Annotated in this window: 434 protein-coding genes, 1 tRNA gene, 6 pseudogenes and 4 riboswitches (2 of these 445 cut by a window edge); of the genes and pseudogenes, 95 read left to right on the forward strand and 346 right to left on the reverse strand. The window is 37.5% G+C overall.

Features of this window, described 5'->3' with window-relative positions; all coding sequences use genetic code 11:
- The 15 genes from spoVE to BN1082_RS02365 form a co-directional block, all read right to left on the reverse strand.
- Positions 1-338, reverse strand: partial view of a stage V sporulation protein E gene (gene spoVE, locus BN1082_RS02290; RefSeq protein ID WP_090630271.1) — the beginning only. It extends 763 nt beyond the left edge of the window; 338 of the gene's 1101 nt are visible here — the first part of the coding sequence; the start codon lies at positions 336-338; the stop codon falls past the left edge of the window.
- Between the two features lie 244 nt (positions 339-582).
- On the reverse strand, positions 583-1935 hold the full coding sequence (murD, locus tag BN1082_RS02295) for a UDP-N-acetylmuramoyl-L-alanine--D-glutamate ligase (protein WP_090630273.1): 1353 nt from the start codon (positions 1933-1935) through the stop codon (positions 583-585).
- Positions 1936-2910: a phospho-N-acetylmuramoyl-pentapeptide-transferase gene (mraY, locus tag BN1082_RS02300; protein WP_090630275.1), complete on the reverse strand. Its 975-nt coding sequence runs from the start codon at positions 2908-2910 to the stop codon at positions 1936-1938.
- 2 nt (positions 2911-2912) lie between these two features.
- Complete coding sequence (locus BN1082_RS02305) at positions 2913-3353, reverse strand: hypothetical protein (protein ID WP_090630277.1); 441 nt, start codon at positions 3351-3353, stop codon at positions 2913-2915.
- Entirely contained in the window at positions 3344-4816 is a 1473-nt protein-coding gene (locus tag BN1082_RS02310; protein WP_090630279.1) for a UDP-N-acetylmuramoyl-L-alanyl-D-glutamate--2,6-diaminopimelate ligase, read from the reverse strand. Before BN1082_RS02310 ends, BN1082_RS02305 begins: the two co-directional genes overlap by 10 nt.
- Positions 4817-4989: 173 nt before the next feature.
- Positions 4990-6912, reverse strand: coding sequence for a stage V sporulation protein D (locus BN1082_RS02315; RefSeq protein WP_090630282.1), 1923 nt, complete (start codon positions 6910-6912; stop codon positions 4990-4992).
- Between the two features lie 138 nt (positions 6913-7050).
- A complete protein-coding gene (locus tag BN1082_RS02320; protein WP_090630285.1) occupies positions 7051-9339 on the reverse strand; it encodes a penicillin-binding protein in 2289 nt (762 codons plus the stop codon).
- A complete protein-coding gene (ftsL, locus tag BN1082_RS02325) occupies positions 9336-9695 on the reverse strand; it encodes a cell division protein FtsL (RefSeq protein ID WP_090630289.1) in 360 nt (119 codons plus the stop codon). The genes BN1082_RS02320 and ftsL overlap by 4 nt, the downstream gene beginning before the upstream one ends.
- 58 nt (positions 9696-9753) lie before the next feature.
- A complete protein-coding gene (rsmH, locus tag BN1082_RS02330; RefSeq protein ID WP_090630290.1) occupies positions 9754-10686 on the reverse strand; it encodes a 16S rRNA (cytosine(1402)-N(4))-methyltransferase RsmH in 933 nt (310 codons plus the stop codon).
- Positions 10687-10753: 67 nt separating this feature from the next.
- Positions 10754-11185 carry a division/cell wall cluster transcriptional repressor MraZ gene (mraZ, locus tag BN1082_RS02335; protein ID WP_090630293.1) on the reverse strand — a complete coding sequence of 144 codons (432 nt, stop codon included), beginning with the start codon at positions 11183-11185 and terminating at the stop codon, positions 10754-10756.
- A gap of 144 nt (positions 11186-11329) precedes the next feature.
- Positions 11330-12961: a bacillithiol biosynthesis cysteine-adding enzyme BshC gene (gene bshC, locus BN1082_RS02340; protein ID WP_090630295.1), complete on the reverse strand. Its 1632-nt coding sequence runs from the start codon at positions 12959-12961 to the stop codon at positions 11330-11332.
- Between the two features lie 383 nt (positions 12962-13344).
- Entirely contained in the window at positions 13345-14244 is a 900-nt protein-coding gene (locus tag BN1082_RS02350; RefSeq protein ID WP_090630301.1) for a 2-dehydropantoate 2-reductase, read from the reverse strand.
- 400 nt (positions 14245-14644) lie between these two features.
- Positions 14645-16186, reverse strand: coding sequence for an acyl-CoA carboxylase subunit beta (locus BN1082_RS02355; RefSeq protein WP_090630303.1), 1542 nt, complete (start codon positions 16184-16186; stop codon positions 14645-14647).
- Positions 16187-16202: 16 nt separating this feature from the next.
- On the reverse strand, positions 16203-16415 hold the full coding sequence (locus tag BN1082_RS02360) for a biotin/lipoyl-containing protein (RefSeq protein ID WP_090630308.1): 213 nt from the start codon (positions 16413-16415) through the stop codon (positions 16203-16205).
- Between the two features lie 13 nt (positions 16416-16428).
- Positions 16429-17766 (reverse strand): acetyl-CoA carboxylase biotin carboxylase subunit, encoded by a 1338-nt coding sequence (locus BN1082_RS02365; protein WP_090633095.1) that lies wholly within the window; start codon positions 17764-17766, stop codon positions 16429-16431.
- Positions 17767-18039: 273 nt separating this feature from the next.
- Between BN1082_RS02365 and BN1082_RS02370 the strand changes: the two genes are divergently transcribed.
- Complete coding sequence (locus BN1082_RS02370) at positions 18040-18513, forward strand: N-acetyltransferase (protein ID WP_090630310.1); 474 nt, start codon at positions 18040-18042, stop codon at positions 18511-18513.
- A gap of 138 nt (positions 18514-18651) precedes the next feature.
- On the opposite strand, the gene BN1082_RS02375 is transcribed toward BN1082_RS02370, so the two are convergent.
- The 4 genes from BN1082_RS02375 to BN1082_RS02390 form a co-directional block, all read right to left on the reverse strand.
- Positions 18652-19281 carry an RsfA family transcriptional regulator gene (locus BN1082_RS02375; protein ID WP_090630312.1) on the reverse strand — a complete coding sequence of 210 codons (630 nt, stop codon included), beginning with the start codon at positions 19279-19281 and terminating at the stop codon, positions 18652-18654.
- 76 nt (positions 19282-19357) lie between these two features.
- On the reverse strand, positions 19358-20125 hold the full coding sequence (locus BN1082_RS02380) for an enoyl-CoA hydratase/isomerase family protein (RefSeq protein WP_090630315.1): 768 nt from the start codon (positions 20123-20125) through the stop codon (positions 19358-19360).
- Positions 20126-20248: 123 nt separating this feature from the next.
- A complete protein-coding gene (gene rpmF, locus BN1082_RS02385; protein ID WP_007086250.1) occupies positions 20249-20422 on the reverse strand; it encodes a 50S ribosomal protein L32 in 174 nt (57 codons plus the stop codon).
- Between the two features lie 83 nt (positions 20423-20505).
- On the reverse strand, positions 20506-21030 hold the full coding sequence (locus BN1082_RS02390) for a YceD family protein (protein ID WP_090630317.1): 525 nt from the start codon (positions 21028-21030) through the stop codon (positions 20506-20508).
- 309 nt (positions 21031-21339) lie between these two features.
- On the opposite strand from BN1082_RS02390, the gene BN1082_RS02395 reads away from it, so the two are divergent.
- Positions 21340-22554 carry a nucleotidyltransferase gene (locus tag BN1082_RS02395; protein ID WP_090630320.1) on the forward strand — a complete coding sequence of 405 codons (1215 nt, stop codon included), beginning with the start codon at positions 21340-21342 and terminating at the stop codon, positions 22552-22554.
- 548 nt (positions 22555-23102) lie between these two features.
- Here BN1082_RS02395 and BN1082_RS02400 read toward each other — a convergent pair.
- Positions 23103-24119, reverse strand: coding sequence for a SepM family pheromone-processing serine protease (locus BN1082_RS02400; protein WP_090630323.1), 1017 nt, complete (start codon positions 24117-24119; stop codon positions 23103-23105).
- Positions 24120-24127: 8 nt separating this feature from the next.
- A complete protein-coding gene (locus tag BN1082_RS02405) occupies positions 24128-24910 on the reverse strand; it encodes a patatin-like phospholipase family protein (RefSeq protein ID WP_090630326.1) in 783 nt (260 codons plus the stop codon).
- A gap of 446 nt (positions 24911-25356) precedes the next feature.
- Between BN1082_RS02405 and ylbJ the strand changes: the two genes are divergently transcribed.
- Positions 25357-26571 carry a sporulation integral membrane protein YlbJ gene (ylbJ, locus tag BN1082_RS02410; RefSeq protein WP_090630329.1) on the forward strand — a complete coding sequence of 405 codons (1215 nt, stop codon included), beginning with the start codon at positions 25357-25359 and terminating at the stop codon, positions 26569-26571.
- A gap of 390 nt (positions 26572-26961) precedes the next feature.
- A complete protein-coding gene (locus BN1082_RS02415; RefSeq protein WP_090630332.1) occupies positions 26962-27489 on the forward strand; it encodes a dihydrofolate reductase family protein in 528 nt (175 codons plus the stop codon).
- A 283-nt stretch (positions 27490-27772) separates the two neighbouring features.
- Here the strand turns inward: BN1082_RS02415 and coaD are convergent, their stop codons facing one another.
- The 7 genes from coaD to BN1082_RS02450 form a co-directional block, all read right to left on the reverse strand.
- Positions 27773-28258 (reverse strand): pantetheine-phosphate adenylyltransferase, encoded by a 486-nt coding sequence (coaD, locus tag BN1082_RS02420; RefSeq protein ID WP_090630334.1) that lies wholly within the window; start codon positions 28256-28258, stop codon positions 27773-27775.
- A 12-nt stretch (positions 28259-28270) separates the two neighbouring features.
- Complete coding sequence (rsmD, locus tag BN1082_RS02425; RefSeq protein ID WP_090630337.1) at positions 28271-28831, reverse strand: 16S rRNA (guanine(966)-N(2))-methyltransferase RsmD; 561 nt, start codon at positions 28829-28831, stop codon at positions 28271-28273.
- Between the two features lie 941 nt (positions 28832-29772).
- The gene (locus BN1082_RS02430; RefSeq protein ID WP_090630340.1) at positions 29773-30048 is read right to left on the reverse strand and encodes a YlbG family protein; all 276 of its coding nucleotides are present in this window, start codon (positions 30046-30048) and stop codon (positions 29773-29775) included.
- A gap of 155 nt (positions 30049-30203) precedes the next feature.
- Positions 30204-30647, reverse strand: a complete 444-nt coding sequence (locus tag BN1082_RS02435; RefSeq protein ID WP_090630343.1) for a YlbF/YmcA family competence regulator — start codon at positions 30645-30647, stop codon at positions 30204-30206.
- Positions 30648-30702: 55 nt separating this feature from the next.
- Positions 30703-31143: a hypothetical protein gene (locus BN1082_RS02440; protein WP_090630346.1), complete on the reverse strand. Its 441-nt coding sequence runs from the start codon at positions 31141-31143 to the stop codon at positions 30703-30705.
- 98 nt (positions 31144-31241) lie between these two features.
- Entirely contained in the window at positions 31242-31481 is a 240-nt protein-coding gene (locus BN1082_RS02445; protein WP_090630348.1) for a YlbE-like family protein, read from the reverse strand.
- A gap of 17 nt (positions 31482-31498) precedes the next feature.
- Positions 31499-31906, reverse strand: coding sequence for a YlbD family protein (locus BN1082_RS02450; protein WP_090630351.1), 408 nt, complete (start codon positions 31904-31906; stop codon positions 31499-31501).
- 142 nt (positions 31907-32048) lie between these two features.
- On the opposite strand from BN1082_RS02450, the gene BN1082_RS02455 reads away from it, so the two are divergent.
- Positions 32049-32546 carry a PaaI family thioesterase gene (locus BN1082_RS02455; RefSeq protein WP_090630353.1) on the forward strand — a complete coding sequence of 166 codons (498 nt, stop codon included), beginning with the start codon at positions 32049-32051 and terminating at the stop codon, positions 32544-32546.
- Between the two features lie 69 nt (positions 32547-32615).
- Here the strand turns inward: BN1082_RS02455 and BN1082_RS02460 are convergent, their stop codons facing one another.
- Together BN1082_RS02460 and BN1082_RS02465 are read right to left on the reverse strand one after the other, a co-directional pair.
- Entirely contained in the window at positions 32616-33692 is a 1077-nt protein-coding gene (locus BN1082_RS02460; protein ID WP_176699619.1) for a CAP domain-containing protein, read from the reverse strand.
- Between the two features lie 339 nt (positions 33693-34031).
- A complete protein-coding gene (locus tag BN1082_RS02465) occupies positions 34032-34466 on the reverse strand; it encodes a CBS domain-containing protein (protein ID WP_090630355.1) in 435 nt (144 codons plus the stop codon).
- A gap of 231 nt (positions 34467-34697) precedes the next feature.
- Here BN1082_RS02465 and BN1082_RS02470 point away from each other — a divergent pair, with 231 nt between their 5' ends.
- On the forward strand, positions 34698-35060 hold the full coding sequence (locus tag BN1082_RS02470; RefSeq protein WP_090630358.1) for a YugN family protein: 363 nt from the start codon (positions 34698-34700) through the stop codon (positions 35058-35060).
- A 308-nt stretch (positions 35061-35368) separates the two neighbouring features.
- On the opposite strand, the gene BN1082_RS02475 is transcribed toward BN1082_RS02470, so the two are convergent.
- The 7 genes from BN1082_RS02475 to cyoE form a co-directional block, all read right to left on the reverse strand.
- A complete protein-coding gene (locus BN1082_RS02475) occupies positions 35369-35833 on the reverse strand; it encodes a DUF420 domain-containing protein (RefSeq protein WP_090630360.1) in 465 nt (154 codons plus the stop codon).
- 116 nt (positions 35834-35949) lie between these two features.
- Positions 35950-36831: a cytochrome c oxidase assembly factor CtaG gene (ctaG, locus tag BN1082_RS02480; RefSeq protein ID WP_090630362.1), complete on the reverse strand. Its 882-nt coding sequence runs from the start codon at positions 36829-36831 to the stop codon at positions 35950-35952.
- A gap of 155 nt (positions 36832-36986) precedes the next feature.
- Entirely contained in the window at positions 36987-37322 is a 336-nt protein-coding gene (gene ctaF / locus BN1082_RS02485) for a cytochrome c oxidase subunit IVB (RefSeq protein WP_090630365.1), read from the reverse strand.
- Positions 37323-37326: 4 nt separating this feature from the next.
- The gene (locus tag BN1082_RS02490; RefSeq protein WP_090630368.1) at positions 37327-37953 is read right to left on the reverse strand and encodes a cytochrome (ubi)quinol oxidase subunit III; all 627 of its coding nucleotides are present in this window, start codon (positions 37951-37953) and stop codon (positions 37327-37329) included.
- Positions 37953-39821, reverse strand: coding sequence for a cytochrome c oxidase subunit I (gene ctaD, locus BN1082_RS02495; RefSeq protein WP_090630370.1), 1869 nt, complete (start codon positions 39819-39821; stop codon positions 37953-37955). Before ctaD ends, BN1082_RS02490 begins: the two co-directional genes overlap by 1 nt.
- A gap of 31 nt (positions 39822-39852) precedes the next feature.
- Positions 39853-40905, reverse strand: coding sequence for a cytochrome c oxidase subunit II (gene coxB / locus BN1082_RS02500; protein ID WP_090630373.1), 1053 nt, complete (start codon positions 40903-40905; stop codon positions 39853-39855).
- Between the two features lie 173 nt (positions 40906-41078).
- Positions 41079-42017, reverse strand: coding sequence for a heme o synthase (gene cyoE, locus BN1082_RS02505; RefSeq protein ID WP_090630376.1), 939 nt, complete (start codon positions 42015-42017; stop codon positions 41079-41081).
- Positions 42018-42577: 560 nt separating this feature from the next.
- Between cyoE and BN1082_RS02510 the strand changes: the two genes are divergently transcribed.
- Positions 42578-43498 (forward strand): COX15/CtaA family protein, encoded by a 921-nt coding sequence (locus BN1082_RS02510; protein ID WP_090630379.1) that lies wholly within the window; start codon positions 42578-42580, stop codon positions 43496-43498.
- Positions 43499-43512: 14 nt separating this feature from the next.
- Here the strand turns inward: BN1082_RS02510 and BN1082_RS02515 are convergent, their stop codons facing one another.
- Positions 43513-44715, reverse strand: a complete 1203-nt coding sequence (locus BN1082_RS02515; protein WP_090630382.1) for an FtsW/RodA/SpoVE family cell cycle protein — start codon at positions 44713-44715, stop codon at positions 43513-43515.
- A 362-nt stretch (positions 44716-45077) separates the two neighbouring features.
- Positions 45078-45359 (reverse strand): Fpa/YlaN family protein, encoded by a 282-nt coding sequence (locus BN1082_RS02520; protein WP_090630385.1) that lies wholly within the window; start codon positions 45357-45359, stop codon positions 45078-45080.
- 170 nt (positions 45360-45529) lie between these two features.
- Between BN1082_RS02520 and BN1082_RS02525 the strand changes: the two genes are divergently transcribed.
- On the forward strand, positions 45530-46027 hold the full coding sequence (locus tag BN1082_RS02525) for a hypothetical protein (protein ID WP_090630388.1): 498 nt from the start codon (positions 45530-45532) through the stop codon (positions 46025-46027).
- Positions 46028-46065: 38 nt separating this feature from the next.
- Here BN1082_RS02525 and BN1082_RS02530 read toward each other — a convergent pair whose 3' ends face one another.
- Positions 46066-47394: a PhoH family protein gene (locus tag BN1082_RS02530; RefSeq protein WP_090630391.1), complete on the reverse strand. Its 1329-nt coding sequence runs from the start codon at positions 47392-47394 to the stop codon at positions 46066-46068.
- A gap of 195 nt (positions 47395-47589) precedes the next feature.
- Between BN1082_RS02530 and BN1082_RS02535 the strand changes: the two genes are divergently transcribed.
- Entirely contained in the window at positions 47590-48189 is a 600-nt protein-coding gene (locus tag BN1082_RS02535; protein ID WP_090630394.1) for a YhcN/YlaJ family sporulation lipoprotein, read from the forward strand.
- A gap of 15 nt (positions 48190-48204) precedes the next feature.
- On the opposite strand, the gene BN1082_RS02540 is transcribed toward BN1082_RS02535, so the two are convergent.
- A complete protein-coding gene (locus BN1082_RS02540; protein ID WP_090630397.1) occupies positions 48205-48660 on the reverse strand; it encodes a pyridoxamine 5'-phosphate oxidase family protein in 456 nt (151 codons plus the stop codon).
- 232 nt (positions 48661-48892) lie between these two features.
- Between BN1082_RS02540 and BN1082_RS02545 the strand changes: the two genes are divergently transcribed.
- Positions 48893-49093: a YlaI family protein gene (locus BN1082_RS02545; RefSeq protein WP_090630399.1), complete on the forward strand. Its 201-nt coding sequence runs from the start codon at positions 48893-48895 to the stop codon at positions 49091-49093.
- Complete coding sequence (locus BN1082_RS27240; RefSeq protein WP_176699620.1) at positions 49071-49280, forward strand: hypothetical protein; 210 nt, start codon at positions 49071-49073, stop codon at positions 49278-49280. Before BN1082_RS02545 ends, BN1082_RS27240 begins: the two co-directional genes overlap by 23 nt.
- Before the next feature lie 478 nt (positions 49281-49758).
- Here BN1082_RS27240 and BN1082_RS02550 read toward each other — a convergent pair whose 3' ends face one another.
- The 3 genes from BN1082_RS02550 to typA form a co-directional block, all read right to left on the reverse strand.
- Positions 49759-50052 (reverse strand): hypothetical protein, encoded by a 294-nt coding sequence (locus BN1082_RS02550; RefSeq protein WP_090630402.1) that lies wholly within the window; start codon positions 50050-50052, stop codon positions 49759-49761.
- A gap of 14 nt (positions 50053-50066) precedes the next feature.
- Positions 50067-50393: a YlaH-like family protein gene (locus BN1082_RS02555; RefSeq protein ID WP_090630405.1), complete on the reverse strand. Its 327-nt coding sequence runs from the start codon at positions 50391-50393 to the stop codon at positions 50067-50069.
- Between the two features lie 198 nt (positions 50394-50591).
- Entirely contained in the window at positions 50592-52430 is a 1839-nt protein-coding gene (gene typA, locus BN1082_RS02560) for a translational GTPase TypA (protein ID WP_090630408.1), read from the reverse strand.
- 172 nt (positions 52431-52602) lie between these two features.
- On the opposite strand from typA, the gene BN1082_RS02565 reads away from it, so the two are divergent.
- The gene (locus tag BN1082_RS02565; RefSeq protein WP_090630413.1) at positions 52603-52788 is read left to right on the forward strand and encodes a YlaF family protein; all 186 of its coding nucleotides are present in this window, start codon (positions 52603-52605) and stop codon (positions 52786-52788) included.
- A gap of 64 nt (positions 52789-52852) precedes the next feature.
- Here the strand turns inward: BN1082_RS02565 and BN1082_RS02570 are convergent, their stop codons facing one another.
- Positions 52853-53650: an inositol monophosphatase family protein gene (locus BN1082_RS02570; RefSeq protein ID WP_090630416.1), complete on the reverse strand. Its 798-nt coding sequence runs from the start codon at positions 53648-53650 to the stop codon at positions 52853-52855.
- Between the two features lie 244 nt (positions 53651-53894).
- On the reverse strand, positions 53895-54089 hold the full coding sequence (locus BN1082_RS02575) for a hypothetical protein (RefSeq protein WP_090633099.1): 195 nt from the start codon (positions 54087-54089) through the stop codon (positions 53895-53897).
- A 181-nt stretch (positions 54090-54270) separates the two neighbouring features.
- On the opposite strand from BN1082_RS02575, the gene BN1082_RS02580 reads away from it, so the two are divergent.
- Positions 54271-54906, forward strand: coding sequence for a YktB family protein (locus tag BN1082_RS02580; protein ID WP_090630420.1), 636 nt, complete (start codon positions 54271-54273; stop codon positions 54904-54906).
- 111 nt (positions 54907-55017) lie between these two features.
- Entirely contained in the window at positions 55018-55152 is a 135-nt protein-coding gene (locus BN1082_RS28470; protein ID WP_281176982.1) for a hypothetical protein, read from the forward strand.
- A gap of 48 nt (positions 55153-55200) precedes the next feature.
- Here BN1082_RS28470 and BN1082_RS02585 read toward each other — a convergent pair whose 3' ends face one another.
- Together BN1082_RS02585 and BN1082_RS02590 are read right to left on the reverse strand one after the other, a co-directional pair.
- Positions 55201-55473, reverse strand: a complete 273-nt coding sequence (locus BN1082_RS02585; RefSeq protein ID WP_090630423.1) for a UPF0223 family protein — start codon at positions 55471-55473, stop codon at positions 55201-55203.
- Between the two features lie 127 nt (positions 55474-55600).
- Positions 55601-56560, reverse strand: a complete 960-nt coding sequence (locus BN1082_RS02590) for an NAD(P)H-dependent flavin oxidoreductase (protein WP_090630426.1) — start codon at positions 56558-56560, stop codon at positions 55601-55603.
- Positions 56561-56758: 198 nt separating this feature from the next.
- On the opposite strand from BN1082_RS02590, the gene BN1082_RS02595 reads away from it, so the two are divergent.
- Positions 56759-58231 carry an aminotransferase class I/II-fold pyridoxal phosphate-dependent enzyme gene (locus tag BN1082_RS02595; RefSeq protein WP_090630429.1) on the forward strand — a complete coding sequence of 491 codons (1473 nt, stop codon included), beginning with the start codon at positions 56759-56761 and terminating at the stop codon, positions 58229-58231.
- A 50-nt stretch (positions 58232-58281) separates the two neighbouring features.
- On the opposite strand, the gene BN1082_RS02600 is transcribed toward BN1082_RS02595, so the two are convergent.
- Positions 58282-58401, reverse strand: a complete 120-nt coding sequence (locus BN1082_RS02600; RefSeq protein ID WP_090630432.1) for a GapA-binding peptide SR1P — start codon at positions 58399-58401, stop codon at positions 58282-58284.
- Positions 58402-58557: 156 nt separating this feature from the next.
- A complete protein-coding gene (locus tag BN1082_RS02605; protein ID WP_090630435.1) occupies positions 58558-58857 on the reverse strand; it encodes a DUF3055 domain-containing protein in 300 nt (99 codons plus the stop codon).
- A 137-nt stretch (positions 58858-58994) separates the two neighbouring features.
- Here BN1082_RS02605 and BN1082_RS02610 point away from each other — a divergent pair, with 137 nt between their 5' ends.
- Positions 58995-59429: a DUF1885 family protein gene (locus BN1082_RS02610; RefSeq protein ID WP_176699699.1), complete on the forward strand. Its 435-nt coding sequence runs from the start codon at positions 58995-58997 to the stop codon at positions 59427-59429.
- Between the two features lie 443 nt (positions 59430-59872).
- Here the strand turns inward: BN1082_RS02610 and BN1082_RS02615 are convergent, their stop codons facing one another.
- From BN1082_RS02615 to BN1082_RS02640, 6 genes are all read right to left on the reverse strand, one after another.
- Positions 59873-60103, reverse strand: coding sequence for a hypothetical protein (locus tag BN1082_RS02615; RefSeq protein ID WP_342666627.1), 231 nt, complete (start codon positions 60101-60103; stop codon positions 59873-59875).
- A 176-nt stretch (positions 60104-60279) separates the two neighbouring features.
- Positions 60280-61695, reverse strand: a complete 1416-nt coding sequence (lpdA, locus tag BN1082_RS02620; protein ID WP_090630443.1) for a dihydrolipoyl dehydrogenase — start codon at positions 61693-61695, stop codon at positions 60280-60282.
- 3 nt (positions 61696-61698) lie between these two features.
- Positions 61699-63000 carry a dihydrolipoamide acetyltransferase family protein gene (locus BN1082_RS02625; RefSeq protein WP_090630446.1) on the reverse strand — a complete coding sequence of 434 codons (1302 nt, stop codon included), beginning with the start codon at positions 62998-63000 and terminating at the stop codon, positions 61699-61701.
- A gap of 89 nt (positions 63001-63089) precedes the next feature.
- A complete protein-coding gene (locus BN1082_RS02630) occupies positions 63090-64067 on the reverse strand; it encodes an alpha-ketoacid dehydrogenase subunit beta (RefSeq protein ID WP_090630449.1) in 978 nt (325 codons plus the stop codon).
- Positions 64068-64070: 3 nt separating this feature from the next.
- Positions 64071-65186 carry a pyruvate dehydrogenase (acetyl-transferring) E1 component subunit alpha gene (gene pdhA, locus BN1082_RS02635; RefSeq protein ID WP_090630451.1) on the reverse strand — a complete coding sequence of 372 codons (1116 nt, stop codon included), beginning with the start codon at positions 65184-65186 and terminating at the stop codon, positions 64071-64073.
- 461 nt (positions 65187-65647) lie between these two features.
- A complete protein-coding gene (locus BN1082_RS02640) occupies positions 65648-66307 on the reverse strand; it encodes a YkyA family protein (protein WP_090630454.1) in 660 nt (219 codons plus the stop codon).
- Between the two features lie 220 nt (positions 66308-66527).
- Between BN1082_RS02640 and def the strand changes: the two genes are divergently transcribed.
- A complete protein-coding gene (gene def / locus BN1082_RS02645; RefSeq protein WP_090630458.1) occupies positions 66528-67082 on the forward strand; it encodes a peptide deformylase in 555 nt (184 codons plus the stop codon).
- Between the two features lie 627 nt (positions 67083-67709).
- Here def and BN1082_RS02655 read toward each other — a convergent pair.
- Positions 67710-68480, reverse strand: coding sequence for a Cof-type HAD-IIB family hydrolase (locus BN1082_RS02655; protein ID WP_090630464.1), 771 nt, complete (start codon positions 68478-68480; stop codon positions 67710-67712).
- Between the two features lie 544 nt (positions 68481-69024).
- Between BN1082_RS02655 and BN1082_RS02660 the strand changes: the two genes are divergently transcribed.
- Together BN1082_RS02660 and rnjA are read left to right on the forward strand one after the other, a co-directional pair.
- Entirely contained in the window at positions 69025-69234 is a 210-nt protein-coding gene (locus tag BN1082_RS02660) for a DNA-dependent RNA polymerase subunit epsilon (protein ID WP_090630467.1), read from the forward strand.
- A gap of 6 nt (positions 69235-69240) precedes the next feature.
- Positions 69241-70908: a ribonuclease J1 gene (rnjA, locus tag BN1082_RS02665; RefSeq protein ID WP_090630470.1), complete on the forward strand. Its 1668-nt coding sequence runs from the start codon at positions 69241-69243 to the stop codon at positions 70906-70908.
- A 43-nt stretch (positions 70909-70951) separates the two neighbouring features.
- Here the strand turns inward: rnjA and BN1082_RS02670 are convergent, their stop codons facing one another.
- From BN1082_RS02670 to BN1082_RS02720, 11 genes are all read right to left on the reverse strand, one after another.
- Positions 70952-71608: a potassium channel family protein gene (locus BN1082_RS02670; protein ID WP_090630473.1), complete on the reverse strand. Its 657-nt coding sequence runs from the start codon at positions 71606-71608 to the stop codon at positions 70952-70954.
- Positions 71609-71683: 75 nt separating this feature from the next.
- On the reverse strand, positions 71684-72487 hold the full coding sequence (locus BN1082_RS02675; RefSeq protein WP_245640283.1) for a DUF4349 domain-containing protein: 804 nt from the start codon (positions 72485-72487) through the stop codon (positions 71684-71686).
- 258 nt (positions 72488-72745) lie between these two features.
- Positions 72746-73201 carry a TlpA disulfide reductase family protein gene (locus BN1082_RS02680; protein ID WP_090630479.1) on the reverse strand — a complete coding sequence of 152 codons (456 nt, stop codon included), beginning with the start codon at positions 73199-73201 and terminating at the stop codon, positions 72746-72748.
- 131 nt (positions 73202-73332) lie between these two features.
- A complete protein-coding gene (locus BN1082_RS02685) occupies positions 73333-73881 on the reverse strand; it encodes a peroxiredoxin (RefSeq protein ID WP_090630482.1) in 549 nt (182 codons plus the stop codon).
- 269 nt (positions 73882-74150) lie between these two features.
- Positions 74151-75272, reverse strand: a complete 1122-nt coding sequence (locus tag BN1082_RS02690; protein ID WP_090630483.1) for an N-acetyldiaminopimelate deacetylase — start codon at positions 75270-75272, stop codon at positions 74151-74153.
- Between the two features lie 308 nt (positions 75273-75580).
- Positions 75581-76285 carry a 2,3,4,5-tetrahydropyridine-2,6-dicarboxylate N-acetyltransferase gene (gene dapD / locus BN1082_RS02695; RefSeq protein WP_090630485.1) on the reverse strand — a complete coding sequence of 235 codons (705 nt, stop codon included), beginning with the start codon at positions 76283-76285 and terminating at the stop codon, positions 75581-75583.
- Between the two features lie 111 nt (positions 76286-76396).
- A complete protein-coding gene (locus tag BN1082_RS02700) occupies positions 76397-77287 on the reverse strand; it encodes a transcriptional regulator CcpC (protein ID WP_176699621.1) in 891 nt (296 codons plus the stop codon).
- A 188-nt stretch (positions 77288-77475) separates the two neighbouring features.
- Entirely contained in the window at positions 77476-77925 is a 450-nt protein-coding gene (gene cbpB / locus BN1082_RS02705; protein WP_090630490.1) for a cyclic-di-AMP-binding protein CbpB, read from the reverse strand.
- Positions 77926-78282: 357 nt separating this feature from the next.
- Positions 78283-78519, reverse strand: a complete 237-nt coding sequence (locus BN1082_RS02710) for a YkuJ family protein (RefSeq protein WP_090630492.1) — start codon at positions 78517-78519, stop codon at positions 78283-78285.
- A gap of 214 nt (positions 78520-78733) precedes the next feature.
- On the reverse strand, positions 78734-78988 hold the full coding sequence (locus tag BN1082_RS02715; protein ID WP_090630494.1) for a hypothetical protein: 255 nt from the start codon (positions 78986-78988) through the stop codon (positions 78734-78736).
- A 103-nt stretch (positions 78989-79091) separates the two neighbouring features.
- The gene (locus BN1082_RS02720; protein ID WP_090630497.1) at positions 79092-80303 is read right to left on the reverse strand and encodes an EAL-associated domain-containing protein; all 1212 of its coding nucleotides are present in this window, start codon (positions 80301-80303) and stop codon (positions 79092-79094) included.
- Positions 80304-80458: 155 nt separating this feature from the next.
- On the opposite strand from BN1082_RS02720, the gene BN1082_RS02725 reads away from it, so the two are divergent.
- From BN1082_RS02725 to BN1082_RS02740, 4 genes are all read left to right on the forward strand, one after another.
- Positions 80459-81295, forward strand: a complete 837-nt coding sequence (locus tag BN1082_RS02725; protein WP_245640284.1) for a C39 family peptidase — start codon at positions 80459-80461, stop codon at positions 81293-81295.
- Positions 81296-81429: 134 nt separating this feature from the next.
- Positions 81430-82296 carry a metallophosphoesterase gene (locus BN1082_RS02730; RefSeq protein ID WP_090633103.1) on the forward strand — a complete coding sequence of 289 codons (867 nt, stop codon included), beginning with the start codon at positions 81430-81432 and terminating at the stop codon, positions 82294-82296.
- 290 nt (positions 82297-82586) lie between these two features.
- Positions 82587-83066: a YkyB family protein gene (locus BN1082_RS02735; protein ID WP_090630499.1), complete on the forward strand. Its 480-nt coding sequence runs from the start codon at positions 82587-82589 to the stop codon at positions 83064-83066.
- Between the two features lie 146 nt (positions 83067-83212).
- Positions 83213-84367 (forward strand): aminotransferase A, encoded by a 1155-nt coding sequence (locus BN1082_RS02740; protein WP_090630502.1) that lies wholly within the window; start codon positions 83213-83215, stop codon positions 84365-84367.
- Positions 84368-84420: 53 nt separating this feature from the next.
- Here the strand turns inward: BN1082_RS02740 and BN1082_RS27245 are convergent, their stop codons facing one another.
- The 8 genes from BN1082_RS27245 to BN1082_RS02770 form a co-directional block, all read right to left on the reverse strand.
- The gene (locus BN1082_RS27245) at positions 84421-84597 is read right to left on the reverse strand and encodes a hypothetical protein (RefSeq protein ID WP_176699622.1); all 177 of its coding nucleotides are present in this window, start codon (positions 84595-84597) and stop codon (positions 84421-84423) included.
- A 63-nt stretch (positions 84598-84660) separates the two neighbouring features.
- The gene (locus BN1082_RS02745; protein WP_090630505.1) at positions 84661-85542 is read right to left on the reverse strand and encodes an NAD(P)-dependent oxidoreductase; all 882 of its coding nucleotides are present in this window, start codon (positions 85540-85542) and stop codon (positions 84661-84663) included.
- Positions 85543-85827: 285 nt separating this feature from the next.
- Positions 85828-86613, reverse strand: coding sequence for an SDR family oxidoreductase (locus BN1082_RS02750; protein ID WP_090630508.1), 786 nt, complete (start codon positions 86611-86613; stop codon positions 85828-85830).
- 98 nt (positions 86614-86711) lie between these two features.
- Complete coding sequence (locus BN1082_RS02755; RefSeq protein WP_090630511.1) at positions 86712-87347, reverse strand: FMN-dependent NADH-azoreductase; 636 nt, start codon at positions 87345-87347, stop codon at positions 86712-86714.
- Positions 87348-87479: 132 nt separating this feature from the next.
- Positions 87480-87629 (reverse strand): hypothetical protein, encoded by a 150-nt coding sequence (locus BN1082_RS27250; protein ID WP_176699623.1) that lies wholly within the window; start codon positions 87627-87629, stop codon positions 87480-87482.
- A 396-nt stretch (positions 87630-88025) separates the two neighbouring features.
- A complete protein-coding gene (gene ptsP, locus BN1082_RS02760; protein ID WP_090630514.1) occupies positions 88026-89738 on the reverse strand; it encodes a phosphoenolpyruvate--protein phosphotransferase in 1713 nt (570 codons plus the stop codon).
- Positions 89738-90004 (reverse strand): phosphocarrier protein HPr, encoded by a 267-nt coding sequence (locus tag BN1082_RS02765; protein ID WP_090630517.1) that lies wholly within the window; start codon positions 90002-90004, stop codon positions 89738-89740. Before BN1082_RS02765 ends, ptsP begins: the two co-directional genes overlap by 1 nt.
- A gap of 349 nt (positions 90005-90353) precedes the next feature.
- Positions 90354-90548: a hypothetical protein gene (locus tag BN1082_RS02770; RefSeq protein ID WP_090630520.1), complete on the reverse strand. Its 195-nt coding sequence runs from the start codon at positions 90546-90548 to the stop codon at positions 90354-90356.
- Between the two features lie 258 nt (positions 90549-90806).
- On the opposite strand from BN1082_RS02770, the gene BN1082_RS02775 reads away from it, so the two are divergent.
- Entirely contained in the window at positions 90807-90995 is a 189-nt protein-coding gene (locus BN1082_RS02775; RefSeq protein WP_090630523.1) for a YkvS family protein, read from the forward strand.
- Between the two features lie 98 nt (positions 90996-91093).
- Here the strand turns inward: BN1082_RS02775 and BN1082_RS28055 are convergent, their stop codons facing one another.
- Positions 91094-91213, reverse strand: coding sequence for a DUF6254 family protein (locus tag BN1082_RS28055; protein WP_245640285.1), 120 nt, complete (start codon positions 91211-91213; stop codon positions 91094-91096).
- Between the two features lie 147 nt (positions 91214-91360).
- Here BN1082_RS28055 and BN1082_RS02780 point away from each other — a divergent pair, with 147 nt between their 5' ends.
- Entirely contained in the window at positions 91361-91966 is a 606-nt protein-coding gene (locus tag BN1082_RS02780; protein ID WP_090630526.1) for a CPBP family intramembrane glutamic endopeptidase, read from the forward strand.
- 123 nt (positions 91967-92089) lie between these two features.
- Here the strand turns inward: BN1082_RS02780 and BN1082_RS02785 are convergent, their stop codons facing one another.
- Positions 92090-93136 (reverse strand): YkvI family membrane protein, encoded by a 1047-nt coding sequence (locus BN1082_RS02785; RefSeq protein WP_090630529.1) that lies wholly within the window; start codon positions 93134-93136, stop codon positions 92090-92092.
- A gap of 179 nt (positions 93137-93315) precedes the next feature.
- On the opposite strand from BN1082_RS02785, the gene BN1082_RS02790 reads away from it, so the two are divergent.
- On the forward strand, positions 93316-95472 hold the full coding sequence (locus tag BN1082_RS02790; protein WP_090630532.1) for an ATP-dependent Clp protease ATP-binding subunit: 2157 nt from the start codon (positions 93316-93318) through the stop codon (positions 95470-95472).
- Between the two features lie 360 nt (positions 95473-95832).
- On the opposite strand, the gene BN1082_RS02800 is transcribed toward BN1082_RS02790, so the two are convergent.
- Together BN1082_RS02800 and BN1082_RS02805 are read right to left on the reverse strand one after the other, a co-directional pair.
- Positions 95833-97527 carry a M3 family oligoendopeptidase gene (locus tag BN1082_RS02800; RefSeq protein WP_090630537.1) on the reverse strand — a complete coding sequence of 565 codons (1695 nt, stop codon included), beginning with the start codon at positions 97525-97527 and terminating at the stop codon, positions 95833-95835.
- Positions 97528-97625: 98 nt separating this feature from the next.
- Positions 97626-98066, reverse strand: a complete 441-nt coding sequence (locus tag BN1082_RS02805) for a MarR family winged helix-turn-helix transcriptional regulator (protein ID WP_090630540.1) — start codon at positions 98064-98066, stop codon at positions 97626-97628.
- A gap of 186 nt (positions 98067-98252) precedes the next feature.
- On the opposite strand from BN1082_RS02805, the gene BN1082_RS02810 reads away from it, so the two are divergent.
- A complete protein-coding gene (locus BN1082_RS02810; protein ID WP_090630543.1) occupies positions 98253-99761 on the forward strand; it encodes a PAS domain-containing sensor histidine kinase in 1509 nt (502 codons plus the stop codon).
- A gap of 566 nt (positions 99762-100327) precedes the next feature.
- The gene (locus tag BN1082_RS02820; RefSeq protein ID WP_090630549.1) at positions 100328-101554 is read left to right on the forward strand and encodes an MFS transporter; all 1227 of its coding nucleotides are present in this window, start codon (positions 100328-100330) and stop codon (positions 101552-101554) included.
- A gap of 24 nt (positions 101555-101578) precedes the next feature.
- On the opposite strand, the gene BN1082_RS02825 is transcribed toward BN1082_RS02820, so the two are convergent.
- On the reverse strand, positions 101579-102103 hold the full coding sequence (locus BN1082_RS02825) for a hemerythrin domain-containing protein (protein WP_090630551.1): 525 nt from the start codon (positions 102101-102103) through the stop codon (positions 101579-101581).
- A 207-nt stretch (positions 102104-102310) separates the two neighbouring features.
- Here BN1082_RS02825 and BN1082_RS02830 point away from each other — a divergent pair, with 207 nt between their 5' ends.
- Entirely contained in the window at positions 102311-102658 is a 348-nt protein-coding gene (locus BN1082_RS02830) for a hypothetical protein (RefSeq protein WP_090630554.1), read from the forward strand.
- Positions 102659-102904: 246 nt separating this feature from the next.
- On the opposite strand, the gene BN1082_RS02835 is transcribed toward BN1082_RS02830, so the two are convergent.
- The 5 genes from BN1082_RS02835 to BN1082_RS02855 all read right to left on the reverse strand — a co-directional run bounded on the left by BN1082_RS02835 (position 102905) and on the right by BN1082_RS02855 (position 107050).
- Positions 102905-103189 carry a ferredoxin family protein gene (locus BN1082_RS02835; RefSeq protein ID WP_090630557.1) on the reverse strand — a complete coding sequence of 95 codons (285 nt, stop codon included), beginning with the start codon at positions 103187-103189 and terminating at the stop codon, positions 102905-102907.
- On the reverse strand, positions 103189-104484 hold the full coding sequence (locus BN1082_RS02840; RefSeq protein WP_090630560.1) for an FAD-dependent oxidoreductase: 1296 nt from the start codon (positions 104482-104484) through the stop codon (positions 103189-103191). Before BN1082_RS02840 ends, BN1082_RS02835 begins: the two co-directional genes overlap by 1 nt.
- Positions 104477-105508 carry an electron transfer flavoprotein subunit alpha/FixB family protein gene (locus BN1082_RS02845; protein ID WP_090630563.1) on the reverse strand — a complete coding sequence of 344 codons (1032 nt, stop codon included), beginning with the start codon at positions 105506-105508 and terminating at the stop codon, positions 104477-104479. Before BN1082_RS02845 ends, BN1082_RS02840 begins: the two co-directional genes overlap by 8 nt.
- A 41-nt stretch (positions 105509-105549) precedes the next feature.
- Positions 105550-106374 carry an electron transfer flavoprotein subunit beta/FixA family protein gene (locus BN1082_RS02850; protein WP_090630566.1) on the reverse strand — a complete coding sequence of 275 codons (825 nt, stop codon included), beginning with the start codon at positions 106372-106374 and terminating at the stop codon, positions 105550-105552.
- 424 nt (positions 106375-106798) lie between these two features.
- Positions 106799-107050 carry an aspartyl-phosphate phosphatase Spo0E family protein gene (locus BN1082_RS02855; RefSeq protein ID WP_090630569.1) on the reverse strand — a complete coding sequence of 84 codons (252 nt, stop codon included), beginning with the start codon at positions 107048-107050 and terminating at the stop codon, positions 106799-106801.
- 336 nt (positions 107051-107386) lie between these two features.
- On the opposite strand from BN1082_RS02855, the gene BN1082_RS02860 reads away from it, so the two are divergent.
- Positions 107387-108172, forward strand: a complete 786-nt coding sequence (locus BN1082_RS02860; RefSeq protein ID WP_090630572.1) for a carbon-nitrogen family hydrolase — start codon at positions 107387-107389, stop codon at positions 108170-108172.
- Between the two features lie 73 nt (positions 108173-108245).
- On the opposite strand, the gene BN1082_RS02865 is transcribed toward BN1082_RS02860, so the two are convergent.
- The 3 genes from BN1082_RS02865 to BN1082_RS02875 all read right to left on the reverse strand — a co-directional run bounded on the left by BN1082_RS02865 (position 108246) and on the right by BN1082_RS02875 (position 113284).
- Complete coding sequence (locus BN1082_RS02865) at positions 108246-109724, reverse strand: PAS domain-containing sensor histidine kinase (protein WP_090630574.1); 1479 nt, start codon at positions 109722-109724, stop codon at positions 108246-108248.
- A gap of 252 nt (positions 109725-109976) precedes the next feature.
- The gene (locus tag BN1082_RS02870) at positions 109977-112271 is read right to left on the reverse strand and encodes a thiamine pyrophosphate-dependent enzyme (protein WP_090630577.1); all 2295 of its coding nucleotides are present in this window, start codon (positions 112269-112271) and stop codon (positions 109977-109979) included.
- Positions 112271-113284, reverse strand: a complete 1014-nt coding sequence (locus BN1082_RS02875; RefSeq protein WP_090630580.1) for a 2-oxoacid:acceptor oxidoreductase family protein — start codon at positions 113282-113284, stop codon at positions 112271-112273. The genes BN1082_RS02870 and BN1082_RS02875 overlap by 1 nt, the downstream gene beginning before the upstream one ends.
- Positions 113285-113692: 408 nt before the next feature.
- Here BN1082_RS02875 and BN1082_RS02880 point away from each other — a divergent pair, with 408 nt between their 5' ends.
- Complete coding sequence (locus BN1082_RS02880) at positions 113693-115438, forward strand: B12-binding domain-containing radical SAM protein (RefSeq protein ID WP_090630583.1); 1746 nt, start codon at positions 113693-113695, stop codon at positions 115436-115438.
- Positions 115439-115729: 291 nt separating this feature from the next.
- On the opposite strand, the gene BN1082_RS27255 is transcribed toward BN1082_RS02880, so the two are convergent.
- Together BN1082_RS27255 and BN1082_RS27260 are read right to left on the reverse strand one after the other, a co-directional pair.
- Entirely contained in the window at positions 115730-115870 is a 141-nt protein-coding gene (locus BN1082_RS27255; protein ID WP_176699624.1) for a hypothetical protein, read from the reverse strand.
- A complete protein-coding gene (locus BN1082_RS27260; RefSeq protein ID WP_176699625.1) occupies positions 115870-116031 on the reverse strand; it encodes a hypothetical protein in 162 nt (53 codons plus the stop codon). Before BN1082_RS27260 ends, BN1082_RS27255 begins: the two co-directional genes overlap by 1 nt.
- Positions 116032-116360: 329 nt before the next feature.
- Between BN1082_RS27260 and BN1082_RS02885 the strand changes: the two genes are divergently transcribed.
- Entirely contained in the window at positions 116361-116708 is a 348-nt protein-coding gene (locus tag BN1082_RS02885; RefSeq protein ID WP_090630586.1) for a DUF3905 domain-containing protein, read from the forward strand.
- A 124-nt stretch (positions 116709-116832) separates the two neighbouring features.
- A complete protein-coding gene (locus BN1082_RS02890) occupies positions 116833-117039 on the forward strand; it encodes an alpha/beta-type small acid-soluble spore protein (RefSeq protein ID WP_090630588.1) in 207 nt (68 codons plus the stop codon).
- A gap of 53 nt (positions 117040-117092) precedes the next feature.
- On the opposite strand, the gene BN1082_RS02895 is transcribed toward BN1082_RS02890, so the two are convergent.
- The 3 genes from BN1082_RS02895 to BN1082_RS02905 all read right to left on the reverse strand — a co-directional run bounded on the left by BN1082_RS02895 (position 117093) and on the right by BN1082_RS02905 (position 121042).
- The gene (locus BN1082_RS02895; RefSeq protein WP_090630591.1) at positions 117093-118130 is read right to left on the reverse strand and encodes an anti-sigma factor domain-containing protein; all 1038 of its coding nucleotides are present in this window, start codon (positions 118128-118130) and stop codon (positions 117093-117095) included.
- On the reverse strand, positions 118127-118879 hold the full coding sequence (sigI, locus tag BN1082_RS02900; protein WP_245640286.1) for an RNA polymerase sigma factor SigI: 753 nt from the start codon (positions 118877-118879) through the stop codon (positions 118127-118129). The genes BN1082_RS02895 and sigI overlap by 4 nt, the downstream gene beginning before the upstream one ends.
- 582 nt (positions 118880-119461) lie before the next feature.
- Complete coding sequence (locus BN1082_RS02905) at positions 119462-121042, reverse strand: peptide chain release factor 3 (RefSeq protein WP_090630598.1); 1581 nt, start codon at positions 121040-121042, stop codon at positions 119462-119464.
- 231 nt (positions 121043-121273) lie between these two features.
- On the opposite strand from BN1082_RS02905, the gene BN1082_RS02910 reads away from it, so the two are divergent.
- Positions 121274-122995 carry an AAA family ATPase gene (locus tag BN1082_RS02910; RefSeq protein ID WP_245640287.1) on the forward strand — a complete coding sequence of 574 codons (1722 nt, stop codon included), beginning with the start codon at positions 121274-121276 and terminating at the stop codon, positions 122993-122995.
- A 101-nt stretch (positions 122996-123096) separates the two neighbouring features.
- Here BN1082_RS02910 and BN1082_RS02915 read toward each other — a convergent pair whose 3' ends face one another.
- From BN1082_RS02915 to BN1082_RS02945, 7 genes are all read right to left on the reverse strand, one after another.
- A complete protein-coding gene (locus BN1082_RS02915) occupies positions 123097-123231 on the reverse strand; it encodes a YjcZ family sporulation protein (RefSeq protein ID WP_090630601.1) in 135 nt (44 codons plus the stop codon).
- Positions 123232-123263: 32 nt separating this feature from the next.
- Positions 123264-123359, reverse strand: a complete 96-nt coding sequence (locus BN1082_RS02920; protein WP_141650814.1) for a YjcZ family sporulation protein — start codon at positions 123357-123359, stop codon at positions 123264-123266.
- 208 nt (positions 123360-123567) lie between these two features.
- On the reverse strand, positions 123568-123819 hold the full coding sequence (locus BN1082_RS28060; protein ID WP_245640288.1) for a response regulator transcription factor: 252 nt from the start codon (positions 123817-123819) through the stop codon (positions 123568-123570).
- 268 nt (positions 123820-124087) lie between these two features.
- Complete coding sequence (locus BN1082_RS28065) at positions 124088-127603, reverse strand: OmpL47-type beta-barrel domain-containing protein (protein ID WP_245640289.1); 3516 nt, start codon at positions 127601-127603, stop codon at positions 124088-124090.
- A gap of 227 nt (positions 127604-127830) precedes the next feature.
- On the reverse strand, positions 127831-128997 hold the full coding sequence (locus tag BN1082_RS02935; protein WP_090630608.1) for a coiled-coil domain-containing protein: 1167 nt from the start codon (positions 128995-128997) through the stop codon (positions 127831-127833).
- Between the two features lie 722 nt (positions 128998-129719).
- Positions 129720-130325 carry a hypothetical protein gene (locus BN1082_RS02940; protein ID WP_090630611.1) on the reverse strand — a complete coding sequence of 202 codons (606 nt, stop codon included), beginning with the start codon at positions 130323-130325 and terminating at the stop codon, positions 129720-129722.
- Positions 130306-130749, reverse strand: coding sequence for a helix-turn-helix transcriptional regulator (locus BN1082_RS02945; RefSeq protein ID WP_090630617.1), 444 nt, complete (start codon positions 130747-130749; stop codon positions 130306-130308). The genes BN1082_RS02940 and BN1082_RS02945 overlap by 20 nt, the downstream gene beginning before the upstream one ends.
- Positions 130750-130895: 146 nt before the next feature.
- Here BN1082_RS02945 and BN1082_RS02950 point away from each other — a divergent pair, with 146 nt between their 5' ends.
- Positions 130896-131678, forward strand: coding sequence for an alpha/beta fold hydrolase (locus tag BN1082_RS02950; RefSeq protein WP_090630620.1), 783 nt, complete (start codon positions 130896-130898; stop codon positions 131676-131678).
- Positions 131679-131863: 185 nt separating this feature from the next.
- Here BN1082_RS02950 and BN1082_RS02955 read toward each other — a convergent pair whose 3' ends face one another.
- The 13 genes from BN1082_RS02955 to BN1082_RS03015 form a co-directional block, all read right to left on the reverse strand.
- Entirely contained in the window at positions 131864-132943 is a 1080-nt protein-coding gene (locus tag BN1082_RS02955; RefSeq protein ID WP_090630623.1) for an alpha/beta fold hydrolase, read from the reverse strand.
- Positions 132944-132958: 15 nt separating this feature from the next.
- Positions 132959-133669 carry a hypothetical protein gene (locus BN1082_RS02960; RefSeq protein ID WP_090630627.1) on the reverse strand — a complete coding sequence of 237 codons (711 nt, stop codon included), beginning with the start codon at positions 133667-133669 and terminating at the stop codon, positions 132959-132961.
- Between the two features lie 21 nt (positions 133670-133690).
- Entirely contained in the window at positions 133691-134386 is a 696-nt protein-coding gene (locus BN1082_RS02965; protein WP_090630630.1) for a hypothetical protein, read from the reverse strand.
- 163 nt (positions 134387-134549) lie between these two features.
- A complete protein-coding gene (locus BN1082_RS02970) occupies positions 134550-136187 on the reverse strand; it encodes a long-chain-fatty-acid--CoA ligase (protein WP_090630632.1) in 1638 nt (545 codons plus the stop codon).
- Between the two features lie 125 nt (positions 136188-136312).
- Positions 136313-138916, reverse strand: a complete 2604-nt coding sequence (gene adhE / locus BN1082_RS02975) for a bifunctional acetaldehyde-CoA/alcohol dehydrogenase (protein ID WP_090630635.1) — start codon at positions 138914-138916, stop codon at positions 136313-136315.
- A 904-nt stretch (positions 138917-139820) separates the two neighbouring features.
- Positions 139821-142583 carry a phosphoenolpyruvate carboxylase gene (ppc, locus tag BN1082_RS02980; protein ID WP_090630638.1) on the reverse strand — a complete coding sequence of 921 codons (2763 nt, stop codon included), beginning with the start codon at positions 142581-142583 and terminating at the stop codon, positions 139821-139823.
- 389 nt (positions 142584-142972) lie between these two features.
- On the reverse strand, positions 142973-144346 hold the full coding sequence (locus tag BN1082_RS02985) for a cadherin-like beta sandwich domain-containing protein (RefSeq protein ID WP_090630642.1): 1374 nt from the start codon (positions 144344-144346) through the stop codon (positions 142973-142975).
- A gap of 84 nt (positions 144347-144430) precedes the next feature.
- Entirely contained in the window at positions 144431-144862 is a 432-nt protein-coding gene (locus tag BN1082_RS02990) for an SRPBCC family protein (RefSeq protein WP_090630645.1), read from the reverse strand.
- Between the two features lie 191 nt (positions 144863-145053).
- On the reverse strand, positions 145054-146238 hold the full coding sequence (locus BN1082_RS02995; RefSeq protein ID WP_090630647.1) for an MFS transporter: 1185 nt from the start codon (positions 146236-146238) through the stop codon (positions 145054-145056).
- Between the two features lie 152 nt (positions 146239-146390).
- Entirely contained in the window at positions 146391-147023 is a 633-nt protein-coding gene (locus BN1082_RS03000; protein WP_090630650.1) for a YcnI family copper-binding membrane protein, read from the reverse strand.
- Between the two features lie 25 nt (positions 147024-147048).
- Positions 147049-148698, reverse strand: coding sequence for a copper resistance CopC/CopD family protein (locus tag BN1082_RS03005; protein WP_090630653.1), 1650 nt, complete (start codon positions 148696-148698; stop codon positions 147049-147051).
- A 35-nt stretch (positions 148699-148733) separates the two neighbouring features.
- Positions 148734-149309 carry a DeoR family transcriptional regulator gene (locus BN1082_RS03010; RefSeq protein ID WP_090630657.1) on the reverse strand — a complete coding sequence of 192 codons (576 nt, stop codon included), beginning with the start codon at positions 149307-149309 and terminating at the stop codon, positions 148734-148736.
- Between the two features lie 435 nt (positions 149310-149744).
- A complete protein-coding gene (locus tag BN1082_RS03015) occupies positions 149745-151427 on the reverse strand; it encodes a DUF6044 family protein (protein ID WP_090630659.1) in 1683 nt (560 codons plus the stop codon).
- A gap of 407 nt (positions 151428-151834) precedes the next feature.
- On the opposite strand from BN1082_RS03015, the gene BN1082_RS03020 reads away from it, so the two are divergent.
- Entirely contained in the window at positions 151835-153295 is a 1461-nt protein-coding gene (locus BN1082_RS03020; RefSeq protein WP_090630662.1) for an ArnT family glycosyltransferase, read from the forward strand.
- 294 nt (positions 153296-153589) lie between these two features.
- Here the strand turns inward: BN1082_RS03020 and spoIIP are convergent, their stop codons facing one another.
- The 3 genes from spoIIP to BN1082_RS03035 all read right to left on the reverse strand — a co-directional run bounded on the left by spoIIP (position 153590) and on the right by BN1082_RS03035 (position 156085).
- On the reverse strand, positions 153590-154720 hold the full coding sequence (gene spoIIP / locus BN1082_RS03025) for a stage II sporulation protein P (protein WP_090630665.1): 1131 nt from the start codon (positions 154718-154720) through the stop codon (positions 153590-153592).
- Between the two features lie 82 nt (positions 154721-154802).
- A complete protein-coding gene (locus BN1082_RS03030; protein WP_090630669.1) occupies positions 154803-155573 on the reverse strand; it encodes a nucleotidyltransferase domain-containing protein in 771 nt (256 codons plus the stop codon).
- 317 nt (positions 155574-155890) lie between these two features.
- The gene (locus tag BN1082_RS03035) at positions 155891-156085 is read right to left on the reverse strand and encodes an IDEAL domain-containing protein (protein WP_090630672.1); all 195 of its coding nucleotides are present in this window, start codon (positions 156083-156085) and stop codon (positions 155891-155893) included.
- Positions 156086-156304: 219 nt separating this feature from the next.
- Between BN1082_RS03035 and BN1082_RS03040 the strand changes: the two genes are divergently transcribed.
- Positions 156305-157135, forward strand: a complete 831-nt coding sequence (locus BN1082_RS03040) for an alpha/beta fold hydrolase (protein WP_090630675.1) — start codon at positions 156305-156307, stop codon at positions 157133-157135.
- Positions 157136-157147: 12 nt separating this feature from the next.
- Here the strand turns inward: BN1082_RS03040 and BN1082_RS03045 are convergent, their stop codons facing one another.
- From BN1082_RS03045 to desA, 3 genes are all read right to left on the reverse strand, one after another.
- Positions 157148-157747, reverse strand: coding sequence for a response regulator transcription factor (locus BN1082_RS03045; protein WP_090630678.1), 600 nt, complete (start codon positions 157745-157747; stop codon positions 157148-157150).
- A gap of 15 nt (positions 157748-157762) precedes the next feature.
- Positions 157763-158881, reverse strand: coding sequence for a sensor histidine kinase (locus tag BN1082_RS03050; protein WP_090630681.1), 1119 nt, complete (start codon positions 158879-158881; stop codon positions 157763-157765).
- Positions 158882-158943: 62 nt separating this feature from the next.
- Entirely contained in the window at positions 158944-159933 is a 990-nt protein-coding gene (desA, locus tag BN1082_RS03055) for a Delta(5) desaturase DesA (protein WP_090630684.1), read from the reverse strand.
- 265 nt (positions 159934-160198) lie between these two features.
- On the opposite strand from desA, the gene BN1082_RS03060 reads away from it, so the two are divergent.
- Together BN1082_RS03060 and BN1082_RS03065 are read left to right on the forward strand one after the other, a co-directional pair.
- On the forward strand, positions 160199-160972 hold the full coding sequence (locus BN1082_RS03060) for an alpha/beta fold hydrolase (protein WP_090630687.1): 774 nt from the start codon (positions 160199-160201) through the stop codon (positions 160970-160972).
- Between the two features lie 249 nt (positions 160973-161221).
- On the forward strand, positions 161222-162001 hold the full coding sequence (locus BN1082_RS03065; protein ID WP_090630690.1) for an alpha/beta fold hydrolase: 780 nt from the start codon (positions 161222-161224) through the stop codon (positions 161999-162001).
- Between the two features lie 46 nt (positions 162002-162047).
- Here the strand turns inward: BN1082_RS03065 and BN1082_RS03070 are convergent, their stop codons facing one another.
- The 14 genes from BN1082_RS03070 to BN1082_RS03135 all read right to left on the reverse strand — a co-directional run bounded on the left by BN1082_RS03070 (position 162048) and on the right by BN1082_RS03135 (position 175606).
- Entirely contained in the window at positions 162048-163100 is a 1053-nt protein-coding gene (locus BN1082_RS03070; protein ID WP_245640291.1) for an alpha/beta fold hydrolase, read from the reverse strand.
- A gap of 20 nt (positions 163101-163120) precedes the next feature.
- Complete coding sequence (locus tag BN1082_RS03075) at positions 163121-163678, reverse strand: polyhydroxyalkanoate biosynthesis repressor PhaR (protein ID WP_090630693.1); 558 nt, start codon at positions 163676-163678, stop codon at positions 163121-163123.
- Positions 163679-163692: 14 nt separating this feature from the next.
- Positions 163693-164313 (reverse strand): hypothetical protein, encoded by a 621-nt coding sequence (locus BN1082_RS03080; protein ID WP_090630696.1) that lies wholly within the window; start codon positions 164311-164313, stop codon positions 163693-163695.
- Between the two features lie 92 nt (positions 164314-164405).
- Entirely contained in the window at positions 164406-164777 is a 372-nt protein-coding gene (locus tag BN1082_RS03085; protein WP_090630699.1) for a hypothetical protein, read from the reverse strand.
- A 458-nt stretch (positions 164778-165235) separates the two neighbouring features.
- A complete protein-coding gene (locus BN1082_RS03090; RefSeq protein ID WP_090630701.1) occupies positions 165236-166918 on the reverse strand; it encodes an ABC1 kinase family protein in 1683 nt (560 codons plus the stop codon).
- 123 nt (positions 166919-167041) lie between these two features.
- Positions 167042-168235 (reverse strand): ABC transporter permease, encoded by a 1194-nt coding sequence (locus BN1082_RS03095; RefSeq protein WP_090630704.1) that lies wholly within the window; start codon positions 168233-168235, stop codon positions 167042-167044.
- Positions 168232-168924, reverse strand: coding sequence for an ABC transporter ATP-binding protein (locus tag BN1082_RS03100; protein WP_090630707.1), 693 nt, complete (start codon positions 168922-168924; stop codon positions 168232-168234). The genes BN1082_RS03095 and BN1082_RS03100 overlap by 4 nt, the downstream gene beginning before the upstream one ends.
- Positions 168921-170060, reverse strand: coding sequence for an efflux RND transporter periplasmic adaptor subunit (locus BN1082_RS03105; RefSeq protein WP_090630710.1), 1140 nt, complete (start codon positions 170058-170060; stop codon positions 168921-168923). Before BN1082_RS03105 ends, BN1082_RS03100 begins: the two co-directional genes overlap by 4 nt.
- Complete coding sequence (yknW, locus tag BN1082_RS03110) at positions 170060-170728, reverse strand: YknW family membrane protein (protein WP_090630713.1); 669 nt, start codon at positions 170726-170728, stop codon at positions 170060-170062. The genes BN1082_RS03105 and yknW overlap by 1 nt, the downstream gene beginning before the upstream one ends.
- A 148-nt stretch (positions 170729-170876) precedes the next feature.
- Positions 170877-171485: a methyltransferase domain-containing protein gene (locus BN1082_RS03115; RefSeq protein ID WP_090630716.1), complete on the reverse strand. Its 609-nt coding sequence runs from the start codon at positions 171483-171485 to the stop codon at positions 170877-170879.
- Positions 171486-171635: 150 nt separating this feature from the next.
- Positions 171636-172400: a MerR family transcriptional regulator gene (locus BN1082_RS03120; protein WP_090630719.1), complete on the reverse strand. Its 765-nt coding sequence runs from the start codon at positions 172398-172400 to the stop codon at positions 171636-171638.
- Positions 172401-172538: 138 nt separating this feature from the next.
- Positions 172539-173465 carry an aldo/keto reductase gene (locus tag BN1082_RS03125; RefSeq protein WP_176699626.1) on the reverse strand — a complete coding sequence of 309 codons (927 nt, stop codon included), beginning with the start codon at positions 173463-173465 and terminating at the stop codon, positions 172539-172541.
- Between the two features lie 246 nt (positions 173466-173711).
- Complete coding sequence (locus tag BN1082_RS03130; RefSeq protein ID WP_090630722.1) at positions 173712-174974, reverse strand: MFS transporter; 1263 nt, start codon at positions 174972-174974, stop codon at positions 173712-173714.
- Positions 174974-175606 (reverse strand): TetR/AcrR family transcriptional regulator, encoded by a 633-nt coding sequence (locus tag BN1082_RS03135; RefSeq protein WP_090630725.1) that lies wholly within the window; start codon positions 175604-175606, stop codon positions 174974-174976. The genes BN1082_RS03130 and BN1082_RS03135 overlap by 1 nt, the downstream gene beginning before the upstream one ends.
- A gap of 297 nt (positions 175607-175903) precedes the next feature.
- On the opposite strand from BN1082_RS03135, the gene BN1082_RS03140 reads away from it, so the two are divergent.
- Together BN1082_RS03140 and BN1082_RS03145 are read left to right on the forward strand one after the other, a co-directional pair.
- Positions 175904-177355: an aminotransferase-like domain-containing protein gene (locus tag BN1082_RS03140; RefSeq protein WP_090630728.1), complete on the forward strand. Its 1452-nt coding sequence runs from the start codon at positions 175904-175906 to the stop codon at positions 177353-177355.
- A 245-nt stretch (positions 177356-177600) separates the two neighbouring features.
- Entirely contained in the window at positions 177601-177792 is a 192-nt protein-coding gene (locus BN1082_RS03145) for a hypothetical protein (RefSeq protein ID WP_090630731.1), read from the forward strand.
- Positions 177793-178903: 1111 nt separating this feature from the next.
- Here the strand turns inward: BN1082_RS03145 and BN1082_RS03155 are convergent.
- The 3 genes from BN1082_RS03155 to BN1082_RS03165 form a co-directional block, all read right to left on the reverse strand.
- A complete protein-coding gene (locus BN1082_RS03155) occupies positions 178904-179311 on the reverse strand; it encodes a hypothetical protein (RefSeq protein ID WP_090630738.1) in 408 nt (135 codons plus the stop codon).
- A 556-nt stretch (positions 179312-179867) separates the two neighbouring features.
- Positions 179868-182894, reverse strand: a complete 3027-nt coding sequence (locus tag BN1082_RS03160) for a hypothetical protein (protein ID WP_176699627.1) — start codon at positions 182892-182894, stop codon at positions 179868-179870.
- Between the two features lie 31 nt (positions 182895-182925).
- A complete protein-coding gene (locus BN1082_RS03165; protein ID WP_090630744.1) occupies positions 182926-184485 on the reverse strand; it encodes a hypothetical protein in 1560 nt (519 codons plus the stop codon).
- A 747-nt stretch (positions 184486-185232) separates the two neighbouring features.
- On the opposite strand from BN1082_RS03165, the gene BN1082_RS03170 reads away from it, so the two are divergent.
- Entirely contained in the window at positions 185233-186786 is a 1554-nt protein-coding gene (locus BN1082_RS03170; protein ID WP_090630749.1) for an ABC-F family ATP-binding cassette domain-containing protein, read from the forward strand.
- A gap of 709 nt (positions 186787-187495) precedes the next feature.
- Here the strand turns inward: BN1082_RS03170 and BN1082_RS03175 are convergent.
- Positions 187496-188857 (reverse strand): FAD-binding oxidoreductase, encoded by a 1362-nt coding sequence (locus tag BN1082_RS03175; RefSeq protein ID WP_090630752.1) that lies wholly within the window; start codon positions 188855-188857, stop codon positions 187496-187498.
- Positions 188858-189671: 814 nt separating this feature from the next.
- Between BN1082_RS03175 and BN1082_RS03180 the strand changes: the two genes are divergently transcribed.
- Positions 189672-191093 (forward strand): amino acid permease, encoded by a 1422-nt coding sequence (locus tag BN1082_RS03180; protein ID WP_090630754.1) that lies wholly within the window; start codon positions 189672-189674, stop codon positions 191091-191093.
- 640 nt (positions 191094-191733) lie between these two features.
- Here the strand turns inward: BN1082_RS03180 and BN1082_RS03185 are convergent.
- The 3 genes from BN1082_RS03185 to BN1082_RS03195 form a co-directional block, all read right to left on the reverse strand.
- Entirely contained in the window at positions 191734-192474 is a 741-nt protein-coding gene (locus BN1082_RS03185) for an Imm26 family immunity protein (protein ID WP_090630757.1), read from the reverse strand.
- A 53-nt stretch (positions 192475-192527) separates the two neighbouring features.
- Positions 192528-193145, reverse strand: coding sequence for an SMI1/KNR4 family protein (locus tag BN1082_RS03190; RefSeq protein ID WP_090630760.1), 618 nt, complete (start codon positions 193143-193145; stop codon positions 192528-192530).
- Between the two features lie 193 nt (positions 193146-193338).
- Positions 193339-193500 carry a DUF3934 domain-containing protein gene (locus BN1082_RS03195; protein WP_090630763.1) on the reverse strand — a complete coding sequence of 54 codons (162 nt, stop codon included), beginning with the start codon at positions 193498-193500 and terminating at the stop codon, positions 193339-193341.
- 1379 nt (positions 193501-194879) lie between these two features.
- Here BN1082_RS03195 and BN1082_RS28475 point away from each other — a divergent pair.
- A complete protein-coding gene (locus BN1082_RS28475) occupies positions 194880-195011 on the forward strand; it encodes a hypothetical protein (RefSeq protein ID WP_281176984.1) in 132 nt (43 codons plus the stop codon).
- Between the two features lie 224 nt (positions 195012-195235).
- Here BN1082_RS28475 and BN1082_RS03205 read toward each other — a convergent pair whose 3' ends face one another.
- The 6 genes from BN1082_RS03205 to BN1082_RS03235 form a co-directional block, all read right to left on the reverse strand.
- Positions 195236-195577 (reverse strand): hypothetical protein, encoded by a 342-nt coding sequence (locus BN1082_RS03205; protein ID WP_245640292.1) that lies wholly within the window; start codon positions 195575-195577, stop codon positions 195236-195238.
- 250 nt (positions 195578-195827) lie between these two features.
- Positions 195828-196643: a lipid II flippase Amj family protein gene (locus tag BN1082_RS03210; RefSeq protein WP_090630769.1), complete on the reverse strand. Its 816-nt coding sequence runs from the start codon at positions 196641-196643 to the stop codon at positions 195828-195830.
- Between the two features lie 531 nt (positions 196644-197174).
- Complete coding sequence (tatA, locus tag BN1082_RS03215; RefSeq protein WP_090630772.1) at positions 197175-197366, reverse strand: twin-arginine translocase TatA/TatE family subunit; 192 nt, start codon at positions 197364-197366, stop codon at positions 197175-197177.
- 38 nt (positions 197367-197404) lie between these two features.
- Positions 197405-199237 (reverse strand): DUF4073 domain-containing protein, encoded by a 1833-nt coding sequence (locus tag BN1082_RS03220; protein ID WP_090630775.1) that lies wholly within the window; start codon positions 199235-199237, stop codon positions 197405-197407.
- 383 nt (positions 199238-199620) lie between these two features.
- Entirely contained in the window at positions 199621-199710 is a 90-nt protein-coding gene (locus BN1082_RS03225) for a winged helix-turn-helix transcriptional regulator (RefSeq protein ID WP_090633113.1), read from the reverse strand.
- A 904-nt stretch (positions 199711-200614) separates the two neighbouring features.
- A complete protein-coding gene (locus tag BN1082_RS03235) occupies positions 200615-201115 on the reverse strand; it encodes a DinB family protein (protein WP_090630778.1) in 501 nt (166 codons plus the stop codon).
- Between the two features lie 432 nt (positions 201116-201547).
- Here BN1082_RS03235 and BN1082_RS03240 point away from each other — a divergent pair, with 432 nt between their 5' ends.
- Positions 201548-202249 (forward strand): polysaccharide deacetylase family protein, encoded by a 702-nt coding sequence (locus BN1082_RS03240; RefSeq protein WP_425412122.1) that lies wholly within the window; start codon positions 201548-201550, stop codon positions 202247-202249.
- On the opposite strand, the pseudogene BN1082_RS28075 reads toward BN1082_RS03240, so the two are convergent.
- Both BN1082_RS28075 and BN1082_RS03250 read right to left on the reverse strand, forming a co-directional pair.
- Positions 202247-202395 (reverse strand): annotated as a pseudogene (locus tag BN1082_RS28075) (hotdog family protein); the annotation flags it as partial. The gene BN1082_RS03240 and the pseudogene BN1082_RS28075 overlap by 3 nt on opposite strands.
- A 38-nt stretch (positions 202396-202433) precedes the next feature.
- Positions 202434-203417, reverse strand: a complete 984-nt coding sequence (locus BN1082_RS03250) for an MBL fold metallo-hydrolase (protein ID WP_090630783.1) — start codon at positions 203415-203417, stop codon at positions 202434-202436.
- 268 nt (positions 203418-203685) lie between these two features.
- Here BN1082_RS03250 and BN1082_RS03255 point away from each other — a divergent pair, with 268 nt between their 5' ends.
- Positions 203686-204048, forward strand: coding sequence for a VOC family protein (locus tag BN1082_RS03255; RefSeq protein WP_090630786.1), 363 nt, complete (start codon positions 203686-203688; stop codon positions 204046-204048).
- Between the two features lie 90 nt (positions 204049-204138).
- On the opposite strand, the gene BN1082_RS03260 is transcribed toward BN1082_RS03255, so the two are convergent.
- The 3 genes from BN1082_RS03260 to BN1082_RS03270 all read right to left on the reverse strand — a co-directional run bounded on the left by BN1082_RS03260 (position 204139) and on the right by BN1082_RS03270 (position 208217).
- Positions 204139-205572: an alanine/glycine:cation symporter family protein gene (locus BN1082_RS03260; RefSeq protein WP_090633117.1), complete on the reverse strand. Its 1434-nt coding sequence runs from the start codon at positions 205570-205572 to the stop codon at positions 204139-204141.
- Between the two features lie 650 nt (positions 205573-206222).
- Positions 206223-207068, reverse strand: a complete 846-nt coding sequence (locus BN1082_RS03265; RefSeq protein ID WP_090630790.1) for a hypothetical protein — start codon at positions 207066-207068, stop codon at positions 206223-206225.
- A 180-nt stretch (positions 207069-207248) separates the two neighbouring features.
- Positions 207249-208217, reverse strand: a complete 969-nt coding sequence (locus BN1082_RS03270) for an aldo/keto reductase (protein ID WP_090630792.1) — start codon at positions 208215-208217, stop codon at positions 207249-207251.
- A gap of 151 nt (positions 208218-208368) precedes the next feature.
- Between BN1082_RS03270 and BN1082_RS03275 the strand changes: the two genes are divergently transcribed.
- A complete protein-coding gene (locus BN1082_RS03275; RefSeq protein WP_090630795.1) occupies positions 208369-209034 on the forward strand; it encodes a TetR/AcrR family transcriptional regulator in 666 nt (221 codons plus the stop codon).
- 224 nt (positions 209035-209258) lie between these two features.
- On the opposite strand, the gene BN1082_RS03280 is transcribed toward BN1082_RS03275, so the two are convergent.
- Together BN1082_RS03280 and BN1082_RS03285 are read right to left on the reverse strand one after the other, a co-directional pair.
- The gene (locus tag BN1082_RS03280; RefSeq protein ID WP_090630798.1) at positions 209259-209597 is read right to left on the reverse strand and encodes a YolD-like family protein; all 339 of its coding nucleotides are present in this window, start codon (positions 209595-209597) and stop codon (positions 209259-209261) included.
- A gap of 273 nt (positions 209598-209870) precedes the next feature.
- The gene (locus BN1082_RS03285; RefSeq protein ID WP_090630801.1) at positions 209871-210452 is read right to left on the reverse strand and encodes a YARHG domain-containing protein; all 582 of its coding nucleotides are present in this window, start codon (positions 210450-210452) and stop codon (positions 209871-209873) included.
- A 448-nt stretch (positions 210453-210900) separates the two neighbouring features.
- Between BN1082_RS03285 and BN1082_RS03290 the strand changes: the two genes are divergently transcribed.
- Complete coding sequence (locus tag BN1082_RS03290; protein WP_090630805.1) at positions 210901-211176, forward strand: hypothetical protein; 276 nt, start codon at positions 210901-210903, stop codon at positions 211174-211176.
- 140 nt (positions 211177-211316) lie between these two features.
- Here BN1082_RS03290 and BN1082_RS03295 read toward each other — a convergent pair whose 3' ends face one another.
- Positions 211317-211676, reverse strand: coding sequence for an ATP-binding domain-containing protein (locus BN1082_RS03295; RefSeq protein WP_090630809.1), 360 nt, complete (start codon positions 211674-211676; stop codon positions 211317-211319).
- A gap of 403 nt (positions 211677-212079) precedes the next feature.
- On the opposite strand from BN1082_RS03295, the gene BN1082_RS03300 reads away from it, so the two are divergent.
- Positions 212080-213780, forward strand: a complete 1701-nt coding sequence (locus tag BN1082_RS03300) for an FG-GAP-like repeat-containing protein (protein ID WP_090630812.1) — start codon at positions 212080-212082, stop codon at positions 213778-213780.
- A 13-nt stretch (positions 213781-213793) separates the two neighbouring features.
- Positions 213794-214261 carry a HEAT repeat domain-containing protein gene (locus tag BN1082_RS03305; RefSeq protein WP_090630816.1) on the forward strand — a complete coding sequence of 156 codons (468 nt, stop codon included), beginning with the start codon at positions 213794-213796 and terminating at the stop codon, positions 214259-214261.
- A 215-nt stretch (positions 214262-214476) separates the two neighbouring features.
- Here BN1082_RS03305 and helD read toward each other — a convergent pair whose 3' ends face one another.
- Positions 214477-216801, reverse strand: a complete 2325-nt coding sequence (gene helD, locus BN1082_RS03310) for an RNA polymerase recycling motor HelD (RefSeq protein ID WP_090630820.1) — start codon at positions 216799-216801, stop codon at positions 214477-214479.
- 200 nt (positions 216802-217001) lie between these two features.
- Between helD and BN1082_RS03315 the strand changes: the two genes are divergently transcribed.
- The gene (locus BN1082_RS03315; protein WP_090630823.1) at positions 217002-217442 is read left to right on the forward strand and encodes a hypothetical protein; all 441 of its coding nucleotides are present in this window, start codon (positions 217002-217004) and stop codon (positions 217440-217442) included.
- A gap of 92 nt (positions 217443-217534) precedes the next feature.
- On the forward strand, positions 217535-217768 hold the full coding sequence (locus BN1082_RS03320) for a hypothetical protein (RefSeq protein ID WP_090630826.1): 234 nt from the start codon (positions 217535-217537) through the stop codon (positions 217766-217768).
- Between the two features lie 1190 nt (positions 217769-218958).
- Here the strand turns inward: BN1082_RS03320 and BN1082_RS03325 are convergent.
- From BN1082_RS03325 to BN1082_RS03345, 5 genes are all read right to left on the reverse strand, one after another.
- Complete coding sequence (locus BN1082_RS03325) at positions 218959-219867, reverse strand: heme o synthase (RefSeq protein WP_245640293.1); 909 nt, start codon at positions 219865-219867, stop codon at positions 218959-218961.
- 81 nt (positions 219868-219948) lie between these two features.
- Entirely contained in the window at positions 219949-220263 is a 315-nt protein-coding gene (locus tag BN1082_RS03330) for a cytochrome o ubiquinol oxidase subunit IV (RefSeq protein ID WP_090630829.1), read from the reverse strand.
- Positions 220264-220863, reverse strand: a complete 600-nt coding sequence (gene cyoC, locus BN1082_RS03335) for a cytochrome o ubiquinol oxidase subunit III (RefSeq protein WP_090630833.1) — start codon at positions 220861-220863, stop codon at positions 220264-220266.
- A 27-nt stretch (positions 220864-220890) separates the two neighbouring features.
- Positions 220891-222861, reverse strand: a complete 1971-nt coding sequence (locus tag BN1082_RS03340) for a cbb3-type cytochrome c oxidase subunit I (RefSeq protein WP_090630836.1) — start codon at positions 222859-222861, stop codon at positions 220891-220893.
- Positions 222862-222883: 22 nt separating this feature from the next.
- Positions 222884-223792: a ubiquinol oxidase subunit II gene (locus BN1082_RS03345; protein WP_090630839.1), complete on the reverse strand. Its 909-nt coding sequence runs from the start codon at positions 223790-223792 to the stop codon at positions 222884-222886.
- A 472-nt stretch (positions 223793-224264) separates the two neighbouring features.
- Here BN1082_RS03345 and BN1082_RS03350 point away from each other — a divergent pair.
- Positions 224265-224806, forward strand: a pseudogene (locus BN1082_RS03350) (NADPH-dependent FMN reductase).
- 1189 nt (positions 224807-225995) lie between these two features.
- On the opposite strand, the gene BN1082_RS28480 reads toward BN1082_RS03350, so the two are convergent.
- Both BN1082_RS28480 and BN1082_RS03355 read right to left on the reverse strand, forming a co-directional pair.
- Positions 225996-226124 carry a hypothetical protein gene (locus BN1082_RS28480; protein WP_281176985.1) on the reverse strand — a complete coding sequence of 43 codons (129 nt, stop codon included), beginning with the start codon at positions 226122-226124 and terminating at the stop codon, positions 225996-225998.
- 260 nt (positions 226125-226384) lie between these two features.
- Positions 226385-227011 (reverse strand): hypothetical protein, encoded by a 627-nt coding sequence (locus BN1082_RS03355; protein ID WP_090630842.1) that lies wholly within the window; start codon positions 227009-227011, stop codon positions 226385-226387.
- A 488-nt stretch (positions 227012-227499) separates the two neighbouring features.
- Here BN1082_RS03355 and BN1082_RS03360 point away from each other — a divergent pair, with 488 nt between their 5' ends.
- The 3 genes from BN1082_RS03360 (at position 227500) to serC (ending at position 233274) form a co-directional block, all read left to right on the forward strand.
- On the forward strand, positions 227500-231234 hold the full coding sequence (locus tag BN1082_RS03360; RefSeq protein WP_090630845.1) for a trifunctional glycoside hydrolase family 18/polysaccharide deacetylase/glycosyltransferase family 2 protein: 3735 nt from the start codon (positions 227500-227502) through the stop codon (positions 231232-231234).
- A 309-nt stretch (positions 231235-231543) separates the two neighbouring features.
- Positions 231544-232011: a low molecular weight protein-tyrosine-phosphatase gene (locus BN1082_RS03365; protein WP_090630848.1), complete on the forward strand. Its 468-nt coding sequence runs from the start codon at positions 231544-231546 to the stop codon at positions 232009-232011.
- Positions 232012-232176: 165 nt separating this feature from the next.
- Positions 232177-233274, forward strand: a complete 1098-nt coding sequence (gene serC, locus BN1082_RS03370; RefSeq protein ID WP_245640295.1) for a 3-phosphoserine/phosphohydroxythreonine transaminase — start codon at positions 232177-232179, stop codon at positions 233272-233274.
- Between the two features lie 298 nt (positions 233275-233572).
- Here serC and trpB read toward each other — a convergent pair whose 3' ends face one another.
- On the reverse strand, positions 233573-234742 hold the full coding sequence (gene trpB / locus BN1082_RS03375; protein ID WP_090630851.1) for a tryptophan synthase subunit beta: 1170 nt from the start codon (positions 234740-234742) through the stop codon (positions 233573-233575).
- A gap of 224 nt (positions 234743-234966) precedes the next feature.
- On the opposite strand from trpB, the gene BN1082_RS03380 reads away from it, so the two are divergent.
- Complete coding sequence (locus BN1082_RS03380) at positions 234967-235662, forward strand: VIT1/CCC1 transporter family protein (protein ID WP_090630854.1); 696 nt, start codon at positions 234967-234969, stop codon at positions 235660-235662.
- A gap of 133 nt (positions 235663-235795) precedes the next feature.
- On the opposite strand, the gene BN1082_RS03385 is transcribed toward BN1082_RS03380, so the two are convergent.
- Both BN1082_RS03385 and mgtA read right to left on the reverse strand, forming a co-directional pair.
- Positions 235796-236497: an MgtC/SapB family protein gene (locus BN1082_RS03385; protein ID WP_090630857.1), complete on the reverse strand. Its 702-nt coding sequence runs from the start codon at positions 236495-236497 to the stop codon at positions 235796-235798.
- Positions 236498-236612: 115 nt separating this feature from the next.
- Positions 236613-239309, reverse strand: a complete 2697-nt coding sequence (mgtA, locus tag BN1082_RS03390; protein ID WP_090633121.1) for a magnesium-translocating P-type ATPase — start codon at positions 239307-239309, stop codon at positions 236613-236615.
- A gap of 365 nt (positions 239310-239674) precedes the next feature.
- Positions 239675-239840: riboswitch (M-box (ykoK) riboswitch) on the reverse strand.
- 181 nt (positions 239841-240021) lie between these two features.
- On the opposite strand from mgtA, the gene BN1082_RS03395 reads away from it, so the two are divergent.
- Positions 240022-240693, forward strand: a complete 672-nt coding sequence (locus BN1082_RS03395) for an HAD family hydrolase (RefSeq protein ID WP_245640296.1) — start codon at positions 240022-240024, stop codon at positions 240691-240693.
- A gap of 75 nt (positions 240694-240768) precedes the next feature.
- Here BN1082_RS03395 and BN1082_RS27270 read toward each other — a convergent pair whose 3' ends face one another.
- The 11 genes from BN1082_RS27270 to asnB all read right to left on the reverse strand — a co-directional run bounded on the left by BN1082_RS27270 (position 240769) and on the right by asnB (position 252966).
- A complete protein-coding gene (locus tag BN1082_RS27270; RefSeq protein ID WP_176699628.1) occupies positions 240769-240933 on the reverse strand; it encodes a hypothetical protein in 165 nt (54 codons plus the stop codon).
- A 122-nt stretch (positions 240934-241055) separates the two neighbouring features.
- Positions 241056-242060, reverse strand: coding sequence for a CobW family GTP-binding protein (locus tag BN1082_RS03400; protein WP_090630863.1), 1005 nt, complete (start codon positions 242058-242060; stop codon positions 241056-241058).
- A 166-nt stretch (positions 242061-242226) separates the two neighbouring features.
- The gene (locus BN1082_RS03405) at positions 242227-243291 is read right to left on the reverse strand and encodes an FAD/NAD(P)-binding protein (RefSeq protein ID WP_245640297.1); all 1065 of its coding nucleotides are present in this window, start codon (positions 243289-243291) and stop codon (positions 242227-242229) included.
- A gap of 169 nt (positions 243292-243460) precedes the next feature.
- Positions 243461-244660, reverse strand: a complete 1200-nt coding sequence (locus tag BN1082_RS03410) for a GTP-binding protein (protein WP_090630866.1) — start codon at positions 244658-244660, stop codon at positions 243461-243463.
- A gap of 339 nt (positions 244661-244999) precedes the next feature.
- Entirely contained in the window at positions 245000-245575 is a 576-nt protein-coding gene (gene dcd, locus BN1082_RS03415; protein ID WP_090630870.1) for a dCTP deaminase, read from the reverse strand.
- Between the two features lie 255 nt (positions 245576-245830).
- Positions 245831-246181 carry a DUF1980 domain-containing protein gene (locus BN1082_RS03420; RefSeq protein WP_090630872.1) on the reverse strand — a complete coding sequence of 117 codons (351 nt, stop codon included), beginning with the start codon at positions 246179-246181 and terminating at the stop codon, positions 245831-245833.
- Positions 246182-246184: 3 nt separating this feature from the next.
- On the reverse strand, positions 246185-247198 hold the full coding sequence (locus BN1082_RS03425; protein ID WP_090630874.1) for a permease: 1014 nt from the start codon (positions 247196-247198) through the stop codon (positions 246185-246187).
- A gap of 284 nt (positions 247199-247482) precedes the next feature.
- On the reverse strand, positions 247483-247938 hold the full coding sequence (locus BN1082_RS03430; protein WP_090630877.1) for a GNAT family N-acetyltransferase: 456 nt from the start codon (positions 247936-247938) through the stop codon (positions 247483-247485).
- A 740-nt stretch (positions 247939-248678) separates the two neighbouring features.
- Positions 248679-250307 (reverse strand): MDR family MFS transporter, encoded by a 1629-nt coding sequence (locus BN1082_RS03435; RefSeq protein ID WP_090630880.1) that lies wholly within the window; start codon positions 250305-250307, stop codon positions 248679-248681.
- An 86-nt stretch (positions 250308-250393) separates the two neighbouring features.
- Positions 250394-250834, reverse strand: coding sequence for a MarR family winged helix-turn-helix transcriptional regulator (locus BN1082_RS03440; protein WP_090630884.1), 441 nt, complete (start codon positions 250832-250834; stop codon positions 250394-250396).
- A 215-nt stretch (positions 250835-251049) separates the two neighbouring features.
- The gene (gene asnB / locus BN1082_RS03445; protein ID WP_090630888.1) at positions 251050-252966 is read right to left on the reverse strand and encodes an asparagine synthase (glutamine-hydrolyzing); all 1917 of its coding nucleotides are present in this window, start codon (positions 252964-252966) and stop codon (positions 251050-251052) included.
- 292 nt (positions 252967-253258) lie between these two features.
- On the opposite strand from asnB, the gene BN1082_RS03450 reads away from it, so the two are divergent.
- Entirely contained in the window at positions 253259-253444 is a 186-nt protein-coding gene (locus tag BN1082_RS03450; RefSeq protein ID WP_090630890.1) for a hypothetical protein, read from the forward strand.
- Between the two features lie 259 nt (positions 253445-253703).
- On the opposite strand, the gene BN1082_RS03455 is transcribed toward BN1082_RS03450, so the two are convergent.
- Together BN1082_RS03455 and BN1082_RS27275 are read right to left on the reverse strand one after the other, a co-directional pair.
- Positions 253704-255368, reverse strand: a complete 1665-nt coding sequence (locus BN1082_RS03455; protein ID WP_090630893.1) for an AAA family ATPase — start codon at positions 255366-255368, stop codon at positions 253704-253706.
- 250 nt (positions 255369-255618) lie between these two features.
- Positions 255619-255909 (reverse strand): hypothetical protein, encoded by a 291-nt coding sequence (locus BN1082_RS27275; protein ID WP_090630894.1) that lies wholly within the window; start codon positions 255907-255909, stop codon positions 255619-255621.
- A 191-nt stretch (positions 255910-256100) separates the two neighbouring features.
- On the opposite strand from BN1082_RS27275, the gene BN1082_RS03465 reads away from it, so the two are divergent.
- On the forward strand, positions 256101-257612 hold the full coding sequence (locus tag BN1082_RS03465) for a hypothetical protein (RefSeq protein WP_090630895.1): 1512 nt from the start codon (positions 256101-256103) through the stop codon (positions 257610-257612).
- 783 nt (positions 257613-258395) lie between these two features.
- Here the strand turns inward: BN1082_RS03465 and BN1082_RS03470 are convergent.
- Positions 258396-262475, reverse strand: coding sequence for a S8 family serine peptidase (locus tag BN1082_RS03470; protein ID WP_090630896.1), 4080 nt, complete (start codon positions 262473-262475; stop codon positions 258396-258398).
- 435 nt (positions 262476-262910) lie between these two features.
- Complete coding sequence (locus BN1082_RS03475) at positions 262911-266987, reverse strand: S8 family serine peptidase (protein ID WP_090630897.1); 4077 nt, start codon at positions 266985-266987, stop codon at positions 262911-262913.
- Between the two features lie 451 nt (positions 266988-267438).
- Between BN1082_RS03475 and BN1082_RS03480 the strand changes: the two genes are divergently transcribed.
- Entirely contained in the window at positions 267439-268662 is a 1224-nt protein-coding gene (locus BN1082_RS03480) for a helix-turn-helix domain-containing protein (RefSeq protein WP_176699629.1), read from the forward strand.
- A gap of 133 nt (positions 268663-268795) precedes the next feature.
- On the opposite strand, the gene BN1082_RS03485 is transcribed toward BN1082_RS03480, so the two are convergent.
- The 4 genes from BN1082_RS03485 to BN1082_RS03500 all read right to left on the reverse strand — a co-directional run bounded on the left by BN1082_RS03485 (position 268796) and on the right by BN1082_RS03500 (position 271322).
- Complete coding sequence (locus BN1082_RS03485; protein WP_090630902.1) at positions 268796-269170, reverse strand: protease inhibitor I9 family protein; 375 nt, start codon at positions 269168-269170, stop codon at positions 268796-268798.
- A gap of 281 nt (positions 269171-269451) precedes the next feature.
- A complete protein-coding gene (locus tag BN1082_RS03490) occupies positions 269452-269931 on the reverse strand; it encodes a hypothetical protein (protein ID WP_090630905.1) in 480 nt (159 codons plus the stop codon).
- 67 nt (positions 269932-269998) lie between these two features.
- Complete coding sequence (locus BN1082_RS03495) at positions 269999-270697, reverse strand: hypothetical protein (RefSeq protein WP_090630908.1); 699 nt, start codon at positions 270695-270697, stop codon at positions 269999-270001.
- 85 nt (positions 270698-270782) lie between these two features.
- Positions 270783-271322, reverse strand: coding sequence for a signal peptidase I (locus BN1082_RS03500; RefSeq protein ID WP_176699630.1), 540 nt, complete (start codon positions 271320-271322; stop codon positions 270783-270785).
- A gap of 480 nt (positions 271323-271802) precedes the next feature.
- Here BN1082_RS03500 and BN1082_RS03505 point away from each other — a divergent pair, with 480 nt between their 5' ends.
- The gene (locus BN1082_RS03505) at positions 271803-272714 is read left to right on the forward strand and encodes an MBL fold metallo-hydrolase (protein WP_090630914.1); all 912 of its coding nucleotides are present in this window, start codon (positions 271803-271805) and stop codon (positions 272712-272714) included.
- 28 nt (positions 272715-272742) lie between these two features.
- Complete coding sequence (locus BN1082_RS03510; protein WP_090630917.1) at positions 272743-273912, forward strand: chromate transporter; 1170 nt, start codon at positions 272743-272745, stop codon at positions 273910-273912.
- A 445-nt stretch (positions 273913-274357) separates the two neighbouring features.
- On the opposite strand, the gene BN1082_RS03515 is transcribed toward BN1082_RS03510, so the two are convergent.
- The 3 genes from BN1082_RS03515 to BN1082_RS03525 form a co-directional block, all read right to left on the reverse strand.
- Positions 274358-274816 (reverse strand): OsmC family protein, encoded by a 459-nt coding sequence (locus BN1082_RS03515; protein WP_090630920.1) that lies wholly within the window; start codon positions 274814-274816, stop codon positions 274358-274360.
- A 415-nt stretch (positions 274817-275231) separates the two neighbouring features.
- Complete coding sequence (locus BN1082_RS03520; protein ID WP_176699631.1) at positions 275232-276533, reverse strand: ammonium transporter; 1302 nt, start codon at positions 276531-276533, stop codon at positions 275232-275234.
- Between the two features lie 5 nt (positions 276534-276538).
- Positions 276539-276898, reverse strand: a complete 360-nt coding sequence (locus BN1082_RS03525; protein WP_090630923.1) for a P-II family nitrogen regulator — start codon at positions 276896-276898, stop codon at positions 276539-276541.
- 629 nt (positions 276899-277527) lie between these two features.
- Here BN1082_RS03525 and BN1082_RS03530 point away from each other — a divergent pair.
- From BN1082_RS03530 to BN1082_RS03540, 3 genes are all read left to right on the forward strand, one after another.
- Complete coding sequence (locus BN1082_RS03530) at positions 277528-278199, forward strand: DUF2642 domain-containing protein (RefSeq protein WP_090630926.1); 672 nt, start codon at positions 277528-277530, stop codon at positions 278197-278199.
- Between the two features lie 310 nt (positions 278200-278509).
- The gene (locus BN1082_RS03535; protein WP_090630929.1) at positions 278510-279766 is read left to right on the forward strand and encodes an MFS transporter; all 1257 of its coding nucleotides are present in this window, start codon (positions 278510-278512) and stop codon (positions 279764-279766) included.
- Positions 279767-279949: 183 nt separating this feature from the next.
- The gene (locus BN1082_RS03540) at positions 279950-280501 is read left to right on the forward strand and encodes an undecaprenyl-diphosphatase (RefSeq protein WP_090630933.1); all 552 of its coding nucleotides are present in this window, start codon (positions 279950-279952) and stop codon (positions 280499-280501) included.
- Positions 280502-280522: 21 nt separating this feature from the next.
- Here BN1082_RS03540 and BN1082_RS03545 read toward each other — a convergent pair whose 3' ends face one another.
- The 12 genes and pseudogenes from BN1082_RS03545 to BN1082_RS03600 form a co-directional block, all read right to left on the reverse strand.
- The gene (locus BN1082_RS03545) at positions 280523-281302 is read right to left on the reverse strand and encodes an alpha/beta fold hydrolase (protein ID WP_090630936.1); all 780 of its coding nucleotides are present in this window, start codon (positions 281300-281302) and stop codon (positions 280523-280525) included.
- 504 nt (positions 281303-281806) lie between these two features.
- Positions 281807-282296: pseudogene (locus BN1082_RS03550) on the reverse strand (N-acetyltransferase family protein).
- 68 nt (positions 282297-282364) lie between these two features.
- On the reverse strand, positions 282365-283228 hold the full coding sequence (locus BN1082_RS03555) for a GNAT family N-acetyltransferase (RefSeq protein WP_090630939.1): 864 nt from the start codon (positions 283226-283228) through the stop codon (positions 282365-282367).
- Positions 283229-283384: 156 nt separating this feature from the next.
- Complete coding sequence (locus BN1082_RS03560) at positions 283385-284143, reverse strand: 2-phosphosulfolactate phosphatase (RefSeq protein WP_090630942.1); 759 nt, start codon at positions 284141-284143, stop codon at positions 283385-283387.
- 100 nt (positions 284144-284243) lie between these two features.
- Positions 284244-284717 carry a GyrI-like domain-containing protein gene (locus tag BN1082_RS03565; protein WP_176699632.1) on the reverse strand — a complete coding sequence of 158 codons (474 nt, stop codon included), beginning with the start codon at positions 284715-284717 and terminating at the stop codon, positions 284244-284246.
- A 76-nt stretch (positions 284718-284793) separates the two neighbouring features.
- Positions 284794-285156 (reverse strand): GNAT family N-acetyltransferase, encoded by a 363-nt coding sequence (locus BN1082_RS03570; RefSeq protein WP_425412100.1) that lies wholly within the window; start codon positions 285154-285156, stop codon positions 284794-284796.
- A 57-nt stretch (positions 285157-285213) separates the two neighbouring features.
- Positions 285214-285720 (reverse strand): GNAT family N-acetyltransferase, encoded by a 507-nt coding sequence (locus BN1082_RS03575; RefSeq protein WP_245640298.1) that lies wholly within the window; start codon positions 285718-285720, stop codon positions 285214-285216.
- Positions 285721-286620 (reverse strand): annotated as a pseudogene (locus BN1082_RS03580) (Nif3-like dinuclear metal center hexameric protein).
- A 172-nt stretch (positions 286621-286792) separates the two neighbouring features.
- Positions 286793-287089 carry an antibiotic biosynthesis monooxygenase family protein gene (locus tag BN1082_RS03585; RefSeq protein ID WP_090630949.1) on the reverse strand — a complete coding sequence of 99 codons (297 nt, stop codon included), beginning with the start codon at positions 287087-287089 and terminating at the stop codon, positions 286793-286795.
- A 104-nt stretch (positions 287090-287193) separates the two neighbouring features.
- A complete protein-coding gene (locus tag BN1082_RS03590) occupies positions 287194-287892 on the reverse strand; it encodes a Type 1 glutamine amidotransferase-like domain-containing protein (RefSeq protein ID WP_090630952.1) in 699 nt (232 codons plus the stop codon).
- A 683-nt stretch (positions 287893-288575) separates the two neighbouring features.
- Positions 288576-289151: an NAD(P)H-dependent oxidoreductase gene (locus BN1082_RS03595; RefSeq protein WP_090630955.1), complete on the reverse strand. Its 576-nt coding sequence runs from the start codon at positions 289149-289151 to the stop codon at positions 288576-288578.
- A gap of 157 nt (positions 289152-289308) precedes the next feature.
- Positions 289309-289773, reverse strand: coding sequence for a MarR family winged helix-turn-helix transcriptional regulator (locus BN1082_RS03600; RefSeq protein ID WP_090630958.1), 465 nt, complete (start codon positions 289771-289773; stop codon positions 289309-289311).
- Positions 289774-289970: 197 nt separating this feature from the next.
- Between BN1082_RS03600 and BN1082_RS03605 the strand changes: the two genes are divergently transcribed.
- Positions 289971-290513, forward strand: coding sequence for a flavodoxin family protein (locus BN1082_RS03605; protein WP_090630961.1), 543 nt, complete (start codon positions 289971-289973; stop codon positions 290511-290513).
- Positions 290514-290625: 112 nt separating this feature from the next.
- On the opposite strand, the pseudogene BN1082_RS03610 reads toward BN1082_RS03605, so the two are convergent.
- From BN1082_RS03610 to BN1082_RS03660, 11 genes and pseudogenes are all read right to left on the reverse strand, one after another.
- Positions 290626-291181, reverse strand: a pseudogene (locus BN1082_RS03610) (GNAT family N-acetyltransferase).
- A gap of 8 nt (positions 291182-291189) precedes the next feature.
- On the reverse strand, positions 291190-291927 hold the full coding sequence (locus tag BN1082_RS03615; RefSeq protein WP_090630964.1) for a nucleotidyltransferase domain-containing protein: 738 nt from the start codon (positions 291925-291927) through the stop codon (positions 291190-291192).
- Between the two features lie 153 nt (positions 291928-292080).
- Positions 292081-293616, reverse strand: coding sequence for a COG4705 family protein (locus BN1082_RS03620; RefSeq protein WP_245640299.1), 1536 nt, complete (start codon positions 293614-293616; stop codon positions 292081-292083).
- 450 nt (positions 293617-294066) lie between these two features.
- The gene (locus BN1082_RS03625) at positions 294067-294567 is read right to left on the reverse strand and encodes a DinB family protein (RefSeq protein WP_090630967.1); all 501 of its coding nucleotides are present in this window, start codon (positions 294565-294567) and stop codon (positions 294067-294069) included.
- A 97-nt stretch (positions 294568-294664) separates the two neighbouring features.
- Complete coding sequence (locus tag BN1082_RS03630; RefSeq protein ID WP_090630971.1) at positions 294665-295315, reverse strand: hypothetical protein; 651 nt, start codon at positions 295313-295315, stop codon at positions 294665-294667.
- A 110-nt stretch (positions 295316-295425) separates the two neighbouring features.
- Entirely contained in the window at positions 295426-295896 is a 471-nt protein-coding gene (locus BN1082_RS03635) for a DinB family protein (protein WP_090630974.1), read from the reverse strand.
- A 177-nt stretch (positions 295897-296073) separates the two neighbouring features.
- Positions 296074-296643, reverse strand: coding sequence for a hypothetical protein (locus BN1082_RS03640; RefSeq protein ID WP_090630977.1), 570 nt, complete (start codon positions 296641-296643; stop codon positions 296074-296076).
- A 17-nt stretch (positions 296644-296660) separates the two neighbouring features.
- Positions 296661-296876, reverse strand: coding sequence for a helix-turn-helix domain-containing protein (locus BN1082_RS03645; RefSeq protein WP_090630980.1), 216 nt, complete (start codon positions 296874-296876; stop codon positions 296661-296663).
- A 10-nt stretch (positions 296877-296886) separates the two neighbouring features.
- Positions 296887-297339, reverse strand: a complete 453-nt coding sequence (locus BN1082_RS03650; protein ID WP_090630983.1) for a DUF2975 domain-containing protein — start codon at positions 297337-297339, stop codon at positions 296887-296889.
- 140 nt (positions 297340-297479) lie between these two features.
- Entirely contained in the window at positions 297480-298061 is a 582-nt protein-coding gene (gene clpP, locus BN1082_RS03655; RefSeq protein ID WP_090630986.1) for an ATP-dependent Clp endopeptidase proteolytic subunit ClpP, read from the reverse strand.
- A gap of 29 nt (positions 298062-298090) precedes the next feature.
- Entirely contained in the window at positions 298091-298774 is a 684-nt protein-coding gene (locus BN1082_RS03660) for a sigma-70 family RNA polymerase sigma factor (RefSeq protein WP_090630989.1), read from the reverse strand.
- A 276-nt stretch (positions 298775-299050) separates the two neighbouring features.
- On the opposite strand from BN1082_RS03660, the gene BN1082_RS03665 reads away from it, so the two are divergent.
- Positions 299051-299124, forward strand: a tRNA-Pro gene (locus BN1082_RS03665).
- A gap of 80 nt (positions 299125-299204) precedes the next feature.
- On the opposite strand, the gene BN1082_RS03670 is transcribed toward BN1082_RS03665, so the two are convergent.
- Positions 299205-300077 carry an aminoglycoside 6-adenylyltransferase gene (locus BN1082_RS03670; RefSeq protein ID WP_090630992.1) on the reverse strand — a complete coding sequence of 291 codons (873 nt, stop codon included), beginning with the start codon at positions 300075-300077 and terminating at the stop codon, positions 299205-299207.
- A 219-nt stretch (positions 300078-300296) separates the two neighbouring features.
- Between BN1082_RS03670 and BN1082_RS03675 the strand changes: the two genes are divergently transcribed.
- Entirely contained in the window at positions 300297-300596 is a 300-nt protein-coding gene (locus tag BN1082_RS03675; RefSeq protein ID WP_090630995.1) for a DUF2642 domain-containing protein, read from the forward strand.
- Between the two features lie 51 nt (positions 300597-300647).
- Here the strand turns inward: BN1082_RS03675 and BN1082_RS03680 are convergent, their stop codons facing one another.
- The 4 genes from BN1082_RS03680 to BN1082_RS03695 all read right to left on the reverse strand — a co-directional run bounded on the left by BN1082_RS03680 (position 300648) and on the right by BN1082_RS03695 (position 307538).
- Complete coding sequence (locus BN1082_RS03680; RefSeq protein ID WP_090630998.1) at positions 300648-302006, reverse strand: MATE family efflux transporter; 1359 nt, start codon at positions 302004-302006, stop codon at positions 300648-300650.
- Positions 302007-302211: 205 nt separating this feature from the next.
- On the reverse strand, positions 302212-305736 hold the full coding sequence (locus BN1082_RS03685) for a YhaN family protein (RefSeq protein WP_090631001.1): 3525 nt from the start codon (positions 305734-305736) through the stop codon (positions 302212-302214).
- A complete protein-coding gene (locus BN1082_RS03690) occupies positions 305736-307007 on the reverse strand; it encodes a metallophosphoesterase family protein (protein WP_090631005.1) in 1272 nt (423 codons plus the stop codon). The genes BN1082_RS03685 and BN1082_RS03690 overlap by 1 nt, the downstream gene beginning before the upstream one ends.
- 105 nt (positions 307008-307112) lie before the next feature.
- Positions 307113-307538, reverse strand: coding sequence for a MarR family winged helix-turn-helix transcriptional regulator (locus tag BN1082_RS03695; RefSeq protein WP_090631008.1), 426 nt, complete (start codon positions 307536-307538; stop codon positions 307113-307115).
- A 124-nt stretch (positions 307539-307662) separates the two neighbouring features.
- On the opposite strand from BN1082_RS03695, the gene BN1082_RS03700 reads away from it, so the two are divergent.
- The 3 genes from BN1082_RS03700 (at position 307663) to BN1082_RS03710 (ending at position 310181) form a co-directional block, all read left to right on the forward strand.
- Complete coding sequence (locus BN1082_RS03700) at positions 307663-309132, forward strand: MFS transporter (RefSeq protein ID WP_090633129.1); 1470 nt, start codon at positions 307663-307665, stop codon at positions 309130-309132.
- 57 nt (positions 309133-309189) lie between these two features.
- Entirely contained in the window at positions 309190-309384 is a 195-nt protein-coding gene (locus BN1082_RS03705; protein ID WP_245640343.1) for a hypothetical protein, read from the forward strand.
- 65 nt (positions 309385-309449) lie between these two features.
- Complete coding sequence (locus tag BN1082_RS03710) at positions 309450-310181, forward strand: protein-glutamine gamma-glutamyltransferase (RefSeq protein WP_090631011.1); 732 nt, start codon at positions 309450-309452, stop codon at positions 310179-310181.
- Positions 310182-310302: 121 nt separating this feature from the next.
- Here BN1082_RS03710 and BN1082_RS03715 read toward each other — a convergent pair whose 3' ends face one another.
- Positions 310303-311124, reverse strand: coding sequence for a hypothetical protein (locus tag BN1082_RS03715; RefSeq protein ID WP_090631014.1), 822 nt, complete (start codon positions 311122-311124; stop codon positions 310303-310305).
- Positions 311125-311291: 167 nt separating this feature from the next.
- Between BN1082_RS03715 and BN1082_RS03720 the strand changes: the two genes are divergently transcribed.
- Entirely contained in the window at positions 311292-312512 is a 1221-nt protein-coding gene (locus tag BN1082_RS03720; protein ID WP_090631017.1) for an MFS transporter, read from the forward strand.
- 61 nt (positions 312513-312573) lie between these two features.
- Here the strand turns inward: BN1082_RS03720 and BN1082_RS03725 are convergent, their stop codons facing one another.
- From BN1082_RS03725 to BN1082_RS03790, 14 genes are all read right to left on the reverse strand, one after another.
- Positions 312574-313545, reverse strand: a complete 972-nt coding sequence (locus BN1082_RS03725; protein ID WP_090633133.1) for an ABC transporter substrate-binding protein — start codon at positions 313543-313545, stop codon at positions 312574-312576.
- A 36-nt stretch (positions 313546-313581) separates the two neighbouring features.
- Positions 313582-314349: an ABC transporter permease gene (locus BN1082_RS03730; protein WP_090631020.1), complete on the reverse strand. Its 768-nt coding sequence runs from the start codon at positions 314347-314349 to the stop codon at positions 313582-313584.
- Positions 314339-315106 (reverse strand): ABC transporter ATP-binding protein, encoded by a 768-nt coding sequence (locus BN1082_RS03735; RefSeq protein WP_245640301.1) that lies wholly within the window; start codon positions 315104-315106, stop codon positions 314339-314341. The genes BN1082_RS03730 and BN1082_RS03735 overlap by 11 nt, the downstream gene beginning before the upstream one ends.
- Entirely contained in the window at positions 315081-315752 is a 672-nt protein-coding gene (gene tenA / locus BN1082_RS03740; protein ID WP_090631026.1) for a thiaminase II, read from the reverse strand. Before tenA ends, BN1082_RS03735 begins: the two co-directional genes overlap by 26 nt.
- On the reverse strand, positions 315752-317038 hold the full coding sequence (locus BN1082_RS03745) for an acetylornithine deacetylase (RefSeq protein ID WP_090631028.1): 1287 nt from the start codon (positions 317036-317038) through the stop codon (positions 315752-315754). Before BN1082_RS03745 ends, tenA begins: the two co-directional genes overlap by 1 nt.
- 103 nt (positions 317039-317141) lie before the next feature.
- The gene (gene thiW, locus BN1082_RS03750) at positions 317142-317633 is read right to left on the reverse strand and encodes an energy coupling factor transporter S component ThiW (RefSeq protein ID WP_090631031.1); all 492 of its coding nucleotides are present in this window, start codon (positions 317631-317633) and stop codon (positions 317142-317144) included.
- A gap of 3 nt (positions 317634-317636) precedes the next feature.
- A complete protein-coding gene (gene thiE, locus BN1082_RS03755; RefSeq protein WP_090631034.1) occupies positions 317637-318281 on the reverse strand; it encodes a thiamine phosphate synthase in 645 nt (214 codons plus the stop codon).
- Positions 318278-319087 (reverse strand): bifunctional hydroxymethylpyrimidine kinase/phosphomethylpyrimidine kinase, encoded by an 810-nt coding sequence (gene thiD, locus BN1082_RS03760; protein WP_090631037.1) that lies wholly within the window; start codon positions 319085-319087, stop codon positions 318278-318280. The genes thiE and thiD overlap by 4 nt, the downstream gene beginning before the upstream one ends.
- Positions 319088-319089: 2 nt before the next feature.
- Entirely contained in the window at positions 319090-319896 is an 807-nt protein-coding gene (gene thiM, locus BN1082_RS03765; protein ID WP_090631041.1) for a hydroxyethylthiazole kinase, read from the reverse strand.
- A gap of 71 nt (positions 319897-319967) precedes the next feature.
- A riboswitch (TPP riboswitch) is annotated at positions 319968-320077 on the reverse strand.
- 171 nt (positions 320078-320248) lie between these two features.
- Positions 320249-320494 (reverse strand): glutaredoxin family protein, encoded by a 246-nt coding sequence (locus tag BN1082_RS03770; protein WP_090631044.1) that lies wholly within the window; start codon positions 320492-320494, stop codon positions 320249-320251.
- A 675-nt stretch (positions 320495-321169) separates the two neighbouring features.
- The gene (locus BN1082_RS03775) at positions 321170-322153 is read right to left on the reverse strand and encodes an agmatinase family protein (protein WP_090631048.1); all 984 of its coding nucleotides are present in this window, start codon (positions 322151-322153) and stop codon (positions 321170-321172) included.
- Entirely contained in the window at positions 322125-323423 is a 1299-nt protein-coding gene (gene hutI / locus BN1082_RS03780; protein WP_090631051.1) for an imidazolonepropionase, read from the reverse strand. The genes BN1082_RS03775 and hutI overlap by 29 nt, the downstream gene beginning before the upstream one ends.
- 21 nt (positions 323424-323444) lie before the next feature.
- Positions 323445-325112, reverse strand: a complete 1668-nt coding sequence (gene hutU / locus BN1082_RS03785) for a urocanate hydratase (RefSeq protein ID WP_090631054.1) — start codon at positions 325110-325112, stop codon at positions 323445-323447.
- Between the two features lie 192 nt (positions 325113-325304).
- The gene (locus BN1082_RS03790) at positions 325305-326786 is read right to left on the reverse strand and encodes a helix-turn-helix domain-containing protein (RefSeq protein WP_090631057.1); all 1482 of its coding nucleotides are present in this window, start codon (positions 326784-326786) and stop codon (positions 325305-325307) included.
- A gap of 272 nt (positions 326787-327058) precedes the next feature.
- On the opposite strand from BN1082_RS03790, the gene BN1082_RS03795 reads away from it, so the two are divergent.
- The 3 genes from BN1082_RS03795 (at position 327059) to BN1082_RS03805 (ending at position 331245) form a co-directional block, all read left to right on the forward strand.
- Positions 327059-328372, forward strand: a complete 1314-nt coding sequence (locus BN1082_RS03795) for a YheC/YheD family protein (RefSeq protein WP_090631061.1) — start codon at positions 327059-327061, stop codon at positions 328370-328372.
- Positions 328373-328600: 228 nt separating this feature from the next.
- Positions 328601-329908: an alkaline phosphatase family protein gene (locus BN1082_RS03800; RefSeq protein ID WP_090631064.1), complete on the forward strand. Its 1308-nt coding sequence runs from the start codon at positions 328601-328603 to the stop codon at positions 329906-329908.
- 47 nt (positions 329909-329955) lie between these two features.
- A complete protein-coding gene (locus tag BN1082_RS03805) occupies positions 329956-331245 on the forward strand; it encodes an MFS transporter (RefSeq protein ID WP_090631067.1) in 1290 nt (429 codons plus the stop codon).
- 331 nt (positions 331246-331576) lie between these two features.
- On the opposite strand, the gene copZ is transcribed toward BN1082_RS03805, so the two are convergent.
- The 4 genes from copZ to BN1082_RS03825 form a co-directional block, all read right to left on the reverse strand.
- A complete protein-coding gene (copZ, locus tag BN1082_RS03810; protein WP_090631070.1) occupies positions 331577-331783 on the reverse strand; it encodes a copper chaperone CopZ in 207 nt (68 codons plus the stop codon).
- A 14-nt stretch (positions 331784-331797) separates the two neighbouring features.
- Positions 331798-332142, reverse strand: coding sequence for a metal-sensitive transcriptional regulator (locus BN1082_RS03815; protein WP_090631073.1), 345 nt, complete (start codon positions 332140-332142; stop codon positions 331798-331800).
- Between the two features lie 207 nt (positions 332143-332349).
- On the reverse strand, positions 332350-334776 hold the full coding sequence (locus BN1082_RS03820; RefSeq protein ID WP_090631076.1) for a heavy metal translocating P-type ATPase: 2427 nt from the start codon (positions 334774-334776) through the stop codon (positions 332350-332352).
- 786 nt (positions 334777-335562) lie between these two features.
- Complete coding sequence (locus tag BN1082_RS03825) at positions 335563-336282, reverse strand: GTP pyrophosphokinase (protein WP_245640344.1); 720 nt, start codon at positions 336280-336282, stop codon at positions 335563-335565.
- Between the two features lie 385 nt (positions 336283-336667).
- On the opposite strand from BN1082_RS03825, the gene BN1082_RS27280 reads away from it, so the two are divergent.
- A complete protein-coding gene (locus tag BN1082_RS27280; RefSeq protein ID WP_176699634.1) occupies positions 336668-336835 on the forward strand; it encodes a hypothetical protein in 168 nt (55 codons plus the stop codon).
- A 112-nt stretch (positions 336836-336947) separates the two neighbouring features.
- Here the strand turns inward: BN1082_RS27280 and BN1082_RS03830 are convergent, their stop codons facing one another.
- The 53 genes from BN1082_RS03830 to BN1082_RS04090 all read right to left on the reverse strand — a co-directional run bounded on the left by BN1082_RS03830 (position 336948) and on the right by BN1082_RS04090 (position 386940).
- Positions 336948-337415, reverse strand: a complete 468-nt coding sequence (locus BN1082_RS03830; protein WP_090631079.1) for a CBS domain-containing protein — start codon at positions 337413-337415, stop codon at positions 336948-336950.
- A gap of 191 nt (positions 337416-337606) precedes the next feature.
- A complete protein-coding gene (locus tag BN1082_RS03835; protein WP_090631082.1) occupies positions 337607-338173 on the reverse strand; it encodes a DNA-3-methyladenine glycosylase I in 567 nt (188 codons plus the stop codon).
- Positions 338174-338192: 19 nt separating this feature from the next.
- Complete coding sequence (locus tag BN1082_RS03840) at positions 338193-338834, reverse strand: response regulator transcription factor (protein WP_090631085.1); 642 nt, start codon at positions 338832-338834, stop codon at positions 338193-338195.
- Between the two features lie 505 nt (positions 338835-339339).
- A complete protein-coding gene (locus BN1082_RS03845; protein ID WP_090631088.1) occupies positions 339340-340143 on the reverse strand; it encodes a sigma-70 family RNA polymerase sigma factor in 804 nt (267 codons plus the stop codon).
- Positions 340144-340146: 3 nt separating this feature from the next.
- Positions 340147-340524 (reverse strand): hypothetical protein, encoded by a 378-nt coding sequence (locus BN1082_RS03850; RefSeq protein ID WP_090631091.1) that lies wholly within the window; start codon positions 340522-340524, stop codon positions 340147-340149.
- A gap of 12 nt (positions 340525-340536) precedes the next feature.
- A complete protein-coding gene (locus BN1082_RS03855) occupies positions 340537-341421 on the reverse strand; it encodes a MinD/ParA family protein (protein ID WP_090631094.1) in 885 nt (294 codons plus the stop codon).
- Positions 341375-342712: a flagellar biosynthesis GTPase FlhF gene (gene flhF / locus BN1082_RS03860; protein ID WP_090631097.1), complete on the reverse strand. Its 1338-nt coding sequence runs from the start codon at positions 342710-342712 to the stop codon at positions 341375-341377. The genes BN1082_RS03855 and flhF overlap by 47 nt, the downstream gene beginning before the upstream one ends.
- A complete protein-coding gene (gene flhA, locus BN1082_RS03865) occupies positions 342709-344742 on the reverse strand; it encodes a flagellar biosynthesis protein FlhA (protein ID WP_090631101.1) in 2034 nt (677 codons plus the stop codon). Before flhA ends, flhF begins: the two co-directional genes overlap by 4 nt.
- Positions 344739-345806, reverse strand: a complete 1068-nt coding sequence (flhB, locus tag BN1082_RS03870) for a flagellar biosynthesis protein FlhB (RefSeq protein ID WP_090631105.1) — start codon at positions 345804-345806, stop codon at positions 344739-344741. The genes flhA and flhB overlap by 4 nt, the downstream gene beginning before the upstream one ends.
- A 2-nt stretch (positions 345807-345808) precedes the next feature.
- Positions 345809-346588 carry a flagellar biosynthetic protein FliR gene (fliR, locus tag BN1082_RS03875; RefSeq protein ID WP_176699635.1) on the reverse strand — a complete coding sequence of 260 codons (780 nt, stop codon included), beginning with the start codon at positions 346586-346588 and terminating at the stop codon, positions 345809-345811.
- Positions 346589-346597: 9 nt separating this feature from the next.
- Complete coding sequence (fliQ, locus tag BN1082_RS03880; RefSeq protein WP_090631111.1) at positions 346598-346867, reverse strand: flagellar biosynthesis protein FliQ; 270 nt, start codon at positions 346865-346867, stop codon at positions 346598-346600.
- A gap of 16 nt (positions 346868-346883) precedes the next feature.
- On the reverse strand, positions 346884-347630 hold the full coding sequence (gene fliP / locus BN1082_RS03885; RefSeq protein WP_090631114.1) for a flagellar type III secretion system pore protein FliP: 747 nt from the start codon (positions 347628-347630) through the stop codon (positions 346884-346886).
- A 5-nt stretch (positions 347631-347635) separates the two neighbouring features.
- The gene (locus tag BN1082_RS03890; protein ID WP_090631117.1) at positions 347636-348202 is read right to left on the reverse strand and encodes a flagellar biosynthetic protein FliO; all 567 of its coding nucleotides are present in this window, start codon (positions 348200-348202) and stop codon (positions 347636-347638) included.
- A 20-nt stretch (positions 348203-348222) separates the two neighbouring features.
- A complete protein-coding gene (locus tag BN1082_RS03895; protein WP_090631120.1) occupies positions 348223-349083 on the reverse strand; it encodes a MotE family protein in 861 nt (286 codons plus the stop codon).
- An 11-nt stretch (positions 349084-349094) separates the two neighbouring features.
- Positions 349095-349529 carry a flagellar export protein FliJ gene (gene fliJ / locus BN1082_RS03900; RefSeq protein ID WP_090631123.1) on the reverse strand — a complete coding sequence of 145 codons (435 nt, stop codon included), beginning with the start codon at positions 349527-349529 and terminating at the stop codon, positions 349095-349097.
- On the reverse strand, positions 349526-350848 hold the full coding sequence (gene fliI, locus BN1082_RS03905; RefSeq protein ID WP_090631126.1) for a flagellar protein export ATPase FliI: 1323 nt from the start codon (positions 350846-350848) through the stop codon (positions 349526-349528). Before fliI ends, fliJ begins: the two co-directional genes overlap by 4 nt.
- Entirely contained in the window at positions 350832-351656 is an 825-nt protein-coding gene (locus BN1082_RS03910) for a FliH/SctL family protein (RefSeq protein WP_090631128.1), read from the reverse strand. The genes fliI and BN1082_RS03910 overlap by 17 nt, the downstream gene beginning before the upstream one ends.
- Entirely contained in the window at positions 351637-352647 is a 1011-nt protein-coding gene (gene fliG, locus BN1082_RS03915) for a flagellar motor switch protein FliG (RefSeq protein ID WP_090631130.1), read from the reverse strand. The genes BN1082_RS03910 and fliG overlap by 20 nt, the downstream gene beginning before the upstream one ends.
- A 5-nt stretch (positions 352648-352652) precedes the next feature.
- Positions 352653-354239 (reverse strand): flagellar basal-body MS-ring/collar protein FliF, encoded by a 1587-nt coding sequence (gene fliF, locus BN1082_RS03920; RefSeq protein ID WP_090631133.1) that lies wholly within the window; start codon positions 354237-354239, stop codon positions 352653-352655.
- A 30-nt stretch (positions 354240-354269) separates the two neighbouring features.
- A complete protein-coding gene (gene fliE / locus BN1082_RS03925) occupies positions 354270-354563 on the reverse strand; it encodes a flagellar hook-basal body complex protein FliE (protein ID WP_090631136.1) in 294 nt (97 codons plus the stop codon).
- A gap of 11 nt (positions 354564-354574) precedes the next feature.
- Positions 354575-355030 (reverse strand): flagellar basal body rod protein FlgC, encoded by a 456-nt coding sequence (gene flgC / locus BN1082_RS03930; RefSeq protein WP_090631139.1) that lies wholly within the window; start codon positions 355028-355030, stop codon positions 354575-354577.
- Between the two features lie 5 nt (positions 355031-355035).
- On the reverse strand, positions 355036-355428 hold the full coding sequence (flgB, locus tag BN1082_RS03935; protein ID WP_245640302.1) for a flagellar basal body rod protein FlgB: 393 nt from the start codon (positions 355426-355428) through the stop codon (positions 355036-355038).
- A gap of 178 nt (positions 355429-355606) precedes the next feature.
- The gene (locus BN1082_RS03940; RefSeq protein ID WP_245640303.1) at positions 355607-356269 is read right to left on the reverse strand and encodes a glucosaminidase domain-containing protein; all 663 of its coding nucleotides are present in this window, start codon (positions 356267-356269) and stop codon (positions 355607-355609) included.
- Between the two features lie 183 nt (positions 356270-356452).
- Positions 356453-356788 carry a hypothetical protein gene (locus BN1082_RS03945; protein WP_176699636.1) on the reverse strand — a complete coding sequence of 112 codons (336 nt, stop codon included), beginning with the start codon at positions 356786-356788 and terminating at the stop codon, positions 356453-356455.
- A gap of 247 nt (positions 356789-357035) precedes the next feature.
- Positions 357036-357386 (reverse strand): flagellar protein FliT, encoded by a 351-nt coding sequence (gene fliT / locus BN1082_RS03950; RefSeq protein ID WP_090631149.1) that lies wholly within the window; start codon positions 357384-357386, stop codon positions 357036-357038.
- 18 nt (positions 357387-357404) lie between these two features.
- On the reverse strand, positions 357405-357779 hold the full coding sequence (fliS, locus tag BN1082_RS03955) for a flagellar export chaperone FliS (RefSeq protein ID WP_090631153.1): 375 nt from the start codon (positions 357777-357779) through the stop codon (positions 357405-357407).
- Positions 357780-357872: 93 nt separating this feature from the next.
- Positions 357873-358775: a hypothetical protein gene (locus tag BN1082_RS03960; RefSeq protein WP_090631156.1), complete on the reverse strand. Its 903-nt coding sequence runs from the start codon at positions 358773-358775 to the stop codon at positions 357873-357875.
- 365 nt (positions 358776-359140) lie between these two features.
- Positions 359141-359749, reverse strand: coding sequence for a flagellar brake protein (locus BN1082_RS03965; RefSeq protein WP_176699637.1), 609 nt, complete (start codon positions 359747-359749; stop codon positions 359141-359143).
- A 201-nt stretch (positions 359750-359950) separates the two neighbouring features.
- Complete coding sequence (gene flgL, locus BN1082_RS03970) at positions 359951-360841, reverse strand: flagellar hook-associated protein FlgL (protein WP_090631163.1); 891 nt, start codon at positions 360839-360841, stop codon at positions 359951-359953.
- A 37-nt stretch (positions 360842-360878) separates the two neighbouring features.
- Positions 360879-362312, reverse strand: coding sequence for a flagellar hook-associated protein FlgK (gene flgK / locus BN1082_RS03975; RefSeq protein WP_090631166.1), 1434 nt, complete (start codon positions 362310-362312; stop codon positions 360879-360881).
- Between the two features lie 23 nt (positions 362313-362335).
- Complete coding sequence (locus tag BN1082_RS03980) at positions 362336-362821, reverse strand: flagellar protein FlgN (RefSeq protein WP_090631169.1); 486 nt, start codon at positions 362819-362821, stop codon at positions 362336-362338.
- 26 nt (positions 362822-362847) lie between these two features.
- The gene (gene flgM, locus BN1082_RS03985; RefSeq protein ID WP_090631173.1) at positions 362848-363111 is read right to left on the reverse strand and encodes a flagellar biosynthesis anti-sigma factor FlgM; all 264 of its coding nucleotides are present in this window, start codon (positions 363109-363111) and stop codon (positions 362848-362850) included.
- Between the two features lie 172 nt (positions 363112-363283).
- Complete coding sequence (gene flaG, locus BN1082_RS03990) at positions 363284-363631, reverse strand: flagellar protein FlaG (protein WP_090631176.1); 348 nt, start codon at positions 363629-363631, stop codon at positions 363284-363286.
- Positions 363632-364149: 518 nt separating this feature from the next.
- On the reverse strand, positions 364150-365736 hold the full coding sequence (gene fliD, locus BN1082_RS03995; RefSeq protein ID WP_090631179.1) for a flagellar filament capping protein FliD: 1587 nt from the start codon (positions 365734-365736) through the stop codon (positions 364150-364152).
- Positions 365737-365941: 205 nt separating this feature from the next.
- Positions 365942-367198, reverse strand: a complete 1257-nt coding sequence (gene fliB / locus BN1082_RS04000; RefSeq protein ID WP_090631183.1) for a flagellin lysine-N-methylase — start codon at positions 367196-367198, stop codon at positions 365942-365944.
- 132 nt (positions 367199-367330) lie between these two features.
- Positions 367331-368173, reverse strand: coding sequence for a flagellin Hag (hag, locus tag BN1082_RS04005; protein ID WP_090631186.1), 843 nt, complete (start codon positions 368171-368173; stop codon positions 367331-367333).
- 663 nt (positions 368174-368836) lie between these two features.
- Positions 368837-369679, reverse strand: a complete 843-nt coding sequence (locus BN1082_RS04010) for a flagellar hook-basal body protein (RefSeq protein WP_090631189.1) — start codon at positions 369677-369679, stop codon at positions 368837-368839.
- A 27-nt stretch (positions 369680-369706) separates the two neighbouring features.
- Positions 369707-370597, reverse strand: a complete 891-nt coding sequence (locus BN1082_RS04015) for a flagellar hook-basal body protein (RefSeq protein WP_090631192.1) — start codon at positions 370595-370597, stop codon at positions 369707-369709.
- 15 nt (positions 370598-370612) lie between these two features.
- On the reverse strand, positions 370613-371035 hold the full coding sequence (locus BN1082_RS04020) for a DUF6115 domain-containing protein (protein ID WP_090631194.1): 423 nt from the start codon (positions 371033-371035) through the stop codon (positions 370613-370615).
- A gap of 28 nt (positions 371036-371063) precedes the next feature.
- Complete coding sequence (locus BN1082_RS04025) at positions 371064-371507, reverse strand: YaaR family protein (protein ID WP_090631196.1); 444 nt, start codon at positions 371505-371507, stop codon at positions 371064-371066.
- Positions 371508-371704: 197 nt separating this feature from the next.
- The gene (locus BN1082_RS04030) at positions 371705-373870 is read right to left on the reverse strand and encodes a HAMP domain-containing methyl-accepting chemotaxis protein (RefSeq protein WP_090631199.1); all 2166 of its coding nucleotides are present in this window, start codon (positions 373868-373870) and stop codon (positions 371705-371707) included.
- A gap of 111 nt (positions 373871-373981) precedes the next feature.
- The gene (locus BN1082_RS04035) at positions 373982-374458 is read right to left on the reverse strand and encodes a chemotaxis protein CheW (protein ID WP_090631202.1); all 477 of its coding nucleotides are present in this window, start codon (positions 374456-374458) and stop codon (positions 373982-373984) included.
- Between the two features lie 55 nt (positions 374459-374513).
- Positions 374514-374939 carry a chemotaxis protein CheW gene (locus tag BN1082_RS04040; RefSeq protein WP_090631205.1) on the reverse strand — a complete coding sequence of 142 codons (426 nt, stop codon included), beginning with the start codon at positions 374937-374939 and terminating at the stop codon, positions 374514-374516.
- Positions 374940-374957: 18 nt separating this feature from the next.
- Complete coding sequence (locus tag BN1082_RS04045) at positions 374958-376955, reverse strand: chemotaxis protein CheA (RefSeq protein WP_090631208.1); 1998 nt, start codon at positions 376953-376955, stop codon at positions 374958-374960.
- Positions 376956-377185: 230 nt separating this feature from the next.
- The gene (locus tag BN1082_RS04050; RefSeq protein WP_090631211.1) at positions 377186-379348 is read right to left on the reverse strand and encodes a methyl-accepting chemotaxis protein; all 2163 of its coding nucleotides are present in this window, start codon (positions 379346-379348) and stop codon (positions 377186-377188) included.
- Between the two features lie 268 nt (positions 379349-379616).
- Positions 379617-379979 carry a response regulator gene (locus BN1082_RS04055; protein ID WP_090631214.1) on the reverse strand — a complete coding sequence of 121 codons (363 nt, stop codon included), beginning with the start codon at positions 379977-379979 and terminating at the stop codon, positions 379617-379619.
- A gap of 24 nt (positions 379980-380003) precedes the next feature.
- Positions 380004-381140, reverse strand: a complete 1137-nt coding sequence (gene fliY, locus BN1082_RS04060) for a flagellar motor switch phosphatase FliY (protein WP_090631218.1) — start codon at positions 381138-381140, stop codon at positions 380004-380006.
- Positions 381141-382121, reverse strand: a complete 981-nt coding sequence (fliM, locus tag BN1082_RS04065) for a flagellar motor switch protein FliM (protein WP_090631221.1) — start codon at positions 382119-382121, stop codon at positions 381141-381143.
- A gap of 65 nt (positions 382122-382186) precedes the next feature.
- Positions 382187-383086, reverse strand: a complete 900-nt coding sequence (locus tag BN1082_RS04070) for a flagellar hook-basal body complex protein (protein ID WP_090631224.1) — start codon at positions 383084-383086, stop codon at positions 382187-382189.
- Positions 383087-383098: 12 nt separating this feature from the next.
- Positions 383099-383566: a flagellar hook assembly protein FlgD gene (flgD, locus tag BN1082_RS04075; protein ID WP_090631227.1), complete on the reverse strand. Its 468-nt coding sequence runs from the start codon at positions 383564-383566 to the stop codon at positions 383099-383101.
- A gap of 16 nt (positions 383567-383582) precedes the next feature.
- Positions 383583-384914, reverse strand: coding sequence for a flagellar hook-length control protein FliK (locus BN1082_RS04080; RefSeq protein WP_090631230.1), 1332 nt, complete (start codon positions 384912-384914; stop codon positions 383583-383585).
- A 174-nt stretch (positions 384915-385088) separates the two neighbouring features.
- Positions 385089-386129 (reverse strand): protein-glutamate methylesterase/protein-glutamine glutaminase, encoded by a 1041-nt coding sequence (locus BN1082_RS04085; protein ID WP_090631233.1) that lies wholly within the window; start codon positions 386127-386129, stop codon positions 385089-385091.
- Positions 386101-386940, reverse strand: coding sequence for a CheR family methyltransferase (locus BN1082_RS04090; RefSeq protein WP_090631236.1), 840 nt, complete (start codon positions 386938-386940; stop codon positions 386101-386103). Before BN1082_RS04090 ends, BN1082_RS04085 begins: the two co-directional genes overlap by 29 nt.
- Before the next feature lie 487 nt (positions 386941-387427).
- Here BN1082_RS04090 and motA point away from each other — a divergent pair, with 487 nt between their 5' ends.
- Positions 387428-388228, forward strand: coding sequence for a flagellar motor stator protein MotA (gene motA / locus BN1082_RS04095; RefSeq protein WP_090631240.1), 801 nt, complete (start codon positions 387428-387430; stop codon positions 388226-388228).
- Positions 388212-388955 carry a flagellar motor protein MotB gene (locus BN1082_RS04100; RefSeq protein WP_090631243.1) on the forward strand — a complete coding sequence of 248 codons (744 nt, stop codon included), beginning with the start codon at positions 388212-388214 and terminating at the stop codon, positions 388953-388955. Before motA ends, BN1082_RS04100 begins: the two co-directional genes overlap by 17 nt.
- 75 nt (positions 388956-389030) lie before the next feature.
- Here BN1082_RS04100 and BN1082_RS04105 read toward each other — a convergent pair whose 3' ends face one another.
- The 11 genes from BN1082_RS04105 to BN1082_RS04150 all read right to left on the reverse strand — a co-directional run bounded on the left by BN1082_RS04105 (position 389031) and on the right by BN1082_RS04150 (position 397192).
- Positions 389031-389777 carry a C39 family peptidase gene (locus BN1082_RS04105; protein WP_090631246.1) on the reverse strand — a complete coding sequence of 249 codons (747 nt, stop codon included), beginning with the start codon at positions 389775-389777 and terminating at the stop codon, positions 389031-389033.
- Positions 389778-390226: 449 nt separating this feature from the next.
- A complete protein-coding gene (locus BN1082_RS04115) occupies positions 390227-391165 on the reverse strand; it encodes a manganese-dependent inorganic pyrophosphatase (RefSeq protein WP_090631255.1) in 939 nt (312 codons plus the stop codon).
- 195 nt (positions 391166-391360) lie between these two features.
- Positions 391361-392254 (reverse strand): R2-like ligand-binding oxidase, encoded by an 894-nt coding sequence (locus BN1082_RS04120; RefSeq protein ID WP_090631258.1) that lies wholly within the window; start codon positions 392252-392254, stop codon positions 391361-391363.
- A gap of 349 nt (positions 392255-392603) precedes the next feature.
- Entirely contained in the window at positions 392604-392726 is a 123-nt protein-coding gene (locus tag BN1082_RS28485; protein ID WP_281176986.1) for a hypothetical protein, read from the reverse strand.
- A 33-nt stretch (positions 392727-392759) separates the two neighbouring features.
- Complete coding sequence (locus BN1082_RS28490; protein ID WP_281176987.1) at positions 392760-392882, reverse strand: hypothetical protein; 123 nt, start codon at positions 392880-392882, stop codon at positions 392760-392762.
- 627 nt (positions 392883-393509) lie between these two features.
- The gene (locus BN1082_RS04125; RefSeq protein ID WP_090631261.1) at positions 393510-394439 is read right to left on the reverse strand and encodes a ketopantoate reductase family protein; all 930 of its coding nucleotides are present in this window, start codon (positions 394437-394439) and stop codon (positions 393510-393512) included.
- A gap of 168 nt (positions 394440-394607) precedes the next feature.
- On the reverse strand, positions 394608-395009 hold the full coding sequence (locus BN1082_RS04130; protein WP_090631263.1) for a MaoC/PaaZ C-terminal domain-containing protein: 402 nt from the start codon (positions 395007-395009) through the stop codon (positions 394608-394610).
- Entirely contained in the window at positions 395006-395455 is a 450-nt protein-coding gene (locus BN1082_RS04135; RefSeq protein ID WP_090631267.1) for a MaoC family dehydratase N-terminal domain-containing protein, read from the reverse strand. The genes BN1082_RS04130 and BN1082_RS04135 overlap by 4 nt, the downstream gene beginning before the upstream one ends.
- An 18-nt stretch (positions 395456-395473) precedes the next feature.
- Positions 395474-396238: a 3-oxoacyl-ACP reductase FabG gene (gene fabG, locus BN1082_RS04140; protein WP_090631271.1), complete on the reverse strand. Its 765-nt coding sequence runs from the start codon at positions 396236-396238 to the stop codon at positions 395474-395476.
- A 210-nt stretch (positions 396239-396448) separates the two neighbouring features.
- Entirely contained in the window at positions 396449-396820 is a 372-nt protein-coding gene (locus tag BN1082_RS04145) for a DUF3147 family protein (protein ID WP_090631274.1), read from the reverse strand.
- A 15-nt stretch (positions 396821-396835) separates the two neighbouring features.
- Positions 396836-397192, reverse strand: a complete 357-nt coding sequence (locus BN1082_RS04150) for a DUF3147 family protein (protein ID WP_090631277.1) — start codon at positions 397190-397192, stop codon at positions 396836-396838.
- 229 nt (positions 397193-397421) lie between these two features.
- On the opposite strand from BN1082_RS04150, the gene BN1082_RS04155 reads away from it, so the two are divergent.
- Both BN1082_RS04155 and BN1082_RS04160 read left to right on the forward strand, forming a co-directional pair.
- Positions 397422-397925, forward strand: a complete 504-nt coding sequence (locus BN1082_RS04155) for a GNAT family N-acetyltransferase (protein ID WP_090631279.1) — start codon at positions 397422-397424, stop codon at positions 397923-397925.
- Between the two features lie 11 nt (positions 397926-397936).
- Entirely contained in the window at positions 397937-398197 is a 261-nt protein-coding gene (locus BN1082_RS04160; protein ID WP_090631282.1) for a YpbS family protein, read from the forward strand.
- Positions 398198-398257: 60 nt separating this feature from the next.
- Here BN1082_RS04160 and BN1082_RS04165 read toward each other — a convergent pair whose 3' ends face one another.
- The 3 genes from BN1082_RS04165 to BN1082_RS04175 all read right to left on the reverse strand — a co-directional run bounded on the left by BN1082_RS04165 (position 398258) and on the right by BN1082_RS04175 (position 400775).
- A complete protein-coding gene (locus BN1082_RS04165) occupies positions 398258-398851 on the reverse strand; it encodes a hypothetical protein (protein ID WP_090631284.1) in 594 nt (197 codons plus the stop codon).
- A 198-nt stretch (positions 398852-399049) separates the two neighbouring features.
- Positions 399050-399772 carry a response regulator transcription factor gene (locus tag BN1082_RS04170; protein WP_090631287.1) on the reverse strand — a complete coding sequence of 241 codons (723 nt, stop codon included), beginning with the start codon at positions 399770-399772 and terminating at the stop codon, positions 399050-399052.
- A 475-nt stretch (positions 399773-400247) separates the two neighbouring features.
- A complete protein-coding gene (locus BN1082_RS04175) occupies positions 400248-400775 on the reverse strand; it encodes an RNA polymerase sigma factor SigX (RefSeq protein ID WP_090631289.1) in 528 nt (175 codons plus the stop codon).
- Positions 400776-401041: 266 nt separating this feature from the next.
- Between BN1082_RS04175 and BN1082_RS04180 the strand changes: the two genes are divergently transcribed.
- Positions 401042-402697: a PAS domain-containing sensor histidine kinase gene (locus BN1082_RS04180; RefSeq protein WP_090631292.1), complete on the forward strand. Its 1656-nt coding sequence runs from the start codon at positions 401042-401044 to the stop codon at positions 402695-402697.
- Between the two features lie 347 nt (positions 402698-403044).
- Here BN1082_RS04180 and BN1082_RS04190 read toward each other — a convergent pair whose 3' ends face one another.
- From BN1082_RS04190 to BN1082_RS04210, 5 genes are all read right to left on the reverse strand, one after another.
- Positions 403045-403605, reverse strand: a complete 561-nt coding sequence (locus BN1082_RS04190; RefSeq protein ID WP_176699638.1) for a competence protein ComK — start codon at positions 403603-403605, stop codon at positions 403045-403047.
- A 428-nt stretch (positions 403606-404033) separates the two neighbouring features.
- Positions 404034-405263, reverse strand: a complete 1230-nt coding sequence (locus BN1082_RS04195; RefSeq protein WP_245640304.1) for an MDR family MFS transporter — start codon at positions 405261-405263, stop codon at positions 404034-404036.
- Positions 405264-405636: 373 nt separating this feature from the next.
- Entirely contained in the window at positions 405637-405903 is a 267-nt protein-coding gene (locus BN1082_RS04200) for a phage holin (RefSeq protein ID WP_090631305.1), read from the reverse strand.
- A gap of 130 nt (positions 405904-406033) precedes the next feature.
- Positions 406034-407386: an ABC transporter permease gene (locus BN1082_RS04205; protein ID WP_090631308.1), complete on the reverse strand. Its 1353-nt coding sequence runs from the start codon at positions 407384-407386 to the stop codon at positions 406034-406036.
- The gene (locus BN1082_RS04210; RefSeq protein WP_090631311.1) at positions 407383-408075 is read right to left on the reverse strand and encodes an ABC transporter ATP-binding protein; all 693 of its coding nucleotides are present in this window, start codon (positions 408073-408075) and stop codon (positions 407383-407385) included. The genes BN1082_RS04205 and BN1082_RS04210 overlap by 4 nt, the downstream gene beginning before the upstream one ends.
- 195 nt (positions 408076-408270) lie before the next feature.
- Here BN1082_RS04210 and BN1082_RS04215 point away from each other — a divergent pair, with 195 nt between their 5' ends.
- Positions 408271-410373 carry a transglycosylase domain-containing protein gene (locus BN1082_RS04215; protein WP_090631314.1) on the forward strand — a complete coding sequence of 701 codons (2103 nt, stop codon included), beginning with the start codon at positions 408271-408273 and terminating at the stop codon, positions 410371-410373.
- Positions 410374-410715: 342 nt separating this feature from the next.
- Here the strand turns inward: BN1082_RS04215 and BN1082_RS04220 are convergent, their stop codons facing one another.
- From BN1082_RS04220 to katA, 20 genes are all read right to left on the reverse strand, one after another.
- On the reverse strand, positions 410716-411408 hold the full coding sequence (locus BN1082_RS04220; protein WP_090631318.1) for a Dph6-related ATP pyrophosphatase: 693 nt from the start codon (positions 411406-411408) through the stop codon (positions 410716-410718).
- Between the two features lie 35 nt (positions 411409-411443).
- Complete coding sequence (locus tag BN1082_RS04225) at positions 411444-412157, reverse strand: ATP-binding protein (RefSeq protein WP_090631321.1); 714 nt, start codon at positions 412155-412157, stop codon at positions 411444-411446.
- Positions 412154-412699 carry an ECF transporter S component gene (locus BN1082_RS04230; protein ID WP_425412104.1) on the reverse strand — a complete coding sequence of 182 codons (546 nt, stop codon included), beginning with the start codon at positions 412697-412699 and terminating at the stop codon, positions 412154-412156. The genes BN1082_RS04225 and BN1082_RS04230 overlap by 4 nt, the downstream gene beginning before the upstream one ends.
- Positions 412647-413231 (reverse strand): cob(I)yrinic acid a,c-diamide adenosyltransferase, encoded by a 585-nt coding sequence (locus tag BN1082_RS04235; RefSeq protein ID WP_090631325.1) that lies wholly within the window; start codon positions 413229-413231, stop codon positions 412647-412649. Before BN1082_RS04235 ends, BN1082_RS04230 begins: the two co-directional genes overlap by 53 nt.
- A gap of 14 nt (positions 413232-413245) precedes the next feature.
- Positions 413246-413680: a bifunctional adenosylcobinamide kinase/adenosylcobinamide-phosphate guanylyltransferase gene (locus BN1082_RS04240; protein ID WP_090631330.1), complete on the reverse strand. Its 435-nt coding sequence runs from the start codon at positions 413678-413680 to the stop codon at positions 413246-413248.
- Positions 413632-414198 (reverse strand): histidine phosphatase family protein, encoded by a 567-nt coding sequence (locus BN1082_RS04245; RefSeq protein WP_245640305.1) that lies wholly within the window; start codon positions 414196-414198, stop codon positions 413632-413634. The genes BN1082_RS04240 and BN1082_RS04245 overlap by 49 nt, the downstream gene beginning before the upstream one ends.
- A 2-nt stretch (positions 414199-414200) precedes the next feature.
- Entirely contained in the window at positions 414201-414989 is a 789-nt protein-coding gene (cobS, locus tag BN1082_RS04250) for an adenosylcobinamide-GDP ribazoletransferase (RefSeq protein WP_090631334.1), read from the reverse strand.
- An 8-nt stretch (positions 414990-414997) separates the two neighbouring features.
- Positions 414998-416494 (reverse strand): cobyric acid synthase, encoded by a 1497-nt coding sequence (locus tag BN1082_RS04255; RefSeq protein ID WP_090631337.1) that lies wholly within the window; start codon positions 416492-416494, stop codon positions 414998-415000.
- Positions 416491-417066, reverse strand: a complete 576-nt coding sequence (locus BN1082_RS04260) for a bifunctional adenosylcobinamide kinase/adenosylcobinamide-phosphate guanylyltransferase (RefSeq protein ID WP_245640306.1) — start codon at positions 417064-417066, stop codon at positions 416491-416493. Before BN1082_RS04260 ends, BN1082_RS04255 begins: the two co-directional genes overlap by 4 nt.
- A gap of 72 nt (positions 417067-417138) precedes the next feature.
- Entirely contained in the window at positions 417139-418098 is a 960-nt protein-coding gene (gene cbiB, locus BN1082_RS04265) for an adenosylcobinamide-phosphate synthase CbiB (protein ID WP_090631341.1), read from the reverse strand.
- A complete protein-coding gene (locus tag BN1082_RS04270; RefSeq protein ID WP_090631344.1) occupies positions 418095-419561 on the reverse strand; it encodes an adenosylcobinamide amidohydrolase in 1467 nt (488 codons plus the stop codon). Before BN1082_RS04270 ends, cbiB begins: the two co-directional genes overlap by 4 nt.
- Before the next feature lie 3 nt (positions 419562-419564).
- Entirely contained in the window at positions 419565-420626 is a 1062-nt protein-coding gene (locus BN1082_RS04275) for a FecCD family ABC transporter permease (RefSeq protein ID WP_090631347.1), read from the reverse strand.
- Positions 420589-421548 (reverse strand): ABC transporter substrate-binding protein, encoded by a 960-nt coding sequence (locus BN1082_RS04280; RefSeq protein WP_090631350.1) that lies wholly within the window; start codon positions 421546-421548, stop codon positions 420589-420591. Before BN1082_RS04280 ends, BN1082_RS04275 begins: the two co-directional genes overlap by 38 nt.
- 304 nt (positions 421549-421852) lie before the next feature.
- Positions 421853-422043, reverse strand: a riboswitch (cobalamin riboswitch).
- A 102-nt stretch (positions 422044-422145) separates the two neighbouring features.
- Positions 422146-422616 (reverse strand): 6,7-dimethyl-8-ribityllumazine synthase, encoded by a 471-nt coding sequence (ribH, locus tag BN1082_RS04285; protein WP_090631353.1) that lies wholly within the window; start codon positions 422614-422616, stop codon positions 422146-422148.
- A 122-nt stretch (positions 422617-422738) separates the two neighbouring features.
- Complete coding sequence (locus BN1082_RS04290; RefSeq protein ID WP_090631356.1) at positions 422739-423932, reverse strand: bifunctional 3,4-dihydroxy-2-butanone-4-phosphate synthase/GTP cyclohydrolase II; 1194 nt, start codon at positions 423930-423932, stop codon at positions 422739-422741.
- A gap of 26 nt (positions 423933-423958) precedes the next feature.
- Positions 423959-424618 carry a riboflavin synthase gene (gene ribE, locus BN1082_RS04295; RefSeq protein WP_090631359.1) on the reverse strand — a complete coding sequence of 220 codons (660 nt, stop codon included), beginning with the start codon at positions 424616-424618 and terminating at the stop codon, positions 423959-423961.
- 15 nt (positions 424619-424633) lie between these two features.
- Positions 424634-425716 carry a bifunctional diaminohydroxyphosphoribosylaminopyrimidine deaminase/5-amino-6-(5-phosphoribosylamino)uracil reductase RibD gene (ribD, locus tag BN1082_RS04300; protein WP_090631362.1) on the reverse strand — a complete coding sequence of 361 codons (1083 nt, stop codon included), beginning with the start codon at positions 425714-425716 and terminating at the stop codon, positions 424634-424636.
- A 131-nt stretch (positions 425717-425847) separates the two neighbouring features.
- Positions 425848-425994: riboswitch (FMN riboswitch) on the reverse strand.
- Between the two features lie 1045 nt (positions 425995-427039).
- Positions 427040-428443: a protoporphyrinogen oxidase gene (hemY, locus tag BN1082_RS04305; protein WP_090633143.1), complete on the reverse strand. Its 1404-nt coding sequence runs from the start codon at positions 428441-428443 to the stop codon at positions 427040-427042.
- 150 nt (positions 428444-428593) lie between these two features.
- The gene (locus BN1082_RS04310) at positions 428594-429064 is read right to left on the reverse strand and encodes a GyrI-like domain-containing protein (RefSeq protein ID WP_176699639.1); all 471 of its coding nucleotides are present in this window, start codon (positions 429062-429064) and stop codon (positions 428594-428596) included.
- Positions 429065-429523: 459 nt separating this feature from the next.
- A complete protein-coding gene (gene katA, locus BN1082_RS04320) occupies positions 429524-430984 on the reverse strand; it encodes a catalase KatA (RefSeq protein ID WP_090631370.1) in 1461 nt (486 codons plus the stop codon).
- 197 nt (positions 430985-431181) lie between these two features.
- Here katA and hpaB point away from each other — a divergent pair, with 197 nt between their 5' ends.
- Positions 431182-432630 (forward strand): 4-hydroxyphenylacetate 3-monooxygenase, oxygenase component, encoded by a 1449-nt coding sequence (gene hpaB, locus BN1082_RS04325; protein WP_090631372.1) that lies wholly within the window; start codon positions 431182-431184, stop codon positions 432628-432630.
- 215 nt (positions 432631-432845) lie between these two features.
- Here hpaB and BN1082_RS04330 read toward each other — a convergent pair whose 3' ends face one another.
- The 10 genes from BN1082_RS04330 to BN1082_RS04375 form a co-directional block, all read right to left on the reverse strand.
- Positions 432846-433046 (reverse strand): cold-shock protein, encoded by a 201-nt coding sequence (locus tag BN1082_RS04330; RefSeq protein WP_090631374.1) that lies wholly within the window; start codon positions 433044-433046, stop codon positions 432846-432848.
- 104 nt (positions 433047-433150) lie between these two features.
- Positions 433151-433894 (reverse strand): Cof-type HAD-IIB family hydrolase, encoded by a 744-nt coding sequence (locus BN1082_RS04335; protein WP_090631377.1) that lies wholly within the window; start codon positions 433892-433894, stop codon positions 433151-433153.
- 52 nt (positions 433895-433946) lie between these two features.
- A complete protein-coding gene (gene pssA / locus BN1082_RS04340; protein WP_176699640.1) occupies positions 433947-434642 on the reverse strand; it encodes a CDP-diacylglycerol--serine O-phosphatidyltransferase in 696 nt (231 codons plus the stop codon).
- A gap of 20 nt (positions 434643-434662) precedes the next feature.
- Positions 434663-435337 carry a phosphatase PAP2 family protein gene (locus BN1082_RS04345; protein ID WP_090631380.1) on the reverse strand — a complete coding sequence of 225 codons (675 nt, stop codon included), beginning with the start codon at positions 435335-435337 and terminating at the stop codon, positions 434663-434665.
- A 22-nt stretch (positions 435338-435359) separates the two neighbouring features.
- On the reverse strand, positions 435360-435791 hold the full coding sequence (locus tag BN1082_RS04350; protein ID WP_090631382.1) for a GtrA family protein: 432 nt from the start codon (positions 435789-435791) through the stop codon (positions 435360-435362).
- Positions 435792-435800: 9 nt separating this feature from the next.
- Positions 435801-436793 (reverse strand): glycosyltransferase family 2 protein, encoded by a 993-nt coding sequence (locus tag BN1082_RS04355; protein ID WP_090631385.1) that lies wholly within the window; start codon positions 436791-436793, stop codon positions 435801-435803.
- Positions 436794-437002: 209 nt separating this feature from the next.
- Positions 437003-437692, reverse strand: a complete 690-nt coding sequence (locus BN1082_RS04360) for a polysaccharide deacetylase family protein (RefSeq protein ID WP_090631387.1) — start codon at positions 437690-437692, stop codon at positions 437003-437005.
- A gap of 54 nt (positions 437693-437746) precedes the next feature.
- Positions 437747-438913 (reverse strand): MGDG synthase family glycosyltransferase, encoded by a 1167-nt coding sequence (locus BN1082_RS04365; protein ID WP_090631390.1) that lies wholly within the window; start codon positions 438911-438913, stop codon positions 437747-437749.
- A 92-nt stretch (positions 438914-439005) separates the two neighbouring features.
- Positions 439006-439692 carry a response regulator transcription factor gene (locus tag BN1082_RS04370; RefSeq protein WP_090631393.1) on the reverse strand — a complete coding sequence of 229 codons (687 nt, stop codon included), beginning with the start codon at positions 439690-439692 and terminating at the stop codon, positions 439006-439008.
- Positions 439664-441145 carry a sensor histidine kinase gene (locus tag BN1082_RS04375; protein WP_176699641.1) on the reverse strand — a complete coding sequence of 494 codons (1482 nt, stop codon included), beginning with the start codon at positions 441143-441145 and terminating at the stop codon, positions 439664-439666. Before BN1082_RS04375 ends, BN1082_RS04370 begins: the two co-directional genes overlap by 29 nt.
- Positions 441146-441511: 366 nt before the next feature.
- Here BN1082_RS04375 and BN1082_RS28810 point away from each other — a divergent pair, with 366 nt between their 5' ends.
- Both BN1082_RS28810 and BN1082_RS04385 read left to right on the forward strand, forming a co-directional pair.
- Entirely contained in the window at positions 441512-442207 is a 696-nt protein-coding gene (locus tag BN1082_RS28810) for a CotG/ExsB N-terminal domain-containing protein (protein WP_425412123.1), read from the forward strand.
- A gap of 338 nt (positions 442208-442545) precedes the next feature.
- Entirely contained in the window at positions 442546-442797 is a 252-nt protein-coding gene (locus BN1082_RS04385; protein WP_090631400.1) for a CotG/ExsB N-terminal domain-containing protein, read from the forward strand.
- 134 nt (positions 442798-442931) lie between these two features.
- Here BN1082_RS04385 and BN1082_RS04390 read toward each other — a convergent pair whose 3' ends face one another.
- The gene (locus BN1082_RS04390) at positions 442932-444464 is read right to left on the reverse strand and encodes a carboxypeptidase M32 (RefSeq protein WP_090631403.1); all 1533 of its coding nucleotides are present in this window, start codon (positions 444462-444464) and stop codon (positions 442932-442934) included.
- Between the two features lie 286 nt (positions 444465-444750).
- Here BN1082_RS04390 and BN1082_RS04395 point away from each other — a divergent pair, with 286 nt between their 5' ends.
- Positions 444751-446820, forward strand: coding sequence for a peptidoglycan D,D-transpeptidase FtsI family protein (locus BN1082_RS04395; protein ID WP_090631406.1), 2070 nt, complete (start codon positions 444751-444753; stop codon positions 446818-446820).
- A 283-nt stretch (positions 446821-447103) separates the two neighbouring features.
- On the opposite strand, the gene BN1082_RS04400 is transcribed toward BN1082_RS04395, so the two are convergent.
- The 5 genes and pseudogenes from BN1082_RS04400 to BN1082_RS04415 all read right to left on the reverse strand — a co-directional run bounded on the left by BN1082_RS04400 (position 447104) and on the right by BN1082_RS04415 (position 450223).
- A complete protein-coding gene (locus BN1082_RS04400; RefSeq protein ID WP_090631408.1) occupies positions 447104-447571 on the reverse strand; it encodes a (2Fe-2S)-binding protein in 468 nt (155 codons plus the stop codon).
- A 23-nt stretch (positions 447572-447594) separates the two neighbouring features.
- Entirely contained in the window at positions 447595-448431 is an 837-nt protein-coding gene (locus BN1082_RS04405; RefSeq protein WP_090631410.1) for an FAD binding domain-containing protein, read from the reverse strand.
- Positions 448431-448619, reverse strand: a pseudogene (locus tag BN1082_RS27285) (hypothetical protein); the annotation flags it as partial. The gene BN1082_RS04405 and the pseudogene BN1082_RS27285, both read right to left, overlap by 1 nt.
- Complete coding sequence (locus tag BN1082_RS04410; RefSeq protein ID WP_090631412.1) at positions 448620-449231, reverse strand: nucleotidyltransferase family protein; 612 nt, start codon at positions 449229-449231, stop codon at positions 448620-448622.
- A complete protein-coding gene (locus tag BN1082_RS04415; protein WP_245640307.1) occupies positions 449213-450223 on the reverse strand; it encodes an XdhC family protein in 1011 nt (336 codons plus the stop codon). Before BN1082_RS04415 ends, BN1082_RS04410 begins: the two co-directional genes overlap by 19 nt.
- Before the next feature lie 266 nt (positions 450224-450489).
- Here BN1082_RS04415 and BN1082_RS04420 point away from each other — a divergent pair, with 266 nt between their 5' ends.
- Positions 450490-451848: an MFS transporter gene (locus tag BN1082_RS04420; protein WP_090631415.1), complete on the forward strand. Its 1359-nt coding sequence runs from the start codon at positions 450490-450492 to the stop codon at positions 451846-451848.
- 3 nt (positions 451849-451851) lie between these two features.
- Here BN1082_RS04420 and BN1082_RS27290 read toward each other — a convergent pair whose 3' ends face one another.
- A complete protein-coding gene (locus tag BN1082_RS27290; protein WP_176699643.1) occupies positions 451852-452028 on the reverse strand; it encodes a hypothetical protein in 177 nt (58 codons plus the stop codon).
- A gap of 400 nt (positions 452029-452428) precedes the next feature.
- A complete protein-coding gene (locus BN1082_RS04425) occupies positions 452429-453049 on the reverse strand; it encodes a TVP38/TMEM64 family protein (protein WP_090631433.1) in 621 nt (206 codons plus the stop codon).
- A 535-nt stretch (positions 453050-453584) separates the two neighbouring features.
- Between BN1082_RS04425 and BN1082_RS04430 the strand changes: the two genes are divergently transcribed.
- The 3 genes from BN1082_RS04430 (at position 453585) to corA (ending at position 457383) form a co-directional block, all read left to right on the forward strand.
- A complete protein-coding gene (locus tag BN1082_RS04430) occupies positions 453585-454760 on the forward strand; it encodes a TIGR04053 family radical SAM/SPASM domain-containing protein (protein WP_090631436.1) in 1176 nt (391 codons plus the stop codon).
- Between the two features lie 158 nt (positions 454761-454918).
- On the forward strand, positions 454919-456364 hold the full coding sequence (locus tag BN1082_RS04435) for a hypothetical protein (protein WP_090631438.1): 1446 nt from the start codon (positions 454919-454921) through the stop codon (positions 456362-456364).
- 65 nt (positions 456365-456429) lie between these two features.
- Positions 456430-457383, forward strand: a complete 954-nt coding sequence (corA, locus tag BN1082_RS04440) for a magnesium/cobalt transporter CorA (RefSeq protein WP_090631441.1) — start codon at positions 456430-456432, stop codon at positions 457381-457383.
- 144 nt (positions 457384-457527) lie between these two features.
- Here the strand turns inward: corA and BN1082_RS04445 are convergent, their stop codons facing one another.
- Positions 457528-457839, reverse strand: coding sequence for a hypothetical protein (locus BN1082_RS04445; protein WP_090631443.1), 312 nt, complete (start codon positions 457837-457839; stop codon positions 457528-457530).
- Between the two features lie 414 nt (positions 457840-458253).
- Here BN1082_RS04445 and BN1082_RS04450 point away from each other — a divergent pair, with 414 nt between their 5' ends.
- From BN1082_RS04450 to dltB, 4 genes are all read left to right on the forward strand, one after another.
- On the forward strand, positions 458254-459303 hold the full coding sequence (locus tag BN1082_RS04450) for a M42 family metallopeptidase (protein ID WP_090631445.1): 1050 nt from the start codon (positions 458254-458256) through the stop codon (positions 459301-459303).
- 343 nt (positions 459304-459646) lie between these two features.
- The gene (locus tag BN1082_RS04455) at positions 459647-459796 is read left to right on the forward strand and encodes a teichoic acid D-Ala incorporation-associated protein DltX (RefSeq protein WP_090631448.1); all 150 of its coding nucleotides are present in this window, start codon (positions 459647-459649) and stop codon (positions 459794-459796) included.
- 17 nt (positions 459797-459813) lie between these two features.
- Positions 459814-461331 carry a D-alanine--poly(phosphoribitol) ligase subunit DltA gene (gene dltA / locus BN1082_RS04460; RefSeq protein ID WP_090631451.1) on the forward strand — a complete coding sequence of 506 codons (1518 nt, stop codon included), beginning with the start codon at positions 459814-459816 and terminating at the stop codon, positions 461329-461331.
- A protein-coding gene (gene dltB, locus BN1082_RS04465; RefSeq protein WP_090631453.1) for a D-alanyl-lipoteichoic acid biosynthesis protein DltB crosses the window boundary here: on the forward strand, positions 461328-461373 show its start. 1112 nt of this gene lie beyond the right edge of the window; the window shows 46 of its 1158 coding nt (coding positions 1-46); it begins with the start codon at positions 461328-461330; its stop codon lies beyond the right edge, outside the window. The genes dltA and dltB overlap by 4 nt, the downstream gene beginning before the upstream one ends.

Here is a 461373-nt window from a genome sequence, read left to right on the forward strand (position 1 = left end):
TGTATGGAGAAAGCCCCCACCCCTATCCAACTTCTCGAACCGTTACGGACATTTCCAATTCCAGGGATGAGGACGAGTACTAATAAAACAAAACAAACAATTATAATTGTTTTCGACCAAGTTCTCCATGTCCAATAGTTAATATTCATTATAAAAAACATCGCAACAATTCCAACTCCTGCAAATAGGATTTGCCTTTTAGCAAAGAAAAAGGAGTCTTGGAATTTATGCTCGGCCCATACAGCACTTGCGCTATACACCATAATCAAGCCTACTGCAAGCAGTGTAAATGTAATAATCATCAAAATTAAATCAGGAGTGGTTCTCTTTGTCGGCACTTTCTACCCACCTCAAAACTACAAGTTTTAGGGTTTGTGGTGGAAGACTACAATAATTGTCCAGCTTCAGCACCTAGCCCTCGAGGTCATAAGCCACTCCCAAAATGAGGGCAAAAAGCGCCTTCTTTTTGGGAGCGTCTTATGCTTGTCGGGGCTGAGCATTAAGGAAAACTTCCTTGAAATGCTCCGCAGGAACAAGCTGTGCTTGTTCCGAAGGCGCTTCCGCTTTTCTTGGGACAAACCCTTACTTAAGCTTATGCACGGCCTCGATAAAAATGTCTCCCCTGATTTCAAAACTTATATATTGATCCCAACTGGCACAAGCGGGAGACAATAAAATAATATCACCTGATTCTGAATATCGGTAAGCTTCAGGCACAGCCTTTTCAACATTATCGACTCGCTTGATATTTTTTATTCCTGCCTCTCTTGCGACTCTTTCAAGTTTTGGCGCTGTTTCGCCAAATGTAATGAGTGCCTTCACATTCTTGAAATACGGTATCAGTTCATCAAATTCATTGCCACGGTCGAGTCCACCCGCTAGTAAAACGATAGGTGTATCAAACGCTGTCAAAGCTTTAACCGTTGCTAAAATATTGGTTGCTTTAGAATCGTTATATACTTTAATACCGTTTATTTCTTCCACGAATTGCAGGCGGTGCCTGACACCAGTAAATGTTCTTAGGACTTCTTGAATGGCGGTATTTTCAACACCTGAAAGCTTGCTGGCAGCCATTGCTGAAAGGATATTTTCTAGATTATGGGTTCCTGGTAAGGCTATGTCTTTGATTTCCATTACTCTTTCGCCATCAAAGCATATCCAACCATTACGAATATCTGCGCCATTTAAAACCTGCTTCTTCGTTGAAAAAGGGACAATGGTAGCCTTCGAGTTGCGCGCAATATCAAACGTTTCTTCCTGATCTGCATTGATGATTAAATATTCATCGTCTGTTTGATTTTTCGTAATATTGGATTTTGCCTCAAAGTAGTTTTTCCTTGTACCATGGTAATCCAAATGAGCATCATATAGGTTTGTTATAATTGCAATTTTCGGATTAAAGGTTTCAATCCCCATTAATTGAAATGATGACAGCTCAATAACAATCGCATTGTCTTTTGTTGCTGTTTCCGCTACACCAGAAGCGACAGTTCCAATATTACCTGCGATTAACGGCTGTTTGTTTCCTTTCTTCAACATTTCAAAAACTAAGGTTGTTGTTGTTGTTTTACCATTTGTTCCAGTAATTCCGACAAAAGGAGCTTCTGCTATTTGATAGGCAAGCTCCACTTCCGTGATAACAGGGATCCCTTTTTCAAAAGCCCCTTCTATCATTGGATTGGTATAAGGAATTCCAGGATTTTTTACAATCAGTTCAAAGCCTTCATCAAGAAGCTCAATAGGATGCTCACCGCAAATAACCTTAATACCCTGTTCTAATAGTCCCTGTGCTGCTGGGTTTTCGGACAATGGTTTTTTATCATTAACAGTAACAAATGCACCAAGCTTATGTAATAGACTTGCGGCAGTTACTCCGCTTTTTGCCAAACCCAAAACGAGTATTTTTTTATGAAGATACGTTTCTATTTTTTTCACTTACAACCACACCTCGATATAAATTCCAAGTATTGCGCATATTAATCCTACACTCCAAAACGTCACAACGACCCGCCATTCTGACCAACCAGAAAGTTCATAATGATGATGTAATGGACTCATTTTAAAGATTCGTTTTCCTGTCGTTTTGAAAGAAATAACCTGCAAAATAACAGATAATGTTTCCATTACAAATACTGCACCAATTAGAAGAAGTAAAAATTCAAGCTTCGTCAAAATCGAAATAGCGGCAATGGCGCCACCAAGTGCCAACGATCCCGTGTCTCCCATGAATACCTTTGCCGGATGTGCGTTAAAGACGAGAAAACCTAAGACGGCCCCGACAACCGCCACCGAAAAGATTGCTATTTCCATTTCGGATTGATTCCAGGCGAGAACAGCATACGCACCAAAAGCAATCGCCGCGGTACCTGATAATAGTCCATCTAACCCATCTGTTAAGTTAACCGCATTGGAAAAGCCAACGAGCCAAAAGATAATAAAAAACACAAATAACCACCCAAAATCAATTGATTGCGATGTAAAAGGCAGTTTGATTTCAGTCGGATACCCATTATGTTTATAGACTAGATAAAAAATGACAGAAATAATAATTTGCCCTAAGAGCTTTTGCTTTGAGGTTAATCCAAGATTCCGCTTCAAAACAACTTTTATAAAATCATCTAAAAACCCAAGCAGCCCAAATCCAACTGTAACTAGCAACAGTAAATAGGTTTTTACACCTGGTTCTGAAAATTTCCCTGTCATTACTAGTGTTGTAATAATAATAGAAAATAATATCATAATCCCGCCCATCGTCGGTGTACCAGTTTTCTTTAGGTGGGATTTTGGTCCTTCCTCACGGATGCTTTGTCCAAATTTTAACCTTCTTAAGAAAGGAATAAAAAGTGGAGATAATAATACAGTAATTAAAAAACCCATAATGATTGAGAATAAGATAACTTGCTCCAACATTTTTATTCCCCCCTTCCCATATTCTCCAAATTGCTTCTATCTGAAATTTTTTCCAGCATTACCGCTATATCATATGATAAATCATTTTTATTAAGAACAAATTTAGTTGTTTCCATTTCCTTAGTCTCTTCCCCACTTAATTTTTCAAGATAAAATTGTACAACCATTTGCAGCGCTTCTACCAGGTTGGAAGTAAAAAACAATGGGAAATGATTAGGAGTATATCTTGGGAGTTTTTTTCCCTTATCCCAAATAGCGGCGATTGCTCCATTGGCAATCGCCTCTTGTAATTCCCCGCCATCTGATTCTCCGCTTAATGGTATATAAACGCCCTTCGGCTGTCTGCACTTCGAATCATCCGTAAATGTAAACACCGAAAGGTCAACTTGTGCACCCCTGTGATCATTAAACAAAAATGCCAAGTCTTTTAAATCTAAATACATTTTAATCTCTCCTCGATTGCTTCCCTTACGACGATTCGATCATCAAAATCGAAAACATCATCTCCAATGATCTGATAGGTTTCATGCCCTTTACCGGCTATTAAAATCGCATCATCACAAGAAGCCTGCTCGATAGCTGCCCATATGGCCTCTTTTCTGTCTAGTTTCACTAAATACTTTTCGTCATACACACCAGCTTCCATATCCTTTAAGATCGCTGAAGGATCCTCACTTCTTGGGTTATCGGAAGTAAAAATTACATCAGTTCCATATTTACAAGCAATTTGTGCCATCAATGGCCGTTTAGACCGATCTCTGTCACCACCACAACCAATTATGACAAAAATTCGTTTTTTTGCAAACTGTTGAATGGTTTTTAGGACATTTTCCAGGCCATCTGGTGTGTGAGCATAATCAACAACAACCGTGTAATTTTGGCCGGCATCTACAAGTTCAAACCTTCCAGCTACTCCTATTACATTTTCAACAGATTGAATGATGTTGTTAATTGGAATGCCTGACACCAATGCAGCAGCAATGCTTGCTAAAACATTATAAACACTGAATTTTCCAATTAGTCGAAGCTTTAATGGATAAATATTTCCCTGAACAACTAAATCACAGGCAGTACCCGAAGAGTTCATCTCGATATTTCTTGCCATAATATCTGCTTCATGATCAATTCCATATGTAACGACATGGGCGACAGTCGATTTTTGATATAAAATCGAGACAGGATCATCATTATTTAGAACAGCAAACCTAGGCCTGGTTGGGTTAAACGTATTTCCAAGGCGGGAAAACAATAGCCCCTTCGCCTTCATATATTCCTCCATTGTTTTATGATAATCGAGATGGTCCTGCGTCAAATTGGTAAAGACAGCAATATCATAATCACAACCATGCACTCTCCCAATATCCAATGCATGCGAAGAAACCTCCATGACAGCAAATTGAACTTCACGTTGAATCATTTGATGAAAGATTCTTTGAAGTGTCAAACTATCAGGAGTCGTGTTTTTCGTTTCGATGATTTCATCAGCAACCTTTGTAAACATCGTTCCGATTAGGCCTGTCTTTTTATTTGCTTCAAAAAATATTTTTTCAAGCAAATGACTAGTTGATGTTTTTCCATTTGTCCCCGTTATCCCAATTAACCTAAGATTTCTGGTTGGATGCGCGTAAAAAGCATCTGCTAGGACAGCCATAGCCCTTACCGTGTCTTTCACAATAATAACAGGTACAGAAAGGGACAGCGAGCGCTCAGCTAATATAGCTGCAGCCCCTTTTTGAACGGCAGATTCAGCAAAATCGTGTCCGTCCACTGTGAATCCATTTATACAAATAAATAAGCTTCCTGTCTGTACTTTTCTGCTATCATTTTCAATCGAGGTGATTTCTGGATTTTCTCCACGAAAAGGAACTAATGGATGCAAATGTTCGAGCAGTTCTTGTAGTTTCATTTTCTCTCAACCCTCTCTTGACATTACATATTTTTATCATATATATGTCATGCAAAAGTATTCTGGTGAAAGTTCCACCTTATTTTACATGATATTAAAACTTTTTACCATGTTGCTTTTCCGTTATAAGAAAAATGAGGCGGAGGAAAATCATTCCAGCCGCCGATCCCGATTTAATTATCTTTTTTCCCAAAATAAAGTTTAATCTTTGATCCTTCTTTTACTCTCGTTCCTGGATCTGGAGATTGCCTTACAACGACATCACCTTCTCCGTAAGCATCAATTTGAAGATTCACATCTTCTCCCATAAGTTGACTTCGAGTAAAACCTGAAAAATCAGGTAGTTCGATTAATGGAGTATCCTGCCAAGTCATTTTCTTTTCGATTTGATCTTTCCTTGGCTCCACACCCATTGCTCTTAAGCTATCCTTCATTATATTTCCGACAATCGGAGCTGACACTGTTCCACCGAATGCTGTTACACCTTTTGGATTATCCACAGCAACATATACGACAATTTGCGGATCATCAGCTGGAGCAAACCCGATAAAAGAAACAATAAAGTTATTTTCTAAATACCTGCCGCCCTGGGCTTTTTGGGCAGTTCCAGTTTTTCCTCCGATTCGATAGGAATCAACAAACGCCTTGCCGCCAGTCCCTTGGGCAACCACGCTTTCAAGAGCATAGCGTATTTCCTTTGAAGTTGCCTCTGAAATGACTCTTCTCTTCTCAACAGGGGAGTTTCTCATAACCACTTCCTTTGTAACCGGGTCCACCAACTCCTTAGCAATATATGGCTTATAAAGGATTCCCCCATTTACCGCTGCCGCTACGGCCGTTACTTGTTGAATTGGTGTAACAGACACCCCTTGTCCAAACGCTGTTGTGGCTAGTTCAACAGGACCCACCTTGTTTAAATTAAATAAAATTCCTGTTCCTTCACCTTGTAAATCGATTCCCGTTTTTTGACCAAAACCAAAATCCTTAATATATTTGAACAATAAGTCTTTGCCAAGCCTTTGACCTAATTCTACGAAACCAGGATTACAGGAGTTTTGAACAACCTGTAAAAAGGTTTCACTGCCATGACCGCCTCTTTTCCAGCATTTAAGTGTTGCACCACCAACCTTAACATAGCCCGGGTCAAAGAATTGGTCTTTTTCTAAGTTCACTTTTTTTTCTTCTAATGCTGCTGCAAGGGTAATAATTTTAAAAGTAGAACCTGGCTCATAGGTCGACCAAACCGGAAGATTGCGGTTATATACCTCTTGCGGCACATTTCTAAAATTAGATGGATCAAAGGTTGGCCTGCTCGACATCGCTAGAATTTCACCATTGTTTGGATTCATGGCAATCGCAATGAGTCCATCTGGATTATAAGTTGATTGTGCGATATCAAGTTCTCTCTCCACAATCGTTTGTATTTTAGTATCAATTGTTAGCTTTAAATCTAATCCATTAACAGGAGGCTCGTAATCATCCGGCATATTATTCATTCGCTTCCCTTTCGCATCTGCGTAAAATTTAACCGAACCTCCTTTACCACTTAATTCTTTATCATAATATTTTTCGAGCCCCATCAAGCCCTGGTTATCCACTCCGGCAAAGCCTAAAACGTGTGACAGATAGCTTCCAAAGGGGTAATATCTTTTTGAATCTTCGCCAATATAAACTCCCTCAAGGCCTAGCTCTCTGACTTCCTTCGCCTTTTCATGGGAAATTTTTCTTCCTTCTTTAATCCTGACCATTCTCTCTTTTTGGGTAATATCGCGATAGGCTTTTTCCTTAGTCATTCCCAATACGGAGGCTAGCTTTTCTGCGGTTACAGCTGGGTCTTTTATTTGTCTTGGAACAACATATACTGTGGGAGTGCTGATATTTGTAGCTAACGGGACACCATTTCGGTCAACGATTTTTCCGCGTTCTGGTTCAAATGGTATATTTCTGCTCCAGGAACCCTTAGCTCCAGTAGTCAACCAATTCCCGAGAAAGAACTGTACATACCCTAGCCGAACATCGATCACGAGGAAGATTAAAACGCCAACAAACAATGCAATCATTAACCGTTTACGGACAGTTACATTCGAAACACGCATATTGTGAACGAGCCTCCTTTGCCTAGTCCGTTCATTTATATGCTTGTACTTTTTTATTTAGACCGCTAAAACGACAAAAAGAGGATATCTCAAAAGTGTTAATCCCTTTTGAGACATCCTCCTATTCACCTTCTATAATCACTGATTCTTTGGTTTATCTCCATTACTTTCTGAACCATTACTTCCATCATTACCATTACTTCCATTACTTCCATTTGCCCCATTATTTGTATTGGCATTTTGGTCTTGGGCCTGTGCTGCTTGATTCCACAGATCCTCAGGCGGTTTTAAGTCAACGATTAAGTTATCGCCATTCCTTAATATCGCTCCAGCCTTAATATTTTGAGAAGCGACATAGCCGCTGCCATTTGAAGTTATTTTTAGCCCAGCCATATTTGCTACCTTCATAACATCCCTTAATGACCAGCCAGTAAAATCAGGGGCAGGGATATCCCCATCCGTTTGAATAATCACTTTCTCACCATCGAGCGTGCTGGTACCTGCTTTTGGAAGCTGTGCGACAATTTTTTGACCATTTCCGAGAACCACAGTGTCAAATCCTTTATCTTTTAAGCTTTTTTCTGCATCAGATACGGATTTCCCAGATAGATTCGGCAGCTTACTCACCGCTGCGGTTTTTTGCGTTGATGGTTGGATGTTCAAATATTGAAGACTGTTTTTCATAACAGGTTTAAAAATCTCTGAAACAGGGATGGCACCTTTTTCATAATTATCGATTTGAGGTTGTTGAACGGCAACATAGACAATTAATTTCGGGTCATCTTTTGGAGCCATTCCTAAAAATGAAAATACATAATCTGACGGACCTGTTAAATAAGCGCCATTAGGACCAGGTATTTGCGCCGTCCCTGTTTTTCCGGCTACACTGTAACCGTCAATTTGATAATGGCTATAACCTGTACCTTTCGGCGAAGTAACAACCGTTTCAAGAACATCACGAACCTTTTTAGCTGTTTCAGCGGAAATCGGCGTTCCAGCTACTTCAGGTTCTTTTTGCTCGATAATTTTCCCAGTATCGTGGTCAACAATTTTATCGACAACATGGGGCTTCATCATTTTACCGTCATTTGCAACGGCCGTGGCTGCTTGAACTTGCTGAATAGGTGTAATCGCTGTTCCCTGACCAAACGCAGTAGTTGCCTTCTCAATTGGATATTGAAAGAGAATTTTACCAGAGGCTTCATTTGGGAGATCAATCCCTGTTGGTTTATCAAACCCAAATTTACTTAAATACTGCCGAAATTTATCAAAGCCAAGTTTTTCATTTGCAATCTTAGCAAACGCGACATTGGATGAGCGCTGTACACCTTCAAGATAAGTAATGTTCCCCCAGCCTGATGTATTCCAGTCATGAATAACAGGAGCATTGTCTGTTACTTTATATGAACCGGACGTGTACGTGTCATTTAGGTTTAATACATTTTCCTGAAGGGCTGCAGATAATGTAAAAATTTTCATGGTTGAACCAGGCTCAAAAGAATTTTCAATCGCCTCATTATGCCAGCTATCGGTAATTCCTTGCTTTGTTTCTGGATTAAACGATGGTCGTTGACCCATTGCTAAAATTTCACCAGTCTTCGGGTCCGCAACAATCGCAATAATTTTTTTAGGCTTATATTCATTCGCAACATTATTCATGGCATCTTCAACAAAGGTTTGAATCTTCTGATCAATGGTTAAATAAACATCATTTCCATTCTTTGCTGGCGTAATTTTTTCCTTTTTATCGGGCAATAAATAGCCCCATAGGTCACTCTCATAATTAATTTTTCCATCTTTTCCGGTTAGCTCAGAGTTAAGTGACTTCTCAATTCCCATTTTTCCGACCGTTTGATGAGTCCCATCTTTTTGTTCAACACGGTCGGTGTATCCAACTACATGGGATGCAAAAATACCGTTAGGATAAAAGCGTTTAGTATCTCGGACAAAAGTAATACCAGGGAGTTTTAATTTATCAATCTTATCCTTCGTTGAAGGATCAATGTTACTTCCTGCTTGCCCAAATTCAACCTGGAAAGCACCTTTTTTCGTTAATCTCTTATAAATATCTTCTTCACTCATATTAATGTACTGGGAGAGCTTTTGTGCTGTCATTTCCGGGTCAACGACATTTTTCGGGTCTTTAGGATTAGTGGTCGCCTTTTTATCTAATATAGCAACCATTTTGTAGGAGGCAGTATCCTCAGCAATCACCCCACCATTACGATCTAAGATGTCTCCTCTTTTCGCTTCCAAAACCCCTTGTCTACTATACTTTTGCTGTGCCTTGGCGACAAGGTTTTGCCCGTTTACCTCTCCCGTGATTTGAATAGAAAAATACCTTAAGATTAAAACAAAAAAGAGCAGGCTGAATATTAAAAACAAGCACGCTGCTCCGAAATTCATATATGGCTGTTTCTTAATCATTTCTGTTGCACAACCTTGACATTATTTTCGTTTAGTTGAAGTCCCATCTTCTTCGCTTTATCCCAAATTCGTTGATAATTACTCAATTCACTAACTTGTACCTGCAAATCACTATTGACCTTTTTTTGCTCTTTTATTGAGGTTTGGACATCTTGAACGTCCTTATTTACCTTATAAATTTGTGATTGAGTTGAAATGATATGAACTGCCCCGAAGCAAACAAGTCCAGCAAATACTAGACTAATCATTTTTTCCCCCGGTGTTAGCCAATACTTTTTTGTCTTAACATGTTGATGCTCTTGAATAGCAGGTTTTACCTGTTGCTGTTCTTGATACTTCCTGGCAAGATTACTCAAACTTTTCCCCTCCCGAAAATTTTCTTATCTTACTCTAGTATTAGAAGTTTCTGTTTTCTTATATTTTTTCTGCAATGCGAAGCTTTGCAGAACGTGCTCGGTTATTCATTGCTAATTCTTCTTCTGATGGAAGAATCGGTTTTCGTGTAATTAACTTTAAAATTGGTTGATATTCAACCGGTATAATCGGTATTCCTGGAGGTAAATCAGGTGATTCACTTGCCTTTTTGAAGGATGCCTTGCAAATTCGGTCCTCTAAGGAGTGAAAAGTAATTACGCTAATTCTGCCTTCTGGATTTAATAAATCAATCGCTTGCGTTAATGACTGCTCAAATACTGATAATTCATCATTGACAGCAATTCTAATCGCTTGAAAAATTCGCTTTGCAGGATGTCCGCCTTTTCTCCTCGCAGGAGCAGGAATGGCTTCCTTAATCAATTCTACTAACTCAAAGGTTGTTTCAATTGGCTTTGAATCTCTAGCCGCCTCAATTTTCCGGGCAATTTGTTTAGAAAATTTCTCCTCACCATAACGGAAAAAAATACGAACTAAATCTTCATATGACCAATGATTAACGACATCATAGGCTGAAATAGGGGAATCATGGTCCATTCTCATATCTAATGGTGCATCATGATGATAACTAAAGCCTCTTTCAGGAGTATCCAATTGAGGGGATGAAACACCTAAATCATAAAGGATTCCATCAACTTTATCCAAACCTACATTTTCAAGCTCTTCTTTTAAATATAAAAAATTGCTTTTAATAATTGTCAGTTTATCGTGATAGGCGGATAATTTCTCTCTTGCATTAGCGATAGCTGTTTCGTCTTGGTCAAAGGCGATTAGCCTTCCATTCGTCCCTAACTTCGACAGAATGACGGAGCTATGTCCGGCTCCACCCAACGTACAGTCAACATAAATACCGTCTGGTTTAATATTTAACCCTTCTACAGCTTCCTTTAACAAAACTGTTGTATGTTCAAACATGTTGTAACCACCTCTTTTTCCAATCGAACGATAAATAATAGAGTGTTATTTCAGAATAACTTCCCCATTATATATCAAACCCAATCATATTTTCTGCAATTTCAGCAAAAGATTCTTCCGACTGTGTAAAATATTCTTCCCAAATCTGCTTGCTCCAAATTTCAATTCGATTGGAAACACCCAAAATCACACATTCTTTATCCAATTTTGCATATGTCAGTAATGGGGTTGGGATATTGATTCTTCCCTGTTTATCAAGTTCGCTTTCTGTTGCTCCAGAAAAGAAGAATCTTGTAAATGCACGGGCATCCTTTTTGGTTAACGGCAGTCCTTTTAATTTATCTTCTAAAAGCTGCCATTCTGATAAAGGGTAACCAAATAAACATTGATCCAATCCCCGAGTAATAATAAACATGTCGCCAAGTTCTTCACGGAATTTGGAGGGCACAATCAAACGGCCTTTATTATCAATGCTATGATGGTATTCGCCCATGAACATACCCGCGACCCCCACTTTCTAATAAAAATGTACCACATTCCCCCACTTTCCACCACCTATTTTTTTACTATTTCATATTAATTTCATGTTACATGTTTATTTTTATAAAAAAAAAGAAACCTCACATAAAAATGTGAAGTTCCTCTATAGTTTGATGACCTTATGTTGGCCGTCAAATTCATAGTAATGGTCCATTAAATCCTTTATAAATCCTAGTCCGAATAGGTTTAAGTAATAGAAGATATTCCAAATTCTTTCCTGTGGAAATCCATCAGGTCTTAAAGCAAGATTAACGCGAGCATATTTCTTTAAAATGACATCATGTTTCTTTTTTACTGCTTCTTCTAGCTTATTCTGCATGAAGTCGATTTCCTTTAGTACGTACGCCTCATTTTTCTTTAACAATGGAAGAAGACCTTTAGCAAGCTGAGTTGTCTTAGCTTCGATTAACTGATATTGAGCTAATAATTGTTCCTTTGTTGAAGAAAACATTTCATCTACTTCTCTGTCTTTTATCGTTTCAAGGAACTTTTCTATTTCTAGATTTGTCCCCTCACTTAATACAGTTTGTAGATTTAAATGTAATTCGCACAAGTCTGTTTCAACAGATTGGTCAAGGAAGGTAATATTTAGTCGTGGAACGATGGGAGGCATTTTCATTTGAAAATGCTCAAAAACAAGTTTCAGCTCTGCCCAATAGGCTATTTCACCGGGACCTGCGATAAAAGCAAGTGTTGGAAACAGCCATTCTTGCATAATGGGCCTCGTCACCACATTGTTGCTCAATTTTTCAGGATGCTCTCTCGCCATTTCCACAAGTTCATCTCTAGTAAAGGCTATTGCGCCATTTTTCCCCACAAAACGTTCCGTTTCATCTATTTCAAGCAATAGCCGCTCACCGGCTCTTTGATCGTAATAAAATAAATTCGCTGCCCGTTCATTAGCCTCAATTGCAATTGGAAAACTTTTTTTGCGAATTTCTTTTTGCTGCTCTAGTAGCGAAAAAGTAATCGAGCGGTGGTGAAGAATTTGGGTGGTTAAGAATTCTGTTTGAAGCTGACGGAAGGAGGCATCCCCAGAATCAACCAATAACAGCCCATATTCCTTAAAAAGACTCATAATAATGTTTGCAAAGAAATCAACGAATGAAGTTGAACTTTTTAATTGTTCTTCTGCAAACTCGAGTAAATTCTTTGTATGTTCCGTCTCTCCAAAATTCTTAATGATATTGTGCACCCATTGTAAGCAAAGATCTTTATTTATCTTTACATCAGACACCATTTTCTTTTGCAGCATTTTCTCAGGATAAATCCATTTATCTGCTCTTTCCTCCACTGGGACAAATACATGATTTACCTCTTGAAAATCATGGTCTTCCCCAGCAATCCAAAAAACAGGAACCACAGGAACACCAAGCTCTCTTTCCTTTTGTTCAGCTAATTTGATAATAGAAATTACTTTATGAATCGAATAAAGCGGACCGGTGAGGATGCCAGCTTGTTGACCACCAATCACAACCACACTATTATTTTGTTTTAGTTTAGCAATCGACCTTTCAACCGCATTCGATGATGGGAAGCGCTTCATAAAAGTATTAATATAGGCAGCAACTTCCTTTCTTGGAATCACTCGATTATTTAGTTCCGCTAATCTTTTTTGATCTTCAGATGCATCATTGAAGCGATAATGGAAAAATGACTGAATATCATCTGATTGTGCTAAATAATCCGAAGCAAATCGATTTGTTGCTGGTAAAGAGAGATTTAAAATCTCCATTTAAGTACTCCCCTTCTGGTTAAAACCTAATCATTCGTTAAAAAGTATAGCATTATCCGTTAATTTTCAAAAAAACTTTGCCTAAAAAAATGAAATTTTCATTTACAAAAGGGAAAACTCAATGCATTTTCAATTAATCCATAAAAACATAATAGAAATATATGACTTAAAAAGGAAAATAATAAATAAAGGCTGTGTTAAACTTGCCTGTTGTTTTGCGCTCCAGGCACTTCGCTTTCCGCGGGCGTTCCGAGGAGCCTCCTCGGCGCTGAAGCGCCTGTGGGGTCTCCCCTGCCCCGTACTCCCGCAGGAGTCTCGCGCCTTCCGCTCCAATCAACATAGTTTCAAAAATCAACAATGACATTTAAAATAGCCTAAAAAAACTAACATTCCCTCCAACCATTTTCTTTCCCTTTTACTAAATCATATAGAGTTTCGATTAGAGGTGCCTTTTTTCCATTTTTAGTTGCTTCCTCTAATAAAAAGCCTAATATGGCATCTATTTCTGTTTTTCTGTTAGCTTCAACATCTTTCAGCATTGATGAACGGTTAGCAGCTGTTTGCCTGCAAATATGACAAATTTGCTCGAAATGTTGTTCAGCATGCTTCAAATTAACAATAGCAGCAACTTCAGCAAATAAGTTTCTCGCTGCCTTGTAATAATATGGATTCTCAAGCAATTGACCATTTTCTACCTGGAGAATAGCTGTTAACGGATTAATAATGGCATTAATGATTAATTTATGTAAAAGCATTTCGTAAAAATCATCATGTTCATTCATTAGGAAATCAGATGGAAGTGCTGTTGCAAGAACATGAAGGGCAGTTGGATCTCCCTTAAAAACAGCAACCTTCGTCACACCTTCTCCGTTATGACAAACCGTATTCATATTTACTTTCATCGCACCGTGCTCCACAGATCCTACAAAAATATTTTCTGCAGGGATCTTTTCAAGTAACTTTAAATGACCCATACCATTTTGTAGAAATAAAAGGTTTTTAGGCACAATCATTAGCTGCTTGATTTTATCAACAACAGCATTTAGCTGGTATTGTTTTACAGCAATTATTGTTACATCCTCTGTTCCATTCCATTTTGAAATAGGCATCGACTTTACAAATGAAATTCTTTGTTTTGATTCTTTCTGAAGGATTAGGCCGTGTTTATTTATCTCGTCTGCCTGCTCAATTGTCCTTGTATATATCGTTACCGAAAAATAATTATATAGGTAAGAAGCATACAACAATCCAATAGCACCAGCACCTATTATGCCAATTTGCATTAGAATCCCTCATTTTTTTCTTGTTTATCTATTATATTAGCAGAGATGAACTGTTTTTTGTAAGGATCATAACGAAGAAAAAAGAGCATGTCCCAAAAGTATCATAACTTTTAGGGGCACACCCTTTTTATTAATGGTCTGTTAAACTTGTCTGTTGATTTCCGCTCTAGTGGCGGTCCTGGGAGCCTCCTCGGCTCTACTGCGCCTGCGGGGTCTCTCCCGGACCCGTACTCCCGCAGGACATTGAATTACATCCTTGAAACCGCCCACGCACGAAGGAAATGCGATAGCATTTTTGAGGAGTCGAGCGCCTTCAGCTCCAATCATCAAAGCAGAAAAATTATCATGAACTTATACATATAGTAGTGTCTGTCACCTTTAGGGACATCCTCAGAATTTTTTAGACAGGATAAACCGGATGTTTACGTACACTAAAGTTCATTTCTTTTGTTTCATAATAGCTAAAACGTTCAATTAACACCTTCCTAAGCTCAGACGGTGCGACAATCTCATCAACGATGAGTTCGGAAGCAAGCTTGTAAATATCGATGTGCTCTTTGTATTCCTGATGCTTCTCTTGAACAAATGCAATCTTTTCTTTTGGGTCCGTGATTTCATTAATTTTATTTGAATAAACAGCATTTACGGCTGCTTCAGGGCCCATTACAGCAATTTGAGCAGTGGGCAAAGCGATGCAGCAGTCTGGTTCAAACGCAGGACCTGCCATTGCATAAAGACCAGCACCGTATGCTTTTCTCACAATAACGGAAATTTTCGGTACTGTAGCCGAACTCATTGCAGCTATTAATTTGGCTCCATGTCGGATAATACCGGCCCGTTCCACTTTTGTGCCAATCATGAACCCTGGCACATCTGCAAGGAACAATAACGGTATATGAAAGGCATCACAAAGCTGAATGAATTTTGCCGCTTTATCGGCAGAATCAACAAACAGAACGCCTCCTTTGACTTTTGGCTGATTGGCAATTATTCCAACTGCTCTGCCTTCCATTCTAGCAAATCCGGTAATCAATTCCGATGCAAATAATTTCTTTACTTCAAAAAAACTGTTTTGATCGATTAAGGCATCAATACATTCATACATATCAAAGGGAGCGTTTTGATTTTCAGGTATAATAGCTTCTAATTCACGACCTTGCTTAGCATCCATCCCGCTAATGAGTTTGGTCTTTTCTTTAAAATTCGCCGGAAAATAGCTTAAATATTTTTTTGCCGATTGGATTGCCTCTTCTTCACTAAAAGCAAGTACATCACCACAGCCGCTAACCGAACAATGCATCCGAGCCCCGCCCATTTCTTCAAGGGTAACCTTTTCCCCAATCACCTTTTCCGCCATTCGCGGTGAACCTAGGTACATGGAAGCATTTTTATCAACCATAATGACAAGATCGCAAAAGGCCGGGATGTATGCACCGCCGGCTGCAGACGGTCCAAATAGAATACATACTTGGGGAATCATTCCAGAAAGCTTCACTTGATTATAAAAAATCCGACCTGCTCCGCGTCGATTGGGGAACATGTCTAATTGATCAGTAATTCTTGCCCCCGCAGAATCGACTAGATAAAGTAATGGCACCTTTAGTTTTTCAGCTGTCTCTTGAATGCGGATAATTTTTTCAACCGTTCTTGCTCCCCAAGAACCCGCTTTAATGGTAGAATCATTCGCCATGACGCAAACGGTTTGACCATTAATTTTACCAATTGCAGTGACCACTCCATCGGCGGGTAAATCACCCGCTTTGAAATTAGCGAATTTACCATCCTCTTCATATTTACCATCATCAAATAATAAGGCAAGGCGGTCACGAACAAACAGTTTATTCTGTTCGTTTAACTTTTCATGATATTTCGGATGTCCACCTGCTTCAATCGTTTTTCTATTTTCATTTAACTGATCATTTAAAGTTTTTCCTAATACCACTTCTGTTCCTCCCCGTCTATACAAGTTCGATTAAAATATCGCCTTCATTGACAAAATCTCCGATGTTCACTTTTACTACTTTGACAACCCCTTCCGAAGTACTTTCAATTGGAATTTCCATTTTCATCGACTCGATCATAACCACTTCTCGTCCTATTGCAATTTCGTCACCATTTTCGACAAAAATATTTAATACCGTTCCTGCCATTGGAGCTGTGATCTCTTTCATTATTCCTCTCTCCTTATTTCACTAATTTTTTTGTTAAGAAACTTGTTGTATAATGACCTTTTTGGAAATCCTCTGCCGCGAGAACTTGTAAGAAAAGGGGCAGATTGGTTTTTATGCCTTCAATTTGTACTTCTTTAAAAAACGTTGTTGCAGATCTTAGGGCAGCATTCCGAGTGTCACCGGCAAAAATCACCTTTGCAATCATTGGATCATAGTAGGGGGTAACAGTACCTCCTTCTTCGTAGCCTGAATCAATTCGAACACCTGAGTGTCCACCCCAATTTAGCTTGGTAATTTTTCCTGGTGATGGGAGAAACCTCTCCGGGTCTTCAGCATATAAACGAAATTCAATCGCATGCCCTGTCGATTGAATTTCTTCTTGCAACAGTGGTAATTGTTCTCCACTTGCAACAAGAATTTGCCATTTTACTAAATCAAGACCCGTGATTGTTTCTGTGACAGGATGTTCTACTTGAAGCCTTGTATTCATTTCAAGGAAATAAAAATCCCCATTTTCATCGACAATAAATTCAATCGTCCCTGCATTCGTATAATGGACTGCTTGAGCAGCTTTAACAGCAGTATCATACATCTTCTTTCGAATTTCTTCGGAAAGGAACGGAGAGGGAGACTCTTCTATCACCTTTTGATGTCTTCGTTGAATGGAACAATCTCTTTCAAACAGATGAACCATGTTTCCATGTTGGTCGCCAAAAATTTGAACCTCTATATGTCTAGCATCGGCAATATATTTTTCTAGAAAAACCTCATCACTACCAAAATAGGCAAGGGCTCTCGACTTTGTTGTAGCAAACGACCTAACGAGCGCTTGCTCATTTTCACAAAGGACCATACCAATACCGCCACCTCCGCCGCTTGCTTTGAGCATGACAGGGTATCCAATAGTCTTTGCGAGAGAGCAGGCGTCCTCTATTGTCTTTAGACCGGTGGAGCTTCCTGGTACAACAGGAATTCCCGCTTGTTCCATCGTTTTTCGTGAAGCGATTTTATCACCCATCAATTTTATCGTCTCCGAGTCTGGGCCAATGAAGATAATCCCAGCTTTTGAAGCGCTTTCAGCAAACTCGTAGTTTTCTGATAAAAACCCATAACCTGGATGAATAGCATCCACACATTCCCTTTTGGCAATTTCTAAAATCTTATCAGTTTGAAGATAGGATTTGTTGACTGGAGCTTCACCTACACAAAATGCTTTCGATGCAGCCTTAACAAACGGCATATCTTTATCAGCTTCGGAATAAATAGCAATTGTTTCAATGCCCATTTTACGGCATGTGGTAATAATGCGAAGAGCGATTTCTCCTCTGTTGGCAATTAAAATTTTTTGCACCTTATTTCCCCTTTCTAATTGTATAGCTTCAGACACCATACGCCTTTCTTATCCCCTTTGATGCCATCACTAATATAATTTCTACAACTTTCTTTATATTCCTGCAATTTTTGAAAACAGTTATTAGTCTTTATTTGAAGAAATTTTTATTCTTTTGTTATATAATAATAGTAGTAATTCGTTTAGAATAATTAAAAAATTATTTTTCTTATCATATTTTGGATAAAAACCATATATACTATTTTTCCATTTATTATTTTAGGAGGTTACGATATGGGGTTAAAAGTAGAAAAACTAAAAATCAATTTTAAAACATTAGAAGAATTTAAGAAGTTTAAAGAATACGGGCTTCAAGAATTATCCATGCTGGAAGATTTTCAAGCAAATATCGTTGAGGATCATAATGTTTCTCCATTTTACGGTATTTATTTCGGTGACAAACTTATTGCACGTATGAGCTTATATCAAATTGACGCCAAATTCGATCGCTATTTTTATCCTCCACAAAATTATCTAGAACTATGGAAGCTTGAAGTATTATCTGATTACCAAGGAAAAGGCTATGGTAAACAACTCGTTGATTTTGCCAAGAGCTTTGGTTTGCCGATTAAAACGAACCCTAGAGTTCAATCACATGGTTTCTGGGAAAAAATGAACTTTTCCAAGGTCGATTATGAAATGGAACGCGACCGCGGAGAAAATCCACTTGTCTGGTATCCAGAAGGTGTTGAAGCACAGCAGCATTAATAGAAAAGTAAAAGCGCCAAGGGGCTTATGACCTTAAGCCCCTTGGCGCTGGAGATAGTCAATTCCATAATTTAAACCCTGAGTTTATTTGAAGAGAATGACCTAAAACAAAGAGTCAAATCGTTTTGGGTCATTCTTTTATTTTTCGACCCTTTCAAGATTTCCGTTTTTATCCATCTGAAATTTTACTTTCTGCTGGCGTTCCTCATCTTGAAGAACCACCATTTTTCTTGCTCGTTCCATAATTTCAATTAGCGAACGGTAATCTTCTTCAATTGCCTTTAAATTCTTTGAAAGTTTTTCATTTTCTGCTGCCAAATAAAACGTTTTCTTTTCTAACTCTTTGATTTTTTCAAAAGTCTTTTCTCTGTCTTCTTCCATACTATTTGTGGATTCTGCTTTTTTATAAAGTTGCTCTAAAAATTGGATGACCGACTGAAAACTGATTGCTCCATCTTGTTTTTCACTAGAGGCAAATTCTGTTTCGTCTAGACTTGCCATTTTCAATACATCAACATCCTCGGTCTGGACTGTATGTTTTTTTAATTCCTTCCTTTGTTTCTTTGCTAGCTCTATGCCAGTTTTATATTGCTTCCTTACAAACGAGTTCCAGCGAAAGCCGCATGCTGCTGAAGTACGGGAAAGTTGTTTCCCTACCTCCTCAAATGCCTGCAGCTGCGTTCCCCCTTCTCGAATATGTCTTAAGACAACTTCGGCAAGCAATAAATCCTCATCCTGGGACCATGCATCTTGGCGAGTAGGTGACATATGTTTTTCCCTCCTAGTGTTTTTATTCATACATATGCATCTACTAGAAAAGATAGACTTATCTCACAACCCAGATTTAATCTTTATTCTCTTTTTTCTGAATAAAGGCTTTTACATATGCGTGGTGTGCTTCCCTTTCCCAAAGAGAGGAGCAATTTAGGACTTCCTTTTCGATTCTTTCACGTAGATTTGTTTCTTCCCACTTTCTAATCCAAATCCTTTTATAAGCCTGAATAACCATTGTATCAGTAGTTAAAATTTTTTCTAAGAAAGTTTCGCAGGCTTTTAGAGGTTCTTGATTGAATATCGAATCAATAAAGCCTATTTCCTGTAAATACTCTGCCGTTTGCAGCTCAGCTTCCATCAGTAACTTCATCGTACTCGGAGCTGGGAGTTTTTCCGCTAAAATAGAGCCGCCACCCCATCCCGTTGTAATAGCCTGTTTTCCTTGAACAAACCCAGCTTTTATTCCACTGCGGGCCAACCGAAAATCACATGCTGCTGCCAATTCACATCCACCGCCAATAGCCGTTCCATTGATTAGAGCCAATGTTGGTTTAGACAATGTTAATAAGGCATATAAAATATGCGACATTTTTGAAAGCATCGGATAGGCTTCTTCCTTTGTTTGGAGCAGATGAAAAACAGATAGATCGCCGCCTGAACAAAAAGCATGATTTCCTGTTCCTGTAATGACTAAAGCTTTTATATCTGAATTCTCTGCAAGCTCGATTGCCTCTAATAAACCTTCCATCACTTCATAGTTTATGGCATTCCTTTTTTCACTTCTATTGATCGTAAATAATAAATACGGTTGGTCACGTTTTTCAATCTTATACGTCAAAGCTTCTCTTCCTTTCTTTTTATATTTATGACTGAATTGATAGTATGTATGAAAAATTAAATTGTTGAAACGACAAAAGCACAAGGGCAAAATGCTCCTTGTGCTTTCTATCCTAATTAGAAATTAGTCGTTAACTACTTCTTTACCTTTGTATGTTCCACAAGCTTTACATACGCGGTGAGCAAGTTTCATTTCACCACAGTTTGGGCATGCTACCATACCAGGAACGTTTAATTTAAAATGAGTACGACGCTTTCTTTTTGCAGTTTTAGAAGTTCTTCTAAAAGGTACAGCCATTCTTCCCACCTCCTTAAAGAGTATTAAGAAAGTAATGAAGGCCAGGAATGCTGGTTCTTCATTTTGCTCCTTGTTTTTGCCGATTATTCAGATGAAGAATCGTTTTCATCAAAAAATTTTGCAAGCCCTGCCAGACGAGGATCAATTTTTTTCGATTGTTCTTGTTCGTGAACAACTTCCCAATCCTTACCGAATTGTGGTGCAGCATCTTCACTATCCGTATCGTCGCAAAATACTTGCATTGGAACTTCAAGTAAAAGGATTTCTTGAATGATTGGCGTTAAATCAATCAGATCGCCCTTTACTCGATTTGCTTCCTCTTCAACATCATATTCTGATCCTTGAAAGAGGAATGTTTCAGTTATTTCGACATTAATTGGAAGTTTAACATCAACTAAGGTACGAGAACAAGGAAGGATTAAATGACCTTCTATTTTTAAATGGAATGTCACTTTAGTTGAATCAATATCACCCCGACCAGTAATATGCATCGGAGACACATCTCGGATTGTCGAATCATACTCTTTTATCTCATCAACCCGAATAATATCATCAACTAAAAAATCCTTGTTTCGATATTTTTGTAATTGACTTAATGTCCATTTCAATAAAATCACCCCAAGGCAACAAAGGTAATTATAGCTTTCGATTATATATTTGTCAATGTTTTTTCTTTACACCTAAAACTGATTAGATAAAAAGAATTCTTGCTCAAAAGCTTATATGTACTAGTTTAACCATTTACAAATAATACAATCACCATTATATTCTTTAAATATAATTGCTATAATGATAGTAATTTTCTTTTCATTAGGCTCTGTTAAACTTGCCTGTTGATTTCCGCTCCAATCAACATAGTGACAAAATCAACAATGAGCTTTAACATATCCTATAATTAAAACATAAGGAGAAAAAAAATGAAAGCTGTTGGATTGATTGTTGAGTACAACCCCTTTCATAACGGGCATGCCTATCATTTACAAGCAGCTAAAGATGCAACAAAAGCGGAAATTGTTATAGCGGTTATGAGTGGAAACTTTTTGCAAAGAGGGGAACCCGCCCTTGTTTCAAAATGGCAGCGAACAAGGATGGCATTGCTTAATGGGGTTGACATTGTCTTTGAACTCCCATATCAATTTGCTGTCCAAAAAGCAGAAACGTTTGCAAATGGTGCCGTTTCTATTTTAGATGCTACCGGCTGCGATTTTCTATGCTTTGGTAGTGAAAGCGGCGATATTAGCTTGTTCCATCGAACCATTGATTACTTGGAATTAGAGAAAAAAGCATTTGATGAAAAAGTAAAACAGTTTGTCACTACAGGAGTGAGTTATCCAAAAGCATTATCATTAGCTTTTCAACAATTAACTGATTCTCGAATGTATTTAGATTTGTCTAAACCTAATAATATCCTCGGAATTGAATACATAAAAGCGATCAAGAAACTGAAAAGCTCACTACAACCGATAACGATTACACGAAAAAATGCAGATTATCATGATGACCATTTTGCATCCGCAACCATAGCAAGTGCTACTAGTATTCGGAAGGCCCTTTTCACAACTGAAAATGATAACAGCTTAATTGAACAATATGTTCCTGAGCACACTAGCCAATTATTAGAGGAATATTATCATTATTATAGTGATTTTCATCAATGGGAAAATTATTGGGGCTTTTTACAATTCCGCCTTCTTCAATCAAGCCCGTATGAATTAAAAGAGATTTATGAGATCGAAGAAGGTATAGAAAACAGGCTGATTGCAGCGGCAATAGAGTCTCAGAACTTTAAGGAATTTATGGAAAAAATAAAAACAAAGCGATATACCTGGACGAGACTTCAACGGATGTGTACCCATATACTTACGAATGCAAGGAAAACGGAAATGACGGCAAATACGGAAAAGGCCACTTATTTAAGGCTTTTAGGAATGACACAAAAGGGGAAAGAGTACTTAAATAAAAGAAAAGCCCATTTCAGTCTGCCACTCGTCTCTAAATTATCTTCTTTTAAAGAAAAGGAAATTTCACTTGATATTAAGGCCGCTCGAATCTATTCTTTTGGTGTTCCAAACCATCTTCGATTAGAAATGGTTAAGAAAGAATTTCAACAGCCACCAATATATTTAGACTAAGAAAAGCGTAAGCGCCCTGTTCAGCGGCGTATGGCCTCCTCGAAAAAGCTAACGCTTTTTCTTCGTGCGATGCTAATGCTGCCGAAGCTTTCCTTGTGGAGCGCTCCAACTGAGATAAAGGAAAATAGAAAAGCGGAAGCGCCTTGATCAGGGGCGACAGGCATAAGACGAGCCGGCTTGAAGGTTGGTTTTTACCTTCATGACGGATTGGCTTATGACCCAAGCCCCTAGGCGCTGAAGCTAGACAACACGAAGAGCAGTAGGCGATTCGATGTTGACTTATCGTAGGGCGGAGAGCGAAGGACATTAGCCGCTAGGGCGCTGAAGCTGGACAATTCTCGAAGTCCAATGATATAAATTCTGATCATATAAAAAAAGATGATGCATCCGCACCATCTTTTTCTTTATGGTCTAGCTTCAGCGCCTAGCTCCTGTCGCTGCTCCTGCGCCACAGCTTATTCGAGGAAGTTAATGTTCAGCTCGTCGCATGCCTGCAAAGATGATTATTCAGCGGTGCAGGCATGCTGACCAAGGCGCTCCCGCTTTTCTTATTTATTAGGCAGTTTGTTAAGATAGTTGATTGCATCATCAAAGGTATCGACTGGGACAATTTTCATTTTCGTATGAATATCACGTGCAGTTTTAACAGCGGCAGGATAGTTTGAATCCTTACCCCCTTTTACATTTGGAGCAAAAAATATTTCTGCACCAGCTTTATCTGCAGCAACTATTTTTTGCTCAATTCCACCGATTGGTCCCACAGTCCCATCAGGGTCAATCGTACCAGTTCCTGCAATTTGATATCCTTTAGTATAGTCTTCTTTGTTTAATTGATTATAAATCTCTAAAGAAAACATCAGACCAGCTGAAGGTCCGCCAATCTCATCTGTTTTGACAGAAACTTCTGGGTCAACCAAGATTTCCTTGTCATCAACTAAAGAGATACCAATTCCAACTCGATTCGGTTCATTTTTAAATGGCTGAACCTTTAACTGAACCGTTTGTGTTTTGTTATTTCTTAAGAAAGTTAAGGTCACTTGATCACCGGCGTGTTTTTTTCCAACTAAATCAATAAACTCTTGAGAAGAAGCTAGCTGCTGTCCATCTACTTTATAAATTCGATCTCCTGCTTGGAGCTTTCCATCAGCCGGCATTCCAGGAACAACGTGAATCACATAAATCCCTTTATATTTGTATTGAACCGGGAGCCCTGCTTTACGATATGCAACCTCAATCGCATTTAATTTCGCCCCCTGCATTAAATAAAGCTGCTCCGCATTGTATTCTTCCTCTGTTACTTGTTTACCCAAAACCTCGTCTACCGAGTTCAGTTCATCATATTTAGAAAGCTTTGCACCAATATACGAATATATATTTGCTCTTCCCATTCTAACGGTTGTCAGCATAAAATTTCCTTTTTCCTTATAGCCATTGTCAACCTTTATAATCGGCTCTAGGTCTTTGGCCATTCCAGGCTCCGTTACATAATAGGGCAATGGATAATACATACCAATCAGGATCATCACAATCAAAATTAACGAAGTAATATATACTTTTTTACGCATCCAAACGTTCAGCCCTTCCAATTCTCAATGACTTTTTTTATTTGCATTACATGTTTTTTGGTTTCTTCTTCTCCCAGAGAAATGATTTCTGCAATATTCGTAAAGGCTCGAGAGCTATATTGCTCAACTGACGGGCGCAACATGATATCAGCTGCAGTAACATCGCGGATATTAATAATTTCTGTTTGCATAATGTCTATGCTCTGCATAATAACATCGTAAATAGAGCTGATATCAGCATTTTTCTTTACCATAGAAACATCAACTGCAATGATGATATCAGCCCCCATTTCCTTCGCAACTGAGACAGGTACACGATCGGAAACGCCCCCATCTACTAACAGTCTTCCTCGATATTTTACAGGTACAAAAATTCCAGGAATAGATATACTTGCCCTTACAGCATCTGAAATAGGTCCGGATTTAAAAACAACTCTTTCTCCTGTGAGCAGATCAGTTGCCACAACACCAAGCGGAATGGATAACTCCTCGATATTTTTCCCATGGGTGAATATCTTAATGAATTCTTTTACCCTTTTTCCAGTAATTAACCCCATCTTAGGAACTGTAAAATCTAAAAAGTATTTTCTTTTAAATGCAGTAGACAGTTTATATAAACGATTTATTTCAATCCCTGTCGCATAAAAGCTACCAACTAGAGCACCCATGCTGCTTCCTGCAATCAAATGAATGGGTATCCCCTCGTCCTTTAACACTTTAATTACTCCTAAATGAGCAAACCCCCTTGCACCGCCTGAACCTAGTGCCAACCCTATTTTAGGCTGCTCCATGAACTCTAACCTCCTGATCAAAACCAAATAGAATATTTACCCTTAGACTATATTAATCTTGCCTGTTGATTTCCGCTCCAGGCACTTCGCTTTCCGCGGGCGGTTCGGGGAGTCTCCTCGGCGCTTTAGCGCCTGCGGGGTCTCCCCTGCCCCGTACTCCCGCAGGAGTCTCGTGCCTTCCGCTCCAATCAATATAGTGGAAGAATCATCAATGAGCTTTAACAAAGCCTACCCTTAATATGAATCTGTTCAATCTTATGGTCTAAATTAACGTTCTATGAGTATATTTGAGTTATATGAGGCTGGACAAACCAGAAATGCCGAAGCGCCTTGACCAGCGGTGCTAAGGCTGGAAATAAGATATTAGGTCAAAGAATAATTCCTATTCTAACATTTCGGATATTTATTACACAATAAGTAATCCTCTCGGAAGGAGGTACGCATGGTTGTTTCGGTCCAAACTAAAAACCATTTTTTTATCCATAGCGGTTACAGGTTTAGCAGCTTCCCTAATATTCTTCCCGCGAGAGTCGTTTGAAGCATCAACCCGCGGACTAAATATGTGGTGGACAATCGTGTTCCCATCCCTGTTACCTTTTTATATTGTTTCAGAAATGTTAATTGGCTTTGGTGTGGTCAAATTTATTGGTGCGCTCTTAGAACCGATTATGAGACCTTTATTTAGGGTACCCGGTGTCGGAGGATTTGTATGGGCGATGGGAATGGCGTCCGGTTTCCCGGCAGGCGCTAAATTTACTGCCCGATTACGTCAGGAAGGTCAATTATCTCAAATTGAAGCAGAACGACTCGTTTCTTTCACGAATTCCTCAAATCCTTTATTTATCTTTAGTGCTGTATCTGTTGGGTTTTTCCAAAACCCAAAATTAGGAGTCATCCTTGCATTAGCCCACTATCTAGGGAATATTTGCGTTGGAATCATCATGCGATTTTATGGTAATGAAAAACCAAATAGAAATATTTCCAATGAAAAAAAGTTCAAAATTCGTGCAGCCATGTCGTCATTGCATCAAACCCGAATAAAGGACAATCGTCCAATAGGTAAACTACTTGGTGATGCGGTTAATTCATCAATTCAAACATTATTAATGGTTGGTGGCTTCATTATTCTTTTTTCTGTTGTCAACAAAATCCTTTATCATTTACATATAACTGCAATACTCGCTAAAGCAGTTGAAGTATCGTTATCATTCTTATCGTTCCCAGTCATGTTAAGTATTCCTTTTATTTCAGGATTATTTGAAATTACCCTTGGAAGTCAGCTTACTAGTGATGTCCAAGTAGCAACATTATTGCAAAAAACAGTGATTACAAGCTTTATCCTTGCCTTTAGTGGTTTTAGTGTCCAAGCACAGGTCGCTAGTATCCTCGCGCAAACTGATATCCGCTTTAAGCCATTTTTTTTAGCAAGAATAATCCATGGAATTGTTGCAAGTCTGCTCGTCTTTTTACTTTGGAAACCTGTTTATATCCGTTTTTTTAGTACAGAACATACATCGAATGCTCTGCCCGTCGGATTCTTCGGAAATGGAGCTTGGCTGGATTCGTTTTATCATAAAATGATTGAAATAGGACCATTGATCACCATTTTTGCTCTCGCCGGTAATGCGCTGATCTTATTGTATAAAATCCGAAAAAATTAAAAAAGAGGATATGGGACTAACGGGTTCGGATTTGAAGTACAAAATTAAAAAACACAATACGATTAGAAGTCCAATTCGCATATGAATTGGACTTCTTTTATTTGTTGATATATAAGGATTTATTCCATTTTAACAAGTGGATTAGCACTCAAATTAGTAACTTAATTAGCAACTGTCTGTTATCCAACAGATTAACTCCCAAAATCGTGCTAAAATAGATGCTAATTGTATTGAAGAGTAGCGTAAATTTTTTAGCAACTAACGAAGTATTCTGATACTTAAAAGTCTTTTTACTTTTGACGTGTAATCGTCCTTTTTAAATTATGACAAGTTTTGTCGTAATTAATAGTTATACTAATTTTATCATCCGACAAAGGAATGGAGATTTATATGAAAAAACAGCGTAACATTATTTTATACATTGGTACTTCAATTGATGGCTATATTGCAAATGATGATGGTACATTAGAGTGGCTAGAATCAACAGAAGTAGAAGGAGATTCTGGCTATAATTCACTGCTAGAAAGAATTGATACTGTTGTTATGGGAAAAGGAACTTATGATGTCATTCGTGGATTTGATATGAATTATCCTTATAGTGATTATAAAAATTATATATTTTCTAAATCTGTTAGTGGAACAGATGAATTTGCTTCATTTATTGATGAAGATGTCAAAACTTTCATTAAAAATATAAAACAAGAGCCTGGTAAAGATATATGGTTAATTGGTGGAGGAAACTTAGCTCGTGAATTTTTTAAAGAAAATTTAATTGATGAATTCCAACTAGCTATTGCACCTATTATTTTAGGGAAAGGAATCTCCCTTTATAACGGAGATGATATTACTCTAAAATACACACTAACCAAAGTAGAAAAATTAGGTCAACTTGCTATGCTTCATTATATAAAAAAATAATTATGATTATCTTTTCCTTTTTTAATAGGGGAAGTTTTTTACCTTTTCAACTACATTTTTTACTGAAAACCGTTCGAAAATTAATAGATGATTAAATAACTAACGACGAGCTTTAGTTAAAAAGCGATATAGAAAAATGCTCAGAAATTTTATGCCCTGAGCATTTTTAATACCGATTATTGTGTTAATTAGCTTGTAATTTTTACTGTGTTTTTATCCGCTAATTTGAATATTGTACTTCATAACCGAACCTGTTAAGATGGGACATCCTCTTTTTTAATTTTTATTCTCTATAAAATTTTTTATGTAATTCCTTTTCTACAAGTGGTGGGACAAGCTCTGATATTTTCCCATTGTATTTGGCAACTTCCTTTACAATACTTGAGCTTAAAAAGGAATACTGATTATTAGTCATGATAAAAAAGGTTTCAATATTCTCGTTAAGTACCCTGTTCATCGAAGTAATTTGCATTTCATATTCAAAATCTGATACAGCCCTTAAACCACGAATAATTGCATTCGCATTAACAGATTTTGCATAATCAACAAGTAACCCTGAAAATTGATCCACTCTTACGTTTGGAAGATCCTTTATTACTTCTTTGATAAGATCCATTCTCTCTTCAACCGTAAAAAGCGGGTGTTTTGCAGAATTGTTTAAGACCACAACATAGACCATATCGAAAACCTTGGCCCCTCTTTTTATGATATCTAAATGGCCATATGTTATTGGATCAAAACTTCCCGGACAAACGGCTATACTCCCCAAAAAGATTCCTCCTTATTCATCACTATTTTTTGAATAAATCGTAATAGCGATGATCCCATACTTTTCATGTTTGATTTGAGTACATTTTCCCACAGATTGAGGCAAAACCACATCATGACTGTGTTCGCAGATAATTACACCACCGTTTTTTATAAGCTTCTGTTCATCCATTTGTTCCATTAAGCTAATTAGCTGCTGTTTTTTGTACGGTGGATCTAAAAAAATGTAGTCAAAAGATATTTCCCTCTTAATAAGTGCTTTTAAAGCTCTCTCCGCATCATTACGATAAACCTCAGCCTTATCTTCAAATTTACATGCCTTTAAATTATCATGGATTGTCTGAATGGCTACTTTCTCCCGATCAATAAAAATAGCTTTGTCCAAGCCTCTGCTAAGCGCCTCTATCCCTAAACCGCCGCTTCCGGCAAAAAGATCGAGCCCAATCCCCCCATTAAAGTAAGGTCCAATCATATTGAATAATGCTTCTTTCACCTTATCTGTCGTAGGTCTGGTTGTACTTCCGGGAACTGCTTTAAGGGGCCTTCCTTTACATATGCCTGAAACTACTCTCAATTACATCACCACAATCATATTTTCAAAAAATAAGTTTTTTCTTTCATTATCCTATCATAATTCAAAAAACTAGCCAAATAGAAAAGCGGAAGCGCCTTGATCAGCCCCGACAAGCATAAGACGGTTCCAAAAGGAAGGCGTTTTTTGCCTTCTTTTTGGAAGTGGCTTATGACCTCGAGGGGCTAGGCGCTGGAGCTGGACAATAAGAAAAGCGGAAGCGCCTTGATCAGGGGCGACAGGCATAAGACGAGCCGGCTTGAAGGTTGGTTTTTAACCTTCATGACGGATTGGCTTATGACCCCGATCCCCTAGGCGTTGGAGTTGGACAATAAGAAAAGCGGAAGGCGCCTTGATCTGGGCAATTCTCGAAGTTCAATGATATTAATTCCGATAATAGAGGAAAAAAGAACTCCCAATTTATTGGTGCTAATTCCATTTGAAAATTTATATATTTGACGTATAAGCCATTTTTTAATGGAGATAATGTTAGTAACAACATCAATTCGAGGATGTTGTTGCCAACCGCGGAGAAGACTTACGTTTCCCCATAAGTTCTTCCTCCGGTTTCTCCTCTCCCTTTGCCTTCTATCCTAAATTAGGATGTAGAAGGACCCTGCAGATTTAATCTGCAGGGTTTTTTCTTTTCATATAGCTGTGTTAAACTTGGCAGTTGATTTGCGCTCAAGAAGCGAGCATCCGCGGGCGTTCCGGTGAGCCTCCTCGGCGCTTAGCGACTGTGGGGTCTCTCCTGCCCCGTACTCCCGCAGGACGTTGAATCAGCATCTTTGAATCTACACCGCACGAAGGAAATGCGATAGCATTTTCGAGGATCTCGCGCCTTCCGCTCAAATCAACATAGGTTCAAAATCAACAATGCTCTTTAAACAAAATCTTTCATATAACAAATAGAAAAAGTAAGGAACAGTTCTGTCCCTTACCTTTTAAATACCCATTTTGTAATCATATTCCTTTGCTTTATCTGGTACGGAGTTCTCATATTCAATCTTTAAGAAAGGCTTATAGGAAGGTTCAACCTTCTTTACAAATGAAAAAGATGTTAACTTCTCTATAATTCCGTCTAACTCCTCTTGATTACAGTACAAGACTACATATTTTAACTTTTTAGAGACATAATGTACATTACCAAATCGCCTTAACATTTTGGCTTGTTTTAACGAGTAAAGCCAAACAACCAAACCTTGCCTCTGAACAAACATACTTTTTTCCCCTTCAACAAACCATCATTTTTTTAAGTCTAGCATAAAAAAACATTCTTTTTCAATTTAAAATTTACAGTCATTCCATCTATTTGGTGATAAAAAAGAAAGAGGATGTTCCTAAAGGGCCTGAGACTTTGTTTGGAAAGTCCTCTTTAGCTACATCCACAGCTGCCACCGCTTCCACAACCACCAGAATGATTTTTATGGTTGTCAAAAAACGGGTTACCGGTAGGAACCTTAATTTGCTCGGAAACTGCACCTGCCACTAATAAGCTGATTTCATCTAACAAGGTTTGTAAGTCATTTTCAGCTAATTTGAAGTCAGCCACATGTGAGTCTAAATCCATTTCTCTTTTGACTTCACGTATTTGGCCCATGACTCTCTTATAATCAGGATGGTATCTTCCAAATCGTTGAACCTCTTCATACTGTTCTTTTAGACTGACAAAACGATTTATTTTTCGCTGTGATTCCTTATTGTGTTGTAATTTATATAAGCACATCTGATATTGTTCAGCTATTTCCGAATCCATTATCATTTTGGCTAAGACATCTGCTTTTTCCAATAATTCAACTCTTTCTGATGTAGCAAGCAAATTCGCTCACCTCCAATCACCATTTTAACATGCTTGAATGGAGAAAGCGAAGGTCTTATTTAGGTATATCTACTAAAAATTCCTTTTCTAACCCATATGGTTCATTCTTTAAGTTCACTACTTCTAGCTTTAGTTTATGATTTCCTGGTGATATTCCTTTAATGATAAACGCTGCAGTAGTCACTTCTTGCTTCTTTTTGCCATCAATAGAAACCAACACCTTTCCAACTTTTTCTTTGGAATGGTCATATTGGCGAAAACTAATTCCTGTTAAAATGCATTCAACAAATACATCATTCCCCCTCGTTTGATGATGGACAAAAAGAGAAGGTATTTCTTGCGAAGCTATATTATTATTCGGTATTGCAACTGCCGATTCAGTAATTGGTTGTTCAATCAAAATGATATTGGGTTTTGTTTCAAGCTTCGACAAATCCTTTTGGTATCCTATAAATGATCCGAGAAGTATGACTTTTAATAAAAAAAATGATTTCAAAACGATTCACTCCTTTTTTCTATTGTTCGCCTCCTCTCTTTTTTTAGTCTTAAAACCTAACAAAATAAAAGGGCCACATTTTTAATTGTGGTCCTTTGCTAACTTTGATTTTTCATGGTCTGAAACATATGAAACATCATCTGAGCCATTTGCACACCATTAGAAAACTTTTCAATTTGATGAGGTATTGTCCTTTTATAATAATTTAGCGACTCAATTTCGAGTGATTCTAGATCATAAGGATTTCTAGAAAGCTTGCGATACCATTTTGGCTGTTCACGGACAAATTGTTTTAAATCCCTTTGGCGTTCTAAATATTCAAGAACCTCTTTCCGCATATGCATAAGCTCCTTGATTAATCTTTACGAAATGAAAAAGGATGTACTGGGCCTTCAGGAGGTTTTGCAGGATTGGACCCTGGATTGCCCCCTTGAAATTGTGATAAAACCCCTTGAATTGCTCCAATCGCTTGACTTAAGTTATTAATGTGCTGTTGCATTTGATTTGCATCCATATTCTTTACCATACCTACAAGATTGGACTTCCAATCACCTTTTGTTTCGGTGCTATTTTCAGTTTCTGATCCTGTTTTATCTGAACCCAATGTCTCCCAGCGCTTATCATCTTCTCCAAGTAAATACCAATCTTCGTATAACTCCTGCCAGGTAGCATTTCCCTTGCGCACCTCTTGTATAAGCTTCGGATTGCTTTTAACAAATTCTTTAAACTTGATCACGGAAGGATGCAATTTTTTTGGCGCCATTTTACTCACCTCTACCCAGATTACTCTCCAATATCACAATATGTTTTAAATTTTGATTTGTGAAAAGCCTTTACAAAAATTAAAATGTTTTATGTAGAGATATGATGACAAATAGTTGAATACGATGAAGGAGGGACGCATGATGAAAGACAAGTTAGTTCATTTATTAAATACTTGTATTAACCATAGTTCAGAATCAGATTTACTTGCTCTTTCCTTCGTTTTAGAAGGAATGCAAAATAAACTCTTAGGGAACAACGGTTATTTTATTGATGGATTGCTTCATATGGAAAGGAAATTTGATAAAAATTCCTGTGAAATCACCATTCCGATAAATCCAGTTCTCAATAATTCTTTAGAAATTGTTCATGGTGGAATTACGGCAACACTATTGGATACAGCAATGGGTACACTGGCAAATTATCTTCTTCCAGAAGGCTATGGCGCCGTGACAAATCAGCTAAATATTCATTATATAGCCCCGGGTATTGGAGAAAATCTTCGTTGTAAAGCTGAAATTATTCATCAGGGAAGCAAAACGATGGTCATATCTGGAGAAGTTTATCGGAGTGACGGAAGAAAAATTGCTTATGCAACAGGTACTTTTTTCATTATCGATAGAAAAATAAATGAGGCATAGGAACATGATGGTCAGCGGTATTAAGACTCCATGAATATGAAAAAAGAGACAAATATGTCTCTTTTTCCATTATGGTTCAAATTTTTGGATAAAATTTTGCGTATAATATTTCTGATATACCCCCACTCCAAGATGGGTAAAGTTTTTATTTAAAATGGCGTCTCTATGTGCTTTACTATTTAACCAACCTTCAACCACAGCTGGGCCATCGGTATAATTAGCGGCGATATTCTCACCTGCAGTCTGGTAAGACACCTTTGCAGCCTTTAATCGATCTGCCAGGCTACCATATTTCTTTGATGTATGGGCAATCTCATTATTTTCAGCCATATCTTTACTGTGTTCATATGCAACCTTGGCTGTTGTATCATCCCAGAGTAACGGCGGTAAATTGTTTCTAGTTCGTAATACATTGGTTAAATCAAAAATTTCCTGTTCTGTACCGCTCTCTATCATTCTCCACTTATCTTCACTTGGAATAGCCGGCTCAAGTAATTGACCACTATATACAAGCTCATAAGGTTTTTCTTTAACGAGTGTTTCCCCATCAAGGAAACGGACACTTGAAAGATTTCCAGTAAATTTATCGATATAAAGCTGTGCATAAACATCACCCAATTGAACAATTGGACGAAGATTTAAATCGGTGTCACTTAATTCAAATCGATAGGAGTTTCCATTTAGCTCAATATTGAAATTCGTGTCAATATATTGAGTATTAAATATTTCCTCAACCGGTTGTCCTATTTCGAAAGGAGCAATATCTAAATTATCTCCCATTGCATAGACCGTCACAACACGATTATTCTCAACTCCAACCTGGAAATAGTGGGAATAGTCTTCGTTATAAATATACCATTGATAATCATACAAAGATTCGTCAATTCGCTGTGGTTGTCCTAGTTGTTTTTCTAAATAAGATACATCTTGTCCAATGAACAATGCCAATCCTTCTTTTGGTTTTTCAGTGGATGGTTTACCATCACTTTTTTGTGGTAATTTTGGTATGCTTTGTTTCATTTCTGAACTATGATTTTCTTTTATTAAAACTTTATTATCATCTTTTCCATCTATATTAGAATAAAAACCTATAATAAGGAGAACCGCAGAAAGAATAAGGACTCTAAATAATGTTCTCAGAGGCATTCACCCTCTCTATAACTTTTATTTCTGTATTTGTTTCATTAGTATAATTATATCATCTATAGCTTTTTAAGTAATGCAATAACAATCCGAGAAATAATAAAAGTGGAAGCGCCTTGTTCAGGGGAGACAGGAATAAGACGATCCGGCGTGAAGGATATTTTTTAACCTTCAGGACGGATTGGCTTATGACCCCGAGCCCCTAGGCGCTCCGCCGAAAAGCTCACGTTTTTCGGCGTGCGAGGTATCGCTTCCAAAGCTTACTCTTATGGAGCTGGACAATTCTCGAAGTCCAATGAAATATTATCTTATTCAAAAAGAAAACTCGCCGGTGGGCGAGGTCTAATGTTGTACTCCATTATAATTAGATTCGGAAATTTCCGTTAGAGCTTGTTTTGCTTGGTCGTCTGTTAACTCCCTTATTGCAAAATCGCCTAGTGAAACAATTCCTATTAACTCATCTCCTTCAACAACAGGTAAACGCCGAATTTGATGTTCTGCCATAAGCTTTACTGCCTCTCCGCTAGATGCGTCAGGAGAAATGGTGATCAGATTGTTGCTCATAATATCTTCTACTTTTGAAGATGGTGGGTGTCTTTCAGCAATACCTCTAATAACGATATCACGATCCGTGATCATACCTACTAGTTTCTTTTGATCAACAATCGGAATTGCACCTACATTTAATTCCTTCATTTTGGCAGCTACTTCATACACATTGTCTAGTAACGTACAGCACTCTACTTCATCTGTCATAATGTCACGAATTCTTTCCATACTATTACCACCTTACTCATGAATTAATTAAAACACCATCAACATTTATAATCCCTAAATAGCAGGATATTTATACACCATATTTGAACAAAATATCAGAATTTCGTTTCTAGTCTAAGTTGAATGTATTCATTGCAAGTTGCGACAATTTCAACTATTATTAAATTGAATTAATCTTACACTAAAGCCAAATAATGTAGGTATTGGCAATGTTTTCAGGAGGGATCCAATTTGAAATTTGAGAACATGGGAATGGAGAAAATTAAAGCAGACTTAAACCGGTTAGATGAAGTAATGGAAGATCATGGTTTAATTCGTGCAGGTCAATGGGACTACGAACGAGTTACATACGATCGCAAGTTTGAAATGAAAGAAGGAACATTCTATCTTCGTGTCCAAGGGTATGCGGTAGAAGGAGATGTCGATACCTTTAATGCAATCATTCAATTAATGACGCCACTATTAGGAAAACACTATTATCCACATGGTGTAGAATATGGTGAAGGCGAAGTTTTTCCATCATCACTTGTTAATCAATGTAAAAAAATTATTGAAGAGGTTACTGCGGAAATCAATAAATTTGCTAAAAAATAAGGATAATCTCTACTAAACAATTAAAAAGCGCAAATGTATATATTTTTATACATCTGCGCCTTTTTATTTTGGCTGTGTTAAACTTGCCTGTTGATTTGCGCTCAAGAAGCGAGCATCCGCGGGCGTTCCGGGGAGCCTCCTCGGCGCTTAAGTGCCTGTGGGGTCTCCCCTGCCCCGTACGTTGAATTAGCATCCTTGAATCAACATCGCACGAAGGAAATGCGATAGCATTTTCGAGGATCTCGCGCCTTCCGCTCCAATCAACATAGTTTCAAAAATCAACAATGACCTTTATCACTGCCTATATTTTAAAAACCTAAAATGGCTTTAATCATTGAGGTTGTTTCTCCGCCCTGATAAATAACATAGAGCAGCAAATATACTACTATACCTGTTATCGCTGTAAAGAACCATATGAAACTTGTAATAGGACCAAGTCTGCGATGAAGGGAGAGGTTATTTCTATATCCAGAATTTAATGAAGCAAGGCCAAAAATCGCCCCCACCGTTGCTAGGGTAATATGAAAAACTAAAAAGATAGTATAATAAATTTTAATATTATTTGGACCGCCAAACGATGTATTTCCTATAAAAACAGTTCTCGTTGCGTAAATAATAAAAAAGGTAAGAGCAAAAATACCAGCAGTAAACATGGTCTTCCTGTGTGCTTCAATTTTCCTTTGTTTTATTTGCCACCAGCCAATTGCAACTGTTATAGCGCTTAAAACAATGAAAGAGGTACTGATTGTTGGTAAAACAGGTAAAGAATGCATTCATATGTCCTCACTTCTCATTTATTCTATACTAATTTTAATGTAACACCTCTATTTTTTCAATGAATAAGGATTACTTAAGCTTTCCATAAAAAATCCCCCACCTTAATGGGAGATTATTTAACAGGGGATGAATTTAAAAGCTGGTTCATTTGTTCTGACTCAGCCTGGTCCTTACGATACCATTCAAAAAATACTTTCCCTAGCATAATACCATAAATTAATTCTTGGATTATCTTCATTAATACCCCGCCAAGCTGTTGATCATGAATCAATGACATAGAACTAAACAGTTCAGGGCCGCTTAATTTTAAGCTGGAGAAGGTTGAAGAACCTACGCACAAGCTCATGGCCTGTCCCCAAGCATTTGGGTCAGAATAAGTGGCATACATAGGATCACTGGCAAAAATAATTAAAGCACACGCAGGGGTTAACAATATTCCATCCGCAAAGATATACCCTACTTTTTTTAGTCCGTTCAATGTCTGCTGTTCTGGCAGAAGATTGACTAACGGCCACCACATGAAGATGGCAAGAATGAACAATAAAATCGAAAAACCAGCATGGAGCCAAGTATTTTGCATAACATGGTCAAAGATCATTGGAACATGATATAACGAAAACAGACCGTTAAAAAGAATCAATGCGATAAGTGGTTTAGTAAAAAATCCAAAATAGAAAATTTTTCGCCAAACCCATGTCGGGACTGCGACTATGAATATCGGCGGAACTATTAATACCAATGAAGCCATTTGAATCATATGAACATAAAACATTAGGTGTGCCATTAAATCAATTGGTGAACCTTTAATGATATAAATAAGCACCATTGATAAAATAAATAAAAAAATTTGTTTTTTTGTTAATGGTTCACTATCAGGAAACAAGCTTCTGTATTTTGTAGTAAGGACAAAATAACCTGCTGTTAGTCCAATTAAAATAAGTAGAAAGTACGGGCTCCAAAGTGCTTCAAATCCAAAAATATCTAACGAAAGCACCGAAATCACCTCATTATTTTTTGCTAATATAATTATGCTCCAGGTTGGAATCGTAATCCAAATAATGAAATAACTCTCAATTTACCCTTAAAAAAGGAAAATCGGCTTACGGCCGATTTTCTTTTTTTACTGGATTCAACTGAACCAGTTACTATTTACCACCAGATAATGGTAGAAAAAGCCAAAATGGTAACTAATCCAACGAATAATCCTGAATATAAAAACAATGCTGGGGCTTCATGACCTTTATGACTCATATGCATGAAATAGTAAAGCTGAAAAATTACTTGGACAACAGCTAAAAGGATAATAAATGGTACAGTAAACCATACAGTAAATCCTTTCATGGCTACTGCCGCAAAAGCAATAAATGTTAAGAAAATCATCAAGGTAAAGGAAACAATTTGATATCTCATTTCCTCTGCACTCTTTTTCCGACGATATTCAATGTCAACTTTTGGGTCGCCTGAATTCACATGTGAATTTGCCATCAGTTTATCCCACCATTCCCATTAAATAGACTACAGTAAAGATGAACACCCAAACAACATCAATAAAGTGCCAATATAAACTAAATAAATAGAACTTTGGAGCGTTGTAAAGGTTTAAACCCCGTTTTGAATTGCGGATCATTAAGGTTAAACACCATAATAACCCAAACGCAACGTGGCCTCCGTGGAAACCAACGAGTGTATAGAATGCAGAACCAAAGGCACTGCTTGTAAAAGTATGGCCTAAATGAACATAATGGTTAAACTCATAAACCTCAAGCCCTAAAAATCCTGCACCTAATAATGCAGTTATTCCCAGCCATAGCATCATTTTTTTGAAAGCATAATTTTTCATATGATACATAGCGTATACACTTGTTAACGAACTTGTTAATAGCAGCATCGTTGCAACAAATGTAAGTGGTAGTTCGAACAAATCCTTTGCCAAATGCTGACTTGGATTTGGAACCTTATCTTTCAATGCAATGTAGGTGGCGAAGAGAGAAGCAAACAGAACTGTCTCTCCCCCTAAGAAAAACCAAAATCCTAAAAATTTATTTTTTGCCTCAAGGGTGGATTTTTCAGGCTCTGCAGGCCATGTTTCATAGGTAAATTTTTCTTCAGCGTGCATTATGCCTTAACCCCCTTATCATCTTCCAATAATTCTTCCTTATGGATGTGGAAACCATGATCATCTTTTACTGAACGAGTGAACATCGAACCTAATGTAACCAGAAGACCAATAATCAATACAGGCAGTGCCCAAGGCTTACCATTTACATGATACATAGCTCCAAATGCTGCAATGAATAATCCTAATGATATGGTAAACGGCAGGATTGATGAGTTTGGCATATGAATATCACCAAGCGGCTCTGCTGGTGTCATCCCTTTCTTACCTGCCATTTTTTCTAACCAATAAGCATCTAAACCGCGAACAAGCGGAAGCTGCTTAAAGTTGTAAAATGGAGGTGGTGAAGAAATGGACCACTCAAGAGTTCTTCCGTCTCCCCAAGGATCATTACCGACCTTAACATTTTTCACTGATGTCATAATAATGTTGATTAATAGAACAATGACACCAACTGACATAAACGCAGCACCAATCGAGCTTACCATATTGGCGGTTTCAAAGCCCTGGCCTGGTAAAAATGTAAATACACGACGTGGCATTCCCCATAACCCTAAGAAGTGCTGGATGAAGAATGTCATGTGGAAACCAATGAAGAAAAACCAGAAAGTGATTTTTCCTAAGGTTTCATTTAACATAGTTCCAAACATTTTTGGCCAATAAAGATGAGTTCCAGCAAAAATAGCAAACACTACACCACCTACGATTACATAGTGGAAGTGGGCCACAACGAAATAAGTATCATGATATTGATAGTCTGCAGCAGCGGTTGCAAGCATAATTCCTGTTACCCCTCCAGCAACGAACGAAGGAATAAAAGCAAATGCCCAATGCATCGGTGTTGTAAATTTAACACTACCACCCCACATCGTAAACAGCCAGTTAAAGATTTTTATACCAGTTGGAACACCAATCGCCATTGTAGCAACAGCAAAAATTGCATTGGCCACTGGACCTAATCCATCAGTGAACATGTGGTGCGCCCAAACCATGAATCCTAAGAAACCAATTAACACGGTCGCGAAAACCATCGATGAGTAACCAAAAAGACGTTTTCTTGAAAAAATCGAAAAGATTTCTGAAAAAATACCGAATGCTGGGAGTATTAAGATGTATACTTCTGGGTGACCAAAGATCCAGAAGAGATGTTCCCAAATAATCGTATTTCCGCCCATTGCTACTTCAAAGAATTTTGCTCCAAACAAACGATCAAACATCATCAAGACTAGACCGACAGTTAATGGAGGAAACGCAAATAATATAAGAGCTGAGGTTACAAATGTTGTCCATGTAAACAATGGCATCCTCATATAAGTCATACCAGGTGCACGCATATTAATAATAGTAACTAAAAAATTAATACCACCAATTAACGTTCCTAAACCAGAAATTTGAAGCCCTAAGAGATAGAAGTCAACCCCGTGTCCTTTAGAATGAAGGGCAAGGGATGCGTAATTGGTCCAACCTGAATCAGGTGCCCCTCCTAAAAGCCACGAAAGATTTAAGAATATTCCGCCAAAAAAGAATAGCCAGAACCCTAAAGCGTTGACAAATGGAAACGCTACGTCACGGGCACCTATTTGCAAAGGCATGACCGCATTCATAAATGCAAAAAGTAGCGGCATGGCTGCCAAGAATATCATCGTCGTTCCGTGCATCGTTAAAATTTCATTATAAGCTCCAGCACTTACAAAATCATTGTTTGGTACTGCAAGCTGGATGCGAATAAAAACCGCCTCTAGTCCACCTATTAGGAAGAATAATCCACCTGCAACCAGATAGAGAATGGCAATTTTTTTATGGTCAACAGTTGTTAAATAGTCCCATAACGTCCCGCCAAAACCCTTTTTTTGAGTATAGGTACTCACAATTTTACCTCCCTTTCAACCAATTCCCCTTTTATTGCTGAACCTTTAAACTCATTAAGTATTCAGCTACCGCATTTATTTGATCATCAGTTAGCTGCCCATATTTTCCTGTCATCTGATTAGCAGGCTTATAGGCTTCAGGATTTTTGATCCAATTCTTTAAATCTTCTTTTGTGTGTGGTAAAATCCCTGCAACACGTGAACGGTCACCAAAATCCGTTAAGTTTGGTGCAAGACGAGCAGTATCCGGCATTTTATTAGCAGGTGTCACAGCATGGCAGCCAATACAGCTTTTGTTAAAGATTTCTTGTCCTTGCTGAGCCAAAGCTGAATCAGGTTTTTCTGGGGTCTTTACGTTTTTCATGGCTGTAACCCAGCTATCGAATTTATCACGATTAATAGCTTTTACTTTAAAATCCATTAATGCGTGGGAAGGTCCGCATAGCTCCGCACATTTACCATAAAATAGATTTCCTGCCTCATTTGCACGCTTGTCATCAAACTCCAACCAGAATTTATTTATGTTGTCTGTATTCGTATCCATTTTTCCGCCAACAGCGGGAATCCAGAAGGCGTGCTTGATATCCATTGATTTTAGGTTAAAGTAAACCTTTTCATTTGTAGGGACAACAAGCTCCTGGCTTGTCACAATTCCTTGCTTAGGATACTCAAAATCCCACCAGTATAAATGAGAGCGTACATTAACAACTAACGCATTTTTACTATCCATCTTAGAAACATCTGCAAGCTTAAATGTAGTAGCTACTGTTGGAACAGCCAATATTAATAGGAGAAGAATTGGAATAGCAGTCCAGATAATCTCTAATGTATGACTGCCTTCTACTTGTTTTGGTATTTTATCATCTTTTCTTCTAAAACGAATAAAGACCAAAACAAAGATAATGAGGACAACTAGAATAACTCCAACCATGATTAATGTACTTAACTTCATTAAGTAATATTGCATGTCAGCAACTTCACCGGCAGGCTTTAAAGCGGATAGATACGGTTCACCACATCCGGAAAGAACCAGCGCCAAAATCGTAAATAACGACATCAAGCGCCATTTTGGAAGCCTTTTCATAGCTTAATCAAACCCCTCTTTCGCTAAAGATTCTTTATAAAAATATGTTTGATCAAAAGAAGTATGTATGCGGTTTCTTTTACATTGAAAGGAAATTGCGTTTCTACTCGCAACCTCCTTTAAAGTATTAGGTACACCCATTCCCTAAAATGCAAAAGAAAACGCTGGCAAAACTAGACTAATGTAACAACGACCATGGCTACAAAAATAATCGTTAAGTATTGCAATGAGTACACGAACATTAGTTTTGCCCATTTCATATCATCTTTGATCTTATATCCATAAATCCCTAAGACTAGCCAACCGATATTTAAAACGGAAGCAAGAATTAGAAATGGGATTCCAAGTGAGTGTAGAAAGAATGGAATAGGTAATAGTGCAGCCACCCAGACAAGTATATGTTTTTTTGTTGTTTTAAAGCCCTTAACGACTGGAAGCATTGGGATCCCTGCAGCTTTATATTCTTTTGCCCTTCTCATTGCAAGAGCATAAAAATGTGGAGGTTGCCAAATAAACATCAAAACAAACAATGACCATGCCATAATTCCGAGTTTAGCATCAACCGCTGCCCAACCAATTAAAGGTGGAACCGCACCGGAAATACTCCCGATTATCGTGTTAGAAACTAATTGACGTTTTGACCATAATGTATAAAGGACGACGTAGGTAAAAACTCCAAGCAGTCCTATTACTGTTGCAGTTATTGTCGTAAAGAATAAACACAGTGTACCTAGACTAATCAGGGTAATACCTAAGGCAAGAACTTTCCCCAGACTCACTTTTCCTGTTACCGTCGGCCTTGATTTTGTCCTCTCCATTAAATGATCAATGTCTCGGTCAACATAATTATTTATAGCGCAAGACCCCGCTATAATTAACGACGATCCAACAATGGTAAAAAACACAATATCTAGATTATTAAGGAAACTCTGGCCCGTAAAATGAAGCGCAAGCCATAGCCCCGTAAACGTTGTGATAAGATTTGAATTTACAATTCCGATTTTTATGAGGGCCGTGAAGTCTTTCCAGATCGATGTTTTTTCTATATCAGAATGCAGGACAGAAGCATTATTTTCAATGGCTGTTTCTCCATAAGATTTTGAGTTGGACATCTATTCTCCTCCTAACAATTTTTCAAAGCAGATACGAAACATAAAATATCTCAAAACGCTAATTATATTTTATAATATTTCGAATTAAAAAACACTTTCTCTGTATATTAAATCACACTTCTTGACATTTTTGTGAACTTTTTCTGAATAATTTTTGACTAATTTGTGAAGAAAAACCTATTTTGTTGGTACACTTACATTTTCTAATTATCCTATTTTCCTTGAATTTAATTTTTTTTAGCTTAAACGTTGAAAATAAGCGAATTTTTAGCGAAAAATACTTACTTATAAAAAATAATTATTCTAATTGGATAGTTCATACTTTATTTCTAACAAACTTCCAGTTAAGTTTCAACGGTTTTCACTATAATAATAGAGAAAAATAAACATTATTCATTCTCAATCATAAATTTGAAATAAGTATTATAAAATATTTAGTTGTAATTCTGTTCTTTTTAACTGTAATTGGTTATGATGGAAAAGAGTTTCCTTATACTCTACATAATGTAAATATTACCCAATTTACAAATTATTGAACTATTGTTAAGAAGGTGAAGGTATTGCGACGTTCTTTAAAGTGGTTAGCAGTAGCAACCACAATTGGAATGATTTTTGTATTATTAGGCGGTGCTCTTGTTACCAAAACAGGATCAGGAATGGGCTGCGGTAGATCCTGGCCATTATGTCACGGACAATTTCTACCAACTCATATAACACCTCAATTAGTTATAGAGCTTGCACATAGGCTAGTTTCAGGTTTAGTGGGTGTTATGGTGCTGGTTTTATCAGTTTGGACATGGAAAGTGATTGGCCATATCAGAGAAACCAAATTCCTATCATTTCTTTCGTTTTTCTTTTTGCTCCTGCAAGGTTTAATTGGAGCCGCTGCAGTTAAATGGGGTCAGTCAAGCTTTATTCTGGCACTTCACTTTGGAATATCTTTAATTTCGTTTGCTGCCGTTTTTTTGCTCACATTGTTAATTTTTGAAGTAGATAAGAAGTTTGAAGCTGACAAACTGGTCATCGATAAAAGAATGGGGTTTCATATTGTTTCCGTCTCCATATACAGTTATATAGTAATCTACACAGGGGCACTTGTTCGTCACACAAAATCAAGTCTCGTTTGCCGGGATTGGCCGCTTTGCATAAATGACGCTCCGGCTCTTCCTAGCAATATGTATGAATGGGTGCAAATGGGACACAGAACAGCGGCAGAATTAATCTTTATTTGGATTGGTTATATTACTTTTCTCGCTATAAAATACTATAAAAATCAAAAGATCCTTTATTGGGGATGGATAATCTCCTTTATCCTTGTTTCCATGCAGCTCTTAGCAGGCGTATTGATTATTTTCAGCAGGCTAAATCTGTTTATTGCTCTTCTTCACGCTTTCTTTATTACTTGTTTGTTCGGGGTTTTAAGTTATTTCTTACTCTTATACTCAAGAACGAGAAGAAAGCAAAAAAAGTTGCCGTCATGATTCGGCAACTTTTTTTATATATATGTAACCTTTCCTTTTCGTCCTACGCCGTTTTGAACTTTCTGTTCCTTGTTATCTTTATATTTTTTTTCATATTTTACGAACATCGAAACGTTAACGAGTATACCCATTGCAACGGCCAACATTAATAATGATGAGCCTCCATAACTGATAAATGGAAGTGGTACACCTGTTAGGGGAATGAAGCCAGATACACCTCCAAGATTAATAAAACTCTGGATTCCAATCATACTTGAAATTCCAATAGCAAGCAAGCTGCCAAACGGGTCTTTACATTGTAGACCAATATATATCCCCCTTAAAACAATATAGGCCAATAGAACAATGACAAAGGCAACCCCCCAAATGCCTAATTCTTCTGCAATAACTGCCATGATAAAATCGGTATGAGATTCAGGCAGGTACCCTAACTTTTGAACACTTTTTCCAAGTCCTAAGCCGTGCACTCCTCCATTGCCAATAGCTATGTATGAGTTAGCAAGGTGAAAACCTTCGTGTTGCGCAGTAGCAAACGGGTCTTTTATAACAGCAATCCGGTCCATTTGTTTTGAGGTTAGTAGTTTTCCTTTCATAACAAAAAGTAGTGGCAATGATAATAATAGACCGAAAACCACTAATTTTGTCATCGTTTTATAATTCATTCCTGAAGAAATAATAATCGTCCCAGCTATTAATGCGATAATAGCTGCCGTTCCAAAGTCGGGTTGCTTGATAATTAAAGCACACACGATAATCAAATAGATGAGCGGGGGCAAAACGCCTGTATTAAATCGATTAATATATGACTGCTTTTTAGCGTAGACAGCAGATAAATAAATAATCACACAAAGCTTTACAAACTCAGCTGGCTGAAGTTTAAGTGGGCCAACTTGGTACCAGCTTTCGGCGTTGCCGGCAACATTTCCGAAGAAAAACAGCCCTACCAGTGAAAGTATAGAAAGAATAACTAAGGGTGCTAAAAAAAATTTCGTAAACTTCATAATTTTATATGGAACGATCGCAGCAATAATAAAAATGAATAGTGATATTAACATAAATATTTTTTGCCTTTGGTAAAAAAAATCGCTAGAAACGTGATACCTCTGAACAGCATATGCCATACTAGCGCTATAAACCATCACTAATCCAAAAGCAGATAGAAGGAGCATTGCAATGACTAATGTATAATCATACGATTTTAATATTTTCTTTACCATTCCATACTTCCTCATTTTCGAAATTGATATATATATCAAATTATAATATATAATGCAGCTAATTACTTGACAAAATTTCTATTTCAGACTTTTTTATGAGTAGGCTGTGTTAAACTTGCCTGTTGATTTGCGCTTCAGACGCTTCGCTTTCCGCGGGCGTTCCGGGGAGCCTCCTGCAGGACGTTGAATCAGTATCTTTGAATCTACACCGCACGAAGGAAATGCGATAGCATTTTCGAGGATCTCGCGCCTTCCGCTCCAATCAACATAGTTTCAAAAATCAACCATGACCTTTAAAACAGCCTATGAGTAAAAAAAAGAACTCAAACAAATTGCTTCTATTGTTTGAGTTCTTAAGATGGCTATTTTCTTAAGGATGCATCATGTAGAGCTGATAATTCTCTCTCTAATTTATCTAAAATCTCTTTCCCAACAATAGCTTCAATTAAGCCTAATCGAACTGCAAAATCAATTTCCCTCGATAGACCGAACATCTGTGTATCCAACACCTCTTCATAAAGAGGGCATTGAGGCATCGTGAGATTGTCCATTTGCACTTTAATAAGCTTTAATATCTTTTCAGCATCAGCCTGTAATAAGGCTAAAGCTTTTTCTGGATGATTCACGATCATATCAGACGCCAACGTTGATCCCCCCATTTCAGAGCGATTACCCATTTATCTTTAAATTTTAACGTTTAAAAGTGAAAATTGCAAGAATAATAAAGGATTTACAGCAGTGCTTTCCTTTGGATATGACTTTCTTTATAAAAAAGGTTATACTTTAATTCGTGTAGTGAATGGGGGTATGGTTTATGGAAAATATTCTATTAATAACCGGAAAGGTAAAATTTCCGATTACACTAGATCCTGGTACATGGATTTTCGATGATCGCCGACTCGATTTAACGACTTATTTTTCTGAAAGAAAAGACTCGGTGAACGAATTGGAAGAATACAAAAAGAATGTTTCAAAACATTGGGATCGAGAAATTATGGAGGGTGCAATCTTCCCACCTACCTTAAAAACTGAAAAGAAATTTGAAAAGGAAAAGGTTTTAACTGGCACGTTCGGAATTCCAATTAAGCCTTTTTTGGATAATTCCCAACCACTTAGTGATGCGGAAATTTTTGTCATCACTAGTTCAAATGGAAATTTTGAATTGCCTCTTCAAGATGCTTATGAACTAATTTTAGGTTTTTCCAATAAAGGAAAGCCGCTGACTAGCGATGGACCTGTTTATGTTTATTTTGGCGATGGGACAAACCAAGAAAATCCGATTAAAAATGTGACAGGATTTCAAATAAAATAAGCGAAAACGGGTGCCACTGGCATCCGTTTCGTTTTCCATCATAACAAATCGGCTGCCAACCTCGCCAAGCCTGACCTCTCTCCTTTCATTAGCTTGATATGCCCAGAAATAGTTTGGTCTTTAAATTTTTCCACCACATATGTTAAACCGTTATTGTAGGCATCTAAATATGGATGGTCAATCTGTTCGGGGTCCCCCATCAACACTATTTTACTTCCCTCCCCTACACGGGTTAAAATCGTCTTAACTTCATGCTTTGTTAAATTTTGCGCTTCATCAATGATAATATATTGCTTTGGCAAGCTTCTACCGCGAATATAGGTTAATGCTTCAACCTCAATCGAACCCATCCCTGCTAAAATCGCATCAAGTTCTCCTGGCTTTTTCGTATTAAAAAGATATTCAAGATTATCATAAATAGGCTGCATCCACGGTCTGAGCTTTTCCTGCTTTTCTCCAGGTAGAAACCCTAAATCTTTACCAACAGGAACGATTGGACGTGCAACCAAAAGCTTTTTATATTCCCTTAAATCTTCCGTTTGCATCAAGCCAGAAGCTAGTGCTAACAGCGTTTTCCCCGTACCCGCCTTTCCAATCAAAGTTACTAGGGGGATATTCTTGTTAAGCAATAGCTCAATCGCCATCGTCTGTTGAACATTTCTTGAGTGAATCCCCCAAACATGCTCTTGATTGATCGATAGTTTCATTACTTTTTTACTCGTTTTATCAACTAAACCAATTGCTGAGGCAGAACTGCCTAGTATATCCTTCATAATTAAAAATTGATTAGGGTAAAATGGGTGATTGGCAATTTCTGAAAGCGAAAGCTCTGCTTTTTCATAAAATCGGCCTAAGAATTCAATGGGAATAAAAACTTCATTAAAACCGGTATAAATATGATCTGTTTCGACTACACGATCATTTAAAAAATCCTCTGCATTTAATCCGATGGCATCTGCTTTTACCCTCACTAATGCATCCTTGCTGACGAGAATCACAGGTTTACCGTTTTCCTTCGTTTGTTCCTCTAATGATAAATTCTTTGCTACTGCAAGAATTCGATTATCATTTGTTTTTTCAATAAAAATTTCTTGCAGCTCATGAAAAGAACGATGATTTAATTCAATTCTAATCGTCCCCCCTCTTTCAAGAGGAATTTTTTCATGAAGCTTACCTGATGCCCTGAGTCCATCGATTAGTCTTGATACATGCCTTGCATTTCTCCCGACTTCATCCATGTATCGTTTCTTGGAATCCACCTCTTCGAGAACAACCGCAGGAATGACAACTTCATTATCATCAAATGAGAAAATAGAATAGGGATCTTGGAGCAGAACGTTTGTATCCAGCACGTATATTTTACTCAAAGGGTCGCCTCCCGCTTCAATTAGTGTTGTTTTGTTAGGTATGCAAACAAACTCTTTTCCTGGGTAAGACATTGGTAAAATATATGTGAATCAGAATAAAGATAGAAGGATTTCCGCACAATAAAATGAAGACATCTAACCCATTGGAAATAAAAGCTTATTGTTGAATTTTGCTTCCTGGAGGTCGATTTTCAAATGAAGAAACTGCTGCAGTTGACGGCAATCCTTATCATCATAACGGGGTGCAGTACGAATCAAAATATTCAAACAAATGATCGTCAATCATTAATCAATGTCAAAAACAGTAATATAAAAGAGGTTGACAGAAAAACAGGACAGGAAATCTCCAAGCGACTAGTTCATCTAGCAACAAGTATTCCAAATGTTCATGATGCAACGGCGGTAGTAATCGGTCAATATGCAATTGTGGGCATAGATGTGAATTCTAAGCTTGATCGATCACAGGTAGGATCGATTAAATATTCTGTGGCGGAAAGTCTAAAAAAGGACCCTTATGGCGCTAAGGCAGTGGTCGTTGCAGACGTTGACACAACCCAGAGATTGAAAGAAATTTCTGCAGATATTAATAAAGGAAGGCCTATTCAGGGAATTATGGAGGAATTGGCGGATGTTACCGGACGGCTGATGCCAGAAATTCCTGGCGATTTAATCACTCCTAATCCGAAAAACGCAACCGATAAGCCTAATGAAAAGCTTTCTCCTAACGAACAGAAGAACCTAGACAAAAAACAAGAGGAACAATCTAATTATCAAAATAAAAATAAGAAACCATGAAAAAAAGCTTAGTGACTAAGCTTTTTTCATTGCTTCCATTACCTGTTTATCTAATCTCTCCGCTGCAACTTTATCATAAGTTTTATCATACTGCGGCTCGGTGATAATTTTTGACCCGTAAAACATAACATCCCTAACCTCTTTGATAGAAATTTCAACCAAGGCAAGTTTAAGCGGTACATCCTTTATTCGCTCTTCTTTGACATGAGCCTCACCATAAATAGAATATGTAGATTCATTTGCAATCATATTGATGACAGCTAAATTATTATTTTTAATATTCTCGAGTATTCTTGAGCGGTTATCAATAGCAAAATAAACAGTACTCTCGTCTTTTGCGAATACCCAAGAGATGGCACTGACGTTCGGCCCTCCTGTTTCATGATCTATTGTTGCTAATATCACAAATCTTTCTTTTTGAAGTTCATCATACAAAGGCTTAATTAATTTTGGTTCTACTTGATTTGCCATTGTTAAACCCCCTTTGATTTTCTTTGTCCGGCTTCAAGGCCTAGCCCATCTGAGCTGACCAAGTCGCTTCCGCTTTTCTTATTCCCTGTATTCAAACAGATATTCTCATATTACTACTATCCCTTATTTTCAGCAACTTAACCAGAATTGATTTAACTACTATCCTTCTTCCATGATATACTACTTGTATATTTTCTTCTAAATAAAACAAATACATATGAGGTGTCATATAGTGAGAGTAAAATGTGTAATCTGCGATAAAATTGAATCGATTGACGATGAATCCTTAATAGCAAAGCGGCTTCGCAATCGACCGATCCACACATTTATGTGTAATGATTGCCATAAAAGAATTTCAGACAGAACCAATGCCAGGATAGAATCGGGAAATTTTCGCTTGTATCGCCCCATTGACGAAAAAGAAGATTGGTAAAAAGAAAAGCGGCAGCGCCTTGCTCAGCCCCGACAAGCATAAGACGGTTCCAAAAGGAAGGCGTTTTTTGCCTTCATTTTGGAAGTGGCTTATGACCCCGAGGGGCGCGCTGGAGCTAGACAAAAAGAAAAGCGGCAGCGCCTTGACCAGGGGCGACCGGCATAAGACGAGCCGGCGTGAAGGTTGATTTTAACCTTCACGACGGATTGGCTTATGACCCGAGCCCCTAGGTGCTGAAGCTAGACAAAAAGAAAAGCAGAAGCGCCTTGCTCTGCCCCGACAAGCATAAGACGGTTCCAAAAGGAAGGCGTTTTTTGCCTTCATTTTGGAAGTGGCTTATGACCTCGAGGGGCTAGGCGCTGGAGCTAGACAAAAAGAAAAGCGCAAGCGCCTTGACCAGGGGCGACCGGCATAAGACGAGCCGGCGTGAAGGTTGATTTTAACCTTCATGACGGATTGGCTTATGACCCGAGCCCCTAGGCGCTGAAGCTAGACAAAAAGAAAAGCAGAAGCGCCTTGCTCTGCCCCGACAAGCATAAGACGGTTCCAAAAGGAAGGCGTTTTTTGCCTTCATTTTGGAAGTGGCTTATGACCTCGAGGGGCTAGGCGCTGGAGCTAGACAAAAAGAAAAGCGGAAGCGCCTTGTTCAGGGCTTCCGCTTTTCTTTATTCTTCAGTGGGATAGTTTTGATATCTCTCTGGATTCTGATTAATTTGGTTTAGCGTAACCTCAATGTATTCTCGAGGAAAACGCGTTTTTTTTGTCTCGTCCTCATGATGATACGAAATATAGTACATCATATCATCTTTTGTGACCTCAATATTCGTTACATGATATTCATCTGCTAAGATCCCATCAAAAAGTTCTTTGGTCTCCTTAGCCGCTGTGTCATCAGGACGAGCGTCATACACAGTTTTGATCGTAAGCCAATTATATAGTGCATCGTGTAAGGATTTCATCTCTATATCCCCCGTTATTTTGCTTCAGATTGCTGCCTTTTCGATTGATGCAGGCGGATTTTATAGGCAATTAATATAATGGCAGCCACCCCTAATCCTTCTGCAATTGGTAATCCGTATGAGAATACTAGTAAAAGCAAACAGCCAATAATGAGACAAGTATAAATCACAATGTTTTTTAAAAGAGGCAGCTTTTTAGCAAAGCCTAATCTATATACAATAATGGTCAGAATGACGATAAAGAAATATTGTAATATAACGCCTGTTTTAATACTACCCGTAAGCTCAATGAAAAATCTTAAGCTTGGGGAGAATGATTTTAATTCCTCCACAGCGTGCACTCCTTTTTAAAAAGATAAGAAAGTACAAAAATTGACTTCAAGAATTGTCTAGCTCCAGCGCCCTAGCGGCTAGTGTCCTTCGCTCTCCGCCCTACGATAAGTCAACATCGAATCGCCTCCAGCTCTTCGTGTTTCCTTTATCTCAGTTGGAGCGCTCCAGGCCATACGCCGCTGACCAGGGCGCTTGCGCTTTTCTTATTAGCTCTGTTCAGCATACTTTTTCTTTTTAGCCGATTTCTCACGTTCACCTTTATCGAGTATCTTTTTACGGAGGCGAATGGATTCAGGCGTTACTTCGCAAAATTCATCTTCGTTCAAATACTCTAATGACTCTTCTAACGTCATAATGCGCGGCTTCTTAATCACAGATGTTTGGTCTTTATTTGCAGAACGAACGTTGGTTGCTTGTTTTACCTTTGTAATATTAACCGAGAGATCATTTTCACGGGTGTGCTCACCAACAATCATGCCCTCGTAAATTTCTGTACCAGGATCAACAAAAATAGTGCCACGATCTTCTACCTGCATAATTCCATACGTTGAAGCCTTTCCAGATTCCATTGAAACAAGGACACCTTGACGTCTGCCTCCGACTTGCCCAGCTGCCATCGGTTGATAGCTGTCAAATGTATGATTTATTATACCATATCCACGAGTTAACGTTAAAAATTCTGTAGTATATCCAATTAAGCCACGGGCAGGTACATTAAAAATCAAACGAACTTGGCCTGTACCGTTATTGATCATATCCAGCATTTCGCCCTTACGTGCACCAATTGACTCCATTACTGAACCAGTATGTTCTTCAGGGACATCAATTTGGACACGTTCAACTGGCTCACAGCGGACACCATCAATTTCTTTTACGATTACTTCCGGTTTAGAAACCTGAAGCTCGTAGCCTTCTCGGCGCATGTTTTCAATTAAAATTGAAAGATGGAGCTCTCCGCGGCCTGAGACGATCCAAGCATCTGGCGATTCGGTATTTTCAACTCGTAAGCTGACATCGGTTTGTAATTGAGATAATAAACGCTCTTCAATTTTTCTGGAAGTTAAATATTTACCTTCTTTTCCTGCAAATGGACTGTTGTTTACAGCGAAAGTCATTTGTAGCGTTGGTTCATCAATCCGTAAAATAGGTAGGGCTTCTTGATGTTCAACAGGGCAAACGGTCTCCCCAACATTAATATCTTCCATGCCGGAAACGGCTACCAAATCTCCCGCCTTCGCTTCTTGAACTTCCATACGTTTTAATCCAAAAAACCCTAAGATTTTAGTTACACGGAATTGTTTAACAGAACCATCTACCTTCATAAGAGCTACCTGCTGGCCAACATTCATTGTTCCGCGGAAAACTCTACCAATCCCAATTCTGCCAACATAATCGTTATAATCAAGCAAAGCTACTTGGAATTGCAACGGTTCATCGCTGTTATCAATTGGAGCTGGGATATGCTCAACAATAGCATCGTATAAGCATTGCATATTTTCATCCTGCTTTTCCGCATCAGTACTTGCAGTACCATTAATAGCAGAAGCATAAATTACAGGAAACTCTAACTGTTCTTCCGTTGCATCAAGCTCGATAAACAAATCAATGACTTCATCAATTACTTCTGCAGGACGAGCAAAATCGCGGTCAATTTTATTGACGACTACAATTGGCGTTAAATTTTGTTCCAACGCTTTCTTTAGAACAAACCGAGTTTGAGGCATACAACCTTCATATGCATCCACGACTAATAAAACACCATCAACCATTTTCATAATCCGCTCTACTTCGCCGCCAAAATCAGCGTGACCCGGAGTATCTAATATATTTATTTTAGTGTCTTTATATTGAATTCCGGTATTCTTCGCCAAAATGGTAATTCCACGTTCTCTTTCTAAATCATTTGAATCCATGGCACGTTCTTCAACATGCTCGTTGGAACGGAAAGTTCCAGATTGTTTTAATAATTGGTCCACCAATGTGGTTTTACCATGGTCAACGTGTGCGATGATAGCAATATTTCGAATGCCTTCTCGTTTTTTCAATGTATTCACTCCTAATTTATAGAAAATATAGCTATTTTTAATTTCCCAAGAACAACTAAAATATTATACCATAATTAAAGTGGAAACCTATAAAGATTTTATGTAAAATAAATATAATGTTTTTATTGTAGACATGTAAACATCATTTCGCAAATACAAAGGGGACAATCATATGAAGCAAATTAAATGGATTTTTGTTATGTATGCCGTACTTGCAACAGCAAGTATTATGGGAATTGGAGTAGCAATTAGTGAAAAAAGTGTAATAGGGGTAATGGGTTCAATCTTACTGGTCGTTCTTGTTATGGGAATGGGCTTTAAAACAAAAAGAAAAATGCGTGAGAATGGGCAAATATAAAAAAGAGGGTCAGACCCCTCCTTGTAGATTGAGGGGTCTGACCCTTTTTTTGAGACATCCTCTTTTACCATTTTCCATCTTTTAAATAATCTTTTAATATTGTCTGATGTAAACCAGGTTTTGCAACTAGCAAGGAATCCATTGAAAGATAATTCAATGTCTCACCTCGTAAATTTGTCACCTTGCCCCCTAGTTCTTCGACAATGACAGCTCCGGCAGCATAATCCCACGGTGATAGTCTCATTGATAAATATGCATCCATTCTTCCTGTTGCAACATAGACCATTTCAAGGGTTGCTGTGCCGTAAGACCTTGTCCCGAGCGCTTCCCTTACAAGCGGAATAAGAAGATTATGATCAATTCTCCGGTTTTCCATTACCCATGTCGCATTTAAGCCAATAATGGACTCTTTTACAGTCGTTTCTTTTAAGGTGGGCAGCTGCTTCTCATTCATAAATGCACCCTTGCCACGAAAAGCATGATAAAGCTCATCATGCGCAACATCGTAAACAAGACCGATTTTTCCAATTCCATTTTCATAAACACCGACAGAAATTGCGAAATTCCGCTGTTGATGAATAAAATTCATCGTCCCGTCAATCGGATCAATAAGCCAAACAATCCCGTGAAGGTTCTCAAATTCGTCACCAAAACCTTCTTCACCTAAAATTCTATGCTCGGGAAAAATGCCTCTTATTTTTCGAATAAAAAATTGTTCAATCTCCTTATCCATATCGGTTACAAGATCTTTCGGGTTTGATTTTGTTTGAATATTTAATGTCTTATCAAAGGATGAACGAATACTTTTTCCTGCCTCCATAACCCATTCCTTTGCAAGTCGATCAATTTTTTCCCAATTCATCGTTTTCCTCCAAAAAAATATTTCCTTATCCATTTTAGTCTATGTAAATTTATCATCATTTAAGTGTATTTTTAGCTTATCTGAAATCATTCTAATCTTCAACTTTTTGCTTTCCCTTGTATCACCACAATAATAAACGAACCCCTATCATCTGTAATCGGAGTTCGCCTTAAATAAGTATCCTATCCAAACTTTTTCGGTTCATTTCTTATTTTTTCCCCTTAGAAAAAAAGTTTCCTCTTTATCAAAGAGCTTTTAGTCGAATTAATTCTTGACGAATTTTTTCTAGCTTATGTTTACAATCTTTCATTTTTTTATCGTTGTTTTCTTCAATTGCTTCAAATAATGTCGCCAATTCGTAATCCATTTCTAGCCTTAATACAGCTGTTTTTTCTTTATCACCTGGTTTTTTTAATGTTGTATTCATTAGCTGTTTCACCATTCTCTTCTCCTTCCACACCGTTAATTTATTAATATTTCAGATTATTTTTTTATTGTATAGTATGAGTTATGCTGGAGGGATGTAACAAATTTGTGCTTAAACCTAATTAAGCAACAAATTTTTTGAAATCTTTTCGATATGCTACAATATTTGACAAAGGTTTAATGGGAGTGATTAGATGAGTTTCACTGGCTTTACGAAAGAGGATTTTGATGTATTTATGATAGATGGATTAGAGGCAAGAATGGAAGCGATTGAAGAACGGATTCGACCAAAGTTCCGTGCAATCGGTCAATTGTTGACGGACGAACTTTCAACATTAGCAGGAAATGAAATGTTTTTACATATTGCGAAACACGCCCGCCGAACCGTCAACGCCCCGCAAGATACTTGGTTGGCTATCGCCGCAAACAAACGGGGTTATAAGCAACACCCGCATTTCCAAGTCGGATTGTTCGACGACCATGTTTTCATTTGGCTTGCGTTCATTTACGAACTACCAAACAAGACGGAAATGGCCAAGACATTTTTGAAGAATTTGAAAACAGTCAAGGCGACTATTCCCGCCGATTATGTTGTTTCACTCGATCATATGAAAAAGGAATCGGCTTCAATGAACGATATCAACATGAAAGACACCCTTGAACGCTTCCGTGACGTCAAGAAGGCGGAATTTCTTGTTGGGCGACATATTGCCGCAAATGATCCGTTATTGTCCGACGGTGACGCCTTCATGTCGCTTGTGGAAGATACATTCAAAACATTATTCCCGCTTTACAAAATGTCGTTGCAACAAAAAAGCGTCTTGGTATAATAAAATGCACCCCAAAGAGTATTCGAAAGATTTCTAATTTTTCCTAAAATTCATTTTTATTTATGTTACGGTTAAATAAAGAAAAATTACGGAATAAGGGGAAAGGCAAAAATGAAATCGAAAAAGTTATTTAGCATCGACAGAGATACAGTAATTCATTTGGGGGAGAATGGACTTCTTGAACAAATAGAGGAAGTATTTTCGAAAGTATCGGACTTATATAAAATTATTAATAATTATAAATAGGAGAATGTCCTTAAAGGGTCAAACCCCCTGGGACATCCTCTTTTTTGTTTATTTCAATAAGATTCTTTCACCTGAAGCTGCATCTTTTGCCTTTTTTATTGTCCGGTAAGCTGAATAACCACTGATTTCCTCAAATTCTCCACAAATCGTTTTTTCTTCTGCTTTGCTGGGAACAATTTCTTTAAAACGGCGATAAGAGTTCATCAGTTCATCACGTTCGATTCCCGTTTCATTGGCTCTTTCAATCGCTTCAAAAAACTGAATGACATCAACGACTTCTTGGGTAGACCAGCTATAATCAATCGGATATTGGTATTCCATGTTTTCACCTGCTTTATTATTTCCTTAGGCTGTGTTAAACTTGCCTGTTGATTTGCGCTCCAATCAACATAGTTTCAAAAATCAACAATAACCTTTACAAAGCCTTTCCTTAATATATAGAATACCTTTATTTTCCCCATTTTTCACGGATTTGTTCAGCATCACTTATCATTCGTTTAAATAGCTCTTCAACCGTTGGAACATCCTTTATTAATCCCGTCACTTGTCCTGCCCATCCAAAGCCTTCTTCGTCAAACCCATTATATATATATCGCTTGTTCGCTTTTCCACTAATAAAATCTTTAAGTTGTTCGTAATTTCCATTATTTTTCTCGATTTCGAGAATTTTTTCTGTCCAACGATTAGCAAGTGCCCTCGCTGGCATTCCAAGTGAACGTTTTATCACTACCGTATCAGCTTCTGATCCCTCAACTAGCGCTTTTTTATATACTTCACTCGCATGTTCGCATTCCTTCGTGGCAATAAATCTTGTCCCCATTTCGATTCCTTCAGCACCTAGACTAAGCGCCGCCATCAGCCCTCTTCCATCACCAATTCCCCCTGAGGCAACGACCGGGATTGAAACAGAGTCAACCACTTGAGGGATTAATACAAAAGTACCGACATCATCCCTACCTAGGTGCCCTCCGCCCTCCTGTCCAACAACCATTACCGCATCAGCACCAAGTTCTTCTGCTTTAATCGCTTGTCTCCTTGCGGCAACTAGAACAAGCTTTTTTATGGTGGTTCCTTTTAATTGTTCAAAAATGGGAGCAGGATTTCCTCCTGTCATGGTAACAACAGGTACCTCTTCCTCGATTGCCACCTCCAAAAACTCTTGAAATGGTCTGCCATGCTGACCGATTGCAAAATTAACACCAAATGGATTCTTCGTCAGCTGTTTAACATGACGAATCTCTTTACGTAGGTCATCAGGGTGTTCGAGGGACATTGCTGTAATTTGACCAAGCCCCCCTGCATTAGAAACAGCAGCAGCCAGCTTAGAATAAGCAAGATGAGCCAATCCACCTTGTATGATAGGATATTGAATATTAAGAATTTCGGTAATTCGAGTTTTCCAGTTCAAAATAAAGCCTCCTCTTAATTGTTTTATCTTTTTACTTCGCTTAAAAAGGTTAATTTTCCTGTTTTAAAGAAAAAATAACTTGGACCAAGCAAAAACATAATAAATTTCTATGCAAGCCAATGTATAAATGCTATAATTCATTTGTTTTATGTTTTTATAGATATGAGTATTTTCCATGTAAAGAGGTGTGGTAATAAATTGTCCCAAAATCAGACACCGCTTTTTAGCGGATTAGTTGCACATGCAAACAGAAACCCGATTCAATTCCATATTCCCGGTCATAAAAAAGGAGCGGGGATTGATCCTGAATTTCGTCATTTTATTGGAGATAATGCCCTTTCTATTGACTTAATCAATATTGGACCGCTCGACGATCTTCATGCTCCAAAAGGAATGATTAAACAAGCTCAAGACCTTGCTGCTGAGGCTTTTGGTGCAGATCGCACTTTCTTTTCAGTTCAAGGGACAAGCGGTGCCATTATGGCCATGATTATGGCTGTATGTGGACCTGAAGATAAAATAATTGTACCAAGAAATGTTCATAAATCTGTCATGTCGGCAATTATTTTTTCAGGAGCCATCCCAGTCTTTATTCATCCGGAAATTGATGAAAAGCTTGGGATTTCTCATGGAATCACGCCAGATGCGGTTGAAAGAGCTCTCAAACAACATCCGGATGCCAAAGGTGTTCTCGTTATCAACCCAACGTATTTCGGAATTTCAGCAGATTTGAAAAAAATTGTTGAAATTGCTCATTCTCATCATATTCCGGTATTAGTCGATGAAGCTCATGGTGTTCATATTCATTTCCATGATGAACTTCCATTATCAGCGATGCAGGCAGGTGCTGATATGGCAGCAACTAGCGTCCATAAGCTTGGTGGTTCGATGACGCAAAGCTCCATTTTAAATGTAAAAGAAGGACTTGTTTCCGCTAAACATGTTCAGTCCATTCTAAGCATGCTAACAACAACCTCTACATCCTATTTATTATTGGCTTCACTTGATGTATCACGTAAGCAATTAGTTACTAAGGGAAGAGAATTACTTGATAATACGATCCAGTTAGCTCAATCCATCCGAAAAAAAATTAACGAAATCGATCATTTATATTGTGTAGGGGAAGAAATACTTGGGTCCGAAGCGACTTTTGATTACGATCCAACTAAATTAATTATTTCCATTAAGGATTTAGGGTTAACAGGGTATGAAGTAGAAAAGTGGTTAAGAGAAAAACACAATATTGAAGTAGAATTATCTGATCTCTATAACATTCTTTGTATTGTTACCATTGGGGATACAAAAGTAGAAGGAGATCTTTTAATACAGGCATTAAAAGAACTTGCCAATGAGTGTGAACATCGAGCCGAAAAAATTGAACCAGTTAAAGTTCTTCTTCCTGAAATTCCTATTCTTGCCTTAACTCCAAGAGACGCTTTCTATGCTGAAACAGAAGTTATTCCTTTTGAAGAATCTGAAGGAAGAATTATTGCAGAGTTTGTCATGGTCTATCCACCGGGTATCCCGATTTTTATTCCAGGTGAGATCATCACAAAAGAAAACCTCCATTACATCCGTAAGAACCTTGAAGCAGGACTCCCTGTCCAAGGACCGGAAGATGATGAAATGAAATCCATTCATGTTATTAAAGAGTATAAGGCAATAAAATAACAAATAAAAATACAGGATTCCGACTGCGGAATCCTGTTTCATTTTATCTTTTATTCTTCTTCGTGTTTATGATCGTTACAGCAATTACATTTAGAATATAACACCGTTACCTTTTCGTCTTCAAAATGATCAATTGTTGAATTACATGTTTGACAAACGAGAGTGCCCATGTGTTCAATCCCCTTTTCATATTTTAAAATGAAAGCGTTTAAATTATCCTTAACATTATAATAATGTATCACATTTATTTTTTCAAGCCTAATTTGTATGACACATTTAAAAAATATTAACAACAAAAAAGGCCCGTTTGGACCTTTTTGGCGATGTTATTCATACTCGGTAATAAAAGGAATGGAAGGAAGCATTCCGCTAAAAAACTCAGCTAAATCTGCTGCTTGCTGCTTATTAGGGATTCGGAATACGGTCTGTAGGTATTCAGTATCTTCAATTTCTTTTGGATCGAGGAGTGTTGAACGGCCAGTCTGCATGCAGACGACTAGAGGTTTTCCAAAAAACATATTTGTGTAGATAATCCCAAAATCATAACGGGTGTGCTCAGTTGTAAAGCCAATGAATCTCACCTTTACATTTTCGTGTTCATCATAAAGCTTTTCAAATAATTCCATAGGATCCCTCCTTTTTATTTAAATGTTTAGAATATTATTATAATTCATTTTCGCTGAAATAACAAGCAAACTGTTGTCAGTATATTTTATTCAATGCTAGAATATAAGAGCATATCATATGGGACGGGGGATTGATGATGGCTAATAGCGCCTATATTAAGCTTGTACCTTCATCTGCAAAAGAAACAGTGACAATTGATGAAGTAAAAGAATTATTTCACTATTATAAGGAAATTACCGGTAAAACGGGAAATCAAGTAGATTGGAATTATGAAGACTCAGCGTTTCCTTATGAAATTAAAGAAAAAGAAGAAGGAAAAGGAAGATGGTTTTATTTATTTTCCAATCATGAACGCTATTCAGCTATTTTAATTGGAGCAGACCGTGAAACAATTCGCGATGAAAATGGCGATGAAAGAGAACAGACTTACATTCAAGTCACTCTCCCTGAGCAATCAACTTTCGGGGATAAGGGTAAAGCCAATGAATTTTGCAAATTCCTTGCCAAAAAGCTTCAAGGAGAGCTTCACCTTTTTAATGGTAGAGTTATGTATTATTATCCAAGGAAATAAAACTTTAAAAAAGCCCCTTACTAGCGCTTTCAGATTGTCGAGAAAGGGTATTTTTCTCGGCAATTTTTTATTTTGTAGCGAACTAAAATCCCGATTTTTATTAACTAATTGTCAATGCTAGCCTGTAGATTGGAGCAAAAGGCGCTCGACTCCTCGAAAATGCTATCGCATTTCCTTCGTGCGTGGGCGGATTCATGGATGTAATTCAATGTCCTGCGGGAGTACGGGGCAGGGGAGACCCTGCAGGATCCAAAGCGCCGAGGAGGCTCCCCTGCACGCCCGCGGAAAGCGAAGCGCCTGAAGCGCAAATCAACAGACCTATTGAAAAGCCTATATATTAATAATATTAAAATAAATTAACGCGGTTAATTCTTAAAGAAAGTGAATGAAATATAAGGCTTTCGAAAGTTTTTCGACAGCCTGAACCCCAATTTTGGGCTTTTTTAGTGAATAATAAGAGCTAGTGTATAATGAAGAGAAGTATAAATAACGAGGCTAAAAGCAGTAATAAATAGCGTTTTTCGTGTTGATTTTGTAATATAGTTCCCAACTAAAAATGCTAAGTAAAAAAATACAAAAAACATCATGACTTTATATACTAATTGATCATGTTTAGATAACCATTCAATAAAGGTATAGCCGCTCCAAATAATAAATTGAAGAATTATCACCATATAGACCCTCATTTTTCTCACCACTCATACCATCTTTGAATAAATATTTTATCATGTTTAAAGTATATGAAATAAAAGTAAATGATATTTTATTATTTCCCACATTATTACTTGCAAAAACACATGAATAAAGACAGAAAAAATCCTTCCCAATACGGAAAGGATTTTAGTTTAGCTTATTTTAAAATATGGATTGGACTTCCTAAAGCTACCTCTGCAGCTTCCATTGTAATTTCACCAAGAGTTGGATGAGCATGAATGGTCATTGCAAGGTCTTCTGCTGTCATTCCAGCTTCAATGGCAAGACCTAGTTCAGCAATCATATCTGATGCACTTGCACCAGCAATTTGAGCACCGATAATAAGTCCATCTTCTTTACGAGTAATTAGTTTTAAGAAACCATCAGAGCTATCAAGTGAGAGTGCACGACCATTTGCAGCAAATGGGAATTTAGCTGCCGTTACTTCAATGCCTTCTTTTTTAGCTTGTTCCTCTGTATATCCTACTGACGCTAACTCAGGGTCAGAGAATACAACTGCAGGAATTCCTAAATAATCGATTTCAGAAGTGTGTCCAGCGATCGCCTCTGCAGCAATTTTTGCTTCATAAGATGCCTTATGTGCTAATTGAGGACCTTGGACAATATCACCAATTGCGTAGATATTGCTAATATTGGTACGGCATTGTTTATCGATTTCAATAAGCCCACGGTCACTTAATTTTACACCAACTTGTTCTAAACCCATTTCATCAGTGTTAGGACGGCGACCAACCATTACAAATACATAATCTGCTTCTAGTTTCTTTTCTTCGCCTTTTGTTTCGAAAGTTACCACTACACCGTTTTCTGTTTCTTCTACACCTTTAGCCAATGCTTTTGTATAGAATTCTGCACCTTTTTTCTTCATTGTGCGCTTAACAAGAGAAGCCATTTGCTTATCAAATACACCCATACCTAATATTTCTTCCGCACCTTCTAAAATGGTTACTTGGCAGCCAAAGTTTGCATATGCGCCTCCAAGTTCAATCCCGATTACACCGCCGCCAATGACAACGATTTTTTCTGGAATTTCATTTAGGTTAAGGGCTCCGGTAGAATTAAGAACACGTTTTGAATATTTAAATGAAGGTAGCTCAATCGGACGTGATCCCGTTGCAATAATGGCATTTTTAAAAATGTATGTTTGCGCTGATGTTTCATCCATTACACGAAGTGTATTGGCATCCACAAAATAAGCTTCACCACGAACGATGTTCACTTTATTTCCTTTTAATAGACCTTCAACGCCACTAGTTAATTTGTTCACGACTCCAGCTTTAAATTGTTGAACCTTTGAAAAATCAACTTTTACATTTTCGGCTGTAATACCGAATGCATCAGAGTGCATCGCTGTTTCATAACGGTGACCTGCTGCAATTAACGCTTTGGAAGGAATACAGCCGACATTTAAACAAACGCCTCCAACATATTCCTTCTCAACAATCGTCACTTTTTGTCCCAGCTGGGCAGCACGAATTGCTGCCACGTAGCCTCCAGGACCAGCACCGATGACTATAGTATCTGTTTCAATTGGGAAATCTCCAACTACCATTTTCTACGCCTCCATTAACAAAAGTTCTGGATCGTTCAATAAACGTTTAATATGGTTCAATGCATTTTGTGCTGTTGCACCGTCAATCATACGGTGGTCAAAGCTTAAAGATAATGCTAAAACTGGAGCAGCAACAATTTCTCCGTCTCTTACAATTGGTTTTTCAGCAATACGCCCTACACCTAAAATAGCTACTTCTGGGTGGTTAATGACAGGAGTAAACCATTGGCCGCCTGCGGAACCAATATTTGAAATTGTACAAGACGCGCCCTTCATTTCGTTAGGGGCTAATTTACCATCACGAGCTTTTGTTGCAAGTTCATTAATTTCATTTGAAATACTGAATACTGACTTACGGTCTGCATCCTTAACAACCGGAACTAACAAACCTTTTTCCGTATCAGCAGCAATTCCTATATTAAAATAATGCTTATGAATAATCTCACTTGTTGCATCATCAAGGGAAGTATTAAATACAGGATACTCTCTAAGAGCACTTGTTAATGCTTTTACGATATATGGCAAGAAAGTAAGCTTGATGCCTTTTGCAGCAGCCACTTCTTTGAATTTTTTACGATGCGCGACTAGCTTAGTTACATCTACTTCATCCATTAAAGTTACGTGAGGAGCTGTGTGCTTCGAATTAACCATTGCTTTTGCAATTGCTTTCCTAATACCGCTCATTTTCTCACGTGTTTCTGGATATTCCCCTTGAGGAATTGGAGCTGCTGCTTTTGGCGCTTCCGCTTGTGGTGCTTCTGCTGTAGGTTCTGCTTGAGGTGCGGCAGCCTGAGCTCCACCTGTTAAAAATGCATCAATATCATTTTTCAACACACGGCCATTTTCACCAGTACCGGCAACTAATCGAATATCGATTCCTTTTTCACGTGCATATTTACGGACAGATGGCATAGCAATAACGCGGCGGTTTGGATCCTGCGGTTGTGCACTAACTGCTGCTGCTTGTGGAACTGGATCTTGCTTTGCTTCTGGAGCAGGAGCTGCCTTTTCTTCCTGCTTTGGCGCTTCTTCACCATGATCCCCTTTAAATTGAAGGTTCTCGTATCCAGGTGCATCAAATGTAACAAGAACTTGTCCTACAGTTGCTACAGTACCCTCTCCTACTAATACTTCAAGAACTGTCCCTTCAACAGGGGAAGGAATTTCAACTACTGCTTTATCATTTTGAATTTCGCAAAGAACATCATCTTCTTGAACTTTATCTCCGGGCTTGATAAACCATTTTACAATTTCACCCTCGTGAATTCCTTCACCAATGTCAGGCATCTTAAATTGAAATGACACTTCGATTCATCCTCCTATTATTCAGGTCTACCTGCAAAATCTATCGAAATTTAACAGGGAAACAGCCTAAACTATTTCCCAACTAGTTTTTAGAATGTTAATACTTTTTTAGCTGTTTCTATTACATCTTTATAGTTCGGAAGCCAAGCTGTTTCTGCTTGAGAGAATGGATAAATTGTATCTGCAGCTGTTACGCGTAAAACAGGTGCTTCAAGGCTTAGAATTGCACGGTCATTAATCTCTGCTACAACGTTTGCAGCGACACCAGCCTGCTTTTGAGCTTCTTGAACAACCATTGCACGACCAGTTTTTTCAACTGATGCAATAATGGTTTCAATATCAAGTGGACTAATGGTACGCAAGTCAACAACTTCAACTGAATAACCCTCTTTTTCAAGCTCTTCAGCTGCTTTTAATGATTCATGAACCATTGCACCGTAAGTAATAATGGATAAATCAGTACCTTCACGTTTTACGTCAGCTTTACCAATTGGAATGGTGTATTCACCTTCAGGAACTTCTTGGCGGAAAGCACGATATAATTTTAAATGCTCAAGGAAAACGACTGGATCGTTATCACGAATAGATGAAATTAATAATCCTTTTGCATCGTAAGGTGTCGAAGGCACAACTACTTTTAATCCAGGAGTTTGTGCCATTAATCCTTCTAAGCTATCAGAGTGTAGCTCAGGAGTATGAACCCCGCCTCCAAAAGGAGAACGGACAGTAATTGGCATATTGTAACGGCCACCAGAACGGTAGCGCATACGTGACATTTGACCTGCAATAGAATCCATTACTTCAAAAACAAAGCCAAAGAATTGAATTTCAGGAATTGGACGGAACCCTTGTAATGCTAAACCTATTGATAAACCACCAATACCAGATTCTGCTAAGGGAGTATCAAAAACCCGGTCTTCGCCGAATTCTTTTAAAAGTCCTTCTGTTGCACGGAATACACCGCCATTTACTCCAACGTCTTCACCGAAAATTAACGTATTTGGATCATTACGCAACTCTGTACGTAGTGCATCAGTAATCGCTTGTATCATTGTCATTTGAGCCATGACTTACTTCGACTCCTTTGCTTGATAAATTTCATATTGTTCTTTAAGGTTAAATGGCATTTCTTCGAACATAATTGACATTAAATCCGTTACCTTTTGCTTTGGAGCCGCGTCCGCTTTTTTAATGGCTTCTTTAATGTCTTCTTTTGCCTGGTCAATTACTTGGTTTTCTTTTTCTTCATTCCAAAGTCCTTTCTTTTCAAGGAACTTACGGAAACGTACAAGTGGATCTTTCTTTTCCCATTCGTTATCAAGTTCTGCTGTACGATAACGTGTTGGGTCATCACCAGCCATTGTATGTGGGCCGTAACGATAAGTTAATGTTTCGATTAAGGTAGGTCCTTCTCCATTAATGGCACGTTCACGTGCATCATGTACCGCAGCATAAACAGCTAATGGATCCATTCCGTCAACTTGAATACCAGGAATCCCAGCGGCTACTGCTTTTTGTGCTACCGTCTTAGCAGCGGATTGCTTTTCAACTGGAGTTGAAATAGCAAAGCGGTTATTTTGCACAATAAAGATGGCAGGTGCTTTAAATGCACCGGCAAAGTTAATTCCTTCATAGAAATCCCCTTGAGATGCACCGCCGTCACCTGTATAAGTAATGGCAACAGATTTAGCACCCTTCTTTTTCATCCCTAATGCAACACCAGCTGTTTGGACATATTGAGCACCGATAATGATTTGTGGTGATAAAACGTTTACACCCTCAGGAATTTGATTACCTTGGAAGTGTCCGCGAGAGAATAAAAAGGCTTGATAAAGTGGTAAACCATGCCAAATCAATTGTGGAACATCACGATAACCCGGAAGGATAAAGTCTTCTTTTTCAAGTGCAAATTGGGAAGCTAACTGAGATGCTTCCTGTCCGGCTGTTGGAGCATAGAAACCAAGTCTCCCTTGGCGATTTAACGAAATTGACCTTTGGTCAAGAATACGTGTGTAAACCATTCGACGCATTAATTCTTGAAGCTGCTCATCCGTTAAATTTGGCATCGCTGCTTCATTTACAACTTCGCCTTCTTCATTTAAAATTTGCAGCGTTTGAAATTGTCCTTCTACTTCCTCGAGTGCTTTTTTTGCATCGAGCGGGGCGTTCTTAAGTTTAGATGCCATCTAAAGTCACCTCTTCCTTTCTTTTCAAAACATAATATTTAAAATAAATTCCATTAAACATTTTACCCATAATACATAGTGAAATTGGGTAACAGAATACACTCATTTGGTATGTTAGCTAGTGATGTTAAGCATATTATTCATAGCTTTTCACAAAATTGAATAGATTACACGAAAATCTTAATTCTACCAACACACAATCCTGTATCAGTTGTTTATGTAGTAAAAATGATACAATAAACAATTGCAAAATTTAGTTTACATCAACAATAATTACACGTCAAATACTATGCATAATAATTTTTCATCATTTTCATATTAATAATATAATATAAACATTTAGGAACTGTATTATATTTTTTATAAAAACTGTTATATAAAATTCATGAAGATTCGTTTTTGTTATAGTAAAGAAAAAGAAATCGACCTATTATAGCCGATTTCTTTGTATGTGCATTTTGTTATTTTGAATTGATCCCTGCCTTTTGATAAAACATTTTTTTCTTTGCGTTGTATTCATCTGTTAGTTGATTAAATTGATTATTGGCAGTAAAAATTTTCTCGTATGTTTGATTCACCTTATTTACTTGGGCTTCAAGGTCAGCAATTGACAGATTTTTATCTTTAAACATTAGATATAATTCTTTATCATTTTTTATTCCTTCGACGTATTCATTATATAGTTCATCATGTGCTTGATATCTTTTTTGCATAACATCATAAAGTTCATTAGCTAACTTCGTAAGTTCAGGATCTTTTATGTCAGGAATCAGGTCTTTTACTTTGTTAAATTTTTTTTCCGACTCCTTTAAACTTTTTGTTTCTTTCTCCATATACCCTTTTCGTTCATCTGCCATTTTTATTGCCTCATCAGAAAGCTTGACAATCTGGTCATATTGTTTCATACCAAGGCCAATGATTTGATCATAATTATCCTTTTCTTTCTTTTCTAATGTAATAAGTGGCTCCTGCTGTTCTTCAAATACCTTTTCAGAAGAAACAACATTCTCTAAAAGTTTATATATTTTATCGACAGCTGTCTCCTGATTAAAGCACCCTGAAAGCAACAATGCTGAAGCAAAAAAGATGTATATAAAACGTTTTTCGCTTTTTAACTTCAATTGAAGACCCCCTATTCTTTATATCTCGGTAAATGATTGATAAAGGATCATTGCGCCCTTAATCTATTCAAAAAAGATCAGAAGATTTCTTTTTTCCAAAATCATACACTACGCTTTTATAATAGCATCTTTAATGAACTGAATGGTTAACTTTTTATAAAATGTTTGATAGACTGTTTATTATGAACATTTTCTTAGTTAATACAGGAGTGAATAAATCATGTTATTAATGGACGATATTATTCGGGACGGTCACCCAACACTCAGAATGGTGGCGGAGGAAGTTGCAATGCCTCCATCTGAAGAAGACAAACAAATATTAATAAGCCTTTTAGAATACGTAAAAAACAGTCAGAACCCTGAAATCGCCTCTCAACACGGACTTCGTGCAGGAATCGGCCTTGCAGCACCGCAAATAAATGTTTCAAAACGGATGATTGCTGTCCATTTACAAGATGATAAAGGAAATTTATTTAGTTACGCTTTGTTTAACCCTAAAATTGTTAGTCATTCAGTAGAACAAGCTTACCTATCTTCAGGGGAAGGTTGCCTTTCTGTAGATGAAGCCTTTCCAGGCTACGTACCAAGGTATGCTCGAGTTACAGTAAAGGGGTATGATGTCAATGGTGAAGAGGTTAAGCTTCGCTTAAAAGGACTCCCCTCGATTTGCTTCCAGCATGAAATCGATCATTTAAACGGAATCATGTTTTATGATCATATCAATAAGAAAGACCCTCTTAAACCGATTGAAGGGGCAATTGAAATAGAGAAGTAATAAGAAAAGCGGAAGCGCCTTGGTCAGCCCCGACAGGCATAAGACGATTCCAAAAAGAAGGCGCTTTTTGCCTTCATTTTGGGAGTGGCTTATGACCCGAGGGGCTAGGCGCTGTAGCTGGACAATAAGAAAAGCGGAAGGCTCCTGGAGCTGGACAATAAGAAAAGAGGAAGCGCCTTGGTCAGCCCTGACAGGCATAAGACGATTCCAAAAAGAAGGCGCTTTTTGCCTTCATTTTGGGAGTGGCTTATGACCCGAGGGGCTAGGCGCTGGAGCTGGACAATAAGAAAAGCGGAAAGGGGGTGTCCCAAAAGTATGATGACTTTTAGGGGCACCCCCTTTTTATTAATGGTCTGTTAAACTTGTCTGTTGATTTCCGCTCAAGAAGCGAGCATCCGAGGGCGGTCCGAGGAGCCTCCTCGGCGCTACCCGCACCTGCGGGGTCTCCCCTGCCCCGTACTCCCGCAGGACATTGAATTACATCCTCGAATCCGCCCACGCACGAAGGAAATGCGATAGCATTGTCGAGGAGTCGAACGCCTTCCGCTCAAATCAACATTGCGGAAAAATTATCATGAACTTTGTACATATAGTGGTGCCTGATACCATTTGGGACAGCCTCTTTTTTTAAATAAGCTGTAGCTCTTTTAATCCATTCCATATGCCGTCTTCGGAAACATCTGTTGTGATCAAATCCGCTTCTTCTTTTGCTTCAGGAACACTATTTCCCATCGCAACGCCAGTTCCAACTGCCTGTAACATTTCTAAATCATTTAAACCATCCCCAAAAGCAAAAACATCCTCTAAATCGAAACCTAATCGCTCAATCATTTTCTTGATACCTGCTGTCTTTGAACCCCCTTGCGGAAGAATATCGACAGAATATGGATGCCATCTTATAAAATTGAAATTTGGAAAGTCGTTAAAATAGATTTTTTCCTCTTGTTCCTGACAAAAAAGCAAGCTTTGATATATATTTCTATTCATAAAAAAGTTTACATCATGATCAGGATGCGGAAACTTTAAGCTTCCCATACTAGTTTCAATAAATGAATGATAATTGACAGATGCTTTCATTGTTTGATCATTCATAAAAATCAGCGGATGATTATTTTTTTTCGTTTCACTCAAGAACCTTTTTAGGTCCTCCTCTTGAAGGGGATTTTCAAAAATGACTTGATTTTCAAAAACAACAAATTGTCCATTAAAGCTTACATAAGAGTCTATTTCAAGCTCCTTCCGTAAGCCTTCAAACATAAATGGGGCCCGTCCAGTAGCAATAGCTGTAAATACCCCATTTTCCTTTAATAATCGGATTGCTTCTTTTGTACTATTGGGCAGTTTTTTTTCATGATCAAGTAATGTTCCATCTATATCAAAAAAAACAATTTTTTTCATCGTGCAAAAACTCCTTTATCTTTTCGTATGAAAAAGTTTGAACAATTTTATCACTTTCCTCTACGAAAATGCATGTTAAAACACTAAACCTTACGTGAATTTTTGTCAAACAACCATTCCGTCATCAGAATTCCATCATTATCCATGAAAGAATCGACATTTTCATCATATAATAATAGTAAAAAAAAAATATTATTTTTAAAAAATCTTCTTTAATCTGTCATGGTTTTCTTTACATTGGACAAGGATGGTTTAAAATAAGAAGTAAGGAGATGATCCACTATGTTAAAGAAGCTTAGAAAGAAGCTTTTAAAACAGTGGAAAGATTTATTACGTAAAAAATCCATTGCCTAAAAATTTCGAGCCCTTCAAACTTGCGAAGGGCTCCTTCCTTATTGTAAATTTGTAAGCAGTGACCCCTTTTTACATACTTTTTACTTCTCGACACTTCTTTCATTTTAAGGAATGAAACGAAAATCAATGAAAAAGTTGTAATTATTTTATATAATAGAATAAGTTATTTTTAATTAAGGAGCGATTTGATATGATATATAAGGTTTATTATCAAGAAAGCATTAAAGAAGTACCTGTTAGGGAAAAGACAAAATCATTATATCTTACTGGAGAATCAGAAAGGGATGTCCGGTCAAAACTTGCAGACCGCGGATATAATATTGAATATGTACAACCTGTAAAAGGAGCGTATTTACAATATGAACAACAAAATGAAGACTATAAAGTATTGGAGATTTGATAATTTATGAAATTTGTAAAAAATGACCAAACTGCTGTTTTTGCCTTAGGTGGTTTAGGGGAAATTGGCAAAAACACCTATGCAGTTCAATTTCAGGATGAAATTATTTTAATTGATGCGGGAATAAAGTTCCCTGAAGACGAACTTTTAGGTATTGATTATGTCATTCCTGATTATACGTATTTAGTAAAAAATGAGGAAAAAATAAAAGGTTTATTTGTAACCCATGGTCATGAGGACCATATTGGCGGTATCCCTTATTTGTTAAAACAAATTAATATTCCGATATATGGTGGGAAATTGGCTCTTGGTTTAATTAAGAATAAACTGGAGGAACATGGTTTATTAAGAAATACCAAGCTGATTGACATAAAAGAAGATGATGTAATTAAATTCCGTAAAACATCAGTTTCCTTTTTCCGTACTACCCACAGTATTCCTGATTCTTATGGAATTGTTGTAAAAACCCCTCCGGGTCAAATTGTTCATACAGGCGACTTTAAATTCGATTTTACCCCAGTTGGTGAACCTGCTAATTTAACAAAAATGGCCGAAATCGGTAAAGAAGGCGTCTTATGTTTACTATCAGATAGCACAAATAGTGAAATACCTGAATTTACGATGTCGGAACGTCGAGTTGGCGAAAGTATTCATGATATTTTCCGAAAAGTGGAAGGCCGGGTTATTTTCGCAACGTTTGCATCGAATATTCATAGACTACAGCAAGTTGTCGAAGCAGCTGTGTCCAACGGACGGAAAATCGCTGTGTTTGGTCGTAGCATGGAAGCCGCCATCAATATCGGATTAGATTTGGGCTATATTAGTGCACCAAAGGAAACCTTTATTGATGCACAGCAAATTAATCGCTTGCCCGCTGATAAGGTAACTATTCTTTGTACAGGCAGTCAAGGTGAACCAATGGCAGCTCTTTCGAGGATTGCAAATGGAACACATCGCCAAATTCAAATTATTCCGGGAGATACCGTTGTGTTTTCTTCTTCTCCTATTCCGGGCAATACCATTAGTGTCAGCCGAACCATTAACGCCTTATTCCGAGCAGGTGCAGAAGTTATTCATGGTAAGCTAAGTAATATTCATACTTCTGGTCATGGCGGTCAGGAAGAGCAAAAGCTAATGCTACGGTTAATCCGACCGAAATTCTTTATGCCTATTCATGGCGAATATCGGATGCAAAGAATGCATGCTAAGCTTGCAGTTGACTGTGGTGTTGAAGAGGAAAATTGTTTTATTATGGATAATGGTGAAGTATTGGCACTCTCTGAAAATACTGCTCAAGTAGCGGGAAAAATCCCATCTGGTTCTGTTTATATTGATGGAAGCGGTGTTGGGGACATTGGAAACATTGTCTTACGTGATCGCAGAATTCTTTCAGAAGAAGGGCTAGTGGTTGTTGTTGTTAGCATTAACATGAAGGAATTCAAAATAGCTTCAGGGCCTGACCTGATTTCAAGAGGTTTTGTTTACATGAGAGAATCAGGTGATTTAATCAATGACGCTCAAAATTTAATTACAAAGCATTTAAATAAAGTGATGGAACGAAAAACAAGCCAATGGTCGGAAATCAAAAATGAAATTACAGACACGCTGGCACCTTTCCTTTATGAAAAAACAAAGCGTAAGCCAATGATCTTACCGATTATTATGGAAGTATAAGAAAAGCGAAAGCGCCTTGCACAGGCGCTTTCGCTTTTCTATATTACATTACCTTTTTTTCAAAGCGATCGATGTCACTATCGTTACCGATAACAATCAATATGTCATTATGATGAATGGTTTCTTTTGCCTGTGGCGACACAATTAATTCTTCTCCTCTTTTAATTGCAACAATATTCAAGCCATATTTCTTGCGAATATCTAAATCAATAATGGTATTGCCGCCAATTTTTCCGTTCGCTACAATCTCAACAATGCTATGTTCTGCAGATAACTCAAGATAATCAAGTACACTGTTTGATGCCATATTGTTCGCAATTCTTTCCCCCATGTCTCTTTCTGGGTGAACAACCCGGTCGGCACCTATCTTTCGGAGAACTTTTTCATGATAATCGTTTTGAGCCTTAGCCGTTATAATAGGCACCCCTAATTCCTTTAAAATTAGAGTGGTTAAAATACTGGATTGAATATCATCCCCGATTGCCACAATAACATGATCAAAATTACGGATTCCGATACTTTTCAAAACAGTCTCGTCAGTTGAATCACCCACTACCGCATGGGAGGCAATCATTGAAAATTCATTTACGCGCTCCTCATTTTTATCAATCGCTAATACTTCAATTCCCTGATTGGCAAGAGTACGGCATATACTTCCCCCAAATCTACCAAGACCTATGACAGCAAAATTCTTCTTCACGATTACTCCCCCCAGAAATAACTGTTCTTTTTTCATATCATTTTATCATAGATTGAATACTCTCGATTAAAACTTTTATTCTCGATGTTTACCTTTTCTGATTTTTTTAATAGTAAGGAAAATTGCTAGACCGAATAATAATAAAATAATGAGAATCGGCAAATTTCCAAAAAGAAACACAGTCAGGTCAGATAATGCTACTAGAAGTATATTGACACTTTTCATAAACTGCTTTTTTGTCTTTTCCCAAGTATTCAATTTATCATTATCAATTTCAGGAATAATAACTTTGTTTTCATAAAGGGTAATCGTGATCGTAGATAGGGATGTTTGATTATCGAGAAACTTCATTCTTCCTTCAATTGTTTCAATTTCCTCCTGAACAGAAGCTAAATCTTTGGAAATTTTCAATAAATCTTCTGTTTTTTCGGCACTTTTCATAAAAGAAGTTAATCTTTCGGCAACCACCGTCTTTGATTTTAACCTCGATTCTAAGTCGACATATTCCTCGGTTACATCCTGACCTGTTATATTTCTTTGAATAACCTCGGTAGCCTGCCCTTGTGCCTCATGTAAAAAATCCTGAAAATTCGTTTGAGGAATTCGGATTTTCATTCTACCACGTAATTGCTCTTTACCTTCTTTGGTCACATCAGATTCTGCAATATAGCCCCCAAAATGATTCACTTTTTCTTCAAGATTTTGAACCGTTTTTTCAAAATTTTTTACCCTAAGCTGTAAATCAGCTTGATATATAACCTTTTGATGAGGAACATCTATTTTCTCAGCAGTTTTTTTATCATTTTTAGTTGAATCACTGGAAATAGCTACAGATTTTTCACTTTTAGCAGAATCAGCCGTATTCCTTAAATCACTCATTTTGGCCCCATCGCTTTTACTGTTCGAACTACAGCCAAAAAGAAACAAAATGGAGCAAAAAATAAGAATTGGAAAGACAAATATTAGCTTTTTCAAATTTCTCGACACCCCTTTTTTCTATCGTAGTACTCAAAAGAAATTACCTGTTTCAAATACCGACGAGAAAAAAATGGTAAAGTTACAAGAAATATGGAATCTTTATTTATAACTAATAAAAAAGACTGCTCATTTGTTTGAACAGTCTCGTTATTCTTTAACTTATTCTGTTTTTTCTAGTTCATCTAAGACCCTGTTAACCCGTTTTTCAAGCATTTTCATGCCGCTTCCTCCTGCCTGGAAGTGGCGAAGCATGCCATTGCGGTCAAATACATAATATGCAGGAACATATTGATTTTGAAAGGCATCCGTCAATTTATGGTTGCTGTCAACAAAAATAGGTTGTGTAATTCCATGTTCAGCAGCCACTTGCTTAATTTCATCAATATTCAAGTCATTCTCTGATCTTGGCATATGAACAGCCACAACATTTAATTTATCTTTAAAATCATCTCGAAATTGATTTACCTGCGGCATGGCCTCTTTGCATAAATGACAGCTGATTGACCAGAAATGAATCAGCGTAGGTTTTTCGCCAATTAAATCAGATTTTGTTACCTCTCCGTTTAACCATTCTGTTGCACCGATTAATTCCGGCATTGGCTCACGTAATTTCATTGGATTACCTCCTTTTTAAAAAAGACCTAACTCTAATAAAAAGGTTAGGTCTCACATTACAAGTTTAAATATGGTCCAGCTATAGTACCTAGCCCACCTGAGGTCACTTCGGCTACAGCTGCTTTTTGGATTTATTCTTCTAAAAGTGCTTGTCCTGGCTTCCAGTTTGCAGGGCAAAGACCGCCGGTTTGTAAAGCTTGAAGAACACGTAAAACTTCATCTACTTCACGACCGATATTATTGTGGTGAACAACAGCGTACATTAATTCGCCTTCAGGATTGATGATGTATAAACCGCGAAGGGCAATTCCTTCCTCTTCAATTAAAACACCATATTCGCGTGAAACAACATGGTTGGTATCAGCTGCTAATGGATATTTCAATTGACCCAATCCATTTTCTTTACGGTCAGTATTAATCCAAGCAAGGTGTGTATAAACTGTGTCTGTAGACGCGCCAATTACGACTGCATCAAGATCGTCAAATTCTTCATAGCGTTCAGAAATAGCAACTATTTCAGTTGGACATACAAAGGTAAAATCCATTGGATAAAAGAACAATACTGTCCATTTATCGTTTTTCATATTTTCTTCTAGACTTACTTTTCCAATTTCTTTGTTCGGCATTACAGCTTCCATTTCAAAGCGTGGAGCTTGTTTCCCTACCATACGTTCTGGCATAATGAATCCCTCCATAAAAGTGAATTAATTGTTTTTATAGCAATGATTAATTGCTATCGTTCGACAATTTTTATTATAAATCAATTATAAATTAGAGTCAACATTAAATTATAATTAATTTAATTTAATATTAATTATAACTAAGAAAACTCCTCTTAATAGCTTTACCCTAATGACAATATGAATAAACCTATTGTTTTTGCAAAAATAATACCTTAATTTGCTATTAGTTTAGCATGATTGAAACAAAGAATAAAATAAAACGACTTTCAGTTGTTTCCTATAATGGTAATATAACTAGTAATTATATCAATGGCCACGCTGATGGCATCCTCATTCGGGTTTAACTTGGCATGGTGTAAGCCGTAGAGTGAGTCTACCCCAAGCCAAAACATGAATCCGGGGATTTCTGCAAGCATATAACCAAAATCCTCGCCAGTCATAGCCTCCCTGCATTCAATCACCTCGTATTTCGTTTCATTCCTTACAAATTCAATAAAATCTCTTGCTAGTTTTTCATCGTTATACACTTGATAATACATTGCACCAAAGTCGATTTTAGCTTCGCATTCAAAGCCTGTTTCAATTCCATTTACGAGAGCTTTGATACGCTGCTTTACCTTCGTCATCGAATCCGATGTTAAGGTTCGAATGGTTCCTTCAAGTCGCGCTCTTTCTGCAATAATATTTTGAACTGTGCCTCCGGTTATTTTTCCAATCGTGATGACCGCACTATCTAGAGGATTCACATTTCTTGATATGATGGTTTGGAGTTGGTTTACTAAGTTACAAGCGGCAATAATCATATCATTCGTTTGATGAGGGTATGCGGCGTGTCCACCTTTTCCTTTTAAGTCGATAAACAACTCTGAAGTGTTCGCAAATAACAAACCTTCCTTTAAGGATATGGTACCAACCGGATACTCTGGGGCAATATGCAGGGCAAAAATTATATCTGGCTTCCATTCTCGCATCATTTCCGATTTTAACATTGGTTCTGCCCCACCCGGTCCTTCCTCGGCAGGCTGAAAAATAAATAGAAGATCATCATTGATAGGCTGTTCGACGAAATAGGTTAATATTCCAAGGGTAATACTCATATGAAAATCATGACCGCAAGCATGCATTTGCGCCTCATGGGTAGAAGAAAAGGAAAGATTCGTTTCCTCCACAATCGGTAAGCCATCTATGTCTGTTCTATAACCTATTGTTTTTTCTGGATGTAAACCATGAATTTTTACAAACAAACCAGTCTCCCATTTTTTTATGGTCATCCGTTCTTGGGGAAGGGATTCTATGTAACTTAGTAGATATGCTTGAGTTTTAAACTCTTGAAAACCCAATTCTGGAATTTGATGAAGCTCACGACGGATCTTTACAAATGGATTCATCTTCTAGTACCCCTTTCTACAAGGCTTTGTTAAACTTCCCTGTTGATTTACGCTCAAGAAGCGAGCATCCGCGGGCGTTCCAGGGATCCTACTCGGCGCTTAAGCGCCTGTGTGGTCTCCCCGGCCCCGTACTCCCGCAGGACGTTGAATTAGCATCCTTGAATCAACACCACACGAAGGAAATGCGATAGCATTTTCGAGGATCTCGCACCTTCCGCTCCAATCAACATAGTTTCAAAAATCAACATTGACCTTTAACATAGCATTCTATAAAAGAAGCGTGGAACATCATCCACGCTTTACTCATTTTATAATTGACGCAATTCCTGCATAATTTCCGTTTTCGATTTAGTTTTCTCATCAATATCTTTAATTTTTCTTGCTGGAGTTCCAGCCACTACTGTATAAGGAGCAACGTCTTTCGTAACGACGGCACCTGCAGCAACAACAGACCCTTTTCCAACTCTCACACCTTCAAGTACAACGGCATTTGCACCTATTAGAACATCATCCTCAATAATAACTGGCTGTGCAGATGGCGGTTCGATGACACCCGCTAAAACAGTACCGGCACCGATGTGGCAATTCTTCCCGACGGTTGCTCTTCCACCCAATACTACACCCATATCAATCATCGTTTTTTCACCGATTACCGCTCCGATATTGATAACAGCTCCCATCATGATGACTGCATTATCCCCAATTTCGACTTGGTCGCGAATAATTACACCGGGTTCAATTCGAGCATTGGTGGCCTTTGTATCTAATAATGGAATTGCTGAATTACGACGATCACTCTCAACTACCTTATCCTCAATCTTATCTTTATGTACCTCTAAGATTGCTTCGATCTCAGACCATTCACCGAAAACAACCCCAGTATTCCCGTTAATGAAGGTCTTAGTATTACTACCAAAATCAATTTCAGCTAAATCACCTTTTACATAAACCTTTACTGGTGTCGATTTTTTACTATTTGCGATAAAAGAAATAATCTCATGTGCATCCATCATTTTCCCTCCCTAATTAGAAATGCGCTGGTACTGGACAATTCTCGAAGTCAAATTTTTTCATATCTTTAAAAAATAATGTAACAAACAAGCCAATCAATGACAAGAATTTTTCTATGAATGGAATTCACTAATATATTCTTTTATTAATTCCACAAACGCACTGACCTGCTTTAATTGAAACGCCGACTCATATCCTAATAACCAAGTATCACGTTTTAGGGGTTCCCCGTTCTCATCAACAAGTGGAATCTTAAAAAGGTTCTTCTCTGTATGATTTAAGGTAATTGCAGGTAAAATCGAATAACCAATGCCATTAAATGTCATTTGCTTACATGTTTCAATTTGGTCAACGACGATGGTCTTTTTTGGATAAGTTTTAAAATTACGCATCCACCAATCTTGAATTTCTTGATAATAATTCGAATCACTTTTAAATTGGATAAAAGGGCGTTCTGTCTCTAATACTTGTTCAGGTCTAGTTATTTCTCGATCGACTAATAATAATTGATCGCTAAAAAGATGAATTTTTAAACCTTTCCAATCTGGTGTTCCTCTAATAATTCCAATATGTACCTGATCATCATATAAACATTTTAATATCTCACTACTCCAGCCTGTTACTAGAGAAATTTTCGCTTGTGGATATGTATCGATAAATTTCTTTAAGACCTGAGGAAGCCAGTTTTGACCCACGATCGATGCTACAGCAATTTTTAATGTTCCAGAAACACCATCTTGAAGGGCGTGGATGGTTTCCCTAACCTTTTCTTGTTTATTGAGGACATCATTAACAAATTGAATCACGTGCTCACCGGCTGGTGTAAGGGCCAGCCCTTTTTGGGAGCGGATAAATAATTTTGTTCCCCATTCTTTCTCAATTGTTTGCAATCGCTGCGACAATGCCGGCTGCGAAACAAATAACCGTTCTGATGCTTTACGCATATTCATTTCCTGTGCTAAAACTGATAATAATTGAAATTCAGACAATGAGGACAAGTTCATCCCTCTTTATTATTTTTCTTATATTATAAATGCAATCGTCCTTTATTTCACTTCAAATGATCAAATAAAATGAGGATGCCCATTAACAAAGTATCAGACCCCTCACCCTACAATTTATAGCTGCCCATTGTTTATTAAGCGACTATAAATTGATTGATAAGCGAGAGGTCATACACTTAGGGACATCCTCATTTTGTTTGCTTGAACCTTTTTACAATGTTATTTAATTGGTTTAAAACTGTACTTCTTGGTAAAATTCCGTCAAAAAAGCCATCCTCGGTTTCGATGCAAATAAATGGATGATCAACAAGCAAACCAAGGCATTTTAATAATGAAGCAGATATTTTGATACTTGGAATATCCTTTTTCATAACTTCTTCGACTCGTTTTTCCTCAAGTTTTTCAAATTCAATTCTTTCCAGTCCCAGGATGGAATCCATAATAATGGGGGTACTGATTAACCCGTGGAGCCGGTAATGGGGATCAAGAACTGGAATTGCCGTGTAACCACTTTTTGTTAATACTAATAATGCGTGCTCAAGATTATTGCCAACTTGGACATGGGCAACGCGTTCTGAGGATACCATTAAATCCTTAATGGTTAATTCTAAAAACTCCCCACTGTTAATGCTAATCATAACAGAAAACTCCTCAATCTTAGTTTACTACATGATTTATTTTATCATAGTTTTCAAATAACTGTATTTCTTTTATAAAATAGGCTGTGTTAAACTTGCCTGTTGATTTACGCTCAAGAAGCGAGCATCCGCGGGCGTTCCGGGGAGCCTCCTCGGCGCTTAAGCGCCTGCGGGGTCTCCCCTGCCCCGTACTCCCGCAGGACGTTGAATCTGCTTCCATGAATCATCACCGCACGAAGGAAATGCATTAGCATTTTCGAGGAGCCTTCCGCTCCAATCAACATTGTTTAAAAATCAACAATGACCTTTAACACAGCCATAAAGTAAAAAGAAAAAGAAAGGAACCAAAATTGGCTCCTATTGGATTAAATCAAAAATTTCAATTGTTATCATATCAATATTATCAAATTGATATCGCTTTGGCTTTTCTTTGTCGTTATATACTTCTAATTCAAAGGTTTCAGTTTTGGGATGAAATGTTACCTGACATTTTCTTTCCCCATTTACCTCGAAATAACGTTGGGCCGGTTCTCCACTATTAGATTGTTCCTGTAGATTTTTTAACCGAGTTAATATCCCTTGAAGCTGTGACATACGCTTATCTCCTTTCCACAAAAGCAAACATTCTACTGTTAGGTTTCTCAATTGACATGTTTATATCCTAAATATTCAATTCCGGGATTTTACAGCCGGTATTTTTCATGCCAATATTCTAAGAATAAAATAATGCCATCCATTTGTCCAAGAAAAATGATAAAAATTAGTGATTTTTTATTTACAAATATAAATAGGTCTCAAAATATGAGATCTATTTATAAAAAGTGATGGCAAAAAAGAGGATGATGAATAAGACCAATGCAAAGAAAATTCCATAAGATAAGAAAATGGGATTTCTTGTATAGATATTTTTCTGAAAAGGCTCAGCAATTTTCGTATCAAAATTCCCGTTCACCATTTTTTGTTGTCTAGTAACAGACCAAGTGATTATCAACGAAACAGCAAGAATGCCGATAATTACAATCGAAAGGAAATCAATCGAAAGGACATTGACAAAAAAATTCATGTGCAAAACTCCTTTGGATAAAAAGTTACCTATAAAATCCCACGATATTCACCAATCTATTCTGGTACTTTTTTACCTTTAGAATCTGCAAATTGTCTGTTTTTTATAGTAATTGTTCATGTTCGAATAAATAATGATAGGAGATATCGATAAACAAATACTCACTCCCATTCATTGGAAAAGAAAAGGTTCGAATTGTTTCACCCGTTTCAATATCACTATATAAATCGGACAAGATTCCTTTCCGTTCATTTCTCATTTTGATAATATTTTCTAAGAAATACGGGCGCCAGCTCCAATTTTTCCCTTTATATTCCGTTTGAGTGACCCAATCGGTATTTAATTTAAAAATATTGGCCGATTTTTGAAATCCATCTTCATCGCATACATACATTCGAAAAGCAATTTGATCCATTTCCTTCACCAACACTCGAAAAAGCGCTTCATATCCAGAATTCCTATTTTTTAGAACAATCTCCTGTATCTTCATATGGAAATATGCAGCCGTTGTATAAACTGCCTCTAATTTTCTCTTTTCATATGAAATAAAATCATGGAATTTTTCCTTTAATCGGTACTTTAAAAAATCGTGCTGGATAAACTCCTCTGTAGGAGGATAGAGATAATGTCCCTGGTAGAATCTCCCTCCATTTTTCCAAGCAAATTGTAATTGATAACTCATTTCGATATTTTCGAATAAAAGGGTCGCCCCAATTTTCCTAGCCAATAATGACAAAGTATATAACACATCATTGAAGTTTTTTCCGCCGGTAGTCGATTTTAACGCTTGTAAATTAATTTTCAAAATATCCGGTTTAAGTTGTCCAATTCTTTCAAAATAATGACTTTCACTATCGATGCTTGCAATTGCAACTTTAATACCATATGTCCGGTAATAGTGCAATAAATGATCTAATTGATCTATATCTCCTTGATAATTTCGATCTGAAACATCGAGAACAATCCTTTTTAAATCAAACCCCTTTTTTTCAAAAGTCATTAATTCCTGCAAAAAGGGCTCACCATGACTATACATTAATAATTCAGCATTTCGATTTATAAAAATACTGACATCCTCATTAAAATGGATTACCTTATTAAGAGCCTTTTTCACGATCAATAAATCCACTTCAAACTTATATTCATCAGGGATTTGATCATCCTGGAAAAACGGTCCTAAACTGATTATGTTCTCTCCCGACTTATATCTTCCCAAAACTTCATATGCGATAAGACGTTGTTCATCGGCACTAAAAATCGGCTGAAAAAAAGGAATCACATTTTCAAGATCCGACAGGATATCTAAAGCATCCATTAAAGTACCCCCAAAAAAGTTTTACTCATTATACCATATCCACTAATACAATATGTTTAAACTGACTTTCACGTACGTTGCCAAAAGGATATCATCATAGGACAACCATAACAAGCAAATCCTATTGATAAGTCCATTTGTTAGGAGGATACGTTTTGAGAAAATTTTACTTATTAGCCTCGATCCTTCCACTGTTTGGATGTAATAATTTTGATTTAACCCCAATTAACGTTTCAGCTAAGGAACCATCATATTCACAAACAAATACAATGGCTACACCTTTAGCGAACTATGAAAATTACCATATTTTACTGCTCCAAGCCATAGAGAAAAGCATCAATCAGCCCGTAACTGAGAGCACCACAAGAAACCCTATTAGGATTTCCCCTAAAAAACAGGAAACTCTGCTCGATGTTACAGTCATCAATCAAAACCCTGAATTAAAATATGGATGTGAAGTAACTAGTCTTGCGATGGTACTCCATTATGCAGGGGTTAAAACAGATAAAATGGAGCTATATCGTTTAATCCAGAAAGAGGATTATCCCCTTATCCGAAAGTCCAATGGTGATATTTTACATTGGGGAAACCCCGAAAATGGATTTGTTGGTGATATGACAGGCAGATTAACCGGAACAACGGTTTATGACAAACCGATGATTCATTTGATTAATCAAAAGCTTCCCGGCAGGGCAGTAAACTTAACAAATCAGCCTTTTGAGAAGATAGAAGAACATGTGTCTGCCGGATATCCTATCGTTGTTTGGACAACACTTGATTATGGTCTACCTAAGCGTTGGGTAGCTTGGAATCATGGGCATCAAGTGGTGAGAGTACCGTTTGATCTACATGCTGTAGTTTTAGTAGGATATGACAATAATTTTGTATACCTAAATGACCCACTAACAATCAAAAAACAAGTCAAGGTAGAAAAAGAGCAATTTGTCTCTTCTTGGAAGGCGTTAGGCTCACGTGCCGTAAGTTACGAATAATAAGCAGCCTTTTGGCTGCTTCTATGCATTTTTTTGGACAAATTGGAATATAAAATGTCTAAAAGACACTTTTTTTTAGATAGATTGTTTGTTAGGATTAAGGAGTTAAAAAAGGAGATAGGTTGGTTATAAATATGGTAAAACAAATGACGAGGAGAAGGTTTGTTAAAGGAGCATTTGGTGCATTCCTAACCCTCTTTGGAATTGGTTCAGGCGGTTATGTTTATGCTAAGCAAATTGAGCCTAGTCTACTTGATATAAACACACAGGAAGTTCAACATCCGTTCATTCCAAAAAGTTTTGAAGGAATAAAAATAGTTCAGTTTAGTGATACTCATCTTGGATTTCAGTATAATCTCAGGCAATTTAAAAAACTAGTAAAAAAGATTAATGAACTTAGACCAGATGTTATTTTATTTACCGGTGATTTAATGGACAGGCCAAATAAATTTACTGAAATTAATAATTTGGTGCCTCTACTCCAACAATTACATGCCCCTCTTGGAAAATATTGCATTTATGGGAATCACGATCATGGGGGCTATGGTTCTAACCTTTATCGAAATATCATGGAGACAGCAAATTTTGATCTTCTTTTAAATGAATCAAAGGCTATAAAACTAAGAGATGGAAGCCACATTTATTTAGTAGGAATTGATGATGCGATGTTAGGACGCCCCAATATGGCATTAGCATTAAAAGGTGTACCAGTCAATAGCTTTAAAATCGTTCTATCACATGCGCCAGATCTTGCGGAAACTATTTCCCAGTATCCCGTACAATGGCAATTGAGCGGACATAGTCATGGGGGACAGGTGAAACTCCCCTTTATTGGAGCTCTCGTTACACCACCATTTGGAAGAAAATACACCGAAGGGCTTTACCGAATTGGTCAGGATCAACAATTATCCTTGTATGTAAATAGGGGAATTGGCACAACCCGTCTCCCTTTTCGCTTTTTGGCTAAACCAGAATTAACAGTTTTTACATTGAAGACATAGTAGAAGCGGAAGCGCCTTCGGAACAAGCACAGCTTGTTCCTACGAAGGTTATTCCAGGGAGATTTCCTTTATGATCAGGGGCTGGAGCTAGACAATAAGAAATTCGAAAGGCGCCTCGGAATTTGAAGCAAAGGATGTCCCACACAAAGTGTCAGACCGATTTGGGACATCCTCTTTTTTGTCTTTTACTTCAAAAATTTGTTTCCTAGTAACACGGGAAATAATATTTCTAAATTGCTGAAATAATGATATAATAAAAATGTTTTTAATGATAGAAAGGAGAAAGAATATTGAGGCCCGAACAAAACAGTCCCTCTACAAGTTTAACTCTTACCATCGAAAACCTCTCTCAAGCTGTCTTTATTGTGAATCGTCATGCAAAAACAGCAACAAACCCCAAATACTTATACAAACTTAAGCATGAATCGTTAAAAAAATTGATTGTGGAAGGTAAAGCCCAAAAAATTGGACTCCATTTTTCAGAGCATCCAAGAAATAGCCAGCAGCAATCCGATGTACTTGTCGAATGTGGAAATTATACGTTTCATATTCCTCCAACCAAAACTGATTTTTCGGAGCTCCCACATTTAGGGCGATTGGATGGAAGTATGAGAAATCCAAAAGCATCACTTTCCTTAAATCATGCAAAATCAATCCTACAGTCCTATACTGGATTAACAGAAATACAGCAGTCAACTTCGACACATACGAAAAATAAACGCACCTATCAAAAACCTATCTTTAAAAAATTAGGTGATAGATATTCATAATTATTTGTCTTTTCTACTTACTTAAAAAACAGCCTGAAAGAATAATCAGGCTGTTTTTTTAAATCACTACCTTCATTTTCTTGTAAATGATAGTATATTTTACATTACATAACCAAAAGTAAGGACTAAGGAAAGGAGAAAAAAGATTGGAGCATTTAATAAATGATAAGGTAAAAAGCATAGAGATATCCGGAATTCGAAAGTTTTCCAACCTGGTTTCCCATATAGACGATGTCATTTCACTTACAATTGGACAGCCTGATTTTCCAACACCTGAACATGTAAAAAGAGCAGGTGTCACAGCAATAGAAGAAAACTTTACATCTTATACACATAATGCTGGTACTCTTGAATTGCGGAAAGCAGCTGCTGATTTTGTGAAAAAAAAATATGGGTTACATTATAACCCTACTTCAGAAGTCATCGTTACAACTGGAGCAAGTGAAGCGATTGATGTCACGTTACGCACTATCCTAGAAGAGGGAACCGAAGTGATCTTGCCGGGACCTATTTATCCTGGCTATGAACCGATTATTCGGATGTGTGGAGCACTTCCCGTTCACATTGATACTCGAAATAATCAATTCCGGTTTACTTTGGAAATGATTAAACCCTTTTTAACTGAAAAAACACGCTGTATCATTCTTCCTTATCCTTCAAATCCAACGGGGGTAAGTCTGAATAAATCGGAGTTGAAGGAAATTGCTGAACACATAAAAGGTCGAGACATATTGATCCTTGCTGACGAAATTTACAGCGAACTTACCTTTAATCAAGAACATACGTCTATTGCATCCTTCCTAAAGGAGCAAACAATTGTCATTAATGGATTATCAAAATCGCACTCGATGACAGGATGGAGAATTGGCTTTTTATTTGCTCCTGAAAGCATCACAAAGCACATTTTAAAGGTTCATCAATATAATGTATCCTGTGCTAACTCTATCGCTCAAAAAGCAGCTGTAGAGGCGTTAACGGCTGGAATAGATGATGCCCTGCTAATGAAAGCGGAATATAAATTCAGAAGGGATTATGTTTATCAACGCTTATACTCCATGGGACTTGATGCTGTCAAGCCAGATGGGGCCTTCTACTTCTTTGTCAAAATTCCAAACTTCATCGGACTTAATAGTTTTGAGTTTTCCCTAAAACTTGTTCATGATGCAAAAGTTGCAGTCGTCCCCGGAAGTGCATTTTCCGAATATGGAGAGGGCTATTTCCGTTTATCCTATGCTTGTTCTCAGGTCATTTTGAAAGCAGGTCTAGATCGTCTCGAACAATTCTTAAATAAATTCAAATAAAAATGAGGATGTTGCAAAAGAGTCAAACCCTTTTGCAACATCCTCATTCCATTTTATCCATTAAATTTACCGTTATTTTTAGGTGCCTTTTCCTTTTTAGCTTTATCTTTATGAATTTTGTTTGTATCTGCTGAGCCCATCTCGTGGGCAAATTCCGCATTTAGCTTCGAAGCATCAAAGCCTTTTTTATTTTTTTGCTGAGGGTCATTTTTTTTAGAGCGTTTAGCCATTCTTTAAGTCCTCCAATCAAGAATTAATATTAGTTTCTTGTTTGGAAAGGAATTTATTCGTTTCTATTCAGACTTCCAATATTTATAAAGTGCCTGTGTACCGCTGTTTTCTTCACCATTAACCGCTAGCTGATCGTATAAGGATTTCGCTAATGAGAGTCCAGGAACATCCATTTCCATCCGCTCCGCTTCTTCTAAAGCGATTCTCATATCCTTAATAAAATGCTTTATGTAAAAACCAGGTTCAAAATCACCTTTTAACATTCTTGGTGCCAAATTACTCAATGACCAGCTTCCAGCTGCTCCAGCCGTAATACTTTTAAGAACATTCTCAGGATTTAAGCCTGCTTTTTCAGCATATATAATCGCTTCGCTAACGCCAATCATATTGGAGGCAATCGCAATTTGATTAACCATTTTTGTATGTTGCCCTGCTCCCGCCTTGCCTTGATAAACAAGGTTTGTTCCTAAAATATTTAGGATGGGACATAGTGCTTCAAATGCTTCCTGATCACCGCCTACCATAATCGATAGCTTTGCTTCTCTTGCACCAACATCGCCACCTGAAACAGGTGCATCGATTGCGTAAATTTCCTTCTTTTTCGCCTCGTCATAAATTTTCACCGCAAGGGATGGTGAAGATGTGGTCATATCAATTAGATAACTCCCTGGTTTCGCATTTTCTATTAAACCATGATCCCCTAAGTACACCTCTTCAACATCACTGGGATAGCCAACCATGGTAAAAATGACATTTGCTGCAAGTGCCACTTCTTTTGGTGTGTCGGCCCATGTCGCTCCCTCTTTGATTAATTCTTGTGCTTTTTCTTTTGTTCTTGAATAAATAACTAAAGGGAAGCCTGCCTTTAATAAATGTCCAGCCATACTTTTACCCATAACGCCTGTTCCAATAAAGCCAATGACTGTATTTTCTGGAGTTAACAAAGTAAACATCCTCTCATGTTTTTCTTATTTTCTTTTACGCTGTGTTAAATTTGCCTGTTGATTTGCGCTCAAGAAGCGAGCATCCGCGGGCGTTCCGGGGAGCCTCCTAGGTCCTTAAGAGCCTGTGGGGTCTCCCCTGTCCCATAATCCCGCAGGACGTTGAATCAGCATCTTTGAATCTACACCACACGAAGGAAATGCGATAGCATTTTCGAGGATCTTGCGCCTTCCGCTCCAATCAACATAGTTTCAAAAATCAACAATGACCTTTAACACCTCCTACTATTAAATAGATTTAACCATGCCGCCGTCTACTAAAAACGAATTACCGGTCATATATGTGTTAGCATCTGAAAGAAGAAAGGCAGCAACATTTGCAAATTCTTCTGGCGTCCCGTATCTCCCGAGTGGAATAGCTGCTTTCATTTGTGATTCAATTTTTGTAATTTCAACACCTTGCTTCTCAGCATTTATTTGGTCCAAATGTTTGACCCGGTCTGTTGATATTCGTCCTGGTGCAATTGTATTAATTAAAATATGATAGGGAGCTAGTTCAGAAGCAAGGGTTTTCGATAATCCGATTATTCCTGTTCTGAAAGTATTTGAAAGAATCAATCCTGGTATCGGTTCTTTTATGGACGATGAGGCGATATTTAGTATTTTTCCACCATTCTGTTTTAAGTAAGGCAATGCCGCACGAATTAAACGGACGTAAGACAACAGATTTAATTCAAATGATGCCTGCCACTCTTCATCCGTTAACTCTTCAAAAGAACCGGCCGGAGGTCCACCTGCATTATTAACAAGGAGTTGGATGCCGCCGAATGTTTCGGCAGTAAATGACACTAGTTGCTTTATTTCATCAGCGTTTGTAATATCTGTTTTTTTAAACGCTACTTTTCCTTTATCAATGGCCTCAAGCTCACTTGCCTTCTTCTTTAACTTTTCCTCATCCCGGCCAGAAAGCATGACATTAACGCCTTCCTTAACAAGCTGATTCGCAATGGCAAATCCTAATCCTTGACTTGAAGCGGAAATCATCGCCGTTTTCCCACTTAGATTCAAATCCATATGTACCAACCTCCTTTTTTATTCTGATAATATTATACAGGAAAAGCAAAAAAAGAAGACAGTTTGAAAACTGTCTTCCCTCTAATTAAATTGAAAATCTAAAAGGTGTGAGCAAGGTCTTTTGCTCTAGCAATCGCGTTTTCTTTAATTTCTTGAGCCTTATCCGGCATAGCATTATGACCTTCAACAAAGAGCCCTTCAACTGTAGGAATTCCAAAGAAATTCATCATGACCGTTAGGTGGCGATGCCCCATTTCAATTTGTGCTGCAGGTCCTTCTGAGTAAAAACCACCACGTGCTTGGATGTGCAGTGCTTTTTTATCAGCTAGTAAACCAATTGGTCCTTTTTCTGTATACTTAAAGGTTTTGCCAGCAACTGCAACAGAATCAATATAAGCTTTCATAACTGGTGGATAGGATAAATTCCACAATGGTGTGACAAAAACATATTTATCAGCAGAAACAAATTGATCACTTAATTCATTAAGACGTATAACCTTTGCTTGCTCTTCAGCTGATAAAGCGTCGAATGATTGTCCGGATTGAAGTTTCCCCCATCCGCTAAAAACATCAGCATCGATATGTGGGATGTTTTCTTTGTATAAATCGAGATGAACAATAGTATCGTTTGGATGCGCTTCTTTATATGTATCAATAAAAGCTTTTCCTACTGCCATACTGTACGATTGGGTTTCATTATGCGGGTGGGCTGTAATATATAGTACTTGTGCCATGTGTCTAATCACCTTTCAAGTTGTATTGTTTTAATAATTATATCCCAAATCAAAATTCTAAAAAATAAATATGCTTTGGCTTTTGTATAAAAAAATGGATTTGCCTGCCTTTGACAAACCCCAAGAAACCACTTAATTATTATTTTCCATTGAGTATGGATTTCTACCAATGTTGATTCTCATTTCATCAGTCATTTGGAATGGTTCAGTAACCACTGATTCATTTATTGCTTGACCAAGTTGAGAACTACCATCATAATGGACAGGTTTTTGTTCCGTCATTCCTATCACCTCCACTTGCTATCATATGCAATTTTTACTCATTTATTTATTTTAATTTCATACAACTAAAAAGAATAAGGAATTCTCTTTTTAAATGTAAAATTAAGGCTGTATACTTGCCTGTTAATTTGCGCTCCAGGCGCTTAAGCGCCTGTGGGGTCTCCCCTGCCCCGTACTCCCGCAGGACGTTGAATTAGCATCCTTGAATCAACACCGTACGAAGGAAATACGATAGCATTTTCGAGGATCTCACGCCTTGCGCTCCAATCAACATAGTTTCAAAAATCAACAATGACCTTTAACACAGCTAAAATTTAAAGAATCATAATAGTAGGAAAAATAAAAATGCTTAAATAAAAACCGACTGCATATACAGTCGGTTCATTAGGTGAAATATTAATTAGTTGCATTCTTTACAGCTTCGATGACTTGTGAAGTTGTTTGCATGTTCAATACTTTTTGGGTCAGCTTTTCCATATCGGCCTTATTCAATTTACGAATTAAGGAACGAGCTTTCAAAATGGATGTGGCACTCATCGAGAATTCATCCAGACCTAAACCAAGCAGAACTGGAATTGCTATTTCGTCTCCCGCCATTTCGCCGCACATGCCAGCCCATTTACCTTCAGCGTGGGCAGCATCTATAACCATTTTTACTAATCGCAAAATAGATGGGCTATATGGCTGATAGAGGTAGGATACACGCTGGTTCATCCGATCAGCCGCCATGGTATACTGAATCAAATCATTTGTACCGATACTGAAGAAATCAACCTCTTTAGCAAATTGATCAGCAAGGATTGCAGTAGATGGGATTTCTACCATAATACCGAGCTCAATTTTGTCAGCAACTTTTTGCCCTTCTGATAGAAGCTTTTGCTTTTCTTCCTCTAAGATCGCTTTCGCGTCACGGAATTCATCCAAGGTTGCAATCATCGGGAACATAATTTTTAAATTACCATAAATGCTGGCACGTAACAGTGCACGAAGCTGCGTTCGGAAAATCCCTTGCTCTTCTAAACATAAACGAATGGCTCGGAAGCCTAAAAAAGGATTCATTTCTTTTGGTAATTCTAAATAAGGAAGTTCTTTGTCACCGCCGATATCTAATGTACGAACAACGACAGGTTTTCCTTCCATTCCTTCTAAAACTGCTTTATATGCCTCAAACTGCTCTTCCTCTGTTGGAAGCTGTTCTCTTCCCATGTAGAGAAACTCAGTACGATAGAGTCCGACAGCTTCACCGCCGTTTGCGATAACTCCTTTCAAATCATTAGGAGTTCCGATATTAGCAGCTAATTCAACGTGATGTCCATCAGCAGAAACTGTTTTTTCATTCACAAGTTTAGCCCATTCAGCTTTTTGCGCTTCGAACTCTTTTGAGATTTTCCGGTATTGTTCGACAAGTTCTGGAGTCGGGTTTATGTGAACCTCACCTTTAAGTCCATCAACAATTACTAAATCGCCGTTATGGATTTCCTCTGTAGCAGTTTTTGTACCAACAACAGCAGGAATTTCCAACGAACGTGCCATTATTGCCGAGTGCGATGTTCGTCCGCCAATATTTGTTGTAAAGCCTTTTACAAACTGTCGATTCAACCCGGCTGTATCAGAAGGAGTTAAATCCTCAGCAACAATAATAACCTCTTCAGCAATCATACTTGGGTTTACGATTTCAACATCTAATAAATGTGAAAGAACACGTTTCGTTACATCACGGATATCTGCTGCGCGTTCTCTCATATATTCATTATCCATTTGTTCAAACATCAGCACAAACATGTCTGCCGTTTCTTTCAGTGCAGCTTCAGCATTCACGTTTTCTGACTTAATTTTATCTTCAATTGGTCCAGTTAACTCAGGATCATTCAAAACAAGAAGATGGGCTTCAAAAATGGCCGCTTTATCTGCACCAAGATCAACCTTAGCACGGTCGCGAATTCCTTCAAGCTCTGTATTAGATTGCATTAATGCCTTTCGGAAACGTTCAACCTCTGTAGTAGGTTCCTCAATGGTTTTCTTTTCAAAAGATAAATCGGGCTCAACAAGCCGGTATGCCTTTGCGATAGCAATTCCGTTTGAGGCTGCAATTCCATGTAAAAAAGTCATTATTCAGCCAATCCTTCTTTTGTTAACGTTTCTTCAAGGCTTCTTAGTGCATCTTCAGCGTCGCTGCCTTCAGTTGTGATTTTAATATCAGCACCCTGACCAACACCTAAAGACATTACACCCATGATGGATTTTAAATTTACTTTTTTACCTTTATATTCTAAGTTGATTTCTGAATCAAATTTGCTAGCTGTTTGAACTAACAAAGTAGCAGGTCGAGCGTGAATTCCAGTTTCTGCGATTACTTTAAATTGCTTCTCAGCCATAATAAAATCAATCTCCTTTGTAAATATGTAATTTTGTAAAATTGATACTTGATGTCATTAATTTATACAATTTGTCCTTTTTAGTCAACTAACACGCTAATAGAATAGATGAATATTTTACTCTTCTTCATTATAATTTTCCTAAAAAAGACTTGAAAAATTTAATAAAAAATCAGCATCAATTATTTGTGTATATTTTCACACAAATGATAGGATACCACTTTCAGTTATTTCATACAATAAGAAAACTCACACTTTATTAGCAAAAAGAACCTCTCTTAAATCAGATAGATAAACAAGAGGATGTCCCAAGGATTTTGACACTTTGTTGGGACATCCTATTGTTTTCTTAACTCCGAGGAGTTTCCATGTATTGATACAGTACATTTCCACCTCTTTGACCAATTCCTCGAAAATGCTTAAAATCTTTTCTTTTTACTAAAACAGTTCGAAAATCCATAAAGTCTTCCTTGCTAACATAATGCTCTGATAAACTACCGTTTTTTAATCGTTCCAAAATATCATTCACATATTCTTCCTTCATGATCTCCACCACCTTTACTACCTATATTTTATATTCACTTAGTTGATCAGAGTCAACTTTTGTCGGAATTTCCAAGGAAATTTTATTTTTAAATATTATTTATGACTTATTTGACATATCTTTATATTCTGAATTTGTAATTAATTAGATAATTATTAACGAAATTGTCAAATAAAATCCTTTACGAAATTGGAAAAGTAGTGCAAACTGTTATTTAAATGGATTGTAAAGATAAGGTAGTTAAAGGAGAGGAACATGATGAAGATAGCAGAAGTGGGCAATATCATCGAATTCCGAGGAGGATTACAGGGAATTGTAGAGAAAGTAAATGAAAATTCAGTGATCGTCGACCTAACATATATGGATAATTACCGAGACTTAGAATTAGATCAACGTACAGTAGTCAATCATAAAAACTATAAGATTGTTAAAGAAAGCGCTTTTTAATATTAAAGAGAATAATTGAAAAGGCAGTCATTGGCTGCCTTTTCTTTATTTTCCGCTCTTAAAGGAATTAAAAGGTAAAAGAATTACCATCCACATACTCATTCAGTTTTCATAACATCTTTTGATATCTGCTTTAAAGATTTCACTTTCCCATGAGGATTTTGATCTTGTTTTCTTACAGTCCATTCACGTTCCTGTTCACTTTTAGATTTGCTCATTTCCTACACTCCTTTCATTTACTATCATTTTCAAAAAGGACCTTTCTTATCATTGGAATTGGATGAGAAATTGATGAAAGTTATTTCCTTTCGGTAATCTTTTTTGCTAAAATGATTCTGTTATTTGGAAAGGAGATTACCATAGTCATGAAACGTCTTTTTGACTTACGTCTTATTTTTGGTATCATCATTGCTCATTTACTCCTGAATTTTTCCTTTCAAGATAAATCAATATTTTGGTATATCTTTTCTGGGTCAGTTCTTGTGTTAATCACATTTTCTATGCTCCAAGGTGAGGTTGAAGATCGTGCTTCCTTTTTTCAATACATCCTATTTGGAGTAGTTTCAGGTTGCCTGCTTTATCTGATTTTTTGGCTTGGTTACCATGCCATTGGAATCCTGCAACCTGCCTTTAGACACAGTGTTAGAAATCTGTATAACTGGTATGCTCCTTCGCAATATTGGCAGTATTTAGCTCTTGTTTTAATAGCTGCACCAGGAGAAGAACTTTTTTGGCGGGGGTTTGTACAAAAAAGATTGTCCATATTAGGACCGTTAAGCAGTATCGTAATCGCTTCTTTATTGTACGCTTCTGTCAATATTTATTCAGGATCCTTTTTATTAATACTTTCCACATTCGCCGCTGGACTATTCTGGGGTGCGCTTTATTGGTGGAAAAGAAGTATGCCTCTTATAATTGTTTCTCATATTGTGTTCGACATCTTACTTTTTATCATCATGCCATTAAAATAGAAAGGATGTCCCAAAAGGGTCTACCCTCTCGCTTAGCACTCAATCTATAGTCGCTTATAAAGTGAAATTTAGATATATTGAGTGTTGAGGGGTCTGTCACCTTGTTTTGGGACATTCTTTTTTTTAATTTTCTTTAGGTGAAAATGGCTTCATCCATAATAAAATTAAAAAAACAAGACAAATATACCCAAAAAGAGGATATAAATAGGATAGGAGCTTACCATAATCAACGAGGCTTATGATGTAGCAAACAAAGAAAATGGCTGTAATTGACACAGTTGTTGGAACCTTTTTAAATTGTTGCACTTGTCGATCAAGACCAAAGACATTCCCAATCACAGACGTAAAGATTTCCCCATATATAACAAGTACAAAAATCCAATAAAAAAATGGAGCTAAATTCTTCATTATGATTGCCATTGGAATTTCGTACATTTCAAGGTTTGGAAGCATTATTAGTGTAAAGTGACTTGACAAGAGGATTAAGGTCAATGCAGCTCCACCAATCACCCCTCCCCATTTAATGGTCCAATCGTCTTTAATCTCAGAAGCGATTGGCACCAAGACAGCTTGTGCTAATCCAAGATTTAATGCAGCATAGGAAAATGGCGCCACAACACTTTTCCAGCCATCATCTGCATGAGGAATAAATAATAATTGCACTAAAAAATGAGGTGATCGAACAGAAAAAATCATTAATAATAAACTAAAACTAATCATGATAGGAACAACAAACGTATTTACCGCAAATAATCCTTTTGTTCCGACGAGCATAACAAGAAAAGATAAAAAGATGGTTAAGAATACACCGATGTTTTTTGGAAGCCCCAACTGTTCATCAAAAACCGCACCTGCTCCTGCAAGCATGACCGAACTAACTCCAAGAAGCATAAAAAGCATAAAAAAATTGATTCCTCTTCCTGCCCATTTTCCAAATAAATAGCTATTGAACTCTTGATAGGATTTTGCATTAATATGTGCAGCCATCCTCATTAATTTAGAGCCAAAAAATATAAAGAGATAACCACTCATTAATATACCTATAAAACCAAAGAAGCCAAATCGTGAAAAAAATTCAACGATTTCTTTTCCTGTAGCGAATCCTGCCCCGACAACAGTCCCAACATAGACTGCCGCTATTTGAAATGCTGCTGCCCAATTCTTTTTCACATCATCTCCCCCTCAACACCAATATATGAATAACCTGACAAACAAAGACGAGCTTTTTTTCTAAATGGGAACCATTACTAGGATTAAATACTTGAAAGTCAAAAAAGGTCAGAGTATACTATGATCAATAGGTCAAAGATAGTCAAAGTCAAAACTAATATGTTGAGGAGGTTTTGTTCATGCTTTGTCAACGATGTCAACAAAATCAAGCGAATGTACAGTTAAATATGAATAGGAATGGTCAACATCAAGAAATAAAACTCTGCCATCAATGCTTTACAATGGAAAAAGAGGCCATTGTAGCAAGCTTTGGACCAAATATGAATGGTTTTACCAGCTTCCCATTTGAAGAACTCTTTTTTGGAAATAACTCAATGGAAGGTCAAGATGTGAATGGACAGCACTTTTCACAGCCTGAAAAAAAACATTCCCGTGGAGGTTTTATTGACCAATTCGGGCGTAACTTAAGCACCATGGCCAAAGCTGGCCTTATTGACCCTGTAATAGGTAGAGATGAAGAAATTGCACGCGTCATTGAAATATTAAACAGAAGAAACAAAAACAATCCTGTCCTCATCGGTGAACCTGGTGTCGGTAAAACTGCAATTGCCGAAGGTCTCGCCTTAAAAATCGCTGAAGGGGAAGTACCAAACAAATTAAAAACAAAAGAAGTTTACTTGCTCGATGTTGCTTCACTCGTTGCTAATACGGGTATTCGCGGACAATTTGAAGAAAGAATGAAGCAATTAATTTCAGAATTACAAAACCGTAAAAATATTATTCTATTTATTGATGAGATCCATCTTCTCGTTGGAGCTGGTTCTGCTGAAGGCTCGATGGACGCTGGAAACATATTAAAGCCTGCACTTGCCCGCGGAGATATACAAGTGATTGGTGCCACAACCCTAAAAGAATATCGGCAAATAGAAAAAGATTCTGCATTAGAACGCCGTTTTCAGCCCATTTCTGTTCTTGAACCAACCGCTGAAGCAGCAATTGCGATTTTAAAAGGAATTCAAAAGAAATACGAAGATTATCATCAAGTAACTTATTCTGATGATGCTATTACCGCCTGTGTGAACTTGTCAAATCGATACATTCAAGACCGGTTCCTGCCCGACAAGGCAATCGACTTGCTCGATGAAGCGGGATCAAAACTAAATCTTTCATCCGACTATAAGAGCAATGAGCAAATTGAATCCCGCTTAAAAGAGATTGCAGTTGAAAAAGAAGAAGCACTCAAAAAGGAAAATTACGAAATGGCTGCTACTCTAAGAGATGAAGAATCAAAGCTTGAAAAGGCATTAAACAAAGTAACTGGGACTGAAAGACCGCTTGTTGAGGTCGGCCACATTCAAGAAATAATCGAACAAAAAACAGGGATTCCTGTCGGTAAGCTTCAAGAAGATGAACAGCATAAGATGAAGCATTTAGAAGAGAATCTTAATAAAAAGGTGATTGGTCAAGAAAAGGCTGTGAAAAAAGTAGCAAAAGCTATCAGGCGCAGCCGCGCTGGCCTCAAATCAAAGAATCGGCCGATTGGTTCCTTCCTATTTGTCGGACCAACTGGTGTCGGTAAAACGGAATTATCGAAAACACTTGCTGAGGAGTTATTTGGCTCTAAGGATGCGATGATCCGTCTCGACATGAGTGAGTATATGGAAAAACATAGTGTGTCAAAATTAATCGGATCACCTCCTGGATATGTCGGCCACGATGAAGCAGGACAGCTTACCGAAAAAGTGCGTAGAAATCCTTATAGTATTATTTTGTTGGATGAAATTGAAAAAGCACATCCTGACGTACAGCATATGTTCCTGCAAATTCTTGAAGATGGTCGTCTCACTGATAGTCAAGGAAGAATCGTAAGCTTTAAGGACACTGTGATTATTATGACGAGCAATGCTGGGAGCGGTTTTAAACCTATTCATGTCGGCTTTGGAGCAAATGAAGCAATAGAAGAAGCAAACATTCTTGACTCACTTGGCAGCTTCTTCAAACCAGAATTCTTAAACCGCTTTGATAATATTATAGAATTTTTAGCGCTAGACAAGGAACATATTTTTCACATTGTTGATTTAATGCTCACTGAGCTCCAAGCATCATTAACGGAGCAAAATATTATTATCACTATTACAACAGATGCAAAAGAAAAATTAGCGGAGCTTGGCTACAACCCTGCCTTTGGGGCACGTCCATTACGCAGAGTCATTCAAGAACAGCTTGAAGATAAAATTGCTGATTTTATTTTGGAAGAGCCGGAAGTGAAAAAATTGACTGTTACTTTGATGGAAAATCAATTGAATGTAGTTGCTCATGATATGACTGCTAGATAAGCAGACAAAAGCGAAGCCATTTTGAGGCTTCGCTTTTTCTTTTATCAAGCGGCTGTCCCAAAAGTATAACTTTTAGGGGTACCCTCTTTTTTAATAATGGTTGTTAAACTTGTCTGTTGATTTCCGCTCTAGTGGCGGTCCGGGGAGCCTCCTCGGCGCTATTGCGCCTGTGGGGTCTCCCCTGCCCAGTACTCCCGCAGGACATTGAAATACATCCTTGAATCCGCCCACGCACGAACGAAATGCGATAGCATTTTCGAGGAGTCGAGCGCCTTCCGCACCAATCAACATAGCGGAAAAATTATCATGAACTTTGTACATATAGTGTGGCAGTCACCTTTTGGGACAGCCTCTTTCCTTTTATAACTTCTTATCTTCAACAGAATTTAACCATGCTTCAATTTCCCCAACGACTGACTCGACACAGCCGTCTTCAAAAGGTGAAATAAGGTTTGCCGCTTCTACTAGCTTAGTAAATGACATACTTCCACCAAGCTTACATAGTTTGACATAATCCTTCCATGCATCTTCCTTGTTTTCTCTTGAACGTTTCCAGAATTGGAACGCACAAATCTGTGCAAGGGTATAGTCAATATAATAAAAAGGTGAATTGTATATATGACCTTGGCGCTGCCAAAAGCCACCATTTTCTAAATATTCATTGCCATCATAATCTTTATGTGGCATATACTTTTTCTCAATTTCACGCCACTTATGTTTCCTATCTTTAGGAGAAGCATCCGGATTCTCATAGACCCAATGCTGGAATTCATCAACTGAGACCCCATATGGCAGGAATAATAAAGCACTACTTAAGTGAGAAAACTTGTATTTATCCGTATCTTCTTTAAAGAAAAATTCCATCCAAGGCCAAGTAAAAAACTCCATGCTCATTGAATGAATTTCAGCCGCTTCATAGGTTGGCCAGTAATATTCCGGAACTTCAAAGTGACGGCTGGAGTAAACCTGGAAGGCATGTCCTGCCTCATGTGTCAGTACATCAATATCCCCTGACGTTCCATTAAAATTGGAAAAGATAAATGGCGATTTATAATCCTCGATATAGGTGCAATATCCTCCACCTGCTTTTCCTTTTTTCGCTACTAAATCCATCAGGTTATTCTCTTGCATAAAACGGAAAAAGGCTCCGGTTTCCTCTGAAAGGTCTTCATACATTTTTCGTCCATTTTCAATAATCCATTCAGGGCTTCCTTTTGGAACGGCATTTCCTGTCTCAAAAATAAAATTTTCATCATAATATTTTAATTTTTCTACAGCAATTCGCTCCTGTTGACGAGCCTTTAGTTTTGTTGCAATAGGTACTATAAAATCCATTACCTGTTCACGGAACTTTGCCACCATTTCAGCATTGTAATCCGTTCTCATCATCCGGTAATAGCCAAGCTCCACAAAATTTTTATAACCAAGATTTCGCGCAATTTCAGTTCTTACCTTAACAAGCTCATCATAAATTCGATCTAGTTCTTCTTCATGTTGAGCAAAGAAAGCGAATTTTGCTTCACTGGCTTTTTTTCTCATGACACGATTTGTGTCTTCGGTGAAAGGATCTAGTTGGGCTAATGTCCGTTCTTCTCCTTCAAAATCGATTTTGGCTGAGGCAAGGAGCTTTGTATACTCCGTTGATAAGCGATTTTCCTTTTGCAATAGCGGAACAATTTCTGGTTTAAAAGTTTTCAACTGCCCTTCAGCCAAAGCAAAAAGCTGTTTCCCCCACTTATCTTCTAATTCCGTACGGAACCTTGACTCCACAATTGCCTGATAATACATCGACACTAAACCTTCAACCTCAGGTTGGATTTCATCCATATAATCTTGCTCTGCTTTATAAAACTCATCGTTCGTATCAATAGAGTGACGAATCGAGGCTAGAGTAAACAAGGTCCCAATTTCATTTCTTAATTTATTAATTTCGTTTATTGCCATTGTTTGTTCTTCAACGGTTGCTGCATATTTGAAATTCTTAAGCAGGCCATCAAATGTTACTTTGACCTCATCGAGATTCGGACGCTTATATGTATAGTTTTCAAAGCTCACTGGAACATCCCCTTTATTTTGAAATTGTATTCCATAAAATTATTTCGACACCATTTATGTATATTCCTTTAATAAAAAAAAATACGGCAATGGCCGTATTAAAATTTTCCTGCAGGCAGACCCAATTTTTTTAACAAATGAATCGCCTCATCCTTTTCTGTATCCGACAAACTTGACATCAAATCATGAATTTGACGGGCATGTTCAGGAAAAATTTCTTGAATAAAACTTTTCCCTTCGTCTGTAATTTGAGCATAAGTTACCCTTCTATCGTTCGGGCAAGCAATCCGCTTCAACATTCCTTTTTGTTCAAGCTTATCAACGACATACGTGATGCTGCCGCTCGCCAAAAGTATTTTACCGCCAATTTGTTGCATTGGTTGGTCACCTTTATGATATAAAAGCTCTAAAACAGCAAATTCTGTCGGATTTAATCCATTGGCTTGGATAACTTTATTAACGTGCTCATTAATTGCCTTATACGCTCTCGACAAGACAATAAATAACTTTAAAGACTTTGCAACTGATTCATTTTCCATTTAATAACATCCTTTATAGGTTTAACTTTTCCTAGTAATATTATCTCAATTTCAAAATTATTATAAAAAACTTTTTAATTAGTGTCAATTTACCTTTGGAACAGGATTGTTTATCAAAAAGTTGAACTGATGGTATAATAAATACATCTAATATGGTAAGTATCAGGGAATGGTTGAGGTACCCCCATGAAAATTCACAAAAAAGATGTTTTATTATATGTATTGATTGTGATCCTACCTATTATTAGTTTTGGATTTTATTACTATTATCATATCTTAAAAGAAACTAATATCAAGAAAAACACTGACGCCAAATGGATTGCATCAATGTATCAAAAGAATTGGGACCAATTCATCGGTGAAACCATCACAAGTCTAAAAGTGGTATCACTTTCCGCTGTAGAAAACATGAATAATCTGCAAACAATAGAACCATTACTTCAAAAAGTAAATCATAGTGATCCACGTTACGGTGGACTATATTTACTTGATTCTCACGGAAAACTTCTTTCTAGCTCTGAATCTTTCCAAATATATGCGGATTTCAGCAGTCGGGACTATATTCAAGAAATAATGAAAACGAAAGATACCGTCATTTCCAATCATCAAGAGGTCCTCCCAAACAATCAAAAAATTTTAGGATTGGCTACACCTGTCCTAGATGAGAACAATCAATTGGAAGGCATTCTTGTAGCCTATTTGCGTACTGATTATATGATCAACTTGATGAGAGTATTTACTCCTGATACCAAGCTTTATATATTAAATGAGGATAATCACCCTGTTCTCGAAATAAATACTAGCAAAAATGATCTCAATAATAAGGAAAATTGGGTAACTAAAACTCTAGATCGACTACCATGGACTATAAAAGTTAAAGTTTCAGATCAAAATACCCAAGAGCTTAGAAGTACCTTTGGAAAAGCTATTTTTCTAGTACTTATCTTGACACATATTCTATTTTTGATGATTGAATATATCTTACTAAGAAAAAATACGGTTAAAGAGAGAAAAGAAAATGAAATTCAAAAATTAGAATTGGTGGGGACCTTGGCGGCGAGTACAGCACATGAAATTCGTAATCCACTTACAGGTGTAAAAGGATTAATCCAGCTCCTCAGTGAAAAATATCCTGCCCCAGAGGATCAATACTATTTTGAGATCATTAACTCAGAGTTAAAACGAATTAATGAAATTGTTAGTGAATTTTTAATACTTGGCAAACCTACTGTCCAATTAAATGAAAAGGTAGACATCGCCGCAACCCTTCATGAACTCAAACCGCTGATTATTTCTGAAGGGAACACTTTTAATATAGAGTGTCATTGGCAAATTCCAAATGAGCCGGTGATGGTTAACTGTGTGAAAGACCAAATGAAACAAGTGATTTTGAATGTGACAAGAAACGCCTTTGAATCTATGAGTAGCAATGGAATTTTACAGGTTAACCTACATCTACTTGACAATTATTGCAAGCTGCAAGTAATCGATAATGGCAAAGGTATCTCAAAGGATAATCTTGATAAGATCTTCCGTCCCTTTTATACATCAAAAGAAACAGGAACCGGGTTGGGTCTAGTGATTTGTAAAAGAATCATCCAATCTTTTAATGGTGAAATCAATATTAATAGCACTGAATCGGTTGGTACTGAAGTAGGAATCACTTTACCGATTGTTAAAAACAAACGAGTCTAAGACTCGTCAGGCTGTCGAAAAACTTTCGATAGCCTTTTATTTCATTCACTTTTTTCAACAATTCACCGCGTTAATTTATTATAATATTATTAATAAATAGGCTGTTCAATAGGTCTGTTGATTTGCGCTCCAGGCGCTTCGCTTTCCGCGGGCGTGCCGGGGAGCCTCCTCGGCGCTTTAGCGCCTGCGGGGTCTCCCCTGCCCCTTACTCCCGCAGGACATTGAATTACATCCTTGAATCCGCCAACGCACGAAGGAAATGCGATAGCATTTTCGAGGAGTCGAGCGCCTTCCGCTCCAATCAACAGGCTAGGTAGCATTGACACTTAGTTAATATAAATCGGGATTTTAGTTCGCGACAAAAAAAATTGCCGAGAAAAATACCCTTTCTCTACAATCTGATGAGTCTAAGACTCGTTTTGTTATTCAACCCATAATATTCCTTTTATTTTTCTATTTTTAATTTAAATATTACGAAATTAGAAATAAATATTCCTATTTTGTTTAAAAGTTTTGTAATATATGAATATAAAATATTAGCTACTTTTAAGAAAAAGGAGAATGTTATGGGACAACAAGCAGTTTTGTCTACAAAGACTCCAAATGCCTCTGAATCAACTATGTTTAAAATTCTTTTGATGATCGGGTTGTGCCACTTATTTAATGATGCTATACAATCCGTGGTGCCCGCCATGTTTCCAATTTTGGAAAAGTCAATGGGGCTATCCTATACTCAGCTTGGAATCATTGCCTTTTCCTTAAATATGGTATCATCCATTATGCAGCCGGTCATTGGCAGTTTTACCGATAAAAAACCAATGCCTTTCGCATTACCAATTGGGCTTACCTTCACATTAGGGGGTGTTCTTGGCTTAGGGTTCGCACCAGGATTTGGATGGGTTGTTTTGGCTGTTATTTTCATTGGCCTCGGTTCAGCCGTGTTTCATCCAGAAGGTTCAAGGGTAGCCTACATGGCTGCAGGAAGCAAACGAGGACTTGCCCAATCGATTTACCAGGTGGGTGGAAACACTGGTCAGGCATTAGCACCTCTTATTACTGCACTGATTCTAGTTCCATTAGGTCAAATCGGTGCATCTTGGTTTTCACTTGTTGCAGCTGCAGCTGTCATTTTATTAATCTATATTGCCAATTGGTACCACCAGAGGTTATTAACATCACCAATCAATAAGAAAAAGAATTCATCCGACACAGGCAATGGTTTTTCAAGAGATGTAACAAAGGCATTAATCTTTATCTTATTATTAATTTTTGCTCGATCTTGGTATATTTCTGGAATGACTAATTTTTATTCCTTTTATGCAATTAAGGAATACTCATTTTCGATCAAGGAATCTCAGATTTTCTTATTTGCCTTTCTGGTTTCCGGAGCATTTGGAACATTTTTTGGCGGTCCGCTTGCCGACCGCTTTGGAAAAAAGAAAATTATCTCCTTTTCCATGTTAGCGACAGTGCCTTTTTCGATTCTGATTCCTTTTGTGCCTTCTACGGTTGCATTTATTTTCTTGCTTATCTCCGGTTTTATTCTGATGACAAGTTTTTCGGTAACGGTTGTTTATGCACAGGAATTAGTTCCGGGAAAAATCGGTTTAATGTCTGGATTAACGGTAGGACTTGCATTTGGAATGGGGGCAATCGGCTCGGTCGGATTGGGCTACATTGCAGACGCAATTGGCTTACAAACAATGGTTATGGGCATTGGCGCGCTTCCATTGTTAGGTTTAATTGCTTTCTTCCTCCCTTCAGACCAAAGAGTAAGTGAAATGAATAAATAAAAGGATGGGTCTTGACCCATCCTTTTATTTAATCTGTTGAATTTTTTGAAATAATTCTTCCTTTTCTTCATTAGATAGCATTCTTTCTGCCATCGGGAACAAGACATTTTCTTCTTTTGAGAAATGATCTGAAAGAATGAAATAGGCATTTTTAATTAATTCTGCTGATTGTTTCATTTCTTCAACTGTAAGTTCTCCATTTACCGATTTATCAAGGAATGCTTTAATTTGGGATTTGGCCTGATCGTGTTCGTATTCCATTACGGCAATTGGCCCTGAGGTTGTACCGATGTGTACACCCATCATCGGGAATAGAACACCCTCTTCCCTTTCCGAATGAGGGTCAAGCTCTGCTTTAAAATACTCAACTTTCATTATTAATTCATTAAAATTCTTTTCTGTGTCCATTTCTTGGTCAATTAGCTGTGTCAGCTGGAATAAGTTTTCTAATTGAGTCAATAATGGCGGGTGTTCACTTTTTAATTGTTTAAGTCCATTACTAAGTTCTACTGGAGGCATACCTCCCATTGCGCTCATGCAGCCACTCATTATCCTTCACCTCAATAGTTTATTTTTATATTAGTATATATAGAAAAGGTCCTTATTGAAGTGACTCGAATCACATTTTCCTTTTTCATTTTGTGATATCCATGGAACCTCTTTTATTTTTCGTAAAAATTTAACATTTATTACTCAAAAAATGTTTAAAAGTTTCATATAATGAAGATAGAACATTTATTAGGGAGGGCAAATAAGATGAAAACCCCAAATTACCACGACTTTTATCAAAAAGCCTTAGTACCTATCGAAGCTAACGACCTAATGTCATTAAAAGAAACCGATGCTTATGACCCTGACTCTTCATGTACTCATTGGCTTATAGCCGTTGAAGGGGTACAGCTCCCACAATCAAAAATATACTTTCATTGGAAAGTGAGCGTTTATCCCGCTACCAGCGAAGGAGATTTCAATTGGAAAAAACCATATTATTGTTCAGCCAATATGGCATTAATGGATTGGGCTAACGCACTAGCCTCATCGCTTGTCAAATCCAGCAAAAAAGATCAACTTTCCTCTGCTACAGTACTAGAGAAAATAAGCTAATCCCCTTATAATCCTTACCTTCTGCTTCACCTTCTTTTTACATTTTCATGTGAAAAAATATACATATAGTATTTATGACACTATTTTTTAGTTAGAATAATTTTTTAAGACTGGAAATCTATTTCAATAGTATGAATTCTATAACGAAGCATTCTGTCAAAGCAAAAAGGTGCTGTAGGCTTTATAGCAAACAGCACCTTTTCCTATTAATCTAGCTTAGTTTAGCGGAGAGCTTTATTTTTATTTTTATGCAAGTCGGAACACAATCCCATGTCCGCCTTTTGGATATTCCCATTTGATGTTTTGGTATGGGCAGCCGATACGGCAGCTTCCACATTCATGACAGCCTTCGTAGCCTACCTGCATCCGCGTTCCTTCCCATTTATACACTTCGGCTGGGCAAAATACCGTGCAAATTTTATCGGGGCATTTCGTCATGCAAATGTCATGGTCAAGAACAGTTAAGTGAGATTTCGTATCACACTTAAAGCGGAGAAGATACTGCTTTTCCTCAAGATTCTTCGTTGACATTATTTCACCGCCTTCCAAGCACGATAAATATCTTGCAATACTTTGATCGTTCCTCTTTCAGCTGTCACACTCTTCATGATTTGTTTTTGTTTTTCACGTTTTGGTGTTCCATCCACTGTAAAGAATTTACTCATAGCCTGATTCATCAGCGGTACATATTCTTTAAAGTATTGTGGATACTTCTCAAACGTATGGGCAGCATCCTTATATTTCTCTAAATCTTTAATAATGAAACTATTATATAGTGCTTCACGGTAGCTATTTAAGCTTGATTCACTATAGTCGCCACGGCGCTGCGCTTGAACAATTGCTTCTGCAGCCAATTTTCCGGAGTGCATTGCCATGTTCGAACCTTCACGATGAATAGCATTAACAAGCTGTGCAGCATCACCAACTACCATGACACCATTTCCTGCAACCTTTGGTACGGAGCGGAATCCCCCTTCCGGAATAAGGTGAGCAAGGTACTCTGCAGATTCACCGCCAGCAAGATATGGTCTTACCATCGGGTGATTTTTCAAATAGTCGAGTAAATCATATGGCTTTAGCTTTGCCTTAATCATGCTGGAGAGGGTTGTACCAACCCCGATATTTAAGCTGTCCTTATTGGTATAAAGGAACGCGGTTCCTAGATTTCCTTTTGTGGAATCCCCAAAAATTTCAATCGTACAGCCTTGATTCTCTTCTAAATTAAAGCGATCATTAATTTTTTCTTTTGGTAGATTAATAACTTCCATGACTGTTAATGCCACTTCGTCCGGACGAAATTCTTTATGGAAGCCTAACTGTTTAGAGAGCAGTGAGTTAACACCATCTGCTAATACAACGACATCTGCGTAAACATCACCATCAGGGCGGTCGGTCCGAACACCAACAACCTTTCCGTTTTCCACAATACACTCTTTAACAACGGTTTCGTTAATGAGAAGAGCACCAGCCTCAACCGCTTTTTGGGCAAACCATTGGTCAAATTGGGCTCTTAATACGGTGAAATTATTATATGGTTCAACTGCCCATTCCATACCCTTGTAGCCGAATTGGACAACCGATTCCTGGTCCATCATCCAGAAACGCTGCTCAATGACTGGTCTCTCTAATGGTGCTTCCTTCCAAAATTCAGGTATTAGCTCCTCCATTTGCTTGCGATATAAAACCCCGCCCATAACATTCTTGGCACCTGGGTATTCTCCTCTTTCAATGAGTAAAACATTTAGACCATTTTTGGCACAAGTAAGGGCACATGCTGTTCCTGCAGGTCCTGCTCCAACGACAATAACATCAAATTTTTCAGGCATAGCTCACTTCACCGCCCTTTTCATTCCGTACCTCTTTAAATTGCTCAATTAATTTAGGTACAATTTCTAGTGCATCTCCTACGATGCCATATGTGGCAACGTCAAAGATGGGTGCATTTGGATCTTTATTGATGGCGATAATTAAATCGGAGTTTTTCATGCCAACGACATGCTGAATAGCCCCAGATAAGGCAATCGCAAAATAAATTTTTGGTGTAACGGTTTCGCCCGTTTGACCAATCTGTTGTTCATGTGGCAGCCACCCTGCTTCAACCACATCGCGTGTACCGCCAACAGTTGCTCCAATGACTTCTGCAAATTCATGGATAAGCTGGAAGTTTTGAATATCTCCCATACCTTTCCCACCACAAACAATCACATGGGCATCTGCCAAATTAGCTTTTTTTGTTACGTCATTCACAATTTTTAGCACTTTTGTGCGCATATCTTCTTCTTGCAATGATATTTTTTCTTCGATTATTTTTCCAAGTCTTCCTGCATCTGGTTCGAGTGCCTTCATTACCTTCGGCCTGACGGTTGCCATCTGCGGACGATGTTTTTTACATAGAATCGTCGCCATAATATTACCACCGAATGCAGGACGGCTAGCCTCGAGCAAGCGGTTATCTGTATCAACATCGAGCATCGTCGTATCCGCTGTCAGTCCGGTATTTAAATCAGTCGCAACAGCACTTGCCAAGTCTTTTCCATTAGGTGTTGCCCCGTATAGAATGATTTCTGGTTTGTATTTTTCAGCGATCTCGATAACGCCCTTCATATATGATTCTGTCCGATATGTTTTTAATACTGGATGGTCAATGCAATAGATTTCATCTGCACCGTATGCTATCACTTGGTTAGCGAGTGTTTTTATCCCATCTCCAAGTATGAATCCAGCTAATGGAACCTGTAATTTATCAGCAAGCTTTCTGCCTGCTCCTAATAACTCTAATGAAACTCCTTCGATTTTACCGTCATTTTGTTCAATGAACACCCAGACTCCACGGTATTCTTCAAGATTCATGTATACCCCTCCCTGCGGATAAAGATAAGATTAGGCTTACTTTATTTCGCTGACTTTATTGTGAACAAGTCCTTTTTCTCCATTAACATTTCCATTAGCTGATTCACTTGCTCATCAGCAGAACCCTCGAGTTTTTTTCCACCCTCTGGCCGTGGAGGTGTAAACATTTTTCCAACAATCGTCGGTGAACCTTTTAATCCTAGCTGTGTACGCTCGACATTTTCTAAATCATTAACTGACCAAATGATAGGTTCATACCGTGCTGCCTTTATCATATTGGTCATCGGTGAATATTCAATATCATTAATTTCTTTTTCCACTGTCAACAAGCATGGTAGCTCTGCTTGGATAAGCTCATACCCGTTTGTTAATTTCCGTTTGATTAACACGGTTTTTTCTTTCTCATTCACTTCTGCTACTTCGATTACACTTGTAACAGGCGGAATATCCATTCTTCTTGCGATTCCAGGTCCAACCTGCCCTGTATCTCCATCAATGGCATGCTTTCCGCATATGACCATATCTACTGGGAGTTCCTTATTAATTCTTTCTAAAGCCTTTGATAGGGCATAGCTTGTAGCAAGTGTATCCGCACCGGCAAAGGCACGGTCCGATATTAAATACCCCCTATCTGCGCCGATCTCAATGCTCTTTTTTATTACCGCAGTTGCTTGTGGCGGTCCCATTGACAATACCGAAATTGTCCCACCGGTTTTTTCTTTGATTTTTACAGCTTCCTGGACTGCATGACCATCATAGGGATTTAAAATTGCAGGAGCACTTCTTCGGTCGAGTGTGTTTGTTTTGGGATTAATTTTAATGATTTTGGTATCAGGTACTTGTTTGACACATACGACAATGTGCATGTAGGTTTTTTCCTCCTCCATATAAAACTGATTATTGAAAGCGTTTTAACTTTTAGGTATAAAAATGCTTATCAATACGATATATGTATCGCAATATAAGCATATTACCAACCAAGAATACTTTTTGATGTGCTCTTTTTATAGAAGATTGAATGTCGTGGTGTAATTTGTGGTTTTCATGTGTCTAATTATAACTATATGAAATATTTTGATATAAACAATGATAAAAATCACAGTATTGTCTAAATTTGTAGAAAACGTTTGATTGTAGAAATGGATCTAATAGAATTGAGGTAATCATGGGAGTTTATGCTACTGAGGCCTTCCGGTATTTTTTCTGCTTTATAATCTATCATTAAAAGGAAGGCCATTATTTTGGTACTTTGGACCGAGGCATATATTTAAGCTTTTTTAATAGATTCTTTCATAATTCAAGGAATGCCTTAGGCCAAACCATAATCATTTGTTTAAAAGCAAATTTTACTTCTTCATTTTCCCTTGGAGAATGCTTAAAAAGCCTTTGGTATTCATTAATTAATTCATCAAGTTCTTGACTGTATTGAATGGTTTTTTCATTAGTAAAGCCAAGTTGATTTGCACAGCTGATCATTAATTCTCTTTTTTCTTTTATTTCCTCCAGCACCTCAGTACGATAATGATTACTATATTTATACAATTTTATTCCCCTACACTTTCCCTTTAAATCATTAAAAATAGACTACTTGAAGAATTATGACAAGAATTTAGAATAAAGTAAATACCTTCGCAAAAGTAGACAAAACATTCTATTTATTGCGTATTTCGACATTGTTTTTATTATTCCTTCATGTTTTTCCGACAATGTTTTATTGATGACAGAGATTACCTCTTATCTTGATTTCATTTCATCAGGGGAATATTTTAAGTACTAGTGATGAGTTAATTCATTTATAGTTGAAATTCTAGTCACAAATGATATAACTTTTATAAAAGCTTGTAAAGAAAAATCTGAAATTAAAAAGGGGGAAGTTAGGTGAAACTAAAAATCGCATGTCTACAAATGGATATTGCCTTTGGTGACCCAATTAAAAATTACGAAAATGCTACTAAACTACTTAAGAAAGCAATGGAGCAAAAACCCGATATCGTAGTCCTTCCTGAACTATGGACAACCGGTTACGACTTGACACGGTTAGAAAAAATTTCAGATAAAAACGCAATCGAAACAATAAAATTTCTTAAATCCGCTGCAAAGAACTTTCATGTACATTTCGTTGGCGGATCTGTAGCCAATCAGGATGAAACAGGTGTAAAAAATACCCTTCTAGTTATAAGCAAAGATGGTAAACTTGTGCACCAATACAATAAGTTGCACCTTTTTAGACTTATGGATGAGCATTTATATCTTGAAGCCGGCAATGAAAAAGGTCTATTTGAATTAGAAAATCATCAGTTTGCCGGAGTAATTTGTTATGATATTCGTTTTCCAGAATGGATTCGTTCACACACAGCTGAGGGTGCTGAAGCATTGTTTGTGGTGGCAGAATGGCCTGCTCCTCGACTTCCTCACTGGAAAGCGCTGTTAATCGCTAGAGCGATTGAAAATCAATGCTATGTGATCGCATGTAATCGGTCCGGCTCAGACCCAAATAATCAATTTGCCGGCCATTCATTGATCATTGATCCTTGGGGGGAAGTGCTAGCTGAGGCTGATGAACATGAAGGGATTCTCTCTACAGAAATTGATTTGGATCGCGTCAAAGATATTCGCAAGAACATTCCAGTTTTCGATGATCGAAAACCAGGGTTTTATAATTAAATTTCTAGAATAGGTCTCCTGTGAGGATGTCCCAAACAAAGGATCAGACCCTTAGGACATCCTTTTATTGTGGTTATTTCATTCTTTGCTTTAGGTCAAGCGGTAAAAAAATATGAAAAATCGAACCTTTTCCAAGCTCACTTTCAATTTGAATCAATCCTTGATGTTCTTCAATGATTTTATAGCTTACCATTAAGCCAAGGCCGGTTCCACGTTCTTTAGTTGTATAAAACGGTTCTCCCAGTTTCTTAACCCTGTCCTTTGAAATCCCTTCACCTTCATCTTGAATGGAAATATGCACTTGATTACTCTCCATTCTTTTCGTCGTTATCGTGATATTTCCACCATTCGGCATCACTTCAATAGCGTTTTTTATTATATTAATAAAGACCTTTTTTAATTGATTAGGTTCACAATAAATAGATGGTAAGGAGCTATCATAATGAATCTTAAATTGGACATTATAAAGGACAGCTTGGGCATTTAAAAGGTCAACCGTTTCTTTCATAATCTGATTAATGTCCATTTCTTGAAAACGAATAACTTGAGGCTTTGCAAGAATTAAAAACTCGTTTATGATCGAATCGATTCTTGCCAATTCAGATGTTATTACTTGATAGTACAAGGCATGTTCAGCTTTGATACTGTTTTCAAGCAATTGAATAAAACCCTTCAGTGACGTCATCGGATTGCGAATCTCATGGGCAATTCCTGCCGCCAGTTCACCAATTACATTTAAGCGATCTGACTTCCTCAGCTGTTCCTGCATTTCTATTTTTTCAGAGATATCCTCAATTATAGTGAAATTCAAGCCTTCAACAATTTCACGTTTCGAAGAAAATTCAAACTGTCTTTTTTCTCCAGTATTTGTTTCAAATGAAACTGTTGTAGTGTGGTTCCCAAATTGAAGAACTTGAGAAATGTGGTGAAGTATTTTACTTTTGTTCTCCTTTTGGTTCCCTATCACCTCAAATAATAATTGGCCCTTTAGTTTCTCCTTTGAAAGACCAAACATTTTTTCTCCTGTGCTATTAATATCAACAATTCGCAATTGATCATTCCATAGGGCCAGACAGTTTATAGAATCTTCAAAAATCCTTCTGAATTTTTGTTCACTCACATGTAAGTCTTTCTCCATTTGATATCGTTCACTATTATCACGGAATATAGTGATAACATATCCAGCAAGAGAATTTATTTTTGCAGAAAATTCAAGATGTTTTTCTTCTCCATTTTTAAGACGAATCACAATGTGTCTTTTCTCTGTTCCTATATGGTTAACTTCGTCAAGGATTTGTTGAAGTTGAATTTCTTCAAGTGTTTTACCGAGGATATGGACTCTCTCTTCCTTCATAATGGAGCAAAACGCGGTGTTTGCTTCAATGATTCTCCCATCCTTATTGTATATAATCATGGCATCCATTGCATGCTGAAAAACATCTATTAGCAATGACTCTTTTATATCCTTGTCCAAATTGCTTTGTCCTTCATTTAATTCAATGGAACCATTATGGATAGGTATCTCCTCATCCTGATTGATTTGCCTTTTCACAAATAGCCACCCCACGAACCCCTATTATCAAACACTATATTAAGTCTATATTCTACATAATTTAAGAATATTCCTTTTAATTAATAAAACTATCTGTCGAATTTTAAAAAAAATGCAGAAAAAAGGCAAAGCTAAGTGCTTTGCCTTTTAATACTTTCATAATTTATTTCATAGGATTTCGAAAATGATCTAACGCCAATACCCGGTACCTAAAAATAATATAGGTTCGCTTGCATTTTTTAATCAATGAGATTATAACATTGGGTTTTCATGCTTAGCTTTAAGCCGTTGCCATCTTTTTTCAACTTCCGTTTCAAATTCTTCTAAAAGTGGCTTGTTATCTTCTTTTAAAAGATGTTTTGCTTTACCCATGTATTTAAGCCAATCAGAAACTGGAACGCGCTTGTTTTTATCTTCCGGATTGTAGGTAATAGTGGTTATACCTTGTTCCACTTCATAAAGCGGGAAGAAGCAGGAATTTACAGCTTCCTCGACAATTTTTGTTCCGTACCGATCATCAGATTTCCAGTTTAACGGGCAAGAAATTAAAAGTTTTCCGTAAACAGTTCCGACATTTTGCGCATACCACTGTGCTTTTGCACCTTTTTTAATTAAGTCCTGCGGGAAAGCTTCAGAACCAGTAAACACATATGGAATATTCGTTGCCGCCATTATTTGTGCTGTATCCTTATGGTGGAAGGTTTTCCCTCTTTGTACTTTACCTACCCCGGAAGTGCTTGTCATATGTCCAATAGGCGTAGAATAGGACATTTGAGAGCCTGTATTCATATAGCCCTCATTATCATATTCAAGCATAATTAATTTATGACCGCGAAGTGCTGTTCCGATGGCAGATCCCATGCCGATATCCATCCCGCCATCGCCAGTAACCATGACAAACGTGGCATCGTCTGAAATTTGAATTTCACCTCGGCGTTTTAATTCCATAAATGCTTCAACCGTACCAGACAGTGTTGCAGCACCATTTTGGAATAAGTTGTGCATCATTGTCTGTTTATGAGAGCTGTGAGGATAGGCAGTTGTTGTCACATAAGCACAGCCTGTTTGGAAGAGCGTAACAATATCGCCTTCTATCCCTTTAAAAAATAATTCAAGACCAGCAAAAATACCACATCCTGGGCATGCCCCATGACCAGAAGCAATACGTTTTGGCTTACCCGTTAAGGCACGTAGCGGTGGAATTTTCACTTTTAGCTTATTGGTTTCCTCATCCATTTTCACTTCAATTAAACCAGATTTATAATCCTCACCATGCTGTGGCTCAATGACAGGCTTAAGAATTTTTTCAGGGTTACCAGGAATATGTCCATAATAGTCAAATGACTTTTCTGCATAGCCTTTTTCCATGGCATCAATCGCCATTTTGAAGAAGTTTTCAGCATCGCTAGCATAAAAATCTTTGCCACCAACACCGAATACTCGACTTAAAACAATGGTTCGATTATCAAAGTCTTCTTGTAAGGCGGATTTAACTTCGTGTGTTAAGTTAGGACCATGTGCACCATAGGAATCTGCGCGCTCACCAACTAATAATGACTTCACATTATTAAGTGCTTCGCGAATTTCCTTAGCAGGGAATGGACGTAGAATATTAGGACTGATTACACCGGCCTTAATTCCCTTTGCACGCAACTGGTCCACTACATCCTTAGCTGATTCAGCAGCAGAGTTTAGCAGGAATAAGGCAACTTCTGCATCCTCCATCTTATATAAGTCTAGAACAGGATATTCCCGGCCTGATAATTTTGCATATTCAGCAGCAACTTCTTTATATACCTCACCAGCATTGTATATTGCTTCTGACTGCTGGAAGTGGTTATTGAGAAGATCATTACCATTCATATGTGCACCGATGGTTACCGGTTTTTGCGGATCTCTAATAAAATTGTAGTCTGTAGGGCATTCACCAACAAATTTTTGAACATCTTTGCGATCTTTAAAGTACTCAACACGACGTTTTTGGTGAGATGTCCAGAATCCATCATAGGCAACGATTACAGGAAGACGAACTTTAGAGTGCTCCGCAATTTTAAGTGCCATAATATTCATATCATAAACCGCTTGAGGTGTTTTTGCTGTCAGAATAACCCACCCAGTATTTAGCCCATAGTAAAGGTCGGAATGATCTCCCCTGATATCAAGCGGCCCACTAACGGCCCGTGTAACAAGGTTCAAGACCATCGGAAAACGAGTTCCTGCTTGTACAGGAAGCTGTTCAATCATATATAAAAACCCGTTTGCACTCGTTGCATTAAATACTCGCGCACCAGTAGCTGCTGCACCATAGCAAATCCCTGCAGAACCATGCTCACCATCCGCTGGTATCAGCTTTATATCATGTTCGCCCCTTGATTTCATCATGTCCAGGTATTGGGCTACCTCAGTAGACGGTGTAATAGGGAAATACCCCATGATATGGTAATTGATTTGTGCTGCAGCCATTGCAGCCATTTCATTACCTGATTCAAAAGTTGACACCTGTTCAGCTACACCTTGTGATGTTAATTTTTCTTCTAAAATCGCCATTAGTAACTACCCCCTGTTACGTAAGGAAAATTTTGTTTCACACGATGCTCATCGGCATAGCCGATCATTTCCCGCATGTCTCCTAAAGCACTAGTTGGACACGCTTCCACACATTTAAGGCAGCCTTTACAGTACTGGTAATCGATTCCTTTAAGGAACATTTGTTTTCTGCCCTTCTTGTCTTCTCCTTCATCCCAAACAAAACAGAAATCCGGACAAACATTATCACATGCTGCACAATTAATACATTTTTCTTGTTGGAATTCTGGAAGGAATCCTTGCCGTGATCCGCTTAAATCCTTTAAAATACTATTTGCCTGTGTGGTAATAACTCCACCTAGTTCTTGTGTCATGTAACCTAGTTGTGGAAGTGGAATCGAGAAGGATTTTCCCTCTGCTCCTTCTGGAACGGAATAGGTTTTAAATTGAACCGCATTATATCCACGGTCAAACGTCCGTATATTTGGTTCAACCAGTTGAGGATATTTCTTCGAAAATGTTTTTCGAATAACGTCTCTCATCGATTCAGGGTCAAGAAAATCACAAATTCGGTATAATGCACCGAGCATCGCAGTGTTTACTTTTGTTTTTTCCTCTACCGCGATCCCTAAAGCATCAACAATTGCAAGGGTACCATATTCTAATTGTAAATCCTTCTTAACGTCGTCAAATTCTCTAGTGGTATTAACTAATACGATGCCATCAGCTTTTAGGCCACTGACAACATTAACAGTTTTATATAACGCTTCATGAAAAACACCAACCACATGCGGTTGTTCAATGGGACTATGATCTCTAATTTCTACTTCCGGTTCACAAAAGCGAATAAAGCTTTTTACTGGGGATCCTTTTTTCTCCGAACCATATGATGAAAAATTGGAGCCTTTAAGCCCTAAGCTTAATACACCAGCTTCAGCTAGCATTTTCCCTGCCAAATTTGCTCCTAGTCCGCCAATTGACTCTAAACGGATTTCAAAGAATCCTAATTCATTTGTTTTAGGTAAAATAGACATATTTCTCCCTCCCAAATTTAAAAGCATAAGCACTTTTCTTTTAGGTGCTTGTAATAGATCGTTCTCAAATTTCAAAAAACAAACAGATGAACTCCCCCGTCATTATTTTAGGACTAAAACTTTTATTAATCTGTGACAAATGTTATACATCTAAGAAAAAAATTTATAACACATTTTTATTACAAGAAAAAATCGTTTATTTATATGACTTTTTAAGGGTTTTTTAATTATATAACAGGCCAAGGTTTGTATTATAACAGAAATAAAAAGGTCTGCTAATTTTTTCATAGCAGACCATTTTAATCAAAGAAAAAATATGATGAGTAATCAATTATTACCACTTATAGTATTTTCATATTTATTAGGCTATAATTAAATATTGTTTTATTTAGTTAAAGGAGATCTATCATGAAGGTAATTTGTTCAACTCTTAATGCCAAATACATTCATACAAATTTGGCTATACGTTATCTAAAGGCTTACGCAGCTCCAGAATTTAATATACAGATTAAAGAATATACGATTAAGGATCCGGTTCTGAACATTGTTACCGATCTTTATCAACAAAAACCATCTGTGATAGGATTTAGCTGCTACATCTGGAATATTGAAGAAACAATTAAGGTCATAAAAATGCTGAAAAAAATTGACCCCTCTATATTCATTGTTTTAGGTGGGCCAGAGGTTACGTATGATACGGCCGAATGGATGGAAAAAATACCTGAAGTTGATTTCATCATTATCGGGGAAGGTGAAAAAACCTTTAAACAGCTGCTAAATGAAATTGAATCGACAGGACAGTTTCGAAATGTTCCTGGTATTGCTTATCGAAATGATGACAAAATCGTCATCACTCCACAAATGAATAAGCTCGACCTTAAGGACCTTCCGTCACCTTACCGGTTTCCTGAGGACGTTCCACATTTAGGTAAGAGGGTCACCTATATTGAAACAAGTCGTGGCTGCCCATTTAGCTGCCAGTTTTGCCTATCTTCGATTGAGGTTGGGGTTCGTTATTTTGACAGAGAAAAAATAAAAGAAGATATTCGCTACTTAATGGAGCATGGTGCCAAAACCATCAAATTTGTGGACCGAACGTTCAATATAAGTAGAAGCTACGCAATGGACATGTTCCGCTTCTTGATTGATGAACATAAACCAGGGGTTGTCTTTCAGTTTGAAATAACAGCTGATATCATGCGTCCTGAAGTCATTGATTTCCTTAATAAAGAGGCACCAAAAGGACTTTTCCGGTTTGAAATCGGTGTCCAATCAACAAATGACTATACAAATGAACTTGTTCAACGGAAGCAAAATTTCTCTAAGCTGACGAGGACAGTTACAATGGTCAAAGAAGGCGGAAAGATTGACCAGCATCTCGACTTAATTGCCGGACTGCCTGAAGAGGATTACGCATCTTTTCGTAAAACCTTTAATGACGTTTTTGAATTAAGACCGGAAGAGCTACAATTAGGATTCTTGAAAATGCTCCGCGGTACAGGTGTCAGGCACCATGCTGCAGATCACCAATATATATTCATGGAGCACACACCATACGAAATTCTAGGTAATAACGTGTTATCTTTTGATGATATTGCCAGAATTAAGCAAGTTGAAGATGTGCTGGAGAAATATTGGAATGATCACCGCATGGACATGACTGTTGAGTATTTGGTAACGAATGTTTTTCCTTCTCCATTTGATTTCTTTCAGCAATTCGGTTCTTACTGGGATGAGCAGGGGTGGTCAAGAATTGGGCATCAGCTTGAGGACCTATTCCGTAGATTGTATTCCTTTCTTGAGAAGGTAGCTGAAAATCATCTTGAAACAATCGTTGGTTTAATGAAATATGACTATTTAAAAAATCACAAATACAAGCCAAGAAAGCCATGGTGGGAAGTAAGTTTCAATAAAGCAAATCGTACACAAATCTATAAACGAATCTCGGAACATCCTTCTTTACTTGGACAATCTTTCATCGAGCTAAATCTTGATGAAAAGGATTTGTATAAACATACCATGCTTGAAGAGTTAACCTTTGATTTAACAGCATATTTAGCAACAGGTCAAATAATAAAACAACCAACTTGTTTACTAGCTTTTTTTGATCCAACCAATGAACGGACGCTTATTTATTCTTTTCCTGAGATATAAATGACTAAATGATGTCCAAAAAGGTAGAGGGTGTCCCAAAAGTATAACTTTTAGGGGCACCCCCTTTTTATTAATGGTCTGTTAAACTTGTCTGTTGATTTCTGCTTAAGAAGCGAGCATCCGCGGGCGGTACTGGGAGCCTCCTCGGCGCTACCCATGCCTGCGGGGTCTCCCTGCCCCGTACTCCCGCAGGAGCTCCACAACATTGCGGAAAAATCATCTTGAACTTTGTACATATTGTGGTGCCTGTCACCTTTTGAGACAGCCTCAATTCTTTGTTTTAGGACATCCTTATTTTTCTTTTTTATTGGCTGCTTTCTTATTTTTTTCTTTTAATGGAAAATCATAAAGCTTTACCCCGTTCACGTTACCGAGTTCAACACTGAATTCCTCGCTTGGAATGCGAGGTGGAATTTTACGTCTTTCTTTCATTAACTTCGCCCTTTTTTCCCAAGTTTTGAATTGCGATTAGCTCCCCTAATTGAATTATCATTGTCAGCAAATTCTGCTGAAAACTCACTTTCCTGGTTGTTTTTATGAGGTGTCTTCGAATATTTTTCCACAGCATCAAATTCAGCTTTACGCTTTGCCATTTTAATTATCCTCCCTTTTAAATAAGCTTACAATTTTATTTTTGGCTGTGTTAAATTTGCTTGTTGATTTGCGCTTCAGGCGCTTCGCTTTCTGCGGGCGTTTCGGGGAGCCTCCTCGGCGCTTAAGCGCCTGTGGGGTCTCCCCTGCCACGTACTCCCGCAGGAGTCTCGCGCCTTCCGCTCCAATCAACATAGTGTTAAAAATCAACAATGACCTTTAACACAGCCTTATTTTTAAACAAATTAAGGTTATTCATGCGTTTCCTTATTTTTCATAAATAAATTTACATTATTAGAAGAAAATAAGGAAAAACAGGAGTGACATGTAAATGGATAAAAATCAACAACCTCAAGAAAATATGAGTATTGATCAAACTCTTCCACACCAGATTAACTCACCTGACTTTAAGGATACCGGAATGAAAATAGAACCTCCGTTTGTAAATAAACATGGCGTGATAATAGGTGATAGCATCTATGGATCTGATAATTCTCCTTTAGAAAACTGGTCTAGTGATACTGACCCTGCTATCATGTCTGGTGATGAGTGGGTGCACCCCACAAATGATATTGGCTGGAATACGGAGGAAAACCGTGAACTAATTGAAAGCAAGCGGAAACCTCAAGGCGTTCCATTTATGCATCCCTCAAAGGATGTCAGTCATGGAAGTGATTGATCAATCTTCTTAGCAATATCCATACCCGATAAACATTACCACTAATGAAATACATGAACAAAATAAATAATAATTCTACAGGGATCAAAACATTCTCTGTTATCGATTTTAAGGAGTTGAAAATATGGCTAGGAGTAGCAATAAATTATTAGTTCCGGGTATTGAACAATATTTAGAGCAAGTAAAATATGAGATTGCCCAGGAATTTGGCGTACAATTGGGTTCTGATACAGTATCAAGGGCCAATGGGTCTGTCGGCGGAGAGATTACAAAAAGGCTTGTAAAACAGGCGCAAGCCCAAATGTCTGGAAGTCAAGACATGAATAAATAAATATAATGGCGAAAAAAGTCCGGCTTTTGCCGGACTTTTTACTTTTCATGATGTTAATCATCATGCTTAGGTTTATGATTTTGATTTTGATTAATTTCTTCTTGCTTTTTCTTTTGTCCGTAATTTTGTTTAGGATTTTCCTTAAATTCTTCCTGCTTTTTCATTTGTCCGTAATTTTGATTAGTTTGATCTTCATCCATTTTTTTTAACTGCCCCGGTGGAATAAAATTATCGTCACCATGTTTTTCATTGTTCTTCACACCGTTATTTACTGGTTCATCCGCTCTAGGTGTATTATTTTCCGATTGTTTCTTCACTTGTCCTGGAGGAAGTATTAACTCAGATGGTTGAGTAGGAGTAAGATTTTTATTCTCTAGTTCCTGCTTAGAATTGTCTTTTCTTTGTTCTGTTAAGTTAGACTCCATTTGGTTTTCATAATATTTACCGGTTGTAATCCCTAAATGGTGAGCCTTTTCCCTTTCCTCTTCCGTTCCTTTGTATAAGGTTACTTCCAACCTTTCTTCGTTTGCCTTTGCTTTAATCTCATTTAGATTTTCATTCAGTTTCGCTTCTACCTGTTGTTCAGATCCATTCGTGCGAACAGTCGAAATGATGATTGGTTGATTCGATTTTAAGTAACCCTCTTTTTTCATTTCGTTAAGTATGATTTTTGCTAATTGTGATACATCTTTATTCTTCCAGTTTGTTATAGCAGAAATTATTTTTTTTCCCTCTTTATTAAAACCATTTAATTCTACGACCTGCATTTTTTTATTAATGCCAAGCTCAATACTTGGATTTACATCAATTGACATATAGGCATATGCTTTATTGTCTTGATTCATAGGAATCATTGAACCAAGAAAGATGAATAATGCTGTCATAACACAAATGGCCCAAATCGTTTTTCTCTTTAATAGGTTCCTCATTATAATGGACCTTGAAGCGTTATCACTGCTAATCGGAAAAAAGGTAATTTCCTCACCAATTATGTATTGCCTTTTTTGATTCCGTGTCCGCAAAAATTCGCCTTCAGGGGTTAAAAGCGTCAAAAATGCATCGTCAATCTCCATTACAATTCCCTTTTTCATTCCTCCAGCACCCCCTTTATATACTCTTTCATATAGACATAATCACTAGATAAAATTAATGCTATTGCTATAATATATTTCCGGTTCCGCTCAATAGTTTTTCTGCTGACATTCACCTTCCTTTCTAATTGTTTTATCGGCAATCGCTTTTTTTCGAATAGAGATTCTTTAAGTTCTTCGTTCTCTACCAACATCTTTGCCGCTGTGATCGCATTTTTTCTCGCATCTTGATGCTTTGGAGAATTTTCGACTAAATCACTAAAGCTCAAATCAAACGTCTTTAATAATGTTTGAAAATGAAAGATTTCCTCTTTTCTTAACTGTTCATCCGTTTTTTTATGATATTCATCGAGGGAAAGTTCATTTACAATGACGGTTCCTGGTGATTCTTCTTCGTAGGAACTGGTTAGGTCTAAGCTGATGTGCTGGTTTTTCGATTGTTTGCGAATATAATCAATAACCCGCCTCTTTATTAACACCTCAGAAAAACTTAACAATGAACTTCCTCGTTCAGGTGAATATTTTTCAATTGCTTCATTAAACGCAATAAGACCAATGCTAAACTCATCGTCAGATTCATAAATATATCTTTTACATACAGAAGATACAGTTCTCGCAATAAATGGTTTGTAAGAATCGATAATTTCGTTAAGCAGAAACTTATCACCATTTTGAATTAATCTAACCGAATCTTCCAACGTTCTCTTTTTCTTGTGTTTCATAAACAATAAACTTAGCATTAGCCTCACCTCTCAACAAACCCAATTATACCATACGTATATTTGTTTGGGGTTTCGAGGGTAAAAACATTACCCAGAGAAAGATATCCAAAAAAGTATATCTTTTCTTAATTTATTGTTTAATTGTTTATTCACTACATAGTTACGCTTGTTGAGAAAATGTTTGTGGGGGTTTAAAAAAATTTTGTAAAGAAAAATTTATATATATTTAATAAAAGCAAAACAAAAAGAATCTGTCCCAAAGGTGACAGGCACCACTATATTTACAAAGTTCATGATAATTTTTCCGCTATGGTGATTGGAGCGGAAGGCGTTCGACTCCTCGAAAATACTATCGCATTTCCTTCGTGCGTGGGCGGATTCAAGGATGTAATTCAATGTCCTGCGGGAGTATGGGGCAGGGGAGACCCCGCAGGCGCAATAGCGCCGAGGAGGCTCCCCGTACCGCCACTAGAGCGGAAATCACCAGACAAAGTTTAACAGACCATTAATAAAAAGAGGGTGTTCCTAAAAGTTATACTTTTGGGACACCCTCCTCATCTAACAATATACCAAGCTCAAGCGACTGGCTCTCGAGTCGCATCTACTTAACTAATCATTCTGATCCATCGGATTATAAAGTTTTACTGATGGATTTTTTTCTTGGAACCATCTAAGCGCAAAATCATTTTCGAATAAAAAGACATAATGATCGTACCGATCTTTGACAAGAAGACTTCTTGAACTTGACAGGTTTTCATCAACCATATCGCCTTCAACCCATCTGGCAATTTTTGAACCCAATCTCTCCATCAAAACTTCGGCGTTATACTCATTTTTCATCCGATGTTCAAATACTTCGAACTGGAGCTGGCCAACAGCTCCTAATAAATATTCTTCCATTCTGACTGTTTTTAAAAGCTGAATGGCGCCTTCTTGAACAAGCTGCTGAATTCCTTTATAAAAGGATTTTTGTTTCATAACATTTTTTGCTGATACCCTGACAAATAGCTCAGGTGTAAATTGTGGTAATCTCTCATATTGGAATTGTTCTTTTCCTGTTGTCAGAGTGTCACCAATTTGATAGGTGCCTGTATCATAAAGACCAATAATATCCCCGCTCACCGCTTCTTCAACAGTATTCCGTTCTTCCGCCATAAAGGAGGTTGATTGGCTTAACTTTAACTGCTTACCTAAACGAGGCAAATTTACAGTCATTCCGCGTTCGAATTTTCCAGAACAAATTCTGATAAAGGCAATCCGATCGCGGTGGGCAGGATTCATGTTTGCCTGTATTTTAAAGACAAACCCTGAAAAATTCTCAGATAATGGGTCAATTTCACCATTAGACGATTGGCGAGGTTTGGGCGGTGGAGCAAATTGCAAGTACGATTCAAGGAAGGTTTGAACCCCAAAATTTGTTAAGGCACTGCCAAAGAATACTGGTGTTAAATTACCTTGTGCGACTCTTTCCGCAGAAAACTCATTACCTGCTTCATTTAAGAGCATAATTTCCTCTAAAGTTTGCTCGTAAAGTCCTGAAGTCTTGATAGGATGGTCTCCAACAATTTCACCATCTTCATTTAATGGAATAAAACGATTCTCTTCTGAAACACGGAATTGTTCTACCCGATTATGAAAGCGGTCGTAAATGCCTAAAAATTCTTTTCCCATCCCAATTGGCCAATTCATTGGGTATGATTCAATACCAAGAACCTCTTCCAATTCTGCAAGAAGCTCTAGTGGTGATTTACCTTGACGATCGAGCTTATTCATAAAAGTAAAAATCGGTATACCCCTCATCCGGCATACTTTAAAAAGCTTAAGGGTTTGTTCTTCAATCCCTTTTGCTGAGTCGATAATCATTACCGCACTGTCGACGGCCATCAGAGTCCGATACGTATCTTCACTAAAGTCCTGGTGTCCAGGAGTATCCAAAATATTGACACGAAAGCCATCATAGTCAAATTGCATGACACTGGAGGTAACGGAAATTCCCCGTTGCTTCTCAATTTCCATCCAGTCACTTGTCGCATATTTCCCTGTTTTTTTTGCTTTTACTGTCCCAGCGTCTCGAATCGCTCCTCCAAACAATAATAATTTTTCGGTCAGTGTTGTCTTACCGGCATCCGGGTGGGAAATAATCGCAAAAGTCCGACGCGTTAATACTTCTTGTTTAAAATTGTTACCCATTTTGTCTTCCTCTCTTTTGACAATTATTAATTTTGTCCATAACTTTTATCTTATCTTTCTAACGGTAACTTTGCAATCTTTCATTTTTTCTTTACCAACAATTCTTCTTCAGGAAGCGGCTTTGAAAATCAAAAACTGTAAGTATTAGGTAAATTCCCACCGATTCCCATCTCCATTTTTATAAAATCCTTTTATAATAGAATATGACTCTGTTGAAGGAGATGAAAATCATTGAATCAAAGTAAAAAAATTGTTTCAAAATTATTACCGCTGGTCGTAGCGTTCATTATAGTAATATCAGGATCAATTTGGATAATGGAAACAACAAATAAAGAAACAGCGATTCCATTTTCGTCGATAGAAGAAATCATTCAAAATCAACACGGAAATCCGGTTTCGTTAACAGAGCAATCCGATGGTACGATTCATTTACAAGCAGGAAAAGATAAATATGTCGCTAATGTTCCACCGAATAGTCAAATGCTTAACAAGCTTGTTGAAAAATATAATATTCATTATTCCTATTCAACTAGCAGTGCTTATGGTAAATGGATTTTGGGCGGTGTCATAATTGTGCTTTTTGGGGTAGCATTCACCCTGCAAAAAACAAAGGGCGGATTTGGTCTCTCAAACTCCATGAAAGGCAGTGTAGCAAATGAACAGCCTCGCCCTTCCATTACCTTAAACGATGTTGGTGGGCTTTCTGAAGAAATGAAGGATGAAATTCTTCAAACATTATCAACGCTAAAAGAACCTGAACGGGCGATGAAAATGGGGGTTAAACCACCAAAGGGGATTTTATTTTATGGTCCTCCAGGTACGGGGAAAACCTTACTTGCTCAGGCAATTGCACGGGAATTAAATGCCGCCTTCTTCTCAGCGAGCGGTTCTGCTTTTAATGAACTTTTTGTTGGCGTCGGAGCAAGCCGGGTTCGATCATTATTCCAATCAGCACGAAAGCAGAAATCTGCCGTTATTTTTATCGACGAGGTCGATGCATTAGCAGGAAGAAGGAAACCTCATGGCGGTGAGGAAGCAGAAAAAACATTAACTGAGCTACTTGTCCAGCTTGATGGCGGTCATTCCAATGACGGCATCCTCTTTATTGCCGCAACAAATAGGAAAGATATGCTGGACGAAGCATTCATTCGTCCAGGACGAATTGATTTCTCATTCCATGTCCCGCTTCCAGATACAAAGGGAAGAAGAGAGATTATCGATATTCATATTAAAGGCAAAGTTTTAGCGGATGAAGTGTATGCTTCATTAGATACGCTTGCTGATAGTACATCTGGATTTTCAGGTGCAGAGCTCCAGTCTCTCTTTGAAACAGCAAGCAGGAGGGCTGTCAGAATGGGCCGAGGGCTCATTCAAAAGGACGACCTTGATTATGCTCTTGACCGAACCATTTTAGGAAGTACCTCGCGTACATTAAAGGACAAAGAAACAAAAAGAAGAGTTGCAATACATGAAGCCGGACATGCCCTGATTGCCTCATTGACAAAGCCTGGTTCGGTTCGAAAGGCAACCATTATCCCTCGTGGAGAGGCTCTTGGCTATGTCGCACCAATCCCAAAAGAGCTACATTTATCGACAACAAGTGACTTGTTGGACCGCGTTTCCATGGTTCTTGCAGGGGGAGTTGCCGAAAGATTGATGCTTGGTGAACATAGTATTGGTGTAAGCGGTGATGTTCAGCAGGCAAAGCATATCATTGAGCAAATGGTTGATATTGGAATGCTGCAGGATGGTTTCACTCTAACCTTCAACAAACAAGATAAAGAGGCTAAAATGCAGGAACTTTTTTCAAATGCCATTGAAAAAACGGAAAGCTTGATCAGTAAACATCACTCTCAGTATCTACAATTAGTCGACCTTTTATTAAAGAAAGAAACAATTGAAGGCCAGGAAGTAGAGGATCTTGTTTGGGGAACACCAATGGGGGTTCATTAAACCTTGAAAGGCAAGGACTTTCCTTGCCTTTCCTATTTTATAAGAATTTAGATCATTGGAATTCACTAAACGGGATCTTCCGCTTTTCTTACGGAGCAATTTTAATAAAAACAAGCGGCACCTACAATAATCAGCAGGATAAATAAAACCACGATTAAAACAAAACTGCCACAACCACCGAAACCACAGCCTCCGTATCCACAGCCTCCAAAGCCGTAACCACCATATCCGAACATTCTATTCCCTCCTGTTTACTTTATATGATTTCTTAAATACACCAAGCAGCTCCAACGATAATTAATAAAATGAATAATACGACGATTAGAGCAAATCCAGCCCCAAAGCCTCCAGCTACACCAGTCATTCTTAATTACCTCCTTTGCTAAATTCTATATATCCTATTCACCCAGATAAAAATGTGCAATAGACACATATCCAAATCCATTGCTTTTGAAAAAAAGAATAAGCCTATCTTTTTAAGATAAGCCCAAAACTTGCTGTATGATTTTGTTTCATAAACCTATTCTCTATTTTTTCTTACTTCTATTTAATAATCCCCATCCGGATTGCTTTTACAGCCACCTCCGTCGGTTTTGGGCGTTGAGTCTTTTCATAATATTTGAAATATAATCTCTTACGGTATATTTACTTAAATATAGCTTTAGTGCCGCTTCCGCTGTCGAAGCACCGTCAGCTAAAAGCTTAATAATTTCAATTTCTCTTGGCGATAGGGAAAGCGAACTATCCTCAGTTACCTCATATTTTTTTATGGCTGCCTCAATAAATTTGGATAATAGTTCGCCTGAGCTTTGACCGAATTTCATTAGTGCCGGATATAGGCTTGTATCTAAGGTACAATAATTATTTGGACCTTTATCTAAAACAACACCGCCAATAATTTTTCCTTCCGCTGGAACATAAATGGGGACGATTACTAATGAGGTAAGTTCAAACCATGGGCAAATGAAGTCACTTCTAGATCATTTAATAGCTCAATAGAAAAGGAGGAGGTGACTAACCTCACCCCATTAGAGCGAAGCGCTGCCAAACGCACAAAAGATCGTCTCGTTAAATCAGACGATCTTTTCTTTATTATTGTAATTCAGTAGAAGTAATACTTTGTAAATCCATAAGAATCAATAATCCAAAGCTATTCGTAATAGACTTACCTACTTTTGCATTAACTTCATTTTCCAGAGCTTTAATTTGGTTGCGTTGCTCATTTTTATTTTTGGCTTTTTGAATTGCTTCTACTTTTGCAAGCAAGCTCTGCGCTGTGCCTTTTGATGTAATAAAGTCTTTGTTGTATCCAACAGATATAAGCTCATCTAAATGCTGAATGTCAATTAAGGTTTCAAATGTAAACGTTTGTTGTTCTTTGTTTCCAAGCTTATCTTCTGCTGTTACTACTAAAGTATGCTTTCCAGGTAATAAAGTAATTGGAGAAACTTTGTCCAACCCTTCGATAGAAAGCCCGTCTAGCTTATACGTTACAGATTTTAAACTACTTACATAAGATTCTATCTTTACAGATGCTGGAATTATTTCATCTGTTTGATAGAAGGATAAAGGACCACTAATTGTAATTTGTATAGCTTGTTTTACAATCCATAATTGAATCGATTGGACTACTTCCACATTACCAGCATTATCAATGGAACGATATTCAACCACATTTTTGCCTTCTGTTGAGATTGTCACATTACCATTTACTGTATTCCACTCTCCACCATTTAGGCGATATTCTGTTTTGGCTACTCCGGAACCTTTACCGTCATTCGCTGTGAATGTCAGTGTTGCAACTTTTACATTGTAGTTATTTTCACCGGATACACCGTCAACATGAGCAGTTGTTTGTGGAGCATGTTTATCAATCCACACTAGAATATTTTGTACTTCTTCTACATTACCTGCTTTATCTGTAGAACGATAGTCAATCACGTTTTTACCTTCTGTAGAGATTGTCACATTTCCATCTACTGTCGTCCACTCTCCACCGTTAAAACGGTATTCTGTTTTGGCAACTCCTGAACCTTCACCGTCATTCGCCGTGAAAGTAAGGGTTACATCTTTTGTATTATAGTTATTTTCTCCAGATTCACCATCTATGTTCAGAGAAGTTAACGGAGCTTGTTTATCAATCCAAACTTGGATTGTTTTGGTTTCTTCAATATTCCCTGCTTTATCGATAGAACGGTATTCAATTGAATTTTGGCCTTCTGTAGAAACAGTCACATTTCCATCTACTGTCGTCCACTCTCCACCGTTTAGCCGATATTCTGTTTTGGCTACTCCGGAACCTTCACCGTCATTTGCTGTGAAAGTAAGGGTTACATCTTTTGCATTATAGTTATTTTCTCCATAGACCCCATCTACTGTAACAGAAGATATAGGTGCAGACACATCAGCTGCTTCAGCAGGTTCGAAATGATTCATCGATAACGGTTTCAACTGATAAGTACCTTTAAAGATAGATGAAATTCCAGTAATGTGTACTTTACTACCTTCATGATACTGTTGTTTAAATGCATCCAAGGTGATCCCGGTTCTTGCATCAACACGGACATGAGTTGTCCCATTTTGTCCTGCAGCATCAAATTCAAAAGATCCAGTTGGGTTTACTGATGTAATGTTTTGAATAGTAACATTCTCTAATTTAATTATACGACCTTGATTTTCATCGTTTATAGCAGTTTGTATTTGGGATCCTGGTATATCCGCGGTTCCCTTTTTCTCTACTACTACTGGATTGGTAAGCTCAACTTCACTATTATACGTTGTTTTAGTCGCTGTTATAGAAATATTATCCCCTACGTGATATCCCACTGCACTTTGGAATACATAAATACCTGCTGTTCCATCTTGAAGATAAAATCCTTGACCACCAAAAGCTCCCGGCTCAGAAGTAATAACACCCTCTACTGTAACAAGTGTCTCATCTTGAGCTTGACGTGCGTTTTGGATTGAGACTATCCCAGGAACCGGCGGCTTGTCACCTGGTAATGGTTCAGCTGGAACATTCGCTATATTCACACTCTCTGTAATGATATTATTTGTACCTTGTTTTAAACGTAAACTGGCTGCACCTTGTTTACCAGGTTTAATTTGGACTGTTAGATCTTTAGATGCGTGACCTGTAACATCTGCTGTAACATTAATATCAGGGCTATAGCCATAATCAGACCATGTGCCGTTATCGTTTTTAAATCTAGCAATTTGCTCTCCGCCAGCAAGGTATATACCTGCTTTTAAGGCAGTAACAGTTTGTCCAGGTTGAAGCTGGTCAACAGTTACTCGAATCTGGAACTCCTGTTGGCTCGGCAATGTTGCTTGGTGAACAAATTTATACACTGCTTTTCCCGGGTCTGGATTTGTTATTGTAGAAGCTCCGTATGATCCTGGTTTGAAGGTTGTTGGATCATACCATTTATATCCTGCATCTGGCTTTGCCCATGGCTCTGGCTGTGGTTCAGTGGAAGCAGCTGGTTCCTCCATAGGCAACTGCTTTGTTGGCTCATCTAATTGCAAGCCTGGAACTTGATCTAAGCTCGTATAGCTTTCTTTCATTGCTAACCATTCAACTGTTTGTACTAAAAACGTGCTATCGTTTACTTCTTTATAACCATCATATGTGGTTTTCGCTTTTCCATTTTCTTCTCGTAAATATTTAGGAGTAGCATCTTCTACTGGTGAAGAGTCTCCAATAAAAGCCGCTTTACCTGCTCCAAGCTTAGATATCGCAGCAAACGGGCCTTCGGCACGACCTCCTCCATTATATACACCTTGGTCAACTGCAGATGCCCAAGATGGTACATTTGTAGGAATATATACGATACCTTTCGCTTTCTTTGGATCTAATACAGCAAGTGTAGATCCAGCATGCATTGCGACTGCTTTTACACCTTGTGTAATACCAAAAGATTGATCCACTGCAACAAGATCAGTTGCATTGGCATCGCCAAGTGCATTGTAACGGAAACGGATTCCAAAGTTTGTCCCTAACCAATCAGAGCTTTGTAAGCCTTGCATTGCAGGAGAGCTTGCTTCTTCAGTATTCATTCCTTTTGCAGGATTATCAAATGCACCTCTACGGTATCCATTAAAGACCTCTGAGGCATCCCAACGGTTTTTGTTACGGTCAGCATTGTAATGATCAGCAATAAAGAAAATACTTCCACCGTTATTCACGTATTGAAGCATGGCATCTTGTTCTGATTTCTTATAAGGAATATTAGCTTCCCCAATAATAAATACATCATAATTCTTAAGCTTGTCATATGTAACAGCTTGCTCACCAAATGTATAAGGTATTTGGCGCTCGAGTTGTTCTACAGTAAATCCATCAGTTCTTAAGCCGTTAGCGAAGTCTGAAAATCCACCGTCAATTACCCAGTCTGCCGCACCTGCTGTTTGACCATGTGTATTATCAAACAACACCTTTTTTCCTGTTCCATTCGGTAATGTCACTGCAGAAGCGCTTACATTAACAGAATCAGCACTTGAAGTGTTGCTTGCTGCTGCTACTAGAAGACTACTATTTGCATTAAACAACAATAAAAATGCAGTTAAAATAGTAGCAACATATTTTTTCCACAACTTACTATTCATCTCCATACTTACCCCCTATTTACTTTTTTGTATATTACAAACCAATTATAATGACAAATAAATACAATGTCTCCATATTTTTGTTAAGGAAATATTAAGATATTATTAATCTATTAAAATTTCTTTTTATTTTCATATGAATAAATGTCTAACTCTCATAGATTTTAAAAGAATGACTGGACGAAAAAAAAAAGCGAGGATTCTTAAAGAATCCTCGCTTTTTATTATTAATTAATGATCCTTACGACATGACCATTAAATACACCTTTCCAATAACCAGATGTTAAATTCGCAACAGCTACACCAGTACTATTTTGACATCCTATGAAATTACCGCCGCCTAAATAAATGCCGACATGCCCGTCTCTTTTATATGTATCAAAAAAGACTAGATCTCCAGGTCTCATATCACTCGGTGAAACCCTAGAACCGCTATTAACTAATGCATCCGTACTTGAACCAATATTATACCCCGCCTGCGCAAATGCCCAATGAACGAATCCGGAACAATCGAATCTTCCATTTGCAATATCAGATTGGGTTCTTCCGCCACCAAAAACATAGGTAGAATTTCCAATTAATTTATATCCTGCTGAAATCACATCATTTATTGAGCCGCTTACTTTTGGCACAGAAAGATTAATATTTCCAGAATTCGAATTGTTTGATTTCGCTTGAGGAGCTTGCGCTGCTTTGATTGCTTGAGCCGCAAGATCACGTTGTTGCTGTTGGAGTTGAGCTCTTTCAGCAATCTTATCTGTCTGTTTATTTTGTAGGTCTGCTTTTAAAGCATCATTTTGGGCTTTTTGTTGTAAAATTTGCTGTTGCATACCTTCAAGGTCGGTTTTCATGCTCTTAAGGCTCGCTAGCTCCTTACCAACCACTTCTTGTTTCTTCTCAACTTCTTGTTTATCTGCCATTTGTTGCTTGATGATATCCTGGTCTGCTTGCACCATTGTTGATACAGCCCCAACACGGTCAATAAAATCACCGAAGCTTGAAGATCCCATCAATACATCAAGATAACTTACCGTTCCGCCGCTTTCTTGAATGGATTGTGCTCGTTTTTTTAAAATATCATTACGTTTAGTAATCCGGTCCTGTATTGTTGAAATCTGTTGATTCAGCTGCGCTACCTGGGCCTCTGTATCAGTTATCTTCTTTTGCGTGTCTGCAATCACTTTTTCATTATCATTATATGCTTGGTCAGCTCTTGCAACTTCTGCGTTCAATTGATCAAGTTGGCTTTGATACTGAGAAATGGCTGAATTAGCATTGTTAATTCCCGATTGAACTGAACTTTGATTTGTTTCAGCTTTTACAGATGGAATCGCAAAAGCGCTTCCAAGTCCTAACATAATAGTCGTACTTACTGCAGTTAATTTCAATTTCATGTAGGGTTCCCGCTTTCTCTACAAGTATTTTTAACTAGTATTTTTTTACTACCGTTTCTTGCAAATATGACAAAATTCTATGTATTCTAATCAAATTCTTCTTCGTTGTCTTATGTAAATAAGTCAATTGTCATAAGCATTAGACAATAACATCTTATTTTGTTGCAATTAGTAGTATATCATCTAAATTTGTCATTTACGTTATGGTTATATTACATTTATATTTCAAAAGTCCTTCTTCGTTGCCTTATGTAAATAAGTCAATTGTCATAAACATTAGACAATAACTTCTTATTTTGTTGCAATTAGTAGTATATCATCTAAATTTGTCATTTAAGTTATAGGTATATTACATTTATATTTCAAAAATTCTTCTTCGTTACGTTATGTAAATAAGTCAATTGTCATAAACATTAGACAATAACTTCTTAATTTTGTTGCAATTAGTAGTATATCATCTAAATTTGTCATTTAAGTTATTGTTATATTACATTTATATTTCAAAAATGAATTTCTTCATGTATTTAGCAAAAAGTTTGCCCTTTAAGCATGAAATAATTAATTCAACTTAGTATAAATGTCATTTATGAATGGAAAAAGAAAAAACCACATCCTCTTGGTCAATTAAGAGTTTGTGGTTTTTAACCATTGGTTACACTTATAAAGTTACCTGCTGTCTTATTCAATGTTGTCCTTTCTCCTTATGAAAATGATATCTGTTCTTACACTTTTATAAGCTCTTTAAGACTGTTTGTACCTCTTTCAACAAGATTATGGTGGGTTCTTTTAGCAATTGTTACATATTGTTTTCTCACTTGAAGCCAAGCATTACGACTGTCGCGAGCAAAGGCAATACTAGATTCTGCGTTTTCCTCAAAATTATCCTCAAACTGGTCAACGATCTCGAAAATAGATTTAATCGGTGTGAGAGCCAGTTGCTCTAACTGACCAGTGACTTCTTTAAGCTGCTTTTTAAGCTCTTCACGGTCACTTGCCTGTTCTTCCACGATTTTTACTTCTTCTTTCATATTATCTTTACGGGAATTAAATTGATGAACTAATTCTGAAAAAAGATCTTTATTTGTCTTTTTTGTCTGCACATACATTTTTCCTAGTGACTCTCTGTATTGCTTGTTGAACTTAATTACTTCTCTAACTGCATTAAGATAAGCATCCTCTCGTTTCTCTTGAAGCTCGAGCGCACGCTCACGTCTTAGCTCATACTGATTCCAAAATGTGTCAACGAACAAACCTTCAGGTGTATTCTCTTCTGCTGAAGTGACTTTATCTTCTACAGCTTGAATGGCTTCAATCTTCTTTTGTGCCATTGTCTTTCCTCCTCTTTTCTTTCTTCATATTTTTTTCCTCTATCGAATCCCTCTTTTGAAAAGACGGAATATAGAGCTCCAAAAAACTGGAATACATGTTGAAAAATTGATTCAACAATGATTGATACGTTTCTAGCTGGTTAGCATAGCCCTTTAAGTATGTAATGCCAGCTTTTGTAATTGAATACCTTCTTTTTGCCGGACCGCTGCCATTAGTATCCCATTCAGATGATACATACTCATCTTTTTCTAACTGTCTTAACATTCTGTATAAATTCCCTTGATCGACAGTCTTAAATCCGAATGCCTGTAACTTCTGGCTTAGTTCATATCCATGGAGCGACATCCTGCTAAGAAGCAATAAAATAAATGGCAGTAAAAAATTTTTTGATGGATTAACCGAATGATTGTCTTGATTTACCATATCTTTATCACCTCACCTATATGTATTTTACACCTATGAGTAATTTTGTGTCAATCTGTAAAATAAATATATATAAAATATTCAGTCAACAGTTTACAACTTATTAATCTTGGTTATAAACTAAAAAAAAAATAAGGTGGTGTAAAATGGAAAAAGCTAGAGTTAGTAAATCTGGAGTTTATTATTTACATTTTGGTGCTGGGGAACCATTAGTCCTCATCCATGGCTTAGGTGAAGTAAAGGAAGGATGGCACAATCAATATGAATTAGCTGATCAATACGAATTGATTATTCCTGATTTACGTGGTCACGGTGAAAGCACAAAAATGGATGGGATCTCTATTGAAAACTTTGCTTCGGACGTCATCAGTTTATTGCAAGAGTTACAAATTGAAAACGCTCATATACTTGGCCTCTCTATGGGCGGCGCTGTTGCACAAGAAATTTATCGCCAAGCACCCGACCTTTGTCGATCGCTAATGTTAGTCAGTACATTCCATTATTTCCCCCAATCCCTAAAGAATCTTTTGTTTAAAAACCGTAAAAGGAGATATTTGTCACTCGAAACCCCTAAACGCCAACTAAATGAAGTAGCTCGGATATCACTTTACTCTTGGAAAGACGAGAACATAGAAAAATTCAGTCTATACTTCAGACCAAAACAAAATTCCTTTTTATTATCCTTAAAATCATGTTTCGAAGTGAACAACTTGTCACTATTACCAGCAATAAAAGTTCCTACCCTTATTATTGGCGGTCAATATGATGCTGTAGTTCCTGTTTGGATACAGTTTTGGATGCATAGACTTATCCCCCATTCCGAATTTATCATAATGAGGAATACTGGACATATTGCAAAGCTTGAAGCAAATGACCGGTTTAACCTTGTGCTTCGAAATTTCCTTAATCGACAACAAACGGCAGTATAAGAAAAGCGAATGGCGCCTTTGCCGAGAGTCTCACGTTTTACGGCATGCGAGGTATCGTTCCTAATGTTACTCGTAAGGAGCTGGACAATTCTCAATGTCAAAATATTATGCTTTTCTTATAAAATTTAGTAGCGGGTAGGATTCTAAGCCTTCCCGCTACTATTTCTATTATTTACTTAGTAACATTATGATAGAACTTTTTGAATTTCTTGTGAACGATGGCAAAGCCATTGATCAGCAAAGACAGAAAACATACCGGTTAAGGCAAGAGAAACATGCCCTCCCTCAAATACCTGATACGTCTTATCCTCGCTTGAAACAAGGTCCATTACCGGTAGGGATTGCTTTTCTAGTATTAGTGTATCTCTTGAAGTTGAGAAGACAAATAGACTGCATTTGATGTTTTTCAAATCTACCAGTTTTCCGCCAATCTTTAATTCACCCTTCAGCAGTTTGTTATCCTTATATAAATCATTCAGCAATTGCTTAAAGGCTGCTCCTGCAAACGAGGCGGTATCTTTTGTCCACTTATCCATACTTCTCCATTTACTAACATATTTTGGATCGTTTGCACGGGTAATCAAGTTGATCCATGGGCTGGCATACATTGGTGATAGCACTCTAAACATTAGGTACATATATTCAGATGGGATTACACCGTAAACATCAGAAAATCTGTCGAAGCTTAACTGTCCTGTTTGTAATCCTTCCAGCCATTTATGAGGAACAATCCCAATACTAAAATCAATCGGTACTGCTGCAAGAATTAAATTCTTAATGGGCAATTGTGTGATGGAGGCAAAAATTGCTGATATAGTCCCTCCTAAACAATATCCGAGCATGGAAATTTCCTTTACTCCCGAATGTCTTAAGGCTCGTTTTACGGCATTTTCTAAATAATCAAGAATGTAGCTATCTAAATTAATATCTTTGTCCTCATAGCCGGGTGAACCCCAATCAATAAGATATACATCATATCCTCTTTCGGTTAGACCGCCAATAACACTACTCCCTTCACCAACGTCTAAAATATACGCTTTATTTAAAAGCGAATAGACAACGAAGACAGGAATATCATATTTTTTCTCTTTTGCTGGGTGATACCAAAGGCTTGTTTTATTTTTCTTCCAGACAAGTTCTCTATATGTCGGAACTATATCTGGTTTAGGTTCGCTAAAAACTTTATAAAGTTGGTTCCATCTGATTGTTTCTTTTTCAAGGTCAAAGAATGGAATAAAATTACTCCCCTTCTGCTTAGTAGACATTGTCAATTACCCCCATCATTTCGAAGTTCCTGCCCCAGTGAGCGCAATATCTTTTTCTTTTTCTTTTTCTTTTTTCACCAAGGTTTTTAATGAAGAAATCTCTTTTTTTATATCAGATAATTGACTAATTCCTTGTTTAATTCCTTGTACCTCTAACTGAAGTAATTGTGATCCAGTTGCATCTGCTTCATCTACTTTTGCCTGTAATTCTTTCATTTCTTCAACTTCCTTACGTAATTCCTGGAGATTAACCTGCATCAATCTTATTTCAACAATTGCTTCCCGAATTTCATGAAGATCTTTTACTAATCTTTTAGTTTCTGCAAGTTCTTGCTCTGTCTTATGGAATTCCGCCTTGATTTGTTTAACAATACTCACCATTTCTTGAAAAATTTTAAAATTTTCATTATTTAAAGCGCTGGAATGATCTTGAAGAGCCCAAATTTGTTCTTCAAGGGTATCGATTTTTCCCTCAGCCTGGACGACAAGCTTTGCCGCGTTAGCGACATCTTTCTTCGTTGGAATATTCAAGAATCCAGCAAGAATTTCTTGGTTTTTTCTTAAAAGCTCCATATAACGAGAATGCGCTTCTATACCCATATTTGCCGTCCGCACGAATTCTTTATTATCTGTCAGCATGTACAAAAGTCCATTGACTTGTTTTTCACATATTTCACTCAATTGCTTGAATCCTTCAAATGGATCATACGTTTTATCTTTTGTCATCCTACCATCACTCCAATAGAATTAAGATTTTGAAATCTCTTCTGCTTTTTCTAAATATTTATTGAGGGGAAACATGAGTGTTTTAATTTGTCTACTAAATAAATTTACAAAGCCTTTTTGGTTTTCATATACTAGATCCCCTGCATGTTTAATCGTTTTAAGGTATTGCAGCCTGCCTCTTTTCCGTAAAGAAATGTATCGTTCAACGATTTGAAGATATTTATCCATAGCGTCGAAATTGGCTATAGCCTGATAAGGTGCATTAATAATTGACAAATTTCTCTTTTGAAAATTGTCAATTTGCTCATTTATTTCTTCATATGACTTGATTGGGAAGAAATGCTGCAGAGTGGTGGTTGACATTAAGAATTCTTCACGCGCCGCCTTCTCCCACTCTAAAAGTTCTTTGTAAAATTGCTCTGAGACTGCTTTAAGGTTTCCTTGGTTCCGTTTTATGCTATCAACAAAAAACATTGTCTCTTTTAAAAAGACCTCATCCCGGAATTCAGCATGTGCAGCCCATTCGTCCAGCTCTTGAAATGCGTTTCGCCAAAGCATGTCTAAGCCGGAAATCTGCTCCTCGTTTTGTTCCAGAGCTTTCTCAAGAACATCTTCTGCTGCCTTTGACTCGGATTTCACTTTTTCTTCTTTCCCAAATACAGGTTCAACAACTTCTTTTAGTTCCTTTACAGTTTCCTTTTCTTTTTTGTCGGCCATTCTTTCTCCTCCTTCTGAATAGATGTAGCAGAATGTCTAAATTAACTTTTAATAGATTGGTTAGAAGGGTAAGTATTGGTAGTTTTCTTGATGGTTTCTTGGTGGAGGTTAATGAAGGAATCTATGATGATGATTGGGAAATACTCCCTTGTTACAAAGTATTCTATATCCCTAGTTTATGAACCTCTTTTTCTCTTAACATTCTTCGCAGTAATTTTCCTACTGAGGATTTAGGAAGTTCATCTAGTATCTCAATTGCTTTTGGAACCTTATAAGGAGCAAGATAGATTTTCGAAAACTCAATTAATTTTTCTGATGAAACCACTGCTCCTTGCTTTAATTTAATAAAGGCCTTTACGGTTTCCCCTCTATAGGAATCTGGAATTCCAATAACAATTGCTTCTTCGACAGCTTCATGCTGGTATAATATTTCTTCAACCTCACGCGGGTAAACATTGTAACCGTTCGAAATGATAATATCTTTTTTTCGGTCAAGAATATAAAAGTATCCATCTTCATCCATTTTGGCGATATCTCCAGTAAAGAGCCAACCGTCTTCCTTTAAAACCTCCATCGTTTCTGAGGGACGCTTCCAGTATCCTTTCATTACCTGCGGACCGCGAAGGATTAATTCGCCAGCTTCACCGACAGGTACATCCACGTATCCCTCCGCAGTTTCTTTAACAATTCTTGCTTCTGTACCAGGGAGTGGAATACCAACACTTCCTAATTTACGTGGTAAAAATGGTGGTGTTGAGATCGCTGACGGTGCTGTTTCAGAAAGACCATAGCCATCATTTAATCTTACACGGACTCTCTTTTCAAATAATTTAATTAATTCCACAGGCAGTGGAGCACCACCACTGTTCAAATAAAAGATTTCATCTATCAGGCTTTCTTCTAAATTAGGATGACTATTTAAAGCAAAAAACATCGTCGGGACAGCCGTCATTTGAAAAGGTTTTTCCTGCTTAATCAGCTCAATCACTTCATTTACATCGAAACGAGGTAAAATAAGCTGATTGCCGCCTATCCTAATTGCCGAGAGGGCATTGCATGAAAGTCCGTACACATGAAACATAGGCAAGACACTGATGATTTTTAAATTTTCAGGCTTCTCATCGACTGCGTTATAGGTAAAGTCACATACCTGATTAATATTAGCGAGAAGATTTTGATGTGTGAGCATAACACCTTTCGCAACTCCCGTTGTTCCCCCAGTGTATTGTAAAATCGCTACATCTTCGTTAATGTCAATTGGCATTTCAGGAATAATATTGTCATGTGTTAGAAATTCATCAAAGTATATATCTCCTTCAGCAAGCTGTGTCTTACTTCCGCCAAAACCAACAACGAAAATCTTTTTTAGTGAGGTATGCGGCTGTACTTTTTTTACCCGAGGGTAGAGTGCTTCAAAAACAATCATATATTCCGCTTCAGAATCGTTAAGGACATATTCAATTTCTCTTTCAACATACATTGGATTAACTTGAACAGCGATACCGCCTAACCTAAAAGCAGCAAATAAACTAAAAATATAGTGTGGGCAGTTCGGCAGCATAATTGCAATCCGATCACCCTTTTTAAATCCAACCCGGTAGAGAGATGCTGCAAACCATTCGGAAATCGTTTTTGTTTCTTTGTAGGTCCAAGACCTTCCTAAAAAAGTAAGGGCAGGTTTTTCAGAATGAATGTTTGAAGCCTGTTTTAAAAGGTCAAATAGAGAGTCATAGTTCACCGAAACCTGTTCATCGATCCTCGAATCATAATACTTTAACCATGGCTTTTGTAAATAACTCACTTTATACTCCTCCCTTTTCTTTCTGCCAAATTCGTTCGGTTTGCGTAAATGCTAATCATGACAATTATTCGTTATTTATTGTTTGGAAATCGATTTTTAAATCCAAAATCGATTCCCGCAAAAAATTAAACACCTTTATATGCTTGAAGGTAAATGGAAGCTAGCTCTGTGACAAGCGGAAGCTTTGGATTTGCGATTGTATCCTGATCGTCAAACGCACGCTCAGCGAGAAGATCGACTTTACTCATGAATTCAGATTCAGAGATGCCTATTTCTTCAATGCTCTGTGGAATATCTAGTGTTTGACCGAGCTTGATAATGGCTTGTATTAAGCTTTCAACACCCTCTTCAGTAGTCTGAGCGGGAAGGCCGAGCATTCTAGAAATTTCTGCATAACGCTCATCCGCAATAAATTTCTCGTATTTAGGGAACGTCATAAGTTTATTCGGTCTCTTCGCATTGTAGCGGATGACATGAGGAAGCAAGATGGCGTTAGCACGACCGTGCGCAATATTAAATTCCGCACCCAGTACATGGGCAAGACTATGGTTAATGCCTAAGAATGAGTTGGCAAAAGCCATACCCGCAATTGTTGAAGCATTATGCATTTTTTCACGAGCAAGTTCATCATTACCATCACGATAAGCTCTTGGTAAATACTCAAATACAAGCTGAATAGCTTTTAATGCTAAGCCATCAGTAAAATCATTCGCTAGCACCGACACATATGCTTCAATAGCATGTGTAAGAACGTCCATACCGGTATCGGCCGTGACATTCCTAGGTACTGTCATCACAAACTGCGAATCAATGATGGCGATATCTGGTGTCAGCTGAAAATCAGCAAGTGGATATTTTATATTCGCTTTTTTATCAGATATAACTGAGAAGGCTGTTACCTCAGCCCCTGTCCCTGAGGTAGTCGGAATGGCCACAAATTTAGCCTTTCCTCTTAGAATAGGGAATTTTACTACCCGTCTATTTGGATCAAAGAACTTTTGGGTTAAACTATGAAAATCCACATCCGGATGCTCATAAAAGAGCCACATGGCTTTAGCTGCATCCATGACGGAACCGCCACCCAATGCAATAATGCAATCCGGCAGGAATTTTCTCATTCTTTCTGCACCAGTCATTACCGTTTCAAGGCTAGGCTCCGGTTCAATATCTGTCAAAACCTCTGTTTGGATTTTCCTAGGGTGTTTGTTAAGGTGATATTTTATTGCATCAACATAGCCATTTTTCACTGCGCTTGAGCTCGTTACAATAACTGCTTTTGTGATATCGGGTATAGCAGCTAAAACGTGAATCGAGTTTTTCTCAAAGAAGATCTGTGATGGAACCTTAAACCACTGGGTGATTGTTCTTCGTTTAGCTACTTTCTTGATATTGAGCAGATTTGCTGCTCCCACATTTTGCGACAGAGAGTTCCCCCCATAAGTACCACATCCAATTGTTAAGGAAGGCAATGAAGTATTATAAATATCACCAATCGCCCCATGGGTAGATGGAGTATTGACAATGATTCTGCCGGCCTTCATTCGGAGTGCGAACACATCAATTATGTCTTGATTTTTTGTATGAATAGCTGCCGAATGTCCCAGCCCACCGTACTCAAGCGTTTCCTCTGCAATCCTTAGCCCTTCAGCAAAGCTATTAACCTTATAACATGCCAAAATTGGACTTAGTTTTTCACAGGATAATGGATATTTCGGACCTACTCCCTTTAATTCAGCCACTAAAATTTTGGTATTTACGGGTACATTCACTCCAGCCATTTTCGCTATCAAATATGCGGGCAAGCCGACAATCATGGCATTGATCGATTTATTTTTTTCGTAGATTGCAACCTTTTCGACCATATGTTGTTCTTCTTCATTAAGGAAATAGCAGTGGTTAGCAATCATTTCCTTTCTCACTTCATCATAAATCTCTTCATCGATGATAAGAGCTTGTTCTGAAGCGCAGATCATACCATTGTCAAATGTCTTCGATAATATGACATCATTCACAGCACGTTTGAGATCTGCAGATTTTTCAATATAGCAAGGAACATTTCCCGCCCCGACGCCAATTGCCGGTTTTCCTGAACTATATGCTGCTTTAACTAAATTGGGTCCGCCAGTTGCAAGGATGAGTGAAATCTTCGGATGGCTCATCAAGGCCTGAAACGCTTCATGGGAAGGTGTTTCAATCCACTGGATGCAATTTTCAGGGGCACCAGCCTTGATGGCGGCTTCCTTAAGCAGCTTTGCAGTCTCAGTACAGCAGTTTTGTCCAAACTGCGGAAAGGCAAAAATGATAGGATTTCTTGTTTTCATAGAAATCAGCGATTTAAAAATCACAGTAGAGGTTGGATTAGTTATTGGGATGATGCCAGCAATGACACCAACCGGTTCGGCTATTTCCACCATGCCCTCCTGCTCATTTTCGCTTATTACCCCAACGGTTTTCATGTCGCGAATATTGTTGTAGATCATTTCTGTTGCAAACATATTTTTGAAGACCTTGTCTTCATATACTCCTCTTTGCGTTTCTTTTACTGCAAGCTTGGCAAGATATTTGTGATTGTTTAATGCACATAAAGCCATTTGCTTGACAATTTCGTCTACCATTTCTTGGTTATAGCAACGAAATTGATCGTACGCCCTTTCTCCATTAGCAGCCAATATATCAATCATTGCTAGAACCTGCTGCTTCTCTTGCATCCCTTTTTCTCTTACTGCCATTTAATCTCCCTCCAAACGATTTTTTAATCACCCAGATAGTGGCTTGTTCTGATTTTCACTCCTTTTACGTTATTCTGGCTAAAATATATCACGGTGGAGGTTTCAGAATTTGTCGAATTTCACCTAAAAACGAATGAATATTCATTCATTTCATAAAATGTTCAAAAAGTAGAAAAGCGGAAGGTGCCCGTTTAGCGCCGTATGGACTGGAGCGCTTCGACTGAGATAAAGGAAAATAGAAAAGCGGAAGCGCCTTGCTCAGGGGCGACAGGCATAAGACGAGCCGGCTTGAAGGTTGGTTTTTAACCTTCATGACGGATTGGCTTATGACCCCGAGCCCCTAGGCGCTGAAGCTAGACAACACGGAGAGCGAAGCAGCTACATTGAAAAACTTCAAGAATTACATCTGTGATTATACATCACCAGGCTTTGCGACGAGCTGAACATCTGCTTCCTCGAATATGCTATGGCGCAGGAGCACTTCGCGATCCGATGTTGACTTATCGTAGGGAGAAGAGCGAAGTACACTAGGCGCTGGGCGCCTCCGCCGAAAAACTCACGTTTTTCGGCGTGCGAGGTATCGCTTCCGAAGCTTACTCTTATGGAGCTAGACAATTCTCGAAGTCAAATTGTATCTTTCTTATCCAGTAGAAAAAGCCATAAACCTTGAAGATGGTTTATGGCCTTTTATATTATCAGAATTTATATTAATGAACTTGGAGAATTGTCCAGCTCCAGCGCCTAGCCCCTCGAGGTCATAAGCCACTTCCAAAATGAAGGCAAAAAGCGCCTTCTTTTTGGAAGCGTCTTATGCTTGTCGGGGCTGAGCATAAAGGAAATCTTCCTTGAATAACCTTCGCAGGAACAAGCTGTGCTTGTTCCGAAGGCGCTTCCGCTTTTCTTATCAACCCGTGTTTCTGAGTCCTGCTGAGATACCGCTAATTGTCAGCAATACTTGTGTTAACAGTTCTTCATTAGGCTCGTCCTTCAACCTTAATTCTTTAATTAACTCAACTTGTAAAAAGTTTAATGGATCAACATATGGATTCCTTCGATGCACCGAATCTTGGATGTTAGGTGTATGGTCGAGTAATTCTTTGTCACCTGTTATTTTAAGAAGAATTGCTTTTGTTCTTTCATACTCTTCTAGAATATTTGCAAAAATTCGTTTAGCAGCCATTTGATCTTCTACTAGTGTTAAGTATTCTTTAGCTGTTGTAATGTCCGCCTTCATAAGAGCCATTTGTAGATTATCAATCGTTGACTGGAAAAACGGCCATTTCTCATACATATTCTGCAAGAGCAGTAGATTCTCCTCATCAATATCCGCAAAGGCTGTCAAGCCAGTGCCTGCTGCATACCATGCAGGAAGAAGCTGTCGACATTGAGTCCAGGCAAAAACCCATGGAATTGCCCGTAAATCTTCAAATCTTCCTTTGTTTTTTCTGCTCATCGGCCTCGATCCGATATTTAATTCTCCTATCTCCTTTAAAGGTGTTGCATCGTGGAAGTAAGAGAGAAAATCAGGGTCGTCAAAAACGAGTGATTGATATTTTTTATATGCTTCTTCAGAGATCTTCTCGATTGCTTTCACCCAGGAATCATCACGCAAATGTCCTTGATCTGCTTCTTTCGAAACATATGCTGCTGTTTCAAGCAAGGTGGAGGTGGCCTGCTCTAAGCTACGATAAGCGATATCCTCAAGTAAGTAACGGGCAGATAGTACCTCTCCTTGCTCCGTAATTTTCACACCGTCCCCTACTGTTTCAGCAGGCTGCGATAATAAGCTCTTATTTAGTGGACCGCCGCCGCGCCCTAAGGAACCGCCGCGGCCATGGAAAAATTTAAGTCCAATTTGATAACTTTTTGCCATTTCATGAATTTCAACCTGGGCTTTATATAGCTTCCAGTTAGCAGTTAACGTGCCACCGTCCTTGCTTCCGTCAGAATAACCGAGCATAATTTCCTGCTGATCACCCATTTGCATTAAATGCTTTCGGTATAGCGGCATTTCGAAAAGAGTCTTCATTATTTTAGGACCAGCAGTTAAGTCATCAATTGTTTCAAGTAGAGGTGCGATATTTAGATGACTTTCCAATGTTCCATCCACATGAAGACGATAAATTCCAGCCTCCTTTGCCAACACTAGCACCTCTAGGAGATCGCTCGGCGATTTCGTCATGCTGACAAGATAGACGGAAATGGAACGTTTTCCAAATTCTTCATGGGCCTTTTTAATCATTTGGAAAACCTTAATCATTTCCTGTGTTTCTTCTGAATAATCCTCATGCAACAAGAGAAGCGGTCTTGGATCCATAAGAATATTTTGTAAAATATTCATTTTTTCTTCTTCTGCTAATTCAGCATAATTGTCTGAAATCCCAACTTTCCTAAGGATTTCTGTAATAGCTGCCTCATGTTCGCCACTGTGATTTCGAATATCAAGCGTTGCTAAATGGAAACCAAATAATTGGACTTGACGAATCAGTCTTTGGATCGTTTTTAATTCATGCTGAGCAGGATGATGCTTTTTTAAGCTCCTATGAATGACATAGAGATCTTCTAATAATTCATCTGCTGATTTATAGCCAATATCTGATTTACCTACTTGAATGACCCTCTCAATAATGATGGCAAAAATTCGTCGATAAACCTCTGTTTCGACAGGCCATTTTTTTTCATCACTTAAATATCGGTCCTCTTCTTCCTCAAGCAATTGCAGGAGCTCTTCGCTCACTTCTACCCTTGTTGTTGAATGACTATAACGCTTCATTAAATCTACTAAAACTTCTTTGTATTTTTTTAAAACGAGTTTTCTTTGTCTGTATAAAGTCTCCCATGTCACATCATGGGTAACGTTCGGATTCCCGTCCCTGTCACCGCCAATCCATGAACCAAATCGAAGAAAATTAGGGACTTCCCAGGCAGTTTGTGGATAATACTTTTCTAAACAGGCTTCCAATTCCCGATGGATTTCGGGCAGTACTTCAAAAAGTGTTTGATCAAAATAATATAAACCATTACGAACCTCATCCATAACGGAAGGTTTGTGATGCCGCAATTCATCGGTTTGCCAAAGAATCGTTACTTCATTAAATAAGCTTTCTTCAAGTTTTTTTCGTTCTCTGTTGGTTAGTAATGGATGATCCAGATTTTTTAAAATCACTGCGATTCGCGATTGAATTTCAAGTATAGAACGCTTCGTAGCTTCAGTTGGATGAGCTGTTATGACGAGCTCGAGCGACAATGTATTAAGTACATCTTGAATCATGTCTTCATTGATACGGTTTTCTTTTAATGACAGAATGGCACTCTCAATCGAAGTAGGCTGAACAATACTTTCATCTTGCAGCTGATATTGTCTCCTTCTTCTGATCCTGTGATTTTGCTCTGCAGCATTAATTAAGTGGAAATACATTGAAAATGCACGAATAATCTGCTTACGCATTGGTGAACTAAGTCCTGTTATTTCTTCTTGTAATTTTACATAGGTCTCTTGATCAAACTGGGTTCTCAGCGATTTGCACATGATCCGTATTTGTTCGACTTTATCAAATAGCTCTTTTCCTCCATGATTCACAAGAATCTCACCAAGCATCTGACCGAGTAATTTTACATCCCGACGTAATGGAAGGCTGCTGTCATTTGTTTTCATATCCGTTGTCATTCTGTCACTTCCCTTAATCTAAAGATTCACTAAATTTTTATTTATAAATATAACATAACTTTCATAAACATGCTCAATATTAAACTAACTTTTTTCTATAAAAATGTCTCTGTTAAACTTGCCTGTTGATTTCCGCTCAAGAAGCGAGCATCCGCGGGCGTTCCGGGGAGCCTCCTCGGCGCTTAAGCGCCTGTGGGGTCTCCCCTGCCCCGTACTCCCGCAGGACGTTGAATAAGCATCTTTGAATCTACACCGCACGAAGGAAATACGATAGCATTTTCGAGAATCTCGCGCCTTCCGCTCCAATCAACATAGTGGCAAAATCAACAATGAGCTTTAAAATAGCTATAAAAATAAAGAAAACCTGCTTAAATAGCAGGTTTCCTTTTCTAAAAAATCATTTTAAAAAAGTCGAGTATTCTTTGCCAAAAAGAAGTGGATGTTTTACTATTTCCTTTATTTGGCTTTAAGTTAGAATATGGTTGGGTTGCTGTTAAAGACGTTGGTTTATTTGTTGTTGTATTCACTGTTGTATCTGTCGATATTTGGGAAGTCTCGGTTGTTGTCGTTGGCTGCACAGGTTTGTCGAACACAAGTACATACGTTTTCCGATCTTCACCGTTTGTTACAACAATGGGAACAATAGTTGGATTTCTGGTTAACTGAATGGTGTTAACATTGCTGCCATCCAATATAATTGAAGCACTGCTGTATGTAGCAGTTGGATTTATTGTCACAGATGTGACATCGCTTGATACAGCAATATGATACGTAAACTTATCAGATGAAAAGCTGCTTACCCATGTACCTTCAGAAACAGTTAATGAAGAGAGTATTGCCGTACTTGTATTTTGAATGGCCCCTTTATTCTGTTGCGCATGGGTACTGGTAGAGTTTTGACTTAATTTGCTTTGTGGCTGCCCTGAATGTTTTTTAGGATTAGCTCCATTTCCATTTGAACTAGGCTTCGTTGGTGTTTCATTTGGCCTAGGCTTCGGTGGTGTAACCGGTGGCTTGTAAGCTTGTTCTGCCTCCCTTGTAATATGAAGCGTATACGCTTTCACATCACCGTTTTCTGCTGTAACCATTATAACGATGTCTGATTTCCCCACCGGTAACTGAACGGAAATACCATCATTCTTCCATATAGAATCATTTATTTTTATCGATTCTGTATTATCACAAGCTTGGGGGCTGACTGTTAAGGAATTCACTTCATTTGCAACATCAACAGTGTACTCTGTAATATCTGATGAAAATTGAGGCGATAATTCTCCATTTGAAAGAGTAATGTTTTGCAGCAAATTATTTGCATTTTGTTTTCTGGTAATAGTAAGTGTATACGTATTCGGAGTATGGATTTTATCATCCACTGTTATCAAAAATTTATTATCGCCTGTTTGAAGCGAAAAGGGCCCGACAGTCCCATTTGCATTTGTTATAGTTTGATTATTAACCGTAACCGTGATGATTGCATCCGGATTATCGCTCCCCACATTTAGGGTTACACTTTGAATCGAGTTATTTACACTAGCAGAATAGTCATATACTCCTGGTGATAGATCTTGATTAAGCTGAACTCCATCCACTTCTAACTTAGATAAAGTATTTGTTTGCTGAACATCATTTGTTGTAGAGGAAAGCCCAGTTTGATTTTCCATCGCCATTATAGGAGCAGGCATATTAACGAATGACCCCAACCCAACCATAGAAACAACAAGAACTAGCTTTGCTCCATTACTTTTTGACATCTTTGTAAGCATCCATCCTCACCCTATTTCCATTATGTATATTAATATAGGTACTATAGCATCAGATGCTTAACTTTTTCTTAAAATTTATTTATTTTACACCTCTAACTTTGATGCGATACCAAGAGCCATTTCTTCGACCCATTTTGGGACGGAGTTTTTTAAAACAGAGTTTTTCATCCCTTCCATTGCACCAATTGCATTGACATCCAGGAATCCGATTAGTCTTGTTTTGTTCCGATTAATAGCCAATGCTTCAAAATACCCTTCTCCAACATACTTTTCTCCCTTTAAATCGAATCCAACCTTTGTGGGCGGCTTCCATTCTTTTATGTCAACCAAAAAACTGACCCTTTTTTTTAATATGCCAAAGTCACTTTCAAATTCCCATTTTGACTGACGATTATTTAATTTCTCGTGATGAACATAACCGGGAACAAGCGGGGACCAGTTATCCATTTCCTTCATAAAGTTCCATATCACTTCAATGGGGATTTTCAGCACTTCTTGATGCATACCACTAGGCATATTTACTTCCTTCTTTCCTTTTCATAGTAAAAGACCTTCACTCTAATGAAGGTCTTTTACAAAAATATATGATTAAAAAGGTACATATAGAAGTTTAAATAAAGAATAAAAACCGTTGTTATTTATTGTGGACTAATTAAATGATTTTATCGCAAATTGAAATATTCTGTTCATCATTTTGTTTACCTGATCTATGATATTAATTCCGGTAATTTGACCTTTTTTAATCCCTTCAACGTGAAAAAGCATGCAATGATGACCAGGGAAAAAAGCAGAAAAATATTGGTAATACCTACCATTGAAATAAGAATTCCTGTAGAAAGTGCCGCTGAAATTTTTACTAACGAAGCAAGGATGGTTCTTAAACCTACTACTCTACCAATATACTCTTTCGGAGAATTTAATTGAATGAAGGTTTGAGTTAAGACTAAGTGAGACATTGTAAACAAGCCAAGAAAGAAAATCAAAATGGCAGCAGTCATTTCAGAGCGGTTAAAACGCAACAATATTGATGATACCGCCATCCCTGTCATTGTAAAAATTATGGCTTGCTGTTTAAACTTTTTTAAAAAGAAGGGAATAATGAATCCTGCCACAATTCCCCCAATTGCAAAGGATATATCAAAAAACGAATAAAGCGCACTGCCTCCTTTAAAGTCATTCGCTAGTGGCAGAAGAATGGTTGTTGTCATTTGGATGCTAATACTATTTAAGATGGATAGAAACAAAAGGTATTTCATTCCATCACGTTGGTTGATAAAATTCCAGCCAGAGATCAGTTCTGAAACATAATGAATTTTGGTTTGCCTTACCGTTTTTTCATTTCTGCTTTTAATAAACATAAATAGAAAGGCGGGTACAAGAAAGGAAAGCGAATTTATTAAGATGCTAGCCGCTAATGAGAGCTTAATTAAGAAAACTCCCGAAACGGCTGATCCAACGATCAGAGCCACTTCATTAAGCGAAGAGGATTTGGAGATCACATAAGGAATTTCCTGATCATAAAAAGATTCTTTAATAAAGGATTGCTCAGCAGGCTTATAGATGGTGTAGCAGACAGCTAATAAAAACTGCAAAAAATATACGAGAAATGTTGATTCAATCTTTAATAATAGTAATATCGACATACCCAATACAATCAGGAAACGAAATATATCAGTGGTAATGACCATATTTTTTGATTTATGATGATCAACATAGACAGAAACAAACGGTGTTAATAAAATGCTTGGCAAATAGTAGATTGCTATCATAAAGCCAATTGATAGAGCTTTTCCTGTTAGATGATAAATGTACCACATAATGGCAATTTGTTGGATCCCGTCTCCAAAATTACTCATCATCGAACCAATTAAATAGGATAGCTTGTTTTTCATTTAAATGTACCCCCTTTTTCTTGCCATCCTTATTTTAGTCTTATTCCATGATAAGGAAAATTATAAAAAATTTATCATCTAACTTAAAGAATACTTATAGAAAAAAAAGAAAACAGAAGAATGCTTTCTTCTGCTTCCATTTGCTTAATTATTTATTTTTTACGCGCTGCAAGAATTAAAGCAATTAGTGAAAGTAAGACAGAAACAATGGAAAGGATGAGTGGCAGTGAACTGGCATTTGTCGTTTTCCCTGTTTCAACAGTTTTTGTATTTTCAGTCTTCATATGGTCATGGTCTGCAGCTGTTGTAGACGCAGTTACAATATTAGTAATGGCATGTGGAGTATCCGCTCCCTCGTTCCCTGTCCATTCGACTATACTCCCATCTTTGTAATATTGATAAGCGTCCCAAGCAGCCTTTGTGGCCTTATCCGGATTTTTAGCGACAATAACAAATTGCTGAAATTGTCCGGGAAGAATCCCTTCGCCCGTTGCTGTAAAAGTAAAGGATTTTGCTTTCCCGCTTGCATCCTTTTCTTCCGAAAAATTCCAACCTGGAACTGGCTGATAGGATTCAACTTCAAAACCAGCAGGTACCTTCACCGTAATCTTGGTTGTTGCCATCTCTTTTTCGACCGGAACCTTAATCGTATACGTTTCCCATGCCCCTGTTGCCGAAGTTTTTGGTACAACAGTAACATGTGCGCTCGCGATCGTAGAAAAGAAAAATAATGCAATCATTGTCGGAATAAAAATTCTTGATATCTTAAACAATTTTTTTCTCATGTTAATTCTCCTCGTAAATTATTTTTTATCGACTTCCTACAATACATTGAAAATCGGTATCGATGTTTTCCAGATTCTTCGTTAAAACGTGAACATGCACATTCCATTTACCCGCCATATTGAAATTCATCCCTTTTGCTGTGTACTGCCCATCAGCAGTTTTGGCTAAGGTAATGGTGTCTTCCCCCATATTCATATCATTATGAGTAAAGGTTAGCGTAATTTGGGCAATATCTTTAAGCGGCTCTCCTTTACGATTTTTCAATGTTATTTCATAGTTATTTTCTCCAATTACATTTGGCCCTACCTGAAAGGAAATGCTATTTCCATGATTCACTGTTTTCTTCTCATTAAAGGGCCCGGGTGCGGACATTGCTGTTGGCAGGTTGGTTAATATAACAGTCATAACTATAATAACCATTCCAACTATCAATTCACCCCATAATGAAGAGACCACCCCTTTTTCCTTCGCCTTTTTCCCTTTAAAATTATTAACGGCAGCAAATATGAGCATGATGATAAACAAGATAACTTTTGCTAATAAAACTCTCCCATAATCCGTATGAAAAATAGAAGAAATTGTTGGGATGTATTGAAAACCATTAAATATTCCAGTAGCAGTTAAGAGGAGCACCAAGGAGATTCCCCAATTGGAAAACCGTTGAAAGGTATTTACATATGATTGCTTCATTTCACTATTCTTCAGCAATGGCAATAAGACAACAAGACCTATCAAGCAGCCGATCCAGACAGATGCTGCCAGCAAATGTAGTGCATCCATCGAGATGGATAAAAACTGGTTAGCTTGAGATGCGGCATGACTTGTAAATGCTTTTGTCACTACCATTCCAAATCCAAGAATGAAACAAGCCCATGAAAAAAGTTGTTTTCTAGCATCCGCCTTGGTCAAAAAGTAAGTCGTGAAAGCAAGGGTTAGTAGAATTCCCATTTGGATGATCCACATCTTACCAAACAATGTATAGGCTAACACTTGACCTAATGCATCAGATGAAAAAACCTCACTCCAACTTGAACCTAAAAGAATCGTTGCCTGTAGCGGCAAACTAAATAGGTTACTGAGCAACAAGAGAGCATAGCCTGACCAAATGAACTTAAACAAAGTTTTTTCAATTGAACGAACTTCTACTACTTCTTTTGGTGCTACAACTAAATAAAAAAAGGACAACCCGACATAGCAGGCAATACCTAGATATTGCAGCCAACGGATAATAACAAGATCTAGATGTGGAGTATAGCCTTTTGTTTCTGTAACAGATGATGGGTTTTGAACTGTACCTGTACCTATTTGAAAGGGAATTACTCCTTGAACAGGATGCCCATCATTTGAAATGACTTTCCAGCGAATCCGATATGTTCCCCCTGGAAGGTTTTTCTTTAAACTTGCCTTTAAAATAGAGGGCTTTTTCGAATCAATCGCACCATTCTTTTTATCTACCTGTTTCCCATTTGAATCTGTAACGATGATGGAATTGAACTTTGGTTGAATCGATTCATCAAACTGAATCTTGACTTCGTTTGGTGCCGTTTTTAATGTCTCATTTTCCGCTGGTGTCGACTCGATAATATAGGCGTGGGCTGAAGAAACATTCGGAAATACAGTAAGAAATAAGTAGAGAATTATTAAGAATGAGCTGGTTTTCTTTATTTTTTTCAATGTAGCACTTCCTTCAGGGTGTCAAATTGCTGCAACTATTTGTTGCAATGGCATCCTAAATCACCCTTCATTCTTTTCTCTACTTCTTCTACTGCTTCTTCAAAACGCAATATGACTCCACCAAACCCCTTCTGAAATTGTTCCGCTTGCTTTCTTGATCCGAAAGCTAAAGCTTGCGGCTGGCAACAATTTAAATTGAAATCAGAATCAAATAAGAAAAAAGCCATTTTGGCACTAATCGTGGAATTGTACAGAAAATCACGACAGATGATTTGCGAAACATCGGTTTCAATATCCTTATATCTAAGTAAACCGCAATGGGGGCAGCATAGCTGCTCAACCTTTAAATCGTTTGTAATGATTTGAACAGGGTGGCGACTGTTTGATTCCTTAAAACAATATGTACAACCTGATGATGGAATATTATTAATTGACGCTAGTGTAATACCACCTGAAGTTTTAATTATTTTGTTTTCTGTTAATAGTGGCTTTATATCCCGATAAATAGTCATTTCGGAAACCTGTAACCGTTTACTAATTTCTGAAATGGATAAAGCCCCTTCTTCCTTTAACCACGATAACAATTGCTTCTGCCGTTCAATTGGTAACATTTTATCCTCCATGTTCTCAATCTTTTTCCCTACAAACACAATGTTAATAGAAGAAAAAAGCGTTTACAATATGAATTTATGAACAATTTGTGAATAAATGATAAAATTCCACATCTATTCACACAAATTAACACAGCTATTAACAAAAAGGCTGTGTTAAAGGTCATTGTTGATTTTTGAAACTATGTTGATTGGAGCGGAAGGTGCGAGATCCTCGAAAATGCTATCGCATTCCTTCGTACGGTGTAGATTCAAAGATGCTTATTCAACGTCCTGCGGGAGTACGGGGCAGGGGAGACCCCACAGGCGCTTAAGCGCCGAGGAGGCTCACCGGAACACCCGCGGATGCTCGCTTCTTGAGCGCAAATCAACAGGTAAGTTTAACACAGCCAACAAAAAAAGAAGGACTTTATTACAAGTCCCCCCTTTCGATGATTACATTACTTTATATAAATAGATTCGCCAATATGCATCCTTCGAATCAAAAACCTTTTGTAAATCCAGGTGCTCTTCCTTAGCATTTAAGATTGGCACAGCAGAAAGGATATAATCACCGCCCATTTGCTTTAAGGCTTCGGTATTAATATCCAAGTGGTGAATAACCTTTGTTGTGTCTTTGGAAAAGAGGTAATGCTCGCCTAATTCACTAGAAAAAATATAGCAGCGTCCGCCCCAGTTATCAAAATAGCTTTTTAAGGTGCTATCTTTATCCAGTTCCGGTGCAATTATTTTTCGAAATTGATGCTTATAGGACAAAGGATAAAAATTGTTATAAGTGTCTAAGGTATACATCCCGTTGTATTGTGCAACCGCTGGATGGATCCCAATGCTGACCACCCGATAGTCTTGAACAGGTTTTCCGATAAACTTTTTGATGTCATTAAATTCATTTACTGCATAAAACTGGCCGAATGAAGGTGAATCCCGATACGCAATTTGTTCATTTGTTGGTATGAGGAAACCTATTTGTAAAACAACCAGTAGAATGGCTAGCATCCGCCATTTTTTATTTAAGCGCCACAATATTTGCAATGAGACCGCAAATAAAACATAAATAATCATTGGCCTTAAATAATGATAGCGGGAAAAATTAAAGGTATTTAAAATGCTAAATTTTTGCTTCAACGGCACCCAGCCCTCATAAAACCAAAAGGCATACCAGACTGATAATAAGAAGTTAGCTAGATGGAGTCCCAAAAATAGTTTTTCTTGCTTCCAGGTTTTTTTAAGTATGACAACAATAAGAGCAATAATAGAAGTTGGCAAGATCACATACTGATATACAGTTTGATCCTGATAGTGTCCCTGAATATAATTTTTAAAAATTAACCGGATCGTTTCTGCTAAGTTATTCGTTGATTCCATAAACTCTGTTCGATTAGTTTTCTCGTGGCTGAAAATTAGCGATGCAAGTTCCCGATATTCAATCGCTAAATAAATTATGGTCATGTAAGCAATCGAAAAGAATAGACGCCATTGTGGCTTTTTCGTTTTGATCATAGCAATAAGCCAATAGACCCCCATTGCACTTAAAAAAAAGAAAAAGCCTAGCATAAATGTTGAATAAAAAGGCAAAAGAGTTAAAGTAATGAGACTAACCCAGGTTTGTTCACCCTTTTGAATATTTAAAAAAGCCCATAAAGCGAGTGGCATTCCTAACGTACTTAACATCCCATTGGCCCAAAAAGGAGTCAAGGCAAAGGTTAAGGCAGCGCCAATCCGAATGATCCCTTGATTTTCTTCTTTTATCACATATTTTTTTAATAATAAATACATTCCCAAAAAGGCGATAAAGCGACAAATCGCTTGATTCAGTCCATAGGCGATTTCTGCCGGGAAAAACCGGAATAATTCAACAATCCCATAATATTGAGAGTAAAACGCATTTCGCGATAAATGGCCATTAATGATTTGGGGAATATTCGCATTGATAGAACCAAAGAGCTGACCACTATCATTTAGCACCTTGTACCAAGCAACATTGGAATCTAAATTGTCTAAAATTCTCATATGTGCGTTTTGTCCAAGTATAAAGTAAGGTGCAACCCAAATAGCAATGATTATAAGTGCAATAACTATATATGTCTTTTCTCGTTTGAACAATGTCGCTTTAACCATAATTTCCTCGATTCTTATTACAATTCTTAATCTTTTTCCAAAAAAAGTTGGACATAGGTGTTTTGTTGCTTTTTAATAGTATAAAAATTTTTATCATTTAACTCCGAGAATTATCCAACTCTATAAGAGTAAGCTTGGGAAGAGATACTTCACAGACTTTTTTATCGTATCAAAAAAGCCAACATAATACCACTCAAACCCCTTTTTCGACCTGATCCCCATAAAGGAGTTTTATCGTCATTTTTAATAAAAATTTTCTTCTTAATAATTATTTAATATTTTTATAACATTATTTTTATATATAAAATCATTGAGACTTGTAAAATTTAATAGTATTTTCTTTTATAATAGAGGGATGCATTAATAAGGAAATAAAATCGTAACAACGTGGAAAAAAGGAGTCGCTTATGGATCGTTTACATCATAATAAATCTCATATCATTTATTTTTCTGTCATGCTAATTTTGTTAGCTATAGCTGCATTTAACCTCTTTTATCAATTAGGGAAATTTCCTATTTACAGTTGGGATGAGGCTAGGCACGGAGTAAGTGCGTATGAGATGGTTAGAAATCATAACTATATAGTAAATACGTATAGAGGTAATCCGGATTATTGGAATTTAAAGCCTCCCCTTAGTTTTTGGACAATTATTGCAGGATATAAGATCGCAGGTTTCAATGCACTTGGATTGAGAATTTTTTCAGCCATTTTTGCATTTCTGACCATTATAATGGTCGCAGCATATGGATACAAAAAGCACGGAAAATTAGCATCCATTATTTCAACGGTTGTTCTGTTGACATCTACACAATATATTACCAATCATAGTGCAAGAACAGGAGATGCAGATTCTCTTTTTATTTTTCTATTTACCATTGCAATATTATCACTACTTTTATGGGAGCAAAATAATATATTGCTATATGTTTCAGGACTGGCATTTGCATTCGCGTTTTTAACAAAAAGCTGGCATGCTGGCAATATTGCAATCATAATTGGGCTTTATCTCTTTTTAACTGGTAAATATAAACTTCTAACTCTTAGAAACTGGATTTCATTAGGAATATGTATGATTCTACCCATTCTTATCTGGGGATTCATTCGCTACCAGTATGATGGTGTAACATTTTTTAAAGGGATGATCATGTATGACTTATTGCATAGGTCATCTACTCCTATTGAGGGGCATATAGGTGGAGTTTTTTATTATGTTTCAATCATATCCAGGTATTTCATCAATTGGATTTATGTCATTTGCATATTAGGCTTATTATTTCTTTTCAATCGAAATTTTCCATTTAAAAAGATCATTGCTTCTGAGAAAAGGAATGAGTTAATTGGTTTATGTTTGTGGGTTTTGATACCATTTATCCTTTTTACTTTTGCAAAAACAAAAGTAAGATGGTATATATTGCCGATATATCCCGCTTTAGCAATCATTACGGGAGCCCTAGCTAGTAAATTAATCTTAAAAGGAAAGTGGATTACAAAAGTTATTTTGGTCGGAGCCATTCTTTCTGTATCTATTTTTTACGAGATAGAAATTTGCACCTATTTAAACAATCCGCCAACCAACAATAAGCTAAGTTTAATTGAAATGATAACGAATAAGAAAAGTACAGAAGGTGACAGCTTATATATTTACCAGCCATCAAAAAAGGTAAGCTGGGCACAAAGTGATGTATTGACCGCAGAGCTATCTGATAATTTACATGTCAACAATGGGGATTTTGAGCAATTCTTACAGAAAGATAAGGACTTGCTTTTAGTACCGAAAAAATTGTTTAGTCAGCAATTAATTAGTTCAAACCATTTAAAGGTCATTGATTCCGATCAATGGGGCTATATGGTAGAAAAAAGTAGTTAAATTGGAAGGCGAATAACGGATAATGAGGTTGTCCCAACACTTTGTTTGGGACATCCTTACATCCGTTTTTTATTAGGCTGTGTTAAACTTGCCTGTTGATTTACGCTCAAGAAGCGAGCATCCGCGGGCGTTCCGGGGAGCCTCCCCTGCCCCGTACTCCCGCAGGACGTTGAATTAGCATCCTTGAATCCACACCGCACGAAGGAAATGCGATAGCTTTTCGAGGATCTCGCGCCTTCCGCTCCAATCAACATAGTTTCAAAAATCAACAATGACCTTTAACACAGCCTTTTATTAAAATGCCTTTGCGTTTTTCTTTTCCCAATAGTATTCACTTAAGATATCCGCGAACGCTTCCATCGCATTTTGTAGTTCTTCTAAGTTATTATCAACCCCGCCTACTTCTATTAAAATCGCTCTTGGTGAGAGATCTTGATTATAAACCCCATTTCCCGTACTCTTATTTTTCGAAAAGATCCCGCGGCTTAAGCCGGGATATTTTTTTTCAGCTAAAGCATGAAGATCTTTTGCCAGCTGAAGATTCTGTTTAAAATTTGGATTTGCTTCACCAACAATAAAATCCAACCTAGCATAGCTTTTTTGATCAATTGTTGTTGTCGTTAATGTCTTTCTTTGCGAATCTCGATGAATATCAATCATGAATTTTAAATCTTGGTCAGTTGCCAAAGCCTCTTGAACAAGCCCCCTTGAATATTGATAGGCATTATTCGATGTCCATCCTTTTTCATGAAGCTTCTCGGCGGCATCAATTGTACTATGCTCTGAGCCAATCCCTTTAGCAGCTAGGTCCTTTACTAGCATATCACCAACACCAACCACGTTTAAGGCATTATTTGAACTTACTGCATCGTCTGGAGTGGAAGCCTGTTGCAGCAGTGGAAGATAAGATTCCCAGCTATGCGTATGATATATATAGACTATTTTCTTCCCATCAGTGGTCTGATTAGAAGGCGGTGTTTGATTTCCGTCGCTTGGAACGGCATCTTTCTGTTTTAATAATAATTCCATCGGAGGCGATGATTCTATTGGCACGGTGGTAATATCCGTCCCTTGTCCTGCCACTTGAATATTGGTATTAAATTCAGAGAAACCAGGGAGTTCTCTCTCAAAGAACGTTTTCGCATCATTTATTTTTAGATTGGTCGCAATTTGAAAGCCGACTTTTGTTAGTGGAATATCTTTAACTTCCTTGTTATTCTGTGTAAAATACATATTCTCTGTCCCGAAGAAATACAAGAATAATTTATTTAAATCCGAAGTTTCAAGGACTTGTCCCACAGTATCAGAAGTCATACTCACAGACAAAAAAGTGGTGATGCTCGAAATTAATATAAAAACCAAGATAACTGAAATCATTGCCCCATTGACTTGTACGATTAAACTAAATTGGTTATTTTTTTTCATAGTCCGTTACCTCCTTCTATCAAAAGTTATGCAATGCAATTGATAGATAGAAGTAACTTTTAATAAATGATGAAATAGAAGGTCAAGACCAAACCTCGTCCAATGTTTGTCTAAATATAAGGTCTAATTGTGGGGTAGCATCTTCTTTCTTTACTTCTATTGTTTTGAGATATTCCTGGAGTCGGTTTATTTCATTCTCTACGAACTCGTTAATAACTGGTATTCGGGATTCTCGGTTTAGCTCCTCACCGTTAATTTTTCTTTCTAAAAGCGTAAGGATTTCTTTTTTTAATAATCCATTTGGAAGAATATCATCTACCAATTCCTGAAATATGATTGGCGGAACCTTGTTATATTTTTCAATCCAGTTGCAGGCTAATATCGGCCTAAGCACATAAAAGTATTTCTTTATTTTTACTTGCTCGGCCTGAAGATAGTTGCGGTAATTTCCCGTTGCCATATGCAAATAATGATAGAGAGCTGACTTTGGGATAAACACGTTATCTTGAATAGCTTTCATTTTATCCACTAATGAAAATGCCTTGTAATATACGATCCCTGAATGGAGCCACTCCATTAAGGGCGGATTCGATTTCCGAAACAGCTTAAGTGCCTTTCTCACATCCCAGCCATTTATATCAAGAAGGTCACTGATAGGGAGCTCAATAACGTCCCTTTTCTCATCAATCGACAAATACCAATCCCTTCGGTGCAAATAAATAAATCGAACATCATAATCACTATCCTTCGAAGGCAACCCCCAAGCCCTGCTACCCGACTCCACCGCAAAACAAACCTTCACATCATATACATCCTCAATCCTGCAAATCTCCTCCAAAATCCTCTCACGCAACAACATTCACCTCTTCAAAAAAAATTGGGTGTCAGGCACCACTAAAAGACAATTGTACACCTGGCGCGGACACTAATTTTTGGTTAATTTTCATTATAAAGAAATTGAAGGAAATGTTAAAGGTAGTTTGACAAATGAATATGGGAATAAATGCAGTAAATCCAGTGGACAAAAGAAAGAGGATGCCCCTAAAGTGGCTGACCCCTCTTAATATATAGCTGCCTATTTTGCAATGTACTGCTATATATTGTAGGTTGAAGGATCTGACACTTTGTTTGAGACATCCTCTTTTGGAAAGGTAGGATGTTAGTATTAATTTAAGAAATCTTTCTTAATTCTTCTGTTAGCTGAAGAAATAATGACTTATTTCCTTCTTGAAGAGTGTGGTCGATTTCCTTTAGGATTTTCTCCCTTTTAAACTGGAGAAAGGCATGCTTTAATACCATCTCAGCAATTTCAGAATCTGTGTAATCATGTGGCTGTTGGGGTGAATTAAGTAATTTCTTTTCCATCGGAAATCAACTCCTTATAGTTTTTTATTATTATACAGTTAATTTTTTAAAAATTCAAACATTTTATTTTGAAAATTATAATATTTTTTTACTTCTGTGCAGTCTATCATAACTCAAGCTGTTATTTTTATTATTTTGACTTTTTCACTGAGGGGTGTAGGTAGTATTTTTTGGGGAACATTAAATTCAACAATTTTGAACATGAGGAGGCAGTGGCAAATGGAACAAGCCGCATCTATTGGACATCAACCAATTAATGGAATCGATGTTTATTATGAATATTATCCAAACAAAGCATCTGAAAAAACGATTGTCCTAATACACGGTTTTCTTTCTTCTACTTTTACATATCGCCATTTGATTCCATTGTTGAAAAAGGATTACCAAGTATTGTCTATCGACCTTCCACCTTTCGGAAAAAGTGGAAAGAGCCATCATTACACCTATTCCTATAAGAATTTAGCTCAAACCGTGATCAAGCTGACTGAATATTTCAAGTTAAAAAAAATGACCTTCATTGGTCATTCGATGGGCGGGCAAATTGTTCTAAATATCCTCCATATGGTGCCGGAGCTTGCTGACGAGGCCATCTTGGTTTGTACCTCCTCCTATTTAAAACGATCAAAACTACCGCTTATTTTATTAAGTTACATTCCATATTTCCATCATATTGTGAAATATTGGTTTGCTAGGACTGGAGTAAAGAAAAATCTTCAAGAAACCCTCTATAATCACGACTTAATTAATGAAGACATGATAAATGGATATTTACAGCCCTTCTTACAGAATGAAATTTTCGTAGCCCTGACTAGGATGATTCGCCACCGTGAGGATGACCTGCCTCCTAAAGTACTTAATCAAATCAAAACACCATGCCTATTACTATGGGGTGACCATGACAAATCAATACCACTCCATATCGGGGAAAAACTAAACAAAGACTTAACCAATTCAAAGCTCATTGTATTAAAAGAAACCGGCCACGCAGTCCCTGAAGAACGCCCAACTGAAATTTACCAGTACATTCGAGAATGGTGTCAGGCACCATAAAAAGTGGCAATACTATTTAAACCATCCTTTTTCTTTGGATTGGGTGATAGCTTCAATTCGGTTTTTGACGTTCAGCTTGTCTAATATAGTTGAGATATAGTTTCGCACTGTTCCTGTTTTTAGCTTGAGTTCATCAGCTATCTCTTGGGTGTTTTTTCCATCCGCAACAAGTTCAAGTACTTCTATTTCCCTGTCAGTAAGAGGATTTTCTTCACCAAACACATCGTCCATAAGTTCTGGTGCATAAATTCGTCTGCCTGACATCACACTACGAATGGAACTGGCAAGCTCTTCACTTGGACTATCTTTGAGCAAATAGCCCCTTACACCTGCTTTTAATGCCCGCTGAAAATAGCCAGTTCGAGCGAAGGTAGTTAAAATAATTACTTTACAGTCAAGTTCCTTAATCTCTTCAGCCGCTTCAAGTCCGCTTTTTCCCGGCATTTCAATATCCATGATACAGACATCTGGTTTGAATTTTTTTACAAGAGCAATGGCTTCTTCTCCATTCGCAGCTTTGCCCACCACTTCCATATCATCTTCTAAATTTAAAAGCGACCCAAATGCACCCAAAAGCATTTGCTGATCTTCTGCAATTACAATTTTTATCATTCCACCGCTCCCCTTTTATCTCGGCTTCACATCATTTGGCACCCTAATCGTCAACGTCGTTCCTTCCTTTAAAGAAAGATCAAGGCTTCCGTTAATAAATTCAAGTCGCTCTTTCATTCCAATTAATCCATTTCCCTCAGTAGCAACTTCCCTTGAACCCTTAAAAATTCCGTCATCGTGAATAGTCAATACGATTTCCTTCCATGTTTGTTCAATTGAGATAAAACAATTGGTGGCCCCACTATGTTTTACTACATTATTTACTGCTTCTTTCATACACATACTTAAAATATTCTCTGTTAACAAGGAAACATTCTCAAGTGAAAATTCTTTTGCAACGGTAAAGTTAATTTGGGCAGCCTTTAAAATTTGTTTTACGCGTAAGAGTTCTTCATGCAAACGAACTCCACGCATAGAAGATACAATTTTTCTTACTTCACTTAATGCTGTTCTAGCAGTCTGCTGAACATCCTTTAATTCATTGCGAGCCTGCTCTTGATCTTTCGAAATTAATTTCCTTGCCAAATCCGTTTTCAAACCAATAAGTGAAAGCTTTTGTCCAAGGGTATCATGAAGGTCACGGGCAATCCGCTGCCGCTCTTCCAGCTTGACAAGCTCTGCAATGCGCTTATTGGCATCCTCAAGCTTCTCCTCAAGCTGCCCTCTCTCCTTCCGATTAAAGATACTAAACGGAAGAAGGATGACACTAATCCAAATGACTATCACGAAAGGCAATTGCTTTAAAAATAACTCTTTCTGCATGACGAAACTGAAGTTAATTGAAATCGAAGTGCTAATTAAATGGATAAAATACAAGATAAGAAAAGGAATACGTTCTTTTATATTCCCAATAAAATAGGCAAGAAAAAAAGCAAAATATACGTAGCTAAAAAGGCTGGTCGCTGTAATGGAAAGGGCAATCAGAATCAACGTCCACAAATAGACCGGCCAACCTTTAGAAATAAAGGCAATTCGATACAGAATAAAAAATATTAAGGTAACGAGAATCCCGGCAATTATTTCAATCGTTGAACGAGATTGGAAAATAAAATAAAACGGTAAGATACAAAGAACGGTCCAAAGATATGGAGCAATCCCGTTATTTTTCTCGAATGTAAAATACCTTTTAATCATAATGAACCCTCTTTTACCCTTCATTTCATACTTTTTATTTTACCATTTATGGGTGCTACATATCAGTTTGAAACATCTTTAAATCCAATAAATTTTTTTCGAGCCTCGTCCCAAAGGTGGAATTTCAACGAACTAATACTTGTTGTCAAGGTAACGGTTGGTACGTTCTGTAATGGGAGCGTATTATTGTGAACTTCCTCAAGTTTATAATTTGGAACCCTTGGGCTCAAATGATGAATATGATGGTAGCCGATATTTCCCGTCAACCATTGGAGCAGCTTTGGTAGCTTATAATAAGAACTCCCTTCCACGGCTGCTTTCACGTATTCCCACTCAGCATCTTCTTCAAAATAAGAATCTTCAAAAGTGTGCTGTACGTAAAAAAGCCAGATTCCAATAGAGCCAGAGATTAAAAAAATCGGACCTTCAACTAAAAGGAAGGACTGCCAGCCAATCTCCCAACAGAGCAGCCAGTACAAAGCTAAAATTGAAATATTTGTAAGATAGGTATTTAGGCGTTCCTTCAGTCTCGCTGCTTTTCTGTTAAAACGATTTTGAAGTAGAAAAACATAAATTGGACCTACGCCAAACATAATAAACGGATTACGATATAGACGATATGCTAAGCGTTTCCAAAAGGATGCAGCTTTATATTCATCAAGTGTAAGCATCCAAAGGTCACCGGTGCCGCGCTTATCTAAGTTACTACTTGTTGCATGATGAACGGAATGCTCATGCTGCCAGCGATTATATGGAAACAACGTTATAATTCCCGTGATGGTTCCAACAATTTTATTTGCCCGGCGATTTTTAAAAAAAGAGTGATGGCAGCAGTCATGAAAAATAATAAAGATCCGAACTAAAAATCCACCTGCTAATACTGCTAGCCCCAAGGTTAAAAAATAGGAAATGGACAAGCTCTTAAAGCAAAGAAACCATAAAAAAATAAACGGCACAATCGAATTAATCAACTGCCAGATACTTTTCATCGTATTAGATTTTTCATAGGGAGCCACTTGATTCCGTAAGTTTTTTTGCAATTCTTTATTCATTTTGACATTCACTTCCTCATATAAACTACCGAAATTATAGATGAAAGAACAAAATAGTGGCAGACATACCTGTCATATACAAAACATGATAAATGTCATATGAAAAAAATTTGGTGCCTGACACCACATGTTATGTTAACTTGATACCTGAAAATTTTTTCAGGAAAATTCCACCATATAATAAATTCTTATTTTTTTAAATGTTTAAACACAATAAATTAGGCAAACATAGTTTATTATATATAAGTTTCTGGAGGAGTTTATCTTGACGGCATTATCAAAAACTTGTAGTGGAATTCCATTTTTACGTCTTGGTGTGGGTGATCCATTAGTATTTATTCATGGTCTTGGAGAAGTAAAGGAGAGTTGGGCCAATCAATTTGAATTTGCCGACCAGTATGATTTGATTATTCCTGATTTAAGAGGGCACGGGGAATATTTAACGGATGGGGAGATTTCGATCCCCAATTTTGCTCGTGACATTATTCAATTATTGACGGAACTTGGAATTGAAAGCGCACACATTTGTGGTTTATCAATGGGTGGAGCAGTAGCTCAAGAAATTTATCGTCAAGCCCCTAAAATGTGCCGCTCGCTAATTCTCGTCAGTACCTTTCACTTTATGCCAAAAAGTTTAGGAAAAATTTTTTTTAAATACCAAAGAGGCGGATTAAATTCTAATCTTCCATATATCCAAAAGGAATTAGCAGCTCGTATTTGCCTTTATTCTTGGAAAAAGGAAAACATTGACTGGTTTTATCAATTTTACAAGCCAAATAAGGACTATTTTCTGAAATCCTTGGAAGCATGTATTGAAGTCAATAACCTATGCTTACTTCCAAAAATAAAAGTTCCAACATTAATTATTGGAGGCCAATATGATTCAATTTTGCCCGTTTGGATCCAACACCATATGCACAAACAAATCCCCCACTCAGAATTTGTCATATTCAGAAATTCAGGACACTTTACAAAACTGGAAGCAAAAGACGCATTCAACAAAGTACTTCGCAGCTTCCTCACTAAAGTGGGTGCCTGACACCACAATCGGATGATTAAAATAACCCTTTGTAACGATATGGAGCATTGTTACAAAGGGTTTTTTAGTCTTCATTTTTTAAAGGTTTTTAGCATCCCCAATTTGCTCTCTCTTATGTGTAATTTACATATAGGGGTAATATTTGAAAAAACGATTGTATATTATATAATAATCAGAATTTTCCGATATCTGAAAGCTCTATTTTATGGAAAAATGGTTATACAAAATAACTACTCGGAGGGATGGGTGTTGAGGCAATCATTCAAAAGCTGTAATGGGATTCCTTATTTACGATTTGGCAAGGGCGAACCATTAGTTTTTATTCACGGCCTTGGAGAAGTAAAAGAGGGATGGTCAAATCAATTTGAATTTGCCGACCAGTATGATCTGATTATTCCTGATTTACGTGGTCATGGAGAGTACCTTTCTTCTGGAGAAATCTCCATAAAAAATTTCGCTCATGATGTGATTAGCCTGTTGAAAGACCTTGGTATTAAAAGTGCTCATATTTGTGGATTGTCGATGGGAGGAATGGTCGCCCAAGAAATTTATCGTCAGACTCCGGAAATGTGCCGTTCATTAATGCTTGTCAGCACTTCCCATTATGCTCCAAATAGGTTGGGAAGGTTCTTTTTAAAATATAGAAAAACCTGCGGAGAAAATAAAATTCCAAAAGATCTTAAAGAAAAGGCAGCAAAGGTTTGCCTTTATTCTTGGTCAAAAGAAAATCTCGAAATGTTTTATCAATTTTACCGGCCAAACAGAGAATTTTATTTCAAATCGATGGAAGCATGTCTTAAGGTCAATAATATTCTTTTACTTTCTAAGATTAATGTCCCAACCTTAATCATTGGAGGACTATATGATTCAGTCACTCCTGTATGGATTCAATACTTAATGCACAAACAAATTCGCCATTCCGAATTAGTTATTTTTAGAAACAGCGGCCATATTGCCAAATTAGAAGTGAAGGAGGATTTCAACCAAGCCCTTCGCAGCTTTTTAAATAAACACAAAACAGCAAGTTAAAAGGGAAGGAGCATTCCCTTCCCTTCATACTTTTTTCACGATCATTTTAAAGTGGATTTGAACGACTTGCAGCCCATTGATTCACAATTTTCGATAACAATCCGGATAAGGCTAAACCAACATGCCCTGATTCCACAACGGTATACGTTTTATCCTCACTCGATACTAAATCCATTATAGGCTTACTCTGTTCTTCTAAAACCAAATTATCTCTAGAACCTGAAATCACATATAAATTGGCCTTAATATTTTTTAAATCGGCCCTTTTATTACCAATCCACAATTCCCCTTTAACTAGCTTGTTACCTATAAATAGGTCTTTAGCTAATTGTCGAAAAGCCTCACCGGCAAAAGGAACTTGGTCAAGGGTCCATTTATTCATCCGCCTCCACTTCTCTACATAAGTGGAATCATCCGCTCGATGCAGAAGCGTCGTATAATGCGTAAAATAAATAGGTGATCCCATTGCCCTGAACATACCTGCCACAAATTGCGGTGGGACATTTCCATATACATCGATAAATTGGTCAATGTTAACATCGCCATTTCTCAAGCCTTCTGCCCATTTATCAGGTCCAATAAATGGTTGGAAATCAATTGGAACAGTAGCAACAACCAAATTTTTAATCGGCTCTTCTGCAATCGCTGCATAGATGGAAGCGATTGTCCCACCTAAGCAATACCCAATTAATGTGATTTCGTCCGCTCCAGAATGGCGAATTGCCCGCTTAACGGCGGTTCTTAAATATTTCTCTATATATGTATCAAGACCAATTTTTTTATCCTCATACCCTGGTATACCCCAATCTAATAGATACACTTCATAACCCAAATTCGTTAAACCCTCTATGACACTAGTCTTTGGGGCTATATCTAAAATGTATGATTTATTAAATAACGAGTATACAAAAAATAATGGGATTTCATACTTTTTCTGCTTAGCAGGGTAATGCCATAATACCGATTTGTTCTTTTTCCATACTTCATTTCTTGGAGTCTGACCTATCTTCGGTTCAGGTTCCATCAATACATTCACAATATTCTTCCAACGGTTTGTTTCTTTTTCAAAATCAAAAGAGGGATTTTTTTCTGGTGCCACGTTCCTCCCTCCATTAAAAATTATTTAGAGTAACTTCCACTACTCAACTCTTGCTCAGCTGTTTTGTTCATTTTTAAAAAGCTGTTAAATTCATCTCTAAAATCATTTAATTTCATTAGCTCCAATTTCACTTCTTGAAGCTCTGTATACAAGGACTTTGCATCGACCTGCTCTTTTTTCGTTTTTACTAACTCTGTTTTTAATTGCTTTGTTAGTTTAATAATTTCCTTAGAGACTTTTACAACACTTTCAATCTCTTTGCTTTGAGCATTCATGGAATCATGAAGCCCCCAAATTTGCTCTTCAAGGGCTTCAATTTTTTCTTCCACCTGAGTGGTTAGGTTCGACACATTCGTTACGTCACTTTTTGTTGGCAAATTTAGGACACTGGCTAGTGCCTCCTGATTCTTTTTCAATGTCTCTAGATAACGGGAATGAATTTCCGACCCAAAATTGGACATTTTGACAAATTCATTGTTTTCCTTCCAAAGGTAAATAAAATCATTCATTTGTTTTTCCAACAATAAACTAAATTTATGCAAGGTGTCATATGGATCATAAGATGTCTTATCTGCCATTTACTTTCACCTCGTTATGAATTTGTTACCTCGGTTAGGTTCTTTAAATACTTTTGAAATGGAAAAATGGCCGTTTTCACTTGCTTTGCAAATAGATTCACAAATAATTTTTGATTTTCGTATAACACATTAGTTGTGTTTTTAACACTATCAATAAATTTTCCTCTGCTCTCTTTTCTAAAGGAAATATATTTCTCGACTGTTTCCAAATAATTATCAAGGCCTTGTTCGCCCGTTAACGATTGAACAGGCGTTAATAATAAAGTAGTGGTTTTATTTTGAATATCATCTACTACCTGATTGATTTCTTCATATGAATTAATAGGGAAAAAACGTTGCAGCGTGGTCGTTGTTACAAGTAATTCTTCTCGTGCTGATTTTTCCCAGTCCTTAAGCTCCTTGTTAAACTGCTCAGAAATCACTTTTAAATTTTCCTGATTGTTTTTAACCCTGTCCACATAGTTATATACTGCTCCAAGGAAAAGGTCATCCATTCGATTTAACTGTTCTGCCCATCCATCCAACTGATCAAATCCAAATTTCCAAACGAGATCTAAACTGGATAGCTGCTCTTCTTGGCTAACCTCGGTTTCTTGGTTTTCGACTACTTGTTCTTTTTTCTTATTCTCAGACATAATTTTTCTCCTCCATAATTTAAATTTATGTTAAATAATTGCCTTAAACCCAATAACTCTTTTCCAGATGGTTATTTTACTGGATATGTAACTCAGAAATTTTCATCTTTCAAAATGGCTAGCAATTCTTCTGATGATTTTCGAACTCTTTTTAATAAATCTCTATTTTCTTGCTGCTTTTTGCCCAGTTCATAGATTGCCTCATCAAGCAAATCAAGCTTTTCCTCATAGTCTACGATTCTTACAGAAAGTGTAGCTATTTCATCCTTATTGGGAAGGTCTAAACGGTTTAATGATCTAGTTGAAAATCTTCTCCGAATCCGTGCTTGACGTAAATGAGAGTCCATTGCCTTTCCAAAAGCTAATATAAACTCTCGACTATTCGTACTGGAATGGATTGTCCTATTTATTTCTGCTTCTAATTTTTTGTAGTAAGATACGGGATCATCGTGGTTGGACTCCATTAAAATTCCCCTTAACTAACCAGTTAGTAGGTTAATCTAAACATAGTTATTGGGAATCTTCAAGACAATCAAAGGAAAATTCACACAATTTTTAAAAAAGTCAATATTAATTCCAATAGTTAGAATATTAATATAATTATTATATTAAAAATGGGATTTGTAAATCTTTCCTTTTCGACAAATTTCCACAAACACACGTAGTCCTTCAGGTGGAAAATGATTAAAAACCCTTAAAACCCTAGCAAAAATAATGACCACTTAATATCAGCTCTATAACACAGTTTGAAAAATTAGGACGAATATTGTCGTAATATTTCTTACTTTTCATAAAACCCTAAGAAAGAGAAAAATAAATTGTTTGAAGTTTAACAACTCGCTTATTGGGTGTCAGGCACCATAAAAAAGACACAAAAAAGAACCGCTGGTTACATGGAGTATGTATACCAGCGGTTCTTTTTTCAAAACCGACCTGTTTTAATGATAGAGTATAGTAGCCAGAGGACCACGACTGTTGCGATCCCGAATCCAATTTCAACTGCCGGAAATTTGGTCAACAAGATAGATGGATGGCCTGCTATCGTAGTTCCAATGATAAGGCCAACCAAAATGATACTAAGCGATAGCAAGACGATGCTAAAAGATAGTCGATTACTGATTTTATTTATTTTCTTCAAAAAGATTTCTAGTTCCGGGGTCGTTATTTCAATTCTCATCTTTCCTTTTTTCATGACGGAGGTAAAATCTTTTACCGTCTCCGGTAGCTCTTCAAGGATTTCCTCATATTCGTTGAATTGACTCCATACCTTATCCGCAACATATTTAGGATGCATTCGCTCCATTAATAACTGCCGGCCAAAGGGTTCAGCCACTTTAATAATACTTAATTCGGGATCGAGCTTTTTGACAAATCCTTCGATCGTGAGAAGTGTTTTCCCCAATATTGTTAGATCGGTTGGAATCTGTATTCTATGCCGATAAGCGACAGAAAATAAATCAGTAACCGCCTCCCCCAGACTCATTTCACTAAAGGGAACACTGCTATACTTTTCCCTTAACTGCTCAACATCAGATCTTAACTGTTTGCGGTTGACATTGTCCGGCACCAACCCCATTCTAGAAATCGCTCTAACAACCTCATCAGTATTTTGGCGCATCAGGGCAATGACAAATGAGGCAACATGCGATTTCATTTCCGTAGTTAGCCGGCCAACAATTCCGAAATCCATGAAAGCTATGACATTCCCAGGAAGTGCTAAAATATTTCCCGGGTGGGGGTCACCATGAAAGAAGCCAGCGATTAAAATTTGCTGGAAAATGGCATTGACAACCCTTTCCCCTAAAACTTTACAGTCATATCCATCCTGTTCTAGGGTTTCTATCTCAGTTAATTTTGTTCCTTCGATGAATTCCATGGTCAAAATTTTCGAAGTTGTATAATCCCAATAAATTTTTGGAATTACAATGGTTGAATCATTTTTAAATTGTTTGGCAATCTTTTCTGAATTGCGACCTTCATTGTTAAAATCCAATTCTTCCAGAAGAGATTTGGCAAATTCGTCCACCACATCACGAATTTGATATCTTTCTACCCAATCTATACGATTTTCCGCCAACCTAACCAAATCTTGAAGAATTTCTAAATCCGTTTCAATTACATTTCGAATATTAGGACGTTGAATCTTAACAGCAACCCGTTCGCCTGTCTGCAAAATCGCTGTGTGAACTTGGCCAATTGAGGCAGCCGCTAAAGGTACTTCACAAAATTCTGCGAAGGAGTTCTCCAAAGGTTCCGCTAATTCCTCTTCAATAATTCTTTTTACATCCTCAAAAGTAAACAGTGACACACGGTCCTGAAGCTTCACAAGCTCGTGAATGACTTCAGGTGGAAAGATATCAGGTCTCGTACTAGCAATCTGACCTATTTTTACAAAAGTAGGTCCGAGCTCCTCCAAGAACATCCTTATTCGTTCACCTGTGGTTCTCGTATGAATCGTCTCATTTCCTTCGACAAAGATTCTCTTTGGAACTGCCAACAGGTCAAGAAGTCCCAATTCTTTCATGACATACCCAAATCCATATTTGGTGAAGGCGTAAACAATGTCTCGGTAGCGTTGAATATGGCGAATCCTTTTCTTGATCATCTTCACCTATCCCCTAATGGAGTAATTTTTATTAACCTTCTCACTCTTTACAATGACGATCAAACAAATGGAGTCGAATTCTTAAAATGTTCATCAATTTGCTTGTTTATTTGCACCCATACTTTATTCGTATCGCAATGATTCTATCGGGTCAAGCTTAGAGGCTTTATTTGCTGGAAGTAGTCCAAACAGAACTCCGATCACCATCGAAAACAGGACACCGCCAAGTACTACCTGCCATGAAACTAAAGACGGCCAGCCGGCAAAGAAGCTTACAATTTGCGCTGCTCCCCAACCCAGAAAAATACCTAGAATGCCTCCAATTAGCGTCAATGTCATCGATTCGATTAAAAATTGGGTCAATACTTGCCCTCTTGTTGCACCTAGAGCCATTCGGATACCGATTTCCCTCGTTCTTTCAGTCACCGATACAAGCATAATATTCATAACACCAATACCACCTACAAATAAAGAGATTCCAGCAATACTTCCAATAATAAGGGTCATGATTTTGGTAACCTGGCCGATTCCGGCAGCAATCTCTTCCATATTGAGCACCTGATAGGACTTTTTGGTATTATGCATTTTGTTTAAAAGCTTGGCCGCCTTTTTTCCAGCGGTCTGGATATCTTCAGCCGATGCTACTTGTATGGTTACTTGAGTGAAATCATTTTTACTGAAGATATTTCTCCAGGCTTGGAACGGAAGATAAATTTCCATTGATCCAAAGGAAAGAAGTCCTTTTGGCTTATCTAATACGCCAATAATTTCTAGCGGCTGATTGGCAACCGTGATAATTTTCCCAACCGGATTTTCTCCTTTAAATAACTTCTCTTTCAATTTATCGCTTATAAGTGCGACTCGTCTACCACCGAGAAAATCTGAGGTTGAAAAATTCCGCCCCATTGACACCTTCAATTCATTCACTTGTAAGTAAGCTTGATTAATACCAGTTGTTGATATATCTGCCGTTTCTTTTTGATACCTAGCGGATGAAAGCTGCGTACTCGATGCGACAATTCTTTTAATTTCCGGTATTTGTTCCAATGCACGAATATCTTCCTGTTTAAAAGCAGCTTGCTGATATATGTTGGGGTTAGCCCGTACTTCTTCATCGGAAGGCTGATAAAACACTTGGATCGTATTTCCTGGTCCAGTAATTTGTGATTTTAACATGGCCTCGCCACCCTGACCAATCGCCACCACAATGATAACAGCACCGACACCGATAATAATCCCAAGCATTGTCAATATACTCCTTAGCTTGTGGGCTTTTAAAGAACTTAATGACATAATAAAATTTTCCAAAAAACTCATGATATCCGCCCCCCATTAAAGGTAGCAGAGGCCTGGATCATCCCATCTCTAACCATAATCGTTCTGTTAGCATATTCAGCCACCTCAGGCTCATGTGTAACGACGATGATCGTGACACCTTCCTTATTAAGCTCTCTGAATTGCTCCATAATGTCCATGCTTGTTTTCGAATCAAGGGCACCTGTTGGCTCATCTGCTAAAATCAGCTTAGGTTTATTGACAATCGCTCTAGCAATCGCCACACGCTGCTTTTGTCCACCTGATAATGCATTGGGGAGATGATCCATCCGATCCTCAAGCCCCACTTTTCTTAAAGCTTCTTCTGCCCTCATTCGACGCTCTTGTTTAGAAATCCCGGCGTAAATCATGGGAAGCTCAACATTTTTTAGTGCCGTTAAACGGGGGAGCAAATGAAATTGCTGAAAAACAAAGCCAATCGCTTTATTTCTAACATGTGCCAACTCTTTATCACTATAATTGGAGACATTTTCACCCTCAATAAAGTAAGTACCAGTTGTCGGTTTATCTAAGCAGCCAATAATATTCATTAAGGTTGATTTACCTGACCCTGACGGACCCATGATGGCGGCAAATTCCCCCTCTTCAATAGAAAGAGAAATATCATTTAGTACCTTTACATTATCTCTCCCAAGTACAAAAGCTTTTGTAACGGATTCTAGCCTAATCATTGTTCTGTCACTTCCATGCCATCTTTGATTGAATTCGGACCATGTATGATGACATTTTCTCCTTTTGAAACTCCTTGGAGGATTTCAATTTTCTTCCCGGAAGTGATGCCTGTTTTTACATCCTGTTTATATGCTTTTCCATTTTTGATGAGATAGACAAATGGCTTATCGCCGTCATCATGGACAGCATCGATTGGAAGAACAATCGCTACCTTTTTATCCGTTTCAATTTCCATGATCACTTGAAAACCTGGTTTTAATGAATTTGTATCTCCAGTAATTTTTATTGCGACGGGATACTGAACTGCCTGGTTTCCATTTTGAATAGCGGTTTGATTCTGTTGTGGAATAAGGGCAACATTCATAATTTCTCCCTGCCATTCTGTACCCGGAACAGCATCTGAACGAACGATTACCTTCTGCCCACTCTTCACTTTTAACGTATCGAATTCAGACAAAAGTCCACTGGCGACCATTCCATCAAGCTTTCCAATATGGACAATCGGTTCAGCATTAGCGGCTGTGACCGAGGATTCACCTGGCTTCTTCACTGATAAAACGATGCCATCTAGTAAACTCTTAATCTCTAATTCACTTTGGCGTTTTGAAATCATATCCTTTTGCAGCATCGCTTGCTTTAAATCAAGATTAGCCATTTTCTGTTCCATATCAAGCTGCTCATGTTCCGGATCTAACTGTTTCTTTGCCTCCTCTTTCCCAATCTGGTCAATTAACGCTTTTTCTTTATCTTTAAACTGCTTCATTTTTTGATTAATTTGGTCAATTTTTAAATTTGCCGATTCTAGTGCCAATTTATTTTGCTCTGTCTCAAGTTCTAGCTGGGCATTTTGAAGTTTTGCCAGCACCGTTCCTTTTTTAACTGTCTGGCCTTCTTGAACAAGTATTTCCTTTAGTTCTCCTTTATCAGGAGAAGGATAGACGATTTGTTCCTCTTGAAGCTTAATCGCACCTGGAATCATCAAAAGGGAGGAAATTTCCTCTTCAGATGTTTTTACAGTTTTAACAGAAGGAGCTTTTGCCGAAACCTGCCGAAAAACACTTACTGAAATCATAATAACAACCAAAATGATTACACCAGCCATCAGCCAAGCTTTCTTTTTCTTTTTCTTTTCCATTATAATTTCGGCGCTCCTTGAAATAGAGTTGCAATTAATCCAAATCCTAGCATAACGATAAAGAATAGAATGGCAACCGTCCATGCCGCTCCTTTAGAAAATTGTGCTGTTTTTTGAAGCCCAATCGCTGTCAATACCATCCCCCAAATACCGAAAACATCTAAGGAACTTAGCACACCTTTCCCCTGATTAAACAAACCTGCCAAACTAGTAACATTTACATAAGGGTCTCCACCAATTGCGTTCCTTATCGCCATATTTAACACGAGACCAACCGCGCCGATTATCATGATATAAACATTCATTGATAATAATTGTTTAAAAGTTACAGATGAATTGACAAACTTAGAAATAGCTAAAAGAATCGCACTGCCAACAATAGCACTGATAATAGGCGAGAGGAGACCAGCTATTACAACCGTTACCTTTGTAATTGTTAAAACTAAGTCTATTTGGTCTTTTGGTACCCCCTGATCAATTAATGTCGAGGCATCTAACATTCTTGCCATTAATAACATTCCAATGATATATAGGATGCTCACAATCAATAATGGCACCCAAAGTTTTGGCTTCTGCCTAATCCTTTCAAACTGCACTCCCGGGCTCGTGAACATTCCCAATAAAGATGGCTTTTGATCCTTTGTGTTTAATTCTGTTTGAACTTCCATTACTCAACACCCCATTTTCTATTTATGTAAAATATTACACATAACAATACGTCTATTTTATGGAAAAAGTTTCATTTTTCTGTGTCTTTTTTCCATGAACTTTTCTGGGTGTTATTTCTTGGTGTCAGGCACCAAAGTAGAGATTTTTCTAAATGGCTAGTCGATAAATCAAAAACCTTTCAAAGGGATTATGTTCAGTTAATTCTGGCAATGTCATTTCCTGCTTCAATTCAAAAGGGGTCTTGTTTTCTAAGAAATCGATATAATCTTCCGATGGATAATAAAGTACCACTTCTATTTCACGCTTAGATTTTTCTACTGATAGTAAGATATTATTTATGATGGTTATAAAAATTTGAATCGAAAATGGATTAAAAAAATAGAATCGATTATCTAAGGAATTGATTTTATATTCTTCAGCTAAACAACAATGGAAATGAATTTTATCTTTAGCCTTTTTATTTTTTCGTAAATATCTGTCTCGATTTTCGATTGCCTCTTTGTAGAGAGATTCATTCATTTCAACACCAACAACTGTTGCCCCACATAAATGATGGATATAGAACACTAAACGTCCTTTGCCACACCCATAGTCAACAATCCGATCGCTGCTCTTTAATTCATACCATTTAAAAAGTGTATCCAATGCGCTATATGGCGTTGGTTCGTAACGGTGATAATGCAAAGATTTATTAAATCCTCTTTGCTCACCCCTTGTATTAATATTCAGCATGGCATCATAAGTCTTTTCTTTCAATTTGATTCACTCCACGTTTAAAAAATTTACTCTTCTTAATAAAAATACTTCACTTTTTTATAGAATTGCTATAGAGACTACTATTTTTTATAAAAAAAGAGAAAAGCGACTGGACAACCAATCGCTTTTTCCTTTTTCAATATCGCAATTTTATTCCTTCACGCCAGTGTAGATCCGAATGGCATCTCTTATAAATTCTGCTGTCCCTGGCTGGTCTTTATCATAATAGGCCTTAAATCTTTCATCATCCACGTACATTTGGGCTAAACCAGCATGGGCTTCCTTCGAGTATTTGTTCCAATAAAAGGTAATCCATTTTTTATGAAAATCAGCTGCTTTTTGAGCCAACTCACCTGACGGATCACCAGTGGCAAAGGCTAGAGCAAACGTCTCCTTTACTTGCTGCTCTAGTTTTGTCACTGCGTTGTATTCTTCTTCCGTCATATTCATAAGCTTTGCATTTGACTGATCTACCGCTTCCTCTCCAAACTTATCACGAATTTCATTCCCATATTTTTTCTCATTCTCATCTATCATTTTCTGTTTAAAGCCTGCAAATTTCTCAGAATCAGACATTTTCATTCTCCCTTCTGTAACCGCAATGGTTTTTTCAACATTGGCGATTAATGAATTTAATTGAGCTCTTTTTTCCAGGAGTTTTTCACGATGTTCTCTAAGTGCGGCAGCCCCATCGAAGGAAGGTGCAGTTACAATATTCTTGATGTTATCTAAACTGACACCTAATTCCCGAAAAAAAAGGATTTGCTGTAGTTTATCAACTTCTTTCTTACCATAAATCCGATATCCTGATGAATTGATTCTTGCCGGCTTAAGAATTCCAATTTCATCATAATACCTAAGTGTTCTCGTGCTTATCCCTGCTAACTTCCCAAGCTTTTGCACTGTATATTCCATTCGTCTCACCCCCTATCCAAACGATACACCTTAACGTAACGTGAAGGTCAATAGGTCTTAAAAAATTTTTTTATAAATAGTAAGGAAAAAAAAACAGGAGACAACGGCTTATTGTCTCCCAACTGAAATATATGATGACTATGGCACGATATTGCCAGCAGCCTTATAAATTTGATACCATTCTTCCCTTGATAATTTGATGTCAGAACCTTTACTTGCATCCTTCATCCGCTCGGAATTTGTCGTTCCAAGTACAACCTGGATATTGGCCGGGTGACGTGTAATCCATGCAACCGCAATTGCCGTGTTCGTTACACCGTATTTTTCGGCAATTGAGTCAATTACTTGGTTTAACTCAGGAAAACGCTCTAAATCACCAAGGAATGGCCCTTCAAAGAACCCGTGCTGGAACGGGGACCATGCTTGCAAGGTGATATCATTCAAGCGGCAATATTCCAAAATGCTGCTGTCGCGGTTCACAGCCTGATCAATCTTCATATTTAAAGAGATTCCTGAGTCAATCATTGGAGTATGACAAATGCTAAACTGAAGCTGGTTAACCACTAATTTTTGTGGAACGTATTTCTGCAACAAATCAATTTGAGTAGGATTAAAGTTTGATACACCAAAACACCTTACTTTTCCGCTTGTCTGCAACTCTGAAAATGCCTCAGCCACTTCTTCAGGATCCATTAGGGGATCTGGACGATGGAGTAGAAGAATATCAAGATAATCAGTTTTTAAACGCTTTAAGATGTTTTCAACTGACCAAAGGATATGCTCTTTTGAAAAATCATAATAGTTTTCCGGTGAGCGAATACCACATTTACTTTGGATAATCATATTTTCACGGATAGTTGGATTCATTTGAATCGCTTCTGAAAAAATTTCTTCACATCTTCCCCTGTCATAGATATCAGCATGGTCAAAGAAATTAATGCCCTCGTCCATGGCCGTCCGAATTAATCTTTCAGCTTCAGTTAAAGAAAGTTGTGTTAACCGCATATTCCCCATAATAATATTAGAGGACTTAATATCGGTGTTAGCCATACTTATATATTTCAAAAAAACTCCTCCCTTTCAAAAATTAATAGTTACATATTATTGTTCAAGTATACCCTCTAGCACGCTTAACATAAAGTAGTGCCTCAATTTCTATTACAAAATTATTCAGTTTTGAAGCGGTACCATATTAACCGGTTTACTAATTCCAGCGATTGCATCTGCAACATCTGGAGAATCATCGTTAAAAACATTTTTGAGCTTTATAGTAACATACGGTGCAAATTCCTTAGGTGAGAGTATGCTGTTTTATTGTGAAAGTGCATTGTTTCCCGCAGTTTTTACATGTTTTTTAACCAGCTTTGGCAAAACAAAAAGGTAATAGCCTCCAACAGCTAACAAAAGAAAACCGATAACGAAATAGATCGCGTCTACATTTACATAAGTCGGGAAAATGACGGCGATGATTCCTAGAGAAACAGAATGGGCCAGCATCATCAATGGATCCACCCATCCTGAAACTCTCCCCATAAGCTTTGGATCAACTAACTCAGTCATCCAGCCCGATAACGCTACATTCACTGGCGCTAAGATAATCCCCATAATGAATGTTAATGAGAGATAGATCCATACATTTTCTAACGTCCCCAATACGAATGTAAATGCACCACTTAGGAATATCCCGCCAATCATAACTCTATAAGCCTTAAAATTATGGACCAGCTTACTTCCAATCCCGCTTCCAACCACAAATCCAATTCCTAAAAAAATTGAAAACAAGGAAACGAACTGCTCATAATGGCCGGGTGTAAGTTTGTATTTCATCGTAAAAAGCGGTATAACGGCAAATGCACCATTTATGAATCCAAACACTAAAAATCCAGAAACAATCGATTTTAATAGCTTATTATCAAGAATGTACTTTAATCCTTCTTTAAAATCAGCTAGAACGGTTGAGATATTAATATTTCTTATATTTGTTTTTCCATTCGGAAGTCTAACCTCTGCTGGCAGGACACAGCTGCGAATCAAAAAGGCAGATACGATAAAACTTACACCGTCAATCATGATAGTCCCGATGATCCCAATATAATGATAGGAGAGGGCCCCTAGCCCCATACCAAACAGCATAAACAGTCCCATCACAGTTTGATTAAGCCCAGATGCCTGCATATACTGCTCTTTGTCGAGAATTCCCTGAATAATACTCATTTCAGCCGGAGCGAAGAATTTTGATACTGCACTACGAACAAATAACAGCACAAAAACCAACCATAAAAGGTTGAAGTAAATAGCAGCTAATAACAAGACAGTTAAACCGGCACGAATCCAGTCAGAGTTAACAGCAATTTTTTTCCTGTCTAGCCTGTCTGCCGCCACACCGACAATAAAGAATACAAAAAGAATAGGAAGGGAGTACATTAATTCTGCCACAGTCGCCAAAAAAGGCTGCTTGCTAAAATGATCTAATAAATAAAAGGCAAAGGCAACGTTGCCAAGAGTCGAACCAAGTTGTGAAGCAAAAGAAGCTAAAAATATTTTGGTAAACAACGGATTTTTAAAAATAGCCATTAAGATTCCCCTTCCAAATCATGAACTTGTAATACTTCTTTTAAAATGGATTTGAAAAGTCTTAGCTGCTCTTTCACTCGGACATTCCCGATTCCTGCGGCTTTCGTGTGAAGCAATACCCCCTCAAAATAAGAGGTAATCATTTTGTTAATAACATCCAAATCAACTCTTGGATTAAACTCTCCGTCTTCAACGCCCTTTTGTAAATAATGAACGAGATAGGCTTGTTGTTTTTTATAATGCTCTTCCAGCATGGATCGTCGTTCCTGCTCTTTCCACCCACTGATAAAATATTCGTAGATCACAATTGGTAATTCATCAGAAGCATTACTTAATTGCTGTTCCATCATGTCAATTAGACCGCATAACCCTTTCCATACGGAAAGACCACTTGTTAATAAGTTTTTTATTTGTGCTTCTGTTTCTTTGTCATTTTCGGCAAGGATTACCTTCATGATTTCATCTTTACTTGAAAAATAAAGATAAACCCAGCCGCGGCTCATTTCAGTTTCATCGACAATATCCTGCATGGTTGAGTTGACGTAACCTTTACGTTTAAACACTTCACCTGCAGACTGGATGATGTGCATTCGACGTTTTTCTTTCTCACTTTCGGAAATTTTAGGTGTCAAAGTTTATACCTCCAACAATTAAAATAACAATGACATCACTGTCATTTTCCAATATAAAACATTTGTATCGTTCACGCAATACCATTTTGGTAAATTTTTGATAAAAAAACCCAACACCCATCGGATGTTAGGATAACGTATGACCGCTTATATGGACTTAGTTCTCTAAATGATAAAGCAAGTATTCAACTGGGGAACTCCCATGTCCCCCAATCGCCAAGGTGTTCTATAATTTCTTGACAATATCATGAAAACGTTTTTAATTTTAAATGTATGCTCAATGAAAGGGTGAAATCGATGGAATGGAAACCAGATAAACAAAGCGATATCCCTATATACCAACAAATCGCTAATTATATCCAAAAAAGAATTGTTTATGGAGAATATCCTCCAGGTACGGTTCTCCCTTCTGAACGAAGATTAGCAAAAGAGTTAAATGTAAATAGAGGAACCATTATTTCCGCGTACGATGTTTTATATTCAAATGGGATGGTAGAACGCATCAAAGGTAGTGGTACACATGTCAATAAAGACATGTGGAGGTTATCACGCTCACGAATCCCCAACTGGGATCTTTATGTCGAACGTGGATCTTTTTTGCCTAATCTCCCGCTTTTTCAACATATTCGTGAAGAAGTCCTTAATAAAAATCTGATTAACTTTGCAAGCGGTGAATTAGCTCATGATTTGATGCCCTATGATGTTTTTCGAGATATCCTCTCTAAACATGAATTCCATCAATCTCTGGGATATGAGCACCCCCTAGGTAACTTGAATCTTCGTGAGCAAATTGTTCATCATTTAAAGGAATATAGGGATATAAAATGCTCCAGTCAGTCTGTCCTCGTTACTTCTGGTGCCCAACAAGCCCTCCATCTTATCATTCAATGTTTGTTAAACGAAGGTGATGCGATCGCGTACGAAGATCCATCATATGCGCATTCTTTACCGACGTTTCGAGCGGCTGGTTTAAAAACCTTTAAACTGCCGGTAGGAAAAGATGGCTTGAATCCTGAAGATATATTGTATTTGTATAAAAAACATAAAATTAAAATGGTCTTTCTTAACCCTATATTTCAGAATCCAACTGGAACGGTACTATCTTTGGAAAGAAAAAAAAGGGTCTTAGCTATTAGCCAAGAATTCGGGATTCCAGTTGTAGAGGATGATCCCTACAGCTTAATTTCATTTTCAGATCATATTGATACTTCTACTCTTAAATCTCTAGATGATAGTGGAAATGTATTGTACATAAGCTCTTTTTCAAAAATAGCAGCGTCAGGACTTCGCATAGGGTGGGTCGTTGGACCCGATAATGTCATTCAACGTTTGGCCGATGCAAAACAGCAAATGGATTTCGGACACAGTATTTTCCCCCAATGGATTGCAGCAGAATACCTTGGATCTGAATCTTTTGCGTCAAATCTTAAAAATTTAAATCTTAAACTCTTAGAAAAAAGAAATATATTAACCACTGTTTTGCAAGAAGAGCTTTCAAACCAGCTTGAATTTCAGATACCAGATGGCGGTATCCATCTATGGTGCCGTTTACTTAGCAATGACATCAACGAATATAAATTACTTGAAACATCCATACGAAATGGCGTAGCCTTCGTTCCAGGAAGCCTGATTAGCTCCCTAACTGGTTATATTAGACTAACATTTGGAAGAGTAGAAACTCATTTGATAAAAGAAGGGATCTTAAGACTAAAGAAAGGAATGGAAGACCTAAAGAATACATGCACATGAATTTTTGTTTTTTTACCGAAGTATTACTTCGGTATTTTTTTTACTTAGAAATTATTCAAAACTATAAAAAGTGGATGGTGAAATTATTTTAAAATTGGATGTTGTTTTTTAATTTTAATAATATAAACTAAAATTGATATTAATTTCCTTAAATGATAATCCTTACATATTATCATTTTTCTTTAATACTAGATTTAATAAATTATGAGGATCTATAAATGATATTGTGGAGATAGGTGATAAACATGAAATTAGTCCTAATGCTGGTACTTGTTGCTTCAATGGTTGTTTTATTCTTTAGCGGATATTTTGTAGGAATGTTAAAGGAACGTTACGGTAAAAATTTACTTATCATTATACCAATATTTATAGCAATGTTTATGTTTAACATCATATGGGCCATAACAGAGTTAGCAAAAGATGCAAGATGGCAATAATGGATTAAAAAAGAAACGTAAAAATTAACGTTTCTTTTTTTATTACAGCCTTAGTTACAGTTGAAGTTATATTTTCAAAAATAGCATAAAAAGATCTAAGCAAAAAAACTAATATATATTCCAAGTACAAATAAAGATAGAATAATTATCACAGCATAGATTAAAGTTAAATTTTTCGTATTTCTCTTTACTTTGGTACTATAGTCGTCGTCGCCCTTGCCAGTTAAAAATAGAGTTGAAACAATTGAAATTATTATGATAATGATCACCAAAGCATACATAATATTCATGAAAACACCTCAAAGACGTTTTTTTTTTATTCAATAAACGAATTAGGAAAAAGAAGTAACGATGCCAAAATCTTACTGTATGCTTTATATCTAAAATCCAATTCCCTTTAATTAGTTCTAGTATAAAAAAAATAAATTAATTAATCACCATCCACTTAGCTAGAAATCTTATCATCCACTAATTTTTTTAAAAAGCAAAACGCCACTTTCCTTTGTCATAAGAAAGTGGCGTTTTTTTTGGTAAACGTATGACCTGTTAGGGACTTGAACCCCCGACCCCTTCCCTGTCAAAAAGGTGATGCAAAAAAATATGGTTAAATTAAAATAAATACAGTTAAAAGAGTATTGCTAAATCAACGTTTATGGGATTGTTTAGAAAATCAAAATCAATTAAAAACAACTGAGAAAATTAAGTCTGTGCAATTTTTGTGCAATTGATCTGCAATTAATTCAGAAGTAAGTATGTGGTCAATTCTTACTAGTTAAAGTATCTGTGGTTCCTGTACTCGACTTGTAGAAAAATAAACTTACGGATTGATGTAGCCGTGTTCACCTTTCCATGTTTATTACATCATGCCGCCAGTAGGTTGCTAGAGTGTAATATTGTTAACATTGAGTGCAAAAAGTGCGGTAAATCAACATTTTGGATGTTTCATACTGTAACATCTTTAACGAGGGTTTACCGTTTTATATGGGAGTGCGTTGGGAAGGCGTTAGCAAAATGTTAGCAATTCGCTAACGCTATATTGTTTAAAATTAGTTATTGAGCAAATTTTATGGTTACAACCGCTTCGGTATCATTCGATTTTTCCAAGCTCACCTTATAATAACTTTTCTAGATTTTTTCTTGTTTCATTATCTATATCATCTTTCCAAAGATAATTAATAAATTGATCCTTATCAAACCACAAAATTAAATCAACATGGCTAATATCTTCAATAGTACGATGACCTACTCTGCGTATTTTCAGATAACTCCCATTATCTAACAAAGCAAAGCCTGTTAAAGTAATGAATAAATCATGCATATCCTTTAAGGTATCTAAATTAACAATTGCTAAGACATTCGGCACTTCATGATTAGGATTTACACTTTTGAATTGCTTTACGGCTTTATGCAAATGTCTAGAGATTGCATTATAAGTTGAATCATTTTTCGCTCCAATAAAATCATCGTATTCAAGTGTTTTCTCTTCGCAAAATAATATTCTTTGAAAATCTTTGAACACTTCAAAATCAGGAGTTTGTTCGTCTCCTTCTTCTATCTTATTTACTTTCAGCCCTTTATTCTCTTAAAACCTCTTAACTATAGACTCCCCATACTCAGCCACCTTTATCACTCCTTTATGAAAGTTCCACTACTGACTGTAAAAGAGGTTACCACTATACAATTAATTGTATAGTGGAGTAAATCATTAAACTTTAAATAGAGAAATGCTACCTATCTCATAGACGTTGCTTTAAGAAAGGAGTTCATTTTTACTCCTTAGCCTTTCTTAATAAAAGCCGGGCAATTTTTAGGTGTTGTAAATGCAGTAAACTCTTTACCCATATTTAACTGGTTCATTTACTCCTATTTTAAAATTGGATTACTTCTCTCTATAGGCAATGAATACTTTCCTTCAAATACAGCATTAAGATTATCAATATATTGATCTTTGTCTTACCGCATCCGCATTCCTTCGCTTTTAAATCAAGATTAAAAATATCATTACACTCTAGACACAGTAAAAGTTTAATGTAATCACCTATAATTTTATTTACCTTTGAAGTTCTGTGCCTAGCTCACATATCCATAATTGTACTCGTTAATTCACGCATAGTTCCAATTCGATTTTCGAACATTTCATCCCACATATCTAAACAACGCTGATTAACTTCGAAATCATCTTGGGTTCTATCATAGAGAAAAGCAATTAATTTCGATAATTCCGGAGCTATACCATATAGTTCACTTCCAACATCTTTAACTTCTTTTTGAGAGTTTTGAATTATATTTTGGCACATACCGAATATAACTTCTTTGAATATTATGATTGGTACATCATTTTCATTTATAAAATATACAAAGCGACGCACCATTCTTCTAGTAGATTTAGAAGTTACTAATTTTAAAATAAACTCTTCATCCTCATTTATATTTAGCTTTTCTTTATATAATAATTGAGAATAAGAAAAAGTAAGATCATCATCTTTTTCCTCATCTAAAAAATGTACAATTATTTTTTTACACTTTTCATGATGTTCTTGATAACCAATAAGATCACATGCAACCTTAACGATTCCTTCTTTTTGCTCCTTAGATTTAATAATATTCTTAAAAAGAATATCCCCAAAGCTTCCATATAATACATACATATTGGCTATGTGATTGGCACCTACTTTAGCCACGTCTTCAAACTCTGAATTATACATTTCAAGAACTAACTCTTTAATTGTTCTTGAATAATCATTATATAAATGATAGAACAAGTTATAAGCATATGGATGAGCAGCAATTCTTAGATCTTTGTTGGCCAATTGAAAGAACCACTTTACAGCTTGTTCCTTATCAAAGTTCATAATCGGTATAATACACTCTATTGCTGACATATTTACCGCTAGATTCTTATCGTTAACAATAGAATCTACAGCATCTTTAAAATAATCATATCTATCTTTATCTTCCCAGAGTAAAGAAGCTATTGCCTCAGTAGCGCAACCTCTTACACAATTCATTGAATTTGTAAAGAGAGAATTAATCGTGTTTCCTTCTTTATCTTCTGAGGACACTACATTGAACTCACCCTGCTCTGGATTCGGATGGTTCATTGCTATATTTGATATTTCGTTTAAAATCTCCTTGTCCCATAGTTCTCCAGCTCTCTCTCTAATCCCTCTACAAAAAGACGCTGCAACATTTATATCCTCATTGTTAACCCATTTTTTATATAATCTCTGTGCTAGATGGAGATTAACAGGTTTCCAATCTCCGTTTTTATTCATATCCTTATCTAATTCTTTTTTACCTATTATATCCAAAACAGCACTGATATAGTGATTATCAATATCTTTCGGAAACTTTAAGGCTAAGTTAGCGATTCTATTTGGATCTTTTTCTCCAACTCTTATAATATCTCTTGAAAATTGCCATGGTGAAGATTCTAAAATAGGTCCATCTTTTAAGGCCCATTTTTCTTTTTGATAATCTTTTTTCTCAATAATCTTTAACCATTGTTTATCACTGATTTTTTCAGCTTTAGACCCAATAGTCGAACCAACAACTCCCCCTGTAACATTATTCCTTTTATGCCTAAAATGTTGACCATTAAATTTCCGATTTAGAATTCTTTCCAGTTCGGAAGTTTTTCTTGATATCCTATCTTGGTCGAGTGCTGGAATTAAATAATTTTGTACTTCGCCCCAATATGGCCAATGAACTATCAATTTATTCTGTTCTATCCTATTTTCTCTATTAAACTCAAATCTACGTTTTGCTATCCCTAACTCATCTTCTTCATGATAATAGTAAAGACTATGTTCTAAGCTTTCAAACACTTCATCTGAGCATGTTTTAGAGTGTTTTTCTATTACTTTTTTAGCTGTATATAAGTATTCGTCAGAGTCCCCTGTGTAATTGAAAAATCTCGTATGTGGATTATCAATCAACCAGCTAATCGCATAATCAGAGCAATCAACCGGCAGGCTTTCCATAAGGCATAATAAAATCTCATTTATTATAAGTGAAGAATAGTCATAATATTTTTCACAACTCTTCAATAGATTCTTCGCATCAATTTTAATTAATTCTTTTCCTGAAGCCTTAACCATCTCTACATAAGCTCTTCCATACAATTGACCCATATATTGTTTGGATATCCAAAAATCTATTTTTTTGTCATAGATTGAAGTTGTATTTTTAGTAGTTTCTGCAATATACAGCATAAAGTCCTTCCAGACTTGGTACGGTCGATCCTTTGCAATTTCAGCAAGGATTTTTATTGCCTTATCATCCAAATCCTGTCTATTTTCAATAGCCTGATTATTGACATTTTTAACGATTAAATCAATTAAACATAACGCTCTGCTAGGAGCATCTTTAGCAAGTCTTTCCCAAGAAATGTACGCATTCCATAGTTGTGGCCTAAACTTTAATATTTCCAATCTAAAATCGAACATTTCATCAGAATCATCTGCAATATTCCAACATAGCACATTGTAAATTTTATTATCCAATTCAGGGTTTTTGAATGCTAAAGGATAAAGCAATGAAGCCACTTCATATGGTAAATCAGAGTTAACAGATCTAAGTAGCAACAATGCTAACTCCCTATCTTGTTCACAATCAAGCCAAGTATTAATGTAACCTTCTCGAATTAAAAACTTTATAAAAATAGGGTGATTAATGAAAACAGCATCCAATAAATGATTTCTCCAATACTCTGAGTTAATATATTCTTGTAAGAATACCTCCACTTTTGAATTGATTGATTCTGCCTGTCCCAGTACTTCTAAAAAGACATATTTCATGTAAAAGCGTATATTCACACTATGTATTAGTTCAATACCCACATCTACAAAGTCATCTATATCAAAGTCTAGTAAATTCTCTAATAACATCTGAAGTTGATACCTTTTAGATGGAGTCTGTTTAGAAGGAGAGCCAAGTATACTAATAATGGAATTACCTTCAAATATTTGTTGAATCATTTTTTCAACCAAGAAATAGTCATAAAAGCTTTGATGAACAAAACCAATTCTCTTACCATCTGAAAACAATAGTCCATTGGATAGTAATTGTTCAATTGCAACCTTTGAGCAATGATTTACCATCTGTACGGGAATCATTAGCTTTCCTAAATTATCAATTTGATTTAATATTATCTTTTAGTTCATTTAAATAATTAATAGAAACACCCATAATTTCACAATTAATACTTAATTGTGTCCACCATTGTTTTATTAAATCACTAGATGATATGTATGTATTAGACTTCCTTTTTTCTTCTAAATTTGACCAAATATATAGATTGCTAGGTGTTTTTAACAACGTTCTAAGTTTCGTTGATAAGTTATTATATGTTTCTCCTACAACTTCTTTTACGTTTTCATTATCCAGATCACTCATTATTATTTCTTTCCATGTGTCTTCTTTGTTATTGGTGTTCATTTTTGAAAACAATTGCTTTATACCATTTTCATTTTGGAAATCAAACGTTCTGCATATAAAAACTAACGTTATTTTTCTATCTCTTTCCTTATTGATATTGTTTACTTCTGCTATCATTTCTTTACAGACTTCTAGTGCAGAACTTGAGTGGTTATTCGTCCATCGGATTGCATCAAGTTGATCTAAAATCAAAACAGCTTCTTTATCCTTCGAAACTGCATCAATACAAAATACTGGTGATGCAGATAAACCTAATTGATCTCCGTAATTATTAGAAGAATATTCTGGAACACGCCGATCTAGTCTTAATGCAAGATGAACTATATTTTTTTCTTTTAGCCTATTTCTTAATTCAATAACACATCCGCTTTTTCCGCTTCCTGCTTTCCCATGTATAATTACTGAATTTCCATTTAAAAGTTCTTTATAACACTTTTCACTTTCCTGCCTATGAATGAGAGAGTTATTAATTTTAACGAAAGCAGAATCAAATTCAGTATTCAGGTATTCAATTCTTGGCATAATCCGTTCGTCTTTATGTAATTGTCTAAATAAAATGTCAGGTTGACTTTCTAAAAAGTTTATTATCATATAAGATGATATTTCTTTTCCTAATAAATCATTTTCTATCGGGTAGTTCAATAATAGATTATAAATAGTTTCGGCATTACCTATAAAAAGATACTTTATAGTTTCCTTCAAGGTTGTTTTTGTTTCTAAATCATCGGAGTAGTGGATAACATACATTCTTTTTAAATAATGAAACGCTTGTTCATTGTCTTGAACAGAATTATGATCCAGCCCAAGATACTCACATATTTTTCTATATTCTTTATGCACTTCTGTACTATTCTTTATTTGATATTCATAAAAATCTCTAGGGTTTCCATTAGAATTTCTTGCCCGATTAGTAATATCATTCAACATCATACAATTAACTGCTGAAACAAATTGATAATTAATTTTATCACTGGAGTCTAATTGCTTTTTTGCTTTTTGAAAAATTCCTTTTGCACCTAAATCACCTATAGTCCAATACTCTTTGCTTGCATTTCTCCCCTTGCATTGCGAGCATATTTTACTTTCATCATTGTTTCTAATCCATAGATCAATGCCCTCTTCTTCTTTTCCAACGCCTTCCAGAATAATAGATGATATTTCCTCTTTTATTAGTCTAAGTAATTGTTTAACCACCCATCTACCTTCATATCTATTTCCAAACTTATCAGCTCTACCACCAGTTTCATAAGGCAAAGGAAGCCCTCCTCTTTAAAGATATATTCACTTATTAAGTAAATAACAACAAATTATCAGTTTCATTTTTTCTCTTATAATTAATGTTATATCGAGAAGTATAAGATTTCAAATTTTTACAGAAACACAAAAAATATTCATGATATTTTTAAGTGTTTATTTAGTTTCACATAAAATGCTCTTTCAAATTGGCAAAAAAAAAGAAGCTTCCCTCAAGTTTGATAAACTTATGAGAAGCCTCTTTTATTTTTCATTATGTTAGCATTTTGTTAGCAAATCACTTCAAAACCCTTATATATCATGGGATTGAGCGGTCATCACATCATGCCGCCCATTCCGAACATTAATTATTTTACTTTATATAATCGTTCTCTTTATTCGCCTTTTTGAATGCTACACACTCCATATGTGCGGAGTGTATGCGGCAACACGTGGGATGTTGATGAGTTTACACTTGTTTTAATAAAACTTTAGTTTAGAACTCAACCAATTCCATATTCTACAGTTATTTCCACATGAGAATAATTCTTTTCTTACCTCCTGATTCGGTTGTATAATAGACTCTTACCCAATTGTTATACGCCCAAGAAAATATTATTCAATAATCTCATTTTATTAAGATGGGCAGACTTCAATTTAGCCCAAAAATCAAATTACATTTTCCACAAAAAAATAACCTCAAGATAGAAAAAGCAGCCAAAATCTAGTAAGATATCCACATGTGACATTAGATAAGGAGTTAAAAAAATGAGCGTATTAAACGTACAAAATTTAAGTCACGGTTTCGGTGATCGTGCGATTTTTAATAATGTGTCTTTTCGGCTTTTAAAAGGAGAGCACGTTGGACTAGTTGGGGCAAATGGTGAGGGTAAGTCTACTTTCATGAATATTGTTACTGGGAAGTTGCAACCCGACGAGGGGAAAGTTGAGTGGTCACGAAAAGTTCGTGTTGGTTATTTAGATCAGCATGCTGTACTTCAAAAAGGTACTACGATGCGTGACGCTTTGAGTACTGCTTTTCAATATCTTTTTGATGCTGAATCAGAGATCAATGAACTTTATGCAAAAATGGGTGATGAAGGTGCTGATATCGATGCATTACTTGCAGAAGTTGGAGAGCTACAAGAAACTTTAGATAGTAATGATTTCTATCGAATTAATTCAAAAGTTGAGGAAGTTGCTCGTGGTCTAGGATTAGACGATGTTGGACTCGATCGAGATGTAGATGATCTTAGCGGTGGGCAACGTACGAAAGTTTTACTAGCTAAGCTTTTGCTAGAAAAGCCTGAAATCCTATTACTAGACGAGCCTACGAACTATTTGGATGAACAACATATCGAATGGTTGAAGCGCTATTTACAGGAATATGAGAATGCATTTATCTTGATTTCACATGATATTCCATTCTTGAACAATGTTGTTAACTTGATCTATCACATGGAAAACCAAGAGTTGAATCGCTATGTTGGTGACTATGATAACTTCTTAAAAATATATGAAATGAAGAAGCAACAGCTAGAGTCCGCTTACAAGCGTCAACAACAAGAAATAGCTGATTTGAAAGATTTCGTTGCTCGTAACAAGGCAAGTGTTGCGACTCGTAATATGGCGATGTCTCGTCAGAAGAAGCTCGACAAAATGGAAGTTATTGAATTGGGGAAAGAGAAGCCGAAACCAGAGTTTATTTTCAAAGAAGCTCGTGCAGCTAGTCGTTGGATTTTCACGACTGAAGATCTTGTTATTGGTTACAATGAACCACTTTCTCGTCCTCTAAATTTGAAAATGGAACGCGGACAAAAAATTGCATTCGTGGGTGCAAACGGTATTGGTAAGTCTACTCTTTTAAAAAGTATTCTTGGGTTGATTAATCCAATTTCGGGTAAAGTGGAACGTGGTGAGTATCAATACATTGGTTACTTCGAGCAGGAAGTTAAACAGGCCAACTACAACACTTGTATTGAAGAGATTTGGAGCGAGTTCCCAAGTATGAATCAGGCTGAAGTCCGTGCTGCTCTTGCAAAATGTGGATTAACGACGAAACATATTGAAAGTAAAATCGAAGTCCTTTCTGGTGGAGAAAAAGCCAAAGTTCGATTGTGTAAAATTTTAAACACAGAAACAAATTTATTAATTTTAGACGAACCTACCAATCACTTGGATGTGGACGCAAAAGAAGAATTGAAGCGTGCTTTAAAGGCATATCGCGGAAGTATTTTGATGGTATCCCACGAACCTGATTTCTATCGTGAAATTGCGACCGATATTTGGAATTGTGAGGATTGGACTACGAAAGTGTTTTAAAATAAAGATTAAGGGGTTCCCAATGAATAAAATATCACTTGGGAAACCCTTTTTATAACCCATCCCATTCCAATTTATGTTGGACAATCAGCGGTACTAGCATATCGTATTCTTATTCATGTATATAATATAATTAATGGAGAAACTAAATGGGGAATTAATCCATCAGAAGTATTGGATCGAAAAGTGCAAATAAATATTTTCATAATAGAAAATGAAGTTAGTGACCAAAATTGCGCCCTTTAATGGAATAATGAAAATATGTTTTAGCCCTAAAATCATTTAATTTTTGTTGAACTTAAAGCTACCCGTTAGCCATCCATGAAGCTGGAAATCACCTCTTCACCACAGAGAAATATATTGAACTGTCCATACTAGTTCTTAATCCAGTCAATCAATCCATAGATTAATGAATTGTGGCTCTCTCCATTTTTTTTTGACACATGAGACGTGTCTTCTTTGGTATTGTCTTTTATTAATAGTTAGAGAAGTTTATTTTCATGGTAGTTTAAGTGGAAGATTTCACAATCTCTTCACCCTTACAGAATACGTGAATTTGGCTTTAAATTTAATTAGGGCACTTTTCCTTATTATAGGAAAATGCCCGATTGTTAAAGAAAGTCTTATTTAATAATCTTGCTTACTATAGGGTTAACCGTAACGAGTGAAACTGAGAAAATAATTATTAAGATGTTTAACCTCTTATGCTTTAAGATAAAAAATAGCCCTCACTAAAATCAAATGGCGGAATACTTTGCTTAAAACGAAATACATTATGAGGATCTACTTCTGATTTAACTTTTCTTAGCCTATTAAAATTCTCCCCATAATAAGACTCTGGCCATTTTTTTATAAAAAGATCTGGCCAGTTGACATAATCACCCTTAATAAATGGTTTTAATGCGACTCTCAATTCTTCAGTCCACTTAATATTTTCTCTTGCTTCTACTTCTTTGGTCCACTTTGTTAAATATTCTTGTGCAATTATCGCATTCCTATGATAATAGGCTGTTTCTTTTGGAGAAATGTCTTTAACAGCACCACCCAATGACTGTTGCCAAATGGAGGCTTCTTCGTTTGGTGCTTTCGCTAGAAATTGTTTCATAATACAAATAGCTTTTGGAGGAAGGGCTTCATAAATAAATGAACCTGATCGTTTAAATAAAGAAGGAATATTGCCGGACGGATCATTAAAATGTTCAACAGCTTTAATAAATGGCACGTTATTGATTTCTATTTTTCTAGGTTTTGTATGTTTCACGAGTGGTCTAATTAATTTTTTTAGTTTGTCCGATGAACCTATATATTGCCCTTCTGCAATGATTAAATTTTTACATTTTGCATGTAATTCTATTTGGGAGGTTAATTTTGGATCCGTAAATGGCGCCCAATCTTGCCAAGCTTGGAATGCTTCTTCTAATTGCTCCCAGTCCCACTCTACCGTGAAGATGGATACAGTAGAAATTGGATGTACGCGAAATTTAAATTGGGTCACAATACCAAAGTTACCACCGCCACCTCCACAACATGCCCAATATAAGTCAGAATTTTTTTCTTTACTAGCTTCAACAATTTGTGCACCTTTTTCCCCTTTTGGAATAGCAATTCGAAGGCTAATGAGGTTATCACATGTGAGTCCAAAAATTCTTGATAACATCCCAAATCCCCCGCCTAATGTTAATCCAGAAAGACCAACACTAAACTCTGTACCACCTGGAATGGCCATACTGTAATCCCATAACGTGGTGTATACATGTCCTAAATTGGAGCCTGCTTGAATCGAAGCTGTTCGGTCATTGACATTTACAGATATTTGATCCATGTCGCTTGTATCTATAACTAGCCCACGATTTAATAGAGAGAAGTTTTCGTAACTATGTCTGCCACTTCTTACTCGAAAAGGAACGTTATTTTCTCTAACCCACTTTAATGCATTAACGATATCCGTTTCATTTTGGCAAAAAACAATTGCACCAGGAAACTTAGAGAGATTTAGATTATAATTTATCCGAGCTCTTGGATACTCTGGGTCATTAGGGAGCACAATTCGCCCCGTCAATTTCGTCTTCATACTTCTCACCACCTTAAATTGTTTTATAACAATCTATGATTTTTTTAAAGGTGGTGGAACGGCATAAATCCTACTCAATATCAATAGCAGACTAGAACAAAGAACAGCCCCCTTTATTTTCCACTTCTATCAATGCGTATTTCCATACCCTAGTAAGCCATTGTGCCTTAAGGCAACAAAAACGCCTTGAAGGCGTTCTGGTCTTAAATCTTTTCATATCTTTTCCACCTTAAAACAGGTGAAAATTCTTCATAATAAGCCTAAATTTCCTTCTAGTGGATTTTTTATTCTTCAATTGCTTCCGGAGAAACCTCTCCCAGACAATACGCATGACTGATGGACACTCTTCCTTGCCATCTGGCTTCCTGTGTGAAAGAGAGTAAACGTTTTATTGTAAAAATCCCCAAATAATCCGGGTCATGCAAAATGCAAATCAATATGGCAGCCAGGTTTTTCTGCACGCGATAAGGAATCATTTAACGTCGTTTACCGGTATATCTAGAACATCGGATCGAGTAGTAGAAATATTTAAAATATTAGTAAAAATATCGCAAGAACAGTTTTATGAATACTCATTATTATTATAATAATAACTCTTTTCGAAAGGAGGAAGAGTTATTTAGAGCCGACTATTTACAAAAAACTTAAATTTCAAAGGGGGAATAAATTTGGAGAAACGTTGGTTTGTCAGTACATTATCGTCTTTATGACCTTAATGACAGTCATTTCAACAGGTTGTTTGGCCGATTAACAAGTAAATGAGACAACCAATAAAACCATAACAAATCATCAAGAATAAGGGGGGTATAAAATTTTGGAAAATCACACTAATGACTTGAAACGTGGCCTGAAAAGCCGACATATTACAATGCTTTCTATTGGCGGAGCAATTGGAACAGGGCTGTTCCTTGCTTCTGGAAATGTAGTGTCAAAAGCAGGTGCTCTTGGCGCTCCAATAGCGTATTTAGTTATTGGAATTTTAGTGTTTTTTTTAATGAAGGGTCTTGGCGAAATGTCAACTTTCATGCCGATTCCTGGTGCTTATACGACTTATTCGGGTCTATTTGTACATCCGGTTTTTGGCTTCATAGTAGGATGGAATTTAATCATTAACGCAACCCTTGGTCTTGGGGCAGAAATAGTAGGAGGCTCTATGATTTTAAATCAATTCTTCTCTAGTATTCCTCCTATCGTATTTTGTATCATCATTTCCTTATTGATTCTAGGCCTGAACTTAATCGATGTAAAATCATATGGAGAAGCTGAATATTGGTTTGCAGGTATCAAGGTTGCTGCGATTATCGTCTTCTTAATCGTTGGTGTTCTAATGATCTTTGGAGTGATTGGTCACCAAGGATTCATCGGACTATCTAACTGGAACTCTAAGTCGGTGTTTCCTAACGGCTTCATAGGCGTAATATTGATGATGACAGGAGTCATATGGTCCTATCTGGGTGTTGAAACGGTTGTTACAGCAGCAGGAGAAACAGAAAACCCTCAGAAGAATGTGCCCAAAGCAATTAATTCAATTTTCTTCCGTATATTAATTTTTTACGTTGGTTCCGTAGCCATCATCGGATTGGTTGTTCCTTATAATAATGTTAGCGTTTTAAATAATGGTTATGCAGGGCTTTTAGGAATGGCTGGAATCCCGGGAGCAGCTGTGATAATGAATATCGTTATTTTGACTTCATTGGCTTCTTGTGCAAATTCTGTGATCTATTCACTCAGCAGAACGCTAGTAGCGTTGTCAAAAGAAGGTAAAGCACCGAAGGCATTGGGAAAAGTAAATAAACGGGGTATCCCGGTGAATGCCGTTCTTCTTGTTTTATTCCTTGGCCAAGTTTCCCTGATTACCAACTTCGTTTCACCGGATAAAGTATTCGTTTGGCTGACTTCTATTGCAGGTTTTAATGGGATGCTTCTCTGGTTCGGTAGTTTTCTATCCCACTATAAGTTCAGAAAATGGCTGGTGGCACATGGTGGAGATGTAGAGAAACTAAAGTTCAAAATGGGGATTTACCCGATTCCGACGATCATCTGCTTAATTGTTTTAGTTGCCATTGCAATTTACACAGTGGTCAGTCCTGATACTAGATTTTCATTCTATATCGGAACACCGTTACTCGTGTTATACTTCATCATCGGTATCTGTTTGTATAAAAAAGGAAAGCTGAAGGAACCGAACTATAAACCGTTCCTAGATGCGCACATCAATGAAACGGAAATAAAATGAAGTACCTTCATATTAAATATGATTTCGTAAATCATCCTAGTAATCGAACTAGATATCTTAAATTTTATTGAATAATAGAAGACAGTGAAACTACAAAAGGAAAATCTTGAAATGATAAATATACCTAGTATCAGTATGGTATATTCAGCGCTACGCTATAAAAGTAAAAAATAATCCTTCTCTCGGTTTTTTCGGTGAAGGAAAATATGTGAAGAACGATTCTACGTCTGAGATAAAACTAAACACTACTCACAAGATTGTATTACACTGCTTTCTACTAAACTTTATTGTTCTTATTTACGGTGTAATAAAATTCCATTGACACATTACAATCGTAGTCTTATCAATAAGGTACACTCAATTGGAAAATGTCAATAGACTTGTCACTTTGATCAATAATTTGCGTATATTTTAAGTGTTATTTTGCACATCTAACTTAAAAAACCTAGCTACCTTCACATTAGAGATTAGCTAGGTTTCTTAATTCAATCATTAATAGAACTATTCGGATTCGCCTAGTAAAAAAGCGACTGCTCACTGTTCAGCAATCGCGCCCTTTAATGGAATAACGAAAATATGTATTTAGTCCTAAAATCGATCATAACTTGTTGAACTATTGCACCCGTTACTTTAAGTGTAATTATTCACAATTCAATTTTTTGAGGTAGTTTTTATTATCAATTAATCCCCAATATGTAGAGCTTGTTCCACTCCTTTTAATTTCTTCACAAAAATTTATAATAGCAATACTGCTATATTGAGAATATATTAAAGGATTTCTTTTAACCTTATCGTCAACTTGCCTTAGTAAAGGTAAATTATTAATTACCTTAAAGGTAAAATTATTGATTCTGTCGGAAATGAAACCTAACGCACCTAATACTTCCGCCGATATTAATTCTGTAATTTCAACAAGACTAAAGTGATTTTTGTTTAAGTTAAAGATAATACAGACTGGTGTTTCAATATCGACACAAATAATTTGTCCAAAATAATAGGTATTGTCTGATAAAGGAATTGAAAAAATATCACCTATTCCCCATTGCTGTTTCTTTGGTGGCTTAAAAGCCATTAGTTTCTCATTTAATTCTTTTAATAATTCCTTATTGATTGGTACATTTGCAATTTCATTAATCAGGATTGCAATATCTAAAATTACACTGGCATTTCTAGTTCGTATTGAAACAAAGTCGCTTTCTGAATCAATATCAACCTTCTTCGTAATACCGTTTTCTTTTATTCTCTCTTTTATAAAACTTTCAGCTTCATAATTAGATTCCAAATTAAATAATGATGCTAAGTCCTCAAAGATAAAAAATTCTTTTGAACTATGGTCAGGGAGGTTAACAGTTATTTTTCCAATTGAAATACAAGATTGCATCAATTTAACTCCTTATAAAAAATACATAATATTAGTTGAAGAAGAAATGTCAATTAACTCCACCAATCCTCTGGAATATCTTCTTTCATAATTGACTCAGAAATTTCCAATTCATCTTTTAAGAAATCTGTAAAGGTATCCCTACTAAAAAGTATTTCGCCATCTTTTTTTATAGCGTGGATTTTATTTTTACCTTCTATAAAATAACCGATATTTTCGTCATCACTAAATTGTCTTCCGCCAAAATGAAAAAACTCTTGTGTATTTATATAACCATTTTTCCAATATACATTAGCTGTAGATAAATCAAGTGGTTCAGGGTCTGTACGGTTTAATACATTTTCATTTTGTATAGAGGGAGGCAAACCAAATAGGTCTAATCCATAAAAACTGCATCCATTGGTAATGAGTAAAAAATCTTTGTAGAATTTAGGTATAACAAGTCCAAATTTCTTCTGATAGTTGCTTATCCAACTTTTCTTGGCAGGTGTAAAAAGACGGATTGCAAAACTATAGACACCATTCCAAGGTTCGTGGGCTATCTGTATGGTGTCGTTCAAGTCTATACAAGACGAGTATTTTAGATACTTTAAGGAATGTACTTTTAATGGAGATAGGTATTCTGGAAATTCGACTATTTGTTCTTTAATTTGAGCTTTAATGGGGTTCATAATTAATCTCCTTTAAACAATTTACAACTAACTTTTATTATAAATTCTTTACATAAAACTGTTATTCCTTCTTGAAGTAACCTGCCCGTTAGCTGAAAAAGAAAAAAGCGAACTCCTTTAAAGGAGCTCGCACACGTTGGTTCATTAAATAATTGTATTTATTCAGTATTCGCTATATTTCGGTTAAGTGACTTTAACTATTGCTCGTAGGGTCATTTTCAACATCCGTTTTTTTTGTACCTTTACTTATATAAGGTTTTGCACTCTTTTTTTTGTTTGAACTAGCTTGCCAACGATTCCACCCCTTCTTGTCCGTTCCTCTCCCTGTTCCACCTTTTCCTTTAGCTTTACTCATAAAATCACCCCATTATTATTCTAGATTGAGTTACCTATCTGGTTAGTTTTAATCATTTTACTCGGTTATTAACCAAGCATATTGCAATAAATAACATCCTTCCAGTCACCCATACTATCCTTGCTCTCAGTGATCATCAAGACGAAAAGTTTTACTAATGCTATCCTTTACACCGAACAAAAATAATTCATATTTAGAATAGCATTCTTTGAAATTGTTTGCAAGGAACCCTAATTCTTTACCTTAAGCTACCCTTTAATGGAATAAAAATGATATGTCTGAATCCTAAGATCACTTAATTGTACTTAAACTAACGCTACCCGTTAGCAGAACAAACATTAAGATTATTTACTTATTATTGACAAGCTTTTTTAATAAAACAGCGATATAAACTAAGGATAAGCTTTGATTCAATTGAGTGTTTTTTTTCTATTTGGTTTTATCCATTTTGCTATGAACATTGCAAGTAGTTGAGGAATCAAATTTAGCAAACTAAACACAAACAAAGATAGATTTACCCCAAACGGCTTAAAATAGTCATCAGCCCATCCATACGGTCTTCCATCGAATCCCATCCAATGAATAAAACAGAACGAAATGATTATGGACACTAAATTTCCAATAATAATAAGCTTGAAATTGCCAAAAAAATCACTAAGGAAAGAAAGTACCGAAGTTCCTACAATTAAAATCAAATATCCATACAATGAGCGATTAGTAATATCTTGATACATAGAATAATAAACAAACGGAAAGCAGTATAAGCAGATAATTATGATACTAATTACTTTTTTTCTCATATTTCACCTCTTTCGTTAAAAATAATAATCTACTATTTATTGGTAATTTTACATTCATATCATTATAATGAAATACTCCTATAAACATTAAACAAAACAACATATATTCCTTTTATGATAATCAGAAGGCGTTTTTTAGCATCGATTTCTTAACCTTTATAACTATATTCTTTTTGCCCTTTTCGATATAAAAGAAAATAAAAAATATCCGCCTACAAACGTCACTTATATTTTCCAACCATAACCGCGAAGTGTAAATTTACACCAATTGTAACATATAGCTTCTTCTGTTGTATACAAATATTTTCCAACCGCTATTATACTAACCTGCCACGTTAGCGGAAGAAGAAAAAGAGTTGCCTCAGCAACTCTTTATTAAACTCAAGCACCCGTTCGTATTATAAGGTCACCAGATATTTCTGGTTGACCATTTTTTATATGGTTTTATTATTACGGTAGCCGGGGTAGAACGTAAGCACCCGTGGGGCTTAGATCCCGTAAAGTAAACAGTTCGCCCCCTACTTGTAGGAACATGTTTGAGGCTGGTTGGGACATTGATCTCGTATAACAAGCGAAGCTATGATACTGCAAGAAGGATTAGGGGTACCGGTGAATTTCATTATTGGAGGAGGAGATTTAAAAATGAATCCAGTCGTAGGTCTGGATGTAGCTAAAGGTGAAAGTCAGGTTCAAGCTTACTTGGAAAACTAATCAATACAAAACCTTCCAAAAGTAGAATTTAGGAAGGTTATTTGGCATGCACATTTTTAGTATATCATGAAACATTTTAAGTTTTTAATAAAAAATGTTGACAAACTATTAGCTGGTTTACTTTAAGTACAATCCTTCACAATAAAAAAAGATGTTTCTTGGAACTCCCAGTATACAGGAGTTCCTTTTAATACTTGTGATGGTTTAAATATTGTTGGGGAAAATTAACTATTGGTTTTTACATTTGCATTGTATATTTGTATCATCTTTTTTCGCTTAATTATTAAAACTAAAATTAAAGTTAGTTCACTTATAAACAACATAACTATTCCTAATAATAGCCCTCCAAAAAACATAAATTCATTTATATGCCAAGAAAAGTTAAACCAACCTAAAATCGCAAAAAATCCCAATAAAAAGTTAAGCGCGCTGGCAATAAATGTATGTACACCAAATACCCCTGTCTTTTTAATCATTGTTGAACCAAAAACATAACTAATAATCAAAGAAATTATCATAAATACAACATAAACAACTAAAGCTACATCACCGTTTTCTAAAGGCACAATTCTCCTCCTTAATCTAACTTTCTCTAATTGTAGGGTTGTATAATTAAATGTTAAATTCTGTTAATCTAAATGTATCATAAGTAGCATCGATTGAGAACAAGCGATTATTCAATCAATTCTAAAATATTTATAAATAACAATTTTTCTCTTTATTAAACTAAACTGCCTGTTAGTACAAAAAGAAAAGCTGCCCCGATGACAGCCACGATTTTCAACTAACGCTACCCGATAGTTGAACAAGCATCCATTAAATCCACTTAGCAAACCAAGCCACATAATATGCCGCAGGTATAAACAGCAGCTGAGCCGCAATTGTTCCTAAGAATTTAGAACTAATCATAGTCAATGAATAACTTTTTAAGTAAATATAATCCGATTGTTTTTTCATTACTCTATCAGCTAACACGGAAGCTTTAGGGTCTATAAACAATGTCAATAAAATAGTTGCTATACCATTTATTATCCCAGATGACATTAATGCAGCTTGCGAATACTTCGGAACTAACATTGAAGCATATATAGAAGAAAGAACCCCAATAGTAAATACAGCAGAAATGATAACATTAATTACAAAGAGCCTTTTTGGTATTGTTTTTAAGGTAATACCCTTCAGATATGTCAATCTTGGTAGTCTGAAGCACATAAAAACTTTTTTAAAGCCTTTTCGGTTAAAATGCTTAATAAATAGTGCAATGACTGAACCACTTTGATTTGATAATTGAATAATGGCTCGTGAAAAGATATTTATGAATGTCGGAAAAAGAAGTATTCCAAACAATACTCCAAAAGTTGTTACCCAAATCAAAATTCTATACTGTCCCTCTATGTAGTTTAATGGGTTTGAATTTTCGGGTACATATGCAATAAGCTTTGCTGTTAGAGGTTGTTGTATCATAGTGGAAAACCTTGAGACAATTACCAATGTACCAAACAAAAATAATGCAGTTGCAATTAATTTTACCCTTACTCCCGAAATCCTTGTTGAATAAGCTAATGTCTCAATCATTGTGATTATTAATAAAAATAGAGATATTATTATGACCTTACCTGTAATTAGCTCCATAAAAATCCCTTTTAAAAAAATTTATTATAGCTGAATTATAAACTAAATCTATTGTTTTATAAATATTCAGAATACAGACCGTCTATAGTTATTTTTATCGTTCGTATTATAGTAACCTGCGACAAAAATTATATCGATTCCTACTTGAACTAAACTGCCAGTTACTTTAAGTACGTTTTTTCACAATCTTTTCTAAAATGAAACATAGATATCCAGTTTTATTTTAAAAGGTGTTGCTCAACAATCTGGCCCTTAACATAAAGAAAGAGCGTAATTCTTGCTGCAGAATTGCGCCCGTTTTGTTGAATATGGTCTCAATTAATATCCCCTAAATAAACTGGAGACTTTTCATTATTAAAATGCTTTATTATATATTTTCTTAGTTCTTTGGGATATATCCTATATTGAAGTAATTACTTATTAGCTTTATCTTATAAACAATCTTGGAAAAAAAGAAATAGACGAGTTGCCTCGTCTATATATGATTATGAAACTGCTGATTTCTCCTGCTTCTTTTCAACCGCCTTTAATTCAGGCTTTTTTTTCTTCCTTTTTCTCTTCCTCTTTATCTGCATCAGATACTAACCCCTTGGCTGCACTCTTGAATTCAGTTAACGTGCGTCCAAAAGCCCGTCCAACTTCCGGTAGCTTGGAGGGTCCGAAAATTATTAACGCAAGCACAAGTATTAAAATCAAACCAGGAATCCCTATGTTTTGTAACATTCTAATTTCCTCCTATTCAAATAACATTTTTCAAACTGTTATTTATCGATTTGCACAATGTACTCCTGCATCCAACTGTTGGTTCTAAAATTCCGGCCTTTGATGACAACTTCATCCTCAAATACATGTATTTGCAAGCCTTGATTAAAAGCGCCGCCTTCTGGGGAAATCATTTCTCCGGGTTCCGGATTCGTCGGCATCCATCCGGTTTGAATGCCACCGCAGTTAACGACTGTAATGCCTTTCTTATTACCGCCCGGTACTTTAACATTTACCGCCCAATCTGGCAAATCCAAAGACCAGTGTGAATGGCCCGTAAACACGAATATATTCGGGTAATCCCCGAGAATATCCATAAGCTCTGCTTGCCGCGGATAGTCTCCCAAATACGTTTTGTGCGAGCCCGAGACGGTGTCGCGAAGGACATGGTGGGACGCGATAAAAACCGGTTTGGCTTCTTTCGAATACTTTTCCAATCGATCGCGCAACCAATTCAATTGATCATCGCTCATATATTCAAGGTCTGGGGAGAAATTTGCATTGTTTTCGACACCCAACACTAAAAATGGAATACCTTGAACTTTACGCTCATAGTATGGCTTGTCCACTCCAGCAAAATCATAAAAACGCTGAAACCTGACCTCTACGCTATCCTGTCTTCTGTACAAATCATGATTTCCGATGGAAGGAATGATATTGAAAGGAACTGCATTGTTATGTATTATATTGCGTACCGCGTCAAATTCTTTGGGATCGCCGTAGTTTGTAATATCACCGTTAATAACCAGCGCTTTGGAATAAGGGTTGATGATATTCATTTGCTTCAATGCGGTATCAAAATCCACGGTATCCCCTTGAGTATCGCTAATGACGTTGAAAGTCATGATGGATTTTCTCGTGATGGAAATGTCCACTTTCAATTCCGAAATAACAGTTTCCTGACCATTGGCATCCGCTACAACAAGGTCTTTAATCGTGATGCTGCCAGTTTTACCTACTTTACCTTTCGCTTGTACGTTTAGTTTCGCAAGATTGACCGTCTTTCGTTGTTTTAAAGGATTTCCAGTTGTGAAGTTGACTACGATTTTATTTTTGGAGACTTCCGTCATCTGTGCTTGCAATCCCTCTTGCATTCCTGTCAAATCTTTAACCTTGAGAATGGATGTATCAAAATGAATGTTCATGCTTTTCGGTACAAAATCGCTGTATACTTCATTCAATCGAATCATGACAGGAGTATGGGTACCCTCCTCAATAAATCCAGCCAGCTGAACATCGGCTTGGACTAAGTGGATGAAAGAAATATCTGCAGGAATGTTCACTTCAATTTGACTTAAGCTGACAAACGAATTGCTTGCCGCTGCGTTCTTCGCGCCGGTAACAGTTACTTTTACTTTATGTTTCCCCGCTTCAAGTTCAGGGCTTTCATAATAAACACCTGTTTGTCTACTAGGTGCATACAAGTCTGCTTTTTGTTCCGGTCCCCCGTCAATAGAGATAGCGGCAATCCCGTCTCCGGCATCTTTTTCTCCCAGTAGACGGAATTGATCTCCTATAAATTCAAATTCAAAGTAGGCGCCTGTTTTATTGTTAACAGAGTGCGAGGACCAATGTTCCCATCCTGTACCTTGGAAGTTAACTTTGAACAAGCCTGTCCCTTGTTCAAGATTCGATATCGTGATGACATTACTATTGGCTGCAGCAAGGGCTGTTTGCCCTCCATTCAATTGAAGACCACCAAACGGAAAAAGCGAGAAGCCGAGGGCAAGTCCAGCTGTTTTCGTTGTCCCCTGTAAAAAATCTCGTCGATTCATTTCTTTTTCAAAAACACCACTATTTTTATTTTTTTTCTGTGATTTATCGTTTTTCATAATGTTGATCCTCTTTTCATCATAAATTATTAACCATTTCAACTTCAGGAAGATACATCAGTTCATTTCGACGATGTTCAGAAAATACTATTAAGTTAGCTTGTTTATAACAATTATTTATCCTCCTATTTTAATGAGACTTTATAAGTACATACCTAATTGTAAATGGGACATATTAACAAAATATAAATAATAAGTAAAGCCCACGTAAAAAAAGTAAAACAAACAAAAAAAAACAAAACATTTTATTTTTGTTTTAGTTGGACATGAGAAGAAATTAAATTGAGGGGATATTTAAGTTTTTTTATGATAAAAGTTTTATAAGAATTTGATGGAGATATATAGCGATTCTCTTCTATTCTTGTAATCCTATACAAAACTAGTCATAGTTTCGCATAGTTACCACCCCTTTTACAAAGCTCCGATAAAATGGGTTCTAGAGATTTTCCGAGCTCTGTAAGGGAATATTCGATTTTTCGTAGGTAAACCCCTTATTCCATTAAATGGCCCGATTGTTGAAAAAAAGCTAATGACGATTGTTCAACTAACCTGCCCCGTTAGTATAAGTGAGAAATTTCACAACCTCGTTCTATAGTTTATTTCAACAGAAATATCCAATTTTATTGAAAACGTTCCTCAACAGGACCGATTGCTGAACTATTTGTATTTTCCCAGATAGCCCCTCAACCCTCGAATTGTTTCCAAACCCCTCTTAACTTTTTTTCTATCTATCATGCCGTTTTTTGGACTTACCCCCAATACATTACTAGCTGCCATAATAGCAATAGCACTCTGAAGTTCCACAAAAATAAGCGTTAATTCTTAAAATAAGCGTTAATCCTTCTTGGATCACCGAACCCGTTACTTTAAGTGTTTTACTTCACAATGATTTATTTAGATTTTATTACCTTTCATATTTCTTCCATTTATTATAGTTATAAGCCAACTGTATTAAGAAAAGAGTTAAAAAGATAATTGAAATAATAAGATTTTCATTAAAACTCAAATCTGCGTACCAATTAATAGCAACTAGTGATATAAACACAATAGGGAGCATCCAAAGTGTACGAATCATTTTTCTTCGATAACTTAATTTAAAATAATTAAATGTAAATCCTTTATCCAACTTTTCTTTTTTCATAGAAAAAATCGATAAAATTCCAGTAACTATCAAGACTATAACAGTTATGGAAATGATATTTTGTAATAATGGCAAAATTTTCTCTCCGTTCCTCCTGGATTTTTTTGTTAATAACCCACATCAATTATTATTCTATGTACCACTAAATAAGTCCTTTTCTCCAACTAAACTGTCTATTAGTGCAAGAAAAAAAGCTGCCGTTACTGGCAGCTTGATCTTAAACTCTTGCACCCCGTTTACTTAACAAGCCTTTGTTCTAACTCATCCTTTTGGCGCAAGTGATGACGAAAATGCATACCAACCAATTCATACCATTCGCTTGCATTCAGCCAGCCGAACCCTCCATGCTCTACTTTATAATTAGCGTTTATATTATCCACTTTCGATTCCCATTGGCTCAACCTTAGAATTACCTGATCCATTCTGCTAATAAGGTCGTCCTTGCTATCCGAATTATTAGGTGAGGTATTTAGTTCATCCGGTAATTTTATTTTAATTGGTGGAAACCCTCCGATCTTATATAAATACTCACCAAACTCCGTTTTTCCAAGGGGTTGTTTATCTTTTAAGGTAGCACATGTTTCCATATTATCAAGATACTCACGGGCAACAAGAATTAAATGGTCATACATTTGCCCAATAGACCAAACCCCTTCTTCCGATATATATCTTAGCTGTTCCAATGAATAATTTTGAAGCTCGCTTCTGTAAGTATTAATCAGTTTAAGTTCACTCAAATTAATTACTCCTTTGTAGTATTAACTAAAATCTGAATTTTTATATTTTTCATATATTAATAATTATTCAATATTCAAATACATATACCTTCTTCTACTCCTGCTCCTTTAGGTGGTAAATTACATTCAATGATATTGCATCTGAAATGTCATGAAACATTTATTCCGTTGCTACTTAAAAAAGGGATATGATGTTGATTTTATTAATAAAAATGGTCAAACTATAACCACTTACTAAGTTGGAAGCACCCTCCTTTATAGGTGGGATTTTCCACGTTTTTCACGAAGGTTATAACAAAAAAATAAAGAGGAAGTTCACTGAAAGGATGTTTCATAATGAGGTCAAAAGTAATAGTGATTCCTCTTTTTTTGTTTTTTGTGTTAAGCACTTTCGACTCTACAATGGTAAAAGCCGAAACTGATTTTGACAAAATGAAAGCCCATATTCAAAAGAAGTATGCGGGTCAAAAGCCGAAACTTTGGGGAGAAAAAATCCCAGGTGTGATCACCCGTTTAAATACACACGAAAAAGTCATTGCCTTAACCTTTGATGCTTGCGGTGGTCCTAAAGGAAGCGGTTATGATGCTGAGTTAATTTATTACTTACGGCAACATCATATTCCTGCTACCTTGTTTATTAATGCAAGATGGATTGATGCGAACTATGGACGCTTTATGGAATTGTCTAAAATTCCGCAATTTGAAATCGAGAACCATGGATATCTTCATAAACCATTATCTGTGAGTGGTAAGTCTGCATGGGGCATTAAAGGTACTTCAAGCCCTGCCGAAGTCGTGGATGAAGTCTATATGAACAAGTTAAAGATTGCAAAGCTGACAGGTCGGACACCTAAGTTTTTCCGCCCGGGGACTGCCTTCTTTGATGATGTAGCTGTAAAGATTGTTTATGAGTTAGGTCAAAAACCTTTGAACTATGACATCTTAGGAGATGCGGGAGCTACCTTTAATCGCCAGCAGGTAAAAAATGCCCTTCTATCCGCTAAGCCTGGATCTATTGTCATCATGCATATGAATCATCCAGAGGGAGAAACTTTTGAAGGTCTTAAGGATGCAATCCCTATCCTTCAAAAACGCGGATATAAATTCGTAAAAGTTGAAGATTATTTAAAATAAGCCTTGAAATACAAGTCTTCCCGTTCATCTGGGGTTCTATGATGAATCCCTTCATCTCTTGAAATCTCTGTAAATAATTCAACATCCCTTACTGAAAAAGTCCGTTCAAACGAAATTTTATCGCCTACTTTTAATGGGCTATAAATCTCCCCCGGAATTTTTTACTTTTAAGCTGGGCTTTTAGTTAGATGAGAAAATCTTGAGGTTTCCAATCTTTCGGCTTTATGTTCCGATTCATCCATTTCTTTTGTGGTGCTTGGTATGGGGTGGTGGCGATTAAATAATTATTCTGCCAGCTTGCTGCTCCGGAACGAATCATTTCATCGAGCAGGATTTGAATAAACTCTTCAGGATGAAGCTGGAAAGAGTAGCGTGCAAAATCTTGGAACCAACCACACTTTAGTAGGTAGTTATCCATTTCTTCTTTTGCCAATCCGTTTTTCATGATTAATGTGAATGAAAAAATCCTCTTGCAGGCATGCCATGAAATTTTTTCTGGCATCCTGAGCCACTTTTCAAACCGTTGCCTTGCTGCATCAATGGCAGCAAGCGGATTCTCCAATTGAGGTCCATGTCCTGAATATGCCTGCCCGATCCGAAGCATGGACAACCGATCTAGACTTTCTATAGATCGTTGGATCGATGACACACCCTCTCGAAAGATATTTAACCATCCGATATCATTTTTGTGAAAGAGATCCCCGCAAATTAATATCTCTTCTTCGGGTTCATATAAGGAAATATGCCCTAACGTATGTCCCGGTGTGTATAAGACTTTTAAGGTCCTACTTCCTGTACTAATCTCATCGTTATCTGAGAGCTTTCTATCAACTCGATATGGTTCTACAGGCTGATCTAACCATTCTGCACTACAAGCTTCAGGGTCACAAGAATTAATTAAATCGGCTTCCCATTTATGAGCAGAAATCGAAACACTATAATTTTTTTGAAGATAAAAATTGCCTCCTACATGGTCACTATGATAGTGCGTATTCACAATAAGGTGTAATTCTTCTGGTGAAACACCTACTTCTTTAATTAATCGCTCTGTATCTTTCACATCACTTCCAAAACCAGTATCAATAAGGATCGGGAGCTGATCCTTAATAAGGACCATGTTTGCACTTGGAAATTTTCTTTCAAAGAAAATAATACTGCTTTTTTTCATTAGCTCTTCCTCCTTACATTCAATGACTAAACAATTTTGATCAATTCCATTATCATAGCTAAATTCAACGTTATATTTAAATATTCCTTCTTGGACCTGAACCGTTATTATCCATAAGCAATACTTATCAAACAATATAATAAATAAATATTTTACTTATCGCATTGAAGAAAATAAAATAAAAACAAGAGGATTTACATTATCAAAAGTAATTGGTATTCCAGAAAAATGTTCCAAATTTCGATTAAAAATAATAGGTGGGGATTCTATGATTCTTGGTTTACATCACGTTCAGATTACTATTCCAAAAGGTGCTGAAGAAGAGGGCAAAAATTTTTATTGTGGAATTCTCGGTCTACCTGAGAAAGAAAAACCCGAATCATTAAAGGGGCGTGGAGGATTCTGGTTAGAAGTCGGAGATAGAGACGTACATGTAGGGACAGAAGATGGTTTTGACCGATTAACTACAAAAGCTCATATAGCTTATCAAGTAGAAGATCTATCATTCTGGAGAAATGTATTAGAACAAAATAACATTCAAATAATTGAAGCAGTACCAATACCAGGCTTTAAACGTTTTGAGTTCAGAGACCCGTTTGGAAACAGAGTGGAAATGATTCAAGTAATTTAGTTTATCCATTGTTGAATTTGGCTTTTAGTTGAAGATATATATCCCAAAAAAAGATATTCAGACATATTGCAGTCTGAATATCTTTTTTTATTACATGTTATTTGCCTTTTTTAAAGTTGAAGAATCCTGTGAATACTCCCAACCTTCAATGTTTTCAATACCTTTAATGCTATCCTTATAAAAAACAGGATCTTTACCAGCTTTTTTCTGTTTCATGTAATCCTGTAACGCAGCAAAGGCAATTTTTGAAAGAAATGTAATAGCAATCAAGTTGATAATACACATAAAGCCCATAAATAAATCCGCTAGATCCCATACAAGCTGGACCTTTGCAATCGAACCGAATACAATCATGGCTATCACGCTAAATCGGTATATCATCAACCATACTTTACTTTTGCTTAAAAATCGAATATTTGTTTCCCCATAATAATAGTTACCAATTAACGCACCGAATCCAAATAGGAAAACAAAGATAGCAAGACAGCCTGATGCCCAGGAACCAAGGTGTTCACTTAATGCTGCTTGTGTAAGTGCTATACCACTTAGCCCTGGTTGTTTGTAAGCATCAGAAAGTAAAATAATAAATGCTGTACTTGTACAGATGATCAGTGTATCCGTTAATACGCCTAATGCTTGAATAAGTCCTTGTTTCACCGGATGACTTGTTGTTGCCGTTGCGGCAACGTTTGGCGCACTCCCCATACCAGCTTCATTCGAGAATAAACCACGTTTAACACCATTCATAATCGCAGCTCCGATTGAACCGCCTGCTATCTGTTGAAAGCCGAACGCGTTTTTCACAATAAGAGAAAGAACTTCCGGCATTTTTGTTATATTCGTAGCTATGATGAATAATGCAACACCAATGTATAAAACTGCTAGAATCATAACCTTGTATTCAGCCATTTTTGCAATCCGGGTCACACCGCCAAAGATAATTACAGCGAAAGCAAGTGCCATGATAATCCCTAAAGTTAAACGATTTGTACCAAATGAGTTCTCAAAAGCCAATGTAACGGTATTTGATTGTACAGAATTGAATATAAGTCCGAAAGAAACCGTAATTAAAATGGAGAATAATACTCCCATCCAACGTTTATTTAATCCTTTTTGCATATAATAGGATGGGCCGCCGCGGAAACCATTTTTATCTTTTACTTTATATACTTGCGCTAACGTACTTTCAATAAAGCTGGACGCTGAGCTAATAACAGCAATAAGCCACATCCAGAATACCGCTCCGGGACCGCCTAATGCAATCGCAATCGCAATTCCTGTGATATTACCCGTTCCAACACGAGCAGCCATACCTATACAGAATGCTTGAAATGGGGAAATGCTGTCTTTAGAACCATTTCTCCCTTCCATTAAAACACGGACCATTTCCTTTAACATTCGAAACTGTACAAATTTCGATTTAAATGTGAAATAAATCCCGCAAGAAATAAGCATAATAATTAGTAATTTTGACCAAAGGAAATCATTTGTTGCGCCAACCATATTTTGTAGAACTTGTTGCATTTTCAATAGATTTTCTCCCCCTAAATAACCTTTGATTTCTCTTGTTGTTATCCCAGAATAAAGTGTTAAAATGTTTTTTCATTGTTAAGAAAGGAAAAAGAAGCGGTATCCTTTTAGATAATTCCATCAAAAGAATAATTTTATATGAATTTTTCATGAATTTCAAGTGCAGAATCATTGGGAATTAGTAGGTTTCTTTAGGGTTACAGCGAGATTCTATTTTCTTTATCTATCCTCTTGACACCATATATCACCAATGCGAAAAATAGATTATCTCAGCTTACCAAAAAATGATCGCCAAATGACGATCATTCCTAATGGTCTGTAAAACTTTGTCTGTTGATTTCCGCTCTAGTGGCGGTCCGGGGAGCCTCCTCGGCGCTAATGCGCCTGCGGGGTCTCCCCTGCCCCGTACTCCGGCAGGAGTCGAGCGCCTTCCGCTTCATTCAACATTGCGGAAAAATTATCTTGAACTTTGTACATATAGTGGTGTCTGTCACCTTTTGGGACAGCCTTCACAGTCAGTAATCTCTCCCTTTAAGCTATTGCTAAAATAGTCTTTTATAAAATAACCCTATTTTAATTTAACATTTAAATATTCCTTCTATTTATTGAACTAACAGCCATATAAGAAAAAATTATATTTTAAATTATTCTACTGTTTGAAATGGCTTTGTTTGAATTACTTTCATCATTTTCATACGAGCAAATCGCTCATCTAAATTATTTTCAAGTATCCATTCATGATGTGTTTCTGCAATCATCAGTTTATTCTCAACAGAAATACCTTCCCATTCAAAATCTACGGAAACATTTATCGTATGATCCTCATTTTCTGTAACTGAGATATTTTTCGGATAATGTCCGCTTTGTTTCACTTGATTCGAAACGGTTGCCAACCAATCGTTAAATCCTTTTAATGTATCGATTTTAGCACCTGTACTTAAATTCAACTCAAATTGTTCTGCCAGTAGTTCTTTGAATTTGTCACTGTTCATAGCTGCTGTTTCCATTATATATAACCAATAATGCATAAATGATTTTGCTCTATTGTCAGCATAAGCAGATGTAAATTGTGGATTTTCAACATTACCGATTGGCTCTAAATGGACCTTTGTAAAAAGTGGCAAGTCATTCTCTCTCAGTTTCAGGATTGTTGAATAATGAATTTTATAGCTGTATCTACTATCATCTGGGCGTATATTTTGATAAAGAATATCGGCTTCTAACGAAAGCTCTTCGTCGCTTAACTGTTTGATTGATGTGTTTTCCACATGATGCGCATTTTGCCAACCTTCAAACATTTTTAATCGATCTTCAATCCCCTTTTTCCCTTTCGCCGTTCCAGCTTGCGATGAAATTTCAACTTCTTCCGCTAAAATATCTAACTGATTATCAATACGTGCTTTGTTAAGTGGGACTTCATATACTTGATACCAACGATGGTATTGTGTTAATGCTAAATGATTATTTTGAATGTCTTTAAATTTGTCCATGTCTTTTACGCTCCTTTATGATTTAGATTTAAAACTTCAAATTGGGTATATATAATTATTTTCTTGTTCTCTATCTATTTTCAAAAACTAGTTTCCTATCCTCGTTATATATGAATAAATCATATTTTTTAATTCGATGTCATACGTTTCTCCATTTGATTTTTCATATGATTATCAATCTTAATATCGATTACCAAGCGTACCACCAATTGGCGCAATCGTATTTAAATATGCTAGTTCTTCTTTTGCAAAAGTAATTTCAAGAGCTGCTATATTTTGTTCCAAATACTTCACTCGCTTTGTACCTGGAATTGGTACGATTCCTTCACCTTGTGCAACAACCCAAGCAAGTGCTAATTGTGCAGGCGTGCATTCTTTCTTTAGCGCAAGTTGTTTAATTCCTTCGACAATATTCATATTAGAAGCGAACGCTTCTTCTGAAAAACGTGGATTATAATATCTCCAATCATCAGGTGTTAATTGATCACGACTTGTTAAATTCCCCGTTAAAAATCCACGACCAAGTGGACTATACGGAACAAATCCAACGCCTAAGTTTCGACAAACCTGTAAAATATCTTTCTCTGGGTCGCGAGACCAAAGGGAATATTCTGTTTGAACAGCTGAAATGGGATGAATTGCATGAGCTGTTTTTAATTGTTCAACCGTTACTTCAGATAGTCCAATATAACGCACTTTTCCTTCTTGCACTAACTTTGCCATCGCACCTACAGTTTCTTCAATTGGTGTATTTGGATCAACGCGATGTAAATAATATAAGTCGATGTAGTCTGTTCCTAATCTTCTTAAACTGGCTTCACATGCTTCCTTTACATATTGAGGGGAACCGTTGTATCCAAGTGATTTTGTTTCATTTCGTAGCGCTCCAAACTTCGTTGCAATTTTCACATCATGCCGAACTCCTTGTAACGCTTTCCCTACTAGTTTTTCATTTGTTCCCATTCCCTCATCGTCATATCCATAAATATCCGCTGTATCGAACATTGTAATTCCAAGTTCAAGAGCACGATGAATTGTTTTTGTCGCCTCTATCTCATCTATTTGACCATAAAATTCAGACATTCCCATACAACCTAATCCCAATTGCGCTACTTCTAAACCTTGTGAACCTAGTTGCTTCTTTTTCATAAATTCGCCTTCTTTCAAAAAGAGGATGTAAAAAGAGAATAACATACACCTTAAAACAAGTAAACCATTTTTATCTTTTTAGTTCAATTAGTTCAATTTGTATAAATTCATTAATTACCTTATAATAAAATGAATCGCAAGGAGGGTTGTTATGTTAAATAACAATATTGATAATCAAACAGAAATGAGAAAAAAGCTCATTTTTAAAATATTACCGATTGTAAAAAAACAAGGTATAAGCCCGTTACGAACAGATGATATTGCTCGTTATATGGATATTAGCAAAGCAACTATGTACAAATATTTCTCATCAAAAGATGAGATTATCCAATACATCGTCAAGATTTATGCCGAATATATAACTAGTATTGATCAAACCATTTTTGAGGAAACAGTCCCGTTTGGGGAGCGATTTCAAAAAACATTTGAGCAGTCATTACTCATTGCTTTTTACATTTCTGATACTTTTATATTAGATTTAAAACATAATGCTCCTGTATTATATGAGCAAATCATACAAGCTCAAAACGAACGAAATAATAAATTAAAAAAATTCTACGAAGAACATATAAAACAAGAAGTGTTCAACACAATAAACCCTGCGCTCATCCTTATCCAAGACGATGTACTACTGCGGAAGCTCTTTGAACCTACCATCTTAATTCGAAACAATATGACTTTATATCAAGCACTTTTTGATTATTACATTCTTAAAAAGCAACAAGTCATTCATCATAAATATAAGGACGATATCGATGATTCGAAAATGGAATCCACAATACAGTATCTTGTTCAAAAAGTATCGAATTATATATAGACAGGATACCGACTAACACTTTTATCACATCCATTTCTTTCAACTTTTAAAGACCTAATAGGGGCACCATATTGCTATCAAGCTAGTACAACAAAATACCCCCAAAAATGAAAAATGCGCTATTCTTTCTATAGAATCATAAGAAAGGATAGCGTTTTTGTATGTCAGTTTCTGTATCTAATGAATTACAAATCATTTGCTCAAGAGACTCCTTCTAAAGAAGCCTATTCAACTACAATCACGCCTACCACATCCTCCAAATCAATATTGTGGAATTTGCCAGGTTCAATTTCAATGCGTAGCTGATGCGTAAGAGGATCCACGTAATGTACTCGACCTTTAATATCCTTTGTGAATCCATCCGACCATAGCGTTAGTTTTACATTCAAGTTGAACTCCATTGCGTAACAAATTCGCTGATCAAACTCCTCGAGCTCATGTACATCGATAATCGGCTTTACAATCCGATCACTATCATGCCACATATCACGCTGCCTCTTAATTAGCTCAGGCATACCAAACGCGAACTGCCATTTCTTTTTACCCCTGTCTCGAATCGCCATATAAGTCACCTCATACTTATTATATACGAACAAACGTTCTTTATGTGTGCAAAAAAAAGGATCTAAATAGATCCTCGAATAATCTTCTTCAAAATGTTTAGTATGTATAAAGATGAAATTGAAATTGCTGATTTGATATTGAATTCAGTCAAGTTGATAATAGATAAATTATGGGACTTGTGGGTTGTGATGGCTTTTCCATTTTTCTTCAGAAATCTTATTATCACCAATTGAATATCGCTCTAGAGCCAAATATTTTAAAAAAGGTTCCTATTACAGACTATCCTCCCTCGCCTGTATAAGGTTTACATTCTCTTTTTCTGCTTCATTTAAAGTTCTATTATAGGAAGGGTCTGCATTATACCATGATTTACTTGAAAAATATTTTTGCAAATCCTCCGATTTAAATACATACCCATGACGTGCGAAGATCTCATTTCTAGCTAAACGCAGTTGCTCTTTTGTAAGAGTAGCAATGTCTCCTTCACTCAGAACCTTCTTATCACTATCAGGCAAAATATAATCTGAAGAGGAAATATTTGAACTTTCCTTGCTGTTTGTTTCCGTTGAATCGTTACTGTTTTTTTCCGTTGAATCGTTACTATTATGTGGTTTTACGGTATTTTCCGAATTATTCTTTTTAGAATGATCAATCGTTTTGGTAGCTGCTACCTCCGTTTTAGGTTCATGCTTATTAAAATCGTTCATGATTATGTAAGCAACACTTAAACCGAGTAACAAACTAATAATTGATCCAACCCCTACCACTAATCTCTTATTACTTAATACTATTGTTTTCCAACGACCTTTCCTTTTTTCAATGCGCGTTTTTGGAGCCGAAGTCATGTTTTTCATTGCTTTTGCCCCCTTGAACCGCAATTAGTATAGAATCGACTAGATTCATTTAACTTTTCACCACAATTTGTGCAAAAATCCATTTACATATTCCTCTTTCTATTGATTTTTTCGTTTACTATTCAAATTGGCTTCTAGTAATGGTCATCAGTAGGGGTGCTGTTCTGTCTGACAGGTTAAAAAAGCCCGGCATTCCTATTATTAAGAAGCCGGACTTCTGCTAGGGATACAGCTATACTATATCATGGCTTGTTTACAGTTCAGTTAATAGAAAAGAACAGTTTGATAACAAAGAGTACTATTGGCAGCCAATCCCCTTAGTTTAATAGGATTTTCTCACGAATACTCGCAAACGGAGCAAGTCAGTTGTAAAATGGGATATTAAACCATTTGTTCCTATTTTATGTTAATATAAAAGAAACCGAATTCTTCATAAGGAGATTAAAATATGCACGAAAAGTTTGTAATGATTGCTTATTTGTTATTCTTTATTCCACTAATATTCATCGTAAACTTTTTCTTTGATATTATTACTTTTGAAAAAATACAAGGACTGCCTGTATTTTTCCCTTTAATTTTTTGTTCTATTGGTCTTTTTTTTGCTTCAAAAGCCTACCGAATCCAAAAAAGTGCTTTGACGCTTAGTGTCATTATCGCAAATTTAGTTTTATTCCTATTTCCATTTATTTATATGATTGGTGGTACACTGTTATTTGGTCCTTAGTATAAGATAAACAAATAATTTTAATGGGGCTTTAGTTCAAAAAGCCAAAAAATAGAAAAATGCTCAGAAGTTTTATGCCCTGAGCATTTTTTTGACGATTATTGTGTTAATTCAATTACTAATTTTACTGTGACTCTAGTCTAAGTCTCTCCGTCAACGGAACCCGTTAGAACCGTACCCGCGGTTTCATTTAATAAAAAGTCGGACGGGTCCTTACCGTATAAATACAATCGATGCATTGGTCTTGTCATCGACACGTACAACAATTTGATGTCCAGGTCTACTTGTTTGTATGGTTCTTCCATACATACAAGTAAAACGGCATCAAACTCCAGCCCTTTTGATAAATAAGAAGGTATAATCACCACATGTCCCTTTCTCATGTCTTCTTTCTCTTCTAAGTACTGAATGGGAAGATGACTTCCTTCAAGTATTTGCTGGATTCTTTGACATTCTCTGTCGGTACGTCCAATTAATGCAATGGAGTTAAGCTCTTCCACTTTGAGTGTTAACCCTTCCGGCCTTATGGAAGTAACCTATTTTGTTAGTTATTTACTTTAATATTTTTTGAAGAGGAATAATTTATTTACCACTATATTCTATTAATATCATATTCATCATCCTTCCTGCGACAAGGTCAATACCGATTATCCTGAAAAAGTAAAATGAATGTAAATTATAAACTTAGGCAGAATATAATTGCTTTTCAAACATAGATTAATTATTGGAAATTTCAAAGAGATTAATAGGAGACATAGATTTCTGTAAGACAAACTGAATGTGAGTGGTCTTTGGTCAGGTTCTGGAAAAGGAAAGGTGTCTTGGAGAATGAATCAGGCTATTTAGATGGACAGTTAATTGTGGTCCTTCTTTAATCGTTAGCACAGGAAGGAGACTAAGGCTATGGCAATAAAGAAGAGTGATTTTGATGGTGACGGGATCGCAGAAATTCCGGTCACAAGTCCGTGGGGCATCGGTATTTTGAAACTCTCTGGAAATACCCTTTCCGCCCCTACGATGGCACCGAACGGAACACGATTTGGCGACTGGCTTCTAAATACTGCGGATAACCGGTTTGACCTGATGGCAGATTTTGATGGTGACGGCAAAACCGAGTTACTAGTCACAAGTCCGTGGGGGATAGGTGTTTTGAAACAATCCGGAAATACTCTTTCCTCCCCCATGATAGCACCAAATGGGACCCGCTTCGGCGGATGGCTTCTTAACACAACTGATAACCGTTTTGGACCAGTGGGTGACTTTGACGGCGACGGAAAAACAGAAATTTTGGTTACTAGCCCGTGGGGGATTGGTATTTTCAAGCTCTCAGGGAATACGTTTACTGTACTTATGATGGCGGAGAATGGGACACGATTTGGCAGCTGGCAACTCAGCACCGCTGACAACCGTTTTAGCCCTGTGGGAGATGTTGACGGCGACGGAAAAACGGAAATTTTGGTTACTAGCCCGTGGGGGATTGGTATTCTTAAACTATCAGGAAATACACTCATTTCGCTCATGGCGGCACCAAACGGGACGAGATTAGGTGGATGGCTGCTCAACACCGGTGACAATCATTTACATACACTTGCGGATCTTGACGGCGACGGCAAGGATGAGATTGTGATATCCAGCCCATGGGGGATTGGTATTCTTAAACTATCAGGAAATACACTCATTTCTCCTATGATGGCACCTAACGGCACTCGTTTCGGTGGATGGTTGCTTAACACACTCGACAATCGAGTGGGACCCGCAGCGGATTTTGACGGGGATGGGAAGGCTGAATTGTTTATCTCCAGTCCATGGGGGATTGGTATTCTTAAACTGGCGGGAAACACGTTCAACGTGGCGATGTTAGCACCGAACGGCACTCGTTTCGGCGGATGGTTGCTCAACACCGCTGATAACCATTTTGACAACCTAGCAGATTTCACCGGTGATGGAAAGATAGACATCCTGGTCACTAGCCCATGGGGGATTGGCATCTTTCGTTTTGAAGGGAACACGATCAATGTACCGATGATGAAGCCGAACGGCACTCGTTTCGGGAATTGGCTACTCAACACCGGTGATAATCGCTTCGAACTTGGAGAGCAAACCGTACGCCTCCACATCAAGATTCTTACCAACCCTACCATCTCGATTGACCGTATGATTGTTGCAATGCAGCAAGTCTACGAGTCAGTGGGGATCCGCGTACACCGAGTCAGTACCGAGACCCTCAACCTGCCTACGCTCAACACCGTGGACGTTGGGGGGTGTACCATGGGCACAGTTACGCCGGAGCAAACTCAGCTCTTCGCCAACCGCAATAATGCTTGGGGCAGCGATGTGGTGGTGTACTTTGTGCTCTCAACGAATCCACCGTACAACGGCTGCGCTGCGTACCCTCCGGGACAGCCCGGAGCAGTGGTCGCTCAAATCGCCACCGTGTGGACAATAGCACACGAAGTTGGGCACGTCCTAGGCCTGAAACATGTTTCCGATAATAATCGTTTGATGACTGGAAATGGTACAGCGAATATTACTAATCCTCCGCCTGATCTGATTTCCACGGAAGTAAATACAATGAGGGCGAGCACATTGACATTTGAAACCTAAGGAGGTAACTATAGTGATTACGATGACAGACGTTCGCGCCCGGTTGGATGCTGAGGAAGTGGACTATGAAAACGCGAAAAAACTTGGCACTGCAGCTATCCCATTTTTAATGGAATTGGTGCAAGGCCAAGACCTGGGGCTGGCATCAAAAGCTACCTACCTGGCAAGCCTGATTAACACAGAACAATCTACGACTGTGTTGGAAATGGCCGTGGCAAGAAACGAGCCAGTGCTACGAGTGGCAGCTGCCTCAGGAATCCGTAACCTTCCAGAGGTGCAAGCTGAAAGGTTACTTGATTTATTGAGTAAGGATCCGGATGCGGGGATCCGTAAAGTTGTGCTGAAATCGGCGCAGCAGTTTAGATCTCTGGAAGTGCAGGAAAAATTACAGACTATGGCCGAGAATGATCCGGAACCGTTTGTTTGTGAGTTAGCTGGAAGCATCGTGAAAGAGATGAAAAGTAAACGGCAAGCACCATAAAAGAGATAAAATAAGAGAAACTGACGTACAATGAACTTGTAATGATGCCAATTGTAATGTCAAAACTCATCATAAATGTTCAAAACAAAATAAAGAAAAAGACGTGTGCTAATTCACTCGTCTTTTCTTATGTCATTTTTCAAGAAAGCACCCGAACACGGAACCCTTTAGAGTAATTTCCAAAGCGTTGTTATGTTCCCTTCAAACCGCTTTATCTAAGTCTCCCCGTCAACGGAACCCGTTAGAACCGTACCCGTGGTTTCATTTAATAAAAAGTCGGACGGGTCCTTACCGTATAAATACAATCGATGCATTGGTCTTGTCATCGACACGTACAACAATTTGATGTCCAGGTCTACTTGTTTGTATGGTTCTTCCATACATACAAGTAAAACGGCATCAAACTCCAGCCCTTTCGATAAATAAGAAGGTATAATCACCACATGTCCCTTCCTCATGTCTTCTTTCTCTTCTAGGTACTGAATGGGAAGATGACTTCCTTCAAGAAGTTGCTGGATTCTTTGACATTCTCTGTCGGTACGTCCAATTAATGCAATGGAGTTAAGCTCTTCCTCTTTGAGTGAGACAATATCTTTTTCTAGCTGTAGTTTTACCTTTTCGAGATTAGCAGGGTCAATCGTATTATAACGAGGCTTTTGACCATGTCTAATGACGGGTTCTACTTTTGGCAAGTCTTGATCGATCAGCTTCAGGATATCATTTGCCAAATTCATAATTTCAACGGTTGTCCGGTAGCTTTTTTGTAAGGTTTGGTAGTTCGCATTTGGGAAAATATTGTTCAATACAGGTGCCCAACTATTTAATCCACGATAGGAATGAATACCCTGCGCTAAATCTCCCACGATGGTAAACAAGTCTGTTCCACAGCCTTCTTTTAATGCTGCAAATTGAAAATAACTGTAATCCTGGGCTTCATCAATGAAGATACTTCGCATTTTATATTTTTCATCAATGCCTTCTAATTTAGCCTTCAAATAAAATAACGGAGCTAAATCCTCCAGTTCGTAAGAGCCTCTCTCAAAAATCCGCTGACAAAACTTACTTAAAACCTTACATTCTTGATCTGAAAGAGAAGTAGAATATTTTTTCATCATTTCAGGAGAAGTCATCAGTTCCTTGTACAAGGTAAAAATATCTTTCATGATAAACGCATCCATATATTTTTTTACAGCAGTCTTCGATTCCTTCTCTACCTTAGCGGTTCTTTCCTTTTTCATGTCCATGAGGTCAACTACTCTTTGTTTTCTTTTTTCCGGATCCAACCGCCTGCTATAAAGAGCCCGATCTAAAGTTTCTTCATATTTAGTGTTGAGTTTTGTTAGTATGATCGATTTCTTCCTTTTCAAATCATCTTCTAACAAGGATTTGATTTTTCCCAGTCTTTTATAGATTGGTAAGTAAGTATATTCTTTTAAAAATAGTCTACTGAGTTTTTTCCCCTTTAGGAGAATAGATTTTTCAACAATAAAATCAGCTTCAGGGGCAAGTTTGATTTCCAAGTCTTTTATATAACAATCGATTAGTTCCTTAAATTCGAGCGAACCCTTATAACTGGACACCCATTGAATGGACTTGGATTTTCCTTTCCCTTCAATTAGTTTCATCAGCTTAGAATTAGGTGAAAATAGTTTTATTTTCTGCTCTAAGGAGCTTCTCATAAAATCAATAAAGGTCGTTTGATTAATTTTGTTGACCCCAAGTTCAGGTAAGACGGCTGATATATAATCAATAAACAGTCGGTTTGGTGCGAGAATCATTAATTTTTCTGGAGGAAATTGATAACCTAAGGAATAGAGAAAGTAGGATATTCTATGGAGTGCGATGGTTGTCTTCCCGCTTCCCGCGGCCCCTTGAACGATAATAGGGTGTTTCAGTGATGCTCGGATCACTTCATTTTGTTCATTTTGAATGGTAGAAACGATTTCTGTTAAACGATTGTCCGCTTTACCTGACAATGATTTCTGCAAAAGTTCATCGTGTGTGGTTAAATCGATGTCTCTAATTTCTTTTAATAATCCATCGATAATTTCATACTGCCTTTTTAATGATAAGTAACCGGTTTGTGTTTCCCCATACGCTTCATAAGAAACATTCCCTAGTCGACCGTCATAGTACACATTGGCAATTGGTGACCTCCAATCCACGATAATGGGCTGTTGTGTCACACGGTCAAACAATGATACCTTGCCAATGTACAAAATTTCTTCTTTTTCAATGCTATCGTTCGTAAAATCAATCCTTGAAAAATAAGGTTTGCCAATCACGCTTTCCAACCTTTTCAGTTCACTTTCAGCTAATTCCAGAAAACTTGCATTCGCGAGGAGGTCCAAGTAACTTCCGCTACTTTCTTTAGAGTCTAGATTAGCAAACGCCTGTTTCATATTATCAACAAAAAATTCTTTATTCCCCTTAGAAATATCCAAAACTGTCCGGATATATTCCTTTGTAAACTCTAAACGCTCCACTTCTGTTTGATAATCTTTATGGTCACGGACTGACGCTTGATCTTTGGCACTCATCCTATAAACCAGTCACCTCCCAATTGAATTATGGAAACTTGGGATAATAATTTTAACCAAAACTTTTATCATAGTCAAGTTTCTTATTAAAAATTCATGTTATTCATCTTTTTTTTAGCTTATTAAAAAAGTTATTTTATGGGAATAATAAGAAACAGGACTAGTTACTCTCCGTAATTTTAAAAAAAAGGGGTAAAAAAATGAGCAAAAAAATAATTATCGCCATGATGGGAACACTATTAGCACTAAGTCTTGCTGGTTGTGGAGACGCACTAAACAACAGTCAAAACAATATTCAAGCTCAAAAAATAAGTAACTCTCAACGTTCTTTAACTGCCCCCTTCTCAGATTTGCTTTATGGATTTACTGCCATTGAGAAATATGTAGCAAATGGCGATTATGAGTCTGCAACCACTCTAACAAATAACCTTTATGATGAATTTCACGACGCTATTCTTCCTCCATTAGCAGCAAAAAAGGGCAAAACCTATGCGGAAAAAATGGACAGAAAATACGATGAGCTACAAGAGGCCATTTCAAACAAGGATCAATCCAAAATTACAGAACTCATCAAAGAAAATCGAAATAATCTTAAAACCATTGCTCCCATTTTGGGCGTTTCAGTCATTTCATCAGAATAGTTATGATGCACCGCGAAGAAATCAGCATCAAGGATAAATAAAAGAACATTTAAAGAGTATGATTCAATGCTCAAAATGAAGGAGGAAATCATATGGGAAGCTTAAGCGTAAGATTGACAATTGTGGAGTTGGTTATCGGAATTCTGATTCTGGTTTATGAATTTTTCACTGGACACCCATGGACAGCTGATGGAATACCGTGGACAATGGATGAAAATTTTCATTTTAACCTCGCACTTGGGTTTTTTACTGCCGCTGGATTCACCTTTATATTAGGTGCCATTATTGGTTCTGTCCAAAGCAGAGATCATTCAACCAAAAGATAATCATAAGAAAAGCGGAAGCGCCTTGGTCAGCCCCGACAAGCATAAGACGCTCCCAAAAAGAAGGCGCTTTTTGCCTTCGTTTTGGGAGTGGCTTATGACCTCGAGGGGCTAGGCGCTCCGCCGAAAAACTTACGTTTTTCGGCGTGCGAGGTATCGCTTTCGAAGCTTACTCTTATGGAGCTAGACAATTCTCGAAGTTAAAATTCTTATCCATCTAAGAAAAAAATTGATTGCCATGTAAATTGAATAACTACTTACATTTCACCTCATACTGAATGGTAACCAGCCTCTATCCTACTCTAGAAGCTGGTTTCTCGTCCTATTGTAGAAAAGTTCAGGGTTTAAAATCGTTTTATAAAAGGGTGATAAAAATGAATGCGGAAGCGATTTATTATACTGTTACCTATATCGGCTTATTTGCTGCAGCGCTCGGGATATCCTCATTTATGTATTATAAAATGATGACGGAATAAAGTGAAACTTCCATCAGTGGGGGGAGCTTTATCCCCCACTGATGGTTAGTTGAACCAATCGGGCTTTTACGGGCAGTTATCCCCCACCTATTTTAGGGTGGGGATCATACTGCCCGTTAATGCGGGATAAAGTGAAACTTCCATCAGTGGGGGTTTTCTTCATCCCTCGTTGATGGTTAGTTGAACCATTCGGGCTTTTACGGGCAGTTATCCCCTACCTATTTTAGGGTAGGGATCATACTGCCCGTTAATGCGGGATAAAGTGAAACTTCCATCAGTGGGGGTTTTCTTCATCCCTCTCTGATGGTTAGTTGAACCAATCGGGCTTTTACGGGCAGTTATCCCCTACCTATTTTAAGGTGGGGATCATACTACCCGTTAATGCGGGATAAAAATGTTCCATTCCCAAGTATCAAAGTCTCGAGACTGCATCTGAAAATTGAAAAACTAGAGTAAAAAAGGGCTTTGCTTGTTAATCCAGCAAAGCCCTTTAGCCATAATCTACGTAAGAGTATATTTTTCTTATCCTTTATTTTTTCATCGATTTACTAAACATTACGGTGGTTATAATAAAAGTCACACCAAACAATCCAAGTATAAGAAAAAGTCCGTAATCCATCTTTTCACCCCTTCTTAAACTTCTACCCTTAATGGTAATATTTCACCTTCCAATTATTCCTATCCCTATCTTCCACTTTTTCAAACACAATTTTCCTTCTAGATGATCCCAATCACCATCGTCGAAAACAAACCTAATATATAGAACAGCGAGCAAAGAAACGTCCGTTTTGCCCAAATAAATATATGGTCCTCCTCTTTCCACATTCTCCATGTGCAATAAAGAAAAGCACTGTTAAAAATGATGGCGCCAGCAAGGTAAAAGGTATTAAAATTTCCACTTATGTATAGGACGATGGAACAAAGAAATAAAAGAGCCATATAAATAAGACTTTGCATTTTCGTTGAACGAGGCCCTTTTACGACAGGCATCATCGGAATACCAGCCTTTGTAAATTCGTCATTCTTGTATAAGGCTAGCGCCCAAGAGTGCGGCGGAGTCCATAGAAAAATCACCATAAACATTAACCATGCCGTAACATTTAAACTACCAGTGACGGAAGCCCATCCAATTAAAATAGGAAACGCGCCAGCCCCTCCGCCAATGACAATATTTTGAGGTGTACGACGTTTTAACCACATCGTATAAACAACGGCATAATAAAAATACCCTGCAGCATTTAATAAAGCTGTGAGAGGATTTACAAAGAAAAAAGCGATGACAACAGATAGAACACCTAATAAAATGCCAAACCTTAAAACAGATGAGGGATTGATCAGCCCTGCGGGAATGGGACGGTTTGCTGTCCGCTTCATCAAAACATCAATATCTCGGTCATACCACATGTTGATAGCCGCTGCTCCTCCAGCAGATAGCGAAGCACTCAAAAGCATCGCCAAAAGGACAAACATCGAAGGTATTCCTCTTTGTGCAACAAATGCAGCACATAGGGAAGTAAAACTAAGCATCATTAATATTTTAGGTTTCGTTACATCTATATAGGCAGAAATGGCTTGCGTCAACCGATTTAATCGCGTTGGTGAATGCATTTCACGTACAACTGCCACAGATTCCTCACTCCTTTGTGCTAAATTAGGTGTCAGGCACCGTGGTGCCTGACATCCTTTTGGGACAGCCCCATCAAGTTTCTATTGAACCACAGAGTTAAATTCCATAATCCAAAGTGCTCCGATAACGATTGTAACAACGAAAACCAAACCTAGAACTAATGCTACGACATTATATCTAGGTCCTTCTCCTGCACCAATGTGCATGAAGAAAAATAGCTGAATGACAAATTGCAAAACGGCTGCAATCAAAATACTGACAGTAAGTGCTGTTTTTCCCATCATATGATTCAATACAAGAACAAGCGGGATGATCGTCAAAATAATCGATAAAATGAAACCAATGACGTACGCTTTGATAGATCCAGCATGTTCAGCGTGTTCGTGATTGGACATTTACATCACCCCCATTAAATAGACAACGGTAAAGATGAAAATCCAAACGGCATCTAAAAAGTGCCAGTACAAACTAATAATGGAGATTTTCCGTTTAGTCACTGGGGTGATTCCCCGACGAGAAAGCTGAATGATCAACGCAATCATCCACATAATCCCAAATGAAACGTGCACTCCATGTGTTCCCACAAGTGAGAAAAAGGATGTAAGGAAAGCACTTCTTGTAATGGGTGCTCCTTCAGCAACCATGGTCGTAAATTCATTGATTTCAAAACCAACGAACGTTGCCCCTAAGGCTGCTGTCACAATTAACCAGCCAATTAAACCTTTTTTATTACCTTTATGCATGGCTAATACCGCTAATCCACTTGTAAATGAACTAATTAACAAGATGAATGTTTCGGTAATAAAGCCAGGGATATCAAAATCTTTCCCAGTAAACCCTCCATTTGTATGGGTATTTAAAACAGCATAAGCAGAGAAAAATGTGCCAAATAAGAGACAGTCGGTTACAAGGAAAATCCAAAAGCCTAAAACCTTTAATTCCTCTAGGTCTACATGGCCATGGTCGTGACCATGGTCCGTTACGCTCTGTGACATACTTACTACCTCCAAATTTACAGTTCGTTAAATCGAAGTTGGATTCCTTAAAGCTTTTTCCGTTCGTTCAACTTCATCAGCTTGAATATAATAATCCGTATCATATTGGAATGATCGTACAAATAAAGTGACTGCAACCCCGATCAATCCTGCAAATCCCATCCAATACCATTCGAACGTAAATCCAAATCCGGCAATAAAGAATAACGATGACATGATAAAAGGAATACCGGAATTTTTCGGCATATGAATCGGTTCGTATTTTGGTGTTTCTTCTTTATATCCTTCTTGCCGCATTTCTTCTTTTTTATACCACCAAGCATCACGGCCTTTAACTTCAGGTATGATAGCAAAGTTGTATAATGGTGCTGGAGAAGGAATCGACCATTCTAATGTACGACCATTCCAAGCATCTCCTGTTACATCACGTTTACCATATTTAATGCTATAAAGAATTTGCCAAACTTGGATGATGAAGGCAATCCCCATCAAGAACGCACCAATAGAAGAGATGAAGTTGAGCGGAGCCCAGCCCATATCCCAACCAGCAGATTGGTTATACGTATAAAGACGTCGAGTCATCCCCATAAAGCCAAGAGCATATTGCGGCATAAAGCATACATAGAAACCGATTTGCCATAACCAGAAACCCCATCTTCCGAGCGTTTCATTTAATTCAAATCCAAAAATTTTTGGGAACCAATAGTACATACCTGCTAGATAACCGAACACAACACCACCGATTAACACTTGGTGGAAGTGGGCAATCAAGAAGTAACTATTGTGATATTGATAGTCTGCAGGTGCTGCCGCAAGCATAACCCCAGTTGCACCGCCGACAAGGAAACATGGAACAAACGCAACCATCCAAAGCATGGGTTGCGAAATCGTCACACGGCCACGGTACATCGTAAACAGCCAGTTGAAAACTTTCACACCAGTTGGAATGGCGATGATCATCGTACAAATAGCAAAGACAATATTCACATCAACTCCGGCACCCATTGTAAAAAAGTGATGTACCCATGTATAGTAAGAAACTACGGCGATTGCAATCATCGAATAGACCATGGAGGCGTAGCCAAAGATCCGTTTTTTAGAGAATGTTGCTACGACCTCAGAGAATACCCCGAAAGCAGGTAAGACAACGATGTAAACTTCAGGGTGACCCCACATCCAAATTAAGTTGATATACATCATTGGGTTACCGCCTGCCGTTATGGTAAAGAAGTGTCCTCCAAGTAATCGGTCGATCGTTAACATGATTAATGCAACGGTAAGGATAGGAAATGCACCTAAAATGGCAATCGATGAAGATAAAACGGACCATGTAAATAATGGCATATCCCTTAAGCGCATGGATGGGGCGCGCATTTTTAAAATCGTTACGACAAAGTTAATCCCAGTTGCCAAACTGCCGATACCGGAAATTTGGATGCCCCAAATCCAGAAGTTTTGCCCCGGACCTGGGCTAAACATTTTTTCAGATAAAGGAGGATACGATAACCAGCCTGAACTTGGGGATCCACCAATCACAAAGGAGATATTAAAGAGCATGGCACCAATAAAAAACAACCAAAAACTAACTGCATTTAATAATGGATAGGCAACATCACGGGCACCAATTTGCAACGGAACAACGATATTAAATAAGGCAAACATAAAAGGCATTGCCATAAATAAAATCATGATGACTCCATGCGTTGTGAAAATTTCATTATAGTGGTCAGAAGCTAAAAAACGGTTATTTGGAACTGCCAGCTGTAAACGCATTAAAATTGCATCTACCCCACCGCGGAAGAGCATCAGCAAAGCAGCTAAAAGGTACATAATACCAATTTTTTTATGGTCAACAGTTGTAAGCCATTCTCTCCACAGCCAGCCCCATTTTTTTAAATAAGTAAGGGAGACTACAATCGCCACCACTGCCAAAACAATGGAAACATCTGCGCCATAAATCATTGGGTCGCCAGTTACAAAAAAATGCGATGTATTCATGGAATCATTTCCTCCTGTTTAATCATTTTGTTTTTTGCATAGGCATGTCTTCACCCATATGGTGCATATGGTGGTAATAGGTTCCGCCATTTTTATTTACGATGTTTTCATATAAATTCTTAGGAAAGGAAGAAAAGCTTAATTCTTTCACATTGCTTGGTTTTGACAATTCTTTATAGCCAGCGTTTGTAAGAGGAAGAGAATTTTTCTTCAAATCAGCTGCCCATTTATTGAAATCCGCTTGACTTACAGCTTTTACCCTAAAGTGCATATGGGCAAATCCTGTTCCGGTAAAATTAGCACCGGAACCGAAATAATTCCCTACTTTATTTGCCTGAAGCCACAATCCCATTGACATACCAGGCATCGTATATTCTTGACCTCCAAGCTGTGGTACCCAGAATGAATTCATCGGCGCATCAGAGGTTAAAACGAATTGAATGGGAACCCCTGCAGGAATGACCGCATAGTTGACCGTCGCGACCTTTTGACCAGGATACGTGAACAACCATTTCCAATCCATTGAAGTTACTTGAACAACAACCGGTTTAACATCCTTTACAGGAGGCTTGGATACCTTAATAGCAGTTTGAGCTGTGTAAAAACCAAGAATCGCTACAATCACAATTGGAATTCCCCACCAAACCACTTCCAGCACTTTGCTATCATCCCATTCAGGTTGATATGGTGCATTGTTTCCTGGCCTATCTTTATAACGAATTAAAATATAAACAAAGATGACCAAAACAGGAATGATAACAATTGCACATAAAATGGTAGATATAATAATCAAATTTAACTCATGTTGACCAACAGGTCCTTTTGGGTCAAGAACAATGTATTTACTCCTGTCACAACCAGCCAAAAGCACTGTGCCCAACAAACTCAAGATAGAAAATTTACTATATCGAATCCATTTATTCACTTTCATTTCCCCTTCGATGTAAGTTGTGTTATTCACATAAGTAATAAATATGTTGCCCTTACTCAAACGGCATAATACCAAAACATGTCATTTAATTGCAAATTACGACAAGATGCCCATTTTTTCCCCAACAATTATTCCGTTCCAGTGAAAAGCTTAGATAAGAATTCGCGACAAAGTGGACAGTTTCCGTAGCTTAAATAAAAAACGCTACCCTTTTTTAATGATGTAAAAGGATAGCGGTTTTGGGTAAGGAACACATTGTTAGATTGACTTTATAATCATGGTTGTGCCCTCTATTAAGTTGAAAATATCTTAGTTGCTCCTTTTTAAAAATCAATACGATTATGATGCAAAATGTTCTATCTGCATTGGATGACTATGGTAATATTGATTCAAGTTGCAATCAATCATAGCCTTATTTCTCAATGAATATCATTTTTCTTGCAATATCTATATTAGGAAAGGGGAATTTAAAATGGAAAAAACCGTTAAAATATTGGCTATATCGGGGAGTCTTCGTCAAAAGTCCTCCAATACAGCATTAATGAAAGCCATTATCGCATTATCCCAGAAAACATGGAATTTACCATCTATGGCGGGTTGGGTGACCTTCCGCATTTTAACCCTGATATCGATGTCGACGATGGGCCTCTTTCTGTTGGGGATCTGAGGACACAGCTTAAGGAGGCAGACGGTGTGCTTATATGTACACCGGAATATGGAAACGGTGTGCCTGGCGTTTAAAAAAATGTACTGGACTGGATCGTATCCTCAGGCGAGTTTATGAATAAACCTACAGCGCTAATCAGTGCGTCACCATCCCCTATGGGCGGTGATAAAGCGCATGCTTCACTTCTGCTTACCCTAAAAATGATCAATGCCGCGATTGTAGAAGGTGGAACGATGATGATCCCACACATCGGTTTGAAATTAAATAAAGAAGGCGTTATTACAGATCTCGATACGAAGCAAAAGTTACTATCTATACTAGGGGTGCTTGAGCAGGCTAGTCTTTAATCAGAGCAAACTATGTAGTTGATTTTAAATTAAAGGGAGTGAACACTCCCTTTAAAAATTTATAAAAATTGTATATCGACTTCCCTCTGAAACAAATTAAACTTGCAGAATCAACTTTTAGAATACATCTTTATAAGGGTTCATCTCATTTTTTTGTTTGGGTAACAAAGAATTTCTTAACTTGATGGCAATGGGGTTCCGACATAAAAACACGCATATCATACGCTAAAAATTCAGAAATACAAAAAACCCGATCTTCACTATGGAAAGCTGAAGATCGAGTTCTTTATGGATTCACTTAATGTTTAAACAAAATTAGGATTATTGGGATATTCTTTTACATTACTGATATCAGGAAAAAATCATTTTAACGGGAAACTAGTGGTCTTCTACTTTCCCCAAATTAGGGTTTTCATTTTTTCAGGAAACTAGAGCCCTTCTACTTTCCCCTAAATAGACAAATTTCATTTTTTCGGGAATCTAAAGCCCTTCTACTTTCCCCAAATTAGGCAAATTTCATTTTTTCGGGAATCTAGAGCCCTTCTACTTTCCCCAAAATAGATAAATTTCATTTTTTCGGGAAACTAAAAGCCTTCTACTTTCCCCTAAATAGGCAAATTTCATTTTTTCGAAAAACTAGAGCCCTTCTACTTTCCCCTAAATAGACAAATTTCATTTTTTCGGGAATCTAGAGCCCTTCTACTTTCCCCTAAATAGATAAATTTCATTTTTTCGGGAAACTAAAGGCCTTCTACTTTCCCCTAAATAGACAAATTTCATTTTTTCGGGAATCTAGAGCCTTTCTACTTTCCCCAAATTAGGCAAATTTCATTTTTTCGGGAATCTAGAGCCCTTCTACTTTCCCCAAATTAGGCAAATTTCATTTTTTCGGGAATCTAGAGCCCTTCTACTTTCCCCAAATTAGGCAAATTTCAATTTTTCGGGAATCTAGAGCCCTTCTACTTTCCCCAAATTAGGTAAATTTCATTTTTTCGGGAATCTAGGGCCCTTCTACTTTCCCCAAATTAGGCAAATTTCAATTTTTCAGGAATCTAGAGCCCTTCTACGGAAGATGCGTCTTCCAGGTCAAAGTATCTCTATATCCCCTTCAAGACACTGACTAATCATGTTCACAAATAAACCATCATTAGTCAGTCTCTTTTACTTTATCAATAATTTTTTAAACTCACTATTGCTTTTTAACAGGAGTACATACAGAATAAATACTTTCAACTGGATATGATACATTGACTTCAATGATCTTAAAACCATCTTTATTGTCTTTATTGCTAATCGTAATCATTTTCTCAAAATTCATCCTTCGCTCTTCCTTCCTAACTCATTTCTCACACAGAAGTTAATATATGATGGAATCTAAAAAATGTGACACTTTTTTATAAAATTATACTGATGATATAGGACTAATTTTAAACTACCTGGATAATTTTTTCGGCATTTAAATAAAAGAGATGAAATAGAAAGTACAAAAAGCAAGATAAAAACTACAGTCCCTTCAGATAATGAAAAAGGATCGCCTTTTCTTGGCGATCCTTTTTATAGCATTACTTTTTTTTATCCTTAACGGCTCGCAGCTTTGTATTTTGCGGCCTGAGAAACTTGTTTTCCATGGTTGGTTGTCATCGTTGGGGTCGTCGGTGCAGTCGCGGAAGCTGATTTCTTGCTTTTCGTTGCCGCTGCAGTGGTTTTTGAATTCGACTTAGTGTTTCTAGCAGGTGCCACGTTAGTTACAGGTGTTGTGCTAGTTACAGGTGTTGTGCTGGTTACAGGTGCTGTGCTAGTTACAGGTGCTGTGCTAGTTACAGGTAATGTTTTAGTAACAGGTACAGCTGCAGGTGCAGGTGTACTGGCAGTCCTTGAAGTAGCACTAATTGTCGTCGGATTCTTTTGAATCATGGCTGTGTCTTGATCACTCTTGTTTCCATTTTTCAATGTCGCTTGGGGAGTAGTAATATTATTAGAAAGCGTGGGTTGAGCATCTATTACATCCGTTATTAATGTTCGATCTTTCACCGATTTATCTGTTTGATTGATATTATCCGCTATTTTTTTGTGTTCTGAATTGGATGATACATGCCCTTTCGACAATCGTTTAAAAGAATGATCGGCTAACAAGGCGTTGGCCGCAGAAAACGTAAGGGCTCCCACTAACACCATAGTTAGGGCTCCTTTAGTTGATTTGTTCATATTTTTCCCCTCGTATCTATTTGTGCACAATTACAATACAAGATTTCGTCTACCTCTAAATGGTTATGGGGGTATTTTCTCACTTTTTCTGCCCTGTCGATTACTCTCGTTTGCTTTGTCTCCATAAAGAAAAGGTGACTTACCCTATAATTGTCTATACAAAAAAGAAAAGTAGTTTTTCACAACGCCTCTCTCATAGCTGCTCAATCAAAAGTGATAATAAACACCAAAAATGTACTCCGATACCATTAAAAAATTTTCAGCCTACCCCCAAAATTCAAAAATGATTAACTAACCTTTTTGTGGTTATTCATTTTTTGTCGAATAAAAATCGGTACGCTTGATATAGGCTATTCATGTTAGACTTTCCAGTTAAAGGTTTCCATCACCGGAATGTAATACTTTTACAAATTTTAATAATATAAAATCAAACTATTAAAATTCAATTATACATTTTTCGACATATACACCTATAAGGAGGCATCTTAGTGAATCGAGTTTTTAGGTGGATTGTTAGATCATGGTTTGCACCTGTCACGGGAAGTGGAGGAGCTGTTGCGAGTTCACTTGGTTTTTTCCTGAGCTTTTTGCCTTTATATAGTTTAAGAATTCCATTATTGCTCGTTCTTTCGCTTTTGTTTCGTCTTAATATTGTTGCCTTATTCCTTGGAACGCTAATTCCGATTTTTATTCCTATGATTCGTCATTTGCCCTTCCTGAATTTACATGTATTGGAAGAACACTTTCCAACACTGGCTAGTATGAATTCCTGGTTATTTTCTACCATCAATCATAAAATGCATTTTTCACCAAGCATTGCAATAGGAATTCTTGGGGGAGGAATCGGTCTTGTCTGTTATTTTTTCTTCCATTGGTTTTACAATTTAGGGCTTAAAAAAAAGGAGCGAAAGCAAGAACATGTTTTTCTTGACCCAGCCAAACGGCGTTGGTCAATTATTAAACGAATAAGTGCAGGATTTACTATATTTATTGTTTTAGTATCCATTATTTTTATTGAAAGCCTTAATACAGACCCGGTGTTACCCGGCCTGCAATTGAATAAAAGGGCAGCATCGAGTGGGATCGATCCAATTAATCAACGTTTAAGTGAAGAACAACTTGCTTCACAACTTCAAAATATCAATCCTTCCCCTCTTATTCAAAAAGATAATGGTCAACGGAACAATAATCAAATGGCAGGCAAACAAGAAGTTTTCGGTTTTTACGTTAATTGGGATGTAAACAGCAAAACTTCTTTTAAAAAAAATATCAATTCTATCACAACTTTAATACCTGAGTGGCTGCAGCTTACTCCCGAGCTTACCTTTAAATCGAGCACTGACTCTTCTATTTCTTTGGAGGCAAAGGCACATCATATCAAGATTCTCCCATTAGTTAATAATTATATTAATAATAAATGGGATTCAGAAACTCTTCACCGGGTATTTACTACTCCCGGTGCTGAAGATCTTTTTATTAAAAATTTGTTGGCTTATGTGAGAACAAATAACTTTGACGGTATCAACGTTGACTTTGAAAATATCAATGAAAATGATAAAGCTAATTTCACTCAATTTATGGGTAAGTTATCAGAGCAATTTCATCAGCATGGTCTTATGGTAACAATGGATATCCCGCCAATGAACAATAGTTATAACTATGCTTCTTTAGCAACTGATGTTGATAGGATGATTGTCATGCTATATGACCAGCACACCTCCCTGACTAAACCGGGACCCGTCGCTCCATCTGATTGGGTAAAAGAAAGCTTAAACCAGCTTCATATTCCATCCCAAAAATTGATTCTGAGTTTAGGAAGCTACGGTTACGACTGGGAAGAAAACTCTAATCAGCCCGCAGATACGATGACGTTCGGGGATATCCTGAACTTAGGTATTGGTACGAACCTCCAAATTTATTGGAATAAGCAAGCAGGCAACCCTTATTTGCGCTACAAAATAGACGGAAAGAAACATATTGTTTGGTTTTTAGATGCAGCTACATTTTATAATCAAATGAAGGTAGCGATAGATAGTGGATCAAAAGGAATAGCGATTTGGCGTCTTGGTTCTGAAGATCCTTCTATCTGGAATTTCATTAATAAACCACAGGAAATACAAAATCCAGCAAATGCCATGAAAACCTTGGTCAGTCCTGAACTTGTTCACTATACAGGTGCTGGAGAGATATTAAAAATCGTTTCTCAACCAGAAAACGGTAAAAGAACGATTCAATCCAATTCAAATGGTATTATCCAAGAAGAAACCTATACAACATTGCCAAAGCCTTTTGAAGTGGTTCGTTATGGTAAACCGAAAACAAAGGAAGTCGCCCTTACCTTTGATGACGGACCTGATCCAATCTATACTCCACAAATATTGGACATTTTGGACAAGAATCATATAAAAGGGACCTTCTTTATGGTTGGAAGGAATGCTGAACTGCATCCTGAACTGATTGAAAGGATGTATAAGGAAGGTCATGAAATAGGGAGCCATACCTTTACCCATCCTGATATTGCATCCACCACACCATTTCAAACGAAAATGGAGCTAAATGCTAATCAGCGTTTATTTGAGGAAATTACGGGTCATTCAATGAATCTTTTCCGTCCTCCTTATGTGGCAGATGCGGAACCGAACACGAGGAGCGAACTACTGCCGATCTTGCGGGCACAGGATATGGGTTACACCATGGTCGGTGAATTAATAGACCCTAATGATTGGCAAAAACCTTCTAGTAATGAAATTGTGAAGCGGGTATTGGACCAACTGCCAAATGGAAATGTGATTTTGCTCCATGATGCCGGTGGTGACCGCTCCAACACGGTAAAAGCCTTGCCTATTATTATTAAAGAACTTAAAAAGCGCGGCTACACCTTTACCACCGTTGGTCATCTTATAGGAAAAAGTGATAGTCAGATTATGCCCCCTGCTAATCAGGACAGCACTTATTTTGTCTATGACAAGGCTGTATTTAAGGTCTTACAAGGCTGGCGTTTAGGTTTAAGCTTTCTGTTCTACTCAGCTATCATTTTAGGAATCCTGCGCCTGGTGCTCTTTGTTTTCCTTTCTAGAAAGCAAGTAAAAAGTTATAAACAGACTCTGATTGACCCTGGCTTTACACCCTTTGTAAGTGTCGTGATTGCTGCCTATAACGAGGAAAAAGTAATTTGCAAAACGATTGATTCTATCTTATCCAGCGATTATCGGAATTTTGAGGTACTAATTATCGACGATGGATCAAAGGATCATACTGCTGATGTTGTTCAAGAAACTTATCCAGATAATCCTCTCATCAGATTAATTAAAAAAACCAATGGAGGAAAATCTTCTGCTGTAAATCTTGGTTTTAAAGAAGCACAAGGGGAAATCGTGGTTGCACTTGACGCTGATACACTTATTGCTGAAAATGCAATCTCTCTGCTCGTTAACCATTTTAAAAATGAAAATGTTGCTGCTGTTTCAGGTAATGTTAAGGTCGGCAATAAGGGGAACCTCCTCACAAACTGGCAGCATATCGAATATGTTACAGGCTTTAACTTAGAGAGACGGGCCTTTGCCGCCCTCAATTGTATTACCGTTGTACCAGGTGCGATCGGTGCATGGAGAAAGACGGCGGTAGAAGATGCGGGATACTTTAAAGAGGATACACTGGCGGAAGATACCGATATCACTCTTACTCTTTTACGCCAAGGGAAAAAGATTGAATTTGAAGAAAAGGCTTATGCTTTTACAGAAGTGCCAGAAGATATTAAAAGTCTGGCAAAGCAACGTTACCGATGGGTTTTTGGTACTTTACAATGCTTATGGAAACATCGGGATGCTTTATTCAATAAAAAACATAAATCATTAGGATATATCGGTCTTCCAAACATGTGGCTTTTCCAATATATTTATCAAACGATATCCCCAATTGCAGATATATTGTTCGTTATAGCCCTTTTTGGTGAGCACCCTGGAAAAGCAGCCATTGGATATATACTGTTTTACATGCTAGATTTCGTAACTTCCCTTTATGCGTTCAAATTGGAGAAAGAAGATCCTAAACCACTTGGTTCCTTGTTTCTACAACGAATCTTGTACAAGCAGCTTATGACTTATGTCGTGATAAAATCCATCTTCTCGGCAATGAAGGGAGTAACCGTTGGTTGGAATAAACTTAAACGAAAAGGTAATGTAACTCAGGAAACCTCTATCTCGAAGGTTAAGGAAAATATGTAATGGAATATCCGCACAGGTCTTTCCCATTTGGGGAAGGCCTTATTTATGTAACAGTACTTTTTAAAGTGCAATTTGGTACACCAAAATCCCTTTTTAATAAGTAACCCATTTCTAATGTTTTTAATATTTTATACTCGAAAACAGAACCCCTTCCTTAAAGGAAGACTTTTTAAAGTGTCTACTCTATAGGGTACATCTTACATTCCCACAGCTTTAATCCAATTCTTCAATTTATGCAGCATTCTACTTTACTAAAATCATTCATATTAAGTAAACTACTTAATAGATTACATAAAAGGAGTTAAAGACATGATCAACGTTTTATTTGTATGCCTTGGAAACATTTGTCGTTCCCCGATGGCTGAAGCTTTGTTTCGCGACTTACTGAAAAAGGAAAATTTAACGAACAAAGTAGCGGTTGATTCCGCGGCAACAAGCTCATGGCATATTGGGTCTCCTCCACATAAAGGAACTCTTGCTATTTTAAAAAAATATAACATCTCACCTGATGGACTTGTCGGTCGCCAATTAGCGAAGGAAGACTTTGAAAAGTTCGACTACATTATCGGTATGGACGAAAGCAATACTAAGAATATTTACGAGATAACTGGTAAGCCTAATCATCCTAAAATTATCCGACTGTTAGACCTAACTGAACACAATAAAGATGTCCCTGATCCATATTACACAGGTGATTTTGAAGAAACCTATACGCTTATTTCAGATGGCTGCCGAGCATTACTCGAGAAAATACGGATTGAACAAAACATAAACTAAATGGAATCCCACTAATTCTTTCATTGGTGGGATTCCTTTAGTTTATGGCCTTTTACACTCTATTAGGATACCAAATACGAAAAAAACTCCTTTATTTTTTTGAAAAGGTACATTATTTTGAAAAATATGTTATATTCAAATATATTAAATTTGGGAGTGAGAAAAGTGAAACTACAAGTAAATCGTGCTTATAATTTTAATGCTGGGCCATCCGCTCTGCCCCTTTCCGTATTAGAGAAAGCGCAGGAAGAATTGCTAGATTTTCGCCGTACTGGAATGTCTGTTATGGAGCTTAGCCACCGCAGCAAAGCCTATGAGGAGGTACATAATCACGCGATTGACAGTTTAAGAGAATTATTGTCTATTCCGGATGATTATAAAGTCCTTTTTCTACAGGGAGGAGCTAGTCTTCAATTTTCAATGATTCCGATGAATTTTTTACAGGCAGAGAAAAAAGCTGCTTATGTGATGACTGGGTCTTGGTCTGAGAAGGCATTCAGTGAGGCAAAATTATTGGGTGAAGTGTATTATGCAGCCTCCACGAAAGACGGAAATTATCGAAGCATCCCTAAGCTTAAGGAATTACAATATCATACAGATGATGCCTATTTGCATATTACCTCCAACAATACAATTTACGGCACACAATGGAAGGAGTTCCCTAACACAGGAGGAGTTCCGTTAATTGCAGACATGTCAAGTGATATTCTTTCTAAGCCGATTGATGTTAACAATTTTGCACTCATATACGCTGGTGCTCAAAAAAACCTCGGCCCGTCCGGGGTAACTGTGGTCATTATTCGCAAGGATTTTCTTGAACAAGCGAACACACAAATCCCAACCATGCTAAAATACAGCACGCATGCGAAGAATAATTCCTTATATAACACACCTCCTACCTTTGGTATTTATATGCTAAGTGAGGTTCTAAACTGGGCAAAGGAGCTGGGCGGACTAGATGTGATTGCTGATTTGAATGAGAAAAAAGCGAAACTTATTTATGACGTCATTGATACAAGTAACGGTTTCTACCTTGGTCACGCTGAACAAGATTACCGCTCTCTTATGAACATCACCTTTAACTTAAAAACACCGGAATTAGAAAAGAGTTTCTTGGAAAAAGCAAAACAAGAAGGATTTATAGGAGTAAACGGGCACCGCTCGATTGGCGGATGCCGCGTGTCAGCATACAATGCCGTCCCAATTAAAGGGTGTCAGGCATTCAGAGAGTTTATGATTCAATTCCAAAAGGAAAACTATTAAATTTTAAAAATGAGCAGCTGCTGATAGCTGCTCATGTTATTTATCCCGCATTAACGGGCAGTAAGACCCCACCTCAAGATTGAGAGAGAAGCGAAGAAGATAGGTAGGGTCTTACTGCCCGTAAAAGACCGATTGGTTCAACTAACTATCATTGGGGGATGAAGCCACCCCAATGATGGAAGTTTCACTTTATGTAGGTTTTATCATCAGCAAATAAATGGAACATAAAAACCCGAATTTCAAACACTTAATGATGTGTGTCCGAAATTCGGGTAAAAGTTTAAAAATTAGGTTTATGTTAGTTATTTTTTAACATTTTAAATACTTGCTCTACATCCTTATCCCCACGACCTGACAAATTAACAATCAAAATATCATCTTTAGATAACTCTTTTGCCAAGCTTATCGCATGGGCCACGGCATGAGAGCTTTCCAAAGCTGGGATGATTCCTTCTGTTTTAGACAAAAGCTGGAAAGCTTCTAAAGCTTCCTGTCCTGTAACTGTCACATATTCAGCTCGGCCGCTAACCTTTAGGTGGCTGTGTTCAGGACCGACACCCGGGTAATCGAGACCGGCAGCAATCGAATAGGTTGGCTTCGGATCACCTTTCTCATCAAGCAAGGTGAGACATTTAAATCCATGGATGACGGCAGGCACACCTTCAGTTAAAGTAGGGGCTTCCTTCGGTTCAACCCCAATCAGCCGCACATCTTTTTCATCGATATAGTGAGCAAATGCCCCAATGGCATTGCTTCCCCCGCCAGCACAAGCAATGACTGCAGTAGGTAACTTCCCTTCCTGCTCAAGGATTTGGCGTTTTGACTCTTCGCTGATGACCGACTGGAAATGCTTAACCATCGTTGGATATGGATGCGGCCCAACTGCAGAGCCAAGCAGGTAAAAAGTATTTTTATAGTTTTGCACCAAATCTCCCAAAGCTTCGTCAACCGCATCCTTTAGGCGGCCCTGACCTTTTTCCACGGGAACAACCTTTGCACCCAGTAATTCCATGCGGAAAACATTTAGTGCCTGACGCTCCGTATCCACTTTTCCCATGTAAATCACACAATCCATATCGAACATGGCACAGGCTGTCGCGGTCGCTACCCCGTGCTGCCCGGCTCCTGTTTCGGCAATGATTCTTTTTGCCCCCATCCTTTTCGCAAGGAGGATCTGCCCAATAGCATTGTTGATTTTATGTGCACCTGTATGGTTTAAATCTTCCCGTTTCAAGTAAATTTTCGCCCCGCCTATTTTCCGCGTTAAGTTTTCAGCCAAAGTGAGCGGGTTTTCCCGTCCGACATATTGCTTTAAATAATATTTAAATTCTTCCTGAAATTCCGGATCATCCTTATACCGTAAAAATTGTTCTTCTAAATGATCCATTACTTCCTGAAGGTCCTCAGGAATAAAACTACCACCAAATTCCCCAAAATAACCTTTATTCTCTGTACTCAAACTCGTCATTCTCAGCTCATCTCCTTCTCTACTTACTCGATTAATTATACTTTATTTATGTGAATTTTCCAATAATTCGAGTAGATTCAAGCATAGATTTTTATATTAACTTATTCTCGCAGAAAAATTGTTACTCAGTTTTTTTAAAAGTCTTATATCACTGCGTTGAAATTCTAAATTTATAGTGCTAGATTAAAGGTAAATATTTCATTGAAAATTTAGGGGTGTAAATAATGCCACAACATAATCATGTTGAGAAGCATTTCATGGGTTCAGATTTTGTTCGTGATATTGTCATTGGTATGTCTGACGGTTTGACGGTTCCATTTGCACTGGCTGCAGGTTTATCAGGAGCAGTTGACACCACTACTTTAATATTAACGGCAGGCTCTGCCGAAATCGCTGCTGGATCAATCGCGATGGGGCTTGGAGGATACTTAGCTGGTAAGACAGACGATGAACATTATGAAAATGAACTAAAGCGTGAACAACTTGAGGTAGTAGAAGTTCCTGATAGAGAAGAAGAAGAAGTAGCTGAAATATTTAGAGGATACGGACTTGAAGAAGAACAAGTCAAATCCATTACCTCGACGATGAGAAAAAATCCCGATCAATGGGTTGATTTCATGATGAGGTTCGAGCTCGGTTTAGAGAAACAGGAACCAAGCAGGGCAAGAAACAGTGCCATTACAATTGCTATTTCCTATATTGTTGGGGGGTTAATCCCTTTAATGCCTTACTTTTTTATCCACCACCCTGCTTCAGCTTTAAAAGTATCTGTTATCGTCACCTTATTAGCTCTACTAGTTTTTGGATACGTAAAAGGCAGATTTACTGGCGCGAAGCCATGGAAAAGTGCCATCCAAACTGCGGTTGTTGGTGGCTTAGCAGCTGCGGTAGCATTCGGTTTAGCTAGGTTGCTTTCTTAAATTGGAATCGAAGTTGAAAAATAGAATAAAAGTTTGCTCGATCATTTCATTTCAACAACAAAAATAGGTCAATTTCTGATATTGTATCTTCAGAAATGACCTATTTTTTAATTCTTGGCAATTACCATACTAATCAATCGGCTTCTTGTTCTACAATGGATTTCCATCCTACAGCTGTTACACCAGCCTCTAAACTTAACCGACTCACTATTTTTTCCATAATCGTAGCTTTTTTGGGATCACAATGTAAAAATGCCCGGACAATCACTTTTTTTCCTTCTTCAATGTCTTCACTAAATAATTCATTTAAACCAATTCCCTCGGTATGAACCATATGCATTAACAAAACTCTAATATGTGACTCATCCTTATCAAAGCAAGTTGCTGATAACATAAAATTAATATCTTCTGCCATTTGAACTCGTGCTTTGGTATTCATAAATAATGCCATAGGGCGGAGTAAAATATGCACAATCACAACTCCAAATGCCGCAATAATACCTGCGTCTAAAAACCCAGCACCAATAAGAGTACCTACTGCAGCAGCGTACCATAAGGTAGCGGCTGTATTTAATCCACGAATACTAAAGCCTTCTCGAATTATGACTCCTCCTCCTAGAAAACCAATTCCACTTACTACCTGCGCAGCAATACGTGTGGGACTCTGTTCTCCTGGAGTCATGACAGATAATAAGACGAATAAACATGCTCCTAATGAAACAAGTGCATTTGTTCTTAAACCTGCCATTCGGTTCCGCCATTGGCGCTCCAATCCAATACAAGCTCCTGCCAAAATCGCAACAAACAAACGGACTACTATATCTTGCCATACCATTTTCTAATACCTCCAATGTATATAAGAGGATATTCCAAAACAAAGTGACAGACCTTTTGGGAAATCCTCTTCTTTCTGCTAAATAAACCCGTTGTACATTCAGACAAAAGAGGTATTATAACCAACTATTAAATCTTTTAATATAAAACTGCTTAAGAAATTGAGTCAATAAGGCATACCCAATTAAGATTCCAACCAACCATGGGAAATAGCTTAGTGGTAGTGGCTGTAGACCTACTGCTGACCCAAGTGGAGAAAATGGAATGTAAATACCAATGGCCATAATAACTGCTGTTAATAATACAACTGGTACTGAAGCTGTACTTTGAATAAATGGGATCTTTTGGGTACGAATCATATGCACAATCAATGTTTGGGTTAGTAGTCCAACTACAAACCAACCTGATTGGAACAAGGATTGTTTGGCAACGGAATTAGCTCCAAATACATTCCACATAACAATAAATGTAGTAATATCAAAAATGGAGCTAATTGGACCAATTAAGATAATGAAATTCCGTAAATTTGAGGTGTCCCATTTTCTAGGCTTTTCTAAGAACTCTTTATCCATCTTATCCCACGGAATAGAAAGCTGCGATAGGTCATATAACAAGTTTTGTATCAATAAGTGAATAGCCAGCATGGGGAGAAATGGAATAAAGGCACTCGCAACTAATACACTAAAGACGTTTCCAAAGTTAGAACTTGCTGTCATCTTAATGTATTTCAAAATATTCCCAAACGTTGTCCGTCCCTCAATAATTCCTCGTTCAAGAACACCTAAACTTTTTTCTAGTAAAATAATATCTGATGATTCTTTCGCAATATCAGTTGCCGTATCAACAGATATACCAACATCGGCATCACGCAATGCAACCGCATCATTAATCCCATCCCCCATATAACCAACTGTATGACCATTGGCTTGTAGCGCTTTAATGACACGTGATTTTTGCATTGGATTTAATTTTGCAAAAACAGTAGTACTTTCGGCCAAGCTTGCTAAATCCTTATCAGATAAATCATCAATTTCGTACCCTAATACAGGCTTTCCGATATCCAATCTGACTTCTTTACATATTTTACGTGTAACAATGTCATTGTCTCCAGTTAAAATCTTAACCTGAACACCTTGTTGTTGTAATGTTTGAATTGCAGATGCTACAGATGGTTTTGGCGGATCTAAAAATCCAATATATCCAGCAAGAATTAAATCAGATTCATCTTGAATAGAATAGGCTTTATCGTTATGAGATGCCTCAAGCTTATAAGCCACTGCAATGACACGCATGCCGTCTTCATTTAATTGTTCACTAAGATCCTTGATTTTTACTTTTTCTACTTTCGTAAGTGGAATTATTTCATCATTAATATCCAAATGCGTACAAATAGATAAAATTTCTTCCACAGCACCTTTACAAACCATTAGATTCATATCACGCGGATCCTTAACAATGACGGACATACGACGTCGAGTAAAGTCAAATGGAATTTCATCCACCTTCTGAAAATCTAATGTATTTAATTGGTGTTTTTCCTCCGTGTGTTTAATAATCGCTTTATCAATAAGATTTTTTAATCCTGTTTGAAAGGAACTATTAAGATAAGCTAATTGTAAGACGCTTTTATTCTCCGTACCAGTTGGATCAAGATGACGGACTAATACCACTTTATCCTCTGTCAATGTTCCTGTTTTGTCAGTGCAGAGAACATTCATTGCCCCAAGGTTTTGAATCGAATTTAGCTGCTTGACGATTACTTTCTTTTTAGACATCTTCACAGCGCCTCTAGCTAAATTTGCCGTTACAATCATCGGAAGCATTTCCGGTGTTAATCCTACTGCAACTGCAATCGCAAAGAAGAATGCTTCATTCCAATCCCCTTTTGAGATTCCATTGATTATAAAAACGACAGGAGCCATGACAAGCATAAATTTTATTAAAAGCCAGCTTACTTTATTAACTCCTTTATCAAAGCTTGTTTCTGGACGTTTCCCAACTACGCTCTTTGCCAATGAGCCAAAATAGCTATTGGCACCAGTTGATACAACGACAGCCGTTGCACTGCCACTTACGATATTTGTTCCCATAAAGCATAAGTTATCCATTTCAAGTGGGTCTTCATTTCTTTTCGCGTGAACAAAAGTCTGACGACGATTCTCGTATTTTTCTACTGGTAAAGCTTCCCCAGTAAGAGCTGATTGGTTTACAAATAAATCTTTAGCTGAGAGAATCCGCACATCAGCTGGTACAATATCACCAGCGGATAGCAAAATAATATCCCCCGGTACAAGTTCTTCAATAGGAATTTCTCGCGCCAAGTTTGTGTTGGTATCCATTTTTTCATTTGAGAATTCTTTTGTTCTCGAAACAGTAGCGGTCGTACGAACCATTGCTTTTAATTTTTCTGCTGCTTGTTGAGAACGAAATTCTTGTAAAAAACGAATGGTAGCACTTAAGACAACCATAACAGTTACAACAATTGTTCCTTGCATATCGTATGTGAAGAAGGATAAAGTTCCTAAAGCCAGTAATACGAAAATAAAGGGATTTTTAAATGAAAGCAACAATTGAAGATACCATGCTGGTGGCTTTTCATGTGCCACTTCATTTCTTCCATGTGTATCAATACGTCTTTCAGCTTCTTTTTCAGATATTCCGTTTGGAGTTGTTGCTAAAAAGGCTAAGGCTGATCGAACATCTCTTGATGCAACTTCCACTAATATTGCATTATTTTGCTTCATCACTTCTTGATTACGAAAAGCTTGTTTGTTTCGATTTGAAGTCCCTTTATTTGCTTGATAATTGTCCATTTGGACATTTTTAGGTTGTTTTTTTGCTTGTAACATCGGTAGTTTCCTCCTTTTTACATGCAGGAGGAAATTCGTTGTTTCTCGACTAACTATTTTTTAGAGAGGGAGGAACAAGTCGTTTCCTACCTACATGATTTAATTTAAACCAAAAACATAAGGGTATCGGGCTTGGGTCACCAAGTGACATCGTTCCCCCACCTCCTTTTCCGTATCATTTTTCTTGTACATGCTATGTTGGATTTGAGTGAAAGGTGAATCATTACAATTAAAATAGACCTTTACTCGTCAACGAGTAAAGGTCTCATTACATAATTAACCATACACTAATAAAACCACTTATTTTAAGCAGTTCTTATCAGGTGTAATCGCACCTCTCCCTCGTTGAGCTTTAGCACTGTATAGCATAGGTACAAACCAGCTACGTTAAAAAAGGCCTTCATTCCGACCTTTCTAGTTGACCCATTGGCGTCTCTCGACGTTTTTGGGCAGTAGCGTTTCTCTATACAGGAGCCTCACCTAACAGAGTCATATTCAATTTCCATTCATAATATATCGCTTTGGATAAACAGGTGTCAATCAATTTTTGGAAAATTTTTATTCTTGCATATATTTCTATTACACAAAGATAGATGGTATCTTCTAAGACTCTATTAATTGCACATTGGTATTTGAAATGGTTTTCATTGGCAAAAATACGAGGTATCATCGTATAATGAAGGAAAAACTATGGGAGAGAATTATGACAATTAAAGCCGTGATCTTTGATTTTGACGGAACGATTATTGATACGGAAACCATTTGGGTTGAGATTTTTCAAGAGTTAACGAAGGAAAAGTTTGCTATAGATGTACCACTTGAGGAATTGGTTAAATGTATTGGCACTACTGATGATGCTATGTTTAAATACATAGAGCAACAAATTGGAAGTAAGGTAAATCGTGAGGAAATTAAAAAATTGGCACATGAACGTTTTATGGAAAAGAAAAGCATTTTAAATGTTCGTGAGGGCGTAAAGGAGAAATTGGATGAAGCGAAGGAGATCGGGATCGAGATCGGCCTCGCGTCCAGCTCATCGAGGGAGTGGGTCGAAGGATTCCTGCGCCAATTTGAGCTTTGGGATTATTTCTCTGTCGTTATGACAAAGGAAGATGTTACCAAAGTGAAGCCCGATCCTGCTCTTTATTTGAAGGCATTAGAAGAGTTGCAAGTGGAACCACATGAGGCATTGGCCATTGAAGATTCAGCTAACGGTGCACTAGCTGCAGTGGAGGCTGGGATGAATTGTATTGTCATTCCCAATCAAGTAACGGCATCTTTAACCTTTCATGAAAAGGTCATTCGTTCGGAATCATTTACTGATTTTAGCTATGAAACTATTTTATAAAGACCGTTCGTATTTTCTTCTTTTTGGGTAGCTACCTGCAATTGTCGGGTAGCTCTTTTCTATTTGGGTGATAGCCTACTTCAATTCGCGGTTATCCTTCTCCGATTCGCGCATATCCCTCTCCAATTCGCGCATATCCCTCCCCGATTCGCGTATATCCCCCTCCGATTCGCGCATATCCCTCTCCAATCCGCGCATATCCCTCCCCGATTCGCGCTTATCCCTCTTCAATTCGCGCATATCTCTCTCCTATTGGCGTTAAACCAAAAAGAGAAGGAATCTAATCGACTCCTTCTCTCTTTCGGAGACTTTAATAATGCAGAAAGTAATTAATATCAGGCACTTACCTATTCCAGACATAGTTAGGATAAGGAAAATTGTGAAGTATAAGAGTCTTGAATAGTCGCAATATCAATATCTTTCCCAATTAAGACTATGCAAGGATCTGTAGCATATTTTTGCGGAAAATCACCTATATACATTTGATTAGAACTATATTGAAAGGGATACAAACCCTGCTTTTCTTTTAAAAATATGTATCCTTTTCCACGCATAATTCCTTCTGGTAATGACTTTAACCATTTTTTTAGTTGTCTTTTAGTTACAGAAGGAACATCTTGAATCGTTAACGTTTTAATGCTGGCATGCTGAACATGATCATGATGGTGTTTATGGTCATGCTGACAAGTAGAATGTGCATGGTCATCACAACAACCGGTTTGATGTTTATGTGAAACGACTGTTGTGTTTGACCGTTTTTGTAATAATTCTACTATATCAACTTTTCCATAAGAACTCTTCAATACTTGCGTATATGTATCTAGTACCATCGTTAGTTTAGATTCTATTTTTTGTAATTGTTTTTCATTAACTAGATCCACTTTATTGAGAATAACAGTTGTAGCACCCTTAATTTGATTTTTCAGTAAGTCACGAACTGTTTTTATAGTAAAAATACCTTGATTCTCTAAGTATGAACTTGCATCAATCATACTTATGACGGATTGAACATCAAAAGAATGCACATAAGGGAGACTAGCCAATACTTCTACAATTTCTAAGGGATTCGCAACACCGGTACCTTCAATAAATAATGCATCTAGAGGTTTTTCAGGGTGAACTGCTAAAAGAGAGGTCAATGTTGTTTTTAAATCCTCTTGAATGGAACAACAGATACATCCATCTAATAACTCATATACATTCTCATCTTCAAACAAATGTTTTTCTACATTCACACTCCCTAGTTCATTTAATAGAATGGCAGCTTTTATTTGTTGAGATTTACAATACTTAAGTATATTTTGCAGTAGTGTTGTTTTTCCACTTCCCAAAAATCCTGAAATAATATAAGTAGGTATTTTTTTCATTGTATTCCCCTCGCATTCCAAATTATTTTAACTCTTTCAGTATTACGTCACGATAAACTACTCACAATCCGATCCGCAGCCTGACGTGCTCCAGAGATATTGCGAGCAATTGGTCCCATTTCAAGTTCTGCCAAAGCGCCAGTCACATAAAGATTCGGTCCCCACCTTAATGAATTCGAAACGAAACGATTGAATACCCACATTCAGCACATGGTAATTTGTATTTCTGAATCATAGGCTCTAACCACTCCTTCCCTGGCAATCCTGGTTGAAAGCCAGTAGCTAATAATATCGTACCTGCTTTATGAATAAACTGGTTTCCTTGATCAAATAACAAAACCTGATCGTTGCTGACTGTACCGTTCTCCACCTCCCCATCCACAATATGTAATTTACCTTTTCGAATGCAAGATAACAGTTTTACATATAAGTCTTGTGGAATAGAACCTTTATTTCGTGCATTCCTTATTTTGTCCCGCCTACTTGAATAGCTTTTTTCTTTTCGAAATGACAACTGATTTTTTGGTCCCAACCATGCAGGATTACTATCAAAATCATGTATACGAAATCGATGCCGCTTTAGAATGGTTACTTCGTTTGGAAAAATAGAACTTAGCTTCAAAGCTAGATGTGCTGCTGTAATACCTCCGCCAATAATGGTTATTGGACGTTTAAAGTAATCGAAGCTAGGAAGGTTAGAATCAAAAACATGATAGATAGAAGACTCATTTTCCCTATTTAAATCTTCAGCCCAATTAGGCCAAATCGGTTGTTCACTAACACCTATCGCCAATAACAGGTTTTGTCCCTTCACTAATCGCCCATCTCGCAATTGAACTCTCCATCCATCTGGAGTTTGTTCAGCATGGTCCACTCTCCCTTGAATCCATGCCTGTTTTATGAACAGGTTATTCATAAGGTGATCACAATGCTCATTAAACACTTGAAGAGAAGGACGTTTATATTGCCCATAAAAAGCAGTGTTCCATTCAAACGTATTTGTTTTGACATATGACTGTAAACTAAACGGTTCGATGTCAATATGATGAACAGAAGGAGAACGCAAATACGGCATAGAGATAATATTCGTGTTATGCTTCCACCTTGACAATGGCTCCTGGTATGGATCGATTATTGCAAGCTGATTAATATCCACTTTTTGTCGCTTAAGCAAAAAGGTAGCCATCGTCATTCCCTGAATGCCCTCACCGACAATGATCCATTTATACATAAACCCAACCTCCATAAATCGTATTAATTACGATTTAAACCGTAGTAATTGATAATTTACCACTTTTTTGACTTTGCATAATCAATAATCTCCTTTCGATTTTCCCAACAGATTTAATTTTTGTGAGAATGGTGTTTCCTGAATAAATCAATCCCTTTACGCCCTCTTGTTAAGATCTTTGTAAATTCCAACAAAATGGATCAGGAAATGCAGACCAGTCTTCATCAAATTCAGAGTCGGTTAGTAAGCATTTATCTAATTCCTCAATGATTTCATCGGGCTGTAAATCCACACCTATAAAGACTAATTTCGAATGCCGATCTCCAAATTCCACATCCCACTCGTCTAATAAATGTGGATTTTGTCTCAATATTTGTTGCTGTTCTACTTTCGGTAACGATGCCACCCAATAAGAAATAGGTTCAATGCTAACAGAAGGTCCTGCCTGTGACATTAAAAGGGCCAAGTTATTTCTAGTGGCACACCAAGCAATTCCCTTTGCCCTTACAATATTCTCCGGAATAGAGTGAACCCAATTGTTAAGACGCTCAGAATGAAAAGGCAAACGTCTTGAATAAACAAAGGAAGAAATACCATATTCTTCAGTCTCTGGTGTATGCTGATGATGACCCTGAGTTAATTCTTTAAGCCATCCAGCGGAGGAGCTCGCTTTCTCAAAATTAAATAATCCAGTGTTTAAAATTGCTTGAGGATCCATTGTACCTTTTACCGTTCGAATTAATTTCGCGTTTGGCTGCAGAGTTTTTAATACATTTTCCAATTTTAACAGCTCTTCTTCAGACACTAAATCACACTTATTTAAGACAAGGACATCACAGAATTCAATTTGGTCAATGAGAAGATCTGAAATTTCACGAGTATCCTTTTCTCCTAACGCTTCCTTTCTGTCTAATAAACGATCCCCTGACTGGAAATCCTTCCAAAATCGATTAGCATCTACGACTGTTACCATGGTGTCTAATCGACAAAAACGCGTTAGATCAATTCCGAGTTCTTCATCAATATAAGAAAAAGTTTGAGCAACTGGAATTGGCTCACTAATACCAGTAGACTCAATGACGATATAATCAATATTTCCCCGATTAGCAAGCTTTTCTACTTCAATTAATAAATCTTCCCTTAACGTACAGCAAATACAGCCGTTTGACATTTCTACCAGCTTTTCATCTGTTTTAGAAAGATTCCCCCCCTGTTTTACTAATTCAGCATCGATATTTACTTCACTCATATCGTTCATAATAACTGCTACCTTAAGCCCTTGGCGATTTTGCAAAATATGATTTAAAAGTGTAGTTTTTCCTGCTCCTAAATATCCGCTAAAAACCGTCACAGGTATTTTTTTAGTCATTGACATTCCCTCTCAATCATTAAGATTTTTACAATGGATCCTCTAATTTCGTTTAAATTCTTGGCTCTGTTAAACTTGGTTGTTGATTTGCGCTCCAGGCGCTTCGCTTTCCGCGGGCGTTCCGGGGAGCCTCCTCGACGCTTTGACGCCTGCGGGGTCTCCCCTGCCCCGTACTCCCGCAGGAGTCTCGCGCCTTCCGCTCCAATCAACAGTGTTAAAAAACAACAATGACCTTAAACACAGCCAAATTCTTAGAACTCTTTTATGATAATAGTAATCATTACGTTTTGAATAATATATTTATATCATCACGTGTTTAATACAAAAAATATACAGAAGTTAATCAAATTCTTTTACCTTATGTTTGGACCTCGAAATCAATTCCTCAGTCTCTTCATCTAGATAGACTCTGCTTTCAGTGGCCTTGTTTTGACAACAGTATTTTCCCATATATGGAGTAGTTTCTTGATCTAAAGTTGCCAGGACCAACTGACATATTCGCCTCCCTGCCTTTAGCTCGATCGGAACACGGTTTGAATTATAAAGTTCTAGAGTGATATGCCCTTCAAACCCTGGATCCACCCATCCAGCGTTTTGAATAAACAAGCCTAATCTTCCAATTGAGCTTCTTCCTTCTACAAAAGCTGTCATATCATTAGGGAGGCTGATACACTCAAGAGTAGTCCCTAACACAAAGGATTGAGGAGGGATAATGATTATATCCATGCAAATTTCTTTATATTCAGCTGGCTGATCAAGTGAAATAAATGGAACAGCATGTTCATCCACCATTAAAAAATGATTTCCTAACCTTAAATCAACAGATGCAGGCTGTAGTTGTGATGTTGAAAAGGGCTCAATCACTAGCTCCTGCTCTTTTAACTTCTTAAAGATTGTCTTATCAGAAAGAATCACAATCTAATCCCTCCCATCATATTCTAATTGCTTTTCCCCCAAATACGACTTTGAAGAAAAATACGTTGATTTTCTTATGTATGAACTTGTAAACCATCATACTAATGACGAATTGAATGTCATGAAACATACACCCCACCTAATTAAATCGTAATTATTACGATTTATGATGTGATAATTGCAACTTTACCATTTTTTTATACAATGAGCAAGTTCATTGTGTTAAAAATATGGAATTAGCTTTTTTGTTTCATACTATTTGAAAGGGACTTGAACAGTATCAATAAAATCATTTACAACAAAAGATAGTATGATTACTAAGATAAATAAAGAAGATTTCATGATGATTATGCCCATTGATGAAGATGGGTCACAAACTTCACAGTCACAGTCCGCCCCATTTAAATCGCTGTTCAAAATACGAAAAAAACCGATTATAAAAAGACTCACCATCGCAAACAACAAGAAAGGAAGCATCTCGGGTTCAAGAATTATCAATATTTTTTTTGATATATAAAGCTTAAAAATCACTAAACTAAAACCGATTAATATAATTCCCTCTAATTCGTTGCTGAATTTCCAAATAGGAACCTGCTTTTCTTTCATTTTCTACCCCCTCATAATTGTGTATCCTGCCAGTAATGAAAGGCTAAAGACTGTTATCGTTATGACAAGAAAAAATAGTAGTACAAACCGAACTTTGAAGGAAGATAACATTAAAAATACATTCTTTATATCCAAAATTGGACCATAAACTAAAAAACCTAATATCGCACTTGGAAGAAATGCATGTCCTAGAGAAGCTGCAACGAATGCATCCGCCTCTGAACAAAGTGATAGAATAAAAGCAATACCCATCATCATAATCGTTGATTTTATAGGTTCTTTTGCCGTTTCAATCAACATAGATTGAGGGACATACACCTGAGCAATGCTTGCAATAGAAGCACCAATGATAAAAACCTTACCCACGGCAAAAAATTCTTTGCAAGTATGATGTAATACTCCCTTTAATTTTGAAGTTCCTCTGTTTTGATTAAATGACCTATGTTGTGTCAAATCTCCCTTATTTAACTTCAAAATATTTTTATTGTTAAACCAAACATAAATGACCGTTCCCGCGATTAGAGCTGTCATTACACATAAAATAATTCGCCCGTAAAAAATGTCAGGCTGCCTTTGAAAGGCATAAAATGTGGAGCCGAATACAACAAAATTCATAATGGGTGCACATATAAGAAGTACTATACCAGCATGCACTGGCACACCTTTTTGAATCAATCTCCTGACCACAGGAATGATAGCACATTCACACACAGGGATCATGGCAGATAAAATTAATGCTATAATCATTGCTGGGATTGGCCTTTTGGGGATAAATCTCTGTATGATTTCTTCGGTTATTAATATTTGGATCACCGATGCCATTAATGCTCCAATAACGATAAAAGGAAGTGCTTCAAGTAATATACCAAGAAAAACAACAAATATCGTCCTCCATTCACCTTGAAAAATGACACCTATGAATTGAAGGGGTGGATCATTGCCAAAGAAAAAGAGATAAACAATAAATAGAAATAAACCATAGACGAAGGTGTCCTTTGTTGGAGATGAATTTATCATAATATAGCTCCTTTAAAACGAAATGATTACGATTTATTTTTATGCTTGTCAACTTTGTGACATTCCTGTTTTCTATTTTCATCTCTTCAAATAATTTAAGTGTTTTTTTTAGAAAAAAATTGGAGTGGTCAACTAATCAACCACTCCAATCTATAAATATAGTAATTGGAAGAAATCCAACTTCCCTCTTTTTTCCTGCCGCTGATTCTAGAAATTATACTCTCGAAATTAAATCAGGGACACAAACCTCATTATCCATCGAATAGTTATCGATTGATTTTGACTCATAATTCCATTGTCATAAATACGCTATTTGCGTCCTCTATGTAACCGTCAAACGGCTTACAATATTGAAAACCGAAACTTGCATATAGTCTTCTTGCTGGTTCAAAAGCTTCCATTGAACCTGTCTCCAAACTTAGTCTCTGATAACCGCGCCTCTTAGCTTCCTCCAAGATGTGTTGAAGGAGTCGCTTAGCCACACCTTTTCTTAAATGTATTGAAGAGGTACGCATTGATTTTATCTCTCCATGTTGACCATCAAGTTCTTTAAGTGCACCAATTCCAGCTAATTCCTTCCCTTCCCATGCACTCCAAAATGTAATTTCAGTTCTTCTCAATTGTTCAAGATTCAGTGCATGGATACTCTCAGGTGGCGAATTCAATGCCATACCTTGAAGATGCTGTTTGATCAATTCAGCCACTTCATTTCCACTTAAATCATCTAGTTTAATCTCCATATGTCACCTCTCCTTAGTCTTCTCTATTTATCTACTTTTAAATCCTATCCAAACCCCCTTTTCCCTTCAACAATTATGTTAGGAATTCTGACATACATTTTTGAAATACTAGCATTTTCATATATTTGTATCTTCAATTCTTTTTGAAAATGCTATTCATCGAGGGCTTTTTGTCCTGAACTCAATCATTATTGGATATTTCCTTCTCAAGATATACACCCGAATCAAAAAATGCTTATAGGTCAATTCTCTAAGCTTTTCTATTATATTCTTATTAAATTTGGCTGTATTAAACTTGCCTGTTGATTTGCGCTCAAGAAGCGAGCATCCGCGGGCGTTCCGGGGAGCCTCCTCGGCGCTTAAGCGCCTGTGGGGTCTCCCCTGCCCCGTATTCCCGCAGGACGTTGAATCAGCATCCTTTAATCAACACCGCACGATGGAAATGCGATAGCATTTTTGAGGATCTCGCCCCTTCCGCTCCTATCAACATAGTTTCAAAAATCAACAATGACCATTAACATAGCCTTAAATTAAAACGAGGGTTACTTTAAGTGTATTCTTCACATACAACATTCAAAAAGTTTTTAGATGTAATTAAAAACCCAATTTCTCAAAATTAAAAGGAGAAATTGGGTTATTTACTACAACTATTAACATGCCAAATTTGAAAATGTTACTCAAAACTTTGAGTAGAATTATTTAAAAGTCCGGAAGTTGTCTATTGTACTTTTCGTTGCAGGCTATTTGGATGGGGAGGTTACTATTTTTATATCTCCCTTTTCTCCTTCATCTGGCTTTCTAGCTGTTTTTTTGCCGGATAATTTGATTTGCTTTATGAATAACGTACAAACAGCTCCAATCACCGCGAATCCTAATCCAACGAAGAATACACTGTGTAAAGAATCCATTAAGGACGTTTTTAAAATAGGTACCATTTTGTCTGTTAGAAAAGATGGCATTTTATTCATTGTTTCATGGTTAAACAGCATTTGGTACAGACCTTGAGGATTTGTTGCAATCATATCTTTAAGTTTTGATACCAATGGTCCAGCTTGTGCGGGCAATGAATTTAAGAATGGAACGAGATTGTCCGTTAGAAGCGTTCCTGATCTGCTATTCATGACAGCACCTAAAATCGTAATCCCAAATGTTCCCCCAATAGAACGGAAGAATTGGTTCGAAGAGGTAACGACACTTAGTTCTTGTTTTGAAAAGGTTTCTTGTAAAGCTAAGGTAATCGTTGGCATAACCAATCCTAATCCTAAACCAATAACTGCCATATAAGATGTGGCGACTAATTTACTCGTACCCATATCTACAGTTGTTAATAAAAAGAGTCCACCTGCCATGATTAACATGCCTGTCATAATTTGCGGCTTGATACCAACTTTGTAGACAACCTGACCTCCAATAATGCTGGTGATGATCATGGAAATCATCATTGGTGTCATAATGGTTCCTGATTGAGTTGCACTAACCCCTAAAATTCCTTGCATAAAGAATGGAACAAATGTAATTGCACCAAACATTCCAATTGTCATAAAGAATCCAACTAAATTCAAGAACAAGAAGGTTCTATTTTTAAATAAGTACATCGGCAAAATCGGCTCTTTGGCTTTGGTTTCGACAATAACGAAACTCACTAAACCGATTACAGCTAGGGCGAATAATCCAAGAATTTGCCATGAATCCCAAGCATAGTCTTTACCGCCAAAGCTAAGAGCAAGAAGTAAGCTTACTACTCCAACAATCATCGTAAACATGCCTGTAATATCAAAATAAATAGGTCCTGTATTCTTACGCCCTTGTAACCCAATCGCAATGAAGATGGTAGCCAAAATACCAACAGGAAGGTTAATGTAAAATACCCATTTCCAGTTCAAGGAGTCTACAATCCATCCGCCAATTTGAGGACCAATCACTGAAGCAAGCCCATAGATTGCTCCGAATACACCTTGAAATTTGGCGCGTTCCTTACCAGTAAATAAATCCCCGATGACAATCATCGCCATTGGCATCATGATACCGCCACCGATTCCTTGTATACCACGATAAATAATTAACTCTGTCATATTATTTGCCATACCGCATAGTGCAGAAGCAGCCATAAAAATAATAAGTCCAGCAACATATACAGTTTTTCGCCCTAATAAGTCAGCCAACTTTCCAGCAATCGGAACAACTGTGGTCGATGTGAGCAAATACGCTGTAGTCAGCCATGTCATCATGCTTAATCCGCCAAGATCTCCTACTATTTTGGGCATCGCAGTTCCTACAATCGTACCATCAAGCGCTGAAAAGAACATTGCAATGATAAGCCCAATCAATATTATCGTACGTTTATTGTTTGTGTGTGTTTCTGTATTCATGTTGTATTCTCCTTAAATTCATTTACACAAATAAGCAAAAGGTTGTTTGCCAAAAGTTAATTAGATTATTATCCATATAAACTTTTTTAATTTTCCACATTTACAACCTGTGCAAGTTTTTCAGTAAGTGTTGCCATAACCAAAAGTTCTTCTTCGGTCAAATGAGAAAGATATTGTTCTCCGATAGCTTTTCTTTCTTCCATAACTTTCTTCAATTTTTCATCTCCATGTTCGGTGAGACTGATATTGACGACCCTTCTATCTTTTTTATCATGTTCTCGAAGAACTAATCCATTTTCCTCAAGCCTATCTACTAAAAGTGTAACCGCACTTGGTTTCACATCCATCATTTCCGCTAATTGGGTAACCTTACAGCTTCCTTGTTTTTTTAAATAACCAAGAACAAAAAGTTGCGTAGATGTCACTCCAAGTGCTTTCATGCTTTCCAATAATTTTGGCTGCATTTTGTTGATAACTATTCGAAGAGAATTTTGTATCCGATCAAAATATGGAATTACCTCTTTCATTATTTAAACCTCCTTAATATTTACAATAGATAAATTTATAATACTATTTAATATTTAAGTTCGCTTAAATATATTTCGTAATTAAATATAAATTATACTCAAATAAAAGTCAATCCTAACAAATGAAAAGAAACACCCGAATTTTAAACACAAATAATTAGTGTCCAAAATTCGGGTTACCTAGTTTTTTTAAGTTGGTTCAATACCCTTTCTGCCTACCCCTCAAATGATCTTTGATGTCTGTAACTGCCTATAATCCTTGCTTGGAGGGCTTCAATTGTCGTGCCTTTTTCATATAAATTATACCAAAGCAAAAAAATAATTACGGTCCAAATTTTCCTTGAGAAATCCCCTTTACCCTTCTTATGGTCTTTTAATAATTTTGCAACATAAAAGGTATTGATATAAGGATTTTCTTTTTCTTCTTGAAGGAAATTTTCAATCCAATCGTACCATTCATCCTTTATCCAATGTCGAATGGGCACTGGAAACCCCAATTTTTTTCGTTTCATAACACTTTCTGGGACAATCTCTTTTGCCGCCTGTCTTAAAATGTATTTTGTTGTTCCGTTTGCTAATTTATATTCAGTTGGTATTCTAGATGCTACAGCAAATACTTCCTTATCTATGAACGGAACACGTAATTCTACTGAATTTGCCATCGTCATCCGATCTGCTTTAATAAGAATATCACCACGTAACCATGTATGCATATCAATATATTGCATTTTGGTTGGGTCATCATAAGCTTTAATTTCATTATAAAATGGACTTGTAAAAGTGTAGAATGGTATTTCTTTATCATAACGATATAGCAAATGTTGTTTTTCTTTTTCTAGATAAATTTTAGCGTTACCATTGTAGCGTTTTTCGATCGTTTGACTGGCTCGCTCTAAGTAACTTTTTCCTTTTACTCCATTAGGGATTATCCTCCCTAAAAGCAATAACAGCCTTTTCAACATTTCAGGAAGTCGATTAAACTTTTCCAGTGCAAATGGCTCTCGATAAATAGCGTAACCACCGAATAATTCATCTGCTCCTTCTCCGCTTAACACAACTGTTACATGTTTTTTTGCTTCCTTTGCAACAAAATAAAGTGGGATAGAAGCAGGATCAGCAACTGGCTCATCCATATGCCATACGATTTTCGGCAATTCCTCTAAAAATTCATCTGGAGTAATCACTTTATGGATATTTTCCACACCGATATATCGGGCTGTTTCTTTAGCTAAGTCAATTTCACTATACCCGTCTCTTTCAAAACCAACCGTAAATGTTTTAATCTGTGGATTCACTTCTTTAGCTAACGCAACAATTACACTTGAATCAATTCCACCTGATAAAAAACTCCCAACAGGTACATCGCTTCTCATATGGATCCGAACTGAATTTCTTAATGTTTTTAACACTTCATTTTTGAGTGATTCAAAATCCGCTTTTTGAGGGATAAAATGTGATTTGAAATATTGTGTGAATAATAATTTTTCACTTCTTTTTATTTTAAAATAATAGCCAGGCAAAACTTTTTTTATTTCCCTATGCATGGTGAATGGCTCCGGGGGGAACTGAAAAGTTGTATAATGTTGAAGTGCCTTATTGTCGAAGGACAGGGTTTGAATGTCCCGATGGACGAATTCGATACTTTTCTTTTCACTACCGAATAATACGCCCTTCTCCGTTTCAGCATAATATAAAGGCTTTATCCCAAAATGATCCCTCGCACCATACAGTGACAGTTCTATATTGTCCCAAATTAAAAAAGCATACATTCCCCTCAAATGATGCACTACTTCTTCTTTATATAGGTGATAGGCTGCTAAAACTACTTCTGTGTCCGAGTTGGTTTTAAATTCATAGTTTCTTTTCAACAGTTCCTCTTTCATTTCTAAATAATTATATATTTCGCCATTAAATACAATCCAATAACGGTCATTTAAATAGGATAGAGGTTGATGTCCATTATCAAGGTCAATAATACTCAGTCTTCGAAAACCTAAAAAAACATGTTCATTTGCATAAAATCCATCATCATCTGGTCCACGATGATGAATGATATTCGTTGCTTCCTCCATTTTTGAATAATCATATGTTTTTATATCCAAGTTTGGAAGAAATCCAAAAAATCCACACATTTTCCTTTTCCTCCATTAAGCGTTATTGGTGCCCAAACAGAGCTTAGGGTCTTAAAAAATGTAACTCATTTAATTTTTTTCCTATGAAGAAAACGTCTAGTATTCTTCATCGATACAAGAATCCTAGATTGAATGCTGTCGTAATGTGGAAACAAAAGAAAAATGATGACTTTTCTTAAAATGGTCTGATGATATATGTAGATAAGTTTTTTAAGGTGTTAGCAGGAAAAATGCAACCCAATGACAAAAATATATGTTTAACAAATAAGTTGAAAGGTGGTCGTTGTTATCCATGACAAAGGATTTTACCCTACAACAAATCGTCGAAGTTTTACCGAAATCCTTATTAAATGCTACTGAAAAAGATTTGGAAGGATTCCAACTAATTATTGATGAAACAATTAAATTAAGAGAAGGGCATATAAACCTACAGAAATTGATTAAAAACTTCTCTTCCTCTCAAATTCAGCGATCGTAAATCTTGAAAAATTACCTTCCTTGTTAATTTTTCAATCACTAATCTCGATCAGGTACCTTACTTCATTTTTCTAATCAACTTCGATTACTGTTCAGTTCCTGTACCCAACCTTGGAAGCTGCTATTCGCGCATAAATTTGTTTTTTCGCGCATATCCATCACAAATCCGGCATAGACCTCTCTAATTGCCGGTAAGCCCAAAGAGAAGGAATCAAAACGACTCCTTCTCTTTACGGTATGATTTAAAAGTTATTCATATGTTATTCCGTCTGATCCTCAGGCAACTCTAGTTTACTTTGTCCATACAACTGTTCAAAAATCTTCTCGATTTCCTCTCCTGTTAGATCGCCCTGTTTCAGGAGATTCTCGGCAATGGCATGAACGAAGTCCGCATGCTTTAATACTAATACTTTGACTTTGGCCATTTCATCCTTAAGCAGCGTGTTAATTTCTGAACGGAGTGCCTTGAGTCCGTCGGCTGAAGAGCCTACAGAAAGCCAGCTGAACAGATCATCTCCCATACCTACCGCTCCAAGATAGGCTCCCGCTAACTGTGTCGCATGTTTCAGGTCAGATGTGACACCATTTAACTTTTTCCCTAAAAATTCTTCTTCCACTGCCCTGGCGGCGAGACAAACCTGAATTTCTGCTAAAATTTCACTGTCACTCCGGTTATACCGCTCATGTGTCGGCTTTGTGGCAGCGAGACCGAGTGCGTCCCCGCGGCGAATGATCGTTACCTTCCAAACGCGTTCATGTGGTTTTAATAAGAATTGAGCCACCGCATGACCCGCTTCATGGTACGCAATATTTCTTTTTTCATCCTCACTCATGGAGAGAAGCGGCTGTTTGAGACCCCATTCATATGTTTCCATCGCGGCTCGGAAGTCCTCGTAATTGGATTCGATTGCTCCCCGCTGGTGTGCAATGACAACAGATTCATTCACGATGTGTTTGATTTGTGCAGGGCTGTAACCAATCGTGTCAAGGGCTGCACGCTCAGGAGTTAAATTTGGGTCTCGTTTCACTTTCTGGAGATAGTATTGAAAAACGTCTACCCTTCCATCATAGTCAGGAGTGTCTACCCAAAGCTTCCTATCGAAACGACCGGGCCGAAGGAGTGCTTGGTCCAGTACATCTGGCAGGTTCGTCGCTCCGATTGTCAGCACGGCAGGCCTCTCAGCCTTTTTGCGCCGTAACCCTAGTGAACGAAGTAGCTTGGCAAACCAATTGGTATCCATGTTCGGGGGATCCATTTGCAGGAGCAGCTCGTTTAGGAGGCCCGATCCCCCCATGCCCATAAGTCCGCCCATCATTCCGCCACCTGCTCCACCTGCTTGCCGACTCATACCAATGGCATCGATTTCGTCTATGAAGATGATACAAGCTCCATAAATTTTCGCTAACTTACGGGCTTTTTTGTAGAGACCCATTACCTTTAAGTTACCGACACCAAAAAACATATTTTGAAAACTTGGTGCAGAGGCATACGCAAACGGTACTTGTGCTTCATTAGCAATTACTTGTGCAAGATAAGACTTACCAGTACCAGGCGGCCCACAGAGCAACAACCCTCGAATTGCCTCGCCCCCCATCTCCTTGAATTCTTTTACACCCTTTAAAAGCGTGACGATCCGTTTTGCATTCTCAACAATCTCAGGATTACCCCGATAATCATCCCATGTAGAGCCGGTCTCACCCGGCAATATCCAATACGTTCGCCCACGGGCCAAAAACCAGAAGAGTGCAACAAACTGAATAATCATGAACATCATGGCGAAGAGCAGTTGCAGCCCAAGACTAAGAATGGTCATGGCGACATTCCAAACTGTTTGCCCTCCAGTAAACAAGACATCACCCAGAATGGCAATCACAAAGACCCAGAGGATCACTTTACGCCACTTAATCCATCGATATTTATTCACGGCCACACCACCTTATAAAATTTAGAATATTTTATGAAAAATAAGCCTATTAGTTTCCTTGAAAATGTTGCTGTCCCAGCCAATATGAAATTTTTAATTAAATTCTAATCTTAATGAAGGACATATTATCTAACTAATTCAAAAAAAAACGTATGTGCCTTTGTCGCACTCTTATTGAGCTAGACAGCTCACTAAATCAATATTCTTTCTAATGAAAAAAGCCTTCCAATTACGGAAGGCCCTGAACTTATTATTTAAATTTTTTTACGATATCCATTAGATATTTTAGAGATACTGCGATACCTAGAATAATATAAAATACTTTCATGATCCATCCTGTCGGATCAATGGAACTTAATGTTACGATAATGTATAGTGGCGCGACGTAGAATAGAACATCCTTCAAGTAATCTAACATAAATGTTAGATTGAAAGAGCCTTTCCAGAAAGTTTTTATAAATGCAATAACAAAATCAATTATCATAAGTCCAAATACAGCCATCATGGTATAGACCAACCAATCTGAAAGTGTAAAACCCATTGTGTATCACCACCTTTTTATATCATATGCTTGTCATATTTGGTGGTGCATCCAATAGGGTATAGATAAACCAATTTTATTTACCTTTTTTCATTTTTAAGTTCAATAGATGATTTTCTTTATTTTGTTTAGTTTTCAACAGATTCGGGCATGTTGGTGTTAGACAGGTATAATGAAAGGAACACCAACCGATGCAGGAAATAAATATTAAAGAAAAAAACGTGGAAGTTGCCCTTTTTCAATTTATTTTACCTTTTTCGTTTTACCATGAGAGCGAACAACATATCTTTCACTTTTTACAGAAACATCATTTTAAACACTTTCAATTGGATCATGAAGAAGACGAGAATTCGTATTATGGACAATATCATGTTTCCCACCGTTGCATGAGAGATTTTTATCTTCCTTTTACCAAGACTATTCTGTTTCCAGATTCTGAATATGAAAAAGGAATTCAAAGATACTCTAAACCCCTTAACATCAAGGGTAATTTTACTACAGATCACATTCACATTCCGTTTCAAATACACTCTATTGACATCACGTTATGTCCTTTTGAACTGGGGTTTCTGACGATTCGCACTGAAGTAAATAATACGTCATTATCCGATGCAATTGAGTTTGCAGCCCGTTTCCGAGTAATTGAGCCGAGAAATAAGCAAGATTTACATACCCAAATAGAATGGGAAGGGAAAATAGAGAAGAAAATCAAACATTTTATTTTTGATACTCTATTTTATGGTTTGGAAGACTTCTTTGGGATGAAAAACCTAGAAAATACGTACTTTGAAACCTTTCCATTTTTTGAAGATGCTAGAATGTATGTGCAATCCTTGATCTCTTTAGAAGAAAACATGACCATTGATTCTGTTGATGTATATCGTAGCATTAGCCTCAGTGGGCTGACACCTGATGGAAGTCCTTATGTTAGTGCCAATAATCTCCCATATATAGATAACTATTTAATGGAGCACGGCTTTCATCGCTGGGCCCCTCATACTTTTTTTACGATGGAAGAACATAGCTTTGGATGTTTAACAAATCAGAATAAAAGTGTGGTTTCACAGCTAGCAAGTAAAGTATACGGAGAATACTATTATGGGCTGTTACTTAATCTCTTTCATAAAATAGTTTTGTTAAAGGTCACCCATTCCTTTGCCAAATTATATCTCGAACAAGATACAAAGAAGATGGAAAAATTGATTTATTCCATTAATTCTTTTACGGCCAATTACTATTTTACGGAAATAGCGTCACAATCCCAAGGGCGAGAAATTTATAACATCTTAAGGACAACGTTCAATATCGAATTATTATATAAGGATGCCAAACAAACACTGTATAGTTTGTTCAAATATCAGGAAAATGCAAATTCCAAAAAAGATAGTCTGTTGCTCTTAATCCTAACTCTCTATTCTGTCATTGGCCAAATGTTTGGAATGAGTTTTGTCATCAGTGATTTTGACGGAAAAATTAAATGGAGCCACATAATGACCTATAATCCAGTTGAATATTTTGCACTCTTTGTTTTAATTAGCGGGGTATGTGTTTCGGTTTTCTTAGGGTTACAAAATGTTTATCAATGGATTCGGGACATAAAAAACAGGGACGCATGGGTTCAGTTTACAGTTTTATCTTCAATAAAAAAGAAAGACAACCATAATGGCAAAGAAAAAGGGTCTAAGCGACCAAAATCAGAATGAAATAAAAAAAACGGTCGCTTATAGGGGTTCTAAGCTACCGAAATCTGAGGGAAATCCAAAAAACGGTCGCTTATAAGGGTTCTTAGCTACCGAAATCTGAATGAAATCCAAAAAACGGTCGCTTATAGAGGTTCTAACCTACCAAAACCAGAGGGAAATCCAAAAAACGGTCGCTTATAAGGGTTCTTAGCTACCAAAATCAGAATGAAATCGAAAAAACGGTCGCTTATAAGGGTTCTTAGCTACCGAAACCAGAGAGAAATCCAAAAAACGGTCGCTTATAGGGCTCTAAGCTACCAAAACCAGAGGGAAATCAAAAAAACGGTCGCTTATAAGGGTTCTTAGCTACCAAAATCAGAATGAAATCTAAAAAACGGTCGCTTATAAGGGTTCTAAGCTACCGAAACCAGAGGGAAATCTAAAAAACGGTCGCTTATAGGGGTTCTTAGCTACCAAAACCAGAGGGAAATCTTAAAAACGGTCACTTATAAGGGTTCTTAGCTACCAAAACCAGAGGGAAATCAAAAAAATGGTCGCTTATAGGGGTTCTAAGCTACCGAAACCAGTGGAAAATCCAAAAAACGGTCGCTTATAAAGGTTCTAAGCTACCGAAACCAGAGGGAAATCCAAAAAACGGTCGCTTATAGGGATTCTAACCCCTTTTTATTAAAATGTTGTATAAATCAGATCCGTAAGTATCTGATTATCGGATTAATATAGAAAAAACCACTTGATCACTATAAGTAAAGTGAAAACAAGTGGTTTTCAATTTGTTTCTATCGACTATGGAGTAATACCCAATTCTGCTAGGATCATTTCTAGCGTCTTGCCATTATAACTTTTCTTTGGCTGTGGAGCATTTTCTACAGATGGGTTTTGCTTGAGAAAATTTTGTTGAACAAATTTCATATCTTTTTCATCGACTACTCCATCAAAGTTGATATCAGCTGCACGATTGTTGGTTTTCCATGCTTTTTGAATTTCAATAGCATCAAGGATATCGATCACGCCGTCCTGGTTCACATCACCAGCAGTAATATCAAGAGCTGAGATAAATTTATTTTGTCCGAATAATGTACCGTTGTGCTCAAAGCCTATTGTTACTTTTTTCTTTGTCAAGAAATGGCCAGGAACCTTCATTTCAACTGTGTATTGGTCCTTACTTAATGGCAAATTCTCAATCGTATACATTCCGCTATTTTTGATGGAGGATGTAACATCAAACTCTTTACCGTCAGAATCGATCAGCTTAACGGTCCCTCCTACCTTTGACCAATCCTTATTGGCAGGGTACCCGCCGTGGTCAGGGTCGCCAATATAAAATCCCTTTGGTGTTACATAACCCGTTACCCTGTTAAACTGTGGGTTTACTGTTATTGAGAAATCTGCAGCTTGCACCGAAATGTTTTGATTATTTGCATCCGTTACTTTCACAGTCGGAGTGATTTTCCCGAAAGTATAAAATTCTTTATCTTGTACCTTAAATGTTACGTCAACTATTGTCTGGTGATCCAATTCCCCACTTGGTTCATTAAATTGAACAGTTACATTATTATCGGTCATATTTAGGGTAGCTTTTCCAGTAAGCGTATCTGAAAGCTTAGCATCAACAAGTTGAAGGGTTTTAATTCCATAAAAGTCCTTAAAAGTCCATTCCGCCTTTGATACATCCTTTAGATTATCTAATACTAATTGGGCTTTTACCGTTTCACCCGTTTTGGCCGAATTAAGCTCACTCGTAAGATAAGTAACTGGTGTTCCTTCTTTTACAAACCAATATTCCTTTTCAGGTGCTTTGTTTCCTGCCATATTATATCCATTCATCCTAAAATGAAGAGCAGGAACGGATTCATCCATCGCAATTTCTTCAACAAATTTTCCATCCTTATCCATATTAAGAGGATAAGAAGGAAAACCCGAATTGCCCCAATAATAAACCATAAAGTTGGATGACTGATCGACATTTACTCCATTATTCTTCATCTCATTTACCAATGGATCAGTGATTTGAATGTCAAATGGGTACGTCTTTTGACCTGGCTTGTATTCAATAAATGGCGAATTCCCATCCAGTGAACTTATAAAGCTAGGTGGATCGAGATAAATCCATAGATCTCGTGTTTCTGTTTTCACCTTTCCAGAGAGACCCGTTCCGATGTATTTTATTTTGTAATGACCTTCTTGGGCATAGCTTAGTTCTGATGAAACAGGTTGTTTAGAGTCACCAGTAAATTTATAGTAACCCCCGGTAAATGTTATTAATCCGTAATCGTAATTATCGTAAGCACCTTTCAAATTTACAGTTCCAATAAGTCCAAGGTCATTCCCTGTTTTCGCATCTTGGAGGACGACATCCATTTTTTCCATTGGCGCACTTAAGTTAAACGTAGTAAGTACAAAAACTTCACGATTTGGATCCCAGTCATTTGAGTTTAAATAACCTGGAGAATAGGCCGGATTTAAAATATCCACTTTATTAAATCCTTCTTCCAACATGCGGAAGCTGAACGGAATCCGATACTGCTCGGATGAATTCGCTGTATTCGTCAGCGTAATATTCCCTGTATAAAAGCCCGCCTTTGCCTTGTTGTGAACGAGAAGACTTGCGGACACTTTTTTCTCTTCTTTGCCCTTTACATCAATTTTGTTGGCAATCGTTAGCACGATACCATTTTGTTTCAAACTATTGGAACCTTTTCCTTCACTGATTGAAACAGAAAATGATTTATTGCCATTTTCATTGTTTTTTACATTAATGGATTTTGTGATGAGAAGATTTTTATCTACGTATTCATGATCAAAGCTAAGTCCGCCCGTTAAAGCTTTTACTTGCACTAAATCTTCTGCACCAGGAATAAGGGTCTTATCAATAATTTGGAAGCTTGCACCATTATGCACAGCTTTATATGGATTGATTCTACCCGCGCCGACTTCAAAGACACTATAATCACCATTTAGGGAATCGGCTGTATTCATTAGCACTGTTTTAATATCTTCTGGTTTTAACTTTCGATTTGCTTGAAGCATTAACGCTGCGACACCTGTCGTAAATGGTGTAGCCATTGATGTTCCGGAATAACGAGCGTAGGCATATCGATAGTCTCCTAGATTCTTAGGATCAACCATATAAGAAGGTACAGTGGAGAGAACACTAACTCCTGGCGCTGTAAATTCTGGCTTCATGCCATACGTTTGTCTTACTGGACCTCGTGAACTGAAGTCTGCTAAACGATCACCTTTTGTTTGCGTAACCGTATAATTGGAGAACGTAAAGGATGTTTGACCGGCTTGAATCTGTGCTTTAATCTTTTCTCCTGCATCCTTTGTTATCGAAAATGCCGGTACAAAGGTAGTTGCTTCACCTAGATTGACATCGATTTGTCCTGCAACATTATTATAAAGGAGTACTGCTGCAGCTCCTTTTTGTTTCGCTGTGCTGACTTTGTCTGCTAAGGCGAATTCTCCCCGGGCTACAAGAGCAATTTTTCCGTTTACATCCTTATTAGTATAATCATTGCTATACCCTAAGCCGACATCGACTACTTGCAAGGATTTTCCTTCCCAATCCTTTAATTGATCTGAAAAGTGACGTGCCATGCCGATTAGGTCAATCCCATTTTCCGTGCCAATCTTCCCCTTGAATATAGAGATAGTCATCGGAACATCACTTGCCCCAACAGTCAATGCAAGCGCGGCTGTACCAGGTGATCCTACCGTATAATCTTTAGGGCCGCTATTACCTGCCGCCACTACTGCTGTAACCCCGCTTAGGACCGCATAATTGATCGCCGTACTTGTCGGAAAATATGGATCATTTATCCCCGCTCCGAGCGAAAGGTTGATGACATCCATGCCGTCGTCCACCGATTTTTCGATAGCAGCAATGACATTATCTGAAGTTCCACTGCCATATGGACCGAGTACTCGATATGCATATAAATCCACATCCGGGGCCACGCCTTTTACGGAAATATCTTTATTCGTTGCTTGTCCAGCAATCGTTCCTGCCACATGAGTTCCGTGTGAAGTGTAGTAGGCGGAGCCATTTTGAAATTCTGGATATTTAGTTTTTTGCCAGTCAGAATAAGTCGTCTCCATTGGATCATTATCCTTATCAACGAAGTCGTACCCGCCCTTATAAACCTTTTTTAAATCCGGATGATTGTAGTCAATACCTGTATCAATTATACCCACTTTAATGCCTTTTCCTGTTATCCCTTCTTTGTGAAGCTTATCAACTTTTAAATAGGAGAGACTTTCAACCGATGTACCAGGGCTACTGCCTGATCCATTCTCATCTCCTAAAGCAATCGGATCAGTCTTAATTTCCTCATTTTTGTAAACGGCTTTTACCACTTCGGATTTTAAGAGTGTTTCTACTTGATTTGCTGGCAGTTTCATCGCTACCCCATTGTAAACGGTTTTATAATCGGAGGTGATTTTGTGATCTACCTTTTTACTTTTAAGATTACTAGTTGGAAGAAGAGACTGAATGTCCTTTTCAAATTGAGCATGTTCCTTTGTCACTTGTTCATCTGCTTGTTGTTTCGTAAGCTTCTTTCCTTTTACCTCCGCATCTAATACGGCCACCTTCCCTGGTTTCGAGTGGAATTGAACGATAACATCCATCTCATTCTCGCTTTTTAACTCCTCTTTACTGAAACCTTGGAGTCCATTTTTATCTGACATTTCCAATTGATTTAAGGCTTTTCTTTGTTCTGGTGTAAGCGAGGCAAGGATGTCTTCTGATTTTAAGCTAGTAGCTGATGCTTTCGGAGTGAAATACGGGTTAAAAGGTGATAACAACAAACCAGCCGTTAAGGTAATAGCTACTGAACGTTTAAAAAATGATTTCTTTTTCATCTGCACCCCTTCTTTCTATAAAGTTAATTAAACTAGAAAGAACCTCCTCTCTTTTATGTAAAATTTAGAATATTACAATAAATAGTATAATAACTTTACTAAAAATCAGCTATTGGGGTTTTTTGATAGGTCTTTATGACCAAATGTTAGAAAATTTCTAAACTTGTATTTTATTTCTTCTTATTTATAAAGGGAAAAACGGTTGACTCCTTCTCTGAAATTAGGGGTTATGTATTGGAATAATTAAGAAAAGCAGAAGCGCCTTGATCAGGGGCAACAGGCATAATACGAGCCGGCTTGAAGGTTGGTTTTTAACCTTCTTTGGATTGGCTTATGACCCCGAGCCCCTAGGGGCTGGAGCTAGACAATCCGAAAAAAAACCACTTGATTCTGAATCATTCAGAAATCAAGTGGTTTAAATGGAGTTTCTATTCGTTATGGTTTAATACCCAATTCAGCTAAGATCATTTCTAGTGTCTTCCCATCATAACTAGTCTGTGGCTGTGGAGCATTTTCGAGAGACGGGTTTTGCTTGAGATAATTTTGTTGTACAAATTTCATATCTTTTTCATCGACTACTCCATCAAAGTTGATATCAGCTGCCCGGTTGTTGGTTTTCCATGCTTTTTGAATTTCAATCGCATCAAGGATATCGATCACGCCATCCTGGTTCACATCACCTGCAGTAATATCTAGAGATGTAATAGATTGAGATTTTCCGAATAATGTGTCATTGTGTACAAAACCTAAAGTTACTTTTTTCTTTGTTACAAAATGGCCCGGAACCCTCATTTCAACTGTATATGGATCCTTACTTAAAGGCACCTTCTCGAACGTATACATTGCGCTATTATTGATGGAGGCAGAACCATCAAACTCTTTTCCGTTCGAATCGATCAGCTTAACGCTAGCCCCCACTTTTGACCAATCTTTTTTGGCCATGGTGCCACCATTATTAGGATCTCCAATATAAAATCCCTTTGGTGTTACATAACCAGTTACCCTGTTAAACTGCGGGTATAGTTTCATTAAGAAATTTGCAGCTTGCACCGAAATGTTTTGATTATTTGCATCCGTTACTTTCACAGTCGGAGTGATATACCCGAAAGTGTTAAATTTATTATCTAATACCTTTAATGTAACATCAACTACTGCCTTATGATCCAATTCCCCACTTGGTTCATTAAATTGAACGGTTATATTATTATCCTGAACATTTAGGTTAGCTTTTCCAACGAGTGTATCTGAAAGCTTGGCATCAACAATTTGTAAAGCGTTCATTCTATAAGGATCCGTTAAGGTCCATTCCGCCTTGGATACATCCTTTAAATTATCTAAAACTAATTGAGCTTTGACAGTTTCACCCGTTTTGGCTGAAGTACGGTCACTCGTAAGATAAGTAACAGGTGTACCTTCTTTTACAAACCAATATTGCTTTGTAAGTTGTTTGTTTCCTGCCATATTATATCCATCCATCCTAAACTGAAGGGCAGGGACGGATTCATCCATAGCAATTTCTTCAACAAACTTTCCGTCTTTATCCATATGAACAGTACCAGGAAAACCCCAATCACCCCAGTAATAATTCACAAAGTTCGATGACTGATCGACATTGACTCCGTTTTTCTTCATTTCATTTACCAATGGGTCGGTGATTTGAATTTCAAATGGGTACGTCTTTTGACCTGGTTTGTATTCAATAAATGGCGAATTTCCATCCAGTGAACTTGTAAAGTTCGGTGGATCGAGATAAATCCATAGATCTCGTGTTTCCGTAATCACCTTTCCTGAGAGACCTGTAGCGATGTATTTTATTTTGTAATGACCCTCTGGGGCATTGCTTGGTTCTGATGAAATAGGTTGTTTAGGATCACCGGTAAATTTATAATAGACATCCCTATAAGCTAATGTTCCATAATCGTAACTATCAGAAAGATTTTTCAAATTAGCGGTTCCAATAAGTCCAAGATCATTCCCTGTTTTCGCATCTTGAAGGACGACATCCATTTTATCCATTGGGGCACTTAAGTTAATCGTAGCAAGTACAAAAACCTGACGATATGGATCCCAGCTACTTTCGTTTAAATATCCTGGTGAATATTCCGGATTTAAAATATCCACTTTATTAAATCCTTCTTGCAGCATGCGGAAGTTGAACGGAATCCGATACTGTTCGGATGAATTCGCTTTATTTGTCAGCGTAATATATCCTGTATAAAAGCCCGCCTTTGCCTTGTTGTGAATAAGCAGATTTACGGACACTTTTTTCTCTTCATTGCCCCTTACATCAATTTTGTTGGGAATCGTTAGCACGATACCATTTTGTTTCAAACTATTGGAACCTTTTCCTTCACTGATCGAAACTGAAAATAATTTATTGTTATTCTCATTGTTTTTTACATTAATCGACTTTTTGATTAGATAATTTTTATCGACCAATTCATGATCAAAGCTAAGTCCGCCCGTTAAGTTTTTTACTTCCACTAAATTTTCTGCACCAGGAATAAGGGTTTTGTCGATAATTTGGAAGCTTGCTCCATCATGCACAGCTTTATATGGATTGACTCTTCCTGCACCCACTTCAAAAACGCTATAGTCTCCATTGAGAGGATCGGCTGTATTCATTAGCACTGTTTTGATATCTTCTGGTTTTAATTTTCGATTTGCTTGAAGCATTAACGCTACGACACCTGTCGTAAATGGTGTAGCCATCGATGTTCCAGAATAGCGAGCGTAAGCATATTGATAGTTTCCTGGATTCTTAGGGTCTACCATATAAGAAGGTACAGTAGAGAGAACACTAACTCCTGGCGCTGTTACTTCTGGCTTCATGCCATACGTCTGTCTTACTGGGCCTCGTGAACTGAAGTCTGCTAAATGATCACCTTGTGTTTGCGTAACCGCAAAATTGGAGAATGTAAAGGTTGTTTGACCTGCTTGAAGCTGTGCTTTAATCTTATCTCCTGCATCCTTTGTTATCGAAAAGGCCGGTACAAATGTAGTTGATTCACCAAGATTGACATTGATTTGTCCATCGACATTGTTATAAAGGAGTACGGCAGCAGCACCTTTTTGTTTCGCTGTGCTCACTTTGTCTGCTAAGGCAATTTCTCCGCGGGCCACAAGGGCAATTTTTCCGTTAACATCCTTACCATTATAATCATTGCTATACCCTAATCCAACATCGACTACTTGCAAGGATTTTCCTTCCCAATCCTTTAATTGATCTGAAAAGTGACGTGCCATGCCGACTAGGTCAATCCCATTTTCCGTGCCAATCTTCCCTTTAAAAGTAGAAATGTTCATAGGTACATCACTTGCCCCAACAGTCAACGCAAGTGCTGCTGAACCAGGTGAACCTACCGTATAATCACCAGGACCGCTATTACCTGCAGCTACTACTGCTGTTACCCCGCTAAGGACCGCATAGTTGATCGCTGTACTTGTCGGATAATATGGATTATTTACCGATGCTCCGAGCGATAGGTTGATGACATCCATGCCATCATCCACCGATTTTTCAATGGCTGCAATGACATTATCAGAAGTACCGCTGCCATATGGACCAAGAACACGATACGAATAAAGATCCACATCAGGAGCTACTCCTTTTACAGAAATATCCTTATTGGTTGCTTGTCCAGCTATCGTTCCGGCCACATGAGTTCCGTGTGAAGTGTAGTAGGCGGAGCCATTTTGAAATTCTGGTTTTTTAGATTTTTGCCAGTCAGCGTAAGTCGTCTCCATTGGATCATTATCCTTATCAACGAAGTCATACCCGCCCTTAAAAACCTTTTTTAGGTCCGGATGATTGTAGTCAATACCTGTATCAATTATACCCACTTTAATACCTTTTCCTGTTATCCCTTCTTGGTGAAGCTTATCAACTTTTAAGTAGGATAGACTTTCAACCGAAGTACCAGAGCTACTACTTGATCCATTCTCATCTCCTAAAGCAATCGGATCAGTCTTAATTTCCTCATTTTTATAAATGGCTTTTACCACTTCGGATTTTAAAAGTGTTTCAACTTGATTTGCTGGTAGTTTCATCGCTACCCCATTGTAAGCGCTTTTATAATCGGAGGTAATTTTATGATCTACCGTCTTGCTCTTAAGATTACTAGATGGAAGAAGTGACTGAATGTCCTTTTCAAATTGAGCATGTTCCTTTGTCACTTGGTCATCTGCTTGTTGTTTCGAAAGCTTTTGTCCCTTGACCTCAGCATCTAATACCGCTACATTTCCAGGTTTCGATTGGAATTGAACGATAACATCGATCTCATTATCGCTTTTTAACTCATCTTTACTGAATCCTTGCAGACCTTTTTGATCAGTCATTTCTATTTGATTTAAGGCTTTTCTTTGTTCTGGTGTAAGCGAGGCAAGGATGTCTTCTGATTTGAAGCTAGTAGCTGTTGCTTTCGGAGTGAAATACGGGTTAACAGGTGATAACAACAAACCTGCTGTTAAGGTAATGGCTAGTGAACGTTTAAATAAAGATTTCTTTTTCATCTGCATCCTTCTTTCTATATAGTTAATAACAATAGTAAAAAAACTCCTTTCTATTAGACTAAAAATTAGGAATATTACAATAAGTATTATAATAATTTTACTATTAATCAGCTATTGGGGTTTTTTCGTAGGCCATTATTACTAGATATTGAAGAATTTCCCAAAAATCGACCTTTTCTTCAAACTTTTTAAGGAAAAACGGAGGAATTCGTCAAAAAAAATTGGGGTTTTTCCACTAAAATGATACTCTAAAACTAAAAAACAGGAATAAATTTCCAACACAAATACAAAAAATAGTATTATATGAGTTTTTTTTAAAAGGATAAGTCACTCGACAAGATTCTTCTTTATCCACTTGAATATTCTGATAATATACATAGTAAGATTTATAACTACATGAATAGACGTGATTCGAAATAGGGAATTTTTAGAGAAAAGGATGGTGGGGAATATGAATGTGGGGAAAATCATTAAGTTTTTTCGTGAAAAAGCAAATCTAACCCAAGAACAACTTGGTAATGGTATTTGCTCTGTTACACATGTTAGTAAAATTGAACGCGGGATAACGGAATATTCTTCCGAAATCACCACCCTTTTAGCCAAAAGGCTAGGGATTAATATTCAGGAAGAGGTAGAGCGTCTAAAAGGGATTGAAAAACATCTTCACCGGTTACATAATTCCATCATCATGCAAAAACTAGAAGAGGCTGAAGCGACGATCAATGAGCTTGAAGAATGTTCCATCCTCTATGCATCTGATTATCAAGACCAGTTTCATCTCTTAAAAGCAAGATATTATCTTTTACAAGGTAATGTAGAGCAAGCCAAAAAGTTAATCTTACCAATTCAAAAAAACCAGTCAAAATTACCCTTATATGAAATAAACTTATTAAAGCATGTTTTAGGAATCTATTACATTTTGAAAAAGGATTATTTTCAAGCAATCGACGTCCTAAAAACGATTAATACGGACCACTATCATAACCTTGAATATTACTATAATTTAGCCTTTGCCTATCATTCTATAGACTCAAAAATTTTGGCGTATTATTATGCCGAGAAAGTACTAGAATACTTTAAATCCATGAATAATTTTGTTCGGGTTATCGATACAGAAACAGTGATGCTAGTTCAAATAGGTGACAACGAGTATTTAAATTTTCAGGACACGATCGCTAAGTATGAATCTTTAATTCAAACATGTGAAACTTTTCATTTTCATGATAAAAAGGCAAAACTACTTCATAATTGGGCATATAATCATTATCGTCGTGGGGAGCTAATTGAGGCACAACAAATCTATTATAAAGCAATGCAGTCTTGGGAGAAAAACTCTTCATTTTTTTTATTATCATTTTCGGGTTATATTCGTAGTAGCAATGAAGGGGATCTGTTAGAAAAAAACAAATTAATGAAGCTTGTTGACGAGGGGATGTCGCTTGCGAAACATTCAAATGAACCTCTTTATTCCATTTTATTTACTTTGCTTTACTATGAAATAGAGGATCATATCTCCCTTTATCCATATATTAATGAAATAGCTATTCCTTTTTTTAAACAAAATGGACAATTTTGGTTATCTGAGCAATATGAAAAAAGGCTTTTTTCTCATTACTCTCATACACAGCAAATCGATAAAGCGATTACCGTTGCACAATCCTTAATAAAAATTTGATCTTTGTCCTCTATCACGTTTTGCTATAGTTTCGTTATGATAGTAGAAACACTTATGTAGACACCTATGAAATGAAAAAAGGATGAAGCGGACTATGTAATGTAGACCGCTTTTTGTCGTTTGCTTAGTCTTTTTATTCAGGCTGTGGTGGTGGATTTAGCTGAATTTCCTTATTTAGATAAATAGCAGCAATTTCTCCAGATTGTAATAATGTTTTTATTTCATTTCCGGGAAGCTTCATTGCTACACCGTTTAATGCAGTTTTATAGGTGTGGGTAATGGAATAAGGAATTTGTTTTTGACCTAAATACTTTTGAACATCTGCTTGAAAGCGAGAATGACTATCTTCTACATCCTGCTTAGCTTTATCCAAAGAAAGGGGGATCCCACTCATTTCAGCAATGGCAACCGCAACCTTAGCTGGTTCCGTTTTAAAGTGAATAATGATTTCCACCATTTTTGCACTATTCAGATCAATTTCCGGGTCAATATAAATATTTCTTGTCATGACCTCTTCCCCCTTGTTTACTCTATGTTCCCCTATTGTCTGGTGTTCTTGAGTATCGTTCACTCCACAGCCTATTAGAAACAAAAGACAACTATATATTAAATAATGATACCACCTTCTCATAGCCATATCATCCTTCCTTACATAGGTTAATTCAAGGCTTCCCTTTTGGATTAGATTTTATGACTGATGTAAAAATGGTTCCGAGCAATATTATTTATACAATCGAATTAATTAAATTATGTACACTTTAGATTAGATCCTACATTAAGAATAATGTCTTAAGGCTTGGATTCATTATTATTTGCACCCTCGCTGGCAATTCCTTGATCAAGTGGGATCGACATTGTTTCAGAAATATATCCTTCATTGAAACCAACAATCCTACATTTGAGGCTATTTTGAGATGATGAAGGAAATTGGACATCATCTAGCTTTGATACAAAACTACTTTTTTGCTTTAGTTGAGTCGATGAAGTGTTGATCACCTCATTGTTTAGTAACCACTCTACCTTCAATGGAATGGAAACAGGAGAGATATTTTTTACGGTTACACTCACACTAATCTTACCATTTTGCTTGTATTCTACTTTTCCTAAGTTAATATTCATTAAATCAGATGTCATGGCATTTACAATTTGTCCATGTGCATTTGAACTTGCTTGATACCATGCAAATGATGTCGGGATTGATTGGATAAAAAGAATAGTACAAATAAATGCAACTGCTAGAATTAATCGACCTGTAAATTTTCTATTCATATATCCTCCTAAGGAACAAAGACAGTTGTAGGATCATACAACTGCCCTTATTATCTCCTTTAACTACCTATAATTCGGATTGATATTTAGCCCCATTATCTGTTTGTTTCGCTTCAACTTTGAATTCTGCATCGTATTTCACACCTTGGTAGTCATTTCCTGCATTTTCACTTAGTTTGACACCAAAGATGATGTCGATATATTCATCTGTTTTCAATTTCCAGAATTTCTTTCCATCACCCAGTGTAATTACTTTACTCGACTTATCTCCCTCTGCCTTCATTAAGCTTTGTACTTCACTATCAGATAATACCCCTGTCTCTACTTCGTAATTAGAAGGGTCAGCTTTAGCAAAACTACTAATAGGATTTGTCGTACCGTTTAGGAGAGCATCTAATTTATATTTATAATCTTTTAGAACATCGCCATTTGGTTTTTCTTTATATTTAAGTGCAATATACCCTACTTTGTATTTATTAATGTTCACGTTCGCATGATCAATTTTATGAGAGTATGTAGCTCTCAAAACTTGATCCATGCTCCCAGTATTTTTAATGGTATTCCAATCGCTGAATAATAATTGAGAAGGTGCAAATTGATCATGATTAAAAAGTGGCTGCAATTCACCTAATGAAAATGTTCCATTTACAATCGTACCTGCTGATTTACTCTCAGCTGTAAACCAAGAGTATGTACCAATTCCAGCACCAACAACAAGTGTTCCAGCTAAGGCGGATCCAATTAAAGTCTTTTGCCATTTTCTCATATTTTTCTCTCCCTAAAGTATATTTAGACGAATAAATTATGAATGGACTAGGTTGGCATCCGTCCTCACTCCTTCCGTGAATCCATTAACCTTCTAATCGTTCTTTTTCATTTCCAACTAATCCCATCCATTTGAAAATTTCATAGATTACTACAAGTAAAAGTGGCATGACAATCAATAGGAAAAATCCTAGAGGTCCCGAAACAAACTTTGCAATATAGCCTGCCTTTGGGATCACAAATTGCTCTACCCCAACGACACTTGACCGCGGAACAGCTATCTCATCCGCAACGTTGTTGTTATCCCCCTTTGTCTTAAAGAAAATTTTCCCTCCTCTTTTCTCTTTTTCAATGATTCGATGTGTTATTAACATTCCATCTGGATGTTTAAAGGTAATAATCTCGTGAACACTAGGTTCCATATTTACATTGATCAAAACGATGTCTCCCGCATTAAACGCTGGATGCATGGAGTTCGACAAAATGGTAAGCGGCTTTAATCCAAAAATACTTGGAACTTTTTCAATATCCCCCTTTGAATGTAGGAAGGACAAGAAGCCGCCAAAAGCAAATATAGATCCAAAAAGAAGGAGTACGATCACTATGTTTTTTAGTACTTTCTTCACTAGACCACACCTCTCCATTCATTTTTGATCTTCGTAAGATGAAGAAAATATATTAGATTCTATTAATTTATTTTTAGAAAATAAAAAATATTTAAACTAGCATTATCATAACTCCTAATTTTATCCTTTGTAAATTGGGGTAATTTTCTAGTATTCCTGCATTTTTAGCTTATTTTTGTATTAAAAAGAACTAACGAATCCACGTAATAATTTGAAATTCTAGTATCCTCTATTTATTTTTATTGGGGTAATTGTACCTACAAAGTGCGATTTGATCAGGATCACATCGACCCTATCATGAAAGAAAAACTATAAAAGAGGTTTTAAGTTTACATAACATTTTTACGATAAACTTTTTGTAAACATTCTTTTCAATTCACCACTTTTCTTAAAGATTTCCAATTTTACAAACCTTTACTCATTTTTGATGCACCACATCCATATTGTTATAATAAATTCAGTAACGATTAGGGGGAGTATATGAAAAAAAGGTATTCTAATCTAAACAATGTTGAAAACAACAATACATTCAAGGATTTGCTGAAATGGAACAAAGAAAGACGAAGCAAAGTAAAAGACTTATCAATTAATATTCCTCATGCCATACATAAGAAGATAAACGAGATTCTCGAAAACAAGCACCTCACATCGTATACATGGATTGGACATTCTACCTTCTTTATACAAATGAACGGACTAAATATATTAACAGACCCTGTTTGGGCAAAACGGATGGGATTGCAAAAACGATTAACAGAACCTGGAATTCCTCTTGCTGAAATGCCGGAAATTGATGTCGTTGTCATTTCTCATGGACACTACGACCATTTGGACTTCCCTACCTTGAAAAAATTAAATGGAAACCCACATTATTTTGTGCCTATCGGTTTGAAGTCTCTATTTTTAAAAAAGGGATTTCAAAAGGTGACAGAGATGAATTGGTGGGAAAATATTGAACATAGAGGAATCCGCATTCATTTTGTCCCTGCCCAGCATTGGACGAGAAGGACCCTAAATGATATGAATACTTCACATTGGGGTGGGTTTATTTTTCAAAATAAAGAGGAAACGTTTTATTTTGTCGGCGATACGGGCTATTTTCCGGGATTTAAAGAAATTGGTGAACGATTTCAGATTGATGTGGTGTTTATGCCAATTGGCGCTTACGAACCGGAATGGTTTATGGCTGTTTCCCATATTTCACCGGAGGACAGTGTGAAAGCGTTCCTAGAATTAAAGGGACAGGTATTTGTTCCGATGCATTACGGTGCCTATCGTTTGGCAGATGATACCGGACCTGAAGCCTTGGAGCGTTTACTTAGTGAATGGGAAAAGCGAAAGCTTCCGGTGGAACAATTGAAGGTCTTATCTATAGGTGAAACTGTTTTGTAATCGAATATGTAATGGAAATGGTGATAGGATGATTCAAACTCTGTTAGAAATCTTTTTCGTTTCAACGAAGCTTGGGTTCACTTCGTTCGGTGGGCCTATCGCCCATTTAGGCTATTTTCATGAGGAGTACGTCAGGAAAAGAAAATGGATGGATGAAAAAAGCTATGCTGATTTAGTTGCGTTATGTCAGTTCTTACCTGGTCCGGCCAGCAGCCAAGTAGGGATTGGGATTGGCGTGATGCGCTCAGGCGCCCTAGGTGGAATCGTTGCTTTTATTGGATTTACCTTTCCTTCTGTGGTCGCCCTTATCTTATTTGCTTTGCTACTTCATCAGTTTGATCTTACCCATGCCAGTTGGATCCATGGTTTAAAAATCGTGGCAGCAGCAGTTGTAGCCCAGGCGATTATAAGTATGGCTCAAAAGCTTACACCTGATTTAAATAGAAAAGCGATTGCTTTATTTGCTCTGGTGGGTACGCTTTTGTGGCAAACCGCTTTCACACAAGTAGGTGTAATTGTTATTTCAGCAATCATTGGTTTTTTTCTATATAAACATCAATCAGAAAATGTTGATTCTAAAGTCCAATTTCCTATTTCCCGACGATTCGCTATTTTTTGCTTAGCATTATTTTTCGGCTTACTGATTTTTTTACCTATTTTGAGACAAATGACCTCTTCTAGCTGGATAGCCATGTTCGACAGCTTTTATCGATCAGGTTCATTAGTTTTTGGCGGCGGCCATGTCGTTTTACCATTACTTGAACGAGAATTTGTCCCTACTGGCTGGGTAAGCAAAGAGACTTTTTTAGCTGGTTACGGAGCTGCCCAAGCAGTACCAGGTCCGTTATTTACCTTTGCTGCCTATCTTGGTGCAGTAATGCATGGCAGGTTAGGAGGCATCGTTGCAACCGCGGCCATCTTCTTACCTGCGATCCTATTAATCTTTGGAACCTTACCCTTTTGGAATTCTTTACGACACAATCCAAAAATTAAGGGAGCTTTAATGGGGGTAAATGCTGCTGTGGTTGGGATCTTAATATCAGCATTCTATAATCCGATATGGACGAGTTCCATCTTATCACCTGTTGATTTTGCTTTAGCGGCTATTTTATTTAGTATGCTAGTGTTTTGGAAGCTGCCTCCTTGGATTATCGTATTAGCAGGAGCATTTGGTGGTACACTTATGGTTTTCTTTTAAAATTTCATAGTTTAACAGAGAAATTCCAAAAAAACAAAAAGATCTGCTCACCTATACTGTAAGTCTGAGTAATAAGAATGCATAAAATCCTTACAGTATCAATCAAATACATATAATATTATAGGTTATATGATTATTGGTACATCACAGAAATAAAGTGGTGTACCATTTTTTTATGAATTAGCCCTCTTTATGACCTCATGTGCAACAACAACAGTTCCATAAAATACCGCTTTTAACCCACATATGCTTTTGTTATAATACAGAACATAAGTTTGGTAGGGCTAGGCGCTGGAGCTAGACAATTCTCGAAGTCTAAAATTTTATGCGCGCGTGGTGCCCGACTAACGGCGACAAGCACAAGACGGGATAAAAAGGGTCAGTCCCCCGCTCCGTTAAAGTAGCGGGGGACTGACCCCAAAAATCGGAAATTAGTTTTTTATTTTCACACATAGGCCTTTCTTGGTTCTAAAATAATCTCATTTAATTTTATGTTCACTGGGTTCGCGATGGTATCTCCAACCGGGCATGTCTTTTCAATAAACGCTACAAACTCTTCAACTTTTTCTCTAGGTGCATCCGTTGCAATATGAAAGTTAAAACGAATATCAGAATAACCGCGACGAACATCAGATTTATTCAAAAAGCCATCTGTGTCAAGATCACCTTCCAGATCAATCCATAGATCATCAAATTCTATTTTGAACTTTCTAGCATACACACGAGCTACGATGGCTTGGCAAGCACCTAATGCTGCCAAAGCCAACTCCACAGGATTCATACCAGTATCCGTTCCGCCTAATTCCTTTGGCTCATCAATAGTTACCTCAAAATTACGAGATTTAGCTTTGACTTGAACACCCTTCTGTAAATGAGCAGCAGCTTTAAAGGTTGTCATCGGCATAGGTCATTTCCCCTCCTATTGTAGTGTAAATTTACTTTTAATATATTTTCTATCTACACTATAAATATAAGCGTTTTCAATTTAATAGTCCATGAACATATTGTGAAACATTGAGCAAAATAAGTGTAATAGCCCTTATATTTTTACGCTTACTTTTAAGCTTACAAGGTCGATGAAATCATTAAATGGCTTATAAGAGCCAATACAAATGTTGTGGTAAATGAGGACATATGTTGTACAAAAAAATAGATACAAGCAATGTTTTTGCTTGTATCTATTTTTTTAGATCTTACTCTTATAAAAACTATAATATTATATAAGAGTTATTGTTTTAATCATTGATATCCTCGTTTTTCTAATACTTAATAAAATATCAAGGAAATCAGATCTTTTTAGAATCTTAACAAAATTACATTTAAATAGATTTTTTAGCGGGGGCTGGAGCAACCGTGATCCCTGTCGTTTCTTCAAAATTATACAAGCTTGATGGTAAATCTGCGAAGCGTTCTAGTTCATTATATGCTGGAATCCCGTGGTAGGACATATCTAACCCCTCGTCTTCCTCCCGTTCACTAGCGCGCAAGCCCACTGTTCGTTCACAAACCTTTGCCATTATCGTACCGCCAACAAGCCCCCAAATAACTACGACTGCCGCTCCTAAAACCTGCACAAAAAATAGTGAGAAATGCCCGGTGGTTAAAAGACCTTGGGACTTATCAAACAAACCCACAGCAATGGTGCCAAACACTCCATTAAAACCATGAACGGCCACCGCCCCCACTGGGTCATCTACTTTCAAATTGTCCACCAATAGCGTTGCATAGATCACAATCACTCCGCTGATAGCGCCTATGATGATAGCGCTCCATTCGGAAACAAAGGCGCATCCGGCTGTCACGGCAACGAGACCTGATAATACTCCGTTAATCATCATACTTGGGTCAGTTTTTCCGAATTTCTTCATTGTTAAAAACAGTGCAGACGTTCCTCCGCTTGCTCCGGCTAACATTGTATTAATGGCAATCGAGGCAAACGCTTGATTAGAAGCATCTAAAGTACTGCCCGTGTTAAAGGCAAACCAGCCGAACCACAATATAAACGTCCCAGCTGAAGCCAATGGTATGTTACTTGGTGCAAATACATTCGTACTGCCATCGGAATTAAATCTCCCTTTTCTCGGTCCGAGTATTTTTGCCATTGCCAATGCGGCAAATCCACCTACCGCATGAATGGCTGCTGAACCAGCAAAATCCTTCATTCCCAGTTTCGCCAGCCAGCCATTGCTGCTCCAGATCCAGTGGCCTGAGAGAGGATAAAACACCATGCAAATAAGGGCTGCAGTTAATATATAGGCTTTAAAGTTCATCCGTTCAGCAACCGCTCCCGAAACAATCGAAATGCAGGCTACTGCGAATCCCATTTGAAACAGGACAAAGGCAGCACTTGGCAATTGCATTAAGAGATGGATATTTTCAGGATGACCAAATAATGTGGTACCGAATAATCCGTGGAAATCCTCTCCAAACATAACCCCAAATCCAATCAGCCAAAAAGCTAGCGCTCCGATGGTTAAATCAACAAATATCTTCATCGTAACATTGACGGCGTTCTTTGTTCGAACTAAGCCAGCTTCTAGTAAACTAAATCCCCCTTCCATGAACAGGACCATAGCGGCAGCCAATACCACCCAAACTGAATTTAAATAGATCATCTTCATGAAAGTCAGCCCTCCTTGTTCACTAAATCATCAATATCAAAGTCAGTTAAGCCCGTTCGAATGTTGTACGCCTCTAAAATCGGATAAATGTAAATTTTTCCATCTCCATCTTCTCCAGTCTGGGCACATTCGACAATCGCCTTAATGGTCCGCTCCACCATATAATCCGATAGGACGATTTCCAATTTCACTTTTGGATGCAGAGTTACTTTGTAATTTTTTCCACGATAAACGCCTTGAGTATCCTTCTGCCTTCCCCGACCAACTACTTGGGATACCGTAAAGCCTGTAATACCGATATTTTTTAATCCTTTAATGGTTTCCGTTAACTTTTCAGGTCTTATGATCGCTTCAATTTTTTTCACAATCAATCATCACCCTTTTCTTATGTTAGGTTTTATAACATGTTACGTTAGATAATATAACAAAAACTAAATTGATGTCAATTAAATATTTGTAAGAAAACTTGAAAAATAATCGAAAGGAATTAATCACCAAAGTTTCCATGAAGAGCTGAGAATGTCCAAAAACAAGTATCAGACCCTTCAGCCGAAAATATGGTCCAATTCGTTAAGTGTTAATCCAGAGGATAGACCATTAAAGGACATCATCTTTTTCATTCAAAGCATGGATAAGCATGGCAAATACCCTTTGATATTGCTTATAGATTCTAGCTAAAAATTGGCTAATCGGGTACAAACCCAGGCAAGTCTTAGACGGACACATATAGATAAAGTACAAGCTGACAAGAGGGATAGATGGGATGTAGGAACATGAGCGGATGTTTAAATAGTGGAGGTAAGGTCGTACTCCAAATGGGTACACTGGCTACGTTAATGTAGATGCATTGGGAAATTACGAATCACTTGGTCTAAGTATATAAAAATCAATGCAGCTGTCATTTCACCTGCGGTATTGTTTACATTACCTTATTTTACTGGGTTTATTGGCTATTTGGCGGAGTTCTTCAACAATAGAAAAAAGGAGAATAAAAATGTTAATCGATTTTACAGATTTAATTGGTAAATATATCGAGGTTGAAATATCAGGAGACATCTTTCACCATGGAATCCTCATTGATTATGGGTTGGACATCATTGTTTTATATAAAGGCACCACCAATACCTTTTTCTATATCCCATTTGGTCATATTCAAAGATTAAAAGAAACCATTAGAGAAAATGATACTTCTTATGAACCTCCTGCAGAAACACCAATATCTTCAGAAGTCATATCCTTGCGAAAAGTATTAACGATCGCTAAAGGTATGTTTGTCCAAGTTTACGTAACGGGAAATAAAGCGATTCATGGCTATTTTACTAGTATCATGAACGACTATTTTGTCTTTCACTCCCCTATATACAAAACAATTTTTGTTTCCATGAAGCATGTAAAATGGATAATTCCATATCCACCAAACACTACCCCGTATTCTCTTTCGAATGAATATTTACCCCTTAATCCTGTAACGTCTCCATTAGCGAGGTCATTTGAAGAGCAGTTGAAGAAATTTGAAAATAAGCTTGTGATCTTAGATGGTGGTGACAATCCCGAAAAAATTGGCTTTCTTCAAAAGGTTCGAAATAACAAAGCGGTATTAGTCACAGCTGAAGGGGAAGCCATTATTCGAAATTTTGAGCATATCAAAACGATACAATTACCGTAAACAGCTACTATATCACGATTGGGAGGTATAATTAATACATGAATAACGAACCTATACAAAATCCTGGATCGGCAATACAAGCTGGAATACTCATAAAATTTCTAGAATTGTCACGTAGGCCTTGGCATTTGTGCCATGGTCTTCTTTTTTGGTCAACTTACTAAATAATTTGTCTTCATTTGTTCATAACAAATTTAATTAATTATTATATTTCAAATTGTAAGCGCCATCAGGGGATTTCGAACACCAATATAGTAAAAATATAGAGTATACTATATTAGAAATATGAACAAACAGGAGTAGAGATATTTTGGAGAAACAAAATAGCAAATATAGATGGGTTGTTTTTGCTTCGGTTTTAATAACTTATTTATTCGTCGTAAGTCAAAGAACTGCCCCCGGATTAATTTCCGATCAATTAATGAAGGATTTCCATGTGTCAGCATCGACCATTGGATTACTGGCTAGCATTCAGTTTTTAGCGTATGCAAGCTTACAAATTCCAATTGGAATTTTATCTGACCGTTTCGGCCCTAATCTCTTCCTTATTTTTGGTGCCCTTTTGAATGGTCTCGGTACATTCATTTATAGTCTTGCCCCAAATGAAATGGTATTGCTGCTGGCAAGATTGTTAGTGGGGATGGGTGATGCAACCATTTGGGTTAATTTGGTTCTGATCATCGGTCAATGGTTCAAAGTTAAAGAATTTGTTAGTCTACTAGGTCTTGCAGGGATGACCGGGAGTCTTGGTTTCTTGATGGCAACCGTTCCCTTTTCTGCATGGATTGACATAGCTGGTTGGAGAGTACCGTTTTTTACAGTCGGCATTCTTTTATGTATCTTTGGAGCTTGTCTTTATTTTGTGCTCGTGAAAATACCAAAGAAAATGTCATTTAACTCTAACACTATAAAAAGAGACCATGTACACGAAAATAACAATTACTTGTTGCGTAGCATTTTCACAGACCGTCAAGCATGGGCAACCTTCTTATGCCATTTTGGTATTATGGGTACATATGTTGGTTTTATCGGTTCATGGGCAGTGCCCTATGGGATGAATGTATATGACATGTCACGTTCTCATGCAAGCGAACTAATTATGATTGGCCTTTTCGGAGCCATCATTGGTGCACCGCTAACTAGTTGGATTTCGAGTCGTTTAGATTCCCTTAAACGTCCTTATGTCGTAGCCCATCTGATCGTTTTTATAAGTTGGGTGACCTTTCTATTCTATGGTGGAAAGCCACCATTTAATATGGTCATCATTCTTTTCTTTCTCCTTGGTTTTGGAAATGGAGCAAGTGCCTTAACCTTTGCAGTCGTTCGCCAGTCATTTCCAATGAAAGTGGTCGGAGTTGTCTCAGGCTTTGCAAATACCGGGGGATTTTTAAGTGCAGTCCTTTTACCAACTATTTTTGGAAAAATATTAGACCATTTTCATTCGGTTTCCGGATATCAATACGGTTTTATCATTCCGGTCATTTTCTCCTTGTTCGGTTTGATAGGTAGTTTCCTTATTAAGGAAAAAAGTGAGAAAGTAAAGCAACATAGGGAATTAACAGTTTAATTGGTGTTTTGAGAAAGCAATTGTGGATTGCTTTCTTTTTTTATAGGTGTTTACTAAAACAAGTGCCCATTTATTAGATGATTTAGCCGAAGTTGCTTCATCTAATTCACCTTTCTATTAGCATATTTACTCCATTCAAGGAAATAATAGCAATGAAATTTAGCTGTGAAGGGGTCGTTTGATATGAACTACACATTGTTTAGAGCAATAAATCAACTTGCAGGAAATTCACGACTACTGGATTACGTGATGGTAACCATTTCGAAGAAAGCTCGGTACGTGTATTTGATCTTACTCATTTACTTATGGTTCCGAAATCATGCTTATAAAAAAGTTACATCATATGCAATCATTTCCTTAATATGTGCCTATGTTTTAACTTTTTTCATCAAAATTTTTAATTATAGCCCTCGTCCATTTTTAAAACACAGTGTCCGTTTGCTGCCACCAGTTCCTTCAAAAAGAAATGCATCTTTCCCAAGTAAGCATACAACCATCGCATTTGCAGTAGCTACTTCAGTTCTTTTTTATCAGCGCTCGATTGGTTTTTTTATGTGGATATTAGCCATGTTATCCGGATTTTCGCGCATTTGGATGGGTCAACATTATCCTTCTGATATTTTAGGGAGTGCTATTCTTGGAAGTGTCATTGCTTCAGTAGTTAACCTGGTAAAATCGACGTTCAATCCGATCGTAAATCGAGTTTTATGTGTTTGTTCGTCTTATAAAGATTAATAAACGAAAGGGTAGTTCCAATTATTTGTGGACTACCCTTTTGTTTTGAATAAACTCCCGTATAAATTGATTAAGCTTTTGGGGTGATTTGGTTGGGATTTGATGCTTTTGGTCAATGAACTTCAATTCGTTCTTCGGTAATTTTTCATGCAAAAGCTTTGCATATTTTTGAAACGATTTATCCTTTGCACCATAGATCAGCAATATTGGTGCTTCGATAGTATTCAGCCGGTTGGTACAGCTATATTGTAGACTTTGGCGAAAATATTGCTTGATATTTCGGGCATCCCCTTTTCGTGCTTCCTGATACAGGTTCTTGAAGATTTCTATTTTCTGCGAATTCCCCAAGCACATTGATATGGTTAGGAACCGAATCATCCATTTTCTCGAAAGCCATTTTCCCATTGAAATCCTGCATTTATTATATAGATCACTTACCTCAGACATGCCACTTACTGATATACCACCTAATGCCCTCTCTTTATTGGTCAACAAAAATTCCAAAACGATGGAGCCACCAGTTGAATACCCACAAATGAAAGCTTTTTCAATCTGTAAATGATCCAAGAGTTGTATAATATCATAACAAATCAATGCATAGCTAATGGGAATGGCTGAGTACGAGCTCCGACCGTGGCCACGAATGTCAAACGTAATGACTTTATATAACTTTGATAATTCATCGATTTGGCTTTTAAAAACTACACTTGAGATTAAAGGGGGATGGATGAACACAATAGGTGTCCCCTCACCCAATACAGAATAATAAAGACGGCTGCCATTCAAATCCAACATGGGCATGAAGCTTGTCACCTCGGTAGTGTTATATAGAGGTACTGTTAATAGCATTATCCGATTCCTTGAAATCGATATCCTTAAATCGGAATGATTTTGTAATTGGTCATCATCCCAACTTGTCCTAACTTCTACTTGGAACGGACATTTATAAGATTACCATTTTTATGAAAAGGATTCGTCTTTCACAAAATGAATTTGTTTTGCAGCCGCCTGAATTGATTTGTTGATGGATTCGTTTTTACGTGGAGGGTTGCTTGGTTATTTTGATTTCTCGTGCACGTAGAGCATTTCTACGTGGACGGTTTCTTGAGTTTTTTTCTTTTTTGTTCACGTAGACTTCTTCTACCTGGAAGGTTTCTTGAGTTTTTTGCTATTTCGTTTACGTAGACTGATTCTACGTGGAAGGTTTTTTGGTTTTTTAGCTTTTTCATTTACGTAGACTTCTTCTACGTGCATGATTAATCGGCTTTTTGCTTTTTCTTGCACGTAGACCTCCTCAACGTAAAATTAAATTAGCTCTTTATAATAGATGTTGGTTGAATGTAATTCCCCATCAGCAGATTTTGCATAATTCGGAATACCCCCTGCGTGATAAAACCCTAATAAACAATATAGATAATTGGATGGATTCCCTTCTTTAGTATCGAGAACTAATATGACCTACCCTCAGCCTGTGCCCTTTCTTCAGCTTTTTGCATAAGAGAACGGCCAATCCCTTTGTTTCTCCAATTAGGGTCTGCCATTAATTTTGCAATTTCAGCTCTATGCCTCCCATTTGGTTATGTAATTGGGCACTTCCTACAATCTGCTCATTTATTTTAGCAACATATAAAATCACATTAGGTGTTAATACATTTTCCCAATATTCTATTGCTTCCGAAAGTGTCAATGATGGGAGAAAGCCAATGGATGCACCATCTTCCACCACCTGGATCAAAAGTTCAGATAACTCATAAAGATGTTCATTTATTGAATTAATTTCCGTGATTTTCACTATGCAAAACACCTCCTAAACTGATTCCGTCATTAAAACACTTAGACCTACCATTGGTAGTTCTCCTTTTCCTACAAGATCCTATACATCTCATACTGTGCCAATGTACCTTTTGTAAAGCCTAGTTTTTTCAAAAACCCTTCTAGTAAACTATTATTTGGGAAGCCTGTAGACATTTTCGTTAAGGAAAGTTCGGTCGAGGCGGTTTTCAAAAGCTGCCTTCCAATCCCTTTGCCACGGAAATTTTTATCAATCATTAAAAAATGAATGTTTCCAATTGGATTTATAGCTAAGTACCCTGCCACACCTCCATTTTGAAAGGCAACATAGTAATGGATTGTTGGAATTTCCTTTAAATAATCAATATCATTTTGCCAGTTTATATGATAACTCCAATTCGCAACTCTAGATTGGAAATCTTCAAAATTGATTTTTTTAATGTCACATACTGTATTCGCATTTTTAAATTGAGATAAATCCTCATTTGTAAAATAAACGAGATCGTATATCTTTTCATATCCCAACTTCTTGTAAAAGTTGATAGCTCGATCATTACCAACAATGACTTCAAGAAAAAGCTGTTTACAACCATGTTTAATGGCCTCGTCTTTATGTAGTTCAAATAGCCTTTGGCTTATTCCCGTTCCTCTATATTCAGGGCTGATCGCCAATGCCCCGCACCTCATCGTTTTGATGGTCTCATAATTTTTTATGCCACCTAGAATAACTCCTGCTGGTTCCTCCTTATAAAAGGCAATGAAGGAAGTTTCAGCTTTATTTCCTTCCGGTCCAAAAAAGCGTTTCAAAAAATCTTCTTCAGATATCTCCATTTTGACGATATAATCTGAAAACCCTTTTAGAAATGCTTGATGAATGAAACTCTCATTTACCTCGGAACTTCTTTGATAACGAATATGGCGTTCATCAATCAACATTTGAACCACTCCTTTAGTAAATCACTTGATCGTTTGTAACATCTAGTAAAATTCCAATCACCTAGCATTTATCTCAAGAATTTTATTCTTTCCAAAAATTGGCGGTACTTTTGACCCCTTCCATTTTATATGCACTTCGTTAAATCTATCACGAATTCAAACATTTCCCTCTGCAGCAACAAAATGATCTTTTTGTAATATAGGAACGGTTTGGTATACATTTAAGCGACAGCAATGTCTTACATCCGCTTCAAAACCTTTTTCTCGTAATTCTCGACCACTCCCGCAATCCCATATCCAGTCCTCCAGTTTTCCTTCTGAATTTTGGAAGGCAGCCATACAAACCTCTGCCTCAGGCGATTTACTTCCCTCTAGGTTTGATAAAATTGCCCCTGCCCCTAAATAATCTTCCATTGCCGGACGTAAGCTGTCTTCATTTTCTCTTCCATCACTCCATTGCTCACCACAAGGAACTACCGTTATATTTGCTTTGGTTATGCAACTAATTTGATTTGCTGTAGATGCAACTGACGCTGCATTAAGCAAAGAACCAATTAAAAGTGCAGGAACCTCTGAGGCAATCCAAGTGCAAAATGCACCATTAAGGGAAGACAAAACGTACTTCTTCTTCGCATGTTCTTTCTGAAAAGATACGGGGGATAAAGTAGGTTTCCCCATTTCTGTAGCTTCCCTTCTTCCTAAAATATATTCTGCCCCCACCTTTTTTGCGTAATTTTTTCCATCTAAATATGGTGGATAAGGGTATATAATTGCGCCATAATTTAAAGCCGTTATTACTGTAGAAGAAAAACTAAGGACATCAACAATGATCAAAATATCACCGCGTTCAGCTGCCTCTCTTGCCCCTCGTTTTCCCCATTCTACTCGGCATCGATAAGGGGATTGATCGAACATTAAACCACCTCGTCAAAACTTATAATTTTTGTAATATTAATTATAAATAAAAAGCTTTACCCTTTGTTAAAGTAAAGCCACGTTTCCAATCAGATATAAATTAGATAGTCGTTTTTTTATGTATTGGCACCCATAATTCATTTTTATTTTCCTCAATGGGTAAATAGCATTCAATTGCCGGCAAATTTGCAAGTTCATAATCTGAGCTGGAAATCCAGTCCATTAGTCTTTCCCATATTTGTTGAATTCCTTCAGGTTCCTGTACTTCGAAAACAGCCCATGAAGATTCTGGAAAATCCATTTTTATCATCTCTCCAGAAGCACTTTGTTCTGAAACTATCGCTAATATGTAATCAAATTCTTCATTTTTACCAAAATCCCCGTTTGCGCACACCCCTAAAATTCCTCTTATTTTATGGGCAGTTTTACGGATCTGCCACAGTTGTTCAAATATGCCTTTTTCTTTTGCCTCAGCCCAAATTTCTGGCACTTCGTTAAAAGCATTTTTAGTTTTGACACAATATTTAATGCCAATTATGGAAAATTCATCGAATTGCTCAATCCGATATTTCATTTCCATACCTTCTTTCTCAGTTTTTAATAGAGTTTTTTGTAATATATGATTTCGGTGTCATCCTCATCTAAATTTTCTACAAAACCACTCTTGATGTATCCGATTGATGAGAATAAACTATGCATCTTTTCATTAGATTTATTGTTTGAAGAAAAAATTTTCTGGGTAGGGGAAATGTTTCAAAATATTTCATCAATAATTTCGCATATCCTTTTTGTCTCTCACTGGGATGAACAATGAGAAGCGAAATAAAACTGCATTCAAAGAAATGAGTATCATAAATTAAGAAACCTACTATGGAGGAATTATCTTTTGCAACCAAACACTTATTTTCCATAATTGCTTCCTGGAGATACTTTTTTCTGCTATAATTCCCAATTACTTCTCTATCAATCTCTAAAATTTCAGCAGACTCTTCCTGTAGAGCAATCGTTATCAATGTAGATCCCCCATTAACATCATCTATATATTGCTTAATTTTCCAAAAAGACAACTGTTATTTTAGAGTAGAACTAATACTATAAATCGCCTGTTCTGTACCAAATCTATGTACGGATTGTTTATATTTCATTCCTACTCGTTCTAATAATCTGCAAGAAGCTCCATTAGCTGTTTGTGTCTCAGCAATTACTTCTGTTAACTGTAGTGTATTAAAGGCATAATCAATAACCGCTTTAAGTATTTCCGTTGCATATCCTGCTCCCCACCACTGGGGAAGTAACTGATAGGATACCTCTTTGCTTATACCATCATGATGAGAATCCAAGGAAAACATTCCCAAAAACTTATTGGTGTGCTTTTCTCTAACTCCCCAGTAATATGAACCTTTTAGCGGCTTCATCACCCTACAAAAACTTTCCTTGATTATCACTTCGTCCCGTATTCCACCGAGATATTTTCTTACCTTTTCATTAACATATAGCTTCTTGATATCCTCATAATCTATCTGTTGCAGTTTAGAAAGTATACAACGATTTGTCTCAAGCTTGATGTTCTCCCCCACCTATAACCACCATCTTTCCTGCGGAATTAAGAAAGTCTGAATATCAAAGTTTTTTTCAAACCAATCCTTCATCAGTGTTTTATGAACAAGATATTCCGAAGCCAAGTGGGAAACACCTATTAGTGACATCAAGGTATTTACTACATAGTCCATCATTTTCTTTTATTTTTGTTTGCCATAATCGTTATCAATATGGCAATGGATTTCTCCGGTAATATAGGCTTGAAAACCATGATCTTCTGCTTCCTTCATCCATTCAACAACATCCCCACAGCCAGCAACAATCGCAATTTTTTGAATATTACTTAGATTTTGACCTTCAAAATCAACATAAGGAATATCAAAGATTTCCTTCAATGTAGAGACAAGTTCATTCGTATTGGTTTTTTCGATAGTACAATAGATAACCACTTCATTATGCGTTTCAATCAGTTTCGCTCTTAATTTATTGGCTATCGCCATATTTGTACTTAAATGTCTATGCAAATCCAATGGTGCATGGCAGGTATAAACTGATAATATTTTTTCTTTCATTTGTTTAATGTATTTTTCCTTAATAGGGACAAACCCTTTCCCCCATTTACCTTTCGGGTCACCACATTCCATTAAAATGGGATGATGCATGAACAATAGGTCTCCGCTGTTGCCTACTACTATAAATCTTTCTAAATCGTGGTCTGTAGGAAAAACAGCTAGGAAAATTCTCTCCACTTTAGAAGCGCCTTTTATCATGAGTCCATTGAATAACTCAACAAATTCTTTTTCAAAAACAGATTTTCAATCATAGAGTAAAGGATCGAAAACACTGGGAATAAAACGGCTAAATGAAGGGTCCTTTCCTAATGTTTTTATATCAAACTCTTCATTTAATTTACTCACTATTTCTTGAAGTTTCGTCACAAGGTATCCACCTCAACTAAAAATAAAGATAATATTTTTCTATCAAATCCACCAATTTAACCTTTTCCTCATGGTAAAAATCATATTGTTTTTATAAAAGTGAGTTTCAAAACAGGAGTTAAAATTTGTTAAAAATAGCAAATAACAAATGGGAATCACGTATCCAGAATCTTTAAACTAAATCTACTATCTCAAAATGTTCAACAATCGGAAATGGGTCGTAAAAATGATGTAATTGCTGTTTCCATTCTTGGTATTCTTTAGATTGTCTAAAACCAACTGTATGAGATTCTAGTGTATCCCATTTCACCAAAAGCAAATATCTTCCTTTTTCTTCTATACATCGTTGTAATTCGTGTGAAATATATCCTTTCATCGACGAAATGATTTTAGAAGCCCTTTGAAAAGCCTCTTCATATTCTTTTTCCATACCAGGTTTAACCTGAAGTATAACAGCTTCCAATACCATTAAATCTTCCCCCTTATTAAAATCTGATGCTTGAATTTATCTCATAACTAAAATGGACAACAGAACTTTATACAAATAAAAGGAATTTACTCTTTCTTTCAACCTCAAACTGAACCCAAAAACTCTGTTTTAAGCTCTGTTTCGATTAACTTTTTATCAAAAGAGACTGCATACGCCTTCGCATTTGGCCGTGAACTAATGACCTTATGTATTTCTTGATCGATGAAGTGTACTGCTGTCCCATCATCTGTTGCAATTCCAGATTGTAATCTATTAGACTTAATACAATTATGAAATGTCGGTCTTCGATCCGCATCACCATCATAATGGGGACAATTGCTACCTTTAATGAACCCTAAAGCCTGAATTGGTTCAAGTTGGTCGCCATAGGAATCTGTTAGCCCTTCTTCAAACCAACAAATAGACCCAGCACTAATTCCTGCTAAAATAATTCCTTGATCCCACGCTTTTCGCAAAATTTGATCTAGTCCCCACTCTTTCCAAAGTGTTAAAAGATTTTTTGTATTTCCTCCACCCACATAAATAATATCTTTTTCAAGTACAAATTCCTCTAAATCCCGGGTAGGCGGCTTAAATAATGAAAGATGTGAAGGTTCGCATAAGTGATATTCAAAAAAATGATAAAAATTCGAAACATATCCTTCTGCGTCTCCGCTGGCTGTCGGTACAAAACAAATTTTAGGTTTGATTTTATTCGATTGTCTTAAAATATATGTATCTAATAATGGATTTTTCGGCTCCATTGAAAATCCCCCACCGCCAAGCGCAATGATTTGTCTCATTTTTTTCATTCCTTTCGATTACGAATTAAGTAATAGAGTTCCTCACATTTTACCCAATTGGAATTAATTCTCTGATCAGGTTCCGAATTCCTCTAAAGTTGGATTTTTTTTATATACAAACAAGATGTTTTAAGGAAGAATGCCAATTAACCTTTCTATTAAGTGAGGGATCAACAACCTTTTTCAGGTGGAATTGAACAAAACGGGCGTTGATCGGGCCTGTCAACGACCGGAATCCTATGAAAATGAACAAAATGAGCGTTGACTACATTGGTCAACGACCGAAATCGGTTGAAAGTGAACAAAATGGGCGTTGATCGAGCTGGTCAACGACCAGAACTGCTTAAAATTGAACAAAACGGGCGTTGATGGGGCTTGTCAACGACCGGAATCCTATGAAAATGAACAAAATGAGCGTTGACTACATTGGTCAACGACCGAAATCGGTGGAAATTGAACAAAATGGGCGTTGATCGAGCTGATCAACGACCATAACTGCTTAAAATTGAACAAAACGGGCGTTGATCGGGCCTGTCAACGACCGAAATCCTATGAAATTGAACAAAACGGGCGTTGACTAAGCTGGTCAACGCCCGAAATCAGTTGTAAAAAGAAAAACAGGCATTGATTAAGTTTTTTTCTACTGTGTGTACTATCATTTAACAAAATTGATGTCTACATGTTTAAATATTCTTTGCCATTTGATAGATTTTTTGAAGCCATTGCTGGCGTTTTTCATTTGTTGAGTATTTCAAGGAAGTTAAGCGAGTTCTTTTTATCTTTTTAATGCCGCAAAACTTTAAAATTGAATCTCGCACCACAGTCCATTCTGCATTTCTTCTTAACCAGTCGATATAAAAAGAAGGAGAGTCAAGGGTGTAAATTACCCAAGCGGATTTATTTTTCAATAAACCCTGCGGCAGCTTTCCGTCATATTTAAATGCAAATCCCGAAACAAAGACTCGATCAAAAAAGCCTTTTAAAATTGCCGGAACGCCAAACCACCAGATGGGGTAGATTAATATTAACTTGTCAGCCTCTTCAATCTTATTTCGATATTCGGCCGTATAAGGATCGTTGATTAAGTCTCTTCTTTTGTGCTCCTCATCGATGACTAAAATAGGATCAAATTTTTCTGTATATAAATCAATCACATCAAATTGGCGATTGGCATCCTTTAATCCTTTCATGACATTTTCCAAAATGGCATGATTGAAACTTTTCTTGTTAGGGTGTGCGTAAATAATTAGAGTGCTCATCCAGGTCCCTCATTTCCTTAAAATATGAATAATAATTCAACATTGGAAAATAATAGATTAATAGATTGGATTTTTGGACAACAGAATCAGCAGATTGTGTGTTTTCCATAGCTCTCTGTTTTAAATTCGCTTCAATTATTATTTTGGAAAAAAAGATTTAAATTAATTTTCTTTTCTTCAACGCTTCAGCCGACGGATGATCTTTAAATACATCCACTAATGCATCATAAAGAGCAGACATTTTCCTAGAGTCAAAATTCGGTACCATTGCCTCGTACATTTTTTCATCGACAGATTTGATTTCCTTCGCTTTTTCTTTTCCAAGAGGAGAAAGCTGCAAGCTAACATATCTTCGGTCTTCCCTATTTTCTTTGCGAATAACAAAACCACGCTGAACCAAGGTGCTAACAAGTCTTGATGGGCTGCCTGACTCACAAATGAGAAGTGAACCTAACTCTTTAAGGGACATGGGTTCATATAAATCCAGAATATGTATCACTTCCGATTGAGCAGGCGTAATGCCAATTGATTTCGTTAAGTCTTGGAGAATGCGTTCCCCCTCCCGTTGAGCTGCAAGAATTAAAAATCGTATGACCTCCATTTTTTTTTGATCAAAATTCATTTTTTAACACCCATCCATAATTAAATGACATGTCATTCATCTAATGAAAAATATACATGACATACCATTTAATGTCATGTTAATCATTTGTAAACTTTGTTAAAACTCCTTAAAGGTGCTTTTTTTTTGATATTCCAATTAACTTTTTATAAAATTATAGGCATCAGCAAAAATTCGTTCAAAAGGAGAATTTACTTATGACAATAGCAGTTATCTATGGAGGAACACGACCAAATGGAAATAACGAGGTATTAACAGATCATTCCATACAAGGTATAGAGGTCGAAAAAATTTATTTAAGGGATTACAATATCCAACCAATTGATGACATGCGCCATGCGCCTGAAGGATTTCAGGAAAAAAATGATGATTACAACGCAATCATTGATCGTATTCTGCCGCATGATATTTTAATTTTTTCCACACCAATTTACTGGTATAGTATGTCTGGAACCATGAAAAATTTTATCGATCGTTGGTCACAGACATTACGGGATGCAAAATATCCAGATTTTAAAAAACAAATGGCGGCAAAAAAAGCATTTGTGATTGCAGTTGGAGGAGATAATCCTGGCATTAAAGGGCTTCCCATGATTCAACAATTCCAACATATCTTTGATTTCATGGGGATGGATTTTGGTGGATATGTCATCGGCGAAGGAAACAAACCAGGGGATATTCTTCACGATCAAAAAGCATTGTTCGCGGCTACTCAGCTTAATCAGAACTTGAAGAATTAGACATATTAAAAGGGCTGTATTTAGTAATAAGTAGTTCAGATAATGTGGTGAAAAATAAAATAACATTAATTTCTAAAATTGCTTTTAAATTAGCAACAAAAAAGGTATGACTTTAGCGGGTCATACCTTTCATAATATTTATATACTCTTCCTTCAAAATACTCATTCTCAATCGGTCAACGAATACACCTTTCCGAAGCCTATCTTGTCTTAAAATACCTTCTTCAATATATCCAATTCTTTTATAAGATTTAATAGCTTTTTCATTATCAACTTCTAATCTAAGCCAAATTTTATTCAAACCTAATTGATTAAAACCATAATCAAGCATTTCTTGCATAGCCACTAATCCATAGCCTTTACCCCAATAACTTTTATCCCCTATAGCAATTCCTAATTCAGCGTGTTTATTTATTTTATCAATATTTTTTAAATCAACCCACCCTATATGATTTCCTTGTTGGTCAATAATTGCTTTTTGCTCATAACGGTTGTTTTATTTATGCACATTTCAATCCATTTTATTGTTTCTTCTTTGCTAAAGGGAGTGGTTTTGTCAGGCATATTTAGATGTTTTATTACTTCCCACCTAGACACCATTGATAACGGTCTTCTGCATCATTTAGTGTCAATTCTCTATGTCTTACTTTAGGAATATCAAATTCCATTTTGTTAATCACCCTTTGATGTTATTTTGCTCATTTACAGTACCTAATGAAAATCCATCAAATAAGCGTCCTCCAAATGGCTCTAAAATTTCATCTACTAACTTTATAACTTTTGTTTTATCACCAATCTTATAAAATGTATCAAAAGCATTAACAAAATGGGTTGTAAAATCAGGATTGAATTTTTTTAATTCTCGAATTACCCACTTAGAAGAACCAATCCAGCATCCGTTTGTTCTTAAAATAAACTCTTGAACAAGGTCAGCCAAAGTGTTTGCTATCATAAGTTCCTCTGCACGGTTATTTGAACCAATAAAATCATCAAGAGCGTCAGTAATAAAATATCGTTTTATTTTTATTACTTCAAATGACCATTTTTCAGGTCCTTCTCTTAAAATTTTATCAGCTTCATCTTTAACCTTCTCAATTACTCCATTATCTTTTATTATTAAACCCTCTGAAACCATTCTTTGCAAAGAAGGTCTGGCCTTTTGATAGTCACTTTCAAAAAAATCTTTATAAGATGATAAATTGTGAACAAATACCTCAATTGCCCAGTTAAAATCAATGATAGATTGCCTAAAGGAAGATAAAATATTTTCATCAAAAATAATGATGTCAAGGTCAGAAGTTTCTGTGGCTTCACCTCTTACGACACTTCCAGCAAGCAATGCACCTTGACAACTTGGAAAATATTTATTTACAAACTGTTTCGCTGCTTCTATAGGTTCAAGTTTTTTTTGCATAATTCCCCCAAATTATTTTTTTACTAAGTATAATTCTATTTAAAGTCAAATAATCCTTTACTTTTTATAGCATATTTTATCTGATTAAAGCTCAATAATAAGACCTTACCTCCAACACAAAAAAAGGAATCGCGATAAGCGATTCCTAAGATTTTATTTATTTGCTCCGTTTAGGACATTAAGTGAATTGTTAAGTGCAGATTGGCACTTACTTGCATCAGGGTTTGATGAACGGACTGATGATAATACAACGTCAAGCGTTCCATCAATTTTTGTCCATGTTGTGCCATCTATTTTTCTAAGCTTAGCTTCCGATGAGTCCCATTGATGTTCTAAATCGTCAGCACTTTTTTTCGCAGAAGTAAAGTTTTTTGAGTTTACATCGTTTAGCATATTATTTTCAATAGTAACAAAATCTGTTAATTGCCCAGATAAGGAAGTTTGTGAAGAAGCGGTTTTCGATGCTTGATTATTTGCTCCGTTTAGGACATTAAGTGAATTGTTAAGTGCAGATTGGCACTTGCTTGCATCAGGGTTTGATGAACGAACTGATGATAATACAACATCAAGCGTTCCATCAATTTTTGTCCATGTTGTACCATCTATTTTTCTAAGCTTAGCTTCCGATGAGTCCCATTGATGTTCCAAATCGTCAGCACTTCTTTTAGCAGAAGTAAAGTTATTTGAGTTTACATCTTTTAGCATATTATTTTCAATGGTTATAAAATCTGTTAATTGTCCACCTAATGTAGCTTGTGAAGAATTGCTTTGCGCTGCTATATTATCACTGCGCCAAGTATAACTACCTATACCCACAACTAAGAAAATACACAGTACTACTATGGTTTGTGTCAATACATTTTTCTTGCTTCCATTTGCTTGGTTTGTTTCTACTGTTTCACTTTTAGCATTTATATCAATTTTTGAAACAGCTAGATAAACGATGATCGCTAAAATAGCTATAAGAAAAATGACACTAGTAACGGTTGTCCCCAAACCTAACCCACCATTAACTTTTGGTTGAGATAGGTAATCTCCTATTGATGCTCCGAGTGGACGAGTAAGAATATACGCAATCCAAAACGCTAATACCCCATCAAGTTTCAAAAATTTATGTGCTGAAAATACACAAGCTATTATAATAATGACTGTTATTCCTGTTTTAAGATAACCAAAACCGAGTTGTTCGGAATATAAATCACCGACTGCTGTTCCAAGTGCAAATGTGAAAAGAATAGTAAGCCAGTAGAAAACTTCTCTTTTTCTTGTAAAAATAGAGTGAATCGAGAGTGTTTTTTCACTAAGATACCAAAAAAGAAAAGTTAATCCTAGTAGCACGGAGAAAACTACTGTACTAACCTCAAGAGGTATTCCCATACCGTCTGTCATATTATCCGTTACCAACGTTCCAAATACGCTTATAAGTACAACCGTTAGCCAATATATGGCTGGAACATATTTAGTTGCTCTGAATTGGAAATACAATACGATGAAAAACGCAACTCCCATAATTATGGTAGTAACAGTTAAACCAAGTCCAAGGTTGAAATTGATGAAGTCAGCAAATGTTTCACCGACAGTTGTACATAAAATTTTTATAATCCAGAACCAAATAGTAACTTCTGGTACCTTGCTAAGTAAAATTTTCATTTTGTTTTGGTTTTGTGCTTCGACTAAATTTTGCGTCAAAAAAAGCACCTCCTAGTTTAGTTTAAATAATTGCTTTATACAAAAAAATTATAATGTGATGTTCTTAAATATTTATTTTAAACCTATTAATAATTTGTTAAATTTTTGTTTATTGACTTATTAGAATTAATAGTTATTTGAGTTCCAGTGAAGTCTTTTATAGTGTGCTATCCTCAAACAATCAATTAAATTAACGTCTGTATTGCTATTAAAAGATAGTTCTTGTTCAACGAATGGGGTTTTAGTTGATGAGGAAAATATATTAAACACAAAATCAGCACGGTCATTCGACTGTGCTAAATTAATTTCATACAAAAAAACACAGTACTAATTACTGTGCGATTTTGTGTGCTATTTAACTTGTAATATCCCCAATTATTTAAACCGCCCTTTTCGTCCAAAAAAAAGCTGCTCAAGAAGCAGCTCGAGATTCTCTCAACCACAGGCTAATCATTTCTGCGTTTCATACAAATAAAAAATGTAATCTGTTGGAACGCCCTTATAGCCTATCTGTCTCATTATAGCTGTGATGTTTCCACGATGGTATGTACCGTGATTTACAACGTGCTGAAGAAGTTCTTGGTAGCTTGTCGTTAGTGTACCAAAACTTGGATGGGAGACACTGATATTAGCGTGCAAGTTCTCAAGGGTATTGATAAACTCTCTGTATTTGTCACCTAATTGATCGTGACTTTTCTCCAACGTCTCGAGACTTCTTTCCGGATTTTCTTCTTTTAATTGATTAACAGCAGCGACGATTTTTTCAAAACTTTCCCCTTTAATCACATTTAAATAAACAAAATCACTTTGATACATGTGAAGAAGAGTATCATACAACGTCGGAAATACACTTTGAACTTCTTGAAAACAAACATCCTCAGGTAAATCTTTTAAATGTTTATAAACAAGCTTATTTGCCCACAAATGATATTCGAAAAATGAAGCGTGCACTGGATTTTCCTCCCTTTTGTTTGAACTTACTAATATGGTATATTCTTCAAAAACTAAAAAATACCTTCATTTCAAAGTTTTAAATTAATCCAGCAGTCTATAAAATAGTTTTAAGCTTTGTTGAAACAGGGTCAACCACTTCAAAGGTTTGGTTCGAACTAAATTCGACTGTATTTAAAACTGTATTATGATCACTTATGAAAACAAGCTCGTATTCAGGAGATTTTATGTTGACTTGATTTGTCGTTTTTACTACTTCGGGTAATCCGAGGACTTCAGCCATTATTTCAGGAAGAACCTTAAATGGTACATGTAAAACCATTTTCCTGATGATAGGATCTTCATCATCATTCACCACCTCGAGCCTTTTTTGTAATTCTATTCTGAATTTCCAAGGTGTTGAGATAAATGTTCTTCTACTATTTTCATTTATTTTCCAATCTAATAATCTCGCATTTGTTAGGATTTCTTGATATTCTTTTTCATTAACAATAAAACCAATATGATCCAAAATATCACTTTTTCCAAGACCAAAAGTAACATTTGTCTTCCCTTTTCTCATTTCAATAATTTTAAACATAATCTTTTGATCTCTAAAATCGTCCCAAGTTAGAGGCTGATTAAATGGCATCATCTCGCCATTAAATCTTCCTATTCTTTGATTAACCGTAAATCCTAACTCACTGTAAAACGTCTCCATTGCTTCTAGTTTTTCAGTCCACCAATGATAATGAAATAATTGTGCCAAACCACTCACCTCGACATTGATCCCATTGTTAAGAATGTTTTTTCTAATAATAACAAATATTTTTAGAACCTAGAAAATTCATGCACTATAGCATGTTTTCATTTAAAAACTTATTCAAACAATGGTATATTTAGATCCTTTTCGTAACAATGAACGAGCATGGAGTGCAATTGCCCTCTGTGATGATACATATGTGCCATCATTTCTAACAACCATTCAAAGCGATTGTAACTTACACCCCAATAAGAAGTGGTAACCTGCTGGAGTTCTTCTTCCGTGAAACTCATAAATACTTTTTCTAAATTGTGAAAATGAGTTAGCAATGCTTCTTTTATTTCATTAAGATTTTTCAAATGATTTGTTGAATAAAACTGATTCATTTCTTCTTGTGAAGCCCCTTCAGAAATAAGCAAGTCCGCTTTACAAATAAGAGCTATGTGTTCTAATAACTCTCCTATTGAACGTTTATTTGGGAAAGGTCTTTTTATTAAGTCCTTTTCGTCCATTTTGTTAATGATCTCGATGATCGTCTTTACCGCCACTTTCATTTGATTTATTCCACTTTTACAATATACGTTCACATGGATCACTCCGTAAATTTTTGTTTTATAAAAGCCCCTCCATTTAAGGAGGGGGAAAAGGGATTATAATTATTCACATCACTTTGGAAAATTCCAAAAGTAAAACCCTACACCTGCTGGGATTTGGGATTTTTGTATAAACTATTACTCCATCATTTTCACTAATCTTTTTTGTTATTAAGATAGCTTCGGAGTTAAAGATTTTTTTATAAAAGTAAAAATAACAAGCATAGCGATAACCGAGCCTACAAGGCAGGCTAGCCAAATATACATGACCAACTTGGAAATATGAGATATGAGATTTTCAGTTTCTAAGAGTGAACTTGCCCCTACAATATAGTATTGATTCGATTTGATCGCAACGGTTGCAAAGCGGAGTTCGTCCTGTGTTTGCCAAGTGACTCGGTCTTCATCCTTTTTCGAAACATTATCTAAGACACCCTTTGGATACTTTGGCTCTTGAGTTTTCATCAATCCTGATGTTGCAACGAGATTTTTATTTTTATCGAAAATCATCACAAAACCATCACCACTTTGTGATGCATCCACCTTATTTTTGGGAACTGAGGCTTCAGGGCTTTGTCCTTCCTGTAGTTTAATGGCTGTATCCATTGCTAATTGAGCAGGAACAGCATTGGCACCTAGTCTTAATGATTGTTGGGTAACAAGATAAGCAACTGAACAAGTGAGGGTAATGAAAAACATAGCAATAACCCACATTAAAATGAATTTTTTCCCCAATTTCATAAATTTTTTCCTCCATTTCAATTATGCTCTTCTGGTAAATACTCCAAAATATCGGCAGGCTGACAATCCAGCGCTCTACATAATGCCTCAAGAGTTGAAAATCGAATGGCTTTCGCCTTATTGTTCTTGAGGATAGAAAGGTTCGCCAGAGTAATACCTACTTTTTCGGCCAGCTCTGAAGAACTCATTTTTCGTTTCGCTAGCATCACATCAACATTCACAATTATCGGCATAATTTACACCTCAAACGGTTAGATCGTTTTCATCTTTTATTTCCTGAGCCCGCTTCGCCAAGATCGATAAAACCAGACTCACAATTCCAACCATAAAAGCTGCAATCATCAATGTGAAGGATAACAGGTTTTGAAATATCGTCATGGTCCCAATGGTATAAAGAAAAAAGTCAACAAAGGCACAAATACTGATGATGTTTAAAGCTTGAACTGTACTTCCTGAAAAAGGAGTGTTTTTCAGGATGTTCAAACATAATTTTTTTGCCATGACTAGCAATACCGCAAAAGGAATGGCTGTTACATATAAGAACAAATTGACCCAGACCAACTGAGCACCAACTTCACCCGTTAACTCGTTATACCAGTTAACCAAAAAGGGGATTGTAAAAAATGCAATCAGCATCATGACAATAAATAAAGTAATCAGCCCGGAAACCATTTTAATAACGATGGATTCTTTCATTCACATCAACTCCAACAAAATTATTTCTGATTTAAATTTATCACAAATTTATCGTTTTTCAATAAATATTTTTTGTTTTTCATTAAAAAATTACCGACAAACAAAAAGACCATGCCGCAATAATCGACATGGCCTCGCTATTATTTTGGATAAAGAATCTCATCAATAATCCCGTATTCTTTCGCTTCTTCAGCACTCATAAAATAATCTCGATCGGTATCCTTCGCGACTTTTTCAATCGGCTGTCCAGTACGCTCCGAAATAATTTGATTGATATGCTCTCTTAGCTTAAGGATTCTACGGGCTGATATTTCGATTTCAGTAGCCTGCCCTCTTGCTCCGCCTAGTGGTTGATGGATCATAATTTCACTATTTGGCAGGGCGTAACGTTTTCCCTTTGTCCCCGCGAGCAGTAGCATGGCCCCAAAAGATGCTGCCATGCCTGTGCAAATCGTCCTAACATCAGACTTAATGTATTGCATCGTATCAAAGATGGAAAATCCCGCTGAAGTTGACCCTCCTGGACTGTTGATATAGAGGGAAATCTCTTTTTCCGGTGCATCTGCCGCTAAAAATAACAACTGAGCAACGACGCTGTTGGCGACTTGATCGTTTATTTCATCGCCAATGATAATAATTCTGTCCTTTAGCAGGCGTGAATAAATATCATAAGAACGTTCACCGCGATTGCTTTGTTCAATCACATAGGGAATGGTGCTCATTCAATAATCCTCCTTGAAAGCTTAATTGGCTATGCGGCCATACAGAGAGTGCTTGAAGGAGAATAAGTTTTTGAAACGAGCTTAGGAACTTCGATAACACTTTTTATCGATGGAATTGATTCAATCAGGACGGTTGGATCTTGATTTTTCAATGCTTCATAAAAAAGCTCTGAAAGCTGCTCTCGCTCTTCTTCATCCCAAAATGAAGCAACAGACAAGGCTTCTTTTTCCAGTCTTTTTTTCGCGCGATGCAGATTTGCCTTCACAGCTACTTCAGTTGTATCTAAAATAGCTGCGATTTCCTTCGTTTTATATTGAAATGCCTCTTTCAGCAAAAAGATAACAGCCTGCTTTGGTGTAAATTGCTTTAGTAGTAATTCAACAGAATTTGCAATATCATCTGCTTGATTCATTAATTCCTGGGGTGCAGGATCGGATTCAATCGATTCATTTTTTCTTTTTCGAAGAAGGTCCACCCAATGATGATAGGCAATCTTATTTAACAAAGCACTAGTCATCTTTTGCTGAGGAGGGGAATACTTTAATGCCTTCAGAAAGGTCTCCTGAGCGATGTCGTCTCCATCCCAAGGATTTTGGGTAAGAAAGTGACAATATCGCTGAAGCTTTGGATAATATTCCTTCCAAAATTCGTGTGCACCCTTCTCTTCCTCCTGGGGGTTTTCCAAGTTGTATGGACTTAGCTTGTTTGACATCTTTTTCACTCCTTTGCACTCTCTACCTTATAAACGTTTTAGAGGTAATAAAAAGATACGGGGTCAATAAATTTTTTTGGTTTTTCGATATTATATGTATTTTAATTGTTTTGTCATTCTCCAAACAGTATATCCCTTCTAGAACATTTAATAGATGTTACACCACAATCACAGCAAAAGTGGAAATTTTTTAAAAATAAAGGTAAAATCCCTATTAATACAGTTGTAGGTAATTGTAAATTTTTATATATTGTTGAACAAGAAAGCTGTTTTATCCGGGAAGTAGCTCAGCTTGGTAGAGCACCAGTATGGGGTACTGGGGGTCGCAGGTTCAAGTCCTGTCTTTCCGATTATTTATATGGTTTCAAAAGCAACGCTCGGTTGCTTTCTTTTTTAATTGGCTATTAAAAACGAGGTAAGCTGACGAAAATTAATAAATTTCTTTTGCATCGTTTGGCAGGTATTTTATATGTATGAGAAAATCAGTAACATTTTTGTCGTCTTCAAACGGATATTCTAATTCAAAATGTCTTGCTACTCTAAGGGCTATTTTTCGAAACAAATCAATCATGTTAAAAAGCGCATTCCAGATGTTTTCAAACTTTCCATCTGAATAGGTTGCAACAAACGCATTCCATTCGTCTTCCTCAAGAAATTCTTGAAGGTACTTTCCGAATTTCCCCGCACTTTTTGTGAAATTTGTTTTTATGCCGACATCCCATTCGATCATTTGAATGAGTACGTTTCGATTTATTTGTTCGTACATAAACATAGCGTATGTTAGTTCTTCACGCCAAAGCCCTTTACTAATATTCATACAAATCCACCAAAATTCATTACACAAATCCTGAAATTCCTTTTCGGATGGCCTCTTGATTAAGTAATCTTTATCGCTTGAAGCAGGAAGCTTACTAATTAAACTGTCTTTATCTAAAAGCAATTGGGTAAGGCTATCCTCTTTCATCAATTCATCCATTTTTTCGAACGGAATCAAAGTAAGGTCAATCCGGTTCCCATCCTTAAACCACATAAGATAGACAAAATGGCCGTTTTTTTCGGCAGGTGGCAGCTCTTTATCCTCCGGCATCTGCATCATGATTCGCGCCCCAAAATGATCAACCCAGCTATGATCCGTAGTAAATGATGCTATATCCCTAACTATATAGACAATATCGTAATCTTGAAAAATATCTTTTTTGACATTTGGATTTGCTCGGGAACCATTTAGTAATACAGCTCGGATCCGCTCGTCGTTTTTAGCGGTATTTAGGATTAAATCAAACATTTCTGTTTCCGTTCTCATGGTCGATACCCCCATTTTTCGTGTTTAAGATTTGCAAGATCTACAAAAATATTATACCAACTATTTGATTTAACCCTGTACATTTTTTGGAATGTTCTGCTTTTATTATTTTGCTTACGTCCTCTTGTTGAACTGTGATAGGAATCTAAAAAAATTTAATTCGCCCATGACAATATTTTAATTATTGCATTTACTGTAGGTGAAAGGAGGAAGATGAAAATGTCAGAAAAAATACATGAAAGAACCTTTCATCAAATTGCCCATGAACTATTAAAAAAAGAAGTTGAGGTTATTACGGTTCAAGGAAATTTTAATGGAAGACTTATCGAAGTGGGCAGAGATATCATTATCGTGGAGAGTAGAGGCAGAATACGCCATGTTAATTTGATTATAAGAATCGACAAAATAGTAGCAATTTTCCGATCGGCGCCTATGCCAAGGGGCCCATTTGGGTTTAACCCGGGTGATGATGGTATGGAGCATGAAGAACACGAAAGCAGCAATAGTGAACGAAGATAGGATGGCGAAACAAAACCCAAAGTTGACTCGAACTTTGGGTTTTGTGTGGTATCAGGCACCATTTTCTACGAATTTTCTTTTTTGAATATAGATGAGCCTTGCTGATAAGGCGATTCCTGCTGCAAGTAAGCCGACGGTAAGTCCAATCCAGTATCCTATTACTCCAAGACTAGTATTATTGGCTAGTAAATATCCAACAGGAAGACAAATCACCCAGTAGGCCACTAATGTCATGATAAAGGCGAGATTTACATCTTTGTAACCTCTTAATGCGGCTTGCGCCGTTGCCTGAATGGCATCTGAAATATGGAAAAACAAAGCAAATATTAAAAAGTTTGCAGTCATGTTAATGACAGCCGCTTCATTTGAATAAAATCCAGCAACTTGATTTCGGAATACTACAACGAATACCCCGATAACAAGAGCAATTAGCACAGCCAGAACAATTCCTAACCAGCTATATTGTCTTGCATCTTTATAACGCTTTCCTCCCACTTCATATCCGACTAGTACTGTTTGAGCCATCGAAATACTAATTGGTATCATATAGAGAAAAGTAACAATGTTTAACGCCGATTGATAGGCCGCAATGGTTGTAACACTATACTTGCTGATTAAAATAGTTACAACCGCAAACATACTCGTTTCAAAGAATGTAGAGAGTCCCATTGGAACACCAATTTTTAAAATTTCTTTACATTTTCCAAACGAAAATTCTTGTAAATTGGCAAACACCGAAAATGAAGAAAATGGTTGTTGTGTTTTCACAATAATGAAAGTCATGACAACAATTACCCAATAAGTGATGGACGTTGCATATCCAGCCCCTGCTCCACCAAGCTCCGGAAATCCCCAATTCCCGAAAATCAATACATAGTTCAAAAATAGATTAATAGGTAGCGACAAAATCATGATGATCATCACAACACGGGTTCTGCCTAAGGCATAAATAAACGACCGCAGAACGTTAAAAGCAAAAAGCGGGAGAATTCCAAAGCTTAAACCAACAAGATAATGATAGGCTGTCTGGTGAACACTATTCGGGAGATTCATTTTAATTAATAAAGGTTCCAGACAGAAGAATCCTACAATAATAATAATAAGCGTTATAAAGAATGATATATATATTCCATGCTTCACAACAGAAGCTACTTCACTACTCTTTTTTTCACCTAAGCGCTGCGCTACAATCGGCGAGACGGCAAGCAGAATTCCGCTCAATCCTGTAAAAATCGGACTCCAAATCGAAGACCCAATCGCAACTCCTGCCAAAGCGGAAGATTGATATTTTCCTGACATTATCGTATTGAAAAACACCATCGAAAACATACCAAGCTGTGTAATTAAAATAGGAATCAGCAAAACAAAAATTCTTTTAGTCTTTTCCTTTATCGTAAAAGTCTGTTCCATGAAGAGTACCCCTAGAAAAAATTTAAAATATTAACAGAAACTCAATTATACACCAAATTTTGTATAGTGACCATCGAAGGGTGTCAGGCACCACTTTGTGGTGCCTGACACCCTTCGTATACAAAACGCCCAAAATATCCACCTCAGGCGGACACTCGGGCAAGAAAAAAACCGGATGGCAGTTCCATCCGGTATTTGTAATCCTTTAAACATTTAACGGAACATTACTATTAATTTCGGTTATCTGATAGGTAGAATCTGTAGCTATTTCCTTCATGATTTCCACTAATCGTGCATGGTGAGTAAAGAAGATTATTTGAGTCTGTTTTGATAATTCTAGTAAAATCTTGAGTGTTTCTTTAGAACGTGTATCGTCGAAGTGCACCAAAATATCATCAACGATTAATGGAATCGGCTCATTTTCATTTGCGTATCTTTCAATGCTAGCAATCCGAAGTGATAAATAGAGTTGGTCGGTTGTACCGTCACTCATCCCATTAATAGAAACCTTATCACCATGATCTCGGACTCCCATTAAGACGGGCTGATCTTTTTCATCATAATCGACGGATAGCCCAGCAAAAGATTGCAGTGTTAATCTTGAAAAAATCTCACTTGCCCGGCGAAGGATTGGGTCCTGATTTTGATTCCGATAATGCTCAATCCCTTTTTGCAAAAGTGCAGTTGCGAGCTTGACCTGAATATATTGTTCAGTTAAATTCGAAAGCTGTGCTAATAGGCTTTCTTTCTTTTGCTCACCCAAAACAGAGGCCGTATTGTTTCCGAGGATTTTTTCTTCATATTCTTTTTTCACAACCCCATGTTCTTGTTCAAGCTGAGAACGTTGCGGTTCCAAATCCTCTAGCTTACGTTTAATTTCTTCTAAATCCAATTCAATACTATCATGCTCAATTTGCTTGGCTTCTTCCATAATATCTTGGAGAGATCGTCCGTTTCCGTGAGTTAGCAGGTCTTCCTCAATTTCTATTATTTTGCTTTCATATTCTTTCTTCGTTTGAACATTTCTTTCAATCTGTTCTAATTCTACAATCGAATCACATTGAGCAAGCTTGAACAGGCCGTTAAGGGTTTCTTCAGCTTCATTCCATTCACTAACAGCTTTTTTAATTCTTGCTTTAAGATTTTCACACTGTTCACTTAATGAAGTGAATAAATCATTGTCTCGTGTGGCCTGTTGTAAATCAGCATTCAGTCGATTTACAACCAAATCGAAATGTTGTTCATCATATTGAACGGGTGCTACTTGAAGTAATTCTTTTACCCGATTTTCAAAATAGGAGATTTGTTCTCTAAGCGATATTTGTTCGTTCACTACCTTTTGTAATTCGTCATACGCCTTAATTGTTTCCTCATATTTATTTAGTAAACTTTCAGCAACAGTTGGGCGGGTTGTTTCTGAAATATGGGTGCCCTCAATCGCTTTTGCCCACTCGAACTCCCAACGGTTCATTTTTTCTTTGATTTCTGTTTTCACTGTCGTTAAGTTTTCCATTTTGCGCTTAATTTCTTTAAAACCATCCTGAAGATTATTTTGATTATTGATATCTCCATTAATTTTCTTTTGGTACCTTTCAGCAATCATTAACAATTCATCTAGTGATTGATTGTCTTTTGCTACTACAAATTTAGACATAACGTTCATTAAAGCTTGCTTCATATGAAGCTTCTTTTCAAAGCTACTCTGAAGAGTTGATTCATCATTCTTCAGATTTTGGACCAATTCTTTCAATTGAGTATGCTTTTCTAACCATTCTCGCATCTCTTCCGGTGACAATGGATTAATTCCTGCAGGTCTCCAAAGAGCTTTCCACTTCTCTTCCCACTTATCTAACTCTTCTTCAGTGACTAATTCTACTGATTCTAAATCAGCAATATTCTTTTTAAACTTTTCTATGTCGGTTAAAAGCTTATTCTTGATTCCGACCTTCTCCGCTTCGATTCTCATCTTATCGGCAACATGGTCAGCATTTCGGACACTATCTTCATAAACAGTTTCAATAGCTTGTCCTTTTGTAAAAGCTTCTGCTTGTTCATCCAAGCTTCCTTCCTGAAGCTTTGTCCGAATCAGCTTCCAGCCTTTGTCACGATGTTCCCGTACACGCTGTAAGTTGTCGTCTGACGGAATTTCAGCCAGTTCCTCCAGCTCAGCGATTCGCTCATAATGTTTTTCAATTTCATCTTTTTGAAATTTTATTTGTTTTTGTGTCGTTTGTAAGCTGTTTAAAAAGTCAATCCGTTCCTTTTCAAATTTCTTTACGGTTTCCATTAATCTAGGGATTTGCAGTTCAACTAACTCCTGGTACGTTCCTGTCCATAAAGGTAAATGTCTCATCTTTTCGTTTATTTGATTTTTCTTTTCTTCAATTTGTATTTCTAGCTTCTGGATATTTCCCTCAATATCGCCCGCACGCTTTACGATATCAATGACATTCTCGAGTTCATGAATATCTGGAAGATCAGTAATTTTAGCTAATTCCTCCTGTTTCAGTTGAAGTTCATCGTCAAGTGCTCTTAAAGCACTTTTATTATTTTCAAATTTTTGTTCAAGTAATGGTTGGTCTTTACAAAGGGCGCGAATCGTTTCCTTTTTCTCTGCTGACAAACGAAATAAATCAATGTTATCTAATCCAGCTTGAAGAGAATCAATTTCTTTCATGAATGACAGGACTCGTTCTTCAAGGAGCTTGTATTCCCCTTGGATTAATGGGAGCTTTTTAAGATTATCTTGATAATTTTTTAGGTCAAGATAAAGATCGTTAATTAAGGAAGCTTGTTCAATCAAACCTTCCGGAATCTTGATTTTCATTAATTTGTCTTCAAGTTCGACTAAGTCTTGTTTCGCCCTCTGCTTGTAATTTTGGGCATTGTTTTGTTTGGATTGTGCAGCCTCCCGAAGCCCTTCTAGATTTTCAGGTACATTGGGAACTTCACCAAGCTCTACAAGCTTTTTCGTTACTTCCCTGAGCTTTGCCATTTTCGGTAGTGCTTCCTTTATCCGTTTCAGCTTTTCCTGTTCGCTTCTTAATGCCTTGATTTGTTGATGAATGTCTTCGATCTTTTTTTTACTTTCGGTAAAAGTTCTTTCAAGGTCTTTCCATGCTTGAATTTTTAATTGGCAATTGGCAATATCTTTCGCTAGTTCTTTTTCCTCTTTAAGTAGTTTATTTAGCCTTGGTGTTTGAGCTTTCTTTTTATAAATTTCACCTGATTTTTTCTCTAAATCCTCAAATACCTTGCGAAGCATGCTAATGCCAGAGGCAGCGGAAAATAGGCTTTCCCCTAAATTACCACCGCTTTGCAGCAAGCTGTCGCCGCCTTCACGAAGTCGGACATGGTCTAGGGCAAACATATTTAAAAAATGCTCTTTCGTGATGCCATTTAAAAATTCGTTCACCAACTCTTCGTTCAGAGGCTTTTCATTGCCATCAAGCACCGTGTTTTTATTCCCTTTCCGCCGTGCGAAAAAGAGTTCTTGACCATTCGCTTTTTTAAGTAGACCTTCAATACGGAGTTTTGTATTACTATGGAGAAAAGCATCATTTGTTTGAACTGGGAATCCGTATAAAAAATGAGTTATGGAACGTAAGGTCGTACTCTTTCCTGCTTCGTTTGGTCCGTAAATTAAATGAAAGTTTTTGGACGGATCAAATAATAGCTCATAATCGGTAAAATGGCCAAACGCTCGAATATTCAAGTGATCAAATCTCATTATGCATTCACCTCCGTTTTGGTTAAATAATAAAGAATTAAGTCCTCGACATCCGCTAAACGTTTTTTAATTAATTCCGTATCGTTAAAATTAAAGCCTTCTGCTGCGTTTCGTAATTCATATGGCAGGGCTTGTTGAATATCCTGAAATTCAGAAAGCAATTCCTGCAATATTTCATCATTTTCGGCAACATCCTTGATATAATCTAAAATGACAGCAACCGGTGTGTGCTGGGCCTTTAATTCTTCAATATTGATCAGGCGGGAGGTTTCCATTTTGATTTTTTCAACCCAAATATCACCGAGCCCAATCTCTAACGCTAGCGATCTTATATTATTGATTAAATGATCTTTATCAACAATCAGTTCCTGGTGGATTTTCGTTGTCCCGTAGATACGAAATCTTACCGCTAAAAATCGGCCTTGGACTTCTTGATATTTCTTTTCTAACAATTCACGGGCTTCATCGAGTAAATTATCAACGCTTTCGCTCCTGCTTGCATCCAATTCACATAGCTCCCACCGCAATACATCAAGTGATAGGTGGATTAAAGAATGGATCGCACCGTCCTCCACCGTGATAAGCGTACAGCCTTTATCGCCTGATTCTTTAATATGCCTGCCTTGGATGTTTCCAGGGAATAAAATGACAGGTTCGGCTTCATGTAGCAGCTCGCGTTTGTGGATATGGCCTAATGCCCAGTAGTCATACCCCTTTTCCTTCATATCATCAATCGAGCATGGCGCATACGTTTCATGTCCTTCCCGGCCATTGGCGCTCGTGTGGAGGATCCCGATATTAAAATAACCCTCTTTTCGTGACGGATAGTTTTTCACAAGATTTTCTTCGACTGATCGGGAGGCAAACCCTTGTCCATGTATCGCTACACCGAGGTCGTCGAGGGTATGGGTTTCTGCATGTTTAGTAGAGAACTCGGTCACATTATCAGGAAGCTTTAATTCCTTTGATATTAAACTAGCAGCATCGTGATTCCCACGGATAAGGAACACTTGAATATTTTCCTTTTGTAGGCGGACCATTTGGCTGGCGAAAAATAATCCGGTATTGTAATCCTTCCAGTCCCCATCATATAAATCTCCGGCAATAATAATGAAGGAAACTCGATTTTCGATCGCGGTATCTATTAAATTCTTAAACGCATCCCGGGTTGCACTGCGGATTTTATCCACTGGCGCCCCCTCATATTGCTCCAAACCCGTTAACGGACTATCTAAATGAATATCCGCAGCATGAATAAACGAAAAAGACAAGCTGATCCCTCCTAAATTCTTTTATATAGTAATCATTCTATATCAATAAACAAAACACCTGTTCTGTTCACAAATGTTTAACAATTTTTTTAAAATGGTTTTTAGCTATATTTCCCCGCCATCTACATTTAATTTTTTCAGCAAAGAGATTAATTGCTCTTGTTCTCCTTGTGTGAGTTGCCGGGTGAGCTGATTGTTAACAGATTCCAATATCCCCAGCAGGATTGGATGGAAATCCACTCCTTTTTGTGTTGGATAAAGACGATAAGAACGGCGATCGTTTTCAGCTATTTTACGCACGATGTATCCTGTATTTTCAAGATGCTTTACCGCCCGCGCCGTTGTAGCTTTATCGAATTTCAATTCAGTCGTCAATTGATCTTGATTAATTCCCGGGCGATTCAAGATTTCAATCAAAAAGCTAGACTGTCCACCGCCGCTTAATTGATATGGTTTTAGTTCTTTGGTTAAGTTTTTTTGAATCTGACGGTTCATACAAGATAGCAATTTGGCAATCGGTTTTCTATCCATATCCATGGCTCCTTTTTATCGGTCCTAAAAAAATTTTAATCAATAATAGTTGCGCGTGCAACAAAATTCGATTAGACTGTTCCTAGCAGAATAGTTGCACCCGCAACTATTAACATTAAATGAGGTGTTACTCTTGAATTCTCAAGCAAAAACGTACCAAGAAGACCCCTATGTTCAGCAAAAACGCTGGACTATTTTGGTCATTCTCAATTTGTTTGTTTTTATGTCCACACTTGATTCGAGTATTGTGAATATTGCCCTTCCTGAAATATCCAAATATCTCCATTTACCGATTGCAAAAACAGAATGGGTGGTCAGCAGCTACTTAATTGCTATTTGTACACTTATTTTGTTTTTTGGTAAATTAGGAGATATGTTTGGTAAAATAAAAATTTTTAAAATCGGAACGGTCATTTTTTTGATTGGTTCTCTTTTATGTGGATTTAGTACTTCCTTGTCATGGCTTGTTCTTTTTCGAATTGTTCAAGCTCTTGGTGCTTCCATGACCATGGCCAACAGTCAAGGAATTGTAACCGATATTTTCCCTGCTCATGAGCGTGGAAAAGCACTTGGGCTTGTCGGGACCTTTGTTTCTCTCGGAGCCATTGCCGGGCCGAGTCTTGGTGGCCTACTAGTTTCCGCTTTCGGTTGGAATTATATCTTTTGGGTCAATGTCCCTATCGGGCTCATTGCCATCGCCTTTGCTTGGAGAATATTGCCGAAGGATCTCACCTTTTTACATGTAAAGTTCGACATTGCTGGAAGTCTATTATTCTCAATCTCTGTCATCTCATTGTTTTCAGGGCTCTTGCTGGGACAACAAGTTGGCTACAGTGATATCCGAATTCTGTCCGCTTTTGCGCTAGCTCTCATTTGTTTTATCGTATTTTTGCGGGTAGAATCACAAAAATCAGAACCAATGCTGCATCTTTCGTTATTCAAAAATCCATTGTTTTCGTTAAGTATTTTGGTTGGTTTTCTCGTGTTTGTAGCGAATTTCTGTTTTAATATTATCGCTCCATTTTATACCCAAGATATTTTGCACCTTTCGCCTCTAAGTGCGGGATTTCTCCTTATGCTATTTCCGATCACCATGGCGATTGTTGCCCCATTAAGCGGAGCATTATCAGATAAAATCGGTCAAGAATTATTAACATTTATTGGTTTACTCGTGATGGTCCTGGCACAATTTGGACTTGCTACGCTTCATGACGGAAGTTCGATTACCTTTGTAGGAGTTCTCGTCGCCATGCTAGGTTTAGGAAGCGGTCTTTTCCAATCGCCAAATAATTCTTTGGTTATGTCAACCGCCCCAAGATCAATGCTGGGAGTTGTCGGGAGTGTTAATTCTCTTGTTCGAAATGTCGGGATGGTAGTAGGAATTTCCGTTGCTACAACCACTTTGTTCGGAGTCATGAGTGCAAAAGCCGGCTATCGGGTAACTGGGCTTATCCCTAATCGCCCTGATATTTTTCTAGACGGTATGCATGTTGTTTTCATTGGCTCAGCATCCATTTGTTTAGTCTGTGCTTTTTTAACCGGATGGAGGTTACTGAAGTCACGAGTCTCCCGTGATCGCGAAATATTGAGATAGTAATAGGTTTTCATTATCGACTGCACCTCTTTTGGAGGTGCTTTTGTTTTTTTGGCTGTGTTAAATCACATTGTTGATTTTGCCAATATGTTGATTGGAGCGGAAGGCGCGAGACTCCTGCGGGATAAACGGATCAAGGGAGACCCCGCAGGCGCTTGCGCCGAGGAGGCTCCCGAACCGCCCGCGGAAAGCGAGCGCCTGGAGTGGAAATCAACAAACAAGTTTAACAGAGCTTTTTTTAAAAATACATAAATATTCAATTTCAATGTTTCATATTTTTTTAAGAGGAGTTGATTTTCCCACACAGGAGGAAAAAAATGATATTGATTAATGGTCAAACTGTTGAGCCAGATAAACTTTTTCAAGAGATGTCAAATAAAGAAGAGAAAGCCATCATTAAACAAAAGGCAGCCTATCAGAAAAACTATCATTACCTTACAGTTAATCAATTAAAATTTGAACTTACTTTTAGAATGAATACCATGAAGGCAGCAAGAGAACTTAATGATAGCGGTGCAAAGTTTACGACGTTTGCTTATGCCTTCTGTAATAAAGAGTATTGGGACCGTTTGAGTAATGGGGGCTTTCTTTTAAAAAAGGATAGTACTCCTTCAGCTGCCATTCTTGACATCCTTAAAAATGGCACCTTATATGCATTTGAATGCTCCACTGCGATTGCTATTGTCCTCTATATTGCGACCCTTTATTCCATTGGGAGTAAAAAGTTTGACCATCTGTTTGCCAACCTCTATTTAATGGACTGGCAATTTGATGAAGACCTGCCTGTACATCAAAAGTATGGGGATGATTTTTTACCAGGCGATGTCCTTCATTTCAATAATCCTGATTTTGACCCAAAACAACCGCATTGGAGAGCAGAAAATGTCATCTACTTTGGAGACGACCAATACTACGGCCACGGAGTAGGCATCCGAACCGCCAACACTATCATTGACTTCCTAAACAAAAAAAGAAAACCCGACTCCAAAAACTCAGCCTACCTCATGAACCTCATAACCAGACCGGAATACCAATCACTCCAATACTGATGTTGTCAGGCACCTAGTTTACATAACTCATATTGTCAGGCACCGTCCGTGGATAAATGTACGTGTGGAGTGGACATAGTTTGAATTCAGTGTAAAACAAATGGGACCTTGTAGGCCCCATTTACTTTTTGATTATTTTGGATGGATTGTTGATTTTATATAGCACAGGAACATCGACGAGAAATTCTTCCTCAACGTCTTTTCCCTTTGCTAGCTTCTTGGCTACGACTTTTCCGTCGAATTCCAAGGATTCTCCTGGTGCGAGTTCGAGCTTTTTCAAAGTTTTGCTGTGGCTGCACCAAGCTAGACCAAGATCAATTGGATTCTCCTGCGCAATTTGAACATTTTCAAGAACAACCACTTCGTCATTTTCCTCGTTAAAAGCATTATAAGTAAGTGCAAACTGTTTGACACTTGCTGTAAAATGCACTTTATCCGCAGGAAGTTCAAGTTTTGCCGCTTTTTCTTTCTTTGGTTTTGATTCTTTTGATCGGACAGGTTTTTCGTCCGCTTTCTTATCGCTGGACGGCTCCGTTTTCGTTTCCACTTCTGTTACTTCGTTAGCCTTTGAATGCTCCTCAACTGCAGTGGAGTCGGTACCGTTCCCTACTTCCTCTACCCCAATCAAGCTTTCCTTTCCAAAGCTTGATTGCTGCATTTCTTTTAAATAAGCGGGATGAATGCAACTTAATTTTCCATCGTGAAATTCAATCACAACAGTGTTAAATTGATCAGTTTTGCCGTAGGTTTCATATCCTTTAATTGTAACAAGGAGCTGGTTGGATCGATCCTTGTACCAAAATTCCTTTTTAGCTGAAGATAACCCCCATTCCTTCAGCTTCTCCTTAAAATGATTTTCATCACGAAAGGTTTCGTAATCTCCTTGTGGAGGAATATATTGCGGTTCATTAATTCCCGTCATATGGGATTGCTTAACGGCCATGTTTTCACGTCCTTCCTTATGTAAGTTATTTAATTATAGCATGTTCCTGCAATGGCATAAAAAGCACCTCTCCCTTCCAATAAATTTTTTAAAATTATTTGGTAATTCGAAGTATTTTGCATGTATAATAACTTTGTATATTAATATGGGGGAAATGGTGAAGACACATGCGTACATATAATGAAAAAATAAGTATCTATCATGGAATGGTGTCTATCATCGCTGTCAACCTTGCAGGCAATTATTTTCCGATTTTCGCCATCTCCATTCTTAATGCTACCAATTATCAGGTTGGCTTAATAAGTTCCCTTCCACCTTTGGTCGCATTAATCATGACAATTCCGACAGCAATTCTATTAAATCGATTAGAACGACAAAAGAAAACAGTTGCTATGTCCGTTTTTGCGGCAAGGGTATTGTTTGTACTTCTAGCTGGGGTGATTTATTTTCAATCTTCCTACCAATCTTGGATTTTTTTAATGATCGTTGCCCTAATGAACGTGCCAGGAACCATCTCAAATATTGGCTGGCAAACACTGATTAGCGGCATGATTTCCGAAGAACGAAGAGGGACATTTTTCAGCGACCGAAATCGGTTATTAACCATTGTTGGAATGATTTCGATGCTACTCATTGGGATTGTGATGAAACAGCAGACAAACAACGCAGCAGCCTATCAGATTTTATTTATCATGGCATTTATTTTTGGACTTCTTGAAGTATTATTTTTAATGAAGCATAAAGAAACGGTTCATCCAAAAACAGATATAGCCCAAAGGAATGCTTTTATGGATTGGTCAATTTTTAAGGATCATGGGTATAGATGGTTCCTGATTGCGGCATTATGTTTTAACTTCACATGGCAGATGGCTTGGGGTCTCTTCAATATTTATAATGTCAGATATGCTCATGCTACTATCCTTTGGATTAGTATTTTTTCCGTCGCCAATCAATTGGTACAGATCTTTTCCTTTCCGTTATGGAAAAAATGGGCCGAGCAAAAATCAAATACCCTCATTTTCTTTTGGGTAGCACTTGGAATGTCGACTGCTCCGATTTTGAATGTACTATCCACCAATCTCTATTATTTAACCGTTGTTTCCATGAGTTCGGGATTTTTTGTTTCAGGTACGACACTACTTTTATTCAACCTTTTGTTAGAGCAATCCCCCGTGGAAAAAAGAACGTATTGCATTACCTCCTATAATGTACTCTTATCGTTTATGGCCTTTATCGCACCACAAATCGGGATATGGCTGTTAGATCAAAACGGAATGCAATCAGCCATGGGAATATCCACTGTCCTAAGATTTTTAAGCTCCTTAGTTTTCTTACTAATGTACGTAAGATTTATGAAAAATAAAAAACTTGAACTATCAAAAAGCTAGGCCGCAGCCTAGCTTTTACTTATGGGTGTCAGGCACGATGGTGCCTGACACCCAATCAATATTAAAGGTTAATAAACGCGTCTTGCGGATTAACGTTTTGGTTTATGACTTTGCTATCTTTTAGCCACTTGGCAACTTTATTCCAGGACTCAGGGTCTTGGTAGCCGAATGGTTTGTCTTTTGCATCCATTAATGGGAGGAGGATTTGTAAGCTTTTTGTTTCGACATCCTTGTCAAGAGGTGACGATTTGTCCTCGTGCTTCATTAATATTGACAGTCCTTCCTCAGGATTGGCGGCCACATACTTTTGGCCCTCCCTAACGGCTGCCATAAACTTCTTATACACATCAGGTTTTTCCTTCAATCCTTTTTCACTGCCCACCATCACTAATTCATAATAATCCGGAACGCCATAGTCAGTAGGATTTAAGGTACGCATTGGGTGACCCTCTTTATCAAGCAATAGCTTCTCGTGATTGATATATCCCCCGATCAAAGCATCGGTTTTTTTCGTTGCCATTGCCGGAATCAAATCCCAGCCCACATCGACCATTTTCACTTTCTGTGGATCACCGCCATCCGTTTTCACCATCGTATTAATAATCGCCTCATCCAGTGGAATAGATGGATAGCCTACCGTTTTTCCAGCTAAATCCTTTGGAGAATGAATTGAACTATCCGCTGGGAACATCAAATGATTAAGTGGATGGCGAACGATTGCGGCAAACGAACGGACTGGAATATTCTCACCGCGGGCCACTAATACCTCCGGTTGATAGCTAAGCGCCATATCAATTTTACCTGCCGCTACAAGTTTAAGCGGGTCATTTGTATCCGCAGGCATTTGAATATTAACATCCAAGCCTTGCTTTTTAAAATAGCCCTTTTCTTGTGCTGTATAAAGAAACGAGTGAACTGCGTTCGGATACCAGTCCAGCATTATATTCACTTTTTGTAGTTTTCCATCTGAACTCGCAGATTTACTTGTTCCCCCATCACACGCAGTTAATAATAGTAAAAATAAACTACTCATTACCAAAAGCCATTTTTTCACTAAAATCCCATCCCTTTATCTCATTCTATATTTTAAAAACTGTTTTTCTATTAAACTTATCAGCAGAAATAACACAATCCCTAATAAAGAAAGCAACAAAATAGCGGCAAACACGGCATCAGCCTGCAAGTTTCCTGACATGCGTCTACTGAAGTACCCCAATCCTTCACTTGCCCCAAGCCATTCCCCTATCGTTGCACCAACAACACAGTATACAACTGACATTTTCAAACCGGAAAAGATCGATGGCAATGCCAGCGGTACCTTTATTTTTTTAAAAATTGTCCAGCGGTTTGCCCCCATCGTAAGCAGCAATTCCTCGTATTCCGATCCCCCCGTTTTTAACCCATCATATGTACTCACAACAATGGGAAAAAAGGCTGTTAAAATCGTAACGGCCACCTTGCTCCAAATTGAATACCCAAACCACATAATAAAAATAGGAGATATTGCAATTAACGGTATCGTTTGGGAGATAACTAGAAACGGATAAAGGACTTTTTCGAGCGTGCGGAAAAAGTGCATTCCCACCCCCAGCAGGAGACCGCCAACAAGCGACAGCCCAAATCCGATCAAAACTTCCTTTAGGGTGGCAGGCAAATGAACCTCAAACAAAAGCTGCCAGTTTTGCAACAGCGAATTCCAAATCGCCGATGGCGCAGGTAATATAAAGGAAGGAATCAGACCTTGTCTTACTACCCATTCCCATATGCTGACAAGGAGAATGGCAACGAGTATAAATAGGCCATAGTCTCCTGTCCATTTTTTCCATTTAACTTTCATGATGAATCAGCCACTCCAGTTCTTTTCTCATTGCCATAAACTCTGGCTGATAGATTAATTCCGAACTTCTTGGTCTTGGAAGGTTCACCCTCATTTCGTGAACGCCCTCATCCTTAAGTAAATAAATCCGGTCGCTTAACAAGATAGCCTCTTCTAAATCATGAGTAATGAACAAAACGGTCTTTTGCAGTTCCCCCCACAGCCCTAATAACCAGCTGTGCATATTCCGCTTCGTTAAAGAATCGAGTGCCCCAAACGGTTCATCTAACAGTAATAGGTCTTTTCCCGTCATGATGGTTCTTAAAAAAGCGGCTCGCTGCCTCATTCCCCCGGATAATTCATGTGGATAAGCTTTTTCATAATCCGCTAACCCAAAACGTGATAACCATTCGCGAATTTCCGCCAGCTTCTGATGCTTGCTTTCTTTTCTCACTTCAAGGGGCAGGACAACATTTTCCAAAACGGTTTTCCAAGGGATCAACAAATCCTTTTGTGGCATATACCCCACTTTACCTAATCTTTGTTCAGTCCTTTCACCCATGATTTGAATTTCCCCATGGTCCGGCTCCAACAATCCAGTGATCAATTTAAAAAGCGTACTCTTCCCAGATCCACTCGGACCAATGACTGAAACAAATTCACCCGGCCTTACATCAATTGATAAGCTATGAAAAATCGATTTTTTTCCATCAAAAGCATATGTTAATTCTTCAACTGAGAGCATTGTTGAATCAGACAGGCCAATCTCCTCCTTCATGGACCATATCCCAAAACATATACTCGAAACGAGAAGTGGTCAGGAAGTGATCCTCTAAAACACTTAACTCCCGCTCTGATTTTCCATCAGTCAATTGATCTAACAAATTAATAAGCCATTCCGCTAAAGAGCCGAATTCATCGGAGGAATACATTTTAATCCATTCTCCATAAAATGGATGGTCACTCGCTCCAGGATATTTTTCCTCCAGCATTTTTCCAATCTCCCAATAACTCCACATACATGGTAGCAGCGCTGAGATTAGTTCCTCTAGTGACCCATTCTGGGCCACATTCAGCATATACCTGGTATAAGCTAAATTGATCGGTGTCGGCTTCGTTTCTTCAAGCTCGAGGCGGGTAATTTCAAACCTAGCAGCATACTGGCGGTGCAGGTCCATTTCCCCATGTAATGTCTCATCTAAAAGCTTTGCAAAAGCTGCCATCGTCTCGAGGTCCCTTGCCTTAACAGTACCGAAGGCAAACAGCTTAGAATAATCGATTAAAAACACGTAGTCCTGTTTCATGTAACGAATGAAGGATTCAACAGCCAAATTGCCAGTACCAATCCCAACGACGAATGGATGCTGATGAGTCTTTTCCCAGATGTCCTTTACTTTTTGAAAAAGCCTTTGAGAAAATTTCATTATTGTTTCTCTCCCTTCCTCGTGTTGCACCAATCGGCAATAAATCCAGCTAAAACCTTTGTAAAATCAAGCAGTTGACGAATCTCAACCTTTTCATCCACAGCATGCGCATCCTCTAATTTTCCCGGACCAAAAGTGGCGGTTGGAATACCAGCGCGTCCAAGCCAGCCTGAATCGTTAACTGAGGTGGACATGCCGATTACCGGCTGATGGGACAACGATTTTTCATAAGATTGGACTAAAGCCTTTGTCCCTGGATGATTCGAGTCAATTTCTAATGAAGGAAAAATTTCGCCACGGTCTTCGATCATCGATTTTCCGCCCCAGACAAATTGTGGTGGATTCTCCTTAAGCCACGGATCCGCTTTTGCAACAGCAGTGATATGCTGTTCGATTTCCTTTATGACATCTTCATAATCTTCATTTGGATAAAAATGAACGGTCACCCAAAGAGCACACCGATCGGCAATAAATGCAGCATGTCTGCCACCTTCAATTACCGCTGGATTAATCGTATTGGTTCCTGGAGGAAAACCCTCATACCTCTTTGTGACAGCCCAATGGCGTTCCAATTCCTGCAGTCCCGCAATAATCTTCATCATTTTTTCAATCGCACTGGCTCCTTTTACCCCGCCACCAGCGTGAATCATCTTCCTCCGAAGTCCATCGTGAAAGGTCTCTCTGCTTTGAATCGTAATCCAACCTGTGATGACCCCACCTTGACCTTGAATATGTAAGTCGCTCGTATCGACAACCACGGCATAGTCAGCTGTGTACCCTCTTTCCACACATGCCTGTGTCCCAGCCTCGCCAACTTCCTCGCCAATGACCGATTGAAATTGCAGATCCCCTCGAAGGGTAACGCCGAGATCTTTTAACAGTTTAATAGCGATTAGGGAAGCCGCTATTCCGCCCTTCATATCGGCTACTCCACGACCATAAATATAGGGATCCTTCATTACAGCTTTAAATGGTGAAAAACTCCATTCTTTATCATCGCCCACTTCAGCAACATCAACATGACCATTTATGATCAAACTATTAAAATTACGAGAGTCGCCTCCGGTTAAGACACCTACTACATTAGGGTCTCCCGGATACACATCCCACTTATCCGTACTAAATCCCAATTCTTCCAAATACTCTTTTATAAATTCCTGCACCTCATTCGTATTGCGGGCTGGAGGACTTACAGTCGGATACGAAATCAGTTTGCTCAATAATTCGATTAGCTCCTTTTCTCGAGCCTCTACTTCTTGTGAAATGATATCAAAATCTACAGCCATTTGCTTTCTCCTCTCGGTTAATTTAGGGAAAAAGAATAAAACGGAGAATTTCGTGGGTCCATCAACTTCAGAGATCTACCCCACTCAATCCCCAAATACTTACTTAGTTTTCGAGAATTATGGCTTTCTTTCTTAAAAAAACAGTAAGAATGACAAAACCTAGCAACGCTCCGGCAAACGAGCTAAAAATAAATAATGGAATAAATCCAAAAAGAGTCGCTTTTTGACCAAGGAAAAGGGTTGCTAACGGATAGCAAAGAATGGCGCCGATGATTCCCGTCCCCACTACCTCACCGATAAAAGCAAAATATATTTTTTTAGTTTTCCAATATAACAGAGAGGCCAACAGTGCTCCGACCATACTTCCCGGAAAAGCAAAAATCGAACCAGTTCCCATCATGTTTCTTAGCAGAGAAACACAAAAAGCCTGAGCTACAGCATAATAAGGACCTAGCAGCACCGCTGAAATGACGTTCAAAAAGTGCTGAACAGGAAATACCTTCGTAAATCCAATCGGAATATAAAACAAATTGCTTGAGATGGTGCCAATTGCAATCATCATTGCGGTCAAGGTTAATTTATATGTTTTGTTCATATTTCACCTTTTACCATCTACACTTATTTTTAAAGCCCTAGTAGCTTCTTTAGGTGACTCCGCATGACTGATCGCCGTTATCACTGAAACACCGTCGGCACCCGCCGCGATAACGGATTGGGCATTTTCACTGTTGATCCCGCCAATGCCGACGATAGGAATGTTAATACCATTTTCCCGTAATGCTTCAATAAGAACCGTCCCTCTAGATGGCTTTGCATCCTCCTTCGTTTTTGTCGGAAAAATAGGTCCAATGCCAAAATAATCAGCACCATCCTTCAGTGCAGATGTTGCCTCATCAAACGTGTGAACGGATACACCAAGAATTTTATCGCCGATTTTTTCACGTACTACGCTAACCGGCTCATCCTCCTGACCAATATGAACACCATCAGCATTAAGTTCGAGTGCCAACTCAATATCATCGTTAACGAGAAAAGGGATTTGATGCTCTTTACACATTCCTTGAAGCTTCTTGGCGAGTGCATATTTTTTAGCCCCGTTTAGAGCACCTTCACCCTTTTCGCGGAATTGAAAAAATGTTATTCCACCCGCAATTGCTTTTTTTAATACTTCAGCAGGTTCCTCCAAGCAATTCGTACTCCCCATAATAAAATAAACTTTTAAAGCCTCTTGTAAATTTGTCATTTTCTAGCCAACTCTCTTTTTCGATAAGCCCAATGGTTGGTTGGACCATGCCCTTGACCGATTTCTAATTGGTCTTCAATCGCTGCCTGAATAAAATCCTTGGCAGTGACAACCGCGTCATAAACGGTTGCCCCCTTTGCCAACTCTGCAGTCAGCGCTGCTGAAAAGGTGCAGCCTGTTCCATGTGTGTTTTTCGTAGGAATTCGCTTACTTGTAAAAGTGTAGAATTCTTTTCCATCGAAAAATAAATCAGCAGATTCAGACGTGTCGTCATCATGACCGCCTTTAATAACGATATTTTTCACCCCGAGGTTAAACAGACTTTTAGCTGCGTCCTTTTTATCCTCAATAGTCCGAATCACAAGCCCAGTCAACACTTCCGCTTCCGGAATGTTCGGCGTAATGACTTTAGCAAGCGGCAGTAAATATTTTTTCAAAGCGGTAACCGCTTCCTCCAGCAGCAAAGGAGCTCCCCCTTTTGCAATCATCACTGGATCGACTACGACATTTTCCCAAGCAAATTTTTGAAGATTTTCCGCAACAACTTGGATGATTTCAGCATTAAAAAGCATTCCTGTTTTTAACGCGTCCGCACCGATATCATCACCGATGGCTTGGATTTGTTTTGCGACTGCTTCTGCTGTCATCGGATACACACCGTGAACTCCTAATGTATTTTGAGCGGTAACCGCCGTCAATGCCGACATCCCAAAAACCTCTAGTTCTTGAAACGTCTTTAAGTCAGCTTGAATCCCTGCTCCTCCGCCGCTGTCAGAACCTGCGATCGTTAAAGCTTTTTTTATCATGGTTACCCTCTCCTGACTGAACTGAACTGATTGATATCTACTTCAGAAACCAGTGATAATTGGTTCAAAAATTCGATTTGGAAGCTGCCAGGACCTTGTTCCGCCGTTTGTTTGACAGCTTTTTCGGCCGCGATTCCATAGTATGTTAAAGCAGCAACGGCAGCCTGAAGTAAATCCTTCTCTACTCCTGCAAAAGCTCCAATGACAGAGGTTAATAAACAGCCGGTGCCTGTCACCTTAGTTAAAATCGGATGTCCGTTAGCCACTACATACGTTGTTTCCCCATCTGTTATGACATCCTCTTTTCCTGTAATAACTACAACGCAATTCATTTTTTGGGCAGCTGTTTTGGCGAGGTCAACGACATTTCCTTTTGTCTCACCTGCATCTACGCCCTTAATTTCCCATTTCTCACCTACGACATTGGCGATTTCGGCAGCATTCCCCCTGATGATGGAGACCTTAACTTCTTTCATGATTCTTTGTGAAGTTTCAGTTCGGTAAAGAGTAGCCCCAGCGCCAACCGGGTCAAAAATGACAGGAACATTATTGTCATTGGCTGATTTTCCAGCTATGATCATAGATTCCACGGTCTGAGAGTTTAACGTCCCAATATTTAAAACTAATGAACTAGCAATCTTAGCCATATCCGCCACTTCTTCAGCTGCGTAAGCCATGACCGGAGAGGCACCTAATGCAAGCAGTCCGTTTGCCGTAAAATTCGTTACTACCACATTTGTGATGTTATGTACTAGCGGATTTCTCTCTCTCACTTTTTGTAAAGTTTCGTGCAGGTTTGTTTTTTCCATTTCAATCTCCCCTTAGATAAAAATAAAAAACCAGATCTAAATTAGACCTGGTTGAGTAAGAAAGGCAATAAAATATCCTTTGACTACTTGCCTACGCTGGTATTATCCAGATCAGGTCCAAAGGGTTAAAAACTTTTAAGTTTTCTCTCAGCCCGGCAATTGGGCACCCCTAGTAGGTATCGCATGTATTAAATTAAGTTCATAATAAACCTATAAAACTACGATGTAAAGAAAAATGTCTTGTTAGAATTTGGAGATTTACATCCATTTAGAAAATTATAGTAATATAGTCTTTTGCAAAAATAAAGAGTGTAAAACCTTTTTAATTTTACACCCTCTTTTTTCGTCAGCCCTAATTTTTCGAGGTCGCTAACTCGATAAGTTCTCTTAATTCATTGGTAAAGCCTTTTACAGCTCGATCGCCAACTACGGTTACAGGAATCCCTAAAAACCCATACTTTTCCACTTCTTCTTGATATTCTGGGTTGGCTAACAGGTCCCTTGTCTCAAATTCGATGCCCTCTTCCGTCAACATCTGTTTGACCAGGGAGCATTCAATACAACCGTCTGCTGTATAGACAATTACTTGCTTATTCATGGTTGATTTCACTCCAATTTATTAATAAATATTCTCCATATACAAAATATCATAGATGTTCACAATTCCAAACAATAATGCTCTTGGCTTCATTAATTCACTTCAAGTTTTCACATAAAATAATGTACCGATATTTGATGACCATTTTAAATTATTCTAAAAAGTGAACACACAAAAAAGAGAATTAGTTTTCATAATTAGTGTGTGATTACCAATTTTTCTCAAAAAATGTAGTAAGTAAACGAAAATACGTCGTAAGTCTCCAAAATTGGGTCGTAAATGCAAAAAAATATGTCGTTAGTTTTCAGAATTAGGGCGTTATTACCATTTAGTCCCAAAAAATTGTTGTAAGTTATCGAAAATACGTCGTAAGTCTCCAAAAATAGGTCGTAAATGCAAAAAAATGTGTCGTTAGTTTTAAGATTTAGGGCATTATTACCAATTAGTTCCAAAAAATGTTGTAAGTTATCGAAAATACGTCGTAAGTCTCCAAAATTGAGTCGTGAATGCAAAAAAATATGTCGTTAGTTTTAAGATTTAGGGCGTGAGTTACTTCTCACGTAATTGTGTTGTGGTGAAAATATACCAAATAGAACGATTTTCTTATTTTTTATGTACCAAAAAGTAGTGCCCCAAAAAGTTATACTTTTGGGACACATTCATCAATCAGTTTGCTTACCTTAGCATTACTCCTGATACAAACGTTAGAAAGACATGCGTGCCTAGCTTTACAGTAGGCTGGACTTGGTAATCCTTTAATGGGTCGAGACAAACGATGTCCATCGCTTTTACTTTTGGATGGCAACCTGCTGCTAGCACCCCGTCGAGTAGTTCTGCTGTTGTCATCCCGCCTGGGGTTGAAGCTGGTACCCCTGGGGCATGGGCAATATCAAGGCAATCCATATCAACGGTTAAATAGATTGTGTCCACTTTCGTAGAAAGCTCATCTAAACACTGATTGACCGTTTCTTCGATCCCTTTCTTACGCGCATTTGATAGTGTGATATAGTTGACGCCTTTTTCATCCGCGTATTGCTTTAAATCCTTGGTGTTAAAAAATCCATGTAACCCGATATTGTACATATCCGACCCCTTAACAACACCACTTTCAATAAGGTTTCGCATCGGTGTTCCGTTAGATGGACCGTTATCCGTTAAATCGCGGAGATCAAAATGGGTGTCAAACTGCAAGATTCCAATTCGTTCGTTTGGTTTCGCTTGATGCAGCCCTTTCACCATCATCGCTGTGATCGAATGATCCCCGCCAATAGCACAAACCTTAGCATTAAGAAAGGAGGTATGGAGAGCAGCAGACGCTTCAATGATGTTATCATGACATTTACGAATATCCGTAACATGCAAAGGAACATCTCCTACATCTATTGCACTAATATCTGCTAAATCGATATCATGGTCCAAATTATAGGTAGTGAAGCCCTTCCATGCACGCCTAAAGGCATCCGGGAATTCTGATGCGCCTGAAGCACTAATCGACGAACGTGATAGTGGTACACCGACAACTACAACTTCAGCATCTTTACTTTTTTCATAATCTGTGAGGGGCTCAATCCATTCATGAACCTTTGAAATCACTCCACCTTCTGGTCGTACCCACGTAAAGCTAGAAGGATTAATTTTTGGAAAAAGAAAGCTCTTCAACCAAATGACCTCCCCTGACCACTACCTGACCATTCTTCACAACTGTGTGTGTATGATTCACTCCATAGGAATATTGAAGCTTCATATAGTTTTCAACCTTAAAGATTGTTACATCTGCTTTTTTTCCAACCTCTAAGCTACCAATCTCACGACCACGATTAATCGCATGTGCCGCATTGATCGTTGCTGCTGTGATTACCTCTGCCGGTGTCATCCGCATTTTCAAGCAGCCAAGATTCATAATGAACGGTAAGGAAACAGTTGGTGATGAGCCTGGGTTGCAATCTGTCGACAATGCCACTGGTACGCCTAAATCAATCATCTTTCGGCCATTCGCCGATTCTGCCATTAAAAAGTAAGCTGTCCCTGGAAGCAATACGCCGACGACTCCTTTTTCAGCCATTGCTTTCATGCCTTTTTCCGATGCCTTTAACAAATGATCTGCCGAGATGGCTCCTACCTCTGCCGCAAGCTCCGCTCCTTCATATGGTTCAATTTCATCGGCGTGAATCTTAGGGGTTAGTCCATAACGTTTACCGGCTTCAAGAATCTGCCGGGATTGCTCTGGTGTAAAGACGCCTTTTTCACAAAAAACATCATTGAATTCCGCAAGGCCCATTTCCGCAACCTTTGGAATCATTTCCTCAATCAGCACCCGAACAAATTCATCCGGATTCTCCTTATACTCTTTTGGAACTGCATGCGCACCCATAAATGTCCTAACAACATCTACGACATGCTTTTCATTCAACTGGCGAGCGACTTCAAGCTGCTTTACTTCGGTATCCCAGTCCATCCCATAGCCACTTTTCGCTTCAACCGTAGTGACACCGTGGAGCAGGAATTGGTTTAACCGCTCATAGCTTTCTTGAAAAAGCTCTTCGTGGGTAGCTGCTTTCGTCTGCCGTGTCGTTGAGTGAATGCCGCCGCCTGTATTCATAATCTCCATATAGGTAGCACCTTGCAGGCGCATATTAAACTCCTGTTCACGACTGCCTCCAAAAACGAGATGGGTATGCGGATCAACAAGCCCTGGAGTGACAAGCTTTCCACTCGCATCAATGATTTCTGCATCTCCAAGCCGATCTTTATACATTAAAGCAAGCTCTTCATCTAATCCGACGGCCTGAATGACTCCATCTTCGAGCCAAATACTGCCATTTTCGATAATACCTAGCTCAGACATCGCCTCTTTTACAAGGGGAGCATTTGAGCTCCCTTGTAAAGTGACAAGCTGAGAGGCATTTCTGATAAAAATTGATTTACTCATTATTTTTCATCCCTCCGAAGCTTAGTCTTGTTGCAGCATTGGCATCTTAATGCCCTTTTCTTTCGCTGTCTTTATCGCTAACTCATAGCCGGCATCGGCATGACGGACAACTCCCATACCTGGGTCTGTTGTTAATACACGCTGCAAGCGTACTTCAGCATCTTTCGTTCCATCAGCAACAATTACCATCCCGGAGTGTTGGGAATACCCCATACCAACACCGCCGCCGTGGTGTAATGAAACCCAGCTAGCTCCGCCAACAGCATTAATCAATGCATTTAAAATCGGCCAGTCAGAAACTGCATCACTGCCGTCTCTCATTGCCTCTGTTTCACGGTTTGGTGACGCAACAGAACCTGCATCTAAGTGGTCACGGCCAATAACAATTGGCGCAGATACTTCACCGGAGGCTACCATGTCATTAATCACTTTGCCGAAACGAGCACGATCTCCGTATCCTAGCCAGCAAATACGTGCAGGAAGTCCTTGGAAAGCAATTTTTTCTTGAGCCATGCGCACCCATTTGCACAGATGCTCGTCATCTTTAAACTCACGAAGTAATGCTTCGTCAATTTTACGAATATCTTCCGGATCACCTGATAGTGCAGCCCAGCGGAAAGGTCCCTTTCCTTCGCAGAATAATGGACGGATGTAAGCTGGAACAAAACCAGGGAAATCAAAGGCATCTTCAACGCCTTCATCTTTTGCTACCTGACGAATATTGTTACCGTAGTCAAATGTTACAGCGCCTTTTTGCTGCATGGTAAGCATCGCTTTTACATGTGTAGCCATGCTTTGTTTTGATAACTTCACATATAGTTCCGGATCATCTTTTCTTAGTTTAGCAGCTTCTTCCAAAGTGTAACCAACAGGTACATATCCGTTTAGTGGATCATGTGCAGATGTTTGGTCTGTTAGGACATCTGGGTTAAAGCCTTTTTCAATCATCAATGGTAAAATTTCAGCTGCATTTCCTAATAAACCAATGGATAATGGTTTCCCCGCAACCTTTGCTTCATGAGCAATTTTTAGTGCTTCGTCAAGGTCTTTTGACTTAACATCAAGGTATTTTGTTTCAATCCGACGATCTATTCTCCATTCATCCACATCAATCGCGATACAAACCCCATCATTCATCGTTACGGATAGCGGCTGTGCGCCTCCCATTCCACCAAGTCCAGCCGTTAAGGTGATGGTATGCTTTAATGTACCGCCGAATTCTTGGCGAGCAAGCTCAGCAAAGGTCTCGTATGTTCCTTGGACAATTCCCTGGCTTCCGATGTAAATCCAGCTTCCGGCAGTCATTTGTCCGTACATGATTAATCCCTTTTTATCAAGCTCATGGAAATGCTCCCAATTAGCCCAAGCAGGAACTAGGTTTGAATTGGCAAGCAGAACGCGTGGGGCATCCTTATGAGATTTCCAAACAGCTACCGGTTTTCCAGATTGGATTAAAAGAGTTTCATTCTCTTCCAGCTCTAAAAGCGTTTTCACAATTGCGTCATAAGACTCCCAGTTCCGTGCAGCCTTGCCGATCCCACCGTAAACAACCAAATCCTCCGGTCTTTCCGCTACTTCTTGATCAAGATTATTCATCAGCATACGAAGTGCCGCTTCTTGAATCCAGCCCTTTGCATGTAATTGAGTACCCTTATAATTTTTTACAACCCTAGATGTTTTTGCTTCCACCTAACTCACTCCTTAAAATGTTTTTCTGTTTTTATTTTAAAATTAAAATCTTCAGAAAAATACGAAGAAAAAATTAGATGTAAGATAAAATTTATTTGGATAGTTCGATTTTTTTAGAATGATATTCGATAAAACTAAATTATTTTTGGAAAAACTACATTTTCTTTTGATTGTAATAAAACAGACTTAGTCTTATGACTGAGTCTGTAGATGGGCGCGAAACTCCCTAGGTGACATCCCGGTTATTTCTTTAAAACTCTTACTAAAATAATTGGAATTGTGATAGCCGACGAGTACCGCAATTTCCTTGATTGGTTTGTTAGTTTCGAATAACAGACGCTTTGCTTCCTTCATTCGGATACCAACTAGAACTTCCGTAAAACCTTTTCCTATTTTTGAAAAGAATAGATGACTGAGATAGGAAGGATTACGATCAACATATTGGGCAACGTCTTCCAACCTGAGATTATTTTTTGAAAAATTACCCTCCATATAGGAGATTCCACGCTCTATTGGATCTTGTTTAAATTTTTTTGAACTCGCTTCGGCCGCTTGAAAGATTTTTTGAATAAACAAAATAAGATTTTGCACAGTTCGGTAAAGAACCGTATCATATAAGATCGAATTAAAAATATAGCGGTACTCCTTTTCAATCGCTATTTCTTCATTTAAATTAAAGGTTTTCATAAACCTTCTTATTTGCGCGAGTATACTTGTTAACCGAATTCTGATTAATCCCGGGTCAGGATAGGGATCATGCAACTGGAGAAATTCGTCGTATAGCCATTTTTTAATTTTTTCTAAATCAAAATTGGCCAGCATGTCGATCCAGATCCGCTGCTCCGGAGGGTCTAAAAAGGGATCGATATGGTTCCAGTCTTTCTGGTACTGGAATTCCACTAATTGCCGATAGCCCTTATAATAAGTAAACTCTAGCATTTTCTTGGTTTCCAAATATTTTTCGTGAAGTTGTAGCTTTCCTTTATGGGCAACAATAGCCAGCGGCTCCGAAAATTCCTCTTCCCATTTACGCATCGCTTTTTGGCATTGTTCGGTGATATTTATACAGTTTTCCTTGAAGATTAGAACTACCATGTCACTCAAAGCAAAAACACCGTTCAGGTCTTTAAATGGATATTCTGAAAGAAACGAATAAAGCAGACTTATCGTTCCTGTACTCTCGGTTTTAAAGGCGGCTAATAGGTAGTCTTCCGTTTCATTAGGCTGTGATAGAAATAAAGATTCATAGGCAATGTCTTTAAATCGGGATTGATAATGGATTCTTTGGGCGCCGGTATGCACTCCAACCTTTCGAGAAGCTTTTTGCAGGGCTTCTTTAACCTTTGTTGTCGAAAACGGCTTAATCATTAGATCCAACGCCTGAACATCGATCGCAAGCCGGGCCTTTTCAAAGGTTGCCTCAGCACTCGTTAAAAGTAGAATCGGGGCAAATATTTGCATCCGTTCCCGAAAAGATGACCAATCATCCCCACTAATCATATCGAGCTCCATCAAGACCACATCAGGCGCCTCCTGCTCAAACAACAAAAGAAACTCCTGATAATTCGAAGCCAAAAAAATGCTAGTAACCGGAATCGAAGACGACTTCAACAACCACTTCAACCCTTCCCTCTCATTCAAATCCCGATCCGCTATCAACCATTTCCCTTCCATTATTACCACCCCCTTGGTTGGTGTCCTTTTTTAGGTGTCAGGCACCACTCGTGGACATTTGTACGTCACCAGTGGACACTCTTGCTGTAAATATGTAATTTTATCATAAAAGATATAGTGTTAAGAGTAAATAGCAGCCTCGAAAGAACATAGAAATTGTCTAATCTTGCGCTTTCCTGAGAAATATTTGACCCATTAATTATTTCCCCCAAACAATATCGAAAATTATTCATAAAATAGCTTAACCTAAAAAATTGATTAGGGGGCTTGAAATGGAGATTAAGATCATGTTTACCAATGAAATAACCAGGGAAGGGTGTTTAAGCCTCCATCCACGGATGGCAAAAACGCTTGGAATTGTCCATCCAACAGAAAGATTGATTAAATTTGGAAATCTGACCTCTATGGCGAAGATCTATCCATCTTCTTATCTACAATTAAATGAGGCAGGTATTTCTGGCGATTTAATGGACAAGTTAAGCCTACCATCAGGTTGTCGCTTAGAAGTCCAGAAAACAAAAAATGAAATTCAAATCGGTCCCTTCATTGGGATCCTTGCAGGTTATAATAAAAAATCAATTAACCAAAAGCTGATTGACCTAGATGACTACTTACTTCATTATCGCGATATTAAAGGAGCGATATTCGTTTTTTGTATTGAAAATATCGATAAAGTCAACCATACCCTTACTGGCTACATGTATAATCCACGCTCAAAAAGTTGGGAGGAGGGGACCTACCCTTATCCATCGTCTATTATTGTCATGACCGGATCGGTAAGCAACAAATGGATTCAACATTTTCAATCTGTCATTGGCGATAATGTTTATAATAATTTTGATTTGAATCGCTGGAAAATGTATCAGAGATTGGTTGATTCTATTGAAATCAAACATTATTTGCCCTCTTCCTTAATCTACGAAAATCCCGAGCAACTATTTTCATTTTTGAAAAAGAATCCCTTTGCTGTTGTCAAATCGATTTATATGACAAAAAGCTCAACTGCCTTTACGTTTTCAAGAGAGGGCTTTTACATCGTCGCCAAAAATATGAAAAATGGAAAAACAACTAAAATAAATTGTGTTAAAAAAGACCAATCCTATGAATTTTTTTCCAAACATTTTAAGGAAGGTAAATTCATCATCCAGGAATTTCTCAATGTAAACATAATTCAAGCCATTCATCTACAGGCACACCTTGTTAAAAATCAAGATGGTGAATGGGAGAGTGCTGGAATTTTCGGAAAACAGGCAACTTTATCCGAAAAACATTCCCCTATCTTTAAAATAGACAAGGATACTTTAAAAAATGGGTTAAAGTTTAGTGATCTGATATCCGAGATGATTCTTAATGAGATTTTGCATATTGCACTCGACGTTGTGAAGGTAATCGAGAAGTCCGGTGACCATTTTGCGACCGCCTCCATCAATATGATGGTTGACGAAAGAGGAAGAATTCAGGTATATGATATCCATCACTGTAACCCCTCTTACGAAATCGCACTGATCGCTGGCTATCCCGAACTTTATTATAATGCATTAAAAACAAACATGCTCTACGCAAAAAAGCTTGCCGGATTCTATTAAGAAAGTGTCGAAATTGCTGTCAAAAGTTGTGACCTAAAATTGGTGTCAGGCACCACTCGTGGAAATTTGTACGCCTGGGGTGGACAGTTTTTGGTGCCTGAAAACAAATGTGGACACCCAATTGGTAATTTTCTTAAGATTACGTAAATATTATTGTCTACTTCTTCCATTTCGTTTTTCTTATAGTACAATTGGATTATTGAGAGACCAATTACTGGAGGTCCATACATGAATCGTCTTACAGACCACTTGATCATCATTTCGTTCGATTGTCTATCATCCTCAGATTTTCCAATAATAGAGACCTTGCCCCATTTTCAAACAATCCTGCAAAATGGTGCCCTTGTCCGAAATGTCGAAAGCATTTATCCGTCTGTTACTTACCCTTGTCATGCTACCATTGTGACAGGAAATTTCCCTAATCGGCACGGAGTCATCAATAATACCCACTTGCAACCCGGAAGATCTTCTCCTGACTGGCATTGGTTTCGCGACTCAATTCAAGGAACGACTCTTTATGATGAAGCAAAAAAAGCCAATATGACAACAGCGGCACTTCTTTGGCCTGTTACCGGCAGGGCAAAGATCGATTATAATATGCCTGAAATTTTTGCAAACCGTCCGTGGCAAAATCAAATTCTCGTCTCCCTGTTGAGCGGAAGTCCACGCTATCAATGGGAGTTACATAAAAAGTTTGGACATATCCGTAACGGACTTAGTCAGCCTGAGCTCGATGACTTTGTCTTGGAATCCACTGTCCATACGATCAAAACAAAGAAACCTAATCTATTGCTCGTGCACTTTACCGATTTGGATACCCAGCGGCATTTTCACGGATTTTCTTCGATAGAAGCAACCGATGCCATCTTGCGCCACAATTTTCGACTAGGAAGAATTATCGAGGCTTTACAAGAATGTTCTATTTATGAAAAATCAACGATCGTCGTCTTGGGCGACCACAGTGCACTCGATGAAACGAAAGCCATAAATCCAAATGTTCTCTTGCGCAAGCAGAAGCTAATTAAAACAAACAACAAAGGAAAAATCGTGAATTGGCACGCCTATTGTAAAAGCTGCGATGGCTCTGCATATATTTATGTAAAAAATGATCACGATGAAGAATCTATAAATAAAGTTGCTAATCTTGTAAATTCATTGCTTCAAGATCCCAATTCCGGAATTGAAAAGGTATTAACTGGAGCAGAAGCCTCTGAAAAAGGAGCTGACGGTAATTGCGCCTTTATGCTTGAAGCCAAAAAAGGCTATTACTTTTTAGAGGATTATTTGGGGGAATATTGTAAAACCATAACGGAAAATGATGTAACCTCAGATAAGAAATTTACCCTCGCAACCCATGGTTACTCACCTGAAAAAGAAAACTACCATACTATTTTGATGGCTTCAGGCAAGGGAATACTACCAGGTACCCACCCATCCATCCGCCTTGTTGATGAAGGACCAACGTTTGCAAGACTGCTAGGATTAAGTCTCGGTAATACCGATGGAAGAATAATCGAGGAATTATTAGCGCTTTAATATGATAGGCATCATTAATGAAAGTCTCGTAAAAAAGGGGGAAAAGCATGAAAAAATTGTCGAAGCAAGAAAATAGCTGGGTTTTTTATGATTGGGCAAACTCTGCTTACTCTATTTTAATCACTACAGCCGTCTTTCCATTGTATTTTAAAGCCTCAGCAAATGCCGCAGGACTTGCAGCAACAACATCTACGGCTTATTGGGGTTATGCGAATTCCTTCGCCACCCTCCTCGTTTCCATTTGCGCACCGATTTTAGGGACGATTGGTGATTACAAAGGCTTTAAAAAACGTTTTTTCACCTTTTTCTTTGCTCTAGGGATTGTATTTACCTTTTTGTTAGCGATTGTGCCCAATCAGCAATGGCTTCTACTATTAATCTGTTATATGGCCACTGTCATAGGCTTTGCCGGGGCAAATATTTTCTACGATGCCTTCCTCGTTGATGTTACGTCAGAAGAAAGAATGAACCGAATATCATCACACGGTTTTGCGATGGGCTATATTGGCAGTACCATTCCTTTTGTCATAAGTATTGCTCTTATTATTTTGTCTCAGCAGCATATCATTCCATTATCAGTATCTGCAGCAAGCCAGGCTGCGTTTGCGATTACCGCTCTCTGGTGGGGATTGTTCACCATCCCAATGCTTAAAAATGTCGAGCAAAAATACTATGTTGAACATGTACCAAATCCAGTTTCCTCCAGTTTTAAACGGATGTTCCAAACTATTAAACACATTAAAGCATACCGAGCGTTATTTCTTTTTCTGCTGGCATATTTCTTTTATATCGACGGTGTAGATACTGTTATTTCAATGTCTACTGTCTATGGAACCGACCTTGGAATCAGTTCAACGAACTTGCTGATCATCTTGTTTGCAACCCAAGTTGTGGCTGCACCTTTCGCGATGATCTACGGCAAACTGGCGGAAAAATTTAATAGTAAAACAATGCTCTTAGTTGGAATTGGTATATATATAGTCATTTGCTCCTATGCCTATTTTTTAAAAACTACCTTCGATTTCTGGATTCTTGCCATGCTAGTAGCATCATCCCAAGGCGGTATTCAGGCATTAAGCCGTGCTTATTTTGCAAGACTTGTCCCGAAAGAAAATTCGAATGAATTCTTTGGTTTTTATAATATCTTTTATAAATTTGCCGCCATCCTCGGTCCATTATTGGTCGGCGTTACTGCCCAAATCACTCACAATACAAATAGCGGCGTATTTAGTCTAATCATTTTGTTCATCATTGGGGGCGTCATCCTGCTCCGCGTACCTGAAACTAACACCCCATTACAAACATTTAAAAAAGAGGATGTCCAAGGCAAAATGTAAGACCTCTCTTTTATTAATTTGTAAGTTAACTAAAAATGCACTCAGTAAAATTATACTGAGTGCAAACCACTTTATCCCGCATTAACGGGCAGTAAAAGCCCCAACCTCAAGATTGAGAGAAACGAAGAAGATAGGTGGGGGATAACTTCCCGTAAAAGCCCAATTGGTGAGATACAGTGAAACTTGCCGCTGCGTCCTTCAGCGGCCTAGTTGAACCAATCGGGTTCGTACTATCTCTTTATCAAGGCGTTAGCCTTGATATTAGAGATAGTAGAACGGGACTAACCATCAGTAGGGGGATGAAAGAGCCTCCACTGATGGAAGTTTCACTTTATTCTACATCATAGCCTTGATCATCAATGGTTTCTTTAATCGTCTCGAGTGACATAATTGTCGGGTCAAATTCAACATCCACTAATCCTTTATCTAGCTTGACTGACACTTTTTTTACTCCTTGAAGTTGTCCGACACTGCCCTCAACTGCTTTCACACAATGTTGGCAAGACATCCCTTTTACATTTAATGTAATATTTTCCATGATCTATTCCCCCATTATTTTTTCATTAATTTTTGAATGGTAATAAGAATTTCATCTAATACTTCCATATCGCCTTCTTGGATTCTTTCAACAACACAGCTTTTCATATGTCCTTCGAGCAAGATTTTTGCCACACTATTTAGCGCCGATTGCGTGGCAGAAATTTGCGTGATGACATCATCACAATACGTATCTTTTTCAATTAATCCTTTTATTCCGCGGATCTGTCCTTCAATCCGGTTTAGTCTTGTAATTAAATTGTTTTTCACCTTATCGGAATGATGGCTTTTGCGGCTGTTGCCTCCATCGGAATGGCATGAAACCTCGACTGCTTCTTCCTTTGAGTCGTCAAACGACATGCATGGACCGCCTCCTTTTTATTGCTATTATAGCATACCCAGGTATTGTAACTCGATATGTGCCAGATATGATTTTATTATCATTTTCTCTTATTTTTCTTGCTCACTATTTCATAAAGAAAAAATCATAAAAGGTATAGCCACCCATCACGACGAACAAATAGAGGATGGCTCCTATGGCCCATTTTTTCATCACCAGCGCCTCCCTTACTGATTATGAAGCTTGACTCTTTGAAGTCTGAGTGCATTTAACACTACCGATACAGAGCTAAATGCCATTGCCGCCCCTGCAAGCCATGGGGCGAGAAAACCTAATGCAGCAACCGGAATTCCTAATGCATTGTAGCCAAATGCCCAGAATAAATTTTGTTTAATATTATGAATTGTCTTCTTACTCATCACCACCGCATCGGCGATACTGTTTAAATCGCCTCTCATCAGCGTTATATCTGCTGCTTCCATCGCTACATCTGTACCTGTCCCGATTGCCATGCCAATATCGGCGACCGCAAGTGCAGGTGCATCATTTATTCCATCACCAACCATTGCCACTCGTTTTCCTTCAAGCTGCAGCTTTTTCACTTCATCTGCTTTTCCTTCTGGTAAAACTTCAGCAATGAAGACATTAACTCCCACTTCGTCTGCGATGGCATGAGCGGTCCTAGTGTTGTCACCTGTTATCATGATGACTTCAAGACCCATCTCTTTTAATTTCTTAATGGCCGCCTTCGATGTTTCTTTTACGGTATCCGCCACAGCTACGATTCCAGCGAAAACGCCATCAATCGCAACGAGCATAGCCGTTTTCCCATTTTCTTCAAGTGCCACCATTTTCTCTTCGGAAAAATCAAATGGAACTTGAAATTTTCTCATTAATTTTCGTGTTCCAATTAAAACAACTTTCCCGTTGACGGTTGCTCTAATACCATATCCAGGTATGGCTTCAAAACCAAAAACATCTACTAATCTATAGCCTTTTTGTTGTATACCAGCTACAATCGCTTCAGCAAGCGGGTGCTCAGATTGTTTTTCAGCAGAACCAACCATTTGTAAAAATTCATCTTTCGAAAAATTTCCTTCAACGATTACATCCGTTAACACCGGTTTACCATTTGTAACTGTACCGGTTTTATCTAGAAGGATCGTGGTAATTCGATGGGTCACTTCAAGATGTTCTCCGCCTTTAAACAAAATTCCATATTCAGCTGCACGACCTGACCCAGCCATAATCGATGTAGGTGTTGCCAATCCAAGAGCACAAGGACAAGCGATGACGAGAACAGCAATCATTTTTTCCAAAGCTCCTGCAAACTCTCCTGGGCTGACCCAAAAATACCAGATCAAAAAAGTGACCACGGCTATTCCAACGACAATTGGTACGAATATTCCAGATATTTGATCAGCCAATCTTTGAATGGGCGCCTTAGAGCCTTGCGCTTCTTCGACTACTTTTATGATTTGCGCTAAAGCTGTATCCTTGCCGACTTTTGTGGCTTTGATTTTTAAAAAACCATTCTTATTGATGGTGGCACCAATTACAGGTTCCCCAAGTGACTTATCAACCGGTACACTCTCACCTGTTATCATTGATTCATCCAGTGCTGAACGTCCTTCGATTATTTCACCGTCCACCGGCACCTTTTCTCCTGGCTTCACCAGTAGTATATCCCCGACAACCACTTCCTCTAACGGCACTTCCACCTCTATTCCAGCCCTTAAAACCGTTGCTGTTTTGGCCTGAAGCCCCATTAATTTCTTGATGGCGTCAGAGGAACGGCCCTTAGCACGGGCTTCAAATAATTTTCCTAAAATGATCAAGGTGATCAGGACAGCACTTGTTTCAAAGTAGAGATTAACGGTGTGATGTCCAGATCCGATAGAGGCAATTGTCAAATACAAGCTGTAAAAATAAGCAGCTGACGTACCAAGCGCTACTAATACGTCCATATTGGCGCTACCATTTCGTAGGGCTTTGTATGCGCCAACATAAAACTGTTTTCCAACCACAAATTGAACCGGTGTGGCCAGAGCCAGCTGCACCCATGGATTCATGAACATTTCAGGCAAATAGATAAAAGATGTAAAGGCAAAATGGCTGACCATTGCCCATAATAATGGAATGGATAAGATTAATGAAAAAACAAATTTACCTTTTTGTTTTTCTATTTCCCTTTCCTTGTAATTAGCATGATCCTCTAAAAAATCTTGCTTCATCTTTGCCTGATAGCCTATCTTTTCAACCTGTTTAACCATATCCTGAACCGTAACTTGTGTTGGAACGTATTCTATATTCGCTGTTTCAAGTGCCAGGTTAACAAAAGCTTGATTGACTCCGTCCAGTTTCTTAAGACCTTTTTCGATACGGGCGGCACATGCTGCACACGTCATCCCTATTATGGAAAGTTCTACTTTCTCTGATTGAATATCATATCCAAGGTCCTTTATCTTTTTAATAAAATTTTCAACATCTGTTTCTTCAGGATTATATTGGACTGTAGCTTTTTCAAGAGCTAAGTTTACATTCGCTGCTTGAACACCTCCCATCTTTTTCAACCCTTTTTCAATTCGAGCTGAACATGCCGCGCAGGTCATCCCTGTAATTGGCAATTGTACTTCTTTTGTAAAAGAGCTCATCATTCTCCCCCACTTCACAAACAATCTCTTGATAAGATATCTTATACTTTATATACTATACCCCTCTATGGTATATTGTCAAAGGAAAATAAAAATTTTTTAAAAAAAAGGCTCTGTTAAAGGTCATTTATAAATTTTTACTAAAACCGACCATGGTTATTCGGTAAACGGGACATATATTTGTAAAATGGCACATATATTTGTAAAACAACACATATAAATCAAAAATGGCACATATCCGTTTTTTTCTAGGTGGATATCCAAAAAAGAACTTCGGAATTATATTTGGAGCTCTTTTCAATGGTAAAAATGGGTGCTCGGGATCAAATGGCACATATATTCGAAAAACGGCACATATAATCCTAAAATGACACATATATTTGTAAATCGGCACATATAAATCAAAAATGGCACATATCCGTTTTTTCTAGGTGAAAATCCAAAAAATGAGCTTCGAAGTTTATTTTCGAAGCTCTTTTCTATGGTAAAAATGGGTGCTCGGGATCAAATGGCACATATAAGTTTAAAACGACACTTAATAATTAACATAATTTCAGTCACCATAGATCTTTTCGGTGATCAATACCAAATAAATTGATGTTAATCCTAACTTTTTACAAAACAACATCAACAATTAGCTAAGCTAAAAATAAAAAAGAATGTCCCAAAAGCTTCTAACCTCTCTCTCAACACTCAAAATATAGCCGGATAGATAAGCAATTTCAGCTATAAATTGTAGGGAGACGAGGCTAACACTTTGTTTTGGGACATCCTCTTCAACATATTCTATTTTTTATCATCCATCGTCTTTTGGATAAAATTTTCGAGAAAGGGAAAAGTAAAATTCCCGTTTGATAAATCTAGCAGCAAGCGTTCATCTTTGTTTCTTTCAGCTTGCTTTATTTCTGAAATCTCTTTATGAAGCCTCTCCATTTTCCGATCCAACTTGTCTGCCATGACGGACGCTTCCTTTAGTTCTGCAATCATATGCTCTGGTACTTCTTTATTGTATTTATAAAAGATTTTGTGTTCAAGGCTGGCCCAAAAGTCCATGGCAATCGTACGAATTTGAACCTCAACATAAGTTAATTCCTCACGGTCCGACATAAAGATTGGAATTTGCACAATAAAATGGAGGCTTTGATACCCATTTGGCTTTGGATTTTTTATATAATCCTTATAATCGACAACTGTTACATCCTTTTGATTGGCAATCATTCTGCTTAATTCGTAAATATCGGACTGAAAAGAGCAAGTTATTCTGATTCCGGCGATATCACGGACATTTTCTTTAATCGAATGTAAATTAAAGTCGTATCCCTTGCGATACACTTTCTGGATAATACTTTCCGGTGTCTTTAAACGGGATTTCACATGTTCAATTGGATTATAGTCGTGGATATAATTAAATTCTTCTTTAAGGATATTAATTTTAGTATTCATTTCATCTAACGCAAATTTATAGGCCATCATGAACCTCATCAATTCGACCTTCATATCTTTCATTTCTTTTATTTCAAAAATATTTTCTATACTCAAATTGCTGCACCCTCACTTTATTTAACCTTTTAAATTCTTTTTACGTATGTAATCGAATTAACACTTGCTCTGGCATGTGATCATCTCAAGTCAATCATATCATTTCTATTTTACTTGAACTACAATTCAGCTTCATATATACAGATCAATGAATACGTTTGATACTTACCAAGGCTTCACATTTACCCTTTCAATATTTCACTAAAAAAATTTTATTCATTGAAGGACTTAAAAAGATATTTACGAATAATATAGTGTAAAAAAGTCCAGTTTTTGAAAACTTCGTACTGGAAATATTCGTTTTCTTTCCTGTATAATATGTTCAATAATATTTTGAAAGGTGTTGATTAATTTGGCTGACCAAACTGAATCAAAAAAAATCTCTGTTAATTCTACGATTTCATTAAAAGGAATTGTAAAAGCCATTTTCAACGATACCGTTCATGTCCAAATTGGCGGCAAGATTATTTCTCTACCTACTTCCGATTTCCTTCTTGAAAGACCAAGACCAACACAGTAAGGTATTTCTTCCTTGCTTTTACAACTTGTATATATGAAAAAGCCCATCAAAATGATGGGCTTCTCTTTTATATTATTTGGACTTCAATAAAGTCCAACGCCTTACGATTTACTTATTCCCACCCCTCAAGAATGGTCATCTGTATTTTACGAATGACGTCTCCTCTACTGAGGACTCCTACCACCCGATTTTCATCATCGACAACAGGTAATTTTTTAAAATGATGTTTGGACAAAAGTTGAACAACTTTTTTTAATTCGTCTTCAGGATGTATGGTGACAATGTTTCTTGTCTTTGCGATCTTTATAATGGAGAGATTCTTCATTTCGCTCATGCGGCTCTCTAAATTTATTTCCTCAATAAGAATGCTATAGGTAAAATAATTTTGGATATGTTGATCTACTGGTTTGATTGCTCGGAGAATATCTCCATCAGTTACGATACCGAGGAGCTTTCCACCTGAGTCCACAATGGGCACACCGCCTATTTTCTTCTCTACAAATGTTTTCATTACTTCTTTAATTGACGCTTCCGGTAAGACTGTAATGACCTCTTTAATCATGAAATCTTTTACTTTCATACCATTTCACCGCTTTCGGTTCTTTTTTCTTTGCAACGAAAACAAAACATAATCTACAATTTAAGTATTGCATTAGGGTATTGCACTGTCAATGAAGGAAATGTGAACTAACAATTGACTTTATTCCTTTGCCCATAAAAAAAGGACGATATTTCCTTTAGAAATGATCGCCATCTTGCCAAGAATCTATACTACTTCGATATGTGCTTTTGATAGCAATGGCACGTTACGATATGGTCATTCACCATACCTGTTGCCTGCATAAAAGCATAACAAATTGTTGAGCCGACAAATTTAAAGCCACGTTTCTTTAAATCCTTGCTAAGACGATCGCTAATTTCCGTTCTAACAGGAACTTCTGTACCATCTTTAAAATGATTTTGGATAGGACTTCCGCCAACAAAAGACCAAATATACGTACTAAAGGAGCCATATTCCTCTACTATGTTTAAAAAAGCTTTTGCATTAGTTACAACCGCATGTATTTTAAGCCTGTTTCTAACAATTCCTTCATTATGTAAAAGTGCTTCCATTTTCTTTACATCGTATGTCACAATTTTCTTTGCATCAAAATTATCAAATGCTTTCCTATAATGTTCCCTCTTTTTTAAAATCGTGTACCAACTTAAGCCTGCCTGTGCTCCTTCAAGATTCAAATACTCAAAAAGCAAGCGGTCATCATACACCGGAACACCCCATTCATTGTCATGATAACCAAGATAAAGCGGGTCCTGATTTACCCAGCCACATCTATTCATTACGCTCCTCCTCGTCCTCCTAATGATCAAGTAAGCCTATTTCCTTTACTTTAACAACGGCTTCAATTCTTGTTTGCACGCCTAATTTATGGAAAATGCTAGTTAAACTATACTCCAATGACCGTTGGCCCATAAACAATTCTTGAGAAATCTCCTTATTTGTTTTACCTTTTACTAATTCTTGTATGATTTTCTTCTCTTTTTCACTAAGGGAGATGGATTCTTTCGCAATCTCTCGTTGGGAAGAATGGACCGTTCTATGATAGATTTCTTGTAAAAAGGAGATGGGGATCACAATCTCTTGATTTAAAGCGCATCGTATTGCCCTAATTAACTGATCCTTCGTTGCTGCCTTGGAGATAAAGCCCACAGCACCGGACTCCATGAACAAATCTAGATTCGGAAACATTTCATATTCTGTAAAAATTAAAATTTTTGCGTTTGGATCAATCTCTAAAACTTTTTTCGTTAATTCAAATCCGTCCTGCTCCGGCATATGGAGATCGAAAAGCATAACATCAAATGACTGCGTTTTCAATCGTTCTAAAGCCTTTAAACCTGAAGACTCAAAATGGGCTTCCATATCGAATTCATGATTAATTATTAACTTTGTTCCTTCTCCCACTAAAGGATGATCATCAACAAGTAAAATTTGAATCATTTTAACACCCCAAAAAACATAATGGAAATTATATAAATAGACTTTGGCAGTATGAAAATGTTCCTAGCATCCTCAAGTAGATTCTGTCGATACGCATCTCAATTTTTTGCCACAAAAATTATTATACTTTTATAAAATCTTTTTGCCTACTATTTCTTAAAAAAACGGTAAACTATTAAAATTAATGCTGTGTTAAACTTGCCTGTTGATTTGCGCTTCAGGCGCTTCGCTTTCCGCGGGCGTTCCGGGGAGCCTCCTCGGCGCTTAAGCGCCTGTGGGGTCTCCCCTGCCCCGTACTCCCGCAGGACATTGAATTACATCCTTGAATCCGCCCACGCACGAAGGAAATGCGATAGCATTTTCGAGGAGTCTCGCGCCTTCCGCTCCAATCAACATTGTTTCAAAAATCAACAATGACAAAATAAAAAAGTCTCCCTTCTGAGAGACAATAATAGGTATATATTCTTAGGGGGTATTCGATTTTACTTTATTAATCAAAAACTTCTTAAACGAACGAATCAAAGGAAAATCCCTTCGACTCAAGTCTTTGTCGCAAATGAAGTATGGCCATGGAATGGATTTGGGAAATACGGCCTTTTGTGAGATTCAGGACGTCTGCTATCTCCACCTGACTAAGTCCTTCATAGTAAAATAATGAAATGACCAATCTTTCTTTTTCAGAAAGCTTATCTATACAAATGGCTAGCATTTTTTGAAATTCCACCATCTGCAATTGGCGTTCATGAGAGAGTAAATTTTCATCCTTAATTTGATCTAAACGGCTCTGCTGCTTTCCCTCCTCTTCATTTGCATTCACTGGGTCATTAAGTGAGAGCAGGGATGACAACGATAGTGCAGCCATGCTCTGATCCACTTCATCAAGAGGTAAATTCAAATATTTGCTTATCTCGTCTTCTGTAGGTGATCTCATGAAAGTTTGTTCTAAATCGCGAAAGGCAGTATTTACCTTCTTTGCTTTCTCCCGAATTCCGCGCGGCACCCAATCCATTTGTCGAATCCCATCTAGCATGGCTCCTTTTATACGCCATAATCCAAATGTTTCGAATTGATAGCCTTTGTTATAGTCGAATTTTCTGATTGCTTCAATTAGACCAATATAACCTAGCCCAACCAAGTCTTCTTTTGGAATAATCCTCTGTGGAATACTCATGCTTAATCGATTAGCCATTTGCTCGACCAAATAAGCATATTGTTTCACCAAATTTTCCTGTGATAAAAAATCGCCCTTCTCCTGATAAGTCCTCCATAAATAATCATGCGGAATATTTTTTTTGACTGCTGCTCTCAACGATTATCCCCCCTGGTTTTCCTTTGTCCATGTATGGATCGTCTGTGCGATTTTTTCAGGGTCTTGTGTTCCCAACTCATCATGCAATTTTGTTAACGAAATTGCTTGAAATGGTGCTTCTTTCATTGGCCCATCTTCATTTTGTACTATTTTTGGATTCTTCTGTGCAACCGTTTTTTTCTGGTCATGTTCTGAATCTTTTTTTGACGATATTTGCTGTATAAAAAAGCGGAAGAAAAAGCCGAAACCAAAGAAGAGAACAAAACCGATTCCAGCTCTAAACAAGGAATCTGGCCATGTATTGTTGACGATCGAAAAACTATAGGTAAGAAGGAACGCCGCTACTCCTAAGATTATGTTCATGCTCCATTTTCTGGCCATATGGTCATCCCCTTACGACGATTTGCCAAGTGATAAGATTTTTTCAAAAAAGCCATGTAGTCCTTTTGTTGAAACGGAAGAAGTCCGATTGACATCAGGTAAATAAGAATATGCGATTTCTTTGATACTTTTTGATGCGGAACATTTGGGATACGCAATTAAAAAAGGCATTTGCGATTTGACGGACTTATAAATATGTTCATCCTCCATCAGAAAACCAAGTGTTTTCAAAGGCATTTTGAGAAATTTACTAGATGCATTTTTCATCGCTCTTGATGTTTCAACCGCTTCTAGATAAGATCGGGCCCGGTTCACCACCAAAAAAAATGTTGGAGTTTGACTCGTATAGCGAAGAACCGTTTTCATTACAGCATAAGAATCGGCAATGGAAGTTGGCTCTGGTGTCGTAACCAAAATGGTTTCATCAGATGCTAAAATGAAATCAACAAGCTCCTTAGATATACCAGCACCGGTGTCCAGTAAAATGAAATCAGCATAGGTTTGCAGTTCTTGAAGCTGACTCAAAAAAAGTAAAACCTTTGTTTGATCTATTTTTGATAGATCTTCCATTTCCAGACCGCCTGCAATATATTCGATGCCAAAAGTACCTTGTTCGATGACGTCCCAAATCGATTTCCTTTGGTAAAGGACATCTGCCAAACTGTAACGCGGCCTGATGCCCATTAGTATATTAATATTGGCCGTGGATAAATCCAGATCCAAGATGACCACTTTTTTTCCGAACTCTTTTAAGGCTAATGCAAAATTAAGTGAAAAGTTGGATTTGCCGACCCCACCCTTTCCACTTGTGATGGTAATGATACGAGATAATGGTTTTTGTTCCTGCTGATCATGAAATCGATGCATATAGTCTCTTAGCGTTTGAGCTTGATCCATTTTCGATTTCCTCTCCTATTAAGTATCTCGCTAGATGAGCTGCATCGATTGTTGTAATATCTTCAGGAACACTTTGTCCATTTGTGATATACGCTAATTGGTATGGATAGTGAAAAGCAATATTAAGAATGGAGCCGTAACTGCTAGTTTCGTCATATTTCGTTAAGATTAGTTTCTGTATTGAGCTTTCCAAAAACTTATCTAACAAAATTTTCATATCTTCAAATTTTGTGGTCATGCTTAAAACCAAATAATTATCACTCTTAAGTGATTGATTCAAAAATTCATTTATCGAATTCCGGTACTCAATCTCTTTATAATTACGTCCTGTCGTATCCATATAGATAAGGTCATAATGTTCTAGTTTTTTAAGGACGACCTTTAATTCTTCAGCAGATCGGACCACTTCGATCGGAACATTCAAAATTCCAGCATACGTCTTTAGTTGCTCCACAGCAGCAACCCGATAGACGTCTGAAGTGATCATGGCCACTCTACGTTTTTGTTTTAACACCTGTTCGGTGGCGAGCTTAGCGATCGTGGTGGTTTTTCCAACACCAGTTGGCCCAATTACATTAATCATCCGGGTCTCTTCATCGATGGTGTTCGATGTTAAAACCCTCTTATCGAGAATCTCTTGAACAATACAGATCATTTCGTTTTTAATGATGTCATCATCCAAGCCAGTCATAGTTTCATATTTTTTAATCAGTCTATGTAAAATAAATTCAACAACTTCCTCATTTACCCCCTGTTTTCGCAAATGGTCCATCCGTTTGACCAATTCAGGAGGCAAAGCATTGCTTTGTTTATCGTTCATCATGAAGGACATCATCATTTTTCGTAAATGCTGAAGCTCATCAAGTACTGGACTTTCTTTTTCTACTTGATTAATGGGTGAAGAAAAAGATTCTTGCTTTACAGGTGAAGAAACAATTTCTTCCTTTTCAGCTGTTTGTTGAGAGTAAAACTGATATAAATTTTTTGGTTTTTTATAGAGGACAGATGAATCACTTTCCCCCTCATCAAAAGGGGGGACCTGATTGTTCTGATTCTGAATATATTTTTCGCTCTTCTCTTTTAGTTCTAACGCAAATTTAGGTTCCTTTCGAGTACCTTCCTTTTCCACCGAATAGGCTGTTACCTCATATTTTTGTTTCGCAAATAAGCCGAACATTCCGCCTATTTTAACCATCCTCGTATTCACGATGATGGCATTATCACCTAATTGTTCCCGTACCATTTTTAATGCTTGTGGCATAGAATCCGCGATAATTTTTTTCGTTATCATATGTTAACAACTCCTATACTTTGGATCTCAATAGTAGGCTCGAGCTCAGTGTATGCCAGAACAGGCACTGTCGGCAAGATTTTATCAACAAACTGTTTTAAATACATTCGAATGTTAGGTGAGGTTAAGAAAATCGGCTGCCCGCCTGCATTCATGACGTGTTCAATCTGCTCCTGTAATGTTTCAGTAATCTTTCTTGATATGTTCGGATCCATAGAAAGGTAATATCCGCCTGCCTCCGTTTGTTGGATTGAATCGGAAATACCTTTTTCTAATTTAGCCCCTGCCGTCAACACATGGATGACTCCATTCTCTGCATATTGCTCCGTTATTTGTCGGGTTAACGATTGGCGAACGTATTCCGTTAACACTTTCGGATCTTTCGTATAGGCAGCGAAATCGGCAAGTGTTTCAAATATCATAGCAAGATCGCGTATCGATATTTGTTCACGCAGCAGATTCTGTAATACTTTTTGAATATCTCCATTCGATAATAATCCCGGGACAAGTTCCTCGACCAGATTCGGATGAGTTGTTTTCAAGTTTTCGATTAATTCTTTTGTCTCTTCTCTCCGCAATAACTGGTGCGCATACCGTTTTAATACCTCTGTTAAATGCGTGGCAATCACCGATGGCGGGTCGACAATCATATAGCCCAAGAGCTCAGCCTTTTGTTTCTCATCCACATTTACCCAAACTGCTGGCAATCCAAAAGCAGGCTCAACGACCTGAATACCCTCTATTGAACTATCTTCTGGTCCTTGATTCATGGCAAGAAAATGATCAAGATATACTTCCCCGGAAGCAATCCGACTTCCACGGAATTTTAATACATATTGGTTGGGTGGCAACTGTAAATTGTCACGAATCCTGATCGTTGGTAATATCAATCCTAATTCAATCGCAAATTGCCTGCGGATCATGACAATCCGATCGAGTATATCTCCACCCTGATTTTTATCAGCAAGTGGAATCAATCCGTACCCAATCTCTAGCTCCAACGTATCAAGCTGAAGAAGATTGAGCACTTTTTCCGGACTGCCGATATCTTCTTCTTTTCCTTCCATTTCTACCTGTTCAATACGTGTCTCTTCTTTTTTCATAGCGCTTTGCATCGTATAGGCACCAATGGACAAGGCTGCTGCAACAGGAACCGTGATAAAAAGTCCAATCGGTGTAAAGATCCCTAGTAACAAAATCGTTCCTGCTACAATATACAGAAGCTTCGGGTAATTAAAAATTTGTTTCATGATATCGGAACCTAAATTACCGTCCGATGCTGCACGTGTTACGGTTATACCTGTCGCTGTGGAAATGAGCAAGGCAGGAACCTGGCTTACTAATCCATCACCGACAGATAACAATGTAAATGTGCTAGCTGCTTCTGCAAAACCCATTTTATGGATCCCTATCCCAATAGCGAAACCGCCGATGACATTGATAATAAGGATAATAATCCCTGCAATGGCATCTCCTTTAACAAACTTACTTGCACCATCCATGGCGCCGTAAAAATCAGCTTCCTGTTCGATTTTCTTACGTCGTAGCCGCGCATCTTGCTCGCTAATTAACCCGGCATTCATATCTGCATCAATACTCATTTGCTTACCAGGCATCGCATCCAACGTAAACCGGGCTGCCACTTCTGCTACCCTTTCCGATCCCTTTGTTATCACGATAAATTGAATGACAACAAGGATTAAGAAGACGACAAAACCAACAACAGGATTTCCTCCAATAACAAAGGATCCAAATGTATCAATGACTTTACCGCCGTCTGCATTTGATAGAATCGAGCGAGTAGTCGATACATTAAGGGCTAAACGGAATAATGTTGTGAGCAGCAACGCAGTTGGAAAAATAGAAAATTCCAACGGCTCTTTCGTATTCATGGCTACTAACAAAATCATCAGTGACACGCTAATATTACAGATTAAGAGAAAATCCAATATGAATGTGGGCATTGGAATGATCATCATCGCGACAATCAATATGACAACAAACAATACGGAAACATCTTTTGCCTTCATGCCATCCTCCCCTTAAAACGGCCTTCTTGATAATAAACATAAGCTAAAATTTCTGCTACTGCATTGAACAACTCTTCAGGAATGGTATCCCCGATTTCTACTGAGGCAAATAAGGCCCTGGCCAATGGCTTATTTTCTACAGTCATAATTTTATTTTCGGCTGCGATTTCTTTTATTTTTAAAGCAATATGATCTTTTCCTTTTGCAATCACTTCGGGAGCATCCATTGATTCTACATCATAACGAATGGCCACAGCAAAATGTGTCGGGTTCGTTATGACAACGTCCGCTTTTGGCAGCTCCTGCATCATTCGACTCATCGATAACTTCCTTTGTTGAGCTCTTCTCTTTCCTTTTACCACCGGGTCTCCTTCCATCTTTTTGTATTCCTCTTTAATTTCCTGTTTGGACATCCGGAGTTTTTTTTCAAATTCAAATCGCTGATAAAAAAAATCAGCTGCCGCAAGGACGACTAAACAACCAGCCACTGTCAGCCCTAGTTGAAGGATCAAAGAACCTATCAATCTCGCAGCATCATAAATGCTTTTTTGCCCAATGGAGAAAAGTTCCGTTTTCTGGTTCCAAATCACCGCAAAAGCAATGCCAGACGTAATCGTAATTTTCAATAAAGCCTTTACTAACTCTACCAACGATCGGATGGAGAAAATATTTTTGGCTCCTTGAATCGGATTAAGTTTTCCAAAATTCATTTTTAACAAACCAATATTAAAATTAAAGCCGACCTGCAAAAAGTTTGCGAAAAGCCCCACCACCAAAACGATGGCAAAAAAGGGACCTAGCAATTTCGCAGCCTCCCATAATATCTGTTTAAACATTAACTGGAGGCTATGGTAGGAAATATCCCAAAGCATATATTCCTGAAAACAGCGGCGATAGATTTCCATGCAGCCTTCAACAATGCTCTTTCCAGCGATCATGAAGAAAGCGAAGCAAAGCAGCAATGTCAAAGAAGATGAAACTTCGGCGCTCTTGGCAACCTGCCCTTTTTTTCTTGCTTCCCGCCGTTTATGGGGGGTGGCTTTTTCTGTTTTTTCTCCAGACATGCTTACGCCCCCATTATTTTCAAAATTGATGACATCGAATCAAACATAGTTTCGAATAGAACTTTCAACAAGTAAAAGAAACTAGGCAATACCAAAATATAAATCAAGAAATTAATCAAAATTTTGAGAGGTGGTGCCACAACAAAAATATTAATCTGTGGTACAGTCCGGGCAACAACCCCTAACGCAACGTCAACAATAAACAATGTTCCGATAATAGGAGCTGACATCATAAAACCAATCATAAACATTTGCTCAACACATTTCAGTATATAGGTCGACAACCGGCCGTCCATCAAGGCAGGTACCGCTGCCTGAAGTGAGATCCAATCAAAACTGGCTAAGATCCCCTGGATTAAAAGATGATGTGCATTCGTAGAAAATAAGAATAAGAGCGCTAAAATATTTTGAAATTGACCGGTTAGCTGTGTATTTGTCCCGAAGGTTGGATCAAATAGATTGGCCATGGAAAATCCAATTTGCATGTCCATCAGCGATCCTGCTATTTGGACTGAATAGAGCAGGATGGTACCAACCATTCCCAACACAATTCCAACCAAAAACTCCTTCAGTATTAACAAGACCAATTCTCCCATTGATACAGATTGGATAGGATCCTTTATAACGCCGACACATAAAATGCTAAGTACCACACTAAAACCTATTTTGAAAGTGTTTGGTATTTGGCGGCCAGAAAATAACGGCGCAGTTAACATAAATGTAGTGATCCGCACCAAGACAAGTAAAAAGGTCCACCAGGAAAAATGATCAAAAATAGGCATACTCATCATTTACCCCACAAATTTCGAAAGATTTCCCCACAAACTTTGGGTAAAATCAACCACATGCTGAAGCATCCATCCACCGAAAAATAAAAGAGTTAATAATACGGCCACAATTTTGGGGACAAATGCTAGCGTCTGTTCTTGGATTTGGGTTGTAGCTTGAAAAATACTAATCAATAAACCTACCAATAAAGCCACACCACACACTGGTGCAATTACAATGAGAATCGTGTACATAGAATTTTGGGCAAGTCGTAAAACCAGTTCAGTAGACATTATGTAACCTTCCTTCTTAAAAACTCATCAGCAATGATTTCACAATTAAATCCCAACCATCGACTAAAATAAATAATAGAATCTTAAACGGCAGCGAAATCATCACTGGCGGAAGCATCATCATTCCCATCGACATCAACACACTTGATACAATCATATCGATGACCAAGAAAGGAATAAAAATCATAAATCCCATTTGAAAAGCGGTCTTTAATTCACTTATGGCATAAGCCGGAACTAAGGCTCGTAATGGTATGTCCTTTACCTGATCAGGCTTTTTTATTCCAGCGTAATCCATAAACAGCGCCAAATCTTTTTCACGCGTCTGTTTTGCCATAAATTCTTTCAATTCCGAGCTTGCGGTTGTGTATGCCTGTTGCTGAGACATGTTTCCTGCCATAAAGGGTTGAAAGGCATCTTGATTTATTTTGGAAAACGTTGGTCCCATAACAAAAAAAGTTAAAAATAGCGACAAACCAATGATGACTTGATTTGGCGGAATTTGCTGGGTTCCGAGAGCGCTGCGAACAAACCCTAACACGACAATGATGCGAGTAAAGCAAGTCATTAAAACAAGAATGGCAGGTGCTATCGACAGCACGGTTATCAATATAATAATTCGCACCGTATTCGAAACATTTTGAGGATCATTTGACCCCAAATCAATACCAGGCAACAATGTATCAGTAGTCCCTGCCGCATGGGCAATCGAAAAGATCCCTAATGTAAACAGAGGAACGAGAAAAGCCAATTTGCGAAACATACTTCCTATTCCTCCTCATTTTTGTGACGCATTTTTTGCATTTGTTTTTGTAAAACAGAACTCCATATTTTCCCAGTATCCTTAAGATCCCACTTGGGGGAAAATCCTTCAGGCTGATTTTCAAAGCTCTCGAGTAAATGTTGATATTCTTCCCCTTGGTTAATCGTGCGGATCAAGGAAACAGTCTCGCCAACCCCCAAGATATAAATGGTTTGTCCAATGAGTAAGACTTGCAAAGAACGGTTATTCCCTAGCATATAACTTCCTAAAGAGATAAACGATCCATTCGATTGTAAGAGACGGTTTCGTTTCGATAAAAAACGTAACAATAAAATCAATAACACGATAATTAAAATAAATGAGAAAATAAATTTCATCAATAAGGGAAAAAGAGAGGATGAGGCGCTATCCACTCCTTTTGTCGATGGCGGGGACGGCGTTTTGTCCGCACCATTGTGGATAGCGTCATAAACGGAATGGTCGCTCGCTGAAGAAAAGCCCGCGGCAAGAGTAGTGGGCTGAAAAGAAAATATATATAACAATAAAACGAAAAAGAATATGAAACGTTTCATGATGTTCTCCTTCCTTGGAGTTATTTCTGCTTGTTTAAATTGGCGGTGATTTGAGCGGCCAGATTGGGATTTTTATTCTCAATTTCGGCTAAAATTTGTGAACGACTGCTTGTCGTGGTATTCCTCAAAAGGTCCATCGCAACTTGCGAATTTGTCCCCATCATAGATTGAATAATACCTGCAGATTGGGCGGCTGGCATCCCTGAAAGAGTATCTGCCATAGTTTGCGTTGGATTCTCCTGCTGCAGTGCCAAGTCATGAACTTGTTGTTTAAGCATTGCTTGATCCGTTGCCGTAAGTGTTGGGATTTCATTTAACAAAAGGGTAATTTGCGCTGCTTTCTTGGCATCCCTCATACTTGATAAAATACTGCTTTGCTGATTGGCATTCAGCTGTGAAAGCGTTAATGAAGCATCCTCAAGCGACATCGTCTGGATCATGGCAGACGCTTTTGAAGGCGGCATTGTGGCATAAAGCCCCGCAACTTGCTTCATTTGATCCTGTGTTTGGTTCGTTTGTTTTGTATCAAGTTGCTTTTGCAATTCTTGATTATTCAGTTTTACCTGAACCAACTCTTTTTGAGTGTCGCTTAGCTGTTTGTTAACATCAGACAATTTTCGATCCGATGCTGATAAGTCGGACTGACTTTTTTCATACTTCTGTTGCAAATTGCCTGAGTCATTTGTATTTACTGCCTCAGAAGCAGCTGGGGCAGGGATCATATGGTTAATGATTGGGATTTTCCTTCCCAAATCTTGAAAGGTCTTTCCAATCGGAACACCCATGATATTCATGATTAACAAGACCAAAATAACTGTCATGATGCTAGGAATTCCGTAAAGTAAAATCGTTCCTAGCTTCCCACGATGTTTCTCTTCCATTTGATTTCTCCTCATATTCTTCTGGAATAGCGTAAGACAGCCATTTCATCGAGCATAGCCTGTTCCTGCCGTTCCATCTGCTTTAAAAAAACTTGTTTTGATTTCGCCTTCCATTGGTTCCACATTTTTGCTTCTTGCGTTTTTTCTATGAGCACTTGGTGTTTTTGTTCCACTTCATGTTGAATTCGCTGGGATTGATGTTTCAATTGTTCCATTTTCAGATTTACATGTTCAATTTCCTTCTGGACCTCTATAAGCTCCCAAACGGTTTTTCGATTCACATGATTATATAAGTCAAATGCTTTATCTTTTTCTGATTCTAGCCCATCCATTTGGTCCTCGAGTTCTAACTGACGAAGCTTCATTGTTCCATATTCCTGCTCGGCTATTTCCTTCTCTTTTTCTTTGACATCAAGAACTTTTTGAAAAGAAAAATCAAATTTCATCGAATCATCGCTCCAAATTGTGAAATTAAGAAAGATTTTGCATCTTCTAGCTTAGAAGCTTCAAAAATACCTTGTCGTAAAAATTGATCCATTTGTGGTTTTAACCGAATAGCTAAATCAATATCCCGATTCGAGCCTTTTTTGTACGCACCAATATTGATTAAGTCTTCAGCCTCATTATAAGAAGCCAACAATTTTTTAAAGGTGTGAACGGAACTCAAATGTTCATCCGAAGTAATCTCGGTCATTACCCGGCTGGCACTATTTAAAACATCAATGGCTGGAAAAATTCCCTTCCCTGCAATGGATCTGTTTAAAACAATATGTCCATCTAAGATTCCTCTTACCGCGTCTGCTATTGGTTCGTTCATATCGTCGCCATCCACAAGTACCGTGTAAATAGCCGAAATCGAGCCCTTTGGCCCTGTTCCTGCACGCTCTAATAACTGTGGAAGCATCGCAAAAACGGAGGGAGTATAGCCTTTCGTCGTAGGGGGCTCACCAATTGCTAAGCCAATCTCTCTTTGTGCCATCGCAAAACGAGTCACAGAGTCCATGACAAGTAATACGTTTTTACCTTGATTGCGAAAATACTCTGCAATAGAAGTAGCTGTCAGGGCCCCTTTTATGCGAATAAGAGCCGGCTGATCCGATGTCGCTACAATAACAACAGATTTTTTCAGTCCTTCTTCTCCTAAATTTTGCTCTAAAAAATCGTTCACTTCACGACCACGCTCACCAATCAAGGCAATGACATTAACATCAGCAGTCGTGTTTCGGGAGATCATTCCGAGCAGCGTGCTTTTTCCGACCCCACTTCCCGCAAAAATCCCGATCCTTTGTCCTTTTCCCATCGTCAGTAAGCCATCAATTGTGCGAACCCCAACTCTCAAGGGAGAAAGAATCCTTGGTCTACTGAGTGGGTTCGGTGGTTTAGAGTACGTGGGTACTTCCTCTAAACCAAGTGGAAGTGGCATTCCATCAATGGGTTGGCCCAGGCCATCAAGAACCCTACCGAGCAATTGACTGCCTGCCTTAACCGTTATGGGTTTACCGCTTGCGACCACATCACAGCCGGGACCGATCGATTGAACCTCCCCAAGAGGCATGAGCAGCACTTTGTTTTCTTTGATCCCCACAACCTCAGCCTGAATGGGAGTTTGCGACTGAGCGGGGTAGATGGAACATAGTTCACCTATTCTAACATCGGGGCCTTGAGATTCAATCGTAAGCCCGATGATTTGCGTGATTTTCCCGTTCACTCTTACTGGATCGATACTGCGAATCAGTTTTACATAGTTTTCAGTTGACAGGAACACTTTCAACCTCCCCCCCCGCCTCTAGGATTACCTTTTTGATCTCTTCGATTTGGGTATCAATACTAGCATCTACGCTTCCATATGCGGTGCGAATAATACAACCTTTTGGGGTAACGGAATGATCCGGAATGATTTTGATTTCGGTTTCACCATTCACAACGGCCACAAGATGGGCGCGCTGTGAATGAATAAAATCAAAATCATCAGGATGAACGCAAACAGTGATAAACTCTTTTTCTTTAAAACGAAGGATGTTCTGCTTGATTAACTCGACAAACTTACCAGGATAACACGCTAATTCTTGTTTTAAAATTTGGGAAGCGATGGCAAAACTTAACTCTAGTAAAAATGGCTCTGCTTCGCTTATAATGACTTCCTTTTGTTCATAAGCTTGATGTAACAAGTGTTGAACCTGTTCTAATTTCCCTTGATATTCTTGCTGAATTTGGCTAACAGCTTCTTGCTTCCCGTTCGCAAATCCTTCGGTAAACCCTTCCTGTTTTGCCTCAAGTGCCATAGTCTCTAGCTTTTTCTTGTTTTCATCCCAAATCTGGTTGATTTGATCTTGGGCAGCTGCTTCTATTAAACAGGCATTTTTCTCAGCCTTGTCGATAATGGCTTGTGCTTGAACTTGAGCCTCGTAAAGTACTTGTCGAATTTCAGGAATATCAACTTCCCTATGAACAGCTTCAGATTTCCTTTCATCTTCATTTGAGTGAAATGAAATTGGAGGCTGAGTAATAACCTTTACTTCATCAACTAAAGAGAGATTTGACGACTTAAAAACTTTAGAATAAGATATCATCATTTACACCTCGAGCAATGACAATCTCTCCAGAATCCTCTAAGCGGCGAATAATCGATACAATTCTTCCTTGTGCTTCTTCGACATCTTTAACTCTGACGGGTCCAAGATACTTCAATTCTTCTTCGAACTCTTCAACCATACGCTGTGACATGTTCTCATAAATGACTTTCTTGACTTCATCGCTAGAAGCTTTTAAGGACAGTAGTAAGTCTTGATTTTCCACTTCCTGAATAACACGCTGAATAGCTCGACGATCAAGACTAATGATATCCTCAAAAGTAAACATCCGTTTTTTGATTTCCTCTACCAAGTCATTATCTTTACTTGCTAAGTGTTCAAGGATTGATTTTTCAGTGCCACGGTCAACACCATTTAGGATGCTTACAATCGATTCTATTCCACCAACCACACTATAATCCTGACGAATGGTTGCCGTTAACTTTCTTTCTAAAATACTTTCCACTTCATTAATGACATCTGGTGACGTTTGTTCCAACAAGGCAATTCGTCTCGCTACATCGGATTGAAGGTCACCAGGTAATGATGAAAGAATCATAGACGATTGTTGCGGATCTAAATGGGCTAATACCAACGCAATCGTTTGAGGGTGTTCATTTTGCAGAAAGTGATAGATTTCCATTGCATCAATTCGACGTGCAAAATCAAATGGTTTAACCTGTAGATGTGCCGTTAAACGTTGAATAATTAATTTAGCACGGTCCCTGCCTAGAGCGGATTCTAATACATCCTGAGCAAAACTGATCCCACCCATTGCCAGATAGTCTTGAGCAATACACATTTCATGAAATTCCTTCAATACTTCTTCTTTTTCAACTGGATTTACTTTATTTATATTGGCAATAGCAAGTGTCAGCACATCAATTTCCTCAGTTGGTAAATGATTGAAAACCTTGGCAGACACCTCTTTCCCCATCGAAATAAGCAAAATCGCTGCTTTTTGTCTCCCATTCAACTTTAATGCTGATGCCATAGAAATTACACCTCCTCATCATGAAGCCATGTCCTAATAATTTTCGAGAAGTCTTCCGGTCTTTGTTCAACCAATTTTTTTAATTGGCTTTCTACACTCATATCCTGCTCTTCAAAATACTCTGTTACTTCAGCAGGATGTGGAATAGAGTCTGCCTGTTCCACCTCTAGTTGATTTTGTTTCTTTCTTCGAACAAGCCACCATATCAATCCACCTATCAGTAAAGCACCTGCTGCTACTCCTAAACCAATATAGAGCCCATTATTCGAAGATTGGTTTTTAAAAGCGGTATTATTCGCAAATTGATGCGGAAAGATCGTAATGCGGTCATCTATCTCTTTTTGAGATAAATTCGGATGACCGAGTGCGGTCTGTACTGTATTCGAAACAATGTTTCGAACATTATCTTCCGTTGCTTTTGATAGCTTATTAGAAGAAGAGTCTGGTTCCACACCAACATTAATGGTTATGTCATCTATTTGATATGGGCTTTTGATGATTTCGTTATTAATTCGATTTACCTCATAATTCACCTTGTCTTGCGTTTGTTCGTAATGACCATTACCACCTGAGGTACTTCCTGGATATCCAGGAACATCGGTAGCACCGGTTCCAGTAACTCCACCGGCACTGGCCCCATTTCCATCGTATGTAGTAGCGCTTTTATCCGAGCTTATAACGATTCCGTTATTATTTTTATCCGTTGGCTTTACTAATTTTTCTTCTGTCTTGACTTTATCAAAATTCATTTTTACTAGAGTTTGCACATATACTTTATCAGTACCAAGGACCGTTCCTAGTAAACTTTGAATACTTTGCTGAATATCTTGTTGGATGTTCTGTTGGATTTTTCGCTGTTGGTCATATTGACTAAGAGATTGATCCCCATCACTTGAATCTTGTAGTGCCAATGTCTCACTATACTGGTTCATGATCGTGATGTTTTCCATCGGTAGATTCGGTACACTTTTTGATACTAAAGTGTATAGCGCACGAATTTGCTGTGAATTTAATTGTGTTCCTGGCGCAACTTGTACCATCACAGAAGCGGTAGCTTTTTGTTGCTGATCCTGCTTAATAAAGACGGAATTTTGAGGCAATGTTAAAATCACTTCTGCGTTTTTTATTCCATCTACATGTTTAAGCACATTAGCCACTTGATTTTGCATGGCTTCACGTTCAAGTACGTCATATTGACGATCTGTTGCCCCAAAAGAAAGATTTTGGCTAAATACGTCATAATTAATCGTGTTGTCTTTTGGATAACCCTTAGAAGCAAGACTAACCACTAAATTAGCTGCATCCTTTTTAGGTACAAGCAACATCGTTCCATTATCGGATATCTTATAATTTTTATTCCCTTCTTTATCCAGTTCAGCTTTTATGTCGCCTACTTCCCGCTGAGATAATTGCCCGGTATACAAAGGCACATATTGCGGTCGAGACGACATAAAAACGAAGATAGAAAGGGCAGCAACAAGGAATACAAACGTCCCTATTATAAGCCATTTTTGTTTCGAGCTGCGCTCAATCCAGTATTTACTGAAGAGTTCTTTTGTTTGTTTGAGTTGATCTGTCCATGATCGTTTCATTTCTCACCTTGTCCAGCTTTCTATCATTATCTATATTTGCATTCGCATGATATCTTGGTATGCTTCAACAGCCTTATCTCTCACCGTGACGGTAAGTTCCAATGCCAGTTTCGCCTTCTGTGAAGCAATCACCGCATCATGTACGTTGTCAATTTGGCCGGTCGCAACTTTGGTTGAAAGGTCGTCAGCCTGTTTAACGGTTGAGTCTACATTATCTAAGTATCCTTGGAGCATATTTGAAAACGAGGTGTTTGTTTGATTCGATTCTACTTTTTGAAATGGATTTTGATTTATTTTGATTGAACCAACGTTTGAAACGTTCATCTATGTTCCTCCTAACGACTAAGATCTAATGCTTTTAACATCATTGATTTTCCAGTATTAAAGGACGTAACATTTGCTTCATATGCTCTTGAGGCCGAGAGCAAGTCAACCATTTCCTTTGATGTGTCTACATTTGGCATCGCCACATACCCATTACTATCTGCATCAGGATTACTTGGATCGTAAACCATATTATACGGTGTTGGATCATCTACAATTCCAGTCACCCTTACCCCTTGCAGCCCGGTTTGTGATGGTGATTGTTTTTGCATTTCTCCTTGTAATACTTGATCAAAAGAATTTCCCCTTGGTTCCATCGTAACCATTTTACGGCGATAAGGTTCCCATTTGCCATTAACCAATTGCGCCCTTGTTGTTTGAGCGTTCGCAATATTAGAGGAGACGACATCCATTCGCAGCCTTTGTGCGGTTAAGGCCGATGAACTAATATTTAATGAATCAAACATCTTCCTTAACTCCTTCCTGTAACCGCTACCGATAATTGTTGAAACTGACTATCAAGCTGCTGTGTCACCGAATAGTACCATAAAGCATTTTTTGATAAGTTCGTCATCTCTTTGTCAATATCAACGTTATTCCCGTTGTTTTGCATGACCGTATCAGTATTTTCAACGATTTGGGGTGTCGGAGCGAGAGTAGCGTCACCAATCACGATATGACGAGGGTCAGTTCGATTCCCCACAAAATTTGATTGATTGGATAAGTGCTGTTTCAATAAATCCTCAAACACGACTTGTTTTCCTTTAAATCCAGGAGTTTCTGCATTCGCAATATTATTGGATATAACCTGCTGGCGTAAACTGGAAGCATCTAATGCCGATTGTAGGATGCCGATATTATTCAAGATGATCCTCCCTTTCCGCTAATAAAAATTTTTATTATTTTTGATAAATATCAAAAAGTTTTGCAACCTTTTTCAATATACTATAAAAGAAGAGGAAAAATCTACAATTTTCGCGTCTGAAATACTGGGTGTAAAGTACTATTTTAAAGCAAAAAGTACACATTTCATGTTTGATTCATTAAACCTTAAACTGATCAAAATATTTTGTAACTCCGGTTACCCAATGATTGTTTAGACCAGTAGGATCATTATCAGCTCCAATAGGAGCATACTTCGCACCAATCTTCGCAATGCTCGATAAGCCTGCACCAAGATAGTTCTTGCTTAAATTACGCGCCATATCCATAATACTATCTTCAATTGATGGATAAGATTTTAAACCATTAATGCCCATCATACCGGCAATATTATTTTTTTCATTGGCTGCTCGGGATTTTCCATTTCCTGTTTCATGTTGGGCAACAGCAGCAAGCATAGCAGGATCGATATTAAATTGTTTTCCTGCACGAACAAAAACTTCCCCCATTCCTTTTAATTTTCCACCCAAAACTTTATTTATTTTTTCTGGGTCAATCGCCCTAAATCGTAACGGATCATCCGTGCTTAAGGGGTTATTTTGCTTATCGGTAGAAGAGTTCAACGCCATCCCTAAATTTGGTGAAAAAGAATTGGACGTTGGCTTAACAGCGGATTGCAAATCCTGTTCCATCAATAGTTGATTTAGAACCGCTGCAAAAAGATTTTCACCTGATGAAGCATTCTTCACGGTTTGCGATTGATCAGCTCTACTCAGCGTATTTATAAGCATTGACCTAGTAAACCAATCATCTCCAATTATCAACGAAATCTATCCCTTCAAAAATTTTGTTTTTTTGTAACAATTTTATCCAAATCAATCAAAAACACAATAACAAATATCACTATAAAGCATTAAAATAGGCGTGATTAAGCGAATAAAAACGTAATCACGTATATAATATTAACCTTTAAAATGCATAAATGGAAGATATTATCAAACGAAAAATTATGATATAGGTATTTCTAAAATACTGCTAACATCTCCCCAAAATTCTTCGGGAAGCCTGGATATATGTACTAATTGTCCACTTTTAATAGTTGCCTCAACTAAAATAATCGTATTTGAATCCAGTTCTTGCTTCAATGCAAGAATTTGCCTTTCCATGAAAACTACATTTTTTAGCATGATAAACGTTTTGTTAATGGGACTACCAACCGTTAATTTAATGGGATTCTTATAAAATGGTTTTCTTTTTTTCATTTCCATAAAATTATAAATTTTGCAATTCATACTTTGATCTCTCAATGGGCGTTGTGGCATCATCAATATCTTCCTTTTCACAAACTTAAGATGCTAATACCTACATGATTTTTTCCGAATCAACATAATCATAACAGAGAAAAAGAATAAAAAATGTTACAAAACTCCAAAATGTTACAAAACGTTACAAAACTTTACAAGAATATTGTAAATGATAATCTATTTAATTTAACCGAAAAAATTTTCTGCGGATTCACGAAGATAAAATTCTTTCAAATCCAAAAAAAATGCGCGACTACGCAATATTTTAGGCGTAGTCGCGCATTTTTCATTTTTTTGAATCAACAAAAGCTCCATTTGTTTGTTTAAAATATGGCTGGTATTTTTGTGTTACGAGGTGAATCTTTTTGATTTGATTCAGATTGTTTTGCGCTTTTAAGATATTATCATTCAATATTGGAGCCATCAAATGATCGAGATCAATCATGTCTTTCAACAATCGTTTTGCAAAAGTTGAATATTCGAAATGCTGTTGCTCTTCCTTTATGGAATCCACCTGTATCATCAGGACATTCCGATCATTTAACAATTTTTCGAATATCTCATATTTTTCTTCTTGTAAAGCATCTTTCATCTTTACTGTGATTTCGTATATTTGTCTAATCAATTTATCTATCATGATCCTAGACCCTAATCTTTACTTTTTATTTAATTTCATGGCAGTTGACCATGTTTCAGATAACTCTACGGCGAATCCTTCCACTTCTTCTAATTGCTCAATATTTTTTTTCAGATTTGCTTCAATTAAACGTCTGTTCATGTAATCGTACATGGGAAGCAAAGAATCTGAAACTGCGTATTCTTTGTTCAATGTAACCATTAATTCATTTAAAATATCCTGGGCTCTTAGAATATAACGATGACATTCTTCCATATTATTATTTTGAAGTGCCATCTTTGATAATCGGATGAACTTGACCATACCTTGGTATAGCTTTAACGTCAATTCTTCGGGACTTGAAGTTGCAATTGCTTGTTTTTGATAGGTTTGATATGGATTTCTCAAAACCATAAACCGACTCCCCCTCTAAATCCTATATTGTTATTATTTTCGGATAAACGCAGAGAAAGTTAAGTCATTTATGAAAAATATTTATAGGTACAATTAACTACCTACCTGCAGAACGATTCCGGACCTATCAATAATATAATTAAGTCTTTGATTATATGCTTTAAGATGTTGAATTTTTGCTGCATCTCCTAACTGATTAAAGGCATTAATTTCTTTTGCAAGCTTAGCAACCTCTACTTGCAATTCATCATTGCGCTTTCTCTCAGTCATTAATTGCTGTTCTTTATTCATTAATTTTTCACGAAGTGCTTCTTTTTCAAGATTGATTTCCGATTTCTTACTCTCCATTTGTTGAAGGGCCGCTTGATTTTGAACAGCTAAACTAGTTAGTTGATACAAATTTCTAAAAAGGTCGGTGACATTCAACCCTTGAAGTTGTTGAACATTGCTAATTAACCCCGACAAAATATCAAGTAAGTCCCCATCCTGAGTAGCTTTTTCTTGCGTGACTTGCGGGACTTTCGGCACTTGTAAAGGATCGTGTATTACTGAAGTCGCAATCACCGGTACTTCCTTCTCTTCAATACTAGTAATTAAAAGAGAGTTTTTTTGTTCAGTATTTTCTTTTTTCTCTCCTTGCTTTAAGAGGGAATAATATTTATAGTTAACCGACTGATAACCACGGTCTAATAATTGAGCACATTCTTCTAATATTTCAGTTATATTTAAAGCCCCTTCTTGTTGCCGTTCCTTAATATATTGATACAAAAATTCAATTTCACTTTTTGACCATTTGCGATTCGTTTTTTTGGATGGATCATTGGATTGGTTGTGTTGAAGTTTTAACATCATAAAAAAATTAAAATAAAAAACCAATGTTCCACTGCTTAAATTGTTTTTAGCTTCCAGGTCTCGAATAAACCCCTCTTCTGACTGTCCAAGTGTTTGATTCGTGATGACCTCTTTCATCTCGAATAGTGCTGTTTTAAAACTCACAAGAATTCCTCCTTATATAAGAGTGAAATGGATTGAATTCGTTTCCCATCCATTTTCGTCTATTTTCAAACAGATTAATGATGTCAAAATAATTTTGATTGCAAGTCAAAAAATAATTGGTTCAAATAAAGGATTCGTACTCAAGTAAATTTTTTTAGGGGTTATTTTAAAAAAATGATTTCTTTTTAAGATGTTGCATACAAGTATATTATATATTCTTTGTAATTTTTTGTAAACTATTATTTAAAAATTTTTGGAAATAAAATAGGCTTTTTTCCTTATTTTTTTAGTAGAAAACCCCTCTTCTAATGACTTAAAGAGGGGTTTTACATTTTATTTCGATTTACGATAGGTCTAAAGTCATACTAACTTAATCGATTTTGTAGCTGCTTTTCAAAACAATATTGAGTGATTTTCATTTGATCGCGCTGGTTCATGACTGTAAATTCTATGGCAACATTTTTTCTATCTTCGATCGTACTTGAGTCTATTCTTTTGATTTCACCTTGTATGTTAATACGGTAAACTACTTTATTTTGTTGATTGGGAACAAACAAAGTCCCCGATATTTCATACCCCACCTGTAATTCAACACTCGATTGACATGAAAATAACATACCGCCTGCACTAATATTGATCGTGTAAAATTCGTGCTCTCTAAAGTGAAAACGTAAATTGGTAGGCATTCGGAAATTTTCTCTTCGTTGAACTCTAATAATTTCGTTTTCTTTCGGTTTTACAATCCGAAATAAGGGAATAATATCCTTTGTTTTTGCAATTATTTCAGTATGGAACATATATTGATTTTCGTCTGTTAAATAATGGACATTGATTTTTGTTCCCTCTAGTAACAGACCGACCATCCTTCTATCCAATGGAACACCGATTAAAATCTCATTTTCTCTAATTTCCGCTACAATCGACTTACATGATTGGTCGCTATTAGTTAACTCAATCATAATATTCTGATTCACTTTGGGATACATAGACAATTCCTACTTTCGTATTAGGGATAAAGAGCTATTGAGAATCAAGTAAAAAAACTGCACGTTTTACGATGCAGTTCTTAAGGTGTCACCATATTGCACTTGCCAACAATTAATATTGAGTACGCTTCAAAGAGTTTTCTCGTTTATTATGAAAGAAAACACTGCCTATGTACTAATTTAATAGAATTACCGTAAGAAATCAACTAAACTTGGTTGAATAATTCTTGCTCCTACCGATAATGCCGAACGGTACACATTTTGTTGTTCTGAGAATCTCGTGTACGCCTCAGGAATGTCGACATCTTCTTCATTTGCCAAGATATTAGTGGCAGATTGTTCCAAACCGTCTAATCTTGAACTGCTTAAATCCATTCGGTTCATCCGAGCTCCCAATTCCGAACGGTTTGTTAGGACATTATCAATCTGGGCATCGATGTTGTTCAATTGATTAGTAGGATTATTTCCAGATTGGATATCTGACATGACATTATCAAGCAATTTGAACATGCCACCATTATAGTTGAATATACTTACACCGGTAATATTGATCGGAACGGATGAACCCTTTCCAACCTGGTAATTGATAGATTGTCCATTTGTATTCGTAAATGGATTGTTTGGAGCTGTAACAGTAGCATCGTAAGGAGGTTGCTTATTATCTGTTCCGGCAAAGATATATTTTCCGGCTAGCTCGGTATTTGCCACTTGTCCAAGCTGATCTTTCAGTTGTGAAATTTCAGCTACAATCGCATTTTTTGAATTTTGGTCGTTTGAATTCGATGCTTGAACGGTCAGTTCGCGAACCCGTTGTATCACTTGGGTGACCTGATCCAAACCTTCATCTGTTGCCTGCAACCAGTTTGATCCATCCGACACATTTCGTTTATATTGATCAATCTCATTTAATGTGGTTTGATAGTACATCGATCTTACAGCTGTAACAGGATTATCAGATGGTCTGTTAATTTTTTTCCCTGTAGCTAATTGCTGTTGAGTTTTATCCATCGCGCGATAATTGGTTTGTAAATTGGATAATAAATTTGAAATCATCATGTTTTGCGTAACACGAACAGTCATATGATCACCTCTATTTATACAGTTTTTTTATTTTTCTTTAGCGGACTGCACCCATTCCATTAATAACTTTATCCAAAACTTGGTCCATTACCGTCACAACGCGGGCTGCAGCATTATAGGCTTGCTGAAAGCGAATCATATTGGTCATTTCTTCATCCAATGAAACTCCTGATACTGATTGACGGCGGCTATCCACCTGATTGACTAGTGTTTGTGTATTCCCCTGCATATTTTGCGCTTGCTGTGAATCAACGCCAAGCTGTCCAATAATATTTTGATAAAAATCTCCGAGCGTTGAAGTACTATTATTGATGCTAAAAACTTTATTTTTTAAATCCGAAATAGCTTGGGCATTCGTTCCGTCCCCAACAGAAGCAGTAGTTCCCGCAGCGATTTTGTTTAAGGATTGCATAATGTCTGGGTTCACTACCCAATCGCCGTTAGCATTTGTTGTGAAAAAATCCAATTTATCCGGCGAAGCGGTTGGGTTATTTTTTATGTTCGCAATATCGTCTAAATTATATCCGCTGGAATGAATGGCATTGACCTGTTTCGAAAACTCATCCTGCAACTGTTTAATATTGTCTAATAAATTCGGAACAATATGGTTGGCTGCTTCGATTCTGCCAAGCAACTCTCCTGATTGTAAACTTACAGGTTTTTGTCCAGGATCAATCGAAATTTGATCAGGCCCCCCACCATTAGAAGGATAGGTAACCGCATTAGCTGTTTTCCCTTGAATTAATGGCTGTCCACTTACAAATACATCCACCATACCATTTGTTGATGGCTTTGTATCGATATTAACCAATTTTGACAGTTGATCAAGTAATACATCGCGTTTGTCATACAAATCATTTGGCTGGTAGTTGTTTGGGGTAAGTCGGGATATTTGATCGTTAAGATCCGCAATTTGTTTTGTAAGGGAGTTGATATTATTCACATCAACCGAAATAACATTATTTGAATCAGCTTGTATTTGTTTTAAGGAATCCTTCGCAAATTGGAAAGATTCTGCGACTGCTACCCCTCTTTGCCGAACAACCGCACGAGCGGCAGCACTATCAGAGTTTTTGGCGAGTTCCTGCCAGCTTTGCCAAAATTGATCCATGGCATTGGCAATTCCCGTATCCGATGGTTCATTTAATATTTCTTCGATTTTTGTATAGGTGTCGGATTTTGCTGTATAATAGCCTAAATCTTTATTTCGTTCACGAAATTGAGTGTCCAAAAAACCTTCTCTAAGACGCACTAATTTATTTACTTCGACGCCTGTACCCATTTGTGCAGGAGATCTGTCATTACTCATTCCTGGATACGGTATTGCTGGAGTCGATACCATTTCCGCCCGTTGACGCGAATATCCATCTGTATTGGCATTGGCAATATTATGTCCCGTTGTATTTAGGGCAGCTTGTTGAGCAAAAAGGCCCCTTTTCCCTAATTCCAATCCCATAAATGTTGAACTCATGATCTTCCCTCCATATATTGAAACTACGCTTTTGCATCTAGAAACATGATCGATGAAGCCTTTGATTTCTGCCCGTATCCGATCTCAGGCTCCTTTGGCATAAGAATATTCAAGGAATACTGGATATAAGACAATGTCATCTGAATAAGCTCTTGATTGTTCTGATTCAACCTTGAGATTTCAGCTACACATTTTCTAAGTTGTCCTGTCAGCATAGTAAGATGAGACTTCTCTTCTGTGTCATCCAGTAATGGAATAAATTGTTCCATCGTGATTGATTGCAAGTGATACCCCTTCTCTGCCAATATCTCACGAATATGTTGTTCTCTTAATGTTTCAAGATCATGAATGAAATCCGTACATTTCATTTCTTGACCAATCACGTTCTGTAAAGCGGAAACATTTCCTTCAACAAGAATGGACTGCTTTTCTTTTGCTAATTGAAGTAATTGTTGATGAGAATCCAACATGGTTGATACAATTTGTTTGAGTTTTAGTAGAAGTTCCAAATTTTCTTCACCTCTGCATCGAATTACTACTTCCAAAAATCAATCATTTTTCCAGCTATTTTCTGGCTGTCGACATGATAAGTTCCGTTTGCGATTTGTTGTTTTAATTGCTCGATTTTGTTCTGACTTCCTAACTGGTCCGATTTCATCGCTTGCGAAATTTCCTGTCCTTTTGATGAAATACTGACTACATCCCCGCCAGTTGACTTATTTAAATTCGTTTTCTCTTTATTTCGATTGATTTGATTTTGATACGTATATAAACCATATTTCACATCATTGATTCGCATGACCGTTCCGAACTCCTTTTATCCCTTTTTAAATAGTATCGGTAAAACAAAAAAAGAGTTTAATATTTAAGCAAAATAAAAAGCAGGGGAAAGGATTGTTTTTTCATTTCCACTGCTTATGTCATTCTATTATACTTTGGTACTCAACGTTTTTAAAAGGAATTGGAGAATATTAAACCTTTTTATCCACTAGTACACCAAGATACTCCTTCATCGCTGCATAAATATCTAACAATTTCTTTGGTGGTATTTCTTTTACCACTTGATTTGTCGATTCATCGACAATGGCTACATAGTATTCCTTTAATTCGTTATGAAACTTGAAAACTAATTGGGTATTGGATGCTTTTAAAAAGTCATTCATACTTTGGATGACTTTTTCCGTTTTTTCTTTTGTCATTGATTGTTTGGACTGATCTTTCTGATCTGGCGTAATCTCTTTTATTTTCGGAATGCTTTCTACTTGATGTACTTGAATATCCTTCATAGGACTATTAGAAATAGATACTGGATCTAACATGCCTTGCCCTCCTTTACTTTGAAAACTATATGTTTCTTATCGGATGAGAACAGACAATGTTTAGAATATTCAACTTATCTTTCAAATTTCTAATAACTATTTCAATTTATACAAAAGGACCTCAGTATGTCAGGCTGTCGAAAAACTTTCGATAGCCTTTTATTTCATTCACTTTCTTTAACAATTAACCGCGTTAATTTATAATAATATCATTACTAAATAGGCTGTTCAATAGGTCTGTTGATTTGCGCTCCAGGCGCTTCGCTTTCCGCGGGCGTGCCGGGGAGCCTCCTCGGCGCTCTGGCGCCTGCGGGGTCTCCCCGGCCCCGTACTCCCGCAGGAGTCTTCGCGCCTTCCGCTCCAATCAACAGGTTAGCTTGCATTGACAATTAGTTAAAAAAATCGGGATTTTAGTTCACGATAAAATAAACAATTGCCGAGAAAAAACCCTTTCTCGACAATCTGTGGACCACAGTATGTATGACTGTGGTCCTTTTGTTTTTAAGATTCATTACTGCTTACTTTCCTCCAGAAAACTGCTGAGAAAGCCAAGCACTTTGAGAATTAAATTGCGACATAGCCGTTTCCATTGCGGAAAACTGTTTATAATATTGGTTTTCTTTTTGGGTTAATCTATCGTTTAGGGTCGTAATTGATGTCTGTATATCCCCTAGTAATTTCCCTATCGTACTTTGATCGTTCTGGGGATATCCAATCTTTCCGGCTTTATCGGTTAGATTCTGTACAGCTTGTTGGAAATCATCACTAAGGGAATTGATTAATCCATTTGTTCCATCAGAAGTAGTTCCCATTTGTGTGAATAATTTCTGAACACCATCTGGGTCCGCTTGAATAGCAGCCCTTAGTTTGGTTTCATCAACATAAAGTTTCCCTTGATCCTGATAGCTTTTTGAGCCAATTCCAATCGAAGCAAGAGAATTAAACTGACTTCCAGTTTTAATAATAGTTGTCATATGATTCCTCATGTTGTTGATTAAACCATTAAGAATACTGTCTCCATGCAATAGACCGCTTTTTGCTTTCGTTTCCCATTGCTGTATTTGTGTATCGGACATCGAAGTGCGTTGATCATCAGTTAGAGGCTGATAATCTTTATATACAGGTTCGCTAACAGCTGTATTTAATTTATCCAACATATCGTTATATTTACTAATAAAATCTTGAATGTTTTTCACTTCTGTGTCAATATTCTGTGATACATTCACACTTGTAGTGATGGGGTTTCCATTAGCATCTACCGTTGGACTTTTGAATGACCAATTAATTCCCATTATGGTCGCATTATTGGAAGAAAGATTTGTCATCTCAGTACCATTAAAGATGATGTCGGCGTTTTGCCCCTTTGCTACAAGATTCAATGAACCCGAATCAGAGGTTCCCAAATATTTATTTAAAAAATCTACACTTGTAGGATCCGCCGTATTTGCACTAAGGTCAATCTTAACATCTGCCCCAGTATTCTTAGTTTTTACGATAAATTGCTGCAAGTTAGCATCATAAATCGCTTGCAAACCTAAGCTATTTCCAGAGGCATCGCAAGCACTATTAATTTTGCTAACAACGTCTCCAATTTTGTCCGTCATTTTGATACCAATAGGAACCGCTGTTAGTCCTGCTGATGGATTTAATGGGTCATTATAAACGGTAATATTAATGGATGTATCGGCAGTAAGTTGCCTAGAACCTTGAGCAGTATCGCCAAGGGTCTTGGTAGGGTCGATGGCAATATTTTTTCCCGTAAAGCTTGCTGCTTGTGCCAATTGTTTCACCTGTATGTTATAGTTTCCGGCGATGGTACCACCTCCTACCGTACCAGTAACAGAATTGGGCTGACCAGAAGTTACATCAAAGGTATTAAAGTTTGAAGAAAACTTCATATTGAATAATGTAGTTGTCTTAAAGGAATATAAAGATGAATTCCATTGGCGATAGCTATCACTAAGCCAGAGCTCTTTTTGTTGTTTTTGTTTTAATTGGTTAAGTGGAATCTTCTCTGCATCCATTAATTTTTTGACAATAGAATCTGTATCTAAGCCGGAGGCTAGACCAGATAATCTTGTAAGTGATGACCCAGTAACTGGCATAACATTTCCTCCATTTTCTTTTTCAGACGTCCATCTCAAGTTGTCCTAATATTGGACAACTTGAAACTTGAATATAATTCAATTATTACTATTATCGGAAAAGTGGAGAAAAAGTTAAGTGAAAAATAGAAGTCTATTCAATCATTTCTCCTGACACCCGCTTCATCTTTAAATTAGACGATATAAACTACTTAATATTTTTAAATTAGTTTTTAATCAATATAGACATATACGCCATCGTGGTAAAACCGTTATCCTTCAGTAGGTTAAAGATACCTCGCAAAAACATACTGTTGTGCTCTATTGTTTTTGAAAAAGATTGAATCAGCAAAATCACTAGATCCTTGTTAAGTCCTTTGTGAAATCCTGCCATACCAATAAGGTGTAGTTTAATCATAGCGTAATGAACAACCAGCATAACATAGTCATCAAAGACTGATTGATATCCACTAAATGGGAATAAATTCTTAAATACATAGTTAACAAGGTAATTTTCTATAATATACTCATGTTCATTAATAAAGGGCTGATAATAATCATTGCAAGAAGCGGTGTAGTGTTCCATTACGTCCTCTATCTTGCCATCAGGCACATATTGAATCCCTTGTATCATTTCATTAAAGCAATCCATAAAGCGTTGGTTATTTATTCCTTGTCTGAAGCGTTCATCGGTCAATTCCTTTGTTAGCTTCATTTGTATATTATATTGAGTTGGAATATTTACTAAACCTTCTCGTAAAGAACCCTGTTTAATAACCTCGGTGTATAATGTGATTTGTTGTGGAATGTTCTCCACTTGATTGTTTTGGATGCACTCTTCGATCTTTTTATAGAACATCCCCAAAAGTATTAATCTTTCCCAAAGAGCATAAGAACGATTCTGTAAAACCTGAATGGTAAAAATACGAAGTTCCCAAAAATATTTTTCTATTTTCTCTGTATTCGATTTATTTTTAGTGTTGATTTTATTAGAAATGATAGAATCATTATGCACGATCTCTTCCACTTCATCAAATTCCATTCCGTTTGGATTCAGTAATGCTAACCGAGCAGCTTCAGGGCAGGACATTGTACATGATCTCTCCAGGATTCCACTCACTAGGTTTAGGGTTCTTGGGTATGTACTACACGTATGAGATAGGTATCCCTCTCCCAATTTCAATTGAATATTACAAAGTTTTTCTTCAGATAAAAAGGGACACCCGCCATTCTGCTCCATTTTGATTTTAGCAAAGTTGTTGGGATTTGAATTAGATCGGACCCGATTCACTTTTTTTGAAAAGAGAGGGGACAATTCAGCATCGTGTACCCGATTGTATTTCTTATAAGTAGCTTCATCAATGGTCACACGCCAGCCAAAACAGCAGCTATCTTCACAGTCTGGACCTATACAGGAGAAATTCCTCATATATTGCGGGACTAGCAAAATTCTTTTATTAATAGTTTGTATCTGTTTACTCATGATGAGTTCGCCTACTTTCGACAAATGTTGGAATAATTAGTGTGGACGTACATAAAGTTTAGGAAAGAAACAATTATAATAAGGAAAGAGACCTTAGAAAATCTAAGGTCCCATTTGAGATTATAGTAATAATTAACCACGAAGTAATTGAAGAACTTGTTGTGGCTGTTGGTTAGCTTGAGCAAGCATTGCTTGAGCAGCTTGAGAAAGGATGCTAGACTTAGATTGGTTCATCATCTCTTTTGCCATATCTACGTCACGGATACGAGATTCTGCAGCTGATAGATTTTCAGAAGATGATCCTAAGTTGTTGATTGTATGTTCTAAACGGTTTTGATAAGCACCTAAATTAGAACGCTGTGTAGAAACTGTTTGAATAGCATTATTAATAGTTGTGATAGCTACAGCAGCATTTGCACCAGTAGTGACATCAGGACCAGTTGCAGTTTCATCAGAAGCAGCATCTAAAGTTAATCCCTTTGCGGACATGTCGCTAATTTTTAAATTAATAGTTTGTTTTTCGTTAGCTCCAACTTGGAAGGTAAATCCAGCTGCATTACTACCATCAAGTAACTTCTGAGTGTTAAATTCAGTATTATTTGCGATACGATTAATATCTCTAGTCAACTGAGTCATTTCAGATTGAATACTTGTTCTATCAGTAGCAACGTTTGTATCGTTCGAAGATTGTACTGCTAATTCGCGCATACGTTGAAGGATGTCATGAGTTTCGTTTAAAGAACCTTCAGCAGTTTGAATCAAAGAAATTCCATCTTGAGCATTGCGGCTAGCTTGATCTAGACCACGGATCTGTCCACGCATTTTTTCAGAGATAGCAAGACCTGCAGCGTCATCGCCAGCACGGTTGATACGAAGACCAGAAGATAATTTCTCCATTGACTTAGATTGGTTGTTGCTGTTGATACCTAGCTGACGTAAAGAGTTAGAAGCCATTAAGTTGTGATTAATAATCATGATAAGTTTCCTCCCTAAATATGTATTGAATTATTTATTTATTAAAAAGCCTAAGGCTCTTTAAACGAAGTAAGGTTGCATTCTGTGAATGCTGTTAATCAACCAAAGATTAGATAACAATCATCAAAAACTCTAAATGTTTGATGCTTCAAAGAATTAATATGGTTTAGCAATGAAAATGTTTTTTTGATGTTTCTCTTTTACATATTAGTTAATCCTTGGTATTTATTATTATCGGAAGGATTAAATCTTTGTTTAGTTGTTTTTTTAAATTTTTTTCATGATTTACCAAGATTACTTTCTATTGTTTCTTATCGGAGAATCTTAAAATTAGTTTAATTATTTCCAGAAATTTTGATAGAGTTTTATAACCTATTTCTTATTTCTATTTATCGGTTCTAACCCATTTTGGTTTAGTATATTTTCAACTTTTTTTGCAAAAGGCGTTAAACTTGCCTGTTGATTTGCGCTCCAGGTGCTTCGCTTTCCGCGGGCGTTCCGGGGAGCCTCCTCGGCGCTTATGCGCCTGTGGGGTCTCCCCAGCCCCGTACTCCCGCAGGAATCTCGCACCTTCCGCTCCAATCAACATAGTTTCAAAAATCAGTAATGACCTTTAACACAGCCAAAAAAAAGAGACGCATAAATCGTCTCTAACTTGAACAACTATTTAACAATACTATTCGCTATTCCATTCATTTGATCGGCATAGGTAACTGCTCTGGCGTTTAATTGAAAACTCCGCTGAGAGGTCATCAAATTGGTCATTTCCTTTGTTAAATCGACATTGGAGCCTTCTAGACTACCAGATATAATGTTAGCTTCTCCAGACGGCATGACTCTCACAAAGCTAGCGGCAGTTGCTCCATTTGATAATTGGGCAGGATCAATCGCAAATTCATTGTTCCCAACATTTTGTAGGACGTGCGGATTTTGAATGTCAACAAGGCCTACTCGCTGTGACGAAAGAAAGGTTGTGCCTTGACCATTTTTATTTTTCAGTTGAATTTGTCCGCTTGAATCAATATTCACATCTTCTTGATCATTTAATTCGATCGGTGTACCGTTCTGATCTAACAGGTAACCCCCGTTAGCATTGACTAAATGATAGTTTCCTGGTTTATTAGAATCAACACTTAAGTGGAAATTTCCATCCCTTGTGTACCTTACCTCATTTGTAGACGGATAGCCAATTTGGAAAAAACCATTTCCTTGAATCATTAAGTCAAAAGGGTTGCCTGTTTGGAGCGGTTGACCTTGCTCCATGTTCAGCTGCGTGAGTCCTGTTCGTGTTCCATAGCCGACGCGCAGCCCATTAGGTGTCAGTCGGCCCACTTCTCTATCCTTAACAGTTTGATTGTTGACTTGTGAAGCAAGAAGCTCTGAAAAACTTAGGTCTCGCTGTTTAAAACCTGTTGTGTTCACATTCGCAATATTGTTTGCAGTTGTGTCTAGTTTTTGCTGGAATGCCTGAAGGGCACCGGATGAGATGTATAATGACGTATTCAAATTGTTATTCTCCTGTTCTACTATAGATTATCCGTTAAGCTTACCAACTGAATACAATTGTTCTAATGATTGATCATATGCTCCAATTACTTTTTGATTTGCTTCATAACCACGAACGGTCATCATCATGTCGGACATTGTTTGACCTGGATCGACATTCGATTGTTCTGTAAAACCTTGCTGAAGTGATACTCCTGGATCCGTGCTTCCAGGATCTTGGATAAACGACAATGGATTCGGAGATTGGTATACATTTTTCCCCATTCGGGTAAGGTCGTTAGGATTTGGAGCTACCGCGATCCCAATTTGACCAACCATTTTTGTTTTAGTCGGATCATTTGGGTAGGAGATAATTTGACCATTTTGATTAATTTGCAAGTCCGCCTTTGAGATACTATCGGTTATTTGAACAGGCTTGTGGTCAGCACCAAGAACTTGATAGCCGTCCGCCGTTACAAGATGTCCACTTGCATCCAAATCAAATTTTCCATTCCTCGTATAGCCTACCGTTCCATCAGGAAGCTGAACAGCAAAAAAGGCAGCCGGTTTCACCTGGTGACCATTGATGTTCTGCGAAGAAATACCTTGATCATTTATGGCAATGTCAAGCGGCTGGTCCGTTTCTACGATCGGCACTTGGCTGAAATTCGGAACTCTCTCTTGGGCATAGACACCGTTATAAAGCTCACCGATTGGAACAGGAAAGCCAGGGATGCTTGGCGCCCCTGCTACAGGGATCACATTATTTTGATTAAAGTCCTGAATTCTTTGGATTAATAGCTTCGGGAATGAGCGAAGAGTCGTATCATCCTTTTTATACCCCGCTGTTTGAACATTAGCAAGATTATCCGCTAATGCTTCTTGCCTTCGTTCCAAGGAAAACATACCTGAAGCTGCTGAATCTAAACCTCTTAACATTATGAAACCCCTTTCTTAGGCATGTGTTTGTGATGCCAATTCAAGAATAAAGGAAACCTCATCATAGCCTTTTTCTAGTTTTCTGGCTATTTGTTCGGCGGTTAAACCTTGTTGATGCAAATCAAATATTTCTTTGTAACGAACATTTAAGGATAGTTTTTTCACATGATTTGCTTTGTTAGTAGAAGGAACTACCGATAAGCTAGTATTTTTATTCAGCTTCTTTCGCGCGTTTTTTTGTTGAATGGAGATCGCACATAGCTCCACTGTTCCTCTTAATTCAGAGAGTTCCTGTTTCATTTTCACATGATTTTGAATCATGTTTTGATAAACATCCTGTTGAGAGGAATTTACCTGCTTGGAAGAACCCTGTTTGATCAAGATTAGCACACCGATCAAATTAAGGCCTAAAAGTATTTCGATTAAACCCGTTTGCACCTATTCTCTTCCTCTCATATGTATTTGTTTATGTATAAAGATTGACCAACAAGCCTTTGATTTCACCGATCCGATCCAAAAGAGAAAGACTTGAATTTTGTTCGTTTAATACATGATTGGTTAGATCTAGTAATTTACGGTCGAGTACGCGAATGGTTTTCAAGGTTTTATTTCCCCCCATAGGGTCCCATGTTTCAGCTTGCATCAAACCTATACCATTTTTGGTGACATCGCCCATAAATTGTTTAACTAAATCCTTGTATTTGCGAAGTTCCTGAAACGTCGGATTATCACATAACTGCTGGCCTTGTTGATCTAACTTTTGCATAAGCTGTTGTAGATGGTCTTTGCTGATATCTTTGGAATAGGAATTCATCATTTTTTGAAATGATACTGAGTTTGATGAAGCACGCTCTGACGTGTTGAGACGAGGATCAGCTATATTGATCCTTAACTGGTCCTGTATTTTCAAATGGATTCACCTCTTCATCATGAATTCTAGCTAATGAAAAAACATCAAAATCTATCAAAATATGTAATCATTATAACCTACTTTTTCATAGATTTCATTATAAGTTTTTTTTCGAACACAGTTTCTAGTCTAGCATTCCATTCCTCGAAATTTGCTGAAACGCCCTCGTATCTCTACGAAAGCGTTTCATGCTCATATTAGGCTAGTTTTGTAATTTGTGCTTTTACATTATTAATAGCGGTAGCTACCTCATCTACTTCTTTCGTTTGGATTTCTGTGCTGGCATATAATTCTTCAGTCTGTTTGTGAACATTTTCAACCTCTTGCGCAAGTTCTTGACCATATCTTGCTTGTTCATTTGTTGAAACATTCATTTGTTGAACCATTTCTTTCATATTGTTAATATTGCGAACGATTTCTTCGGAAGAAAGGGACTGTTCTTTCGTTGCATTTGTCACTGAGTTCGATTGGTTTGTAACATTTTCAGCTGCAGCAACTATGGAACGAGCGCCATTTGCTTGTTCCTCGGTGGCAATAATGATTTGCTGAATTTGATCTTTAATAGCGATGATTCCTTTTAGTAATTCTTCAGCTGTAATGGATTGTTCTTTTGTTGAATATCCCATTTCTCTTGCTTGCTTTGAAGCATTTTCGACGGATTCTGCAAATAATTCACTATTCTTCGTTTGAACTTCAGTCACTTTGGCAATTTGATTCATTTCTGCTGTAACTTTGGAAATACCTTCAGAAATTTTCAAGATCGCTTTGTTTGTTTTATCTGCAAGTTCGTTGCCAATTTCAACTTTATGAGCGCCTTCTTTAATAGAAGTTACCGCAACAGCCGTTTCATCTTGAATCCCTTTGATTCTGACGGAAATTTCTTTTGTTGCTTTTGCAGAACGTTCAGCGAGTTTACGTACTTCATCCGCTACTACTGCGAATCCTTTTCCGTGTTCTCCGGCACGAGCGGCTTCAATCGCTGCATTCAGTGCTAGGAGATTGGTTTGCTCTGCGATTTCATCAATCATTTCAATAATGCTGCCAATTTCTTCTGAACTTTTTCCTAGTCCCACCATTACACCACTTGCTTGGTTAATTACTTGTGAGATTTCTTTAAACCCTTTCAATGTTTCATCCAGAGTTTTTGTTCCTTCAATCGCATCATTTTGAACAGAATTACTAAGTTGGTTAATGGTATGTACGCTGTCTGCAACTTGCTTGATGGAATCAACCATGTCTTCAACCGTTTTCGTGGTTTGTTCAGAATTAGCTGACAAGCTATTTGCATTTTCGCTAACACCTTGGATTGACTTACTCATTTCTTCAATCGCGGCAGAAATTTCTTCTACACTTGCCCCTACACTACCAGCATTACCAGCAACTTGTTCAATTGAAGCCATCATTTCTTCAATGGCAGAAGATGTTTCCTCTGCTGATGCTTCTAGATTACTTGCATTTTCAGCAACCAAATTAATCGAAGCACTCATTTGTTCAACCGCTGCGGAGATTTCATCTACTCCAGATGCTGTGACATTGGTGTCACCGGCTACTTGTTGAATTGATGCAACAAGTTTACTAACGGAATCATTTGCATTTTTCATAGAAGCATCTAATTCTTGTGCACTTACGGCAGTTTTATCAATTGACTTCTTAATTTCATTTACAGAATTCGTAGTAACGTCGACATTTTTTCCTACACCCTTAACCGATCGTCCAATGAGTTTCGTGATAAGGATGGAGACAAGCATACTAAAAAGTACGGCAACAATGGAAACTATGATTATTTCGTTTTTAGCATCAGAGGACGTCTTTTCGTAATCTTTAATAGTCTGATTGGTTTCTTTTTGGGAATTTTTTGTAAAAGCATTTAATGAATTGTTTGCTTTATTAGCATAAGAAGCCATTACTTCCATCTTTGTATGTACTGCATCATAATTGTTACTTCTAGAATCTTCAAAGAAACTCGGTAGAGAAGAGACGTAATCCTCAAAATCGGCACTGAATTGTGCCAATAATTTTTTATTTGTTGAAGGAAGATTTAATTTTTCCAATTCTTTAATATTCTTTCTTACTTCCGTAATGCTATCATTAACCTTTTTCTCCATTGTTGATTTTTCTGTTTGGTTTTGTTCAAACGCCTGCTTAACAGTATATAGCCTTACTGTGGTGAAACCTTCTTTTATGTTTCCGATTAAATCTGATTTGGGTATTTGGTTATCACCTATAAAATGCAGATGGACACTTAAATTGTTAATATTATTTTGAGCAACAAAAGTAAGAGATAAAAAGAATATAATGACAACTATATGACTACCCCATTGTTTAAAATTCATTGACACTTTATTTGACCATTTCGTAAACATGATTTATACCTCTCTATGAATTGGACTTTTTTCAAAAAATGAATCTTTCATATGTAGCCTAAGTAAATGAATAGTTATTTTATTTTTTCAGTCGATTGTACGCTTTAAAAGTTATAGAGTATCTTTTATTTCTTTTAGTTCGTCTAAATTTGTTGTATCTTCAAGGAGCTTTTCTATGTCTAGGAGAATAACCAATCTGTGCTCCAATTGTGATATACCCTTAAGATATGAAACATCTTTTTCTTCCAATAGCTTAGGGTGCTGAATGGTGTCAGGAGTAATATCCAATACATCTGTTGCAGCATCCACCACAAGGCCAATCTCTTTTTCATACACTTGAACTATCATGATTCTTAACGAATCACTTGGTTCAAGGGACTTCCCTGTTAACGCTGAACGCAAGTCTACAACTGGCGTCACGGCATTCCGAATAGAAGTAACTCCTAACACATGTGGCAGTCTATTCGGATATGGGGTAATATCCTGCATTCGTTCAATCGATACTACTTGATCAATATTGACCCCATATTCCTCACGACCTACTTTAAAAATGAGTACTTTAAAATCCTCTATTATTAGCTGAGGCATTCCGCCGACCTCCTACTCTTTATATTATTTAGACCAATTGCATACCACTTTGGGATTACAACGTCTCAGTTTTCATCAATTCTTCTATTTTTAATAAAATTATCAAGCGCCCCTCCAGTTTTGCAACGCCTGAAAAATAGTCAGAATCCAGCCCACTATTGGTGGCCGATTCGACCTCTTCTTTTTCTACGTCAATAACATCTCTCGTTTGATCTATAGTCAATCCTAATTCGATCTCCCCATACCTGATAATCATGACCCGTGTATTTTCAGTAAAACGGGTTTTTTCAAGGTTTAATCTGCTTCGTAAATCAATAATCGGAGTGACGTTCCCACGAAGATTTATCACACCTATTACGTAATCAGGGGCATTTGGAACCCTTGTAAACTGATTGATTCTCTCGATGGATTGTACGTAATCGATATTTATTCCATACTCCTCATCACCTAATTTAAAGGCAACAATTTTAAAAGTATCCATTGAGTCGGTCCACCTTTCCTAGTTAATAAACTGATTGCAATCAATAATTAACGCAACTTCTCCATTTCCAAGAATAGTCGCCCCTGAAATAGCAAATAAATTTGTCAAAAAGCCGCCTAATGATTTCAATACAACTTCTTGCTGTCCTAAAACCGAATCAACCACTAATCCAACAGTCTTATCTCCCTTTCGAACTATGACTATAAATAACTCTTGTTTATTTTCACTAGTCTCGACATTTGGAACTTGGAAAGCTTCTTGCAAATAAACTAACGGAACGACTTGTCCACGGAACTTAATGACGGATTTTCCATATAGCGTATAAACCTCCCCCGGTGATATAGCTGCAATTTCCACAATCGAATTAAATGGAATCGCATAAGTTTCTTCTCCCACATTCACTAACATTGAATAAATAATAGATAATGTTAATGGTAATTGTATAAGGAAGGTCGAGCCGTGTCCTGGGACAGACTCAATACTAATCACACCGCCTAATGATTCAATTTTGGTTTTAACGACATCTAAGCCAACACCACGGCCAGAAATATCTGATATTTTATCTGCCGTACTAAATCCGGAAGAAAAAATTAATGCATAAACTTGTTGATCGGTTAGTGTATTCGCTTCCTCTTCCTTTACAACACCTCGCTCAATCGCTTTAGTTAGTACTTTTTCGCGATTAATCCCTTTACCATCGTCAGAAACTTCAATAAATACATGGTTACCACTATGGTAGGCTTTCAAAAAGATCTTTCCTTCTTCGGCTTTGTTGCTTGCTATTCTTTCCTCGGTTGACTCAAGCCCATGATCTAAAGCATTCCTTAGTAAGTGAATTAATGGGTCTCCAATTTCATCGATGACGGTTCGATCTAATTCTGTTTCGGCACCTTCTACCACCAATTGAACTTTCTTATTCAATTCTTTGGCCAGGTCACGGATCATTCGCGGGAAGCGGCTAAAAACTTGCTCAATCGGAACCATACGCATATTCAAAACGAGTCCTTGTAGATCAGTTGAGATCCGCGTCATATGTTCCACTGTTTCCGTTAGTTCGGATAGCTGAGATTTACTAGCAATTTGTTCCAGCCTTCCTCTATCAATAATTAACTCACTGAATAGGTTCATCAAAAGATCCAGCTTATCAATATCAATCCGAATTGATTTTGATCGGTGCTTTTTCTTACTATTGTCTGGAACTTCCTTGCTCTGTGAACTATTGTTTATTTCACTTTTTTCGTTGTTAACAGCCAATATTTTGTCGCTTACTTTCAAATCATGGCTGTCCTTCTCAGATATTACGACTTCTTTTATTTCGGAAATGTTGACCAAGGTTGTCTGTATTTCTTGTATGTCACACTCTGACAACAATAAAAGGGTAAAAGAATCAGCGAAATTTTCTTCTTCAATTTGTTCTACTGACGGGTTGCTCTTAATTATTTCTCCGAGTTCTTCAGCGGCTTGAAATACCATAAATGCTCTTACTGTTTTCATTACACATTTTTCATCTATTAAAACTTGAATTTGATAAACGCTATTTCCGGTCTTTCTCGCTTCGTTGATTACTGTTAATTGATACTCATCAATCTCAAGCTCATCTTTAGAGGTAACAATAGTTGCCGCTTGCTCTGAAATAGATGGATTTTGAATCTTTGCTAATTGGTAGACAATATCCGTAACATTTTCTTTCCCATCGCCACCTTGTTCAATATTACCTACCATTTTTTCGATAAAATCTACACATTGAAAAATAACATCCATAATATCGGGTGTAATCTTTAATTTAGAATTACGTAGTAGATCCAATACATTTTCCATTTCATGTGTCAATGAAGCAAGATCCTCAAATCCCATTGAAGCAGCCATTCCTTTAAGAGTATGGGCTGACCGAAAGATTTCGTTTACTATAGCTACACTTTCTACATCCGTTTCTAGCTTTAACAATTCATCGTTTATTGCCTGCAAGTGTTCTTTTGATTCTTCGATAAACATCTCTAAAAAATCATTATATTCCATTAAAAACTCCCCCGCTCATTCGCATACCAATATATTACATTAGGATATTGGCGGTGATTTAATAAAATTTTATAAACCTACCTTATATTACCATAGTTTTCGATTGTTTAAGAGGATTATTTTGATATATTTTCATCTTTTTGATAACTTTGTTACATTATTTAATCAAACAATTTCTAATAAAAAACGCCTCCGCATATCAAGCGAAGGCGTTTTCCACTTTTATAAAATTATTTTAGCTTAACCACCTGTGTGTGGACCTCTTTGATTGCCTGCGCAACCTCTTCCACTTCTTTCGTTTGTGCTTCAATGCTGGTATTTAATTCTTCTGTTTGTTTACTCACATTTCCTACCTCTAGTGCTATTTCTTGGCCGTATTTTGCTTGGTCATTTGAGACGATAGTCATTTGTTGAACCATTTCTTTTATGCCGTTAATATTGCGAACGATTTCTTCAGCCGTAATCGCCTGTTCATTTGTAGTCCTTGTCACTAAACTAGATTGGTTGGTTACATTTTCAACCGCAGCTACGATCGCTTGGCTACCTTTTGCTTGTTCCGCCGTTGCAATTGAAATTTGTTGAACCTGTTCTTTTATATTGATAATACTATTTACGATTTCTTCTGCAGTGATAGATTGTTCTTTTGTTGAAGATGTCATTTCTGTTACCTGCTTCGTAACATCGTCTACAGCTCTGGTGATAAATTCACTATTTTTGCTCTGTGCTTCAGTTACTTGAGCAATTTGGTTCATTTCATCTGTTACTTTTGTTATTCCTTCGAATATTTTCTTAATGGCTTGGTTTGTTTGTTCCGCCAGATGATTTCCGATTTTTGCTTTAGCTGATCCCTCTTGGATAGCTGTTACGGCAACAGCAGCTTCAGCTTGAATCCCTTTAATTAGAACAGCGATTTCTTTGGTTGCTATGGCGGAACGTTCTGCTAGTTTTCGCACTTCATCCGCCACTACTGCAAATCCTTTTCCATGGGCACCGGCACGAGCAGCTTCTATTGCAGCATTAAGTGCCAATAGATTGGTTTGATCTGCAATATCATCTATTACTTCGATAATGCTTCCGATTTCTTCAGAACTCTTACCTAGTTTAATCATGACATCACTTGCTTGGTTAATGACATGAGAAATTTCCTTTAATCCATTCAATGTTTCATTCAAAGAAGCTGTTCCTTCAAGGGCATCACATTTAACATTGTTACTAAGTTGGTTTACTGTTTGTGCACTAGCTGCTACTTGTTCGATGGAGGCAACCATTTCTTCAACCGTCATAGATGTTTGGTCAGCTTTTTCCGTTAATTGATTGGCGTTTTGGCTAACACCTTTAATAGATTTGCTCATTTCTTCAATTGCTGCAGAGATTTCATCCACACTTCCACCAGCATTTCCAATGTTTAGGGCTACTTGCTCGATAGATGACATCATCTCATGAATGGCAGACGATGTTTCTTCGGCAGAGGAAGTTAAATGATTGGCATTTCCTGAAACAAGAGTAATAGATTCGCTCATTTGTTCTATTGCTGCAGAGATTTCGTCCACACCGGAGGCGGTTACATTGGTGTTCGCGGCTACATTTTGAAATGATGAAACAAGTTGACGAATCGATTCGTTTGCCTTATACATTGAAGCATCTAATTCTTGTGAACTACTTGCCGTTTTATCGATCGACTTTTTAATTTCAGCAACGGAATTTGTGGTGATGTCAACATTTTTTTCCACTCTTGCAACAGAACGTCCAATAAGTCTAACCGCAAGGACCGAAATAATAATACTAAAAAGAACTGCAGCAATAGAAACAATCATAATTTGATAAATGGATAGAGTTGAATTATCATTGGCTCCCTTGATGATTACCGTATTGCTTTTTTGAATATCTTTAGTAAGGTCATCGAGTGAGACTAACGTTTTCCCCCCAATGACGGATAATAAGTTCATCTGTTCGTGTGTTGCCTCTAAATGATTCGCTCTGGATTCTTGGTAAAAGGTTGGGAGAATGGATACATAGTTTTCAAAGTTTTTACTGAACACCGTTAATAAATTTTTATTAAATTTATTATTACTTTGCTGGTTTATTTTATCGATTTCCTTTATATTTTTTCTTACTTTTGCAACCTCGTAAGTAATAAGCTGCTCTAAATTAACTTTTTCATCGGTGTCCAGTTCATAAGCATGCTTTGTTGCATACATTTGGATATTTGTAACTTCTCCTTTTAGGCTGCCAACTAATTCAAGCTTTGGCACTTGCGAATTTCCTATATCATCTACATTTTCACTTAATACGTGAATATTTTGGTATGAGGCAATGGAAATTGTACCTATGAGGAGGAGGATAAAGCCAAAACTGCCGATTAATTTAAAGCGCATTGAAATTTTGCTAAACATTACATTCTTTCTCTCCTTTTCAGCATCGATTTTGTAAGAAGCTACTTTCAAATAATTTTATTGAAACTTGCTTCTTTTTAGAAAAAACAGTTTTTTTACGTGAAAAAAAAGCGAGAGTGTCATGGACTGACGAGTAGCATTCCATCCCATTCTCGCAATTACTATATAAAAATATGTAGTATATAACTTATACAAATAATTCATCGTGAATTATATCACTAGACGATTTCAGCATGAATCAATCAAATTTGCAAAACCTCTTTTGTTTCTATTTCCCTAACACTTTATTGATAGATTCGATGACTCGTTCTGCTTGGAAAGGCTTTACCACAAAATCTTTTGCACCTAATTGTATTGCTTCTAATACCATAGGTTGCTGCCCCATTGCGGAACACATGATGATTTTAGCTTGTGGATGAGCAGCTCTAATTTCTTTTACTGCAGTAATCCCATCCATTTCAGGCATGGTTATATCCATTGTCACGATATCAGGCAATAGCTCCTGATACTTTTCAATAGCATCTGCTCCATTCACAGCTTCCCCTACAACTTCGTGTCCATTCTTACTTAATATATCTTTTAGCATCATGCGCATAAATGCTGCATCATCAACAATTAATACCTTTGCCATTCTGTACTTCCCCCATTTTCATTTTTACATCGTCATTTTAGATATGCGTTCAATCGGACTGATGATTTCTGTAATACGTACGCCAAAGTTCTCTTCAATGACGACCACTTCGCCTTTTGCGATCAGCTTGTGATTAGCAAGGATATCCACAGGTTCACCTGCTAATTTATCCAGTTGGATAACAGCACCTGGTCCTAATTCAAGAATTTTGCGAATCGGCATTTCTGTCCGTCCTAATTCGACAGTAATATTCAACGGAATATCATATAACATATCGATACTGCTCGAACCGGAACTTGGAATAGATGCATGGGAAAAAGTAGCATATTCTACCTTTTGTACATTTGCATTTTCCGAAGCTTGAGTTGCACTTTTTGGTGCTTGAGTTGTAGGTGAAACTGCCTTGTGATCAACTCGCGAATCAATCATGGTATTTTGAATAGCAATTTGATCGGTTGGTGCTACTATCATTTCTTCCGCAACGGTGTAGGCAGGAGTAGCATCTCCAGAATATAAGATCTTCTGAATCATTTCTTTTCCAAAAGCAAGAGGAATGAACTGAATCATATTGGAATCAATCAGATTTCCTACCTTTAAACGGAAGGAGATTTCTAAAATGATATCATCATGAAGATCTTCCAATTTTTTTGGAGGAAAACCAAGTACATCTATATCCGGTGGTGATATATCCACTCTTTCGTTAAATAAAGTTGACATTGATGTTGCAGCCGATCCCATCATTTGATTCATGGCCTCTTGGACAGCACTAAGATGAAGCTCTGATAGTTCAGGTTCAAGCATCGTACCATCACCGCCCATCATCAAATTAGCAATGATTTTGGCATCATTTTCTTTAATCATTAACAGATTTTTCCCACGGAATCCTTCTGTATAATCTACGTGCACGGCAACAAGCTTTTCTTTTAGCATCTCTTCAATTTTAGTTTGCTCAATAACGCTAAGTGTAGGCGTAGTGATTTCAACTTTTTGGTTCAGCAAAGTGGAAAGAGCCGTTGTAGAACTTCCCAAGGATATATTTCCAATTTCCCCTAGTGCATCTTGCTCCATAGAGCTTAAAAAATCGTCAACTGATAAAGTTGGTTTTGTGTCTTGATTAAACAGCGCATTGATCTCCTCTTGAGAAAGTAACCCCTCGCTCATTTACAGATCATCTCCTTCCGTGTCGATTACCTGATCAATTTGTACTGCGTAACGTCCTTTTTGAAGGCCAGGGTTCCCCAAAAACCTTGTCAATTGATCTACCTTGACTTGTATTTTACCTGTATCAATTCCAATAACATCTCCAATCTGCAGATGGATAAGATCGGATACCGGTATAGTTGCCCTGCCTAGTTCAGCAATCACGGGAATATGCACTGTGTCCAAGTTTTGCATAAGCATATCCTGTTGAGGGATATTTGCTTTTACCATGGTTGAGAACCATTGTTGGGTAGATAATTTGGGCAGTACTGGCTCCACGATTAAATGTGGTAGACAAAGCGTCATCCTTCCAGTGGTCTCTCCAATTGTTGTGCGAAAAACAATAATAATAACAGTATCATTTGTTGAAGCAAGTTGAAGAAATTGTGGGTTTGTTTCAATCGCTTCCCATTTCGCATTAATATTTTCAATGTTTTTCCATATTTCCGAATACATTTCGAAGGTACGTGAAAAAATCTTTTGAAGAAGCACTGTTTCGATTTCTGTTAAAGATCCATTATTAAGATCGGAATAATTCTCACCATGGCCACCTAACAATCGTTCAAGTACTGCGAAGGATACTTGAGGATTAACCTCCATGACCATTTTTCCATCCATCGGCTTCACATCAAAAACGTTCAAAATCGTTCGCGAGGGGATGGACGCGATAAATTCATGGTAGGTAACTTGATCTACTAGATCGATTTCAATTTGAACGTATGACCTAAGCTGAGCTGAAAGATAGGAAGTCATTAATCGCGCAAAGTTCTCATGTATTCGCATGATACTGCGTAATTGTTCTTTTGAATAGCGCATTGCGCGTTTGAAATCATAAACTTTTACTTTTTCCTTCTCAATAGATACATCGGATGCTTGCAGTTCGCCGGTATTTAAAGCAAATAAAAGGGCATCGATTTCTTGTTGCGATAATACTTCTGCCAAAGGGCATCCCCCTAACTCTTCCATGAGTTATTTAAAAATTAAACTCATCGTTTTCATTTGCATGATTATCGTTTCAAATCCATAATTTCTTGTAAAATTGTATCGGATGTTGTAATTGTTTTAGCATTTGCCTGAAAGCCGCGCTGTGCTACAATCATTTCCGTAAATTCATCAGTTAAATCAACATTGGACATTTCAAGCACCCCGGCAATCATTTGACCACCCTTGTTGTCTTCGATGCGTTCAATATTGGCAGGTCCAGAGTTTCCTGTCGCCTTAAACATGGTATTGCCCACTTTCATTAAGCCGCCCGGATTGTTAACAACGGAAGTTGCCAAAGAAATATTTTCTGTATCCTTTGTAGGATCTGAACCATCGTTTAAGTAATATTGCTTGTTAGTCGCATCCCATGCTAATTTTCCGCTTTTTCCATCTTCACTGACCACGTTAATGTAACCATTTGAATCAATCGAATAGGAAGTGAATTTCAAATTTGTATGTTCATCTTTGTCTATTACTATTGGAACTTGATCTTTGGCCCCATCTACGCCTGTAACAGAATATCCGTTGGAATTGACCAACATTCCATTCGCATCGCGGTTGAAATTACCCGCTTTTGTCAAATAAAAATCGTTACCATTAGGATCCGGTTTAACTACAAAGAATGCATCTCCATTAATAGCCAAATCAGACCCGACATTCGTGGTCATCGGACTTCCTGGAGTAAATACCGTATCAATAGACCCTACACCAGTACCAAGACCAATTTGCTTCGGATTCACACCTCCATGCTGATTAGTAGGTGCAGTGACTCCTGCGATATTTTGACTCATAAGATCTTGAAACATGACCCGGCCTTTTTTAAATCCTACAGTATTGACATTGGAGATATTGTTTCCGATAACATCGAGCTTCGTTTGAAACCCCTTCATTCCAGATACACCAGAGTATAGAGACTTTAACATATTATATACCTCCTAATTTCCCAATAAATTGATTTCATCTTTTGAATTCGATACGTTTTGCCTGATTTCAGTTACTTGATCAAAAGGAATCTTATTATTACCAACAATATAATAATAGTTTCCTCCTTGCATGGAGATCCCATCAACAATTCCTGAAGCAGTGGTAGTTGAACCTTGTGGTGTCCAACTTATTTCTTTACCAATGGCACCAGCAAATTGGCTCATTTGACGATTGGTCAGCTGATTTGCCAGATTGTCGAATGAAGTATTTAGATTCGTCATTTGTTCTAATGAGCTGAATGTTGCCATTTGCGAAATAAATTCTTTATCATCAAGTGGGCTAGAAGGATCTTGATGTGCTAATTGTGTCGTAAGAATTTTAAGAAAATCATCCTTGCCCAACGTGTTATTTTGATGACTAGGCTGGTTGTTATTGTTTGTTTTTGGGGAAACAGAAGTAACATCTACCCAATTACTCATAAAGATCGACTCCTTTCTAGGCGGTAAAATCAATGCGTGAAGAAGCACTGACCTGTTGGGCGCCTCCGTAAGGAAGAGCTACCGTCTCTAGTTCTTTATCTTTTTGATTCGATTTTTTTGATAAATCCTTATCCGCTGTAAACGACTTTTGCCGCTCGGAAGAACTGGAGCCCCCTTGAGAAAAAAAAGACATGCCTGCTTGATTTAAATCCATGACTTTTTGTGGCTGCTGAATGATATCCAGCTTTTGCACAAGTAAACCATGCTCTTGCAGGACCTGTTTCAGATGAAGTACCTGTCCTTCCAGCGCTTCTTTTGCCATTGTTGTACTCGTAGCGATTTGAGCAGATACTTGTCCATCCTGCGAAGTAATTTTAATCTCAATATGTCCCAAATGTTCAGGATATAGAGATACTGTCGCTTCAGTTCCTCCAGACTGACCGTTAGTAATCTTCATAAAGCGGCCTATCCATTCACTCACTTCCGGAGCAAATTCAGAAATAGATAGAGTGGCGGGAAGCGACGGCATTTTCGACAAACCCATTCCATCCTGCTCCCTGAGAGGATGATTACCCATTAACATTATTCCATTAGATTCCACATGGTCATTTTCCTGGTTGGTAAATGATCTGTCCTCATCCTTATTACTTGTACTTCGAGAAGGAATGGATGAAAAAGCCACTTGATTTTTATCCAAACTCAATCTTGAATTTATTTCAAAGCTGCTTTCCTGCTTTTTGTTATCAAATTGTCCAGCATTTTGATAATCGGAACTGGAAAGGGATAGTTTACTATCAAAATTTGATTTTTTTTTTAATTCATCAAACATCATTTGCATTTTATCTACTAGATCAGATGGGACTTGGAATGATGTTTGATCACCTTGATTATGTAAATTTTCGATTAACTGTGATAATTGTTGTACGATTTGAGTTTGGTTTTTACTAGTTTCTTCTGTTCCCATTTGAAGTGTACCTACCATGGGTGAAGATAATGTATTTAATTCACTTTTCAAAGAAGATCCTGCTTGTTGAGAAAACGGTATTGCAGGTAAAAATTGCCCTTGCTGGATTACGGAAATCAATTCCGCAAATAAGGATTCCAGCTGCTTCAAGTCCACTTCATTGAGATTCTTCGGTTTATTCTCGTTGCTGCCAGCTGTTGAAGATGCGTTTTCAAAGCCAGACGCCGCTGATTGTCCGTTTGATTCGGATGAAAGACTATTAATGTTAAACATTGCTAATATCTGATTGAAAGAATCCATCCCATCTTGGTGTGGTTCCTTTGCTTTTGCGCCACCAGTTTGTTTTGTTTGATTTATTTTGATAGGAACTTGTGTGACTTCCAAAATACCTACCTCCTTTCTTTAAGGAAACCTATTCCATTTACTTATCATTATAACTCATTTACCAGTTTTCGTCATGAGATTTTTTGATTGCAATGATTTCTAAATATCAAAAAAACTCAAAGGAAATCGGCAGTCTATTAAGGTAATAATTTTATCTTATCTTGATCCTCTTTATTACTGTAAATATGCTATTATTTCATCATACATGTTTGAAAGCAAATATTGCCCATCGGCGAAACCAGCTTCCAAGACCGCTTTTGGCATTCCATATACGATACAGGAACCTTCTGCCTCCACAAATACAGTCCCATGATATTTTTTTACTATACTGCTTCCTTGCATTCCGTCAGAACCCATCCCAGTTAAAATAACAGTTAATAAGCGATCTTCGAAGGTAGGGGCAGCTGAACGAAGTGATATGTCAATGGATGGTTTATATAATGCTTGGACATCTACCTCGTTATCCACCTTAAAAACAACAGAACCATCCGGTTTCTTTTCAAAAATTGTTTGATAGCCCGATGGAGCAATATAGATGGTACCCGGGTGAATCACTTGACCATTTTCAGCCTCTTTTACCTTCAGATGGCAGATAGTATTAAACCGCTCCGCCAAAGGTTTTGTAAAACCCGGGGGCATATGTTGAGCAACAACAATAGGTATCGGAAAGTCCGCTGGAAATCGAGGTAGAATGGTTTGTAGTGCAGATGGCCCCCCCGTTGAACAGCCAATGAAAATAATCTTGATTTCACCCTGTCTCATCTTGCTTTCTTCTCTTCTATTTAGCTGAGCCTGAGAGGATACTGTTGAAGGTGTTGCTTCCGCAATACCCTTTAAACTTACTAAAAATTCTTGAATGTGCAGTTCATCCATTCGATTCTTTACTAGATTATCTTTTAAAAAGAAGTCGACTGCTCCTAACTCAAGGGCTTTGATCGTTTCATTGGCTCCTTCTTTGGTATGAGAGCTTAGCATTACAACGGGAACAGGATTTGTTTTCATAATCTGCTCTAATGCTATTAATCCATTCATTACTGGCATTTCAACATCCATCGTTACAATATCCGGTTTTAGCCTTTGAATCTTTTCTACTGCTTCTTCGCCGTTCCTAGCAATACCAACCACAATAAACTGAGGATCTTTTTCAAGAATTAAACTAATTGCTCTTCTCATAAAGGCAGAATCATCAACGACTAGTACACCATATTGTTTCATTTTGTTTAGTTTCCTTTCGATAATAAAAAGTCTTATCTGAGTCCACTTTTTGAAACCCTAAAGACAAATCCGTAATCGATTCAGCATGACCAAGAAATAAATACCCGTCTGGTGCTAAATTTTGATGTAAACTACTGATAACCCACTTTATTGTCTCTTGATCAAAATAAATTAATACATTTCTACAAAAGATAACATCTACTTCACCTACTTGTGCTACTTTTTCTTCGTTAAGTAGATTTAAATGCTGGAAACGGACCATTTTTCGTATCGAAGTATTAATTTGATATCCGCCATCTTCTTCTGAGAAATATTTTTTCAAAAGGACTTCAGGGATTCTTCGAAAAGCGAATGATCCACGATGATACCAGCCATTTTCTGCCTTTTGGAGAACCTTTTTGTTGATATCAGTTGCAATAATCTCAATTGATCCCGACGGAAATTGTTCCATTTCCTGAATTAACATAGCCAGCGTATAAGGTTCCTCACCAGTAGAACAGGCTGCACTCCATATTCGTATTGGGCGGCTTCTAAATTTTTGTTTTAAATGAGGCAATACAACTGAGACACATTCTTTTAATTGATTCTCTTCCCGATAAAAATAAGTTTCATTGATCGTTAATAATTCAACTAAGACATCCCATTCTATTGGTGTCACTTTCAAATAATCACAATATTTCTGGTGAGAGAGTCCAAGTTCTAGTACGCGTTTAGAAACCTTTTGCTCCAGAGTGGAAAGTCGATCGCTGTAACGCAGTCCACAATGGTCATAAATGATTTGGCTTAATCTTACTAATCCTTCATCTTGCATGATAGTCTCCTTGCACAGTCTCTCCGCTTACATAAAGTGAAAAGGCTTCATTTTCGTGTTTTCAAAGAATTGCATAATTAAAAAGCAATGACAATTGTTAAATATTGTCCATTTAGCGAAAAATTGTCTTACGTTATTCAGGATAAAATTACTAAATTTATAGTTTAGAGTCAATGAAAATTTTATGATCAAAATTCAAAAGAGTAAAGATTCCCTCGTACGTTTTGGTGCGTAAAAGCCTTGAACACAAGTCATTTTTTGATTTTTTTTGATAAATATCAAAAAAATCTTGTCAATATTTAAAAATTTTTTGAATGTAATTCGTTTATGATAAAAAAAATGTTATATTTACCTATATAGTATTTTTATTACATTACAAAATGGGGGTTTTCTATAAAAAAAAATAAAAAACATAATTGTCCAACATTACCGATTGACGTAAAATGACAATGTTAACTAATTTTTACCAAATGAAAAGGAGAAAGCAATGTCAAGTATATTTGGAATTATATTAGCATTAATAGCAGTAGGAATTGCGATGGTTTTAAAGGGGGCTTCACTTTCATCTTTGAATAATCCGGCAGCATACATAATTATTTTCGGTGGCACAGCTGCAGCAATCATGGTTGCTTTCCCATTTAGCGAAATTAAAAGATTTCCTAAATTGCTTAAAATCGCCTTGTTGGAACCTCGGCTCCCTTCGATGACTGAGCAAATTTCCAGTTTAGTAGAATGTGCAGAGATTGCTAGAAAAGAAGGACTCCTAGCACTCGAGGAAAAAGCCGCTGAAACCCAAGATCCTTTTTTGAAAAAAGGCTTGGAATTGGTTATTGACGGTTACGATAACGAGTTTATTGAAGAATTATTATTGGATGAAGTAGCTGCTATTGACAAACGCCACAAAGCAGGTGCCCTTATTTTTACACAAGCAGGGACCTATGCACCTACCCTCGGGGTTCTTGGTGCTGTTATTGGTCTAATTGCTGCACTTGGAAATTTAAACGATGTTACAAAACTTGGACATTCTATATCAGCAGCCTTTATAGCAACATTGCTTGGTATTTTTACCGGTTACGTATTGTGGCATCCGATCGCTAATAAACTAAAGCGACTTTCTAAGAAAGAGCAAGATTTAAAGCTTTTGACAATTGAGGGACTTCTCGCTATTTATAAAGGTGTTTCCCCCACTTCTTTAGAAAGGAAATTAACAGTTTATGTTCCTCCAAAGGAGCTGAAGAAGGTTGAGAAGACGGTTGAGGGAGAAAGGTCACATGAGCAGATTGCGTAGAAAATTGGAAGAGGAACATGAAGAACATATTGATGAAACATGGCTTATTCCTTACTCTGACCTACTAACACTATTATTAGCTCTTTTTATTGTTTTATTTGCAGCAAGTAGTATTAATAAAGCCAAATATGATGCAATTATGGAATCATTTAAATCGGAATTGACCGGCACTAAAATTGATAGTTCGAAAATCGGACTTTCTCCACTACCAACAGATTTAAAACAGCAGGAGAAGCTCCCTGCCCAAGTTGCACAGCCTACTAAAACAGCAAATGATATAGAACTCGATCAATTGAAACAAAAGCTAGAACAGTACATAAAAGAAAACAACTTACAAGCAGTCATCACTCTTGGGGATACGAAACGCGGAGTTGAAATCACGCTTAAGGATGTTATTTTATTTGATCCTGGAAAAGCTGACCTTAAGCAAAGCTCATTCAAAACGTTAGATACTATAATCGGGCTAGTTCTAGCTGTTCCAAATCCAATAAGTATTGAAGGCCATACAGATAATGTACCGATTGGCAATGCGGCATTTGCTTCAAACTGGGAGCTTTCCTCAGCTCGAGCAGCAAGTGTGCTTCATTATTTTGAATCCAAAACTGTTGCGGAAAACCGCCTACAATTTACTGGTTTCGGTGAATATAAGCCACTTTACCCAAATGATACACCAGATCATCGTCAATCAAATCGCCGTGTCGATATTGTGATATTACGTAACAATTAAGAAAAAGGTCAGACCCCGCAACTAATATATTTTAGGTTGCGGGGTCTGATTCTTTATTTTGATATTTCCTCATTTTTATTTTTCAATTGCAATGGCTTGTTTGCCCATTTCTTCCCAACTAACGATAAATTGCCACTTATCAATTTTCATATTTTTATATCCATATGGATCGTTAACATAAATATAATTTTGATCATAACCGGTAATGACAACACTGTGTTCACTATATGTAATAAAGATTGTTCCTTGTTGCGTATCCCACTTTTCAAATGGAACAGTTGGCTCATAATTATTTGTCGTAATCACCCAAACTGGAACACCTCTCCCTACCTTTTTAAGCAGGTCATCAAATGGGCTATTCGTTAAATTTACTGCTTTATTCCCTACATATTTCGTCGCAAGGTCAAAAATGGGACCATTGTAAACGCATAAACCAGGACCATTGGCCATATCTCCTACAAACCCGATATTAGGATTACCCATTTTGTTATCTTTGTCCATCAATGGTACAGTTTCTATCTTATTTGCTAGTTCGTTCTTTGTTACTTTTAACCCATAATATTGCAAAACCATTGCAAGACTAGTAACCTCACAACCATTTGTTAATTTTGGAGAATCCATTTGGTTGATTAACGGAACATCGAGGATTTTACTTTCCGGCATGATCGGCTCCTTTTTTACGAGAGCGATTTCCCTTTGTGCTAAATAAGGTGATTCTTCCTTTTTTCCCGGAAGCCAACTAGTAAACTTTTCAGGAAATAGATTACTAGTATTTAAAAATGTTAAGAAAAAAATCATGGTACTAAAGAAAAGTTTTTTCATGTGAAAAACAAACCGTCCTTAATTCGCAATTACTATTATCTATAACTATACCAAAAAGCAAATTATGGATAAAGAACTTATTTTTTCATCCGGAAAGCCCTTCTCTCTGCATACTCAGAGCAGGGAATGCAAACCTTTACCGTCTCTCCCCTATCATTCACATACTTCCTTAACGGCTTGATCTTTCTTTTACAAATCACACATTTATTATTAAAAAAATGAAAAAATGCCATTTTTTCACCTTCCCATTTTGGTGCCTGACACCATTTGGTCTTGGGATAATATTGAACCTCTAGTTGTACTGTTTCAAAAGTATTCTCGACAGGATTTTTTATAGGAGCTAATGAGTGAGGAGCAGTTCGCCAATATTTCATTGAAGAAATCGGTTGAGGAAAAGATAAATGATGTCCCAAACGAGTGTTTAACCCGTTTGGGACATCATCTTTTAATTAAAATTCACCTTTGTTAAAGATGTCAGTTAGAACAGGAACAATTTGTTTTTTACGTGAAACAACACCCTTTAAGGTAGCGGTATTATTAGAAAGGGTTACATTATAGGCTTTTTCCACAGCGCTGGATTTGTCGCCCAATGCTAATGCAACAGAATCATTTGTCAAAATATCGGTCACAACAAATAAAAATAAATCCAAGTTCTTTTCCGCAATTCGTTGAGAAATTGCTGCTTCTAATTCTTCCTTAAGGGACAAAACCTCATCTGTATCAACTGCATTCACTTGTGCAATCTCCACTTTGCTTGCACCCATTTCAAATGCTTTCGCGTCAAGGGTTAGCAGTTCAGCAACGGATTTGCCGCTTAGGTCAGCACCGGCTTTTAGCATGTCTAAACCATATGTATTCGGATCAACACCTGCAATTTCAGCTAATTCGCGGGCTGCTGCAACATCCTGCTCTGTACAGGTTGGGGATTTGAAAAGCAATGAATCAGAAATGATAGCAGATAGCATAAGTCCAGCAATATTCTTGCTGATTTGCTTTCCATTTTCTTTATACATTTTATTTAAAATTGTTGCTGTACAACCAACAGGTTCACAACGGTAATATAGAGGATCACTAGTTTCAAAATTGGCGATCCGATGATGGTCAATTACCTCTAAAATTTTTACGTCTGCAATATCTGTCGCACTTTGCTGACGTTCGTTGTGGTCAACTAAAATGACGCTTTTTACTTCTGATGCAACTGCCTCAACCAAACGAGGAGCTTCAGCGTTAAACGTTTTAAGAGCGAATTGAGTTTCGCCGTTAATTTGACCAAGTCGAACCGGTTCAACCTCCATGCCTAATTGTTTCTTTAGGTCTGCATAGGCAAGTGCAGAACAAATCGAATCTGTATCGGGATTCTTATGACCGAAAATCAGAACTTTTTCCATTTGAATTACTCCTTAATTAAATAAAATATAGTCAAAGACATTATATATTATTCCAACTTTGTATTCAAAGGAAAAAATCCTGTCCATATTCGGTTTCTGCCCCTGATCTCCTAAAACTGCCTCTCTCGGCACTAATTTTCATAATCTTTTTACGTGACCGTATTTACTTGTTTTTTCGGGTACCACTACCCGACTTTAAAGGACGCCCAATTCGCTTTCTGAAATTCTATAAATCTCTTCAATCTTTTTGCCTTTTGCTCTTGCTAAGACTTCCATTCTAACTGCCAGCTGTTTCATTGAAAAATTCAAAGTTTCCTCTGGGTCTCCTCCAAATGAGCTTACCTCCCTTCCTAAGATGCCCTCTTGATTTAGTTTAATGGCTAATGGAGCCAATTCTCCCATTTTGGTCATTATAAAATCATAGAGATGCGGATGCTCACAAATTAATCTTTGCAGAAGGAAAGTGCCATATCCGATATGTCTAGACTCATCCTTCTTTAAATTTCCAACTCCCTCCAGCAGACCAGGCATGATCCCAGCTGAATCCAGTGTTGAGTAAAAATAGAAATAACCTGTTTCGGCAAGGACGCCTTCAACAAACATGTTATAAACTACTGATGCCTCAGCGATCGCCTCTGGCGATTGATCAGACACAAGACGTTCCATTGCTGTCGGTAAAATCTCGTAAAATATCTTTTTATATGTTTCTGTATGGAGATGGGAGAGTTCCCCCCGTTCGTCAAGCGCATTCAATACAAGCCTGAAAAATTCCGTATGTTTCGCTTCCTCAAATAAAAACGTTGTTAAAAACATCTCTTCCTCCAGACGGCCTTCTTTGGCAATCGCCATTATGAGCGGCAAGAGGTCAAGGGTTACCGCTTCTTCACCGGCTTGAAATTGTGAAATCAGCCGGAGGATATCTGTCTTCTGCTCGGTATTTAGCGTTGCCCAATCTTTCTTATCTTGAGTGAAATCAATATCCGCCGGGTTCCATGTCCCTAGGCGCTTCGCCTTTTGGTAAAGACGGTATGGAAAGGAATCCTCCAACAAGCCTCTGCTGCTAGTCGTGATCATTTTTCTTTTCTCCATAAACATTCCCCTTTTCCATTTATGTATTCCAAACTCTACTGCTGACTTCCACAAACGGTTCTATTAAATTTTACCTACACCAGGGCATAAACGATGACTCAGTCGCCCTTTCAATCCCGGGCTCTCGCAAGCCTCTTGCAAATTGGTCTGCATATTGCCTCGTTTCCCTATATGTAATTGCTTATCTTTGAAAAATAAAAATGGATTCTGATCAAACTGTTCGAAATTTTTTTAAAGCTGTTCTTTAAGCTTCAACTAATCCAGTCTTTTTTTCGATCAACTACCGTTTTCCTCTTTTCAACCCTACTTTGGTCGTTGATAAACTCGATCAACTACCGTCTGCCACTTTTCAACCCCACTTTGGGCGTTGATAAACTCGATCAACTACCGTCTGCCACTTTTCAACCCCACTTTGGGCGTTGATAAACTCGATCAACGACCGTTTTCCTCTTTTCAACTCAACTTTGGTCATTGACAAGCTCGATCAACGACCGTTTTCCTCTTTTCAACTCAACTTTGGGCGTTGATAAGCTCGATCAACTACCGTTTTCCTCTTTTCCAACCCACTTTGGTCGTTGATAAACTCGATCAACGACCGTTTTCCTCTTTTCAACTCAACTTTGGTCATTGACAAGCTCGATCAACGACCGTTTTCCTCTTTTCAACTCAACTTTGGGCGTTGATAAACTCGATCAACTACCGTTTTCCTCTTTTTAACTCAACTTTGGGCGTTGATAAACTCGATCAACGACCGTTTTCTTCTTTTCCAATCGAAATTGGTCATTGACAAGCCAATCAACAACCTCCAACCGAATTTAGTTAGCCTTTCTTCATTCAATACAAAAATACAGAATCAGATAACTTCTTTTTTTAATTCCAGTTGAAATGAGGTACAGATTTAAGCAATCTGCTATCCATCTATATTTCAAAAGAACTTGAAATATGAACAAAAATCCCCCTTGCATGATTTTAGCAAGGAGGACATTGTGAATTTTTCCTACTGAATCTTTTTTTGAACTTTCTCTTATTCTTCTTACAGCGTACGCCAGAGAAATTTCCCACCACTTGTCATAGGGAACTGCTTTCGAAATTCAATTTGACGTGGATATTTATAGGCAGCCATATGCATCATTCGACTCCCCATTGATACTCTTTTACCTTATCGGAATACCTAAAATTCACCGTATTCCATTCCTATTCGGCATTCACATACTAATCAGTTGGTAAGTGAATAATATACAAAACTTTAAAAGTATTAAACTTTGAATGGGTCCTTCATCATTTCTTCTTGATATTTTAAAAGGTGATATATAGTTTCGAGAGCGGGTGTTTCCACGTTTAATTTTTTTCCTTTTTTTACAATATAGCCACAGATTGATTCTAGTTCCATTGCTTTTCCATTCCGCTTATCCTGCAGCATTGAGGTGTCATGATTCCGCGCGAGCTCCCCTTGTTCGAGAATCGTTTCGAAGAAGTCTTCCTCTATGTCAACATTAGTATTTCTCGCGACAGCAATCGCCTCCTGACAGATTTTGATGGCGGTTTGCTTTAAACCTTCATTTTCAAAAATCGCACCTACTTTTACTTCCAAAAGTGCCGTTAAAGGATTGAAGGTGACATTCCAGAGAAGCTTTTTCCATTTTACCCCTAATATATTTCTTGATGTAAAGGTTTCGATATGAGCATCGTTAAATAAAGTAGCTAAATCCGACACTTTATTTGATAATTCAGCTTCTAGCGCCCCGATTACAAGTCGTGGAGGGAAGCCAATTTGTTTCACCACCCCAGGTTCTTTCACAAAGGTCTGAATATAGGTGGAAACAGGAATAACCCGTTCTTTTCCAAAAATAGCGGAGAGAATTTCCTCATTATCAACACCATTTTGAAAGCACAAAATGACACATTCCTTTTTCAGATAGGGTTGCAGTTTTGTTGCAACCTCTTTTGTTGCAGTTGACTTCACACAAAACAAGAGCAAATCAACTTCCGATAAGCTTTCATAGCGATCGGTAAATGTCCCCTCCACACTAAACGTTTCAGCTTCACTTTCAACTATTAGTCCTTTTTCAACCATACACTTTAGACTATTTCCGCGCGCTAAGAAAATAACCTCATTCCCTGCTTTTTGTAGCATAGCACCAAAGTAACCACCAACTGCGCCTGTTCCTGCCACACCTATCTTCATAGATTGTCCTCCTATGTATCCATCAGTAATAGTAATAAACCCAGCAACAAGCAGAAACTCTTGCTTGGTGCCGGGTGTCTATTTTTTATTATAAAATTATATTTAATTGGCTTTCGAGAATTGTCCTGCTCCAAAAGAGTAAGTTTCGAAAACGGTACTTAGCTTTTCTTAATATTGGTGGTACAAAACCTCGCCCTTTAACACTTCTTCTCCATTTTGGTTCACTGCTTGAACGCTAAAACGCAAGATAGGATCATTTTTTTCAAGTAAAGCTGCTTTAAGGGTGATGACATCATTCAAAAAGACCATTCCTTTAAAGCGGATGGAATAATCTTGAACAAAGCCTTCTTCATAATTAAAAGTAAATAATTTTGCTAGGTTCCCCATGTTCCACATACCCTGGGCAATAATTCCCGGCAATCCTGCCTTTTTTGCTTCTTCATCAATTGTGTGAATAGGGTTGAAATCGCCTGAGGCGCCGGCATATTTTATTAGATCAATCCTTGATACCGGATCAAGTTGAATATCTTTAACCGATTCTCCTACCTGTAAATCAGCAAGGGTCTTCATTTGGCCATCACCTTCCTTACGGCTTCAGAAATGATAAGAGTTGTGCTTGAACTAAAAATAATATTTCCGGCTAAATCTTCGCCAAAGCGTTCAAGAACTACGAATCCCATTTCCCCAAAGTGCCCTTTTTTCTCAAAATATCTCTTCACGGTGAAATAGCAATAAATGGTTTCCCCCACAAATAATGGCCTTTCATAGTGAAACGATTGCTCACCATGGATTAAACCTTTTTCGGGAAGTGCAAAGCCTTCGATTTCCCCATATTCAAAAACCCATGGAAAAGTTGGCGGGGCAATATTTTTCTTATACCTTGATTTTTCCCCTGTTTCTTCATCAAAGAAAATGGGATGTAGGTCACCAATAGCTTCTGCAAACTTCTTTACGGCTCCTCTTTCCACCGTATTTTTTACTTTGTTTGATTGCTTTCCAATTTGATCTTTATACAATTACTCCCACCTCCTTATTTAACATTTTGGTCCACCGGCTACATAGATGACTTGACCATTTACAAATGAAGATTTTTCATCTGCAAAGAAGGCAACCGCATTCGCGATATCAGCAGGTTTACCGGTTCTGCCAACAGGAATTTCTGTTACGCTTGCTGCGATTAATTCTTCAAAAGCGACCCCAATTCTTGCGGCAGTTTCTTTTGTCATTTCGGTTTCAATAAAGCCGGGGGCAACGGAGTTCGTTGTAATTCCGTATTTCCCAAGTTCAATTGCAAGTGTTTTAGTGAAGCCCTGTAGCCCAGCTTTAGCAGCAGCATAATTGGCCTGACCACGGTTTCCTAGTGCTGACGTGGAAGAAATATTGATGATCCGCCCGTATTTTTTCTCGACCATGTATTTTTGAACCGCACGCGCCGTTATAAAAGAGCCCTTTAGATGCACATCTATGACAGTTTGCCAGTCAGAATCTGTCATTTTAAATAAAAGGTTATCTCGAATGACACCAGCGTTATTGACGAGTATATCAACAGAACCAAATACTTCCACTACCTCTTTAACAACAGCTTCAACCTGGTCAGCGTCGGTAACATTGGCAACCCTTGAATACACATCATAGCCCTTTTTCTTTAACTCGCTTGTCGTTTCGCTTAAGGCCTCCTCATTTAAATCGATGAAGGCAACCTTTGCCCCTTCTTCGGCAAAAAGCTCGACAATCGCTTTTCCGATACCGCGGCTTCCACCTGTAACAAAAGCTACTGTTCCTGTAAATCTTCCTGCCATTTTTTTATTCCTCCCAGCTTATTTCTCTATATTTTCGACAGTGCCTACTAAATTTCCTTTTAAACGTATTGACCAATTTTCACAAGACTTATCATACCTGCTTGTTGGTACGTTATTCCTATTTTATTCTGAACTTTCAGATAAGACAAGTTATAACTGTTTTTTTATGGAAAAAATCCTTTGGCAGAGTTCCTACCAAAGGATTTTTCTTTATGGATGCTGAATTGCTTTCTTTAATGTTTTTTCTTTAAGAATAGAAATCGCAATGGAACTGCCGAGCCAAGAAATAAGACCTGCTGAAATACTTAAAGGCCAGTTATTAGTCGTTTCTAATATAAATAAAACCGCTGTAACACAAACGAGTCCACCCATCATTCCATAAACCGAACCTTTCACAACATTGGTCGCTTTCATGGTCCCAGCTCCTATTCCGACCATAATAACCGCTGTCAGCATAACGGCGGGAAAAGCGGCAAATATACCGGCAAGAATTTTCCACGGAGAAACGACGGTTATAAGATAGCTTAACGTAACAGCTGTCCCGCCAAGTAAAAAACGAATCAATAAGTCCTTTTTGTTCATGTTGTTCACCTATTTCTAATGTGATGTGATTAGTACAACTAAGCTTGATACAACAACCCAGTAAGCCATCGCCTGAATGATCCCGCGTTTCCAACCGATTTTGGGTAACAAGTATCCGGCGATCATGGCAACAAGGATATTTATGACCATTCCGAAAATGGCTCCTTTTGAAAGGATAATGGAATGCGAAATGAGATCGCCTCCATGGAAATCGAGTCCGATTGTTAATAACGCTGCCAAATATACCGCAGGAAATGCAGCAAATATTCCTCCTGCCTTTTCCCCTAATTTCTTGGCAACTAGCGTACAAGCTACCACAGAGAAACCACCCAATAAAAATCGAATGAGTAAAGCACTTAATGATAGATGCATGTTCTGTTCGCCTCTTTTTCTATGTTGCATTGTGATTAATAATATTTGTGAGTTGTTTCACAATCTATTACATAGAATATTTTACCTTATTTTTTGTGCATCGCCTGTGAACTTTTTATTAAGATTTAGATCTGGATCGCTTTTCTCGTCTATTAAGAATTTTTTAAATTGACAAATCAGGCATTATTATTCATTTTATTAGTATAAACTTATTTTTAGGAGTACATAAATGATGAATAATCTAAATATTAGAAATGCTGACATTAATGATTTACCCGTGATTGTTGACATTTACAATTCAACAATTTCTGGTAGAATGGTAACCGCGGATCTTGAGCTAGTTACTGTTGAAAGCCGGGAGAACTGGTTCCATGAACACTCCCCTAATTTTCGTCCATTATTGGTAGTAGAATACCAAGGACAAATTTGCGCTTGGCTAAGTTTTCAATCGTTTTATGGGAGACCAGCTTACAATGGTACTGCCGAAATCAGTATTTATATCCATCAGGATTTTAGAGGAAGGAAGCTTGGAAAATACCTGTTGCAAAAAGCGATAGATGCTTGTCCACAGCTTCAAATTAAAACTTTGCTTGGGTTTATTTTTGGTCATAATGAACCGAGCCTTAAGCTTTTCTCCCATTTTGGTTTTGAAAAATGGGCCCACCTGCCAAATGTGGCAGAATTGGATGGGATTGAAAGAGATCTGATTATTCTCGGAAAAAGAGTCAATTAGGAGGATTTTAAATGAGTGTACATAAAGCAATTTCAGAACATGTAAACAAACAAAATCATCGAATTAACGAATTCCTGGTACTTGACCAAAAAAGAGAACATTTTATTGAAGAAGCTGTTGAATTATGTAAACAAGGAGCAGCATTTACGACTGATAAAATAAACGAAGTAACTGGACAAATTAATGAACTCGCCAAGCAAGGCATTATCCCTACCCGTAAGATTGTTACGGTAGAAATGGTTCGTGAATACATGCAAAAACTCCAGAATTAAATAGGTTTTGATCAATTTAAAAGACGTGAACATTGCCCACGTCTTTTTTTTATTCCAATTTTATAAATTTAATTCAGTTGATTTGTTAACATTGTTTACTTGAATCATATTGAGGCCGCTCCCGATAAATCCCAGTCCCGTTATGGCTCCGCCAATAGCTTCTATCACTAATTTTTCAGAGCCTATCAAACTAGCCGACGCAAACACAATAGTTCCAATGATGAATAAAAACCCACAAGTTTTTGGAAGTTTGTTGAACCTTATGATGTAATATCCAATCATGAGCATTCCGATGACAAACAAGAGCGGGCCTATAATACAAACGGTTTCCACAACCGGAGCCTTAAAAACAAGGTCTGTATTAAATCCTGAAAAACCTCCCATTTCAACTAAAACTATTCCGGAAACAATGGTTGTTCCTATAACGCTTAGGACCATACCTAGTAAACCTAAAATTTTTGTTCCTTGTGCTAGTTCAAAATAGATACCCAAAAGTGCAAAAATAAGAATGACATGTGCAGCGAATACCAAACTACTTCCAAAAAGTGTGCCTTCTTCTGATTCTCCAAAAAGGTTGATAAAATGCGCTATGAATAACAAAGATCCAGAGACAATACTGGACCAGCCTCCAAACGCCTTATACAAATTTGGCACATAAACACCCCCAAAATCTAATGACTCTTTGCGCGGGACTTCAGATGTTATTTACATATTACCATATCTATCAATTTAATTAAAAATTCAAACAGGGTATTTTTTACAAAATCTTTACATTTCTGTAACCATTCTTAGCTTTTAGAATACTTATCTTTTTGGTATATTAGTAGTAAATAACTCCAAATTCCCCTCGTCTTAATTTTCTATTTCATTTGAGATAATTTCGCTCTCTCGGAAACAGTAACCAAAGCCCCATACGGTTATTAAAAAAACAGGGTGAGAAGGATCATCCTCAATTTTTTCTCTTAACCTTCGAATATGTACGTCAACGGTTTTCGGATCACCAAAGTAGTTCACTCCCCATACCTTATCAAGAAGTTCATTCCTTGGAATCGGCTCGCCTTTTCGTTCAAATAAAAATTTCATTAATTGATATTCTCGTACTGTTAATTTCAATAATTTCTCTCTTTTATAAAGCTGCTGTGTTTTGGTATCTAAGAAATATGGACCTGATTGGAGTTTGTTCACAATCTGTTTTTGTGGTGACTGATTCGTTCTTCTTAATACGGAGCGAATCCTTGCCACCAATTCCAAAGGATTAAATGGCTTTACTACATAATCATCTGCCCCAAGCTCCAACGCCATAATTTTTTCCATGTCTTGGCTTCGAGCCGAAACAATCACAATCGGAAGGCCAGGATAACTTCCTCTTAACTTTGTACAGATTTCAAATCCGTTCATGTCAGGTAGCATAATATCTAATAGTACTAAAGAAGGATTCTGTTCATGAACGAGTTTCATTGCTTCCTTCCCAGTACTCGCCTCTATTACATCAAAATTAGACCGTTGTAAATTAAAATGAATCAGCATCCGAATTGGTATTTCATCTTCCACAACTAAAATCTTACCTTCAGACATCTTCTACCCTCACTTTTCATAAAATACACCACTTCTATAATTTTACATACAGGTAATAACTTAGCAATATTTTTCTGAAAAATAAAAATGTGGAAGATTTCCAAAAACACTTCAAAGGGCGGTTTCCTTTTCAAAACTTATTCTTAAAGTACTGGACAAACCTGGCTCTCCTCTGAATTAAATTCTATTACTATTAGCTGTGTTAAACTTGCCTGTTGATTTGTTCTCAAGAAGCGATCATCCACGGGCGTTCCGGGGAGCCTCCTCGGCGCTTAAGCGCCTGCGGGGTCTCCCCTGCCCCGTACTCCCGCAGGACGTTGAATCATCATCTTTGAATCAACACCGCACGAAGGAAATGCGATAGCATTTTCGAGGATCGAGCGCCTTCCGCTCCAATCAACATAGTTTCAAAAATCAACAATGACCTTTAACACAGCCTTACTATAAAATAAAAGAGACCTTTAATGGCCTCTTGTTACCCTACTTTCTCATTTTTTAAAGCTTCTTTCATGAACATTCTTAACTGTTTAATGGCTCGATGCTGTGTTGTTTTCACCTTACTCTCCTTCCACCCCAGCGCTTGTGCTGTTTCATTAATGGATAGTTCTTGAATAAAACGAAGAATAATCACACATTTTTGGTCAAGGCTGCACTGTTCAAGGCAGTGATACATCAACAGTGTCTTTTCCTTTTGATTAATAATTTCTTCTGGTAATGGTGAACAGTCTTTGATCTCCCATTGTGGAAGATCAAAGTTTGCCAATACCCGTTGTTTCAAACCTTTTTGCTTGCGAAAACAATCGATTGCAACATTTCTGGCTATGGCAAATAGCCATGTTTTTTGGCTGCATTCCCCTTTAAATTGCTGGGACGATTTAAACACCCGTATATATACCTCTTGAACAAGATCTTCAGCTTGTTCGCGATTATGAACCATATAGTATAAAAAATTAAATAGGTCATGGTGATATTTAGTAAATAAATCATTAAACATTTTTTCCACTGTTTCTCTCTCCCATCACCATTGTCGAACGAATTAATGATAAGAAACCTACATCTGGTAATATCCTTAAAAATCATACAATTTTTTACAATAAAAAGGGTTACAAACTGGTAAACTTCTAAATGTTAAATGTTACCTATTTGTAACCTTTTTGTCGCACTAGCAAAAAATTACTGGAATGAATAAATTTCCATAACTGCATGATTCCAAATTTTCTTAAATTCTAGTACGATGGAGATAGAAAAAGAAATGAGATGGAGAATTACATGCAGAAGAAAATGGAGCTAGTCATTGTTTATATTATTACTAGTTTAATTTGGATATTTGGGACCAATTATCTAATCCACAAATTTGTTCCTGTCAATCTATTACCCATAATTGAGCGCTCAAAAGAGATTCTTTATGTAATGATTTCTGGAGGCGCACTGTATTTTTTTATTTGTAAGATGGAAGAGCTACATGCTTCAAAAGAGGATGAAAGAAGGCTTTCAACCCTCATAAATTCAATGGTCGATTTTGTTAACTTTAAAGATGGTGAAGGAAAATGGATAGAAGCCAATGAATTCGGGTTGAAATTATTTCAGCTTGAAAATGTCGACTATCGTGGTAAAAAGGATTCAGAATTAGCTGAGTATACGGAGTTCTATCGAGAAGCACTTCGATTTTGTGAAAATTCAGATGAAGAAGCATGGAAAAATGGGACAATTACCCGTATCGAAGAACGACTTCCCGTTCCGGATGGCACAACCAAAATATTTGATACCATTAAGGTACCGCTATTTAACGAGGATGGGAGTAGGCAAGGGTTAGTGATCATTGGCCGCGATATCACTGAAAGAATCAATATGGCGAAGCAGTTGGCACAAAGTAAGCAGCAATACAAATCTTTATTCGAATACAATCCTGATATTGTCTACATGATAAAACTAAACGGAACGATTACCAACCTTAATTCATCATTTGAAGCCATCACAGGCTTTAAACGAGATGATTTCATAGGTAGAAAAATAACCGACGTACTACCTAAACGGTATAAGCATTACCTAACAAAATTTCTATCATCATTTGCTACAGAAATCATGCCGAGTCAATTTGAAATCAAAATACCGCATGCAAATGGAAATACGCTTACGATCCAATGTACCTCCCTTCCTATAGTCGTGGATGGAAATATTACCGGTATTATCGGCTATGGCAAAGATGTAACGGCGTTACGATTAACCGAAGAACGGCTTAGAAGAACGGAAAAGCTTTCTGTTGTCGGCGAACTTTCTGCCAGTGTGGCCCATGAAATTCGTAACCCACTTACCTCATTAAAAGGATTCGTTCAGATGCTGCAATCTGAAGATACAGCACACCAATTATATTATCAAATCATGTTAGATGAACTGAATCGAATAAATGACATTGTAGGTGAACTGTTGCTATTGGCAAAACCTCAGGTGATCAAATACACAAAAGTGGAATTACAAAAATTATTGAACGATGTCATCTCGTTGTTAAGTACTGAAGCAACCCTATATAATGTTGAAATTGATGCTTCATTCCCTGAAACCAATCTTGTCATTGACTGTGAACCAAATCAACTAAAGCAAATGCTTATTAATATTATTAAAAACTCAATTGAGGCGACCTCAGTTGGTGGAATGATTTCGATTGTATTAAAACAAACAGGAGAAGATCATATTGCTATCATTGTTAAAGACAACGGCTGTGGCATATCAAAAGAAAGATTAGCTCGAATTGGCGAGCCGTTTTATTCATCGAAAGAAAAAGGGACCGGGTTAGGTTTAACAGTCAGCTTCAAGATTGTCCAGGCCCATAAGGGAAGCATTCATTTTGAAAGCCAGAAAAATCAAGGAACTACTGTCCATATAAGCTTACCAATCAACCAAAAACATCATAGGTCAACAGAGATGTAAGAACCTAAGACATTATAAGTTTGTAAAAAAAAGGGTGTCCCAAAACTTTTCGGGGCACCCCTTTTATTAATGGTCTGATAAAATTGTCTGTTGATTTCCACTCTAGTGGCGGTCCGGGGAGCCTCCTCGGCGCTACCTGTGTCTGCGGGGTCTCCTCTGCCCCGTACTCCCACAGGACATTGAATTACATCCTTGAATCCGCCCACGCACGAAGGAAATGCGATAGCATTTTCGAGGAGTCGAGCGCCTTCCGCTCCAATCAACATAGCGGAAAAATTATCATGAACTTTGTACACATAGTGGTGCCTGTCACTTTTTGGACAGCCACTTAAGTTTTTTTTCTGTCTCTATTCTTTTATATCGGGTTTTATTGATCCAGTATCAGCACTTCTTGAGAGGATATAACTTTGTGTTTTACCTTTATAAGCTGAATATGTAGGGTCAATGAAAAAGGTAATCGGTATTTTCATATTTTCCGACACCAACCGCCTTAATTTAAATGTCCGATTTAGTTTTCTCTTAAAATTGCACTCTCTCATATCAAGGATGATCGATCCCCCATAGTTTAAAAAAACTTTCGTTTGGTAACGGTTAATTGGTTTGTAGTCTATAATGTGCAAAATATTGAACCAAACGCAGTCGGCTTTAGCAGGAGACTTACTTGGGAACAAGTAAATTCCAGAAAAGGGATCAAACACAATCGGTCTCATATTCTTATTTCCCAGCAAAAACTTAGAACCGTCCAATGCTCCTCTTAAACTTGAACCAAACTTTTTTAATGATTCATCAATTAATTTTAGTGGAGCGACTTTCTCCAAACGCCACATGTTTCCATGTTTAATTCTCGTACAAACCTGCCCGTCTTGATTATACTCCCCTCGTAACAAAACAGTTTCTTTCCCAATCATAGAATTGTTCAATAAATGTACGCCCCTTTCATTATCAACTTGATATTCTTCTTAAAAAGGGTATACTAACCATATAAGTTGGGATACCCCACTTGCTAAAACCCTAGCTTACTGTCGGTGGAAGACTTTTGCATAGGGTTTTTTCAATTTTTTCCGTTTCGATTCTTCCAAATCTGCCAAATTATTTCCTCCTTCGACATTATCTTATTATACTTTCCAAATAACTGTAATCGTTTCACGAGATAATTCAAGAAAATGTAACTTATTACGAATTTTCTATTATCCTTTCATTAATGTTAATTTAAATGAAAACTCGCTTATCGGCGAGTTCGCTCGGACGATTGAAAAAACCTTGTTGAATGTATACTTTCCTAATAGCTAAAAAAAATGCCTTTGGTGTAGACTCACCAAAGGCATTTTTGAGTGTTTCAAATGGCTTTTCCTCCACTTGTAACGCTCATTTTAACATATATCTCATTACCAATTTTAAAGAAAACAATACTGGCAAGAACGACAATAGATATAATCGAAAACATTATTCGACCGTTAAATTGACTCATGAGGTAGCCCCCAAGGATAGGGCCAATAAAATTCCCAATTTTCCTAAACTGTCCTGCCCCGAAATATGTGCCTCTTAAATGATCAGGTGCGAGCTCATCAATCAGCACACTACTAGATGGAAAAATTAAAATTTCTCCTATCGTTAAGAAAACGACCGAGACAATGGCGGTCACCCAGCCAGAGCCAGAGACAAAGCAAAAGCTGAATAAACCCGCTGCCATAAATAAAGCTCCTATTATCATCGTTTGCATCGGCTTCCACCGCTCTGCAAAATGGCTGATGGGCATCTGGAAAAAGACTACCATTACGGCATTAATCGTAATTAAAACTGAAAAGATAAAAACGCCATTTGTCAAAGTAGTTTGCAAGAATTGAGGTAGATTTGAATCGAATTGAATATAGCCTAAATTTACTAATATACCCCCTAACACTAAAAAAAGAAGCGCCTTATCCGTTTTTATGATCCGAAATGCATCCTTAATATTGACTGATTTTTTAGTATTTTGCTCTTCTTGCTCAATAACCAGTTTCCCCATAAAGAATAATAAGACGAAAGCATAGAGCAAATAAGTGCTGCCAGTTAAAACGAAAGACAATTTTGCTGAGTTAATAGCCAAATAGGCACCTAAAAGCGGGCCAACGGAAGCGCCGATATTGATGGCGGTATACCTGAGTGAGTAAGCTTTCAATCTATTTTCTTTTTCGGTTACGTCTGCCATCAATGCTTGTGACGTAGGCTCAAAAAAGGAATTACATAGTCCATTTAAAGCGTTTAATAGAATAAACCACCCCGGAGAAGATGCAATCATGAAACCGAAGTATACAAAAGCAATTGCAAACAATGAAATCAACATGACCTTTTTTCGCCCAAAACGGTCGGATAAATGTCCTCCTATAAATCCTCCAACCGTTCCCATTAACGGACTAATCCCTATAGTTAAGCCAATAAATACCGGAGAAAGGTCCATATGCCGCGATAAATAGATAGAGAGAAATGGAAGCGTCATAAAGGCAGAGCCTCTCGATAGAATAGTACCTATTAATAATACCCATACAATAGGATGAAACTGATGCAGATAATTTTTTAGTTTACTCATAGGTTTCCTCACATTTTTTAGATTCTTTAATTTAGTTAAACAATTTATTAAAAAAATGTAAAGAATTATGTGAATTTTATAAAAAAAGCTTTATTAAACGTGCCTGTTGATTTGCGCTCAAGAAGCAAGCATCCGCGGGCGTTCTTGGGAGCCTCCTCGGCGCTTAAGCGCCTGTGGGGTCTCTCCCCTGCCCCGTACTCCCGCAGGACGTTGAATTAGCATCCTTGAATCAACACCGCACGAAGGAAATGCGATAGCATTTTCGAGGATCTCGCGCCTTCCGCTCCAATCAACATGGTTTCAAAAATCAACAATTACTTTTAACACAGCCTAAAAAAAAGACCTTTTTTAGGTCTGATAATCTAAGGATCGATTATTTTGGTTCCTCATATTTTAAGGCTCTCTCGCTGTCCCCATAGCCTTTTGTCGTTGGATCTTGTACAATTCCCAACATAGAGAGAATTACCAATACAGCATTTGCAAATGTTAGAATTGAATTCTGCATTGCTCCAGTAAATTGAAAATGAATAAGTCCGGTAGAATTTAACCCCGCAATAATCATCTCTGCAACAATCATAACTTGCGCAAAGAAAGCTAGGATCCAATTTTTATTTTTAAAGCGAACCTTCCAGTTAATCATTTTTCCACCTCTTCTATTATTATTTCTTTACTACTACTATATGCTTTGATGCAGAAAATGGTTGTCCACTATTATCACATCTTTAAAAAAAATAAAGAAAACAGGCTCCTTTAGGAACCTGCTCTTAAAATTAAACTTCTCTTCTCATTGCCTTCAAAACATCTACTCTTGTAGCTCGCTGCGCGGGCCTTAGCCCTGAGATAATCGTAACCCCGTAACAAATAACAATACAGATAATCGGTAGACTAATTGGTATATCACTAAAAGAAAGATCACTAGGTGGTTTCTCACCAAATGCCTGCTTTAAAATCAGCGGTATTGCAAAATTGACGGCGTAGCTGATTCCATATGATACAACCGTACCGATGAAGGCCCCGATTAATCCAATATAACTGCTCTCCAAAAGAAAAATTCGTTTAATTGTTTTTGGATTGGCCCCGATGGCTTTCATAATTCCTATGTCGGGTGCACGCTCTGTTACGGCCATTGTCATCGTATTATAAATACCAATAGAGGCAATTAAGATGGCAATCGTCCCAATAAAAATAAGTCCCGCTTTCGCAATTGTAAATACTAGATTTACCTCTTTTAACTCATTTACAATCGAATAGGTAGCATATTTTTTCTCCTTTAAACCATCGGAAATGGTTTTAACTGCCTCCACGCTATTGGCGTAGATTTTTACTTGATCATAAGAGTCTTGTGCAAATTCTCCTGCTGAATTCGCCCCTCTCCTATTTGGATCATTAATCATCCCTCTTGAAGTTCCAGTGAAATCCTCTATATCCTTTAAGGCTTGATCAGAGATAAAAACACTATTATCCCTCAGCCACTCCTTTGTCGGCTTTTTCGCAATCCCAACAACAGTAAAGGTGAACGGTTTTATGATTTCCTGCCCATCTTTAAACTGCCTTACTTCCAATTCTATTTTTTCACCAAGCAAATTTCCTTTATAACGATATTCTTCCTTTACTTGACCTTGTTTATCATAGATATCACTAGTGGCATCCTTAGGAGCGAGATTTAGGGGAAAATCATAACCTACAACTATCTCATCCTTCTCTTTTGGAAGCCTCCCCTTTGACAATTCAAAGCCCGCCTTTACCTCTGAAGGCATATTTCCTACAAAGCTTTCTGTTGATTCCTGATAATTCCCAATCGTATAGGTGCTTGGTTGTTGGAGCATTTTTCTTCTCGTAACGGCTTTAACATCCTGCATGTCTTCAAAAATCTTAATATCCTGATCATTAATTGGCCGGAATCCATCTACTCCCTTCTCTTCTTTGCCATGGACATCAATTTGTGTTACGACTCTTTGTTCAGTTATTTTCTTTACTACCGATTTTTGCAAACCAAATGCAACAGACGCTAGTACAATCAGAAAAGCACATCCCATTGCTGTCGCAAGGAATGTCATAAAAACTCGTGTTCTATTTTTCTTCATATTTTGCCGGACAAACCTAAATTGATCTTTCAGCTTCATACTGCCGCCACCTTTCTGGCGATCTGTCCATCTTTTAATTCAATCGTGCGGTGGCCAATTTCTGCAACCTTATCATCATGGGTAATAATTAAAAAGGTGATGCCTAAATCTCGGTTTAATTCCACAATAAATTCAAGCAGATCTCTTTCTGTTTCACTATCAAGACTTCCGGTAGGTTCATCGGCAAGAATGACCGGTGGGTTGACAATGAGAGCCCGGGCGATACTGACACGCTGCTGTTGGCCACCGGAGAGCTCGCCTGGATAATGGTCCTGATAATCTAATAATCCAACTTTTTTAAGCATGGCCTCTGTTTGCTTTTTTCTATCAATCTCGTTAACTCCTTTTAAGATCAATGGGAGCTCCACATTTTGAAAGGCCGTCATACTTGGAATGAGTTGAAAGCTTTGAAAAATAAAGCCAAGATTTTTGATACGAAAATCGGCAAATTTACTCTCATTTAAACCCGTGACCTTTTCCCCACTAATCCAAATTTCTCCTTCTTTAGGATGGATAAACCCGCTTACTAAATTAAGAAGCGTTGATTTCCCTGACCCGCTTCTGCCGACAATGGTCACAATCTCCCCTTTTTCCACATGCATAGAGATGTTCCGAAGTACTGGAATCACGGTCTGTCTTCCTTTTTTCCCAACAACAAAATCATGGCTTACATTTTTAATCGTAATCATCTTATCCTCCTGTTTTCTTTCTATACCTTAATAGACGATCGATTCCTGCAAAATCCCTTCACTATTTTTTAAAAAATTTCTATTAGATTCCAACTAAGGGTATTATTAGGATTGGTAAAGGTTTTTGATGGTTTTTTTCACGTAAAAAAACTATAATAGTTGAAGCAAAAATCCTTTTGAGAGTTAGGAGATAAAATGGATAAGCTTCATTTAATTTGGGAAATGTTCGTCCGTTTCTGGAAAAAGAAACACTTAACACAAATCGTATTATTAGCTTTTCTTGTTTTTATATTGGTAACTATTGTTTATTTCGGCTGGCTAGCCTATAGTGCAAATGTTGAATCATTGCAGCAAGGTCTTAGTCAATCAACGGTTGTTTATGATAAAGACGGAAAGGTTGCCAGCAACATTTCCACGAATCGTACAAAAGGGGTTAAAATTGCGGAGCTTCCAAAATATGTCCCAAATGCGGTTGTCGCGATCGAGGATGAGCGATTCTACTCCCACGGTGGCTTCGACATTAAAGGGATGACCAGGGCATTTTTCGGAAATTTATTTGCCGGAAGGATTACTGGCGGAGGCAGTACGATTACACAACAGCTTGTAAAAAACGCGCTTCTTTCCCCTGAACAGACGATCAAAAGAAAAGCGGAAGAATTATTTTTATCGGTGAAAATTGATAAAGTTTATAGTAAAGATGAAATTCTGCAAATGTACTTGAATCAAGTATATTTTGGTAGCGGTGCCTGGGGGATTGGCAATGCCTCGAAGAAATATTTTAATAAAGATATTAAAGATGTTTCCATTAGCGAGGCAGCAATGCTAGCTGGACTATTACATGCACCTAGCTCCCTAGATCCTTATAAACACTACGATGCAGCGATGCAACGGAGAGACGTGGTATTAGGAAAAATGAAAGATCAAGGGATGATTACATCTGCTGAATATAAACAAGCGAAAGCGGAAAAGATTGTCCTTCAAGATGGTGGCGGTAGCTATATTGAACGAAAACATCCATATTATGTGGATGCTGTATTAAATGAAGCGATTTCGCGATATGGTTTAACACAGGAAGAAATTTTAACAAGGGGATACAAAATATATACGGAAATGGATCAAAACATGCAAACCGGGCTTGAAAATGTGTACAGCAAAAATTATCTTTTCCCTCGTGGAAAAGGAGATGTAATGGCCCAAAGCGGTGCTGTCTTGATGGATCCAGCTTCCGCTGGAGTACGAGCCCTTGTTGGGGGACGTGGAGACTATTCCTTCCGTGGCTTTAATCGAGCTACACAGCTGCAAGCACAACCTGGATCGACCATGAAGCCGCTTGCCGTCTATACACCGGCTCTTGAACAAGGCTATAATTATTCGTCCCAGCTTGAAGATAAGCCCAACATGTTTGGCGATTACAAGCCTGAAAATTTCTCAAGAACCTTCCAAGGCGAAGTTCCAATGTATAAGGCTGTAGAAGACTCATTAAATGTTCCAGCTGTTTGGCTGCTAAACCAAATGGGTCTAAATAAAGGGATTGATTCTGTAAAACGATTTGGCATACCTGTTACAAAGCAAGATCAAAACTTGGCCCTTGCTCTTGGCGGGATGAGTAAAGGTGTTTCGCCATTGCAAATGGCGGATGCTTATTCCACCTTTCCAAATGGCGGAAAACGAATGGATAGCCATCTGATCACGAAAATTGTCGGGCCGACAGGGAATATTATTGCCGAGCACAAGCCAAATTCAACAAAAGTAACATCAAAATCAGTTACTGATCAAATGACTTCCATGCTCCTGAATGTTGTGGAATCAGGTACTGGGGCAAGGGCACAAATTCCAAATGTGCAAATTGCCGCCAAAACAGGATCGACGCAGCTTCCTTATAATGATATTAGTGGAACAAAGGATCAATGGATGGTTGGGTATACCCCGAATTTGGTTGGCTCTGTGTGGGTTGGCTATGACCAAACAGACAGAGAGCATTACTTGCCAGGAAGCAGTGAAACCGTTGCTGTTCCACTATTTAAGGAGATCATGTCGTCAGCGCTACCATATGTTCCACAGGAACAATTTAACGTCGTATCGATAAATGATCAGCTTGCAGGAAAAACGCGAACGAAAGAGGAAATTGCAAAGCAGGCACAGAAAATCAGCGAAGAACTGAATGCAAATGCCCAAAAACTTGGCCAAACCATAAAAGAACAAGCTCCTAATTGGAAAAAAGGTCTAGACCAAGCAATGCAAAATATCGGTAATGCGGTTAACTCCTTGGTCAACAAACTACAAAGTCTAAGACAATAGCACGCCTAAATTGGCGTGCTATTTTTTTGGCTTTAGGATTGGCTGTGTTAAAGGTCATTATTGATTTTTGAAACTATGTTGATTGGAGCGGAAGGCACTCGATCCTCGAAAATTCTATCGCATTTCCTTCGTGCGGTGTTGATTCAAAGATGATGATGATTCAACGTCCTGCGGGAGTACGGGGCTGGGGAGACCCCGCAGGCGCGGGTAGCGCCGAGGAGGCTCCCCGTCCGCGGAGCCTGGAGCGGAAATTAACAGACAAGTTTAACCGACCATTAATAAAAAGGGGGTCTCCCTAAAAGTTATACCTTTTGGGACACCCTCATTTTTTTTGCTTTAGGATTAAGTGATGGATATTAAATCTTTGTGATAATAACGGTCTTCATTTGTATATTTATCTTTTGTAACGGTGATTTCCGTAGACACTACAAAGTCAATTGGTTTTTTAAACAATGGTCCATCAAAAACAAATGTATGAAATTCACCGTATTCCCCACAAACGTCGACATTATTTGGTAGTTCGTTTAAGAAAGAGTCATCAATAACTCTACCAATAAAAGATGCATCCAATTTTGCACTGTCAATACAGGTGACAACTGTTTTAAAACCAGATTGCAGGAATTCATGAATTAAATCATTTGGATCTTCCCCCCAAATGGGAAAGATAGCGTTTATCGGTGTATTTATTAGTATTTTCTCGCGATATTCCTTAACATCCTGTAAGTGAATATCTCCAAACATCATATAGTTAACACCATCTTGCACTATTTTATCAATTGATTTTTTCATAATATTTTCGTAGACTTCATTTGAACATATGGCGGGAATATAAACTTTTCGTAAAGGAATTCCTAGTGATAGAGCTTGTTCTTCTAATAAAGATTCTCTTACACCATGCGCGCTTGTTCTGCGTGAGTCTTCGATTATGGTAGTTAGTAAAGAATCAATTTCCCATTCATTTGAACGGATTAACCGATTTAAAGCGAGTGTTGAATCTTTACCTCCGCTATAAGAAATGACAATTCTTTTTTTCATTATTTCACCTCAAAGATTTACTGACAGTTTTATGACTAAACTACTCGCACCGAATGAAAATAGCTCCCAGCTATTTTCTTTAAAAGTTCTTCTTGACTGTGGTGATATACGGTAATAAAGCATGTTGCCGGACCGGATGATTTTAAAATATCAAGGTCAGTGATGATGGTATCCTGTGAAAACTTCTTATTAGGAAATATCTGATTCATCTCATATAAAATCCCTTTCGAACCAACAGGCCAAATCAGCATCTCATTGAGCAGACTAACCTCTTTAAAAACAGACAAAGGAGCAACCCTATCCAATTGTTCAATCACTTCATTTCCAACTAATGGAATGCCGATAACAGCATATTTTAATTGTTCATGGAACTCCAGCTCCGCTGTGATACCATTTGTTTTTTTCCCTAGAACCATTAAACCTAATGCAGATTGCAACAATGGAAAATTACTTTCCGTACTGCCTGTAATAGAAACATCTTTTAAACAAAGTTCTTCGATTCCTTTTTGTATTCCAAAAACAAGCTCATCCCATGGTTCATTCCCACAAAAGTTGTGGAGGACAACAGAAATAGGATCCCCGCCGGCAGCGATACATTCCATCGCTGCAACACGAAATGAATAATAGGCAACCATTTCGTACGGTACATGAACAAAGTCATTCTCCTTCATCCCAATTGCGCCGCTATTATCACTTGCTATAATAAGTGAGTTCTCTCCATGAAAAGGAATCGTAATGGTATCCCTCATTGCTTTACCTCGGTATTCCCTACAATTTTACCAACGGCAGATAGACGAGGAATAACGATTAAAGCGATAACTGTGTTAAGGATAGAGCCAATAAACAGTGAAGGAACTATCGCCCAATAAAATCCTATATTCATTAAGAAAATAAATGGGAATGGGGCTACGAATGCATTCCCAAGGATAAACAACGTACTCGCTGCAACCTTTTTGTTGTTTTTATAAACTGCACCAAACATCAAGACAAGAACTGCCATTTCAGTTGCAATTAAAAAGTGCATAGGTCCTAATGGAAATCCGGCCAACAATGCTGATATCAAGTGGCCTAATGCCCCGACTAACGCTCCTGCCCAACCCCGAAATAATGCAGCTGCGAGCAAAGCTGGGAATACATCCAATGCGACACTCCCAACAATAGCTGGTATTTTGATTGAAGCCCCAACAACCGACAATGCCGTTAACATGGCCAGCCAGCTTAACATTTTTCCATCTATTCTACTTTTCTTCTTTTCTTTTTCCATCCCTAAAGACTTTCGCACTTCGAACATATTCAACATCCTTTACATTTAGTCTGTAATTAATCACTCTAGCTAACGCGAAAAAATAGTCTGAAAGACGATTTATATATTGGAGTGCAACCTCAGGAGTTTTTGGATCAGCTTTTAATAACTTCACAACTAATCTTTCTGCTCTTCTCGTTACCGTTCTTGCTAAATGAATTGATGCTGAAGGCTTAGTTCCCCCTGGTAAAATAAATCGTTCTAATTCGGGTGCCTCTTTAACAAATTCATCAATCCTTTTTTCTAAATAATCAATTGAATCCTTTTGAAGCTTTGATTCCCACTTTTCAGATATATTTGCAAGATCGCCACCACAATCGAATAATTCATGTTGGATTCTTTCAAGATCTGTTAATACATCGCTGAAAATTTCCGAATCAAGCTCTTGCATTGCCTGACCAACAAAACAATTCACTTCATCTACTGTTCCATATGCTTCTACCCTAGTATCATCCTTGTCCACTCTGCCGCCAATAATGCTTGTTTTTCCTTTGTCACCTGTTCTCGTATAGAGTCTCATTTAATAATTCCCCCTTATTTAATGGTTTGATTTATTCCGTACCAAATAACATCTACCTTTTCAGACCTTTTTGCTAAGTCCTGATAAGCCCAGCCAGTAATATCGCGCCAAAATCTATTTTCCTTTTCAACTGGTACGATGCCTTTCGTAATGTCTGTTCCGATCACCACAACACATCCATTGAACTGCTCCGTTTCCCATTTAAGCCAATGGCCTACGCATTCATTCCAGATTTGAAGGCATTTATTTGAATCATATTTTTCAGTTAATTCTTTAATCCAAATTTCAATTCCCTCTAGAATAAGTATATTTTGGTTTATATCTTTTATTTCAGTTGGCAAGGAGCAGTTTTCGTAAGCTGATAGCCAGCAGTCGTCCTCTGTTACCTTATATTTATTCTTCACCCAAGCCCGCTTGCCGTTAAAGGCACCTCCTGTAATAAAGTGCAACGTTTTCCCCCCCTTAACGATTCTCTGGTAAAAATAAGTTCGAAACCTATATCATGCTTTATTTGCCAAAACCAAAACGGTTTCTGTTCTGGAGCAAACTCAGATAGAAGAAATCTTATGATGCCGCCATGGGTGACAATTGCACAGCGTTGAATGTTCTGACTTAAAATTTCACTTGTAATCTTTCGCCAACCATTCTTAGCTCTTTTTGTGAATTGTTGAAAGGATTCCCCTTCAGGAGGGCTATATTTTTCGGGATCTGACAACCATTGTTGATAAAGCTGCTCTCCCTTTAAGTCCTCGTAAGTCTTTCCTTCCCATTTGCCGAAATTCATTTCTCTTAATTCTTTTAAGGGAAAAGGACTAAAGTCAGGAAATAAAATTTTTGCAGTAGATATACATCTTTGTAAATCACTTGAAAATAGTTGATCATATCCTCCAACTGGTGATAGTTCAAAACTTTCAGGACATAAGGGAGAATCATTCCATCCTAAATATGCCTTTCGTTTATTCTCCATTGTTAGACAATGACGAAATAATGCAATAACCACACCGTCATCCATAGGATTAACTCAGTCCCTTCTACTGCGGCTCCTAGAACATCCCCGGTAATTCCGCCAAACCATTTTACAGCTTTTCTTTGGCAAAATAAGAGACATGCGGCAGCAGCCAATATTAATATTCCAACAAGTATGATTTTTTGATGGAATAACGATAGGATGAAAAGTGAACCTATTATATATATTGGATAGATCCATAAGGTTCTTAATGCAGCCGCGTTTTGAAACAAATACCCTAAGCCACTCTTTTTAGCTGACTTTACTGACAACAATAGAACACCCATGACACTTTTACTAAAAAAAGGAATCAGCAATATCAAAATATAAAACATGAATTCAATGTTGCTCGTTATCTCATAGATAAATAGAAACCTGCTGCTAAGTAAAATAATGATTGAGATTACACCAAATGCACCAGTTCTAGGGTCCTTCATAATTTCGAGTCTTTTTTCTTGATCGCGAAAAGAAAAATACGCATCACTCGCATCGATCCAGCCATCCAGATGGAGTCCACCTGTCAGAAAAATCGTTGTCAGCCATAGCATAAAAGCAACAGCTAGGTGAGAAAATGGAGTAAATTCATGAAGGATGTATAAAACGAATGAATAAATAATCCCTTGGAATAATCCTAATAAAGGAAAGGTTTGAACAGATTTTTTTAGATATTCCTTCTCCATTGGTAATTCAAATGTAATAGGAATGGCCGTAAAAAATTGCAGGTTTATTAAAAAACCTTTTATATACTTCATCATTTTGTTCACCATTGATTGATAATGTCTTTGAGAAGATCTAATTTTAGATACTTTTTAACCTGTAAGGCAAGTTTTTCAAATCTTTCATCTTTATACTTTCTAATATTAATCGCTTCTTTAATTGGTAACCCTTTCTGCTTTCTAATCATGTTTAACCATTGATTTCTCCATTCATCATTGTGAAATAAATGGTGCAGATACGTCCCAATGATTTGCCCGTTATTCCCAAAATAACCATCTTCTTCATCATTATTAAATAGTAAAAACGAACATCCTTGTTTGGTTAGAACGGTTTTTCCTAAATGGATCTCATATCCTTCTAAAAGGTGGTTTGTTGGCAGGCTCGTATTTTCATGATAATGAGCTACCATTCTATTAGTTTCTTTTTCCCTATAAAAAGTGGTTATGGCAGGAATCAACTCAATTCCATTTATCTTATAATTTGGCATTCCCGTATCTGATCCTGCTTCGTCGATAATTTCTTCACTCAGGATTTGATATCCTCCGCATATCCCTGCAATAAAGCCCCCATTTTCTACATGTTTCCGGATGCAAAATTCCAGTCCATTTTCTCTTATATTTTTCAAATCGCTGATAGTACTTTTTGTACCAGGAATAATCACAGCATCTGGATTGCCAAATTCCTCCTCACACTTTACTAAGCGAATCGAAACATCCTCTTCATACAAAAATGGTTCCAAATCACTGAAGTTTGAAATAAACGGCAAATGAATGACCGCAATATCAATGGCCCCTTTATTTCGATTCGAAAACATAGATTGAAGGGATAATGAATCCTCGCCATCTACCATATGATTCTCTATATATGGTAAAACCCCTAAAATAGGGATTCCCGTTCTATTTTCCAGCCATTGGATTGCATCTTCAAATAAGGTGAAATCCCCTCGGAATTTATTAATGATTAAACCTCTTACTCTCTTTCTTTCATTAGGTTCTAACAACTCAATTGTACCTACTATACTGGCAAATACCCCGCCCCGATCAATATCAGCGACTAACACAACCGGAACATCTGCCAGCTCGGCCACTGTCATATTAACAATTTCACGATCATTTAAATTGATTTCAACAGGGCTGCCAGCCCCCTCAATCACTACCATATCGAATTCATTCTCCAGTTGTTTAAGAGAACTTTTCACTACTTCCAACCCATTTTCATAAAATTTCTCACGGTACTCACGTCCAGAGAGCATTTCAAGTGCTTTACCTAAATACACTATTTCTGAATGCTGATCGGAACAAGGCTTTAATAATATAGGATTCATCCATTCAGTCGCCTCAATTTTTGCTGCTTCTGCTTGAATCCCTTGCGCTCTACCAATCTCTTTACCGTCTTTCGTAACATAGGAGTTATTCGACATGTTTTGTGATTTAAACGGAGTTACTTTTACTCCCTCATTGGCCAAAATACGACACAGAGCTGTGACAATAAAACTTTTTCCGACATCAGATGCTGTCCCCTGAATCATAATTCCTTTCATCGTATCACTCCCTTCATTACAATCGGTACTCCCGCTTCAACTAAAAAAGCCTGATCCGCCTCCTTAACTAGAAGCTGATGGATCTTACCTAATATTCTCCCATATGTAAAAACGATGGTATTACCATCTAATGGCTCATATAAAACTTCATTACTCACAACAATTAAAGTTTTAGCTCTATTTTTTATACATTTAATTCCAGTAATAATCCTATCTGAAACGCTGTTTAAAAATGGTTCTGTCCATTCTTGTTCAGAAAAAAACAGTTCATTATTTAAAAGGGTCGTGACACAATCTAGCAAAATGATATCCTGGCCGTTTAAACGATCCGCAATCTTCTCAATTTGATTAGACTGCTCTATCGTCTCCCAGCAATACTTTCCTGCAACTCGATCTTGCTTATGCTTGTTAATTCTTAACCTCATTTCCGGATCCGAAGGAACTCCTGTCGCAAGATAATTAAGCTGTCCTCCCAACTCGTTTGCAATTTCCACTGCCTTCCTTTCGGCAAAACTGCTTTTCCCACTTCTAACTCCGCCAGAGATAAAGATTAGTGAAGGTGTTTTTATCATTGGGCTAACGCCTCCAAATATTGATCGGGCAGTAATAGGCCCATTGCATTATGTAAACATTGTGGATTTAATCTATCTGAAAGTAACAGCAAGGAGGATCCCTCCCAACAAGAGAAAAAATAAAAATAATAAGACTGTTCTGCTTAAAATGCTGTTTGCCTTTATAATGTGTTCAGCTTGGATGGGATGGATGATCTCCCCCATTTTAGCGCGGTTTGAAACCATTCCTTTATAATAGTTGGTACCGCCCAGTTGAATTCCTAAAATCGCGGCAACTGCAGCTTCCCCCCATCCACTATTAGGACTTGGATGTTTCCTCGCATCGCGGAACAAAATCTTCCAAGCATTTCGATACCCCATGCTTTCAGGAGGATTTCCAATCAGCATGATGATCCCTGTTAACCGGCTGGGAATCCAGTTCATCACATCATCCCATTTGGCAGATGCCCAGCCAAACTCTTTATAACGATCATTTAAATGACCTACCATGGAGTCACATGTATTCGCTGCCCGATAGACCATTGCAAGCGGTGCACCGCCAATGAATGCCCAAAACATTGGAGCGGTTACCCCATCACTCGTATTTTCTGCGACCGTTTCAATCGCTCCTCGTGCAATCTCTCCCTCTTCAAGGAAGTCTGTATCCCTACCGACAATATAAGAAAGCTTTCTCCTTGCTTCAACCAAATCTCCTTTTTTTAAAGGTTGATAAACCTCTAAGGAAGCTTCCTTCAAACTTCTTTGTGCAATCGTTGTTGCAATGATCACACTTTCAAAGATGATGCCAACTAACGGATGAATCTTATAACCTAAGATTACAATCATCAAAACAATCCCAAAGGGGATAAGTAAAACAATGAAGAGCATTAAAAGACCTTTCAACCTGCGCTGTTTTCCTTGATTCCAGCGTTTTTCCAAAAAGGAAATCATGGATCCCATCCATTTGACCGGATGCGGCCATTGGGGAGGATCCCCTACTAAAAGGTCAATCATATAAGCTAAAGTGACAGAAATAAGATGATAGATGATCATATTTGTTTCCTTTTTTTCGATTTTTGTATGGCCTCTGTCGTACACTTATACACTGCATTACTTATTAACTTCCCTAAGGGAGTGATCGTTCCGGCAAATTCTAACTTTTTTCCGATTTGTGTAGCAGCTATTAAGATACTATCTGTTGAAGTACCAGTAGCTAATGTTCCTGTCACAGGATCTAGCACATCTAAATCATGCAAGGCCTTTACCTTCGCTTCAGTAGCCGTCATTATGCTCTGAATAAAAGCTTCTTCCGTTAACTCACCGTTAACAAATATCCATGTATTAATGGTACCCGGTATTAATTCAAGTGAGTGCAGTTCACTTTTAGAAGCATCAATCGCGTTCCCGACACCTGCTGTAATAACAACGAAAATGGAGAAATCGTCTTGCTTAATCAAATGGCATGCTACATCCTCAAGGAAAACGGCTGTCATCATTCCAACAGTCTCTGATGGTTCAATTCCTTTAGATCTTAAAAACAATGCCATTTCCATTCGGTGGTCACTACAGTTATATGTTTTATCAACATGACGATTAATAAATGTTTGATACCAGCCTGTTCCTGCTCCCATAACACCCGAAGACATCGTTCTTAGTGGCATGGGAGAACTTAACTTAATAATCTCATTATCAATCATTAACATCGACTCATTTATCTCGATATTTTTTACTTCCTCATAGCTATTTGGCAACAGCACCATTTGTGGGCAAGCAACTTTGGGATGTGGATGCTTTTGAATTTCTGTATGATAAACATCTCTTATGCGTTCTTCCCTCAGCACTTCATTAGGAATATGATTGATATTAACCCCCCCTTTATCGAGAAGGAGCAAACGGTCACAATAAAGACCTGCAAGATTTAAATCATGAAAAATAGAGATAACGGTCAATTTATTATCCGTTGTCCATTTTTTTAACAGATCTAATAGTTCTTTTTGATAGGATAAATCTAAATGGTTTGTCGGTTCATCCAATAAAAATATTTCAGGTTCTTGAGCTAAAGCTTGGGCAAGAAACACCCTTTGTTTCTCGCCACCGGATAATTCCTGAATATTTTTGTCTTTAAACGAGGATATGCCAGTCTGGTTCATGACTCTTTGGACAATGTCCTCATCTTCTTTTGACCAGGTCTGGAAAAAGCCTTTTTGATGAGCATATCGGCCTAATGAGACCGTTTCTTTAACTGTATAGGAAAAAGATTGGGAGGAATGCTGGGAAAGGACTGCCACCATTTTGGCAAGTTGTTTGGTTGAGAACAATTGAAGCTTTTGTCCAGAAATCATTATTTCACCTGATTGAATAGGCAAGATTCCACTTAACATTTTCAATAAGGTTGTTTTTCCGCTTCCGTTTGGTCCCAAAATACCGAATAATTCCCCTTTCTTCACATCAAAAGAAATGTCCCTCAGTACTACATTACCAGCATAACCACCCGAAACCTGTCGAACGCTAAGCATTTATTAACCACTTCTTTCTACCCTTTTTCTATGTAATAGGATAATTGCAAAAACTGGAGCACCCATCAATGCTGTAATTACCCCAATCGGTAATTCCGTTGGAGAAATAATGGTTCGTGAAATAAGGTCAGCTAATATCAAAAAGCCGCTTCCGGTTAAAATCGACAATGGGAGAAGATGCTTATGATCAGGTCCCCATAATAATCTTGAAAGATGTGGAATCACTAACCCAACAAATCCGATTGTTCCTGAAACAGCTACGGCCGCACCGGTTAAAATAGAACCAGCAGTCAGTATAATCAATTTTCTTTTTTGTACGTTTACTCCTAAATGATGCGCTCTCTCTTCTCCAAAAGACATGGCATTTAATTCTTTTGCATTTAACATCAGAATGATTGTTCCAAGTATAAAAAATGGCAAGATTATTTTTATATAATCCCAACCTCTCATTGAGACACTTCCTAAAAGCCAGCCAATTATTTGTCTGAGCTCTTCTCCTGTAAGAGCAATCATGAGTGAAATAAGTGCTCCTAAAAATGAACTAAAAATAATTCCCGTTAATATAATGGTTTCCACTTTCATTGTTGGTTCAATTTTACGGGCAAAAGTCAAGACTAAGAAAATAGTTAAAAAAGAGAAAAGAATACTTAGTAATGGTAATGTAAAAGGTCCGATAAAAGGTAAAGATAATTGAAAATATAATGTTACAACAGCGCCTACTGAAGCACCTGATGATACGCCTAAAGTATATGGATCCGCTAATGGATTTCTTAAAAGACCTTGAAAGGCCGCTCCCGCAATTGCAAGAGCTGCCCCTACAAGACCTGATAATAACACTCTAGGTAATCGAATGTTCATTACGATGTTTGTGTACATCGGGTCAATTTGATCAAATGAAATAAATGGTAGTAATTTCTCGCCAATTATTTTCAAAATGGTCTGAATAGGAACTTTGACGGTTCCAATAGATATTCCTAATAAAATCGAGATTATTAGGAAAATTGCAGCAATACTGTATGCAATAATCCTATTTTGAAAAAACTTCTGGATAGACTGCCTTCGCAAGAGCCTCTACTCCCTCTACAATTCTAGGTCCTGGACGATTCACGAGATCAGAATTCACATCAATTACTTGCTTGTTTTTAATGGCGTTAACATTTTCCCAGCCTTTTTGATTGATCACTTGCTCTGCTGGGTTTTTTACATAGTATCCATATGTAGTGACAATAACATCCGGATTTCTTTTAATCATCGCTTCTTGATCAATTTTAACCCAGCCTTGTTGGTCATTAGCAATATTGTCTGCATTAATCGTGCTTACCATTTCATCCATAAACGTATTCTTTCCAGGTGTATAAATATCTGGAGCAGGTGATACTTCAATTAAAACCTTTTTCTTTTCTTTAATTGTTTTTGCCTTTGATTTAATTTCTGCTAGTTTATCCTTCATTCCCTTAATGGTTTCGTCTGCCTTCTTTGTTTCACCAGTAGCTTTTCCTATCATTTCAATAGAATTAAATACTTGGTCAAAATTTTGCGCATCATTTACAACTAGAACTGGGATTCCTGAGTCTCTCAACTGTTTTAATCCAGCTGCAGAATTTAGAGCAGAAGATGCATGTGCTAACACTAAATCAGGCTTTAAAGAGATAATTTTCTCCAAATTGAATTCTTGCCCGCCGATTTTCTCTATTTTTGTAACTTCTTTAGGATAGTTATCATAATCAGATACTCCGACTACTTCCTTTCCTAGACCTAGTGCAAAAGCGATCTCTGTGTTACTAGGGATTAATGAGACAATTCTTTCTGGCTTCTTTTTAATGACAACATTATTTCCTTGTCCATCTTTAATAGTAACTGGAAAAGCAGCTTGTTCGGTTTTATTTCCTGTTTTATTCTCTTTCGTCTGATCTTTCTTTTCAGAACAACCAGCCAAGCTCCCTAATGCTAATAATAGTATTAACATTAGCGAAAATATTTTCTTCATGTTTCTTCCCCCTGATTTCTTTTTAGTTTATAAAGCTTTCTCATAAAATAAATATTCCCCGCACTAACACAAGAAAAGCGGAAGCGCCTTGCCCAGGGGCGACAGGCATAAGACGAGCCGGCATGAAGGTTGTTTTTTAACCTTCAAGACGGATTGGCTTATGACCCCGAGCCCCTAGGCGCTGAAGGTAGACAAAAAAACATCTCCATATAGATTCGGAGATGTTGGCATGATTAGATTCTGTTACTTACATAAAAGTAAAAGGAGTCTAGATGTCATCACCTTCCTATCCTCGTAGGTACTTTAGACGGGCAAGAAACAGGCAGGTTTCCTGGCTCATGGTCATTGCTCCCTATGCCTTCCCATCTCTTAGACAGTGGCGGAATATAGTTTGCTCCCATTTACAGTGGCGGGACCGCGTTGGCTTTTCACCAACTTCCCTATTAAGCTAAAAATCTGGTTAAGGATTTTAGCACCTGTTTATTAATCATATTTTTTTATGTTAAAACTATTATAGTAAAATGATGATTGTTTTGTATATATTTTAAAAAAAGTTTTTCAATATCTAGTTACAATTCTGAATTTTATCTAATTTCTTTATTTCTCAATAGTACGGCATAAGTTCGCCATTTCAATCGCTGCTGTCGCTGCATCCCAACCTTTATTGCCTGCCTTTGTTCCAGCTCTCTCAATTGCCTGCTCAATCGAATCGGTTGTTAATATTCCAAAAATAACGGGAATACCGCTATTTAGAGATGTTGCTGAAACACCTTTTGCGGCCTCATTGCACACATAATCAAAATGTGGAGTCGATCCGCGAATAACGGTTCCTAATGTAATCACTGCATCATATTTTTTGCTGAATGCCATTTTTTGGGCAACTAACGGTATTTCAAATGCACCAGGAACCCAGGCAATATCCACATCTGATTCACTAATACCATGTCTTTTCAGTGCATCCTGTGCCCCGCCTAATAGTTTGCTTGTAATGAATTCATTAAACCGGCCGACTACGATTCCTATTTTTAAACCAGTACCAACTAAGTTTCCTTCAAAAATTTGTCCCATAATAATTCCTCCAAATAATTATATTATTATTGTTAAACTTGCCTGTTGATTTGCGCTCCATGCGCTTCGCTTCAATCAACATAGTTTCAAAAATCAACAATGACCTTTAACACTGCCTATTATTAATATTGAAGAAGATGTCCAAGTTTATCGTGCTTTGTTTTTAAATACTTCTCATTTTCTTTTTTCATTTCCATTTGCAGTGGAACACGTTCAACCACTTCAAGATCGTATCCTTTAAGGCCTTTAATTTTTCTAGGGTTATTGGTTAATAATCTCATTTTTCTAATCCCAAGATCCTTCAAAATTTGTGCCCCTATGCCATATTCCCTTAAATCTGCAGCAAAACCGAGCTTTTCGTTTGCTTCAACAGTATCATAGCCCTCTTCCTGAAGCTTATATGCTTTCAATTTATTTAAGAGCCCAATCCCGCGGCCTTCCTGGCGCATGTATAATAAAACTCCATTTCCCTCTTGCTCAATTTGGTTTAAAGCGGCATGAAGCTGCGGTCCGCAATCACAACGCTTGGAACCAAACACATCACCAGTTAAACATTCTGAATGAACTCTCACAAGAGTAGGTTTCTCAGGATCTATTTGCCCCTTCACTAGAGCCACATGCTCTTTGTTATCGACAAGGTTTGAGTAACCAACCGCTTTAAATTCTCCAAATTCTGTTGGAAGTTTAATTTCTACTTCTCGTTTGACCAATCTATCCTTCCTATTGCGATATTCAATCAAGTCTTTAATCGTTATCATTTTTACTTGTAAATCATCAGCAATTTTACGAAGCTGCGGGACGCGTGCCATGGTACCGTCCTCATTCATAATTTCGCAAATTACTCCTGCTGGCTTGGCGCCGCATAATTTCGCAAGGTCGACAGCCGCTTCCGTATGTCCTGTCCTTCTCAAAACACCGCCTTTTTTGGCGATTAACGGAAAAATATGTCCAGGTCTTCTGAAATCATCTGAAGTTGATTCAGGGTCCAGCATACTTAGAATTGTGCCAGACCGCTCAAAAGCAGAGATCCCTGTTGTAGAAAATTTATGATCGATACTGACGGTAAAAGCGGTTCCATGATTATCTGTGTTATGATTTACCATCGGAAATAAGTCCAGCTTTTCTGCGATATCCTCCTCAATCGGAACACATACTAGCCCTCTTCCATGTGTTACCATGAAATTAATTACCTCTGGTGTTGCCTTTTCTGCCAGAGCAATAAAATCACCTTCATTTTCTCTGTCCTCATCATCACATACGATGACGACTTTACCTTTCCTTAACTCCTCTAATGCTTCTTCAATTGTATTAAACATGTACTCTCACTCCTTTCAACCAGTTATCAAGCAAACCCATTATCTTTTAAAAATTGAGCAGTAATCCCTGTTGTGCCATTTTTCTTTGCGCCATCTAACGACCTTGAAATAAAATGCCCAACATATTTTCCAAGCATATCGCATTCAAGATTGACCAAGTCACCCGGTCCTTTCAGACCAAGAACGGTTTCGCTGAGCGTATGGGGAATAAGGGATAAAGTAAAGCTTTTTTCCGTCACTTCAAAAACAGTTAAGCTAGTCCCGTCAACGGCAATCGAGCCCTTTAAAATAACAAATTGCAGCAAGTCTTCAGGTGCTTCAATTTCGTAGTAAACGGCATTTTCAACCGCCTTTTTATTTTTAATAATACCTGTCCCATCAATATGTCCTGATACGAAATGACCGCCAAATCTGCCGCCTGCTGCCATTGCTCGCTCCAGGTTTACTTTGGAACCCCGTTTTACAGAATTTAAGCTGGTAGCTTTTATCGTTTCCGGCATGACATCCACCATAAACTGATTCCCTGTGAAAGAGGTGACAGTCAAACAGACTCCATTTACCGCGATACTATCCCCAAGATGAACATCTTCAAGAATGGTTTTCGCGTCAATTGTCAGTACAAATGATTCTCCTGTTCGCTGGACATTTGTCACCATGCCAATCTCTTCTATAATTCCTGTGAACATATTTTGTTCTTCTCCTTATTTTGGTTCTGCAATGATTTTTATATCATGTCCAACCATTTCAACATCCTTAATATTTAATGACACCACTTCAGCAATTTTGTTAATTCCTTCACCTCCAAAGGATGTTGGGGCAAATTTGCCGCCAAGTAATTTTGGGGCAATATAAGTAATGACTTGTTGAAAGGCCCGTTCCTTCAAAAAACTTCCGTGAACTTCTGCACCACCTTCCACAAACAACGAGGTGACTCCCTTTTCCCCAATTACCTTTAGCATTTCCTGAATAATAATTTGCTCATTAGGCATTATAATCACTTCGATTCCTCGTTCTCTAAACTCGGTTACAAGGTCAGGATTGGCTTTATTTCCTGTTACAATCCAAGTAGGAGCCAAATTATCGTTAATGATGTTCGCTTCCTTAGGGGTTCTTAATTGGGAATCAAGGATGATTCTGATGGGATTTTTCCCACCATTTGAAAGTCTGGTTGTCAAGCTAGGATTATCCCGAATCACTGTATTTACTCCAACTAAAATAGCATCATGCTGATGGCGGTATTGATGAACATCTTTTCTTGCCTCTTCACCAGTGATCCATTTACTTTCCCCTGTCACAGTTGCCGTTTTTCCATCTAAACTGATAGCCGTCTTTAAGGTAACAAAGGGTAGGCCTGTTCGGATATTGTAGAAAAATACCTTATTCATCTCACGTGCTTCCTCTTGAAGTAAACCAACTTCTACTTCGATCCCTGCATTTTTAATTTTTTGAATACCTCTTCCCGAAACATGTGGATTAGGGTCAGTTGATGCAACAAATACTTTTTTAATTCCTGTTTGGATAACTAAATCCGAACAAGGCGGTGTTCTCCCATGATGACTGCATGGTTCAAGGGTCACATATAATGTGGCACCTTCTGCCTTCTCACCTGCCATTTTGATCGCATGAACCTCCGCATGAGGCTCGCCAGCTTTCAAATGTACACCGATACCGACAATTTGATGATCTTTCACCAGTACGGCACCGACAACAGGATTGGGGGATGTTTGGCCAAGTGTTCCTTTTGTAAGATCTAACGCTAATTTCATGTAATCTGCATCATTCATAAAATCCCCACCCCTTTAACAAAAAATAAAAAAACCCTGAAGATCATTTACTCTTCAGGGTTTGTTTAAGACAATAACAAATTAAGGCCCTCAAAAAGGGTATTTTTTTCGCACCTTTTTAAGTCCTAATTTTTTTCCTTCTCCCATCCAGACTTTAACTGTCGGCCCTGGAGTTTCACCAGATCCACCGTTTAACGAAAACGTTAACCGGGTCACGGACTAAGAAGCACAGCTTCATCACCGCCGGTTCGGAATTTCACCTGACCCCGAAGGAAACCATATTCAATTTTCATTAATCATTAATTATCTAAATTGCTCAAAAACGATTTATTATCAATGTATTTCAGACAATTACATTTTGCTAAATGCTCTATAATGCTTTTAGATATTCCTAAAAATCATCAAGTTTCCTACCAAAATCCTACCGTTTTACTACAAATAAAAGATCTTTTATTTTGATATTAATATATCATTAATAAAATAAAAAGCAAGGAATTTTACCCTTGGTTTCCATCAAACCAATCGAAGAACGATTTTTTTGATGCTAATTATATATAAAAACTTAAAGATAAAATAACATAAGGAGTGAAGGGAATGAGAACTAAATGCAGGATAAATATGAACCAAGAGTATATTGTGCACTTTTCCATTTTTGTAATTTTTTCGAAAATAGCATTTAAAACCAAAGAACCAATAATTGAAACTATTGCCCAGAAAGTATATTCTCTTATATAAGCTGAAGATAGGGAAGTTGATAGATCATCAACAGTAAAACCAAGGATTAATAAAAAAGGAAATACAAATGGATAGACTAGAATATATGAAAAAAAATAAATAATATATATTAATAGTGATTTTTCTTTCACTAATCAAACCTTCAAAGTTTTATACATATTCTTCTAACTTTTCGACAAAAGGGGATTTTTTCCTTCTTTTTAGAGCAAAAAGCACACTGAAGGATCTTTATGATTCGTTATTTATTTTTTGTGTTGGATAAACATTTTGCATGTTGCAACTATTTAACGGAAAAAAGTTGTTTTTTATTCTATTTTATCTCTTCTAATTTCCGAAATAATTATTCTATATTACTCTAAATTGATTCATTATTATTTATGATTTCCTACCAAATAACCTATCAGAAGATAAAATGAGGTAAAAAAAACCACCATAAACACTATAATATCAAGTGATTGGCAGTTTTTTATATCGTTAAATATTTTATCTGACCCCGAAGGAAATATTCACTTTTGATTTTGATAAAATAATGCTTTAGTTATACTGTTAAGGTAAACACTCCAGACTAATGACCGTCCAATAGAGTCTTCACAAGAAATGTAGAACCTTCTCCTTCGCAGCCTCACCTTGGTCGATACAGCCTGGGATCCCGACTCCCTCATAGGAAGCTCCAGCTAAGAATACACCTGGAAGCTCTTTGGCAAGAGATTCTTTCACGTTTTTCATTCGGTCCAAATGGCCAATTGTATATTGCGGCATTGCCTTTTTCCATCTCGTAATAATATGGAATTCAGGTTCAGCAGTAATATTCATCGTTTTATTCAAATCATTTAGGACGATTTTGATGATTTCCTCATCAGCCAAATCAATAACCCCTTGGTCATCCGGTTTACCGATAAAGCAACGTAATAACACTTTTCCTTCAGGTGTTGAGGTCGGCCATTTTTTATGCGTCCATGTACATGCCGTGATTCGATGATCACTGTTTCTGGATACGACAAATCCGGTTCCCTCAATATCCTGCTTAATGGCCGATTTCGGGAATCCCATGACAACATTGGCGATCGAATTAGACGGCATATTTTTAAAAACATCCATAAATGAGTAGTCACTAAGCATTTGTTGGGCATGGAAATGGTCGGTTGCAATCACGATGCTGTCGGCTTTTACGCTTGTTCCATTTGCTAAAAGACAATGATAGCCCTCCTCCGCACGAACAATTTTTATAACTCCTGTTCCCTTCATGATACTTCCAGGCTCTAACCTTTTTTCTACTGCTTCAATCAGGGATTCAAGTCCGGTATTCAAGGAAATAAACATGCCTTTCCTTGTCGGCTGTTTTTTTAGAGGTTTTGCAGGCCTTGGAACTGTCTTTTTTAAACCCAGGACAAGACTCCGATAGTTTTGTTCCATATCATAAAAATTTGGAAACAGTGCCATTAAGCTTAATTTGTCAATATCACCAGCGTAAATTCCCGCAAGCAATGGTTCAATTAAATTTTCGACAATTTCATTCCCTAATCTCCTGCGAAAGAAGCCGCCTAATGCCTGATCGGAAAGCTTTTTTCCTCTAGGTAAAATAAAATCCCCTGCAGCCCGCAGTTTCCCTTTCATTGAAAAAAGGCTCGAAACTGCAAATGGAGTTACCTTTGTCGGAATACCCATATACGCACCTTCAGGCATGGTATGCAGTTTTCCATTTACGTGAAGAAAAGATTTTCCTGCCGTATTATAGACGACGTTCTCCTTCAGTCCAACTTCCTCAATGAGTTTTAGTCCACTTTTTTTGGTGACAATAATGGAATCAGGTCCCTTTTCGATGATATACCCATCTTTACTGATTGTTTGGATGACTCCGCCAAGGCGAGGGCTTGCTTCAATTAACTTTATTTCGATTGGGATTTTCTTTTCCTTTGCTTCCTTTTGTAAAAAATACGCTGTCGATAAACCTGTAATACCGCCGCCAATGACAACGACCTTTTTTATCTCCATTTCGATCACCTGCATCTCCAAGATTGTTTGTTCAGCATTTCACAAATAATTTAAAAAGGAAGGAAACTCCTTCCTTCCTCTTCTTCTATTTTAAATCTTTTGTAATAAAAAATAGATTATCTCTTAAAATTGTTAAAAATTTGTTTAAATTTATTCTTTATATGATTTAATCGGTAAGAATATATCAAAATATAGCTCTTCAGATGCATTAGTCTCTATTTGTTTCTTTGGAAAAATTTCTAAGCCTAATGCTTGGTGGTCTTGTTCATATCCGTATTCTTTCATCCAGTCGAATATTTTTAAATATGTATTTTCTACTTCCTCTGGTCTTCCTTTATAGGATGTAACAACATAGTTTTTTCCTGGAATAGTAAAACCAACCATGCCTTCAGGAATCTGATCAATTTTATTTACTGGCGTTGTTACATAATAGGTAATCTCTGTTTCCCTGCTATGGAAAGGTGCAATCAAAACAGGTTCTTCCGTCTGATGAGCTACTTCATCTAACCGTGTCTCCATAACTTTGAATAACTTAGGAATAGAACTTGCTTGTGAATAACTCCCATTCCATGAAATCCCAACTACTTTTATTTCATCTCTTTCTACTACTTGGATGTCCAAGCATATCCCCCCTTTTAATACATTCTATTTTCAGAATTCTAGATTTATCCCAGGAAATCCTTTTAAAACAAAAAAAGAAGATTAATAAAATATCACCATTGAAATTTAAAAAATAGTATTCATTTAAAAGAGGCTGTACCAAATGTGACAGGCACCACTATATGTACAAAGTTCATGATATTTTTTACGTTTATTGGAGCGGAAGGTGCTCGACTCCTCGAAAATGCTATCGCATTACCTTCGTGCGTGGGTGGATTCAAGGATGTAATTCAATGTCCTGCGGGAGTATGGGGCAGGGGAGACCCCGCAGGCGCAATAGCGCCGAGGAGGCTCCCCCGGACCGCCCGCGGAAAGTGATCTTCTTGAGCGGAAATCAACAGACAAGTTTAACAGACCATTAATAAAAAGGGAGTGTCCCTAAAGTTATTTTGGACACCCTCTTTTTAAACGATAAGGACATTATTTTACTTCTTGTGGAAGAGCTAGGACTAAACCTTTGGCGATCCGCTCTCCAAAATCTGCATCCGCTTTATAGAAATTTAAAGCTGCCCGCAGCTTGATTTCTTTCTTTGTTACAGGTTTCATAGAATTGACGATATTTTCAACAGTCCGGGCTTTTTCCCTTTCATCCATGAGACGGTATAGGTCACCGGCTTGTGTATAGTGATCGTCTTGATCATAAGCGACCTGCTCAGCAACACCACTTACTTGGAATGGTGCCTGCTTAAACTCATGTGCTTCTTTCGGTCCTCCAAAACTGTTTGGCTCGTAATAAACCGATCCGCCTCCATTACTATCAAAACGTAATTGACCATCACGTTGATAGTTATTTACTTCCACCTTTGGACGGTTAATCGGCAGCGCAGCGTGGTTGGCGCCAACACGATAGCGGTGAGCATCAGAATAGGCAAAAATACGACCTTGCAGCATTTTATCCGGAGATGCCTCAACACCCGGTACCATCGTTCCAGGTGAGAATGTTGCTTGCTCAACCTCCGCAAAATAGTTTTCCGGATTGCGGTTTAATACCATTCGACCCACTTCGATCAATGGATAATCCTTATGTGACCAAATTTTCGTTACATCAAATGGATCAAAGTGATACGTGTCTGCTTCCTCTAAAGGCATTATTTGAACGTACAGCTTCCATGCAGGAAAATCGCCTTTTTCGATTGCATTAAAAAGATCTTCTGTATGATAATCAGGATTTTCCCCTGCTAGCTTTGCCGCTACTTCATTTGTCATATTTTTAACGCCTAGTTCTGTTTTAAAATGATACTTTACCCAAACTGCTTTCCCTTCGGCGTTAACCCATTTGAAAGTATGGCTTCCATAACCATTCATATGACGGAATGTTGCCGGAATACCACGGTCACCCATCAAATAGGTAACCTGGTGTAACGATTCAGGTGATAATGACCAAAAATCCCAGACAGCTGTAGGATTTTTCAAATGTGTTTGCGGATCTCTTTTTTGAGTATGGATAAAGTCAGGAAATTTAATCGCATCACGAATAAAGAAGATTGGTGTATTGTTTCCAACTAAATCATAGTTGCCTTCTTCTGTATAAAATTTTACTGCGAAACCGCGCGGATCACGAACTGTATCCGCTGAGCCTAATTCACCTGCAACTGTCGAGAAACGGATGAATATTGGCGTCCGTTTGCCAACACTATTAAACACCTTTGCCTTCGTATATTGGGACATATCATTAATTACTTCGAAATATCCATGAGCCCCTGCACCTTTAGCATGAACCACACGTTCCGGAACACGCTCACGATTAAAATGGGCCAATTTTTCAATTAAATGAAAATCTTGAATTAATGTTGGTCCGCGGGAACCGGCAGTCATCGAATTTTGATTATCTCCAACAGGAGTTCCATGACTCGTTGTCAGCTGTTTGTTTTTGTTTGTCATCTAATCACCTCTTACACCATTTTTTAAAACTTTAACCAATTTATCTTTATTCTAAATAAATATTAATTATTCCTAAAATTGTCCATTTCAATTGAAAATTAGCAGCTTAACTATCATAAAATAGTCATCTGCACTGTCCTAACTTGACCATTTCACATAAAACTATAGTAATTCGGATAAAGAGAGAGGGATTTTGAATGCCTGCTATTTCAGGGCAAGAGTATATTGACAGAATTAACAGGTTGAATGCTGAGATTTGGATAGAAGGAAAACGGGTGGAAGGTAATATTTCAGACCATCCCATATTCTCGGGGATCATAAAAAGCCAGTCAAAATTATATGATTTACAATTGGAGACCGATAAAGCAAATATAATGACATTCACTTCTCCTACCACCGGGAATAAAGTGGGAACATCTTTTTTAGTACCAAAAACTAAAGAAGATTTACACTTACGCCGGCTCATGGTTCAAGAATGGGCCAGAACAAGTGCTGGAATGTTAGGGCGCTCACCGGATTATATGAATACTGTATTAATGGCTTTTACAGAAGCAGCAGACGTTTTTCAAGATTCGGATCGTCCTTTTGCTCAAAACTTAAGGAATTTTTTTGACGAAGCAATGGAAAATGATTATTCACTTACACATACCTTTATCAACCCACAGGTAAACCGCTCACAAGCATACCTAGAAAATATGGACCAAATTATTTCAGCGCAAACGATTAAGAGTAATGAAGAAGGGATTGTTGTAAAAGGGGCACGGCTCTTAGCCACGCAAGGCGGTATTACAGATGAAATTCTCGTATTTCCAACGCCTTCATCCATGATTAATAGTGACTTTGCCTATGCATTTTCCATTCCTAGTAATACCCCTGGTTTAAAATTCCTTTGCCGTGAATCTTTTAACTATAAAAAGTCATCATTCAATCATCCTTTAAGTTCTCATTTTGATGAGAATGATACAGTTGTGGTATTTGATGATGTAACAGTTCCATGGGAGCGTGTATTTTGCTATCAAAATCCTAAGGCGGCCTACAGTATCTTTGATGAGAGCAGTTTTTATCCATTAGCGGTACATCAGGTAACAGCCAGAAGAATTATCAAGACTGAATTTATTCTTGGGGTTGCGCAAATGATTGTCGATACGATAAACGTAGGAGATTATCAGCACATTAAACAAAAAATCAGTGAAATAATTGTGGGGTTAGAAAGCCTTAAAGCTCTTATATGCGCTTCAGAAGTAAATGCTCAGCTCGACAAATGGGGAACAATGACCCCTGACTTTAATTCATTATCTGCTGCCATCCTTCTCTATTCGAGAATGTATCCGCGCTATTGCGAAATAATCCAGCAAATAGGCGCAAGCGGACTTGTGACGATCCCAGGGGAAGAGGACTTTTCTTCTGAAATCGGAAATGACCTTGAAATTTATTTACAAGCGGCAAATGCCAATGGAGTAGAGCGAGTAAAACTTTTCCGTTTGGCATGGGATATCAGTATGAGTTCATTTGGAACAAGACAAATGCAGTACGAACGCTTTTTTTTCGGTGACCCTATCAGATTGGAATGTAATCTCTACCAAAGTTACAATAAAGAGGGATATATTGACTTTGTAAATAAGTTTTTTAAAGGACTAGGTGATTAGTAGGAGATAATCCATTGGTCTTCGAATTGTGGTTTTATATTGAAAAAATGTTTACCAATAATGGTCTTTACCTAAAAAAGAGGATGTCCCAAAACCAAGTGTCAGACCCCTCAACCTGCAATTTATAGTTGAACATTGCTTAATATTCAACTATATATAAAGTGTTAAGTGAGATGTCAGACCCTTTAAGGGCATCCTCTTTTATTGGCAGATTATTATTTTTTATGGACGTTAACTGCCTGTGGTCCACGTTGTCCATTTTCAATATCGAACGTTACTTCTTGACCTTCTTCTAATGATTTGTAACCTTCAGATTGAATGGCTGAATAGTGGACAAATACATCCTCGCCACCCTCACGCTCGATAAATCCAAAACCTTTTTCACTGTTAAACCATTTTACTCTACCGTGTTCCATTTCTTTGTAGCCTCCTAGCATGTACCTATACATGAAATTGCAAAAATATACTTGCGTAATTATTTTTGCCATTATTGGCTTTTTTATTCAATAGAACAAGTATTTTATTTTAGAACCCATTTTCGGATTGCTTTTGCCACTCCATCAGCTTCATTTGTATCCGTCACCCAATCAGCAGATTGTTTTACCTTTTCTTGTGCGTTTCCCATCGCAACACCAATTCCAGCTTCAACAATCATCGCCAAATCATTAAGACTATCTCCTACGGCCATACAATGGTTCATATCGATTCCAAAACGGTCACAAACGATTTTTAGTCCATTTGCTTTGTTAATTCCAAGCGGGTTTACTTCGATATTTGTTAGAGTTGAGTTACTTAGCTCGAATTCACCTTTTTCATTAAGTTCATTTAAGATAAACTCTCTTGTTGTATCATCATCAATATCAAAACCGAACTTCAGCCACTCGACTACATTGATATCCTCCGGCATTTCATTGGTCCAATAATTGTCGGTGCTAATGGCCCAAAACTTTGTCTTATGCTGTTTGGACAACTCCCACATCCACTCTACAAGATCCGTTTTTAACAGGCTTCTTTTGACTAATTCGCGGTTTTCATCCCAAATTTCACTTCCATTTGCTGTAACCAAAAAGGATGTTAACGATAAGGATTCAGCATATTTCCCACAAGTGATGATTGATCGGCCTGTACTGAGGACAACATAAACTCCCATCTCTTGTGCAGCCTTGATTGCCTTTCGGTTTGCTTCAGAAATTTCCCCTTGCTTATTTAATAGTGTTCCGTCCATATCAAGTGCAATTAATTTAATATCCTTATTATTATCCATATTTAATAGCAAACTCCCTTTTCATTTTACTGAAAGCCTATTTCTTTTTATTTTATTGCTTTTTCTTTTTAAACCTCACTAATTGATATCCAATGAAAGCAACATATAAAGGCATTGCTACATAAATAAAGTAAGGAAAACGATGATGTTCTTTTCTAAAGACCATGTAAATGGCATAACCAAGAAATAGAGTAATAATGATGCCGTATTTCGGAAGCGGGACTTCTTTCAAACTCGGTATTTTTATCGTGCTTACCATTAATATGCAAAGAGCAAAGAAAGCAATGACAAAAATGACCCCTGGCATCTTTCCGTGAAAAAAGGTCAATAGAGTTAACAAGCCCCCACCGGCAGTGATGGGGACACCTGTGAAATATTTTAAGGATGATTTCACTGCATTAATGTTAAATCTAGCTAATCGATAAGCACCGAATAATGGAAATAAGGCGGCAATCGCCATCCCGACAATCCCAAAATAAGAAAAATAGGCATAATATGCCATCATCGCAGGTGCTACCCCGAAGGTGACGATATCTGCAAGTGAATCCAATTCTTTACCGAGTTCACTTTCTACGTGTAACATCCTAGCAATCCGACCATCCATACTATCGAGCATCATGCCAATCAAAATGAGAATCGCTGCATTTCGGTAATCCCCTGATGCAGAATACATTACTGACAAAAAACCAAAAAATAAATTTAATAGTGTAAAAATGTTTGGAATACTGGTTCTAATAATATGTATCACTCCAATTTTATAAGCGCGGATTATTCATTTGATCCCCCACCTAGTTTATATTTCTTATTATAACGCTTTTCTTTGTAAAATTGGAAAAACCATATTGAAATTGCTAACCAAAATCCACTTGCAAAATACCCACCGATAATATCGCTTGGATAATGGACCCCCAAATAAATTCGGCTGATGCCGATCATGAGAATCATAAAAATACTTATAAAAAGAAGCAGACTTCTCCCCCACCTGCTTCGAATGTGGCGCCAGAGTAAGAATGCAACAATCCCATAAAGGGCGAAAGCACTCATTGCATGTCCGCTTGGAAAGCTAAACCCGCTTATATCAATTAAGCGGTGCAAATTAGGACGCACCCGATGAAACAATTGTTTTAATAGAAAATTTAAAACAGCTGCGCCTAAAACCACAACCGTAAACAAAATCAACTCCAAGCGATGATGTAAAACCTTATAAAGGAATAACATAATTAAAAGACTCAGGATAATTACCATCTTTGTCGATCCAATAAAGGTAAAGAACTTCATTACACTAGTGAGCGTTGGAGATTCAAGCCCCTGAACGGCTGAGATGATCGTACTGTCAAAATAAGCAATTTTATGATCACTAATCAATAAAGCAATAAGACTGAAGCAAACTAAACAAAATGCACTTATGATAAAAGCTATAATAATATTTGATTTAAAACTCATTTAAAAAATCCTTCTTTAATTATTATTCTGGAATTTCATTTTTCACTTTGATAGACCATTTTGAGAAAACAAAAAACTTTTGTCCAAAGTAATTGAGTATGGTATACAAGCCTGTCCCTACTAAGACAGCGAGGTCTGTCTTCACATTTTCAGTAAAAAAGGAATTCGAATTAAGAAGCCCTACCACTAAATTTTTCGCTAAATCATAGGAGATGAAATAGCAAGCTAAAATAACGATTATAAAGCGAAATACACTCTTTGTAACCGAATTATCGCTATTAAATGTAAATTTTCGGTTTAAAAGATAACTTACACAGGCTCCTATAGAATTCCCACAAAAAGTGGAGATCCAATAGGATAGGCCTAATGCATCTAAAAATAGATACATGAATGATAACCCAACAATAGTATTGACAATTCCCACCAGAATAAAGCGAACAAATGAATATTTCATCTCATGCTCCTATTTAACAACAGCTTCATTATGCTGCTGGGTCTTTTCTTGGACACTGTATAAATCTTTTTCAATTGCATACCTAGGGCGTCTTTTCACTTCGTGATAAATTTTTCCGATGTATTCTCCAATGATTCCGATTCCCAACAATTGTAACCCACCGACAAACCAAATAGAAATAATTAAAGAAGCCCAACCTGATTCGGTATGACCTAGGAATCTTTGTATTACTGCATAAGCTCCGGCAATGGCACTAATAATCATTGACAAAAAGCCTACAAACGTAACCAAACGGATCGGGGCCACACTAAAGGAGGTGATCCCATCAAATGCAAATGCCAGCATTTTCTTTAAAGGATATTTAGATTCCCCTGCTAACCGTTCCTTTCGATCGTAATAGACTTCTGTTGATTTGTAGCCAATACGAGGGACAAGCCCACGAAGAAATAAATTGGATTCTTTGTATTTTAATAGTTCCTCTAAAGCACGTTTACTCATAAGACGAAAATCTGCATGGTTGGGGACTAGTTTTATTCCTATTTTCCCCATAAACTTATAAAATCCCAGAGCCGTATTTCTTTTAAAGAAAGTATCTGTTTCACGTTTATCTCTAACACCATAAACGATATCAGCCCCTTCCCAAAACTTTTCAATGAACTCAGGAATGACGTTAATGTCGTCTTGAAGATCTGCATCAATCGAGATGACACAGTCGGAATGCTTGGCGGCAGTTTCTAGTCCAGCAAGGAGTGCAAATTGATGCCCGACATTTCCAGCAAGCTTAAGACCCTTAACATAAGGATTATTATCACTCTCGGTTTCAATTAAGTTCCAAGTGTTGTCCTTACTGCCATCATCCACAAACAATATTTTACTCTCATTTGATATAAGTGCATTCGTAATTAAATTAGTCATCAAAGTGGATAATTGAAAAGAGGTATCTGTAAATACCTCCTCTTCATTAAAACATGGAACTACTATAGTTAACACTGGTTTATTCATGGTTTAACTCCTTTAAATCATTTGGTTTCAATTGTCAATGTACCCCAATCTCTCTATTTTTTCAATAATCATCTATTGTCAACAGAACCAAAAAAAGAGGGCGATATCGTAAACAGGTTGTGGATGGAGACAAATAGGATTTTTAAATGGATATCAGGTATCTATTCTTTAATCGAAAAAGTATTCATTAAGGTTATCTCCACTCACATCTACATTTCGTCGATTCTTGCATAAGTAAAGCCCTGTTCAGATAATTCTTTGAGTACATCCTTTAAGGCGTTAATGGTATTGAGCGGGGCATCGACATCTGCCCCCCATGTTTCTCCGCAATCATGCAGCAGAATCACATCGCCTTTTTTTATTTGACCTAACAGTCTTGATTTAACCTTTTCACTACCGCCCTTCATTCTCCAGTCCTCAGCCATCACAGACCAGTGAATAATCTTGTATGATTTCGTCAGAAAGAAATCAAAAAGAGTCATTAACCCCCAAGGCGGGCGATAGTAAATAGTTCTCACTCCGGTAATTCCTTCAATAATAGAAGTACTTTTTTTTAACTGTCTAATAACGGTCCATGGAAACATCAGCCAATTAGACGTGTGCACATAATTATGAATACCAATCAAGTGGCCTTCTTCCTGCATTCTTATAATCAACTCAGGGTATCGTTCCGCTCTAGAAGCTACTACAAAAAAAGTAGCTTTTACCTGATATTTTTTTAATAAATCTAGCAACTGAGGTGTATAAACAGGGCTTGGACCATCATCAAAAGTAAAGGCAATTTTTGATGAAGAAGAATATCGTTTTATTACACCAATTCCAAAACCAGCAGTTAAAATAAAGGGAATTAAATAATATAAAGCCAGTAAAATAAATATAAGAAGTACAATCTTTTGCATATAAAGCTCACCTTCACTTAGCCTAACAATATGTTAGGAACAGTCCAAATTTATTTACCCCATAGCCATTTGTTGCTCTTCTTTTCCCCGATTTGCAGTTCTGATAATCACGTCAACGGCATCGATTGACGATGTCTTTGATTGATACATTTTTGTTCTTAATTTCATCGAAAGTAATGGGAAAGAATCATGGATCATGTGATGAATTTTCGTCACTAAATCAGATTCATTTTCCGCTAAAATAGCAAGGCCTGAATTCACTAAATAGTCCGCATTATCTTCTTCCTGGCCTGGAAGTGGATTGTATATTAATAATGGTAATTCCATAGCCATTGCCTCTGATATAGTTACCCCACCTGGCTTTGAAATCATAAGATCAGATATGGCCATTAATTCATTCACATTCTCACAAAATCCTAGGACAAGAACCTTATGCTTTGAGTTTCGCAACTCATCCTGCAATTGCTTTTGTAGTTTCTTATTTCTCCCGCAAATAACGATGAGTTGTATAGGTGTAGAAATTCTCTCCAAAGCGTGAAAGGTTGATAATCCTTTCCCGATCAACCCTTCTCCCCCACCCATCACGAGAATCGTGAATTGATTTGGATTTATGTCATATTTTGTGGCAAGAAGGTCCCGAGACTCTGTTTTCACAAATTTTTGGCGAATAGGAATACCCGTACATTTTATTTTGTATCGTTCAACACCTAAAGAAATTAATCTATCCTTTACCTGTTCGGACCCGACAACATATTGATCAGTGAAGGGATGAATCCAGTATGAATGATCCGTATAGTCCGTAATAATGGTAACTAGCGGAACATCAATTAATCCTTGTTCTTTTAATTTAGATATCATACTCGCGGCGAATGGATAGGTGCAGACAACCACTGTTGGGTTAATACTCTGTAATATTTCAAGCATCGAGCCCATTCCCAATGAAAAAAAAGTATTTAATTTGGTAGAGAAAGCACTTCTTTCCCTTGTTTTTCGATAAATGTAGCTGTACACTTGCGGAAACCTTTTGATAACCTTCTTGTAAAAATAATTGCTTACAGGATAAAGAAAGGGATGAAGCCACTGCATAATATCCAAAATAATCGGCTCTGTATCAGGAAGATTAAGATCGACTGCTTCACTGATCGCATTTGCCACTTGCTTATGTCCATCCCCATATGTGGCAGATAAGATCAGAATCTTATCCTTCTCTCTAAATTTCATAGCTTCATTAACTCCTTCACAAGAACATTAGGTTAAGAAAAGCTGACTTATTCATTTTCCCCTCTGTTTGTTTACAATTATACCATACCTAATTACCCTTTAAAGCGGTAGCCAGCGCCCCAAACCGTCTCAATATATTGAGGATTAGACGGGTCTGCTTCGATTTTTTCCCGTATTTTTCGAATATGGACCGTAACGGTTGAAATATCTCCAAAGGAGTCAAATCCCCATAATCGCTCAAACAGCTGTTCTTTATTAAAGACATGGTTTGGATGCTGAGCCAAAAAGGTTAATACATCAAACTCTTTCGCAGTAAATGTCACTTCATGGTTATTGACAAATACCCTTCTTGAAACCTTATCAATTCTCAAACCTCTAACCATTATACTTTCATTTTGTGGTTCCTTGTTAATTAAGCGCTCATAGCGGGCTATGTGTGATTTCACTCTAGCAACCAACTCGCTTGGACTAAATGGTTTCACGATGTAATCATCCGCTCCTAAACCTAAGCCACGGATTTTATCGATATCTTCCTTTTTTGCTGAAACCATAAGGACAGGAATATCTTTTTCACTACGGATTGCCTTGCAGATCTGAAAACCATCTATCCCCGGAAGCATGAGATCAAGTAATACTAATTCTACCTCTTCCTTCAATGCTTTATTTAATCCGTCCGTGCCATTTAAGGCAATTTCAACTGAAAATCCATCTATTTCCAAGTAATCTCGTTCGAGTTCGGCAATACTTTTATCATCCTCTATAATTAGGATTCTTTTCATCATTATCACCTGACTTTTTCAAAGTAAACAGAATTGTTGTTCCTTGTCCGACTTTACTTTCTGCCCAAATGCTTCCATGATGCTCTTCAATGATTCGCTTTGCAATCGATAATCCAAGACCACTTCCACCCTTCTCCGTTCCTCTAGCTAAGTCAGCACGGTAAAACCGTTCGAAGATCATCGGTAAACTTTCTTCAGGAATTCCTGGACCGTTGTCTTTCATTTTGAAAAGAATGTGGGAGTCAAAAGTTGATAAAGTAAAGCTCAACTTTTTAGTCTCTTTGTCATTATACTTCAAGGAATTATCTACAATATTGTTGATAACCCGTTTTAAATGTTCACGATCCCCAATAATAAGGTAATCCCCATTGTTTTTAATATGAAGATCAATTTCAACATTCTTATCCTCCCAGTCAAATCGAAGCTCTTCGACAAAATCCTCGAGGTAATGATTGAAATGAAATCTTTCAAAATTAAAAGGTAACCGTTGCAAGTCCAGTTTTGAATAGAGAAATAGTTCATCAATCATATGGTCTAGATTGATCGACTTTTTATAAATCGTCTCGATATAACGGTCCATTTTTTCAGGGCTATTGGCAACACCATCCCGAATCCCCTCAACATAACCCTTTATAGTCGTAATCGGTGTTTTTAAGTCATGGGAAATATTCGCAATTAACTCTGTCCGATTTTCCTCATATGCCACTTGTTTTTCAATCGATTCCTTTAATCGAATTCTCATTTCCTCAAATCCTTGAGCTAGTTGTCCCAATTCATCCTTGGACATCGGCTCAATCGAATAATTGAGGTTTCCTTCCTTAATATGATTTGCTGCCCTTTGTAATTCCCGTATCGGACGAATGATGCTCCTTGAAACTAAGTAAGTTAATAGACCATTCGTAACTACTAAGATAAGGATTATTCCCACAAATATTATTGGGAAAGAAGAGCGAACAAATTTTGCTAAACTATTCGCATCTGTAATAAAGAAAATCGAGCCCTCACTATGATCAGGAAAGTAAAAATCGAGCTTTCGAATCGTCAAATACTGACCATCAACCCGCTCAACTGGATCAACATCACTGATTAATCCAAACATAGGTAGATCATCTATTCCAATTCCTTTTAAAAAGGACGAGCTGTAAGTAATGCTCTTACCTTTTCTAACCACTATCCCAGTATCAGATTTATTTAACTCATTGTCGATTTTTTTTAAATAAGACGGATTGGAAAATTGTTCAGGATCATTTAATGCTTGCTTATGCACATCAATATAAAACTGATCGGTTTCGCTAATAGCTTTTTGTTGCTCGGGCGGAAGATAGGTTTTCTCTAATTCTTTAATATCCCCTTTGAAAAGCAAGGCCACTAAGAGTGTAGAAAGAATAACGAAAAAAATAGGAACAAGAACCATTGCAAGATAGGATATTAATAATCTAAGACGAATCGACATCTTCTCACTGCTTTCAATTTTTAAAATCATATATATTAGCCTTAATGACATCAATTATAATACGCAATAAAAATAGAATAAACAACCTGCCTAAAGAAACGATTAATGAATTATTAAATCTTTATTAAATTGTTCTAATTTAGAGTTTTGAAAATGGGGATATCGAATCAGTCTTATAATTGAATTTGGTGTTGCCTTTATCGCCATTGGCGCTATTTTAACAAAGTTAAATTTGTTATCAAACAACTTAAAATATTTTTATTGAATCTTATACTCCTGTCACAGACACAAATGACCTCGACCTCATACGATAAAGCAATGAAGGACAAAGGGGTCTTTCAGGATAAAATAAAGGAGGTGTTTTCAATGATTGTATTTACAGTTAAGGAAATTGAAACTGCCGTAGAAGAAGCTGAAAGCTTAGGATTAAACGATTTTATGTATCAAGACCCTCCTAGTTGTTGGGGAGGTTCTAGTCGTCGGTCAAGCAGACGCTCTAGCCAAAGTTCGAACAATCGGTCAAGCAGTCGCTCTAGCCAAAGTTCGAACAATCAGTCAAGCAGTCGCTCTAGCCAAAGTTCGAGCAATCAGTCAAGCAGTCGCTCTAGCCAAAGTTCGAGCAATCAGTCAAGCAGTCGCTCTAGCCAAAGTTCGAGCAATCAGTCAAGCAGTCGCTCTAGCCAAAGTTCGAGCAGAAGCTCCAGTAGACGTGCAAGCAGAATCGCCAGACGTCGGTCTAGCCGCCGCTCCAGCCATAAGTCCAGTCGTCGGTCTAGCCGCCGGACACGTTTCTTGGTAATTTTTAGATCGCAGCGACGTCGGTCTAGCCAACGGTCTAGCAAGAGGTCAAGTGAGCGTTCGAGCAGTCGATCAAGAGCTAGTTTCAGCCGCTCAAGCCGTCGGTCCAGCCGCAGATTCCGTCGTCGGTCCAGCCGTCGGTCTAGTCGCCGGTCTAGTCGTCGGTCTAGCCGTCGTTCTAGTCGCCGGTCTAGTCGCCGGTCTAGTCGCCGGTCTAGTCGTCGTTCTGGTCGTCGTTCCTCTCGTAGGTCAAGACGTCGTTAATCAGTTCACATTGATTCGGATAACTTGACAATATCTAAATAAATCAATTTATTTCCTTACCTACTATTTAAGACATGTACTCATTTTTATCAGTGCAAAACGATCAAAAACCCCGTTCTCATTTAATTATTCGAGAACAGGGTTTTCTTTTTATTAGATTTTTTTGTTTCTGTTTCATTATTGAATATTATTATTCAAAAAGTTATCTATATCAGATAACTTTTCTCAATTTTTAAACTGCTGACTCAAACAAAAAAGCCTTGTCCACATACGATATAGCAATGAAAGATTCAATTGATCTTTCTGGATTAAGGTAAAAATTTAAGGGGGTGTTGTAAATGAATGGATATTCTTCATTGGATATTCAAGAGGCTGTTCAAACTGTTGAAGATTTAGGTTTAAGTGAATATTTGTATAAGGACCCGAGTTGTGGGCCTCTAACTTCGCGCCGTCGTCGTTCTCGTCGCCGCTCTACTCGCCGTTCTAGTCGCCGCTATAGCCGTCGTTCCGGTCGTCGTTCTGGTCGTCGTTTAAGCAAAGTTCTTTCTGGGCTTCGTATAAGCGGAATTCTTTCTGGGCTCCGTTTTTGAAGTAGTTGATTAGGACACCATTTCTAATCATCTATTATCAAGAAAACAAAAAGGGCTGTATTTTTTATCAGCCCTCTTGCAAAATAAACATCCTTTCCTGCCTAACAAAGAGATTGAATTAATAGAATTGCCAATTATATCCCATAAACTTCACAATATTTTTCCTCAAGATATTCGACAAGGTAATCTGCATTTAACTCTTCACCAGTAACCTTTACAATCAGTTCATTCGGTGGGTAGAGTTTGCCGTATTGATGAATATTTTCCTTTAACCAGTCCTGAATGAAAGAAAATTGACCAGTCTCAATATATCTATAGAATTCTGGCAAGTCTTTTCGGATTTTACGAAGGATTTGGGCTGCATACAGATTTCCTAAAGAATAGGAAGGAAAATAGCCAAATCCACCGAATGACCAGTGTACATCTTGAAGAACCCCTTCTGAATCAGTACTTGGGATAATCCCAAGGTATTCTTCCATTTTTTGATTCCAAATTACAGGAAGATCCTTTGCCTCAATTTCACCGCCGATTAAGCCTTTCTCAATTTCATAACGAAGCATGATATGGAGATTATAGGTTAATTCATCTGCTTCTACCCGGATAAAGGATGGCTTCACCGTATTAACGGCACGATAATACTCCTCGACAGAATACTCTCCCAGTTGGTTTGGAAAATACGATTGCAAATGTGGATAAAAATAGTTCCAAAATTCATTGCTGCGCCCAATCTTATTTTCTAAAAACCTGGACTGTGATTCATGGATACCAAAGGACGCACCTCTTTGGAGAACCGATTCTTCAAATTCTGGGTTCACATGCTGCTCATAAATACCATGTCCTGCTTCATGAATGGTTCCAAACATTGCGGAGCGCACATTGTTTTTCAAGTAACGAGTTGTTAAGCGGACATCACCGATGTTTACAGTTAGTTCAAATGGATGAACCGTTTCGTCAAGTCTCCCAGCCTGCATATCAAAGCCAATTATAGGCAAAATAAAGCGATTAAACTCTTTTTGTTTTTCCACTTCAAATGGTTGGTCAAATAGATGATCCGGAGTACTCTTTCCATAATTCTGAATCCGTTCTAAAAGTTGCACACTTGATTCTCTCAACTTTGCAAACAATGGGTCTAGCTTTTTCACTGTTAAACCCGGTTCAAATTCATCAAGTAACGCATCATATGGATGATCCTCGTAGCCGTAAATTTCTGCAAATTTCCGCTTAAAAGCAACGATTTTTTCTAAAAAAGGTAGGAATCTTCCAAAATCATTTTTTTCTCTTGCTTCTTCCCAAGCATCATTTGCTTGCCCCGTTAAGACTGAGTATTCCTGAAACAGGTCAGCTGGAATGCTTTTTGATTTTTGATAATACTCGTTATATTCCCTTACCTTTGCCTTTGTCACTTGATCCAAGTTAAGTGAATTTTCCTTTGAGGTCAAAAATTGTAACAACTGCCCCATTTCATGTGATACGGAAAGTTTAAAAATCTCCGTTCTTAATGTCCCCGCTGCTTTTGCAAAAGTATTTCTACCCTTTTTAGGTGCCATAACTTTTTGGTCCCAGTCTATTAAACCAGAAATACTTGTCAGATGCGAAATTTTTTCATCCAAAGCTTTAAACTGCTCCAACGCCTTCTCTAAAGTTAAATCGACCACTTTTTGCTCCAATTTGTTGACCTCCTGTCACACTTTTCAGTTAAGATGTAAGCGTTTACTACACCCGTTTTTTATTATAAACTAAAAAATAAAAATAGGGCAAAAATTAACAATTCATTTTTTTATTGAATAATATCTTTTCCACTGTTTTGTATAAATCTAACATTTTAAAGTAGATAATATTCTTTAACTTATATTATCTTTTATCTATAGGTAATCCTTTACAATATTGGAAGAAGAAACGTAAAATAGAATTGAAGTATGTCATTTGGTTGACTCGAATAAGGACGTGTAATCAATGGAAAAAAAGAAGAAAAAAAAGTCCCATTTCCCGATTCGTCTAAATATCCTTTTTTTTAGCGTCTTTTTATTGTTCTCCATCCTTATTTTAAGGCTTGGTTTTGTTCAAATTGTTTATGGCGATAATTTTAAACGTGAATTAGCCCGAAATGACAACATTACGATTCTTCAGTCTGTACCAAGAGGGAAAATTCTTGACCGAAATCTCAGTATGATTGTCGACAACATTCCGAAAAGTGCGATTACATACACTAATAGTGGAGCGAGCCAAAAAGAAATGCTGGCAACAGCTGAAAAATTAGCAAAGTTAATCGATAAAAAAACAGATAAGGTCACTGAGAGAGATAAAAAGGACTACTGGATTATCAAGAATCCTAAGCTTGCGGATTCGAAAATAACCAAAAAGGAAAAGGATTTAGTTGTCGCCAAAAAAATTTCAGAAAAAGATTTATATAAATTAAAATTAGACCGGATTACTTCGGACGAATTGCAACAATTAACAGACGAAGATATAAAAGTACTAGCAATATATCGTGAATTTACAAGCGGTTATATGTACACTCCACAAATTGTTAAAAATGAGGATGTAAAACCTGAGGAATTAGCGGTTGTTAGCGAAAACCTTCAATCTTTGCCTGGTATGGAAACAACGACTGATTGGGACAGGTCATATGTGTTTGACAAAACGCTAAAATCGGTTTTAGGAAATGTAACGAGATCAGAAGAAGGTTTACCTGCTGAGCAACTTGATTATTTTCTATCACGAGGATATGACCGAAATGACCGTATCGGCAAAAGCTATCTCGAATGGCAATACGAGGATGTTCTTCATGGGTATAAATCCAAAGTTAAAAATATTACCGCAAAGGATGGAACATTACTCGATACTCAGATGGTTTCAAATGGTCAAAGAGGGAAAGACCTCGTTTTGAGTGTAAATATGAATTTACAAAATTCAGTTGAAAAAATTATTGAAGAAGAGCTATTGGCAGCCAAAAGCTCTCCTGGCACCACATTATTGGACCGGGCCTATGTCGTCTTGATGGACCCACATACCGGTGAAGTAATAACCATGGCAGGAAAACGGATTGTCAAAGACCCGGAAACTGGAAAGGTGGAAATGCAAGATGATGCCCTTGGGACATTTACCACCTCCTATAATGTTGGTTCTGCTGTTAAGGGGGCAACCATTTTAACAGGTTATAAGACGGGGGCTATTACTCCTGGTGATTCGTTTGACGATCAAGGAATTAAAATTAAGGGCACGCAGATAAAAAAATCTTGGACATATTTAGGACCAAACGTAAATGATATTGAAGCCTTAAAAAGATCGTCTAACGTTTATATGTTCCATACTGCTATCAAGATTGGTGGCGGACAATATGCATATGATCAACCTTTAAAGCTAAACCCTAATAGTTTTGAAATAATCCGTAATTCCTTTGCAAGCTTTGGACTTGGAGCAAGAACTGGAATCGATCTGCCAAATGAACAAGTTGGTTTTAAAGGGCAAAGCACGATGCCCGGATTTTTACTCGACCTGGTCATCGGCCAATACGATACCTATTCACCGATGCAGCTTGCACAATATATCTCTACCATTGCAAATGGCGGATATCGGATGCAGCCCCACTTAGTTAAAGAAATTCGTGAACCACTTGCAGATTCATCAGAAATCGGACCTATCTTTAAACAAGTCCAGCCGAATGTCCTGAATACTTTAGATTTTAAAAAAGAGTGGTTAGACCGGGTCCAATTAGGCTTTAAAAAAGTATTTCAAGAGTCTGGTGGAACAGCCTATAATTTTTTTGCAGATGCAACGTATTCCCCAGCAGGAAAAACAGGTACGGCTGAGGCCTTTTATGATGGTCCAGACCGCCCAAAATACGGTAAAGAACCACCTCCTGTTATGAATTTAAGCTTAGTCGGCTATGCCCCGAGTTCAAACCCTGAAATAGCAATGGCTGTTCTAATTCCATGGGCTTATCAAGGGGAACAAACTAACAATATTAACTTTAAAATCGGCCGAAGAGTCTTAGATACTTATTTTGCTTCAAAAACTAAGTAGTTCTGGTAATGGATTTCTTAATTCTAGGCTGTGTTAAAGGGCATTGTTGATTTTGAAACTATGTTGATTGGAGCGGAAGGCGCGAGACTCCTGCGGGAGTACTGGGCAGGGGAGCCCCCGCAGGCGCTTAAGCGTCGAGGAGGCTCCCCGGAACGCCCGCGGAAAGCGAAGCGCCTAGAGCGCAAATCAACAGCCAAGTTTAACACAGCTTAATTCGAAATAAAGAAGGAATGCGCGAGAATAAATGGCATAAGAGGGTGACTCAAAAATAACCTTTACTGAGTCACCCTCTTGATTTTTTTCCTTTAAGCACCGATTTAACAGCCTTTTCGATTTCAGAATAGCCAGTACAGCGACAAATGTTCGATTTCAGCCACTCTTTAATTGTTTGATCATTAGCTTCGGGATGCTTTTCAATCAATGCATGGCAGTTCATAATAAACCCCGGTGTGCAATAGCCACATTGAAAGGCAAAATTTTCGACAAAGGCTTGTTGAATGGGAGCATTCTCTAAGCCTTCAATCGTTAGTACTTCTTTTCCGTCTGCTTCCACTGCCAGCATTAAACACGATTTCATTGGCCAACCGTCAACGTTGACCGTACATGCCCCACAATCACCATTTAAACAACCTGGCTTAGCTCCTGTCAGTCCAAGATTGGCCCTTAAAGCAAATAAAAGGGTATCCGCTGTCCTGACAGTTACCAAATGTGTTTCCCTATTCACATGCAAAATTATTGTTTGAGTTTTCAATTATCTCCCCCCCTAAAGCCTTTTTACCTAACCCCTTCAAGGACAGTTAAACAATCAATTAATAAATTTTGTAACACAAATAGACGGTAGTCTGCCGAACCTTCAACATCATCTAGAATCGGGTCGGGTAAAACCTGTATAGCACGGGCAATTCGCTCACCCATAGATTGATCCCTCACATTTAAGGCAGCCTCTACCTCTATTGATCGAAATGGAAAGGGACAAAGACCGCTAATGGCCACTCGAACTTTCTCCTCGATTTTTAATGCAGCCAGCGTAATTAATGGATATCCAATGTCCCATTGCTGACGTCGCTTAACAGCGAAATGCTGTGCAGAAATAAATCGTTTTTCAGTTGCCATCTGCACAAGAAATTCCCCAGGCATTAGTTTAAGCTGTTCTTGGAAAATTTCATTAATTGGGACAACCCTTATTCCTTCAGCGCCAACGATGACGATCTGACTGTCTGCCAGTAAAAACGGCAGAACAGCCTCCCGGTAATAAATCTGCGCACAAATATTCCCACCAAGGGTAATTTTTCCACGTGCAGTATGGTCGGCAATCTCACTGGAGGTTTTTGTTAACAAAGGGAACGGATTTGCTTCCTCAATTTGAGTAAGGGTTAATGCACTTCCGAGAACAAGAAAATCACCTCTAAATTCCATTGCTTTACATTCGGCGATTTCTTTCAAATCAATGACTGCATCCGTATAGACAAGATTAATCCTACCAAGCGTGATTAATTCTGTCCCCCCCAAAATATACATCGGCTGTTTCCCCTGCTGTTTCAGGGAATGATATAAATCAACAGCTTTTTCTAAGGTTTCCGGTTTAAAATATTCAAAGTCAAAGGGAAGCATTATCTATTTGCCTCCTTTGCTCTCCAAATTAACTGCAGATGATGAAGTGAAACACCGGCTGCGAGCGATAACGCATTTCCAAGCGCTCCGGGCATTCCCATCAGCCCTTGTTCTCCTATCTCGGGCGCCCCATATGGAGAATCCAACTGAGGTGTTTCAACAAAACCGACCATCCAAGTCTCCCCCTCCTAACCCATCCCCAGGATCTTTGAAATTGTTCGATAATCTTCTTCCGTATCAACATCAAGAAAATAGATATCTTCTTCTAGCACAATTTTCTTTCCCACGCCTTTACGTATCAATGACCGCGCTCCTTGATCACCTTCCAACTCCAGTAATGCCGGAAACATACTCCTTGTAAAAAGAACTGGCGGCTTTGAAATCCCTTTTTGTGTAAACGAAAAATAAGGAATATTTTGTGAGTGGACAGATTCTTTAATCAATTGATTGATCATTTCCATTGTCACAAATGGCTGATCTGCAAGCAGCACCACTACCCCTTGTGCACCCAGAGCTTCCGCCAGCCTCACCCCAGCCTTAAGTGAAGCACTTTGACCTTCCTCTGCTTCCCTACATTCAAGTTGTCTCCAACCATTTCTTTTAGAAAAAGGAGCAAGCCAAGGAAGCAAATCTCCTTGTCGAGTGACCGCGATTGTTATGTCAAGCCTAGAATCGAGAGCCGCCCGAAAGGCGATACTCCCTAAATAATCTTCGCCTACCGGTAAATGTAATTTGTCCGTGCCCATGCGGCTGCTTTTACCCGCTGCTAAATAAATCCCGACTATTCCGTGATAGACCATACATGCTCCATACAATCTATAACTGGCTGCCTATGAATCTGAATCATTTCTGCCAAAATACTTATAGCAATTTCTTCAGGACCTTTAGCCCCAATAGAAAACCCAACAGGAGAATGAATATGAATGGGAATACTTCCTCCTTGCAGGAGGCGCCTTGTTCGATCCCTTGGGCCTAAAATCCCCAAATATTTCAGTTCCTTTTGAAGGAGCGTTAACAGGATTTCTTGATCTCTTTGAAAATGATGTGTCATGATGACGACGAAATCATCCGCTGTGAACTTAATTTGGTGAAAGGCCTCTTTTGGGAAGGCAACGATGATCTTATCTGCAGTTTGAAAGTTTTTCTTCTGGCAATAAGCTTCTCGCCAATCAACCACGGATACTGAAAAACCAGTCGCTGCTGCAAAGGCAACTAGGGGGATGGCATCAGGTCCTGCTCCAAAACAAATCAAACGTGGTTTTGGCTGAAAAAGGTGTTGAAAAATAGGCAATTCAGCCAGCATACCACTTTGAACCTCAGCAAACCCTACCGGTATTTTCCCCTTCCAATTACCAAACGGCTTTCCCAATTTCGGAATAAAGATATACTCCCCGTCCATTTCTAGCTTTTTCAAGAATAAAACAGGGATATTGAAGTCCAGCAGCTGCTTTAATGTTGAAAAATCCCTTTTCAGCTGATCAGTTATAGGCTCAAGTAATATATCAATGATTCCATTACAGCCAGTCCCCAGCCCCCAGGCAAGTTCTGTAGCTTCTCTCATATCATATTGAATCGTCATCATCTTCCACGTTTTCATCACTTCCTTAGCCTTTAGAGCTAAGTCAGCTTCTAAGCAGCCAGCACTAACTGTCCCAACTTGTGTTCCATCCTCCAAAAAAAGCATGGCAGAGCCTTCCTTTTTATACGCAGATCCCGTGACTCCGATAATGGTTGCTAATACTTTTTTTGTCGGTTTTGAAAAATACTCGAATAAACGATGAATATCCTCCACTCCACAACCTCCAACACAAATTTTGCTATCTTATGTATATTCACCGAAAAACCAATCCTAGAATGAATTATTCATTTGAAATACTAATTTTTTGAATAAAACAATTGTATAAGGTGATATAAAATTCCCTATTCAATTCTAACTAGCTACTTGTTAAGTTTTTGCCTCTACTGATTCAGGAAAAATGAAAAATACTAGATATTTGTTTCTTTGGAAATAATTTTAATGGTAGATACAACTTAGATGGTTTGAAAAGGGATGACAATATGCAGAAAAAACGCGCCTTGTTCTTAGTAGCGGTTGCCTCCGGAACGATGCTGAATCCATTGAATTCATCGATGATTTCATTGGCATTACATAGTATTCAAAGAGATTTTCATCTTTCGTTTACAACCGTATCATGGTTAATTTCTTCCTTTTACTTGGCGAGTGCAGTGGCACAGCCTGTGACTGGTAAAATTGGCGATTTGGTTGGTCGTAAGAAAATGTTCATAGGAGGACTTTTTCTTGTTGCCCTTTCTGCTTTTGCCGCACCACTTTCGACCACTTTTTTTATGCTACTTATGATGCGGCTAATACAATCCATTGGCAGTAGCGCGATATATCCTTCCGGTGTGGCACTAATTAGAGACCAAATAAAAGATCGTCAAGCATCAGCTCTCTCAGTGCTGGCTATTTTCTCTTCAGCCATGACGGCATTAGGTCCAACATTAGGCGGTTTTCTAATCGTCTGGGGTGATTGGCCGGCTATTTTTTGGGTGAACTATCCCTTTGTCTTGATGAGCTTTCTACTAGGTTGGTTTTTATTTCCTCGGGATGATAAAAGGGAAAAAATCGGTATGAAGAACCTACTTTCACAGCTTGATCTACTTGGAATAGGATTTTTCGCTGCCGGAATGGTATTCCTATTATGGTTTTTACTATCATTTGAAAGCACTATTCATTTTTTATCCGGTGTGATTGGGGTTTTATTTTTCGGATTATTTTTCTGGAGGGAATTAAAAGCGGAAGAGCCCTTTATTGATATTCAACTTTTCAAGACACACCCGAAGCTTTCTTGGGTGTATATACAATTTATTGTTTTAAATATCTTTTTTTATTGTTTATTTTTTGGTCTTCCCACCTATTTTCAGGAAGAAATGAAGTTATCCGTTGAGAATAGTGGATTACTGATGCTATTTATGTCTGGAATGAGTGTTATCATTTCACCTATAACAGGGAAATGGATTGATAAGGATGGGGTAAAAAAGCCGATTGTGGTAGGTTCATTTATTTCCATTATCGGAGCTGTTTTCTTAACATTATTTTTTGTTGGAGCCAATTACTGGGTGATCGGGTTCATATTAGCTGTTCTTGGGCTTAGCTATGGAATTGGAAACGTGGTGCTCCAGGTGGCAATGATGAATGAGAGCCCAAAGGACATTGTTGGGACAACATCAGGATTGTTTCAGACATGCAGATATTTAGGATCGATTCTATCCTCCATAGTCCTTGGTTTAATATTCGGGAAAGAAATTTCTACTGGAAACATGAAAATTCTTGGAATTTTCTTGATCTTCACGGGCGCACTTAGCTTTTTGATGAGCCTAAAATTCTCTATGAAGAAAACTCAAAGTGACCTTTAGGTGTCAGGCACCACCTTCTTTTTCTATTCGGTTTTTAATCTTCTCTTTTGGATTCCAGCAATTAAATTTATAGGTTGTTTTTGTTTCATATCCTAATCGGCTGCAAAAATAAATCATCTTCTCATTTTTTCTCTCAGCTCTAAAATGAGTGCAGGTTGCACAGCAATGATAATCTCTCATTTTCTCATCACCTTTTCATTTTTCTTTCTTAATCTCTTAAACTTTTTTTAATAATTTGTTCATATTTTTCCGATATGATAGAGTCAGGTTCAAGGAAGAGCCTACCTCCGCCCCTTTAAAATAGATTTTTTTGAAATCCGGCATTTGATTTTGCCGGATCCTTTTTTTTGATTAGGCTCTGTTAAACTTGCCTGTTGATTTCCACTCTAGTGGCGGTTCGGGAGCCTCCTCGGCGCTATGTGCCTGCGGGGTCTCCCTTGACCCGTTTTTCCCGCAGGAGTCGAGCGCCTTCCGCTCCAATCAACATGTTGCAAAACCAACAATGATCTTCGACATAGACTTTGATTAAAATAAAAAGAAAATATAAATGACTTCCCTATCTTTTCACTTAAACCACTAGCTAGTTCTTTAGAGTTTTTCGATAAAAGATGACAAAGGCGATTGAAAATATCACAAAAAGATAGAGACCGTACATGCCTAATGAGAAGAATTTATTGCTAGTAAAGGATGCCCCTGCATAAGTCAATACAAAAATATTAGGTATCTTACCGATCATTGATGCGATAAAGAACGTCATCCATTTGACTCTACTTACTCCGCAGACCATATTGAAAATTTGTGCCGGGATCACTGGAAGCAAGCGGCATGTTAAGATGGCAATAAAAGAATTGCGCTCCATAAATTGGTCAAACACTGAGGCTTTTGGATATTTCATCAATTTTTCCTGAGCGAAATCCCTAAAACTATACCTCATTAAAAAGAAAAAACTCATGGTACCGATCATTGCCCCCGCCAAAGAAATCATAATTCCGTGCACTACACCAAACACAGCCCCTATGATACCTGCAAGAACAGTAAACGGGATGATTGGAAAAAAGACGCAAATAGCAACAAATATCATACTAATGAAGACCGAAAAGGTTCCTCCCTCATTAATTAAATGCAACAAAACATCTTTTTGCATATAACCAATTGCAATGATTATAAGAAAAATACATACACTTAGAATTCTTTTTAACATCACGCACTCCATCAATAATTATTAATTTCTACCTATAGTATAATGGTAAATTTAACTTCGATAAAGAAATAGTTCATTTGAATATTTAATCTAAAATACCTATTACCATATCGATAGTAGTTCTTTCTACTATTTCTTTTGCTGTTAAACGTGACTGTTGATTTGCGCTCAAGAAGCGAGCATCCGCGGTCTCCCCTGCCCCGTACTCCCGCAGGACGTTGAATCAGCATCCTTGAATCAACACCGCACGAAGGAAATGCGATAGCATTTTCGAGGATCTCGCGCCTTCCGCTCCAATCAACATAGTGTCAAAAATCAACAATGACCTTTAACACAGCCTTTTCTTTTAAATTCTTATGTCCCCATTGTAATACTGCAGATACAATAGTTAGAAAGATATAGCGTTTATATTTTTACATACAATGTAAAAATATTGTAACAAACCATCCACGCTACTCACCAATACCAAATTTATAATAAAAATATAGAAGCATTTTTCTGATTAATAAAATACAAACGAATTTTGGTGATGAAAATGGAAGGTTTTAGCAAAGGACATCCACATTCCCACGGTCATGGGATGGCAAAAGCAATCAATTATGATGAAAACCCATTTATTGTGATTTGGGAAGTAACAAGAGCCTGTCAACTTAAATGTGTGCATTGTCGTGCAGATGCCCAGCTCGCTGCAGACCCAAGGGAATTAACGCATGAGGAAGGCATTAACCTGATAGATCAAATCTACGAAATGGATAATCCTATGCTTGTTTTTACAGGCGGAGATTGCATGATGAGAGAGGACTTGTTCGAACTCGCTGATTATGCTATTAAAAAAGGCATGCGCGTTTCCATGACCCCTAGCGCTACTGCGAATGTTACGAAGGAAAAAATGAAGCAGGCAAAAGATGTGGGTCTATCCCGCTGGGGCTTTAGTCTTGATGGTCCAACACCGGAGATCCACGACCATTTCCGAGGAACACCAGGTTCTTTCGATTTAACACTGGAAAAAATAAAGTACTTAAATGAACTTGAAATGCCTTTGCAAATTAATACGGTTATCTCCCGCTATAATTATGATTCGCTAGAAGAAATGTCAAAGCTCGTTGCCGAGCTTGGTGCCGTCATGTGGTACATCTTCCTCCTTGTCCCAACGGGTAGAGGTCAGTTAGATGCTTGTATCTCTCCAGCCGAGCACGAAAAAGTATTCCGCTGGCTGTATGAATTGAGCAAAACAGCTCCATACGATATTAAAACCACGGCTGCTCAGCATTATCGTCGTGTTGTTCTACAGCAGAAAATGCGTGACCATCTCATTGAAAATGGGGATATACATTATGAAGATACTATTACAACTGATTTTGCCTCAATGCATGATGGCTTAAAGCGTGCTCCAAAAGGGGTAAACGACGGGAACGGATTTGCATTTGTTACCCATATTGGTGACGTCGTGCCAAGCGGGTTACTCCCTATTGTAGGCGGTAACATTCGCGATACCCCGCTTGCCAATATTTATCGTGAAGCAAAAGTTTTTAAGGACCTTCGCCAGCCTGACAACTATAAAGGTAAATGCGGCGTCTGCGAATTTAACAAAATTTGTGGCGGCTCCCGTTCGAGAACGTATGCTGTAACAGGTGACTATATGGAAAGCGAACCATTTTGCGTGTATATTCCACAGGCATTACGAAATAAAGAATCAGCACCAACGGTTTAAAATAATACAAGGCATTCCCATCAAACGGGATGCCTTTTTCATTTTTATTCAAAAATAAATTCCCCATTTCATTGGAGGAATACTTTCTTTGGTTAAGTTTTTATCATTTCGGGAATGTTGTTTTTAGGAATAATTATTTTTCGAAAGGAAATTTCTTTATGCAGCAAATCAATTTAATAGAAAAAAACGTCTCAACCGGGCTTTTTCAATTTATTTTCTCTTTTTCGCTCGTTGAAGGAAGCAAACAAAATTTTATCACCTTTTTCGAGAATCAAGAATTTCAAGCATTTCAATTAAATCAATTAGAAAACGAAAATGCATTCTATGGAAATTTTCGTGTTTCCCATCGAGACATGGAAAAATATTTTTTTCCTAATACGAATAACATCCTTTTTCCACAGGCTTCAGAAAATACGGGATTTCAAAGGTATTCAAAATCATTAAATTTGAAGGCGATTCTAACAAACAATCATATTACAATTCCATTTCGACTCCATTCAATCGATCTTACTATCTGCCCATTTGAGCTTGGATTCATAACCCTTCGCACTGAAATTAGCGACTTACTTTTTTCTCAAGCAATCGAATATGCGTCGTCTTTCCAATCAATAAAGGAAGCTGAAATTGAATTACTGGGAGAGGTTTATCCAAGAATTAATGACTTTATCTTTGAAGCTTTACTTCCAGGATTAATGAGCTTCCTCGATATGAAAAGTTTAAGGGGGGTATTTTTTCAGGAAGAACCGTTTGCTGGTAATGAGCAAATATACGTCCAATCGCTATTGTCTTTTAATGAAAATCAACAAATAGAGTTGGCTGATGTTTATCGTTCAGGCTTTCTAAATGGATTGGACGCTGATTCAAAACCATTTATTAATTCAAAAAATCTTAAATATATCCAACAGTATGTTCAGGGAAACAGCGACGATTGTTGGGCACCAAATAGGTATTATTTTTTCGGTACATCTTGTTTTACCTGTATTTCTAACGAGTCGAAAATGACTACCGATCAACTAGCAAGTCAATTTTATGGTGAATTTTACTATAGCCTTCTCGTCAATCTTTACCATAAATCTGTGTTTTTAAAAATAGCAAGGGACTATTCAAAACTAAAGATTGACACCGATTCAAAAGAAATCAGAAAACTAATTTACCTCATCAATTCCTTTACCTCAAATTATTTCTATCTTTCTGATTTTGGACTAACTCGAGAGCAAAAGCTTTATGACCTCTTCCGGAAAACCTTTAACATTGATTTATTATATAATAATACGAAGGAAACTCTTATTACCTTAGTTAAGTATGATGAAAACACTGTAACTAAAAAAGACAGTATAATACTATTAATATTAACACTCTATACCGTTGTTTGCGGTATTTTCAGCATGAATTTGTTTACCAACGATTTAAAAGGAAAGATCCATTGGTCTCATTTAAAAGATTACAATCCATTTGAAAACTTTGCCATCTTTATAGTATTCAGTGGATTGCTAGTTGCGACAATCCTGTTGATTCTAAATCTGTTCCAGTCCTACAGCAATTGGAAAAATCGAAAGAAGTGGGTTAAGCAAATCGTATTCTCATCGAAAATCAGTAAAAAATAGCTGATTTTTTGGGGTGTATTCGTTATATTGGATATATTGCAATATGTTTAATTTAAGGAGTTATTATGATTAGGACAATAGCTGTAAATAAGCACTTTCAATTAATAAAGAATTTGCAGGTTTCTCAATTAGTTAATGGCGATTATCTATGGTACTGGATCGATTTTGATCAACCAAGTGAAGCTGAAATGGAATTACTCAGAAATCCACTTCATTTTCATCCATTAGCGATTGAAGATTGTATCCATCACTTGCAACGCCCAAAACTTGATTATTACAATAATCATACCTTTTTTGTCTTACAAGCACTGAATCCAAAAACAAATACCAGAGATGAAGTAGATTTCTTTCTAGGCGAAAAATTTATTGTTAGTTTTCATCACAGTCCTTCGAATGAAATTAGTGAGGTTTGGAAGAAATTGAATGTTGCGGCCGATCTTGGAAAATGGGATCCAACCCATGTTTTTTATCATGTCCTCGACAAAATGGTCGACAATTATTTTCCACTTGTTTATCAAATTGAAGATGTTTTAAATGAAATTGATGAAAATTCGAAGGGGCGGTCAATGGAGGAATTACTTGAGGACTTATTTGCCACAAGACATGACCTGCTTAAATTAAGACATACCATTTCACCGATGCGTGATCTCGTATATAGAATTCTTAATTCACAGCGTTTGTTTGATGTTCAAGGAAAAAGGGAATACTTCTCAGATATTCATGACCACTTACTTAAGCTGTCAGAAATGATTGAAGCCAATCGAGAGCTTACAACTGACATCCGAGACAGCTATATTTCTTTAAATTCGCATCAAACCAATCATGTAATGAAGGTTTTAACGGTCTTCACGACCATCTTCATGCCACTCACCTTTATCGTCGGCGTTTATGGGATGAATTTTGAGAATATGCCTGAGTTGAAATGGAAAGATGGCTATTTTGCTTGCCTATTCTTAATGTTGACCATTGCAGTTTGGATGTACATTTGGTTTAAGAAAAAAGGGTGGTTTAAATCATAAAAAAATATTGACTTTAATAATTGGCTAACGTATGATGCCCGTTTAACTGCAAGTGGACTTAGTTAAACGGGCACATTATACTTTTCTTATTGTCTAGCTCCAGCATCTAGCCCCTCGGGTCTGACCAAGGCGCTTCCGCTTTTCTTATTCCCAATCTTCATATGTCACTGATCCACCAGTTAGATCAATAATGTTCCGTTCTCCCTTGTAGTAGGTTCTTCCGTTTTTTTCAACAATTAATTTTTCATACGTATAAACCTTTTGTCCACTTGGGAGTTGGACCACAACTTTTTTGCCTAAATCCGTTTCAGGAGCTTCAATTCGGATTGAATTTATAAAGTAATGGCGCGTTACAAAAAATCCGACTGTTAATAGGATGCAGGCGAGAATGAAAAAAGATAACCTTTTTCGAGAATTTGGCTTCGCCTTATTATGATATAATTCAAGTCTAGTCATTTTTCACCCTCCATATGTCAAATTCACTTTTTTCTTTTTGGCTGTGTTAAAAGTGATTGATGATTTTTGAAACAATGTTGATTGGTGCGGAAGGCGCGAGACTCCTGCGGGAGTACGGGGCAGGGAAGACCCCACAGGCGCTTTAGCGCCGAGGAGGCTTCCCGGAACGCCCGCGGAAAGCGAAGCGTCTGGAGCGCAAATCAACAGGCAAGTTTAACTCAGCCTTCTTTTTAATAATTCGAATATTCTCATTCTTGTCCTATTCGAATAAATTTAATCCCTAAAAACAAAAATTCACATTAGAATAACTTATGCATCTTCAATAAAAAAATGATGCCAAACTAATAAAAAATCATATGTTTTTTAAAAAGTTGTATAATAACAAAGAATAAATATTCTGAAAGGAGAATTACATTGTCATCCAAACAAACGAAAGAAACATTAGAATTATTAACGAAATTAGTTTCGATACCGAGCCCATCCGGTAATACAAATGAAGTGATGAACTTTGTGGAAAAATTTTTGACCGAATTAAAAGTGGAAACGACCAGAAACCGAAAAGGCGGCCTGATCGCTACAATCGAAGGAAAAGATTCAACCCGACACCGGATGCTGACAGCCCATGTCGATACACTTGGGGCTATGGTGAAAGAAATTAAAGCGAATGGTCGCTTGCGAATTGCCCTAATTGGCGGGTTCAATTATAACTCCATCGAAGGGGAATACTGCCAGATTGAAACAAGCAGCGGTAAGAAATATACCGGCACCATCTTGATGCATCAAACATCTGTTCATGTGTATAAGGATGCTGGTAAGCTTGAGCGTAATCAGGAAAATATGGAGATTCGAATTGATGAAAAAGTACATAATGCCGGAGATGTAAGATCTCTTGGTATTGAAGTGGGAGATTTTGTTTCCTTTGATCCACGTGTCGAAGTGACGCCAAGCGGCTTCATTAAGTCGCGCCATTTAGATGATAAAGCGAGCGTTGCCATCCTGCTTCAATTAATCAAACAATTAATAGAAGACGAAATCACATTACCATACACAACTCATTTTTTAATATCAAATAATGAGGAAATTGGTTACGGCGGTAATTCAAATATTCCTTCGGAAACAGTGGAATATTTGGCTGTTGATATGGGAGCAATCGGCGATGGCCAGTCAACCGATGAATACACCGTTTCCATTTGTGTGAAGGATGCGAGTGGGCCATATCATTACGAGTTAAGAAAAAATTTAGTACGACTTGCTAAAGAAAACAAGATTGATTATAAACTGGATATTTACCCATACTACGGCTCTGATGCATCTGCCGCAATTCGTTCAGGAAATGACATTGTTCATGGTTTAATTGGGCCAGGGATTGATTCATCACATGCTTTTGAACGTACCCACAAATTTTCGATTGAAAATACAGCAAAGCTTTTGTATTATTATATTCAGTCAGATTTAGTTCTTTAGGACCAGGCATGGGCCTGGTTTTTTGATGGCTTTTATTATCGTATAAAATTTTTTTAAATTGAAACTTTAGTCCGTCATTTTACGACTTATATAGTGATATAATGCTAAAGTTTGATTCTTTATAAAAATATTGTCTAATCAGTAGAAATGATTCTAAAAAAATTTTTAATATTTTTCTCATTAATTTTTAATGCAAAAAGTTTCAAACAGCATTATGATAATGTAGTCCATTAAAAATATTGGTAACAAATGACTTATTATAGTGAAAAAAATGACGAAATCAGGTATTCAACTTGATTATTAGTTATTTTTATATAAATCTACATTGTGGGGTAATCCGACTATGTTCAATAAATTAAAAGTTTTCTATAGTAACCAAAAAGTAAAATGGGTCAGCCGATTTGTTTATTATTTACTGATTCTCCTCTTGTTGTTTTTTATGTATGGATTTAATGATGCAAACGCTGGTTCTTATATTTACAATGATTTTTAATAAGGGAGTAAAATAATATGAAAGTGTTAAACAAAATACGAGATTTTGCCCATCAACAACCAGAAACATTGGCATTTATATCTCCGAACAAAGAAATCAGCTATCAAGACCTTTGGAAAAAATCTGATCAAACCGCTTCCTATCTCATAAACCTAAATTTAACAGCAGGCTCTCCTGTTGTAGTTTATGGACATATGGAGCCTGAAATGCTTGTTTCTTTCCTAGGAAGTGTAAAAGCTGGTCATCCTTACATTCCAGTCGATACCTCCATCCCCATGGAAAGAGTTGTGAAAATCGTTGAAAGTTCCGGGACGGAATTGGTTATTAATGTTTCCAATCAGCCATTGAGTCTTAGTGATGTATCTGTTCGGATTGTCAACCATGATGAAATCATGCTGTTGCCACAATTACATGATGAAATTTCTTCCGACCGTTGGGTTAAAGATGATGAAAATTTCTATATTATCTATACTTCTGGCAGCACAGGTAACCCAAAAGGGGTGCAAATCTCAGCTAATAATTTGCAAAGCTTTGTCAATTGGATGCTTACCGATTTCCCGATAAATGGGAATCTTTGCTTTTTAAATCAGGCACCATTTTCCTTTGATTTATCTGTGATGGACCTTTACCCTGCCTTAGCTAGCGGTGGTACCTTATTTGCGATTACGAAAGAAATGATTGCAAAGCCAAAAATTTTGTTTGAAGCTTTAGCAAATTCCAATACTGAAGTATGGACTTCTACTCCATCTTTTGTGCAAATGTGTTTAATGGATCCTTCATTTAATGAGAAATTGCTTCCAAATTTAGCTGTCTTTCTTTTTTGTGGTGAGATCTTACCGGTTGCGATTTGCCAACAATTAAAGGAGAGATTTCCAAAAGCAAAAATATTCAACACATATGGTCCAACTGAAGCAACTGTTGCAATTACTTCTATCGAAGTTACTAGTGCGGTGCTTGATGAATTTACCTCCTTGCCTGTTGGAAAAATAAAAGCAGACTCACGAATATTGCTAGTTGATGAAAATGGAAATGAAGTTCCTAATGGAGAAAAGGGCGAAATTATCCTTGTCGGCCCTGGAGTAAGTAAAGGCTATTTAGGTCAACCAGAGCTTACGAACAAAGCTTTCATCCAATATGAAGGAGAACGGGCATATAAAACTGGTGATGCCGGCTTTTTAAATGATGAAGGTCTACTTTTCTATAAAGGCCGTATCGATTTTCAAATTAAATTACATGGCTACCGAATGGAATTAGAGGAAATTGAATATCATATTGCAAAATCCAAATACGTAAAAACAGTCGTTGTGATTCCAATTTATCAAGATGAAAAAATCGAGTATTTATCGGCATCGATTGTCTCTGAACAACATGAGTTTGAAAAAGAATATCAATTAACGAGTGCGATTAAAAAAGAATTAGGTGAAGTGCTTCCTGCTTATATGATTCCGAGAAAATTCACTTATCACGAAGATCTTCCAATGACATCAAACGGAAAAGTCGACCGGAAAAAAATTAAGGAAATGGTATTAGCATGACACCATATGGATCTTTCACCTTCTTTTTCATTTTAGCTTTTC

The sequence above is a fragment of the Neobacillus massiliamazoniensis genome, from assembly GCF_001048695.1.
In the GTDB taxonomy this organism is placed as follows: domain Bacteria; phylum Bacillota; class Bacilli; order Bacillales; family Cytobacillaceae; genus Neobacillus; species Neobacillus massiliamazoniensis.

Coding starts and splice junctions, on each gene's coding strand:
- mraY (WP_090630275.1), bottom strand. CDS start 2,910: ATGTTGGAGCAAGTTATCTTATTCTCAATCATTATGGGTTTTTTAATT.
- BN1082_RS02305 (WP_090630277.1), bottom strand. CDS start 3,353: ATGTATTTAGATTTAAAAGACTTGGCATTTTTGTTTAATGATCACAGG.
- BN1082_RS02310 (WP_090630279.1), bottom strand. CDS start 4,816: ATGAAACTACAAGAACTGCTCGAACATTTGCATCCATTAGTTCCTTTT.
- BN1082_RS02315 (WP_090630282.1), bottom strand. CDS start 6,912: ATGCGTGTTTCGAATGTAACTGTCCGTAAACGGTTAATGATTGCATTG.
- BN1082_RS02320 (WP_090630285.1), bottom strand. CDS start 9,339: ATGATTAAGAAACAGCCATATATGAATTTCGGAGCAGCGTGCTTGTTT.
- rsmH (WP_090630290.1), bottom strand. CDS start 10,686: ATGTTTGAACATACAACAGTTTTGTTAAAGGAAGCTGTAGAAGGGTTA.
- mraZ (WP_090630293.1), bottom strand. CDS start 11,185: ATGTTCATGGGCGAATACCATCATAGCATTGATAATAAAGGCCGTTTG.
- bshC (WP_090630295.1), bottom strand. CDS start 12,961: ATGGAGATTTTAAATCTCTCTTTACCAGCAACAAATCGATTTGCTTCG.
- BN1082_RS02350 (WP_090630301.1), bottom strand. CDS start 14,244: ATGCAAATTGGCATAATAGGTGCTGGTGCTATTGGATTGTTGTATGCT.
- BN1082_RS02360 (WP_090630308.1), bottom strand. CDS start 16,415: ATGAAAGAGATCACAGCTCCAATGGCAGGAACGGTATTAAATATTTTT.
- BN1082_RS02370 (WP_090630310.1), top strand. CDS start 18,040: ATGGGGTTAAAAGTAGAAAAACTAAAAATCAATTTTAAAACATTAGAA.
- BN1082_RS02375 (WP_090630312.1), bottom strand. CDS start 19,281: ATGTCACCTACTCGCCAAGATGCATGGTCCCAGGATGAGGATTTATTG.
- rpmF (WP_007086250.1), bottom strand. CDS start 20,422: ATGGCTGTACCTTTTAGAAGAACTTCTAAAACTGCAAAAAGAAAGCGT.
- BN1082_RS02395 (WP_090630320.1), top strand. CDS start 21,340: ATGAAAGCTGTTGGATTGATTGTTGAGTACAACCCCTTTCATAACGGG.
- BN1082_RS02400 (WP_090630323.1), bottom strand. CDS start 24,119: ATGCGTAAAAAAGTATATATTACTTCGTTAATTTTGATTGTGATGATC.
- BN1082_RS02405 (WP_090630326.1), bottom strand. CDS start 24,910: ATGGAGCAGCCTAAAATAGGGTTGGCACTAGGTTCAGGCGGTGCAAGG.
- BN1082_RS02415 (WP_090630332.1), top strand. CDS start 26,962: ATGAAAAAACAGCGTAACATTATTTTATACATTGGTACTTCAATTGAT.
- BN1082_RS02430 (WP_090630340.1), bottom strand. CDS start 30,048: ATGTTTGTTCAGAGGCAAGGTTTGGTTGTTTGGCTTTACTCGTTAAAA.
- BN1082_RS02445 (WP_090630348.1), bottom strand. CDS start 31,481: ATGCGGAAAGAGGTTCTTGAATATTTAGAACGCCAAAGGGATTTAAAA.
- BN1082_RS02450 (WP_090630351.1), bottom strand. CDS start 31,906: ATGGCGCCAAAAAAATTGCATCCTTCCGTGATCAAGTTTAAAGAATTT.
- BN1082_RS02455 (WP_090630353.1), top strand. CDS start 32,049: ATGAAAGACAAGTTAGTTCATTTATTAAATACTTGTATTAACCATAGT.
- BN1082_RS02460 (WP_176699619.1), bottom strand. CDS start 33,692: ATGCCTCTGAGAACATTATTTAGAGTCCTTATTCTTTCTGCGGTTCTC.
- BN1082_RS02465 (WP_090630355.1), bottom strand. CDS start 34,466: ATGGAAAGAATTCGTGACATTATGACAGATGAAGTAGAGTGCTGTACG.
- BN1082_RS02475 (WP_090630360.1), bottom strand. CDS start 35,833: ATGCATTCTTTACCTGTTTTACCAACAATCAGTACCTCTTTCATTGTT.
- ctaF (WP_090630365.1), bottom strand. CDS start 37,322: ATGGCAAATTCACATGTGAATTCAGGCGACCCAAAAGTTGACATTGAA.
- BN1082_RS02490 (WP_090630368.1), bottom strand. CDS start 37,953: ATGCACGCTGAAGAAAAATTTACCTATGAAACATGGCCTGCAGAGCCT.
- coxB (WP_090630373.1), bottom strand. CDS start 40,905: ATGAAAAGGCTTCCAAAATGGCGCTTGATGTCGTTATTTACGATTTTG.
- cyoE (WP_090630376.1), bottom strand. CDS start 42,017: ATGTCCAACTCAAAATCTTATGGAGAAACAGCCATTGAAAATAATGCT.
- BN1082_RS02515 (WP_090630382.1), bottom strand. CDS start 44,715: ATGGTAAAGAAAATATTAAAATCGTATGATTATACATTAGTCATTGCA.
- BN1082_RS02525 (WP_090630388.1), top strand. CDS start 45,530: ATGGAAAATATTCTATTAATAACCGGAAAGGTAAAATTTCCGATTACA.
- BN1082_RS02535 (WP_090630394.1), top strand. CDS start 47,590: ATGAAGAAACTGCTGCAGTTGACGGCAATCCTTATCATCATAACGGGG.
- BN1082_RS02540 (WP_090630397.1), bottom strand. CDS start 48,660: ATGGCAAATCAAGTAGAACCAAAATTAATTAAGCCTTTGTATGATGAA.
- BN1082_RS02550 (WP_090630402.1), bottom strand. CDS start 50,052: ATGAAATCCTTACACGATGCACTATATAATTGGCTTACGATCAAAACT.
- BN1082_RS02565 (WP_090630413.1), top strand. CDS start 52,603: ATGAAGCAAATTAAATGGATTTTTGTTATGTATGCCGTACTTGCAACA.
- BN1082_RS02570 (WP_090630416.1), bottom strand. CDS start 53,650: ATGAATTGGGAAAAAATTGATCGACTTGCAAAGGAATGGGTTATGGAG.
- BN1082_RS02580 (WP_090630420.1), top strand. CDS start 54,271: ATGAGTTTCACTGGCTTTACGAAAGAGGATTTTGATGTATTTATGATA.
- BN1082_RS28470 (WP_281176982.1), top strand. CDS start 55,018: ATGAAATCGAAAAAGTTATTTAGCATCGACAGAGATACAGTAATTCAT.
- BN1082_RS02585 (WP_090630423.1), bottom strand. CDS start 55,473: ATGGAATACCAATATCCGATTGATTATAGCTGGTCTACCCAAGAAGTC.
- BN1082_RS02600 (WP_090630432.1), bottom strand. CDS start 58,401: ATGGGCACTCTCGTTTGTCAAACATGTAATTCAACAATTGATCATTTT.
- BN1082_RS02605 (WP_090630435.1), bottom strand. CDS start 58,857: ATGGAATTATTTGAAAAGCTTTATGATGAACACGAAAATGTAAAGGTG.
- BN1082_RS02610 (WP_176699699.1), top strand. CDS start 58,995: ATGGCTAATAGCGCCTATATTAAGCTTGTACCTTCATCTGCAAAAGAA.
- BN1082_RS02615 (WP_342666627.1), bottom strand. CDS start 60,103: ATGGTGATAATTCTTCAATTTATTATTTGGAGCGGCTATACCTTTATT.
- lpdA (WP_090630443.1), bottom strand. CDS start 61,695: ATGGTAGTTGGAGATTTCCCAATTGAAACAGATACTATAGTCATCGGT.
- BN1082_RS02630 (WP_090630449.1), bottom strand. CDS start 64,067: ATGGCTCAAATGACAATGATACAAGCGATTACTGATGCACTACGTACA.
- pdhA (WP_090630451.1), bottom strand. CDS start 65,186: ATGGCATCTAAACTTAAGAACGCCCCGCTCGATGCAAAAAAAGCACTC.
- def (WP_090630458.1), top strand. CDS start 66,528: ATGTTATTAATGGACGATATTATTCGGGACGGTCACCCAACACTCAGA.
- BN1082_RS02655 (WP_090630464.1), bottom strand. CDS start 68,480: ATGAAAAAAATTGTTTTTTTTGATATAGATGGAACATTACTTGATCAT.
- BN1082_RS02660 (WP_090630467.1), top strand. CDS start 69,025: ATGATATATAAGGTTTATTATCAAGAAAGCATTAAAGAAGTACCTGTT.
- rnjA (WP_090630470.1), top strand. CDS start 69,241: ATGAAATTTGTAAAAAATGACCAAACTGCTGTTTTTGCCTTAGGTGGT.
- BN1082_RS02675 (WP_245640283.1), bottom strand. CDS start 72,487: ATGAGTGATTTAAGGAATACGGCTGATTCTGCTAAAAGTGAAAAATCT.
- BN1082_RS02680 (WP_090630479.1), bottom strand. CDS start 73,201: ATGAAATTACGTGAGCCAATGCCGGAATTAATCGGTGCAACAGAATGG.
- BN1082_RS02685 (WP_090630482.1), bottom strand. CDS start 73,881: ATGCCAGAACGTATGGTAGGGAAACAAGCTCCACGCTTTGAAATGGAA.
- BN1082_RS02690 (WP_090630483.1), bottom strand. CDS start 75,272: ATGAATCCATTTGTAAAGATCCGTCGTGAGCTTCATCAAATTCCAGAA.
- dapD (WP_090630485.1), bottom strand. CDS start 76,285: ATGATGGATGCACATGAGATTATTTCTTTTATCGCAAATAGTAAAAAA.
- BN1082_RS02700 (WP_176699621.1), bottom strand. CDS start 77,287: ATGAACTTGTCCTCATTGTCTGAATTTCAATTATTATCAGTTTTAGCA.
- cbpB (WP_090630490.1), bottom strand. CDS start 77,925: ATGATTAGCATTAACAGTGGGGAGTTTTTAGAATTAACCATTAAGGAT.
- BN1082_RS02710 (WP_090630492.1), bottom strand. CDS start 78,519: ATGTCACAGCTTCAAGGGATATTAACTCGGTTAAAAAATCTACAGGAA.
- BN1082_RS02715 (WP_090630494.1), bottom strand. CDS start 78,988: ATGAATTTTTTTGTCAATGTCCTTTCGATTGATTTCCTTTCGATTGTA.
- BN1082_RS02720 (WP_090630497.1), bottom strand. CDS start 80,303: ATGGATGCTTTAGATATCCTGTCGGATCTTGAAAATGTGATTCCTTTT.
- BN1082_RS02730 (WP_090633103.1), top strand. CDS start 81,430: ATGGTAAAACAAATGACGAGGAGAAGGTTTGTTAAAGGAGCATTTGGT.
- BN1082_RS27245 (WP_176699622.1), bottom strand. CDS start 84,597: ATGGCTAAACGCTCTAAAAAAAATGACCCTCAGCAAAAAAATAAAAAA.
- BN1082_RS02750 (WP_090630508.1), bottom strand. CDS start 86,613: ATGGATTTGAATCTAAGTGGGAAAACGGCGATGATTTCCGCTTCAAGT.
- BN1082_RS02755 (WP_090630511.1), bottom strand. CDS start 87,347: ATGGCACAAGTACTATATATTACAGCCCACCCGCATAATGAAACCCAA.
- BN1082_RS27250 (WP_176699623.1), bottom strand. CDS start 87,629: ATGACGGAACAAAAACCTGTCCATTATGATGGTAGTTCTCAACTTGGT.
- ptsP (WP_090630514.1), bottom strand. CDS start 89,738: ATGACTTTTTTACATGGAATTGCAGCCTCAAACGGAATTGCTATCGCA.
- BN1082_RS02765 (WP_090630517.1), bottom strand. CDS start 90,004: ATGGCTGAGAAGCAATTTAAAGTAATCGCAGAAACTGGAATTCACGCT.
- BN1082_RS02770 (WP_090630520.1), bottom strand. CDS start 90,548: ATGAAGGAAGAATATGTGAATGATATTTTGGAACGATTAAAAAACGGT.
- BN1082_RS02775 (WP_090630523.1), top strand. CDS start 90,807: ATGAAGATAGCAGAAGTGGGCAATATCATCGAATTCCGAGGAGGATTA.
- BN1082_RS28055 (WP_245640285.1), bottom strand. CDS start 91,213: ATGAGCAAATCTAAAAGTGAACAGGAACGTGAATGGACTGTAAGAAAA.
- BN1082_RS02780 (WP_090630526.1), top strand. CDS start 91,361: ATGAAACGTCTTTTTGACTTACGTCTTATTTTTGGTATCATCATTGCT.
- BN1082_RS02790 (WP_090630532.1), top strand. CDS start 93,316: ATGCTTTGTCAACGATGTCAACAAAATCAAGCGAATGTACAGTTAAAT.
- BN1082_RS02805 (WP_090630540.1), bottom strand. CDS start 98,066: ATGGAAAATGAATCAGTTGCAAAGTCTTTAAAGTTATTTATTGTCTTG.
- BN1082_RS02810 (WP_090630543.1), top strand. CDS start 98,253: ATGAAAATTCACAAAAAAGATGTTTTATTATATGTATTGATTGTGATC.
- BN1082_RS02820 (WP_090630549.1), top strand. CDS start 100,328: ATGGGACAACAAGCAGTTTTGTCTACAAAGACTCCAAATGCCTCTGAA.
- BN1082_RS02825 (WP_090630551.1), bottom strand. CDS start 102,103: ATGAGTGGCTGCATGAGCGCAATGGGAGGTATGCCTCCAGTAGAACTT.
- BN1082_RS02830 (WP_090630554.1), top strand. CDS start 102,311: ATGAAAACCCCAAATTACCACGACTTTTATCAAAAAGCCTTAGTACCT.
- BN1082_RS02835 (WP_090630557.1), bottom strand. CDS start 103,189: ATGTCAACGAAGAATCTTGAGGAAAAGCAGTATCTTCTCCGCTTTAAG.
- BN1082_RS02840 (WP_090630560.1), bottom strand. CDS start 104,484: ATGCCTGAAAAATTTGATGTTATTGTCGTTGGAGCAGGACCTGCAGGA.
- BN1082_RS02845 (WP_090630563.1), bottom strand. CDS start 105,508: ATGAATCTTGAAGAATACCGTGGAGTCTGGGTGTTCATTGAACAAAAT.
- BN1082_RS02850 (WP_090630566.1), bottom strand. CDS start 106,374: ATGCACATTGTCGTATGTGTCAAACAAGTACCTGATACCAAAATCATT.
- BN1082_RS02870 (WP_090630577.1), bottom strand. CDS start 112,271: ATGGCGATTTTAGAAGAAAAATTAACATCACAAGGTGTAGCTGAACAG.
- BN1082_RS02875 (WP_090630580.1), bottom strand. CDS start 113,284: ATGTCTATTTTACCTAAAACAAATGAATTAGGATTCTTTGAAATCCGT.
- BN1082_RS02880 (WP_090630583.1), top strand. CDS start 113,693: ATGAAGGTAATTTGTTCAACTCTTAATGCCAAATACATTCATACAAAT.
- BN1082_RS27255 (WP_176699624.1), bottom strand. CDS start 115,870: ATGAAAGAAAGACGTAAAATTCCACCTCGCATTCCAAGCGAGGAATTC.
- BN1082_RS27260 (WP_176699625.1), bottom strand. CDS start 116,031: ATGGCAAAGCGTAAAGCTGAATTTGATGCTGTGGAAAAATATTCGAAG.
- BN1082_RS02885 (WP_090630586.1), top strand. CDS start 116,361: ATGGATAAAAATCAACAACCTCAAGAAAATATGAGTATTGATCAAACT.
- BN1082_RS02890 (WP_090630588.1), top strand. CDS start 116,833: ATGGCTAGGAGTAGCAATAAATTATTAGTTCCGGGTATTGAACAATAT.
- BN1082_RS02895 (WP_090630591.1), bottom strand. CDS start 118,130: ATGAAAAAGGGAATTGTAATGGAGATTGACGATGCATTTTTGACGCTT.
- BN1082_RS02905 (WP_090630598.1), bottom strand. CDS start 121,042: ATGGGTAACAATTTTAAACAAGAAGTATTAACGCGTCGGACTTTTGCG.
- BN1082_RS02915 (WP_090630601.1), bottom strand. CDS start 123,231: ATGTTCGGATATGGTGGTTACGGCTTTGGAGGCTGTGGATACGGAGGC.
- BN1082_RS02920 (WP_141650814.1), bottom strand. CDS start 123,359: ATGACTGGTGTAGCTGGAGGCTTTGGGGCTGGATTTGCTCTAATCGTC.
- BN1082_RS28060 (WP_245640288.1), bottom strand. CDS start 123,819: ATGAAATTCGGTCAAAGCTCAGGCGAACTATTATCCAAATTTATTGAG.
- BN1082_RS28065 (WP_245640289.1), bottom strand. CDS start 127,603: ATGAATAGTAAGTTGTGGAAAAAATATGTTGCTACTATTTTAACTGCA.
- BN1082_RS02935 (WP_090630608.1), bottom strand. CDS start 128,997: ATGAAATTGAAATTAACTGCAGTAAGTACGACTATTATGTTAGGACTT.
- BN1082_RS02940 (WP_090630611.1), bottom strand. CDS start 130,325: ATGGCACAAAAGAAGATTGAAGCCATTCAAGCTGTAGAAGATAAAGTC.
- BN1082_RS02945 (WP_090630617.1), bottom strand. CDS start 130,749: ATGGTAAATCAAGACAATCATTCGGTTAATCCATCAAAAAATTTTTTA.
- BN1082_RS02950 (WP_090630620.1), top strand. CDS start 130,896: ATGGAAAAAGCTAGAGTTAGTAAATCTGGAGTTTATTATTTACATTTT.
- BN1082_RS02955 (WP_090630623.1), bottom strand. CDS start 132,943: ATGTCTACTAAGCAGAAGGGGAGTAATTTTATTCCATTCTTTGACCTT.
- BN1082_RS02960 (WP_090630627.1), bottom strand. CDS start 133,669: ATGACAAAAGATAAAACGTATGATCCATTTGAAGGATTCAAGCAATTG.
- BN1082_RS02965 (WP_090630630.1), bottom strand. CDS start 134,386: ATGGCCGACAAAAAAGAAAAGGAAACTGTAAAGGAACTAAAAGAAGTT.
- adhE (WP_090630635.1), bottom strand. CDS start 138,916: ATGGCAGTAAGAGAAAAAGGGATGCAAGAGAAGCAGCAGGTTCTAGCA.
- ppc (WP_090630638.1), bottom strand. CDS start 142,583: ATGACAACGGATATGAAAACAAATGACAGCAGCCTTCCATTACGTCGG.
- BN1082_RS02985 (WP_090630642.1), bottom strand. CDS start 144,346: ATGCTTACAAAGATGTCAAAAAGTAATGGAGCAAAGCTAGTTCTTGTT.
- BN1082_RS02990 (WP_090630645.1), bottom strand. CDS start 144,862: ATGCCTAGTGGTATGCATCAAGAAGTGCTGAAAATCCCCATTGAAGTG.
- BN1082_RS02995 (WP_090630647.1), bottom strand. CDS start 146,238: ATGAAAAACAAGCTATCCTATTTAATTGGTTCGATGATGAGTAATTTT.
- BN1082_RS03000 (WP_090630650.1), bottom strand. CDS start 147,023: ATGAGAAAAAAATTGTTTAAGATATCAAGAATTTTTATTCCGACAATG.
- BN1082_RS03010 (WP_090630657.1), bottom strand. CDS start 149,309: ATGTTACCAATTGAACGGCAGAAGCAATTGTTATCGTGGTTAAAGGAA.
- BN1082_RS03015 (WP_090630659.1), bottom strand. CDS start 151,427: ATGGTTAAAGCGACATTGTTCAAACGAGAAAAGACATATATAGTTATT.
- BN1082_RS03020 (WP_090630662.1), top strand. CDS start 151,835: ATGGATCGTTTACATCATAATAAATCTCATATCATTTATTTTTCTGTC.
- spoIIP (WP_090630665.1), bottom strand. CDS start 154,720: ATGAAAAAAAATAACCAATTTAGTTTAATCGTACAAGTCAATGGGGCA.
- BN1082_RS03035 (WP_090630672.1), bottom strand. CDS start 156,085: ATGGAAAAGAAATTACTTAATTCACCCCAACAGCCACATGATTACACA.
- BN1082_RS03040 (WP_090630675.1), top strand. CDS start 156,305: ATGGAACAAGCCGCATCTATTGGACATCAACCAATTAATGGAATCGAT.
- BN1082_RS03045 (WP_090630678.1), bottom strand. CDS start 157,747: ATGATAAAAATTGTAATTGCAGAAGATCAGCAAATGCTTTTGGGTGCA.
- BN1082_RS03050 (WP_090630681.1), bottom strand. CDS start 158,881: ATGATTAAAAGGTATTTTACATTCGAGAAAAATAACGGGATTGCTCCA.
- desA (WP_090630684.1), bottom strand. CDS start 159,933: ATGAATAAAGAATTGCAAAAAAACTTACGGAATCAAGTGGCTCCCTAT.
- BN1082_RS03075 (WP_090630693.1), bottom strand. CDS start 163,678: ATGGCAGATAAGACATCTTATGATCCATATGACACCTTGCATAAATTT.
- BN1082_RS03080 (WP_090630696.1), bottom strand. CDS start 164,313: ATGTCTGAGAATAAGAAAAAAGAACAAGTAGTCGAAAACCAAGAAACC.
- BN1082_RS03085 (WP_090630699.1), bottom strand. CDS start 164,777: ATGGAGTCCAACCACGATGATCCCGTATCTTACTACAAAAAATTAGAA.
- BN1082_RS03090 (WP_090630701.1), bottom strand. CDS start 166,918: ATGATCAAGAAAAGGATTCGCCATATTCAACGCTACCGAGACATTGTT.
- BN1082_RS03095 (WP_090630704.1), bottom strand. CDS start 168,235: ATGAGTTTTTTGGAAAATTTTATTATGTCATTAAGTTCTTTAAAAGCC.
- BN1082_RS03100 (WP_090630707.1), bottom strand. CDS start 168,924: ATGATTAGGCTAGAATCCGTTACAAAAGCTTTTGTACTTGGGAGAGAT.
- BN1082_RS03105 (WP_090630710.1), bottom strand. CDS start 170,060: ATGGAAAAGAAAAAGAAAAAGAAAGCTTGGCTGATGGCTGGTGTAATC.
- yknW (WP_090630713.1), bottom strand. CDS start 170,728: ATGGAAGTTCAAACAGAATTAAACACAAAGGATCAAAAGCCATCTTTA.
- BN1082_RS03120 (WP_090630719.1), bottom strand. CDS start 172,400: ATGGAATATACAGTGCAAAAGCTTGGGAAGTTAGCAGGGATAAGCACG.
- BN1082_RS03130 (WP_090630722.1), bottom strand. CDS start 174,974: ATGGCTATTTTTAAAAATCCGTTGTTTACCAAAATATTTTTAGCTTCT.
- BN1082_RS03140 (WP_090630728.1), top strand. CDS start 175,904: ATGGAATGGAAACCAGATAAACAAAGCGATATCCCTATATACCAACAA.
- BN1082_RS03145 (WP_090630731.1), top strand. CDS start 177,601: ATGAAATTAGTCCTAATGCTGGTACTTGTTGCTTCAATGGTTGTTTTA.
- BN1082_RS03160 (WP_176699627.1), bottom strand. CDS start 182,894: ATGGTAAATCATTGCTCAAAGGTTGCAATTGAACAATTACTATCCAAT.
- BN1082_RS03170 (WP_090630749.1), top strand. CDS start 185,233: ATGAGCGTATTAAACGTACAAAATTTAAGTCACGGTTTCGGTGATCGT.
- BN1082_RS03175 (WP_090630752.1), bottom strand. CDS start 188,857: ATGAAGACGAAATTGACGGGGCGAATTGTGCTCCCTAATGACCCAGAG.
- BN1082_RS03185 (WP_090630757.1), bottom strand. CDS start 192,474: ATGCAATCTTGTATTTCAATTGGAAAAATAACTGTTAACCTCCCTGAC.
- BN1082_RS03190 (WP_090630760.1), bottom strand. CDS start 193,145: ATGAACCCCATTAAAGCTCAAATTAAAGAACAAATAGTCGAATTTCCA.
- BN1082_RS03195 (WP_090630763.1), bottom strand. CDS start 193,500: ATGAGTAAAGCTAAAGGAAAAGGTGGAACAGGGAGAGGAACGGACAAG.
- BN1082_RS28475 (WP_281176984.1), top strand. CDS start 194,880: ATGATACTGCAAGAAGGATTAGGGGTACCGGTGAATTTCATTATTGGA.
- BN1082_RS03210 (WP_090630769.1), bottom strand. CDS start 196,643: ATGGAGCTAATTACAGGTAAGGTCATAATAATATCTCTATTTTTATTA.
- tatA (WP_090630772.1), bottom strand. CDS start 197,366: ATGTTACAAAACATAGGGATTCCTGGTTTGATTTTAATACTTGTGCTT.
- BN1082_RS03220 (WP_090630775.1), bottom strand. CDS start 199,237: ATGAAAAACGATAAATCACAGAAAAAAAATAAAAATAGTGGTGTTTTT.
- BN1082_RS03240 (WP_425412122.1), top strand. CDS start 201,548: ATGAAAGCCCATATTCAAAAGAAGTATGCGGGTCAAAAGCCGAAACTT.
- BN1082_RS03250 (WP_090630783.1), bottom strand. CDS start 203,417: ATGAAAAAAAGCAGTATTATTTTCTTTGAAAGAAAATTTCCAAGTGCA.
- BN1082_RS03255 (WP_090630786.1), top strand. CDS start 203,686: ATGATTCTTGGTTTACATCACGTTCAGATTACTATTCCAAAAGGTGCT.
- BN1082_RS03260 (WP_090633117.1), bottom strand. CDS start 205,572: ATGCAACAAGTTCTACAAAATATGGTTGGCGCAACAAATGATTTCCTT.
- BN1082_RS03265 (WP_090630790.1), bottom strand. CDS start 207,068: ATGGACAAATTTAAAGACATTCAAAATAATCATTTAGCATTAACACAA.
- BN1082_RS03270 (WP_090630792.1), bottom strand. CDS start 208,217: ATGAAAAAGAAGCAACTAGGTTCACAAGGTTTAGAAGTAGCGCAATTG.
- BN1082_RS03275 (WP_090630795.1), top strand. CDS start 208,369: ATGTTAAATAACAATATTGATAATCAAACAGAAATGAGAAAAAAGCTC.
- BN1082_RS03280 (WP_090630798.1), bottom strand. CDS start 209,597: ATGGCGATTCGAGACAGGGGTAAAAAGAAATGGCAGTTCGCGTTTGGT.
- BN1082_RS03285 (WP_090630801.1), bottom strand. CDS start 210,452: ATGAAAAACATGACTTCGGCTCCAAAAACGCGCATTGAAAAAAGGAAA.
- BN1082_RS03290 (WP_090630805.1), top strand. CDS start 210,901: ATGCACGAAAAGTTTGTAATGATTGCTTATTTGTTATTCTTTATTCCA.
- BN1082_RS03300 (WP_090630812.1), top strand. CDS start 212,080: ATGGCAATAAAGAAGAGTGATTTTGATGGTGACGGGATCGCAGAAATT.
- helD (WP_090630820.1), bottom strand. CDS start 216,801: ATGAGTGCCAAAGATCAAGCGTCAGTCCGTGACCATAAAGATTATCAA.
- BN1082_RS03315 (WP_090630823.1), top strand. CDS start 217,002: ATGAGCAAAAAAATAATTATCGCCATGATGGGAACACTATTAGCACTA.
- BN1082_RS03320 (WP_090630826.1), top strand. CDS start 217,535: ATGGGAAGCTTAAGCGTAAGATTGACAATTGTGGAGTTGGTTATCGGA.
- BN1082_RS03330 (WP_090630829.1), bottom strand. CDS start 220,263: ATGTCCAATCACGAACACGCTGAACATGCTGGATCTATCAAAGCGTAC.
- cyoC (WP_090630833.1), bottom strand. CDS start 220,863: ATGTCACAGAGCGTAACGGACCATGGTCACGACCATGGCCATGTAGAC.
- BN1082_RS03340 (WP_090630836.1), bottom strand. CDS start 222,861: ATGAATACATCGCATTTTTTTGTAACTGGCGACCCAATGATTTATGGC.
- BN1082_RS03345 (WP_090630839.1), bottom strand. CDS start 223,792: ATGAAAGTGAATAAATGGATTCGATATAGTAAATTTTCTATCTTGAGT.
- BN1082_RS28480 (WP_281176985.1), bottom strand. CDS start 226,124: ATGAATTTTGAGAAAATGATTACGATTAGCAATAAAGACAATAAAGAT.
- BN1082_RS03355 (WP_090630842.1), bottom strand. CDS start 227,011: ATGAACAAATCAACTAAAGGAGCCCTAACTATGGTGTTAGTGGGAGCC.
- BN1082_RS03365 (WP_090630848.1), top strand. CDS start 231,544: ATGATCAACGTTTTATTTGTATGCCTTGGAAACATTTGTCGTTCCCCG.
- trpB (WP_090630851.1), bottom strand. CDS start 234,742: ATGACGAGTTTGAGTACAGAGAATAAAGGTTATTTTGGGGAATTTGGT.
- BN1082_RS03380 (WP_090630854.1), top strand. CDS start 234,967: ATGCCACAACATAATCATGTTGAGAAGCATTTCATGGGTTCAGATTTT.
- BN1082_RS03385 (WP_090630857.1), bottom strand. CDS start 236,497: ATGGTATGGCAAGATATAGTAGTCCGTTTGTTTGTTGCGATTTTGGCA.
- mgtA (WP_090633121.1), bottom strand. CDS start 239,309: ATGGACAATTATCAAGCAAATAAAGGGACTTCAAATCGAAACAAACAA.
- BN1082_RS03395 (WP_245640296.1), top strand. CDS start 240,022: ATGAAGGAAAAACTATGGGAGAGAATTATGACAATTAAAGCCGTGATC.
- BN1082_RS27270 (WP_176699628.1), bottom strand. CDS start 240,933: ATGCGCGAATTGAAGAGGGATAAGCGCGAATCGGGGAGGGATATGCGC.
- BN1082_RS03400 (WP_090630863.1), bottom strand. CDS start 242,060: ATGAAAAAAATACCTACTTATATTATTTCAGGATTTTTGGGAAGTGGA.
- BN1082_RS03405 (WP_245640297.1), bottom strand. CDS start 243,291: ATGTATAAATGGATCATTGTCGGTGAGGGCATTCAGGGAATGACGATG.
- BN1082_RS03410 (WP_090630866.1), bottom strand. CDS start 244,660: ATGACTAAAAAAATACCTGTGACGGTTTTTAGCGGATATTTAGGAGCA.
- BN1082_RS03420 (WP_090630872.1), bottom strand. CDS start 246,181: ATGAAAGAAAAGCAGGTTCCTATTTGGAAATTCAGCAACGAATTAGAG.
- BN1082_RS03425 (WP_090630874.1), bottom strand. CDS start 247,198: ATGATAAATTCATCTCCAACAAAGGACACCTTCGTCTATGGTTTATTT.
- BN1082_RS03430 (WP_090630877.1), bottom strand. CDS start 247,938: ATGGAGATTAAACTAGATGATTTAAGTGGAAATGAAGTGGCTGAATTG.
- BN1082_RS03435 (WP_090630880.1), bottom strand. CDS start 250,307: ATGAATACAGAAACACACACAAACAATAAACGTACGATAATATTGATT.
- BN1082_RS03440 (WP_090630884.1), bottom strand. CDS start 250,834: ATGAAAGAGGTAATTCCATATTTTGATCGGATACAAAATTCTCTTCGA.
- asnB (WP_090630888.1), bottom strand. CDS start 252,966: ATGTGTGGATTTTTTGGATTTCTTCCAAACTTGGATATAAAAACATAT.
- BN1082_RS03450 (WP_090630890.1), top strand. CDS start 253,259: ATGACAAAGGATTTTACCCTACAACAAATCGTCGAAGTTTTACCGAAA.
- BN1082_RS27275 (WP_090630894.1), bottom strand. CDS start 255,909: ATGGGTTTTACACTTTCAGATTGGTTGGTCTATACCATGATGGCTGTA.
- BN1082_RS03465 (WP_090630895.1), top strand. CDS start 256,101: ATGCAGGAAATAAATATTAAAGAAAAAAACGTGGAAGTTGCCCTTTTT.
- BN1082_RS03470 (WP_090630896.1), bottom strand. CDS start 262,475: ATGAAAAAGAAATCATTTTTTAAACGTTCAGTAGCTATTACCTTAACG.
- BN1082_RS03475 (WP_090630897.1), bottom strand. CDS start 266,987: ATGAAAAAGAAATCTTTATTTAAACGTTCACTAGCCATTACCTTAACA.
- BN1082_RS03480 (WP_176699629.1), top strand. CDS start 267,439: ATGAATGTGGGGAAAATCATTAAGTTTTTTCGTGAAAAAGCAAATCTA.
- BN1082_RS03485 (WP_090630902.1), bottom strand. CDS start 269,170: ATGACAAGAAATATTTATATTGACCCGGAAATTGATCTGAATAGTGCA.
- BN1082_RS03490 (WP_090630905.1), bottom strand. CDS start 269,931: ATGAATAGAAAATTTACAGGTCGATTAATTCTAGCAGTTGCATTTATT.
- BN1082_RS03495 (WP_090630908.1), bottom strand. CDS start 270,697: ATGAGAAAATGGCAAAAGACTTTAATTGGATCCGCCTTAGCTGGAACA.
- BN1082_RS03505 (WP_090630914.1), top strand. CDS start 271,803: ATGAAAAAAAGGTATTCTAATCTAAACAATGTTGAAAACAACAATACA.
- BN1082_RS03510 (WP_090630917.1), top strand. CDS start 272,743: ATGATTCAAACTCTGTTAGAAATCTTTTTCGTTTCAACGAAGCTTGGG.
- BN1082_RS03515 (WP_090630920.1), bottom strand. CDS start 274,816: ATGCCGATGACAACCTTTAAAGCTGCTGCTCATTTACAGAAGGGTGTT.
- BN1082_RS03520 (WP_176699631.1), bottom strand. CDS start 276,533: ATGAAGATGATCTATTTAAATTCAGTTTGGGTGGTATTGGCTGCCGCT.
- BN1082_RS03530 (WP_090630926.1), top strand. CDS start 277,528: ATGTTAATCGATTTTACAGATTTAATTGGTAAATATATCGAGGTTGAA.
- BN1082_RS03540 (WP_090630933.1), top strand. CDS start 279,950: ATGAACTACACATTGTTTAGAGCAATAAATCAACTTGCAGGAAATTCA.
- BN1082_RS03545 (WP_090630936.1), bottom strand. CDS start 281,302: ATGCCCATGTTGGATTTGAATGGCAGCCGTCTTTATTATTCTGTATTG.
- BN1082_RS03555 (WP_090630939.1), bottom strand. CDS start 283,228: ATGTTGATTGATGAACGCCATATTCGTTATCAAAGAAGTTCCGAGGTA.
- BN1082_RS03560 (WP_090630942.1), bottom strand. CDS start 284,143: ATGTTCGATCAATCCCCTTATCGATGCCGAGTAGAATGGGGAAAACGA.
- BN1082_RS03565 (WP_176699632.1), bottom strand. CDS start 284,717: ATGAAATATCGGATTGAGCAATTCGATGAATTTTCCATAATTGGCATT.
- BN1082_RS03585 (WP_090630949.1), bottom strand. CDS start 287,089: ATGGTATTGGAAGCTGTTATACTTCAGGTTAAACCTGGTATGGAAAAA.
- BN1082_RS03590 (WP_090630952.1), bottom strand. CDS start 287,892: ATGAGACAAATCATTGCGCTTGGCGGTGGGGGATTTTCAATGGAGCCG.
- BN1082_RS03595 (WP_090630955.1), bottom strand. CDS start 289,151: ATGAGCACTCTAATTATTTACGCACACCCTAACAAGAAAAGTTTCAAT.
- BN1082_RS03600 (WP_090630958.1), bottom strand. CDS start 289,773: ATGAATTTTGATCAAAAAAAAATGGAGGTCATACGATTTTTAATTCTT.
- BN1082_RS03605 (WP_090630961.1), top strand. CDS start 289,971: ATGACAATAGCAGTTATCTATGGAGGAACACGACCAAATGGAAATAAC.
- BN1082_RS03615 (WP_090630964.1), bottom strand. CDS start 291,927: ATGCAAAAAAAACTTGAACCTATAGAAGCAGCGAAACAGTTTGTAAAT.
- BN1082_RS03640 (WP_090630977.1), bottom strand. CDS start 296,643: ATGAAATTGGGGAAAAAATTCATTTTAATGTGGGTTATTGCTATGTTT.
- BN1082_RS03645 (WP_090630980.1), bottom strand. CDS start 296,876: ATGCCGATAATTGTGAATGTTGATGTGATGCTAGCGAAACGAAAAATG.
- BN1082_RS03650 (WP_090630983.1), bottom strand. CDS start 297,339: ATGAAAGAATCCATCGTTATTAAAATGGTTTCCGGGCTGATTACTTTA.
- clpP (WP_090630986.1), bottom strand. CDS start 298,061: ATGAGCACCATTCCCTATGTGATTGAACAAAGCAATCGCGGTGAACGT.
- BN1082_RS03660 (WP_090630989.1), bottom strand. CDS start 298,774: ATGTCAAACAAGCTAAGTCCATACAACTTGGAAAACCCCCAGGAGGAA.
- BN1082_RS03670 (WP_090630992.1), bottom strand. CDS start 300,077: ATGAGAACGGAAACAGAAATGTTTGATTTAATCCTAAATACCGCTAAA.
- BN1082_RS03675 (WP_090630995.1), top strand. CDS start 300,297: ATGTCAGAAAAAATACATGAAAGAACCTTTCATCAAATTGCCCATGAA.
- BN1082_RS03680 (WP_090630998.1), bottom strand. CDS start 302,006: ATGGAACAGACTTTTACGATAAAGGAAAAGACTAAAAGAATTTTTGTT.
- BN1082_RS03685 (WP_090631001.1), bottom strand. CDS start 305,736: ATGAGATTTGATCACTTGAATATTCGAGCGTTTGGCCATTTTACCGAT.
- BN1082_RS03695 (WP_090631008.1), bottom strand. CDS start 307,538: ATGGATAGAAAACCGATTGCCAAATTGCTATCTTGTATGAACCGTCAG.
- BN1082_RS03710 (WP_090631011.1), top strand. CDS start 309,450: ATGATATTGATTAATGGTCAAACTGTTGAGCCAGATAAACTTTTTCAA.
- BN1082_RS03715 (WP_090631014.1), bottom strand. CDS start 311,124: ATGGCCGTTAAGCAATCCCATATGACGGGAATTAATGAACCGCAATAT.
- BN1082_RS03720 (WP_090631017.1), top strand. CDS start 311,292: ATGCGTACATATAATGAAAAAATAAGTATCTATCATGGAATGGTGTCT.
- BN1082_RS03725 (WP_090633133.1), bottom strand. CDS start 313,545: ATGAGTAGTTTATTTTTACTATTATTAACTGCGTGTGATGGGGGAACA.
- BN1082_RS03730 (WP_090631020.1), bottom strand. CDS start 314,349: ATGAAAGTTAAATGGAAAAAATGGACAGGAGACTATGGCCTATTTATA.
- BN1082_RS03735 (WP_245640301.1), bottom strand. CDS start 315,106: ATGAAGGAGGAGATTGGCCTGTCTGATTCAACAATGCTCTCAGTTGAA.
- tenA (WP_090631026.1), bottom strand. CDS start 315,752: ATGAAATTTTCTCAAAGGCTTTTTCAAAAAGTAAAGGACATCTGGGAA.
- BN1082_RS03745 (WP_090631028.1), bottom strand. CDS start 317,038: ATGGCTGTAGATTTTGATATCATTTCACAAGAAGTAGAGGCTCGAGAA.
- thiW (WP_090631031.1), bottom strand. CDS start 317,633: ATGAACAAAACATATAAATTAACCTTGACCGCAATGATGATTGCAATT.
- thiE (WP_090631034.1), bottom strand. CDS start 318,281: ATGACAAATTTACAAGAGGCTTTAAAAGTTTATTTTATTATGGGGAGT.
- thiD (WP_090631037.1), bottom strand. CDS start 319,087: ATGATAAAAAAAGCTTTAACGATCGCAGGTTCTGACAGCGGCGGAGGA.
- thiM (WP_090631041.1), bottom strand. CDS start 319,896: ATGGAAAAAACAAACCTGCACGAAACTTTACAAAAAGTGAGAGAGAGA.
- BN1082_RS03770 (WP_090631044.1), bottom strand. CDS start 320,494: ATGAATAAGCAAGTAATTGTCTATACAGCAGACGGTTGTATTGAATGC.
- hutI (WP_090631051.1), bottom strand. CDS start 323,423: ATGAGTAAATCAATTTTTATCAGAAATGCCTCTCAGCTTGTCACTTTA.
- BN1082_RS03790 (WP_090631057.1), bottom strand. CDS start 326,786: ATGGAAGGGAAATGGTTGATAGCGGATCGGGATTTGAATGAGAGGGAA.
- BN1082_RS03795 (WP_090631061.1), top strand. CDS start 327,059: ATGGAGATTAAGATCATGTTTACCAATGAAATAACCAGGGAAGGGTGT.
- BN1082_RS03800 (WP_090631064.1), top strand. CDS start 328,601: ATGAATCGTCTTACAGACCACTTGATCATCATTTCGTTCGATTGTCTA.
- BN1082_RS03805 (WP_090631067.1), top strand. CDS start 329,956: ATGAAAAAATTGTCGAAGCAAGAAAATAGCTGGGTTTTTTATGATTGG.
- copZ (WP_090631070.1), bottom strand. CDS start 331,783: ATGGAAAATATTACATTAAATGTAAAAGGGATGTCTTGCCAACATTGT.
- BN1082_RS03815 (WP_090631073.1), bottom strand. CDS start 332,142: ATGTCGTTTGACGACTCAAAGGAAGAAGCAGTCGAGGTTTCATGCCAT.
- BN1082_RS03820 (WP_090631076.1), bottom strand. CDS start 334,776: ATGAGCTCTTTTACAAAAGAAGTACAATTGCCAATTACAGGGATGACC.
- BN1082_RS03825 (WP_245640344.1), bottom strand. CDS start 336,282: ATGAAAGATATGAAGGTCGAATTGATGAGGTTCATGATGGCCTATAAA.
- BN1082_RS03830 (WP_090631079.1), bottom strand. CDS start 337,415: ATGAAAGTAAAAGATTTCATGATTAAAGAGGTCATTACAGTCTTACCG.
- BN1082_RS03835 (WP_090631082.1), bottom strand. CDS start 338,173: ATGAATAGATGTGGCTGGGTAAATCAGGACCCGCTTTATCTTGGTTAT.
- BN1082_RS03840 (WP_090631085.1), bottom strand. CDS start 338,834: ATGATTCAAATTTTACTTGTTGATGATCATCCTTTAGTGGGAGAAGGA.
- BN1082_RS03850 (WP_090631091.1), bottom strand. CDS start 340,524: ATGGCCAGAAAATGGAGCATGAACATAATCTTAGGAGTAGCGGCGTTC.
- BN1082_RS03855 (WP_090631094.1), bottom strand. CDS start 341,421: ATGGATCAAGCTCAAACGCTAAGAGACTATATGCATCGATTTCATGAT.
- flhF (WP_090631097.1), bottom strand. CDS start 342,712: ATGATAACGAAAAAAATTATCGCGGATTCTATGCCACAAGCATTAAAA.
- flhA (WP_090631101.1), bottom strand. CDS start 344,742: ATGAAGGCAAAAGATGTTTCCGTATTGTTTGTTGTCATATTGATTGTC.
- flhB (WP_090631105.1), bottom strand. CDS start 345,806: ATGTCTGGAGAAAAAACAGAAAAAGCCACCCCCCATAAACGGCGGGAA.
- fliR (WP_176699635.1), bottom strand. CDS start 346,588: ATGCCTATTTTTGATCATTTTTCCTGGTGGACCTTTTTACTTGTCTTG.
- fliQ (WP_090631111.1), bottom strand. CDS start 346,867: ATGTCTACTGAACTGGTTTTACGACTTGCCCAAAATTCTATGTACACG.
- fliP (WP_090631114.1), bottom strand. CDS start 347,630: ATGTTTCGCAAATTGGCTTTTCTCGTTCCTCTGTTTACATTAGGGATC.
- BN1082_RS03890 (WP_090631117.1), bottom strand. CDS start 348,202: ATGAAACGTTTCATATTCTTTTTCGTTTTATTGTTATATATATTTTCT.
- BN1082_RS03895 (WP_090631120.1), bottom strand. CDS start 349,083: ATGGAAGAGAAACATCGTGGGAAGCTAGGAACGATTTTACTTTACGGA.
- fliJ (WP_090631123.1), bottom strand. CDS start 349,529: ATGAAATTTGATTTTTCTTTTCAAAAAGTTCTTGATGTCAAAGAAAAA.
- BN1082_RS03910 (WP_090631128.1), bottom strand. CDS start 351,656: ATGATGATATCTTATTCTAAAGTTTTTAAGTCGTCAAATCTCTCTTTA.
- fliG (WP_090631130.1), bottom strand. CDS start 352,647: ATGGCATCAGCATTAAAGTTGAATGGGAGACAAAAAGCAGCGATTTTG.
- fliF (WP_090631133.1), bottom strand. CDS start 354,239: ATGAAACGATCATGGACAGATCAACTCAAACAAACAAAAGAACTCTTC.
- fliE (WP_090631136.1), bottom strand. CDS start 354,563: ATGAACGTTTCAAACGTTGGTTCAATCAAAATAAATCAAAATCCATTT.
- flgC (WP_090631139.1), bottom strand. CDS start 355,030: ATGTTTGATTCATTAAATATTAGTTCATCGGCCTTAACCGCACAAAGG.
- fliT (WP_090631149.1), bottom strand. CDS start 357,386: ATGATAGATAAATTGATTAGACAAATATACGAAATCACAGTAAAGATG.
- fliS (WP_090631153.1), bottom strand. CDS start 357,779: ATGGTTTTGAGAAATCCATATCAAACCTATCAAAAACAAGCAATTGCA.
- flgL (WP_090631163.1), bottom strand. CDS start 360,841: ATGACTGTTCGTGTTACGCAAAACATGATGATTTCAAATTTATTATCC.
- flgK (WP_090631166.1), bottom strand. CDS start 362,312: ATGAGTTCAACATTTATGGGATTGGAATTAGGGAAAAGGGGCCTTTTT.
- flgM (WP_090631173.1), bottom strand. CDS start 363,111: ATGCGAATCAATGATGTGAAATATGGTTTATATACGTATCAAAATCAA.
- flaG (WP_090631176.1), bottom strand. CDS start 363,631: ATGTTAGATCCAGTATCTATTTCTAATAGTCCTATGAAGGATATTCAA.
- fliD (WP_090631179.1), bottom strand. CDS start 365,736: ATGCCAGTTACTGGGTCATCACTTACAAGATTATCTGGTCTAGCCTCC.
- fliB (WP_090631183.1), bottom strand. CDS start 367,198: ATGAGTAAACAGATACAAACTATTAATAAAAGAATTTTGCTAGTCCCG.
- hag (WP_090631186.1), bottom strand. CDS start 368,173: ATGATTATTAATCACAACTTAATGGCTTCTAACTCTTTACGTCAGCTA.
- BN1082_RS04015 (WP_090631192.1), bottom strand. CDS start 370,597: ATGTTAAGAGGTTTAGATTCAGCAGCTTCAGGTATGTTTTCCTTGGAA.
- BN1082_RS04030 (WP_090631199.1), bottom strand. CDS start 373,870: ATGTTTACGAAATGGTCAAATAAAGTGTCAATGAATTTTAAACAATGG.
- BN1082_RS04035 (WP_090631202.1), bottom strand. CDS start 374,458: ATGCCTCAGCTAATAATAGAGGATTTTAAAGTACTCATTTTTAAAGTA.
- BN1082_RS04040 (WP_090631205.1), bottom strand. CDS start 374,939: ATGGATACTTTTAAAATTGTTGCCTTTAAATTAGGTGATGAGGAGTAT.
- BN1082_RS04045 (WP_090631208.1), bottom strand. CDS start 376,955: ATGGAATATAATGATTTTTTAGAGATGTTTATCGAAGAATCAAAAGAA.
- BN1082_RS04050 (WP_090631211.1), bottom strand. CDS start 379,348: ATGTTTAGCAAAATTTCAATGCGCTTTAAATTAATCGGCAGTTTTGGC.
- BN1082_RS04055 (WP_090631214.1), bottom strand. CDS start 379,979: ATGGCAAAGGTATTAATTGTTGATGATGCAGCATTTATGCGCATGATG.
- fliY (WP_090631218.1), bottom strand. CDS start 381,140: ATGAGCGAGGGGTTACTTTCTCAAGAGGAGATCAATGCGCTGTTTAAT.
- BN1082_RS04070 (WP_090631224.1), bottom strand. CDS start 383,086: ATGTTAAAGTCTCTATACTCTGGTGTATCTGGAATGAAGGGGTTTCAA.
- flgD (WP_090631227.1), bottom strand. CDS start 383,566: ATGAGTAATTGGGTAGATGTTACTTCTGTTTCCCCAAAAACAAACAAT.
- BN1082_RS04085 (WP_090631233.1), bottom strand. CDS start 386,129: ATGAAACAATATGGTGTACTAGTCGTTGATGATTCTGCCTTTATGAGA.
- BN1082_RS04090 (WP_090631236.1), bottom strand. CDS start 386,940: ATGCAAGATGAAGGATTAGTAAGATTAAGCCAAATCATTTATGACCAT.
- motA (WP_090631240.1), top strand. CDS start 387,428: ATGTCAAGTATATTTGGAATTATATTAGCATTAATAGCAGTAGGAATT.
- BN1082_RS04100 (WP_090631243.1), top strand. CDS start 388,212: ATGAGCAGATTGCGTAGAAAATTGGAAGAGGAACATGAAGAACATATT.
- BN1082_RS04105 (WP_090631246.1), bottom strand. CDS start 389,777: ATGAAAAAACTTTTCTTTAGTACCATGATTTTTTTCTTAACATTTTTA.
- BN1082_RS04115 (WP_090631255.1), bottom strand. CDS start 391,165: ATGGAAAAAGTTCTGATTTTCGGTCATAAGAATCCCGATACAGATTCG.
- BN1082_RS04120 (WP_090631258.1), bottom strand. CDS start 392,254: ATGGAGAAAAGAAAAATGATCACGACTAGCAGCAGAGGCTTGTTGGAG.
- BN1082_RS28485 (WP_281176986.1), bottom strand. CDS start 392,726: ATGACCAAAGTTGAGTTGAAAAGAGGAAAACGGTCGTTGATCGAGTTT.
- BN1082_RS28490 (WP_281176987.1), bottom strand. CDS start 392,882: ATGACCAAAGTTGAGTTGAAAAGAGGAAAACGGTCGTTGATCGAGTTT.
- BN1082_RS04125 (WP_090631261.1), bottom strand. CDS start 394,439: ATGAAGATAGGTGTGGCAGGAACAGGCGCAGTTGGTGGTTACTTTGGT.
- BN1082_RS04130 (WP_090631263.1), bottom strand. CDS start 395,009: ATGAAGACCCTTGCTGATTTACAGGTAGGAGAATCGGTTAAAGATATT.
- fabG (WP_090631271.1), bottom strand. CDS start 396,238: ATGGCAGGAAGATTTACAGGAACAGTAGCTTTTGTTACAGGTGGAAGC.
- BN1082_RS04145 (WP_090631274.1), bottom strand. CDS start 396,820: ATGAACAAAAAGGACTTATTGATTCGTTTTTTACTTGGCGGGACAGCT.
- BN1082_RS04150 (WP_090631277.1), bottom strand. CDS start 397,192: ATGCATCTATCATTAAGTGCTTTACTCATTCGATTTTTATTGGGTGGT.
- BN1082_RS04155 (WP_090631279.1), top strand. CDS start 397,422: ATGATGAATAATCTAAATATTAGAAATGCTGACATTAATGATTTACCC.
- BN1082_RS04160 (WP_090631282.1), top strand. CDS start 397,937: ATGAGTGTACATAAAGCAATTTCAGAACATGTAAACAAACAAAATCAT.
- BN1082_RS04170 (WP_090631287.1), bottom strand. CDS start 399,772: ATGTCTGAAGGTAAGATTTTAGTTGTGGAAGATGAAATACCAATTCGG.
- BN1082_RS04180 (WP_090631292.1), top strand. CDS start 401,042: ATGCAGAAGAAAATGGAGCTAGTCATTGTTTATATTATTACTAGTTTA.
- BN1082_RS04190 (WP_176699638.1), bottom strand. CDS start 403,605: ATGATTGGGAAAGAAACTGTTTTGTTACGAGGGGAGTATAATCAAGAC.
- BN1082_RS04195 (WP_245640304.1), bottom strand. CDS start 405,263: ATGAGTAAACTAAAAAATTATCTGCATCAGTTTCATCCTATTGTATGG.
- BN1082_RS04200 (WP_090631305.1), bottom strand. CDS start 405,903: ATGATTAACTGGAAGGTTCGCTTTAAAAATAAAAATTGGATCCTAGCT.
- BN1082_RS04205 (WP_090631308.1), bottom strand. CDS start 407,386: ATGAAGCTGAAAGATCAATTTAGGTTTGTCCGGCAAAATATGAAGAAA.
- BN1082_RS04210 (WP_090631311.1), bottom strand. CDS start 408,075: ATGATTACGATTAAAAATGTAAGCCATGATTTTGTTGTTGGGAAAAAA.
- BN1082_RS04215 (WP_090631314.1), top strand. CDS start 408,271: ATGGATAAGCTTCATTTAATTTGGGAAATGTTCGTCCGTTTCTGGAAA.
- BN1082_RS04220 (WP_090631318.1), bottom strand. CDS start 411,408: ATGAAAAAAAGAATTGTCATTTCTTATAGCGGAGGTAAAGATTCAACA.
- BN1082_RS04225 (WP_090631321.1), bottom strand. CDS start 412,157: ATGAGGGATACCATTACGATTCCTTTTCATGGAGAGAACTCACTTATT.
- BN1082_RS04230 (WP_425412104.1), bottom strand. CDS start 412,699: ATGTTCGAAGTGCGAAAGTCTTTAGGGATGGAAAAAGAAAAGAAGAAA.
- BN1082_RS04235 (WP_090631325.1), bottom strand. CDS start 413,231: ATGAGACTCTATACGAGAACAGGTGACAAAGGAAAAACAAGCATTATT.
- BN1082_RS04245 (WP_245640305.1), bottom strand. CDS start 414,198: ATGGAGAATAAACGAAAGGCATATTTAGGATGGAATGATTCTCCCTTA.
- cobS (WP_090631334.1), bottom strand. CDS start 414,989: ATGAAGTATATAAAAGGTTTTTTAATAAACCTGCAATTTTTTACGGCC.
- BN1082_RS04255 (WP_090631337.1), bottom strand. CDS start 416,494: ATGAAAGGAATTATGATTCAGGGGACAGCATCTGATGTCGGAAAAAGT.
- BN1082_RS04260 (WP_245640306.1), bottom strand. CDS start 417,066: ATGATAAAAACACCTTCACTAATCTTTATCTCTGGCGGAGTTAGAAGT.
- cbiB (WP_090631341.1), bottom strand. CDS start 418,098: ATGATCATCTATCATCTTATTTCTGTCACTTTAGCTTATATGATTGAC.
- BN1082_RS04270 (WP_090631344.1), bottom strand. CDS start 419,561: ATGCTTAGCGTTCGACAGGTTTCGGGTGGTTATGCTGGTAATGTAGTA.
- BN1082_RS04280 (WP_090631350.1), bottom strand. CDS start 421,548: ATGAAGAAAATATTTTCGCTAATGTTAATACTATTATTAGCATTAGGG.
- ribH (WP_090631353.1), bottom strand. CDS start 422,616: ATGGGACAAATTTTTGAAGGAAACTTAGTTGGTACTGGTTTAAAAATA.
- BN1082_RS04290 (WP_090631356.1), bottom strand. CDS start 423,932: ATGTTTAATACAATTGAAGAAGCATTAGAGGAGTTAAGGAAAGGTAAA.
- ribE (WP_090631359.1), bottom strand. CDS start 424,618: ATGTTCACAGGAATTATAGAAGAGATTGGCATGGTGACAAATGTCCAG.
- ribD (WP_090631362.1), bottom strand. CDS start 425,716: ATGAATGATGCAGATTACATGAAATTAGCGTTAGATCTTACAAAAGGA.
- hemY (WP_090633143.1), bottom strand. CDS start 428,443: ATGGAGATAAAAAAGGTCGTTGTCATTGGCGGCGGTATTACAGGTTTA.
- katA (WP_090631370.1), bottom strand. CDS start 430,984: ATGACAAACAAAAACAAACAGCTGACAACGAGTCATGGAACTCCTGTT.
- hpaB (WP_090631372.1), top strand. CDS start 431,182: ATGCCTGCTATTTCAGGGCAAGAGTATATTGACAGAATTAACAGGTTG.
- BN1082_RS04330 (WP_090631374.1), bottom strand. CDS start 433,046: ATGGAACACGGTAGAGTAAAATGGTTTAACAGTGAAAAAGGTTTTGGA.
- BN1082_RS04335 (WP_090631377.1), bottom strand. CDS start 433,894: ATGGATAATAATAAGGATATTAAATTAATTGCACTTGATATGGACGGA.
- BN1082_RS04345 (WP_090631380.1), bottom strand. CDS start 435,337: ATGAGTTTTAAATCAAATATTATTATAGCTTTTATCATAAGTGCATTT.
- BN1082_RS04350 (WP_090631382.1), bottom strand. CDS start 435,791: ATGAAATATTCATTTGTTCGCTTTATTCTGGTGGGAATTGTCAATACT.
- BN1082_RS04355 (WP_090631385.1), bottom strand. CDS start 436,793: ATGAATAAACCAGTGTTAACTATAGTAGTTCCATGTTTTAATGAAGAG.
- BN1082_RS04360 (WP_090631387.1), bottom strand. CDS start 437,692: ATGCAAAAGATTGTACTTCTTATATTTATTTTACTGGCTTTATATTAT.
- BN1082_RS04365 (WP_090631390.1), bottom strand. CDS start 438,913: ATGAAATTTAGAGAGAAGGATAAGATTCTGATCTTATCTGCCACATAT.
- BN1082_RS04370 (WP_090631393.1), bottom strand. CDS start 439,692: ATGAAAAGAATCCTAATTATAGAGGATGATAAAAGTATTGCCGAACTC.
- BN1082_RS04375 (WP_176699641.1), bottom strand. CDS start 441,145: ATGTCGATTCGTCTTAGATTATTAATATCCTATCTTGCAATGGTTCTT.
- BN1082_RS28810 (WP_425412123.1), top strand. CDS start 441,512: ATGATTGTATTTACAGTTAAGGAAATTGAAACTGCCGTAGAAGAAGCT.
- BN1082_RS04385 (WP_090631400.1), top strand. CDS start 442,546: ATGAATGGATATTCTTCATTGGATATTCAAGAGGCTGTTCAAACTGTT.
- BN1082_RS04395 (WP_090631406.1), top strand. CDS start 444,751: ATGGAAAAAAAGAAGAAAAAAAAGTCCCATTTCCCGATTCGTCTAAAT.
- BN1082_RS04405 (WP_090631410.1), bottom strand. CDS start 448,431: ATGCTTCCCTTTGACTTTGAATATTTTAAACCGGAAACCTTAGAAAAA.
- BN1082_RS04410 (WP_090631412.1), bottom strand. CDS start 449,231: ATGGTCTATCACGGAATAGTCGGGATTTATTTAGCAGCGGGTAAAAGC.
- BN1082_RS04420 (WP_090631415.1), top strand. CDS start 450,490: ATGCAGAAAAAACGCGCCTTGTTCTTAGTAGCGGTTGCCTCCGGAACG.
- BN1082_RS27290 (WP_176699643.1), bottom strand. CDS start 452,028: ATGAGAGATTATCATTGCTGTGCAACCTGCACTCATTTTAGAGCTGAG.
- BN1082_RS04425 (WP_090631433.1), bottom strand. CDS start 453,049: ATGTTAAAAAGAATTCTAAGTGTATGTATTTTTCTTATAATCATTGCA.
- BN1082_RS04430 (WP_090631436.1), top strand. CDS start 453,585: ATGGAAGGTTTTAGCAAAGGACATCCACATTCCCACGGTCATGGGATG.
- BN1082_RS04435 (WP_090631438.1), top strand. CDS start 454,919: ATGCAGCAAATCAATTTAATAGAAAAAAACGTCTCAACCGGGCTTTTT.
- corA (WP_090631441.1), top strand. CDS start 456,430: ATGATTAGGACAATAGCTGTAAATAAGCACTTTCAATTAATAAAGAAT.
- BN1082_RS04445 (WP_090631443.1), bottom strand. CDS start 457,839: ATGACTAGACTTGAATTATATCATAATAAGGCGAAGCCAAATTCTCGA.
- BN1082_RS04455 (WP_090631448.1), top strand. CDS start 459,647: ATGTTCAATAAATTAAAAGTTTTCTATAGTAACCAAAAAGTAAAATGG.
- dltA (WP_090631451.1), top strand. CDS start 459,814: ATGAAAGTGTTAAACAAAATACGAGATTTTGCCCATCAACAACCAGAA.